Source organism: Candidatus Competibacter denitrificans Run_A_D11 (genome assembly GCF_001051235.1).
GTDB lineage: Bacteria > Pseudomonadota > Gammaproteobacteria > Competibacterales > Competibacteraceae > Competibacter_A > Competibacter_A denitrificans.
The window spans coordinates 1-341,708 of the sequence record NZ_CBTJ020000020.1; the positions used below are offsets into that span (position 1 = coordinate 1).

A 341,708-nucleotide genomic window follows, 5' to 3' on the forward strand; every position below is an offset into this window, starting at 1 on the left:
CACCCGACCCCATCCCGAACTCGACCGTGAAACCGCTCCGCGCCTATGATCGTGCGAGACCTACTCGCGCTAAAGTCGGTCATCGCCAGGCTCTTATTGTTAGACCCCCCTCGGACCACGAGGGGGGTTGCTGTTTTTTAGGATAGGATGCAACCCGCCGTAGCTTGGCTGATGCGTTGTGCTTGTCCATTAGTTGCAAAATTGCTATAAATTCGTAGCTTCACAGATTGGTTGAGTAGTTGGAGATAATCCGATGTCCAGAGTTTGCCAAGTGACGGGTAAGCGTCCGATCACTGGAAATAATGTTTCTCATGCTAACAATAAAACCCGGCGCCGGTTTCTGCCGAATTTGCATATCCATCGGTTTTGGGTTGAAAGCGAACAGCGTTTTGTCAGCTTGCGCGTCTCCTCGCACGGTATGCGTATCATCGATAAGAAAGGGATTGACGCCGTGCTTGTCGATTTGCGCGCCCAAGGCACTAAAGTCTAAGGAGATAGGCTATGCGTGACAAAATTAAGTTGGTTTCGACTGCGGGGACTGGTCACTTCTATACCACCACCAAGAACAAGCGCACGACGCCGGAAAAGCTTGAAATGAAGAAATTCGATCCCGTCGTCCGCAAACATGTCCCCTATAAAGAAGCCAAGATTAAATGATCGCTTCCTCATCTAAATTCACTGGATGAGTAGTGCGTGTTGCAAATAATCCCTGCCAGTCAACTCACTGGACAGGGTTTGCTTTACCCAGCCAGGCTATCAAACAGGCCGCAGCGAGTAACTGCGTAACTCCCGCGCAAAATCTTGCAGCGCCTGAATGCCACTCGCTTCGGCGAGTGCGCACCATTCTTGCAAAGCGACCAGCAGCTTTTCATGGCTGGCGGTCGTGCGGCTCCAGATATTCTGCAATCCTAAGCGAAATTCATAGACAGTCCGCAACGTTTGGCTGATGTTGAGGGCCTTGCGAAGCTGATCGCGTTCGTGCTCGCCCAACCGGGTTTCCTCGCGGATCAGGAGTGCTCGAACTCGCTTGAGTATCTGCCGTCGTGAATCATCGGCCTTGCGCAATTCCTCTTTTAGCACAGGAAGAATAACTTCACGGGCGAACTCAGCCATAACGTGCAAGCGATTCAAAACCACCGCCCGTAAGGTATCGAGGTCGATATTCTGCTTGTCGGGTATCTGCTGGGGAATGGGAGCGGTTTTCTTAATGTGGGCTAGCTTGAAAATCGCCAACAGCCGAATATAAAACCAGCCGATATCGAATTCCCACCATTTGCTTGATAGTTTTGCTGAAGTGGGAAATGCGTGATGGTTGTTATGTAGCTCCTCGCCTCCGATCAGCAAGCCAATTGGCACTAGATTAGTCGAGGCATCACGCGGCTCGTAATTTCGATAACCCCAATAATGACCTAAGCCATTGATAACGCCAGCGGCCCAGAAGGGAATCCAAAACAATTGCACTGCCCAAACCGTCAAGCCGGTAATCCCAAATAATGCAAGATCCAAAAATAACAAAAGGACCACCCCCAGCCGGTCATAGCGGGCGTAAAGGTGCTTTTCCAACCAATCGTTAGGTGTGCCATGTCCATAGCGCTCCAAGGTATCTACATTGGAAGCTTCAAGCTGATACAGTTCTACCCCTTGCCATAGTACTTTGCGAATACCCAAAATCTGTGGGCTGTGTGGGTCTTCTGGCGTTTCGCACTTGCCGTGATGTTTCCGGTGAATGGCGACCCATTGTTTGGTAATCATCCCGGTGGTTAACCATAGCCAGAATCGAAAAAAGTGGCTGATCACCGGATGCAGCTCTAAGGCGCGATGGGCTTGGCTGCGATGGAGGAATATTGTGACCGCCACGATAGTGATGTGGGTCAATACGAGTGTTGCTAACACCAACTCCCAGAAAGATAGGTCCAGTACGCCGTGAGCAATCAGGTTCAATGCAATGTCCTTTGGAGGAAATGAACTGTATGGCTGATTATCAGCATAAAGCCTAATGGGAGCAAATGCTTGTCGCGACAACTATGACTGACGATCTATTAATGCGAGTGGACGGGTTAACCCTATGTTATGGGGATATTCGCGCTGTCAACAAGATCAGCTTCACCCTCGCCAAGGGTCAAATCCTCGGATTTCTCGGCCCCAATGGTGCTGGAAAGTCCACCACCCTACGGTTGCTGTCTGGCGTTTTGGCACCGGATGCTGGCCGAATCGTGATTGCAGATAGCGATTTGCTGGACCAGCCGATCCAGGCTAAACGGGCCATGGGTTACCTGCCTGAGCAACCGCCCCTGTATCGTGAACTGACGGTCGATGAACAATTGCTTTACAGTGCTCGCCTTCACGGTCTCAATGGTGCTGCCAGCCGCGTGGCACTGACGCGGGTCAAGGAACGATGTGGGTTGGTTGAGGTCGGCAAGCGTTTAACCGGCAATCTATCCAAAGGCTATCGGCAGCGTGTAGGTATCGCTCAGGCTATTTTGCACGATCCGCCGATCATCCTGTTAGACGAGCCAACAGTCGGTTTAGACCCTATCCAACTGCGAGACGTGCGTCGGTTGATCCGGGAATTAGGAGAAAGCCGTGGCATCATTTTGTCCACCCACCTATTGACGGAGGTGCAGGCGATGTGTAGCCATGTGCAGATCATGCGTGCTGGAAAGCTGGTTTATGCCGGTGCACTCGCCGATCTTGAAGGGCGTCAGGGGTCTACGTCATTGCGTATCGGTTTGGGTGCGCCGCCACCCTTAGCCAGCTTGGCAGAGATACCGGAGGTTGAGCGGGTGGAAGCATTGGGTACTGGCCGCTTTCGGTTGTATCACCGCTCTGGCGAGACGTTCCATCGTGCGATCGTCGAACGATCCGTAAGGGAGGCTTGGGATCTGTGGGAATTGGTGCCTGAGCGAGATAGTTTGGAACGGATTTTCGTTGAGCTAACGCTGGGCGAGGAGATCGCTCAATGATTTTGCTGATTGCATCCCGCGAATTGCGCCGCTTATGGTTATCTCCAGTGGCCTGGACATTGCTGGCAGTAGCGCAAGGATTGTGTGCCTGGCTGTTTCTGCTGTTAATTGATGATTTTCGGAATTTGCAAGGTCGCTTGGTGGGGCTGGAGAATCCCCCTGGTGTCACTGATTTAGTCGCTGCGCCTTTATTTCGCGTCGCGGTTTGGTGCTTCTTGATGCTAACGCCCCTGCTTACGATGAACCTGATTAGCGAAGAAAGGCGTAGCCGCACTTTGGATCTGCTGTTGTCCTCGCCCGTCTCAGTAGCCGCCATCGTTTTGGGGAAATACCTGGGAGTGCTGGTGTTTTTGCTAGGTGCGACCGCGTTGATTGCCTTAATGCCGCTGACGCTGGGGACTGGAACGACGCTTGATGTGGGCAAGCTGCTGGCCGGTTGGTTGGGCTTAGCGTTGTTGGTTGCCGGATTTGCCGCTGCGGGTCTGTATATATCGACATTAACTAGCCAACCCATGGTAGCGGCCGTCGCTACGTTGGGGCTATTGCTGTTTCTCTGCGTGATTGATCTACGAACCGTTGGTGGGGAAGCGGCGGGCAGTTTGCTCGGTTATCTCTCTCTGTTGGGCCATCACGATGCTTTGCTACGCGGGTTATTCGACAGCGCGGATGTCGTGTATTACCTGCTGTTTAGCGTGACCTTTCTGGGGTTGGCGATTCAGCGCTTGGACAATGAGCGATTGGGCCATTGACCGATGCGTCTAGATCCTTCGGTGCGCCGGCGGCTAAAGTTGCAGCAATGGCTCTTTCTATTGTTGTTCGGTTTAGTGGTTGGGCTATTGGCGTGGCTCAGCAACCGGTACGTCATTCGCGCTGACTGGACCAGCGGTGGGCGCAACACTTTATCAGCGCCTAGTCAAGCCCTGCTGACGCGCTTGTCGGAGTCGGTGCATATCACCGCCTATGCTCGCGATAATCCGACACTGCGCGATGCGATTCAGCGATTGATTGAGCGGTATCGGCGGATAAAGCCGGATTTGACGTTGAGCTTTGTTAATCCCGATTTGCTGCCGGATCGGGCACGGGCGCTCGGTGTGACCCTGGATGGTGAGTTGTATGTGGAATATCGCGGTCGCGCGGAAAAAGTTCATCAATTGACCGAACAGACACTGACAGCGGCGTTGCAGCGCTTGCATCTTGAGCAGGATCGCACGCTGTTCTTTCTGACAGGGCATGGAGAACGCAATCCGCTTGGTGTGGCTAATTACGACTTGGGTACTTTCAGCCAGGAGTTGGAGAAAATCGGTATACGGGTGCGTTCGGTCACTTTAGCGGAAGATTCACCAGTGCTTGCAGAGAGCGCTGTGTTGGTGATCACCGGACCCCAGCAGTCGTTGTCACTCGCCGAGGCCCAGCGGGTTGCCAATCATGTAGCTCAGGGTGGTAATCTGCTGTGGCTGTTGGAACCCGGTGGCCTGGCCGGTTTGGAATCACTGGCGGCCCTGCTGGGAATCACCATCCTGCCTGGTGTGGTGGTTGACTCTGATACCTCGCGCCTTGGGATCAAAAATCCCGCGTTCATTCCCGTGGTGGATTATGGGCCGCACCCCATCACCCAATCCTTACGGGTTCCCACGCTCTTGCCTCAAGCAGTGGCGCTCAAGATCGCTCCGAGTTCTGGCTGGAGTTCGGCGGTGCTGCTAGAGAGCCAAGCCAGCGCATGGACAGAGACAGGCCCTACCGATGGTGTAGTGCATCTTGATCCCGATAGCGCCGAACACGCTGGGCCGCTAGAGGTGGCTGTGGCATTGTCCCGACCGCGGCCGATGATAGCCAACAGCAGTAGCAGAGACACTGGCAAGTTGCCGCAGCAACGGCTGGCTATCGTGGGCGATGGTGATTTTTTATCGAATACCTATCTAGGCAATGGCGCCAATCTAGAGTTGGGGCTTAATCTCATGAATTGGCTGACGTTAGAAGATGTACCGCTGATCATCCCTCCCAAGGCTGCTTCTGATGCGAATTTGGATTTATCTGATAAAGAACTCGCGATGATCGCTGCCATTTTCTTATTGGGCGTACCCGTCGGTTTATTAACTACGGGTTGGTTGGTCTGGTTTCACCGGCGGCGGCGCTAAGTATGAGCGCATTGGCATGGCGGCAATGGTTGAATATCGGGCTGCTGGGTTTAGCTGGCGGGTTGCTATTGATGGTGCTACTCGATTCCGGTCCTCAGTTGCCGCCAGAGGTTTCAGCGCTGCTGAATTTGACGCCGACCCAAATCAACCGGATCGTGGCAGTTCGTTTGAACCAGGAGCCGTTGGTATTCGAGCGGCGGGCCGATGGTTGGTGGATGATCGCGCGAATGGCTGGATTAGCCAATCCGGTTTTGCTTGATCCAATCTTGCGCCTTCCCGGTGCGCGTTGCCCATTATCTTATTCGGCCGATGGCATAGATTTGGCGGCGTTACAGCTTGACCCTCCCCAATTACGCCTGTGGTTAGAGGATCGGGAGATCCGTTTCGGTACCACCGCCCCAACCGATGGGCAACGCTATCTGCAAATTGGTCGGGTCGTTTACCTCTGCCCAGATGCTATCTATCCCTTGTTAACCAGTGCGGCCGAGAGTTTTATAGCGCCTTCTATCGAGACTCTCCTGAAGACTGGACGTCAGCGGTAATGCCCGAACTGCCTGAAGTTGAAACGATTCGTGCTGGTATCACTCCGCATGTACTCGGTCAGCGCATTGTCAGGATTGTGGTGCGACAACCTTGCTTGCGTTGGCCGGTGACGAACGAACTGATCACAGCGGGAGTGGGGCAAACGATTCAACGGCTTGACCGGCGTGGTAAGTATCTATTGCTGGGTACCGATACCGGCACCATCATTTTGCATCTTGGGATGTCTGGGCGCTTGCGGATTCTTCCGGCCGATACGCCGCCGACAAAACACGATCATGTCGATTTCATATTAACGGGTGGGCAATGTCTGCGCTTTAATGACAGCCGCCGGTTTGGCGCTGTGCTGTGGACTGTGGAGCCGCCGGAACAGCATTTTTTGCTGCGGACTTTCGGTCCTGAGCCATTCGATGAAGCGTTTTCCGGCCGTTATCTGTATCAGCGGGTACAAGGTCGAATTCCAGCTATCAAGCCTTTCATCATGGATCATCGGGTGGTGGTCGGTGTTGGCAACATTTACGCCAACGAGTCGTTATTTACAGCCAATATCCACCCGCTGCGTTGCGCAGGCCAGCTTAGCCTTGCTGAATGCGAGCGGCTAGTCAGCGCGATCCGGGAGGTTTTACGTGAAGCGATTCGCCAAGGTGGCACAACGCTGCGGGATTTCGTCAATGGCGCGGGTGAGCCGGGTTATTTCCAACAGTCTTTGCAGGTATACGCCCGTCAAGCGCGAGCCTGCTCCGTTTGTGGAGCACCGATCCAGCAGTGCCGGATCGGCCAGCGTGCGACGTATTTTTGCCCGAATTGCCAGCATTAATGGGCTGTGTTGGGTTCTTTTCCTCCAGAGGGAGCCTGCTCAGTTAGCGTATTCATGGGTTTCGGAGATGGCTCTACCGTGGGGGTGACTGCGGGCGTTGCGCTGATTGGCGGTTTGAACGATGGGGCGGGAGGGGCTGTTTCGGCTGCGGCTGGCGTGCTAATCGCTGCTGGGGTCGGTGGTGGCACCGCAGGCGTACTGCCGCGTATTGCGGGTGGTTTGTCCATGCTCGGTGACCTAACGCCAGTTGGGAGATGAGTGCGCGCAGCGGGCGTGGGCCTGGTCTGCCGTTTCTTGATGGTCGGCGTATAAATCATCGCGACGGTTACGGCGTCTTCTGTGCGAAAGCGTTTTATCGCAACCGCTGGCAAGCGGCCTTCCCGGAGCGCTATCAGACCGAGATCCTCTTTAAGGGCGGTCATGCTTAAATCGCGGATTTGCAAAAAACGGCTCACACTGGGTTCATCGTTAGCGTATCCCGCATTCAAGGTCTGGAGGTCGGCTCGGCTGGCTTCATCTAAGCCGTTTTGCCATGCGCTATCGTCGCCCAAAGCCACGCCTATCAACGCCTCTGTAGCACGGTTAATCGCAATCTTCTCGGCATCCGTGCGCAGCTTATCCTGTGACGCCGGATCGGGGTGGGTGCCGATGAGATTGATCGCGTAGCCGACCAACGCCAGTTCGCCGGTTGCGTTGACGACGATCAGCCGATTGCCGGTGGGTGGGATTAAACCGGCCTCAATTTCCGCCTGTACCTGCCGAAGACCATCTTGCAAGGAGATCGCTTCAATGGCGTTGGGAGTAGGCCGGGTCAATCGAGTGGCGGTGTTGGGAGTGGTCACCAAATTCACATAAAAAGCACGACGCTTTTGATCTTCCCGTATTGAGTGAGTGACGAAGCCACGCGCCAAAATCCGCAGGGCTTGCTCATTTTTATCGGCGTCAGTGAATGCCAAATTGATCAAAGCCAAGCGGATGGCATCGTTTTGTTCCAGAGTCGCCGTGATATGTTGCCGGGCTTGGGGGGATAGAGCAACCAAGCAACCGGCCAAGCGCGCATATGCATCGGTAAAAGCCTGAAAACGGGCGTCTTGGCGGGTGCGGCGCAGCGCGACTTGATTATCAGAGGCTGGATATTGGGCGGTTCCAGTGGCTACCCAGCCAAAGCCCGCATTAAAACGGATCATCCGACAACCGGGAACGGCTTGTGCGACGGCGGCAGCAATGGCCGCTGGTGCTGTCGCCGCCCGTATCGCAGGGCCTTGTCCCAACTCATCCCGGATCGGCCGGGTGCGACCAAGATCAGGTGATGCGGGGCGCGCTGTGGCTGAAGGACTCTGTAGGGGTACAGGAAACTCTTCGTTGACAGTTTTGGCGGCTGGTACCGCTGAGGCCCAGAGCAGAGCGCTAGCCGCAAGCCAAAGACGAGTTGAGCAAAACATAGCGGTATCCTCCAACAAGCCCGATAAGAAATCAGGCGAACGATTACTCCTCGGTGGGACGGCCCAGCCGCGCTAACCGATCTTTGGTACGGCGTAATTGCTCGATTGCCTGTGTCAATTCGCCATTGAATGTGCTCTGTTTCGAATTACTTTGCAATTCGGTTAGGTTGCGTCGGGTTGTTTCCAACTCGGCGGTGACCAGAGCCAGCTCATCCGTGGTTTTTTTCAAGCGTGCGGCGACAATTTGCGCGATGAAGCGATAGATCAGTGAATAACAAGCGTCCCGCTCGGTCGCCGGCAGTGTTTCGAAAGATTCCGGATTTAATTCCAAACACCACGTCGGCTCGACGGCGACCACGGAGGCGGTACGGATCTCGTTACCCAACGCCGAAAGCTCACCAAAGAGATCCCCAGCCCGACACAGGCTTGCGATCTGGTTTTGATTCTTGACGACCCGCACTTTGCCACCCAGCAGAACGTAGAATTGGCCGCCGATGGCACCTTCGGGGATAATGATTTCATCAGGGTTGTAAGCGAGGATACGACTGACGCTCAAGATATTTTTAAGCTGCTGATCCTGGAAGGCATTTAAAAACGGGATTTTTCTGAGCCGGTCAACCAGTTCCGGCAAAGCCGGATCGCTTTGATAGATACGCATAATAAGTGCTCCCAAGAGATCAGAACAGTTTAAGGGTATTAGCTGGAATTCAGCAGTCATCCATGGCGTCGATTTTCCTCAATGCCATGGCATGGGATCGTGGTTTCCAGATTGCTTAAGTCAGCAGCGTAACTTGCATTATAGTGTTTTTTAGGATGCTAATGTATAAAAAATGTTAATATTTTGCGATTTTTGAATCAATTTGGCTATGTGCATGACTACATCCATGGCCCACCATGCGGGATCAGCACGGTTGGGGTAAGATTAAGTGAGGCAATGTTGCCTCGGATTTCCGTGTTCCAGCACCATGCATAAAATTTTGTGCCGTTTATCTCCCCTTTTCGCCATAGCCCTGCTCGTGGGATGCGCCGCCACTACAACGCCGGTGCGCGATGACTCAGATCCTCTGGAAAGCTATAACCGTACCGTGTTTACGTTCAATGACGCGGTGGATAAGGCAGTATTGAGGCCAGTGGCTCGCGCTTATCAGACTGTCTTGCCGGCAGTTGTGATTGCCAGCATTACCAACTTCTTTAGCAACCTCAACGATGTGGTCGTTTTGACCAACGATTTGCTGCAAGTTAAATTCCATCAAGCCGCGATGGACAGTAGTCGGATTGTTTTCAATACCACGTTTGGTGTGCTCGGCCTGTTTGACGTTGCCAGCCGCATGGAGTTGCCGAAACACGCCGAAGATTTCGGCCAGACACTGGGCGTTTGGGGGGTCGGTGAAGGCTATTATGTCGTGTTGCCTTTGTTGGGGCCGAGTACGGTGCGGGATACGTTTGGGCTGGTGGGCGATAGTTTTGTCAATCCGTTGAGTTGGGGCATTGAGTCCGACCCGGCACGATGGAGTTTGCGGGGATTGGATATCATCAATCAACGAGCTGGCTTGTTGCGAGTGGAACGCGCATTGGCTGAGGCCGAGATCGACCCTTACACATTCCGACGTAGCGCCTATTTGCAGCAGCGGCGCAACTTGGTGTATGACGGCAATCCACCCGCAGAAAAACCCGATTTCGATGCTGGACCTGATAAAGCCACGCCATGACCCCTGCTCGTGTGACGTTGGCGGTGTTCGATGCGTTATCGCAGGCGGAAATCGTGCGTGGGCGGTTGCTGGTGGAAGAGGTTCCTTGCGTGATGGTAGATCGCTCGCTCTTGCCGCTAGGGATCGTCGCGGGCGGGATTGAGCTTCAGGTGGCCGAGGCGGATTTGAGGCGCGCGCGTGCCGTGCTGGCTGCGGACTACTCCGGGGAGCTTGAATAATAGGATTATGAAGTTGAAGCGGCGGGCGCTGTTAACCGGCCTGCTACGCGCAACCGCCAAGCTGCCTTTGCCGCTGGCCCATGCGGTTGGGGCCGGGTTTGGCTGGTTGCTGTGGCGAATTCCCGGTAATCCTGTGCGAACCATCGCCGAACGCAATCTAGCGCTATGTTTTCCTGAAGTGCCATGCCATGAGCGCGATGCCCTATTGTGCTGGAATTTACAGGAGACCGGCAAATTGCTGTGCGAACTGGGGCCGCTCTGGCTTTGGTCTGGCGAACGAGTTCTAAAGTTGGTGCGTGATTCGGTAGCTGGCGAGGCGATGCTAGCCGAGGCTGTCCGCCAAAAAACCGGAGCGATTCTACTGACCCCTCATCTTGGATCATGGGAGATGGCCGGGCTTTATTATTCGAGCCGCCATCCGCTGACCATTCTCTACCGTCCCAGTCGGCTGGGTCTTGACGCTATGAGCCGCCAGGGGCGCGGGCGGCTTGGCGGTAAGGTGGTAGCGACCGACCCCAGCGGGGTACGTGCTCTGTTGGCGGCCCTGCGCGATGGTGAGGTGTTGGGTATCCTGCCCGATCAAGACCCTGGCCCGGAGGGGGGCGTATTCGCGCCATTCTTTGGCATCCCAGCCAGCACGATGACCCTGGTATCGCGCCTGGCCTTAAAAACGAAAGTTCCCGTGTTTTTAACCTGGGCTGAACGCTTGCCGCGCGGCCAAGGATTCAGGCTGCATTTGCGGGCTTTACCGGAGGTGACCGCCGCGCGGTCGCTCGAACAATCGGCCGCTGCACTGAACGGGGGGGTAGAAGCGGCGGTTCGCTCGTTGCCGGCGCAGTATTTATGGGCCTATAAGCGCTTCAAAACACGTCCACCGAACGCGCCGGAGTTACTGTACTGAAGTGCAAGGCTGTTGACCAACCTGCAATTGTGTGAAGGAGAACCGAAATGGCTGTTCGATTCCCAGTATCCCGTCTCTGCGTACTGATCGCCGCGCTCGGTGTATGCGTGGTACAAGCCGCTGAGCCGGTCATCGTGATCAGCACCGGCAAGAGTGGCGGTGGTTACTACACGGTGGGTGATCGTTTGAAGAGTGTCCTGGCCGAGCAGGATCAACCGGCTGAAGTGCGTACCAGTGCGGGATCGCTCGAAAACCTCACTCAACTGGATGATCCCCAAAGTCCGGTTAGTGTCGGCCTCACCCAAGCAGATGCGCTAAAGCGCTACCTAAAAGATCATCCGGCTTTCGCTGACAAATTCATCGCCTTGGGTGAAATCGGCAAGGAATGTGTGTTCATTGTGACCGGTAAAGACAGTGATATTCATACAGACAGCGACTTGCAGAAATCCCAGGGCAAGTTGATCGCGGTGCAATCCGCCAACAGTGGGGTGGCGGTTACCTGGGAGTACATGACGATATTGGAACCGGGCTTCAAAAATACCGCCCCCGCTTTTGTCGATGGGGCAGAGGCGCTGTTACAGATCAAGAGTGGCGGTAAGACTAGCCAGATTCAAGCAGCGATGGTCGTACAAAAACCTATGGCAAAGTCCACCGAAATGCGGGTGGTCTTGGAAAACCCTAAAGATTTCCGGCTCGTGCCAGTGAAAGATTGGGATTTGAACGACAAGCTACCTGATGGCAGCGCGGTCTACACTTTCGAAAACGTCACCGTGGCCGAAAAGAAATGGGGCTTCGATACTTCGGTCGATACCATCTGCACGCGAGGCTTGATGCTGGCCAATAAGAATAAATTAAGCGCTGATCAACGAACACGGCTGTCGAAGGTGATGCTCTTAGCTGCCAGTCGCGTGGTGGGGGATGCCCCCAAGTAAGCGCCTGAGTACCGACATGTGCTAGTAATTTTTTAAGAAAATTCAAGTTGATAAGTTTTGTTAGATTGGATATTGCTATCGTTTGATTCCCAATCCCATGAGGAAACCGCCATGCTGGAGATTCACGCCCAATGGGATGATGAGGCCCACGTCTGGTACGCCACCAGTGAAGATATCCCTGGCTTATGCGTTCAGGCAGATACTTTCGAGGAACTGGTTGATATTGCAACCGCCTTAACCCCTGAACTACTTGAAGCTAATCAGGTCGCTACCGCCGATACCATTCCGCTGCATATCACAGCAGAACGGGTCATCACGGCAAAGGCCGCTTAATAATGGCGTTGCTTTATGCCGATTTGGTAAAGCACCTGAAAGCCAATGGTTGCTGGCTCATTCGCTCAGGGAAGGGTAACCATGAAATTTGGTATAGCGCCATCAATGGGCGAACCTTTACGGTTCCCCAATCCTTGGCTGCTATCCCTTTGGCTAATGCGATATTGAAACAGGCTGGTTTACCAAAAGCATTTTGACCCGATGTTTGGCGGTGATAACCCAGCGATGAGGCTAATACTGCCTACCCACATTCAACACCGTATTTGGGTAAATATTGGGTAAACCAGAGATTACTTGTTTCTAGGTCATTGTTTTTAATGGCGCTCCCTAGGGGTTTCGAACCCCTGTTCCCGCCGTGAGAGGGCGGTGTCCTGGGCCACTAGACGAAGGGAGCGGAAATCGGAGGCGGGTGGCGCTTATCGGAGGGAAAATAGTATTATACGCTCCCTCCCGCATCGTACAAGAGTTTGCAAACGCTCCTTGGAAGCTAGCCCCATTTCTCAACCCACCATGATCCCGCGACCGCAGCACAACATCTCGCGGGCCAACATTAGTGCCAACGCACTCAAAGTTCTGTATCGGTTGCGCGAAGGTGGATTTCGGGCCTGCCTGGTCGGCGGGGGTGTCCGGGATCTGCTGTTGGGTCGCGAGCCTAAGGATTTCGATATTGCGACCGATGCCCGCCCCGAACAAGTCTACAAGCTATTTCGCAACTGTCGCTTGATCGGGCGACGCTTTCGGCTCGCGCACGTTCAGTTTGGCCAGGAAATCGTCGAAGTCGCCACGTTTCGCGGTCGTGGCGAGGAGGACGAGAATGGGGATGGCCCCAGTGTCGAGCGCACAGCGAGCGGCCGTATCCTCAGCGACAACGTATACGGCAACATCGAGGAAGATGCGTGGCGGCGTGATTTCACTGTCAACGCGCTGTATTACGATATCGATAATTTCGTCGTCATTGATTACGTTGGCGGTATGGCTGACCTCAAAGCCGGCTTGATTCGGCTGATCGGTGATCCGACTCAGCGTTATCAGGAAGATCCCGTCCGCATGCTGCGGGCGGTGCGGTTTGCCGCCAAGCTTGGTTTCCGCTTTGACCTGGTTACCGAAGCGCCCTTACATCGTTTAGGTCATTTGCTTGACCAAATTCCAGCCGCGCGGCTATTTGATGAGGTTCTCAAGCTGTTTTTGACCGGCAGCGCGCTCCAGACCTTCGAATTGCTGCGGCATTACCGCTTGTTCGGCTGCCTGTTTCCAGCCACCGAGCGCTGTTTGAGCCATCAACAGCAACATTATCCAAAAACTCTGCTGGTAAGAGCGCTGGCGAGTACCGATCAACGGTTAGCAGAAGATAAACCAGTTAATCCGGCGTTTTTATTCGCCGCCTTGCTGTGGGAACCGCTGCGAGAGCGTATGAAACAACTCGGTGCCGGCGATTTAAGCGATATCGAGGCGATGCAAGCTGCAGCAGATGCCGTCATTCAAGCCCAACTGCATCGCACGGCGTTACCGCGCCGCCACAGTTTGCCGATGCGGGAAATTTGGGAAATGCAGCAGCGCCTGACGACGATCACTGGCAAGCGTCCACTGCGCTTATTGGGCCATCCTCGCTTTCGCGCCGGCTACGATTTTCTCATTCTGCGAGGTGAAACCGACGAGGAGGCAGCCGCGTTGGCCGATTGGTGGACCCGGTTTTTAGCCCTTGACGAAGCGGGTCGCGCTCAAGCGCTCCAACCGAGTAAAGCCAGCCCTCATAAAGCGAAATCCCGTCGGCGGCGTAAGCCGCGCTCGGCACGCAAAGCGCCAAAAAGCACTCCCCTGCAACCTGAAATTTAAGTTCTGGAGTCAGCCCCATGCAACCCGCACGGGCTTACATCGGCATCGGTAGTAATTTAGGTGATCCAATCTACCAGGTACGCCAAGCCTTTAGTCGGCTAGGCGATATGCTCAGCAGTTGTTGTGTCGCCCGCTCAGCGCTCTATCGGAGTGCACCGGTTGGTGGGCCGCCTGATCAGCCTGATTACATCAACGCCGTTGCTGCCCTGGATACCGGCCTGACACCAGGGCAGTTACTCGCGGTCTTGCAAGCGTTCGAACTGGCGCAAGGGCGTTGTCGCACCGTGCGTTGGGGGCCACGTACCTTGGATCTGGATCTATTGCTGTACGATCAGCTTGTCACGGATGAGCCGCGCCTGACGCTACCGCATCCGCGCCTCCATGAACGGGCTTTCGTGTTGTATCCCCTCTACGATATCGCGCCCGACCTGATCATTCCTGGTCAAGGTTCTTTACGCGAACTTCGTGCAAATTGTCCGCAACACGGTCTAATTCGACTGGACAGCGACGATTAACCGGCTACGATAGCCGCGCAGCCCGACCTGCTCCAAAACCATCGATAATCCCGCCGCCGGGTCAGATCAAGCTGGCCCGTTGCGGCCCGCACGCCGAGCACGCCATGTACCAGGAACAACCAGCACGTAAGCCAATCACGATCACGACCTTGGCCAAAATGAAACGTGACCGGGAAAAATTCGCGGTTTTGACGGCCTATGACGCCAGTTTTGCAGCGCTGCTTGATGGGGCAGGTGTCGAGGTGATTTTGGTCGGCGATTCCTTGGGAATGGTGATCCAAGGCCAGCGTACCACGGTACCGGTGACGATGGACGAGATGGTTTATCACACCCGCAATGTGGCGCGTGGCAGTGGATTAGCGTTGCTGATGGCTGATATGCCTTTCGCCAGCTACGCAACGGTTGAGCAAGGGGTGCGTAACGCAGCGCGACTGATGCAGGAGGGCGGCGCGCACATGGTCAAACTGGAAGGCGGCGCGGTGCTGGCTGAAACGGTGCGCCAGCTCAGCCGAAACGGGATTCCGGTTTGTGCGCATCTTGGCTTGTTACCGCAATCGGTCCACAAATTAGGCGGCTATAAGGTTCAGGGCCGTGAGGCTGCGGCTGCTGATCACATGATTAATGAGGCGCTCACGCTACAAGAAGCTGGGGCCGACATCGCCCTGGTGGAATGTATTCCGGCGGAGCTGGCCGCTCGCTTGACTGAAGCCTTGGCTATCCCTCTGATCGGCATTGGTGCCGGTCCGAGCTGTGATGCTCAGGTGCTGGTCAGCTATGACATGCTGGGTATTACTTTTGGGCGCCGGCCGCGCTTTTCGAAAAATTTCATGACTGGTCACGACAGCCTGCAAGCGGCGGTGGCGGCGTATGTTGCAGCCGTCAAAAACGGTACGTTCCCAGGCCCGGAACATTGCCTAGCCTAACGGTTGATGAGGACCACTATGCAGACTGTCCATACGATTGCTGAATTACGTACCCATGTTTCTGGTTGGCGGCGAGCCGGGGAGCGGGTTGCTTTAGTGCCAACCATGGGTAACTTGCATCGGGGCCATATTCATCTGGTCGAGCGCGCCCGCGCGCAAGCGCCGCGTACTGTCGCCAGCATCTTCGTCAACCCAACCCAGTTTGGGCCTAAAGAGGATTTTGCTGGTTATCCGCGCACGCTGGCGGAAGATTCCCGTCAATTGGAAGCGGCAGGCTTGGATTTACTGTTTGCCCCCTCTGTTGCCGAAATGTATCCGCGACCGCTGGAAACAATGACCCAGGTGAGTGTTCCGGAGCTGTCGGGCATTTTGTGTGGTGCCAGCCGACCCATTCATTTTCGTGGGGTCGCTACGGTAGTGAGCAAGCTCTTTAACATGGCGCAACCGGATATTGCCCTGTTTGGTGAGAAGGATTGGCAGCAGTTGATGGTGATTCGCCGCCTGGTGGCCGATCTCGATTTCCCCATCGAAATCATCGGCGTCCCGACTGTGCGGGAAATTGATGGACTGGCGATGAGTTCGCGCAACGGTTATCTAACGCCGGCTGAGCGGGCTATCGCTCCGGCACTGTATGCAACTCTGCTGGCCAGTGCCGAGCAGCTACGGGCGGGCGGGCGTGATTATGAGCAGGTCGCGGCGGATGCCAATGCACGCTTGGCAGACGCTGGGTTCCGGCCGGACTACTTTGCCATCCGTCGTGCTGATGATTTGCAGCCGCCGGGTGAGGATGATCGGGATTTGCGGATTCTGGCGGCGGCTTGGCTGGGGCGGGCGCGCCTGATTGATAATATAGCGGTGGGATAATCCCAGAGGAGGTTGCTCATAGCCGTAGTGGGAGCGGCTGATTTCTGGGAAGTCGGACAAAAAAAGGCTTGCAGAAATGCAAGCCTTGATATTGGTGCCGGAAAGAGGAATCGAACCTCCGACCTACTAATTACGAATCAGTTGCTCTACCGACTGAGCTATTCCGGCGAAATTTATGAGGTCGGTAAATCTAATCAGTTTAAGTTTGAAATTCAAGTAAAAGTAAAGAGTATTGCTTGACTCAAGACCCGTCCTTTTGATCATCAGGGCTATCTTCAGTTTGGCATTTTAGCGATAGCGTGAGGTAATCGCCCAATAACGCTTGTAAGTCGGTGTGAAAATGCCGCGCAGTGGCTGGTGTGAGGCGGTGCCGAGCATTGAGCAAAGCCCCATAGTACAAACCCGCCAGCAATGGGCGATAGCGGAGCGCTGCGGGTTGGGCCAAGTCGCGCAAGCGTTGGATCAGCGGATGCTCGGCATTTAGAAAAAAGGTCAACGGTTGCCGACGCAGGCGGTCGCGCACCTCTCCGGCCAATTCGGTCAAACCCTCCAGCAGAAACGGCTTTTCCAGTGCCTGCCCCAGATCATCGAAAGCTGAAATGCGCTGACCGGCCAGCAGCACCGCGCTCAATTCAGCAGGTTGGAATCGACGGACACGGGTTTCTACCGCAATATCTTGCGCGGCCAATGCCCGATCTACCGCCCGTTCCAAGGCGGAATAAGCCTCTTGCTCCTCGCGCTCCAGGGCTTCATAAAAGCTCTGATCCTCCAGGCGATCCAGAACCTTCAGTTCAATCTCGGCCGGATAGGCGTCGGCATAACGGCGCAATAGGATTTCGTCAAACGAGCGTCCAGCGTTGATTGCGAGCAGGCCACGGGCGCGGCACAGCACATAGAATTGGTTGGCATCCGCTTCGTGGGTGAAAAAATACAAGGATTTCTTGCCATTTGCCCCTGTCGGTTGTCGGGCCAAGAAATCCGGTAGGGTTAAATTGCCCTGATGAGTTTCGAACGGTAGATAGGCCAAGATCGCTGCGCCAAATTGCGGGTGGCGCGCTGCCATGCCTTTGATGGCATCGTGATGCCAGTCACAAACTTGCAAAAACCGTGGCCGATCATGGGTGGCAAGGTCGAGCAGGGCGTTGATGATGGCTTCGCCTAAAGCCTCGCGTAACGCGCTATAAACGCCGTCTCGCAACACGTTGTCGCGGGCGGCGGTCGGTTGCAACGTAGGGCAATCTACCAGGCCCCGCACGAAACCAGCCCATTCGGGCAGCAGCTCGCGGTCGTTCGCGCGGATACACATACGGGTCTGGAAGAGATCTAACGTTCCACCGGAGCGCATCCCAGGGCCATAGCGGGCTGGAATGTACAAAGCGCCTAATGCGCGTGGCTGTGGTAGATCAAGCGGGATCACCAGCAAAGGCGAGTCGGCGTAGCGCTCGCTGAGAAAGTGGCGCAGCCGTGACTCTCGTTCGGCAAGATTTTCCCAGTCCGGCTCATGCCAGGGTGCTGTGACGGCATTGATTGGGCCAAAGCCGTTCAGCAGGATGGGAAAGGGTAGAAAATCCGCATGGCGGCGCACGATCTGGCGGATCAAGTGGCCGTTGAGGAAAGCGGCGTGCTCAGCCGCCAATACGACCACGACCTGAGTACCCATCGGTTGCCCGTTCGCCGGTAAGGGATCTAGTTGGTAATCCTCATCACCATGATTGGTCCACCGCCACGCCTGCGCCGCGCCCGACTTGCGGGTATACACCTCGATTCTCTCTGCGACCACGAACGCCGACAACAGCCCGATACCGAACTGGCCGATGGTGGCGACTGCTACGTCGCGGGCGGCCAACTGGCGAGCGCGATTACCGGTGCCGGTGCTGCCGATAACACTGAGAAATTCCTCAATATCCGAGCGATCCATGCCGGTGCCGTTGTCGCTAAAACTCAGCGTGCGGGCGCGTTCATCCACCTCAATTCGGATGACACCGGCCGGTTCCCCGGCCTGAACTCGGCGCAACTGAATACTGTCGTGCGCATTCTGCAAAAGCTCGCGGATGAAGGCATCCGGTTCCGGGTACAAGCTTTTGGCCAGCAAGCGGACCAACCCTTGAAAATTCGTGCGCATTTTAGGCATCGGCAACCTATCTCCCGGACGGTCGGGTGATGCTGAGATGAAGAGATGGAGAAAACGTGTAGATTGTGAGCGCGTACATCCTTTTTGGGAAATCACCTAAACTGTCAGAGTCCCGCTCGTGCTCGCGGATTTTGCCAAGAGGAACTTTGATGTCCGTCCCCGTTTTTTCGCGCGCTTGTCCCGCCGATGGCCGACTGCTGACCAATGGCCGTTATACGACCTTGTTGACCGCTGCTGGCACCGGCTATTCCGCATGGGGCCAGTTGGCTGTGAGTCGCTGGAACGCCGATCCGACTGAAGATGGCGACGGGTTTTTTATCTATTTGCGCGATTTGGAGAATGGCGCGTTCTGGTCGCTGGGCCAACTTCCCGTGCCAAGGATAGCGGATAGTCAACATGCCCAATTCGGGCCTGGGTTGATTGAGTTAACCCGGCGGGATGGGGATATCGCTACTCGGCTGGATGTGTGTGTTGCCAGAGAAAATGATATCGAATTGCGTCGGGTGACATTGCGTAATGACAGTGAACGCCCACGCCGCATTGAGTTGACCAGCTATATTGAAGTGGTGCTGAATGATCCAGCAGCCGACGCAGCGCATCCAGCGTTTTCCAAGCTCTTCGTCCAGACTGAACGGGTCGCCGGTTCGAATGTGTTGTTGGCGCGGCGCCGGCCTCGCGCAGCAACCGAACCACCGTGTTGGTTAGTCCATGCGCTGGTTGGCGCGAGCCAGATCAATCAGCCCAGCCAATATGAAACCGACCGCGCACGATTTATTGGGCGGGGCTATACGTTGGCGGCGCCACGCGCATTGGTCGATACCGAGCCGTTGTCTGAAACCATCGGCAATGTGCTTGATCCGATTGTGAGTTGGCGCCAGGTGGTCGAACTGGCGCCAGGTGCAGAGGCGCAACTGACGTTTTTGCTGGGAGCGGGCATAGATCGGCCAACCGCTGTGGCGCTTGCGGAACGTTATGCCGCCACTGCGCTTATTGAGGCCGAATTCCAGGCAGCCAGGGGCGATCAGCCTCTCGCCGATCTATCCTCCGCAGCGTTAGATCCACCCCACGCCGAAGCCTTCTCACCGCCAAATCTCCAGCAACGTGATCCGAAAGCTAGCGCTACGGCAATTCTCTCTGAATCTGACTCTGAATCTGAAGACGAACTACTGCAATTCTGGAACGGTCACGGCGGTTTCAGTGCTGACGGTCGTGAGTATGTAATCCGAATTCGTCCAGATGCGGGCGGGCGGCCGCAATTGCCACCGCAACCGTGGACTAACGTCATCGCTAACCCGAATTTTGGGTTCCTCGCCAGCGAAACCGGTGCCGGCTATACCTGGAGCCAAAACAGTCGTGAGAACCGCTTAACACCGTGGTACAACGATCCGGTACTCGATCCGCATGGTGAAGCGTTGTACTTGCGTGATGAGGATAGCGGCACTTTTTGGTCGTTACAGCCCGGACCATGCCCGCAACCGGTGCCTTATGAGGCCCGCCATGGCTTTGGCTACAGCTGCTACCGCCATACCAGCCAGGGTTTGGAGCAAGAGGTGTGCGTCTTCGTGCCGCGCGAAGATCCCGTTAAGCTGGCACTGATTCGCTTGCGTAATCTAGGCGATACCCCGCGCTGCTTGTCGCTGTTTGCCTATTGGCGGTTGGTGTTAGGTGTTCTGCCGACCGATTACATGAATGAGTTACGGGTGCTGCGTGATCCGGCGAGCGGTGCTCTGTTCGCCGAGAATCGCAACCGGGAATTTACCGGGCGTATTGCCTTTGCTGCGGTTTCGCAGAGCGATAAACCGGTCTATATGACCGGTGATCGCGCTACATTTTTAGGAACTCACGGCGATCCGGCGCGGCCGTTGGCACTGGCTCAAGGCCCAACCTTGACCGAGCGGCTTGGCTCTGGGATTGACCCATGTTTTGCGCTGCAAACGGTCATCGAGTTGGAACCCGGCGCTACGGTGGAGCGGGTGCTCCTGCTGGGTGAAGCGGACGATGCAGACCAGGCCCGGCGCTTGATCGACCGCTACCACCGGGTTAACGCGGCAACGCGAGCGTTGGGGGAAGTGCAAACCTTCTGGCGCCATTGGTTAGGCGGTGTCCAGATTCAGACGCCAACGCCGGCGCTGGATGTGATGGTCAACGGTTGGTTGGCTTATCAAACCTTGGCCTGTCGTCTTTGGGGCCGGTCGGCTTTTTACCAGTCGGGTGGGGCTTACGGTTTCCGTGACCAACTGCAAGATGCCGCCGCGCTGCTCTATCACGATCCTGGCTTGACCCGCCAACAACTGTTGCTCCATGCCGCTCATCAGTTTCAAGAAGGTGATGTGATGCATTGGTGGCATCCGCCGACAGGGTGTGGCATCCGCACCCGTTTCAGCGATGACTTGTTATGGTTGCCCTGGCTCGCTGCGTTTTATGCTCGCGCCACTGGCGATTGGGGCCTATTTGGCAAATCGGCACCGTTTCTTAAGGCGCGTCTGCTGGAACCCGGTGAGGATGAAGCCTTCCTGGTGCCGGAAGATTCCGGCGAGAGCGGGAGTTTATACGAGCACTGTTGCCGAGCACTGGATCGCTCCCTGACCCAGGGCATTCACGGCTTGCCGCTGATGGGGAGCGGTGATTGGAATGACGGCATGAACCGGGTGGGACGCCAAGGCCGCGGTGAGAGTGTTTGGATGGGATTTTTTCTGTACACCATTCTCGGCGATTTCATTCCGGTGTGCGGCCAGCGCGGTGATTTCAGTCGTGCCCGCCGTTATGCGGGATTCCGCAGTCATCTGGCCACTGCGCTGAACGAGCACGGCTGGGATGGGGAGTGGTACCGGCGGGCTTGGTACGATGATGGCGCGGTATTGGGATCGGCTGCCAGTGATGAATGCCAGATTGATGCGCTAGCGCAAGCCTGGGCGGTTATCTCCAAAGCGGCGCCGTGCGAGCGGGCGGCATCAGCCCTGGATGCGGTTGAGCGTTATCTTGTGGCCGAACAAGAGGGTCTGATCCGGTTATTGACGCCTCCGTTCGAGCGAACTCCGCACGACCCTGGCTACATCAAAGGGTATGTGGCCGGTGTGCGGGAAAATGGTGGCCAATACACCCATGCCGCCTTGTGGGTCGTGCGAGCGCTGGCCGAGATGGGTCGGCGGGATCGGGCGCTGTGCTTATTGGAAATGTTAAGCCCGATCAGCCGGACTCGGAGGCCGGAGCAAGTGGCGACCTATCGGGTGGAGCCGTTCGTGGTCGTTGCGGATATCTATGGTGTAGCACCGCATATTGGGCGTGGTGGTTGGACGTGGTACACCGGTTCGGCAGGTTGGATGCTGCGGGTTGCACTCGAATCGATTTTGGGTCTGGAACCGCACGAAGGCGATCATATCCGGTTGCAACCCCGGATTCCCGATAGTTGGCCTGGCTTCCGGTTACAGTACCGGCTGCTGGATGGTGAAACGCTGTACGATGTGGATGTCCATAACCCCGATGGAGCCGCAAAACGGGTTGTGGCCGTGACGATTGATGGACGGCCTGGGCTGGTCGAACAAGGCGCTGCCCGCATTCCGTGGCTGCGGGATGGTAACACCCATCCGGTCGTCGTCACCTTGGGCGGTGCGGTCGATGAACCGACCGAGCTGGCTATTACCCAACCGTGATAGATCATCATAAATTGCTGAGGAGAACGTGCATGAGTGCCAAGCGAATTTTGATGTTGGTCGGCGATTACGTGGAAGATTACGAAGTGATGGTGCCGTTTCAGGCCCTGCAAATGGTGGGGCATACCGTCGATGCGGTCTGCCCGGATAAACGGGCCGGTGAGCAGGTGCGCACTGCAATCCATGATTTCGACGGTGCTCAGACCTACAGCGAGAAGCCTGGCCATAACTTTACCCTCAATGCCACCTTAGCCGAGATCAGGGCCGACACTTACGATGCTCTGGTGATTCCCGGCGGCCGGGCGCCCGAATATATCCGTTTGAATAAGCAGATCATCGAGATCGTTCGTCATTTCGCCGATGCCAAAAAACCCATCGCGGCCGTTTGTCATGGTGCCCAGGTGTTAGCGGCTGCCGATGTTCTGAAGGGGCGTTCTTGTTCGGCCTATCCGGCGGTTGGGCCGGATGTAGAGCGAGCCGGTGGCTGTTATGCCGACATCGGCATGGATCAGGTCCATGTGGATGGCAATCTGGTCACGGCGCCAGCCTGGCCGGCTCATCCCGCTTGGTTAAAAGCGTTTCTTGATGTGCTAGGCACCAGGATTGAGCTTTAAGGAAAGGACGCAGTTCAATAAACCACTGGGCAGATTGAAGGGCGCGCTCACGAGTTTTGATGCCCAGACATCAGGCACGCCAGGGTATTCAGCAAATGAAAAAGGCCGCGATGGGATCGCGGCCTTTTTGTTATGGGTTAAGGGAGGTTCAGGGCAGAGAGTTTTCACCCTCGCTCAGCCAGGTATTTAACCGGTAAGTTCCCTGTGCCACATCCGAATCCGCCCAGTTATCCTTGAAGGCAATCGCTTTCAAGGTCACCTTGACATTAGCGATTTGCGCACTCAACGGGACAGATTGCCCACTGACCAGCGGAATCCCGGAAGTGGGCGTCGGTGTGCTGCCATCCGTGGTGTAGCGGATCGAGGCGCCTGATGTTGTCGTACTGATCTTCACCATCACGTTGCCTGGGAAGGTGCCACCCGCTGGGTCCAAAACGGGGGTCGCCACCGTCGATAGCGGTCCCACGAACTGGCCGAATCCCCAAGGCCCCAAGCCAGTCGGTATCGTAGCGATGATCGTCTGGCTTTGGCCATCCACCACTGAAACGGTGTTGTCGTCGGTGTTGGCGACATAAATCCGCTTGCTGTCGGCACTGACTGCAACTCCGTAAGGTTTCTTGCCGACCGGTATGATACCCACCACAACATGGTTGGCAGTCGTGTCGATGACGAACAGACGGTTACCGGCGCCGTCGCTGACATACAGCCGGTTTCCATCCGGGCTGACAGCGATGCCGCGCGGTACCAACGGTTGCGGCGCGCCGCCGAACTCATCCAGGTTGATGATGCCGATGACCCGATTGAACACCGTGTCTACGACTGAGACAGTCCGGTCTCCCGAATTGGCCACATACACCAGCGCACCGTCAGGATGCACAGCCACACCTTCGGGCGCCCAGCCCACCGCGACCGAACCCACCTGGATCTTCAAGTCGGCATCGAAAATGGACAACGAGCCGACACACTGATCAGGATTGACGTTGACCGGAGACCGCCCCACCAGCGCATCACATTGATCGACATAGGGATTGGTCTGATCATCCGAGAAGGAGTTGACCGTGCGATTGGTGACGTAAACCAGCGGGCGCAGCGGGTTAGGATGGACCGCTACACCGCGTGGATAGGAGTTTGCGGTCAGGTTGGGAACGCTGAGATCAATGAAGGGCTGGTTGGTGCCGGTATCGATGACCGAAAGGCTGAAGCTGCCTTCATTGGCCACAAACACCCGCTCACCTGTCGGATTGATGGCAACACCCAGCGGCGCTACACCCACTGGAATGAGCGCGGCCACCTTACGTTCAATCAGGTCAATGACTGAGACTGTACCAGCGCTGCCACCGAACTGTGACCGATTGGTGATATAGAGCTTGGTTCCATCCGGGTGAATCGCAACGCCGCTGGGACCGCTTCGGCTTGATCCCGTCGGTAAGTTATCGGCGATCTGATTGGTATCTGGATCAAGAATGGAAACCGTATTGCCGATATGGTTGGTGATATAGGCCGGCCCACTGAAGAGACCATACGCATAGGGGCCGAAGGAGATAGCCAGGTTGACGCGGCTGTTGATCGGTACGGTCGTGTTCGGGGCCACGCTTTGGCGTGTGACCTGTCCGGCCGGAATCGTCGTGCTACGCTGGTTGGAGACGAGGCCGACTTTTAGGTTGGCTTCGATCAGCTTAGCAGTCGCCGCCGCCAGTGTCAGCTTAGTCACATCAGGGACTTGGGTTTGCGGGCGAGCGGCCGGATCATCGGGAATTGGCCCCAACGACACGATCAAGTTAACCAACCAGCCTACCGGCACTGGGGCTGTCATCAGCGGATTTTGGCTGATGATGCGGCCTTCCGGGACAGTGTTGCTGGTCTGGCGCGATACGAAGCCTACCGTCAAACCCGCACTGTTGAGCACGATAGTGGCATCGGCCAACGTCAAGCCAATCACGCGCGGCGTGACGACCGGCGGTTGTGAGCCAGAAGAGACAATCAGATTGATGGTGGTGTTGTAGCCAACCAACGTGCCAGCGGCAGGGACTTGGGCGGCCACCTTACCAGCCGGAATGGTTGGGTCGGTACGAACCGTGGTGGAGCCAATCGTCGATAAGCAGGTAGCGAACACGATCTGCCGAGCGTCTTCAACGGTCTGGTTGACGATATCGGGTACGGTGCATTGTTGAGCTTGGGTAGCGCCCGATGAGGCCACCAAATCCACACTTGCGCCCGCATTCACTTGGGTGCCGGCAGCGGGGATGGTCTTGATCACATTGTTGAGCGGTACAGATGGGTCCGGCTGAGTCAGCGTGTTGCCTACAGTAAGCCCTGCGCTTTGCAGAATCGAGCGCGCAGCTTCCGCCGGCAGGCCGGTTACGTCTGGAACCTTGACCACACCGGCCGGACCCAGAGAGACCGTGACGGTCACTGCGGTACCAACACCCACCTTAACGCCAGCCGCAGGACTTTGATCAATGATAGTACCAGCAGGAACCTTGGCATCAAATTTTTGAATGGTCGCCCCAAAACTTAACCCAAGCTTGTGAAGGGTAGCGGCGGCGATGGCCTTGCTCAATCCGATGACGTTAGGAACCTCAATATCACCAGGGGTGACCTTGGGAGTCTCCGGTGCGGCAGGGCCAGCGGAGATGGTCAGATTGATGGTGGAGCCGGGGGCAACCTGGGAGCCACCAGCAGGGTTTTGGCCGATGACGGTTCCGGCTGGTACTGTGCTACTGGCGGCTAGAGTAACGCTCCCCACTACAAGACCAACACCCGTGAGGGTGGTTTTCGCGCCAGTTAGGCTCTGGCCAGTCACGTTGGGTACAGTAGTCGGCTTGGGACCCGTGGAGATTACGAGATTGACCGGGGTTCCGGGAGCGACGGCAGCGTTTGCCGGTGGATTTTGGCTGATCACTTGACCAGCGGGTACAGTAGCGCTGAATTCCTGGGTTACCGTACCCACGGTGAGGGTAGCGCGAACCAAAGTATCAGCGGCAGTGCCTTGAGGTTGGCCAACGACATTGGGCACAGTAACAGGTGGACCTGAAGAGACCCAAAGATTCACCGACGTACTGGCCTCAACCGGGCTATTCGGGGCCGGGCTTTGGCTGATGACCTGACCAGCCGGGACGGTTGTGCTGGCTTGTTGGGTGACTGTGCCTACTGTTAGGCAGGTGGCTGGAGTCGTAGCACTGGTGCAGGTACCCTGGATGGTGAGCGCAGCCCCTGCCTGGCTTAAGCCAATGACATTTGGGACATTGACCAGTGTTGATCCGGTTGCAACCACGAGAGCGACGGCGGCACCTGGATTGGCAGTCGCGCCCGCAGCGGGATTTTGGCTAAGCACAGTGCCAGCAGGCACTGTTGTATTGTTCTGGGTAGTCACAGCGCCCAACGTCAAACCGGCGGCGGTAATCGCGGCGGTGGCGGCGCTTTGGGGTTGGCCTACAACATTGGGGACGGTAACTGGATTGATTGCTATCGAGAGATTGACTGGGCTACCAGCAGTTACGCAGATGCCTTGTACCGGTGACTGGCTGATAACTATCCCGTTGGCTGCTACGTTACTAGGCGTAACAACTTGGGTAATAGTACCGATAGTTAGGCCAGCACCCAAAATTGTAGTAACCGCACCGCTCTGCACAGAGCCAAGTACGTTTGGTACGGTTGTTTCACCTGGGCCAGGCGTGGGTACAGGATCAGAGCAGGCACCGAATGATTGACTTATCGGGGCAAGCAGTCCGAGGAGGAACAGCAGGAACGGCATGGACAGAAAGTTGATTTTTGATCTCATAAGAAAGGATTCCCCACTTTAAGACATTACAGCACCGGTACACCCGCTGTGTCCGGAAGGCGCAGCTTGGTCAACCTGCGTCATCCCCCCTGTTAACGGCAAAAGTATAGCACTATTGTTTTGAAACTTTTTTAGAACAAAGTGGGTGTCCGTGGCAATTTTTTTGGTTGGATAACCTGAAAATTGACGGGCTGATTGATTAATCGTTACGGACGCCCCCCAGATTTTGTTTGCAGTGGCTCAGCCCACATTTTCATTACAATGCGCGAAACTCAAAACTGACCATTCGTGCTCACGGATTTTTTACTGATGCTTCATGCCATTCCCAGCGTTTTCCTCGTCGGCCTGATGGGTGCCGGCAAAACCACCGTCGGCCGCCGGTTGGCCCAGGCATTACGATGGGATTTCGCTGACAGCGATCACGAAATCGAACGCCGCGCTGGCGCCAGTATCCCGCTCATCTTCGAGTTAGAGGGCGAGGCCGGTTTTCGGGCGCGCGAGAAGGCCATGATCGCGGAGCTTACCCAGCGCTCCGCTATCGTGCTCGCCACCGGTGGCGGTTCGGTGCTGAATCCCGATAACCGCCGTTGCTTGATCGGGCGGGGCTTCGTGGTTTATCTGTGTGCCTCCATTGATGAGTTGGTACGCCGCACCCACCTGGATCATAACCGCCCGTTGTTGCAAACCGCCGACCCTCGGTCGCGTTTGCTGCAACTCATGGCGCAGCGTGATGCACTCTATCGGGAGGTGGCTGACTGTGTGATTTCGACGGAAGACCAGCCCGTTAAAGAGATCGTAGGAGAGATCTTGCGACGACTGGAAGCCCATCAACCCTGAAAATCGTCCCTAACTTGGCTCATGCGCTCATGAAAACGCTTTACGTCGAACTCGGTGACCGCCGCTATCCGATCCACATCGGCCCTGGCTTGCTGGATCAGCCGGAGCTGTTACGCCCCCACCTTCCTGGCCAACAGGTCTTGGTAATCAGCAACACGACAGTCGCGCCGCTCTATCTTGACCGCGTTCGGGCTGCGCTGACTGGCTTGCGCCATGAAGTGCTTATCCTTCCCGACGGTGAGCAATATAAAACCTTAGCCACGCTGGATGCGGTTTTTACTGCGCTACTAAACCACCGATTTGCTCGGGATTGTACGTTGGTGGCACTTGGTGGCGGGGTGATCGGCGATATGGTCGGCTTCGCGGCCGCCTGTTATCAACGCGGTGTTCACTTCGTCCAGATTCCCACGACGCTGCTCGCGCAGGTCGATTCGTCCGTCGGCGGTAAGACAGCGGTCAATCACCCGCTGGGTAAGAACATGATCGGCGCTTTTTATCAGCCAGGCGGCGTGTTGGCGGATACCGATACCCTGGGAACCTTACCGGATCGGGAGCTGCGCGCCGGGCTGGCCGAGGTCATTAAGTACGGCTTGATTCGCGATCTGCCCTTTTTGGAGTGGTTGGAAGCCAATATTGGGCATTTGCTAGCCCGCGATGCGGCGGCTCTGACTGAAGCTATCGAACGCTCTTGCCGCAATAAGGCGGAGATCGTGGCGCTGGATGAGCGGGAGACTGGCGAACGCGCCTTGCTTAACCTTGGTCATACGTTCGGCCACGCCATTGAAACCGGAATGGGCTATGGGGAATGGCTGCACGGTGAGGCGGTGGCGGTTGGGATGTGCCTGGCGGCAGATTTGTCCATGCGGCTGGGTTGGTTGGCTGCGGATGGCGCGGAGCGGGTTCGGGCGTTGCTCGCTCGTGCTGGGTTGCCGCTCGCGCCGCCTGCACAATTGACGGCTGACGATTTCTTGCGGTTGATGGCTGTGGATAAAAAGGTCAAAGAGGGTCAGTTGCGGCTGGTGTTGCTACGCAGCCTGGGCCGCGCGACTCTCGTGAGTGGCGTTGATCCCCACATCCTGCGAAGTACTTTGGAAGACAGTTTTCAGTAGGAAAAGGCGGATTAGCGAACCGCAATCCGCCAAAAGATTATGCCTACCTGGTTATTTTGGCGTTTTCGCTTTTTCCAGGTCGGAATAGGTCGTGGGATGATGTGACCGGTCAATATCCAAGCCGAGCTGTAAGCCGATCTGAGAGAGCGAGAAAATCCCGCGCACCGCCGGTTCGCCGGTTTGAGGATCGGTATCCAGCGCCATCGCATGTTGGCGGTTAACGTGACGGAGGGTCGCGATGATGTCACCCACCCGCGCTTTCGACACATCTTCCATCAAGAGCACCTCCAGCTTAGGTTTGAGGGTCATGATGTCGGCAACCAGTAAATCTTCCCAGGCGCCGCCTGCCTTGGTAAGAATGCGTTTCGGTTTTTCGCCTTCGATATCACGACTGGTCAGCAGCCCGACAATGTGGCCGTCGGCATCGCGTACCAGCAGCATACGGACACCCCGCTTGACCATCATTTCCAACGCCTTGCTGATAGGCGTGGCCAGTTCCGTGGTGTAAGCGGTGACTTGGCTCAAATCGGTCATCACGCTGGTCGCGGGATCGTCTTCCGTGACGTGCTCCGGCAATTGCTGCCTCGGTCGAAAGTAGCCAGCGGCGCTTTCGAAATGGTGAAACGGAAGCGTTTGATAAGGCATCGGGAAACCTCCGTAGCAATTGCCGAAAAAAGAACAGGTTGCAATAAGTCGAAAACCTTGATCCAGCCCGGCAGCCTTTCAACGGCGGCGGGTACGTGCCATGACGCTATCGGTCCAGTCCAGAATCGCACGCACGCGCGGGGTCAGCATCTCCCACGCTTCGTCGTGATCAGCCCAGCGGTATTCGCTGTGTTCCGGACGGCCCAATTGCGGGTTGGTAGGCAGTTGGACTGCCGTCGTTACCGATTCGGCAATGTAATAACGCGCCACCTTGCGGCCTTGATTATAAGGATAGGTTTCGCGGTACACATCGCCCCAGCGAAAGCGCAGGCCGGTTAAAGTCGTTTCCTCCTCTACCTCGCGGACGGCCGCTTGGAGCGGTGACTCATTTAGTTCTACCATGCCTTTGGGAAAATCCCAGTAGTTATACGCTTTCAATAACAAATAATCGTAGTGGTTCCGGTTCCAATGCACCACCACGACGCCGCACGACAAGATCCGGTGACTAGCTGCCTCTGTAGGGGTCATCGCCATGGTCCCGCACAGCTCATGCATCGGCTCCCACATGATAGGACGGGCTTTCTGCTAGGACCGCCTCGACGAGGGCCTGGACATGTTCAGGATCGGTCCAGGGTTGAATCCCGTGGCCGAGATTGAAGATGTGACCGCAACCGGAGCCGAAATCGGCGAGGGTTTGTGCAACTTGTTGACGGATACTTGTCGGGGACGCGGCCAGCGCGGCGGGATCTAGATTGCCTTGTAAGGCGACGCGCGTTCCGATCCGGCGACGCGCATCACCTAAGTCCACCGTCCAATCGACGCCCACTGCGTCACAACCGGTTGCCGCGATGTCCTCCAACCAGGCTCCACCCCCCTTGGTGAAAAGAATGATTGGAACTCGCTGGCCGTTTGCTTCGCAAGCTACCTCGGCGACGATCCTCGCCATATAGGCCAAGGAGAAGTCCCGGTAAGCGCGCGGGGCGAGCACGCCACCCCAGGTATCGAACACCATCAACGCTTGCGCACCAGCAGCGACTTGCGCACTCAGATAGGCAATCACCGCTTGGGTGTTGATCCCCAGAAGCTGATGCAGCAGCGTGGGTTGATCGTAAAGCAAACCTTTGATCCGCGAAAAATCCTTGCTAGAGCCGCCCTCAACCATGTAGGTCGCCAGCGTCCAGGGGCTGCCGGCGAAGCCAATGAGCGGAACCCGGCCTGCGAGTTCGTGGCGAATCACTCGCACCGCATCCATCACATAGCGTAGTTCAACTTCCGGATCGGGCACGAAGAGTCGGCCAATGTCAGCAGCCGAGCGAACCGGTCGCTCGAAGATCGGCCCCTCTCCTTCGCTGAAGGAAAGCCCTAGCGCCATGGCGTCGGGAATGGTCAGAATGTCCGAGAACAGAATCGCCGCGTCTAAGGGGAAGCGTGCCAGCGGCTGCAAAGTGACTTCGCACGCCAGTTCAGGTGTTCTGCACAACGCAAGAAAATGACCGGCGCGGGCACGAGTCGCGCGGTATTCGGGCAAATAACGCCCGGCTTGGCGCATCAACCAAACCGGCGTCCGATCCGTGGGCTGTCGGCGCAGCGCTCGCAGCAGGCGATCATTCCGCAATGGCATCATGCGGTTACTCGTAACCTGTTCAGGTCGAAACCACGAAGGTTTTTACAAATTGCGGACGACACAAGCCCCGTATGAGAGAAGTTAGACACATGGATGGCTCCAAAAATTGGCTTGGGCAAGCAGCAAACCGTTATAGGTTCAATGTTGCCGGTCAGATAGCGCGGAGGCGCACTACAATACCCTTGGAGGCGGCAGTGGGGCGCGGGTTCCCCGGCTTAGTAGGCGACGGAACATTCCTTGCACATTTTCCGCTGTCCGAAGCTAAGTATACTGCCTGGCGGGTCTGATGGGCAAACGAGTGGTCGATTACCTTTTGAATTCCAATATTTTTCTTAGAAGCAATGATTTTTGCCAACCAACTGACCGGCCGACGGAAATTTGGCGTGTCGGTTATGAGATCGCCGGCGTTTGATCGTCTGGTATCGGCATGGCTCTTCGCATACAAGTTAGGTGGGCGCAACGAGTGATCCAGTTAACAAGGGGTATCTAAAAGATGACGCAAGATAGTTTATCCGGTTCGACTGCGCGTAACCCGGATCTCGATTGGTCCCAAATCCGTGAGACCATCCTCATGCTGGCCCTTTCGGTCGCGCAGATCGAAATGTCAATGCGGGACAGTGATGGTTCGGTGGAGGTACTCAGTAATTCTTTTACCTCAATGGCCGGTCAGGTGAAGATGATCGAGCGCACCGCCGCCAGCTTGCCAGAGAGCGCAGAAACCACCGAGGCCAGAGCCGCGATCATCGAAAACTGCGCTAGTGTCGGTGACATGATGCGTTCCGCCATTGTGGCTTTCCAATTTTACGACAAACTGACTCAGCGCCTCAATCACGTTACATCCAGCCTCGGTAGCTTGGCGGATTTAATCTCTGATGTGCGACGGCTGTACAACCCTTACGAATGGCTTGGCATGCAGGAGAAGATCAGATCGCGCTACACCATGGAAGAGGAACGGCTGATGTTTGAGGCCATCATGCAAGGGAAAACGATCAAGCAGGCCCTGGTGTTGTATGTGCAAGCGATGGAAGAAAAGAAGCATAAAACAGGCAGTGGTGGTGCGAGTCCTGATGAAGAAGTCGAGCTGTTTTAGGCATCACCGTTTGCCGCCACCCGGATGGCTGGCGGCACGGTTTGTTAGTTCTGGTTCTCGTTTGACCGGAGCAAAAACCCTTGAGGACTAAATGCGATAGCGGCGTCGTAAGGCATATTCCTGGGCATCCACAGTCGCAATCGCGGTCATATTGATGATGCGCCTGGCGGTGGCCGAGCGGGTTAAAATGTGTGCCGGTTTGGCCAAACCGAGCGTGATTGGGCCGACTGAAACCGCGTTTGTCACCTCTTTCAGCAGGTTATGCGAGATATTAGCGGCATCGGCGTTCGGCATGATCAACAGATTGGCTGAGCCTTTCAACGGCGAATGCAGGAAGGCTCGATTCCGCAGCTCTTCCGATAAGGCAGCATCGCCGCGCATTTCGCCATCCACTTCCAAATCAGGTGCTCGTTGCCGAATCAGTTGCAGGGCTTCCGCCATCTTGCGCGCTTGGCGGGATTTGTGGGAGCCAAAATTGGAGTGCGAGAGCAGCGCTACCTTCGGCGCGACGAAGCGACCGACTTCTTCGGCGGCCAACAAAGTGATATCGGCGATTTCTTCCGCCGTGGGATCGGCATTGATGTCGGTATCGCAGAAGAACAGTGGGCCGTAGGAGGTAATCAGCATGTTCATCGCCGCTGGCTTTTTGACGCCTTCCCGCAAGCCGATGATATCTAAAATATATTCGATATGATCGGGATAACCACCGATCAAACCGCACAATAAGGTATCGGCATAACCAAGGCGCAATAACAGCGCGCCAATAACGGTCGCGCGGGTATTGACTCGGACCCGCGCCTTGTTGGGATCGACCCCATAACGACCGCGCAATTTATGATATTCCTGCCAGCATTCCTCGTAATATGGGTTGTTTTGCGGGTCGATGATCTCAAAATCTTGGTCAGGGCGGATGCGCAGGCCCAGTTCGGCAATGCGTTGTTCGATCCGCCCGCGCCGCCCGATCAGAATGGGTTTGGCGAGACCGTCATCAATGACGCCCTGGATGGCCCACAGCATCCGTTCTTCCTCGGCTTGTGCGTAGATAATGCGCTTGCGGTCGGCCTTGGCACGGTCAAACACCGGCCGCATGATCTGGCCGGAACGATAGACTCGCTGACTTAGTTGGGTGTGATAAGCGGCGAAATCCTGGATCGGCCGCGTGGCGACGCCGCTCTCCATCGCCGCCTTGGCAACCGCCAGCGGCAGGGTTAGCAGTAAGCGTGGTTCAAACGGTTTCGGGATCAGGTATTCCGGGCCGAAGCCGATTTGTTGGTCACCGTAGGCGGCGGTTTCTTCCTGGGAATGCGGTTGGCGAGCCAGCTCGGCTAGCGCACGCACGCAGGCCAATTGCATCGCCTTGTTGATGGTCGTCGCGCCCACATCCAGCGCACCACGAAAGATGTAAGGAAAACACAGTACATTGTTGACTTGATTAGGATAATCAGAGCGGCCGGTGGCGATGATCGAATCGGGGCGCACGGCTTTGGCGTCCTCCGGCATAATCTCCGGCACCGGATTGGCCAACGCCAAAATCAGCGGTTTGACAGCCATGGTCTTGACCATTTCGCCGGTGAGCACGCCAGCCTTGGACAAACCCAGAAAAATATCCGCGCCGACTGTGGCATCGGCCAAGGTACGTGCGGGCGTATCGGCGGCGTAAGCCGCTTTCTCAGGGTCGAGGTTACCTCGCCCTTGAAAGATCACGCCCCGACTATCGCAGACGATGACGTGTTCCCGCTTCAATCCCAGTTCAAGCAACAAATCCAGGCAGGCGATGCCGGCGGCGCCCGCGCCGGAGGTCACCACTTTTACATCGCCAATCTTCTTACCCACCAGCGATAAAGCGTTGAGCACGGCGGCAGCGGTGATAATCGCGGTGCCGTGCTGATCATCGTGAAATACCGGAATCTTCATCCGATCCCGCAACTGGCGTTCGATATAGAAACATTCCGGGGCTTTGATGTCTTCCAGGTTGATGCCGCCGAAGCTTGGCTCCAGGCTGGCGATAATCTCGACCAGCTTGTCGGGATCGCGTTCGCTGATTTCGATATCGAACACATCGACACCGGCGAATTTTTTGAACAGGACCCCTTTGCCTTCCATCACCGGCTTGGCGGCGAGTGGGCCGATGTCGCCCAGACCCAGCACTGCCGTCCCATTGGTGATGACCGCAACCAAGTTGCCTCGCGCGGTGACGGTAGATACTTCACCGGGGTCTTGCACGATCACTTCACAGGCAGCGGCAACGCCAGGGGAATAGGCCAGCGCGAGGTCGTGTTGGCTGGCAAGGGGCTTGGTCGGAGTGACTTCGATCTTGCCGTAGGGAAGCATACGGTGATAGCGCAGGGCGCTTTCGTTGAAATCGTCGGCCATGTTGGGGCGGTTCCTTGAAGTTGGAGAGGGGGATTTAGCCTGGCGCAAGCAGAGGTCAGGCGTTTGTAAGCGTCGATAGCTTTAAAGTGTAGCAACTCGTTGGGTAAACGCGGTTGGCACAGCGCCGCCGGAGGTGCGGGAATGCGGTAAAATGCTGGGCGTTATCTCCCTATCCAGACGCGAAACCGCGTCTGATTCCTCGCCTGTTGGAGCTACCATGACCACGATCCGTCAAGATGATTTCATTCAAAGCATCGCCGATGCCTTTCAGTTCATTAGTTATTACCACCCCGTCGATTACATCAAGGCACTAGCCCAAGCCTACGAACGTGAAGAAAGCCCGGCCGCTAAGGATGCTATCGCCCAAATTCTGATCAATTCGCGGATGTGCGCCGAAGGCCATCGCCCGATTTGCCAAGACACCGGCATCGCGCTGGTATTTCTCAAAGTCGGCATGGAGGTGCATTGGGATGCCAAGCTGTCGGTGCAGGAGATGGTGAATGAAGGCGTGCGTCGCGCTTATCTCAATCCCGACAATAAGCTGCGTGCCTCGGTGCTGCATGATCCGGCTGGCAAGCGGCAGAATTCCAAAGATAACACGCCAGCGGTGGTTCACTATGAAATCGTGCCCGGCCATCACCTTGAAGTCATTTGCGCGGCCAAGGGCGGCGGTTCGGAGGCTAAATCGAAGTTTGCAATGCTCAATCCCTCCGATGATCTGGTGGACTGGGTATTAAAAACCGTGCCGCTGATGGGGGCCGGCTGGTGTCCGCCTGGTATTTTAGGCGTCGGCATCGGTGGTACACCCGAAAAAGCCTTCATGCTGGCCAAGGAATCGTTGATGGCCCCGGTCGATATCCAGGAATTGATCGCCCGTGGTCCCAAGAATCGCGCTGAAGAATTGCGCCTCGAACTGTATGAGAAGGTGAACGCACTCGGTATCGGCGCGCAAGGCTTGGGTGGCTTGACTACCGTGCTGGATGTCAAGGTGTTGGATTACCCGACCCATGCGGCTAACTTACCGATTGCCATGGTGCCGAACTGTGCGGCGACCCGTCACGTTCATTTCCATCTGGATGGCAGCGGCCCGGCCATGCTAACGCCACCGAGCCTAGACGATTGGCCGAAATTGACCTACGCTCCTACTAATGCCCGGCGCATCGATTTAGCAACGGTTACCCGGGAAGATGTCACATGTTGGAAGACGGGCGACGTCTTGCTGTTAAACGGCAAACTATTGACCGGTCGTGATGCAGCGCATAAGCGCATGACCGACATGTTGAACGCAGGCCAGAAGCTGCCAGTCGATTTCACTAATCGCTTTATTTATTACGTCGGCCCGGTCGATCCGGTGCGCGATGAAGTGGTTGGGCCTGCCGGTCCGACGACCGCAACCCGAATGGACAAATTTACCCGACAAATGCTAGAGCAGACCGGTTTGTTGGGCATGGTCGGTAAATCCGAGCGCGGTCAGATTGCCATTGACGCGATCAAGGATAACCAGGCGGTGTATCTGATGGCGGTCGGTGGCGCGGCTTATTTGGTGTCCAAGGCGATCAAGGGGGCCAAAGTGTTGGCGTTTGAGGACCTGGGGATGGAGGCGATTTATGAATTCGAGGTTAAGGATATGCCGGTGACGGTGGCGGTGGATTCCAAGGGTTCCAGCGTCCATAAGACTGGGCCGAAAGAATGGCAGGCCAAGATCGGCAAGATTCCGGTGGTAGAGGCATAGCACGAACCGCACGGCATGATTTGACGGTAAAGTCGGATTGCTCGACGATCCGACTTTGCGATTTGCGCTGAATTGATATTTCGAAAAATGATACCCGATTTGACTTGTAGCTTTCAGTGATCGGCCGGATTGATTTTTTTCTATCTTGCAATTTTCTTGTGCCACACGTTAGTTGCGGGAGTTCACCCAATAAGGCAAACACTAATCATGTCTGCTCAGCAGCTTTTTGATGTTTTGTTATCCATAAAAACGGATGAAAAATCCGGTAAGCTTTATATCTATGTAAAAGAAAGTAATACCAGGCATATCGGGACGATTATCGTTGGAAATGGCGAGATTAGTAGCATCACATTCTTGCGGAAAACCGGCGGACTGGCCTTAGAAGAAATATTATCACTCAATGTTGAGGGTGTTGTTTTTTTACAACAATCTGGAGTGGCAGCGAATGAAAAATCCCCAGATGCGCCGGCCATACACACTGTTCTGTGGAATTTGAAAAATAAATTGACCTCCTCTGGGATTGGGGTTGGTGGTCTAAAAACAGCAGATATTCGGAAGGAAGTAGAAGAAATTCTTAAAAAAATCTACGGCCCTGGAATAATAAAAGAAATTGACAGGATCGCAAATACGTATTTGATAGAGCAGAATCCTGAAGGATTTCTGGAGCAATGCAAGCTGAAAGCTCAGCTTATGCTGAGCAAGGATCAAGTCGAAAAACTATTCAAGCCATTATATGAAAAATTGAAGACGTAAAATTGCTACCTTCACAAATTTGAACAATCCTTCTTAAGGAAATCTAATGAGCTTATTCTCTGTAGCCTTAATATTTGTTTGGATCATATCAGGTCTTTTGATCTTGGCTTTTCTGGCCTTAGATATTGATCCAGTATTTCGCTTGTATTATTCAAATATCTTGCAAATTGTTTCTGCAATGTTAGGCGCTTTATTCTGCTATCGAACGGCACTGGTTCTGCCAAACGCCAACCCTATGCGCACTGTCTGGTGGTTGTTCGGTACTGCGCTTTTCGCTTGGGGGGCAGGGGCAGTCATGTTTAGCACGTATCCCTTGCTCAATGACGGCCAGGAAACGCCTTTTCCATATTATTCGGATATTGGCTATCTTTCTCTAATCCCCTTTGCAGTGAGCGCATTGCTCTTATTTAAGAAAAACTTGGGTGTCGTTTCTCCACTTTGGGGAAAAATTCTTGCAGTGATCTTTTTTATTGGTGGTCTATATATTTCGGTAATGGCAAACTGGAATGGCCTTTTTAGTGAAGGCTTGGTTTTGCCATTGGTTTCAGCTTTTTATATGTTGTTTGATCCAATTCTTCTTATGACGGTTATGCTGGTCGCCTCTGGATTGTCAGGTGGCGTGGCGTCTAGTTCAGCGTGGTTTATCATGATAGGGTTGGTTCTCTATTTCATCGGCGATCAAGCGTACACGTATTTGGTATTTACCAAACAATATGCTTCAGGCTCACCAATCGATATCTTTTGGGTACTCGGTTTTGCCATGATCGCTGTGGCGGCCATGCTCACCCACGCTTTGTTTAAAGGTAATCGTTGAGGGCGGCGTGTTGTGAGCGAAGCCGCACAGAATCCATCGCCTATAGTTCGCCATTTTCGGCAAATCCTGCTATGGCCTTTGCAGTTAATGAACATTCATGGGCAGGAGCCGCATATCTCGAAATATTGGGAACTGCTGGAAGTGCTCGGTGATACCTGCCCATGGCAGGAAGTCGATGATGAGTTTGGTGACCCGGATGATTTTCAGGAGCGCCATTACAAGGAATTCATCACCTTTCTCCCTTATGTACAGCGTTTTTTATACGGAGAAGGCGCCAATCAAGCGGGGCAGGCCGGTTATGGCAAATCGCCGATCCGGGTTTTTCGTCGCCGTGATATCGCAAGGATGCGAGTTATTCTTGATGAGAAAACCCCGCCGCTGTTATTTCAGGTCGCTCATGCCGATCTGCATTTCTTTTATGATTTGGATATCGTTATTTTAGCGGTCGAATTTTTCGCCAACGATATTCCATTATTGCTGGCTGAAGATGTACTTTTTAAAGTAGGCCGAACCTATCCCGGTTTTTGGGAGGCAAACGGTCAGGGTGGGCAATGCCCCTACCGTGTGGAATGGTTGGCCGCCAATGGTGAAATTCTGGCAGCTTCAGATTACCAAGATCGCACTAAGTATCTGCAATTTGTCTGCCGCCACCGTTCCCCGACGATCTCTGCTCATTGGGAGTTTCTGCTGCAACCGCTGGCCCTCTATCATTCCGATCAGGAGGGTGTGATCCGTTACCGGCAGATCGAATATCATCGAATGCCGTTGCTAGCGTATCTCAGCTTTAACGAGCCTCAGGCGTTGACTCGCGGTGACTTCGCTCGATTGGCGCTGATTACCAAAGCCGGTGTTTCCAACACGTTGCCCTACTCGGAAGCGGAGCTGGTCAATTTCGAGCGCGACTATTGTTACGATAAATTTTGGGACCCTGCAAATGACGAATTAAGCAGTCGCTATCTTTGTTGCGGGCATTCTTTCGTCATTGTCGGTAAAGCCAGCCAACGCTTTTTTGCCGACCCGAATACCGGGTTGCTAGGTCAATTTCGCCACCAGTATTTTTTGGTCAATCTAATCGCCCATTTTCATAAGGCCAGTCTGATGCTGTTCTCGGAGTGGCTGGTCATAGCGATCAGCCGGCTTGATATCCGAGACATGGATTCAGTTAAAGCCTTTAAGCGCGAAATTCGCCGGATCATGGAAACATTTCTGCGTTTCACGCATCGTTATTGGTTCCATGAAGTCTCCAATCAGGCGCAAGCACGCGATCTGTTCCGAATGCTGACCAACCATCTGGAGACGGATCGGATCTATCAGGATGTCAGTGCGGCGGTGAAGGAGATGAACGCCTATTTGGATAGCGATGGCCTGAGACGCCAGGCAAATACCGTTATACGCCTGACAGTAGTGACGACACTGGGCCTGATCGCCACCGTGGCAACCGGTTTTCTTGGGATGAATATTTTCGACGAGGCCGGCAATCCGATTTGGCTGAAGGGCCTGATTTTCGTTGGTGTACTGGCCCCAAGCATCCTGTTGGTGATCTATGCGGTCACCAAATCGAAATCGCTGTCAGATTTCCTTGAGGCGCTATCCGACGAGCGCCTGGGTTGGCGAGAAAAATTTGCGGTCTTATTTAGAGTCTTACGCAAACCTCGCCAGAGAATAGAGCGCATTTGACAGTGCCGGGTGGGTTGCCAGGGTTGGTATCAAGATCATCGTCCTAAATCGCCACGACTCCGGCACTGTTATCTGCTTTGGCCCGCCCGTGTTCTTCTCGAATCACTTCCGCCAACACCGATAATCCGCGTTCCAGTTGTTCGGGGGTGGCGTGGCTAAAGTTCAGCCGCATAAAGGCACCATGTTGGGCGTTGGTGCTGGCAAAAAACGCCTCCCCAGGCATGAAGGCCACCTTACGCTCCAGCGACCGCACCAGCAGCGCACGGGTATCGCTACCGCCTTTCAGTCGTACCCAGAAAAACAAACCACCGCTCGGTGTCACCCATTCCGCCAGATCGCCAAGATGGCGGGTCAGCGCCTCCTGCATGGCGTCGCGCCGCTCTCGGTAAAATTCCCGTAGCCGTTCCAGATGGGCTGGATATTCGGCAGAAGTCAAAAATCGGGTGCACCACCACTGACCGATACGGTTGGTATGCAGATCGGTGGACTGCTTGAGCCGCACCAAATAGGGATGGACATTTGGCGAGGCAGCGATATAGCCGACCCGCAGGCCAGGAATGCCGGTTTTGGAAAAGGTGCCCATGTACATCCAGGTGTCTTTTTCGCCGAACCGAGCGCACAACGGGGTCCGATCCACCGGTTCGTAGACCAGTTCCCGATACGGTTCATCTTCCAGCAAAGGCGTGCCGGTTTCGCGTAAGACGGTAGCGACGGCTGCACGAGTCGCTTCGTCGTAACAGGCGCCCGCCGGATTCTGAAAAGTGGGAATGAGATAGACGAGGGCGGGTCGGTGGCGCTGGATGATTTGCCGTAACTGCTCTGGATCGATGCCAGCGGCCGTGAGCGATAACTCTTCGAAGCGGGCACCAAACAGTCGAAAGGATTGCAGTGCCGCCAGATAGCTCGGTGCCTCCACCGCCACCGGCGTGCCGGGGTCGATGTAGAGCTTGGATGCCAGATCAATGCCTTGCTGCGAACCGCTGGTGACCAGCACCTGTTCCGCTTTACAGCGCAGGCCAAGGCCGACCAATTGCGCAGCGATGGCGGCGCGCAATTCCGGCTCGCCATCGGTCGTGCCGTACTGGCTCAGATCGGGCGGCAACTCGCTTAAATCCAGTAAGGGCATAGCCTCCCGCGCGGGCAGACCACCGGCGAAGGAGATGATGTCCGGCTTTTGGGTGAGAGCGAGCAATTCCCGAATCAGAGAACTGGTCAGTCGGTCGATGCGTTCGGAGAACATGTGCTGTATCTCGCAGGGTTCAGTGCTTGAATTGTTCCGTAAAGCTCGGCCACTCTTCCTGGCGCGGCATCTGTAAATGCCAGCCGCGTTCCTGGAGATTTTTCAGGACTTCCGCCGTATCCTCTTGTGCGAGTTTACGTTCCGGCGATAGCTCCAAATCCATGACATGAGCCGCTTCCCCGATCAGTGTCTGTAAGCTTTCGGGAACGCAGGTGAAATCATCCTTGGTGGCGAGATAAAGATAGGTATCCTGTTTTTTTAGACTTTTATAGATGGCGCACTGCACAGATGCTCTCCAGGCGAAGGTTCGAGGCGGACAGGGTATAATGCCACATTGACCGAAAACCAGCAGGGTAGGGCGCGATGACCAATATCAACGAGCTGTTGCAAGGCTTTCACCGCTTCCGGCTCAAAAATTTTGAGCCGAACCGCGAGCTATTCAACCAACTGGCGATGAAAGGCCAAACCCCGCGTACCTTGTTGATCGGTTGCAGCGATTCGCGCGTCGATCCGGCGATCCTGACCGATTCCGCGCCGGGGGCGCTGTTTGTGATTCGCAACGTCGCCAATCTGATCCCACCCTGCGAAACGGGGGGCCGTTATCATGGTACCAGCGCGGCGGTGGAGTATGCCGTTTGTAATCTGGAAGTCGATAACATCATCGTGCTCGGTCATTCGCGCTGCGGCGGCATCAACGCGCTCCTGGAAGGTTACGGGGCGAATAATGAGGGCGAAGGCTATATCGCGCCCTGGGTGCAGATTGCCGCGCCCGCCCGTGATGAGGTGTTGCGACGCTGGCCGGATGCCAGCCGTGAATTCAAACAGCGCGCCTGTGAACGGGCAGGGGTGCGGGTGTCGCTGACCAATCTGATGACTTTTCCGTTTATTCGCCAGCGGGTTGAAGCCGGTTCCCTGCGGCTGTATGGCTGGTATTACGATTTGGAAAATGGCGAATTGATGCAGTATGACCCGGATAAAGATCGGTTTTATGATATGTATTTTGGCCCAATTCCGGTGGATGCCGGGTAAACCGCAACCATGATTCCCGCATTGAATCCTGCAACGCCATCTATGCACTGGATCGACCAGCGTGTCCGCTTGCACGCTATTAGCTGGCAAGGCTACGAGTCTTTATTAGCCCTGCGCGGCGAGCAGGGCGGGACGCGGGTGGCCTATCTGGATGGAGAACTTGAACTGATGTCGCCCTCGCTCAACCACGAGCTTTTGAAAAAAATGCTGGTGCGCTTGGTGGAAGCCTACGCTGAGGAAGGCGGCATTGAATTGAATGGCTATGGTTCGTGGACGATCAAGTCCGCCGAAGCTCGCTGCGGCGTTGAAGCCGATGAATGTTATACCGTGGGTGCGCGGACTACCCTACCGGAAAGACCCGATATTGCCATTGAGATCGTTTGGACTTCTGGCGGTATTGAAAAATTAGAAATTTATCGGGGCCTGGGCGTGCCGGAAGTCTGGTTTTGGCAAAAAGGCGGGCTGCGTTTCTTCCTGCTTCAGGGTGCGGACTATGTGCCCAGTACCCGCAGCCGATTATGGCCTGATCTCGATCCTGTGTTGATTGCCCGTTGCATGGGCGAAGCCAGCCAGACCCAAGCGGTACGCACTTTACGAGCCGTCCTGCGCAACCCTGAATCCTGAACTTTTCACTCGACCTTCTATTCTCCGACCCACGGAACCCCGCATGAACCCAACTTCCGCTGTTTCCATCCGCCGCGCTTTGATGAGCGTTTCCGATAAAACCGGCATCGTCGATTTCGCCCGTGCGCTGGCTGGACGGGGCGTCGAAATTCTCTCCACCGGCGGCACCGCCAAATTGTTAGCCAGCAATGCCGTACCCGTCATCGAAGTCGCTGATTACACCGGCTTTCCCGAAATGATGGACGGGCGGCTTAAAACCCTGCATCCGAAAATTCACGGCGGCTTGCTGGGTCGGCGCGGTGAGGATGAGGGTGCGATGGCCGAGCACAATATCCCACCGATTGATTTGCTGGTGGTCAATCTCTACCCGTTTGAAGCCACGGTTGCCAAACCACATTGCGCGCTGGCCGATGCGATTGAAAATATCGACATTGGCGGCCCGGCGATGCTACGCGCGGCGGCCAAAAATCACGCGGCGGTCACAGTCATTACCGATGCGGGCGATTACCAGCGCGTACTGGACGAAATGCAGGCCAACAACGGCGCGGTCAGCGCCGCCACCCGTTTTGATTTGGCAGTAAAGGTGTTTGAGCATACCGGCCGCTACGATGGCGCGATTGCCAACTATCTCGGTGGAATCCAGAAGGAAGGGGAACGCGATCCATTCCCGCGCACCTACAGCGTGCAATTCCGCAAGGCCCAGGAGATGCGTTACGGCGAGAACCCGCATCAAGGTGCGGCGTTTTACGTGGAGCTGCACCCGGCGGAAGCCTGCATTGCCACCGCTAAGCAGCTTCAGGGCAAGGAATTATCCTATAACAACGTCGCCGATACCGACGCCGCCTTGGAATGCGTCAAAAGCTTTAGCGCTCCGGCCTGCGTGATCGTCAAGCACGCTAATCCCTGCGGTGTGGCGATCAGCGCCAACATTTTGGACGCCTATGATCGCGCCTATAAAGCCGACCCGACCTCAGCCTTCGGCGGCATCATCGCCTTCAATCGGCCGCTGGATGGCGCAACCGCCAAGGCCATTGTGGATCGGCAATTTGTCGAGGTCATCATCGCCCCGGAAGTGACGCCGGAAGCCTTGGCCGCGACCGCCAGCAAGCAAAACGTGCGGGTGCTGGCTTGCGGCAACTGGGGCGACCAACGCGCGCCGGGTTGGGATTACAAGCGGGTGACCGGCGGCTTGCTGGTGCAAGATCGGGATTTGGGCCAGGTGGCGCGGTCTGCTTTGAAGGTCGTGACCAAGCGCCCGCCCAGCGAACAGGAATTGGTGGATTTGCAATTCGTCTGGCAGGTGGTGAAATTCGTCAAATCCAACGCCATCGTTTACGGCCGGGACGGAATGATTCTCGGCGTCGGTGCAGGGCAGATGAGCCGGGTGTTCTCGGCGCGCATCGCCGCCATGAAAGCCGCTGAGGAAAAGCTGACCCTACAGGGCGCGGCGATGGGTTCGGACGCCTTCTTCCCGTTCCGCGACGGCATCGATCTGGCCGCTGAATACGGCATCACCGCCGTCATCCAGCCGGGCGGCTCCATGCGCGATAAAGAAGTGATCGAAGCCGCCGACGAACACGGCATGACGATGGTGTTTACCGGAATGCGGCATTTCCGCCACTAATGACCATTTCCCCCTCTCCCTCTGGGAGAGGGGTTGGGGGTGAGGGGTTTTATGAATGTTTTGATCGTCGGCGGCGGTGGCCGCGAACACGCGCTGGCATGGAAAGTCGCGCAATCCAGCCGGGTGCGCAATGTCTATGTCGCACCGGGCAATGCTGGCACTGCCCGCGAACCCAAAGTCACCAATCTTCGCATCACCGCTGACGATCTGCCGGAATTGCTCAAATTCGCGCAAGGCCATCAGGTCGATCTTACCCTCATCGGGCCGGAAGTACCGCTGGTGCTGGGCATCACCGATTTGTTCAAGAATGCGGGCTTGCGTTGTTTCGGGCCGAGTCAGGCGGCGGCGCAACTGGAAGGCTCCAAGACCTTCACCAAGGATTTTCTGGCCCGCCACCACATCCCCACCGCCCGTTATCAGAGCTTTACTGATCCCGACGCGGCGGAAGCGTTCATCCGCGAGATGGGCGCGCCGGTGGTAGTCAAGGCCGATGGCCTGGCCGCTGGCAAGGGCGTGATTCTGGCCCAGAGCGAACTGGAAGCCATCGCCGCCGCGCGCAGCATGTTGAGCGGTGCGGAGTTTGGCGAGGCCGGGCGGCGGGTGGTGGTAGAGGAATTTCTGTATGGCGAGGAAGCCAGCTTCATCGTTATGACCGATGGTGAGCATATCCTGCCGTTTGCCTCCTCTCAGGATCACAAGGCGCGCGACAACGGCGACCGTGGCCCGAACACCGGCGGCATGGGCGCGTATTCGCCCGCGCCGGTGGTCACGCCACAACTGCACGACCGGATCATGGCCGAAGTGATCGAGCCAACCGTGCGCGGCATGGCGGCGGAGGGCTGCCGCTATGTCGGCTTTCTCTATGCCGGTCTGATGATGACCGCTGACGGCCCGAAAGTGCTGGAATACAACTGCCGCCTGGGCGATCCTGAAACCCAGCCGCTGATCCTGCGCTTGCGCTCCGATCTGGTGGATTTATGCGAGGCGGCGCTGGATGGTCGCCTGGGCGAGATCGCAGCCGATTGGGATTCTCGGCCTGCATTGGGCGTGGTGATGACTGCTGCGGGTTATCCCAGCGCGTATCGCAAGGGCGATGTCATCACCGGCTTGCCGGATCACGAGGGCGAGTTGGAGCCAGGCGTCAAATTGTTCCATGCGGGAACGGCGCAGACGCAAAACGGTGAGGTGGTGACGCACGGCGGTCGGGTGTTGTGTGCGACCGCGCTGGGCGGCACGGTGGCGGAAGCGCAGAGATCGGCTTACCAGCTAGCCAAGCAGGTCCATTGGGACGGTGCCTATTACCGCACCGACATCGGTTATCGGGCCATCGCACGGGAGCGGGGAAAATAGGTATGGCTATTGCGGCAACATCTACCCAAGCGCAACCGCTGGAGCTGGTCTGTCCGGCGGGCAATCTGCCCTCGCTGAAAACTGCCGTCGATCATGGAGCTGACTCGGTGTATATCGGCTTTCGGGACGATACCAACGCCCGTCATTTCCCTGGCCTGAACTTCGACGCCAAAACGGCCGCGCAAGGGATTCAGTACGCCCACGCCAAGAACCGGCATGTTTTTGTGGCCCTCAACACCTTTCCACAGCCGTCGGGTTGGGAACGCTGGCAGCGGGCGGTTGATCAGGCGGCGGATTTAGGCGTCGATGCCATCATCGCCGCCGACATCAGCGTGCTGGATTACGCCCAACGCACCCATCCTAATCTGCCGCTGCATCTATCGGTGCAGGGTTCGGCCACCAATTACGAAGCCATCCGCTTTTATCACGAGCATTTCGGTATTCGGCGGGTGGTGTTGCCACGGGTGCTGTCGCTGCCACAAGTCAAGCACGTCTTGGAGAACAGCCCGGTCGCTATCGAGGTGTTCGGCTTCGGCGGCTTGTGCATCATGGTCGAAGGCCGCTGTTTACTGTCATCCTATGTCACCGGCGAATCGCCCAACATGTGCGGGGTGTGCTCTCCGGCCAAAGCGGTGCGGTGGGAAGAAACCCCGCGCGGGCTAGAAACGCGGCTTGGCGGTTTGCTGATCGACCGCTACGAACCCGGCGAACCGGCAGGTTATCCCACACTGTGCAAGGGCCGGTTCGAAGTGGCTGAGCAAACCTATTACGCCATTGAGGAACCGACCAGTCTGAATACGCTGGAGCTATTGCCGGAACTGCACCAGATGGGGATCGCCGCGATCAAGATCGAAGGCCGTCAGCGCAGCCCGGCCTATGTGACGCAAGTGACCAAGGTCTGGCGAGCGGCCATTGATACTTGTCGGCGCAATCCGAGCGCTTACGCACCGAAACCGGATTGGTTACGAGAACTCGGCAAGGTGTCGGAAGGCCACCAGACTACGCTGGGCGCTTATCACCGGACTTGGCAGTGAGGCCACCATCATGAGCGAACAGCAGTCAAAACTCGCGCTGGGGCCAGTGTTGTATTACTGGCCCAAGGAAAAGCTGCTCGATTTTTATGAGCGGATGAGCGCTACACCGGTGGACATCATTTATCTCGGCGAAACGGTGTGTTCCAAGCGCCATGCCATGAATACCGCTGATTGGCTGGATCTGGCCGAACGAATGCGCGCGGCGGGCAAGGAGGTGGTGTTAGCCACGATGGCTTTGTTGGAAGCCGAATCAGAATTGAAGACCTTGCGCCGGTTATGTGAAAACGGCTGTTTCACGGTCGAAGCCAACGATATGGGCGCGGTGCGCTTGCTGTCCGAGCGGAAAACGCCGTTCGTGTTGGGAACAGGCATCAATGTCTACAGCGACCGGACGCTGCAATTTTTAGCGGGCCTGGGTGCGAAGCGCTGGGTGATGCCCGTCGAATTGTCGCGGACGACGCTGGCGTCGATTCAGGCAGGACGGCCGGAGGGCATGGAAACCGAGGTCTTCGTTTATGGCCGGATGCCGCTGGCGTATTCCGCCCGCTGTTTTACCGCCCGCCATCACAATCTGCCCAAGGATGATTGCCAGTATCGCTGTCTGGATTACCCGGAAGGCTTGATTCTGAGCACCCGCGAGGGGCTGACGTTTCTGGCACTTAACGGTATCCAGACCCAATCCGCCCAGACCTGTAATTTGTTGCCGGAACTGGAAGAATTGCGGGAACTGAAGGTAGACGTGCTGCGGATCAGTCCCCAGCCCGAAGGTACGGAGGCCGTTATTGCGGCGTTTGCCGCCTGTTTGCGCGGGGAGGGTGATCCTGTTAAAGACGCTGCGCGCTTGAATGCTGCTTTACCCTTGGGCGCTTGCGATGGCTATTGGCACGGGCAGCCGGGCTTACAACAGATGATGGAAACGGCGCTCCTTCAGGAAGGGGCCGCCTAGAGAGTCTGCTTGCTAGCCCAGCCTCTTTAGCATCTTTCGCTGCTATCCTAATCGTCTACCGATCCGCGTGGGCGATCATCCAAAAACAATGGATCGCCCGACTTTAACCGTTTCTCTGTCCTGATCATGGCCCAATCCCCTTATATCTTCACCAGCGCGGACGGCGCCGAGCGCGTCCCTTTGAAGACCTTCACCGAAAAAGCGTATTTGGATTATTCCATGTACGTCATTCTCGACCGTGCTCTACCGCACATCGGTGATGGGCTTAAACCAGTTCAGCGCCGCATTATTTACGCCATGTCCGAACTTGGCTTATCGGCCAGTTCCAAGCACAAGAAATCGGCTCGCACCGTCGGCGACGTGCTGGGTAAGTATCATCCACACGGTGATCTGGCCTGTTACGAAGCCATGGTCCTCATGGCCCAGCCCTTTTCTTATCGGTATCCGTTGGTGGATGGCCAGGGGAATTGGGGATCACCGGACGATCCCAAATCTTTTGCGGCCATGCGCTACACCGAAGCGCGGTTATCAGCCTTCGCCCAAGTGCTGCTCTCCGAACTCGGCCAGGGCACGGTGGAGTGGACGCCCAATTTCGATGGTACATTGGATGAGCCAGTTCTGTTGCCCGCCCGCTTGCCGCACGTTCTGCTGAATGGTGCCACCGGCATCGCGGTCGGTATGGCCACCGATATCCCACCGCATAATCTGGGTGAAATCGCGGCGGCCTGTGTGCAGTTGCTCGACCAGCCGGAAAGCGACCTGGACACCTTGTGCGAACTGGTGCCCGCACCCGATTTTCCCGGCGGCGCCGAGATCATCACGCCGCGCGAAGAACTGCGAAAGCTTTATCAGACCGGTAACGGTGGGGTGCGGATGCGCGCGCGCTTCGAGCGGGAAAACGGCGACGCCATCGTTATCACTGCCTTGCCCCACCAGGTCTCCGGCGCGCGGATCATGGAGCAGATCGCCGCACAGATGCGCGATAAAAAATTGCTGATGGTCGAGGATTTGCGCGATGAATCCGATCACGAAAACCCGACCCGGCTGGTGTTGGCGCTGCGTTCAAATCGGGTGGACAGCGATTTGTTGATGGATCATCTGTTCGCCACCACCGATCTGGAAAGGAGCTATCGGGTTAATCTCAACATGATCGGCTTGGACGGCCGTCCGCAGGTTAAGAACCTCAAGCAAATTCTCGAAGAATGGCTGTGCTATCGGGTCGCTACCGTTCGGCGCCGGTTGGAATACCGGCTAGGGCAGGTTGATCAGCGACTGCATATTCTCGACGGCCTGCTGATTGCTTATCTCAATTTGGACGAAGTGATCCGCATTCTACGCACCGAGGACAAACCCAAACCGGTTTTGATGGCCCGTTTCGGACTTTCCGATGCCCAGGCCGAGGCGATTTTGGAAACCAAGCTGCGCCATTTGGCCCGGCTTGAGGAAATGAAACTGCGTGGCGAACAGGACGAACTACGCGCTGAGCAGGGGCGCTTGCAGCTATTGCTTAGTTCAGAGAAGCGATTAAAGACGCTGATTCGAAAGGAAATTCAGGAAGATACCAAGCGGTTTGCCGACCCACGCCGCTGTCCATTGGTTGAGCGGCGGGCAGCGCAAGCCTTGGACGAAGCCAGTCTAACGCCGAGTGAGCCGACGGTAGTGGTCTTGTCGCAAAAGGGTTGGGTGCGTGCGGCCAAAGGCCGCGAGATCGACGCTGCTGCCTTGAGCTACAAAGCTGGCGATGGTTTTCTTGATCAGGCGCAGGGCCGCAGTAACCAGTCAGCGGTTTTTCTGGATAGCACCGGCCGTACTTATAGCCTACCCGTGGCCGGTTTGGCCTCGGCGCGCGGCTACGGTGAACCCTTGACTGGCAAGCTCAGCCCGCCGGATGGGGCGCGATTCGTCAGCGTGTTGTTGGGTAGTCCTGAAATGCTTTATCTGTTGGCGACTGATGCGGGCTACGGCTTTATCTGTACCTTCGATGACATGCTCAGCCGTAACAAAGCCGGCAAGCTGGTGCTGACGGTGCCGGAGGGAGCGAGCATCCTGTCACCGCTGCCGGTGATTAACCCTGCAACAGACCGTTTGGCGGCAGTCAGCAGTGGTGGTCGGTTTTTGATGTTCCCAGTCAATGACTTGCCACGCCTGCCTAAGGGCAAGGGCAATAAGATTATCGATTTGCCGGATGAGGAAAAGTTAATCACGCTCGCGCTTGCGCCGCCTGGCAAGGGTTTTGTCCTGACCGCCGGCAAGCGGGAATTGAAACTGAGGTCGACTGATTTGGAAACGTACAGCGGTGACCGGGGACGGCGGGGTAAACCGTTACCGCGCGGGTTTCAGCGGGTGGAGCGGGTCAGCGTCGCTGAGTGAGCACGCCACCACAGCCGGTAGCCCAATAATGCAGCCAACAGCCCTGCGTAAAGTAGCGGCTCGCGGAAGTCGGTTTTGACCAGCCACAGATAGTGCAGTACACCGAGTAGGCCGATCAGGTAAACCAGCCGGTGCAGTTGCTGCCAGCGTCGCCCTAACCGCTTCATCATTCGGTTGGTGGAAGTGATGGCCAGCGGAATCAACAGCAACCAAGCAGCGAAGCCGACCGTGATGTAAGGCCGTTCGGTGACATCCTCTAAGATCGACGCCCAATCGAAAAACTGGTCGAAAATCAAATACACGCTAATGTGAAGACAAGCGTAGAAAAATGCGAATAGCCCTATCATCCGCCGCACTTTCAGCGGCCATTGCCAGCCACTCAGGCGCCGTAACGGGGTGATGGCCAAGGTAAGCAGTAGAAAGCGCAAAGTCCAGTCGCCGGTGAAATGGCTGAGGGCTTCGACCGGATTGCTGCCTAGCGCATCTTGCCAAACCCGCCAGCCCAACCATGCCAGCGGTAGCAGGCTAACGCTAAAAATCAGCGCTTTAGCGATGAAAGAAAAGGGGTGAGCTTGTGGTGGCGCCATCGTGAATTCAGGAGGAATCGCAAAAAAAAGCCGGGACTTAATTGTCCCGGCAAATAACCACCAAAGGAAGGTGTGGAGAAGAACGACATCTTGCGATGTCGGCCGTAAGATTACGCAATTTTGTTGCGTTGCGTCAAGTTATTTTGCGCTGCAATAAAAAAAGCCGGAGCATTTTTTGGCTCCGGCAAACAACCACCAAAGGAGGATAAAACACAGCACTGATCCTATGTGCTGCAATGCAGTATAAAATTATTTGCTGCACCGCGTCAATCAATCTCTTGCTAAAACTGCTATCGAAGGTCTGGCCGGCACTACCTGGAATTTCAGTCGTGCCGCAAGACGATTTTTCCCAGATTCTGGGCCGACAGCAAACGCTGGTGGGCAGCAACCACCTGATCAAGCGCGAAAACTTGATCGATCACCGGTTCGATGTGATGTTCCACCATAAAATTCAACATTGCCGCAAATTCAGCCGGTGATCCCATGGTCGAACCGATGATGCGAGTTTGTCGGAAAAAGAGCCGGACCATATCCAGTCCGGCTGAGGGAGCGCCAGCGGTTGCGCCGTAAACCACCAGGCGGCCGCCGGGTTTTAGTAATGCAAGGCAACCGGGGAAATTATTGCCACCGGTGCCATCAATGACCACATCGACACTACCAGTCATTTCAGCCAACTGCTTGGGCCAGTTTTCCATGTGATAATTGATGCCGCCCGCCGCTCCCAACTGGCACGCTTGCTCCAGTTTATCGGCGTTGCCGCTGGTCACGAAGGTACGTGCGCCAAGCCCGACCGCCCATTTCAAGGCGAAGGTCGCGACGCCGCCCCCGATGCCAGTGACCAGCACGGTTTCACCGGGCTGTGCAGCCGCTTGCGTCATCAGCGCACGCCAAGCCGTCAAACCGGCTAGCGGGATAGCGGCCGCTTGTTGCCAATTGAGGAACGTAGGTTTAGGAAAAACGTGGCTGGCGGGCACGCAGATAAACTCGGCAAACGTGCCGGGATCGGGCATCCCCAGAACGCGGAAACTGGGGCTGGGAAAACGGGTATCCGATCCCCAGTCGTAGGCTGGATAGATGACCACTTCCTGGCCCAGTAATTCTGTCGGCACATCCGGTCCCAGTCGATCAATCGTTCCGGCGCCATCCGACCCCATGGAGCAGGGCAACCGAATGCCGGGATATTGTCCGAGCGTGATCCAGACATCGCGCCGGTTAAGTGCCGAGGCGTGCAGCTTAACGCGAACGTGTCCGGCTTGAGGTTCTGGGGTAGGGGTTTCGATCAGGTTCAACTGCTCAGGCCCACCCAGTTTTGAGAGGCTAACAGCTTTCATGGGGATACTATCCTTAGGTTGATTGGCATGTTGCGGTTGCCCGCGTTGGGTATAGTATTTGGATTAGATTGGCCGCTACCGACCGCTCCTGCAAGCGGGGTTTCTTCACTTACCGCCAAAATGTTCTAACTTTAACTGAACAAGTGTTGCTGGGAGGGGTTCTGACCGCTAATCGGATCGCTCCCGCAGCCATATCGGCTAGAGCGCCCCTGTAAAGTGCCGTCATTTCGGGCCGCTGGCTTCGAGGGGAATGACTGAAAGCTCTCCAACTCGTTCCGATGACGGGGACGGAAGATTTTCTCACCACCAGACGATAAACAAAGAGAAGCACGATGACTGACAAGCCTATCAATATGACGCGCCCGCTGGATTTGACGCAAGAAAAGCGCAATGTCGGCCCGCAGCGCATGCAGCGGCCGCTTTATGTGGATCTGCTGCCTACTTGCAATAATGCCTGTCCAGCAGGTGAGAATATCCAAGCTTGGCTGGCCCATGCGCAAGCCGGTCGCTTCAAGGAAGCCTGGCAGAGTTTGACCGAAAATAACCCGATGCCCGGCATCCACGGCCGGGTCTGCTACCATCCCTGTGAAACGGCCTGTAACCGAGGCAAGCTCGATTCCTCGGTCAGTATTCATGCGGTGGAACGGTTCCTCGGTGATTTGGCCTTGCAGGAGAACTGGCAGTTCACCGTCACCGCACCGCCCACTGGCAAGCGTATTCTCGTCGTCGGCGCCGGTCCCAGCGGTTTGTCTGCCGCCTATCATCTGGCGCGCATGGGTCACACCGTCGAAATCTTCGAGGCCGGGCCGATGGCCGGCGGCATGATGCATTTTGGCATTCCATCCTACCGCTTACCGCGCGATGTACTGGACGCTGAGATCAAGCGGATCGAGAACATGGGCGTCAAGATCGTGCTCAATCATCGGGTCGATGATCTGATGGCTGAAAAAGAAGCTGGCAAGTTCGATGCGCTGTTCATCGCCGTCGGTGCGCACATCAGTAAGCGCACCGAAATCCCTTCCCGTGACGCGGGCAAGATGCTGGATGCCATCAGCTTCCTGAAGGATGTGGAAACTGGCAACGCCCCCAAACTAGGCCGCAAGGTCGCTATCTACGGCGGCGGCAACACCGCGATGGACGCCGCCCGCGTCGCCAAACGCCTGGGTTACGAGCCGCTGATCATCTACCGGCGCGACCGCGCCCACATGCCCGCACACGACTTCGAAGCCACCGAGGCTCTCGAAGAAGATGTGAAGATCCACTGGCTGCGCACGATCAAGAACATTGAGGAAAACAAGTTCACGGTCGAAATCATGGAGGTCGATGCCAAGGGTCGGCCACAGCCGACGGGTCAGTTCGAGACCTTGGAGGCCGATGCGCTGATCATGGCGCTGGGCCAGGATGTCGATACCAGTTTCATGCGCAAAGTGCCGGGCGTCGAGTTCAAGGATGATGGCGTGGTGATGGTGGATGAGACCATGATGACCGGTTATCCGGGGCTGTTCGCCGGTGGCGACATGGTGCCGTCTGATCGTACCGTGACGATTGGCGTTGGCCATGGCAAAAAAGCCGCCCGCCATATCGACGCCTGGTTGCGTGGTGGCACCTACCTCAAACCGCCCAAGGCAGCGCTGGCGACCTTTGAAAAGCTGCATGTCTGGTATTACACCGACACCGCGCAGCGTCCGCAGGGTCATCTGGAGATGAAAGCGCGCGTGAGCAGCTTTGAGGAAGTCGTCGGCGGCCTGAGTCAAAAAGAAGCTTTGTACGAAGCCCGTCGCTGTCTGTCATGTGGCAATTGCTATGAGTGCGATGGCTGCTACGGGGCTTGCCCGGAAGACGCCATCATCAAATTGGGGCCGGGCAAACGCTATCGCTACAACTACGATCTTTGCACCGGCTGTGCGGTGTGTTTCGAACAGTGCCCTTGCCATGCCATCGACATGATTCCCGAACCACCGGTGGAAGCGTCAGAGTCGGCAAGCTGACGCCCAGCCTTCAGAAAGTGAGCTATCCCCGACGCTACTGATCGGCGCGGGGAGGCGAATCCCGTTTTCCGAATCACCGCCCGCCCGCTCCGGCGTGGGCCAAGAGAAGAGAAGCACACACAATGACCGAACGGAAAGTCACCACCATCGACGGTAACGAGGCTGCGGCCTACGTCGCCTATCGCGTCAACGAAGTTTGTACCATCTATCCCATTACCCCATCCTCGACCATGGCCGAGCTGGCCGATCAATGGGCGTCGGAAGGCGTCAAGAATATCTGGGGGACGATCCCCTTGGTTGTGGAGATGCAGCATGAAGGTGGGGCAGCGGGTGCGGCTCACGGTGCGTTGCAAACCGGTGCCTTGACCACCACCTTCACCGCGTCGCAGGGCCTCCTGCTGATGATCCCCAACATGTACAAGATCGCCGGTGAACTCACCTCGGCGGTGTTCCATGTCGCTGCCCGCGCTCTGGCCACCCAGGGCTTGTCGATTTTTGGCGACCATCAGGACGTGATGTCAGTGCGCCCGACCGGTTTTTGCATGTTGGTGTCCGCATCCGTGCAAGAAGCGCACGATATGGCGCTGATCGCTCAAGCCGCCACCCTGGAAGCGCGGGTGCCGTTCATCCATTTCTTCGATGGTTTCCGCACCTCGCACGAGGTCAACAAGCTCACGCTGCTGACCGATGACGATATGCGGGCCATGATCCGCGAAGATCTGGTTCTTGCCCACCGCAATCGGGGCTTGAATCCCGACCGGCCGTTTATTCGCGGTACCGCACAAAACCCTGACACGTATTTCCAGGCCCGCGAAACGGTCAACCCGTTCTATGCCAAGGTGCCAGGAATCGTCCAGGCCGCGATGGATAAGTTTGCCGGCATCACCGGCCGCGCCTATAAGCTGTTTGACTATTTTGGTGATCCCAACGCCGAGCGCGTAGTGGCCCTGATGGGTTCCGGCGCGGAAACTGCCCGCGAAGCCGCTGATTATTTGAACGCGCGCGGGGAGAAAGTGGGTGTGTTGCAGGTTCGCCTGTACGCTCCCTTATCGGCGGCGCATTTCCTGGCGGTGCTGCCAGCCAGCGCTAAATCCATCGCCGTGCTGGAACGTACCAAGGAACCCGGTGCCACCGGTGAGCCGATGTATTTGGAGATCGTCAACACCCTGGTAGAAGCGCAGATCGAGGGCACCTTGCGTACCCCGACGATGCCTCGCGTCATCGGTGGCCGTTATGGCTTGTCGTCCAAGGAGTTTACCCCGGCGATGGTCAAGGCGGTGTTCGACGAATTGGCCAAAGCGAAGCCCAAGAATCATTTCACGGTCGGTATTAACGATGACGTGATGCACACCAGTTTGGATGTAGACCCGCATTTCGTCATTGAGTCCGATAAAGTGGTGCGGGCGATGTTCTTCGGACTGGGTGCGGACGGCACGGTCGGCGCTAACAAGAACTCGATCAAGATCATCGGCGACGACCCCGAATTTTTTGCGCAGGGCTATTTCGTCTACGACTCCAAGAAGTCCGGCTCGCAAACGGTTTCGCATCTGCGTTTCGGGCCTGATCCGATCCAATCGCCTTATCTGGTGCAGTCGGCCAACTTCATTGGCGTCCATCAGTTCAACTTCCTGGATCGCGGCGATGTGCTGACCCGCGCCGCGCCGGGTGCCATCGTGTTGCTTAACACCAGCCCGCATGAGCCGGAAGAGGCTTGGGATCGGATTCCTCGGCCGGTGCAACAGGAAATTATTGATAAGAAGTTAGAGGTTTACGGCATCAATGCCGAGAAGGTAGCCCGCGACAACGGCATGGGTTCGCGGATCAACACCATCATGCAAACCTGCTTCTTTGCGATTTCCAAGGTGTTGCCGCGCGACAAGGCCATCGAAAAGATCAAGTATTCAATCAAGAAAACCTACGCGCGTAAGGGTGAGGAAGTCGTCAAGAAGAACTTTGTGGCGGTCGATAATACCCTGGTCAATCTGAAACAGATTCCGGTACCGGCGCAAGCCACCGGAACGCGCCAGTTACCGCCGACGGTGCCAGCCAATGCCCCAGAATTCGTGCGCAATGTGACGGCCATGATGATGGCCGGGCGCGGCGATGAATTGCCGGTTAGCGCCCTGCCGGTCGATGGCACCTACCCCAGCGCCACCACCCAGTGGGAAAAGCGCAATATTTCCAACTTCGTGCCGATCTGGGAACCGGAAATCTGCATCCAGTGTGGCAATTGCAGCATGGTCTGTCCGCACGGTGTCATCCGCTCCAAGTTCTATCATCAAAATAGCCTGGAGGAAGCACCGAAAGCGTTTAAGACGGCGCCGATTGATGCACGCGGTTTTCCTGATATTCGCTATACCTTGCAAGTCTATCTGGAGGACTGCACCGGTTGTTCGTTGTGCGTCGAGGTCTGCCCGGCCAAGAGCAAGGAAAAGGTCGGCCATAAGGCGATCAATATGGCGCTCAAGGAGCCGGTGTTGGATAACGAGCGCGCCAATATCAACTTCTTTGAGACCCTGCCGGAAGTGGATCGTGGACGGGTCGATTTCTCAACGGTGCGCGGCGTGCAGTTCTTGCCGCCGCTGTTTGAGTTCTCCGGCGCGTGCTCTGGCTGCGGCGAAACGCCCTATGTCAAGCTGCTATCGCAACTGTTTGGTGACCGCTTGCTGGTGGCTAATGCCACCGGTTGCTCCTCGATCTATGGCGGTAATCAGCCGACCACGCCGTGGTCGGTCAACAGCGAGGGTCGTGGTCCGGCGTGGTCGAATTCCCTGTTCGAGGATAACGCCGAATTCGGCTTAGGGTTCCGGCTGACCGCTGATAAGCACTTGGTGTATGCGTGCGAGCTGCTGAAAGCGTTGGCTTCCAGGATCGGCGAGGAACTGGTGACCGATCTGCTGGAGGCTGAGCAAGTCACCGAGATCGACATTCGCCGCCAGCGAGGCCGCTTGGCGGAACTCAAGCAACGTCTGCAAGGCATAACTGATCCGCGCGCCGCTCAGTTATTGGCGATTGCCGATCAGCTAGTTCGGCGCAGTGTTTGGATTGTGGGCGGCGATGGTTGGGCTTACGACATCGGTTCTTCCGGTGTCGATCATGTGCTGGCCAGCGGGCGCGATGTCAACATCCTGGTGATGGATACCGAGGTTTATTCCAACACCGGTGGCCAGATGTCGAAATCCACGCCGTTGGGTGCGGTGGCCAAGTTTGCAGCGGCGGGCAAGACGATTGGTAAGAAAGACATGGCGTTGCAGGCCATTTCTTACGGCAATGTTTATGTGGCGCGGATTGCGCTAGGTGCCAATCCGCAGCAGACATTGCTGGCCTTCCGCGAAGCCGAAGCCTATCCAGGGCCGTCGCTGATTTTGGCCTACAGCCACTGCATCGCCCACGGCATCAATATGCAAAAGGGCCTTGAACAACAGTGGCTGGCGGTGGAGTGCGGCCATTGGCCTTTGGTGCGCTACAATCCAGCGGTACGGGAAAGCGGCGCCAATCCCTTTGTGCTGGATTCGGCACGCCCGAAGATTCCGCTGAAGCAGTATGCCTACAACGAGGTGCGCTACAAGGTGCTGGCCCATACCAACCCCAAGGAAGCCGAGCATCTGATGGATCTGGGCCAACAAGCCATCAACCAGCGTTGGTCGGTTTACGAGGAAATGGCGGCCCGCAGTGGTGCGACGTTCCAGCCCAAGTTCAAATAACAACAGCGCGCGGCGGGTTCCGCACCGGTTTGGTTCGGTGCCCGCCCCATTACCCGTATTCCGCATTCAGAAGGAAACGCCATGGATTTACGAACCACTTACATGGGGATGGAACTGAAGCATCCCATCGTCGCGTCGGCCTCACCGCTGAGCGGGACTGTCGCCAACATTAAGCGCCTGGAAGATGCCGGCGCCTCGGCCGTCGTTATGTTCTCGCTGTTCGAGGAGCAGTTGAAACATGAGAGCGCCGCGCTGGAGCACCTGATGACCGCTGGCACCGAGAGCTTCGCCGAATCGCTGAGCTATTTTCCAGAAGTGGACGACTATACGGTCGGCCCGGACAATTATCTGGATTTGTTACGGCGGGCATCTGAGGCCGTGGATATCCCTATTTTCGGTAGCTTGAACGGCATCACCAACACCGGCTGGATTGAGTACGCGCAGTTGATGCAGCAGGCGGGGGCTAAGGGTATCGAACTGAATATTTATTATATCCCCGCCGATCTGACTACCAGTGGCCGTGAAGTTGAGGAACGCTACGTCGAGATCGTCAAAGGGGTGAAGGCGGCAGTGACGGTGCCGGTGGCGGTCAAGCTGAGTCCGTTTTTCAGTGCTATTGGCTCAATGGCCAAGAAGCTGGATGACGCTGGGGCCGATGCGCTGGTGCTGTTTAACCGATTCTATCAGCCGGATTTTGATCTGGATAAGCTGGATGTAGCGCCGAATCTGAGCCTCAGCACATCTGAAGAGATTCGCCTGCCACTGCTGTGGATCGCCGTGCTGTACGGGCGGCTGCGGGCTTCACTGGGTGCGACGCGGGGCGTGCATACACCGGTTGACGTGGTGAAGTATCTGATGGCCGGCGCAGATGTGGTGATGACCACTTCGGCCTTGCTGAAGAACGGCATCGATTACATGACGACGCTGCATGATGGTTTGCAGGCTTGGATGGAAATGCATCACTATGTGTCGGTCGCGCAGATGAAAGGCTCGATGAGCCAGCAGAACGTCACCGATCCGACCGCTTTCGAGCGCGCTAATTACATCAAGACGCTGGAAAGTTATAAGGGTGATTACATGTGACCGACTGCCATTTCGTGTGATGGTGAAAAAGGGACTGCGAGAGCGGTCCCTTTTTTTAAGGGTAAGAGCAACCGGCCAATTTAGGCTCACTCATTTGTTGGAGCGTTGAGACTTTTATGTAAGTGTGCTTGCAACAACTGGCTCTGGCTGTATTGAATTCGTTGGGAATCCAAATGGCCGTATTTGATGAGCAGGGCGTTATTTTGTACGTCAATCGCTCTTGGATCAGCTTTGGCCAGTCTAATGGACTAGACAGCGATGATCAGCGGATCGGTAGGAGCTACTGTAATCGTGGCGAGATGGGAATAGCGAATATGGCTTGAGTTACCGGGGATTAAGCGATTAACCCTTATAACCGTCTGAAATCAAATAAATTTTCTTGGCCGATACCGATTCTGTCGTAATCTGCTGAACCAAGCCGCTGAGAGCCGCTTCCTTGGCGTCGATATACCAATCGTCATCACCAAAAACCGAGCGTTCAATCCGCGCTGTTTCGATTCGCATACAGCTATTCAATATATTCAGTACGCTTTCCTGTTGAAGATTGATTTTTTTCGATACCGCAGCCAGTTTGCCCGGCGAATAGCCGCTTAGACTCCATTTGACCGAGTGAATGGTAAAGATCGAACGCGGATGCGCATATCGCCGACTGCCAAGGCAATACAAATGGACCGCAGCCGACTCAACCTGATTAACGTTATAAGTCGTTATAGTGATTGGTAGCGGTTTGAGGAGGTTGTAGGCAGAAATGGAATAGCTTGGGTCGCCGCCCGTGCTATTCATATTAATGCGGAAATGAGTTTCGCCATTGGCGGTTTCCGCCAAAATCGTTTTGACGAGAAAGCCGATATTGGCCGCGTCGATACTGCCAAAGTAATTGATTAAAATGGGTCTGTCCGTAATACCGCCCTGACTTTTTTGTTCAGCGAGTGGCCCTTTCACTCCATCTTGGACGGCCACATTAGAAGCGGCGCTTTGCTTATTAGCTAAGGAATCGGCTGGAGTACTCAGTTCTTTGGCCGACCCGCTACCGGTAATGGTTTTTGCCGCTTCAAGATCACCATTGGAAGGAGTATGAGAGCAGGCTGTGATGAGGCAGGCAACGACTAGCCCGATAAGCGATGCGGTGGTTTTATCGGGCGTCGTGCTGATGGGCGCTACCCCCCTAAGTGGGCTAGGGGAGGTAGGGTGGGAGCGATAAAAGTTCAGGTGATCACCGTCGGTGCTGCGCGGCCAGTGCGTTCACGGATACCGGCGAGGCTGTTGGCGATGCCGATCAGTTCCGCCAAGGCTTGCTGGGTATCAAGATCATGCTTGGCTGGATCGGGTTCGTAGGCTTCGATATAGACCCGCAAAGTAGCGCCCTCGGTGCCGGTGCCGGATAAACGATAAACGATCCGGGAACCATCCTTGAAACCGATGCGAATGCCTTGCTGTTCGCTCACACTGTCGTCGATGGGATCGACATACCGAAAATCGTCGGTGTAATCCACCGTGTACGACCCCAGTTTTTGGTCCGGCAGGGTCGCGGATTGAGCGCGCAGCGCATTGACTAACCCTTCAGCGGCTTTGCTATCCACGGCTTCGTAATCGTGCCGCGTATAGTAGTTGCGTCCATAAGTGCGCCAGTGCTCGCGCACGATGTCAGCCACGGATTTCCGCGATGCGGCCAGGATGTTCAACCAAAACAGCACCGCCCACAGTCCATCTTTCTCGCGGACATGATCCGAGCCAGTACCAAAGCTTTCCTCACCGCACAGCGTGATGCGCCCAGCATCCAGCAAGTTGCCGAAGAACTTCCAACCGGTCGGTGTTTCATAGCAGTTCAAGCCCAATTTGGCCGCTACGCGATCCGCCGCTTGGCTGGTTGGCATTGAGCGCGCCACGCCCGCCAGCCGGCGATAGCCGGGCACCAGCTTGGCGTTGGCCAAAATCACCGCCAGGCTGTCGCTGGGGGTGACGAAAAAATGCCGCCCCAACACCATGTTACGGTCGCCATCACCATCCGAAGCTGCGCCGAAATCGGGGGCATCTGCTCCAAAAAGGTAATCGGCCAATTCCTTAGCATAGACCAGATTCGGATCGGGATGACCATGGCCAAAATCTTCCAGGGGCACGCCATTGACCACCGTGCCGGCTGGTGCACCTAAGCGGTTTTCTAGAATCTCACGGGCATAGGGGCCGGTCACTGCGTGCATGGCATCGAACCGCATCCGAAAGCCTGACTGGAACAGGGAACGAATTTGCTCGAAATCGAATAACTCTTCCATCAAGTCGGCGTAATCACTCACCGAATCGACGATGTCAACCCGCATGTCGCCGACTAAGGTCGTTCCTAGTTTATCGAGATCGATATCCGGCGTATCCAACTGGTGATAGCGGTTGATGTGTAAGGTGGCGGAGTAAATGGCTTCCGTGACTTTTTCTGGAGCGGGACCTCCGTTTGGGGTGTTGAATTTGATCCCAAAATCCTCATCTGGCCCACCGGGATTGTGACTGGCAGAAAGGATGATGCCGCCGCGCGCACCATGCTTACGGATCATGTACGAGACGGCTGGCGTGGAGAAAATCCCACCCTGACCGAGAATGACCCGATCACAGCCGTTGGCGGCGGCAATGCGCAGAATGATCTGGATCGCTTGGCGGTTGTAATAACGGCCATCGCCACCAACCACCAGGGGTGCATCTTCCTCATTGGGCTGGGTATCAAAAATAGCTTGCACGAAATTTTCTAAATAATGCGGCCGCTCGAAGACCTTAACTTTTTTACGCAGCCCTGATGTACCGGGTTTTTGATCTTGAAACGGTTGAGTGGCAATGGTTTCAACAGTCATGGTGCGGTGCCCCTTCGGGATTTTATTGTGGTCGATGACAAAAGAATTATGCACTTGTTGGCCGTGCGATAGAACAGCCAGAGCGTGGAGATACCAGCGGGCACTGATTGCGGGCCGCCAACTGCGTAACTGCCAAATAATCGACTATGATGAGCATGGCTAAGTGGTAAGCGGGGGATGAGGGGATGTAGGCGGTAGAGAACCGAAGGCGATGGGCCAAGGACTGGGCAAATCTCAATCGCAAAGCCCTCACTTTCCTGCATCCCGCCCCATCCGGTTTACGCCCGGAGCGGTTTGTCATCAATCATGATGTTTGCGGACAAACCTGAGCCCCAACCTTAAGTTGTTAAGGCGGGGTAGAGGCTTTCCTTGATCTCCAGCGAAGGAAACAGCGATGAGCGACCCTGATCCCCTGATCAATGCAGTTAAAAGAGCGCAACGCTTCTCCAAACCGTCTTTGCCGTCGCTCCCGCCGCAGTGGGGGCGTTGGGCAGGCTTCGCCTTAAGTAGCGGTTTCTTGGTTTTTCTAGTCCTCTTCGTCTGGGTGTTTTGCCGAATCGAGCCGGGTTCGGGCGAAATTGCAATTTTGATCCATAAAAACGGCGATGACTTACCGCCAGGCGCGATCATTGCGCTGCAACCGCAGCAAAAAGGTATTCAATTCGACGTATTACCCGAAGGCCGTTATTTCCGTAATCCTTACACTTGGGGCTGGGAGATCGGCAAGATCACTGATATTCCAGCGGGCAAGTTGGCCGTATTAACTCGTTTATACGGCAATGAGTTACCCTCAGGCGAGATCGTTGCCGCCGGAGATTGCGCCAAAAGCAGCCCAGAGGATGCTAAGGGCATTGTGGCCACTGTGCTGGGTCCCGGCAAATACCGGATCAATCCCTACGCTTGCAGTGTTCAACTCTTTGACGCCCTTTCGATCCGGCCCGGCGCCGTCGGGGTGGTGACTTCGCTGACGGGGCGGGATGTGCTAGACGGCAAGCTGCCTGCTGAGGCCCGTAACACCTATCTGGTCGGCGAGCGCATGAAAGGGGTGGCTCCAGAGGTGCTGGACCCTGGCAGCTACTATTTAAATCCTTATCTCTACCATGTGGTGGAAGTCACTCTGCAAAGCCAGCGCTTCGTGCTTGGCGGCGAGGACGCCATTAGTTTCTCAACGCTGGACGGTTTTAATGTGCAGGTTGAAGGCACCCTCGAATTTAGCATTGATCGCAACAAAGCGGCGCTCATTACCCACCAAATCGGCGATATGGACGATGTACTGAAAAAGCTGATCCTGCCACGGGCGCGAGGCTTCAGCCGGATTGAGGGTAGCAAGCATCCAGCGATCAATTTCATCATCGGCGAGACCCGCCAGCAATTTCAGGACAATTTGGAACAGCACCTGCGCCAGAATGCCCAACACTGGGGGGTAGCGATCAAGTCCGTGTTGATTCGCAATATCGTCACACCCGACGCCATCGCCAGCATTATTCGTGACCGTGAGGTTAGCGTGCAAAATGCCCGCAAGTTCGAGCAGCAGATTGAACAAGCGCGTTCCTTAGCCGAATTGACCCGGCAAGAAATGCTGGCCCAGCAAAATCAAGAAAAGGTCGCGGCGGAAACCAGCCGTATCCAAGCCGTGATTCGGGCGCAACAGGATCTTGCGGTCAAACTGACGGCGGCCAATCAGGAATTAGAAGTCGCCAAGCTGGAAGATCAGGCCGCCGCCGCCCAAGCAGAGGCGATAATGGCGAAGGCGCAGGCGGAACGGGACGTGATCGGCTGGACTAATAAAGCGCAGGCGGAGGTGATCACCGCACAGGTGCGGGCATTCAAGACCGGCATGAATCTGGCTCGTTACGCCTTCTATCAAAAGTTGGGGCCGCGTATCGGCTCGTTGCTCGGCAGCGATGCGCCCGACAGCTTCGGCGGGCTGTTCCAACCCTATCTGCCGAAGGAGGCCAAACCATGAATCGGATTGGGCTGATCGTCGGCTTGGTGGCGGCGCTGGTGGGGAGCTGGTTGCTGTGGCAATGGGGCTTCTGCCGATTTTACGTGGTTCCCGGTTTTATGGCGGTCGTCACCGCCAAAAGCGGTGAGATATTGCCCCCAGGGCAAATTCTCGCCAAGCCGGGCCAGCGTGGTATTCAAGAACAGGTGTTGGGCGAGGGTCGGCATTTTCTCAATCCGTGGCAGTACGACTATAAGATCATGCCAGTGATTGCGATTCCGCCTGGCAAGGTTGGAGTCGTCACTTCCAAAGTGGGCGCTGACTTGCCACCCGGTGAATTTTTGGCCGAAGCGGGCCAGAAGGGCATCTGGCGCGGTGTGTTGGGGCCGGGTAAGCATCGGTTGAATCCGTTCGGTTATCAGATCGATATCGTCGATGCGATCAGCATTCCAGTGGGTTATGTGGGCGTCGTGACCAGCCTGTCCGGTAAACAGACCACGCCGGATGCCTTTGCAGGCCCTGGTGAAAAGGGAGTGCGCCGCGATGTCCTGCAACCGGGTTTGTATTACGTCAATCCAAAGGAATTGCAGGTCGATCTGCTGGAAATCGGCGTTAATCAGGTATCGCTGCTGGGTAAGACCGGCGGTGAAGTGATTACCAAGGGGAAAATGGCTTCGCAGAATGTGGCGATGGAGAATCTACAGAAGCGGGCCTTGGCTGAGCAGATGGAAAAGCGAATGGATTATGTAGCGCAACAGCGGGTGCAGGAATCGGTCAGCGATAAGCCACAGTTGGAAAGCAGCATGATGCGCGGCACGGCGCGCGCCAAGCAGGCGGCGGCTGCCGCGCCAAATCAGCAGAGTCCGCAACCGAGTCCAGCAAAACCGCAACTACCGCCGGATGCCAGCCACGTCTTGAGTCTGAATCAGTTTGTTGAATTCCCATCCCGCGATGGCTTTGAGATCAGTCTGGATATGACGGTAGAGTTTGAATTTCTACCGGAGCAGATCGCCTGGATTTATCAAAGTTACGGCGACTTACCCGCAGTGGTCGATAAGATCATCATGCCGCAAATTCTATCGGTATCACGGCTTAAAGGGTCGGCGTATCGGGCCAAGGATTTTATTGTTGGCGAGGGGCGGGAGAAATTTCAAAACGATCTCACCGAAGCCCTGGCGAAGGCTATTGAGGAGAAACATATCATTGTTCATGATGCACTGATTCGCCACGTCAATGTGTCTGATCAAATTCTCGACCCGATTCAACAAGCCAGCATTGCGATTGAACAGGATCTGACTAATAAGGAAAAGCAGAACACGGCGCGTAAACAAGCGGAATTGAATACGGAGTTGGGGTTGGTCGAACAGCGCCGCCAACAAGTCGCCCAGGAAACCGAGAAGTTAAAAGCCGAAATTTTAGCTGATCAGGAAAAACAAGTGGCGCAACTGCGGGCGGAAGCCTTGCGGCAGACCGCCGAAATTGACCAGCAGACGGCGTTGATTCGAGCGGATAAAACCCGAAAGCTCGGTCAGGCTCAGGCTAACACCGTGGCCTTGGTGGAAGGGGAGAAAGCCAAGGGTTTTGAACTGAAAGCCGCAGCCTTTGGCGATCCGGCGGCATTCACGTTGTGGGAATTCGCCAATAATCTCAATAAGGATCTGCGAGTGAGCATTCTGCACGCTGGCGCTGGTACGCTGTGGACGGATTTGGAGAAGGCGACCCTGGGTGAATTGGGGGGAGCAGCGGTGTTGAATAATAAGAAGTAATAGCGACCATCGGTGAATTGCCCAAAGAGCCTATTAAGCTGGCCATGAAGTGTTCGCTTAAAGATAGCCAAAATAGTTTGTTGAGAGGTTTGCAAAATACCGGGTTGAGTAAAGGCACGCCAGAATTCGAGAGAGGTGTGGATCATCTTTTTAGATTGAGAGGCAACTTTAGCGGTAGGAGTAAAGTGGCTCAGGTAATGGCGAGAGCACACTCTCAAATTTCGTATCAGTTCTCAAGGGTCAGCAGTTCGGGCAATAGCCCACACTTGGATATCGGTAACGCCAGCGGCGCGGAGGGTGCGCGCACATTCGCTGGTGGTGCTGGTGGTCGTGATGACATCATCCATCAGAGCAACCCGCGCTCCGGCGAGTTGCGGCCCTACCGTGAACGCGCCGATCAGGTTGGTTCGGCGCTGATGGGCCGGCAAGTCGGTTTGCGGCGTGGTGTGGCGGGTGCGCTGCAACTGATCGACCACCAGTGGAATTCGGTGCTGGCGAGCGATGGCGTGCGCCAGTTCAACAGCTTGGTTGAAACCCCTCTCGCGCAGGCGTCGCGGATGCAGAGGAACCGGGATGATGCAATCCGGGGGCGCTAGGCCGCTTTCGACGAAGGACAAAGCAAATAAGTCGCCTAAAAGCCGAGCGTGGCTCAAGTGACCACCGAATTTCAAGCTGCCGATGAGATAATCAAGTGGTGGCTGATAAACCAACGGCGCGAAGGCGCGCTCAAAGGGAGGTGGCTGTAAACGGCACTGTGGGCACAGCCCGCTTTGGCTAAGACTGAGTGGTAAAGCGCACCCCAAGCAAGGGTTGTGGTTCCTGGGCAAGTCCGCAGTACAGTCGGCGCATAAGTCACGGCCGTTGGCCCCGGCAGTGCCGCAGAGCAAACACAGGGGCGGCAACAGCCAGTGATGGAGCGCCAGGAACCCGCTGCGTATCATCATGTTGGTTTCCGGTTGACAAGGTTTTAGGGGTTGGAGAATATGCAAATTCCCACAGCAGCATAGCCATTTTTTTAGCCGCCGTTCAGGCAAGAGTAGGGTCATGCATATTTTGGAATCCAGCGAAGACACGGTTATCGGTAAGATTGCGCGGGCGTCGTCAGCCAAGCGGGCGGCCTCGTTGATGAACTATGGCAACATCATCGCGATTCTTTTGCCGTTTCCCTTGTTGATCTTTTGGTTTGGCGCCTCGATGATGGTCTATGCCATGAATCGCCACCATCCGAATCCGCAAGTCGGTTATTACACGCAGCGGGCGGCCACCCGATTCTATGCGGTTACCGGGTTTTTTATCGTCATAGGAACCTTCATTCCCGGTAATGGTTGGATGTGGTACCTGATTGCTTGGGCTGCGGCCTTATTGATTCTGGTGCCATGGTCGATCATCGATTTGCGAAACATCCAGCGGGAGCAGTGGATCGATATTCCGTTGGACGAAGAAGGCCATCCCTTACCAGGCGCGGTGGCGGCTTGAGCTTTTTATTGGATCGCAAGCGCGCAGTGTCGTGACCGCTCGCTCGAATCCAAAGCCCTCCTGGCCGCCAGCCCACGATAGCACCAGTCAGTCACTCTATGCCCATACGCTAGGGACTGGCTCGGACGTGGTGTTGGTCCATGGCTGGGGGATGCATTCCGGGGTTTGGGAAGATGTTGCCGAAGGATTGATCGACGATTTTCGGGTGACTGTGGTCGATCTGCCCGGCTATGGTTTCAGTCGGCGGTATGAGGGCCGACACACACTCGATGATCTGTGTTCGGCGATGGCGGCCGTAGTACCGACACCCGCCGCTTGGGTCGGTTGGTCGTTGGGTGGACTGATCGCGCAGCGTCTCGCGGTCACTGCGCCGCAGCGGGTCAGCCACCTCATCTTGACGAATAGCACTCCCTGTTTTGCGCAGCGCGCCGATTGGCCACATGCCGTTGCTCTGCCCGTTTTGCGCCAGTTTGCCGAGGATCTGCGTCGGGATTATCGCGCCGTGCTCAAACGCTTTATTGCTTTGGAAGTTTATGGCAGCGAACGGGCTAGCGCTCAATTGCAACAGTTAAAGGCTATGCTGTTTCAGCATGGTGAGCCGGCGCTCTCGGCACTGGAAGATGGCTTGCAAATTTTGGAAAGTACCGACTTGCGACCCGATTGGGGGCGGATTGTCTGCCCGATTTTGTTGCTGATGGGGGAGCGCGATCAACTGGTTCCTGTCGAGGCGGGACAGGCATTAGTGGCGCACAGGCCGGATGTGCGATTACGAGTGCTCGAACGGGCCGGGCACGCGCCGTTTTTCTCCCATCTACCGGTTTTTAACGCTGAACTTCGGGCGTTTCTCAATGGGTGATGCGGAGCGTTTGGTTTTTGCGGTTGATCGCGCTTTATTGCGACAAGCGCTCCAGCGAGCGGTTCTCCATTATGACCGTGCGGCGGTAGTGCAACGCGAGGTCGGTAAACGGCTGTTGGAGCGGCTGGAGTTGATCGATCTTAAACCCGCCGTTATCTTGGATCTCGGCTGTGGCACTGGTGCCATCACGACGCTTTTGTTCAAGAAGTATCGGCGGGCGCACGTCATCGGTTTCGATCTAGCATCGGCTTTGGTCGTTGCAGCGCGTAAGCGTGCGCCGTGGCTGCGGAGCTTGCATGGGGTGGTGGGAGAACCAGAATCGCTGCCATTGGCAAACGCCAGTTGTGATTTGATTTTTTCCAACCTGCTCTTGCAATGGAGTGCTGACTTGGCACCGGTATTCACCGAATTTCGCCGAGTGCTCAAACCGGGCGGAGTTCTGTTCTTTAGTACGCTTGGGCCAGATACGTTAAGCGAGCTGCGGCAGAGTTGGCGGATGGCCGATAGCCACAGTCACGTCAATGCGTTTCTGGACCTGCATGATATCGGTGATAGCCTGGTGCGAGCGGGTTTGTCTGGCCCGGTGATGGATGTCGAACGGCTCACTTTAACCTATCCGCAGGTTGATGGTTTATTGCGTGATTTAAAGGATTTGGGTGCTTCGAATGTGATCACTAACCGGTCACGAGGTCTGACCGGCCAAGCTCGCTGGCGAGCGGTGCGGGCCGCCTATGAGAAATTGCGTCGCCCCGATGGATTATTACCGGTGACCTGCGAGGTGATTTATGGACACGCTTGGGGACCATCGGCGGAACAGGGCCATTCGCGCGAGAGTGGAGTTGCCGTTTTTTCCTTGGACCGCTTACGGCAAGGCTTACGGAAGAGCCGGTAAATTTTGGCCTTGTAACCAATCGCTACCTGTTAACGCCGCCAAATAAAACCTTAGTTATATTAAAGGGTATTGACAAGTTTCCCGTCTACCGCTACTTGTTAAATAGGCAAGGCAGACGATGGGGCTTTCAGGTCATGATCGCAATCGAGTATGGCACGAAAGAATGTCAATTTTGTTATGTACTACGCCCCAATCGTTCGCTATCGTGGCGGCAAAATCTTTGGTTTTTGGCTGGTTTGTGCGCTGTAACGCTCATTGGGATAGCCCCATTGGTCGCGATGGGCTTTTGGCCGGTATTGCCGTTTGCGGGTTTGGAACTGCTATTGGTCGGCGCTGGACTCTATCGCGTGATGTGTCGCTGCCACGAATGCGAGGTGATCTGCGTTGCAGCGGACAGTATTCGCATTGAGCGAGGCCGCCGTGGTCCTCGCCAACGCTGGGTGATAGGGCGCGCTTGGGCACAGGTCGTTTTACGCGCGTGTCCGCACCGGTGGTATCCAAGCCGTTTGTTGATTCACGCTCATGGCCATGCCGTGGAAGTGGGTCGATTTTTAGTCGAGGAAGAACGTAAAAAACTTGCCCAGGATTTGACACATTGTCTTCGTGGGCAGGTCTTTGAACCTTAGTCCGACTGGGGATTTGAGACCCCGGCGGCCATTGAGTTGACTGATTTTTATTTTAATTTTATTTGGCGTCTTGGCCTTAAGGCGCGACCAAACTGTCGGGAGAGGAGGGGTATGGCAATCACTCGATTTACCAAATGGGGCGCCACAGGTTTGGCCGCTGCACCATTCTTGATGTGGGGTGCGGGCGCACGCGCTGAACTGGGGTTGAACATGCCTCAGGGTGTCACCGCTGTTAGCCGGGAAGTTTACGATCTGCACATGCTCATCTTCTGGATTTGCGTGGTGATCGCGATTGGGGTGTTTGGCGTGATGTTCTGGTCGATTTTCCATCACCGCAAATCGCGTGGCGCGGTGCCGGCTCAATTTCATGAGAGTACCCTGGTGGAGATCGTATGGACGGTGGTTCCGATGCTGATCCTGATCGGCATGGCGGTGCCGGCCACCAAAACCCTGGTCAAAATGTATGATAGCCGAGAAGCGGAGCTGACCATCAAAGTCACAGGTTATCAATGGCGCTGGCAATATGACTATCTTGACCAGAACGTCGGTTTTTTGAGTGTGCTTTCCACCCCAACCGCCCAAATCCGTAATACCGCTCCCAAGGGGGAACATTATCTCTTGGAAGTGGATAACCCCATGGTCGTACCGGTCGGCAAAAAGGTCCGAATTCTGACAACCGCCGCTGATGTCATTCATTCCTGGTGGGTGCCGGAATTGGGCTGGAAGAAAGACGCCATCCCTGGTTTTATCAACGAGAGTTGGACGTTGATCGAAAAGCCGGGAATCTACCGCGGCCAATGCGCTGAATTGTGCGGTAAGGATCACGGCTATATGCCGATTGTGGTCAAGGCCGTACCGGAAGCCGAATTCAAAGAATGGCTTGCCCAAATGCAGGCCAAGAACAAGCCGAATCCAAAAACTGCGAATGACGACAACTCGACTGTCAAAATTGCTGGAGGCCAAACTCTATGAGCACCGCATCACACGCTCACGACCACGCTGAGGACCACGGTCACGATCATGGCCCGCCGCGCGGTTTGACTCGCTGGATTTACACGACCAATCATAAAGATATCGGCACGTTATATCTGTTATTTTCGCTGTTGATGTTTTTTGTCGGCGGTTCGATGGCTTTGGTGATTCGCGCCGAACTGTTCCAGCCGGGTTTGCAGATCGTCAATCCCGACTTCTTCAACCAAATGACCACCATGCACGCGCTGGTGATGATTTTCGGCGCAGTGATGCCGGCATTCGTCGGCCTGGCCAACTGGTTGGTGCCGATGATGATCGGCGCACCGGACATGGCGTTGCCGCGCATGAACAATTGGTCATTCTGGATCATGCCGTTCGCTTTTACGCTATTGCTGTCCACCTTGTTTTTGCCGGGTGGCGGTCCAGCGGGCGGATGGACGCTATATCCGCCGTTGGTGTTGCAGACGGGGGATGCTTTCCCATTCGTTATCCTGGCCGTTCACATGATGGGCGCTTCCTCCATCATGGGGGCGATCAATATTATCGCCACCATTCTCAATCTGCGCGCTCCCGGCATGACCTTGATGAAGATGCCGATGTTCGTATGGACTTGGCTGATTACCGCCTATCTGCTGATCGCGGTGATGCCGGTGTTGGCCGGGTCGGTCACCATGCTGTTGACTGACAAATTCTTTGGGACATCCTTCTTCAACGCCGGCGGTGGTGGTGATCCGGTGATGTTCCAGCACATTTTCTGGTTCTTCGGCCACCCCGAGGTCTATATTATGATCCTGCCGGCGTTCGGGATCATTTCCATGATCATTCCGACCTTCGCCCGTAAGCCCTTGTTCGGCTATGCGTCGATGGTGTACGCCACGGCGTCCATCGCGTTTTTGTCCTTCATCGTCTGGGCGCACCACATGTTTACGGTCGGTATGCCGCTGGCCGGCGAGTTGTTTTTCATGTATGCGACCATGCTGATCGCGGTGCCGACTGGCGTGAAGGTGTTCAACTGGATTTCGACCATGTGGCGCGGTGCGATGACCTTTGAAACGCCCATGCTGTTTGCCATTGCCTTCGTGGTCCTGTTCACCATTGGCGGTTTTTCCGGGTTGATGCTGGCCATGGCGCCGGCCGATTTCCAGTATCAGGACACCTATTTCGTAGTAGCGCATTTCCACTATGTCTTGGTGCCAGGCGCGGTGTTCTCGATCATGGCGGCGGCTTACTACTGGTTGCCGAAATGGACCGGCCACATGTATGACGAGAAACTAGGGCAGTGGCATTTCTGGCTATCGACTATCGGTGTTAACGTGTTGTTTTTCCCACAGCATTTTTTAGGGCTGGCCGGAATGCCGCGCCGCATTCCCGATTACGCGCTGCAATTCACCGAATTTAATATGATGTCAACTGTCGGTGCGTTTATGTTTGGTTTCTCGCAACTGCTGTTTGCCTATAACGTCATCAAGACCATTCGGGGTGGCGCAAAAGCGACGGATAAGGTTTGGGAAGGGGCGGATGGTTTAGAGTGGACCTTAAGTTCACCCCCGGCTTATCACACCTTCACCACTGCCCCTGAGATCAGATGACAGACGGCAGTTCGATAGTCATGACTGAACCTAAGCCCGCAGCTTGGACGCCGCCAGACCAGCGTGCCGTCCGGGCGCGGCGCTTGGTGTTTCTCTTGGTGATGGTGGCTGTAGCCATTTACTTCGGCTTCATCATGATGATGGCGTGGCGCTAATGATCGCAAATCCTGAAACAACAGCTAATGCTAACAAGCGGTTGGTGCGGCGTTTAGTGCTGCTGACTGTGGGTATGTTTGCCTTTGGGTTTCTGCTGATTCCGTTTTACGATGTGCTTTGTAAAATCACCGGCCTCAACGGTAAAACCGGTGGCCGCGTGGAGGTGGTAGAAGCAGTCAAGGTGGATGAATCGCGCACGGTAACGGTGGAGTTTGTCGCCAGCCTGAATATCGGAGCGCCGTGGGAATTTGCCCCTAAAGTCGCTCGGATGCAGGTGCATCCCGGCCAGTTCTACCAGACCCATTTCTGGGCCAAGAATTTGGCCGACCAGCCCATGACCGGACAGGCCATCCCCAGTGTTTCGCCAGGGTTGGCAGCCTCGCATTTTCAAAAGATCGAATGTTTTTGTTTCAATCGCCAGCTCTTTCAGGCCAACGAAGGCAAGGAAATGCCGGTTACGTTCCGCATCGATCCGAATCTGCCGGCTGACGTGCGTACCGTCACTCTGTCCTATACTTTCTTCAGAATCGATAATGCGGGCAGTTGAAGTCCTGTCTTAACGGCTTTGCGCCCGCCACCATCCAGACCAGCCAGCGAGGAGAAATTTCATGACGCACGCGGAACATGCGCCAACAGATCACTATTATGTGCCACATCACAGTCACTGGCCTATCGTGGCCTCAATCAGCCTTTTCATCCTCATGTATGGGGGTGCCACTCTACTGAATGGCGGTAGCAAGGGGATATTGCTGCTGGGCTTAACCTTGCTGTTGATCACCATTTTCGGCTGGTTCGGCACGGTGATCCGCGAAGGCGAGAAAGGCATGTACAGCGATCAGGTGGATCGGTCGTTCCGGTGGGGAATGATCTGGTTTATCTTCTCGGAGGTGATGTTCTTTGCAGCCTTTTTCGGTGCGCTGTTTTATGCACGCAGCTATTCGGTTCCCTGGTTGGGTGGAGAATCCGATCATGGACTGGTGACACACGGGATGCTCTGGCCCAAATACGAAGCGGATTGGCCCACCAATGGTCCGGCCGATATTGGTGGTTTCTTCGCGCCTATGCACGCATGGGGGTTGCCGGCTCTCAACACGCTGATCCTGCTCAGCAGCGGCGTGACCATCACGCTGGCACACTGGGGTTTAATTGAAGGCAATCGGCCGAAGCTCATCAAATGGCTGGCGGCGACTGTCGCCTTGGGCATCCTGTTCTTATTTCTGCAAGCCACTGAATACCATGAGGCTTACAAACACCTGAACCTGACCTTGGGCAGCGGTATTTACGGTTCCACGTTCTTCATGCTGACCGGCTTCCACGGCTTGCATGTCACCATCGGCGCGATCATCCTAACGGTAATTTTATTTCGCAGCATGGCCGGCCATTTTACGCTGGAGCGCCATTTTGCCTTTGAAGCAGCCGCTTGGTATTGGCATTTCGTGGACGTGGTGTGGCTGGGCCTGTTTATCTTCGTCTACTGGATGTAAGGCTATATGCCGTGCGGCTTGATCAGGCCAGCCGCATAGGCCAGCATGAGGAGCAGAAACAAGGCCACGGAAAGGCCGATCCTGAAAGTCAAGGCTTTGACTGTACGCCGGTTTTTTCCTCGGTCGTTGATCAGAAAAAACAACCCTGAGCCTAAACTTGCGAGAATCATCAGGAGTAGGACGATGACGACAATCTTGAACATCAGTGGCTTCCGGCGGTGAACAAGGACGCTCTCAGTATAATCCAGTCGGGAGCGATGTGATGGGTTGGGCGTTTGGCGAAAGGCATAGTGTATATCCGATTTGGTGACTGGCTGTTCCGGCCTGGACGAGCATCTACGGTCGGCGTGTTATTGGTGTTGCCCTTCTTGCTGGCGCTGGGTTTTTGGCAGTTGGATCGGGCGCGACAAAAGGCCCAGCTACAAGAGGCGTTCGCCGAACGCTTTCAGCAGCCTCCGGTTGCCTTGCAGGAGATCGACGCCTCCGACCCAGCCAACCGATACCGCCGCGTGTCGGTGATTGGCTGCTACGATAGCCGACACCAGTTCTTGCTTGATAACCAAGTGCATGATAGCCAGCCGGGTTATCACGTACTGACCCCTTTACATCCCCGCGAGGGGACAGCGATACTGATTAACCGAGGTTGGCTACCGCTCGGCACATCGCGTCAAGCCCTGCCCGATATCATGATCCGTGAGGAGAGCGTTGCGGTGACCGGCTGGCTGGGACAACCCGCTAATCCCGGTTTGCGGTGGGGTGAGGCGACCGGCGGTAATCAGACGTGGCCTCGCATCCTGCCTTATGTCACTTATCAAGAGCTGGCTGAGCTGTTGGGCTATTCGTTGCAGCCTGCGATGATTCTGCTTGACCCGGAGTCACCCGCCGGGTATGGCCGTGATTGGCAGCCCCGCTTTGGGGGAAGCGGCCCGGAGCGGCATCGGGGTTATGCCGTGCAATGGTTCGCCTTGGCCGCTGCATTGATCATGCTTTATGTTGCGGCTAATACAGAGCGGTTCCCTCGTCCCAAATCACTTTAACGATGATATGGCCTTCAATTTAGCGTCTGTTATGCCTTCTGCGATCCCTGCTATATGGCGACCGCGTTTGGCTCTATTGTTGATTATCGCCTGCTTCGCCGTGCCGTTAGCGACGGCATGGCTGCTGGTTGGGCATTGGCGACCCACTGGATCGGTCCAACACGGGGAATTGCTGGACCCCGCTCGTCCAGTGGAGTTGCGACTGGTTTTACCGGAAGGGAAGCCATCCGATGGCGCCGGATTGCGGGGGCGCTGGGTTCTGGCCTATGTGGGTTCAGCGGCAGCCTGTGATCAGCGTTGCCGTACCGGTTTGTACGATATCCGACAAGTACGGCTGGCTTTAGGGAAAGATATGTCCCGGGTGCAGACGCTATTGCTGTTGAATGGTCAACCGGAGGTTGAGTTTCGGCGTTGGCTTGGCGCCGAGCATCCGACCATGACCGTTGGCGTGGCTGGCCCCGTGACGCAGACTGCTTTGCTGGATGCTTTCCGCCAGCCGGGGCAGGTTGGTGATTGGATATATGTGTTGGACCCACTGGGCAATCTGCTGATGCGCTATAAAATCGATGTCGAGCCGCGTGGCTTGCTCAAAGATCTCCAGCGGCTTTTGAAATGGTCGAAAATCGGATGATCCCACTCCGCAACACGTTATTTCATCGCTTGGCGTGGGTGGCGTTAGCCCTGACCTTTGTTGTGGTCGTCTTAGGGGCTTATGTCCGTTTGTCGGATGCGGGTTTGGGTTGCCCGGATTGGCCTGGTTGCTACGGCCGGTTGGCGGTTCCCGATCAGGCCCATCAAATTGCTGAGGCTAATCAAAGTTATCCGCACCGTCCGCTCGAACCCGCCAAAGCCTGGAAAGAGATGGTTCACCGTTATTTCGCTGGTGGCTTAGGGGTGTTGATTTTGTCGCTAGCGGTTTTGGCTTGGCGAAAGCGTTTTACGCACGGCCAACCGGTTGTTTTGCCGTTGTGCTTGTTGGCGTTGATCCTCTTTCAAGCCGTGCTAGGCATGTGGACGGTTACTTGGCAGTTAAAGCCGGTGGTGGTGATGTCCCATCTGTTGGGTGGCCTGGCAACCTTGAGTTTGCTGGCCTGGTTGGTGCTGCGCCACGGCCGCTACGGGCAAGACGCAACGGCTGGCAATGACCGTTCGATGCGTGGTTATGCGCTAATGGGCCTGGTGTTATTGGTCTGTCAAATTGCGTTGGGTGGCTGGACCAGCGCCAACTATGCGGCTTTAGCCTGCCCGGATTTTCCCACCTGCCAGGGCCATTGGTGGCCACCAACGGATTTTAGCGAGGCATTGACGTTGTGGCGGGGCCTTGGAGTTTCCTATGAGGGCGGTGTATTGACCAATGAGGCCCGTATGACGGTGCATTGGCTCCACCGGCTAGGCGCCTTAGTCGCCTTTCTTTATCTGGGCTGGCTGAGCGGGCGCCTACTGACTGCTGGCACGAACCGAGCCGTCCGCTTCGCCGGGCTGGCTTTAGCCGTGCTGCTGATCATCCAGGTGGCTTTAGGGATCGCTAACGTGCTTTTATACCTGCCGCTACCGGTCGCTGTCGCGCACAATGGCGGTGCGGCGTTGCTACTGCTTGCGGTGGTGACCCTCAACCACCTGCTACGACCGGTGATGGACACATGATGAGCGCCGCTCTCCAGACTCTGCGTGCCGGCTGGCATCGCCATGGCCGAGACTATCTGGAATTGACCAAACCTCGCGTGGTGGCTTTGATCACCTTTACCGCGATGGTCGGTATGCTGCTGGCCACCCCGGGGATGGTGCCTTGGGAGATCCTCTTGTTTGGCTCACTCGGCATCGCGCTGATGGCCGGGTCCGCCGCCGCCATCAACCACTTGGTGGACCGTAAGGTCGATGCAGTGATGGTTCGTACCCAGCATCGGCCTTTGCCCAGCGGGCATCTGGAATCGTGGCAGGTTCTAGGATTCGCCGTGATTATCGGCGTGTGCGGTTTCGGGTTGCTGTTGGCCTTTACCAATGCGCTCACCGCCGTGCTGACCTTTGCCTCTTTGATCGGCTATGCAGTTATCTATACGCTATTTCTCAAGCGGGCCACGCCGCAGAACATCGTCATCGGTGGCGCGGCGGGCGCGGCACCTCCCCTGCTGGGGTGGACGGCGGTAACCGGCCATGTGGACTCCGGAGCGCTCCTGTTGTTTTTGATCATTTACGTATGGACCCCACCCCATTTTTGGGCGCTGGCCATCCATCGTCGCCACGATTATGCGAATGCTGACATTCCAATGCTGCCGGTGACGCATGGCGTCGGCTTCACGCGGCTGCACATCTTGCTGTATACTATCTTGTTGTTTCTGGTGACCCTGTTGCCGTTTTTGACTGGCATGAGCAGTTGGCTTTATCTGATGGGTGCCGTTTTGCTGGGGCTACGGTTTTTGAGCTTTGCCGTCCGTTTGTACGCAACCGGGGATAACCGTTTAGCCATGCCGACTTTCGGGTTTTCCATCGTCTATCTATTTGGTCTGTTTGCTGCGCTGATGCTCGATCATTACGCAATTCGCTGGTTGGAAAATTTGTAACCCATTCTTTTTATTATTTCTCATGAAAATCACTGCAAAGCTGAGCGCGCTTCCTGTCCTGCATAATATTAGCTAATGCTGATTGAGAAAACCCGTCGAATATTAGTAGAATAAATCGTCGTCCAGGCACGCCCGGGCGCGTTTTCCTTTCCCGTTGTCAGCCGGCGGAAAACAATTAAAAAACTCCTCCCTTTTGCTTTGCTAAGGAGACTCGGATATGGCCCAAAGCTCAGCGTTGCCGGTCGAGCAATATAATTTCGATATCGTTCGAAAATTTATGATCGTCGCCATGGTGTATGGCGTGCTCGGCATGTCGGTCGGCCTCTATATCGCCTGCGAGTTGGCGTGGCCGTTTCTGAATTTCGATATCCCCGCTCTGACCTTCGGTCGGTTGCGCCCTGTGCATACCAGCTTGGTCGTTTTTGGTTTTGGGGGTAGCGCGCTATTTGCGACCGCCTATTACATCGTGCAGCGCACCTGCCAAGCCCGTTTGGCGTTCCCTTGGTTGGCGGAGTTCACCTTCTGGGGCTGGACCGCTGGCGTCGCACTGGGTGTTATCACCTATATGGCCGGTTTTTCGCAGGGCAGGGAATATGCAGAGTTTGAATGGCCGCTGGACATTGCCATCACCTTGGTCTGGGTATGCTACATCGTGGTCTATGTGGAAACTGTGCGCCGCCGTAGCCAGCCGCATATTTATGTAGCTAACTGGTTTTTCATGGCTTTTTTGCTTGCGGTCGCCCTCTTGCACATTTTTAATAACCTGGCAGTACCGGTTAGCTTGACGAAATCCTATAGCCTATTCGCTGGCGTCCAGGATGCCATGACTCAATGGTGGTACGGCCATAATGCGGTGGGCTTTTTCCTGACAGCGGCTTTTCTCGGCATGATGTACTATTTCGTGCCGAAGCAGGCGGGCCGGCCGGTTTACTCCTACCGGCTATCCATCATTCACTTCTGGGCACTGATCTTCCTCTACATGTGGGCTGGTGGCCACCACCTCCACTGGACAGCGCTGCCTGACTGGGTTTCCACGCTGGCCGCTACCTTTTCCATCCTGTTGTTGATGCCGTCGTGGGGCGGCATGATCAACGGCATCATGACCCTTTCGGGTGCGTGGGACAAACTGCGTTCTGATCCGATCATGCTGTTTTTGATCACCTCATTATCGTTCTACGGGATGTCCACCTTTGAGGGGCCATTGATGTCCCTCAAGAGCGTCAACGCGCTGTCACATTACACCGACTGGACCATCGGCCATGTGCATTCTGGTGCGTTGGGTTGGGTGGCGCTCGTGAGTTTCGGTTCCTTCTATCACCTGATCCCACGTTTGTATCAGACCAAACTGTATAGCAAGACCTTGGTTTATGTGCATTTTTGGCTGGCGACCATTGGTATCGTGCTCTACATCACCTCCATGTGGGTTGCGGGCATCGGTCAAGGTCTGATGCTGCGGGGCTTCGACGATTACGGCAATCTCGCTTACACCTTCATCGAAACTGTCGAGTTCATGCACACCCCATACGTCTGGCGTGCCTTGGGCGGCGCCTTCTTCGTCGTCGGTGCGCTGGTGATGGCCTACAACATGGTGATGACGGCGCGGGCATCCCGCAGTGAGCAGGCCGCTTTGGAAGCGAAGCTGGCCGCTAAACTGGCGAAAGCCTAAAACAGCGGCTTAGGGGAGATCCAGTAATCATGCGACACGAACACATTGAAACTAATTCCGCCCTCATGCTCCTGCTGATCCTGGTCGTGATCAGTATCGGTGGCTTGGTGGAAATCGTCCCGTTGTTTTACATCAATGACACCATTGAAAAGGTGGACGGCGTTCGCCCGTACACACCCTTGGAGATGCGAGGCCGTGATATTTATGTCCGCGAGGGCTGTTACTTGTGCCATTCGCAGATGATCAGGCCCTTTCGAGATGAGTGGTTACGTTATGGCCATTACTCGCTCGCAGCGGAGTCGCAGTACGATCATCCTTTCCAGTGGGGGTCCAGGCGCACCGGCCCCGACTTGGCACGGGTAGGCGGTAAATACTCCAACCAGTGGCAAGTACAGCATCTGAAAAACCCGCAGTCCGTGGTACCCCAATCGATCATGCCACGCTATCCGTGGTTGTTGGAAAACGATCTGGATTACAGCGATGTTGGGGCCAGGATGCGCGCCCTACGGGCCACAGGGGTTCCGTATTCGCTAGTCCAGCAAGAGTACGACGCCAACGTCAAACGCTTTGGTAAGGACATCGCCGACCAGCTTGATATCAGTCAAGGGCAGGAAAGCCTCTTAAAACAGGCCCGTGACAAGAATTTCGACGGTCTCCCTAATCGGGTGACGGAAATGGAAGCGTTGGTGGCTTACCTGCAAGTGCTGGGGACTATGGTGGATTTCACCAAGTACGAAGAAGGTTATTTCGCCAAGTTCCGCTAAGAGCCTCGCCCCCACTTGCGGGGGCTTGGTTGGAGCCTCTCCGAATGTTCGACTGGTTGTTGTGGTTTACCCAGATGGAGAATTCCAAACCTTTGGCGCTGGTGCTGTTTTTTGGAGCCTTCTGCGGCATCCTGATTTATCTGTTCACCGGGAAGCAGCGCGCCCGGCGGCTAGAGTCCTACAAGTACATCCCGTTCGACGACGAACCGCCCCAACTTGACAATTCGCCGTCCGGGCATCAATCCCAATCCCGTAAGGTGATGGACAATGAGTGAAAACACGCAAAACAAACAACAAGGACCCGGTGCGGTACAGACCACCGGCCATGCCTGGGATGGCGATCTACAGGAATACAACAATCCGTTGCCCCGTTGGTGGCTATGGTGCTTTTACGGCACGGTCGTCTTCTCAGTGATCTATTGGTTTATTTATCCTTCCTGGCCCGTGGGGCAAACATGGCTCAAAGGGTTTGGGACGGTCAGTTACACCGTGGTCGATAAAGCCACCGGTAAGGAAAAGCCCCAAGAGTATCGCTGGAATACTCGTTCGTTACTGCTTGAAGATCTTGACAATGCTGCCAACAATGCGCAGCGCAAAGCGATGCTGGCCAAAGTGCGAGCAGCGAGCTTTGATGAGATTGTCAAGGACCCCAAAATGATGGAATTCGCCCGTTCGGTCGGTAAAGGGCTGTTCGGCGATAACTGCGCTGCCTGTCATGGTCGTGGTGGTGAAGGGGTGGTCGGGTTGTATCCCAATCTCACCGACGATGACTGGCTTTGGGGAGGTAGCATGGCGCAGATTCACCAGACCCTGCTTCAGGGCCGCAACGGTTTTATGCCCGCTTTCGGGCAAGTCCTGAAACCGGAACAGGTGGACGATGTAGCCGAGTACGTACTGACCTTATCGGCTGAAACTCGGCCGAGCGACGCCTCCGAGCGGGGCAAGGAAATTTTTCAGGGCCAAGTCGGCGGTTGCTATTACTGCCACGGGGCCGACGCCAAGGGCCTAGCGTCGCAAGGATCGGCCAACTTGACGGATAAGATCTGGACCGTGATCAACCTGCCTGCCCAGAAAGCCCTGCAAGATAAAAAGAATTTGCTCAAGACCCTGGTCGCCAACGGCGTGAGCAACACGCGGATCATGCCGTTTTGGAAGGGGCGCCTGCAAGATGACGACATCAAGCTGCTGGCGGTTTACGTCCATCAATTGGGCGGCACCAAATAGGGCTTCGGATCGGCTGCCGAGCATTACCCGCTTTCGGCATTCACCCCCCGTACCGGGGGGTGAGCCGTTTTTGGGCTTTGCCTAGTGGTCTGCTTGATCCGTTGCCTTTGATCGAATCGGCAAACTGATCAGATGACGGCCATCAATCCTCATCGTTGATCTTTTGCAAAGCAGCCAGCACGAGCGTTCTACGCCACTTCTACCACGCAGGTGGATCATGTCCGAAGAAACAGCGCCGCTTTATCAAAAGCGCATTCAAATTTATCCACGCTCGGTCAAAGGACGGTTTCGCAACCTTAAAACCGGCATGTTGGTGCTGGCTTACCTCATTTACTATCTGCTGCCTTGGTTACGTTGGGAGCGGCTCAACGCGCCCGATCAAGCGGTGCTCTACGATTTACCGGGGCGGCATTTTTACATTTTCGGTTTGACCATCCAGGTTCAGGATATTTTCTGGTTAGCGGGTGCATTGATTATCTTTGCTATTTTGCTGTTTTTTGTCACCGGATTGGCCGGACGGGTTTGGTGTGGTTATTTCTGTTTCCAGACCCTTTGGACAGATCTGTTTATTATGATTGAGCATTGGTTGCAGGGGGAGCGGCCGGCGCGGATGCGGCTCGATAAAGGGCCGTGGAATCGAGAAAAAATCATCAAGAAAGGAGGGACGTATGCCGTGTGGTTGCTGGTGGCGTTCTGGACCGGCCTGACCTTTACCATGTATTGGACCGACGCACCGACGCTGGTGGTTGATACCCTTCTGGGGCGGGCGCCGTATCCGGCCTATTTCACCACCTTATTCTTAACGGCAACGACCTTCGTCATGGCTGGCTTGGCGCGCGAGCAGGTTTGCACCTATATGTGCCCCTATGCCCGCTTTCAGAGTGCCATGTTTGATCATGACACGCTCATCGTCTCGTATGACACAGCGCGAGGGGAGGGTGCGCGTGGGCGCGCTCATCTTGGTAAGGGCCTGAAACTGCGCGAGGAACGCCAAGCCCAGGGCGTCGGCGATTGCATTGAGTGCGGCTATTGCGTCCAAGTCTGTCCGGTGGGTATCGATATCCGTAAGGGCCTGCAATATCAGTGTATTTCCTGTGCGCTGTGCATCGATGCCTGTGACACGATCATGGATAATTTGCACTGGCCGCGTGGTCTGGTCGGCTATACGTCCGAAAACGCCCTCAATGGTCGGAAGACGACACTGCTTAAGCCCAAAACGGTTGGCTATGGTGTGATCCTGACGGCGGCTGTAGGTATTTTGACGTGGAGCATTTCAACAAGGGCACTGTACACAGCGACGGTCGAGCAAATCCGCCAACCGCTCTACTCACAACTGACCGATGGCAGCATCCGCAATACCTATGAGATCAAGTTGAATAATAAGCTGACCGCACCGCTGACCATGGGCATCGGTATCGAAGGTACATCGTCGGCGATTTTAGATATGGAAGGGATGGAGCGAATTGAGCTGGAGCCGCAGGGGCGTATTAAGTTAGTGGCGCGTGTTCAGGTTCCACCCGACCCGACCGGCGTGGACGAAGAGATCGACTCCATCACGTTTGTCATTCAACCGGTGGCGGGAGTCACCGCCGATCCGATCCGCCGTGAAGTGCCGTTTTCGCGGCCGGAAACCGACTGATGAGTGAAACATGGCTCGGCCTTTTGGGCGGTGTGGTGCTGATTCTGCTAGCCAATTGGCTATTGGTTCGCTTTGGGGGTAAGAGTGCCAATTACGCCGCTACGCTTGTCGCATTGGTGACCGTCGGACTCTATGTGCCCTATGCGATTCTCCGTTGGCCGGGTGGTGACCGTTTTGCACTGCATCTTGCCATCTTTTTGCTGACATCGCTGGGCTGCGGGATACTGTTCCGTGCCAATGGCCGAAATGAAGCGTTGCACTGGGGGCCGGCTGTGATCAGTGGGTTTTTCGTGCTCGTGGCAGTTTCGGGAGCGCTGTTCGCTATCGTGGCCGAACGGGGGATCACACCCTCTCTCAGCCGTTGGCTGTTTCCCGCCACTAGCAGTGGCCGAGAGGTCACCTCGGTATTTCCTGGCGTCATTTCTCACGATTTTCAGAAAAAAGAAGCGTTGTACAACGATTATCTGCAACAGGTGGAAGCGCAAAGGCAACGAGGCTGGCAAGTGCGGAAAGGCTGGCTCAATGAGCCGCTGGTCGATGTGCCAACCGTTTTTCGGGTCGCGGTACAAACTCGTGAGGGCCAGCCAGTGACGGAGGCAGAAGCTGGCGGTGAGTTTCTGCGCCCATCCGATAGCAAGCGGGATATGCCGTTTAAGCTCACTGAAACAGAGCCTGGTCTCTATCAATCGACAGTAACCCTGCCGCTGGCCGGCCGTTGGAATCTGGTGCTGCGTGTCCGCAGAGGCGAAGATATACACGAAGTTCGCGCTGTCACCGAGATTTTGGGTCGCTAGCCCAGGCCGACGAGCGAACCCTGGTGCCTCTTTCCACCGAGCCGCTGACCCAGCAGGATTCAGCGCCTGCTGCAACGAGCTGTTTTCACTGCGGCTTACCGGTGCCGCCTGGCGCGCGCTACGCCACGTTGATCGAGGGTCGGCGTGAGCCGATGTGTTGCCATGGCTGTGAGGCGGTCGCAGAAGCTATCGTCGCTGCCGGTTTGACGGAATTTTATCGGCATCGCAGCACGCCAGCGCGGCGTGGTGAGCAGTTGATTCCTGAACAACTGCGCGGGTTGGAGCTGTACGACCGACCGGATCTGCAAAAGGATTTCGTGCGCGTCGAAAGTGAGCATGTGCGTGATGCCGCTTTGATGATGGAAGGGATCGTTTGTGCAGCCTGCGTTTGGTTGAATGAACGGCATGTCACGCAGTTGCCGGGGGTGTTGGAATTCCGGGTGAATTATTCCAATCACCGCGCCCGTGTCCGCTGGGATGAGCGTCAAATCCGGCTCAGTGAAATTCTGGCCGCCATCTCAGCCATCGGCTATCTGGCCCACCCGTTTGATGCTCGTCGCCAGGAAGTAGCCCAGAAACGCGAGCGTGCGGTAGCCCTGCGGCGTTTAGCGGTGGCGGGGCTTGGCTCGATGCAGGTCATGATGCTGGCAGTGGGCCTGTATGCCGGTGATTATCAAGGCATGGAGGAATGGATTCGGCAATTCTTGCGCTGGACTTGCCTGATTTTGACCGTGCCCGTCGTCGTCTATGCCGCCCAACCGTTTTACGTCGCGGCCGAACGCGATCTGCGGCGGCGACAGCTCGGGATGGATGTGCCGGTCAGCTTGGCTATCGTGGCGGCATTTGTGGCCAGCGTTTGGTATACCTGGCAGGGCGGTGGCGAGGTCTACTACGACTCGGTGACGATGTTCGTGTTTTTTCTGCTCGCCGGCCGCTTTCTGGAAATGGCCGCTCGCCATCGGGCCGGACAGATTTCCGAAGCCTTGGTGCGGATGTTACCGGCGACGGCTAACCGGATGGAAGCTGACGGCAGCGAACAGGTCGTCCCCGTGGCCGAATTGAATCCCGGTGATCGGGTGTTGGTGCGGCCAGGCGAGATCATTCCGGCGGATGGTCAGATTGAAGAGGGCGCCAGCAGCGTCGATGAGTCGCTGTTGACTGGGGAAAGTCTGCCGTTGGCGCGTGTCGTGGGCGACACGCTGATCGGCGGCGCGGTCAACGTGGAAAGCCCTCTGCTCATACGAATCGAAAAGATCGGTTCGGATACCGTCCTTTCAGGCATCGTGCGCTTGCTGGAGCGTGCCCAGGGCGAGAAACCCCGTCTGGCCCTATTGGCCGACCGGATTGCTGCTTGGTTTGTCGCCGCCTTATTGATAGTGGCGTTGATCGTCTTGTGCTCTTGGTGGTCTCTGCGCGATTTCGACACCGCGTTTCGTATTACCTTAGCGGTGCTGGTCGTCACCTGCCCGTGCGCGCTGTCTCTGGCCACCCCAACCGCGATTGTGGCGTCTACCGGTGCCCTAACCCGGCTCGGTTTGTTGACCACTCGCGGTCATGCATTGGAAACTTTAGCCCGTGCCAACCATTTGATTTTTGATAAGACGGGCACCTTGACCTATGGCCGACCGCATATTGTCGCGGTGGAGCCGACCGATAATCGATTGCCCCACGACTGTCTGATCCTGGCCGGTGCGTTGGAACGCGGGTCCGAGCATCCTGTTGGCCGGGCGCTGGCTGAAGCCGCCGGCTCGGCTTTGCCTGATGTGACAGGATTGCGCAACACCCCGGGCAGCGGTGTCGAAGGGTGGATTGATGGCCGGCGATATCGCTTGGGGCGGGCTGAATTTGTCGCGGACTTGACCGGAAAACCGCTGGACGAGCGAAGCGATCATGATTCTGCCGGCACCTGGGTTGCACTGGCCAGTGACTCTGGGGTATTGGCTTGGTTTGGCTTGGCTGACGGGTTGCGGCCCGGTGCGGCGGAAGCGGTGGCGGCCCTGCAACGCCGAGGGTTAACGGTCGAGTTGCTCAGCGGTGATCGGCCAGCGGTCGTCGCCCATGTTGCCCAGATAGTGGGCATCGACCACGCCTTTGGCGGTATGTCGCCGCAAGATAAACTGAAACGGCTGCGAACGCTGCAACACGCGGGCAAAGTAGTCGCCATGGTCGGGGATGGGATCAACGATGCGCCGGTACTGGCGGCGGCTCAAGTCTCACTGGCGATGGGCGGAGGCACTCAGCTTGCCCATGCCACGGCTGACATGGTTCTGCTGTCCGAGCGGCTGGCGCATCTGGTCTGCGGGGTCGATATGGCACGGAAGACGCTCGTGGTTATGCGCCAGAACTTCGCCTGGGCTATCGGTTACAATGTGATCGCACTGCCACTGGCCGCCGGTGGTTGGCTGACACCCTGGATGTCAGCCCTTGGCATGTCATTGAGTTCCCTACTGGTTGTGCTGAATGCGCTGCGACTGCGGCAAGCTTAAGGCGAAAGCGAGGGTCTTGTGCGAATTCTTTACTTGCTGATACCGATGGCGTTGGGCGTTGCGGGTGTGGCGTTGTGGGCGTTTCTTTGGGCCGTGCGAACCGGTCAGTTCGACGATCTGGAAGGCCCGGCGTACCGAATCCTCATGGACGATGATGATCCGCGTCTTCCTCCCCAGCGGCCTGATGAGAATAGCGATAAATCATTGAATGAATGAAAAAAAAGTTTTAATATTTCACGGTAAATCATAAGGAGAAAAGCGATGTTCACGTTTCAGAATTTCCCGATCATCATTCTCATTGTGTTGGTCATCATTTCATATCTGAGCTTTTTTTCAGCCGTGCCGTGGGGTAGCCTGTTTTAAGTCCCATCCGCTGGTTTCAGTTGCAGCAGCGCTTGGCGTCCGCGCTGCGCAGGTCTTCGATAGATTCTTGGTAGCCGCCTTCCACCGCAAGGGGAAGGCGTTTTTTATGGGAGCTTGCTGAGTTGGCAGCAGAAGAGAGCGGTTTTTAGCCATGGCGAATTGCAAATTAGCCCTTCTAAGAGCCTTAGCCGATGGTCGGAGCCATTCTAGCCAGGAGCTTCGCGACCGATTGCTGTTGGATGCTGTGATGCTCGAACAAAGCGTTCAGGAGTTACGCAAACTGGATTTGGCTATACAGGGTTCAGCCGATGGTAATTTGACTTTACTCGAGCCGCTGGAATTGCTTGATGATGACGAGATCATCAGCGGCTTGGATCACAGCGCTCGTACCTGGCTCAGCCGCCTGGAAGTCCATCCGCTCATCGATTCGACCAATAGCTATTTGCTCACCCAAGCCGGCATGGACTGGTCCAGTGGTACGGTTTGTTTAGCAGAGATGCAGCAGATAGGCCGTGGGCGTCAGGGGCGGAGTTGGTTATCGCCCTTTGGCGCCAGCCTGGCCCTGTCGTTGCTCTGGCGCTTTAAGGCACCCTCGGCGGCGGTCGGCTTGAGTTTGGCAACCGGCATTGCCGTCGCCCGGGTTCTGCGGCAAGTGGGTGTCGCTGGTGTTGGCCTGAAATGGCCGAACGATGTCCTGTGTCAGGGGCGTAAACTTGGAGGCATTCTGCTGGAATCTGGGAACTCGCCCGGCGGTTTTTATGTGGTTGCTGGCATTGGGCTGAATGTGGCGCTGCCGCGCACGGTGGCAACGGCCATTGATCAACCTTGGATTGATCTGCGAGAGATCTTGGGTGAAGAGTGCGTTTCCCGTAATCGATTAGCGGCGCTGTTAATCTCAGAGTTGCTGACCTCTTTTGCGCTTTTTCAAGAGAACGGCTTTTCGGAAGAGCTAGCCGTCGCGTGGCAACATTTCGATGTGGTAGCGGGCCGTCGCGTGACGCTGAAATTACCGAACAATGTTATACCCGGCATCGCGCGCGGCGTAGATGGCAGCGGTGCGCTGTTGCTCGAAACCGTTGATGGTCAATGGGTGCCTTATCTGGGCGGTGAAATCAGCTTGCGAGTTGATCAGACGTGATGCTTTTGGCGGATGTCGGCAATAGCCGGATCAAATGGGTTGTCGATGCGGATGGACGATGGCGAGTACGCGGCCAGATGGATCATGGCAAGATCGGGTGGGCAGAGCTTGCCCAACAGCAGTGGGGGGGGTTGCCCCGGCCGGCACGGGTACTGATCGTCAGTGTTGCCGGCCCGGCAGTTCGCGCCGCGCTCACCGAATGGGTCTGGCAAGCTTGGGGGATTGATGCTGAATTTGTGTTTTCGACAGCACAGGCCTGTGGGGTCCGCAATGCGTATGCGGAACCGGCGCGGTTAGGTGCTGATCGTTGGGTGGCGATGATCGCAGCCCGTGATTTAGCCCGCCAAGCGTGCTATGTCGTGGATTGTGGCACCGCACTGACCCTTGATGCTTTAGCGGCCGATGGTCAACATCGGGGCGGGCTGATCGTGCCGGGGATTCGGTTGATGCGCCAGGCGCTCTATCGGGACACCCGACAGATTCCAGCGGAAGAGGGGGAACCTCACCTCTTCGGGCAAAGCACCCGCAATGCCGTTTGGGGGGGGGCCATCTATGCAGTCGCCGCCACCATCGACGGGATTACCGAGCGAATGATGGCGGTTGGCGGTCAGGGAATACGGTTTTTGACCGGCGGTGGAGCGGAGATCATCCTTCCTTACTTACAAGGGTCATTTCGACTAGAACCCGATCTGATTTTTCACGGCCTTCGAGTCCTAGCCGAGCAAAACGACCACTCGCCGGTTGGTTAAATGACCTAGTAGATCATCCAGGCTATCGGCCATCCCACTGCGGATCGTCTTCATACCGATAACGGTAACGGTCATCCCGATAGCCATCGTTATAGCCATTACCGTAATAATCGCTATCCCCGCAATTGTAGTAAGTCCTGCCATCCACCATGACGGAATTACAGCTCCGTCCGGCAGGAGCCGGCCCTCGTGCCGCGTTTGCGATAGCCGAGCCGACAATAGCGCCGACGGCTAAGCCTGCTATAGCCGCGCCTGGTCCTGGCCCGTGATGACGACGACCAGGGCCAGGGCCAGGGCCAGGCGGTCCACCCATAGGACCGGGCGGTCCACCGATAGGGCCAGGTCCGCCTGGACCTCTAAGCCAGGGGCCACCACCGCCATCCCATGCAGTCGCGTTATAGGACGGAACGATGAGGGTCGCCGCCATCCCCGCTCCAACCAGCAACCGTTTGAATGCGTTCATCGCGTTATCTCACAGAAAATCGATTGTAAACCAGCATTGCTGCAACCAGCTTTGCGCCGCCACCGGGGTCCGGTATCTGAATTAGATGCTTTACAACCTGAACGTTTGCCAAATAAAACGGATCAAGACAATTTATTTTAGTCTACTGGGTGATAAGTTGTCCCCTAGAACGCTCAGGCTGTTTGAACCGGATGACTGAGACCCGCAACATGGCAGAATGTGGTGCCTGGCGATTACATGGAGATTGTCGAATGCGCTAAGCTTTGCCGCTCACTTATCTTTAGACGAACGTTCATCATGGATCTGCTCACACGCATCAGCGGGCATTTTGCCGCTAGTCTCCAGTCCAAGCAACGTACCCTGGAGGTGATGGGACCACAAATTGCCCGCGCCGCTGACTATCTGGCTCAGCAATTTCGGCAAGGTAAAAAAGTGTTGGTTTGCGGGAACGGTGGTTCTGCGGCCGACGCGCAACATTTTGCTGCTGAACTGGTCAACCGTTTCGAGATCGAACGTCCCGGGTTACCGGCTATCGCCCTGACTACTGACAGCTCAGCCCTTACGTCCATTGGCAACGATGATGCGTTTGAGCAAATTTTCGCGCGTCAGGTTCAGGCGTTAGGGAACACCGGTGATGTGTTGCTGGCGATTTCCACCAGTGGTAACTCGCCGAATGTGTTAGCCGCTATGGCTGTTGCCCGCCGGATGGGAATGGCAACAGTGGCCCTGACTGGAGGGAATGGTGGGCGCATCAGCCGACAAATCACCGCCCAGGACATAGAGATTCGCGTGGCGGCGACCACAACCGCCCGCATCCAGGAAATTCATATTCTCGTGATCCACTGCCTGTGCGATGGCGTGGATTGGCTGTTGTTTGGAAAGGAGCAAACATGAAAGCACGTCAATTGATGCTGGCCAGCGCGGTGCTGGTCGGCTCGCTGTTGTCAAGCGGCTGTGTTGGGCTTTTGGTCGGTGGGACGGCGGCAGTCGGCGTCGGCATGGCACATGACCGCAGGACCACTGGCACACTGGTCGATGATCAGACGATTGGATTAAAGGTCACCGCCGCGCTGGATCGGCAATTGCCAAGCGGTAATCGGATCAGCGCAACCAGCTACAACGCGGTCGTTTTATTGACCGGAGAGGCCGCATCGGAGGATATGCGGCGGCAGGCCGAGTTCATAGCGCGTGGGGTCATGCCACCTCCGCGGGAGGTTTACAACGAGGTCGTGGTCGGTCCTGCCAGCCCGTTGTCCGCGCGCAGCAATGATGCTTTGTTGACCACCAAAGCCAAAGCCGCTCTATTTAAAATTCAAATCAAGGATTTTGACCCGACGCGAGTCAAAGTGGTTACTGATCGGAGTGTGGTGTATTTATTGGGGCTGGTTCGGCCCAGTGAGGGAGATGCCGCTGCTAACGTTGTCAGCCAAATAGGTGGTGTCCACCAGGTGGTAACGCTGTTCGAGTTTATCAACTGACAATAGCACGACCGACTGCTATTTGACGATTTTCAGCGTCGGCTTCCGTTCTGGGCGTCCGCTGGTTTTTTCAGCAGGTGGCGGTGGCGGGGGTTCGTCGCCGTCACTTTGCTCCTCGCTAAACGCCATCCCGTGGCCGTTCTCACGCGCATAGACCGCTAAAACCGCAGTGACAGGAACTCGCACGGTGCGGGCAACGCCCCCGAAGCGGGCATTGAATTCGATCCACTCATTGCCCAGGTGTAAAGCGCGTACTGCCGATCCATTGATATTCAGCACAATACGCCCTTCCTGCACATGCTGTTTGGGTACTTCCACGCCCGGCGCTTCAGCGTTGACCACCAGGTGTGGAGTCAGACCATTGTCTTCAATCCATTCGTAAAACGCACGGATCAGATAGGGGCGATTAGAGGTCATGGCAATGAGCTGAACAGGAAAAAATGCGCTCGGTCGAAGCCGAGATGATCCATTGTAAGAGCAAGGGCTGCATGGGAGGGTGACCGCTACACCCACCCATGCAAGCACCACATCAATGCACGTCCTTCCAGTATTCCTTCTTGAGAAGATAAAACACTACACTGGCAAGGAACAGAAACAGAACGACCCAAATACCGAGGCTCTGGCGTTGCAACTGAATCGGTTCGCCGACGTAAGCGAGGAAATTGACCAGATCAACCATCGCTTCCTTGAACTCTGGCGGACTCATGCTGCCCGGTTGAACCAGTTCAAATCCCTTGAGAGTCTTGGTTTCGTTGCCGGCCTTATCTTTGTGAACTTCGTAGACCGGCTTTTGCAAACCTTGCAATTCCCATAACACATGCGGCATTCCGGCATTGGGGAAAACGACGTTGTTCACGCCAAATGGCCGGGTAGGATCGAGATAAAAGGTCTGGAGGTAGGTATAGAGGTAATCTACGCCCCGCGACCGGGCCATTAAGGTCAGATCAGGCGGCGCTACGCCGAACCACTGCTTGGCATCTGACTTAGGCATCGCATTTTTCATCAATTCACCGACTTTGGCGCCGGTGAAAATCAGATTGCTTTTGACCTGTTCGTCGGTTAAGCCGATATCGCGGGCCATGCGATTGTAGCGCTGGTGCTCCAGTGAATGGCAGCCCATACAGTAGTTGACAAACAGTCTAGCCCCTTTTTGTAGCGAAGCCTTGTTGTGCAAATCAATGGGTGCGACCTGTAGCGGATAATCTGCTCCACCAGCCGCGACGCCCAAAGCCGGCAAGGCCAAAAATGCGAGTGCAACGATTATTTTTTTCATTTCCAGGTCACCCTTTCCGGAACGGGCTTGGTTTTTTCGAAAGCCGGCAAGATTGGTAACACGAAGAAGAAGCCAAAATAGAGGAAGGTACAGATCTGCGCCAAGCTGGTGCGGCCCGGTGTGGTCGGTAGAGCACCCAGATAGCCGAGAATCAAAAAGGACACCACGAAGACCGCCAGGCTCAGTTTGAAGGAAAAACCGCGATAACGGATCGACTTAACTGGACTACGATCAAGCCACGGCAAGAAGAACAGAATGACGATGGCAGCACCCATCACCAGCACGCCCCAGACTTGAGTGCCCGCGAACGAAGGCACCGCGCGCAACATCGCGTAAAACGGGGTGAAATACCAAACCGGTGCGATGTGGAGGGGGGTTTGCAGCGGATTAGCTGGATCGAAATTAGGGTGCTCGAGGAAGTAGCCACCCATTTCAGGGGTGAAGAAGATGATCACGGCGAAAAACAGCAGAAACACCATGACACCGACTAAATCCTTAACGGTGTAATAGGGATGAAAGGGAATGCCATCCAGCGGTATGCCCTTGTCGTTTTTCAGCTTTTTGATTTCCACCCCATCGGGATTGTTAGAGCCGACCTCGTGCAAAGCGAGGATGTGGGCGACGACCAACCCCAGCAACACCAGCGGCAGGGCAATCACATGCAGCGAGAAAAAGCGGTTTAAGGTGGCATCCGATACCACGTAATCGCCGCGAATCCAGATGGAGAGATCCTGGCCGATCACAGGGATCGCGCTGAACAGGTTGATGATGACCTGCGCGCCCCAGTAGGACATTTGGCCCCAGGGCAACAGATAACCCATGAACGCTTCCGCCATCAGGCACAGGAAGATCACTACCCCAAAAATCCAGATCAATTCACGCGGCTTTTTGTATGACCCATAAATCAGGGCGCGATACATGTGCAGGTAAACCATGATGAAGAAAGCCGAAGCGCCGGTGGAATGCATATAGCGGATCAGCCAGCCCCACTCGACATCGCGCATGATGTATTCGACTGAGGCGAATGCCTCGGCCGCCGAGGGCTTGTAGTTCATCGTCAGCCAAATGCCGGTCAGAATTTGGTTAACCAGCACTAATAAAGCCAGCGAGCCGAAGAAGTACCAGAAGTTGAAATTCTTGGGTGCGTAGTATTCGGTCAGGTGCTCGCGGATGGATTTGGTTAACGGGAAACGCTCGTCAATCCAGCCGAGCAGGCCGGTTGTGCCTTGTGTATTTGCCATTATGCGGCCTCCGGATCAACGCCGATCAACACACGGCTGTCATTGAGATAGCGATAGGACGGGACCTCCAGGTTCGAGGGTGCAGGGACGCCCTTGTAAACCCGACCGGCCAGGTCGAAGCGAGATCCGTGACAGGGACAGAAGAAGCCACCTTTCCAGGTGGGTCCCAGATCAGCCGGTGCCGCATCAGGCCGGAACGTAGGCGAACAGCCGAGATGGGTACAGATACCGACCAGCACCAGCACTTCGGGCTTGATCGAGCGGTTGGTGTTCCGCGCGTATTTCGGTTGTTGGCTAGCCATTTCCGAGTTTGGATCGAGCAGTTCCCCCTTGAGGGTTGGCAAATCGTCCAGCATCTTTTTGCTGCGCTTTAGAATCCAGACCGGCTTCCCGCGCCATTCGACCGTCATCATGGCGCCTTCTTCCAGCTTACTGATGTCGGCTTCCACCGGTGCCCCAGCAGCCTGGGCGCGTTCACTGGGCGACCAGGACTTCAAAAAGGGAACGGCGACGAACGCGGCGCCAACGCCACCGACCACAGTAGCCGTAGCGGTCAGAAAGCGGCGTCTGCCGAGATCGACGTCATCTACCGTACTCATACGCAGTCTCCTATTTGTAGATTTATAGTTAAAGTCGAAGGTTGATCATTCATGAGTATGCACGGTTTTTTTCATGTGCTGGAGCGACGCCGGTAGCCAGACTAGCCAAATCCGGCAGCTTGCGATGGGCAACCGAGCGGCGGATGGAAGCCATCGAAGCGATCTCTTTTCGTTCCCACAGTAAAGTAAAACTATACCTCACGGAGGGTATTAGGGTCTATGCGGTCGCATAAAGGTTTTTGGTGTCATGGCTCGATATTAAGACGAGATCGGTTTTAGCCATGGATCAACTCAAATTATTTTGTTATAAAAATTAATTTTTAATAACACAAAAAATTATAATGACTTTGGCAAGAAAATAGCGTGGCGAGAAAGCGGGTGGTATATCGAATGAAAAGATGTGCAGCCAATGCAGTGATGAATTACCCGCGCCCGAAGACGCGGGACCGAGATAGTTCTGACGCAGAGTGTGGATTGTCTCTGCAAGTACACCCTGAGCTAAACCAGGTCGTTATTTAAGTAGAGGAGCAATGTCCTGTCGGCTGATGGGTATGAAGTGACCGTTTTGCAGAACCATCGTCTCCAGGAAATCCGAGCCTTGATTGTCTGTCGTGAAATCGATCTTGACGCCACCGACATCGTAAGGTTGGCGGCGTGCGGCCTTGAGGAAAGCCTCACGGGTAATCGGCCCTTCAATTGCTTGCATGATGGTTACAAATGATCGGCCTACTAAATAGGCTTCTAGGCTGTAGTAATCCAGAGTTTTGCCAAGGGCTTTGCGGGCGTCGGCTACCACAGGCAGCGCTGAGTCGAGCGAAGGCACCACTTGAGCGGAAATCACTTTGTCTTTGACATTGTTATCGCTCAGTATTTTGGCGAGCCGCTCACCTACAAGCAGGGACGAAGCGCTGAAAAACCAAGGCTCTCCTTTATAGCGAGCAAAAGCCATGAACATATTGGCCGGCTCTTCAATGGCTGTTAAAACGACAACAAACCGACAGTGGCTATTATTGTCAGCTTCCCATTTTTTTAGAGACTGATAGCCGCCATGAGCGCTAATGGTATGGTGGAGATAGGCACCCACCGGACCGATATTGTTTCGGTCTGGGCTATCGCCTGGCATATTCAGAATCTGGTCGAGCTTTTGGACGATGGCTTCGGTCCCTGAATGTCTGGCCAAAGCCGCCCGCATCCCCTTGACGCCAGCCAGGCCAAGAACATCATTCTGGATATACATGCAGACCTCAACAGGCTTGACACCCGCCGCCAAGGCTATTTCCACCAGAGCATCTGTTTCCGCCGTGTAACTGACACGAAAGTTCAACACATCGCCGGGGCCGGTGAAGCCGACGCCCGTGAGAAAGCCGAACGCCGGTACCTTGTTTTCAGCCAAGATCGGTAACGCTGCTTTGGTGGTGGGGGAGCCGTAACTATTGACCATCGCAAAGATGCCTTTTGCGATCAAATCCTTGGCTGCCACCATTGTTTTGTCAGGCGTGTAAAAGTCATTAGCCGTTAAATACTCGATAGTGCGTTTTTGGACTGTCTGCCCAGCAAGGGCAGCTTCCATGCCCCGCTTCTGCGCCAAACCATAGACTTTAAAATCCCCTTCCAAGGGGAGGGTAGAGCCAATACGAATTGTTTTGTCGGTTACGCCGGCCTCCTCTGCCTGGCCCCAAAGTGGAGTCAGGAAAACCCCAAGCAATAATCCCAGCCCTAGCTTGCCGATGAGATAAGGAATACGCCGATTAGCTTTTTTACTGCGGTTAAACGATGAATTTTTTAGTAATGAATACATATCCAATTCCTTATTATTTATAAAAAGCATCATATTTATTACGCTTTCTAGGGTATAGTTTATACTAAAACCTTTCATTTTTTTAAGGATATTTGATCATAGGCAAGTAGTTGTCTACCTGGGTACTCGCCCTGTTATGCTAAATTCTTTTATTAGTGTTTTGATTATTAAAGATAAAAAATACAAAGACCAAGCGAGAGAGACTCGCCTGGTCTATTACAAGCTTGCAGCGCTATCGAATTTGGCGTGTTACTTAAACAGTTTCACCAGTTCAGGGTCTTGTGGGCTAACCGGCACAAAGCGACCGTCCCGTAACAGCGTGAAACCCACGAAGTCCGAGCCTTGGTTGTCGGTGGTGAAATCTACCTTGATACCACCAATATCGTAGGGCTGGCGGTGGGCGGCTTTGAGAAAATTCTCGCGGGTCAGCGGCCCGTCAATGGCTTGCAGGATAGCGACAAACAATTTACCGACGATATAGCTTTCCAGGGATGTGTAGTTGAGATTGGTGCCTAGGTTTTTGCGCGCTTCCGTAACGATAGGTAAGGGTGAGTCAAGCGCCGGAACGACTTGGGTCGTGATGACTTTATCCTGTACCCCTTTTTCTTTTAGTTGCTTTGTGAACATGTCTCCCACCAGTAAAGAAATCGAACTGAAAACCCAAGATTCATTTTTATAGTGGGCATAGCCTATGAACTCAGCGGTTGGAGCAAAGACCGCCACGGTCATTACCAGTCGGCAGTGTGCACCACTGTCTTTTTCCCACTTTTTCAGTGAATCATAGCCTGGTTTCGCCACGATAATATCTTTAGGGTAGACACCGACCGGGCCAATTCCATTACGATTTGGATTGTCGCCCACCTGATTTAAAATCTGGTCGAGTTTAGCCACAATCGTTTCAGTGCCGGGTTGCTTTACCAAAGCCTCACGAATGCCTTTGATGCCGCTCATCCCGAAACCATCATTTTGCACGTAAGCACAAATTTCGCTCGGTTTGACGCCATTGGCTAGCGCGGTTTCGGTGAGACTCTCCAACTCTTTGGTATAGGGTGCGCGAAAGTTGAGCACGTCGCCGGGTCCTGTGAAACCTGCTCCGGTATAGGGGGCAAACATAGGGATCTTATTTTCTGCCAATATAGGTAACGCCGCGCGGACAGTCGGTGTGCCGCAGCTGTTGACTATCGCGAAAATCCCTTTGCTGATGAGCTGTTTGGTGTTTTCTATGGCTTTATCAGGCTCATAGAAATCATTGAGTTGTTCAAACTGAATCGTTCGTTTCTGTACTGTCTGCCCAGCCAGCGCCGCTTCCATCCCTAGCTTGGTATTTTGCCCAAACATCTTGAGGTCTCCCTCCAGTTGGGTCGAGGCACCGATGCGGATTATTTTGTCGGTAACACCCGGTTCTTCGGCTTGGCTCAGGGCTGGGGTCAGACAAAGGCTAAGTAGCAAGGTCAGAACGGCACTGGAGACTTTCGCACCCTGCAATCCACTGGATTTGGCATTCTTGCTAGCCGGTCTAAATTGTTGCATAGCCATAGATAAACTCCTCTGAAGTGATGTTTTTAGGATAGAACACCAATGTCTTCGCTTCCATAGCGTTAACAAAAAGGAGCATGAATACTTTATTAGGACATAATTATCTATGATAAATAGGGCTATAAGACTGGATAATTCTGATTCTTTTTTATTGAAAACCAGGGCTTAAACCGGGTTGTCGATTTCAACAAAAATGAAATTCAGACCGAAGTGTTCAGCTAGATGGGTGCCGAGCGCTTGTGCACCATAGCGTTCGGTGGCGTGATGGCCCGCCGCAAAGAAATGCAGGCGGTTTTCGCGCGCGAAATGGACGGTTTGCTCAGAGGCTTCACCGGTTAAAAAGGCATCCGCACCGGCATCAAGAGCCTGTTCGATATAAGATTGTGCGCCTCCAGTGCACCAAGCCAGCCGTTTTATTGGCGCATCATGGCCGGCGATGTGCAGCGGGGTTCGACTGAGGCGAGCGGCGAGGCGGGCGGCAAAAGCGTGCCCTGGCAGCGGATCGGGCAGTTCTCCCAGCATCACCAATCCCGGTGTGCGCTGGTTGCCACCAGCCGTTCCGGTGATGGTCAAATCCAGCACACGGGCCAGTTGGACGTTATTGCCGAGTTCTGGATGCGCATCGAGCGGCAGGTGATAGGCGAGCAGGCTGATCTCATGGCGGAGCAGGGTGGCCAGCCGCCGTTGCTTCATGCCAGTGATGCAAGGGTTTTCACCTTTCCAAAAATAGCCGTGATGCACTAGCACGGCGTCCGCTTGGTGCTCAATAGCGGCATCCAGCAGCGCCTGACAGGCGGTGACGCCGCCGATCAGGGTTTTCACATCTGCCCGACCTTCAACCTGCAAGCCATTCGGGCAATAGTCATTGAAGCTTTCGACCGACAGCAAGCGGTCGCTATAGGCGGCCAGCTCGCTTAAGCCGACCATCCGCGCGATTCCAATATCTCGCTGAGCGCAGCCAGTAACGCGGCGTTTTGTTCGGGATGGCCGACGGTGATCCGTAGAAAGTGCTCAATGCGGGGTTGGCGAAAATGGCGAACGATAATGCTTTTTTGCCGTAAGGCGCCTGCTAGTTCGCCGGCATCGTACCGAGGATGATGGGCAAACAGGAAATTGGCTGCTGAAGGGAGCACCTTAAAACCAAGCTCCCGTAATCCTGCCCTCACTGTTTCCCGACTGGCGATCACGGTTTGGCAGGTCTGCTCGAAGTGATCACGGTCGTCGAAGGCAGCTATCGCGCCGGCGATGGCCAGGCGGTCGAGCGGATAGGAATTAAAGCTGTTCTTGACTCGCTCCAATGCCTCGATTAATTCGGGATGGCCGACGGCGAAACCCACCCGTAAGCCTGCCAGTGAGCGCGATTTAGACAGTGTTTGCACCACCAGCAGGTTCGGATAGCGGTCCACCAGCGCGATAGCCGTTTCACCACCGAAATCGATATAGGCTTCATCCACGACCACGGCTGAATCCGAGTGATGAGAAAGCAGCCATTCCAGATCATCCAGCGGCAGCAGACAGCCGGTTGGCGCATTCGGATTAGCGAAGATGATGCCGCCATTAGGCTGTTGATAATCAGCGACCCGTAACGTGAAATCCTCAGCCAGCGGTACCGTTTGGTAATCAATGCTATACAGACCGCAATAAACTGGGTAGAAGCTGTAGGTGATATCAGGAAACAGCAAAGGTGCTGGATGCTGGAACAGCCCCTGAAACACGAACGCCAGCACTTCATCCGAGCCGTTGCCGACAAACACCTGAGCCGGTGTGATGCGGTAATAATCTGCGATGGCCTGTTTCAACCGTTCGACATTGGGATCGGGATACAAGCGCAACGCATCGGATAGCTCCGCCTGAATCGCCTCCAGCACCTTGAGCGATGGTCCGTAGGGATTTTCGTTGGTGTTGAGTTTGATCAGATGAGGGAGCTTGGGTTGCTCGCCCGGAACGTAGGGCGTAAGTCGGTGAACGAGCGGACTCCAATAGCGATTGCTCATGGTTGCTCCGCGATTCGATATTCGGCAGAGCGGGCATGAGCAGTCAAACCCTCGCCACGGGCCAGGACTGAGGCGGTGCGACCCAGAGTCGCCGCTCCGGTAGGAGAGCAGTTGATGAGGCTAGAGCGCTTCTGGAAATCGTACACGCCCAGCGCTGAGGAAAACCGTGCGGTGCGCGAGGTCGGTAAAACGTGATTAGGGCCGGCACAATAATCACCTAACGCCTCGGCGGTGTAACGACCGAGGAAAATTGCCCCTGCATGACGGATCAGTGGCAACAGCGCTTCCGGTTTTTCCACCGACAATTCCAAATGTTCTGGCGCGATGAAATTCACCACCTGCGCGGCTTCGTTCAAGTCGAGCGTTTGAATCAGCGCAGCCCGCCGATCCAACGATGCTTCGATGATTTTCCGCCGCTCCATGCTCGGTAGCAAGGCGTCGATGCGAGTCGCAACGCGATCCAGAAACGCGGCATCCGGGCTAATCAGAATCGGTTGGGCGTCTTCATCGTGTTCGGCTTGCGAGAATAAATCCATTGTGATCCAGTCAGGGTCAGTCTGCCCGTCGCAGACCACCAAAATTTCCGAGGGACCAGCGATCATGTCGATGCCGACCGTGCCAAAGACTTGCCGTTTGGCGGCGGCGACATAGGCATTGCCTGGCCCGACGATTTTATCCACGCGCGGCACGGTCGCCGTGCCGTAAGCCAGTGCGGCCACTGCCTGCGCGCCGCCGATGGTGAATACTCGGTCCACGCCCGCCACGGCGGCGGCGGCCAATACTAATTCATTCAGTTCACCACCGGGCGTCGGTACTACCATGACGATTTCCGGAACACCCGCGACCTTGGCCGGGATGGCATTCATCAACACCGAGGATGGATAGGCTGCTTTACCACCGGGGACGTATAGACCCACCCGATCCAAAGGCGTCACTTGCTGGCCCAACACGGTGCCGTCGGCTTCCGTGAAAACCCAGGATTCCTGTTTTTGTCGCTCAGCATAGGTGCGAATGCGAGCGGCGGCCGTTTCCAGCGCGGTGCGCTGGTCAACAGGGATACAGTGCAGTGCCTGTTGCAAGCGGATAGGAGGGATTTCCAGATCGCCGGCTTGTTTAGCGTTCAGGCGGTCAAAACGGCGGGTGTATTCCAGCAAGGCGACATCGCCCACGGTGCGGACTTGAGCGAGGATGTCGCGCACGGTGGTGGTCACGGCTTCATCGGCGACTCCCTCCCACGCGGTCAGCGTTTCCAGTCGCGTCCAGAAAGCGGGGTCCGCAGTGGTCAGACGTTGGATGTCTGGCATAAATCGGCTCCAGGATAGGAAGGGCGGCGTGGCTCAGTCGCCTACCGCAACAGCCATGCGCGCGGTGATCGCTTTGATTCGGGCGTGTTTCATCTTCATTGCCGCTTTGTTGACAATCAGCCGCGAGCTAATGTCGGCGATATGTTCCAGCGGTGCCAGACCGTTGGCTTTCAGAGTATTGCCGGTATCGACGACATCAACGATGTAATCCGCCAACCCCACCAGCGGCGCCAGCTCCATCGAGCCGTACAGTTTGATGATTTCCACCTGGCGCCCTTGGTCTGCGAAATAACGTCGCGCGATATTGACGAACTTGGTGGCGATCCGAGGGCGGTGCCAGCGGAGTGGCTGATCAGGACGGCCGGCGACCATCAGCCGACAGCGGGCGATCCGCAAATCCAAGGGTTCATACAGTCCTTCGCCACCGTGCTCCAGCAGCACATCTTTACCGGCCACACCGAGATCGGCAGCCCCGTATTGCACATACGTCGGCACGTCGGTAGCGCGGATGATCACCAGCTTAACGTCCGGCTGATCGGTGTCGAGAATTAACTTACGGCTGGTTTCAGGATCATCAGTCGGTACAATGCCAGCTGCCGCCAGCAGCGGCAGGGTTTCCTGGAAAATGCGGCCCTTGGATAGGGCGATAGTCAACGGCGCAGCCATAAACGAGCTAGCCTGGTGTGCGACGGATGCGAGCGCCCAATTGGGCCAGCTTTTCCTCAATACAGTCATAACCACGGTCAATATGATAAATCCGATCCACCACGGTATCGCCATCTGCGACCAGGGCCGCCAGGATTAGGCTGGCCGAGGCGCGCAGATCAGTGGCCATGACCGGTGCCCCCGTTAAGCGCGGTATGCCGATGCTGATTGCGGTGTTGCCTTCCAGTTCGATTTGGGCGCCCATCCGGTGTAGTTCCTGAACGTGCATGAAGCGGTTCTCAAAGACCGTTTCGGTGATCATGCCAACCCCCTCGGCGACCGCGTTAAGCGCAACGAACTGAGCTTGCATGTCGGTGGGAAAAGCCGGGTAGGGGGCAGTACGGATGCGAACCGCCTTGGGTCGGTTGCCGGCCATATCGACCTCAATCCAATCAGGACCGGTATTGACCCGGATACCCGCTTCCTCCATTTTTAGCAAGACCGCTTCCAAGGTATCCGGGCGCGTCCCTTTGACTTTGACGCGACCACCAGTGATCGCGCCAGCCAGCAGATAGGTGGCCGTTTCGATGCGATCCGGCAAAACCTGATAATTAGCGCCGCCCAGGCGGTCAATGCCCTCAATGACCAGGGTATCGGTGCCGGCACCGCTGATCCGCGCTCCCATTGCGTTGAGGCAATCGGCCAGATCGACCACTTCAGGTTCGCGGGCGGCATTTTCGATGATCGTGGTGCCGCGCGCCAGGGTAGCGGCCATCAGCAGGTTTTCAGTACCGGTCACAGTGACCAGATCCAGCGCAATATGAGCACCCTTCAACCGCTCGGCACGGGCGCGGATATAGCCGTTCTCGACCTTAATGGTGGCGCCCATCGCCTCCAAACCCTTGATATGCAAGTTCACCGGCCGTGAACCGATGGCACAACCGCCGGGTAAGGAGACTTCGGCTTGGCCGAAGCGGGCTAACAGCGGACCCAACACCAGAATGGAGGCGCGCATGGTACGCACTAACTCGTAAGGGGCGTGAAACGTGTGGATGGTGCGTGGATCGACTTGAATATTCATCCGCTCGTCCACCACCAGTTCGACGCCCATCTGGCCCAGCAGCTCCATCGTCGTCGTAACATCTTGTAAATGCGGGACATTGCCGATGGTCATCGGCGCATCGGCCAGCAGAGTGGCGGCTAGAATCGGGAGTACCGCATTTTTGGCTCCGGACGCCCGTAGTTCGCCTTGTAGCGGCAAGCCGCCGCTGATGATCAATTTGCTCATTGACTCATTGTTACCCATCAGGAGTGTGATTGGCGCCAGGCATCCGGCGTATAGGTCTTGAGGGAAAGCGCGTGAATTTCCTCGCGTTCCATGCATCCGCCCAAGGCTGTGTACACCAAACGGTGTTGTTGCAGTAAGGACTTACCGGCGAAATCCGGGCTGATAACCACGGCTTCGAAATGGATGCCATCGTCGCCTTGCACGGTCGCTTTAGCACCGGGCAACTGCTGTTCGATCAACTGTGCTATGTCTTTGGCTTGCATGTCACACACCGGATGTGATGCTGCGAGAAGCGAGGGATAGAAACGCTCGCTAGGGAGTTTGCGGTCATCAGAGTCTTGAGTCCTTCAAGCCACGGGTAATACAGTTTCCAGATCGACGACACGGACGATGGCCCGCATTTGTGCGGGCATATTGCTGAAAACCAACTTACTTTGCCGACTTTGTGCTTGGCGTAGCCATTCGACCAAGAGCGCCACGCCCGCGCTGTTAGAGCGCCGGACCCCGCTGAGGTCGATCTGAACTACCGGTTCCACTGCAATTTCGAATAACGAGCCGGTAGTCGCCCACAGATCCGCGACCGAATCGAAATCCAGTTCGCCGACGATCCGCAGGGTCGTACCATCGCGCTCGACCGTTGCGGTCGCCATCAGCGGGTGAACCGGGTGTTGCGTTGCCGCAGATCGGCGATCACGGCATCCATACCGCTCGTACGGATTTGCGTAGTAAACGTGCTGCGATAGCTGGTGACCAGGCTCACTCCATCGACCGTGACATCGTAAACTTTCCAGCCCTCGTTGCCGAGGTGCATGTTGTAGTTGATCTGGATGGGTTGGCCGGTCTTGGGTCGAACTTCGGTCTTGACGGTGGTTTCATCGCCCACCGCTGCACCGGCTTGCGGCAAAATTTGGATGGTTTCGTTGGCATATTCCAGGAGTGCTTTGGCGTAAGTCCGCACCAGCAGCGTTCGGAATTCCTCGGTAAATTGGCGGCGTTGCTCCGGCGTGGCTTGCTGCCAAGCTCGTCCCAGTACCCAGCGTGACATCAGTTCGAAATCGAAGTTAGGCAACACGATCCGATTAACCAGCGGATAAATTTGACCCGGTTCGCGGTCAATGGTAGCGCGGTTTTGCCGCAAAGCATCCAGCATCTGCGTTGAGGTCTCTTGGACCACATCTTGCGGGGAAGTGACAGCGGCTTCGCTGAAACCGCTACCCAAGGCCAGCAACAGCAGACCGGTGGTGATGACTTGTTTCATGTAACAACTCTTCTTTAGGTCAGGTTTAAGCCAGCAGAAACGCGGGCTGTGTCGGTTAAATCAGCATACCGAAATGGCGGATGCTCAAGGTTTTTTGGATGACCCTTCGCTGTCCGCTGCTCCAGTGATCATGCGGGCGATGAGTTTTTCCAGCACCAAGGCCGATTGCGTCAATTTCAGAGTGCTGCCGTTCTTCAGATAGGTGTCCATGCCGCCAGGTTCCAAACCGACATATTGTTCCCCCAATAAACCCGAGGTCAGGATACTGGCGCTGGAATCGGTCGGTAGACGGTCGTATTGAGGGTCGATGGACAACGTGACTACGGCCTCGTAGGTCTGGGTGTCCAGGCCGATGTTGGCCACCCGCCCGATCCGTACCCCAGCCAGGCTGACCGGTGCGCGGATCTTAAGTCCGCCGATGCTCTCGAAACGAGCAGTGACCTTGTAGCCTTTATCTTCGCCCAGTTCAGCGATATTGCTGACTTTCATCGCCAGCATGAAGAAAGCCACCAGCCCCAGGGCGACGAAAACCCCGACCGCCAGTTCCAGTTTTTTGATAGCGACCATGGCGCTTAGACTCCAAAAAAGATCGCGGTCAACACGAAATCCAATGCCAGCACCACCAAGGCGGTGTTGACGACCGTGCGAGTCGTTGCCAAGCTGATGCCTTCCGAGGTGGGTATCGCATCGTACCCTTCAAAGACAGCGATCCAGTTGGCGACCCAGCCAAACGCGATGCTCTTAATGACCACGCCTTTGATGACATCATCAACCAGCCCGACTGATGCTTGCATTTGTGACCAGAAAGCCCCGCTATCCACGCCAAGCTGCTTGACCGCGACGAAATAGCCGCCCAAGACGCCGATAGCGGTGAAGATACCCGCCAGCAGCGGCATGGCGATAAAGCCGGCCACAAAGCGTGGCGCGAAAACGCGCGCAAATGGATCAACCGCCATCATTTGCATACAGGCGAGTTGTTCGGTGACCTTCATCAAGCCGATTTCAGCAGTTAGTGCCGAGCCAGCCCGCGCGGCGTAAAGGAGCGCGGCCAACACCGGTCCCAGTTCCCGTACCAGAGACAGGGCAACGACCGTACCCAGTGTGGACGTGGCGCCGAAATCGACCAAATTAGCGTAACCTTGCAAACCCAACACCATGCCGACGAACAGCCCCGACATGGCGATGATCGGTAGCGAGAGCACGCCAAGGGAGTAAAGTTGCTTAACGATCAATCCAGGGCGTTTGCACAACGCGGCCAGCGCGCCCAACAGCCCCAGCAAAAACAACGTGGCTTTGCCCAGACGTTGCAAGAAGCGCAGTGCCAGGCGCCCCAAGCGTCGCACGCTTTCAAGCAAGGGCCGGTCCCTCAGCAAGCGCTAGATCGTGGGCATACGTCGGGGCGGGATAATGGAATGACATCGGACCATCCGGTAGGGCATGCAGAAATTGTTCGACCCAGCCGGATCGGGAGTGCTCCAACGCTTGCGGGGTGCCATGATCGACTACCGAGCCATCGGAAATGAGATAAATGTAATCGGCGATAGAGGCGGTTTCCTTGACATCATGCGACACAATGATGCTGGTCAATCCCAGGGCGTCGTTGAGCGTGCGGATTAGCTTGACCAGCACGCCCATCGTGATCGGGTCCTGGCCGGAGAAAGGCTCATCGTACATGATCATCATGGGGTCCAGGGCGATGGCGCGGGCCAGGGCTGCCCGCCGGGCCATACCGCCGGACAGTTCACTTGGCATCAGATGGCGCGCGCCGCGCAGACCGACTGCTTCCAATTTCATCAACGTTAACGTGCGGATAAAGCTCTCCGGTAGCCGAGTATGCTCGCGCAATGGGAAAGCGACGTTATCGTAAACGCTCAAATCGGTGAACAGTGCGCCGCTTTGAAATAACATGCTCATCCGCTTACGCAACTGGTACAACTCGCGGCGCCCCAACTCGTGAACGCAGGCACCATCGACGTCGATGCGGCCGGCGTCGGGGCGTATCTGACCACCGATCAGCCGAAGCAGCGTGGTTTTTCCGGTGCCGCTTGGCCCCATGATGGCGGTAATTTTGCCGCGCGGAATCGCTAAATCCACGTTTTCAAAGATAATCCGTGAGCCACGCCGAAAGGATAGATTACGCACGGTAATCAGCGGCGCGGCGTCGGGAATGGGGATCGCGGCAGAGTGGGTGACGGCGGACATTGAGGCGGAGAGAGATGGCAAACTGATGAATTTATGTGGCGATAAGGTGATCTAGTTTCCGGTCAAGCCAGCGGTAAGTCAAATAGGACGCTCGGTGCTAGCGCCAATGAAACTTGGCAATTACCTACGCAAGCAGCTATCTTTTTATAACGATGCTGGCTGCTGTATTGGCCGGCGGGAGTTTTCCTCCGGAATTCCGTGTGTTCCCGTCGTATCCGGCGCGCCGAATTGACCGAGCTACAAACCCGGTTACGGTGCTGCCGGATGGGCTTACCGTATGGGAACTGCGGGGTTCCGATATTTGTTTCAAATCATCATGCAGAAGGTAGGATCATGGCAAAAAAATACATTTACAAGTACACCGAAGGCGACGGCAAGAACAAAATGTTGTTGGGCGGTAAAGGGGCCAACCTCTGCGAAATGACGCAGATCGGGCTGCGGGTGCCGCCGGGCTTCGTCATCAGTACGGAAGCCTGCCTGGACTACATTGCCAATAATCGCCTGCCCGATGGCGTGATGGACGATGTGCGGGCACATATGGCCTGGCTGGAAAAAGAAACCGGCAAGCAGTTTGGCGGTGCGGGCAATCCGCTGTTGGTCTCGGTACGCTCCGGCTCGTCTATGTCCATGCCGGGCATGATGGACACCATCCTCAATCTGGGCCTGAATGAGACCACCCTGGCCGGGCTGATCAAGCTCACCGGCAACGAACGCTTCGGTTATGACGCTTATCGTCGTTTCATCCAGTTGTTTGGCAAGATCGCGCTGGGGGTGGACGATCATCATTTCGATGAGCACTTTGAGGCGGTCAAGCGCCGTGCAGGCGTCAAGGTTGATCTGGGCCTGAGCGCCAACGACCTGAAAGACATCGGCCAATTGTTCCTCAAAGTCGTTCAGGAGCAGACCGGGCGGCCGTTCCCGCAAGACCCCTATGAGCAGCTTGAGCTGGCCATTAAGGCCGTGTTCGGCTCGTGGATGGGCCAGCGCGCCGTCGATTACCGCCGCGAATTCAAGATCACTCCAGATCAGGCCAACGGCACCGCCGTCAATATCGTGACCATGGTGTTCGGCAACATGGGTAACGATTGCTCGACCGGCGTCGGCTTCACCCGCGACCCCGGCACTGGCGAAAACGTGATGTACGGCGAGTACCTGGTCAACGCTCAGGGCGAGGACGTGGTGGCCGGCATCCGCACCCCCAAGCCCGTGTTGGAGATGAAAAACGAGATGCCGGATCTGTTCCGGCAGTTGGTCGAACTGCGCAACAAGCTGGAAGGCCACTACCACGAAGTGCAGGATTACGAGTACACCATCGAAAAGGGCGTGCTCTACTGCCTGCAAACCCGTAACGGCAAGATGAACGCTGCGGCGATGGTGCGCAGCTCGGTGGAAATGGCCAACGAAGGCTTGATCAACCGCGAAAAAGCCCTGCTGCGTATTGATCCCGAATCGCTGGAACAGATGATGTTCCCGCAGCTCGACCCGAAACATAAGGTGGCTCCTGCGGCCCAGGGGATGGGCGCGTCTCCGGGTGCATCCTCTGGCAAGATCGTGTTCGACGCCGATACCGCCGTGAAGCGCGGTCGTGGCGCCAACGAAAAAATCATCCTGGTGCGCGAAGAGACCAAGCCGGAAGACATTCACGGTTTCTTCGCGGCGGTCGGCATTCTGACTAGCCGGGGCGGCAAGACCTCGCACGCGGCGGTGGTCGCGCGCGGTATGGGCAAGCCCTGCGTGGTCGGTGCCGAAGATATTAACGTCAACGTCCATCAGCGCCAGGCGGTGATCGGTGATGTGGTGCTGCACGAAGGCGATATCGTCACCATTGATGGCGGCAGCGGCCGGGTCTACCTGGGTGAAGTGCCGACGGTCGAGCCGGAATTTACCCCGGAACTGCGCACCCTGCTTGGTTGGGCCGACGAAATCGCCACCCTCAAGGTGATGGCGAATGCGGATACCCCAGACGCCGCGCAACGCGCCTCCAACTACGGCGCGATGGGCATTGGCCTGTGCCGTACCGAGCGCATGTTCAACGCCAAGGAACGTCTGCCCATCGTACTGGAAATGATTCTGGCCGAGACCACCGAAGACCGCGAAGCCGCGCTGGCTAAGTTGTTGCCGATGCAGCGCAGCGATTTCAAGGAAATCCTGCGCGTTATGGCCCCGCGTCCGGTCACCATCCGGCTGCTTGATCCACCGATCCACGAGTTCCTGCCCTCCGAGCAGACGTTGGTGGACGACATCGAGCATCTGCGCCATCTGCGCCAGACCGCGCAGGGTTTGGAAGCCATCAGCCAGATTCTGGCCCAGGCCAATCCGAAGGCCGTCGAGCAGCTCGGTATCCTCAACGACAGCCATCTGGTCTCCGATGTGCTGGCCAAGAAGGAAGAAATCCTGCAAAAGGCCCGCGCCCTGCACGAAATCAACCCGATGCTCGGTCATCGCGGCGTTCGTCTGGGCCTGACCTATCCCGAAATCTACAAGATGCAGATTCGGGCGGTGCTGGAAGCGGCGGCGGAATGTATCCAGGAGAAGGTCAACGTTCACCCGGAAATCATGGTGCCGCAGGTCTGTACCAAGGAAGAATTGATGCGGGTGCGGGCGCTGGTCGATGAGGTATTGCCGGAAGTCGAAGCCAAGTACGCGGTCAAGGTGCATTTCGAGTTCGGCACCATGATGGAAGTGGTGCGGGCTTGTCTGCGCTCTGAGGAAATCGCTGAAGTGGCGGAATTCTTCTCGTTCGGCACCAACGACCTGACCCAGGCCACCTTCTCGTTCTCGCGTGAAGACGCCGAGAACAAGTTCCTGCCGTTCTACAATTCGGCGGGTATTCTGAAGGACAACCCGTTCGAGGCGTTGGACACTAAGGGCGTTGGTCAGTTGATGTCCTTTGCGGTCACCAACGGTCGCAAGACTCGTTCCGGCCTCAAGGTCGGCATCTGTGGCGAGCAGGGCGGTCATCCGCGTTCCATGCGCTTCTGTCATTATGCCAACCTAACCTATGTGTCCTGCTCCTCACCGCGCGTTCCCATCGCCCGGCTGGCGGCGGCACATGCCAAGTTGCTGGAAGGGAACTATCAGCCTTAATCGTTGTTGATGGAGTCGGGGGTGGCGATTTGCGCTCCCGACCGGAATGCTGGGGGCGGCTACGGTCGCCCTTATTGTTTTCCATCGTCTAAAAGACATACTCTCTTCCTCGAAGACCCACCCTCGTTGGCGAACGTCAAGGAGGGTGGGATTGAGGCTCATGTTTCGCTGTCGGTAGATCATTTATTTTAGAGAGGCTTCCATGCGCTGGAGAGATGGTAGAGAAAGCGACAATGTTGAAGATCGGCGTGGCATGGGAACGGGCACCGTCGTTGCGGGTGGCGGAATTGGGACGGTTGCCTTGTTGCTTGTCGCCTGGTTCTTCGGTATCGATCCCACCGTGTTAATGGAAAGCGGCGGGACGCCGAGTCCTGTTGTCACTCAGCGGTCGGCACCCACCTCGCCAGTTGACCAGGAGGCGCGTAAATTTGTCTCAGTGGTGCTGGCTGATACGGAAGACACATGGCGGAGTTTATTCCGGCAGATGGGCGGTACTTATCGAGAACCTAAGCTGGTGTTATTTAGTGGCGCGGTGCAGTCGGCTTGCGGTTTTGCCCAATCGGCGGTCGGCCCGTTTTATTGTCCAGCGGATCAAAAGGTCTATTTGGATACCGAGTTCTTTGACGAGATGCAGCGGCGCTTTAAGGCGCCCGGTGATTTTGCCCAAGCCTATGTGATTGCCCATGAGATTGGGCATCATGTGCAAAATTTGCTAGGGATTTCCGATAAGGTGCAATCTTTGCGCGCTCGTGCGGGCGAGGCTGAAGGGAATGCGCTCTCGGTACGCTTGGAATTGCAGGCCGACTGTTTCGCCGGAGTGTGGGCCAACCATGCTCAAAAAACTCGACAGATTCTGGAAGCAGGCGATGTTGAGGAGGCATTGAACGCCGCGACCGCCATCGGTGATGACCGCCTACAAATGCGTTCCAAAGGCTATGTCGCGCCTGATTCGTTCACGCACGGCAGCTCCGCACAACGGGTGCGTTGGTTCAAGCAAGGCATTACGACGGGCGATTTACGGCAGTGCGATACCTTTAGCGCCACCCAGCTATAAGCGCTAGCACGATTCCAGCGATGGATTACAGCGCCTTAATCCCTGGCGGCAACGCTCGGAGGCGGGCGCTAACTCCATTCCGCGCTGATAGCAGGCACGGGCACCGTCCCAATCCTGCTGATCTTCAAGGTGAGCGCCGATTTCTTCCAGAATTTTCAGATATCTGTTTTGCAGGCGTTGGCGTGCCTGAAGCGCCCATGTTTCATTGTCCTGACCTAGAAATGACCCGCGATAGGCGCCCAGGAGGCTGTGGGCTAGGGTGGCCATATCGGCGGCCGCAGCCGTCGTCTTGCGCTCTCGAATGTGCTCGTGAGCCTGGTTGATGCGGCGCTCCAGACACCACAGATCGACCCAGCAATAGCGCGGGTCTAGCGACAATCGGCTATCCCGCAAATACACCGCTTCATCGTGGCCCAGTAACTTGCGCAGCCGGTGCAGGGTCGTGGTCAGCGTTTGCTGAGCAGTATCGCCATCAGCGTCCGGCCATAGCGCGTCGGCGATGCGGGCCTGCTCAACGTCACGTCCGCCCCAGGAAAGTAAAATTTTTAGTAATTGCAGCGGTTTATGCTGTGCTTTGCGGCCAAAAGTCAGGGGCTGCTCATCAATGACCAGCGCGAAGCGGCCCAGGGTGTAAAGTTTTACTGGCCAGGGCCAACGTTCAGAAGCGGGTACGGTGGAGTCGGGTAACAGCCCGCGTTTTTGAATCAGGGTCCGTACATACTCCACCTCGATACCCGCGTCCAGCGCGGTCATGCACAATCGGCTTAGGTCTTCTGATTTGAAGAATGGAAAACACAGATAACCTTCTCGACGCCCAATCGTAAATGCTGCGCGCAGCAGTCGCAGACTGCGCTCTCGCCGACCCCAATCCAGGGCAAATTGCGCAGTAGCCAGTGTGCGGGCGAACCGCCCGATCTGGCTATTAGCTGCACGAATCCAAAAGCGCATACCAGCCAGGTGTCGCAATGCACTGGAGCGATTTCCGAGGCTGGCTTGAACTTGAGCTAAACCCCATTGAATCATGCCGGTTGCGTGATAAAAGGTCTGATGCGATGCCGGTAGACTTTGCTGGAGCAATTCTGCCGCTTCAGCTAAGCGGCCTGATAGCCAGGCTTCCCAGCCGCACAGCCAATGATAATGAAGCTGCTCTACGGGACGGAGTGAATGAACCACCGGCTTGAAGCGCTCCAGCGCGGTCCGCCCAGCCTCCAGCCGACCCTCGTTCAGGTGAATGACCACAAAACCGGAGAGTGAAGGTTCAATGACTTGGATACCATAACGGGTAGCAATCGCGGAAGCAGTCTTGGCCAGCGTCAAGCACTCTATTGAATTGCCTTCAAATAAATACTGGTAGCAGAATTTTCCCCAGTACCCCAGGCAACGCAACACTGGTGGGACATCGGATGTATCTGCATTGGCATTACGTAGGAGGGTTAGCGCCCAAGTGGCTTTGGCGCGCTGCCCGGTATTCCAGACATAGTGAAGCAATAAGCTGACGAGGGAAATTAGATAAATTTCGGGCGGACAGCGACTCTGTAATAACTGGACCAGCCGTTGCTCCCAATAGGCGAATCGGGGATGCTCTGGCCAAGCATACAACATCATGTTGAATACCCCACAAACCACACGCGCTTCAAGATCAGGGACCGGGATGCCAGGGTAACGCTGTTGAAGATATTCGAACTCTACCAGCCAACCTCTGGCTGCTTTGAAGTTATCCCACGCTAAACAATAGCTGTCGGTGATGGTTACCCATGTCAGCCATACGCCAGGACTATCGCCGAGGTGTTTAAAGCGTCGATAAGCCCGTACCAGTGTTTTCCGGGCACCGACCGGGTTGTGATGTAGTTTGCACTGTCCTAACCAAAAGAGTAGCCAGGGGGATTGATCCCGCATAGTGGGCGGAAAGCCATGCAACCACGTTTCTAACAATTGGCTGCGACCTTGCCGTAATAAGGTTTGGCCGTGCTGCTGCACCAAGCGACTGAGTTCTTCCCAATCGCCGAGCGCTTGGCGCAATTCGACCGCCGCACTTAAATCACCAACCGCCTCCAAGATGACGGCTGCACGACGTTGGTGGTGCGTGTAATCGGTCGCATTAAAGGTCTGGGCGCCTCGACGCAGGAGAAAATCACGAAACAGATCATGATATTGGTAGCTGGGTTCGGTGGTGTCGTTGCGGAAGGTAAAATAGTGGCTGCGCACTAATGCGTTTAGGTACTCTGCTGCATCCCCGCTATCGATCATTTGACTAGCCATTGCGGCGGTCATCTTTGGAAAGAAGGCGGTTTTGAGCAAAAACTGCTGGGTCGGTTGATCGGTGTGCTTAAAGACTTCAGTGGCGAAATAATCGAATAGCAATGCCGAGGCGGGAAGGGGTCGGGAGATGAAGGGAATCTGGGCATCGCGCAATAAGAGCGTCAAACCCGCTGCCCAGCCCTGCACCTGTTCATGAAGCCGTTGCACATCCTCTATGGTCGGGCGGTGGTCCGGCTCCAAATCGGCAATGCCTTGAGCCTCCGGCAAGGTCAAGCGCAATTCTTCCATGCTGATGATGGCCAATTGGCCATGAAGACGCGCTCGACTCAGCGCGAGTGGCGGTTCACCTCGACTGGTAACCAGGCAGCGCACCCCGCTGGGAAGGTCGTTCAGGGCTTCCGCCAACATGCCATGAAATGTCGCCTCCGCTGGAAGGCGATGGTAGTTGTCCAGTAGCAGGATGAAAGGCGGGTTGAGCCGCTGACAGAGCAGACGAATATAACGGCGAGTGAAGGCGGGAATGTCCTGCTGAGACTCCGGTGTCAGCAGCGGCAAAGGCGGGCCATCACCGAGGGAGTCTGCCGCTAGGCCCAGATAATAAAAGAAGGTCGCTAAATCTGCATCATCTTCATCGAGTTGATACCACAGGCAAGGCAAGCCGCGCATTTCGACGTAACTGGCGGCAAGCGTGGTTTTGCCATAACCTCCGGGTGCGCCGATCCAGGTGCAGGGCTGGCTTTGCACGCTGTCCAGGCGCTGGAACAGCCGCTCGCGGGGTAACACTGCTGGTAACCAGGGCCGATTTAATTTAGCCAGCCCAACGGCGGGATTAGCTATCGCCAGACCGCTGTTAGTCGCCATAAAGATCTCCTAAATGAGGAGAGCAGTCTTCATAGCTCATTCTTTTAAATAGATTATTCATAATATAAACACCGATATTCCGTGGTCTGAACCGAAGTGCGAACCAGGCTGCTGATTTTAGAAAGCCGGTCGCTTTTGCTTGAAAACTTCAGTCTGCCGCCGCGCTGGCCATCGCGCGTAATCCCTCCTCCAGATCGGTCATTGTCCGGCGTGTTTTTAGTACCTATATGTATCCATAATAAAGCCATAAAGTGCCTAAAAGTCAATTGGAAGCGGCTCATTCCCGTCACAAAAGCAATCACTGGCTAAGCTGATAATCAGAATTTTCTGTAAAATCAGCTAGTAAACCCACAATCAAGGCAAGAGAATTGAATGCGCGCTTTCGTGCTCGGCAATTACATGAACGCCAATTTTCTGACCGTGGATCGTCTGCCGGTAGCCGGTGAATCCTTGGCGGCATCGCGTCATTTCCAGGAGCACGGCGGCAAGGGTTTAAACCTGGCTGTCGGACTGCACCGTTTAGGGGTGACTATCGACTTGCTGATGGCGGTAGGAAACGATGAAGCTGGTGCAGCGGTGACGCGCCGACTCGCCGAGGAAGGCATCAACACCGCATGGGTGTTACCATTGGGACCCAATTCAGGTTATGGGGTGGGCTTCATCACCCCGGACGGCCGCAATTTTCTAGCAGCCCATCTCGGCGCAAATGCGCTATTAGCCGCCGACCATATCGATCAAGCAACAGAGGTTTTCAGCAAGGCCGATTGGGTGGTGGCGCAGTTTGAAATTCCTGATCCGGTGATCTATCACGCCTTCCGCAGGGCGCGTCGTCTCGGCAAACGAACCTATCTAAATCCCTCACCGTGGCGTCAGCCCGATAACGAGCTGTTGGCGCTTACCGATGTGTTAGTGGTCAACGTGACCGAGGCAGAGCAGTTGTTTGATCAACCTGATCTGGAGATGTTGACGCGAGACGCCTGGCTGGAGCAGTTACCCGCGTTAAGCCAAAAAATTGGCTGGCTTGGCCAATGGCTGGTGGTGACCTTGGCTGAAGCAGGCTGTGTCGCTATCGATCAGGCGGGACAGGTCGTCAAGCAGCCTGCTTACCCGATTCGCCAGATTGACGCCACCGGCGCAGGTGATGCCTTTGGTTGTGGCTTGCTATGGGCGCTTGGGCGTAGCTTGCCGTTAACCGAATGCTTGCAGATCGGCAATGCCTGCGGCGCGCTCATCGCCGCCCGTGAAGGCATCCTGGAGGGCCTGCCCCGGCCTGCTGAAGTCGAGGCGTTTAGGGTTGCTGCGGCTTCAAATTGAGCGTCACGCGGTACGCATAGGCATCACCGCGAAACGTCCCTTCGACATATTCAATCATCTGCCCGGTCGCACTGTAAGTCTTGCGCTTCATCAGCAGGCAAGGGCCAGGTTTAGTAAATTCGAACACTGCCATTTCCGCGCTGAAACTCATAACGGCTTCAATGGTTTGCTCACCCCGGATTAAGGCAATATCGCAGCAGTCTTCAAGATATTGATAAATCGATCCCTCAACATCCCAGTTGGCAAGGTCTGGCGCGGCGGTCAGGTCGTACCAGGCGACTTCCCGCGAGAGTGGGGTGCCATCGCCCAGCCTAAGCCGCACCAGGTATAAAAACTGCGCAGTGGTCGGCCGCTCGAACAGCGAAGATATGGTTCTATCGGTCACAATGCGCCGCTCCAGCAAGCGAGTGCACGGCTCCATGCCCAACTCTCGCATTTCCTCAGTGAAACCCTTGAGTCGTCCCAGTTGGGGCGACAGGCGAACCGGTGCTTTGACCGCAACGCCCGCGCGGCCATGTGTGGACAAGTAATCCCTGGCCCGCAACTCGTCGTAGGCTCGCCGCACCGTCGTCCGGCTCAATTGGAGTTTTTCTGCCAATACCCGCTCAGATGGCAGGCTTTGTCCCGCTGAAATTTCGCCTGAATCAATCAGTTGTGTCAGTTTTTGCGCGACCTGAAGATAGCTCGGTTCTGCAATTTCTCGATCCGGCGCTAAGCGTTCAATCAATTTTTGGGATTGCATGGTAGAGGCTAATCGAGGAAGGGAAACACAAAAGCTATTGTCCTGCATTCACCTTTCGCTCGGCAAATCACGGTTAGGTCTACCCGAATGATGAATCTGTAAGCGATTTGTAAGGTGCTCAATTATAAAAACAACCCGTCCGCTGCTCGGTAGTGTGTTGGTAACGATTATAGGAGATCAGCATGAAGTACTTAACATGTGGGGTCCAGCGCCCTTCGGTTGGTTTGAGCACCATCTTAATGCTTGTAGCGAGCTTGGGCTGGGGTGAGGTTTCCGCCCAACAAGCCCCAAAACGCGGCGCCAACGCCATCGCCACCGCTGTGGTTAACGCCTACCGCAGATGCCGCTTTATTGGCATTTGGACACCTATCCGAACCGTGCCGCAGCGGAGGCGGCAAAGGATGAACGCAGTACAGTCGCGGAGTCCTTCGATAAGGTCTGGCTCTTCACCATTACCGACGCGAACTGGCGGCCATCCACTGGAACCCGTGTTGCCATGATCGGTCCCCTGCCATCGTTAGGCAAGGGTGGAACGTACACCGCCACCTATTTGAACGCTGATACCGCGCCGGGCTTTGAAACCGATGTGCATCGGCATGACGGTCCTGAAGCGCTGTATACGCTATCGGGGGAGGTTTGTGTGGAAACACCAGACGGCAAAATGGTGGGACGAGCTGGTGGTGAACCGCTGCTCATCCCCGGCAATCAACCGATGCGCCTAAAGAGCGTTGGTACTGAGAATCGGCGCTCTATCGTATTGGTGCTGCACGATCCAGCAAATAACTGGAAGGCTCCGGCGGCTGACTGGGTGCCAAAAGGGTTGTGTGGTAGTAGCTGAGTACACTGATTCTCATTAATGAATCTGTAAGCGATCTGTAAGGGGTTGGGTTATAGAAGTAGCTTAATCCTTTCGTAGTGAGCCAAGAATCTGACAAGTCGCTCTGAGATTTCTATTCAATAATTTTCATAAATTTTCCAGGAAAAATATGACCGCCCAGCAAGTTGTTGATATGAATCCTTTGAATAGATATAGATCAGAAAGGCAGAATATTGATTATGCTATCCATTCTGTGATTTCCGATCTTTGCAGCCGATATAAGATGAAAAAAATCCTGATGATCGGTGATTATCTTAAGACGATAAAGAAGAGTTTGAAAATTATTGAGCCTATTATCTTAGAAGAGCTGGAATTTGAAATTGATCACTCCAAGAGCAATGATTTTGATGGAGTTATTGCGCTAAGACCAATTGATTTTTTCTCTGAGCCATCTGCATTTATTGAAGCAGTCTCCCTGAAAATTCAGGTCGGTGGTCTTTTGGTTACAGCAATACCTTATTATGGTTATTTTGAGCTTTTATCAATGAGTTGGTATCGATGGTGGAGTTTAATGGGGTTTATAGGATTAGATAAAGAGAGCTTGCGTTATTGGTCAAAGGAATGCGCAGTGAATAGTTTAGAAGCCAATGGTTTTAAAATCACAGAATCTATTGGTGTAAGGGATGGGTCATTGCAGTGGAAAAACCTGATTCTTGTAGCTAGAAAGATCAAATGATCTAGGAAAACGGTAGACTGAAAAGAATCTGTATAGTTCTTAGGAGATAATATGGACCCTCTTAGCCCATTGCCTGCGATATTAATTCTTTATGTTGCAGTCGTGGTTGCGTATCTTATGAGTCGATATTCTGAAATACCGCCAGATCAAGGGCGTTTTGTGGCACTTGATGGATTGCGTGGCTATCTTGCGCTCTTTGTTTTTCTTTATCATTCAGCCCTTTGGTATTTTTATTTAAGAACGGGACAATGGGAAGTACCACCATCAAACCTGTACACCCATTTTGGGCAAAGTAGTGTTTTATTGTTCTTTATGATCACGGGGTTCTTATTTTTTTCAAAGCTGCTTGATGGAAGAACACGAGGAATTGATTGGCTGAAGTTGTTCATAGGAAGGCTTTTGCGTTTAGTACCACTCTATTTATTTATGATCGTATCGCTCTGCATCATTGTCATGGTGGTATCAGGTTGGGTTTTGCATGAACCTTTACTAAAGATAGCTGAGCATCTCGTTTGTTGGCTTGGATTCACTATCTTGGGGGCACCTGACTTGAATGGTGTAAAGGATACATTATTGATAGTTTCCGGAGTGATTTGGACATTACCTTACGAGTGGTTTTTTTATCTCATATTGCCTGTGCTTGCGATGACAGTCAGGGTGGTTCCACCGCCTCTATATATCGTTCTCTCTGTTGGCAGTATCGTGACTTTCATAATCTATAATCCACAGACTCACCCTGTTCATCCACAACTTCATCCTTTATTTTCTTTCTTTGGAGGTATTGCTGCATCGCTCTTAGTTCGATCCGATAGCTTTCGGTGGTTTTGCAGGAAAGATTATTGTTCTTTTTTGGTTATCGGCTTGATTATTGCGGTTGTTGTTCTATTTCAGACTGCTTATGCAATAATGCCTTTAATTTTTATCTCACTTATATTTTCTCTAATCGCTGGAGGAAATAGTTTATTCGGAATTCTGAGGAGTTCTATCTCTCGTGTTCTCGGAGAGTTGTCATGCAGTATCTATTTGTTACATGGCATGGCTCTTTTTATTCTGTTCAAATTCGTTGTCGGACCGAATCATGCTCAATTGCTCTCTGCACAACAGCATTGGATGTTAGTGATTGCGATCTCCCCTGTGATTTTATTCATTAGTTATTGGACTTTTCGATTGATTGAGCAGCCAGCAATGCGAGCGACGAATACCGTTACCGTTTGGGTGTCCTCGCGCCTGACCTGGCGTTTTCGAACCTACGTTGTAAGCGTGGAACCCAAAGCGTGAGCATGAGGGTATGCCTGGATTTCGATCATTGCTCGATGATCAACGAATCTCCGCTCACATCAGCGAATCTGTAAGCGATTTGTAAGGTGCCTAGTTATAAAACTGGCGCATCGTCGAGCAAAGGGATTGGCTACCGGGCAGGTGCTCATTTTTCGCAACCGTTAAAAGAGCCAGACGGCTAGGAGAACAGGCCCATGGATCAAATGCATCTTAAACGAGCCATCACTTTGGCATTAGCGCTACTGCTGGCGGTGATGTCATTTTGGATTCCGGCACCACAGAAACCCTTGTTAACAGATACCAAGGCTGCGCTACCCACTCCTGAAAGATGGGCAGGAAAATTTTAGCCGACGCAATGAGGTCGGGAGAATTATCGTAATAATCAATATTGAGATATCGGATTGAAATTTAAAGGAAAAGACATGAAAAAGCAAACGCCAAGAGAGCCTGTGAAGATCTTGCAAACGGTGCTTAGGGCGGGGATGTTGGCCGCGCTGAGCGGTGTATCGTGGCAGGTCCAAGCGGTTCCGGTATTTTTGGGGCCGACGGCCTATACGAGTTTTACGGATAGCCCATTTAAGTCTGGCAAGTTCGATTATTTCCATCTCGAAAATTTCGAAGATGGCAAGCTGAATACTCCAGGAGTACATGCGTCAGCGGGAGCGGTTGCACCTCCTGATCGTTTTACCGATTCGGTTGATGCAGATGATGGGTTAACCGATGGTAGCGGTCTCGCTGGCCATTCTTGGTTCTCGCAAGATGCTAACCGTCTCACGTTTGCTTTCGATGCAGGCGTGCTTGGCCGTTTGCCGACCCATGCGGGTATCGTCTGGACCGATGTGGGTGGCGTGGATTTGGGAAAATTCGGTTACGGATCGGTGCTTTTCCAGGGCTATGGCGTGTCGGGTGGCCTGTTGGGATCGCTTAGCGTTAAGGTTGGGGATGGGGTTATTACGGGGGAAACAGCCGAGGATCGTTTCTTCGGGGTGATCGATGCTGGAGGTATTTCGCGCATTGTGATTGAGATGGCGAACAGCACGGATTGGGAAGTGGACCATTTGCAGTATGGCGCTGCATCCAGTCCCAAGCCGGTTCCTGAACCGGCTACGCTGGGATTGCTGAGCACCGGTTTGGCTGGTTTGGGTTGGATGCGAAAACGGGGGCAAAAAGCAACTTAACCCTTACTCCAACTTCTCTTCCTGCGGGTGAGAAGCTGGGGAACAGATAATGCGCAAAACCGCAGATGCTGGGTATCTGCGACGACAAGGGGCATAGCTGGTATAATCCCAGCTACCATGCTGACGCTCCACAACGAAAAACTAAAAGAACTCGCCAGCCGGGTTTTGGCGATTGAAGCCGAGGCCGTAGCTAAACTCATTGATCGCATCGACGACCACTTCGTCCACGCCTGCCGCCTGATGCTCGCCTGCCAAGGCCGGATCGTCGTCCTCGGCATCGGCAAGTCCGGCCACATCGGCGGCAAGATCGCCGCCACCCTCGCCAGTACCGGCACTCCCGCCTTTTTCGTCCATCCTGCCGAAGCCAATCATGGCGATATGGGCATGATCACCGCGCAAGATGTGGTAACCGCGCTCTCCAACTCTGGCGAGACGGACGAGATCTTGACCCTGCTGCCGCTGATCAAGCGCCTCAACGTGCCTCTAATCGCGCTAACCGGCAACCCTGATTCCACTCTGGCTAAGGCCGCTGACGTCCATATTGATGTCAGCGTGGCCCAGGAAGCCTGCCCGCTGGGTTTAGCGCCGACCTCCAGTACTACCGCCACCCTCGCCATGGGCGATGCGCTGGCCGTGGCTTTGCTGGAAGCGCGTGGATTCACCGTCGAGGATTTTGCCCGCTCGCATCCGGGTGGCCGGCTGGGTCGGCGCTTGTTGCTGCTGATCGACGATGTGATGCATGTCGGTGAACAAATGCCGCGCAGCGCGCCGGATGATCTTCTCAAGAATGCTTTGCTGGAAATGAGCCGCAAAGGCTTAGGCGCGACTGTAGTGGCCGATCAAACCGGGCATGTTTTGGGCATCTTCACCGATGGCGATCTGCGCCGGGCGCTGGATCGACAGGTGGATATCCACGCCACCCGCGTCGCCGAGGTAATGACCCGTCAGTGCAAGACAATTGCCCCCGGAATGCTGGCTGCTGAAGCGCTGCGGATGATGCAGCAGTACAAGATCAACGCGCTACCAGTGGTAAACTCCACCGGTAAACTCGTTGGCGTGCTCAATATGCATGATCTGTTGCGCGCCGGCGCGCTGTAATCGCCCAACGGCGAGAGGACAACGATGCGCGATATTTTGGCGAAGGCGGCTTTGGTGCAGTTAGTGATTTTCGATGTGGACGGCGTGTTGACCGACGGCCGGTTGTATCTGAGCAGCGATGGCAGCGAGATGAAAGCTTTTCATGTCCGCGACGGCCATGGTATCAAGATGTTACTGGCGGTCGGGGTGGAAGTCGCTCTGATTTCCGCTGGCCGCAATACCGTGGCAGTGGAACGACGCATGAGCGATCTCGGCATCCGCCACGCTTATCTAGGGGTACAGGACAAACTGGCTGCGTTCGACAGCTTGCGGACGCAACTGGCACTCGAACATGAAAGGATCGCTTACGTCGGCGACGACCTGATTGATCTGCCGGTCATGACCCGCGTGGGGCTGGCTATCGCCGTGGCGGACGCTGATCCCTTCGTCAAACGCCATGCGCATTGGCAGACGGCTAATCGTGGCGGCCGAGGTGCGGTGCGCGATGTGTGCGAACTCTTGCTGGAAGCGCACGGCCAATTGGATAGCCAGCGCGCGCGCTATCTCTGATGGAACAGCAACCTACCCCAGTGCAGGGGTGGTTTTACCTGGCCGGTTTATTGTTATTGGCGGGTTTGAGTTATGGCGTATTACGCTGGGTGGAGTCTTCGATGCAAAAACCGGCAGCGTCTGAAAGCCAAGCACCGCTTTTGGTGCTTGAACGGTTTCGTGCCGTGCGGCTGAGTATGGCGGGACTACGCGAATATGTCGTCGAGGCGCCGCTCTTGCGGCAGTTGCCGAATCAAGCAGGCACCTGGGTCGAACATCCGTTGTTGGATTGGTATCAACCGGATGGCGAGACGCGAGACTGGCGTTTGCGTGCTGAACAGGGTTGGGTCGCCGCCGACCAACAATCGATCCGGTTACAAGGTGAGGTCGTGATGACTCGGAGCGCCGAGAGCGGCAAAACTCCCGTTGAGGTCACGACTCGTGATGTATTGGTCCGTCCCACCGACCGTTATGCGGAAACTGCCGCACCCGCACATGCGGTGACACCTGGCGGTGAGCTGCGGGCGGTCGGTCTACGGGCCTATTTGGACCGGGAACAATTGGAACTGCTTTCCGAAGTGAGAGGTTACTATGAACCGTCGAAGCGCTAGGATCGGATTGGCAGTAGTGGTGGCGCTGGTCGCCACTTCGGCTGCCGCGCTACCGGAGGACCGTACCCAACCGATCCATTTAGAAGCCAGCCGGGGCCAGTTGGATCAAAAAACCGGTATCAGCGTCTATGAAGGCAATGTGACGATCAGCCAAGGCTCCATGCGGCTGGTCGCTGATACCGCGACGATCTACGTCAAGGACAATAATTTTCAGCGGATGGATGCAATCGGAGGCCCAGCCAGTTTGCGCTACAAGCCTGCCGCCGACAAACCGGAAATTCAAGGCACCAGCAAGCGGGTCGAATACGATGTCCTCGGGGGCAAGGTGGTCATGATCGGTACTGTGCGGGTGGTGCAAGGGCAGGATGTGTTCAATGGGGAGCGGCTGGAGTACGACCTGAAGGATGATGTGATCCGGGCTAAGGGTGCTGGTGAGAATGGTCGCATCCAGTTCACCATCCAGCCCAAATCCCAGGATGCGGCGCCGGCTGCTAAGAAACGCTAGCGATGGCCAGACTGCGCGCCAAGGAAATCGTCAAACACTATCGCAAGCGCGTCGTCGTCGATGCGGTGTCGTTAGAGGTCGCTAGTGGCGAAGTCATTGGGTTGCTTGGTCCGAACGGTGCGGGCAAAACCACCAGCTTTTATATGATGGTCGGCTTGATCCATTGTGACGAAGGTCGGGTGTTGCTGGACGAGCGTGATCTGACCCACTTGCCCATGCACGCGCGCGCGCGGCTGGGCGTCGGGTATCTGCCCCAGGAAGCATCAATATTCCGGCGGTTAACGGTGCTGGAGAACGTGATGGCAGTGCTCGAAACCCATTCTGATATGAGCCGCTCGCAGCGGCGGCCGCTCGCCGAAGACCTGTTGCAGGAACTCCATGTCGGCCACTTGCACGATAACATCGGTATCAGTCTGTCGGGGGGGGAACGGCGGCGGGTCGAGATCGCCCGTGCCTTGGCGGCGCGGCCGGCATTCATTTTGCTGGACGAGCCATTTGCCGGTGTTGACCCGCTGTCGGTGTTGGATATCCAGCGTATTATCAAACATCTGAGCGAACGCGACATCGGTGTGCTGATTACCGATCATAATGTCCGAGAAACCTTGGGTATCTGTGATCGGGCCTATATCCTCAACGAGGGCCGGGTGATCGCCGAGGGTGATCCAGCTTTAATTCTTGGCAACCGGCAGGTACGCCAAGTTTATCTAGGCGAGTCTTTTCAACTGTGAACCATGGCAGCGAGTGGCGTGATAACGTAGCTGCTCCCCACTCTCTGTCAAAACCAGCTAGGATTAATAGTACGTTGTTTTTGTTCGTCCGCCGTTCGATCAAAAGTTTATGAGACCGTCATTTCACCAGACGCTACGCCAGACCCAGCAACTGACGATGACCCCCCAGTTGCAGCAGGCGATTCGCTTGCTGCAACTGTCCAGCCTTGATCTGGAGGCTGAAGTGCAGGCTATTCTCGATTCCAACCTGATGTTGGAACGGGTCGATGAGCCGCAAGATGTGCCGGTGCAACCGGAAACCTTAGCGGCCCAAGCGGCGGCTGATAGCAGCTCGGAAACTGAGATCGACGGGGCAGCCGCCACCATGCCCGACGATCTACCGGTGGATAGCGCCTGGGAAGATATTTACGACTCTTCTGATGGCTCGACCAGTTATTCTCGGGGTGAAGACGATGAGGAATGGGATATTTCCGAACGCTATGCAGGCGGCGGAGAATCCTTGCAGGATTATCTATCCTGGCAGATGCGGCTGACACCTTTCAACGAAAAGCAAATGGCTATCGCGACAGCCATCATCGACGCCATCGACGAAGCGGGCTATTTGACCTTGTCCTTGGAGGATATTCATCAGGGACTGGCAAGTGAGTTCGATATTACAATCCCTGAAATTGAAGCGGTGCTGAAAATCGTCCAGCATTTCGACCCGCAGGGAGTCGGTGCGCGCGGTCCAGGCGAATGCCTGCTATTGCAACTTGAAGCCATGCCGGACGATACGCCCTGGCTGGCTGAAGCGCGCCGTCTGATTGAACAATATCTGGATTTACTCGCCGAGCGGGATTTCAATGGCTTAATGCGGCGGCTCAAAGTGTCGCGTGAAGCCTTACAGGGAATCATTGCACTGATCCAATCGCTCGATCCGCATCCGGGTGAGCGCTTGTCCAACAGCGCTCCACAATATGTGGTCCCTGATGTGCTTGTTTACCGCAGCCGTAATACGTGGCGGGTCGAACTAAATCCGGAAAATATGCCGAAGTTGCGGATTAACTCCCGCTATGCGGCTCTGGCACGCCGCACCGGCCAAAATGGGGATGCGTCTTATCTGAAAAACCATTTGCAGGAAGCCCGCTGGTTTCTGAAAAGTTTGCAAAATCGCAACGAAACCTTGCTAAAAGTGGCGACTTGCATTGTCGAGCGGCAACGGGAGTTTCTGGAGCAAGGCGACGAATTCATGAGGCCGCTGATCCTGCGCGATGTGGCTGAGGAATTGAGCGTGCATGAATCGACGATCTCGCGGGTAACCACACAGAAATATATGTACACCCCGCGTGGAATTTACGAGTTAAAGTATTTCTTTTCCAGCCATGTGGGTACCAGCGATGGCGGGGAATGTTCCTCAACTGCCATTCGAGCCATGATCCGCAAACTGATTCAAGGAGAAAAACCGGAGAAACCGCTGAGCGATAGCCGAATTGCCGACTTGTTAGGTAAGGAAGGCATTCAAGTGGCGCGGCGGACGGTGGCAAAATACCGGGAGGCCATGTCCATCGCCTCTTCATCGGATCGCAAACGGCTTGTCTGAGCGCTGTGAAAGCCGCCTCACCGGGTGTTGGAAAGGCGTACAGTACAACCATAAAAAAACTTGCTAACCAGGAGTCCATGTCATGCAAATCAAATTGAGCGGACACCATGTGGAAATTACCCAGGCGCTCCATGACTACGTACACGATAAACTGGAGCGCATTGAGCGGCATTTCGACAATGTGACCAGCGCACAAGTCATTCTCAGCGTCGAAAAGCTGAATCAAAAAGCGGAAGCGACCATCCATGTCGCCGGCAACGAGTTGTATGCCGATGCGGTGGATGAAGATATGTATGCCGCGCTGGATGCGTTGATTGACAAAATCGACCGCCAGATCAAGAGGCACAAGGAAAAACTGACGGACAAGCATCGGGGTGAAAAGGCGCGTACCTATCCCCCTCAACCTTGAACCGACGGGGTGGCCATGGATATCACAGAGCTGATTACCCGCGAACGGATACTTTGCGATGGTGAGGTGACCAGCAAGAAGCGCGTGATCGAGACCTTGAGCGAGTTACTGGCGAAGGGCGAACCTGGTTTGGCGGCCCGCCCGATCTTCGATAGCCTGATCGGGCGAGAGCGTCTGGGTAGTACCGGTTTAGGACATGGCGTGGCTTTACCCCACGGTCGCCTGAGTCAGAGCCAGCGGGCGGTTGGTGCGTTTATCAAGCTCAAGAAAGGAGTGGATTTCGATGCCATCGACCGGCAGCCGGTGGATTTGATCTTCGGCCTTTTGGTGCCGGATCATTACACTGATGAACATCTCAGAATTCTTGCCTACTTGGCGGAGATGTTCAGTGATCAGGCGTTTAGCCAGCGGTTGCGCGAAAGCGACTCTGATCAGATGTTGTTCGATTTGCTTAGCGGTTGGAAGCCAGCGGTGCTTGAGTTGCCATGAACCAGCCGGTGTACGCCCAAAGCGTTTATCAGGCATTGGAAAACTCGCTGGAGCTGCGCTGGCTTGGTGGCACAATTGGCGCTGAGCGTGTTTTGTGGCCACCAGTCGAGGCGAGCGCACCGTTTTTTGGGCGCCTGAACTGGGTGCAGCCGCCTCGGCTACAGGTGCTGGGTGCCGAGGAAAGCGCTTTTCTCCGCCGGATGGGACCGACGCTTCGAGAGAACTTGATTCGAGAGTTACTGGAGCCGGCGGCTGGCGCGGTGCTGGTGTGCGGTGAACTTGACCAGGCGGAGGCGCTTCGGCTGGTGGCCGATGCCGCTGGCGTTCCGCTTTGGTATACCCCAGCTCAGTTGGGAGTCGCGTTGGAGCAACTCAACTACTATCGCTACAGTCTCGACGCTTCTACCGTGGTGCATGGTGAATTGTTGGAGGTGTTCGGTTTGGGTGTGCTCATCACCGGCGGGAGCGGCATCGGCAAAAGCGAGCTGGCCCTGGAATTGATTAGCCGAGGCCATCGGCTCGTCGCCGACGATACCCCAAACTTGACGCGCGTTGCCCCCAACGTATTGGAGGGAACCTGCCCGCCCACCTTAATTGATTTGCTGGAGGTGCGCGGGCTGGGGATTCTGAATATCCGCCGGATGTTTGGCGATAGCGCGATCAAGCGCAACAAACGGGTGCGCTTGATCGTGGATCTCGTCAAAATGGAGGAAATTCAGACCCCGGCTGAGTCCCGGTTGCGTGGAATACGGGCCAGTCGCGCCATCCTGGGTATCAATATACCGACCATCACCCTGCCGATTGCGCCGGGCCGTAATCTGGCGGTTCTGGTGGAATGTGCGGTGCGCGATCATATCCTGCGGTTGGGCGGCTATCGGGCGGAAGAAGATTTGATGGCCCGCATGGAAAAAGCGATGGCGAGACGGGTTCCATGCGAATAATTATCGTCAGTGGCCTGTCCGGGTCCGGTAAGACCATCGCGTTGCAGACGTTAGAGGATCTCGATTATTACTGTGTCGATAATCTCCCGTTCAAGCTCATTCTCCCGCTGGCGCGCGAAATTCTCTCGGCCAGTGACATCGTGTCGCCGACCGTGGCAGTCGGGGTGGATGCGCGTAATTTTATCGACGAGCTGTATCGATTCCCCGCCACCCTGAAAGAGTTGCGGGACAGCGGCCTGAATGTCCATGTGCTGTTCCTCCAGGCCGAGGATGAAATTCTGATTAAGCGCTATAGCGAAACCCGCCGGCGCCATCCCCTGGATTTGGGGAGCATTCCCCTACCGGAGGCGATTCGCCAAGAGCGTGGCTTGCTGGAGCCGATAGTTGCTTCTGCCGATCTGATCATTGATACCAGTGACACCAATATCTACCAGTTGCGGGAATTGCTGCGTGCTCGGCTACACGATACCCTGCTCGAGGCGATGTCACTGCTATTCGAGTCGTTTGGCTTCAAAAACGGGGTGCCGGCTGATGCCGATTTTGTCTTCGATGTCCGCAGTTTGCCCAACCCGCATTGGGAGCCGCAGTTGCGACCCTTGAATGGACGTGACCGGCCGGTCATCAAATTTCTCCAATCCCAACCGGACGTGCTGGAGATGATCGACCATCTGCGGGGATTTCTCGAAATCTGGCTGCCACGCTTTGAGGCGAGCGAGCGCAGCTATTTAACGGTTGCTATCGGTTGCACCGGTGGTCAGCATCGCTCGGTGTTTATCGCCGAAGCGTTGGGGCGTTATTTTGGCGACATCCGTGACTTTGTCATGGTCCGCCACCGAGAGCTGAAATTGGCGAACTAGTCAGTAGGCGATACCGATGAGACGGCCGGGAACAACGGAGTGCTTGGAGTGTTGAAACGGGAAATCACCATCATCAATAAACTCGGTTTACATGCCCGAGCTGCCGCCAAATTTGTAACACTGGCCGCCGGCTTCAATGCCGAGATCCGCCTGTTGCGCGGTGCGCGCGAGGTGAACGGGAAAAGCATCATGGGCGTGATGATGCTGGCTGCCGGCTGCGGGACGCAACTGGAATTGCGTGCGAGCGGGCCGGATGCCGAGCAAGCGCTCGATAACTTAGAAAATCTAGTTCTCCGCCGCTTTGACGAGGGCGAATGAGAGGGCGTCTCCATGCCGTTTTCGTTGCATGGCATCGGGGTTTCCCGAGGGTATGCGATTGGTAGAACGTATCTACTACAGCGTAACCAACCGGAAATTACCGAATACACTATCCCCGACGTGATCGTTGAGGACGAGGTTGAGCGTTTTCTCAACGGTTTGCGGTTGGCCCGGAAGCAGTTACAGGACATCCGAGCGCGGATTCCGGTGACTGCCGCTAGCGATATTACGGCTTTCATCGATACCCACCTCTTAATGCTTGAGGATGTTTCGTTCACCGAAGCCCCAGCCAATCTGATTCGCTCCCGCAAGTGCAACGCCGAATGGGCGTTAAAAATTCAGCGCGATACGCTGGTACAGGTGTTCGAGGACATGGATGATCCGTATCTGCGCACCCGCAAGGATGACGTGGAGCATGTGGTGCGTCGGGTACAGCGTATTTTAGTCACTGACGACCCGGCTTTTCTGAGTGACACGGGCTTCTCTGAGCTGACTGCCAGCCGCTTGGAAGGGCGCATTGTCGTTGCCGACGACCTGACCCCGGCCGATACCATTCTGATGCAGCATCAAGGTGTGCTGGCTTTCGTAACCGAATACGGGGGGCCGTTGTCGCATACGGCCATCTTGGCCCGTAGTCTGGGTATTCCGGCGGTGGTGGGTGCGCGCAATGCGCGGGCTTATCTGGGTAATAACGAGCCAGCCATCGTTGATGGTCGCCAGGGAGTGGTTTTGGTGAGCTTGGACGAGCGGATCTTGCGCTATTACCGTCATAAGCAACAGGAGGAACGCCGGCAACAGCGCGAATTAAATAAGCTCAAGGGCAAGCCGGCTGTCACCCGCGATAACATCACCATCCGGCTCCAAGCCAATATTGAGCTGCCCGAAGACGCCGTGACGGTACGAGACGTGGCGGCCGACGGCATCGGTTTGTACCGAACCGAATTTATGTTCATGAATCGGTCCGATGTACCTGACGAAGAGGAGCATCTGGCCTCTTATCTCCATGTCATCAATATTTTAGAGGGCAATTCGGTCACCATTCGCACGGCTGACCTGGGTGCCGACAAGCAGGTGGATGGGGGTCGAGCCGGGCCTGTAGGTACCAATCCGGCGCTGGGGTTGCGCGCTATCCGCATGTGCCTCAAAGACTTGGCGATGTTCCGCCCACAGTTGCGGGCCATTCTGCGCGCCTCAGCCTATGGCTCTGTGCGGATGATGATTCCCATGCTGTCCACCATTCAGGAAGTGTCTCAGGTATTGCGCCTGGTGGCGGAGACCAAGCAAGAGTTGCGGAAGCGGGGACTGGCCTTCGACGACAACATGCCGGTGGGGGGCATGATCGAGATTCCCGCAGCGGCGGTGTGCGCGGCACAGTTCGCGCGCTATTTGGGTTTTCTGTCGATTGGTACCAATGACCTGATCCAATATACCTTGGCAATTGATCGGGTCGATGATGAGGTGAACTACCTGTACGACCCGTTACATCCGGCGGTGTTGACCTTGATCCGCTATACCATCCGTGCCGGTCATCGGGCGGGTATCCCGGTGAGCTTGTGCGGAGAGATGGCCGGCGATCCCCGTTATACTCGCTTGCTATTGGGGCTTGGCCTCACTCAATTCAGTATGCATCCTGCCGGTTTGTTGGAGATCAAGCGGGTGATCCAAGATAGTCATGTCGGCGAATTGACGAAGGCCGTTCAGCGGTTGTTGCGGACCACGGATGCCGAGAAGTACACGGAACTCCTCAAAGACATCGCCCAGAATTGATTTGGCAAGAAGCGGTCGCTGGGCGAGTCGGGCGAAGTGGTCTTTTGTCCGGCCCGTCAGAGCGCCAGCGCTGAAAGCACCTCAAGCGGGCGAGCGACTGGCCAACCAGTCACGCACGGCGGGACCGGTGCCAATATCCCAGGGTTTCAACCGGGTGATGGGTACGCGCTTGATGTCGGCCAATTCCGCGCCGAGTACAATATCGCCGCTTGTTGGGATGTGATAGGCGATGATGAGTTGATTCATCGCCGAAAAAGTGTAGTGGCCGATAAAATGGGCTATGGTGCTATTGAGTCCCAGCTCTTCCCGCACTTCGCGGCGTACCGCCACATCGGGTGTTTCGTCTTGTTCGAGAAAGCCGGTGATTAGGCCGTACATCTTCTCCGGCCACCCTTTATTCCTTGCCAGAATCACGGCCCCGTCCACTTCGACGATGGCGGCGACTACCGGAACAGGGTTGTTCCAGAAGACATAAGTACAGCCGGGCGCGCTGCAACGGCGCCGGGTTTGGCCGTCGATATCGGCCGACTGTAATGTGCTGCCACATTGGGGACAGTAATGGGTCTGCATTGGCATAGGGGCGCTGTTCTGGGATAGATCCTTCGTTCCGACAAAATATCCGTTTGCCTGTATCGGCCTGAGAAGTTAGCCTACAATTTTTTCATCGCGGCAGCTACATCGCTGCCGTTTTGTTTTCAAAAACGGGTTGCGGTTGATCGGTCGGCGTGGAGTAGCTGCCACGAATTGGTGTGACGACCATACACCGATTACGCATAATCCGAAGATTATCAGCGAATCATAAAATGAAAACACGTCATTTTCTTAGCTTATTCGATCTGACAACCGCTGAATTGGAAAAGGTGTTACAGCGGGCAGCGCAATTGAAGGCTCTGCGTCGTGGAGGAGAATGCTATGCCCCCTTTCCCCAAAAAGTGCTGGGGATGATTTTTGAAAAAGCCTCATCGCGCACCCGCATTTCTTTTGAGGCGGGCATGGCGCAGTTGGGTGGCAGCGCCATTTTTTTGGCCCCAGACCACACCCAGCTCGGTCGTGGTGAGCCGATTGAAGATACCGCGCGTGTGCTCTCTGGCATGGTTGATATCGTGATGATTCGCACTTTCGGACATGAGAAAGTGGAACGGTTTGCTGCCTGTTCCACTGTGCCGGTCATCAACGGGTTGACCGATTACAATCACCCCTGCCAATTACTGGCAGATATGCAGACATTCATCGAGCATCGGGGGTCTATCCGTGGCAAAACAGTCGCCTGGATCGGTGATGGGGGCAACATGTGTAACACGTATCTGGAGGCGGCCTGCCAATTCGACTTTCAGTTGCGAGTCGCCATACCGCCCGGTTATGAGCCTAATGCCGGCTTGTTGGAACGCGCTGCTGGTCGCGTGGTCTTGCTTCGTGATCCATGCGCCGCTGCCAAAGGGGCGGATTTAGTCGCCACCGATGTTTGGACCAGTATGGGCAAGGAGGAAGAGCGTCAGCAACGCTTGCAGGATTTCGCAGCCTATCAGGTCAATGCTCAAGTTATGGCACACGCTCGGCCCGACGCGCTGTTCTTGCACTGTTTGCCGGCCCATCGGGGTGAAGAAGTTAGCGCCGATGTGATCGATAGCCCGCAAAGTCAGGTTTGGGACGAAGCTGAAAATCGCTTGCACGTACAAAAAGCCTTGATTGAGTTTCTATTGTTGCAGAATTCATATAATTAAAATTCATATGCTTGCGTGAAAGCCGTCTGGCGGAGTCGTGCGCGAATCTGCTACATTAGCGACCGCTAATTGACCTTGTTTCTCACGAGTTTAATCGCCTATACCATCACCCTTGGCCGTGATCTTTGTGTTGGGTTCGGTTGAGGAAGCGTGAGATAGGGCAGGTTTTCGCGGGCGATTTTGCCTGACGGCTGAGAATGCAGTAAGCCATGAAAGAATACGCTTTGATCCTCATTAGCACGATTCTGGTCAACAATTACGTATTGGTGAAATTCCTGGGCCTGTGCCCATTCATGGGCGTGTCCCGCAAGTTGGAAACCGCCATGGGCATGGGTTTGGCCACGACCTTCGTGCTCACCTTATCTTCGATCTGTTCTTATCTGACCGACCATTACCTGCTGATTCCATTAGGGCTGGACTATCTGCGCACAATCGCTTTTATCCTGGTTATCGCTGTGGTGGTGCAATTTACCGAAATGGTGGTCCATAAGACCAGTCCGGTGCTCTATCAGGCCCTGGGGATCTATCTGCCGCTGATCACGACTAATTGCGCGGTGTTGGCAGCGGCGCTGCTGAATGTGCAAGCGCGGCACGATTTTATCGCCTCAGCGCTCTACGGTTTTGGGGCAGCGGTCGGTTTTTCGCTGGTGATGATTCTGTTTGCAGCGTTGCGTGAGCGCATCGTAGTTGCCGATGTTCCGGTGCATTTTCGCGGCCCGGCCATCACCCTGATTACCGCTGGGTTGATGTCGCTGGCGTTCATGGGCTTTGCGGGATTGGTGCGAGGATAGATCAATGATGGTTGCCGCAGTGGCGTTGGGGCTGTTAGCCGGTGCGTCCGGGTTGTTGCTGGGATTCGCCGCTGTACGCTTCAGGGTGGAAGGCGATCCTATCGTCGAGAGAATCGACGCCATTTTGCCGCAAACACAATGCGGGCAATGCGGGTTTGCCGGTTGTCGGCCTTATGCCGAGGCCATCGCTGTCGGTGAAGCCGATATCAACCAATGCCCACCGGGCGGAGAAAACGGGATTGTCGCCTTGGCAGAACTGTTGGGCCGCGACCCCAAGCCGCTGAATCCGGAAAATGGCGCCGAAAAACCCAAAATGCTGGCGGTGATCGATGAACAGAATTGCATCGGTTGCACCCTGTGCATTCAAGCCTGTCCGGTGGACGCTATCCTGGGCGCGGCCAAGCACATGCACACCGTCATCGCCAAGGAATGCACCGGTTGCGAATTATGCCTGGCACCCTGTCCGGTGGATTGTATTCAGATGCTGCCGGTCACCCCAGCCATCAGCACCTGGAAATGGACCTATCCGATGGCTGAAACCAAGGTGGAGTCAGCGGCGGCAGAGGCTGCTGTGTGATGCGGTTGTTCCCGTTCCATGGCGGCTTAAAAACGGTTCGCCATAAGACGGAATCCAACCGGCAAGCTATTCGAGCCGCAGCGCTGCCAAAGCGATTGATTGTGCCGCTGCGGCAACATGTGGGTGCCATCGCCAAGCCCTTGGTAAAAACCGGCGATCCGGTCCTCAAAGGTCAGCGGATCGGCCAGCCCGACGGCTATGTTAGCGCTGCTGTCCATGCGCCGACATCCGGCGTTGTCATTGCGGTAGATCAGCAACCCGTGCCGCATCCTTCGGGAATGACGGATTGGTGTGTGAGCATTGAGGTCGATGGCGAAGAGCGTTGGATCGAGCGGTGCCCGGTCGATTACCAGCACCTGCATCCCAGTGACCTGCGAAATGTGGTGCGCAATGCCGGGGTCGTGGGCTTGGGTGGCGCGGTGTTCCCAAGCGCTGTCAAAATGAATCTAAGCGGCCATTGCGAGCGGCTGGAGCATTTGATCCTCAATGGTGCCGAGTGCGAGCCGTGGATGACATGCGACGACCGGCTGATGCGAGAGCGGGCGCCGGAGATCGTGGCTGGTATCCATATCTTGGCGCACCTTCTAGCCCCGCGCGAAGTCCTGATCGGTATTGAGGACGATAAGCCCGAAGCCATTGCCGCCATGGCCGCCGCTTGTGCGGGTACCGGTTATGAGGTACGACCGGTGCCGACCCGTTATCCCAGCGGCGGCGTCAAACAGCTCACCAAGCTGCTGACCAACAAGGAAGCGCCAACCGATGGCCGCTCGACCGACATTGGTGTCCAGTGTTTCAACGTCGCTACCGCTTACACGCTCCATCGCGCCATCCACCACGGAGAGCCGGTTATTTCGCGTATCGTCACCGTCACGGGCCATGTCAAGCAACCGCAGAATCTGGAGGTCTTGCTGGGCACGCCGTTTGCCGAACTGATCGCCGAGAGTGGCGGTTATCAGGACGGTGTACAGCGCCTGATTATGGGTGGTCCGTTGATGGGATTTGCCTTGCATGATGATCGGGTACCGGTGACGAAGGCCACCAATTGTATTCTCGCCGCTGGCGCTGAGGATCTGGCCCTAGAGCAGCCGGCCATGCCGTGTATTCGCTGCGGGGCTTGCATGGATGTCTGCCCGGCGGATTTGCTCCCGCAGCAGTTGTACTGGCACGCCCGCGCCAAAGAATTCGACAAGGCACAGGACTACCATTTATTCAGTTGCATCGAGTGCGGCTGTTGCAGCTATGTCTGTCCGAGCCGCATCCCGCTCGTCCAGTATTATCGCTACGCCAAGAACGAAATCTGGGCACAAGAGAAAGAGAAGCAAAAAGCCGAATTGGCCCGGCAGCGGCATCAAGCTCGATTGGAACGATTGGAACGCGAGAAGCAGGAGCGAGAGGCCAAGCTGCGGCAAAAAGCCCCACCGCGCTCCGATGCTGCGGCAGAAAAGCCGACGCCTACAGCCTCCATCGCCCATGCTAAGGAAGCGGCATCGTCGGCTGCTGACAGCCCCACCGAAGCCATCGCACGGGACGCTTGAGCCGCTATGCGCTTTCGAACGGTCACTTCTCCACATATTCTGGGTGAAACGAGCGTTGGCCGAATCATGCGGCGAGTGCTCTACGCGATGGTGCCCGGTATCGCGGCCTTGGTATGGTTTTTCGGCTGGGGCGTGTTGGTTAACCTGTCCCTCGCTAGTGGCATCGCCTTGCTGGCGGAGGCGGCGATACTGGCTGTACGCAACAAACCGTTGGCCTTGTATTTGAACGACTATAGCGCCGTCGTAACCGCTTGGTTACTGGCGGTGGCTTTACCGCCATTAGCGCCATGGTGGCTGACCGTGATTGGTGTCTTGGCCGCCATCGTCGTTGCCAAACACCTCTACGGTGGCCTGGGCTATAACCCGTTTAATCCGGCCATGATTGGTTATGTGGTTCTGCTGATTTCGTTTCCGCGTGAAATGAGTACATGGCCAATCCCACACGGGATCGATCAAGCGCACGCCATGACGCTGTGGGAGACGCTACAAGCCGTTTTTAGCGGGGTGCAGCCGGCACGATTTGCCCCGGACGCGCTAACCGGTGCCACGCCTTTGGACGTGTTGCGTACCCAGTTGGGTTTGGGGTTGACCGTTACCGAGGTGCGCAATAGTCCGGTATTTGGCATCGTCGCCGGCAGTGGCTGGGAATGGGCGGCTTTAGGATTTTTAGCGGGTGGCTTGTGGCTGGTTTACACGAAAGCGGCGGCTTGGCAGATTCCAGCCGGAATGTTAGGGACGTTGGCGGTCATTTCGACCATTTTCTATGGGATTGATCCGCAACGCTACGCGCCACCGTGGTTTCATCTATGGAGCGGTGCCGCCATTTTCGGTGCTTTCTTCATCGCAACCGATCCGGTCACTGCGAGCACCACACCACGCGGTCGGCTGATCTACGGCGCTGGCATTGGCCTTCTGGTCTATCTCATCCGGGGTTTTGGCGGTTATCCGGACGGGGTGGCTTTCGCGGTGCTACTCATGAATATCGCAGCACCGACCATCGATTTATACACCCGGCCGCGAGTGTTCGGAGCGCACCGCGAATGACGCCCCTGCGTAGCATGGGTATCGCTGCCCTGATCTTGACCGGTTTTGCCACCGTCGGCACGGTGTTGGTGGCGGTCACTTATACGAGTACCAAAGATATTATTGCCGAGGCCCAACGGGCAGCGCTGGAAGCTAGCCTAAACCAGTTGGTGCCGGCGGATCGCTATGACAATCGGGTGGTCGAGGATCAGATTGAGGTTGTGGCGCCGGAGTGGCTGGGGACTGATGAGCCGGTTGCAGTGTATCGCGCCCGCAAGAATGGCCAGCCGGTCGCATTGTTCGCTACGCCCACCGCGCCGGATGGTTACAGCGGGCCGATCCAATTGTTGGTCGGGGTTTACGCCGACGGGGCATTGGCTGGAGTTCGAGTGCTAGCCCACAAGGAAACGCCGGGGTTGGGCGATGGGATCGACGAGAAACGCTCACCCTGGATTCTGGCGTTTGCCGGTAAGTCGCTGGAAAATCCCTGGCCGGATGCTTGGAAGGTCAAGAAAGACGGTGGCGTTTTCGATCAGTTCACCGGCGCAACCATTACGCCGCGTGCCGTGGTCAAGGCGACCCGTAAATTCCTGGATTACGTGCGAACGCACCGCGAACAGTTGTTTGCAGTGCCGCCAACCGCCAAGGGGCAACTGTCATGAGCCAAAGCTATCGGGAGATCCTGAAAAATGGGGTCTGGACTCAGAATACCGGTTTTGTGGCCCTGCTGGGGCTTTGTCCCTTGCTGGCAACGTCCAATTCGGTCGTTAACGGCCTGGGCTTGGGTCTGGCGACAACATTGGTCTTATTATTGTCAAATGTTGCTATCTCGTTGATTCGTAACCTGGTGAGGCCAGAGGTACGCATTCCGGTGTTTGTCATGGTGATCGCCTGCGTGGTGACTGCTGTGGAATTGGCGATGCATGCCTTTTTACCAGGGCTTTATACCGTGCTGGGAATTTTTATTCCGCTGATCGTCACTAACTGCTGTGTGATCGGCCGTGCCGAGGCATTTGCTTTCAAAAACGGGGTGGCTAAGTCAGCGGTAGACGGTATGGCCACCGGCTTGGGGTTTACGCTGGCCTTGGTGTTGCTAGGCGCACTACGGGAAATTCTGGGGCAGGGGACTTTATTCGGGCAGGCGGAACTGTTGTTCGGTGAGGCGGGCCGGGGGCTGACTCTGCATGTGCTCGACGACTATCGTGGATTTCTGTTGGCTATCCTGCCGCCGGGCGCATTTATTGGGCTAGGCTGCTTGATCGCTATAAAAAACGTCCTGGATGCACACGCCAAACGCCGGGCAGCAGCTAAACCGGCGGTGGCGCTGCAAGAAGTACAGGCTTGAGCCGGGTTGTGCTTATTTGGTTCCCGCTTCGCGCGTCCGCGCTTTCGTGGGGCGCTTTGGGCGTTCTGGACGTTCTGGATGTTCTGGATGTTCTGGACGTTCCGGGCGCTTGGTCTTTTCCAAGATCGTCACTGGTTGATTGACCGTGAGCGAATCGAGCGTTTTCTGTTCCGCTTCCAGCCAGAAATCCAGGGTCGAGCCATATTGCTGCCCAGTGCTCTCCCACAGTTGGTACGCCAGTTGGCGGATCTGCTCTAAATAGTTTGCGGGGGAAAATCTCTCGAGCGTATCGGCCAGTGGGTTATCTTCGCCCATTCGCGCATTGGCAGTGCGCACTACTGCTTCACTGAGCAGGCGCAAATGTTTTTCAGCAGCCAGCCAATAATCCATTGACCGATCCCGCTGTTCGGTGCCGGTCTCCCACATGTTGTGGGCCAGCTCGCGGAGACGGTAAAGATAGAGGGCGCGCAGGGCGGAGGGCCAGGCGGTCGCAGTCTCTAGAATAGTGGCGGTTGCAGCGCTCGCCCGACGGGCAGAATCGGCCGTCATTTCAACCACCATCTGTTCCGCCATCGCCCAAAAATCCAGGGCATGGCCAAATTGATTTTCAGCGGATCGCCAAATATCGTAGGCGAGATTGCGAATATCATGCTCCAGGTTATTGTCCATGGGGTTTGCTCTGTCTTGTTGGCCGATTTCTGGACTCGATCAAATGCCTCTCGACGCGCAGAAAGACGCTCGACGACCGAATTTGCATACCACAACTTTAGCCCATGGTAGCGGTGATCTCCATTCCTGACTGTAAGGAAATTTACGGCAAATCTTCCAAGCATCGCTTTAGACGAGATGTGAGTTAAGCTTGCAGAACTATAGACTCTGTGCTGTGTCACGTTTGTTAAATCGTTGTCATTCTTCTGTTGCCCATGAATCCAGCTAAAATTCACCAGCTTTTTACCCGACTCCGAGCGACCCAGCCGACACCAACGACTGAATTATTTTATCGTAGTCCGTTTGAACTGCTGATCGCGGTGATGCTGTCGGCGCAAGCCACCGATAAAAAGGTTAACGAAGCGACAGCGCGGCTATTTTCTCTTGCTAATACGCCGCGAACCTTGCTGGAATTGGGCGAAGCCGAACTGAAGGAACACATCAAAATCATCGGTTTATACAACGCTAAAGCCGCCAATATCCTAAAGACGTGCGCTTTGTTACTGGAGCGGCACGGTGGCGAAGTGCCGCGTGATCAGGCGGCGTTGGAGGCGTTGCCTGGCGTCGGTCGCAAGACGGCCAACGTGATCCGAAACACGGCGTTCGGCGAACCGACCATTGCGGTCGATACGCATATTTTCCGGGTGGCAAATCGCACCGGATTGGCGCTGGGTAAGAGCGTTCGCGAGGTGGAGGACGGTTTGATGGCCAATACGCCGACTGAGTTCAAAATGGGTGCTCACCACTGGCTGATCTTGCATGGCCGTTATGTCTGCACTGCGCGAAAGCCCCGTTGTGCGGATTGCCTGATCCGTGATCTTTGCGAGTATTCCGCTAAGAACGAGGTTGCTGATGTTCGGTCATGATCGTAACAGCTTGCGCCGCTACTATTTGACGGTCTGGAAAAAGACCGAAGCTGGGCTACCGTTGGAGCCGCTGGAACACCTGATCGCCGACGTTATTCGGCAGCATCCCGAATATCATGCGCTGCTGGAAAGCACCGAAGCGATCTTAGACCGAGATTATCTCCCGGAAATGGGGCAAACCAACCCGTTCCTGCACATGGGGATGCATATCGCCATGCAAGAGCAACTGGGCAGTGATCGACCGCACGGGATTCACAATGTGTATCAAAAAATTTGTCGGCGGGCCGGAGATACTCATACCGCCGAACATCTCATGATGGAGTGTCTTGGCGAAACTCTTTGGGAAGCGCAACGATCCGGCAGCGAACCCGACGAGCGGCTGTACTTGCAACGATTGCGTAAGCTATTAGGGCGCTTGTGAAGAATCTGTGCAGAAAAAAAACGCCAGCCCTCGGCTGGCGTTTTCGCGGTTGCGCCCTTTAATACGGTTGCGCTTCAATCTGATCGTCTTCCACCAAATCTTTGTAGGCGTGCCAGGATGCATGACCGATCAGCGGTAGCGCGATGGCCACACCAATATAGAAGGTGAGCAAACCGATTCCGGTAAAAATCACAATCAGTACCGCCCATAGCGCCATGGGGCCTGGATTGGCGCGAACAGCGGTCAGGCTAGTCAGTACAGCAGTAACGAAATCGATCTTGCGATCCAGCATCATCGGAATGGATACCACGCTGATCGCGAACACGAGTGCGGCGATAATCGCGCCTACCATGGTGAGTATCATCAGGAAGGTTAGGCCGCCACCCGAAAAAAACAGCGCCGATACTGAGGTATCGACTGTGAGGTCGCGGAAGCTGACGGCAAACAGCAAAGCGGCTAGGCGCACCCAGACGATCATCAACACGCCGATCAGCAATCCGAAAAGCAGGATCGGTAACATGTTATGGCGCCAAGCCGTTAGAGCTAGCCCTAGCGTCGGTGTTTTGCCGACCTCCAGCCGACGGCTGACATCGTATAGACCCATCGCTAGAAATGGACCGACCAGCATGAACCCGGCTGTCAGCGCCAGGATGAAATGAAAACGGGCGGTGGCAAGATAAATCAGCGCATAGCCCATGATCACGAAGAGCAAGCCATAAGGGATGCTAACGGCGGGTGCTCGCCAGAGATCTTTCCAGCCGGCACCAAGCCATTCCCAGAGTTGATCGGATTTTATGATTCGCACTTTGGGGGTGGCCAAAGAGCTTTCGAGTACCGGAATTGAAGAGACCATTAAATGACCCCTCGGCTAGATAATCAGCCGCGTTGCGACCTTAATCGACGATACAGATCATAGGTCTGTTGGGCGATGCTGCGCCAACTGTAGTGGCGTTCAACTCGTTCGCGGCCTGCCTGGCCCATTCTTGCGAGAAGAGCCGGATCGGCAGCCAAACGGTTGATCGCGCTTGCTAAGCCGTGTTCGAATTTGGCAGGTGAACTGGGGTCATGCGGCGGTTCCGGCGAGAGCTGCGGATCGACCAAGACACCCGTTTCACCATCCACCACGACTTCATTGATACCACCCACCGCGCTGCCAACCACTGGAGTACCGCAGGCCATCGCTTCCAGGTTAATGATGCCGAATGGCTCGTAAATCGAAGGGCAGCAGAAAATCGCTGCGTGTGAATAGAGCGTGATCGTGGTTTGGCGCGAGACCATCTTCGGAATCCAGACAATGCCATCGCGGTGGCTTTGCAGCTCATGAACCATTTCTTCCATCTCGCGCTGCATAGCCAGAGTGTCAGCATCACCCGCGCATAGCACCACTTGCAGTTTTGGATCAAGGTGCGGAATCGCTTGCAACAGATAATACAGGCCTTTCTGCCGGGTCATCCGTCCGACGAACAACACGTAAGGACGGTTCGGGTCGATCCCCAGTTGGGTGATGGCATCGGGGTCGTGTGTTGGCTGATATTCCTCGGTGTCGATGCCGTTGGGAATGACCACGACTCGCGTTGGCTCGACGTTGAACAACCGCAAAATATCATCACGGGTGCTGCGCGAGACCGCAATGATGGCGTCAGCGGTTTCCAGCGCGGTTTTCTCGATCCAGCAAGACAAGTCGTAACCGCGGCCAAGCTGCTCGCGCTTCCATGGCCGCAACGGTTCCAGGGAGTGAACCGTGATCACCAGTGGGATGTTGTAGAGGATTTTGGCCAGAATGCCGCTGAAATGCGCATACCAGGTATGGCAATGGATAATCTCCGCATTCCCTTCCAGATCGTAAACTCCCTGGCCGACAAAGGCGAGGCAGGTGCTTAACGCTTTCAGCGGCGAGACGAAGGATTGCGGACAACCGGCAAAATGGGTGGTATCCATCTTGATGCCACGCACCCGAAGTTGGCCTTCATCAATGGTTTGATCGTGAAAGCTACGGACCTCGACGGGCGTCAGTTTAGCCAGTTCACGCGACAGGTATTCGACATGGACACCAGCACCGCCATAGACATAGGGGGGGTATTCGTTGGTAGTCAGCAGGACGCGCATTCTTGTTGTGCTCCCTTGGGCAGATGAGCCGCGATGAGATAAACGAATTCCGATGAGGCGTCACGTCGGAAGGTCTTTAAGTGTAACATTATGCCAAGCACATACCCGGTATTGGAAGGAAAAAGGCGGCTGCTCACAAGTTCTCGACCAGTGCGCTGACGTCCAGCAGCATCGCTTGTCGGGCCGCTTGAGTCGTTGTCGGTACCGAATAAAAGGCCCGATGGTCCACATGATCGATGCCACAGGCGCCCAGGACGCCTTCCGCCATCGGCCTAACCAGTAATTCGTGCCAGCGCTTTTGTTGGTAGGTATGCTGATCTCCACCTAATGTATTTATTATCAAAGCTTTTTTATGAGTTAATAAGCCTTTCATTCCTGATGGGCCGAAGTCGAATGCAAATTTGTGGGTGAAGATACGGTCGATCCAGCCTTTCAAAATGGCTGGTGGGCCGAACCACCAAATCGGATAGATAAAGACCAGCCCGTCCGCCCAAAGGACCGCATCCTGTTCGCGTCGCGTATCCGCTGGCAAATCGCCGCGCCAGTTCCGAATGAGATCTTCAGGCTCTAAAACCGCTCGGCAGTGCATCTGATACAGGTCATGGATGCGAATGGCATCGCCGCGCTTGGATAGCGTCGTTTCGACCGTATCTAAGATCGTTCGATTGAAACTGCGCGGGTTGGGATGGGCATAGATAATAAGAATATTCATGCGCTTAATAAATGGCACCCAAAGGCAATACAGACTCTGGATTTAGAGCGGTAACAGTTGCTTACGCGACTTGTGCAGTAAAGTGGTGCTCAGCCAGGCCGAGAATCAACTGATCGCCCGACTGTAAGGGTCCGACACCGGCCGGAGTGCCGGTTAGTACCACATCGCCAGGTAGCAGGGTAAAGTGATTCGATATATGCGCCATCAGATCAAAAATACCGAGCATCATTTGTCCGGTATTACCTTCTTGGCGGAGTTCACCATTGATATATAAAGTTAAATTGATCGCTTGCGGGTCGGGCAGACCGGTCGGGCTGAGAAATGGGGATAGGGGGCAAGAACCATCAAAAGCCTTGGCCAGTTCCCAAGGATGACCTTTTTTCTTCAGTTCATTTTGTAGATCGCGCAAGGTCAAATCCAGGGCTATACCGTAGCCACTCACCGCTTGGCGTGCGGTCGAGGCATCCACATTTTGTAGTTTGCGACCTACCAGTACCGCCAATTCCACTTCATGATGACAACTGCCCCGTCCTGTCGGTAATTGAATCGGATCTGCCAGTTGGACCAGCGAGGTAGCGGGTTTAATAAACAAAATGGGCGTTTCCGGTACGGCGTTGCCGAGTTCGCGGATGTGTTCGAGATAGTTGCGGCCGATACAAACGACCTTGCCAGGAGGCAGGCCGAGCGGACTGCCGTCCATAGAACGATGCTGGTAGGGCACAGCGATTTCCTCTTCAGGCGTGGCCGGGTTGGTGGCTATTGTCGGGTAAGGAAGGTGAGGCTCGCAATGTGTACCGAAAAAAATACTGTTAAATTATTAAAAAATAATTATAATCTATTAATTTAATAACAATTTTTATAAATACCATTTATCCTATAAGGTCTGACGTAGCGTTCCATAGCTTGATGGGTTGATCGGCCTATGCTTCATCACCGAGCATTGCCGTTCACCAGGAGCCGGGCTGTAAGTTACGGTGGATCTACAAGAAACACCCCCAGTTAAGCTTATGTAAAAGATTCGAACAAACGCTGTTAAATAGATAACTGTCACTTATTATATTAAACTTGCAATTATAATATGAGTAGAGTATGGTATAAGTATTACATTGCATCATTAGCGGAACTACGTATCCATTGTAAGTATATTGAACATTTTTGGCAGCGTAAGTTTATAGGTTGGTTGGCCTGCGATTTTAAGTGTTTTTTAACTATTTTTTTGATTTTTATAAATTTTAAGAGGCGAGATTATGGATTTTGGTACCTATGTGCGACAATTGCGCGAGCAGCGACGTGAAGTAAACCGTCGTTATTCGGTTCGGCAGACGGCACAACGAATCGGAGTAGAGCCTGCTTACCTCAGTAAGATCGAGCGCGGCGATGTATCGCCACCGTCAGAGGAAACCATTCGACGGCTGGCTGCCGATTTGGGGGAAGACGCTGATTTGTTGCTGGCTTTAGCAGGCAAGGTGTCCAGCGACATCCGCGAAATCGTCATGAAACGCCCCATCTTGTTCGCTGAAATTATCCGTGGTTTGAGCGATGTCCCGGATGATGAATTGAACGTCCTGGTGCGCCGTGTCCGTAATGGGGAATGGTAAAAGATTAAGCGTTTGATCTGATGTCATTCCTGACGGCATGCTGGAGTGCGGTATGAAAGTCGCTCAGAGTTGGGATGATGGCGTAGTCGATGATCTTCGACTGACTGATCTGTTACGGCGCTATGGCGCGACCGCAACTTTCAATCTGAATCCGGGCCTTTACCAATCAGGCCGTTCCTTTGGCTGGCATTATGGCGATAAGGAAGTCTGGCGGCTTGCTCGCGATGAGCTAACGACGGTTTATGCCGGTTTTGAAATCGCCAACCACTCGCTGACTCATCCTAACTTAGCTGATTTGTCGCCGATGGATTTGGCGCGGGAAGTGGGGGATAGCCGTCGGCTGTTACAAGATTGGTTTCAACAGCCGGTGCGGGGTTTTTGTTATCCCTTTGGGACTTTCAATCCCGCCGTCAAGGAAGCGATCCGGGCGACCGGCCATCGCTATGCCCGCACGGTTGCCGAGTACGATTGGGTGTTTCCACCTGGCGATCCCCTGGAATTTGGGGTCAGTTGCCGGTTTGTCGACCCCGCATTTTGGAGCCGCTACGAACAGGCCAAGGCAAGCAATGGCGTGTTCTTGTTTTGGGGCCACAGCTACGAGTTGCTCGACGATGCCATGTGGGCCGATCTGGAACACAAAATCGCCGGTATCAGCGCCGATCCCGCCGCAGAATGGGTCAATCTCGAAAGCTTATTCGCTGCCTGACCCGCGCTCCTTCTGGCCGTCCTTGGCCTCCTGCCTTTCGGTTTATTCCTCCGGCTCATACCCCAAATTCGGCGCCAGCCACTTCTCCGCTTCCGCGACCGTCCAACCCTTACGCCGGGCGTAGTCGGCGACTTGATCGCGGTCGATGCGGCCCACCCCGAAATAACGCGCTTCCGGGTGGCTGAAATACCAGCCGCTGACCGCGGCGGTCGGGGTCATGGCGAAATGCTCGGTCAGGTGAATACCCGCCCTGGTTTCCGCATCCAGCAGTTGCCAGAGCAAGCCTTTCTCGGTGTGATCGGGGCAGGCGGGATAGCCCGGCGCGGGCCGGATGCCGCGATAGCGTTCGTCGATCATGGCCTCGTTATCCAACGCCTCATTGGCCGCATAGCCCCAGAACTCCTTGCGCACCCGTTCGTGCAGCCGTTCGGCAAAGGCTTCGGCTAGCCGGTCGGCCAGCACTTTCAGCAGGATGGCGCTGTAGTCGTCATTGGCCCGTTGGAACGCCGCCACCCGTTCGTCGATGCCGATACCGGCGGTGACGGCGAACGCGCCCAGATAATCGGTGAGGCCGGATTCCTGGGGCGCGACCCAATCCGCTAAGCAGTAATGCGGCTTGCCTTCCGGTTTCGGCGTCTGCTGGCGCAGATGGTGCAATGTCAGCAGCACCTGTTGGCGGCTGTCGTCGGTGTAGAGCGTAACGTCACCGTCGCCGCTGCGGTTGGCGGGGAAAAAGCCGATCACCGCCCGCGCCGTTAACCAGCGTTCGGTGATGATCTTGTCCAGCATCGCTTGCGCCTGCGCGAACAACTGGCGGGCTTCTGCACCTTGGGCGGGATCGTCGAGAATCCCCGGATAGCGCCCCCGCAGTTCCCACGCTTGAAAGAACGGCGTCCAGTCGATGCGCTCCACCAGATCGGCCAGCGGATAATCGTCGAATGCGCGCACGCCGAGGAAGGTCGGGCAGGGCGGAACATAGCTTGCCCACGCCAGTTTTGGCCGATTGGCGCAGACCTGAGCGAGCGGCAGCAGCGGTTCCCGGCTGCGGCGCTTGGCGTGCTGCTCGCGCTTCTGGGCGTAGTCGGTTTTGGTGCGGGTGACGTAATCCGTTTTGCTATCGACGCTCACCAGATTCTGCGCCACGCCGACCGCCCGCGAGGCATCTTTGACATAGATCACCGGGCCGGGATATTGCGGGTCGATTTTCACCGCCGTATGCACCCCGGAGGTGGTGGCACCGCCGATCAGCAGCGGAATAGAAAAATCCTGCCGTTTCATTTCCTTGGCGACGTTCACCATTTCATCGAGCGACGGAGTAATCAGCCCGGACAGGCCGATCATGTCGGCGTTGTGTTCGCGGGCGGCATCCAGAATCTTTTGGGTGGGCACCATCACGCCGAGGTCGATGACCTCGAAGTTATTGCACTGAAGCACCACGCCAACGATGTTCTTGCCGATGTCGTGTACGTCGCCCTTAACCGTCGCCATCACGATGCGGCCATTGCTGCGTCGTTCGCCCTCGCCCTGTTCGGCTTCGATGAACGGGATCAGATAGGCCACCGCTTTTTTCATCACCCGTGCCGATTTCACCACCTGCGGCAGAAACATCTTGCCCGCGCCGAACAGGTCGCCGACCACGTTCATACCGTCCATCAGCGGGCCTTCGATGACGTGCAACGGCCGCTCGGCCTGCTGGCGGGCTTCCTCGGTGTCGGTCTCGACAAACTCGTCGATGCCTTTCACCAGCGCGTGTTCCAGCCGCTTGGTCACCGGCCAGGAGCGCCAGTCCTGCTCCTCGCGCTTGGGGCCGGATGCGCCGCTTTCGTCTTTGTAATGGTCGGCGATCTCCAGCAGACGTTCGGTGGCGTCCAGGCGACGGTTGAGAATCACATCCTCGACCCGCTCGCGCAGGTTCGCCGGAATCTCCTGGTAAATCGCCAATTGCCCGGCGTTGACGATGCCCATGCTCATGCCCGCCTGGATGGCGTGGTAGAGGAATACCGAATGAATCGCCTCGCGCACCGCATTGTTGCCCCGAAACGAGAACGACACATTGGAGACGCCGCCGGAAATCAGCGCGTGCGGCAACTTGGCCTTGATGCGGCGAGTGGCTTCGATGAAATCCACCGCGTAGTTGTTGTGTTCGGCGATGCCGGTAGCGACGGCGAAGATATTGGGATCGAAAATGATGTCTTGCGGCGGAAAGCCGACCTGTTCGGTCAGAAGCCGATAGGCCCGCTGGCAGATGGCGAATTTGCGTTCCTCGGTATCGGCCTGACCCTGTTCGTCGAAAGCCATGACGATGGCCGCCGCGCCATAACGGCGAATCAGTGTAGCCTGCCGGATAAACTCGGCTTCGCCTTCCTTCATGCTGATGGAGTTCACTACCGGCTTGCCCTGAATGCACTTCAAAGCGGCTTCGAGAATCTCCCATTTGGAGGAATCGATCATCACCGGCACCCGGCTGATATCGGGTTCGGCGGCGATTAAATCCAGGAATTTCGTCATCGCTTCCTTGGAATCCAACATGCCTTCGTCCATGTTGATGTCGATGATTTGCGCACCGTTTTCGACCTGCTGGCGGGCGACATCCAGCGCGGCGGTATAATCACCCTTGGTAATCAGCCGCTTGAATACGGCCGAACCGGTCACATTCGTTCGCTCGCCGACATTGACGAATAGCGAATCGGGGCCGATGTTCAGCGGCTCCAGACCGGACAGTCGGCAGCGCGGTGCGATGCTAGGAATCGGGCGCGGCGGGAAATCCTTGACCGCTTCGGCGATGGCGCGGATATGGGCGGGCGTGGTGCCGCAGCAGCCACCGACGATGTTCAAGAAACCGCTTTCGGCGAATTCGCGGATGGTTGTGGCCATCATCTCCGGGGTTTCGTCGTACTCACCAAAAGCGTTCGGCAATCCCGCGTTGGGATGGGCGGAAACGTGGGTGTCCGCAATGCCCGCTAATTCAGCGAGGTAGGGGCGGAGTTGGGTCGCGCCCAGCGCACAATTCAGGCCAAAGCAGAGCGGACGAATCGGCGACAGTGAATTCCAGAACGCCTCGGTGGTTTGGCCAGACAGCACGCGCCCGGATTTATCGGTGATAGTGCCGGAAATCATCACCGGTAAGCGGATTCCAGCCTCGTCGAAAAGCTGCTGAATAGCGAACAGCGCCGCTTTGGCGTTCAAGGTATCGAAGATGGTTTCGACAAGCAGAATATCCGCGCCACCTTGGATTAAACCTTGCGCCGCTTCGGTGTAAGCTGCGATCAGCTCATCAAAGCGGATATTGCGAAAGCCGGGATTATTCACATCCGGCGACAGGCTGGCGGTGCGGCCAGTGGGGCCGAGAATACCGGCGACGAAACGGGGCCGCTCCGGCGTGCTGTAGCGGTCGGCGACCTCGCGGGCCAGTTTCGCCGCTTCCCGATTCAGTTCCGGCACCAGGCTTTCCATGCGGTAGTCGTGCATCGACACCGAGGTCGAATTGAAGGTGTTGGTTTCGATGATGTCCGCGCCCGCTTCCAGATAGGCGGCGTGAATTTCGCGGATAATTGCCGGTTGGGTCAGCACCAGCAGATCGTTGTTGCCCTTGAGATCGCTCGGCCAGTCGCGGAAGCGCGCGCCGCGATAATCCGCCTCTTGCAGCCGGTAGCTTTGAATCATGGTGCCCATCGCGCCATCCAGAATCAGAATGCGGCGGGCCAACAGGTCTTGTAATGGGGCGGTTTTATCGACGGTCATCGGGGCAATACTCGGTTACTTCGGCTGAACGACAAAAATTCACGTAAGCTGAAACGCATCCTGAATCCATTCGACTTGTGGTTCAGCGGCGGTCTGGAGAATCGCCACCACATCAAAACGACAGGGCAGGTCCAGGCGGTGGCGTTGCAGGTAAAAGGCCGCCGCACGCAACAGCCGCTGCTGCTTGCTGCGGGTGACCGATTCGGCGGGCGTGCCGAACTGGCTGGAACGGCGGCTGCGCACTTCGACGAACACCAGTTGACCGCCATCGCGCAGGATCAAGTCCAGTTCGCCGCCACGACAGCGAAAATTGCGCGTCACCAGGGCGAGTCCCCGCGCTTCCAGATAGCGCAACGCCAAATCCTCGGCAGCGGTTCCCTGCGCAACGCGGCTGATCAACGGCGGTCTCCAACGGCGGACAAGCGGCGGGTTAAAAAACAGGCCGCCCTGCTTAACTTAATGAGCATTGCGCTGTTTTCTCCAGAGTCGATCACTGTTACCTTGCTTTCATTGCCTCGTCAACCCAACGATAACCATGACACTCGCTTAAAACATGAATTCATCGTTCCCTTTCGCACAGGCTATGGCTCAGCCCGAACCCTGGTTGGCGCATTATCACTACGATGGGTTGCGCTACGACGAAATGTTTAGGGCGCAAAACGAAGCGCGCCCGCATTATGCCGCCCTCTACGCCCACCTGCTCCAGGAAGGCTCAAAACAATGGCGCGGCCTGTTTAATGAGGTGGATCGGCAGATTCGTGATCACGGCGTCACCTACAACATCTATGGCGATAGCGAGGGAGCGAGCAGACCATGGATGCTGGACCCGCTCCCGCTGATCATTCCGGCGGATGAATGGCGGCAGATTGAAGAAGCCGCGAGGCAACGCGCCCGGCTTTTCAATCATATCGTGTCTGATTTGTATGGTCAGCAGAATTTGCTGACGCAAGGCCAGCTACCGCCCACGCTGATTCTGGGTCAGCCGGCGTTTCTGCGTCCCGCCGCCGGGGTTACACCGCCGCAGGGCGTGTATTTGCATCTGCTGGCGGTGGATCTGGCCCGCTCACCGGATGGGCGCTGGTGGGTCATCAGCGACCGGACGCAGGCCCCGTCGGGCTTAGGGTATGCGCTGGAAAACCGGCTGATCGTTTCCCGCTTGTTTCCTGATTTATTTCAAAGGCTGCGCGTCCGTCGCCTGGCCCCGTTTTTCGCCACGTTTCGAGATGCGCTGTCCGCGTTAGCGCCCAATCGGGAGGGACCGACCCACACCGTTTTGCTCACGCCTGGCCCCTATAACGAGACCTATTTTGAACATGCCTTTCTCGCCCGTTACCTGGGCTTTCCTCTGGTGGAAGGCTCAGACCTGACCGTGCGCGATGGCGCGGTCTGGTTAAAGACGCTGCTGGGGTTGCGCAAGATACAGGTGATCGTGCGGCGGCTGGATGATGACTTTTGCGATCCGCTGGAGTTTCGCGCCGATTCAACCCTGGGCGTGCCCGGTTTGATGGAAGCGGTGCGCCGTGGCCAGGTTCTGGTTGCCAACGTGCTGGGTTCCGGCGTTCTGGAAACCGGGGCGCTCGCGGGGTTTCTGCCTGGTCTTTGCGAGAAGCTCTTGCAGGAGTCGCTGTTGATGCCCAACGTGGCGACCTGGTGGTGCGGCGAGCCATCAGCCCATCAGGAAGCACTGAGTCAGATCCACCGGCTGGTGTTTAAGGGCGCGACGCCGCAGCGGCGCTTCGGGCCGATTTTTGGCGAGGATTTGGATGCGGCGGGTTGTCGGCAACTGGCGACGACCGTGAATGAAGCGCCCACCGAATTTCTGGCTCAGGAATTGGTGGCGCTATCGCGGGCACCGGTGCTGAAACGCCATCCAGAACCGCGGTTGGAGCCGCGTTCGGTGGGACTGCGGGTCTTCGCCGTCGCCACGCCTTCTGGCTATGTGGTGATGCCGGGTGGGCTGGCGCGCACCGCGTCGGAACAGGATGTCCGCGTTCTTTCCAATCAGCGCGGCGGCGGCAGCAAGGATGTGTGGGTCTGCGGCGAATCGCTCGGTTTGCCGCTCTCACTGTTGCAGCGCCCGGTCGGGGTCGGCGATTTGGTGCGCAGCGGGGCGGGCTTATCCAGCCGGGTGGTCGAGAATTTATTCTGGTTTGGTCGCTACACCGAACGCACCGACCACCTGGCCCGCTATCTACGGGTGGCGCTCAGTCGCATTGCCGAATACGCCGAAGCCCCGCTGGAATGGGCCGGGTTGGCGGCGCTCGGCGGGCGGCTGGGCCTGCTGGCGGACGCAGGGGATCAGGCGCGTATGACCACCGGATTGTTGAATGGCGTCGCCGATAAAAATCGGCCAGGGAGTTTGGCGGCGCAAATTCTCCACTTGTCTCGAACCGGCTTTCAATTGCGGGAGCGGCTTTCCGCCGATAATTGGCGCACCTTACATGCCTTGAGCTACACCCTGGAGCAGCAAGCACCGATACCCATTTCGCTGCTGGGCGCGATTGGGTTGCTGGATCGCGCCGTTTCACTGTGCATGACGCTATCGGGTTTTGCCCTGGATGGCATGACCCGCGACCCCGGCTGGCTGTTTTTAGCCCTGGGCCGCCGGATTGAGCGGCTGCAATTTCAAACCCAAGCCATCATGGAAGCGATGAAGATGCCAAGCGAGGCTAACCCCGAATGGTTGCTGGAAGTCTCCGACAGCATCGTTACTTACCGCTCGCGCTATATGGCGCGACCGGAATGGCTGGCGGTGCTGGATTTGCTGATCACCGATGAAAGCAATCCGCGGGGCCTGGTTTTTCAAACCACCAGCATCGGTCACTATCTGGAACAGATCGCCGCCCTGCTGGGGCCGATTCGGGCGCAGGCGGATTTTCAAGTTCAGCATCGCGCCCTGCTGGCGCTGGATATCGGGCAGGAATTTCGTCCCGATTCAGTCGTGTTGCGGGAAACGTTGCACTATTTGCATACCGCAGCGGGCGTACTGGCCGATCAGTTGAGCCTCCAGTTCTTCAGTCATGTCGGCCAAAGCGTCTGGGTCAGCGCGTGAGTACCACCCGTTATCATGTCGTGCATGAAACCGTGTATGAGTACGCGGCACCGGTGCCGTTATCGCAGCACCTGTTGCACTTGTCGCCGCGTGAGCTGGCCTTGCAGCAGGTACACAGCCACCAGTTAGAGATTGAGCCGACGGCGGCGGAACAGGCCCGCTATCTCGATTGGTTTGGGAATCCGATGGTTTGGCTGGCGGTGCGCACCCCGCACACCGTATTGCGCTTGCTGGCCGCCAGCGTGATTGAGGTGCAGCCCCGACCCGGCGCCTGGCGGCAGGCTCTCGGCCCGGCGTGGGAGACCGTCGTGGCGGCGGTGGGGCAATTTCCAGCCACGGAGCCGCTGGAGGTGCAGGAATGCGCCCTGCCTTCGCTGCATGTGCCGCTCAATCCAGCGGTGCGTGATTGGGCGCTCAGCAGCTTCCCGCCTTCCCGTCCGCTGCTGGAAGCCGCCCGCGAGTTGATGGCGCGAATTTATCAGGAATTTACCTTTGACCCGGAGGCGTCCACCGTGGCCACCTCGGTGGCGACGACCTTTGCGCGCCAGCGGGGCGTTTGTCAGGATTTCGCCCATCTGATGTTGAGCGCCTTGCGATCGCTGGGGCTGGCGGCGCGCTACATGAGCGGCTATCTGCTGACCAATCCGCCGCCCGGCCAGCCGCGCCTGATCGGGGCCGATGCCTCCCATGCCTGGGTGTCGTTATGGTGTCCTGGCGTCGGCTGGGTGGATTTCGACCCGACCAATAATGTCCAGCCTGATCTTGAACATGTGGTGCTCGGCTGGGGCCGCGATTTTGCCGATGTCACGCCGATGCGCGGCGTGATTTTAGGCGGCGGCGCGCATCAGGTGCGGGTGCATGTCACCGTCATGCCAGCGGCGCTGCGCAGTATGGAATCGTTGCTGGCGGAAGTGCGAGCAAAAGCGGTTAGCGACCCTGCCAATGCAAGATCTTAAGGGTCAGCGTTGCTGGTATTCCGGCGCTGATCTCAGGTTTTTTTGGTGACCATCATGGTAGTCTGGTATTCGATCACCTGCTGATTGCGCTGGTTGTAAGTCTTGTTTTGGTAGATCAACAAGAACCGCTCCGAATGCTTGGTCGCCCGCAGCGCCACCACTTCCGCATCGGCTCTGAGCGTATCGCCAAACAGCACCGGCGCGGTGAGCTTCAGCTTCTCGACTCCAAGATAAGCGTAGATTTGGTAGCCGTCCTGGGCCAGCAGTTCGGCTACGTTATCCGCCTGATGAACCAACCCATCGGCGACGCTAAAAATGACCGGCCCGGCCAGAGAACGCTCCTTGAACCAGGTGCCTTTGGCATACTCGGAATTGCTGTGAATCGCCATATTGAACCAGGTGAGTTGATGCAGGAGCGAGAAGTCCCCGACATCCAGCGTTCTGGAGACCCGACAAGGAATTTTAGTACCGGCGGTGATTGTAGCCATCAAGCCATGCTCCTGTTGAGTGATTTGGCGCAATCATAAAGAGCGGCTGTGCCGAGGTACAGTTCGGGTATCGCCCAGCGCCGATTGTCAAGCTTTTAGGAGTTACGCAGTTGGATCTCTAACACTCTGATTTTAAAAGAAATCGACTTGTGCGGTAGACAACCGAAATTTTCCATTAATCAATCACTTAGAATTTCAACTGCTAACTCCTAGCTTTTTCAATCTTTTCTAACGGTTCCGTTTGGTGGCTGCGAGAGGCTATAACGCGGTCAGCAGCGCGGCGGTGGTCGCTTCTACACCTTGTGCCATTTTGGAATTTTCCGCCGAAACGCCCGGCCCGGTCGGTAGCAGAAAATCAGCGGCGATGCGCTCAGCGAGCGCGTTGGTTTTATCGATAAAGCGGGTCAGATAGGCGTGCAGTCCTTGCTCCAGCACCTCTTCAATCCGGCCATAACGCAGACTGGAGGCCAATTCTCCAGCCTGCCGACGGGTTTCGCGCGAGCGGGGATTGGCGATGGATTCCAGATGCGCTGCGACTTCCGCCGTGCAATAGGCCAGTGAGCGCGGCATGTCGATATGCAGCACCAAAAGCTCGGCCACCCGCGCCGGAGTAATCAGATCGTGGTAAACCTTGCGGTACGTCTCGAAGGCCGATAAGGAATGCAGCAGGGCGCTCCATTGGTAATATTCACCGGCTTCGTTAGGGCGCGGTGCGGCCGCCAGTTCGCTGTATCTCACATCCAGGATGCGCGCGGTGTTATCGGCCCGTTCGAGGAACAGCCCCAGGCGCAGAAAATAGTTGGCCTCATCACGCATCATCGTGGCGATGCTGACGCCCCGAAATTGATGGCAACGCAGCTTGACCCATTCAAAAAACGCCGCCAGTTCGCCGACATCGAGCTTAGCCGCTTGATAGCGATGCAAATGCAGCCAGGTGGTGTTGATCGTCTCCCACAGTTCCGAGGTTAAGGTGCCGCGCACGGCATGAGCATTCTCGCGGGCCAATTGCAGACAGGAAAAAATACTGCCGGGGTTGGCGCGATCCAGCGCCAGATAATGCGCGACCTGATCCGGCGCTACCGTGCCCTGCTGTTGGCCATAGCTTTCCAGCAGGCCGATGGTGTCCAGCGTGGCCAGCCACAGTTGCTGGATTTCCTGCGGGGTTTGCGGCATCAACAGCATCCGGCTGTTCACGTCCAACAGCCGCGCCAGATTTTCCGCCCGTTCCATATAGCGCGCCATCCAAAAGATATGATCTGCTGTGCGCGATAGCATGACTTAGCCCTCCAAAACCCAGGTGTCTTTGGTGCCCCCGCCTTGGGAGGAATTCACCACCAGCGAGCCTTCTTTCAGGGCAACGCGGGTTAAGCCGCCCGCCACGAAGCGGATCGTATCGCCGGAAAGCACAAAAGGCCGCAAGTCGATATGGCGCGGGGCAATGCCGCTTTCAACAAAGGTGGGGCAGGCGGAAAGCGCCAATGTCGGTTGGGCGATGTATTTTTCCGGCGCGGCCCTAATCCGTGTGCGGAAGGCGGCGATTTCCGCTTTCGTCGCCGCCGGGCCGATCAACATGCCGTAGCCGCCCGCGCCATGCACTTCCTTTACCACCAATTCCGCTAAATGCTCCAGGGTATAGGCCAGGTCGTCGGGCTTGCGCAGCAGATAGGTCGGCACGTTGTTCAGCAAGGGTTCTTCGCCCAGATAAAAGTGAATCATATCGGGAACATAGGGATAGATCGATTTGTCATCGGCGACGCCGGTGCCAATGGCGTTGGCGAGGGTGACATTGCCCGCACGATAGACCGACAGCAGGCCAGGCACCCCCAAGACCGAATCAGGCCGAAAGGCGAGGGGGTCGAGAAAATCATCATCGACCCGGCGATAGATGACATCCACCCGTTGCGGGCCTTGGGTGGTGCGCATGAAAATGTGCTGGTTAGAGACGAATAAATCCTGACCTTCGACCAGTTCCACTCCCATCTGCTGGGCGAGAAAAGCGTGTTCAAAATAGGCGCTGTTAAAGCTGCCAGGCGTCAGCACCACCACCGTGGCATCCGGCGAGTGCTTCGGCGCGACCGTGCGCAGGGTGTCCAGCAACAAATCGGGATAATGCTCCAGCGGCGCCACCCGATGGCGGACGAATAATTCGGGAAAGAGCCGCATCATCATTTTGCGGTTCTCGATCATGTACGAAACGCCAGACGGCACCCGCAGATTGTCTTCCAGCACATAAAATTCACCCGCCCCGGCCCGCACCAAATCGACCCCGGCGATGTGCGCGTAAATGTCATTGGGGACGTTGACCCCGCGCATTTCCTCGCGGTATTGCGTGTTGCCGAGCACCTGTCGGGCGGGAACCAGCCCCGCTTTTAAAATCGCCTGCTCGTGATAAATGTCGTGCAGGAAGGTATTGAGTGCCTTCACTCGCTGGCGTAATCCGGTCGCCAGTTTTTGCCATTCCTCTAGGGGAATGATGCGCGGAATCACATCGAACGGGATCAGGCGTTCCGCGCCTGCTTCGTCGCCATAGACGGCGAAGGTGATGCCGGAGCGGCGAAACAACGCATCGGCTTCCTGGCGCTTGCGCGCCATCCGCTCGCCGGGCGTGTGGTGCAACCACTGCGCATAGTCCTGATAGTGCGGGCGTATCATCCCATCGCGTCCCGTCATTTCGTCATAGAATGGGGGCGCTTCCTGACGATGGAGGCTTTGTTGCTGGCTGGAGAATGCGCTATCCACGCCATACGCCGAGCGAGCCGCCTTGAGTTCATCGCGCGGTGTGCTGGCCTGTTGAGCAGATGGGCCGGGGGCTATCGTTTGCTGCTGCTCGAAAGCAACCATTGCTCTCTCCTTCCGTGTTTCAAGGGTGTGGCCGTCTTTTAAGCTAAAATTATGCCATATTTAAGTATTTGTTATTTTTAATATTTTTGTGGAATTTGATCCAATAGCGTGCGTATTGGGCCGGTGCAATCCCCAAAATGGTGCGTGACCCCATCAGACCAGTGGCCGCGTAAGCCAGCATGACAACCTCTCTTTGGAAACGGCTATGACCCTCTCATCCGGTACGCTGTACGTGGTGGCAACGCCCATCGGCAATTTGGAAGACATCACCCTGCGGGCGTTGCGCATCTTGCGCGAGGTTGACTATATCGCGGCGGAAGATACTCGCCATACCGGCCAGCTTTTACGGCATTTTGAAATTGATAAACCCCTGTTGTCGCTCCATGAGCACAATGAGCGGAATCGAGTGGCGCAGATTGCGGAGCTGTTAGCGCAGGGTAAAAACGTCGCGCTGGTGTCCGATGCCGGAACCCCGCTAATCAGCGATCCGGGGTTTCCCCTGGTGCGTGAACTACGCCAGCGCAAATTATCGGTTGTGCCGATTCCGGGGCCGAGCAGCGTGTTAGCTGCCTTGTCGGTGGCCGGGTTGCCGACGGATCGTTTCGTTTTTGAGGGGTTTTTACCGGCGAAAAGCACGGCCCGGCGTGAACGGCTGCGGGCGTTGGCAGGGGAGCAGCGCACCCTGATCTTTTTCGAGTCCAGTCATCGGGTGAGTGACTGTTTGGCGGATATGGTCACGGAGATCGGCGGCGAGCGTTTGGCGGTTATCGCCCGCGAATTGACCAAGCGATTTGAAGACGTGCATGGCGCGACCTTGGCCGAATTGGCGGGATGGCTCAGCGCCGATCCCAACCGAAACAAGGGCGAATTCGTGGTTTTGGTGCAGGGTGCGCCAAGCGCAACCGAAGCCGATACGCCGGAGACTCGGCGACTGTTAACGGCATTACTGGCGGAATTGCCAACCAGCCGGGCAGTGGTGGTGGTCGCTAAATTGACCGGCTTGCCTAAACGGGCGCTTTACGATTTGGCGATCACGCTGAATGGGTCGTTGGCAATGGCTAATGACTGATGACTACTTGCCAATTGTTAGCTTGACATGGACACTACGCGCGGGAACCGGCTGGACGGTCGCTGTATCGCTTGCGGTATGGAGGAAAGTCCGGGCTCCACAGGACAGAGCGCCAGGTAACGCCTGGGCGGCGTAAGCCGACGGAAAGTGCCACAGAAAACACACCGCCTAAGTTCGCAAGAACCGGCAAGGGTGAAAAGGTGCGGTAAGAGCGCACCGCGCGACTGGCAACAGCCGTGGCAGGGTAAACCCCGCTCGGAGCAAGACCAAATAGGGGGGCATATCGCGTGGTCCGCGCGGCTCCCGGGTAGGTCGCTACAGGCGCTTGGCGACAAGCGTCGCAGAGGAATGACCGTCCTCGACAGAACCCGGCTTATAGGCCGGTTCCTTTTTTTCTCTCCCCCCAAAATAGCGCGTTCAATAGATTGGTATTTGTCGCTCCAGCCTGAATTTAGCTGCTTTTTTAGGCGCTATTTGCCCCACCAATTCTTTGAAATTCGGTTGTCTGAACCAGACTACATTTTTTCATAATTTTTTAACAATATGTTCTTAAAAAGAATTTTATAAATTCTCTTTTTAGAAGCATTCCTTGACATCCACAGTCTGGCGTCCCTATAGTTAGTGGCGAAAAGTGGCGAAAAGTGGGAAAAAGTGGGATATAAGATCGGCTGGTCGTCTCGTAAGGAAGTGATTAGTGTTTCGAGGCATTCATCGCATCGCGTTGGATGGCAAGGGTCGATTATCAGTGCCGGCCGCCTATCGCCAGCGTTTATTGGATACTGTCGGGGGTCAACTCGTGCTGACAGTTGATCGGGATGGCTGCCTTCTATTGTATCCCGTGGATGTGTGGGAAGGGATTGAGCGCAAATTAATCGAACTCTCCAGCCTCAATAAACGCGCCCGTGCTTTAAAGCGTTTGATGATAGGACATGCCGAGGAGTGCCAGCTCGATACAGCCGGCCGTATTTTAGTGCCGGGGCCATTGCGGGACTTTGCCAATCTGGAAAAGCAAATCGTGCTGGTCGGGCAGGGGAACAAATTTGAGATCTGGAGTGAGCAGGCTTGGCAAGCGTGGTGCGAGGCTGAACTGGCCAACGAGAGCGATGATGAAACCACTCCCGATTTGGCGGTGCTGGCATTTTGAATGCCCTGATTCCGTCGCTCCATCGACCCGTTTTGCTGGCGGAGGCATTGGCCGGGCTGGCCATTCGGCCTGATGGGCATTACATCGATGCCACCTTTGGTCGGGGGGGACACGCGGCGGCCATATTGGCGCTGTTGGGGCCGACCGGTTCATTACTGGCCTTGGATCGCGATCCCAGTGCGGGGGAATGGGCAAAAGAAAAATTTACAGGTGACAACCGGTTTCAGTTTATCCAGGCCTGTTTTAGCCGATTGGCCGAGGTTGTTACCAAACGAGATTTGTTAGGCCGGATTGATGGGGTTTTACTCGATTTGGGAGTTTCATCGCCGCAGTTGGATGATCCGGCGCGCGGGTTCAGCTTCAGTCGGGATGGCGCGCTGGATATGCGGATGGACCCCACCAGCGGTCAGAGCGCAGCGGACTGGGTGAATCAAGCGGATGAGGCGGAGATTGCGCGGGTACTGATGGAGTTTGGCGAAGAACGGTTTCATCGTCGGATTGCGCGGATTCTCGTCGCTGCTCGCCAGCAAACGCCGATTGTCAGCACAGCGCAACTTGCGCAGATCGTGGCCGGTGCGGTGCCGACTCGCGAACCCGGCAAACATCCCGCTACACGGGTGTTCCAGGCTATTCGGATCGCAGTTAACGAGGAACTGGACGAGCTGAGTGAAGCCTTACCGCAAGTTGTCCGAGTGTTGGGTTCCAGAGGGCGGTTGGTCGCTATTAGCTTTCACTCGCTGGAGGATCGGATGGTCAAGCGCTTTATGCGAGAGCAGGCACGCGGGCGGGAGTTGCCACTGGATTTGCCAGTTCGCGGTGTGCCGGAAGGCATTAGCTTACGAGTGATTGGCCGGGCAGTGCGTCCTCACGAGGCGGAGATTGCGACGAATCCGCGTGCGCGTAGCGCGGTCTTGCGGGTGGCGGAAAAAGTTTAATGAAGAAAGAGGTGGTGCTGGTCGCCTTGCTAGCTGTTGCCGTATTGGCTTCAGGAATCGGCGTGGTTTACACGCGACACATCAACCGTCAGTTGTTTATCCAATTACAAAAATTGCATGTTGAGCGGGATAATCTGGAAGTCGAGAGGGAGTTACTGCAACTGGAGCAAAGTACGCTGGTTACCGATGCAGCTGTAGAAGATATCGCGCGAAGGCGCCTCAATATGCTGACGCCCGATCCTGGCGAGGTTTTTTATATTACCCCCCATGAATAAATCGTTTACCCGAAAACCCCGATGGCGTGCGCTGGCGCGCCAAGCCCTGAAGACATTCCCGGTTGTGAGCCGCCGGGTTTTAGTGCTGTGGTTGGTGTTCGCAATGGCGGGAAGCATGGTGGCCCGCGCTACCTATCTGCAACTGGTTCACAACGATTTCTTGCAGGAACAGGGCAACGAACGCTTTTTGCGCGTGGTCGAGGTGCCGGCGCATCGAGGGATGATTTTGGACCGCAACGGGGAACCGCTGGCCGTAAGTTCGCCGGTTGATTCGATTTGGGCCGAGCCTAGCGAGCTTTTGCGACAGCGAGAGCGTTGGCCCAGTCTGGCGGCGGCGCTTAAGTTGCCGCTTAGCGAGCTGGAGGAAAAGCTGGCGGGTCGTGACGACAGCAAGTTCGCCTATCTGCGTCGCCATCTGGCGCCCAATTTGGCGCAGCAAGTTCTGAAACTGAAAATCCCCGGCGTCCACGCGAAGCGGGAGTATCGGCGTTACTACCCCGACGCAGAAGTCACCTCCCATTTGCTGGGATTCACCGATATTGATGACGCGGGTCAGGAAGGTCTCGAAAAGGCGTTTGACCCGCAGTTAAAGGGTATTCCCGGCCGTAAGCGGGTTATCCAAGATCGCATGGCTCGCATTGTCGAGGATGTGGAAAACGTCCAGGCGCCGCAGCCTGGCAAGCCAGTTGTCCTCAGTATTGATCGCCGATTGCAATATCTGGCCTATCGGGCGCTCAAGACCGCCGTGGCTGAAAATAAGGCCAGTGCCGGGGCCGCCGTGATTGTGGATGCGCGTACTGGAGAAGTGCTGGCGATGGTGAGTCAGCCTGCCGGCAATCCCAATAACCGCGCCGAGCTGCACAGTGAACTGCTGCGCAATCGAGCTATAACGGATGTCTACGAGCCGGGTTCGACCGTCAAACCCTTTACCGCTGCTCTTGGGCTGGAAAGCGGCAAATGGTCTCCAGGTACGCGGGTCAGTACCAGCCCGATGATGATTGGGCGCTATTCCGTGCGTGATACCCACAACTATGGCGTGCTTGATGTCACGCGCATTATTAGCAAATCCAGCAATGTTGGCGTCAGCAAGATCGCCTTATCCATGCCGGCGCAAAAGTTATGGCAGCTCTACCAAGATCTTGGTTTCGGATCGCAGACCAAGGCGGCGGCGTGGGATGGTGAGCAGTCTGGCGTGCTCCGCCATTTCAGCAAATGGGGAGAGATCGGCCATGCCACACATTCGTTCGGCTACGGTTTTTCGGTCACGATCCTGCAATTGGCGGAAGCCTATACGGTGCTGGCGGCTGATGGGATGCGCCGACCATTGACGTTGCGCAAGCGTGAGGGACCGCTTGGTCCTGATGAACAGGAACGTGTATTGAACGCTTCCGCCGTGCGCCAGGTACGGGCCATGATGGAACAAGTCATCAGCGAACGGGGCACCGGATTAAAAGCCGATGTACCAGGATACCGGGTCGCCGGTAAGACCGGCACGGCGCGCAAAATCTCCGGTGGGCGTTATATCAGCAATCGCCATGTTGCCCTCTTCGCCGGCCTGGTGCCGGCCAGTGATCCCCGGCTGGTGATGACCGTGCTGATTGATGATCCGAAGGGTGGCGCTTATTACGGCGGTACGGTGGCGGCGCCGGTCTTTAGCAAGACCATGGGAGCGGTCTTGCGGATCATGAACATCACGCCAGACGATATGCCCTCCATGAAAATTGCCGGGACCGTTCAGCCGGTTGGTGCCTTACCTTGAGGGCGACTCTCGCTACCCCCACCTTGGGCCAGCTATTGGCGGGTTACACCCCGATATCCGCTGCGTGGGCCGCTGAACCGATCACCGGCCTGGCGACCGACAGTCGCGTGATCCGGCCGGGCGAGGTGTTCTTCGCGCTGCGCGGTGAGAAGCACCATGGCCTGAAATTTTTCGACGCTGTTCAGGCGGCGGGTGCTGCGGCGGTCGTCTGGGAACCGCCCTACGACAATTCGGTAACAATCAGCGGACAAGAGATCCCCTTAGTGGCGGTGCCGCAACTGCGCCAGAAATTGGGGCCGATCAGTGCCCGCTATTGGGGCGAGCCTTCACGACACTTACGGGTGGTGGGGATCACTGGGACTGATGGCAAGACCTCTTGTGCCCATTTCATCGCTCAGGCGCTCAGCGATAACGATTCGGCAGCCTGCGGTATTCTGGGTACGTTAGGCATCGGTAGCTACGGCCGAGTCCAGCCCTCAGTACACACCACGCCGGACCCGTTGGCGGTGCAGAGTTGGTTGGCTGGGTTGCGCGCCGCCGACCGGCGCTGTGCGGCGATGGAAGTTTCCTCCCATGCCCTAGAGCAAGGCCGGGTGAATGGGATTGAATTCGCGGTGGCGGTGTTGACCAATCTTACCCGTGACCATTTGGATTATCACGGCAGCTTGGAGGCCTACGCAGCAGCCAAGCGCCGCTTGTTCCTGGAGCACCGGCCACACTGGAGCATCCTGAATCTGGATGATGCTTTCGGCAGGCAATTGACGGTTGATTTGCACCCTTCGGCTCACAAGGTCGGTTACGGGTTCAACGCACGGCCGGATGAACTAACCCATTTCGTGGGCTGTGACTCCTTGGTGCTGACGCCTGCCGGTTTGCGAATGCAGGTACGATCTTCCTGGGGAGACGGTGAGTTACAGGTTGGTTTACTGGGGCGATTCAATGCCCACAACCTATTGGCGACCCTGGCGACCTTGTTGGTTCTGGATATGCCGTTCGCCGAGGCCATGGAGCGGGTGGCACGAACCGCGACCGTCCCTGGCCGAATGGAACGGTGGGGTGGGGTAGGGGGACAGCCGTTGGTGGTGGTGGATTATGCCCATACCCCACATGCGCTCGAACAGGTATTGAGCACCCTGCGAGAGCACGGTGGCCGACGGCTGTGGTGCCTATTTGGCTGCGGAGGCGACCGCGATCCCGGCAAGCGCCCGCTGATGGGTGCGGTGGCCGAGCGCTTGGCGGCGCGAGTGATCGTGACCGATGACAACCCGCGCACCGAAGATCCTGACCGCATCGTCAGCGATATCCTGGCCGGTCTCCATAATCCCGACAATGCCCTCGTCATTCGTGACCGGCGCGCTGCTATCGAGCGTGCGCTAACGGATGCAGACGCCGACGATATCGTGTTGGTGGCCGGTAAAGGTCATGAGGATTATCAAATAATCGGTACTGAACGGTTACCGTTCAGTGATCGGATGATCGTGCGTCAGTGCTTGGCGTCCGATCATCAGGATGAGGCCGCGTGAATGGTTGATGTATTTTTTTCACCCATGAGTTTGCTGGAAGCCACTCGCTTGCTGAAAGGCGAGCTTTTCGGTGCCGATGCGACATTCAGCGAGGTCAGCACCGACAGTCGGCGCTTACCGGAAGGCGCTTTGTTCGTGGCTTTGTCCGGTCCGAATTTCGACGGCCATGACTTTATCGCAGCCGCCAGAGCGCACGGCGCGTGCGCCGCATTGGTCAGCCGACGGGTGGACGATCCGCTCCCGCAAGTGCGGGTAGCCGACACACTGCTGGCATTGGGGCAGTTGGGAGCGGCGTGGCGCGAGCATTTTACCGGTCCTTTAATCGGCTTGACCGGCAGCAACGGCAAAACCACCGTCAAGGAAATGATCGCCGCGATCTTGCGGGTGCGAGGCCCGACGTTGGCAACCGAGGGTAATCTCAATAACGACATCGGCGTGCCTTTGACGTTGTTGAAGCTGCGTCGGGAACATGCCTACGCAGTGATTGAGATGGGCGCCAATCATCCGTGTGAAATCGCCTATCTGACCGGTCTGGCGCAGCCTGATGTGGCGCTCATCAATAACGCTGGCCCCTGTCATCTGGAAGGTTTCGGCGATGTGACCGGGGTGGCGCGCGGCAAGGGCGAGATTTTTCAGGGACTTTCTGTGAATGGGGTGGCGGTCATCAATCGCGATGATCCGCACGCCGATTATTGGAATAGTTTGAATCCACAGCGGCGGATCATCGATTTCGGGCTGGAGCAACCCGCGACCGTCAGCGGCCAACTGCTTGATGCCCCCAACAATCATTTCCGGCTGGGGATTGGTGCTGAAAGCGTCGAGATTCGCTTGCCATTGCTCGGTCGCCACAACGTCCGTAATGCGCTGGCGGCGGCGGCGGCAACCACAGCAGTCGGCGCGACGCTGGAGGACATACGCCAGGGCCTTGAAAGCTTGCAAGTGGTCGGTGGTCGGTTACAGCGGCTACGCGGTCGCCATGGTGGAACGGTGATCCACGATGCGTACAACGCCAATCCGGCTTCTCTCGCTGCGGCATTACAGGCTGTGGGAGTCGAACCAGGGCGCAAGTGGCTGGTGTTGGGCGACATGTGGGAGCTGGGTCCAGCAGCGGATGATCTGCACGCTGGCTCCGGCCGGGATGCTCGATCCGCCGGATTCGAGCGCCTGTATGGACTTGGCGAGCATAGCCAGGCGGCAGTAACCGCCTTTGCGACGGGTGGTCGGCATTTCATGGCGCTGGAACCATTGCTTGCCGCATTGGCAAACGATCTCAACGAAGGTGGCGAGCCGCCGGTGGTGCTGGTTAAAGGCTCGCGTGGTATGCGGATGGAGCGCGTGGTGACGGACTTGGTGGGTCCTGGCGAACCGACAATGAATCCAGGGGAGCACGGCTGATGCTGGTTTTACTGGCCGAGTGGCTGACGAATAATTTTTATACTGGATTCAATGTCTTTCAGTATTTGACATTGCGCGGAATCTTGGGAACGCTGACGGCATTGTTGATCTCTCTCATCGTCGGGCCAACCATGATTGAGCGGTTGAGCCATTATCAGATCGGTCAGCATATCCGCGAGGATGGTCCGAAAAGCCACCTGTCAAAGGCCGGTACTCCGACCATGGGGGGCGCGTTGATCCTGGTGGCTATTGCAGTCGCTACCCTACTGTGGGCTGACCTGCGCAACCATTATGTCTGGATCGTGCTGCTCACTACCTTGGCGTTCGGGGCCATCGGTTGGGCGGATGACTATAAGAAATTGATCTTGCGTAACTCGAAGGGGTTGTCGGCGCGCGCCAAATATTCCTTGCAGTCAGGAGCCGGCCTGATCGCCGCGCTGTTGTTGTATTTCACCGCACAGGCCCCCATCGAAACGCAGTTGATCGTGCCATTTTTCAAAAACGTCGCGTTGAATCTCGGTTGGTTTTTTATCCCGCTGACCTATTTCGTCATCGTCGGTGCCAGCAATGCCGTCAATCTGACCGATGGCCTGGATGGGCTTGCCATTGTGCCCACTGTCATGGTGGCCGGTGCGCTCGCGGTGTTTTGCTATGCCTCTGGCAACCGCATTTTCGCCGGCTATCTGGATATTCCTTACGTGGTGGGCGTCGGCGAGGTCTTGGTGATCTGCGGGGCCATGGTCGGTGCTGGTCTGGGATTTCTCTGGTTTAACGCCTATCCCGCCCAGGTCTTTATGGGCGATGTTGGCGCCCTGGCGTTGGGGGCCGCGCTGGGCGTGATTGCGGTCGCCGTCCGCCAGGAACTGGTGCTGTTCGTGATGGGTGGCGTCTTTGTGATCGAAACCGTGTCGGTCATTCTCCAGGTCGGCTCGTTCAAACTGACCGGCCGACGAATTTTTCGGATGGCACCTCTCCACCACCATTTTGAATTAAAGGGTTGGCCGGAACCTCGGGTTATCGTCCGGTTTTGGATCATTACCATTATTTTGGTATTGATCGGCTTATCAACCTTGAAGATCCGCTAAGGAGATTGGTGGATGTTGGCATTGGACGGGATCACCTTGGTGGTCGGACTCGGCAAAAGCGGTGTGTCGGCGTTGCGGGCGCTGACGGCGCTGGGCGCTACTGTGGCGGTGGCCGATAGCCGACAAGATCCGCCAGGATTGACCACGTTTCGCGCCGAGTTTCCTGCCGTACCCTGCTATTTAGGGCCTTTTGATCCGGCGCTGTTCGCGGATGCGACACGGTTATTGGTCAGTCCAGGCGTGGCGATAGCCACGCCGGCTATTGCAACAGCAGCGGCACGCGGCATACCAGTGTGGGGTGACATTGAGTTACTGGCTCGGCTGAGCCAGGTGCCGGTGGCGGCGATCACCGGTTCCAACGGCAAGAGCACGGTAACGACGCTGCTGGGGCAAATGGCTTTACAGGCCGGTATCCACGCGGCGGTCGGTGGTAATCTGGGTACTCCGGCGTTGGATTTATGGCTGAGCCAAGAGCGCAACCGGCTTACCGCCGATCCCTTGCGTTGCTACATCCTGGAACTGTCAAGCTTCCAGTTGGAAACCACGACTAGCTTGAATGCGCGGGTGGCGACGGTGCTGAACATCAGCCCCGACCACATGGATCGTTACGCCACGCTGGAGGACTACATCGCTGCCAAGCGGCGGATATTCCGGGGTGGTGGCACGATGGTGGTCAACGCCGATGATCCGGCAGTCATGGCAATGGTCGAGCCGGGACGACAGGTGGTACGGTTTAGCTTGAGCGCGCCGGGTACAGACGATTTTGGTGTGCGTCAGCTTGGGGGCAAACCGTGGCTGGCACGCGGTGAGGAACCTTGGATCGCGGCGTCGGAGCTGACGATCAGTGGCGACCATAATCTTGCTAATGCGCTGGCGGCGCTGGCCATGGGCCATGCACTGGGGTTATCACGCGCGGCAATGTTAGCAGCCCTGCGCGAGTTTACGGGTCTGGCGCACCGCACCGCGCTGGTGTTGGATCAGGCTGGGGTACGCTGGTTTGACGATTCTAAAGGGACCAATGTCGGCGCGACGGTAGCGGCGGTTCGTGGACTGCCCGGCCCAGTCGTGCTGATTGCCGGTGGCGACGGCAAAGGCCAGGATTTTGCACCGCTGCGGGCGGCTTTAGCGGGTAAGGCGCGGGCGGTGGTGCTGGTCGGGCGCGATGCGCCATTGATCGCTGATGCCTTGGGCGATAGCGTGCCGATTCGATGGGCGAACGACATGGATCAGGCCGTCGCCCAGGCGGCGGATTGTGCGAAGACTGGCGATAGCGTGTTGCTGTCCCCGGCTTGCGCCAGCTTTGACATGTTCAGCGGTTATGAAGAACGGGGTGCGGTCTTCGCTGCTGCCGTAAGGAGGCTGGCTGGATGTTGAATCCCACGCTGGGCGCTTATGGAACGCAGAGCCGCCTACCTCGAGCGGGCGAAGGCCGTAGCGCGTTGCCATTTCCCGATCCGTGGATTCTGGTGGCCACTGTCTTGCTGTTGGCTTTTGGTTTACTGATGGTCGCTTCCGCTTCGATCCCGATTGGCGCCGATCCGAAGAGTGGGCATGGCCAACCGTTTTATTTTCTGATCCGCCAAGGCGCTTTTGTGTTGATCGGGTTGCTGGCTGCTGGCATGGTTTTCCAAATCCCGGTACTGCGCTGGCGGCAGGCTGGGATTTTGCTGTTGCTGGCGGCGATTGGCCTGCTGGGGCTGGTGTTGGTTCCTGGCATCGGCAAGGAGGTTAACGGCAGTATTCGCTGGATCGGTGCCGGTCCTATCAATGTTCAGGTATCCGAGATCGCTAAGCTATTCACGCTGGTCTATCTGGCCGACTACCTCAAGCGCCATGGCAACGAATTGCAGACCAACCATTTCAAAACCTCGGCAATCGCTCTTGCACGGCCGATGGGCGTGTTGGCGATTCTGGCGGTCTTGCTGCTGATGGAACCCGATTTCGGCAGCGTCGTGGTGCTGCTGATCGCTGCGCTCGGTATGGTGTTTTTGGCGGGGGTCAATCTTTGGCAGTTCGGCGCTTTGCAGGTCGGGACGGCGGCTGTCATGGCCGTGCTCATTTTCTCTTCTCCCTATCGTCGAAACCGGGTGTTGAGCTTTCTGAGTCCATGGGACGATCCCCTTGACAAGGGCTACCAACTCGTACAATCCCTGATTGCGATTGGCCGGGGTGAACTGCTTGGTGTCGGTTTAGGAGAGAGCGTGCAGAAGCTGTTCTATTTGCCGGAAGCCCACACCGATTTCCTGTTCGCGGTTTTGGCCGAGGAGTTGGGCTTGGTGGGCATCTTGATCGTCGTTGGCTTGTTTATGACGTTGGTTTGGCGGTCGTTTGAGATCGGGCGGCGATCTGAGCGCTTAGGGATGAACTTTTCCGCCTATCTGGCGTATGGCATCGGGCTTTGGTTCGGAATCCAAGCGCTCTTTAACATGGGAGTCAATATGGGCGTTTTGCCGACCAAAGGCTTGACTTTGCCGCTGATGAGCTACGGGGGCAGCAGTGTGGTGGTGATGTGCGTGGCCCTGGCGTTGTTGCTGCGTATTGATGTCGAGACGCGCGCCGGCGGGGTACACGGCGAATGAACACAACTCGACCGGTGTTAATCATGGCCGGTGGCACAGGTGGTCACGTTTTTCCGGCGCTAGCGGTGGCTGAACGGCTGCGTGGGCGCGGGGTGCCGGTGGTTTGGATGGGTACCCAACGTGGCTTGGAGGCGACCTTGGTGCCAAAGGCGGGGATTCCGATGGAGTGGATCGGGGTAAGCGGCTTGCGCGGTAAGGGAGTACGTCGCTTATTGGAGATGCCTTTGATGCTGGGGCGTGCCGTGTGGCAAGCCGGGATCATTTTACGGCGGCTGCGTCCGTGTGTCGTTTTAGGAATGGGTGGTTTCACCAGCGGCCCTGGGGGCATGGTGGCACGTTCATTAGGCATCCCGTTGGTTGTTCACGAGCAGAACGCTATCGCGGGGCTGACTAACCGTTGGCTGGCGCGGGTTGCTGATCGGGTCTTGGAGGCATTCCCCGCGACCTTTCCAGCCGCTCGGTGCGCGGTGGCGGTCGGTAATCCGGTGCGGGAATCTATCGCGTCATTGCCACCACCGGCCGAGCGATTTGCCGGGCGTTCCGGCCGGGTGCGCTTGCTGGTGGTCGGTGGCAGCCAAGGCGCGCTGGCGCTAAACCAACTGGTGCCGCAAGCGTTGGCGCTGTTGGACGCAAGCGAGCGCCCGGAGACCTGGCATCAAGCGGGTGGACGGCTGCACGCGGCGGCGGAAACCGCCTACCGCACTGCCGGTGTGGCGGTGCGGCTGACCCCCTTTATCGACGATATGGCAGCAGCTTACGGTTGGGCTGATTTGGTGCTGTGCCGAGCCGGTGCCTTGACCGTTGCCGAGTTGGCGGCGGCGGGTATTGGCTCAATCCTGGTGCCATTCCCCTTCGCGGTGGACGATCACCAGACCGCCAACGCTCGGTTTTTGGAGCAGGGTGGAGCCGCACTGATCCGTCAACAAGCCGAGTTGACCCCTGAAATGCTTGCCGGATTATTACGTGAAGCGCTCGGTGACCGAGGGCGGTTGCTGGGCATGGCCGAGGCTGCGCGCCGGCTGGCCAGATTGGAAGCCGCCGAGCAGGTTGCCACCGTCTGTCTGCAACAAGCGCGCCCCTGACCGATGACGGTGATGATGGACAACACAAGAGAAAACGACATGGGCAAACCGAGTTTGGCGGCAATTCCAGAGGCATGGCGCGATATGCGCCGTATTCGCCACATTCATTTTGTCGGTATCGGCGGCGCTGGCATGAGCGGCATCGCCGAAGTGTTGCTGAATTTGGGCTATACCGTCTCCGGGTCGGATTTGAAAGCTAGCGCGGTTACCGCTCGTTTAGTCGAGTTGGGGGCGACATTTTGCCAGGGGCATCGGGCCGAACATGTCGCCGGTTGTGATGTCGTGGTGATTTCCAGTGCGGTCGCCGAGGATAACCCGGAAGTTATGGCGGCGCGCGCCGTGCGGGTTCCCGTGGTGCCGCGTGCGGAGATGCTGGCCGAACTGATGCGGTTCCGCTACGGCATCGCGGTGGCCGGTACCCACGGCAAGACTACGACCACCAGCTTGATCACCAGCTTACTGGCTGAAGGTGGCCTGGACCCAACCTTTGTGATCGGTGGACGCTTAAACAGTGCCGGTGCCAACGCCCGGCTTGGTGGTGGTCGCTACCTGGTGGCCGAAGCGGACGAGAGCGATGCCTCGTTCCTGTTTTTACAGCCGATGGTCGCGGTAGTGACCAACATTGATGCTGATCATTTATCGACTTATGGTGGTGATTTCGAGCGTTTGCGCGAGACCTTTATCGAGTTTCTCCATCATTTGCCGTTTTACGGGCTGGCGGTTTTGTGTACGGATGATCCGCAGGTGCGGGCGATTTTGCCGCGAGTAAGCCGACCGGTGTTGACCTATGGCACCAGTGAAGATTGTGATGCTCGGGCTACCGATATCGTGCAGGAAGGGCTACGCACTCGGTTTTTAGCCCATCTGCCTAACCTGCGGGCGCCATTACCGATCACTCTTAATCTGCCAGGACGCCACAGTGTGCTCAATGCCCTGGCGGCATTGGCCATCGCCCACGAATTGGGGGTTGCAGAAACCGCCATCCGGCGCGCATTGCAAAATTTCCAGGGGATCGGTCGCCGGTTCCAGCAGCATGGGGAGTTGGTGTTAGCCGACGGCGGCCGTGCCACCGTGATGGATGATTACGGTCACCATCCTCGCGAGGTGCAGGCGGTACTGAGTGCGTTACGCGGCGCCTGGCCGGAACGGCGTTTGGTGCTGGCTTTCCAACCCCACCGCTATACCCGAACCCGCGATTTGTTCGACGACTTCGCCCTTGTGCTATCGGAGGTAGACACCTTGCTGTTGCTGGACGTGTATCCGGCTGGCGAAAAACCGATTCCCGGCGCGGATGGCCGCAGCCTTAGCCGGGCCATCCGCGCCCGTGGCAAGGTGGAACCCATTTTCGTCGAGCACACCGCGGATCTGCCGGACCTATTGCCGGATTTGCTGCGCGATGGCGATTTGCTGTTGCTGATGGGTGCGGGCGACATCGGGGCGATGGCCGTGCAGTTGGGGCGCGATGGCTTGCCGGGCACTCACTGAACGCGATGGCCTGAGGCAGGCATTTGGGTATGACACTGAAGGGGGAGCGGATGCAACAAGCACGGCAAACAGCAGTGACCGATCCGGCGGTATTCGGCAAAGTAGCCGTCCTAATGGGCGGCTGGTCGGCGGAGCGCGACGTTTCGCTCAGAAGCGGCGCGGCCGTGCTGGCGGCTTTGCAAGCGCAACAGGTGAATGCGCACGGTATTGATGCTGACCGTCAGGTTCTCAATGTGCTGGTGGCCGGCAAGTTTGACCGGGTTTTTATCGTCCTGCACGGACGTGGCGGTGAAGATGGCGTGATTCAGGGTGCGTTGGAGATTCTTGGTCTGCCGTATACCGGTAGCGGTGTGATGGCGTCGGCGCTGGGCATGGACAAGCTACGCACCAAACAGCTTTGGCTGGGAATAGGGTTGCCGACCCCGCCTTACCGGGTGGCTACCCGTTTGGATGACCTGAGCGCTGCCGCGCGCGATCTGGGGTTACCGCTGGCGGTGAAACCTTCCCGTGAAGGTTCCAGCATCGGGATCAGTCGGGTTGACAAGCTCGATCAATTGTCAACCGCCTGGGAGAGTGCCGCCGCTTGCAATTCGCCGGTCTTGGTCGAACCCTGGGTACAGGGAGAGGAATATACCGGTGCTGTCCTACAAGACGAGGCTTTGCCACTGATTCGCCTGGAGACCCCGCGCCTGTTCTACGACTACCAAGCCAAGTACCACGCCAACGACACTCGTTATCTCTGTCCGTGTGGCTTACCCCAGGCGCGAGAAGCCGAATTACGCGATTTGGTGCGCCGCGCCTACGCGGCAGTGGGCGGTTACGGTTGGGGGCGGGTGGATGTGCTGGTGGATGCTCAAGAGCGGCCTTGGCTGTTGGAAGTGAATACCGTCCCCGGCATGACCGATCACAGCTTGGTGCCAATGGCGGCCCGCGCCGTGGGTTTGACCTTTGAGCAACTGGTTTGGCGCATTCTCGAAACCAGTTTGTCACGAGCGGATTGAGCGGCTAACACCATGGCATTCCAAAAAAAACGCCGACGGGGCGCAACCTCGCTCAAGCGCGAGCCTGCCGACGGGCTGCAACGGTGGAAAACCGTTTGGGGTCCGCCGCTACGCTGGCTGGGTGTGCTGCTCGTGGTGGCGGCGGTGGGCTATGGTGTGCAGATTGGCAGCGAGCGATTGCGCGAACCCGGCGCGTTTCCGCTGCGCTATATCCAGACTGAGGGTGAATGGCGCAACTTGGTCAAAGCGGATGTTCATGCGGTTGCCGAGGCTTATATCGGGCAGAATTTTTTTGTGGCTAATCTGGATGAATTGAATACGGCGTTGGCTACCAATCCCTGGATCGAAACCGTGGCGGTGCGGCGCTGGTGGCCGGATACCGTGGAAATCAGCCTGCGCGAACGCACGGCCTTCGGCTATTGGGGCGAGCGGGAGATGGTCGATGTTAACGGTGTTCGATTCCAGCCGACCATCGTGCGCCAAGCCGGCCCTTGGCCAAGGCTGGTTGGCCCCGATGGCCACGAGAAGGCTTTGATCGAAGCCTATCGACAAACCCGTGCTCTGCTCGACCCGCTTGGCTTAAAGCTCATACGGTTAGTGCAGGATGAGCGCCGAGCCTGGTGGTTGACGTTTGAGAACGGCCTGGATGTCCGTCTGGGACGCGAGCAATTTGCTCAGCGGTTACAGCGACTGGCGCAAATTTATCCGCGGTTGCTGGCTCCTCAGATCGACCGGATCGCAGTGGTGGATTTGCGTTATCTCAATGGGTTTGCCGTCCGCTGGAAAGCGGAACGACCAGCCCCGCTAGCTGGTTAGACGGTGATGGGGAATGGAGCGGTGATGCCCAAAAAAGAAGAGAAAAATTTGATTGTCGGACTTGATATCGGCACGTCGAAAGTGGTGGCTATCGTCGGTGAGGTGAGTCCTGACGGCCAGATCGAGGTGGTCGGGATCGGTTCGCATCCGTCGCGGGGGCTGAAGAAAGGTGTGGTGGTCAATATCGAATCCACCGTCCAGTCGATCCAGCGCGCGGTTGAGGCAGCCGAACAGATGGCCGGCTGCCGAATCCATTCAGTGTATACCGGTATTTCCGGTAGCCATATTCGCGGGCTTAATTCTCACGGGGTCACTGCGATCAAGAACCAGGAAGTGACCTCGGAAGACGTTGACCGGGTGATGGAGGCGGCGCGGGTGATCGCGATTCCGGCCGACCAGAAAATTCTCCACATCCTACCCCAGGAATTTATCGTCGATAATCAGGAAGGGATTCAAGACCCAGTTGGGATGGCCGGTGTGCGGCTGGAAGCGCGAGTCCATGTTGTCACCGGTGCGGTTAGCGCGGCCCAGAACATCGTCAAATGTGTGCAGCGCTGTGGACTTGAAGTTGACGATATCATTTTGCAGCAACTGGCCTCCAGTCGAGCCGTGCTCACTCAGGATGAAAAAGATCTGGGGGTCTGCCTGATGGATATCGGCGGTGGGACAACCGATCTGGCGATTTTCACGCACGGTGCGATCAACCACACCGCAGTCATCCCTATCGCCGGTGATCAAGTGACCAACGATATCGCGGTCGCTTTCCGCACGCCGACTCAATCGGCCGAAGAGATCAAGATCAAGCACGCCTGCTGTGTCAAGCAGTTGGCCCGGCAGGACGAACGGATCGACGTGACCAGCGTCGGCGACCGGGCGGCCCGCACGCTCACCCGTCATGCGTTGGCCGAAGTGGTCGAGCCACGTTACGAAGAGTTGTTCGAGTTCGCGCAGGTGGAACTCCAGCGTAGCGGTTTTGAGAGTTTGATTGCCGCTGGGGTGGTGCTGACGGGTGGCAGTTCCAAGATGGATGGGGTCGTGGAACTGGCTGAGGAGATTTTGCATGTTCCCGTGCGCTTGGGCTATCCCCACGAAGTGGCGGGCTTGCCGGATGTGGTGCGCAATCCGGTTTATGCGACTGCGGTCGGTCTGTTGCTGTTTGGCAATGAGAACCGGCCGATCAGGCCAAGCCCGATATCGCGGGTCGGCCGCAGAGGATTATGGGCGCGTATGAAAAATTGGTTCCAGGGTAATTTTTAGCATGATCAGCGAAGCTTGGGTCGATGATAGTCAGATCCGTAAACCTATGAGTGAGGAGAGTGCCGTTATGTTCGAATTGATGGATGCCAAGACGGAAAATGCGGTGATCAAGGTCATCGGGGTCGGTGGGGGTGGGAGCAACGCCGTCCAACACATGATCAGCGCTAGCGTTGAAGGCGTGGATTTCATCTGTGCCAACACCGATGCCCAAGCCCTGAAAGCCTGCACGGTGCCGGTCACCCTGCAAATGGGTACCAACATCACCAAGGGCTTGGGCGCCGGCGCTAATCCAGATGTTGGCCGGCAAGCGGCCCAAGAGGATTGCGAGCGGATCAAGGAAGTCCTGCAAGGCGCTGACATGGTGTTCATCACGGCCGGTATGGGCGGCGGCACCGGCACGGGCGCGACGCCGGTAGTGGCACAACTGGCGCGCGACTTGGGAATCCTGACGGTCGCGGTCGTCACCAAGCCCTTCCCCTTCGAAGGCAAGAAGCGGATGGAAGTCGCGATGCGCGGTATCCGTGAGCTGAGCGAAACGGTGGATTCGCTGATCACGATTCCGAATGAAAAGTTGCTCACCGTACTGGGTAAGAGTGCCAGCCTGTTGGATGCCTTCAGGGCCGCCAACGATGTGTTGCTGGGCGCGGTTCAGGGCATCGCCGAACTGATCACCCGTCCTGGCCTGATCAACGTCGATTTCGCCGATGTCCGTACAGTCATGGCCGAAATGGGGATGGCGATGATGGGGACGGGCCGCGCAGTCGGCGATGGCCGGGCGCGTGAGGCGGCGGAAGCGGCGATTGCCAGCCCGCTGTTAGAGAACGTCAACTTGGCGGGCGCCAAGGGGTTGTTGGTGAACATCACCTCCGGCATGGATTTAACCATCGGTGAATTCGAAGAGGTGGGCAGCACCATCAAGGAATTGGCTGCCGATGACGCCACCGTGGTGGTCGGTACCGCTATTGATCCGGAAATGCATAATGAAATCCGGGTGACCATCGTGGCCACCGGCATCGGCCAGGGTGTGCCGGCCAAACAGGGCAGTGCCAAGGAAAAGGAAGCGGCGATCCCGCCGTTCAAATTGGTTCAGCGCCAACATGATAGTGAAGCGCATTTACGCCATGATCGGCCTAGCGTCCGCCAAAAGCCAGTTGGCGACATGGCGAGCGAACGGGAGCGGGCCGATGAGTTGGAGTATCTTGATATTCCAGCCTTTTTGCGCCGTCAAGCCGATTAAGTTGCAAGGCGTTTTATCTTAGCCGGGGAGGGCTGCCAGTGGAGGGCGCCTCTCGTTTGTAATGACCCTTTAGAGCAGGGATTTCGCAAACAAACAACAAATTGAGTTGTTAAAGAGAAACATAAGTTGCGAAATAGCCACTAAATGTGGTAGTTTGCGCGTCACCTGATGAAGGCATATTGGCAGCCACCCAGCAACACCCTGGCCGGTTTTGCCAAGAGCGTGTAGCGCTCCAGGATGCCCTGCTCCAAATTCAATCGACGTGTTGGGGGACCTAACATGATTAGGCAGCGAACCTTGAAAAATGCCATCCGGGCAACCGGTGTTGGCCTACACACCGGCGACAAGGTGTATTTGACATTGCGGCCGGCGGCGCCTGATAACGGGATCGTGTTCCGGCGCGTGGATCTGCCTGAGCCGGTGGAGATCAAGGCGTGTCCGCAAAACGTTGGGGAAACGCAGCTATCGACCTCGTTGGTCAAGGGAAAGGCCCGGATTTCCACGGTCGAGCATCTGTTGTCGGCATTTGCCGGTTTGGGCATCGATAATGCCTATGTCGATGTGAGCGCGGCCGAAGTGCCCATCATGGACGGTAGCGCCGGCCCCTTCGTTTTTCTGATCCAATCGGCCGGGATTCAAGAACAAAATGCCTCCAAGCGCTTTATCCGTATCAAGCGACCGGTGATGGTCGAAGACGGTGATAAATGGGCGCGTTTCGATACCTTCGATGGCTTCAAGGTTGACTTTACCATTGCATTCGATCACCCCCTTTTCAAAGGGCGTGATCAGCGCGCGGCGGTCAATTTTTCCACCACATCCTTCGTCAAGGAAGTCAGCCGCGCGCGCACCTTCGGCTTTATGCGTGATCTCGAATATCTGCGCGAGCGCCGGTTAGCTTTGGGCGGTACGCTCGATAACGCCGTTGTCGTTGACGATTACCGAATCCTCAATGAAGACGGTTTGCGTTACGAAGACGAATTCGTCAAACACAAGATTCTGGATGCAATCGGTGATCTTTATCTCCTGGGGTGCAGCCTCATCGGCTCTTTTACCGGCTATAAATCGGGCCATGCCCTGAACAATCGGCTACTGCGAGCGCTGCTGGCGGATCAGGCGGCCTGGGAAGAAGTGACTTTCACCGACGAGCGGCAAGTGCCGATCTCCTATCTGCAACCGGCCCAAGCAACCCGCTGAGCAGAGTAGGGCCTGCGATTCCCTCCATCTTGCAGTTTTCTGCGGCGGCTTTCCGGATCAACCTGGAAGGTCGCCGTCGTTTTTTGTGACTTGTGCGATGATGACTGGTTTCAGGCAAAAATCCGCTCGCTTAGGTTATCATTTCAGTTCATTTGATTTCAGCGATGCAGCGAAGGGCTTCCGTTAGATGAACATTTTCAAAAACATTTTTGGTAGCCGCAACGACCGCGTACTCCGCCCGATGCGCAAGATTGTTGAACGGATCAATGCGCAAGAGCCGGCTACCTCGGCGCTGAGTGATGCCGAGTTGCGCGCCAAGACGGAAGAGTTCAAGGGCCGACTGGCGCGCGGTGAAACCCTCAATGCGCTGTTGCCCGAAGCCTTTGCCGTTGTCCGAGAAGCCAGCAAACGCACCTTGGAAATGCGCCATTTCGATGTGCAACTGATCGGCGGCATGGTGTTGCACGAGGGAAAAATCGCCGAGATGCGTACCGGCGAAGGCAAAACCTTAGTGGCCACGTTGCCGGTTTATCTCAATGCGTTGACCGGTAAGGGCGTCCATGTGGTCACCGTTAACGACTATCTGGCGCGGCGCGATTCCGAGTGGATGGGACAAATCTATCAATTTCTCGGCATGAGCGTTGGCGTAGTGATCGCCGGCATGAGTCCTGAGGAGAAGCGGGCCGCTTATGATGCCGATATCACCTACGGAACCAACAACGAATATGGCTTTGACTATCTGCGCGACAACATGGCGTTTGGTTTGGAGCAAAAAGTCCAACGCCCGTTGCATTATGCGCTGGTGGATGAGGTCGATTCGATCCTGATCGACGAGGCCCGTACCCCGCTGATCATTTCTGGACCCGCCGAGGAAAGCTCCGAGCTGTACCGTCGGGTCAACGAGATCATTCCTCGGTTAACCCGGCAAAAGGAAGAGGAGGGGCCGGGCGATTATTGGGTCGATGAAAAGACCAAGCAGGTGTATCTGACCGAAGATGGTCACCAGCAGGTCGAGGATCTGCTGGTCGAAATGGGGCTGCTACACGGTACCGAGAGCTTGTACGATGCCGCCAACCTTGGCGTATTCCATCACTTAAATGCGTGCCTACGTGCTCATGCCTTGTTTCATAAGGATGTGGAATACATCGTGCGCGGCGGCGAGGTGATCATCGTTGATGAGTTCACCGGTCGCACGATGCCCGGACGACGCTGGTCTGATGGGTTGCACCAGGCTATCGAGGCCAAGGAGGGCGTGTCCATCCAGGCTGAGAATCAGACGCTGGCTTCGATCACCTTCCAGAACTATTTCCGTCTGTATAAAAAATTGGCCGGTATGACCGGCACCGCCGACACCGAAGCCTTCGAGTTCCAGCAGATTTATGGCCTGGAAGTCGTGGTTGTGCCGACCCATTTGCCGATGATCCGCAAGGATCTGGGCGATCTGGTGTTTCTCACCCAGAAGGAAAAATTTGAGGCGGTGCTGGCTGATATTCGTGACTGCCGCCAGCGCGGCCAGCCGGCATTGGTTGGTACCACCTCCATCGAGGTTTCGGAACTGATCGCCGGCTTGCTGGACAAGGAAAAGATCCCGCATCAGGTATTGAACGCGAAGCAACACGAACGTGAAGCGGAAATCATCGTCCAGGCCGGCCGACCGGGCACCGTGACCATTGCGACCAATATGGCCGGGCGCGGTACTGATATCGTCCTGGGCGGTAACTTGCAAGCGGAATTGAAGGCTTTGCCTGAGGATGCTGACGAATCGGCGCATGAAACGGTTCGGCGCGATTGGCAGATCCGCCATGAACAGGTCGTCGCTGCCGGTGGCTTGCATGTGATTGGCACCGAGCGCCATGAGTCACGCCGGATCGATAATCAGTTGCGTGGCCGTTCCGGCCGACAGGGCGATCCCGGGTCTAGCCGCTTCTATTTGGCGTTGGAGGATAATCTGTTGCGTATTTTCGCCTCCGACCGGGTGGCGGGACTCATGCAGAAGCTGGGGATGGAACAGGGTGAAGCTATTGAGCATCCCTGGGTAACCAAGGCCATTGAGAACGCCCAACGCAAGGTCGAAGCGCATAACTTCGATATCCGCAAGAACCTGCTGGAATTCGATGATGTCGCCAATGATCAGCGCAAGGTGATGTACGCCTGGCGCAACGAACTGATGGAGTCTGAGGATGTGTCGGCAGCTCTCAAGGACATGCGGGCTGAGGTTCTCAAACAAGTCATTGATGCCTGGATTCCGCCGCAGAGCCTGGAGGAGCAATGGAATGTGGCGGGATTGGAGGAAGCGCTCGAAAAGGAATTTGGGCTTGCTTTGCCGATCCGCACCTGGCTGGAGGCGGATTCTGACCTTCATGAGGAACCCCTCCGTGAGCGGATTAGCGCAGAGATGGAGCAAACCTATGCGCACAAGGAAGCGGAAGTCGGTTCCCCTTTGATGCGGCAGTTTGAAAAAGCGATTCTGCTGCAAGTCCTGGATTCCCATTGGCGCGAGCATCTGGCGGCGATGGATTATCTGCGGCAGGGCATTCATCTGCGGGGTTATGCCCAGAAGAATCCGAAACAGGAGTACAAGCGCGAAGCGTTCGAGATGTTCCAGGCCCTGGTACAGCGTATCCACCAGGAGGCTGTCAGTTTTCTGGTGCGTGCCCAATTACAAGCCGAGCCGGTTGTACCCGCGCCGCGCCGTCCAGAACCGGCCAGCATTCATTTTGAACATGCCGAGGCATCAGCGCTCGCTGAACCCGTGCTGCAAGGTGAGGATGGTTTCAGTGTAGACCCCGCTCAGCAGGCCGAAGCGCATATCCCCTTTGTGCGTGAAGGTCGCAAAATCGGCCGTAACGAGCCTTGCCCATGCGGTTCGGGTAAGAAATACAAGCAATGCCACGGTGCTTTGGGCTAAGGAGAGCGAAGGCCATGGAACCGTTGGTGGTAGCCGGTATCCGGTTAGGCACGGCTCGTGCAGGAATTAAATACCCTGATCGCCGCGATCTGGTGGTCATTGAGGTGGCGGTGGGCAGCCAAGCGGCCGCTGTTTTCACCCAGAATGCCTTCTGCGCCGCACCGGTCGTGGTGGCTCGGACCCACCTGGCTGCCACGCCACCACGCTATCTGGTTATCAATACCGGGAATGCCAATGCCGGTACCGGGCGGCAGGGTTTGGTCGATGCTCAAGCCACCTGTCGAAGTCTGGCGGAGCAGGCCGGTTGCCGTCTCGAAGAGGTGCTGCCGTTTTCGACGGGGGTGATTGGGGAGCCGTTACCGCTGGGTCGGCTGACAGCGGGCTTACCGGCGGCGCTCGCGGCATTGCGGCCCGATGGCTGGCAGGAGGCCGCCAACGGCATTATGACCACTGATACTCGCCCCAAGGCGGCCTCGCGTCGTGCCATCATCCGTGGGCGAGAGATCACCGTAACCGGGATCGCCAAGGGTGCCGGCATGATTCGGCCGGACATGGCCACCATGTTGGCTTTCGTAGCAACCGATATCGGCGCGAATAGTGGGATTTTACAGCAGGTTTTAGCCACTGCGGTGGCTGGCTCATTCAACGCGATCACGGTCGATGGTGATACCTCGACCAACGATTCCTGCATCTTATTGGCGACCGGACAATCTGGGGTGACCGTGCCGGCCGAAGGGCCTGAATATCAACAGTTTACTGAGCTAGTAGCCGAGGTCTGCACCGAACTGGCCCAAGCGATCATCCGCGATGGTGAGGGGGCCACCAAATTCATCACCGTGCGGGTCGAGGGCGGACGGGATAGCGCCGAGTGTCGTCAGGTGGCGTACACCATCGCCCATTCGCCACTGATCAAAACCGCATTTTTCGCCTCCGATCCTAATTGGGGCCGGATATTGGCGGCCGTGGGTCGTGCGGGTTTGACGAGTTTGGATCTGGAACGAGTAGCGATCTATCTTGATGAGGTTTGCATTGTCCAGACGGGTGGGCGCGCGCCCGGCTATACCGAAGCACAGGGGCAACAGGTCATGCAGCGGGCCGATATCACGATCAGAGTAGACCTCGGTCGCGGTGAAGCTTCTGCACGCATCTGGACCACCGATTTATCGACTGATTACGTTCGGATTAACGCCGACTACCGGACATGAGCGAAACAACCGGCGCAGCGCCCATAGTCCATGTCGCGGTCGGTGTGCTGGTTGATCCCCGCACCGGAGCGGTGCTGGTTGCGCGCCGGCCCGAACATGCGCATCAGGGTGGATGCTGGGAGTTTCCTGGAGGGAAGGTGGAAACTGGAGAAACCGTCATCGCCGCCCTTCAGCGCGAGTTGCGGGAAGAACTCGGCATTGAACTCGATAACGCCGAACCGTTCCTGCAAGTTTCCCACGCCTATCCTGAGAAAACCGTCCTACTCAATGTGTGGCGAGTTGATGCCTATCGGGGAGAGCCACACGGCCGAGAAGGGCAACCGCTGGCTTGGCTGGAGCCGAAGGATATGCTTGAGTCAAGCTTTCCTGCTGCTGACGCACCGATCATTGAACAGTTGCGTGCCATGCGGAATTAGATAGCACAGCAGGCCAGTTCGAAGGGGATATCCGCCACGCTGCGCACCGCCCGTGAATTAGGGTCTGGTTGATCCAGAAAATGAATGGTGAAGCGGTGTCTACCGGCGCTGATTTCAGGGAAACAGCTACGGCCGACTAGTACTGACACGCGGATCAATTGATGGGGAGCACCGCTATCAAGGCCACGTTGAAAGAAACCATGGATAGCGATTTCTGGGCGCGGTTCTGCGCTTTCCCGGATCAGTTGCAGGATAAGCGTGACCGCGTCTTGCATGGGTCCGAAGGGGGTCAGCCATCCACGCAGGTGCTCGGCCCGCACACAGTGAGACGATTGTAGCCAATGGTAAAGAGCCGGTACATCAAATTGGCAGGAGCCGCCAGGCACATGACTGCGCTTATGGGCAGCACTTAGGAAGTCAGTCTGTCTCACTGCCTCTTGCAGTTGGTTGTCTGAGCCGTGAATGCGGTTGACGACTTCCTCGATTTTGCCGAGCACGCCATCAAGCGTAGGGCCATCGACACCGGGAGTTTGCCGAAGGCGGCTTAAGGTAGAGGCGTGCCGGTCCAGTTCTTTGAGTAAATCGCCCTTGAATTCGTTGCGGCCCGTCAAGGCGAGGATGTCGAACAAGCCTTGCAGGGCCATGCGGCTGTCCCAAGCCGAATTGCCCCGCATCGCATGGTTCACCTGTTGAAACAAAAATTCCAGGCGTAACAAAGCACGCACCCGTTCGTTGAGCGGTTGTTCGTAATAAACGGTTTGGAGCACGGAGTCCCTCGCAAGCAAGGCCGTCGCCGGTGAGCCGACCTGTGGAGCGTCGGCGTAGCCGGCTATCGCGCACGGTGGTTAAGGTCCGATAGCAACAAGTGTGCGAACGGACAGGTCAGGATGCTTTGATCGAGGCCAGAGCGAGATAGCGCTCGTGCAGTGCGGCCACTTGTTGGTGCAATCGGCTGAAGTCAGCTCCATTTTCCAGGATATCGTCCGCACATGCCAGCCGCTCTTGGCGCTGAGTTTGAGCAGCAAGAATGCGGTGAGCTTGTGTTTCAGTGATCCCATCACGAGCGAGAACCCGGCGAATCTGTTCAGCTTCAGAGACATCGACGACCAGAATGCGATCCACCAAGTCGATCATCCCGGTTTCGATCAGTAAGGGGATAACGGCCACGCAATAAGGTGCGGTTATGTTGGCAATTCGGGCTTGCAGGAGGGTGCGGATGCGCGGATGCAGGATCGCTTCAAGGCGGCGGCGACCCGATGGGTCAGCAAAGACCCGCTCGCGTAACTGGTCGCGTCTTAGCTGGCCTCGTTCATCAAGACAATCCGGCCCAAAGGCCGTGACAATTTCCAGCAAGGCGGGTTGACCAGGTTCGACCAATTCGCGGGCGAGTTGGTCAGTGTCGATGACGGGTACACCATGTTGCGCAAATCGATTGCTGACTTCGGTTTTGCCGCTGCCAATTCCTCCGGTTAAGCCGATCACCAACACGTTCAAAAGCCCAACCACTGCAAATAGACGCTATTGATCTTGTCGCCCCACAACAGCGTGATCCAGCCAGCGGCCGCTAGAAAAGGTCCAAAGGGCATTGGGGCTTGCCGATCTCGACCCCGTAACAAGATAAGCACTATACCGAAAACCGCGCCTACCAGGGATGACAAGATGACAATAGTTACCAGGTGTTGCCAGCCGGACCAGGCGCCAAGGGCTGCAAGCAGCTTAAAGTCGCCATAGCCCATCCCTTCTTTACCGGTCAGCAAGCGAAAAGCTTGATAGACGGACCACAAAGATAGATAGCCGGCCATGGCGCCGATCACTGCGCTGCGCAGATCCGTGAACAGAGGAAACAGGGCAACCGCGAGTCCGAACCACAGCAAGGGTAGGACCAGATCGTCAGGAAGCAACTGGCATCTGAAATCAATGGCGCTCGCTGCTAACAAAACCCAGGTGAAAAGCAATGCTGCCGCCGCTGGCCAGCCAAATCCAAATTTCCAGGCAACCAGTCCAGCCAAGCAGGCACTCAGGGCTTCCACCAGTGGATACTGAATACCGATGGCAGCGCGGCAATGGGCGCAGCGGCCTCGTTGCCACAGATAGCTTAACAGTGGGATATTTTCGATGGCGGTAATCAGATGGCCGCACTGGGGACATTGAGAGCGGGGCCCCCATAAGGTGAGGGCCGGCTGTTCAGTATCTGTAATGGGCTGTCCGAGCAATTCCACGCACTGTGACCGCCATTCTCGTTCGATCATCAACGGTAGACGGTAGATCACGACATTGAGAAAACTGCCAACTATCAAGCCTAGCAGGACAACCAAAACGATGAACAAGGCTGGGGAGCTTGCCAGCAATTCAGTGATGGCCATGGGAGCAACGGCCGTTAAACTGCGGCGGCCAGCTTGAAAATCGGCAAGTACATGGCGATTACCAAGGTTCCCACCACACCCGCTAGAAACGCCATCAGCAATGGCTCAATCATTGTGGTCAAAGTATCTACTTTTTGGTCGACCTCCGCCTCATACCAGTCCGCGACCTTGGCAAGCATGTCCCCCAAGGAACCGGCTTCCTCACCAATCGCCACCATCTGAATCACCATATCTGGAAACAGGCTACTTTGGCGCATGGCAAAATTCAGCTGTTGACCGATAGAAACAGACTCGCGCATTTCCAAAACTGCTTTTTCGTAAACGAAATTGCCAGTCGCACCAGCGACGCTCGTCATGGCGTCTACCAGGGGGACACCACCGCTAAACAGCGTCGATAGGGTGCGGGCGAAGCGAGCATTGGCTGAAGTCGCCACCAAGTCGCCGATCAAAGGCAGTTGCAAGACCATTCGGTCTAACCATTGGGCGAAAGCCCGTGAACGCTTACGGGCTTGAATAAAGGCGACGATAGCAATGACGGGTGTACCCAGTATTAGGTACCAATACTTCTGGAATACTTGTGACACTTCAATAACAAAACGGGTTAAAGCTGGTAACTCAGCACCAAAACCCTTGAACATATCTTCAAAGGTGGGAATCACGAAAATCAACAAGATAGCTGTGACCACAAAGGCGAATACCAATACTATAGCGGGATAGGTGAGAGCTTTTTTGACCTTGGCTTTCAACGCCTCCGATTTTTCCAGATAGGTGGCGATTTTATCGAGGAGCACTTCAAGTACACCGGCTTCCTCACCGGCATGTACCAGGCTGCAATACAGATCGTTGAAGTACAAATGGTGCCGGCCCATCGCCTGTGAGAGTGAGGTCCCACTCTCCACGTCGGATTTGATGGCGAGAATCAGCTCCTTAACCTTGGTTTTTTTGTTGCTGTTCCCAACCATATCTAGCGCTTGCACGACGGCAATGCCAGAGGCTAGCATCGTGCATAACTGACGGGTGAACAGCATGATATCTTTGGGTTTAACGCTATCACCGGCAGTGAAGAGAGGTTTGGGTTTTTTTCGTACCCGTAGCGGTAAGATGCCCTGCCGTCGCAACTCTGCTTTGATCAGACCAGGGTTGGCACCCCGCAGTTCTCCTTTGACCCGGACGCCCCGTTTGTCGGTTCCTTCCCACTTGAATGTGGGTTCCTCTTCTTTCTTCTTGGCTTTCGCCAGAGTCGGTTGCTTGGCCACAGTGGTTAATCCGTCGTTACTCGGTTGATCTCTTCGAGGCTGGTGAGGCCCATTCGGATTTTGTTCAGACCCGATCGGCGCAAATCGTTGATACCTTCCTCGCGGGCCTTATCAGCGATGTGCAAGGCGTTGCCACCCTCCATAATGATTCGGCCGATGTCCTCGGAAATGGGCATCACCTCATAAACTCCGACCCGGCCCTTGTAACCGTGATTGCACTGATCGCAACCCGCCGCCTTGAAAACTTCTAAATCTTTCAATTCGTGTTCACGAAAGCCCTGGTTAATCAGTTCGTCTGGGGGAATCTTGACCAGTTCCTTACAGTGCTGGCAAAGGCGGCGTGCCAGACGCTGGGCGATGATGAGGGTCACGCTAGAGGCGATGTTGTAAGGGGCCACGCCCATGTTCATCAGGCGGCTGAGTGTTTGCGGGGCACTATTGGTATGGAGTGTGGAAAGCACCATATGGCCAGTCTGGGCCGCTTTGATAGCAATTTCGGCAGTCTCCAAATCACGGATTTCGCCAACCATGATGATGTCGGGATCTTGCCGAAGAAAAGAGCGTAATGCATTCGCAAACGTCATGCCGACCTTGGTGTTGACGTTCACCTGGTTGATGCCGGCGAGATTAATTTCCACCGGATCCTCGGCGGTGGAGATATTGACCGAAGGCGTATTGAGGATATTGAGGCCCGTGTAGAGTGACACGGTTTTACCGCTGCCGGTGGGGCCGGTCACCAGTACCATGCCCTGCGGTTTGTGGATTGCCTTGAGAAATAATTCTTTTTGATGATCCTCGTAGCCCAGCGCCTCAATACCCATTTGCGCGCTGGAAGGATCAAGCAGACGCATCACCACTTTCTCGCCCCACAGCGTCGGTAATGTATTGACGCGAAAGTCAATGGCGCGCTGCTTAGTCAGATAAAGCTTGATGCGGCCGTCCTGCGGCACGCGGCGTTCCGCGATATCCATTTGACCCATGATCTTAAGGCGAGCCGCCAAGCGTGGCGCCATGGAGACGGGGGGTTTATAGACTTCGTCCAAGATACCATCCTGGCGAAAACGGACTCGATAGGTCTTTTCGTAAGGCTCGAAGTGGATATCGGAGGCACCGCGATTGATAGCTTGCAGGATGACTTGGTTGATGAAACGAACCACCGGAGCATCATCGGCATCCGATTGTGTTAGGGTCTCAACTTTGCCGGTTGGGTCGCTATCAGTGCTAAAGTCGAGATCACCGATCTCGCCATCGGTCATGCTGCTGACCGGTGCATCAATGGCGCTATCAAGAGCCTTGGCGATCTGCGCTTGGCTGACGATGATCGGTTCGATGTCGAGGCGGGTTTGGAACTTGATGTCTTCCAGAACCCGCTGGTTGGTCGGGTCGCTCAAGCCCACGAACAGGCGCCTACCTCGCTTATACAACGGTAAGGCAAAATGGCGGCGCAGCAGTTTTTCATCGACGAGACGTACAGTCGTCAAATCGATTTCCAGGGTATCCAGATCGAACAGGGGTAGGTTGAAACTGCGAGCGGCGACGCGGGCGATATCCTTATCACGCGCCAGTTTGTTATCGACCAAATAGGCAACGAAGGGGGTATTATCTTTGCGGGACTGCTCGAAAGCCTTGAGCGCGGCGGCTTCATCAAGCAGGTGATTTTGCACCAGTTGCCTGGCTAAACCGATCAGCTGGATAGTGGGTTGCGAGGTGGCATTGCTGGGATTGGTGGCCATAGTGTGCGCGGTGAGGCTTGCGGCGGGTCGAGGATTCTATAATTCGCCTAGCTTTGACACTTTAGACCATGTGTCGGGTCTTGAAAAGAGTGGCGGATGGTCTGTTCAAGGAAAATATTGTTTTACTATAGTAAAAGTAGAGGTACAAATAGTCGGTGTTATCCTGCGATTCAACCTCTTGGTGAGTCGCGGCGGATCATGCGAGCAGAGGGCATGAGATCACTCATGAAGCGTTTATATCGTGTTGTATCCTCTGTAGCCATGACCCCCGGCCGTGTCGCTGGCGGTTGATTGGGATTTCTACTACTGCGTATTGCGGTAGAGACGGGAAGCGATTAGCGTTACCGGTGCGAACACTATTATCGACCTAATCAATTGTTGGCTTGCGCTTTCGCAGTGGCCAAGAGGGGGTTTTCATGGAACTCGCTTGCCTGGACCTGGAAGGGGTCTTGGTTCCTGAAGTTTGGATTAATGTCGCCGAGCGCACCGGCATCGAAGCCTTACGGCTGACTACTCGGGATATTCCTGATTATGATCGATTGATGCGGCATCGTTTGGCGCTGCTCGATCAACACCACTTGAAGTTAACGGATATCCAGCGAGTGATTGCCGAGATGGGACCATTGGAAGGTGCCAATGAATTCTTGGATTGGTTGCGCGAACACTTTCAACTGGTGATTTTGTCTGATACTTTTTACGAGTTCGCTATGCCATTGATGCGCCAGCTTGGTTGGCCAACGCTCTTTTGTCACCGCTTGGAAGTGGTCGGTAACCGGATCATTAACTATGCTCTGCGCCAAGCCGATTCCAAGCGCCAAGCGGTACGCGCCTTCCACGGCCTCAATTTTAGAGTGATCGCGGCGGGCGATTCCTACAACGATACTGCCATGTTGGCTGAAGCTGAAGCAGGCATTTTGTTTCGGCCGCCGCAAAATGTGATCGACGAGTTCCCGCAATTTCCCGTTGCCCGCACCTTCGAAGAAATGCGTACTGAGTTCCGCAAGGCGAGTATTCGCTCGCTGTAGGTTCACTAGTCTATCGCAAGAGATGCTTAGTAGGGCTGGAAGGCGAGTCTATGGCGCGTGGTGTGCCGGCCGCTAGACGAAAAGTTGACGGTTACGGTAGCAGAACTGCCTTTAGCTAAGCATAATCCTGGCGCGCGAGTTCAAATTTCACCTTTTCCCCATAGCGATAAACTACTCGTATGCAATCGGAGTTTGTTACTGCTCTGCTTGGCTGGGTTACCGCCCATCCTGGTTGGATGGGCGCCGTGATCTTTATCACGGCGGCGGCCGAGTCGCTGACGATTGTCGGTGTCATTATTCCAGGCGCCTTGATTATGTTTAGCCTGGGCGCGTTGATCGGACTGGGCCATGTAGAGTTTTGGTCGGCCTATTGGTGGTCAGCACTTGGAGCGGTGGTGGGGGATGCGATCAGTTTTTGGATCGGTCGGGTATTCCATCAGGGCGTGCGCCGAGTCTGGCCATTCGCCAAACACCCCGAAATGCTCGCGCGTAGCGAAGAATTTTTCCGCAAGCATGGGGGGAAGGGGGTGTTGTTCGGGCGCTTTTTTGGTCCGGTACGCGGCACGATTCCGACCGTGGCCGGGATGATGGACATGACATGGCGCAATTTCATGATCGCCAACGTCGTGTCGGCCATCCTCTGGGCACCCGCTTATCTGATTCCCGGCATGGCCTTCGGCGCCTCCTTGGAGATCGCTTCCCGTGTAGCAGGGCGCTTGGTTGTGCTAATCCTCCTCGTCGCCGTTTTGTTATGGGCCACCACCTGGTTGGTGAGGCGCATGGTGCGGCTCTTTCAAGCCCATGCCCCTGTTTGGGTGCGACATTTCTACCACTGGAGCCAAGGGCGCCGCTTCATCGGGCCGATCAGCGCCTCGTTGCTTGATCCTTCCCGGGGCGAGTTGCGGGGCTTGGCGATCCTGGCGGTGCTGCTGCTGGGCAGTATCGTACTGGTAGGTTTGAGCTTGAGTGCGGCCGGTCAACAGCTACCAAGCGGTTTGGATCAGAGCCTCTATCATTTTTTTCAGGAATTACGCACACCTTGGGCGGATGCCTGGATGGTGTTCACCGCTGGATTAGGGGATTACTGGGTCATCTTACCCCTTAGCGTGGTCGTACTCGGTTGGCTGATCTGGCAGCGTCGCCCGGTGGCGGCGTGGCATTGGCTGGCCGCTCTAGGGTTTGGCATGGCTACCAATCTGCTGTTTAGGTGGCTGTTGCCCAGTTCTAGTGCTACCGAGGTGGCACTCGGCGCACCGGGCTATGCTTTTCCGTCAAGCCACGCCACCTTGAACATGCTGGTCTTCGGCTTTTTGGCGGTTCTCATCGCCCGAGGGGTCTCGCCCGCCCGCCGGTGGCTGGTTTATCTCGCAGCCGCATTTATGGTCGTGCCGGTCGCTTTCGCTCGGTTGTATCTGGGCGTGCATTGGCTGACCGATACATTGGCGGGCTTATCGCTGGGTTTGATTTGGGTGACGGTGCTGGGTCTGGCCTATAACAGCCACGCGACAGCGGTCGCGGTGCCTTGGCGACGTTTGCTGGCGTATAGCCTGATCGTTTTGCTGGCGACCGATGCAATCTATCTGATCGCGCGGTATGACGCAGACTTGCAGCGCTATCAATCCCAGCCGGTTACGCGAGTGATCGCCCGCGAGCGTTGGTGGCAGGATGATTGGCGGCGGTTGCCTCAGCAACGTCTCGATTTTCGTGGCAATCGTCGCCAGGACTTCGTGTTGCAATGGGCAGGTAGCAGTGAGGATCTGGAGAAACGCTTACGGGAAACCGGCTGGGAATCGGCTCCACCGGTGAATTTGCGGGGCCTTTTGTTGTGCCTAAGCCCACAAGTCGAACTGCGGGAGTTACCCGTGTTGCCGCAGATCCACGATGGCAGCGAAGACGATGTGCGCATGGTACGTTACGTACCCGGCGCTAATGCTCGGTGGGTGCTGCGCTTTTGGGATGTAGCAGCCCGGCTGAAAGGGGATAATGTACCGGTTTGGGTGGGTAGCGTCAGCCGACAAAAACTGGAGCCACGGATGCGCTTGTTCACCCTTGCAATCGACGATCCTCAGACCCGGGCGCCGGTTGATTTACTGGCGCCCGCTTGGAAGGAATTGCGGTCACGCACTGTTAAGGGTGCCAATCCAAACGAACAGATCACCTTAATCGCGAATTGAGGCAAGTCGTTCTTAGGGGCGAGCCGTGCCGAAAGGGGATAGCCGATGTTGATGAGAGCCGATACGTCCTGTCTGTTGGTCATCGATTTGCAAGAGCGCCTGATGCCGGCAGTTGAGCGGGCCGATACCGTTGTGGCGAACGCAATTTGGCTGATCCGCATTGCCCAGCGGCTGGGGGTGCCGATTCTAGCCTCAGAGCAATACCCCCAAGGCTTGGGACGGACGGTTGCTGCGATCCGCGAGGTTTTGCCGGAGGATGCGTTCATGGAAAAAACCCATTTTTCCTGCGCCGCCGAGGTCCATTGTATGCGTCGGATTGACCTGCTCAGTCGCCCACAAATGGTCTTACTGGGTACCGAATCGCATGTGTGTGTTCTGCAAACCGCCTTGGATCTGCGGCTGGCCGGCAAGGACGTTTATTTGGTTGCGGATGCCGTCTCCTCACGCTCGTCGGGCGATGTCGAGCTTGCGCTGGCTCGGATGCGTGCTGAGGGCGTGCGGGTGGTTAGCCGGGAGATGGTCGCGTTCGAGTGGTTGCACCGAGCGGGAACCGAGCCATTTCGTGAGATCAGCCGCGAGTTTTTGCGTTGAGAGCCGTCGGCCGGCTCGCTTTATGACTCCTGGTGAAGGTAAATCCCCTATGCGCCATGTTCCTGCCGCTAGCCGGCGCCGCCCCTGTGTCGCTGTTTCTATTGGTAGCGTCAAGGTGGGCGCCGATGCACCGATTGTCGTGCAATCGATGACCAACACCGATACGGCTGATGTGGCGGCTACCACTGCGCAAGTGGCCGAATTGGCCCGCGCCGGATCGGAGCTGGTGCGCGTCACGGTCAATACAGAGGAATCCGCTAGCGCGGTGCCGCTGATTCGCGAGCGATTGGCGGCACAAGGCGTGACGGTACCGCTGATCGGCGATTTCCATTTCAACGGTCATCGGTTGCTGGCGCGCTATCCCGCCTGTGCCGAGGCGCTCGACAAATACCGCATCAATCCCGGCAACGTTGGACGTGGTAAGAAAAAGGACGAGCAATTCGCTACCATCGTTGAGATGGCCTGCCGTCACAACAAACCCGTGCGGATCGGCGTCAACTGGGGAAGTCTCGATCAGGAGTTGGCGGCCCGCCTGATGGATGAGAACGCCCGTCTACAGCAGCCAAGACCGGCCGCCGACGTGATGCACGAAGCCATGATTTTATCGGCCCTGGAGAGCGCACAACGGGCCGAGGAGATCGGGCTTGGTCATGATCACATCATCCTGTCGGTGAAGATGAGCGGCGTGCAGGATCTGATCGCGGTCTATCGCAAATTGGCGGCGCGGTGCGATTACCCACTGCATTTGGGTCTGACCGAAGCCGGGATGGGCAGTAAAGGAATCGTGGCGTCCACAGCCGCGCTGGCAGTCCTGTTGCAAGAAGGGATCGGCGATACCATCCGCATTTCGTTGACCCCAGAACCTGGCGGCAGCCGGACGCAAGAGGTCGTCGTCGCTCAAGAAATTTTACAAGTCATGGGATTACGCGCCTTTACGCCGGCGGTGGTGGCCTGTCCGGGGTGCGGCCGTACCAGCAGCGATTATTTTCAGCGCCTAGCTCAGCAAATTCAGGGCTATTTACGGGAACAGATGCCGGTTTGGCGTGGACGCTATCCGGGGGTGGAAACCTTAACGGTGGCTGTGATGGGTTGTGTGGTCAATGGTCCGGGGGAAAGCAAACAAGCGAACATCGGAATTAGCTTACCGGGTACGGGCGAGATACCCGTAGCGCCAGTCTACGTCGATGGCGAGAAAACAGTGACGCTTAAAGGCGAACGGATTGCGGCCGACTTTCAGCAACTGGTGGCCGATTACGTCGAACGCCGTTACGGGATCGGCGGTTAAGCAAGCAGCGCTGCTTTAAAAACGGCTTCCAAGGGTCAGGAGCAACTGGGGCTGACTATCGATCCGCTGACATCGCATTACAATATTACCTTGGTGATGGCGATGAGCGAACGCGGGCGACTTAGGCGACAACTCCCGCTGTAGATGAAGAACAAGCGGGAGCGGGAAGAAGAGAAAAAAGCATCAGGGACTGGATAGCTGCGTGATGGTGAAGTCTTGGGAGCCTGTGTTCCAGTCCAAAAGAACGGTGTAGGGTTTTCCGTCGACCTGCAGATTTTTGATGGAAATCGATCGACCATTTGGTCCCACGCCGACAATGGCGGACTTTAGGCTGACTTTGTTCGGATCGGTGAGGAAATTGCCAGGGACATCGAAGTGGACGGTAAAGAAGCTAATTGTCTCAGCCTTAGCGTTGCCGCGCGTGTCCACTGCGCGAATCAGCATTGTGTGCTGACCGGGCGTGAGATCCGAGTAGTTGAACGCCATCGAAAAACCGGATTGATCTGAGCCGGGATACGTCGGATAAGCGCTACCCACATCCGTTCTCAAGGAGCCGGAAGGGATATTACTTTTCAGGGTGCCATCTACGAAAAGCTCAATGTGATCAATGCCGTTGATCGATACCGCCCAACCTCTGAGATTTGCGACGCCTGTGTAGGTGCTGTTGATCGTGGGTTGCTCAATGACCAGAATCGTGTCAGCGGGAGCCTGGGCGAGTGCAGTGTGGGTAAAAAATGTCAGGCAGACCGCAAGGATCGCGTTTGTTAAAATAGCTTTCATGCAGCTCTCCATAGTGTGTGGTGTTAAATGAGATTGCGAAAAAGCGACAATCATTATAGTTCGTGCATTGAAACAAATCATTGGCTATTTCGCAGGAAACATCGAACACGGCAGTCATGGAACTGTGACGCCGTGCCGTACGCTGGAGATTTGCCCGCTGCATCGAATCGCGTTAGATTGAGCAGTCGCCGACTGGAACTTGCCGGATCATGTCTAAAATCACCAAGAGTATCTACCGCGTCCTCTTCATCAATCAGGGCAAGCTGTATGAACTGTACGCGCGCGGGATCTATCAAGGCGAGATCTACGGCTTCATCGAAGTCGAGGAGCTGCTTTTCGGTGAGCGTTCCAGCGTACTGGTCAATCCGGCCGAGGAACGATTGCAAAACGAATTTTCCGGCGTCCGACGGACATTCGTGCCGCTGCACTATATCGTGCGGATTGATGAAGTTGAGCGAGAAGGGGTCAGCAAAATTCGCCCGGTAGAAGGTTGCGATAACGTGACACCGTTCCCGCAACCGGTCTTACCGCCAAGCGGCGGGCGCAGTAAGGACTGATCTTACGGCCCCGAACCATCGGCATTTTGGAGGTTACCGTGGAACCCGCAAGCTGGTGGGAAATCCTGTTGGGAGGACTCGCGGCGATCCTAGTCGTGCTATGGTTCCAGCCTGGCGTCAAGGCTGCCATTGAACGGAGTCGCGTCGCCAAGAAAGATTGGCCAGCGGCCCTGATTCCGCTGGCGCTGGTGGTGTTATTTGTGCTCCTGCTCATTAGGATCGTGCGGGTTTGACAAGCCGCGCAAGTCTTTAATACAGCACGTCCACTTCGGTGATTTCGTTACGCCGTAAGGATAACGTCGCAGTGCCGCTAGGTTTGCGGATCGTGATAGTGACCATCCCATCGGCTATCGCTTCTATTTTACCGTTATAGCGTGCGCCATTGGCGGTTTTGACTTTTGCAGTGGCTCCAATGTATCTACCCAATTCACTTGTCGCTATCGGATGAAAGCTTTTTGGGATTATCGCCGGCTCTGCGGTACTGGATGGCGTGCGATCTGTAGGCGTCGATGCGGCTTCGGCTGCCAATTCAGGTGCGGGCTTGGTTGCTAACGCCTTGGCTATTTTCTCATTGTCCCAACGTATCGAGAGATCAGTAACCGGTTTTTCGTTGATTTTCAGCGTCAAGCCCATCAATTTGATCACATCGTCAGGTTTATAGAACTGGAATTCACGGGGATCAATAGGTACGGGCGGTGAGAGATTCAGCGCGACATGACTGCCAACTGCTAGGTAGTTCCGATAGGCCTCAGTCAGCCCTGGCCCCAGATAGATGCCGTTGGCTTGCAGGCGTTCCACCAGCAACCGTGTATGTTCCGCGATATAAGCATCGACCGTCTTGCCGGCTTTCTTGGTGCAATAGTCATTGCGGCGCTGGTTGAAGCCGTCATCGCGCACGATGGCTGCGAACTTGGTGAGCTTGGGGGTTGCGGTGGTCGCTAAATCCAGCATCGAAGGTGCTGCCGAAGGCGTGTTTAAGCCGACTGTCAAGTTAACTGCGGCCCAGTCTCGGGTATCGCCGTCGATTTGCAACTCAATCCCATTACGGGCTGGGTTGAGTCGATAGCCGATATTGATGTTGCTGATCAGATTGCCATAGCCCATTTCCCGCCATTCAGTGCCACCGAACGAGTGGGTTGGACCGCAGCCTAGCGCATCGAGATTGTCAAACGACGAGCGCTGAGTGGCGGCCAACTCGCTTGCGCCGAGCAATCCACCATCCAGCGACACCTCGACTTGTTCCAGCACGAGCGCGAGTGCCGAGGGCAGGCGGCCTGCGCTCAGCTCGCGACGGATATCAAGCAGGGCTAGGAGATTCGGTGCCTGCAAGCGGATAGAGCCGATCCTCACCGAGTCGTTGAGGGCATCGATGATGATTTGTACCCGGTTGACTCCCACGGAGCCGGCAGGCGAAATGCTGATGTCGCGATAGCTAATGTCCGCAAACGGTTTCGCCGCCGCCACGATTTGATCGACCTGCTGTTTGGTGCTGTACCACAAATAAGCCCACAGCGCCCCCACGATGAGAATGAGGGCGATAGGAAGGGCGATCAAGGCGATCTTCAATTTGTGCATGAGACAATTTTCCTGGTTTCAACGAAAAGGCGCAGGTCATAACCACCCCTTTTTAGGTGGAGCGCCAAATTATAAAGTCGGCTACCGGCAACATTTCTGGAGAGCGGACAACTCAATTTGTTAAGCTTGGGCGGCTCACTCTAAAACCGCCGCTGATATCGTGGCCATCGTCGATGCTAACCCGAGATTGACCGCTCATGAATTTCCCGCAAATCGGTTTGCAGGTTCCGGCTTTGTTGGTGCCCCGAACAGGTACCGACCTAACCCAATGGGCGGTGGTTGCCTGCGATCAATACACCTCGCAGCCAGCGTATTGGCAAGCGGTCGAACGTCTGGTCGGCTCGGCTCCTTCCACCCTGCGGTTGATTTTACCGGAAGTTTATCTGGGGGCGGCGGATGAAGCGGAACGGATTTTGGCCATCCAGCAAACCATGCACCGTTATTTGGCGCAGGAGGTGCTGGTGCCGCAACCCCCCGGATTCGTGTTGGTCGAGCGGCAAACCCATCGCGGCCGGTCACGCAAAGGGTTGCTCGCAGCCTTGGATCTGGAATGCTACGACTTCAATCCGGGTGCCAAAACCTTGATCCGACCCACGGAAGACACGATTTTGGAACGTTTGCCACCCCGGGTGCGGGTCCGGGAAAACGCACCGCTGGAGCTGCCTCACGTCATGGTCTTGATTGATGATCCGCAACGCCTGGTCATTGAACCGCTGTTCGCGGAACCACAAGATCGTCTGTATGATTTTCCTTTGATGATGGACGGTGGCCGGGCACGCGGCTGGTTAGCTTACCATCCGTTGTTGATTCAGTGGGTTGTGGAGCAATTGATCCGGCTTGCCGATCCCGAATCCTTTGCGGCCCGTTATGGGGTTGAAGACGAGCCGGTCTTGTTGTACGCAATGGGCGATGGTAACCATTCTTTTGCAACGGCCAAGACTATCTGGGAAAATCTTAAGAGAGCGGCTCCCGATCCGGCGGCTATCATGAACCATCCGGCGCGTCACGCGCTGGTCGAATTGGTTAATCTGCACGATCCCGGTCTGGAATTCGAAGCGATCCATCGGGTGATATTCAATGTTGACCCCACGCATCTGTTGGCGGCGTTGGATGATTCTCTGACCAAAGCGCGCGCGGCATTGACAGTGCGTGAGTTTCCTTCATGGCAGGCCGCCCGGCAGAACGGGCTGGAAGCCCAGCAACCCAATCGACAAGTGATCGGGTTTATGGCTGAGGGGCGTGCTGGTGTGCTAACAGTGGAACGGGCCAAGCACACCTTGCCGGTCGGTACACTACAAGTGTTTCTTGATGCCTATCTGGCAACCCAACCGCAGGCCCGCATTGATTACATCCACGGCGAAGAGGCCCTTCAGGCACTTGGCCAACAGCCGGGCAATATCGGTTTTTATCTGCCCACCTTAGCCAAGGACGACTTTTTCCCGACGGTGATTCGTGATGGTGCGTTGCCGCGCAAGACCTTTTCGATGGGCGGGGCCGACGAAAAACGCTTTTACCTCGAATGTCGCCGAATTACGCCTTGAATTTTCGCTGCCTCTCTTATGGCCAAATCCCCCAATCTCACCTTGGTGCGTAATATCGGTGTCGCCGCACATGTCGATGCCGGTAAAACCACCTTGACTGAACGGATGCTGTACTACGCCGGCGCCTCTCACAAAATCGGTGAGGTCCATGAGGGTGCCGCGCACATGGACTACATGGCCGAAGAGCAGGAGCACGGTATCACCATCACCGCCGCAGTCACCAAGCTGCCTTGGCGCGATCACCTGATCCAATTGATCGATACTCCCGGCCACGTTGATTTCACCATCGAAGTGGAACGGTCGATGCGGGTTTTGGACGGCTGTGTGATCGTTTTGGATGGCGTGCGCGGCGTGGAACCACAGACCGAGACCATCTGGCGACAGCGGACCCGGTTTCACTTGCCGGTCTTGTTTTTCGTCAACAAGCTGGATCGGCCTGGCGCCGATTTTGCCCGTGCGCTGGCCACGGTGCGTGAACGACTGGGCGTCGAACCGGTGGCAGTGACGGTGCCGCTGGGCGATGACGAGGGCGCAGTGGCCCATCTACTCGATAAGACCCGGCTGCATTTTGCTGGGGAGCGCGGTGAGCAAGTCACGGTTTCTCCCTGGGATGAAGTGACATGGCGGCAGATGCGGCCCTGGCGAGAAAGCGTATTGCTGGCAGCGGCGGAGATGGACGATGCCCTGGCCGAACAGGTGCTGGCTGAGCAAGAACCTGACCCTGACGCAGTGTGGGCTGCTTTGCGTCAAGCGACATTGGCCGGGAAGGTGTGCCCGTGCTTCGCTGGTAGTGCGCTGCGTAATCGAGGGGTGCAGCCGCTGCTGGATGGGGTCGTCAACCTGTTACCGTGCCCGACCGAACGGCCGCCCAGTTTGGCGCACCGCTTGGATGGTGGCGAGGAATGGGTGGCGATGACAACCGATGGTCCGCTGGCCGCGCTCGCGTTCAAGGTGCAACTGTGGGAAGGCCGCCGCCACGTCTTTGTTCGGGTCTACCGAGGCACGCTCAAGGTAGGCGATGAAGTGGTCATCCCTGGCCCAGACGGTCGCTTGCGGCAGGAGCGTGTCGCACGGTTATTTGAGGTCGATGCTAATCACAAAACGCGCCTGGATGAGGTGACTGCCGGCCAGATCGCCCTAGTCGCTGGGCTGCGTTGGGCGACGACCGGCGATACCTTGTGTACGCCGACGCATCCTCTGTGGCTAGAGCGTATCGAAACACGCGAGCCGGTGCTGGGGTTAGCCATTGAGCCGCAAGCCGCCGCTGATGAAGAAAAAATGCTTGATGCCCTGGACAAGTTGCAGCAGGAAGATCCGACCCTGCGGGTTGAGGAGAACCCGGAAACCGGCCAGCGCGTGCTGCGGGGCATGGGCGAACTACACCTGCAAATTGCCGAGGAGCGCTTGCAGCGGGAATTCAATGTTCATATCCGGGTTGGAAGCCCTGACGTAGTGCTGCGCGAGACCATCGCACGATCCGCGCAAGCCGACTATCTATACCATCGGCAAATCGAGCAACCGGATGGCAAGAAGCTGGAGATGAAAGCCTGGGCGCGGGTCGAGGTGGCGCCTTTGCCGCGAGGCGCCGGCAAGACGGTAACCGCCGAACCGCTGATGCGGCCGGAGGGGATGGAACTACATGCCGCGCAACAGGATGCAGTGCTGGGTGGTGCTGAAGACACCTTGGCCAGTGGTCCGGTGACCGGGGCGCCGTTACAAGATGTGGCAGTTAGTGTGCTGGGTCTCGAACTGTTCGGGCCGTTATCTGGCCCGCAGGCGTTGCGAGTGGCGGTGGCAGAGGCGGCGCGCAAAGCGTTGTCACAGGCCGGGGGGCTGATCCTGCGGCCAATCATGGCCACTGAAGTGGTGGTGCCGGAAAGTGATGTCGGGGCGGTCATGGGTGATTTGCAGGCCCGCCGAGCAGTGATTCGCGATACCACTACGCTCGGCGAGATGACGATTATCCATTGCGACTGCTCGCTAGATCGTTTGTTGGGCTATATCACCCAGTTGCGCGGCATGACGCATGGCCGTGGTCAGTTCACCATGACGTTTAACCGGTTTGATGTGGCTTAAGCGGGTTGGGAGCTTGATATTGCTCACTGCGAGGCGCTGGCGCCATTACGGCTCTGTAGGGCTGGCCATCCTGCGCCAGGAAGGCCCGCTGCGGTTATGGCGGCGCATTCGTCACAAGCTGTATTCCCCTTATCGGTACGTGATCCGCGCACCCGCTCGTTATCACGTTGCCGAGCGTTGGTTGCCTCTGGATTTTCCGGAAGCCGAGCGGCCGGACGTTTCTGTGGTGATCCCGGTTCACGGCAAACACCTCTACACGTTTACCTGCTTGCGCTCTCTGCGTGACACGAGCGGGGGGCTGCCTTACGAAATCATCGTGGTGGATGATCAATCCAGCGATGAAACACCACAGATGTTAAGCGCCATGCGCGGTGTTCGGACCCTTCGTAACGAGGGGGAAAGGGGCTTCGTGCCCGCCTGCAACTTGGGCGCCAGTCATGCGCGTGGGCGTTATTTGGTTTTTCTTAATAATGACACCATCGTGTTGCCGGGCTGGTTGGATGCGCTGCTTGGGACGTTTAGCCGTTATCCCGATGCCGGTTTGGTGGGCGCCTGTCTTATTTACCCTGATGGCCGGCTACAAGAGGCCGGCGGTATTGTTTGGCGCGATGGTTCGGCCTGGAATTACGGGCGCTTCGATGACCCGGAAAAGCCGCAATACAATTATCTCCGTTCAGTCGATTACTGTTCCGGGGCGTGCATTGGGGTGCCGCGCGCGTTGTTCGCGCAACTGGGCGGTTTCGATACGCAGTTTGCGCCAGCCTATTACGAAGATACCGATTTGGCGATGCGGGTGCGCCAAGCGGGTTATCGAGTGCTGTATCAGCCTGCTCTGCGGGTGATCCATTTTGAGGGAATCTCTGCCGGGACTGACACTGCTGGCAGTGGTCTCAAGCGGTTTCAAATTCCCCATCAGGCGATCTTCGCCGAGCGCTGGCGATCCGCGCTGGCCGGTCATCGTCTCAATGGTATTGAGCCGGATCTTGAAAAAGATCGCAGCAGCACGCGACGGCTACTCGTCATCGATAAATACATACCGGCGCCGGATCGTGATTCGGGATCGTTGCGCCTGTTTCGCTGTCTGGAGCTGATCCAATCCTTCGGCTACCAAGTGACGTTTGCAGCGATCAATCTGGAGTATCGCCCACCGTATGGGCCGGAGCTGCAACAACAGGGTATTGAAGTGCTCTATGCCCCCTTCATTGCGAGTATCGAGCACTACCTCCGCGATTGGGGTCGCTATCACGATGCGGTACTGCTCAGCCGCGCCGATACCGCCGAGCGTTACCTGCCGCTGGTGCGGCGTCATGCACCGCAAGCGTGGGTGATGTTCGATACTGTGGATTTGCATTTTTTGCGCGAACAGCGACTGGCGTCGTTGCACGATTCGACGGGTATCGCCGCCGCTGCCGCTCGCCGCAAGGTGCAGGAACTGGCGTTGATCCGTGCAGCGGATGTCACGTTGGTGGTGAGCGCGGCCGAGCACGAACTGTTGCACGCTGAATTGCCGCAAGCGCCTATTGAGATCGTTTCCAATATCCATGAAACCCGGCGTGGTGGCCCGTCTTTCGCAGAACGGGCGGGTATTGTGTTTATCGGCAGTTTCAACCATCCACCCAATAGCGATGCTGTGCAGTTCTATGCCCGTGACATCCTACCGCGCTTGCGGGTTGCGCTGCCGGGGGTCGTTACATCGATCATCGGAGCGGACCCGCCGGCCGCACTCACTGCGCTGGCGGCGCCCGATTTGGTTTTTGCCGGTTATATCGCTAACTTAGACGAGTGGTTTGACCGTTGTCGGTTATCGGTGGCACCGCTGCGCTACGGTGCCGGCGTCAAGGGTAAGATCAATACCAGCATGGCTTACGGCGTGCCGGTGGTCGCGACGAGCGTCGCCGTTGAGGGGATGCATCTTTGTCCCGGCGCCGATGTTATGGTCGCCGACAGTGCTGAAGAGTTTGTCGCCGCCATCGTTCGGGTTTACCGCGAGCCTGCCTTGTGGGAGCGGTTATCCGAGGGTGGCTACGCCAATATCGAACGCTACTTCTCTCCGCAAACGGTGCGTGCGGCTCTCGGTCGGGCATTGCGGATCGAAGGCGGCTGAACCGTCACCGAATTCAGAAGGGGTCTTCGGTGCGCTGCCATGCTTGCCAGACCGCCCACGCCATGAGCGCGACGGCGCCGACCCGCACTAAGAAGGCAAGTGCGGTATCCTGGTTTAACAAGCCCCACCGGCTCAAAATTTCAGTCCAATCATGAAAGACATCTGGATCCAACCCGCCGACCAATGGTAGTTGGTGAGCGCGGGCATCGGCCATGTAGCGGGCGATGTTGAGCAGATTTTCCGCGACCCACACCAGGCAGGCGTAAAAACCGTAAACCTGTTCCCGGCGATAGCATTCCCAGGCGCAAGCAGCCGGGATCAATAGTTGCATCAGCGTACCGCCATACACCGTCAGGCGGTTGGCAAGCAGGCTAAAAATGGGGTGTCCCGCTTCGTGAAAGGCCAGATTGGCGCTATCAAGAATGGGAACCCAGCCCCACAGTGCGTGACACCCAAGGAGCAGCACGACAGCGACAGCGAGCAGGATCGCTGGAAGTCGATGATTCATTCAGGCTGGCCGCTGTAGCTAACGGTCGGCGAATGCTTCGGCGAGCATCGTTGGCGTAGCAGGTTTTGATCACCCACCGTCTGCTGTAGCCAACGGTCGGCGAATGCTTCGGCGGGCATGGGCCGGTCAAAATAAAATCCCTGGGCCAAATCACAGCCTTGCGCAAGCAGAATTTGCCGCTGCTGTTCGGTTTCCACGCCTTCGGCCACGACGATGAGGCCCATTTGATGGCCTAGAGCGATGATCGTAGCGGCCAGAATTCGGTCGTTAGCGTCATCAGCCAGACCGCGCACGAAGCTACGGTCAATTTTTAACGCCGCTAATGGAAGACGCTTGAGATAGGCGAGATTGGAATAACCGGTGCCGAAATCGTCAACAGCCAGCTTAATTCCTAACTGTTCGATGGCTCGCAACGCGGCCTCCGGCGTTTCCTCAGTACCCAACAGCGTTGATTCGGTCAGTTCCAATTCCAAAGCGTGCCGCGGCAATCCATACGTTTCCAGCAGTTGGTGCAGTTCGCTTGGCAAATGGGGGGAATGAAAGTGACGCGCTGCCATGTTGACCGCCACCGGCGGCGGTACCAGCCCGCTATGGTGCCAGTGGTACAGTTGTTGACAGACCGCTTCCAACATCCACCGGCCCAGCGCCACCACCAGATCGCTGGCTTCGGCGATGGGAATGAATTCAGCCGGTGAAACCAGGCCGCGTTGTGGATGCTGCCAGCGAATCAACGCTTCGGCACCGACCAACGTCTGATCGGTCAATCGGACCTGAGGTTGATAATAGGCGCGCAATTCGCCCATGGCGATGGCTTGGCGAAGCTCGCCTTCCAGCACCAGCCGCTGAAAGGTAGCAGCGTTCATTTGCCGGTCGTAAAACACCCGCACGTTGCGCCCTTCCCGCTTGGCGCGGTGCAGCGCGGTGTCCGCGTTTTTGAGCAGTTCAGTCGCATTGGCTCCGTCATGGGGATACAGGGCGATGCCGATGGAAACCGTCGTCCTCAGGCGATGACCGGCGACGTTGTAGGGTTGCTGAAACGCTTCCAATAGCTTATCGGCGACCCGTAAGGCACCGTTCTGATCGGTGTCCGGTAACAAGAGCGCGAACTCGTCACCGCCCAGTCGGCACGCCGTATCTTCCGCGCGAATGAGGGCCTGGAGGCGAGCAGCGACTTGCGTCAACAAGAGGTCCCCTTCCGAGTGGCCCAGTGAATCGTTGACATCCTTGAAGCGATCCAGATCTAAAAAGAGCAGTGCCAGTTGACGTTGATGGCGAGCTGCCAGCGCCAGGGCCAATTCTACGCGCTGGGTCAGTAACGCCCGATTAGGCAACGCGGTCAGCACATCGTAATAGGCCAGATGTGCAATGCGCTGTTCGACCAGCTTGTGCTCGGTCACATCAAGGACGACGCCGCTGTAGATCAATTCCTCACCGAAATTGGTGGGGCTGGATGCGCCTCTAAACCACAGTGATTCACCGGTGGGTTTGATAAAGCGCCATTCAAAGCTCCAGGGGCTTTGTGTGGTGACGGATTGCTCAATCGAAGCCAGAAGGGCTTTGCGATGTTCCGGGGCGACATGCTTGATAAAGCGGTTAAAAGCACCATTCAAGCGGCGACCGATACCGAACAACTGGCCGGCGCGATGACTGATGTAATAAAACCCAGTTTGGCCGTTCGGGCGAACATAGAATTGATAGACCACACCAGGGATATTCTTGGCGATATTTCGCAGGCGGCGTTCGCTCGCTCGTAGCGCTGACTGTGCCTTTTTTTGGCTGGTGATATCCTGGATCGTCAGGGCCACGCGGCCGGTCGGGTCCTGGGGGTTCAACAGTGCCGCGCAAACGGAAATGTCACGGAAGGAGCCGTTCGCATGGCGTAGACGGGTCTCGACAAACTTGAGACCGTAAGGGGGCAGCCGCTGATAGAGCATCTCTCCAACACGCTGGTATTCGGTATCGTTTTCGTAGAATGACCTCATATTACGACCGAGCAAGACATCACGGCCATAGCCCGAGATTTGGCACACACGCTCGTTGACCGCTTGAAGACGGCGGTTTTGCACGATGGCTAAGCCAACCGGTACTGCACTGAATAGACTTTGTAAGGTGGCTTCGCTGTTCTTGAGTGCCGCTTCGGCTTGTTTGTGCATACTGATATCACGCACGACAGCCAGTACCCGATTCTCGCCACCGATGCGGGAGCTTTTCAAGGCAACTTCAGCCCAAAAAGTTTCGCCATCACGCCGCTGGAATAGCCATTGGAAGACGAGAGTCCCATCGGTAACGGCTTTTCTAATCCTATAGGAGGGAGATTCATCCACGGTCGCCGGTGGGTTCACGGTAATCTTGGCGATGGATTGCCCCAGCAGCTCTTGTTTGCTATAGCCGGTCGATTTCACAGCCGCTTCGTTCATGTCCAGGATACGGCCCTCGCGGGCGTCGTGCAGAAAGATCATTTCGTGGGTAGCGTTGAAAATCTCCCGATAGTTGCGCTCGCTGTTTTGCAACTCTTCATGGCGTTTTTGCAAGACGCTGGTGGCCTGCGCGATTTTGCGCTTAAGTTGCACATTCCATAGCACCATGACACAGAGGATGGCAGCGATCAGGGTGAAAAGGGTCCTGAGAGCGACCCAAGGGACTTTGGAGAATGCTGAGATGCCGGTCCAATTTTCGATAATGGCGATTTTTTCTTGGGCGGATACTTGCTGGAAGCCCTGTTCCAATAAGCCCATCAGGCGCGTATTGCCTTTCTTGACGCCGGCGTATAGCGCATTGACGGCTACGGGGGTCAGCGCTTCGCGAAACTCTGAGCCGGCTTCCAGTTTTGCCAGATAAAAGCGCACGACCTGGCTATCGGCGATAAAGGCTTTGATGTCACCGGCCAGGGCGGCTTTCACCAGCTCCTCGGCTCCCGGATACGTTTGTCGTTTGACATTAGCATACTGCTTGATGAGCAGCTCTTCGGCGCTATCGTCTTTCACGACGCCGACCACGAAGCCGGCCAAATCTTCGATGCTGCGGACGCCTTGGATCTCTTGATGGAAAAATAAGCTGGTGGCGATATTGTGATAGGGGTTAGTGAAATCGAATTGTTCTTCCCGCTGTGGTGTCCGAAAAAGGGCACCGACCACATCGGCTCGCCCCTCGCGGACAGCGGCCAGGGCTGTTTCCCACTCCGCCAAGTAAAATTCCACGGCGATGCCAGTTTTTTTGCTCCATAGGGTCCAGAGGTCAATCGTGATTCCGCGTGGGCGGCCTTCGGCATCAAGGAACGCGAAAGGAGGATAAGAACGATCATCCACCACCGTAATTTTGGTTGGTTGCCCAGGGGGGATGGTAGAGCGGTTGTCGGATGATGGGTCTTTGGGCTGGGCGCTATTAAGCCACGCACTACCGGCGAGCAGGGCTAAGCAGGCCAGCACGGGTAAAAGGATCTGGTGGGCTGATCTTGCTGTCTTCAAAAATAGGTTCTTTAGCTAAGCTAGCGGTTAGCCATACTCTAAAGCCAACCGCATTCAAATAAGGGAAGGGTGCCTTCCCACTATTTAATTATAAGCTAAAAAACCCATTAAAAAAGTCAACATAAGGCGTGTCTGCCAAGGGTGGCAAAGGCCCTCAAACCGGCAAATAGTGCCGTACCCGTTGCCCGTCCAGATCGGCCATCCCTCTGGCCGCACAGATCGCAGAGAATGGGAGCGAAAAGCAGGGTCGGCTTATTTGTAGCTCTGGCCGGAACAGGTCTTGGCGACGCTGTTGTAGTTGCCGCACTTGATTTTGGGATCGGCCCAGTCGGCGACGATGTCCTTGCTGCCGGGCAGATAATCCGACCAAGCGTCACCCTCGACTAAGCCCTTGGTTTTCCAGACCACATCGAATTGGCCGTCGGCCTGAATTTCGCCGATGTACACCGGTTTGGTGAGGTGGTGGTTGGGCAGCATCTTGGCGACGCCGCCGGTCAGGTTGGGCGCTTCGATGCCGATCATGGCGTCGATCACCTTGTTCGGGTCGGTGGTCTTGGCTTTCTCGACCGCCTTGACCCACATGTTGAAGCCGATGTAATGCGCTTCCATCGGGTCGTTGGTGACCCGCTTGTCGCTCTTGATGAAGGCGTGCCAGTCCTTGATGAAAGCGTCATTGGCCTTGTCCGGGATGCTCATGAAGTAGTTCCAGGCGGCGAGATGGCCGACCAGCGGCTTGGTGTCGATGCCGGACAGCTCTTCCTCGCCGACCGAGAAGGCCACCACCGGAATGTCCTTGGCGGACACGCCCTGATTGCCCAATTCTTTGTAAAACGGCACGTTGGCGTCGCCATTGATGGTGGAGACCACGGCGGTTTTCTTGCCGGTGGAGCCGAATTTCTTGATGTCGGCGACGATGGATTGCCAGTCGGAATGGCCGAACGGCGTGTAGTTGATCAGGATGTCCTCGGCCTTGACCCCCTTGGCCTTCAAATAAGCTTCCAGGATCTTGTTGGTGGTGCGGGGGTAGACGTAATCGGTGCCGGCCAGCACCCAGCGCTTCACCTCCAGATCCTTCATCAGGTAATCCACCGCCGGAATGGCCTGCTGGTTGGGAGTCGCCCCGGTATAGAACACGCTCTTGGACGACTCCTCGCCCTCGTACTGGACCGGATAGAACAAGACGCCATTCAGCTCCTCGAATACCGGTAGCACCGCTTTGCGGGAAACCGAGGTCCAGCAGCCGAATACCACCGCCACCTTGTCCTTTTGCAACAGCTCGCGGGCCTTCTCGGCGAACAGCGGCCAGTTCGAGGCTGGATCGACCACCACCGCTTCCAACGGCTTGCCGAGCAGGCCGCCCTTTTTATTCTGGGCATCAATCAGCATGAGCACGGTGTCTTTCAAGGTGGTTTCACTGATCGCCATAGTGCCGGATAGCGAGTGCAGCACCCCGATTTTAATGGTATCGGCGGCTTGAGCCAGCGAGGCAGCGAATAGCAGCATCCCAGTCATAAGCCAAGATAAAACTTTGGGTTTGCTTTTAATCATGGGCAACTTTCGTATCGTAATTGGTCGGTTTGCCGAGGCGTGACAGGAATCACGCCAAATGAAAATTTCAATTGTATTAATAAGATAATAGATAGTGCTTGCTAATCCAAGAGATTTAGCGACTGACTCTGGTGCTCAATCGTGCTAGCAATAGCGCAAGATTGAGCGATGGTGAAAATCTACCGATAGGTCGCCGAATCAGCGCAGCGCTGCCCAATAGCATGAGCGGGACTGCTAGCTTTCCTCGCTGTCCTTCTCGCGCACCAAGGCATAATCCGTGCGGCGCACCCCACGAACCAGCAGCTCGGTGTCCTCGCCCGCCACACCCAGGCTTTCCAGCGCCTCGGCGGCCAGCCGCAGACTGGCTTCGACCAGCTCAGGAAAGGCTCTGTTGGCTCCGGCTTGGATTAGGGCGCTACTGGTGGCTAAATCCCGCGCCCGCGCCACAATGATAGTGCGGGGCGCCAAACCGCGGATGAGACGAATGGCACGCAAGACGGTCTCGCGATCATCCAGGGTCATCACCACCAGATCGATTTTCTCAATCTGGGCCGCTATTAATAAATCGGCGTCGGTGATATCGCCGTAATAGACGGGATGGCCCAGGGCGTGGAATTCATCCACCCGCGCTGGGCTTAAGTCGAAGGCGATGTAGGGGACTCCGCTGCCGGCGAGGATGGTGCCCACAACATGGCCCACACGGCCATAACCGGCGACTAAAGCGCGGGTGCGGGTCTCGGTTCCTTCGACTGAAAACTGAAAGACCCCAGCGCCTGGCGTCGCTGCGACGGGGATGCGCACCGTCAGGGCATCACCCAGCTTGACCAGCAAGGGCGTGATCAACATGCTGAAGGAGATGATGCCGACGGACAGCACAAAGGTGTTGTTGTCGATGATGTTCATGGCCTTGGCGGCCCCAAACAGCACGAAGCCGAATTCACCGCCTTGGGAAAGGATGAAGGCAACTCGGGTCGCCGTCTGGCGGGTTGCGCCGAACACGAGACAAAGCCCCAGCAGCACCACGATTTTGATTGCCATGATCGCAATGACTTGGCTCAGAAACAGCCAAGGTGCCGCCGCCAACGCGCCCACATCCACCGACATGCCGACGGCGACGAAGAAAAGGCTCATCAGCAAACCCTTGTGGGGATCAATGGCAGCCTGAATTTGCAGGTGGTAACGCGAAACGGACAGCGCTACCCCCATGAGAAAAGCGCCCAGCGCCATGGACAGCCCGGCTTTTTCCATGGCCCAGGCGGCGGTAAAGACCGCAGCCAAGGCGACCAAAAAAAAGCCTTCGCGGTTGTTCTGGCGTACCAGAAAATCGAGGATACGGGGAATCGCATAATAGCCGGCGGCCACGACCAAGCCGATGGCCGCAATCACGATCAGAATTTGCTGGAAGAGGGCTTTATCACTCGTTATGACGCCGGCATCGCCCAAAAGCGGCGTCACGGCGAGCAGGGGCATGACGGCTAAATCCTGCATCAACAGGATAGCGAAAGTGGTTTGGCCGTGGGGGCTGGCGATTTCGCCGCGTTCTTGCAGGATCTGGATGACGAAAGCGGTGGAAGATAAGGCGAGGGTCAGACCGGCCAAGAGGTTGATGCCCCAATCCGGCTCAGTGAGGTGCATGAAAAGCGTCAGCGCGCCGCCGGACAGCAGGATTTGCAGGGTGCCCAGACCAAACATGGAGCGCCGCAGGGACCAGAGTCGATGTGGATGCATCTCCAGGCCGATGACAAACAGTAGCAACACCACCCCAAGTTCAGTGAAGTGCCGCACTTCTTCCACATTTCGAGTGACGACAAACCCTGAAGTGTGGGGGCCGATCAAGATGCCCGCCACCAGCAGGCCCAGCACCGAACCCAGACCAAAACGGCGAAAAACGGCAACGGCAAAGGCCGTAAACACCAGCAGCACGACGGCGGCTTCAACGAAGGATTCAGGTTCCAAGTCGTTCGCTCCGAGGGGCGATAGAGGTCGGTTGGGCTTATCGGCTGGGTCAGCAGCAACCCTGCCCAGGTTTCTCCGACAGTCGATGCGCCGCTGTGCCAAGCCCTGCTAAGCATAGGCCCCACCGGCAAGGTCGGACTGAAGAGCTGCAACACAGTCGGGTTAAAATGGTCGGCTTAATGGGCCTGTCCGTGTGAATGTCGGTAATGATCAGTCCCGTAAGCATCTCCCTCCGGTTCGAACGGCGCCTGCTCACGATTCACGCTCAACCCAAGATCTTCCATCATCCGATCCAACACCGGATCGTGCAGATAGCGCAACCAGCCTGCCCCCACTTGGAGAGCAACATGGCGACTGCCAAGGTGATAGGCGGTGCGAGCGAGCAACAGCGAATCATCGGTGTGGGCGGTGGAGACCGCTTCCGGTGCGGCGTGGACTTCAATGACCCGCCCAGTGGTCGTCCGTAAGAGATCACCGTGTCGCAGTATCGTGCTGCGTGTTAAAAACAAACCGATGTCCTCGCCACCATCCAGGCGCGTCCTTAGCCGGCTTTTTTGACGTAAAGCAAAGGGTAGGGTCAATGTCGCTTGGGCGGGTACGGTTTCGCTCAGGCGCTCAATGATTTGCAGCTCGACCGGTTTTGCAGGGTCCACGGGCAACCTCAGAGTTAGGATGTAGCGTTAGGACAACGGTAATACGTTCGCCAGTTCACAGATGAGTAGTGCGCCACCCATCCGCTGGAGAACGATATTTTAGAGAGGCCGACCATGCACTCGCTGATAGAGTACCGCTAACGCCTAGCATCACCTTGTTGAAGATCATCGGTGGTGACTGAGCAACAGGTCATGCAACTTATCAGCCAATTCAGCTTTTCGGTAAGGCTTGCTCAGGAAACCGCTGCCGGTGGGGCGGCCCCTAAAGTGAGCGAGATGGGTTTCGGTATAACCTGAAGTGAACAACATGATTAAATCCGGGCGCCGTTGGAGCGCCTTTTGGGCAAGCTCGACCCCACTTTGCCCGCCGGGCAGAACGACATCAGTAAACAGAATGGCGATGCGTGGCGTGGCTGCCAAAACCTCCAGTGCCGTCGCCGCAGTTGCCGCTTCGACGGTTTCGTATCCCAAACTTTGCAACATGTGGACCGCTAAGCGCCGTACCAGTACTTCGTCCTCGACGACCAGCACGGTTTGGCCTTGGCCAGGGTGCAAAGGCGTTTTGCCCTCCACGGTTGCTAACGTGCCAGCAGCCTGGCCGGTGACAGCGGGCAAAAAAATACGGATCGACGTTCCCTGATGCACTTCGCTGTAGATATGGATGTGGCCACCCGATTGTTTGACCAGGCCATACACCATACTTAGCCCCAGACCGCTGCCTTGACCCACCGCCTTAGTTGTAAAGAACGGTTCGAAAGCGTGTTCCAGCACGTCTGGTGACATGCCGGTGCCGGTGTCGCTGACGACCAGCGTGACATATTGCCCCGGTTGTACATGAAAAAGGTGCTGCTGGGATGCCGGTTCGTCAATCCAGCGATTAGAGCTTTCCAGCGTGAGCTGGCCGCCATTGGGCATGGCATCGCGGGCGTTGACGACCAGATTCAACAGCGCCGATTCAAATTCACTGGGATCAATCAAGGTCGGTAACAGATTTGGGGCCAAAACCGTTTTAACGTCGATGGTCTCACCCAAGCTACGCTTCACCAGATCACTGATTCCGGTCACTAGGGTATTGAGGTTGACGGCAATCGGTTGCAGAGGCTGTTGGCGGGAGAAGGTCAGCAGGCGTCGGATCAGCGTGCTGCCCCGTTCAACGGCACCCAGGGCGCGCTGTACCAGCTCCGTCAACGCCGGGTCGGTCAGTGCCTCAGCCAGCAGCTCCAAATTACCCAGAATAACCGCCAGCAAGTTATTAAAGTCATGGGCCAACCCGCCGGTCAGATGACCCACCGCCTCCATCTTTTGCGCGTGCCGCAGGCTTGATTCGGTCAGGCGGTGTTGGGTGATATCACGCGCTAGCAGAACCACACTGGGGTTATCAAGCGTTAAATCCTCCAGGGGAACGATTCGCACTTCAAAGCTGCGTTTGCCTTTGCGCGTTTGCATCTCTTGTTCGAAGCTTTGCGGCTGGCGGGTGGACAAGGTGTTGCGAATCGCCTCACGGATTTCCTTGGCGTTCACTTCGGGGATGATGTCGCTGATGGCTCGTCCTTTGAGCCGGTTAGGATCGGCATAAGGATGTAATTGCGGTTGTGAAAGGATTTCCAGGTGGCGGCCGTCCTGGTCCAACACCAGCAGCATGTCGGGAACGGCATTGATGATCGCACGCAGTCGCGCCGCGCTTTCTTGAAGGGCTTTTTCGTTCTGGCGGTGCTCGGTGATGTCGCGCAGGAAAAAAACCGCGCCTAATCGCTTGCCTTTGTTTTCCAGCAACGCGCTGGAGCAGGACATGGTGAGGGTTGTCCCATCCTTGCGATGGAATAGGTCTTGATGATCTCGGATGGTTTCGCCGGTCACGTAGGTACGCCCCAGGCGGCATTGCTCGGCAGGGATCAAACGGCCGTCTGGGTAGCGGCTGTGGATCGTTTCGTGCAAGGACTGGCCAATGATCTCTTCAGGCGAGAATCCGAACACTCGACTGGCTTCTGGATTGAGGAACGTCACCATGCCCTTGGCGTCGGTCACGAAAATTGACTCGGTGGCGCTATCGGTGATCCCTTGGGTCAGCCGTAGCTGATAGAGCAATTTTTCCTCCACTCGCTTGCGTTCGCTGATGTCGGAGAAAATGGCGACGGCCCCGATGATACGTTGTTCGGCACTACGGATCGGTGCAGCACTGATCAGTACGTCGTGATGAGTACCATCCGGCCGAACCATGCGCACCTCGGCTCCAGAGGTGGTGTTGCCGCGCAAGGCTTGTTGCAGGGGCCACGCTTGCAGGGGTATCGAATGACCGTCTGGGTAATACGCTTTGCCCCAGAGAAATTTTGGGCTTGATCCGGCGTGTTCCCGACTGCTGACCAATGCCAGGCGGCGCGCGGCGGCGTTGACCAGGATCGGGTTATCCTGCGCATCGCATACCACGATGGCCTCGGCCGCTTGTTGCAGAATGGTTTCCAGCAAATCCTTCTGGGCGGCGAGGTTGGCTTTTGCCTGCTTGCGCTCGCTGATATCGATGGCGGTGCCGGTATAGGTTCGCGTGCCGTGCTCGCCGGGTGATGCGTGAACCGCCATCAGCGTTTCGAATGTGGAACCATCCTTGCGGCGGGCGGTAAATTCCACGCTGCATTGCCCTCGCTTGGCGACCGCGCTCATGATCTTGGGTAGGGTGTTGGGATCGATGCAATGATTGGTGACCGGTGTAGCGACCATGTCAGCCAGGTTGTCGTAACCCCAGAGTCTAAGCAAGGTACGGTTGGCGTAGATGAGGTGGCCTTGGCGGCTGACGATGCCAAAAGCGGTGAGCGAATTGTCTAGCGCGTCGCTTTTGAGCCGCAGTTGCCGTTCTGTTTCCTCACGCTCACTGAGGGCGCGTAGGGTTATTACCCCATAATCCTGCCCAGCTTGCCGCAGCGGAGCCAGCGAGAGGTCGGCCGCAAATTCCTGGCCATCACGGTGCAACGCAACGACAGGATAACGGGTGGCTGGGTGTTGCTTTTTCTGAGGCGAGCGGCCAGCGACGGTGGCGAGTCGCCGCAACTCGTCGCGGGAGTGAGTGACGAATAAGCGCTCGACATCTTGACCGAAGATTTCAGTGGAATAGTAGCCGAAGAGGTGTTCGGCGCTTTCGTTGATAAAGATCACGCGCCATGTGCTGTCTACCACGATGATCGCTTCGTCGAAGATCTGCACGATTTCGGCGAAATCGGTCGGGGTCAATGGCGGGAGAACCTGGTCTCCATCTTGGTTGTCGGCGCTTGAGTGTCGGTTCAACGTAAATCCTTTGCCATCCTTAACCTAATTGAGTGTGTTGCGGTGGATGGTTTTATTTTAGCGCGTGGAAGGCGGATGTTCGAACGCCTTGGCCGGTACTGTAGCGCGCTACGTAGGACTTGATGGGAGGGGGGTTAGGCGCGATGAAGCGGCCAGGGAATAGAGCAAGTTCGCTGGCTGACAAAATTGTGGGGGTTGCGCCTTTGAGGCTTTTTTAGGAAGGTGCTGCGGGTGGTAGGGCTGGTTAGGGCCTCAGCCCGTAATCCGCCATTTGCGTGGCATCCCGGACTTGGTGGGTGGTTTCTTGAAAGGTGGGTTACGCTGAGCTAACCCGCGACGCGCTACCTGGCTAATCCACCGTGCTGCCGTGTTTCCTCGATTCTCCGATGGCTTCTAGAATGTCCTGCGTGGAAACCTGGGTCTTTATCCCCGAAACGGCAAAGGGAGAGGTAGATACTGGTTTAGGGATGACCAGATAGCTTGATCCATCCCGACGTTGGATCAGCACCTCCTCGTTATCCGCAGAATCGAGTAACTCCGATAACTGTTGACGAGCTTGTGAGTAACTATAAACTTTCATTATTTACTCCAAGACAACAATATTGAGTGCTTTTGCAACTTCTTTTGCGCGTCGATCAAAGGTTATGAAAGGACATTTGAAAGATTGGGCGCATTGAAGAAAATAAGCATCATAAGCATATAAATTAAATTGGAACGCAATTTCCAGTGATCGCTGAACATTCAATTGAGTAAGTTTAACTGGAATAGCTTGCGTAGACCGAAAAGCTACCTTTGCCCCCTCTGGGGATAAGCGATGCCGTTTAACCAAGGCGGTTAATGCGTTGCCGATTTCATAGGGGAGTATTGTAGGGGCGACAATATAGCTGCCCCTTACCACCCATCAGTTTGAGCTAATCTTCTGGACTGTGTGAACTAAGGCATGAGGCGAAGCGGATGGGAACGGTGCGGAGGTTGGCGGAGGAAGTCGGGCGGGGGCTGAAGGCGGCGCTGCCGAGGCTTCGCAAGACGGTGGTGGGTAAGGTGGCCTTAGCGGTGGGCGCGATGATTGAGGTACGCAGTCCGAACACGGCGGAGCTAGCCACTGTCTTGCCGTTGGAGACACAACGACAAGACATGCGCGAGCAGTGGCTGCGGCGCTTGTTAAAAAATCCGCTGCTGGTGAGTGCAACCCTGCTGGAGCCGTGGGCGCGCCAGGCCCTGGAGCAAGCCCATCGGAACGGACAGACGGTGGTGCTGAGTCTGGATCAGACCGATCTGGGGGATCGCTTTGCGGTGTTGATGCTCGGTGTGGTGGTCGGTGATCGGACGTTGCCGCTGGCGTGGCGGGTGGCGGTCGGCCCGGCGAACATCGGGTTTTCCGGCCAGCAGGCGGTGCTTGATCAGGTGCGGGGCTGGTTGCCGGACGGGGCAGCGGTGCTGCTCTTGGCGGATCGGTTCTACCCGTCCACCGCGCTGTTTGAGTGGTTGCACGGTCAGGGTTGGCAGTACCGGCTGCGCCTCAAGAGTAACCTCAGCGTCGATCCTGGGTTTGGCCAGATCGTCACCACCGGCGATCTAGCGCGGGGGTTTACGCAGCGCTACCTACCCAACGTGCGGCTGTTCGCCCATGAAGTGCCGACGCATCTGGGGATTTTGCACGAGGCAGGCCATCAGGACCCTTGGATCATCGCGATGAACTGCCCACCGACCCAGGCGACCGTGCGCGATGACGCGAGCCGCTGGTGCATCGAACCGACCTTTTCTGACGTTAAACGTCGTGGTTTTCAATTGGAGGCCACCCAGCTTCAGGCCCCGGATCGCTTGGATCGCCTCGTGTTGATCATGGCGCTCGCCATGCACTGGTGCGTACGCGCCGGGCAAGAGGAGGCCCGCCAGCACCCGCCCCGCTCGAAAAAAAACCCAGGAACAGACCGATCCCCACCATTGGACCTTTAAGAAAATCGGACGCAGCATGCTCTCCTGGTTTAAACGTGGTCTACGGTTGCTCCAAAGACGGCTCCAAATGCACCAACCCTTACCCCCCTTCTACCCTGCTTGCACCGTGATGAGAAACTGATAGGTGGTAAGGCGCCCGGGTAGACAGCCGCCAAACAGGGGCGATGTATGGTAAAGCCTCCATTTGGAAGTCGTGCTGATACAGAGATCTAAAGGGTCGCATCAAAATCACCTCTGGGTTGGAGTGGGCTGTTCCTCACCGAGGCGGTGAACAGTGATGTTAAGAAGGATAGCCCAGGGAACGTGATATATCTAACACGACATCGCCAAAGTATTTTTAGCCCCAATAAATCAAGGGACGGGCCGATAACATCTTCATCAGTGGTGGCGAAAATGTTTCGCCATGGATGCCTGACCGAATGTAAACTAGATTTACTAAATCTAGTTTAATCGTGGAGAACCTGTGATGCAGATTATCAATATCCATGAAGCCAAGACCCATCTCTCCCGTCTGGTTGAACAAGCAGTCCAAGGGGAAGCGTTCATCATTGCCAAAGCAGGCAAACCGCTGGTCAAAGTCATGGCGCTGGCCGCACCGGAAGCTGGGCAACGACTGGGATTTATGGCGGGGCAGATGCGGATGCCGGAGGATTTTGACCGGATGGGAGATGCTGAGATAGAGCAGTTGTTCGGTGGTGTCCTGTGAAATGGCTGCTCGATACCCACGTCCTGCTGTGGGCCGCCGGAAATCCGCAACGCTTATCGACTCAGGCGCACGCTTTGTTGAACGCACCGGAAAATGAGTTATGGTTCAGCGCGGCCAGCCTGTGGGAAATCGCCATTAAAAGCGGCTTGGGGCGGGCAGATTTTCAGGTGGACGCCCGCTTGTTGCGCCGGGGGTTGCTGGATAATGGCTATAGCGAACTACCGATCCGCAGTGAGCATGTGGTTGCCCTGGATCGACTGCCGCCACTGCACAAAGACCCCTTCGACCGGCTGTTGATCGCGCAGGCGCTGGTCGAGGGCATAACACTGCTGACGGCCGATGAGCAAATCGCTCGCTATCCCGCACCAGTACAGAAATTGTAGCGGGAGCAGGTGAGAACCCAAAAGGATGTCCAGCGGGTTCCAATTTCCTTCCATGCGATCAAACACTACTCCCTGGACCTGTTGTGGTGCAACCTGGACACCTAACCCTTGATCCAGCGCTTGACCACGTTGTTTCTGAGCAATCCAACGTGTGCTCGTGCGCAACGATGCCCGCTCCGCCAGAAAACCTCCACTAGAGCCTTTCTGGATTTCCATCGCCGATAGAGTGAGAGCCTTCGTCGAACCGCTGGAGCGGTCAACCCCATTCCCACGCCGGAGCGTGGGAACGAGAAACGGGTGATGCGCCTGGCTCCCATGCTCCAGCGTGGGAGCCTTCGTCCCGCCAAACCGCTGGAGCGGTCAAACTCATTCCCATGCCAGCGTGGGAGCGAGAAAGTGGTCTTCAACATATAGGACCGAATTCCTCAACCGAGTAACCAACCAGCGACAATAAGCGCCGCAATCCTTCGGCCAGTGCATCGTGATCCTTAGCACGCAGCGTCAAGTGGCCCACCTTGCGGCCCGGTCGCGGTGCTTTGCCGTAAGCATGGTAATGTGCGCCCGGCACCGCCAGTACGGCCGCCCGATCCGGTAGCGAACCGATACAATTCAGCATGGCGCACGGCCCCAGCGCCGTCGTAGCGCCCAGCGGCAACCCCGCGATAGCCCGCAAATGATTTTCGAACTGGCTGGTTTCCGCCCCTTCAATCGTCCAGTGTCCAGAGTTATGGACACGCGGCGCCATCTCATTGGCTATCAGACGGCCTTCATGGACGAAAAACTCAATCGCCAGCAAACCAACATAGTGCAACCGCTCCAATAGGCGGCGGGCATAATCCCAGGCTTCCTGTTCGAGTTCCGGCAGTGGGCACGGCGCGCGCGACAAGCGCAAAATACCCCCGCGATGGTGATTTTCCACCAGTGGATAGAACGCCATCTCACCCGTTCGCCCACGCGCCGCCAACACCGACACCTCGCGTTCGAATGGGATAAAACCCTCCAGCAACAGCGGTACGCTGCCCAACGCCTGCCAGGCTGGTTCAATATCTTCAGGGGTGCGCAACACCTGCTGACCCTTGCCGTCGTAGCCCAGGCGTCGCGTTTTCAGCACCGCCGGCAAGTTCACCTTGGCGATGGCTTCCTGCAACTCCTCCAGGCTATCGACCGTCGCGAACACCGGGGTCGGAATATCCATCTCCCAAAACAGCCCTTTTTCGTAGAGTCGATCCTGAGTGGCCCAGAGCACGCCACTCGATGGGTGAACCTTGACCTTTTCCTCCAGGATGCGGGCAGCAGCGGATGGCACGTTTTCAAAATCGAAGGTCACGACCTCGGCCCAGTCGGCCATCGCATTCAGCCGATTTTGGTCGTCGTACTCCCCTTGCAGGAGCGGCGCAACCTGTCCGACGCAGGCATCGGTCGCCGGATCAAGCACCTGAAATTGCAATCCCAAAGAATAACCGGCCAAAACCAACATCCGCGCCAACTGACCACCGCCGACGATACCGATGTTCATCGAGTGAGGCTCCGGGGGTCGGGTTGATCGAGCACTTGCGCGGTTTGGCGAGTACGAAAGCTACGAGCGGCTTCCCGAATGGCGGGATATTTATTGCCGAGCAGTGCGGCAGCCAGCAACGCGGCGTTAATAGCTCCGGCCTTACCAATAGCCAGCGTACCGACCGGAATGCCGCCCGGCATCTGCACGATGGAGAGCAATGAATCCAGGCCATTGAGCGCTTGCGATTGGACGGGTACACCCAGGACCGGCAGGAGGGTCTTTGCGGCTACCATGCCCGGCAAGTGAGCCGCGCCGCCCGCACCGGCAATAATCACTTCCAGGCCGCGCGCCTCGGCGGTTGCGGCGTATTCGAACAGCAGATCGGGGGTACGATGGGCGGAGACCACCCGGATTTCGTGCGGAACACCGAGCGTCTCTAGGGTGTTCGCTGCGTGTTCCAGTGTGCCCCAGTCGGAGGTGGATCCCATGATTAAACCAACCAATGGATTCATACGAGTCGTGTCAAGTCGGAGGTAGCGGTCGTGTTGCGAAAGCGTGTAGCTTACGCCTCAGCGGCACCTCACGGAAAGCGTGCAGCCTCTGCTGGAGCCATTCGGCCAGAGGTTTGCCAGTGGAGATCTGCTATTGTCGGCGGATTGTCCGTCAGATGGGGTTAGCGGCGCCGGTACCAAAATCAGGACTGATCGACCGGCGCGCTGGTGCTTAGGCTTGCAACTGAGCCAACTGGTCGCGCCGCTCCTGCAAGAGCGTCTCGTAAGCACGACCGAGTAAATGTTCGTAAGCGCAATCGCCTTTTTCACCCATCTCTTGCAAGCGAGTCTCGAAAAAAGCGATTTCCTGTCGTAAGAAATCCGCTGCCCGATAATCGGCTACGGGATGACCGAAACCCGCATGGCGGGTGCCCAACATGAGATTGGCATTCATAGGTTCTTCTCCTCAATTCAACCGTCTTGTTATATCCGAGCTTTTAGCCTAAAGGCGCTCGGTTAAAGTCTTATGACATCCCCTGCGAAAAAGGGTTTCGCCTTATAAGGTGCGAAAGCGCATGGAAAGATCGACGGCCCGCACGTCCTTGGTCAAGCTACCCACCGAGATAAAATCCACACCGGTTTCCGCAATCGGTCGCACGGTGGTTAAGTTGACATTGCCCGACGCCTCCAACTTGACGCGCCCAGCGGTTAACTGCACGGCGTCGGCCATCGTTTGCAGGTCGAAATTATCCAGCATCACGATATCCGGCCCGGCCGCTAGCGCTTCCTGCAACTCCGCCAAACTTTCGACTTCCACCTCCACCGTGATGCCCGGATGCAAACGGCGAGCCGCCGCGATGGCAGCGCTAATGGAACCGGCGGCCATGATGTGGTTTTCCTTAATCAACACGGCGTCAAATAAGCCGATACGATGATTCCGGCAGCCCCCACAGCGAACCGCGTATTTCTGGGCCAGACGCAGGCCGGGAAGTGTTTTGCGGGTATCCAGGATGGTGGCGCGGGTACCGGCCACCGCATCGGCGAACTGGCGGGCCAGGGTGGCGGTGCCGGACAGCGCTTGCAAAAAATTGAGCGCGGTGCGTTCACCACTCAGTAAAGCGCGGGCTGGACCGCGTAGCCCGCACAGCAGTTGATCCGGGGTGATCCGGTCGCCGTCAGCGACCCGCCAATCGATGGTCGCGACGGCGGTCAACTGGCGGAATACCGCGTCGAACCAGGCAGTCCCGCACAGGACTGCGTGCTCGCGGCTGATGACGGTCGCTTCGGCCTGGGCCGCTTCCGGGATCAGCGCTGCGGTCAGATCGCCGGAGCCGATATCCTCGGCCAGCGCCAGGGCCACATTGGGGTTAGGGTCAGGCACGGTCATCGCTCAATTCTCCGGAAAGCTGGCGGATAGCTCCCGTCCATGTGCGGGAGATGAGGTTGGGTGATGCGGATTGGGCAGCGCCTTTTTCGCTGTCTCTTTTCGCCGTCTCTGACGAAAGGGCAATAATATTGTAAGGTAAGCGTGGCTACTATACGGAGAAATCCCCTGATGAAAACGACTCTATCCTGTTTGTTCCTGCTGATGCTCAGCGCGCCGGCGTTCGCCGCCGGTGAAGGCGGCGGTATTCGTATCGAAAATGCGCGGCTGCCGGAGATGCCGCCGGCGGCGAAAACGGCCGCTATTTATCTGGATATCGTCAACAGCGGCGCTGCGGATCGGCTGCTCAGCGCCCAGGCGGAAGCAACGGCTAACCAAACCGAATTGCACGCGACCCAGTTTGAAGGCGATATAATGCGAATGCGGAAAATCGAAGCGGTTGACTTGGCCGCTGGCGCCACCACAGCGCTGAAGCCGGGCGGGTTGCACATCATGTTGATCGAATTGAAGCAGCCCTTGCGAGCCAGCCAAAGCGTGCCCTTGGCCTTGCGCTTTGAAAAAGCCGGGACGGTGCAAATCACTGTACCCGTTCTCAAACGCGAGGGAGCCGCCGCTGCTGCGTCGCACGCCGGTCACGGCCAGTGAAACCGGTCACTCCGACTCTGAATCACCACGTTATCGAGTACCGGGCCGCCCGCTCTCCGGCAGCCGTGAATGCTTTATGATCGGCTATGGCCCTTGCAACCGTTTGCCGGCCTCAGAATCGGCGAGGATGTTTCTTCCCATGACGCTCTCCCTGCGCACCGCTGTACTGGTGGCTTCGTTGCTCTTGGGCTGTTCTGTGGCACAAGCCGATGCTGACCCGTTGCCGGTCAGCCCATTTCGGGCACGTTTTGAAGTGTACGGCTCAGGCATTCCGATTGGCGAAGCTGTCATGACCTTGGCCGCGACTGGTCCGGGTACCTATCAGATGCGTTCCGAAGTACGGCCCAACGCCTTGGCCACCTTGTTGGTCTCTGGTCAGATCGACGAACAGGTCAGAGGCGAGATTCGTGCTGAGGTGATTCGCCCGACCCACTACGAACGGCGGATGGAAACGTCCAAGAAAAAACAGACGGTACAATTGCAATTCGACTGGGCGGCCAACCGACTGGAAGCACGCGATAACGAGGCACACGCCTCCTTGCCGCTGACGCCGGGGGTTCTCGATCCGTTGAGTTTGAACTTGCGAGTCATGGCCGATTTACGCCGTGGCCACTTGGCCGATCAGTACAGCTTGGCCGACGAAACCGAAATCAAGAGCTATCAAATCAACAACGAGGGCGAGGAAACGCTGGATACGTCGCTCGGCAAACTGCGGGCCGTGCGTATCAGTCAGTCCAAACCGGGCAAGACCCGGATCACCCGCTTTTGGTTCGCGCCAGACTTGCAGTATTTGCCGGTGCGTATCGCCCAACACAAGGACGGCAAGGAGTTGCTGCGAATGGAAATTCGTGCGCTCGACCGTTGACGCGAACGCTATCGAGCCGTTCCCTTGATACCGCCAGCGCACGGTTCACTCATCGCCCGCAAACCGGGTGACTATCCGCTCTATGCTTTGCTAGCGTTGGCCCTGTTTCTCAGCTTCTTTTACCAGCTTGAGGCAGTGGCTCTGTTCGATTTGGACGAAGGTGCGTTCGGCCAAGCGACCCGTGAGATGTTTTTGCGCGACGATTTCATGTCCACCTATCTCAACGGTCAGCCGCGTTACGACAAGCCGATTCTGAGTTATTGGCTACAGGCCGTCAGTCTGGTTGCGCTCGGCGTCAACGAATTTGCCTTCCGCCTACCCTCAGCGCTGGCAGCCACAGCGTGGACATTGCTGGTCTTTCTGTTCGGGCAGCGGGTGGCTGGTACACGGCAGGGTCTATTGGCGGCCTCTCTGCTGGCCACTTCACTGGCGGTGACGGTGATCGGCAAAGCAGCCACCGCCGATGCGTTGCTTAACCTGCTGTTGGCCGCCAGCTTGATGAGTTTGTATTTATATTTGCGGGAAGGGCACCGGGGTTGGCTCTACGCCAGCGCCGCAACGATGGGCCTGGGCTTTCTGACGAAAGGCCCGGTGGCGGTGGTTATCCCGGCCGGGGTCAGCCTTCTTTATTGCTTCTCACGCGGTGAGTGGCGGGCCTGGTTGCGGCTGATCGCCGATTGGCGGGCGTGGGCGTTCTTCCTGGCCATTGCCTCGCCTTGGTATCTTGCGCAATACCTGCGTGAGGGTGCCGGGTTTTTCTGGGGCTTTTTCGGGGATCACAACGTGGGCCGCTTTCAGCAGCCACTGGAAGGCCATAGCGGCGGTTGGTGGTATTACCTGCCGGTCGTGCTGGTCGGCCTGTTGCCGCATACCACCCTTTTGCTACGGACGCTGGCACGTTCCCGAAACCTCTTCGCTGACGGCCTGGGCCGTTACCTGCTCATCTGGTTCGGCCTGGTGTTCGTGCTGTTTTCGCTGGCGGCCACCAAGCTGCCGCATTATCTGACCTACGGTTATACGGGCCTCTTCCTGCTGATGGCGCGAGAGCTGGACGAGCGGCCCGGCCCGGCTGGCTGGTTGCTGTTGCCGCAACTGCTGTTTCTGGGGTTGTTATTGGCTTTACCTGGACTGGCACAGCTCGCTCTGCCACGGATACGGGATGATCTGGCTCATGCGCAGTTGGCAGGGCTGGTGTTCCCGCTCAGCTACTATGGGTGGCTGCTGGCGAGTGCCGCACTGACCGTTTATTTCATGCGCGAACAGCGACTGGCGCCGGCCTATAAATTGATCATGAGCGGATTGCTGTTGGTTTTCCTGGTGTCTGGGCAGATTCTGCCGTTAGTGGCGCAGGTTCGCCAACAGCCCATCAAGGAAGCCGGTTTGCTCGCCCGCCAGTACCCGCAAGTGCCCTTGGTCATGTGGGGTGTCAATCTGCCCAGCTTTAGTGTTTACAGCGCGCGGATCGTTGACCGGCGGGCGCCTCGACCCGGTGAGGTGGTGCTGACTAAAACCGCACGCTTGTCGGAGCTAGGCCCGCACGAAATGCTTTATCAGCGGCACGGCATCGCCTTGGTGCGCATGAGCAGTGAGAGCGCGGGTCGTTGCGTTGCGGGTGTCTCCGCTTGTCCCAGCAATCCGGGCATTCTGCCGTGATGGCTGCTAACCGCAGTTCGCAGCGCCGCTGGAATTCCTGGCAGTGGGATTTGCCGCTGGCGGCGCTGGCTGGCATGGTGGCGATCCTGCTGTTGGCGGCCGACCGGCCCTTGTTTCTGGGATTTAACCGCTTATCGGCCTATACCGGTGATGGGTTTTGGGCGCATGTGACCATTTTGGGGGATACGCTGATTGCGCTCGCGCTGCTGTTGCCGTTGGCTCGCCGCTGGCCGGAACTGGCATGGAGCGGTTTGCTGGCGGGATTGCTCGCCACGCTATTCGTGCAAGGTTTCAAGCAGGCGCTGCATATACCCCGGCCCGCCTCGCTCTTACCGCTGGATCAGTTTCACGTCATCGGCCAGGCTTTTTTGTCCCGCTCGTTTCCCTCAGGCCATACAGCCACCGTATTTACCTTTGTCGGCGTCCTGATGCTATGGCTGTCGGCCCGGTGGCGACGCTGGCTGGCAGGACCATTATTGCTCTGCGCGGGGCTGGTTGGATTATCGCGGGTGGTCGTCGGCGCACATTGGCCGCTAGATGTGTTAGGCGGGATCGTGGCAGGCTGGCTGGGGGCGGTACTCGGCACCCTTTGGGCACGCCGCTGGTCGTGGGGCATCACGCCGATGGGCCGCCGCTGTTTAACGCTTCTATTGGTGGGATGCGCCCTGACCGGGTTGTTGTATTACCAGACCGGCTATCCGCAAACCGACGGCTGGCGGCGGATTTTGATGGCGCTAGCGTTACTGGGAACGTTGTATCAGATCCGATTGGAGCGGCAGGCGGCGGCGCGCGTCAAGCCCGCAGCGGAGCCGCACTAAGTGGCATTGCAAGCGCGCTGGTTCGTCGGTTTCGGCCTGCTCGCGCTAGTTTTGGTCGGCATCCAGTGGGCGGTCGGGTGGAGCACGTTGTTGGCGCCCTGGCGGGCCATTCCGCCGACCGCCTTGGCGTTTGCGGCGCTGCTGACACTGGGCAGCTATGCGGCGCGGGCGTTGCGGCTGTACGATTACTTCTTGCCTGGTACGCGCGGCGGCTTTGCCGCCTGTCTCAAGCTGACTCTGTTGCATAATCTGCTCAATAATTTCTTACCGATGCGCACCGGCGAGGTATCGTTTCCTGTGCTGATGGCCCGCTATTTTGCGACCCCGCTGGCGACTTCGCTGGCGGCGTTGTTGTGGTTTCGGTTGATGGACTTGCACGCGCTGGCGGCGGTCGCGTTGCTCGCTATCGGTGGCCGGTGGTTGGATGTGGGATGGGCGGGCTTGCTGACGGCCTTTTGGCTGAGTTTGCCCTGGTGGTTATTCCAATTGCGGCCGACACGGGCATTAGCCAAGTTTGGCGAGCGGTTGCCCACCCGCTGGCAGGAGCGGCTGGCTGGTGCGCGTCATGGCTTGCCACAGACGCCGACCGCGTTTTGGCGCGCGTGGTTTTGGACGCAGCTTAACTGGCTGGTGAAATTGGCAGTGTTCGCCTGGATTTTACGCCTGTTCGCCGCGATGCCAGGCGCGGCGGCAGTGATGGGCGCCATCGGCGGGGATTTGACCAGCATCTTGCCGGTCCACGGGATCGCAGGCGCCGGCACCTATGAGGCCGGTGTTGTTGCGGCATTGGCTCCATTTGGCGTTGCACCGACCGCAGCGCTAACGGCCGCCGTCAATCTGCACCTGTTTATGCTTGGCTTATCGCTGGTGGGTGGTGCACTGGCACTCTGGCTCCGGCGCGATCTGCACGCGACGGCGATGCTCCGCCATGGATGAGCACCTGCTGCTGTGGATCAATCAGGGTTGGTCTCACCCCTTCCTCGATGGCTTCTTTTGGTGGGTGTCGCAGCGAGGTTGGTTCGCTTTGCCGCTCGCGGGTTTCTTGCTTTACGATAGTATTCGCCGCTACGGCCCAGCGAGCGGCAAACTGTTTTTGCTGTTGGTCGTGACGGTGGCATGTGGCGATCTACTCGGCGGCGTTCTTAAAGATCTGTTTGATGAGCCACGGCCGTGCCAGGCGATATTCGAGCAATTGCGCGGTTTTGGCGGCCCTTTGGTCGGGCCATGCGGCTCCGATCCCAATGGAATGCCGTCCAACCATGCCATCAATTTCTTTGCCGCCGCTACCTTCGTGGCGTTTGCCACCCCGTGGCGCGGCTGGCGCAGTGGGCTGTTTTTCATCGCGGTCCTGGTGGCGCTGTCGCGGATTTACCTGGGCAAACACTACCCCAGCCAGGTACTGGCAGGTGCGGCCATCGGTGGGTTGATCGGCGGATTGGGCGCTTGGCTGGCCATCCGCTATCAGGCTTTATTTACTGTGACCCGCGCTGTCGCTGGCGATACCTCTGAAGTACCTGCAACCGAGAGTTTCATGAGTCGAATCGATCATCACGCGGCCTTGCCGCCGCACCGCCTGTCGCTGGTGGTGCCGCTTTATAATGAGTTAGATAATGTCGCTCCCCTGCTGGCTGGCATTCATCAAGCACTGGCCGTCTATCCCTACCCGTGGGAGTTGATCGCAGTGGATGATGGCAGCACCGACGGTACTGCCGAACGGCTGTCTGAAGAAGCCAAGCGCTACGGGCCGCATATGCGTGCCTTGATCCTGCAACGTAATTTCGGTCAGACCGCTGCGATGCAGGCGGGTATTGATGCCGCGCGCGGCGACGTGATCGCCACCCTGGACGGGGATTTACAAAACGACCCCTCCGATATTCCCCGCTTGGTTGGGCGCTTGCTGACCGAGGAACTCGATCTGGTGGTCGGCTGGCGGCAACAGCGCCAGGATAATGTTTGGCTGCGCACCATCCCTTCGCGGATTGCCAATCGGCTAATCGGCAATATCACCGGTGTGCGCCTACATGATTACGGTTGCAGCCTCAAGGTCTACCGGTCAGCGGTCATCAAACAGGTGCGGCTGTATGGGGAGATGCACCGTTTTATCCCGGCCTGGATGTCGGTGCGAACCGCACCCAGCCGCATCCGCGAGGAGGTGGTCAATCATCGCGCGCGTGTCCATGGGGAATCGAAATACGGCATCGGCCGCGCCTTCCGCGTCGTCGTGGATTTACTGTCGGTGTATTTCTTTCTGCGCTTTTTGACCCGGCCGGGCCATTTCTTTGGCCGCATCGGCTTGGCCAGCGGCGGCGTGGGTTTATTAATCCTTTTTGACCTGCTGGTACAAAAACTGTTTTTCGCAGCCAACATCGGTACTCGACCCTTGCTGTTGGTCGGTGTCCTTCTGGTCCTGATGGCCGTGCAATTTCTAACGACCGGGGTGTTGAGTGAATTGATCACCCGGACCTATTTGTCTTCCAGCGCTAATTCATCCTATGCCGTGCGTCCGGATAGCGGGCTGGCATTGACGCCCGATGCGGGCTGGCAGATGCCAGATGGCTGAACTGCCCCCCACCGCTGGTGGCGATCTTGCGTTGCCCCGTCACGAGTTGATCTTGTTCGCAGCGCTGGCTATTGCGTTGCCGGTTCTGCGGTTCTTCCTTGCCGAGGTGGTTGGTTTCGATCTGCATTTTGACGAAGCCCAATACTGGGAATGGTCGCAACAACTTGGCTGGAGTTATTACTCGAAAGGCCCGCTGGTCGCCTGGCTGATTGCCCTCAGCACCGCCCTATTCGGTCACGGCGAGTGGCAAATCCGACTGTTTGCCTGGTTGGCCTACGATATTTTTCTGATCTTGCTGTTTTGCTTTGCTCGCCAGTTATGGGAAAACCGCCGGGCGGGCTGGTGGGCCGTGGCGCTGGGATTGACCACGCCACTGTATTTTCCGCTCGGTCAGGTGATGACCACCGACATCTTTCTGTTCGTGTGTTGGACTTGGGGCTTGTGGGCCGTGTGGCGAGCGTTGTACCGAGGCCAGACCAGCGCCTGGTACGAGTTCGGTGCGGCGGTCGGCATCGGCGGTCTGGCCAAGCTAAGTATCGGCTTGCTGCCTTTTTTTGTAGGGCTGGGCCTGTTGTTGGTGCCGGCCTGGCGCCGTGAACTGCGGCGTTGGCCGCCGTGGGGTGGATTGCTGTTAACGGTCTTGTTGCTGACTCCGATCCTTCTTTGGAACGCAGGCCATGATTGGGCGATGCTTCGTCACGAGCGCGGCCATGTGCTCGAAGCCGCGCCTTCCGGTGGTTGGATCGAAAATCTGCGCGATTTACTGGAGTTCCTGGTCGGGCAATGGTTGGTGCTATCGCCTTTAGTCGCCATTGCGCTGTTTCGCGTGTTGGCGCGACTGCCGTGCGCACCGGAGCAGCGGCTGTTATGGGGCCTGTCATTCGCCGTTCTGGCATTTTTTTTCCTCAAGGCGACGGTCAACAAAGTGCAACTAAATTGGCCGGCACCGGCTTACATCGGTTTGCTAGTGTTATTCGCCGGCCACATTGATCGTCTGACCGCCGGTTGGCGACGGTTGGTGGTCGCGGGCATGGCCAGCTCTGTCGTGCTACTAGCCATCACCTTTTTCCCGGCACTGATTGGTTTATCACTGGCCAAGGCGCCGTTTAAGGATTTGCGTCTGTGGGAAAAACCAGTCCAGATCGTTGCCCGGCAAGTGGGCGATGTGCATTTTTTGATGGTGCCCAATTATCATTTGGCGGGAGAAATCGCGTTTTATTGGCCGCAGCGTTTACCAATCTATTTAGTCGCTGAAAGCCGACGGTTTAGCCAGCACGATTTTTGGCCCGGTATTGGCCGTGAAGTGGGTCGCGATGGGGTGTATGTGGCGACCCGTAATGAGATTTCACCCCGCTTGCAGAGTGCATTCACCGCGTGTCATCCCCTGCCTCCAGTACCGGCCCGCGCGGCCGATGGTAGCCTGTTGCGAACCCTTTACGCCTGGCACTGTACCGGCTATCGGCCGGTCGCCTGGCCGGCCCCCAATAGCTATTGAATCCATCCTGTCCACAGAGTTGAGCGCCATGACCGAAGCCACCGATTGCGTCTTCTGCAAGATCGTCCAGGGTAAAATTCCGTCCGTTAAGGTTGCCGAGGATGCGCAGACCTTGATCTTCATGGATATCCAGCCGGCCAGTCCTGGCCATACGCTGGTGATTCCCAAGACCCACGCCGCCAACCTGATGGAGATTACTGAGGCTGATCTTTTCGCGGTGACGAAGACAGTCCAGCGCCTCGCCCGTGCGATCCGGTCAGCACTGGCACCGGACGGTATCCGCATCGTCCAAACCAATGGCGCCGCCGCTGGCCAGACGGTGCTGCACTATCATGTTCATCTCATCCCGATGCAGGAAGGCCAGCGCATCGGCACCCATGGGCGAGCACCCGCTAAGTCTGAGGAACTGAAGGCACTGGCTGAGCGGATACGTGATGCCTTGGGCGCTTAATTGCGATACAGACGGCTTTCTCACGCCTTTGTCTGGTATAGAGTAGGGATGCTGGAAGAACACAGCAGAAACATCTGCTAGTTGTAGGCTATGATTGGCAAGTGTCACACCCCAAAACCAGATTGTTTAATGCGCAACACTGTGAAGATAGGAGCCGGTACTGTAAGCTTGGCTGATCGCTTACGCTACCGGTCACTCGCACCGGTGCGCCAGAACTGGTATCGGTTTTAACCCGTTTTCTCGCTAATGAGTTTTTGAATCCATGCGGTTGCACATTCTCTCCGACCCGCATATCAATGTCAGTCCGCTCGCAACGCCACAGACTGATGCCGATGTGGTGATTCTGGCAGGAGACATCGCACGTCCTCAAGAAGCGATTGCTTGGGCAACTACTTTCGCGCAGCCAGTCATTTACGTGGCGGGTAACCACGAGTTTTATGGCGGCAGCCTCAATGGCACCATGCGGGAATTGAAACGCCTGACCGAAAATACCAGCATCCAGATCCTGGATTGCGACGAAACCGAGATCGGGGGAGTACGGTTTCTGGGCGCAACTCTGTGGAGTGATTTCAAGCTGTTCGGTGTGGGTGAACAGTGCGAATGGGCGATGGCGCAAGCGCTGGTTTTCGTGCGTGATTTCAGCCGGATCGATACCGATGAGGTGGGTGGCCAGCCATTTTCACCTACCGACGCGATTGATCTGTTCGAGCGTCATTCCGCGTGGTTGCAAGCTAAGTTGGCTGAGCCATTTGCCGGGCCAACGGTGGTGATCACCCATCATGCCCCCTCGCCGAAAAGTCTCCACCCTCGCTTCGCTACAGCGCCATTGAGTGCGTGCTTTGTCTCCGATCTGGAGTACTTGATGGGCAAAGAGCGCGTCGTGTTATGGGTCCACGGCCATACCCATGATAGCTTCGACTACACTGTGAAAGGGACTCGCGTACTTTGCAATCCGCGCGGCTATGCCAGAGAAGGGAAGAACGAAAACGCCGCCTTCGATCCAGAGTTGATCGCTGATATCGCTTAGAGTCCGTCCCTAAACATATCGAATGAAAATAATACCTTATCATGGAAAGGTGTGGGGGCATCCAGAAAAAGAAGCGATATGGATGGTCGAGAATCGGCGGCGGTATAACCGCGATACGCTGCGCTATCCAAGCGATCTGATGCCAGAAGAGTGGGGGCTGGGCGAACCGCTGATTCGCCCAGCCAAGCCGGGAGGCAACCGCCGGCGGGTAAATGTACGCGAGGTGATGAACGGGATTTTGCATGTCCTCTCGGCGGGCTGCCCCTATAGGTTTCTCTCTTTGGTCAGAAAAATCATCCTGCTTGCTATCTCTCGGCATCAAGGCAAGCGCTTACAATGAGGAAAATTGAACTTAGGATGGCGTGCGTTGGAGCTGAGAGGCCGGTTAAAGGGTCAGGACAAGCAGTAGGTCTTGATCTTAAAGAGCGCCCCAGGGCGCTCTTTTTTTGCTCTCGACCAAGGCAACGGATTTTATCGGGATTCGGTTGCCCCTATCTGGCGGTTGCGACTCGCTAGTCGAAACCGTAACATCTCTTTTTTCATGGAGAATCGCCGCTTGGCCCCTCCTCGCCATCCCATCAAGCAAACTTTTTGCCCGAAAACGGAAACCGAATCTCATGCGCAGTCACTATTGCGGCCAAGTCACCGACGCCCTGCTCGATCAAGATGTTACGCTCTGCGGTTGGGCGCATCGCCGCCGTGACCATGGGGGTGTCATCTTCGTCGATTTGCGTGATCGCGAGGGGTTGGTGCAGGCGGTGATCGACCCCGACGTGCCGGAAGCCTTCAGCAATGCCGAGCGGGTTCGCAATGAATATGTACTGCGGGTGGTTGGGCGGGTACGGCGCCGGCCGGCCGGTACGGAAAACCCGAATCTGCCCACGGGTGCGGTCGAAGTTTTGGTCCGTGACCTGGAGATTCTGAACCGCTCGGAACCGTTGCCGTTTCAATTGGATGATGATGACACCTCGGAGGAGGTGCGGCTGCGCTACCGCTATCTCGACCTACGCCGGCCGGTGATGCAAGAGCGGCTGCGGCTTCGTACTCGCACAATCAGTGCGCTACGCGGTTTTCTGGACGAGCACGGGTTTATGGATATCGAGACCCCGATGCTGACCAAAGCGACACCGGAGGGCGCCCGTGATTATTTGGTGCCCAGCCGCACCCATCCCAGCAGTTTCTTCGCGTTGCCGCAGTCACCACAACTGTTCAAGCAATTGCTGATGATGGCCGGAATGGATCGGTATTATCAGGTCGCACGCTGTTTCCGCGACGAGGATTTGCGGGCAGATCGGCAACCGGAGTTTACCCAGCTCGACATCGAAACCTCCTTTATGGATGAACAGGCCATCACCGATCTGATGGAGGAGATGATCCGGGCGATGTTTGCCAGCGTGTTGGGCGTTGAGTTGCCGAACCCGTTTCCCCGGATGCCTTACGAGGCTGCCATGCAGCGTTACGGCTCGGACAAGCCGGATTTGCGCATTCCCCTGGAGTTGACCGAACTGTCGGATGTGATGGCGGATGTGGAGTTCAACGTCTTTGCCGCTGCCGCTCAGGACCCGAAAAGCCGGGTCGCGGCGCTGCGGGTGCCGGATGGCGGCAAGATTCCCCGACGTGAGATTGATGGCTACGGCGAATTTGTTGGGCGCTACGGGGCAAAGGGTTTGGCCTATATCAAGGTCAACGATAGTGCAGCCGGCCGCAATGGCTTGCAGTCGCCCATCGTGAAGTTTTTGCCCGATGAGGTGTTAGCTAAAATCCTGAGCCGTACCGGCGCGGAAAATGGTGATCTGATCTTTTTTGGCGCGGGCACCACCAAAGTGGTTAACGACGCCTTGGGAGCACTCCGGGTACGGGTCGGCACCGATTTGGGTCTGATGAATCGCGAGTGGGCGCCGCTGTGGGTCGTCAACTTCCCCATGTTCGAATGGGATGAGCAGGCCGGTCGCTGGAACGCTTTGCATCACCCCTTCACCGCACCGCGTGTCGATGATCCAGCCGAAGTACGGGCCGATCCGGCTGGCTGCCTATCGCGCGCCTACGATATGGTACTCAACGGCACCGAGATCGGCGGCGGCTCGGTGCGTATTCATCGGCCCGATATGCAAAGCACTGTGTTTGATCTGCTGGGGATCGGTGCCGAGGAAGCGGCGGCCAAATTCGGGTTTCTGCTGGATGCGTTGAAATTTGGCTGCCCGCCACACGGTGGCCTGGCCTTCGGCTTGGATCGGTTGGTGATGTTGATGGCCGGCGCCAAATCAATCCGCGAAGTGATGGCGTTTCCCAAGACCCAAACTGCCGCTTGTTTACTGACCCAAGCACCGGCGCCGGTCACGGAAGGCCAATTACGCGATCTCAATATCCGCTTGCGCCGCACGCCCTAAACTAACGGTGGATGAAAGTCCCGCATTTCCAACCTTTGGCTCGTCAGCCAAGGTCGCTCCCCGCTATAAACGGCCGGAGTCCGTTCTGGTGGTGGTCTATACCATTTCCGGTGATGTGTTGCTGTTACGCCGCCGTCAGCCCGCCGATTTCTGGCAATCGGTCACCGGTAGCCTGCATTGGGAGGAAACCGACCCGCTGATAACGGCACGGCGGGAATTGTATGAGGAAACCGGGTTGGACGATGCGGTCACAGTGGTAGCTTGCGGCATTGTCAATCGCTTTCCGATTCTGCCGCCCTGGCGGAATCGTTACGCCCCCGATGTGACCGAGAATATCGAACATGTGTTCCGGGTCGAGTTAACGGAGCGCTGCACCATCCTGTTAAATCCTGATGAGCACAGCGAATTAGTGTGGCTGCCACGCGCGGCGGCGGCCCATTGCGTGAGTTCCTGGACCAACCGGGAGGCGATCTTGCAGTTACCATGAAAGCGCTCATCGCCCGTGTCGCGGGGCCGGCCATCGGTTTGGGGTTATTCGCGATGGCGCTGTGGGCACTCCATCAGGCGTTGGCCGACTACCGCTATCAGGATGTAACGGCCTATTTGGGGCGGTTGCCGCTGTTGAACCTCGCTACGGCACTGGCGGCTACGGCGCTCAGCTATCTGGTCACCACCGGGTATGATTGGCTCGCGCTGCGTTATATTCGCCGGCCGCTGCCTTGGCGCCAGTTTGGCTTCGCCGCATTGCTCAGCTATGCCTTCAGCAATTCGGTAGGGCTATCGGTGTTGACCTCCAGCTCACTGCGTTACCGTTTGTATTCGAGCTGGGGCCTGACGACGGTGGAAATCGCCAAAATCGTCATGTTCACCACGCTCACCTTATGGCTGGGCATTCTGACCATCGGTGGCGCGATCCTGGCATTGAACCCGCTGGATTTGGCTACGATCCCTTATCTGGTTTTGGATAGCCGCTGGCTGGGTACGCTGCTGCTGACACCACCCGTGCTTTATGTGTTGCTTGGCGTGTTGCGGCGGCGACCGATTCCGCTAGATCCGTGGGCATTGCCGATGGTCCGTCCACGCTTGGCCTTGCCGCAAATCATGGTGGGAGCGCTCGATTGGGTGATGGCGAGCGTGGTGCTGTATGCCTTATTGCCGCCGGGTGTCGATGCCGGATTCGGCCGGATACTTGGCATCTTTCTGGTGGCCCAGCTTGTTGGTTTGCTCAGCCATGTGCCGGGTGGTCTGGGCGTGTTCGAGTCCCTGATCTTGCTGTTGCTGCGCGATCAGGTCCCGTCGGCGGATTTGTTCGGCGCGCTCCTGGCCTATCGTTCAATCTACTATCTGTTGCCTTTAGGCTTGGCGGCGATCACGCTCGGTGCCTACGAATTGCGCCATCAGCGGGAGCGGGTACTGTGGTTGCCGCGCATGGTGGGGCCGTGGGTGCCGGTCTTATTGCCGCATGTCGTCGCGTTCCTGGCGTTAATCAGCGGCGCGGTGCTGTTGGTTTCAGCCGCGACTCCAGCGGTGCAAGCGCGCTTAGATTGGCTGGAAGATTTGCTGCCGCTGTCGGTGCTGGAAGTTTCGCATTTTGCCAGCAGCTTGATTGGGATGAGTTTGTTGTTGCTCGCACGCGGTTTGCAACGCCGGCTGGATGCCGCTTGGTTGCTAGCGGTCATTCTTCTTGCCACCGGCATCGTCGCTTCGCTGTTGAAAGGTGGCGATTATGAAGAGGCGGTCATTCTGGCGTTTTTGCTGGCCGGTTTGCTACCCTCGCGGCGGCAATTCTATCGCCGGGCATCACTCTTCGGTGAGCGGTTTACGGCGGGCTGGCTAGCAACCATCGCTTTGGTGCTCATCTCGTCGATCTGGTTGGGTGTTTTCTCCTACAAGCATCTGGAGTATTCGCATTCGCTGTGGTGGGCCTTTAGCTTTAGTGGCGAAGGCGAGGCGCCGCGCTTTTTACGTGCCATGGTGGGGGCGCTGGGAGTAGCGCTATTCTTTGGGGTTGCGAAGTTACTGCGACCAGCCGTGTTCGAACCAACCCTGCCGACGCCTGATGAGCTTGCCCAAGCCCGCACGATGGTTGCAGCGTTCCCGCACAGCTACGCTCACTTGGCGCTGCTGGGCGACAAGGCCCTGCTGTTTGCTCCAGGTCACGATGCGTTCCTGATGTACGGTGTGGCGGGTCGGACCTGGGTGGCAATGGGCGATCCAGTGGCTTTTCGTGAGGAGGATCGCCGGGAATTAGCCTGGGAATTTCGCACACTGTGCGAACGCCATGATGGTTGGCCGGTGTTTTATCAGGTACGCCCCGACAATCTGGGGCTGTATGTGGAACTGGGCTTGACCTTATTGAAATTTGGTGAGGAAGCGCGAGTCCGCTTGGCTGATTTCTCGCTCGATGGCAAAGCGCGCAAAACCATGCGCAACAACGTCAACCGGTTGGAGCGGGAAGGCTACCGTTTCGAGGTTATCGAACCTGCCGCCGTGCCCGCGTTGCTGCCACAGCTACGCCAGCTTTCCGATGCCTGGCTCAGTGCTAAAAACAGCCGGGAAAAGGGTTTTTCGCTGGGATTTTTCAACGAAGACTATGTGTGCAGTGGTGCGGTTGCCGTCGTCTGGCACGCTGCACAGGCGGTGGCATTCGCCAATCTCTGGCAAGCGGGCGGCTGTGAACTGTCGGTGGATTTGATGCGTTATCCACCGGACAGCCCGAACGGTTTGATGGATTATCTGTTCATCCAAACGATGCTGTGGGGCCGAGCGCAGGGTTACGAGTGGTTCAACTTGGGAATGGCGCCGTTGGCTGGGTTACAAAACCGTAGCTTCGCGCCATTGTGGAACCGGTTTGGGGCGCTGGTGTTTGGCGGTGGCGAGACGTTTTACAATTTTCGCGGGCTTCATCAATACAAAGATAAATTTTCTCCTGAGTGGGAAGCCCGCTATTTGGCGGCGCCGGGCGGCTTGATTTTGCCGCGGGTGCTGAGCGATTTGACGGCGTTGATCGCCGGTGGTTTTCGAGGCGTGATCGGAAAATAACAATGAGAGAGCAGCCGATGCCTAAATGGTCACTGATGTTAGGTTTAGTTGCCGCTATAGCGGGTGCTCCCGTGTGGGCGGAGCTGGTCGAGGAAACGCTCGACGAGCCTGGTTTCGGCAAGCTGGCGATTTACCAGGGTAGCGATGAACCGAAAGGCGTTGCTCTGCTGGCTGCCGGGTCGGGGGGTTGGAAACCGGAGATGGCCGCTGTGGCCAGGGAAATCGCCAAACTCGATTATGTGGTGGCGGGCATCAATCTGGACGACTATGTAGCCCGGCTTGACCGGTCGGAGGCGACATGTGCCGATCTTGCGGGCGATCTCGACCGACTTAATCGGCTCATCGAGCAGCGCTACCCTATCGCCACTCATCAGCCCCCAATTCTGGTCGGTGTTGGCGCCGGGGCGGCTTTGACCTACGCGGCGCTGGTCCAGGCATCGAATGATCGGTTTCACGCTGGTGTGAGCGTGGATTTCTGCCCAGAACTGGCTTTGCACAAGCCACTATGCCAGGGCGCGAATAACCTGGACGGCGCCAAGGTGACCGATAACAAAAGCTTGTCGTTGCTGCCGGTGGCTCGGCTGCCTACCACCTGGTTCGTCTTTCAAAATCGGCCAACCTGCGATGCTGCCATAGCGAGCCAATTCGTCAAATCGGTCCAATTGGCGCGTTGGTCCGAGGTCGCCGGTACGGAAGGGGTCAAGAGCTGGCTGCCGCAAGTGACGGCCTTGATGCAATGGCTTGATCCCAGCATCGTCAGACAAGTGCAACCGGACGCGAATGTCGTGGGCGTGCCGCTGACCGAAGTTCCGGTACCTGCGGGCGCTGAGCGGCCGCAATTGGCGGTGATGCTATCAGGCGATGGCGGCTGGGCGCTGCTTGACCGGGCGGTCACGGCGGAACTGGCCAAGAACGGCTTGCCAACCATCGGGTGGGACTCGCTCAGTTACTTCTGGAAAGCGCGTCAGCCGGATGAAGTGGCGCTGGATTTGGAACGGGCGTTACGCTATTACCTGGCGAGTTGGAAAAAAGAGCGCATCGTCCTGATCGGCTATTCATTCGGGGCCGATGTATTACCGGCGGTTATCAACCGTTTACCGCAAAGCTTGCGGGAAAAGATTGAGCTGGTGGTTTTTCTTGGCCTCTCCACGCACGCGGCCTTTGAATTCAATTTGCGCAATTGGATTAGTGACGCACCCGCAGCAGGGGATCAACCGGTTCGCCCGGAAGTAGAAAAATTGAAAGAACTGAAGCGTTTGTGCATCTACGGAACTGAGGAAGACGATGCCCTCTGCCCGAAGCTTGCCGATATAGGTGTTATCACTAACCCCATGCCAGGCGATCATCACTTTGACGAAGACTATCCCGGGGTGGCGAAGCGGATTCTCGATCAGCTCCCCACGGTGAAGACGGTTCAAGCGCCCGTAGCCGCCGCCGCGCCGACCCCTGGCCCGGTAGGCCCACCACCGTTTATGCAACCAAACCAGCCAACTCAACCAACCCAGGCACCACAACCCACCAGCCAGCCGATTCAACCGGCTCAACCGGCTCAACCGGCTCAACCGGCCCAGCCGACCCAGCCGGCCCAAGCACCACAACCACCGACGCCCCGTTAATATGGCGATTTATGCAATTGGTGATATTCAAGGCTGTTACGACCCACTGCGGCGCTTGCTGGATGCCATGCGGTTCGATCCCGCCACTGATACGCTGTGGCTGGTCGGGGATTTAATCAACCGGGGTCCGCAGTCGGTGGAGGTGTTGCGCTTCGTGCGGAGTTTGGGAGCGCGGGCAGTCGCCGTGTTGGGCAATCACGACCTGACCTTGCTTGCGGTAGCGGCCGGTCATGTCAAACCGAAACGAAAAGATACGTTTCACTCCATTCTTGACGCACCCGATCATGAGGAACTGCTGGCTTGGCTGCGCCATCGCCCGCTGTTGCATCACGATGCTTTGCTTGGCTTTACCATGATCCATGCCGGATTGCCGCCACAATGGGATTTAGCCTTGGCGCAACGCTGTGCTAGCGCAGTTGAAGCGACGCTGCAAGGGGCCGATTGCAACGCCTTTCTAAAGGAAATGTTTGGCAGCGAACCCGCGCGCTGGCGGGATGATCTGGCCGGTTATGACCGGTTGCGCTTCACGGTCAACGCCTTGACGCGGATGCGATTTTGCACGGCGGACGGCAAATTGTCCTTTAGCGAGAAAGGCGCTCCCGGCTGCCAAACCTTGGGCTTAATCCCCTGGTTCGCGGTGCCCGGTCGCCGTAGCGCTGATCTCAATATCGTCTTCGGCCATTGGGCGGCGCTCGGCTACTATCGGGCGGCGGGCATTTTTGCGCTGGATAGCGGCTGCGTCTGGGGCAACCGCTTGACCGCGATCCGCCTGGATGAAGCCGGCATTCCAGCCTGGAGTGTTCCGGCGGTTAGCAGCGCATCCGCTCTCACATGACGCCGCAATTGAGCCTGGTCGCCGCGCTCGCTCGGAATGGGGTCATCGGGCGGGATAATCGCTTGCCGTGGCATTTGCCCGCCGATTTGCGCTTCTTCAAGCAAACCACGATGGGCAAGCCGCTGCTGATGGGCCGACGCACCTGGGAATCCATCGGTCGGCCGCTGCCTGGCCGACCAATGATTGTGCTAACCGATGATCGGCGTTATCACGCGGCAGGCTGCACAGTGGTTCATTCATTGGCCGAGGCGCTGACGGCAGCGGGCGCGGTGCCAGAAATTATGGTGATCGGCGGCGCAATCCTGTTTCAGCAGACTTTGCCACTGGCGAAACGCCTGTATCTGACCCAGGTGGAAGCGGACGTACCCGGCGATACCTGGTTTCCAGACTGGAACCCGGCGGAATGGGCATTGGTTTGGGAAGACGCGCATCCCGCTGATGAAAAACACACCTGGCCGTTCCGGTTTCAGCGCTGGGAACGGCTGGATCGGTAACGGCGGGTGCCTGTCAGGTGCGCGCCTGCCAGCCTAAATGATTCAAATAGGCCAGGCGGGCCGCTTCATCCGGCAACGCCTCATTCAGTACCGCCATAAACGGAGCATCAACTTCGGCATCATGGAGCAGCAAGCGCGCTTGGGCGGTTCGCGGCACACGGGTAGGACAAGTCGCTGGGTTGGAGGCCGCGTCGGATCGGGATGTTTGTTCGGAACTATCACTCATCAACAGGCTCCTCACTGTTACGCATCAAGCCAAGCTCGAAATGTGCGATCCAGCAAAGCCGGATCAGGATTTGCGGTGGCTGCTAACGCCGGACCAGCCTCCAGCCGCGCCAGTTCTGCACGAATCCAGTCGCTCAAGGCCGGAATTCGTGGCCCCCATGCCAGTTCAGCACCGCCTTGCTTGGCGGCCAACAATTGATCGATAGCATCGCGCAACTCACCCGGCGGCACCAGCGTTTCCACCAGATCGCTAAACGGCATCGGCACCACCCCGCGTCCGCCTTCCAGCCAGCGAACCGCCAGCAAAGGTCGCAACACGTAAAGATATTTCTTCAAGCGCACCGGATCGCCGCGCAAATAGTCCCGTTGATTACCGCGCGCCATGTGCAGATAGTGCCAGGCACAGCCACGCGGTGAATAGTAGGTGGGCGTCAACGCCAGCATGGCTTGCCGAAATCCCGGCTGTTCGCGGTAAACCAGGGGCGAATGCAGCCATTCAAACAGCGGCGGATTGGATTTGTACATCAGATGCAACGCTTTGCGTAAATCCCAGCCGTTGATGTCCAGCAGCTCTTCTATCGGTCGTTCAATGACATCGCGGCGACGTTCGACGTTGATGCTCAAATACCAATCGCGCGGATGAACGTAGATAAAACGGACATCGTAATCGCTATCCGGCGAGGCGAAGCCCCAGGCCCGGCTACCGGATTCGCAGGCGTATAAAATTCGCACCGCTTCGCGTTGTTCGATAGCGCTCAAGCGCTCCAGAATGGCCGATCTGGTCGAATCCACTTCAAGGGAATGTTCCGGCATAGCGTTTTTAATCCATCTTGCTCAATCAATAGCCCCAATTCTCGCACCGTACCGGTATTGGTTCAGCACCTCTCTACGTCGCTACCGGTCGAGCAACAACCAACCCTCATGGAGGATCAAATAAGCCAGATATTCCGGCGATCTTTTAGCCAGTTCGGTCGTAACGCCAAGAGTATTGCGGCAGCTTCGGACCGTGTTATCCAGTATTTTAGCAAGGAGAACTGGCACATGGCTGGTGAACGTCCACCGCTCACAAATGCGTAGTTCGGGCTACCCGTGGACCACAAACCCCAACTGCCAGGGGATATCTGTCACGAGAGCGCACCGTGAGCTATCATCGACCTCTCGGATCGTCTTGCTCTTTGTCCGCTCAAATGGGGCCACTTCGCTATGTTCAAGCGCTCTATCACCCGCCGTTCCTTTCTGACAAGCACCCTGCTCGCGCCTTGGCTTTCGGTATTGGATCGATACGCTCTGGCAGACCAGAAGTCGTCGGTTGATCTGCGCCTGGGACCGGCCCAGCCATTTAGCTTTGATGGATTGCGCCAACAGGCCCAGCAACTGGCGACTCAGCCGTATCAGTCTCCCCCGCTGCCGCACGCCAAGGTGGTGGATAGAATCGACTACGATGCCCACCTGGAGATCCAGTACCGGCCAGAAGCGGCACTCTGGCGGGCGGGTGATGGCCCCTATCCGGTTCGCTTCTTCCATTTGGGCCGTCTATTTCCTTCACCGGTCAAAATCCACATCGTGCGAGAGGGTGAAGCGCGCGAAGCCCTTTACTCATCACGGTTATTCACGTTCGGGGAGGCCGAGTACGCGGCAGACTTGCCGGACGACATGGGGTTTGCCGGTTTCCGGCTGATGCACGCGCCGACCGAGGAGCGTGACTGGCTGGCATTTTTGGGGGCCTCTTATTTTCGCAGCGCCGGTGAACTGGATCAGTACGGGATTTCAGCGCGTGGAATTGCCATTGATACCGGTTTACCGACGGCGGAGGAATTTCCGCGCTTTAGCCAATTCTGGCTGGAACCGATCGCCGATCCCCAGGCCGTGATGATCTATGCCCTGCTCGATGGTCCTAGCGTTACCGGTGCCTATCGCATTCAGGCGATCCGCCACGGTCGCGTCATTATGGAAGTTGAGGCAGCCCTTTTCTTTCGCAAAGATGTCCAGCGCCTGGGTGTCGCTCCGCTGACCAGCATGTACTGGTTCTCTGAGAGCAACCACCAACCAAGCTGGGACTGGCGCCCGGAAGTGCATGATAGCGACGGCTTGGCGTTGTGGACCGGCGCCGGGGAGCGAATCTGGCGGCCAATCAACAATCCACCCTTTCTTCAGACCAGCGCTTTCGTTGACCGTGATCCGAAGGGGTTCGGCCTGGCGCAGCGGGATCGGAACTTCGAAAACTACCAGGATGATCGGGTATTTTATGAGCGGCGACCTACCCTGTGGGTGGAACCGTTGGACCCTTGGGGCGAGGGATCGGTGCAACTGATCGAAATTCCCACCGATTACGAAGCCAACGACAACTTGGTTGCCTGCTGGGTACCACGAGAACCGGTACGCGCGGGAACCAGCCGGACCTTCAAATACCGCTTGCATTGGGTCGCTGATGAGCCGTATTCGCCACCGCGCAGCCGAGTGATCGCCACTCGCCTTAGCTGGCGGTCCATTCCCAAAACCACACCACGACCCGCCCACCGCATTTGGTTCGCCATTGACTTCGCCGGTGGGCCACTGGAACAGCTCGACCAAAAAGCGCCGGTGCAATTGATGGTCAGTAGCACGCGCGGCAGCTTGCGCAGTCCCGGCGCCTTTCAGGTGGCCGGCACCCGCCGCTGGCGGGCAGATTTCGAGATTGAGCTGGAAGGCGGAGAACCCATCGACCTGCGTGCCTATTTGCGGCTGGGCGATCAGGCGCTTTCGGAAACCTGGCTGTACCAGTTCATTCCACGCGCTTCAGCGAGTTGACGGGTGTTTCGCTAGCCCCTAGCCTAAAGCACCTGCCGTTCAAGGCCCACTGTTTTCCAGCGCCAGGTCACCCGTTCCAAGCGCGTCCCGCCACAGTTCGGTCCAATAGCGGATGGCCGTCACTGGCAGCCCTGCCCACAACCGGAACCAGTCAGCATTGGACAGATGGGTACCGAACGCGCGGGACTCGAAGGGCGCCAGCCCTCGCGCCGCCAGTTCTCGGCAGCATTGGATCAGCCCTGTTCGCAGCAGCACTTGGTCGATGGCGGTCTGTCCCGCCACATCATCCAGCACACCGCTGAGGGTGAGCAGGGTTTTACGAAACAGCGTCAGCTCTTCGGGAAACTGAATCGCACCGGCCGTACCCAGCCCGTCCAGCAGCCCCATCAGCCAGTTAAACCCTGGAAAAGTGCCATGCCGCACCTGACGCAAACCAGCCACAACAGCGGCGCGCAACATAGCAGGATCGGACGGCCGCCCCAGCACTGTGATGGCCTCCATGGTCGCGTTTTCGTCCTGAGTTAACGCCCCGGCCACTGCCTGCACCACGGCTACGCACTGCGCCTTGCTCAAAATAGTGACCAGCGCCCAATCCAGGATTGCTGGCCGCCCATCCGAGGTGACAAACAGATTGCCGGCGTGCGGATCGGCGTGAAATACGGCAGCACCGGGGGCGGGATGCCAGAACGGCTTGGCGATCAAGGCTTCGATTAACGTTTTCGCCAATCGCTGGCGCTGGTCAGGGGGCAATTTGGAATCGGTGACTTTACAACCGTCGATCCGCTCCATAGCGGTCATGCGCGGCGTGCAAAATGGCAACAGTCGCGGGATGACCACACCCGGTGAATCGGCGTGAAACGTCGCCGCGCGCGCCAGGTGAACCTGTTCATGGTCAAGCTGAACTTCCCGCGCCAGCAACTTGCGAATGCTGTCGAGCGTGTTGCGATAATCCAGCACCGGCAAGCCCAGCTCCGCACAGCGCGTTTCCAGAAAAGCCCCCAGCGCCGACCAGATTGCAAGCTCCTCGTGCAATTGCTCCTCAACGCCGGGTCTTAGCACCTTGAAGACACCCTGGCACGGCTCGGAAGTACCAGTTTCGCGCCAGGTAAACGGCACTACGACCGCAACACTGGCCTCGGCAAGCGCTACTGTGCCGATATCAAGCCCTGCAACCTGGCTCCATTCCCGCCGGATGAGGGCAATGATGTCCGCCAGCGGCGTTGTCGGTTCGAGCGATTCGAGTTCTTGCAAATTCGCGCGCAATTCGGGCGCCAGCCGTCGATCCCGCGCCAACATCTGACCTAGTTTGTGCAGGGTCGGGCAGCGACGAAACAACAGGCCCAAGCGGCGGGTCGGGTGCGTGGTCGGTGGCAAACCGAGCTGTTCGGCAACAATAGCCTCCAGGCGAGCGGGCGTCAGGCGCTCCAGAAAAAACAGCATCCCGTCCACCACCAGCGGACGATAAGCGGCATGAGCCTCAGGGACGATATCCGCCAGCCCCAGCGCTTCCGCAAGCGCTGGGCCGCCCATTCCATCCATCAAGTCGATCATAGCCGTGCCTTTTTCAGAATCGGCGCCAATGAGCGACACGACTTATCAAGAGAGGATCGTGATGCGAGAAAAATCATCATAAGTAATTCTAATGTATGAGCTTTAAAGAATACTTTCGCTAGAGCCGAAGCGTATACTACGCCAGATATTTTGCGGATATTCACTGGTCTAGGGTGTTTCAATCCGCACCCGTGACCGGGTGAAACAGCATGGCAGAGGTTACGCCTCTGCCATGTACGATTATCCCCCGGAAGGAGGAGGTTTCAAACCGAAGTTCATTGTTGATGAACAGATCACCCGATTCGGATAACCCGCTTTGATTTCCGGTTGACCTGAGTGTGCAACTCACCGAGGAGATTCTTAATGATCGTTACCTTTCGGACCAAAGAGCATCCCGACATCATGATGTTCGGCGATGTCGCCATTGAACTACTAAAAATGATGGGTCACAGCGGAACTGTACCAAGTGCTATCGTAGCTAAGGATGTGCCGGCGGCATTAGCGTGTTTAAAGGCAGCGATCAGCGCCCATAAAGCGGCTAAGCCAGCCGCGCCGCCACCCGCGAAGGATGACAACGATGACGAACCGGCTGAACGTCCAGTCGATTTGAGCCATCGGGCCTTGCCGTTGCTTGAACTGCTGGAAGCTGCCGTTGCCGTGCAAGCTGATGTGATGTGGGATCAGCAATAAGCCAGCTCGGGCACGCAATGCCCGAGCAAGATCGGCCTATCAGGGGGCAAGGAAGGTGCGAATTGCAAGCGCTACAGCCTGCGGTTGTTCCCAATGCGTGTTGTGGCCTGCACCAGAGAAGACCATCAATTGCGCGCCGGGGGGCAACGCAGCCAATAGAGCGTCTTGGTCGGCCCTGCTGAAGATCACATCAAGATCACCCCAAATCACCAATACCGGTGCCGTGATGGCCTTAAGAAAATAGCTATGGTCATCGGATAGCAACATACGGAAGATACCCTTCCACACCAGCGCCGGCACCTTGGCAGTTTCGGAGAGAACTTTCTCAAAGAAAACCGGATCGACCGGGTTGGGGCCGGTCTGCCAAGACCGGATAAATTCAGGATCGATGGGATCTTGAAAACTTGGCAAGCCAACCGGATCTTCCCACAAGCTGGTAATCACCGGGTTGCCGACGCCAGTCTTTGCCGAACCGATCAGCACCAGCTTGCTGACCCGATTCGGATACGCAGAGGCGACCTGGTGGGCGATGAAACTGCCCATCGAATGACCAACGATGACCGCTTGCTGAATGCGTAATTTATTCATGAAAGCGATTACGTCATCGGCATATTGGGTAATATTGTAGCCGAAAGGCGGTTTTTCAGAATCACCGTGACCGCGCTGGTCAAGCGCCAGGATGCGGTAGCTGTCGCTCAAAAACGGCGTGGTCATCGACCAGGAATGACTGGAATCGGTGGCGCCGTGGAGAAAAATGATCGGTTGGCCATTACGCGGGCCGGTATCGACATAGCGCAGCTTGACCCCGGTCTCCAGATTGATCGTTCTAAAATCAGGATCGGCCCACGCCACGGCCCACGAAGCCGCCAGAAGGAAAGCGACAAGGATTTGTTTTAAACATCGATGGATCAGATAGCTATTCATGGTTTGTCATCTCTCTATTAAATCATCCAACAAACTCATGGCCGATCAATGGATCGACCATCGCCCAACGGTGCGCCCCGTTACTGACTGGCAAGCGGCACCGAATCCAACCTTAGCAAACGCACCAGCTCAACCAAGGCTCGACCGCGATGGCTAAGCCGATTTTTGCAGGCCGGATCAAGCTCAGCAGACGTCCGGTTCTGATCAGGTACGAAAAAAACCGGATCGTAACCGAAGCCGTGGGTGCCGCGCGGCTCGGTCAAAATCACCCCTTCCCAGCTGGCCTGGCAAATCAGCGGGGTCGGATCGGCGGGATGGTGCAACAAAGCCAGCGCACAGACGAAGCGCCCGGTACGCCGTTCTGCCGATACACCATCCAATTCCTTCAATAATTTAGCGATGTTAGCCTGATCGCCGGCCCCAGGACCGGCATAACGAGCCGAATAAATACCCGGTGCACCGCCGAGCGCGTCCACCGCTAATCCCGAATCGTCAGCCAACGCCGGTAAGCCGGTATGCTGGGCGGCATTGCGGGCCTTGAGCAGGGCGTTTTCGATAAAGGTCAAACCGGTTTCTTCAGCTTCTGGCACCCCAAACCTCGATTGCGGCACAATCTCGAAGGCAAAACCAGCCAACACAGCAGCAAATTCACGAACTTTACCGGGATTGCCGGTTGCTAAAACAAGATGACGCATTGCAAATTTCCTGCCAAATTTAGCCAACCAAACCTAACGCGTCCCGCTGCTTTCTGAGCAGATCCTCGATTCCGCTGCGCGCCAACGCCAGCATGGCCTGCAATTCTTCCATGCGGAATGCGTGACCTTCGGCGGTTCCCTGAATTTCAATAAACGCACCCGCGTCATTCATCACCACATTCATATCGGTCTCTGCTTCGGAGTCTTCCGCATAATCCAAGTCCAGCACCGGCACCCCTCGATAGATACCCACCGAGACCGAAGCGACTTGACCATGCAAGGGGCTTTTCTTGACCGATTTCTTACCCACCAGATAACGCATCGCATCGGCCAGCGCCACGAAGCTGCCGGTGATAGCAGCGGTTCGGGTGCCGCCATCCGCTTGAATCACATCACAATCGAGGGTGATGGTACGCTCGCCTAGAGCCTCCAAATCCATGACTGCCCGCAATGCCCGGCCGATCAGCCGTTGGATTTCCATCGTCCGCCCATCTTGCCGACCCCGGCTGGCCTCACGCTGCATCCGAGTGTGGGTAGCACGCGGCAACATGCCATATTCGGCAGTCACCCAGCCCCGGCCCTTACCTTTGAGAAACGGTGGTACTCGCTCTTCGACGCTGGCGGTGCAGAGCACCCTGGTATCACCGAATTCCACTAATACCGAGCCTTCAGCGTGCTTGGTGAATTGCCGGGTGATCCGAATCGGGCGCAGTTCGGCGGGAGCACGGGCGCTGGGACGCATAGACAGATTTCCTAAAGAGTGTGACAAGTTTTGGGAGCGGCACTATAGCAGAACAGGTCAGTTGACCTAGCCTAATCTGGTCGTAGCCGATCAGGCGCTCAGAGAAAAATGGTCACATCCGACGCAAAATGGCTATTTCAGCCTAAGATAAAAAAACCACCCACAAGAGGTTAGCCTAATGTTACGCAGCATGACCGCTTTCGCCCGCCAGGACCAACCCAGTGTCTGGGGTACGATCATCTGGGAGTTGCGCTCGGTGAACCACCGCTATCTGGAAATGACCTTGCGTCTGCCAGAGGCGTTGCGTGGTCTGGAAGCGCCGGTTCGTGAGCGAGTCGCCGCCGCGCTGGGTCGAGGCAAAGTGGAATGCACACTCAAACTGCAAACCGCCGGCGCACCGCTGACCGCCATCACGCTGAACCAACCGCTGGTCGAGCGGCTGCTCGAAATTGCCGGTGAAGTGGAACACATGATTGGGCCTGGGACCGGTTTGCGGTTGGGTGATGTCTTGCGCTGGCCAGGTGTGGTCAATGAAGCCGAGCCGGATTTGGACGACATGCAACTGGCAATTCTCGGTTGCCTCGACGCGGCTTTACGAGAACTGATTGCCACCCGCGAACGGGAAGGCCAGCGCACCGCCGAACAGCTCCAACAACGCTGCGAAGCGATCCGGGCGCAAGTTCAGCGAGTGCGAGTGCGCCGGCCCGAAGTCCAAGCCCGTTGGCGCGACAAACTGTTAACCCGCCTGGCGGATATTTCGGCCGATGCCGATCCGGGCCGCCTGGAACAGGAACTGGTCTTGATCGCTCAGCGCCTGGATGTGGAGGAGGAACTCGACCGGCTCGACGCTCATCTCGATGAAATTCAGGCGGTTTTCGTTCGACCCGACCCGGTGGGTCGCCGGTTGGATTTTCTGATGCAGGAACTCAATCGTGAAGCGAACACCTTATCTTCGAAATCCGCTGACACCGAAACCACCCGCGCAGCAGTGGAACTGAAAGTCCTAATCGAGCAGATGCGCGAACAGATCCAGAACATCGAATAGCTTTTTGCCCGGCTGGGGATTTCTCGATCTGGGTCGCTCGCTCCAAGGCTTTCAAACATCAAGGTTGAGCACTTCGAGCGCATTCTGAGCGATGAAATTCCGCCGAGGTTCTACCTGATCACCCATCAGGGTGGTGAAGATTTCGTCGGCGGCGATAGCATCTTCAATGCGGACTTGTAACAAGCGGCGGGTCGCTGGGTTCATGGTGGTTTCCCACAGTTGATCCGGGTTCATTTCACCCAACCCCTTATAGCGTTGAATATGCTGACCGCGCTTGGCTTCCTCCAGCAACCAATCCATGGTTTCGCGAAGATGACGCACGACCCGCGTGCGCTCACCGCGCCTTACCTCCAGCCCGCTGTCGAACAAACCGCTCAAACGTGAGCCGAGGCCGGCCAACTTCGCATATTCGGTCGAGCCGAAAAACTCGGCGGAGAGCCGGAACTGCCGATCCAAACCATGCGTGCGGCGGCTGATGACCAAGCTAACCGCCTCACCTTCCGCGCGCGCTTCGACGATAGCGCGATAAACAGGACGCTCCCCCGAACCCACGTTCAGACGGTCGATCAAGGTTTCGACCCAACCGCCCGGAAACCCGCCATCCCCACGCAACTGACGACCTTCCAATGTTGGAAGGTAGATCAACTGTTCGAGCAAAACGCTATCGTAACGCCGCGATAAACGCTGGATGACTGCCGTAGCAGCCATGTAATCGCGCGCTAATTCCTCCAGTGCTGCTCCCTTGATCGGCTCATCGGCTCTGCTCTTAGGAACCAATAGCGCCCCATCCAATGCCGCTTGCAACAGGTTTTCAGACAGCTCTGTATCGTCCTTGACATAGCTGTCCTGTTTACCTTTCTTGATCTTGTACAGCGGGGGTTGGGCGATGTAGATATGGCCTCGCTCAATCAGCTCTGGCATCTGCCGATAGAAAAACGTCAACAAAAGGGTACGGATATGCGAGCCATCGACATCGGCATCCGTCATTAGAATGACCCGGAAATAACGCAACTTGTCGGGATTAAACTCCTCCCGGCCGATCCCGCAGCCCAGCGCCGTAATCAGTGTGCCAACCTCGACCGAGGCCAACATTTTGTCGAAACGGGCCTTCTCCACATTCAAGATTTTGCCCTTCAAGGGCAGGATTGCCTGAAAACGCCGGTCACGACCCTGCTTGGCCGAACCGCCGGCAGAATCACCTTCCACCAGAAACAGCTCAGACAAGGACGGATCTTTCTCCTGACAATCCGCCAACTTGCCTGGTAAACCGGCAATATCCAGCGCCCCCTTGCGGCGGGTCATTTCACGGGCGCGACGGGCGGCTTCGCGGGCGCGGGCGGCGTCGATGATCTTGCCGGTGATGGCTTTAGCTTCGCTGGGATTCTCCAGCAGAAATTCCTGTAACTTCTCGGCTACTATCCCTTCAACGGCGGGTTTGACCTCGGAGGACACCAGCTTGTCCTTGGTCTGGGACGAAAACTTAGGATCGTGTAGCTTCACCGATAACACCGCGGTCAAGCCCTCGCGGGCGTCATCGCCGCTGGTTTCCACCTTGGCTTTCTTAAGAATCCCCTCCGCATCCATGTACTGATTGAGAGTGCGAGTCAGGGCGCCGCGCAAACCGGCCAGGTGGGCACCGCCATCGCGCTGTGGAATATTGTTGGTAAAACAGAACACATTTTCTTGATAAGAATCGTTCCATTGCATTGCCAGTTCGACCTGAATCTCATCGCGAGCGGTGTTCAGGTAGAACACGTTGTCGTGCAGTGGGGTTTTGTTGCGGTTTAGGTGCTCGACAAACGCTTTGATTCCTCCCTGATATTCGAACACGTCCTCCTTTCCGCTACGCTCATCAGACAGGCGGATACAAACCCCGGAATTCAGAAACGACAGCTCACGCAGGCGCTTAGCCAGCACGTCGTAATGAAAGTCGATGTTCGTGAAAATGGTGGCACTGGGCTTGAAACGGATTTCAGTACCGGTGTTCTCAGTCTCACCGACCGCGCGCAATGGTGCCTGCGGATCACCGAGCCGATACTCCTGCCGGTGAAGTTTGCCGTCCCGATGGATGGTGAGCTGCAAATACTCCGACAGCGCGTTTACCACCGAGACACCGACCCCATGCAAACCGCCAGAGACCTTATACGAACGGTCGTCGAATTTGCCGCCAGCGTGCAGCACGGTCATGATGACCTCGGCGGCAGAGCGGCCCTTGGAATGCTCGTCAGTGGGAATACCACGGCCGTTGTCCGTCACAGTGACCGACTCGTCGGGGTGGATAATGACGTTGATTTCGGTGCAGTAACCGGCCAGCGCCTCGTCGATGGAGTTGTCCACCACTTCGAAAACCATGTGGTGCAGGCCGGTCCCGTCATCGGTGTCGCCGATGTACATGCCAGGCCGCTTGCGTACCGCGTCCAGCCCTTCCAGGACTGTGATGCTTGACGAGGTGTAAGACGAATCGTTCATAAAGCTCGCTTCCAAAATCCGCAGTAAGGAGTGGGATTATACCATTTCACCTAAGGTGCCGTGGGCAAGATGAAACGTCCGCGCCTCGCTCCAAGCGGCGGCATCCAGCAAGCTAGGTTCTATCGCCGTGACAAATAGCTGGCTATCCAGCGCTGCTAAAGCTCCCATCACCCGTAGCCGGTTGCCAGGATCAAGTTCTGCCGGCAAATCATCGATCAACAGGATGCAGGCATCCCCGGCGTGGCGTCGATACAGTTCGGCTTGTGCCAATAGCAAGGCGATGATCAGCAGCTTTTGCTGACCACGCGACAGCGCCTCAGCTGGCGAGCGTCCGGCGATCTGAATGCGGAAATCCGCCCGATGCGGGCCAAGCCGAGTATGGCCCTGTTGGCGATCTTGCTGACGACTGGCCTGCAACCACTCCACCAAATGCCGCTCAGACGGCTCTAGAGGCCAGCCACGGCGATAATCGACCCTAACCCTCCCTAGCAGAAGGGTCGAATCCACCAGGGGCTGTAAGGCCCCTTCTAGCGCCTTACAGAAGGCTTCGCGCAGCCGGTCGAGAATCGTAGCTGCCACGGTCAATTCACCGTCCCAGGCAGCCACCACCCGATCAGGGGAACCAGCGCGTAAGGCGGCATTGCGATGGCGCAAGGCCGCAGCGTAGCGGCGCCAGCTTTCGAGAAACGTGGCCTCGGCGTGGAAAAGCCCCCAATCCATGAAGCGGCGCCGTACTTGCGGACCCTCTTCGAGCAAGCGGTGACTATCGGGATTCAACAGCAAAACCGGCACTTGTCGAGCCAGATCGGCCAACGAATGGGTTGGCACCCCATCGACACGGGCACTCAACTCACGCGGTGTCCGCTCAATGCCAACCGGAATTCGCCGCCCGTTACCGCTGGCCATCATCGCCACAATTCGGAAGAATTCAGCGTTGGTCCCGATCAATTCACGCGGCTGCCGGGCGCGAAACGAGCGTCCGCGCCCCAGAAAATACAATGCTTCCAGCAGGCTGGTCTTGCCGGAAGCATTCGGGCCGATCACCAGATTCAGGCGAGCAGCACACGGTAGGACAAGCCGTTCCAGATTGCGAAACCCGGTGATGTCAAGCGAGGCAACCCGCATCCGCAGCGAGATTTACAGCCGCATGGGCATGATGACGTGCTTGCTGTTGCCGCCCTCGCTTTCCTCGATCAGGCAGCTACTGCCAGCATCGTTGAAAGACAGCTTGGCCAGTTCACCACCCAGCGCACCCAATGCATCGAGCAGATAGCTGACGTTAAAACCGATTTCCAGAGGACCGCCGCTGTAGTTGATTTCGATTTCTTCCTCAGCTTCCTCTTGGTCCGAGTTTTGCGCTTGTGCGCGGAGCGTCCAGTCTTCCAACTGGAGGCGAATCCCTTGCGTCTTATCGTCCAGCACGATACCCGCCCGCGCCAAGGCACCGCGCAATACCATGCGATCAGCGATCATGGTCCGGCCAGGATCGCGTGGGATGACCCGCTGATACTCTGGGAACTTGCCATCGATCAGTTTGGACGTCAGCCGGATGTCACCCATGGCCGCCTGGATATGATTGGCGCCGAGCGCCAGCATCACCTCGGCCTCGCTGTCGGCTAAAAGCCGCATCAGTTCCAAAACCCCCTTGCGGGGTACGATCACTTGGCGGTGCTCGGCGTCTACCGCAATGGGTAGTTCCTGAAAGGCTAGCCGATGACCGTCGGTAGCGACGACCCGCAACGTACCCGAACCCACCTCCAGCAGCAACCCGTTCAGGTAGTAACGCACATCCTGCTGGGCCATGGCGAAGTGCGTGCGCTCGATCAAACCGCGCAATGTTCTCTGCGCCAGGGGAATCCCCTGGTCGAATGGCAAATCTTCCAGGGTGGGAAAATCGGTAGCCGGCAACGTCACCAGGGTAAATCGGCTACGGCCGCAGCGCACGACCGCCTTCTCCCCTTCCACGCCGAGCACCACCGTCGCATCCTCCGGCAACGCCCGCAGAATGTCGTGCAGCTTCCGGGCGGGCAGCGTGATTTCACCCGGTGTCTCGACCGGCAGTTCGATGCGAACCGATAGCTCTACTTCCAGATCGGTGGCGGTCAAGGTAAGTTCACGTCCGGTGGCTGACAGCAGGACGTTACTGAGGATCGGCAGGGTTTGACGGCGTTCGACCGCGCCAATCACTTGTTGGAGCGGTTTGAGCAAATGCTCACGCTTAGCTTCCAGTTTCATGAATTCTCCCATTGCGTTGGCAGGCCCGCAGCCTCGATCCAGGGCCACTAATTCCTGACTATAGCCAGGGGTTAAAAAATTTTTCTTCCCGTTAGCCTAGGTTTCTCGGCTCTTCCTAATTAGTAAAAATCTTTTCTTATATATATAAAAGATTATTATTATTAGGGAACCGATTTTCTGTGGATAACTTTTTTTATTTTTATAGATTCAATGGATTGGAAGATTTTTTCCTGTGGATAAGTCTGTGGATAAAATGTGGATAAGTCGGTTTTCCTGTGGATAACTTTTTAGGGGCAAAAAGTTATCCACACAGTTATCCACAGATTTTGGTGAGTTATCCACAGAAATGGCAAAGTTATCCACAGAGTTATCCACAGGGTATTTTTAGGTCTTTTTCGAACTACAGCCAATATCTTGCAAAAAAGTGTGTTTTTGACACGGTTAATTTCTCAACCCCTCTATTTTATTAAATATTTTTTACATTTTATAGACAATTATATGACATAAAAATCTCGCCAAAAAGTTATTCCACTTATCCACAGGACTTATCCACAGGCCATATCGCTAGTTGGTCAGTGTTCCAATCAGATTGGTGTAATCATCGCGAATATCTGGGTCACGATGCTGGAGTTCACGAATCTTACGACAGGCGTGTAGCACAGTGGTGTGATCGCGCCCACCGAACGCCTCACCGATATCCGGCAGGCTCAGGGCGGTAAGTTCTTTGGTTATGGCCATCGCCATTTGCCGGGGTCGTGACAGGGTGCGTAACCGACTGTTCGACAGCAAATCGCTGACAGGAATCTTGTAGTAATCAGCCACGGTCTTCTGAATGTTCTCAATGGTGACCAGCTTATCTTGCAAGGTCAGCAGATCGCTGAGCGCTTCCTTGGCAAAGCCCAGGGTGATGGCTTTACCGGTGAACTGGGCATTGGCATAGACACGCCGCAGCGCCCCTTCCAGCTCGCGGACATTGGAGCGGATACGCTGAGCGATGAAAAAAGCCACCTCGTCTGGTAGCACCAACTGCGCCTGCTCGGCTTTGCTTTTGAGAATCGCAACCCGTGTTTCCAGCTCTGGTGGCTCGATAGCGACGGTCAGTCCAGAGCCAAAGCGGGATTTCAGTCGATCTTCCAGTCCGGCGACTTCTTTGGGATAGCGGTCACACGTTAGAATGACTTGTTGGCGACTTTCCAATAAGCTATTGAAAGTGTAAAAAAATTCTTCCTGAGATCGCTCTTTGCCTGCCAGAAACTGCACGTCATCGATCAGCAAGGCGTCCAAGGATCGATAGCGGCGTTTGAATTCATTGATGGCGTTGTGTTGCAGCGAACGCACCATATCGGCAACGAAATACTCGCAGTTTTGAAAAACGATCTGCGCATCTGGATTGCGCTCGCGCAGCATGTTGCCGACCGCGTGGATGAGATGAGTCTTGCCCAAGCCGGTGCCACCGTAGATGAACAGGGGGTTATAGGCTCGGCCGGGATTTTCGGTGACTTGCAGGCAGGCGGCGCGGGCAATCTGATTAGAGTTGCCTTCAACGAAGGTCTCAAAGGTGAAATCCGGGTTGAGAATCCCGCTTTTCAGCAGTTCGCCACCATGGATAGTGGGTTGGGCAGCCGGCCCCTCCTCCAGAGGCTCTGCTGCGCTTTCCGTCACCGCTTCGTCTATCAGCACGCCACTGCCGATTTCCAGGAGCACCGGCGTAGGCTGCTCCGGGTTGATGCGTTCCAGCACCGCTTGAATTTGTGCCAGATGGTGCTTCTTGACCCAATCGAGCACAAAGCGATTTGGGGCAAGAAGCCGTAGAGCATCGCCTTCCTGCCGACCATGCAGCGGTCTGATCCAAGTGCTGAGTTGTTGCTCGGACAGTTCGCGTTCCAGGCATTCCAGACAAGATTTCCACAACGCTTGGTCCACCAACGATCCTCCTTACAATGGGGAAGAAATAAATCAGTCTAATGGGTTAAGGCCTATCTATCCACAGCGCTGCGCGCACAGATTTTTGAGAACACTTGACAAAATTGCCTCTCAATCAGTAATTTTGCCGTTTTCATTAAACAGCGCAATCTGTTTCATCTCGCACCGTTTTAAGGAATCGCCATGAAGCGAACGTTCCAGCCCAGTATCATTCACCGCAAGCGCACGCACGGTTTTCGCGCCCGGATGGCCACCAAGGGTGGTCGCCTCGTCCTCAAAGCGCGCCGCGCCAAGGGTCGCGCTCGTTTAGCACCCTGAACGCTGCGGCCGGCGACGCGCGTTTTCCGCGTCGCGCCCGGCTGACCGGCCGACAGGCTTTTGCCGGCGTCTTCGCCCAGCCTAGCAAATCCAGCGACCGTTATTTTACCGTGCTCACCCGACCCAACGAGTTGGGCTATCCACGCTTGGGTTTAGCGGTTTCTCGCAAGGTCGCCAAATCGGCTGTGGCACGCAACCGGTTGAAGCGGATCGGACGTGAAAGCTTTCGGCGCCACCAGCGCGATCTCGGCGGCTTGGATTGTGTGCTGCTGGGTCGATCCGGCGCGAGCGAGCAGGATAACGCAGTGCTGTTCGCCTCGTTGGAGCGGCACTGGCGGAGATTCGCACAATTATGCGCTCCCTGCTGATTGCGCTGATTCGCGTCTATCAGATCGTTCTAAGCCCGTTAATGGGCAACCATTGCCGTTTTTATCCGAGCTGCTCGCAGTATGCTCGTGAAGCCATTGAGTCTCACGGCGTCGCGCGTGGTGTAGGGCTGGCCATTCGGCGCGTGTTGCGCTGTCATCCCTGGCATCCGGGCGGCGTCGATCCTGTTCCCGAACCTTCCCCGAAGGACCGTTGATGGAAAACCAACGTTTGATTCTATTCGCGGCCTTGATGTTCATCGTATTTCTGCTCTGGCAGAACTGGATGGAATTTCAGGCTAAAAAGCATCCGCCACCCACGCCGGCGGTGGCCACCGCGCCGGCCGGTTCTGCTGGAACTAGCGGCGCTTTGGCGCCTATCCCAGGCCAGGATATACCAACTGCTGCGCCGGGAGCCGGTGCGGTGCCTAGCCCACAAGCCCTCAGCGGCGGGCAACGTGTGCAGGTGACCACCGATCTGTTTGCCATTGAAATCGACACGGTCGGTGGTGATCTGCGGCACGCCGGTTTGCGCACCTATCCAGATTCGGTCCAACATCCCGATCAACCGTTTGCCTTACTGAAAGACACGGGTCCAGATTTGTTTATCGCGCAGTCTGGTTTGGTGGCGTTGAACAACGGCCCGGCGCCTAATCATTACGCTACGTTCGTGCCTGAGCAAACCGAGTATCGTTTGGCGGATGGCCAGGATACGCTACCGGTGCGGCTAACCTGGTCGGACCCTGCCGGCCTCAAGGTGGTCAAGACCTATACATTTCACCGGGGCAGCTTTCTGATCGAATTGAATCAGCGAGTCGAGAACGGTAGCCCCAACGAGTGGCAAGGTGGTCAGTATCGGCAGTTTCAGCGCACGCCGCCGAAAGCTGTTAGCAGCTATTTTGGCAGTGGCGTGGTGACCTACACCGGGGCTGTGATTTCCACGCCACAACAGCGCTATGAAAAAATTGCCTTCGATCAGATTACCAAGCAAGAGCTGAATCAGCCGGTCAAGGACGGCTGGGTTGCCATGATCCAGCATTATTTTTTGGGTGCGTGGGTTCCCAATCCTGGGGAAACCGAAGATTTTTATACCAAATCGGTTGGTGGCAATCGCTATTTAGTGGGAATGCGCGGTGCCATGCAGACGGTACCGCCCGGTGCGACCGGCGATTTTCACACGCGCTTGTATGTCGGGCCAAAGCTGCCAGATGTGTTGGAAAAAGTGGCCCTTAACCTGCAACTGACCGTTGATTACGGTGTGCTGACTATCATCGCCGAGCCGCTGTTTTGGTTGCTAAAAGCGATTCACTGGGTCGTTGGCAACTGGGGCTGGGCCATCATTTTCCTCACGATTCTGATCAAGTTGGCGTTTTACAAGCTTTCCGAGACTAGCTACCGTTCCATGGCGAATATGCGGCGACTGGCGCCGGAATTGAGCCGGCTTAAGGAACTGTACGGCGACGACAAGCAGAAAATGAATGAAGCGATGATGGGGCTGTACAAGAAGGAAAAGGTAAACCCGCTCGGCGGATGCTTACCGATCCTGGTACAGATTCCCGTCTTTATTGCACTCTATTGGGTATTGGTAGAGAGCGTGCAGTTGCGCCAGGCGCCGTTCATGCTCTGGATCAAGGACATGTCGATTCCTGACCCGTACTACGTGCTGCCGCTGATCATGGGTGTGACGATGTTCATTCAGCAAAAGCTGAGTCCGGCTCCACCCGATCCGGTGCAAGCCAAGGTGATGATGGCCTTGCCGGTGGTGTTTACCTTCATGTTTTTGTGGTTCCCGGCCGGCTTGGTGCTGTATTGGGTGGTCAACAATATGCTGTCCATCGCCCAGCAGTGGGTTATCACCAAGCGAGTGGAGTCTGGAGCCGACGCTGCTGCGCTGAAAGCCAAAGAAAAAGCCGGAATCAGCTCCGGGTTAGGCGAACAAGCTAAGAAGCTGATCTCTCTAGCGAAGCAAGCCTTGCCGGAGCAGAAAACTCCAAATAAGCGCAAGAAATAATCTGCTCTTCCCCTCCCCGTCTGGGGAGGGTGGTTGCTGAATCATTCTCTAGTCACTTTCGAATTCCTCCTCCTCGCAGATGAGGAGGAGCCTTCCGATTTATGACCGATACCATCGCTGCCATCGCCACCCCGCCCGGACAAGGGGGTATCGGTGTCGTGCGCGTATCCGGGCCGTGTAGCACGGCTATTGCCGAAGCGATCTGTGGTCTGGTGCTAGCCCCTCGGCAGGCGGTTTTGCGCCGCTTCCGCGCCACAGCCGGTGAGATTTTGGATCAAGGAATCGTCCTGTTTTTTCCTGCGCCACACTCGTTCACTGGCGAGGATGTGGTCGAATTCCAGGGTCACGGTGGGCCGGTCGTGTTGGATTTACTGTTGGCCCGTGTATTTGAATTAGGTGCCCGGCCCGCCCGGCCCGGTGAGTTTTCCGAGCGCGCCTTTCTTAACGACAAGCTTGATTTAGCCCAAGCTGAGGCGATTGCTGATCTAATCGCCAGTGATACCGCTGCGGCTGCGCGGGCCGCGCTCCGTTCTCTGCAAGGTGAATTTTCGCAGCGGGTGAAGGGGTTGGTCGAAAGCTTGGTCAGCTTGCGGATGTATGTGGAAGCGGCTATCGATTTTCCCGAAGAAGAAATTGATTTTCTGGCCGATGCTGTGATTGTAACCCGTCTGGCGGACTGTCGGGAGCAACTGGGTATTTTACAAGCTGCGGCTGGTCAGGGCCGTTTATTACGCGACGGGATGACCGTGGTGATCGCGGGTCGGCCAAATGCCGGTAAATCCAGTTTGCTCAATGATCTGGCTGGACGGGAGACGGCTATTGTCACCGCAGTTCCCGGTACCACGCGCGATGTGCTGCGCGAGCGGATCAGCATTGATGGAATGCCCTTACATGTGATCGACACGGCTGGCTTGCGCGAGAGCGATGATCTGGTCGAGCAAGAAGGGATTCGTCGCGCCTGGGCGGAAATCGAAACGGCTGACCGCGTTTTGGTAGTGGTCGATGACCGAATTGGCTTGGCGGCTGAAGAAGCCGCTTTGCGAGAACGCTTGCCGGTTGAGACGCCTTTGACGGTTTTGTATAACAAAATCGACCTCAGCGGCCGCTCTCCGACAGTTCAAGAAGGATTGTGGGGAACAGAGATTTTCTTATCGGCTAAAACCGGCGCCGGCTTGGATTTGCTACGAGAGCATCTGAAAGCCTGCATGGGCTATCGTGGCAGTGCGGAAGGCACGTTCATGGCCCGTCGCCGCCATTTGGAGGCTCTGGAAAGGGCAGCCACAGCGTTGGCACGAGCGGCTGAGCAACTGGAAATATTCCATGCAGGCGAACTGGTCGCTGAGGAATTGCGCGAGGCTCAGAACGCGCTGGCTGAAATTACCGGCGAGTTTACATCAGAGGATTTGCTTTCGAGGATATTTTCCAGCTTTTGCATTGGAAAATAGCAAGACTTACATGCGACTGCTGGATATTTGGCGGCTGCAACGCGACGACCTGGGCCGGGATGGCTGAATCTGTTTCGCAAAATTAGAAAGTCGGCGTTGGCGGGGTGGCGGAACGGTCCGCCTTTGTCCGGCGGTGGGGTATTCCAGTAGAGTAGCGGCTTTGGCAATTTCGCCCGGAACAACCCCCCATGTTTGAACAAGCCTTCAAGAATATCGACGCCGACCTGCGCAACGAAGCGGGTTGCACCACCGAACTCGACTACACCGAACAGACTTCCTGGCTGCTGTTCCTCAAGTATCTCGACGGGCTGGAGCAGGACAAGGCGATGGAGGCGGAACTGGAGGGCAAGCAGTACACCTTCATCCTCGATGCCCCCTACCGCTGGTCATCGTGGGCCGCGCCCAAGGATAAAGACGGCAGGCTCGACCACAACAAGGCCCAGACCGGCGATGACCTGCGGGAGTTTGTGGATCGCAAGCTGTTCCCCTACCTGCAAGGTTTCAAGCTCAAGGCCACCGGCCCGAACACCATCGAATACAAGATCGGCGAGATTTTCGGCGAGATCAAGAACAAGATTCAAAGCGGCTACACCCTGCGCGAGATCATCGACCATATCGACGAACTGCGCTTCCGCTCGCAGGCCGAGAAGCACGAACTCTCGCACCTGTACGAAGCCAAGATCAAGAACATGGGCAACGCCGGGCGCAACGGCGGCGAGTACTACACTCCGCGCCCGCTGATCCGGGCGATGGTGCAGGTGGTGCAGCCGAAGGTCGGTGAACGCATCTATGACGGTGCCTGCGGCTCGGCCGGCTTCCTTTGCGAATCCTTCGATTACCTGCGAGGCCAGGCCGGGCTGACTGCCGGCAATCTTAAGACGCTTCAGGAGCGCACGTTCTACGGCAAGGAGAAGAAGCCGCTGGCCTATGTGATTGCGATCATGAACATGATCCTGCACGGCATCGAAGCGCCCAACATCATCCATACCAACACGCTCACCGAGAGCCTCGCTGACATTCAGGACAAGGACCGAATGGACGTGATCCTCGCCAATCCGCCCTTTGGCGGCGGTGAGCGCAAGGAGGTGCAGCAGAACTTCCCGATCCGCACCGGCGAGACGGCCTTCCTGTTCCTGCAACACTTCATCAAGATGCTCAAGGCCGGCGGCCGGGCCAGCGTGGTCATCAAGAACACCTTCCTGTCGAACACCGACAACGCCTCGGTGAGTCTGCGCAAGCTGCTGCTGGAATCCTGCAACCTGCACACCGTCCTCGATTGCCCCGGCGGCACGTTTCAGGGCGCGGGTGTCAAGACTGTCGTGCTGTTCTTCGAGAAGGGCACGCCGACGCGCAAGGTTTGGTTCTACCAGCTCGACCCCGGCCGCAACCTGGGCAAAACTAACCCGCTCAACGACGCCGATCTTGCCGAGTTTGTCGAACTGCAAAAGACGCAGGCCGATACCGAGAAAAGCTGGAGCGTCGATGCCGCGACGATAGCCACCGTGACCTACGACCTGTCGGTGAAAAACCCGAATGGTGGCGAAGAAGTCATCCACCGCAGCCCGCAGGCCATCATGGACGAGATCGCCGCGCTGGATGCCGAGAGTGCCGACGTGCTGGCTAATATTAGGGCGTTGCTATGAAATACCCCGCCGTGTACATACTTGCCAGCCAACGCAACGGCACGCTTTACATCGGTGTGACCTCTGATTTGGTTAAGCGTATTTGGCAACATCGGGAGGGCCTTGCGGAAGGATTTACCAAGCAATATGGGGTTAAAACCCTAGTGTGGTACGAACAACACGCAACCATGGAAAGCGCCATCAGCAGGGAAAAGGCCATGAAAAAATGGCTGCGCAAATGGAAGCTTGCCGCCATCGAAAAAACCAACCCGGATTGGCATGACCTCTGGCCGGAAATTATCGGTGCCGTTCCCCCCGCCGTCGTTCCCGCGAATGCGGGAACCCAGAATTCAACGGCACTGGATTCCCGCCTACGCGGGAATGACGGAGAGAAGGGGGTGCTATGAAGGCAGGGTGGCAACAGACGACCTTAGGCTCTGTCTCTCAGGTAGGAGCGGGCAATTCCGCCCCACAAGGTACAGCCTTGTTCGCAGACGGTATTTACCCGTTTTTCCGTACATCCGACGCGGGGCGAATTCGCTTTGGTGACATCACCGAGTCAGCGGACTATTTGAACGAAGATGGCATCAAGGGGCTTCATCGTTTTCCGGCAGGAACAATTCTTTTTCCAAAGAGTGGTGCTTCAACATTCCTTAATCATCGGGTGATGCTCGGTGTGGATGGTTATGTTTCAAGCCATCTTGCGACCATTGTTGGCGATGAGGCGAAGGTTGATCGTCGGTTTCTTCTTTATTTCTTGAGTACGATTTCTGCTCAGGACTTGATCCAAGACCACGCCTATCCTTCTCTCAATCTACCGTTGATCGCCGGCATTCCGGTGGCGCTACCACCGCTCCCCGAACAGCACCGCATCGTCGCCATCCTCGACGAAGCCTTCGACGGTATCGCCACCGCCAAAGCCAACGCCGAAAAGAACCTCCAGAACGCCCGCGCTTTGTTTGAAAGCCACCTGCAATCCGTTTTCACGGAGCGGGGTGAGGGGTGGGTGGAGACGAGGCTGGTTGAAGTTTCGCGGGAGTTCGGGCGCGGCAAATCAAAGTATCGCCCGCGAAATGAACCAAAGCTCTATGGCGGGCCGTATCCATTCATCCAAACCGGCGACATCAGCAACGCAAACCACTGGCTGACCGAATACGCACAGACTTATAGCGAATTTGGTCTGTCGCAAAGCCGACTTTGGCCAAAGGGTACAGTTTGTATCGCTATTGTCGGTGCAACAGTTGGCGAAACGGCCATTGTCGATTTTGAAGCCTGCTTCCCAGACAGCGTCATCGGAATCGTGGTCAATGATCAGCTTGCCGATAACGAGTATGTGGAGTTTCTGCTCCAATCCTTCAAAGCCTTGCTCAAAGAGAAGGGAAAAGGTACGGCACGCGACAATATCAATCTCGGGACATTCGAGAACCAAACGTTTCCGTTCCCTTCTCTGAAGAAACAGGAAGAGGTCGCGGCTACATTCAACGCCCTTGCTGCTGAAACCCAACGCCTCGCCTCCCTCTACCAACAAAAACTCACCGCCCTCGACGACCTGAAGAAATCCCTGCTGCACCAAGCTTTCTCCGGGGTGTTATAGGATGTCGGCACGATGATCACCCTCGACACCCTGACCCATTGGCTCGCCGCACCTGCCGAATCCGAGCATCTGGAATTCAAGGAGGCCAAGCAGCAGTTCGATACGACGAAGCTGCTGCGCTACTGCGTGGCGCTGGCGAACGAGGGCGGCGGTCATCTGGTACTTGGCGTGTCGGACAAACTGCCGCGCCGCGTTGTGGGGACTCGGTCATTCGCGGCGGCGGCCGATCTCAACGACATCAAGTCCCGCATTGTCGACAAACTGCGTATCCGGGTGGATGCGGTGGAGCTGATGCACCCCGAAGGCCGGGTACTGGTGTTCGATGTTCCTTCGCGCCCGGTGGGCCAGCCGCTGGATTTCGATGGGGCCTACCTGATGCGGGCGGGTGAGGACTTGGTGCCGATGACGCCCGATCAACTGCGCCGCATCTTCGCCGAAGGGCAACCGGACTGGTTTTCGCAAGCGGCCAAACAGGGTGCCAGCGCCGACGAGGTGATCGCGCTGCTTGACACGCAGACCTATTTCGACCTTTCTCGAATGCCTTATCCAACGACGCGCGAGGGCGTGTTGGCGCGTTTGTCGAGCGAAGGTCTCATTGCGCAGGCGGCGGGCTGGACGATCACGAATCTGGCGGCGATCCTGCTGGCCAAGCGACTCGATCTATTTTCTCCGACACTGGCGCGTAAAGCGCCCCGCGTGGTGATTTACGAGGGCGTAGACAAGACCCAAACCCGCGAGGACAAACCGGGCAACCGGGGTTACGCGGTGGGGTTCGAGAGTCTCGTCGATTTCGTCCATTCCGCTGCACCGCAGAATCGCAGCATCGAACAGGTGGTGCGCGAGGAAGTGAAGATGTTCCCGAAGCAGGCGCTGCGTGAGTTGATTGCCAATGCGCTGGTGCATCAGGATTTCCTGGCGACGGGCGCCTCGGTGATGATCGAGATGTATGCCGACCGGGTGGAAATTTCCAATCCCGGTACGCCGCCCATCAGCGTCGAACGCTTTATCGACGAATACCGCTCCCGCAACGAGCGGGTGGCTGACCTGATGCGCCGTCTGGGTATCTGCGAGGAGAAGGGCAGCGGCGTGGACAAGGTGGTCAAGGCGGTTGAGGGACATCAACTACCTCCACCGGATTTTCGGGTTGGCGAGGTGCGGACGACGGCCATCCTGTTCAGTTACAAGGAGTTCGAGAAGCTGGACAGGAATGAGCGTGTCCGCGCCGCCTACCAGCATTGCTGTCTGCATTACGTCAGCAACGAGCAGATGACCAACCAGACGCTGCGTGAGCGGTTCGGCCTGCCGGCGAACAAGGCGGAATCGGTGTCTCGCACAATTCGGGATGCGGTTGAACAGAACAAAATCAAGATTGCCGACCCGGAACAGAGTTCGCTGCGCTATCGCAGCTACATCCCTTACTGGGCTTGAGTTTGTTTAGACGCAAATCGCACACTTGTTCATGCCGCCTGATAACATTATTAAAAAACAACGGGTTGCTTATTTAGACGCAAATCCATGCCGAGACAATGAAGGTTGCCCTGACGATGAACGAAGCTGAAACCCGCGCCGAACACATCGACCCTGCCTTGGCGGCGGCAGGCTGGGGCGTGGCCGAAGGCAGCCGTATCCGGCGCGAATATCCGATCACGCTCGGCCGTCTGGAAGGGGCGGGCAAGCGCGGCAAGCCGCTGACGGCGGATTATGTTCTGGAATACCGCAACACCAAGCTGGCGGTGGTCGAGGCCAAGGCGTGGGACAAGGCGCTGACCGAAGGCGTGGCGCAGGCCAAGGACTATGCTGGCAAACTCGCGCTGCGCTTCACCTACGCGACCAACGGGCAGGGCATCTACGGCATCGACACGCAAACAGCCGTGGAAGGCGAGATCACTGCTTTCCCGTCACCGGATGACTTGTGGAAGCGCACCTTCGCCACCGAGAGCGCCTGGCGGGATCGCTTCGCCGCCGTGCCGTTCGAGGACAAGGGAGGCTTCTTTCAAGGCCGCTACTATCAGGACATCGCCATCGAGCGGGTGTTGGCCGCCGTTGCGGCCGGGCAGGATCGCATTCTGCTGACGCTGGCGACCGGCACCGGCAAAACCTTCATCGCCTTCCAGATCGCGTGGAAGCTGTTTCAGAGCCGGTGGAGCCTCGCCAATGGGAAGAACGAGGGTGAGCCGACCCGGCGGCCTCGCATCCTGTTTCTGGCGGATCGCAACATTCTGGCCGACCAGGCCTACAACGCTTTCTCAGCCTTCGACGACAAGGCGCTGGTGCGCATCGACCCGGCCGACATCCGCAAAAAAGGCAAGGTGCCGAAGAACGGTAGCCTCTTCTTCACCATCTTCCAGACCTTCATGAGCGGGCCGGAGGATACCCCTTACTTCGGCGAGTATCCGCCGGATTTTTTCGACTTCATCGTCATCGACGAGTGTCACCGGGGCGGAGCCAACGACGAGAGCAACTGGCGCGGCATCCTCGACTACTTTGCGCCGGCCGTGCAGCTTGGCCTGACCGCCACCCCGAAGCGGAAGGACAACGTTGATACCTATGCCTACTTCGGCGAGCCGGTGTTTATCTACTCGCTCAAGGACGGCATCAACGACGGCTTCCTGACGCCGTTCCGCGTCAAGCAGATTTCGACCACGCTCGACGAATACGTCTACACGCCCGACGACAAAGTAGTCGAAGGCGAGGTCGAAGCCGACAAGCGCTACGAGGAAGCCGACTTCAACAAGATTATCGAGATCATGGAACGGGAAAGGCAGCGCGTCGAGATATTCATGTCTCTGATCGACCAGCGGGAAAAGACGCTGGTGTTCTGCGCCACGCAGGATCATGCCCTGGCGACCCGTGACCTGATCAACCAGATCAAGACCAGCACCGATCCGAACTACTGCCACCGGGTGACGGCGAATGATGGGGCGTTGGGTGAACAATGGCTGCGGGATTTTCAGGACAACGAGAAGTTCATCCCAACCATTCTGACCACGTCGCAGAAGCTATCAACCGGCGTCGATGCGCGGAACGTGCGCAACATCGTACTGTTGCGGCCGGTGAATTCGATGATCGAGTTCAAGCAGATCATCGGGCGCGGCACCCGGCTTTACGACGGCAAGGACTACTTCACGATCTACGATTTCGTGAAGGCGCATCACCATTTCAGCGACCCGGAATGGGACGGCGAGCCTATCGAGCCGGAAAGCTGCAAGAAATGCCATTCGGTGCCGTGTGTCTGCATCAAGGAACCGCCACCGCTTTGCTATCTCTGCGGCAAGTCGCCCTGTGAGTGTGCGAAAGATCCTTGCCCGAAATGTGGTCAGCGTCCCTGCGTGTGCAAAAAGAAGGCGAAGGTGAAGCTGGCGGATGGCAAGTCGCGCACGATCCAGCACATGGTCGTCACCAGCTTTTGGCACCCAGACGGCACACCGATGTCGGCGCAGCAGTTCATGGAGGCGCTGTTCGGCAAGCTGCCAGACTTCTTCAAGGATGAAGGCGAACTGCGGGCGCTCTGGAGCGCACCGGATACCCGGCGAAAGTTGCTGGAAGGCTTGGCCGAGAAGGGTTTTGGCAAGGATCAACTGGCTGAAATGCAGAAGATTATCGACGCCGAGAAAAGCGACCTGTTCGATGTGCTGGCGCATGTGGCCTATGCTTTGGAACCACTGACCCGCGAAGAACGGGCGGATCGGGCGATGGCGGTCATCAGCGCGAACTTCAATCCGAAGCAGCAGGTGTTTATCGACTTCGTGCTGTCGCACTATGTGGCACTCGGGGTCGAGGAATTGGATCAGGCGAAGCTGACACCGCTATTGAAGCTGAAGTACCACGATTCAATCCCGGACGCGGTGGCTGATCTCGGCCGACCGGATGAGATCGGGAAGGTGTTTAGTGGGTTTCAGCGGTGTTTGTATACCGAACCGGCGTAGCTTGGCTGGCTGATTCGTGCCAACTGGCGACCCTGATAGCGAAACGCCAGCGGAGCGAAGCAACACCTTTACGCCATGCTTTCACTGGGTAAGCTTTGGCTAGAACATTCGCTTTGAAGTCACTACTATTTTTTGAATCTACCGGAAAATGGGCTAGCGCTGATGTGCTAGCGTCAGCATCGAAGTGGGTGACCTTAGCGCTGCCCGGTCTGGATCAGTTGCCGATCAATGCTTGCAGCTCACCGATCCGACGTTCCAGCAACCCGGAATCACCGCGTGTTTCCACATTAAGCCGCAGTAGCGGTTCAGTGTTCGAGCAGCGCAAGTTGAACCTCCAGTCGGTAAACTCCAGGCTCAACCCATCGGTTTCGTCCAGAGCCGGGCTTTGCGCCCGGTAGGCACCCAGGATCTCTCGAATTTTGGCCGGCGCGTCGGCGACCCGGAAATTGATCTCGCCGCTGCACGGAAACGCTTGCATTCGGGTGTCCACCAGCGCCGCTAGCGATTGACCGGTATCAGACAGGTGCTCGGCGATCAGTAACCAGGGAATCATCCCGCTGTCGCAGTAGGCGAACTCGCGAAAATAGTGATGGGCACTCATCTCTCCGCCGTACAACGCATCCTCTTGCCGCATCCGTTCCTTGATGAAAGCATGGCCGGTCTTGCTCAACACCGGTACGCCGCCCGCTGCCCGCACCTGCTCAATGGTATTCCAGGTGAGGCGCGGGTCGTGGATGATCTTGGCGCCTGGTTGACGTGCGAGCAGCGTTTCCGCCAACAGGCCCACCAAATAATAGCCTTCAATGAAACGGCCACTGGTATCGAAGAAGAAACAGCGGTCGAAGTCGCCATCCCAGGCCAAACCCAAATCGGCCCCGTATTCCCGCACCGTATGGGCTGTGGCGTCGCGGCATTCCGATAACAAAGGATTGGGGATACCGTGTGGGAAGGTGCCATCCGGCTCGTGATGGATCTTGATAAACTGAAACGGCAGGTGTGGTTCCAGCGCATCAATGATCGGTCCCGCCCCGCCATTACCGGCATTGACCACGATCTTCAGCGGCTTGAGCCGGCGCCTATCAATGTAACTTAACAAATGGCTAATGTAGGCGCTCTTGTCCGGTTGTTCGCTTAACGTGCCGCGCCGTTTAGATTCGATGATGTCGGTACGCGCCGCTATATCCCGCAGGGTGAACAGGCCGCTATCTCCGCTGATGGGCTTGGCGTGCTCACGCACCAGCTTCATGCCGTTGTAATCCATTGGGTTATGGCTGGCAGTCACCATGATCCCGCCATCTAATTGGTGGTGGAAGGTCGTAAAATAGATTTCCTCGGTGCCGCATAAGCCGATATCGAGGACGGTCACGCCACGGTCCAGCAGCCCACGCGCAACCGCCATACTCAGCGCCGGGCTGGTTAAACGCACATCATGGCCGACCGCCACGCGACGCGGCTGAAAGAGCATGGCATACGCTCGCCCGATGCGATAAGCGAGATCCTCATTCAGCTCGTCTGGTATACGCCCGCGAATGTCATACGCCTTAAAACACGTTAGCTGTGTCATGATATGCCTCACCTATTCCCGGCCATAGATATCTTCGAAGCGGACGATATCATCCTCACCTAGGTAGCTACCAGATTGTACCTCTATGATCTCTAATGGAATTTTTCCAGGATTGGTCAGTCGGTGCGGTACGCCGACGGGGATATAGGTGGATTGATTTTCCGTGAGCAGGAAGGATTCATCGCCACGATTGACCTGAGCCGTGCCGCTAACCACGACCCAGTGTTCGGCGCGATGGTGATGCATTTGTGAGGAGATGGAGGCGCCGGGCTTGACCATGATCCGCTTGACTTGAAAGCGGCGCTCCAAATCGATGGAATCGTAAAACCCCCAGGGCCGATACACTTTTCGGTGGCTACAGCCTTCCGGGCGCCGGCTAGTTTTAAGCCGATCTACGACCGCTTTGACTTCCTGCACCCGGTCCTTGCTGGCCACCAGCACGGCATCGGCAGTTTCGACCACCACCAGATCGTTTACGCCGACGGTGGCAACCAATCGAGTGGTGGCGTCCACGTAGATATTATGAGAATCGACCACGATGACATCACCACGCACAATGTTGCCTGCTGAGTCGCGCGCACTCACTTCCCACAATGCCGACCAGGAGCCGACATCATTCCAACCCACATCGAGCGGTAACACCACTGCGTGATCTGTTTTTTCCATGACCGCGTAGTCAATGGAATTCTTCGGACAGGCAGCGAATGCCTCACCGTCCAGCCAGAGAAAATCACGCTCAGCACGTCCGGCGGCCACCGCTTGTCGGCAAGCAGCCAAAATCGTCGGTGCGAAGCGTTCCAACTCAGTCAAAAACTCCGAGGCACGGAACATGAACATACCGCTGTTCCAGGAGTAGGTACCCGATTGCAAGTATTCTTGTGCGGTAGCTGCATCGGGTTTCTCAACGAAACGCTCAACTGCGCAGACCCCGGCTTCATCGAGCGCCGCGCCAGCCTTAATGTAGCCATAGCCGGTTTCCGGGGCGGTTGGCACAATCCCGAAGGTAATCAGGCGCCCGTCTTGGGCATGAGTCGCCATTTGCCGGACAGCGGCGCGGAAACCCTCGGTATCGGCGATCACATGATCGGCGGGAAGGATCAGCAAAATGGGGTCTTCGTCGTGCTGGCGGGCGTATAACGCCGCTGCCGCGACCGCCGGCGCGGTATTGCGGCCGACCGGTTCTAAAATCACCATCGGCGGGTGAATGCCTGATGCACGTAATTGCTCGGCCACCATGAACCGATGCTCTTGGTTGCACACCACCAGTGGCGCCGAGGTATCCGCGATACCGACGACCCGCAGCGCGGTGTTTTGCAACATGGTGCGCTCATCGACCAGAGGCAGAAACTGCTTTGGATAGACCTCGCGCGACAGTGGCCATAGGCGAGTGCCGCTGCCACCGGATAGGATAACCGGAATAATCATGGGTGTTGGCCTCGGCCAATGGCATAGTAGATAAAGCCCGCTGCACGCAGATCATCGGGATCGTAGAGATTGCGACCATCGAAGATCAGCGGTTGTTTGAGTCGCTCACGAATGGCGTCGAAGTCGGGGCTGCGGAACAGGCTCCACTCGGTGACGATCAGTAAAGCGTCGGCCCCGGTGAGTGCTACCATCGGGTCGGTGCACAAACGCAAATCGGGCCGCTCGCCATAGATGCGGCGGGTTTCGTTCATGGCAGCCGGGTCGTAAGCCTGGACCTGGCAACCGGCGTGCCACAAGGCTTCCAGTAGATTGCGACTGGGGGCTTCACGCATGTCGTCGGTACCTGGCTTGAAGGCCAGCCCCCATAGCGCAAACGTCAGCCCCGCCAACTCGCCCTTAAAGTGGCGGTGGATTTTCTCGAACAGGACGTTCTTCTGGCGCTCGTTAACGGCTTCGACGGCTTGCAGCAAATTGGCCTGATAATCGATAGAGCGAGCGGTGTATTCCAGCGCCTTGACATCTTTAGGAAAACAGGAGCCGCCATAGCCGCAACCAGGATAAATGAAGTGATAACCAATACGCGGGTCGGCGCCGATGCCGATGCGCACTTTCTCGATATCAGCACCCAGCCGTTCCGCGAGATTGGCGATTTCGTTCATGAAACTGATCTTGGTGGCCAGCATGGCATTGGCGGCATATTTGGTCAGTTCCGCCGAGCGAACGTCCATTTCGATCAGCCGATCACGGTTACGGTTGAACGGTGCATACAGGGTGCGCAACTGCACGGTGGCCCGCTGGTCATCACTGCCGACGATGATGCGATCCGGCCGCATGAAATCCTGAATAGCCGCGCCTTCCTTGAGAAATTCGGGATTGGAAACCACTGAGAAAGCAATCTCGCAGCCACGCTCGGCCAAAGCAGCGGCGACGGTAGCACGCACGACATCGGCGGTGCCCACCGGCACCGTGGACTTGTTGACGATGACTCGATAGCTTGCCAAATGTTGGCCGATGGAGCGCGCGACGGCGCGGACATGCTGCAAATCGGCAGAGCCATCCTCATCCGGCGGCGTACCAACCGCGATGAATTGGAACAAGCCATGGCGCACGCCATCCGCCACATCGGTGGTAAACCGCAAGCGGCCACTGGCCCCGTTACGCTGAACCAAATCATCAAGGCCCGGCTCGTGGATCGGAATCTCACCGCGCTGGAGTTTTTCGACCTTTTGCGGGTCCACGTCCACACATAGTACGTCGTTGCCGACATCGGCGAAGCAAGCGCCGGTAACCAGCCCAACATAGCCAGAGCCAAAGATCGTAATTTTCATGTGTTTACTACACTTGGATTGGGGATTTCAGGGATTGGGTCGGGATCAAGTGAAAGCGAGAACCGGTTTAAGCGAGCTGATACCCGTAAATGGTGCGTAATTTATCATACCGTTTGCTAAAAGAGCGGTTGTCTCGTCAGAGTGTCGCTGAGCCACACCACCCAGCAGCAGTTGGTCGCGATTCGTGAGCGAGCGCCGGTCAAGGCTTGGATTGATTTTTACGCCGTGACTGCTTTTCGAGGAATCTGAATCATGCAACAGATTAAGGTCGGATTGATCGGCTATGGCATGGCGGGGCGGGTCTTTCACGCCCCGGTGATCACGGCTGTTCCCGGGTTACGGCTGGCCAAGGTGGTTGAACGCCGTGCTGACACCGCGCGCGAGCGCTACCCGTGGGTCGAAATCGTCAGAGAGGTTGACGCTCTGTTGGGAGATTCAGGGATCGAGTTGGTGGTGATTGCCACGCCAAGTGCGTCGCATTTCGAACTGGCCGAGCGCGCCTTGCTGGCGGATAAGCATGTGGTCGTCGATAAGCCCTTCACGCTTACCGCGGAACAAGCTCAGCGCCTCATCGATTTGGGTGGTCGGCAAAACCGACTCATCAGCGCCTTTCAAAACCGGCGGTGGGACGGCGATTTTCAGACAGTGAGCGAGATCGTGCGCCAAGGCTATCTGGGGCGCCTGGTCGAGTATGAAAGCCACTTCGACCGCTTTCGAAATCATTTCAGTCCTGAGCGTGCCTGGCGGGAACAAGCTGGGCCGGGTAGCGGTATCTTGTTTGATTTGGGTACCCATTTAATCGACCAGGCGCTGGTGTTGTTCGGCTTGCCACACAGCGTGACCGCCGATATCCGTAGCCAGCGGGCGGCCGATCAGGCCGATGATCAATTTGAGCTGATCTTGCATTACGATGCTCTCAAAGTCACGCTGCGGGCTGGCTTATTGCTGCGCGAGCCAGGGCCTCGATTTGCTTTGCACGGCACTGAAGGCTCATTTGTGAAGTATGGAGTCGATCCCCAGGAAGATGCCTTGAAGCGTGGGCTGACCCCCGAAGGTACAGATTGGGGCGCGGAGCCGGAAGCGCAGTGGGGGGTTCTCAACACGCAAATCGGTGGTTTGCATTTTCGGGGCAAAATCGAAACCCGCAACGGCGACTATCGGCGATACTACGACAATATTTATCAGGCTATCGTCGGCCAAGCCGATTTGTTGGTCACGCCCGAACAGGCCAAACATACGATTCGCCTGATCGAATTGGCCAGACAAAGCCATTCGGAGCGTCGCACGGTCGATGTTTGCTGAGTGGCCAGGCGAAATTTGGCGCTACCATGGTGAACGGACTTCCGCTAGGCATCACTGATGATCAATTCGTTGTTATTCAATCCTTGCCGGGTGGCCATTCCAGTCACCTTCCTCAGCAGTCGCTGGGTACGACAAGCGTGGGATGGTGTTGATCCAAAACAAGTCTGGGATAGCCACGTCCATTTGGCGGGACTCGGTGACGGTGACAGCAGGATCGAAATTGGGCCGCAGTTGTCCTCGCTGTGGCATCCGCTGCATTACGCTCAGCGGCTTTTTTACCTGAATGCCGGTTGCGCGCACCGCGCTTCGGGACAAGTCGATGCTACCTACGCTGCCCGCTTATTGAATCTATGCGTGGCGATGCCAGTCGGATTTAAGGTGCTGTTGTTCGCGTTTGAACGTTTCCACGACGAGACAGGTCAGCCAGACAGTGCCCAGACGGCGTTTTATATCCCCAATGAGTGGGCAGCTCGGTTGGCGGCGGAATTTCCGGCTCACTTCGAATGGGCGGCGTCCATCCATCCTTATCGGGCTGATGCAGTCGATGCCCTACAGACGGCACTGGCACAGAATGCGTGTGCCATCAAATGGCTACCGGCTGCGATGGGTATGGACCCTGCCGCAAAACGCTGTGACGGTTTCTATCGGGCGCTGGCAGCGACAGGGACGCCGTTGATCATCCATTGCGGCGAGGAGAAGGCCGTGCGAGATTGTGGCACGGATCATTTGGGAAACCCTCTGCGGCTACGGCGTGCTCTGGATGCCGGGGTCCGCGTCATCGTCGCTCATTGCGCCTCATTGGGCCAGGATATTGATCTGGATCAGGGCGAACGTGGGCCGCGCCGAGCGAGCTTTGATCTGTTTTTGCGCCTTTTCGAGGAATCGCGGGCAACCGATTTGCTTTATGGGGATATTTCCGCGATTACTCAATGCAACCGTAAGTTGACCGTCATTCGCACTCTGCTGGAACGTAATGATCTACATGATCGCCTGTTACACGGCTCGGATTATCCGTTACCTGGTATCGTACCGCTGACATGGCCTGCTGCGCTGGCTCGAAACGGGTTGTTGCCGACCGACGCTGTGCCGGACTTGTGCGCTCTGCGGGAGCACAATCCGCTGCTTTTTGATTTCACCCTAAAACGCCTGCTCTGCTGGCAAGGGCACTGTTTTCCGGCGACCGTGTTTCACACCCGACCTTTTTTCCAACAAAGAAGGGCTATCGGGTGAGAGGTTAATTTGTATGCACAGTGGGGTAGATGAGGCCACATTAGTCGAATACAGATGAGGCAGCGCATTCCGCTTTAAGCGGTCCCGATGGCCCACAACCTCTTTGAGGAGATCACCTATTCCGATCAAAGACGGTAGTATCAATCCCAGCTTGCGCTTTAACGCAAGCTGACGATCCCAACGTACAGCCAGTGCAGCCGGACAGCGCTGTGGGTGGCACCGCCGCCGCACCACCCTTCTTTCGGCAATCGTTAGCAAAAGACCGTCGTATCGGGATATAGGGCTTTAACAAGGCTAACCCGGCAATGGCCACGATCAGTAGAGCCAGCGCGTCTTGCCACATCTCAACCTCCTCCCAAGGCTAGCGCAATCCGATAGGTGAAAAAGGCGGCGAGATAGGCCAACGCCATCAGATAGACGAACATGAACGCAGCCCAACGCCAGGAATTGGTTTCACGCCGGACAGCCGCCAGCGTCGCCAGGCATTGCGGGGCGAACACGTACCACGCCAGCAGCGAGAGTGCGGTCGCCAGCGTCCAGTGTTGGGCCAGCGTGGCGGACAAGGCTTCCGTAACCGCCCCCTCGTCACCGCTCAGAGCATAAACCGTACCGAGCGCTGCGACAGCTACCTCGCGCGCCGCTAGCCCTGGCACCAGGGCGATAGCAATCTGCCAGTTGAAGCCGATGGGCGCCAGCAGCGGTTCCAATCCACGCCCGATCATGCCGGCGAAACTGTAATAAATCGCCGGTTCCGTTGCTCCCGTCGGCGGTGCCGGAAAGGTCGAGAGAAACCAGAGAATGACCATCAGGCTCAGGATAATGGTACCGATCCGCCGCAGGAAGATTTTCACCCGATCCCACAAGCCGAGTAGCACGTTGGCCGGATTGGGCCATTTGTAGCTTGGCAATTCCATCAACAATGGTTGTCGGCCACCTTTCAGCAGCGTTAAGCGCAGCACAGCCGCCACCACCAAGGCGCCGACGATGCCGGTTGCGTACAATCCGAACATCACCAGACCCTGCAAGCCGACGCTGCCCCATACCAGCGTGTCGGGAATAAAGGCGGCGATCAACAGGACATAAACCGGTAGGCGGGCCGAGCAGGTCATCAGCGGTGCAATCAGGATGGTGACGAGACGATCCAGCGGATGAGAGATCGCACGGGTGGCCATGATGCCGGGAACGGCACAAGCGAAGCTGGAGAGTAGAGGAATGAATGCACGACCGTTCAGACCGGCCGCGCTCATCAGTCGATCCATGAGAAAGGCGGCGCGGGTCATATAACCCGAATCTTCCAACAGCAGAATAAACAGAAACAGGATCAAAATCTGCGGCAGGAAAATCACCACGCCGCCGACACCGGCCACGATACCATCCACCAGCAGGCTCTTAAGCAGGCTCTCCTCCATGTGCGCGTTAAGCCACTGCTGCAAAGTTACCATGCCACCATCGATCCAATCCATCGGGGTTGCCGCCCAACTGAAGACCGCCTGGAACATCAGAAACAGCAGGGCAAGCAGAATCACCGGGCCGGCGATAGGATGCAGCAGCACCCGATCCAGTTGGCGAGTGAAGCGCGCTGGCGTACCTTCCTCCACCATCGCTTGCCGCAAGACCCGTTCCACTTCCCGGTGATAAGCGCGAATGGCATCCACTGAAGGTTCTTGCCAGCCGTCGATGGTACGAGCGCCATCGCTAGCCAATCGCTGCCGCAACAGGGCATCGATCTGGCCGAGAAGATTTTGCACACCGCTCTTGTGCATAGCGACCGTCGTGACTACTGGAATACCCAGTTCACGCGATAGCGCATCAATGTCGATCCGGCAGCCGCGCTTTTGGGCGATATCCATCATGTTGAGCGCCAAAATCAGTGGCCGACCCAACGGACGCAATTCCAACAGCAGCCGTAGATGCTGGTTCAGATTGGTGGCATCGGTGACGCAGACGATGGCATCGGGCAGGGTTTCCTGCTGCTGGCGACCGAGCACCACATCACGGGTAATGGCTTCATCCGGGCTGCGGGCGCGCAGACTGTAGCTACCCGGTAAATCAAGCACTTCGACCGAATGCTCATCAGGTGTTCGCAGAAGACCGCTTTTTCGCTCGACGGTCACACCGGGATAGTTAGCGGTTTTTTGCCGGCCACCCGTCAGTGTATTGAACAGCGTGGTCTTGCCGCTGTTTGGCGGGCCGACCAAGGCAATGCGGGCTGATCTCAATGCTTCCACAGTCAGCGTTCCGGCGGTCACGACGGCGCATACTCCAATTCGACCGCACCCACCGACACAGCCGGATCACCCAAGGGGCCGACCAGGACAGCATTAGCCTCACAACAGCGCAAGGCGACAGTCATGGTTTGGTTGATACGTACCGCCAGCGGATCGCGCCGCAGCCAGCCGTGATGTAATACCTCGATACAGGCGCCTTCTACAAAGCCCATTTCCAACAGACCGCGCTCAATATCACGGTCACTCCCGCTGACGGCGAGAATGCGGCCCACGCTACCCGGCCGCATCTGCCCTAAGGGTTGCGTGAAACCCAGACCCACCGTGCAGCCCAATTCAAAAGCACGGCGTTCTGATGCTTTGAGCGCGTTCATTTACGGATTCCCCACCGACGTTCTATTCTGGCCCGGTGCACGCAACATCTTGTCAACCTCATCCTTGTGAGTCAGTTCTTCGGCAATGAGTCGGCGAGCGTATTCTTCCAGGCGGACATCCTGGTCGCACACACAATCCAGTAGCCGGTAATAGGCATCAAGTGCCGCTTGTTCGTGCGCAAGGGATTCCCGCAAGATATCGCCGATATCATGCTGTTCGGTTTCCAGCAGCGGCCCGATGCCCAAGGAAGGGTGGCCGCCCAGGCCGGTGATCAACTCGCCGGCTTGCCGAGCATGGAGCAGACTTTCATCAGCCTGGGAATTGAGCCAGCCGACGATGGGAAGTCGGTTATACCCAAACACCATCAGTGCGTAATGGGTATAGCGCACCACGCCGGCCAGCTCCAATTCCATGATTTGATTGAGGATGCTGATCGCCTTACTTTTATCGATTTCTTCATTCATGGGCCTGCCACCTTTGAAAATGGGAGAGAGTCGTCTTAAATGGCCGGGACAGCACATAATAGTTGAGCAGCCCAGGAGGTTATTCTTTGCGTATTTTGAATGGATTATAAGAAAAATGAGAATCATTCTCAATAAAAAATTGTCCAAGAGGCTGCCGATTTGCTGCACCGGATGGGTGGGTGAGAGCACTAACCATTCGTGGTGCTTGACAGGGATTAACCAATGAAATCGAAACCTTCCGATGCAAACCGTTCAGCGGCCGTCATCGCCTACCACCAGGCCAGCAAGCATCACCTGGAGCGCTACGCGCCCGGACCTGGCGGATTGGATTGGGCCAACCAACCCGATCCGTTCCGCCATTTTACCGGGGCGCCGCGAATTGAACTGCCGTTGCGGGCTGATTCCCTGCCGACCCCATTCGAAGCCGTGCGCCGGGGCGAGCGGCCGGCGCCTTTTGCGTTGGAGCGGGATTCGCTAGCGATCCTGTTCGAGCTGTCGCTGGGTTTATCGGCCTGGAAGCAGCACGGCGGTTCGCGTTGGGCGCTACGTTGCAATCCATCAAGCGGCAACTTGCATCCCACCGAAGGTTATTTGATCTGCCCTACCCTCCCTGGCTTGATCGCCGGTGTCTATCACTATCTGAGCCACGATCACGCGCTGGAACAGCGCGCCGCGCCGGGTTCAACAAGCTGGAGCAGCGCATTGCCCGGTGGTGTAGTGGTGGCGCTGAGTAGTATCCACTGGCGGGAAGCCTGGAAATATGGCCTGCGCGCCTATCGCTATTGCCAGCACGATGGCGGCCACGCCATCGCCGCCATCAGCTACGCCGCCGCCGCGTTGGGCTGGCGGGCGCGACTGCTTATCGATTGGGGCGATGACGCGCTGGCCGGATTGCTGGGACTGAATCGGGCGGATGATTTCGCCGCCGCCGAGCCGGAAGCGCCCGAAATCGCGCTATGGGTCGGCCCGGAACCATCGCCGCTCGATCTGTCGGCTAACTCGCTAGCAGACGGATTAACCTTCCTGGGCCGGGCCAACCGGTTAAGCCATTCCCAGCGGGAATGGCCTGGCATCGCTGATATCGCCGTAGCCGCTCACCGGCCAAACGTCTCACTCACGCCCCCTTTCGAGCCACCAACGTATCCTCCATTGAGCGAATCAGGCTGTGTGGCCAACGCTGCGGCGTTGATCCGCCAGCGGCGCAGTGCGACTGCTTTTGATGGATTAACCAGCTTGCCGAGGGAGAACTGGCTGGCCATGCTCGACGCGCTGCTGCCGCGTCGCGATGTACCTCCACTCGATACCTGGCCGCAAAGGCCGCGCGTGCATCCGCTGTTCTTCGTCCACCGGATCGCTGGCATCAGCCCTGGCCTTTATCTGCTGGTACGATCCCCAGAAGTGCTGCCGCAATTGCGTGCGGCGCTACGCGGTGACTGGGAATGGTCGCTGGCTACAGCCGATTTGCCGCTCTATCGGCTCACCGCAGGCGATAGCCGTGACGCCGCCCAAACGATTTGCTGTCATCAGGAGATTGCAGCCGATTCCTGCTTTGCCGTGGGCTTTTTGACCGAGTTTGCCGACCCTCTACACGATGCACCGTGGCGGTACCGAGAATTGTTTTGGGAAACGGGTCTGCTGGGGCAAATTCTTTACTTGGAAGCCGAAGCCAGTGGTCTTCGCGCGACGGGTATCGGTTGTTTTTTTGATGATGCCTTGCACCGACTGCTGGGATTAGATGGCTTGGCGTGGCAATCACTCTATCACTTCACCGTCGGTGGGCCGGTCGAGGACCGGCACTTGCAAACCTTGCCACCCTACGCTCATTTACACCGATTCAGCTAAAGGGAAAAGAGGGTTGATTCCCTTGTTTTCCCTGAAGATCGTATTAAGTTTGTATATAAAAGACTCGGTTTGCAGTAGTATGTCCTCTAGGTGGAGAAAAAATCAGTTTGCTGTTAAGTTTGCTTAACATATTACCAAAATAGCTATAGCATTCAACAACCAGCATATATCCTGCTCCTAGTAAACGTATTGATTTAAAAGCTGCTTTCCGCTACAGCTGTTCATCGAAACTGCTTCCCGCCAGATTTGTGGTCGGCTTTGGTTTTTTCTAAAGCCATATAAAAAACCAAAAGAAAAGCGTTAATGACGGTATCCGTCTTAAACCGTTTGCCGAGGGGGTGAGTAAAACACCTTCTAATGACGCGACCAGCTCTCGCCTACTCGTATCAAGATCGGCGGCTTGACCATGAATGATACTTTATTGCGGCAGTTAGAACTCAAGGCAGCCCTTCGAGACGCGCTCGCGCGCACCGAGTTCGAGCTAGTCTATCAGCCAGTCATGAACCTGTGGACCGGAGCCATAGTGGGTGTCGAAGCATTGCTGCGGTGGCGGCACCCCACGCGGGGCACCGTCTCACCCGCTGAGTTCGTGCCGTTGGCTGAGGAGATCGGCGAGATAACCCAGATTGGCTATTGGGCGCTGCGGGAAGCGTGCCAACAGATTGCTAATCTTCACCGCCGCACCGCTGTCTCTTTGCAAGTGGCGATCAATCTCTCAACGAGTCAGTTGCAAGATCCTGGATTAACTCAATGCATCAGCGCGGTGCTGGCGGAAACCGGCCTTGCACCTTCCGCGCTCATTTTGGAGATCGCTGAAACGGCGGTGATGCAAGATCCCGAATCGGCTATTGATCACGCCCATACATTGAAAACCACGGGCGTACGTCTGGCGATTGACGACTTTGGTGCCGGCCAACTCTCCGCTGACCATATCCGCCGTTTCCCAGCGGATATCTTGAAAATCGATAAATCGGTGGTGGATGGGATTGGCGCTCAAGGAGAAGGGCAGGCACTCACTACGAGTTTGATTGACTTAGCCGCAACTCTTAAGCTGCGCTCAGTTGCCGAAGGCATCGAACGTATTGAGCAACTGGACCGTTTACGAGAACTGGGTTGTGATTTCGGTCAGGGGTATCTTTTTTCAGCCGCTGTCGAAGTTCACCAACTGGATCGGCTGGTCAGTCAAGGTGGCCGCTGGCCACGCAATCATCTGGGCAATGGGGGACCCAGCAATAATCGTCCAGCGTGATGTTGATGATGGGCGATCATCGCTGATTCGTTGGGCGCTGCGAGGGAGCTTAAACTTGCTCATGCAAACCACACTCGCGCTTGAGACCGAAGAAGCGGGTCTCCTCTGGGGTCATGCCATCCACCAAGCGTCGGGTCGTATGAACATCGCCGATAGAGACATAGCCCTGTTCCCATAATGGGTGATAGGGCAAATCGTGTTGGCTCAAATAGCGGTAAACGTCACGGTCAGTCCAGTCAATCAGCGGATGCACTTTGCAACGGCCATTGCGCCATAACAGCACATCAAGGTGCTGGCGGCTCTTTGCCTGCTGTCGCCGTAACCCGGAGATCCAGGCCAGCGCTGCCAATTCCTTAAGAGCGCGTTGCATCGGCTCTACCTTGTTCATGTGGTTATAGCGTTCAATCCCTTCTAAACCCTGTTCCCACAGCTTGCCGTAGCGGGCTTCTTGCCAGGCCGGCCCATACGGCGCCCGATAAATCTGTAGATTCAGCGCTAAGCGTTCAGCGAGTTCGTCAATAAAGCGGTAAGTTTCTGGAAACAGATAGCCGGTATCGATCAAGACCACAGGGATATCAGCGTGTTGAGCAACCACCATGTGCAAGCAAACGGCAGATTGAGCGCCAAAACTGGATGTCAAAACCACACGACCGGGGAAATTTGCCAGTGCCCAGGCAACGCGCTTTTCGGCGCCGGAACTTTCCAGTTCACGATTCATCGCCTCAAGATCGAACCACGGACTTGGGTCTGCTGCCGATGAGTCCGGCTGCACTATCGCTTGCGTCATCGCCTGTGTGCCTTTTCTTGGCCGATTACCAACAATAATGCCAGTAAATTTAACTTTACGCTTTTGCTAAACTAACAATGAATTGATAAACCTAAAAGGAATTAATATCTATATATTTATGCTGATTAATTCTTAAATAGTGACCTATGCTGACGGTCAACGCTCGTCGGCCGAACCCGATGATCGAATGATGCCAGCGCGACCCCTCTCCGCTTCTCCACTGTCCCTTGCCCCGCCGCTCGCAATCAGTTTGCGCAGCGCACACCTAACCTACGGTGGCCTTGTCTTATTTGACGGCCTTGATCTTGAATTGCCTGGTGGTGTCTTCACCTGTCTGCTCGGCCCTAGCGGCATCGGCAAAAGCAGCCTATTGCGCCTGCTGGCGGGCTTGACCTCACCGGGTGTCAGTGGTGACTTGCGCGGGAGTGATGGCCGGGGGTTAACGGGTCGGGTGGCCTATATGGCGCAGCAGGATTTACTATTACCCTGGTTGAGCGTGCTGCAAAACGTCACTCTCGGTAGCCGACTGCGCAGCGAACCAGCGAATCGGGGTCGCGCACTGGATTTGTTGGCACAGGTGGGGTTAGCAGACAGCGCGTTGGTGCGCCCGGACACCCTATCCGGTGGGATGCGCCAGCGGGTGGCGTTGGCCCGCACTCTGATGGAAGATCGGCCGTTGGTGTTGATGGACGAGCCATTTTCAGGGTTGGATGCCCTCACCCGTCTGCGCCTGCAAGCACTGGCTGCCGAACTATTGGCCGGACGCACGGTCTTGCTGGTCACTCATGATCCGCTGGAAGCCTTACGGTTGGGCGAGCAGATCTTAGTGATGAATGGCCGGCCCGCCACCTTAAGTGCATTGCCCGATCTGCCGGGCGCACCGCCCCGCGATCCAGGCGACCCGGCTCTACAAGCGGCTTATCGGGCCATCCTGCGACGGCTGGAAGCCCAATGAAAAGTCTGGGGCGTTTGCTCTCGACACTGGCTGGTTTACTGGCGCTTTGGCAAGTAATCGTGACCTTCGGCGAATTGCCGCCTTATATCCTACCCGATCCATTGGCAGTCATATCGGTATTATGGAAAGATAGCGGGCCATTGCTCTATCATGCTGGAGTGACAGGGCTGGAAATCATTCTCGGCATGGTATTTGGGACGCTGTTGGGCTGTGCGAGCGCTCTGCTGTTGAGCTATTCACAACATGCTCGGCGCTGGCTGTTGCCGATGCTGATCGCTTCGCAGGCCATCCCGGTCTTTGCTATTGCGCCACTATTGGTGCTGTGGCTGGGCTACGGCATGGGTTCCAAAATTGCCATGTCGATGCTCATTATCTATTTTCCGGTCACAGCAAACTTTTATGATGGCCTGCGCCACACGCCGCGTGGCTGGTTGGATCTCGCTCGTGTGATGCTTCCCGGATCGCAACCTGGATCGCATCGCTGGGCGATCCTGCGCCACATCGCCATTCCCGCCGCGTTACCAGCGCTTGCCTCCGGTCTCAGGGTGGCAGCGGCGGTGGCGCCTATCGGCGCGGTGTTGGGGGAATGGGTCGGTTCCAGTGCTGGTCTGGGCTATTTGATGCTCCATGCCAACAGCCGAATGCAGGTCAGCTTGATGTTCGCTGCTTTATTCGTGCTGGCCGCCCTGGCGGTCCTGCTTTATTTTTTCGTCGATGCCGGCTTGAGACGGTTGCTGCCATGGCATCCCATCACGCCCACAACCGATCCCGAAACCTACTGAGCTGAAGCAATGATTATGCATAACCTGTTACGCGCTATAGCCCTATTGCTCGGATTGGCCGCGCTGGCGCCCAATCTCTGGGCGGCCACAGATCCCGATCCCGCCAACAAAAAACTGACCGTCATGCTCGATTGGTTTGTCAATCCCGATCATGCTGCCTTGATCATCGCCCAGGAAAAAGGCTTCTTCGCCGCGCAGGATTTGGAGGTGGAGCTGCAAACGCCTGCCGATCCCAACGACCCGCCGAAACTGGCAGCCGCCGGTAAGGTCGATTTGGCGGTCAGCTATCAGCCGCAACTGTTTCTCCACGTTAACGCTGGGCTACCGATCAAACGTATTGGCACTCTAGTTGCCACGCCGCTCAATTCTTTAGTGGTGCTTAAGGATGGCCCGGTGAAAAGCATCGCCGACCTTAAAGGCCACAAGATTGGCTATTCGGTCGGCGGTTTTGAGGAGGCCTTGCTGAAATCCATGCTAGCCAAGGCCGGGTTGAAAATCGAAGATGTGACCCTGATCAACGTCAATTTCGCCCTGTCGCCGGCGCTGCTCTCGAAGCAGGTGGATGCCGTTATCGGTGCATTCCGCAATTTTGAGCTGAATCAGCTTGATTTAGCTAAAAAACCCGGCCGGGCCTTTTATCCTGAAGAAGAAGGTATTCCACCCTACGACGAGCTTGTGCTAGTGGCAAACCGCGAGAAGCTTACGGATGGCCGTTACCGGAAGTTCCTGACGGCTCTGGAAAACGCCACGCTGTACCTTCTCAATCATCCCGATGAATCCTGGAAAGCGTTTATCAGTAAGCACAAGGACTTGGACGATGAACTTAATCGTCGCGCTTGGCGTGATACCTTGCCTCGGTTGGCGCGGCGGCCAGCGGCGCTAGACGAAAGCGGTTACAAGCGCTTTGCCCAATTTCTCCTCAAGCAGGGGGTGCTCAACGTCGCCTTACCTGTCTCGAACTATGCCGTACAACTGCCGTCACCGGACTGAAGCGGCCCTTTAGATTCTCCTGCTGTGCTCCGGCTTGGTGCCCAAGATGGGCTGCCGGAACTGAGAAGTGAATCACCATGCGCTACGCGGAAACCTTCGATGTGATCGTCATCGGCGGTGGCCATGCGGGTACCGAAGCCTGCATGGCTGCTGCACGAATGGGCGCCAACACGCTGCTGCTGACTCATACCATCGAAACAGTGGGCGCCATGAGTTGCAACCCGGCAATCGGCGGGATTGGTAAAGGACACCTGGTCAAGGAGATCGACGCGCTGGGCGGCATCATGGCACAAGCCGCCGACCAAGCCGGCATCCAGTTTCGCATCCTCAATAGCCGCAAAGGGCCGGCGGTGCGCGCGACCCGTTGCCAGGCGGATCGGGCGCTCTACAAAGCAGCGGTGCGTCGCTTCATCGAGAATCAGCCGAACTTGCGGGTATTCCAGCAAGCCGCCACCGACCTGATCGTTGAAGGTGAACGCATCGCCGGTGTGGTGACCCAAAGCGGTATCCAATTCGCAGCGAAAGCGGTGGTTTTGACCGCCGGTACCTTTTTGGCCGGCCGGATTCATGTCGGCATGGCGCACTACGAAGGCGGCCGGGCGGGTGATCCACCGGCTAACGCGCTGGCTGGCCGGTTGCGGGAATTAGCGCTGCGAGTGGGTCGGCTGAAAACCGGCACTCCACCGCGTCTGGACGGGCGGAGTATCGATTTCTCGCAGATGACCGAACAGCCCGGCGATCTGCCGTGCCCGGTGTTTTCCTATCGGGGGTCCGTGGCCGAGCACCCCCCACAAGTGTCCTGCTGGATCACGCACACCAGCGAGCGCACCCACGATCTGATTCGCGGTGGCCTGGATCGCTCACCGCTCTTCGCCGGCGTCATCGAAGGGGTTGGTCCACGTTACTGCCCCTCTATCGAAGACAAGATCCACCGCTTCGCCGATAAGGCATCGCATCAGGTGTTTCTAGAACCGGAAGGCTTGCAGACCCACGAGTTTTATCCAAACGGCATTTCCACCAGCTTGCCGTTCGATGTGCAGTTCGATTTTGTCAGATCGATCAAGGGTCTGGAACATGCGCATATCACTCGGCCCGGCTACGCTATCGAATACGATTTTTTTGATCCACGCGATCTGGAGTATTCGCTGCAAACCCGTGCGCTGCGGGGGCTGTTCTTCGCCGGCCAGATCAATGGCACCACTGGCTACGAGGAAGCGGCCGCCCAAGGGTTGCTGGCTGGGATTAACGCCGGGCGCTTCGTGCGCGATGCGGAGCCATGGTGGCCGCACCGTGATGAAGCTTATCTGGGCGTGTTAATCGATGACCTGATCACGCGCGGCGCCAGTGAACCGTACCGGATGTTTACCAGCCGCGCTGAACACCGCTTGCTGCTGCGGGAAGATAATGCCGACCTGCGACTCACTGAAACCGGCCGCCGCCTGGGTGTGGTGGACGACACACGTTGGCAGGCCTTTACCACGAAGCGTGACGCCATCGCGCGGGAAACGGAGCGGTTGCGCGAGATCTGGCTGCGGCCGCAGCAGTTTGCTGATGCCCAGCTACAGCAGGTGCTGCAAGGGCCGCTGGCCCGCGAAAGCCGCGCCGCCGACCTGCTGCGGCGACCGGAAGTCACTTACACGGGCCTGATGAGCTTGCCCGGTATCGGGCCGGGAGAATCTGATCCCCAGGTTACCGAGCAGGTGGAAATTCAGGCCAAGTACGCAGGCTACATCGACCGGCAATACGTTGAGATTGAACGCCAGCGCCGCCACGAAGAACTGAAACTGCCCAGCGATTTTGATTATGCCCAGGTCCATGGTTTGTCGCGCGAGGTTAGCGAAAAATTGAGCCGTCATCGGCCCCACACGCTCGGACAAGCTGGCCGTATTCCCGGCGTAACCCCGGCCGCCATTTCGCTGTTGCTGGTGCATCTTAAACGCGGCAGTGGCCGCAGCCGCCACACGATGGGCTGACAGTAATCGTTATAAAGGCGCGAGCGGTGTAATCCAACACAATGACTATCCGGCAGGGTAACAAAAGCCAATCGTTCCTAAGCTTAATTTGGTGGCGTTACGTCCCAGCCGCCATTGTTCCTATACTGCTGGTAGACGTACTCCTGCTCAGCACTCATCTCCTAACCAACGATACCGCATTGATCGCGCCGCTCGACGCGCACACAAAGCCGGGCAGCATGGGGTTGATCGTCGGTTTCGTTTTGTTTTTGCACATCGCCTTTTTTGCCGCACTTTATCGAATCATCGGCCGCGTGAGCGGTTTGTTCACCAAACCCCTGGCCCAAATCAATCTGATGGCCAAGCGGATCGGTGCCGGGGATTATTACCAGCCCTCTCCACACGTTGCGGTCAAAGAGCTGGATCGTTCCGTACAGATAATAGCTGCGATGGGGCATCGTTTGGGCGATCATCACCGTGCCTTGCTCGAAGCTCAGGAACGTCTAAATCAAGAGCGCGCCCTCTTACATGCGCTGATTGATTCGATCCCCGATCTGATCTTTTACAAGAACACTGCTGGCATCTATCTGGGCTGCAACAAGGCATTCGCCGATTCAATGCAATGTGATGAACGGGATATCGCAGGCCGCAGTGACTTGGATTTATTCCCGAAAGATGTTGCTGTCGTCTTCCGTACCAAAGACCGCCAGGTATTGGCGAGCGGCCAACCCCGGTGCGATGAGGAATGGCTTGATCACTCGGACGGCCGGCGCACGGTGATCGAAACCCTGAAAACCCCCTATCTTGATTCGGCCGGCAATATCCTGGGGCTGATCGGCATCTGCCGTGATATTGACCAGCGTAAACGGCTGGAACAGGAATTGGCGCACGCCAAGCAGGAGGCGGAAGCAGCCAGCCGCGCCAAGAGCGATTTTTTGGCAACCATGAGCCATGAGATCCGCACGCCCCTTAACGGGGTACTCGGTATGACCGAACTGTTGTTGGACACTCGTTTGGACGAGCGGCAACGCCAACTCGCTCAAACCGCGCTCCGCTCAGGCAAGGGCTTACTGAACATCATTAACGACATTCTTGATTTCTCGAAAATCGAGTCCGGTAAATTAGCGCTGGAGTCTATCGATTTCGATTTGCGCCGCTTGATTAGCGATATTTACCTGCTGTTCACCGAGCGTGCCGGCAGCAAGAATCTGCTGTTACAGGTGGTGATTCCGGATACGTTACCCACACGCTGGTTTGGCGATCCGATTCGCTTGCGCCAAGTCCTGACCAACCTGCTGGCGAATGCTATTAAATTCACCGAGCAAGGCCGCGTAATGCTGCGGATTAGTGCTGATTGGATTAACGCTGAGCAAGGGCAGCTCAAGTTTGAGGTTAGCGATACCGGCATCGGCATTGCCCCTGAAGCGCAGGCCCAAATTTTTGAACCTTTCGCTCAGGCCACTCAAGCGGTGACTCGCCAATATGGTGGCACGGGTCTAGGTCTTGCCATTTGTCGGCAATTGGTCGCGTTAATGGGAGGTGCGATTGGCGTCGATAGCGCGCCAGGTCAGGGCGCAAGCTTTTGGTTCCGCCTCACCCTGGCACGGGTATCGACCAACATCGGAGATCCAACCACCACCCCGCGACTCGGCACGCGCCCACGCTTTAATGCCCACGTATTGGTGGTGGAAGATAACCCAGTCAATCAGGAAGTCGCTCGTGCGATGCTGGAACAATTGGGGTGTCGAGCTGATATCGCCACCGACGGCCGCGAAGCGGTGTTGGCGGCGCTTGGAAAGACGTATGATCTGGTGCTGATGGACTGTCATATGCCGGTGCTTGACGGTTTTGCCGCAACGGCTGAGATCCGGCAGCAAGAAGCTAAAGGCACCTCCCGCTTGCCGGTCATCGCGTTAACCGCCAACGTGGCAAAAGGGGTTCGCGAACAGTGTCTGGCTGCCGGCATGGACGATTACTTAAGCAAACCATTCGATCAGGCTCAACTGGCAACGGTCTTAGCCAAGTTTTTGCGCTAGCCCCCTTCTTGAAAAACAGAACTCTCATCCCCAGATGATGGGTTTAATCAGCGGATCAAGTGCTTTTGCCGCGCTAAAAGCCGCCAGGTGAGCACTCGATTGACTGAGCGTCCTCCTTTTCCTGCTATGCTTGGCTCATAGTGAGTACCAGCGCCCGTTCAATCTCCTGAATAAAGCCACTATTCCGCACACGAGGAAGTCTCTCTATGAAAGTCAATGTCAGTGTAGAAGCCACCGCCCAGGAAATGCGCGAATTTCTGGGGCTGCCGAACATTCAGCCTCTCCATGATGATGTGCTGCAAAGCCTGCGTGACAACGTGAAACGCGGCTCGATTAATCTCGAATCGTTCAACCAGTTTTTCAAGCCCTTGTTACCAGTCCAGTTCCACTCGATGGAAATGGTGCAGAAATTCTGGGAAGCGGTCGCGAAAGTCGGCACTACGCCCAAGGATGCGGCGGATAAACAGACCGATGAAGCGCCGGGGCCGGGCGATAACGACGCGCAACGAAACGGCTCCTAAAATCGTCATAATACGGGTTTGAACAGGAACGCTGGCTAACCGGGGGTATTATGGCGAACAAGATACTGGTGGTGGACGATGAGCCGAACATCGTTTTGTCTTTGGAGTTTTTGATGAAGCAAGCCGGCTTTCAGGTGCGCACTGCCTCAGACGGCGAGGCGGCCCTGGCGGCTATTGCGGCCGAAGCGCCCGATTTAGTGCTACTTGATGTGATGATGCCGCGTAAAAACGGCTATGAAGTGTGCCAAGCCATCCGTGCCAACCCCGACTGGCGAACGGTGCGTATCATCATGCTCACTGCCAAGGGGCGCGAAGTCGAGCGGGAGAAAGGGATGGCGTTGGGCGCTGACGATTACATCACCAAGCCCTTTGCCACCCAGGAAGTGGTCGAGCGGGTGCGCGAGTTGCTGGCGGAATCCAGCTAATCTTATGACGTATCGGACGAAGCTTTGGCTGCTGTGGCTGCTTCCGGTCGGCCTCGCCATCGTCTCTCTGAGCTGGCTCGGCTGGCAAATCCATCAAAGCGTACCGGCTTCGGAGCCGCATGATCTGCTCTTGCTGTGGGTCGTGCTGGCGGCCTTCGCCCTTATCGGCGCGGCCACGGTCGCATGGGCCTTGCTGGACTGGCATTTCTTCATCCCGTTGGGCGGTTTAGCGCGGGGAGCACGTATCATCACCCGCAGTAATGCCGGCTATGTGCTGGAACTGCCTAAACAGCACTGGTTGGGGGAATTTCCACCCATGCTGCTGGAATTGGGTGAAGCCTTGCATAGCGCCCGCCGCGACGTAGCCGCAGCGACCGTGATGGCGACCACCGAAATCGAGGAGCAGAAGGCCCGTCTGGAAACCGTTTTACGGGAACTGTCCGAGGGTGTGCTGGTTTGCGATGGTGCCGCCCGCATCTTGCTGTACAACCCAGCGGCGTTGAAACTGTTGCCAAACCGCGCGTTGTTGGGTCTTGGCCGTTCTCTTTACGATCTATGGACCCGCGCGCCGATTGCCAGCACGCTGCAACTGTTGCAGTACCGTCGCCAAAACGCAGATGCAGATGGATCTGGCAGTAACAGCGATGCTGAATTCGTCTGTGCCACGGTTAACGATCAGGCCATGTTCCATTGTCGGATCAGCCTGTTACCCGGCAGCGCAGAACGCGAAGCTGGCTTTGTCGTCACCTTCCGTGATGTAACCCAACAAGTCGAACGTGCCGCCATCAAAACCCGTACCGACGATTTACGCCGGCCATTGGCCAGTTTGCGTGCGGCGGCGGAGACCGTCTTACAATTTGGTGACATGGATCTGGCCCAACGTCAGGCATTCCAACGGGTGATCGTTGAAGAAAGCGAGCGTCTCAGCCAGCGGTTGCAGGAGTTGACGCTTGATTTGCGGGCCTTATATGCCAATCGCTGGCCGATGCATAACGTTTATTCGGCCGAGATTATCGGTAGCGTCATCCGCCATTTGGCGCAACACGATGGTTTAACTGTCAAGCTGACTGGCACCCCGCTGTGGCTGCGTATCGACAGCCATTCAGTCACCCTGCTGCTCGAATTTTTGATTACGCAGTTGCAAGCGAGTGAGATCGGCCACGATTTCGAAATCGAGTGCTTGCTGGGTAATCGCCGCGTTTACCTCGATATTATCTGGTCGGGCAAACCCGTCCCCGCCGAGCAATTGGAACGTTGGTTGGATGAACACGTCCAGGACTTGGTGGGCGCTAATACGGTCGGTGAAGTGCTCGCCCGACACGGTAGCGAGCTATGGAGTCAATCCCATCGGCGCCCTGGTCACGCGCTGTTGCGTCTGCCGTTGCCGGCCTCGGATAACCAGTGGAAAGAACCGATGGCCACTCTACCGGAGCGCCCGGAGTTCTATGATTTTTCACTGGGCGATGAAAAGCGGGCCGAATGGGTTGATCTGGTCAACTATCCACTGACGGCGCTGACCTACGTGGTGTTCGATACTGAAACCACTGGCTTGGCACCCTCGCAGGGTGATGAGATCATCCAGATTGCCGGTGTGCGAATCGTCAACCGGCGCTTGCTGGCGGGTGAACAGTTTGATCAGTTAGTGAATCCCGGCAAGGTGATTCCCAAGGCCACCATCCGCTTCCACGGCATTACGGACGACATGGTGAAGGACAAGCCGGGCAGCACTATCGTTCTGCCACAATTTCATGCCTTCGTCGGTGGTGATCAAACGGTTCTGGTGGCCCACAATGCGGCCTTTGATATGAAATTTCTCAAGATTAAGGAGCAAAAAGGCGGCCCCCGATTCGGTAACCCGGTGCTTGACACGTTGCTGTTGTCCGGTTATCTGCATGATTACACCGACGACCATAATCTGGATGCCATCGCCGACCGCTTAGGGGTTGATGTACATGACCGGCACAATGCCCTGGGTGACTCGCTGGTCACTGCGCGCGTGTTTCTGAAACTGCTGGATTTACTCGAAGCGCAGGGGATAAAAACACTGGGCGAAGCCTTGGCGGTGTCTGACAAGATGGTTGCAATTCGCAAGACACAAGCTAATTTTTAATTTTCATCCGACATAAATTCTGGTTTGAATCCTCCCCCTCCAGGGGACTTATCGTGCATGGTAGAGACGCAACCTCTGCCATCCTGTTCCGTCCGGTCGCGGGCGTGGATTGAAACATGCGGCAACAATCCAAGGAATATATCGCTATCCTGTTCGTGGTCAGTGTCGTGGTATTGAACTATCCGTTCCTGGATTTGTTCGATACGGCGTGGCTGCCGCTGGGGATTCCTCTGCTGTATCTCTACATTTATCTGTTCTGGTTGCTGATCATCGTCTTGTTGATTTTCATCGTGGGCCATTCTGAGGTCCATGAGTCCGAGCGTCCTATGCCCCTGCCCTCGGAAAATCCGTCACAGACTCGCTCCACTCTCACCGAGCGGAACGGTGACGGTGATACGGAGCGGGGGTTACGGCCTTAATGTTGAGCGACAGCATCATTATCGGCAGCGCCCTCAGCTATATGGGCGTCCTGTTCGCTATTGCCTACTACGGTGACCATCGGGCTGATATCGGCCGCTCGATCATCGCCAATCCCTATATTTATACCTTGTCACTGGCGATCTACTGCACCGCCTGGACGTTTTACGGCAGCGTCGGTTTGGCGGCGACCGGCGGGGTGGATTTCCTACCGGTCTATCTCGGCCCGACGCTGATGGCGGTTCTGTTCTGGTTCGTACTGCGCCGGATCGTGCGCATCACCAAAATTCACCGCATCACCTCCATCGCCGATTTTGTTGCCTCCCGATATGGCAAGAGTGGGTTGCTGGCAGGTATGGTGACGGTCATCGTGGTGCTGGGAATCCTGCCGTATATCTCGATCCAGCTCAAAGCCATCGCCACCAGTTTTAGCCTGCTACGCCGGTATCCAATGGTATCGATGGCCGAGACCGCCCAACATCCGGTGTGGTCAGATACCACTTTTTATGTGGCTCTGGTGCTGATCGTGTTCGCCATCCTGTTCGGCACGCGCCATATTGATAACACGGAACGCCACGAAGGCATGGTGGCAGCGGTCGCTTTTGAATCGCTCTTCAAGTTGGTGGCTTTTGTGACGGTGGGGATTGCAGTCACCTTCGGCATGTTCGGTGGCCCGGCCGATCTGTTCGAGCAGGCAGCCACCAAGCCGGAGCTGGCGGCTTTGATGCGTTTTGAAGCGGTACCGGGTGGCTATGGCGGCTGGCTGTCTCTGACCTTTCTGGCCATGATGGCCTTCCTGTTTTTACCCCGGCAGTTTCAGGTGCTGGTGGTGGAAAATGTCAACGAGACGCATATCCGTAAGGCGATCTGGCTGTTTCCGCTGTATCTGTTCATCATCAACCTGTTTGTATTGCCCATCGCCTTGGGTGGGCGGCTGACGTTTCCTCAGGGTGGCGTGGACGCTGATATGTTCGTGCTGGCGCTGCCGATGGCCAACCACAAACCGGATCTCGCGCTGCTGGCATTTTTGGGAGGGCTGTCGGCCGCCACCAGCATGATCCTGTTCGAAACCATTACCTTATCGACCATGGTGTGCAACGATCTGGTAATGCCCCTGCTGCTGCGAGCCAATCCGCGCTGGCTTGCGCAGCGCACCGACCTGTCCGGCCTGTTACTTGGCATCCGCCGCGCCGGCATCGCGGTGTTGATCTTGTTGGGTTACCTGTACTACCGCTTCATCGGCGAATCCTACGCTCTGGTAACCAGCGGTCTGGTATCCTTCGCGGCCGCTGCCCAGTTCGCACCGCCGATCCTGATCGGCCTGTTCTGGAAGCGGGCCAATCGGCGCGGGGCGCTCATCGGCTTGAGCGGCGGTTTTGTGGTGTGGGCGTACACGCTGTTGCTACCGGCCATGGCTCGCTCCGGTTGGCTAGATACCGGCTTTATTGAGCACGGGCCTTATGGTGTGGAATTGCTCAAGCCCTATGCGGTGTTGGGACTCGATCATCTCGACCCGTACATGCACGCGGTGTTTTGGAGCATGTTGTTCAACATCGGCGGGCTGGTATTTGGCTCATTGTTGAGTCGGCCTGACCCGATTGAACAGGTCCAGGGCAGTCAATTCGTTAACGTCCTTGAGCAGGATCGCCACGATGGCGATTCGTTGCTATGGCGCGGCGTTGCTGAAACTGCTGATCTTTATGACCTGCTGGCGCGCTTTCTCGGCCCGCAACGTGCGAGCGAAGCCTTCGATCATTACGCCCATCAGCACAATGGATACCCTCTCCAGGCCGATTCACGGCTGATCCACTACACCGAGCGTTTGTTGGCGGGCGCGATTGGCGCGGCGTCAGCGCGGGTGATGATTTCCTCAATCGTGATGGGTGAAGTGCTCAGCATTGAGGAGGTCATGACCATTCTCGACGAGAGTACCCAAGTCATCGAATACAGCCGCCGGCTGGAACAAAAATCGCGGGAACTGGAAGCCACTTCCGCCGAACTGCGTGAAGCCAACAATCAGTTACAAAAACTCGATCAACTAAAAGACGAGTTCATCTCCACCGTCACCCATGAATTGCGCACGCCACTCACCTCAATCCGTGCCTTTTCGGAAATTCTCCTGGCCAATCCCGATGTGTCCATCGAACAGCGCAGTCAATTTCTCGGCATCGTCGTCAAGGAAAGCGAGCGGCTAACCCGCCTGATCAATCAGGTGCTGGACATGGCCAAAATCGATTCCGGTCGGATCGACTGGCACATTGAGGAAATCGACTTGCGGGCGCTGATTCAAGACGCCATCAATTCCACCAGCCAGCTCTTTCGCGATAAATTAGTCGCGCTACATGCGGATTTAGGCGACAGATCGGTGATCGTCGTCGGTGATCGTGACCGCTTAATCCAGGTCATCATCAACCTGCTGTCCAATGCGGTGAAATTCTGCCCGGATCAAGGAGGCGAGGTGACCATCCGACTCCATCCGCTGGAAAGTCGCTGGCGCGTGGTGGTGACAGACAACGGGCCAGGGATTGCCGCCGATCAACACCAATTGATCTTCGAAAAATTTCACCAAGTCACCGATGTCCATGGCGGCAAGCCCAAAGGCACTGGTTTGGGGTTGCCGATTAGCCAAAAAATCGTCGAACACCACGGTGGCAGCATTTGGGTGGAAAGCATACTCGGTGAAGGCGCCAGTTTTATCGTCGATTTACCGAGCAAACCCAACAGCGAATGAAAGTCTATCTCGATTTGTTGCGGCATGTGCTGGTGGGTGGAACCCGCAAACAAGATCGGACTGGCACCGGCACGTTGAGTGTTTTTGGGGCGCAATTGCGTTTCGATTTACGGGCTGGCTTTCCGCTCGTGACGACCAAGAAGCTTCATTTGCCGTCGATCATTCATGAATTGCTCTGGTTTTTGCGCGGTGACACTAACCTTCGGTATCTGCACGAGCACGGCGTGACGATCTGGGATGAGTGGGCCGATGAAACCGGAGATCTGGGACCGATTTACGGTAAGCAATGGACTGATTGGGAAACGAGCGATGGCCGACATATCGACCAGCTCGCCAATGCCATTGATCTTTTGCGCCGCGATCCGGATTCACGGCGGATTGTGGTATCGGCCTGGAACGTAGGTGAGCTGGCGCAAATGCGGCTGCTACCCTGCCATGTAATCTTTCAGTTTTATGTGGCTAACGGTGAATTATCGTGCCAGCTTTATCAGCGCAGTGCTGACCTGTTTCTTGGCGTGCCGTTCAACATCGCCAGCTACGCGCTGCTGACCCATTTGGTCGCGCAACAAACCGATTTACAGGTTGGAGATTTCATCTGGACCGGCGGCGATTGCCACCTCTATCTCAATCATCAAGAGCAAGCACGCCTGCAACTGAGCCGCCAACCCTATCCCCTCCCGCAATTCGCGCTGCGGCGGCGGCCTCCGGCGCTGGCCGATTATCGTTACGAAGATTTCGAGATTTTGAATTATCAGGCCCATCCGCCGATCAAAGCAGCGGTGGCCGTTTAACTACTCAGGCAGCTTTAACCGATCACCCGGCTGAATACTGCGGCGGGCCGCTTCTCCGGCATTGATCTCTAAAATATACCGGATGGTCGAAGCCTGACTGCGATAAATCGGGCAATTCTGCGTGGTACACGGCGGCACGCCAGCTTCGATTTGCGACAAGCGCCCTTCGGCATCGAAATAGAGCAAGTCCAAGGGAATATAGGTATTTTTCATCCAGAACAGGGCCGGACCTGGGGGTTGTTCAAACAGCATTCCGGCATCTTTGGCCAACTCCCGCCGAAACATCAAACCCAACTCGCGTTGTTGAGGCGTCTTAGCCAGTTCCACCTGAAACACCGCTGTACCCACCGCTATCGGTTCTGATCGCAGCGCATCGGCGGCGGGCGCCACCCAGGCTATAGCGCTCAAGACGATCCCAAACAAACCCCACCGAATCTTCATCATTGCCATTTCCTCAATCGCCCCCAACCGAGGCCATCGATATACGGCTTTCCGGTGCGGCTGGCAAGCAGCGCCTTGCCAGGCCAGCGGATAACGCTCAAGATAAGCGCCCTTTACCAGCCTAACGAGTTTCTTTTTCCATCAGCCATGCGCTTTGACCTATTGCAGACCGCAGGCGCCGCTCGGCGTGGCCGCTTGACCTTTGCGCGCGGTACGGTGGAGACGCCAGCTTTTATGCCGGTCGGCACCTATGGCGCGGTTAAGACCTTAACCCCTGAAGAAGTGCGTGCCAGCGGTGCCGAGATCCTCCTCGGCAATACCTTTCACCTGATGCTGCGCCCAGGAACCGCCATTATCGGTCGCCATGGCGACTTGCATGACTTCATGCAGTGGGATGGGCCGATTTTGACCGATTCCGGCGGTTTTCAGGTCTTCAGCCTGGCAGCTATCCGCAAAATCACTGAAGCAGGGGTGAAGTTTCAATCACCCGTCGATGGCAGCACGGTTTTCCTGGGGCCGGAGGAATCGATGGCGGTGCAACGGGCGCTAGGTGCCGACATCGTGATGATTTTCGATGAATGCACGCCCTATCCCGCAACTGAAACCGAGGCTCGCCAATCGATGGAACTGTCGTTGCGCTGGGCGCGACGCAGCCAGCTTGCGCATGGTGACAATCCCGCTGCCTTGTTTGGCATCGTACAAGGCGGGATGTATCCACATTTGCGCCAAATCTCCGCACAGGGCTTGCAAGAGCTAGGTTTCGACGGTTACGCCATCGGTGGCCTGGCTGTGGGCGAACCACCGGAGGAGCGGGCACGAATCCTTGAGCACACCGCGCCGCTGCTCCCCAGCGCGGCGCCCCGTTACCTGATGGGGGTTGGTAAGCCGGAAGATCTTATTGAGGCTGTGCACCGAGGGATCGATTTGTTCGATTGTGTGCTGCCGACCCGCAACGCGCGCAACGGCCATTTATTCACCCGCCAAGGGGATATCCGTATCCGCAACAGCCGCTACCGCAACGATAACCGGCCACTCGACGAACACTGCACCTGCTATACCTGCCGCCACTACAGCCGTGCTTATTTGCGCCACCTCGATCAGTGCCGGGAAACCCTCGGTGCTCGGCTCAATACCATCCACAACCTGCATTATTATCAAGAATTGATGCGCGATCTGCGCGATGCCATCGTCCGCCAGCGCTTCGAAGCATTCGCCGCTGAGATTTACGAAAATCGCGGGCAAGCGCCCGTGGCCGTGTATAATGACGCGCTTTGAAAAACTGGCCCCGTTTAACTTGTCCAAGCATGATCTTGACCCCTGCGGCAGCAGCACCGCCGTGACCCCGACTCGCCTAAAAGCCGCTCGCGACGCAGGACCAGCCATCAAAGAGGAACCCTCATGGATCACATTTTGAGTTTTCTGATTCAAGACGCTATTGCCCAGCAGGCCGGCACCGCTTCCGCCGGCGAGATGGGCCTGTTGAATCTCCTGTTTCCCATCATTTTGATCGGCGCGTTTTATTTCCTGCTGATCCGCCCACAGACCAAGCGCGCCAAAGAGCACAAGCAAATGGTCGATGGGCTGAAAAAAGGTGACGAAATCGTTACCGGTGGTGGGGTGTTGGCCCGCATCACTGACGTAGGCGAAAACTTCGTCCAACTGGAAATCGCTGATGGCGTGCAAATCAAGGTTCAAAAACAAGCCGTCGGTTCGCTGATGCCCAAGGGCACCTATAAAGGCACTTTATAGCCGCGCCTCGACCGGCACCCACGCGGGAATTATCGTTTCATGTCCAGTCCGCATGTCCTGAACCAATACCCTTGGTGGAAATATCTGCTGATCGGCCTGATCATCTTTTGGGGCCTGATCTTTGCGCTACCGAACCTGTTCGGTGAAGATCCCTCGGTGCAGATTTCTGGCGCGCGCGCCAATATCCCCATCGATACCGCCTTTCAAAGTCGGGTTGCCTCGGTGCTTGACACCGAAAAGCTGCCCCATAAGCGGCTGGAGCTTGAGGCTGACCGCTTGCTGATTCGTTTCGCCGACTCCGAGCAACAGCTTAAGGCGGCCGATCTGCTCAAGGAACGGCTGGGACGCGATTACATCGTCGCACTCAACTTGGCTTCCGCAGCACCGTCCTTTTTGCGGGCATTGGGATTGAATCCCATGTACCTCGGTCTGGATCTTCGTGGTGGCGTGCATTTTTTGATGCAAGTCGATATGGCTGCGACGGTCAAGCAAGTCGAAGACAGCTACGTGGATGAAATCCGTAACCAATTACGCAATGAGAAGGTGCAGTACACCTCCGTGGGCCGCATGGCCACCGGTGGCGTGCAGGTTGAGTTCAAAGACACCGCCGAACGCGATAAGGGTGCTCAATTACTGCGCAAAAGTTTGAATAATCTGCAACAGAGTCAAACCGGGGAACTTAGCCTGAAGCTGACCCTTGGCGAACCCGAAATTAAGGAAAAGCGTGATTTCGCCCTGCAACAGAACATCACGACCTTGCGCAATCGGGTCAACGAATTGGGCGTCGCCGAGCCGATCATCCAGCAACAAGGCAGCGACCGGATTGTGGTGCAATTGCCCGGCGTCCAAGATACCGCGCGCGCCAAGGAAATCCTGGGGGCGACTGCCACCCTGGAATTCCGCTTAGCCGACGAAGAGAACGACTGGAACCAAGCAGCCGCGAATAACCGCGTCCCGATCAATTCGCGACTCTACAAGGATCGCCAAGGTCGGCCGGTGTTGCTGCAAAAGCGCGTGATGCTGACCGGCGACTCCATCGTCGATGCCTCCTCCGGTCTTGATCAGCAAAGCGGTGGCCCAGCGGTATTTATCTCGTTGGATGGCAAAGGCGCCAAGCGGATGGAAGACGGTACCAAGGACAACATCGGCAAGCGGATGGCGGTCGTCTTCATCGAAAACAAGACCGAAACCAAGCGTGTAGATGGTGAGGTCAAAAAGAGCGCCTACACCATTGAGGAAGTGATCAACGTCGCCACGATCCGCGACCGACTGGGGCGGCGTTTCCAGATCACCGGACTCGATAGTACCCGTGAAGCCCGTGATCTCGCCCTGTTACTGCGTGCGGGCGCCCTGGTCAGCCCCATCGAAATCATTGAGGAGCGCACGGTCGGCCCCAGCGCCGGTAAGGAAAATATCGCCCAGGGTTTCCGGGCTGCCGCCATCTCGCTATTAGTGATCGCTGCGTTCATGACCTGGCGTTACAAAACCTTCGGTTTGATCGCCTCCGCTGCGTTGGTCGCCAACGTGGTGCTGCTCATTGCGGCGTTGTCGCTGTTGCAGGCTACCCTGACGTTGCCCGGCATTGCTGGTATCGTCCTGACCATGGGCATGGCGGTGGATGCCAACGTTTTGATCTATGAACGTATCCGGGAAGAGCTACGCAACGGTAATAGCCCGCAGGCGGCTATTCACGCCGGCTTTGACCGAGCATTCGACACCATCCTGGACTCTAACCTGACGACTTTGATCGCCGCGATCATGCTGTTTGGGTTCGGAACCGGCCCGATCAAAGGCTTTGCGGTGACGCTGAGCATCGGCATTCTGACCTCGATGTTTACCGCCGTCACCGGATCGCGTGCCTTGGTCAATCTTCTTTATGGCGGCCGCAAGCTGCAAAAACTGAACGTCTGAGGACTGGAGGGATACCGTTATGTGGCGTTTCAGTCTCTACAATACCAATATCGATTTTCTGCGCTGGCGCAAGCTGGCCATGATCTGGTCCGTTGCGGTCTTATTGATTGCGATCATGGCGCTGTTGGTGCGTGGCATGAACTTGGGCTTGGATTTCACTGGTGGCACCGTACTCGAAGTCCAATACCCACAGCCGGTGGAAATTCCCCAGATCCGAGACACGCTGGCTAAAGCCGGCTTCCCAGACGCTCAGACCCAGCATTTCGGCACATCTCGGGATGTGTTAATCCGCATTCCGCCCCACGCCGAGCAGAGCAACGCCGCCACCTTGAGCAACAGTATCTTGCACGCCCTACAAGCGGCTGAAGGTGGGGCTGGTGCCAGTTTGGCACGGGCGGAATTCGTCGGTCCCCAAGTCGGTCAGGAATTGGTCGAACAAGGCGGACTGGCTGCGCTGGGTGCCCTGGCGGGAATTCTGATTTACGTCATGTTTCGCTTTGAATGGCGCCTAGCGGTCGGCACCATTGCCGCCACCGTCCACGATGTGCTGTTCACTATCGGCTGGTTTTCGCTCTTTCAAATCGAGTTCGATTTGACGGTGCTGGCTGCCGTGCTTGCGGTCATTGGTTATTCGGTCAATGACACCGTGGTGGTGCTGGATCGTATCCGTGAAAACTTCCGCAAACGGCGTAAAGGTTCCGCTATGGAGATCATGAACCTGTCAATCAACGAAACGCTCTCACGCACGATCATGACCAGTTTTGTAACGCTGCTCTCGGTGATCGTCATGTACTTCTTCGGGGGGAGCGTGATGCGCGGCTTTTCAATCGCGATGATTATCGGGATCGTGGTCGGGACTTACTCGTCGATCTATATCGCAAGTGCTACGGCGCTTTATCTGGGAATCAGCCGCGAGGATTTGTTGCCCCGCGCCAAGGAAACGGCCGACGACCATCCCTAAAACAAGCGAGGGAGGCTTTTGGCCTCCCTCACACCTAGAGCGCTGGTAAGGGCGCAAAATGAAAATTTTTAGAGGCTGGCGCGCAACTGGGCAAAGGGATCGGCTTCATCCACTTGCGGGATTACAAGTTTTACTTGGGTGCTATCTTCGTGGCGCAGATGATCACTTTCCACACCTCGCAGCACCAAGCGTGCCCAAGCCGCCGCAATCAGCCATAGCAGAGCACCCATTGCCACCGCTCCGCCTATGCCGTTCACCAGGCCATAAGTGATACTGGCCAAGCTGCTCAGCCAAAAAACGCTGATGGGAGCAGCAGTATAAGAAGCACAACCATGACGGACGACAGCCGCAGGAGGCATAATGACGCTAAGTAAGGTTCTTTTCATCACAGAATTCCTTTAAGGGGTTTAAATCCAAGGGATGTCGACCGAAAAGCGGCAACAAAACTTCAGAGGGGATACAATCCATCGTCTTATAGGGTAGCTTCCAGCTCAGTTATAACTATAATTTGGTTTTCTCGCAATTGCGAGACGTTTTTTGTTTGTCCAGAGCCATCCCTTTTAGGGGGTTAGCGATAAACCGCATTGCGTTCAAAGCGAATAACTTTCATGCCGTCGGAGGTTTTGCATGAACATCAAAAAAGCGCTGGTGGTGGACGATTCCAAAGTCGCCCACTTGACCTTACGCAAGCTATTGCTCGAGCGCAGCATCGAAGTGGATTGGGTAGGATCAGGCGAAGATTGCATTAAATATCTGGACAACAAAAAACCCGACATCATTTTTATGGACGTGATGATGCCGGGAATGGACGGCTTTGAGACCAGCCGGGCGATTACCGGCCAACATCGGGGAAACTCACCGCCCATCATCATGTGTTCGGCCAATGCGACGGATGAAGACAAGCGCGATGCCAAAGAAAGCGGCGCGATCAGCTTCCTCTCCAAGCCCTATACACCTGACCAATTAGATGCAGTTTTACAATCGGTCGGTGAAGGGACAGCCGCGATCTCCACGGCAGAAGGGGCTACACCCTCGGCCCCCTCGGTTTCTCTACCCCCCTTGGTCGAGAAACAAGTCGAAAAAGCATCAGCCCCTTCGCTCCCCGTTACGCCAATTCCTGCTGCACCCACTCCGCCCGCTCCAGCACCGGCTGCACTGCCCCCTCAAGTGGTTGCTTCGGTACCGGCCCTAACCGCTGGGGAAATCGAGCAAATCGCCGAACGGGCTGCTTGGGCCGCCGCCGAAAAAGTGGCGCGCGACATCATTCAAGAATTGGTGCCCAACCTGGCCGAAGAAGTGGCTACCCAGACTGCCCGTAGCGTTTCCGAAGATTTAGGCCGACGAGCGGCACATGCAGCGGTACGCGCTGCCCAGGAAGCCGCCAAACAAGTTGCTACGGAAATCGCGCGTGGGACTGCCGAACGCACAGCCCGCACCACTGCTCAGGAAAGCGCGCGCGCTGTCGCCGAGCAGGCTGCCCGCGAGGTCAGCGAAGGCGTGTCTCAGCGCAATGTCGCGCGTGGGTTGGAAATCAACCGCGATGAGCTGTTTAAAGAAATCGAAACCCAGATTAGCCAAAAGAGCAAGGATGCCTTGGTCCTGTTCACCGGCAGCCAGGACTTCAAGCAACAGATCGTGCAAATGGTCCGTCCCGGTATCCAGCCGGTCATTGAGGCTATCGCTCGTGAAACCAGTGAACGATCCATCCAGCAAGCGGCGGCTGATTTTGCTAGTGATGCGGGTGGTTCTGGGAAAGGCGGTGGTTTGGCCCTGATAGTCGGTATCGTGGCTTTATTGTGCGCAGTCGGCGCATTGCTGGGTCAGATTTTCAAGCTGTTTTAAGGGATCGCTGCCGCTTGGTATCGCCCAGGCGGCAGCTTGCCTTCAGCGTGTTGAGGGCAAGCCGCATCGCTATCCCCTGTCCAGATAAAGATCTCGGCACAAATTGAGCTTCTTGAATACCGACAGCGGCTATTAGAGAGGCGACGCGCTTTCCGCGACAGCGGAGACTGCCTGCAAAACTCCCAGTACCTTGACTACAGATCCGTCCCGCATCACCGGCCAACCAATCGTCCGCACCCAGCGCCGCTGACCTTTAGCGGTCACAATCTCCAGCGTGTGATCGTAAGCCGTACCCTCATCACGAGCCTGTTGAAACGCTGACGCAATGACGGGGCGATGTTCCGGTACATAAAACTGGATACTTTCCTCCATGGAAGGTTGACGATCTGGCTCTAATTGATGGATGTGGAAAGTTTCCTTCGACCAACCATACGCGCCAGTGGCTGGTATGAACCACCAATTACCCAGCCCGGTCAGGTGAATGATTTCCTTTAAGGTCATCTCCTGTTCGGCTAGGGTTTGCTCGATTTCCTTGAAGCTGCTGATTTCGATAAACGAAAGGACGGTGCCGGAAAACGTCTTTGGCCCCACCGTGTAGGGCACCACTCGCATTCGGTACCGGCGTCCTTCGTGGGTACGCACTTCCCGTTCAATAGATTGCCCACTGTCTTGCACTTCGCGCATCAGGCGGATGGGATCACAGTCGGTGAGATAGTGTGAGATATAGGTAACTGGCCGACCGATATCGCTCTCCAAAAGCTTGAAAAGATTTGTAATTTTTGGTGAGAAACGCCGTACTTCGAGATTTTCGTCAAGCAGGAGATGGATGATCTCTTGGGCGCTTAACAGATTCTCAACATCGTTGTTGAGTTCGGTCAATTCCATAATCTTGCTCTGATATTCGGTATTGACCGTAAACAATTCCTCGTTAGTGGATTGCAACTCTTCGTTAGTGGATTGCAGCTCTTCATTGCTGGCCAATAATTCTTCGTTGGTGGCCTGCAATTCTTCGTTAGAGGTTTCCAGTTCTTCGATGGTGGCTTGCAGGTTCTCGCGGGTAAATTGCAAGTCTTGCTCCAGATCCCGCAATCGCTCTTCGGTTGCCTTGGAAAAGTCGTAGGACTGGATGCTGGGATCGGTTTCGACCACCTCGTTCTTTTTAATCTCTTCGACAAACACCGCCACCAGAGGCTCCTGGCCTTTTTTCTCCGGCAACGGGCGGATTCGCAGATCAACCACACGGATACTACCTTCCTGCGGCAGGCGGATATTGGCAAAGCGCAGCTCCTGACGCTGACGGAAGACTTTTTGAATGCCGGTAGTCAAGGGAATGGCCAGTTCCCGCACCGCCATTTTCGAGATGTCGTTCACCACTTTGCCCGAAGGCAGCCGAAAGTAACCGCCCGTATCGCCCAAGACATGCATCACTTCCAACTGGGCGTTGACGATCACCGCCAGCGGGATGTAATCCTTGGTGATGGTTTCCAGAAACCGCTCCAGCATCCGCTCTTCCTCACTCAGCCGAAGCATCCGCCGGGCGCCGGCAAATTGGCCGCGTAGATCGCGCGAGCGGGTATCGGTGGCGGATAGCAGGTGGGTCGCATCGGGTAGCGGCTTAAGGCGCCCTTTGGAGCGATACAGCTTCCACTTCGGATCAATGGCATCGAAATAATCGGTCATATCACCGGTCGTTTCGCTGGTGCCCAGCATCAAAATTCCGCCGGGATTCAGCGAAAAATTGAAAAACTCCAAAACTTTACGTTGCAGAATGGGTTGAAGATAAATCAGCAGGTTGCGGCAACTGATCAGGGCGATATTGGTGAATGGAGGGTCTTTGATCAGATTGTGCTGGGCAAAAACTACCATCTCTCGGATGTTGCGGGCAATCTGAAAATTGTCTTCTTTCTTGTAGAAATATTTGGACAGCAGGCGCGGTGAAACATCAGCGGCGATACTCTCAGGAAAACAGCCGTTGGCGGCAAACTGAATCGCATCACGGTCGATATCGGTGGCAAAGACTTTGACATCATGGGATAAACCCAGCAGCTCCATGGTTTCACGGGCCAAAATGGCCAAACTGTAGGCTTCCTCACCGGTTGAGCAGCCAGCGACCCAGAAGCGAACCTCGCGGCTACTCGCACTTTTGAGAATATCCGGTAAGCCGAATTGGGCAAGATGATCAAATGCCTCCTGATCGCGGAAAAAACTGGTGACCCCGATGAGCAATTCACGGTACAGCGCCACCACTTCGCCAGGATGGCTGGAAAGAAAGGTGACGTATTCCTTGATATCGTCGGTCTGGTTGATGGTCATGCGGCGCTCGATGCGTCGGGTGACCGTGCTGGGCTTGTAGAAGGTGAAATCGACCTTACACTTCTCGCGCAAAATGGCAAAAATGCGGGTCAGGCCCTGCTCGTCGCTCAATAAGGTTTCGGAACGTTCAACCTTGGTGATGTAGGGGTGCTTGGCGAACGAGAGCAACTGGCCCGGCATACTATCCGGTGGCAAGACGAAATCGGCCAGCCCGGTGGCGATGGCCGCGCGCGGCATACCATCGAACTTGGCGCTTTCCTCGTTTTGCACCATCACCATGCCGCCATATTCCTTGATGGCGCGTACCCCTCGAGTTCCGTCGCTGCCGGTACCGGACAGGATAATAGCCACGGCCTTTTCATTCTGATCCTCGGCCAACGAGCGCAAAAAGACATCAATCGGCAAATTGATGCCCTTACTGTGATCCTGCTCGCTGAGTAACAGCTTGCCATGAAAAATCGTCAGATTCTTCTTGGGCGGGATCAAATACACATGATCCGGCAATACCAGCATCCCATCCTCGGCCCGGTGTACCGGCATTGCGGTCTTTTTTGAAAGCAACTCGACCATCAGGCTTTTATAGTCGGGCGACAGGTGCTGAATCACGATGAAACTGAGACCACTTTCCGGTGGCATGTGGCTGAAAAAAGCCTCAATAGCCTCCAAACCGCCGGCCGAAGCGCCTACGGCCACGTAGTGGGTGGGCACCGTTACGGGCATCAATAAACTATCGACTCGGGTTTCCGAGACATCCTTTTTGGGCTTGTCGCCGCTCTTCTTCATGCTGAAAAACCCTCAAAAACCATGCACCTGCATCCTCGTCGTGGTGGCCGCGTCCGCTGTGGACTCACCCGCTGCCGCTTTGGCTTGGGCATCGGCATGGTAAGACGAGCGGACCATTGGGGCAGAAGCGACATGGGTAAAACCCAACGCCTCGCCGAATACCCGCAAATGCTCGAATTCTTCTGGGGTGACATAGCGCGCCACCGGCAAATGGTGAATGCTGGGTTGCAAGTATTGGCCAAGCGTCAACATCGCCACCTGATGGGCGCGTAAATCACGCATCACCTCTTCGATCTCCGCCAGGGTCTCGCCCAAACCCAGCATCAAGCCGGACTTGGTGGGAACGTTGGGACGACGTGCTTTGAACTGCTGCAACAAAACCAGTGACGTCTGGTAGTCCGCGCCAGGGCGAGCCTGCCGGTACAAGCGCGGCACGGTTTCCAGATTGTGATTGAACACATCTGGCGGGGCCTGCTCCAAAATATCTAGCGCCGCCTCCATCCGACCGCGAAAATCGGGGGTTAGAGCCTCAATAACGATGCCGGGCTGACGATCTCGTATCGCACGGATACAAGCGGCAAAATGCGCTGCACCCCCATCGCGCAAATCGTCCCGATCCACGGAGGTGATCACCACATAGTTCAAGCCCATGGCAGCGACCGTCCGCGCCAAATTTTCCGGCTCATCAGGATCTAACGGGTTAGGCCGACCATGGCCCACATCGCAAAACGGACAGCGGCGCGTACAGATCGCACCCATGATCATAAACGTGGCCGTCCCATGGCCGAAGCATTCCCCCAGATTGGGACAACTGGCTTCTTCACAGACCGTATGCAGATGATTATCCCGCAAAATCTGCTTTAACCGCATCACTTCGGGCGTGCCCGGAAATTGCGCTCGAATCCATGCGGGCTTGCGTAAGCGCTGCTGAGGCTCCTGTGGAACGATTTTGACCGGAATTCGTGCAACCTTAGCGGCACCCCGCAACTTTTCACCGCGTTGGGGTATAGCAACGGCGGTCATAGACTCAGCGGCGGTGATTTCACTATCGTTACACAGGATGCGTTCGGACATGACAGGTTCCTCGGTAGGCGCGCGAACCAAAGGACTTTAAGCAGATGGTTGATTATGCCGTGCCTTGACGGACAAATCTGCCGGCAAATAAGAATCTGTAGCAGAGCCTCAAATCAGGGCAAGCCGCCGATGGCAGCATAATCAGCATACCCTAACTGCCGACCCAAGCACGGCAAAAGTTCCTCGGCGGTCATATTCAGGTCCAGGTTAATGCCAAGATCGCGCAGTTGAGTGACTCGCAGGCCAGGATAACCGCACGGATTGATGCGGCCAAAAGGCTCTAAATCCATGTCCACGTTGAGGCTTAGACCGTGATAGGAGCAACCTTGCCGTATGCGCAAACCCAGGGAGGCCACCTTGGCATCTACCACATAAACGCCTGGCGCGGCGGATCGAGCCTGAGCGGTAATATGATGGGCGGCCAAAAATTCGATCACCGCCCGCTCCAGCGCACTCACCAGCGCCCGCACGCCAAGCCCCAACCGGCGCACATCCAGCAAGCAGTACACAACCAGTTGACCAGGGCCGTGATAGGTCACTTGTCCACCTCGGTCGGTCTGGATGATAGGAATATCGCCAGGGGCTAGTAGGTGCTCCGGCTTGCCGGCCATGCCTTGGGTAAAAACCGGCGGATGCTCGACCCACCATAATTCGTCTAAAGTCGTATCATCACGGCAGTCGGTGAAAGTACGCATCGCCGCAAACACCAGTCCGTAGTCGCATCGACCCAAGCGACGCAATCGCAGCGAGCCGGGGCGCCGGGCAGGCGTACTCATCTCGCCTCACAACACCAGCGTGATTTGCGGGTGGCCCGTGAGTTCTCGGTAAATCGTGTCCAACTGCTCGCGGCTTTGGGCGGACACCACCACGGTCACCGACTGATAGCGCCCAGCGCGACTGTCCTGCACCCGCACGCGCGTCTCGTCAAGATCGGGAGCGTGCCGACCCACCAACCCCACCGCAAGCGCCCGCAGATCGCCGTCACTGGGGCCCATGATCTTGATTGGAAAATCGCACGGAAACTGCAACAGCGCTAAATCGTTCCCATCCGGCGGTACGCTCATGGCGATGCTGAAGGCTTAATGGAATAGAAAATAGAAAAACATGAGAATTGAATCGAGCAACCGGCCGAACCAGCCGCTTTCGGGAACTTCCTTCAAAGCCACCAGCGGGGTTTTGCTCACCTCCTGATCACCCACCTTGACCACAATCTCGCCGAAGGGTTGATTTTTGCCAGCGGGCGCCAGGATTTTCGGCTGGACGGTGGTGGTGAAACTGACCTGCGGCGCCTGGCCCTTGGGTACGGTCACATAGAGCGGATAGGTTAAGCCCAGCGGTAATTCGCTTTCTCGCCCTTTCCAAATACGGGTGGTCACGATAGGAGTATTGGCATCGTGCAGCTTACGGCTTTCAAAGAAACTAAAGCCATAATTCAGCAACGCTTGGCTGGCCGAAAAACGATCTTTTTCCTTAACGGCTCCCAAAACGACCCCGATCAACCGCGTATCGTTACGTTTGGCTGAAGACACCAGGCAGTAACCGGCCGATTCGGTGTGCCCCGTCTTGACGCCATCCACCGAAGAATCGGTAAACAGCAACCGATTACGGTTGGGTTGATCGATGTTGTTGTACTTGAAACTGCGCACCGAGTAACGCCCGTAGTGTTCGGGAAAATCGCGAATCAGCGCCCGCGTCAGGGCGGCGATATCCCGGCCGGACATGTAATGGTTGGCATCCGGCAAACCCGGTGCATTGGTAAAATGGCTGTTTTTCAAGCCCAGTCGCTCGGCTTCCTGATTCATCAGCTTGACGAACGTTTCTTCTGAACCGGCGACATGCTCGGCCAGAGCAACCGTTGCGTCGTTGCCAGACTGAACCACCATACCCATCAGCAGCTCTTCCAGCGACACCTGCGCGCCCACTTTAACGAACATCTTGGAACCGGCGGTCTTCCAAGCCCTTTCGGTGATGGTCACCTTGTCATCCAAATGAATCTTGCCGGACTTTATGGCTTTGTAGATCACATAACCGGTCATCAGTTTGGTGATACTGGCCGGTTCCATCCGTTCTTGGCCTTTCATATCGGCAAGAATATTGCCGCTTTCATAATCCATCAGGATATAGCCGCGCACCGGTACTTGCGGGGGTGGCGGTAGGGGTTCCGCGTGGACAGTGGCTAAACCTGATACCAGGAAAGCGACGGCGAGGAACGGTAAAATCAGGATACGGGATAAATTCGAATGCGGCATGTGGCAGCGATCTTCTGAGGTTGCACATCAAAACGGATCATTTTAGCGAGAAGAGCGTCCCAAAAACAAACCGCCTCGCAAGCAAAGGCGAAGCGGTTGATTCGGTTGCCAATGGTTATGGCAAGCGTGGCCTTCAATCCGTCATGATCCGACCACGGCCGGCTTTTACGCCGACCAAGCGAATGCCTGCCGGTTTGGCAGCACCGGTATCGCGTGAGACAACCCGCGAATCCTGCTGTGCTCCCAAGCTAGCTTGGGGTCGAGCATCGCGGTGCAGTACACGGGGTGGACGTTCCTCGGCCGGGCGCTTAGCGGCGTTTTCAGTTTTCGCTGGATTAGTCCGGCCATGTTTATTACCCATCGCATTCGCTGGGCGGTGCGTTTCTCCAGCTTTAATCGTGGGATCGGCGGCAGCCAAACGGAGGGGAGGTTGCAGGCGAGTGGGTTCGCGCTCCGCCTTATCAACGAGCTTGGCAGGTGCCGGGCGTAGCGTTGGATTTGGTGTGATCCGGGCCTGAGCCAGTGTGCGCGTCGGCATACGGTCCACGTTGCGGACTTGAGAGATCTGGGTAGGTTTCGGTGTCCGGGCGAGCGCGGGTCTATCCACGATGGTTGTTGCCGGTAGAGAGACGTCCCGATCAACTGGCGATGCCTTCGCCAAGGCCAATTCTGCTGCCACCGGGGTAGGAACGATAGCTGACGGCTCTGACGCCTGGTCTAAACCGGCGACTTGTGGTGGTTGCAGTGGCTTAGGTTGGGCTGGCAGCTCCATTGCCCCCTCACGTTCAAGCGGACTTTGCGGCAACAGGATCGCTGAATCCGCCGCAGGAGCATTACTGGCCAATGCTGTCGTGGCCGGTTCTGGAGCATTCTGCGCTATATCAGGCAGCGCTGGTGCAGCAGAATCGACCTTAACCGGTTCTGCCTGAGCCAGTTGAATCGCGGCAAGCTGCGGTTTTAGCTCCGGTCGCTTTAAGCGGCTAGCCAAGCGTTCACGAGCGTCGGCGCGGCGCGCTGCCAAGTGCGGAACAAACTGATAAGGCTCCAGGGCTACGACTTCGACTTGAGCGGTACCCCGGCCCAGCATGTCCAACCGGTTGGCTGCGGCGTAGGAGAGATCAAGAATACGCCGGCCCACGAACGGCCCACGATCATTGACTTTGACCACCACGTTACGGCCATTTTCCAGATTCGTCACCCGGACATAGGTCGGGATCGGCAAGGTTTTATGGGCGGCGGTTAAGTCAAACATATCGTAACGTGGCCCGCTGGACGTTTTGCGACCGTGAAAATCCCAGCCATACCAGGAGGCGATGCCTTGTTCACGATAGCCTTCACTCGTCTCCTTCACCCGATAACGCTTGCCAAAAACTTTGTAGGTATCGGGATTGCCAGTCCGGCTGGGTGGTTCAACCCGTGGCACCGGCTCGCCAGTGGTGTTTTCGACCCCGATGAGTGGTGAGCTGGCAGGCCCCTGGTTTTCAGGAGCCGTGCTACAACCGGCCAGCGCACCAGCTAAGGAAACCCATAGCAAAGGGCGATTCCAAGAAGATTTAGCCATAAAAAACAATTCCCCCTGCCAAACGCACCAGCGGCCCGTTTGATCAGCTTGGTTTTTTTGGATTTTTCAGAATGAATCAGTCAGCGTGCGCGATGGGGTCAGAGCTAAAAACCCCAGAATACGGTCGGTTGCCGGAGCGCGCTCGAATTTCCTGACTGAGCTGATGTACCGCTAAGGCGTACAACTGACTGCGGTTATAGCGGGTAATGGCGTAGAAGTTATCGAACCCCAGCCAGTATTCAGGACCGTCTATGCCCTGAAATTCCAACAGCATCGCACTCTGGCCATCGCTGATTGAATCGCGCGGAGCGACGCCTTGATTACGCAGGCTGGCGACGCTGGAACGGGGCTGGTTCAATTGACGGCTGACCAGCGCTGCGTAGCGATCACCACTGATCGAAGCCGGCGATGCCACCGGCTCACCCGGACGCCAGCCGTTTTTCCTGAAATAGTTCGCTACACTGCCGATGGCATCACGCGGATTGCGCCAAATGTCACGATGGCCGTCTCCGTCAAAATCCACGGCGTAACTACGGAAGCTGCTCGGCATGAATTGCCCATAGCCCATTGCGCCGGCGTAAGAACCGCGCGGGGCTAGCGGGTCGATGCCCTCGGCCCGTGCTAATAATAGAAAGTTCTCCAGCTCCTTGCGGAAGTAGGCGGCACGGCGAGGATAGTCAAAGGCCAGCGTGGCCAATGCCTCCAGTACCCGATACTTGCCCATATTGCCGCCGTATTGAGTTTCAACACCGATGATGGCGATGACATACTCCGGCGGTACCCCGTAAACTTGTTCGGCTCGCGCCAGCGCCGCAGCGTTAGCCCGCCAGAACTCGACTCCGCCCTGAATGCGCTTGGAATTGATAAAAATCGACCGATAAGCATGCCAAGGTTTTCCCTCTGCTGGCTTGGACATGGCAGCGATGATGCTGGGCTGGGAATGCGCCCGTGCGAACGTCGCCCGTAGGCTAGTCGCATTGAAACCATGCTCCGCCGCCATGGCGCGGATGAACGCTTGGACATCAGATCGGTTGGCCAACGGCTGGCCAGGATCGGCACGGCCTGCTTCGGTGGTCGTCTCGGGTGCCGCTTCCGGCGCTGGGATCAGTGGGACATCCGCTGGACGCCGATCCATCATGGGCGGCGCGCAAGCACTCAACAACAGGGTAAAACTGAGTAAAAACGGGCTCTTCACGCGCAAGTCTCGTCTTGTCTAGGATAACGATCTCACCGCGTCGGGGTCCGGCGGTGCGAATAAACGCTCATCAGCATACCGAAGCCGGCCATGATCGTCACTAGGGAAGTTCCACCATAGCTGAACAGAGGCAGCGGCAACCCCACCACCGGCAGCAATCCAGAGACCATCCCTGAGTTGACAAACGCATACAGAAAGAAGATCAGCGTCAAACTACCGGAGAGGAGCCGGCCATAGGTATCGGCTCCCCGCGTGGCCATGTAGAGACAACGAGCGATGATGAAAAAATAGAGCACCAGCAACACGCAGCCGCCAACCAGGCCGAATTCTTCAGAGAAGGCCGCGAAAATAAAGTCGGTTGACCCTTCCGGTAAGAAATCCAGGTGAGACTGGGTGCCGTTCAACCAACCCTTGCCATAGATGCCCCCGGAACCAATGGCGATTTTAGATTGGATGATATGGTAACCGGTCCCCAGTGGATCGCTTTCTGGATTAAGGAAGGTCAAAACCCGCTGACGCTGATAATCATGCATGACGAACGTCCAGAACAGCGGGATCACCGTCGCCAACAACCCCGCCAGGATGAACATGACGATCCAACTGAGTCCGGCCAGAAATAAAGCGATGCCACCGGCAAACCCCACCACCAGTCCCGTTCCCAGATCCGGCTGTTGAGCGATCAGGATGAACGGCAGCGCGGTGATGAACGCCCCAGCCAGCAGGTGCGACAGTCGTGGTGGCAGGGGCTTATTGGCGAAGAACCACGCCATCATCATCGGCACGGCGAGCTTCATGATTTCGGAGGGCTGAAAACGCAGGACACCCAGATCCAACCAGCGCCGCGCACCCTTGGAGACATCGCCGGCCACCATCACCGCCAACAGCAACAGAATGCCGACCAGATAAATCCATGGTGACCAGAACCGGAAATAATGCGGCGGTATCTGGGCCAACGTCAGCAAGATGGCGAAACCCAAGCCAAGCCGGATAGATTGGCCGATCACCAGATCCAGGCTACGCTGCCCGGCGCTGTAGAGCACGACCAGACCGATCCCGGACACCGCCAGTAATCCTAAGACTAACCAGGGATCAAAACGAATCCATTTCAACAGCCTGCCTGCGCTAATTCGATCCATCGCGTTGGGTATCCGGGTCCGGTTTGATGCCGGCGATCATCGCCGGATCGTACTTATCGAGCAAATAGGCATCCATCACTTTACGCGCAAGCGGCGCGGCGGTGGCACTACCGCCACCACCGTTCTCGGCGATCACCGCCACAGCAATACGAGGCTTCTCCACTGGAGCGAATGCTACGAACAAGGCATGATCGAGCAGGTGTTTTGCCAAGCGCTTGGCGTTATAGCGTTGGTTCTGGCCCAACGTGAAGACTTGGGCAGTTCCCGTTTTACCCGCCATTCGATAGTTTGCACTTCGGCTCTTGTGGGCGGTGCCGCCTTCGACAACATGGATCATGCCGGAGATAACCGCATCCCAATAGCGCGGGTTTTTCAGGGTGATCGGCGGCAATGTGCGGGGGGGCGTCAGCACGGTACCCCGGGTGCCGGTTTCTTGAGTGGCGTGCAATATTCTGGGTGCATAATTATCGCCCCGCTGAGAAATAACTGCCGTCGAGTAAGCCAATTGCAACGGCGTCGCCAAAAACAAACCCTGACCGATGCCGGCACTGAGGCTATCGCCGCCGAACCAATCCTGCTTTTGGAACTTGCGCTTCCACTCACGGGAGGGTAACAAAGCGCCTTTCTCCCCATACAGATCAATACCGGTCGGTCGGCCCATGCTGAATCGACTGAGAAATTCATGAACCCGGTCGATACCAAGATTGAGCGCTAAGTCGTAGAAGTAGACATCGCAAGATTGCGCCAATGCACGATCCATGTTCACGCTGCCATGACCGCTGCGTTTCCAGTCATGGAATTTACGCCCGCCGCCGGGTAGCCGATAGACCCCAGCGCAGAAAACGCCGGTATTGCGGTTGACGACCCCGTATTCGAGGCCCGCCAGCGCCATGAGCGGCTTAATGGTAGAGCCGGGCGGATAGACGCCACGTAAGGCGCGATTGAGCAATGGTCGATTCTTCGACGTGTTGAGCTTACGGAAAGAGCCAGAATCAATGCCGTTGACGAAAGGGTTGGGATCGTAAATCGGCTGACTGGCTAAAGCCAGAATCTCCCCGTTGCTGGGGTCCATCGCAACGATGGCGCCATTGTGGCCTTCCAGCGCCTCTTCGGCGACCACCTGTAAGCGCATATCGACACTCAGATAAATATTTTTCCCTGACACCGGCGGAGTACGGCTCAACACCCGTACCGGTCGTCCCTCGGCATTGGTTTCCACCTGCTCATAACCGGCACGTCCATGCAGGACGTCCTCGTAAGAGCGTTCAACCCCGGTCTTGCCGATGTGGGTGCTACCGCTGTACTGGCCAGGGTCCAGCTTGCGCAATTCGGCTTCATCAATTCGCCCGACATAGCCCACGATATGGACGCCCCGCTCTCCCAACGGATAATGGCGAGTCAGATCCGCCTTGATCTCGACACCGGGTAGTCGATACAGATCAATGGCCAACCGGGCGATTTCATCATCGGTCAACTGGAAGCGCAGCGGGGTAGCGTTATACGGTGGAGTTCGCCGGGCCAGCTTACGAAAACGGTCGATGTCGGCATCGGTCAGGGTAATGCGCTCCCGGATTGCAGCCAGCACGGCCTCCAAATCCTTGGCCTGCTCAGGGGTGACTTCCAAATGATAAGAGGTAAGATTTTCGGCCAGCAAAACCCCGTTGCGGTCGTAGATAAAGCCACGGGCTGGCGGCAATGGCAACAGACGTACCCGATTACTGTCAGACAGCAGGGTGAATTGCTCGTGATGGAGAACTTGCAGGTAAACCAAGCGGCCCGACACCGCCAGCAGCGCCAGAAACACCGCGCATATGGTGATCAGAACCCGCCGAAAAAACAGCTCGCTCTCGGCAGAGTTGTCTTTTTCCCGGACCAGCAGCTTGTCTATCGGGGGCTTGGCCGCCGAACGCCACCATTTCATAGGGCCTACCGCGATCAGTTAACCTGGAAATACCGGCGCACATCGCGCAGGATGACGAACACCAAAGGCCAGCACACCATACCACCCACTGCCGGCGCCAAATACCACCAGTCGCGCGGTGGATAGCCGATGACCCCGCTGATCCAGAACACCAGAATCTGTTCGAGCAACAAAAAGGCCAGGATACTGAATGTCTGTTGCCAAACAGGCGCTACTCGGATGCGCCGATAGGTTTGACAAGTCAAATAGGCTACGGCGGCGAACGCCAGGGCGTGCTGACCCAACAGCGCACCGCGCCCAACATCCAACAGCAGTCCCACCAACCAGCCAACCCCAATGCCCACCCGATGCGGCAACGCCATGCTCCAATAAATAAGCACCATGGCGACCCAATCGGGGCGAAACCGCTCCAACCCGCTCGGCAGTGGCAGACCACCCAGCAAAAATGCCGCTAGAAAGCTACAAGCGATGACCCAACCGCTGACGCGGGGCGCGGCAGTCATGAGTGGCGACGTGGGACCGGCGCTGCTGTTGGCGCTGGTGCGGGGGTCGGTGCGGGGGTTGGTGCCGGTTTTTCGTCAGGCGGCGCATTTTCCAGCAGCATCACCTCACGAATGCGATCCAATTGGGCGACCGGTTTGGCGATGATATTAGCGAAGGGGCTGCCCGGTTCAAATTTAGTCACGGTTGCAACCGGATAACCCCGCGGAAATCGGCCGCCCAGCCCTGAGGTCACCAACAAATCGCCCACTTTCACATCCTCGTTATTAGGGACGTGCAGCAGTTTTAATTCCTGGAAATTGCCGGTGCCCAGTGCCAGGGTGCGTACCCCGGTACGATTAATCTGGATTGGCAAGGCATGATTGGCGTCAGTGACCAGGATCGCCGTCGAACTGAACGGATCAGCGTGGATGATCTGGCCGATGATACCCTGTTGGTCAAGCACCGGCTGGCCGACGTATACGTTGTGCTGTCGCCCACGGTTGAGCAAGATATGATGCCGGTATGGGTCGAAATCCACTGCCAAGAGTTCGGCGATCAGCATCTTTTCAGGTGTATTGACCGTCGATTCCAGCAAAGAGCGTAGACGGCGGTTTTCCGCTTCCAGCGTGGTCAATTTTTGCAGTTGCGCGTTCAAGAAAATCTGCTTCTCGCGCAAGCGGGCGTTTTCTTCCAGCAACGTCCCACGCCCAGCCAGATTCTGCTCTAGCCAGCCCTTGGTGTTGGTGGGCAATTGCATCAAATATTGAAAGGGATAGACCACCGTACCTAATACGTCACGCACACCGTTTAAGTATTGATAGCGATGATCCACCGTCATCATGACGATGGAGAGCGTAACCCAAAAACCAAGCTGCAAAATCGCCGTCGGATTAACCGTAAACAAGTATTCGATACGCTTGCTGGGAGTAAGAGCGGCCAACGGTTATTCGATGGCGAAGGCTTCGACGGCGTGCTCGTCCTTGGCGATCAGTTCCAACACCCGGCCGCCGCCACGCGCCACACACGTCAGCGGATCTTCGGCGATCACCACATTCAAGCCGGTCTCCTCCGTGATCAGCCGGTCGATATCACGCATCAGCGCACCACCACCGGTCAGCACGATGCCACGCTCTGCCACATCAGCGGCCAATTCCGGTGGGGTCGCCTCCAAAGCCATCTTTACCGCACTGATAATGCCCGATAGCGGCTCTTGCAGTGCTTCAAGAATCTCGTTGCTGTTGAGCGTAAAACTACGTGGCACCCCTTCAGCAAGATTGCGTCCCTTAATTTCAATCTCGCGCACCTCGCTGGAGGGATAGGCACTGCCGATTTCGTGTTTGATTTTCTCAGCGGTCGGCTCACCGATCAGCACGCCAAAATTACGCCGCACATAATTGATGATCGCTTCATCGAAGCGGTCGCCGCCGATGCGCACCGCGCCGGCGTAGACGATGCCATTGAGCGAAATCACCGCGACTTCCGAGGTGCCACCGCCGATATCGAGCACCATCGCCCCACGAGCTTCTTCGACGGGAATACCGGCACCAATCGCCGCCGCCATCGGTTCGGGAATGAGATAAACCACCCGTGCCCCGGCACCCATCGCCGATTCACGGATTGCTCGGCGCTCGACCTGAGTCGAACCACAAGGCACGCTGATCAACACCCGCGGGCTGGGATTGAGAAATTTCCGGGAATGCACCTTGCGGATGAAATGTTGGAGCATCTTCTCGGTGACGGTGAAATCGGCGATCACGCCGTCTTTCATTGGCCGGATCGTCGAGAGGTTGTTAGGTGTGCGCCCCAACATCCGCTTTGCGTCCGTGCCAACAGCCGAGATCGTGCGGATGCCTCGAACTGGATCTTGATTGATCGCTACCACCGAGGGTTCATTGAGGACAATGCCACCCCCCCTCACGTAAATCAACGTGTTAGCGGTTCCCAGATCAATAGATAGATCGTTGGAGAATTTACCGCGCAACCATTTGAACATGTTATTGAAACCATCGGGTTGTCAAAAGCGGCTAATGCTAGCAAGCAGGGCAGTTAGGAGCAAGCCAACAAATTATGATAGGGTTACAGTTTTATCCGTTCGCTCAGCCAAGGAGAACGCAACGATGTCCCTGGGACCTGCCGAAGTCGCCAAAATCGCCCATTTGGCGCGGCTGGCCATCCGCGAACAGGATGTGCCGGCCTACGCCCGCAACCTATCGGCCATTTTGGAGTTGGTGGAACAGATGAATGCGGTGGATACGTCCGGCATCATCCCGCTGGCTAATCCATTAGATATGGCGCAGCGTTTGCGCGCCGATGATGTGATCGAAGCCGACCAGCGTGCCCATTTTCAGGCTATCGCTCCCCGCGTTGAAGCCGGTCTGTATTTGGTTCCCAAGGTTATCGAATAACGCCTTTTCTCACTGCTATGCACGACAAAACCATTGCCCAACTGAGTGCCGGTCTTGCCGCCGGCGAATTTAGTAGCGAGGAATTGACTCGCTCTCTGCTGGAGCGGATTGAACAATTCAATCCAGGCTTGAATGCCTTTATTACTGTGACCGACGATGTGGCGCTGAGCCAGGCTCGTGCGGCTGATGAGCGTCGTCGGCAAGGTCAAGCCGGGCCGTTGACCGGTGTACCCATCGCCCAGAAAGATATTTTCTGCACCGATGGCGTGCGCACCTCCTGCGGTTCACGGATGTTGGACCGTTTCATCGCCCCTTACAACGCTACGGTCGTCGAAAAATTAAATGCTGCCGGCATGGTGATGCTGGGCAAGACTAACATGGACGAGTTCGCTATGGGGTCGTCCAACGAAAACAGTTTCTATGGGCCGGTGCGCAATCCGTGGGATTTGGACGCAGTGCCGGGCGGCTCCTCCGGTGGTTCCGCCGCTGCCGTCGCCGCACGACTAACACCCGCCGCCACCGGCACCGACACCGGCGGCTCGATTCGCCAACCCGCCGCGTTGTGTGGCCTGACTGGCATCAAACCGACCTATGGCCGGGTGTCGCGTTGGGGCATGATCGCTTATGCCTCCAGCCTCGATCAAGGCGGCCCGCTGGCACGCAGCGCCGAGGATTGTGCCTTGTTGTTGGGCGCGATGGCCGGTTTCGACCCCCGCGATTCCACCAGCGTGGATCGGCCGGTGCCGGATTACGTCGCGGCGCTCGACCGACCGCTGACTGGCTTGAAAATCGGCCTGCCCAAGGAGTATTTCGGTGAGGGCTTAGACGGTGCCGTTGCGCGCGCGGTTGCAGCGGCCATCGCCGAATACCGGAAATTGGGCGCGACGGTGCTGGACATCAGCCTGCCCAACACCCATCTGGCAATTCCGGCCTATTACGTCATCGCCCCGGCGGAGTGTTCTTCCAATCTGGCGCGTTTCGACGGCGTGCGCTACGGCCATCGCTGCGACCAGCCCAAGGATTTACTGGATTTATATACCCGTTCCCGCGCCGAGGGTTTCGGGCCAGAGGTCACCCGTCGGATTCTGGTCGGTACTTTCGCCCTGTCGGCCGGTTATTACGATGCCTATTACCTAAAGGCGCAGCAAATCCGCCGCCTGATCAGCAACGACTTCCAGCAAGCCTTCGCGCAGGTGGACTTGATCGCCGGGCCGACTTCACCCACAGTGGCCTTCAATCTCGGCGAGAAAGTAGATGATCCGATCACCATGTATCTGTCGGATATTTATACCATTGCCGTGAATCTGGCTGGCCTGCCGGGACTCTCGCTGCCGGTCGGTTTTGTCGGTCAGCGTCCGGTCGGTTTGCAACTGATCGGTCATCACTTTGCTGAAGAATGCTTGCTGAACGCCGCACACCGCTATCAGCAGATCACGGACTGGCACACGCGCACCCCGCCCGCGTTCGCCTGACTCCCTTGCCTCGGTGACAGGGTTTGAGAGGAAGGGTGCTTTGCTTTCAAAAATTCAGGGTCGTTCGACATGATGGAATGGGAAACGGTTATCGGGCTGGAAATCCACGCCCAACTCGCCACCAAGAGCAAGATTTTCTCCGGGGCGTCCACCGCTTACGGCGCCGAGCCGAATACGCAAGCTTGCACCATCGATTTGGGGATGCCGGGCGTGTTGCCCGTGTTGAACCGGGAGGCGGTGCGCATGGCGGCAGTGTTCGGCCTGGCTATCGGTGCCGAAATCGCCCGCCGCTCGGTCTTTGCCCGCAAGAATTATTTTTATCCCGATCTGCCCAAGGGCTATCAGATCAGCCAGTACGAACTGCCCATCGTGCAAAAGGGTCAACTGACCATTGATCTGGATGAGGGCGTCAGCAAGGTGATCGGCATCACTCGCGCTCATCTGGAAGAAGACGCTGGCAAGTCGCTGCATGAGGATTTCCAGGGTTTGTCGGGTATCGACCTTAATCGGGCCGGGACGCCGCTGTTGGAAATCGTCTCCGAGCCGGATTTGCGCTCAGCCAAGGAGGCGGTGGCCTACATGAAAAAGCTGCACCAGATGGTGGTGTATCTCGGTATTTGCGATGGCAACATGCAGGAAGGCTCGTTTCGCTGCGATGCCAATGTCTCGGTGCGACGCAAAGGCGATCCCAAGCTCGGCACCCGTGCCGAAATCAAGAATCTCAATTCCTTCCGCTTTGTCGAACGCGCGATTGAATTTGAGATTGAGCGACAAATTGACCTGATCGAAGCCGGCGGCAAGGTGGTGCAGGAAACGCGGCTCTACGACCCGGATAAGGGCGAAACCCGTTCGATGCGTGGCAAGGAGGAAGCGAATGATTATCGCTATTTCCCCGATCCTGATCTGTTACCGCTGGTGCTGGACGAGGAGTTCATCGCCACCACTCGCGCCAGTTTGCCGGAACTGCCGGACACGAAGAAACAGCGGTTTATCAGCCAATATGGCCTTTCCAGCTATGATGCCGGTGTGCTGACCACCAGCCGGGCCTTGAGTGATTACTACGAAGCGACCGTCGCGGCGTTGGGCGGCGAGCCGAAACTGTGTGCCAACTGGGTCATGGGGGATCTATCCGCCTTTCTCAACAAGGAGAATCGGGAGATCACGGCCAGCCCGGTCAGTCCGGTGCAACTGGCGGGCCTGTTACGGCGGATTCAGGATCAAACTATCTCCGGCAAAATCGCCAAAGACGTATTTGAGGCGCTGTGGGCTGGTGAAGGCGAGACCGACGCGATTATTGAAAAACGTGGTTTGAAGCAGATCACCGACAACTCAGCGATTGAAAAAGTCATTGATGACGTGATCGCCGCTAACCCCGAACAACTGGCACAGTACCGCGCCGGTAAGGACAAGCTCTTTGCCTTTTTCGTTGGGCAAGTGATGAAAGCGTCCAAGGGCAAGGCCAACCCGCAACAGGTCAATGATCTGCTAGCGGAAAAATTGAAAGGCTAGGCCGGTCAAGGCGCTGCTCAACCGTGATCTAACCTTTGCTCAGTATATGGCCGACCGCGATTCCCTCCACCGCTTCCTGTTCGACCACCTGGCCGTTCGAGGTGAAATCGTTCATCTCGATACGGCTTGGCGGGCGGTTCTGGAACGCCGCACCTATCCACCGGCCGTGCAAGAGGTGTTGGGTGCAGCCACTGCGGCGGCGGCTCTGCTATCGGCCACCATCAAATTCGATGGATTGCTGACCCTGCAAATCCAGGCGCGTGGTCCTTTGCGCTTGGTCGTGGTCCAAGTCACCTCGCAACGAACCCTGCGCGCCCTGGCCCGCTGGGACGGCGAGCCGGAACCACAACCGTTGCAGGCGTTGTGTGGCGACGGCACGTTGCTGCTAACCATCGATATCGGCCAAGGCCGCGAACCGTATCAGGGCGTCGTTGATTTATGCGGCAACACCTTGGCGGAAGCGCTGGAAGACTACTTTGACCGCTCCGAGCAGCTCCCGACGCGAATCCTGCTGGCCGCTAATGAGCGAACCGCCGCCGGTCTGCTATTGCAACGCTTGCCCGATGCGATCACCACCGATGCGGATGGCTGGAAGAGAATCAACATCCTGGCAGCGACCCTGCAACCGGCGGAATTGCTGGCACTGAATGCCGATACCCTGCTCTACCAGCTCTTTCACGAAGAAGACGTGCGGGTATTTAAGCCGCAGGCTTTCAGCTATCGCTGCACTTGTTCGCGGGAGCGTACCGCTGCAATGTTGTATACGCTGGGGACTACCGAGCTTCGGCAAGCGGCTGACGAGGAAGGTGCCCTGCACGTCGATTGTGAATTCTGCGGTTATCGTTATGCCTTTGATACCGTTGATATCGCCGGTCTGCTGGCCAGCGCCTCGCCTAGCCCTTCCATCACCCGTCACTAACCCTCATGCGTGCGCTGTTTGACCTGTTCTTCGACATTTGTTTGCTGCGCAAGGCGCCGCAAGACGTGCCTGCTTCGATGGCGCTGCTCAAAATGTGCCTGCTGGCTTATGCCCTATCGGGGTTGCTGGTTCTGATGATCAATGATCCTCTGCCGGTCGCCTTGTTGGAAATCCTGCTGGACATGGTGCTACTGAGCGGCTTGCTCTACCTGGGCCTGATGCTCCACCGCCATCCCCGGCGTTTCGAGCAAGCGTTGAGCGCCTTGACCGGTTCCGGTACCCTGATAGGTCTGCTGGCCTTGCCCCTGATGTCCTGGATGACCCATCAGGCGCAAGGGGACGATGTGGTGCTGCCGTCATTTTTGCTGCTGGCCCTGATGATCTGGAGTATCGTCATCATGGCCCACATCCTCCGCCATGCCTTCGAGATCTCGGTGTGGCAAGGCGCGCTCTACGCGCTCAGTTATACCTTCTTATCCTGGACTCTGACTGGCTGGATTAACCCGCAAACTCCTTGACCAACCCGGTTACCTGATTCGCGGGTTGGCCGGAGAGACACCTGACATGCACATTCATATTCTCGGTATTTGCGGTACGTTCATGGCCGGTGTCGCCCTGCTGGCCCGTGCGGCCGGCCACACCGTCTCCGGCTGCGATGCCAATGTCTATCCGCCGATGAGTACCCAACTGGCTGATGCCGGAATCGCCCTGCGGGAAGGTTACGATCCCAGCCAGCTCGTTGAATTCAAGCCGGATCGGGTGGTAGTCGGCAACGTGATGAGCCGAGGCCGCCCGATTGTTGAAGCGCTGCTTGATGGCAATCTACCGTACACATCCGGGCCGGCTTGGTTAGCCGAGTATGTGTTGCGTGATCGCCATGTGCTGGCAGTCGCCGGCACGCATGGCAAAACCACCACCAGCAGCTTGTTGGCCTGGATTCTGGAGGATAACGGCCTGGAACCCGGTTTTCTGATCGGCGGTATTCCAGCCAACTTCGGCCAATCGGCGCGCCTGGGTCGGGCGCCGCTGTTCGTGGTGGAAGCGGATGAATACGATACGGCCTTTTTCGACAAGCGCTCCAAATTCGTTCATTACCGACCCCGCACGTTAGTGCTGAATAACCTGGAATTTGACCATGCGGACATCTTTCCCGACCTGGCCGCTATCCAGCGTCAGTTTCATCACTTACTGCGCACCGTGCCGAGCGCTGGGCTGATCGTCACCAACGGTCAGGACCCGCATTTAGCGGAGGTATTGGCCATGGGGTGCTGGACGCCGGTAGAAAGATTTGGTGTCGCTGACTGGGAAGCGCGCGATGCCAACGCCGACGGCAGCATCTTTGCCGTTCACTATCGGGGCGAGCTGCAAGGTCGAGTGGAATGGACTCAAGCGGGCGTCCACAACATCCATAATGCGCTGGCCGCCATTGCTGCCGCCCATCATGTCGGCGTACCGGCCGCGAGCGCCATCGCCGCCCTGGCTCGGTTTCAAGGGGTTAAAAGGCGGCTGGAAACGCGCGGTACGGTGAATGGTGTGACGGTATACGATGATTTCGCTCACCATCCGACCGCCATCACGACGACGCTGGCAGGTTTGCGGGCACGGGTCGGCAATCAACCGATCATTGCTGTCCTGGAGCCGCGTTCCAATACCATGAAACTCGGCGTTTTTAAGGAAAGTTTGGCCCCGGCGCTGATGGTGGCTGACACCGTGATTCTTTATCAAGCGGCTGATCTTGGTTGGGACTTGGGGGAAGTCGCGGCGGCGCTTGGTGCGCGAGGACAAGTGTGCCACACGCTTGATGAGACATTGGCCGCCATTCAACAACAAGCCAATCCTGGCACCCAGGTGCTGATCATGAGCAATGGCGGTTTCGGCGGCTTGCACGAGCGACTGTTGACCGCGCTCCGGGCATCCAGCCATCAGAACTGAACTCGGCTGTGTCTATGGAACCGGTTGAACCTTTGGCATTACAGCGCGCGTTAGAGCTGGATGGGACTCAAAACGGGTTTCGGCCCCATCCAGCCGGGTTCATCCTCAAGCATAAACTCTGGCGGCAGTCGTGGGCCGATCATGGTCCTCCGCCTTGGCCACGCGCTTTTCATTCAAGGCCCGGTTAACGGCGCTGCTCACCGCCCGCAGGGAGGCGGTGACGATATTACTGTCGATTCCCACCCCGAATCGGGTAGCTAGCTCACCATCCATTCGTACCTCGACATAGCAAACGGCGGTGGCGTTGGCGCCCGCACCCATCGCGTGCTCGTGATAATCCACCAGCTTCACATCTAATCCGCAATGCCGGTTGAGCGCGTCGGTGAAGGCATCGATGGGGCCGTTGCCCTTACCGCTAATCAACCGTTCTCGGCCATCTTGATAGATCGTCGCGGTCAGCTTGCGCACGCCGCTGGAATGGCTGTCGGAAATGCTGCGCTGCTCGACAAACCGGTACGGCTCAGCTACTTGCAGATACTCTGCTTCGAACGCCGCCCAAATGTCGCCCGAAGTGATTTCCTTACCCGTGGTATCGGCGATGGCTTGTACCCGCTGGCTGAATTCGATCTGCAAGCGTCGCGGTAACCGCAAGCCGTGATCCTTTTCCAGCAAATAGGCGATGCCGCCCTTGCCGGATTGGCTATTGACCCGGATTACCGCTTCGTAGCTACGGCCCAGGTCGGTCGGATCGACTGGTAAATACGGTACTTCCCAGTGCGGATCGCCGCCCGCCCAGCGTTTTTCTTGCGCGGCGAAACCTTTTTTAATGGCGTCCTGGTGCGATCCGGAGAAGGCGGTAAAGACCAAATCGCCGGCGTAGGGATGACGAGGATGCACCGGAATTTGATTGCAGTATTCGGCCGTGCGGACGATTTCGTCCATCACCGAAAAATCCAGACCTGGTTCAATCCCCTGGCTGTAGAGGTTCAACGCCAGCGTGACCAGATCGACATTGCCGGTGCGTTCGCCGTTGCCGAATAAACAACCTTCCACCCGATCTGCACCAGCCATCAATGCCAATTCAGCGGCGGCGACGGCAGTCCCCCGATCATTATGCGGGTGTACGCTGATCATCACGGCGTCACGGCGCGACAGCCGGCGGCAGAACCATTCGATCTGATCCGCATAGACGTTGGGGGTTGCCATCTCGACGGTGGCCGGCAAGTTGAGAATAACCTTGCGCTCCGGGGTCGGCTGCCAAATGTCCAGCACCGCCTCGCAAATTTCCAGGGCAAAATCCAATTCGGTGAAACAGAAGGTTTCTGGAGAGTATTCGAAAGTCCAGGCCGTTTCCGGCTGTTCGGCAGCACATTCGACGAACAAACGCGCCCCAAAGCGTGCCAATTCGATGGAACCGGCGCGATCCACGCCGAATACCACTTCGCGAAAGATCGGTGCGGTCGCGTTATAGAGATGCGGAATGGCCCGCTTGACACCTTGCAAGCTGGCGAAGGTACGACGGATCAAATCCTCACGAGATTGCGTCAAAACCTGGATCGCCACATCGTCAGGCACCCGACCACTCTCGATCAAACCACGCACGAAATCGAAATCGGTCTGAGACGCCGATGGAAAAGCGACCTCAATTTCTTTGAAACCCATGCGGACCAATAGATCGAAATAGCGGCGTTTGCGCTCGCTGTCCATCGGTTCGATCAATGCTTGATTGCCGTCTCGCAAATCGGAACTACACCAGTGCGGTGCGTGGCGGATGGTTTGCGAGGGCCATTGCCGGTCGGGCAATTGGACCGGCGGAAAAGGGCGATATTTATGGCGGATATCTGGGGACATGATCAGTTTCTCTCTGCTTGACGTTAGCGGAAGGGTTCAAAAATCTGAAGAACCGAATGCGGCGCCGATACGGCCGCCGGGCGCCGCTAGGCCCGACGACCGCAACTCAGTCGGAGCAGAGCGAGAGAAAAAGGGTAGGCCAGTGCAAGCCACCGAATCGATTCAGGGCCATGTGATGCAAAACGGTGGGCGGGAGCGGGATCGGACATCGGGGGAATCCTCAAAAACGGTTTGATTGGCACGCGACAACACACCCCGGCGCTCCACTCAGGAGGCCGGGCTACTCAGTCGCAGTGCAAACCGTTCGAGGAATTGGGTATTCATGGTAGATTCAAAATAACCTGTGTGGCCACCGCAGGTCAAGCCGGATGTTAATCATTATCATTCAGCGATCTGGCGCCGGCGCATCGGTCGGCAGCCGATTTCTCATGACAGCGAGGATCTCTTCATGCCCGACATGCCGCAGCCTCTACAAACCGTTAAGGTATGGGATTTGCCGACCCGACTGTTTCACTGGGCGCTGGTCGCACTCATGCTTGTTCAATGGCTGACTGCCGAAAACAGCGACACCATGACTTACCATATCTGGGGCGGTTATGCCGTGTTGACCCTGGTGTTGTTTCGGCTGGTTTGGGGGTTCATCGGTAGCGATACCGTCCGCTTCAGCGATTTCGTCCGAGGTCCCCATGCCGCCCTCGGCTATGTCAAAGCGTTACTGCGCGGCGAAACGCCGCTGTATCTCGGCCACAATCCAATGGGTGGCTGGTCCATTCTGGCCATGTTGGCGCTGCTGCTGGTGCAAGCGGGGACTGGGCTGTTCGCCAATGACGATATCCTGGTCGAAGGCCCTCTCTATGGTTGGGTCTCAAAGGGTACCAGCGATTGGCTCACCACCGTCCATAAACTCAATTTTAATTTGCTGCTCTTGGTCATCGGCGTCCATATCGCGGCGGTCCTGTTTTATCTGTTCATCAAGCGAGAAAATTTAGTCTATCCCATGCTCAGCGGCATAAAGCAACTGCCGGCAGAGACACTGACTTCCACACCACGCATCGTTAACCCTTGGCTGGGATTGGCGGTGCTAATGATCGCAGCAGTCGTGGTTTGGTTGCTGGTGCGCTGACAGAAATCGGTAACAAAAAAGGCCGTGTCGTGACACGGCCTTTGCGTTGCTCGCCCAGCAATGGGCAACGGTTAATCCTTGCGGAATTCCTTGTGGCAAGCCTTGCAGGTTTCAGCGGTTTTGCCGAACTGTGCCTTGATGGCCGTTTGGTCACCACCTTTGGCGACTTCGGCCAACTTGGTGGCTTCCTGTTGAAAGTCTTTCATTTTGCTATCGAATTCTGCTGGCTTGGTCCAAATTTCCTCTTTGGCCTCGGTTTTCTTCACGACAGAAGGCCCCGTCCCTTTGGCAAAAGCTTCCGGGGCGGCTTTGCTCATCAGTTCGACATATTGGGCATGGCGTGCCACTGCGGCGGCATCGAAGGGTACTTCACCTTTCACCATTGCACCGATGGGCTTGAAATTCCAGCCAATAATGTTATAGACAGACTGCCGATAACTGGCCACATCTTCAGGCTTGGTTTCCGCTGCCTGCACCACTGCCAGCAGCCCCAGTCCCAAAATACTGCCAGCTAAACCAACGGATAGTGTTTTTTTCATGGGTTTTCCGCCTCTTAAAATTAAGACTGAATAGGTCCGATATTGATCATTAAAATTCAGAACACTGTTATTTTGCAAGCGCAACCTGAAGTTTAGCTGAATCTAGAGTGAATCATAGCGAGTCATTTTCAACAGTAATATGGAGCGCCAGCCAGATAGCCGGTGGTTGCCGGCTGGTCCAAACGACCCGATGGCGACAATGGGCCGGAATCCAGAGATAATCACCGGGTTGGAGTACTCGTTCCCGTGTTTCATCCTCAAAATGCAAGATTGCCTGGCCTTGCAGCAAGACGACCCACTCTGGGCGGACTTGATCAAACCATTCGCCGGCAGGGGTAACGTGGCCGAGGGAAATGATACGTTCCAGGCGACATGCGCTGGTTTCCACCAAGGTTTCAAAGCGCTCATCCACCGAGGTCAGCGGAATATCGGCGAATAGATGACCGGCCTTCACGCTCATAGCGCCGCATCCTCCGGCATATCTAACCCGTGTTCCAGCGTGCGCTGGCGCAATAGGGTTCGGGTCACTGGCAGTTCTCGCCATTGCCCCGGCTTCAAGCCATTCAGCGTCCAATCGCCGATGCGGTACCGGATCAGTCGCAACGTGGGATAGCCGACCGCAGCCGTCATGCGACGGACTTGGCGATTGCGGCCCTCGCGCAGCGTGATTTCCAGCCAAGTGGTTGGGATCGTTGCCCGATAACGGATCGGTGGATCGCGTGGCCACAGCCCGGCCGGTTCGGCGATGCACCGCGCCGCCGCAGGTAACGTGAAGCCATCGTTTAATTGAATACCGCAGCGCAATTGGGCTAAAGCGGCCGCGTCGGGGTAACCCTCCACTTGAACCCAATAGGTTTTGGGTTGCTTGTGGCGCGGATGACTGATCCGGGCTTGCAGAGCACCATCGTCGGTCAAGGCCAGCAAACCCTCACTATCCTGATCGAGTCGTCCCGCGACCTGCACGCCAGGCACCCTCAAGTAGGTTGCCAAAGTGGGGCGACCCGCCGTATCGGTGAACTGGCTCAACACACCATACGGCTTATTGAACAAAACCAGTCGGGCCATCAGAACAGTTTGCCCAACGACAAATAAAGCGAGGCATTGCCACCCTCGGCATAGCCAGCCCCCATATAGAATGGCCCCAACGGAGTATCCAGCCCCAGAAACAGGCTGCCGGCGGGAATTAGAGAATTCACGGTAAAGTCCTGCTGATCATTCCAAGCGCCGCCAAGTTCCAAAGAGCCACCGGCGAAGACGGGGATGGTGAACGCGGCTGACGCATCGGTAAGACGGTGCAGGTAAATCACTTCAGCCAAGGCCGCATATTGACCCGACAGTTGGCCGACCTGATAGCCCGAAAGGTTCAGGAAGCCACCCTGTAAAAACAAATCCTGTACGCCCAATTCGCCGGATAGCTTGCCAGCCAGTCGCAGACGAGGCACCAGGGAGTCCTTGCCCCATGTCAGCGCATGAACGAAGCTTATGCTCAGCGTACTGGCCTCTCGATCAGCGCCCAGCCCAGACACGGAATCGCGGTAAAGAATATTGGTGTAGGTGCCCGATGTGGGGAAATTGAGGCTATCCAGCGTATCGGTCTGCCAGCGGAGCGAATAGCCGCCATTATTGAAAGAACTTGCATAGGCAGTAGGTTTGCCCAAGCGAAAATCGTTGCGGCCGACGCCGTAGAACAAGCCAGCCGACAAGCGGCCCCAATTGGCGAAGTTTTTGCCGATTTCCAGACCGATCTCGGAGCGGTAAATACGGAATCCCGTATTCAAATCATAAGAAGGATTAAACAAATCCAGATTGTATTGCTCGTACTTTAGATACGGGTTGATATAGTAATCGTGGCTGGTGCTGAGCGGCTGATAAAAATCGCTCATCAGCGCAATATTACCGCCTACTTGCAGCACGTTGCGCCATTGCGCACCGAGACTATTCAGTTCTGTCATGGTGTAGGCGACGCCGATCCCAAACTCCGAGTCACCTTTGAGATTAGCGCCCATTGAAAACCCGAACTGCAAAATATCGGTGCCGATATCTTTCGCTTGGGTTTCGACGATCAAGCCGGTTTGCTCATTCTCGCGTACCAAGGTGTAATTGACCCGTTGAAACTCACCCATGCCATAGATGGTATTGAGATTGCGGTTGAGCTTTTCAGGGTCGAGCCGCTCTCCCGGCTTGATCCGCAATTGACCTTCGATCACTTGATTGTCAAGTCGCGTGTTGTTGTCGATCCGAATGAAGTCAATGATCGGCCGCTCGTTTTGGGCGATGATCGGCAGCGACGATTGATACTGGCGATAGGTGTCGTCGGTGATGGACAAGCGCGCCAACAGGCTTTTCTTCGCTTGCGCAGCGGCGTAGCCGATAGCGATAGCATCAGCCGCACGGTTGAAATCCAGGCTGGTGAGATTACCGAAATCCGGCACGATCAACACATCCTTGCGCCCCAGGCTTTTTGCCTGTTCCTCCGTGTTGCGCACGGTCAGGATATTGGTGAGTTGCTCAATGACCAGCATGAACGAATTCAATGTTTTGGCGTCAGCCAGCGGCGCACCCACATTCACCGCGATAATGGCGTCGGGGTGGCAGAGCTGCCGCACCACATCGACGGGAAGATTATTCGCCACGCCACCATCCACCAGCAGTCTGCCATCCAATTCCACCGGAACCAGGGCGCTCGGGATCGACATACTTGCACGCATCGCCTTAGCTAATTCACCGGACCCTAAGACGACCGCTTCACCGGTGGCCAGATCCGTGGCGACCGCTCGATAAGGAATTCGGAGCTGATCGAAATTGTGAATGCTCGCCGCCGGTAGGGAGAGTTGCTCCAGTAACAGCAGCAGGTTTTGCCCTTCACGCAGCCCCTTGGGGAGTTGAGCCTGGCCTTGTCGGATGCCGACTTCGGCGTTCAATAGAATCCGCTGTTCTTCCTTGAGGCGCATCGGCAGATCCGGGCGGGGAGGGCCTTCAAGGAACGCTTGCGGCCAGTCGATGCGCTGCACGGTTTCACTCAATTGTTCGATTGACATGCCCGCTGCGTACAGCCCGCCAATGATGGAACCCATGCTGGTACCGGCGATGCAATCAATTGGAATCTGCATCTCCTCCAGCGTTTTGAGTACCCCAATATGGGCGATCCCACGAGCGCCGCCACCGCCCAGCACCAGGCCGATACGGGGCCGATTCGCGGCAACCGCCACGGCCAATGTGGAACTGGTATTCGGAAAAATGGGCACTACTAAAATAAAAACGAGTACCCATCGAAGTAAAAAGTGTAACCAGACAGAAATGGACATAAAATAACGGCTTACTTTGGTTTTATAGGGTGACATTCAGCAGAACTTCAGTGAGTTTATGCTAAACATTTATACCGATGCCAATTCGATCTGAAGCAAACCTCACCAAGTGGTTTGGGTGAGCGTTTTATCGACCGAACCGACAGGTGGATTTTTAAGAACTCGCTTAACCCAGTGTTGCCTTTGCCATCGACCAGCCGGCCCATTGGCGCGGGAAAATTCATCGTAAAAAAACCTAATCGAGTGTATTCCAGTTATCATAGGGTCGTCGGTTGCAGCGCAAAGCCACAAAATAATCCCAAAATCATAATGCGGATGAATCGGAGGTTGTGATGGCTAATCAAGAACAAGAAAGTCTATCGAACGAACCTGAAGGCGTAGAAGCCGCTTTAGTGGGTCGCCGCGATTTTTTAGTCGGCTTAGGTAAGTGGTCGAAGGTTGTCATTGGCGGCGTTGTCTTGGGTGGAGCGCTGTTTGCCGAACAGGAGGCCACTGCCCAGCCCTTGCCGGGTCGTCCACCGCTGGGCGATGGCCCCGGTCCCCGGCCACCCCTCTTTGGACCAGGGCCAGGACCAGGGCCACGCCCGCTATCACCGGATTGGGACGGCCCCGGCCCCGGCCCGCGACCGGATTGGTATAACCGTCGCAGAAACTGGTACAACCGCCCAAGATCCTGGTACAACCGCCGGAGAGGTTGGTATAACCGTCCGCGCTGGGTAAACGGCGGCTGGAATAACCGCTAATCATTGACGAGTGACCGTCGTTGCTTTCTGAAAGCGAGACGATTTACCACATTCCGCTCCACCAGTTACCCGCCTATCGGCATGGCTACTGGATACTGCGAACGGGTGAACCGGCCGTATTGGCGGCGACGTTGGCGGAGGAAAATCCTGAACGCCTCGTCGCCGTCCAGCTTTGGGATTTAGAGGCAGATTCTGAACCGCTGAACGCTTGGGCATCAGGATTGCCGGTTGAGTTGGTGCTAGGAGATCCGGCGACCGAGTATCCTTCACTGTATCGTCACTCGAATCTGCTTGATCATCATCCGGTGTCGGCTGTGGTGCCTGTCCGACCTGGTTTCCTCAAGGCAGTCAAGGTCGCGGTTTCTTTGGATTTTGCTGTTCGGCTGGACATCGGACAACCCGATCCGTTGCTGATCGAAGAGTTGCTAGCGACGCTGGATTTTTATTTGCACCAACCCTCAGTCGGTCAGCCGATTGAATTTTTTCATGGCACGCTGCTAGGGTTCTATCATGACCAGCCGCTATCCCTATGGACTGTATTGGGTGAGGAACCCCAAGCGGTGCGCTTTGTTGCCGACGATGGCGTCGAGTCCGGCTACGGACGGCTGGCCACCACCGATTTTGCACCCACGATTGAGCCGATGGCCGATTTCGAGAGTTTGCTTGATCGTGTGCTGGCCACCGCGCAAGAGTGTCGAAATTGCGAGTTTTTGCACAGTTGTAGCGGCTACTTCAAATGGCCGCTTGCCGATTACGACTGCGCCGGCGTTAAGCGCGTATTCGGGCAAGTGCGCACTGCCGCTTTAGATCTACGCCGCGATATTGAAGCAGCTCGCGCCTAATGCGATGTTTTCAAAGGAGTCCGCCGACATCCTCCTTGTCAGGATATTGTTGAAAAACCGGAAGCGCCGGTCGGCCTTTCCACAATCAGCCTTGGAGAGTAGCGCAGACCCGCTCAATGAAATCCGTGGTGACTGCTAATACTGAATCTGGCGCCTGATAGTGGGGCACATGCGCGCAACCGGATAACCAAACGATGTCTTTAGGCCCGGCTACCCCCTCAGCGATAGCGTCCACCTGGGCACGGGTACCGTATTCATCATCGGCACCTTGGATGATCAGAGTCGGGCAAACGATGCGGCGCAATGCCTGCTCCATGTTCCAGTCGCGAAAATCGGCACGCAGCCACGTATCGCACCAGCCACGGAACATGCTATCCGTCTTGGCGCCGTGATAACGCTGCAAACCTTTACTCAATAAATCTCCCTGCTCGTAAGCGCTGCGGGTCTCCCGGATTCCGGCCAAGCAGATCTCTTCGATAAATACATGCGCGGCCTCACTGATAACGGCGCACACCCGCTCTGGATAAGCAGCGGCAAACAGCAAGGCAATCGAAGCGCCGTCGCTGTGGCCGAATAAAATCGGAGGATCGGTAATATCGCAAGCGGCCAATACCTCCGGCAAGCTCTCTTCTGCCTCAAGATTGAGGTAATCCTTAGGTCGCGGACCTGCCAGCGGCTCGGAATGTCCAAACCCCCAACGCTCGTACACCAGCCCTGGCAAGCGGGTCAATGTGCAGAGTCGGGCTGGAAAGTCACGCCACTGGCCGATGCTTCCCAACCCTTCGTGAAGAAAAACGAGCGTTGGGCCGTTAGTGGCTTGAGGAGGAGTCAATCGTTCAGCGTGTAAGCGTCGTCCAGCCGCTTGTAGATCAAAACGATGACGCTTGAGATGGGCGCTCATTGTCGTTCTACTTCACCCTATTCAGTGGAAGTAACGCTACGCTCTGGGTAAGGTGATCATCATGTGAATTCATCCTGGGCCGCTTCCTCACCCCAGCGCGGCAATAGCGTGTGTGGGATTTCTAGCTGATCAAGCACTCTGGCCACGATGAAATCTATCAGTTCCGCGACAGTCGCCGGCCGGTAATAAAAACCTGGGTTAGCCGGCAAAATAACCGCACCGGCCCGCGCGAGCCGGAGCATATTTTCCAGATGAATGGTCGAAAGCGGCGTTTCCCGCAGCACAAGAATCAGCTTGCGACCCTCCTTGAGCGTTACGTCAGCGGCACGCTCCAATAAATTGTCGCTGTTGCCGTTGGCGATGGCGGCCAAGGCGCCCGTGGTGCAGGGACAAACAACCATGGCTTTTGCCGACGCCGAGCCGCTCGCCGGTGGCGCCGTCCATTCATCCGGCCCAAACACACGCAACTGAGCAGGATCGCAGTGGTAATGTTTGATCAAAACCCGTTGGATATCCCTCGGTCGTGCCGGCAAGTGAAGATCGGTTTCCATACGAATCACGATTTGCGCCGCTTTTGAGATCAGCAGTTGCACGGGGCGGCCCGCTGCCAACACGCATTGCAACAACCGTAGGCCATAATCCGCCCCCGATGCACCGGTCATTCCGAGAACGATGGGGCGGGGCGCTAGCCACTGAGGCGCTGGGATACCCTGCTGAGCGTATTGATCATCAGTAGACAAAGAAAGTTACCCTTTGCTCAAAAGACAGCTCGATAGCTTAGCGTTTTCAACCGCCACAGTTTGCATGTCTCCAGTATGGCCCAAAGAAGCTAAAAATTTCTCACAGAGATAAAAAAACCCGCTAAATCGCGGGCTTAGATTTGATCGCCGGACGTTGCCGGACTTCCTTGGAAGCTAATTTGGAGGTAGGGTCTCTATCGAATTGACGATATAATACATTGATTTTCATAATAATTCATGAAAATCAATTTTTGACGTACCCGCAAATATACCCTCATTTAGTTCATGTGCCCATAAAAAATCGGCTGTGATCTTAATACGCCTTACGGGCCTTCTGGCTACAGGCAGAATGACGAAAAAAAATGATGTCAGTAGCATCATGGATTTTCGTTGATCGTCTACCCTTGCCCGTAAGCTTGTCCTGGAAATGACTAATTTTTACTAAAGCTAACCGATTGAGCTTTTTCCGTTGATGCCGATGTGTACCTTCCTGGCTTGGTGGCTGGATCGTTTGGGTCTTGCGCATGGATGGCAGCGAAGATCGGCACAACCGGTGGTCAGGTGCGCACACCCGCCAAGATCGCGGACAGTCGAGCCAATGCGCTGTTTTAATGTCCCACCAACGAAAAAATAGTCGTAGGTAGTTTTCTGACGCTATACACGCGAAGCAATGGCTGAAACGACCTCAACTTTTCTCAACATTTTCCAACCAGAAATTGGCCTGATCCTTAAGAGATTGGCCGAATCGATGTTAACTTTTGTCAACATTTTTGACCTTAACATTTCTCAACATTTTTAAGCCGCGTTTTCCCGCATTGCCTGCCCTGTGGCCAAATCAATGTCAACATTTGTCAACAGGGCGTAACCGCTCCAAAAGGCCGTTACGGGAATTCCCGTAGCGGACCTAATGCAATCTTCTCCTTTGCCTCTCTCCATGTAGGGCTAGAGTCTGGATTCTGAACACACGATATAGGGGCCTTGCATCGTCAACCACCCTTGCGCCAACAGCGCTTGAAGGGCCATCGGGTCAATTCCTTGTTGCCGTAGGGCGTAGGCGATATCACGGGCCGCAACCTTGGCGCTTCCTGGATCAAGTCCCCCACTGATCAGGTTCTCACGATGACGGCGATACAGCGCCATCACAATGGCCATGGCCTTGGCAGCGTCTTGACTCGATGGGGGTGGCGGGCTGGGCCGGCTTGGCCTTGCGCAAGGGGTCGGTAACGGGCAAAGGTCATTATGGGTGACCGGTCGCGTTGGTGCAGATTCCCGGTGGTAGCGCCGCCCTAGTCGGCTCACCATCCGACCAGCGCCGTACAGCACCTCATCTACAGCCAAAAGATAATCGTCGTCCCATTCCGGCGGTGTTCCCTCACGCCAGCCAAGGCCAGCCGATCCGGCGTGCTCAAGTAGCGCGGCCAAGGTGTCGGCATCCTGTAACAGCGCCACCAGATCACCCTTGTGGCTGCGAAGGTAGGCATCTTGATCTTCGTTAAGTCGATCCGCTGGCGTGACGAGTAAGCGCTGATCGGCCAGTGCCAGACAAAAACCGCTCTGGCGCATCCGCTGGATGGCTCGCACCAGGGCCATCGGATCGGCGGACCCTGGTGCCGGGTATGGCGCGAGATTATTCATAAACCCGCGTATTGGAACCGACCGGCAAAGTGTCGGTGCTGGATGGCGAAACTAACGAAACTTTTTTTTCATTTTCGTCATTCTCGCGCGTGTAGTAATAATTTAAGTTGGATTTTCCTGCATTTCCTGCACTTCCTACATTACCCCCTAATTCATCAATGGGTTGCGCGATTTTCGGTTCTGCACTTGTCCTGCACTGCATGTAGGAACCTGCACTAAATCCCGCCTTTACTTCCCAAAACTCCCGCTCTCCATCCGCAGAAACGCGAAGTCGCAAGCCTTTGAGGTAGTATCCGGCTCCCCTTCGCACCTTCACCACATCAGCGCCAAGCGTCCTGGCAATATCCAGCACCAGGCTGGAAAAGCGCCGGGTCGCAACGGGTGATCGGTGATGACGGGTACACCAGGCGCGATAATTCGGGTAAGCCATCACCTCGGCATCCTCAAACACCTTGCGGGTTTCGCTGGTAAATTCGCTCGTGCGTTCGGCCAGCGTGACTTCAAAGGCGGCGCCCAAAAGCAAGGCTTGCTCTGGCGCGGGAACCGTGCATTGAATCACCCAATCAGCAACGGGGTTGCCGCTTTCCATCGCTTCACGATTGGCGCGAAGGACTTGGATGGGTTGATTGGTAATGATCCGGGTGACTTCAGATCGGCAAAGCGCCAGCGCCCAATTCACCACGCCGGGAATTTCCCGATGCAAAACGGCGGTTTCGCCGCCTTGCGCGTCCCAGGCGGCGCGTTGGGCATCCGTGACCCTTCGGGTGAAGTCAACGGTCATGCGGCGGCGCTCAATGGCGCCGGTGTAATCGGTGAACTGCAAGGCTTCGTTGCTGGCGATTAAAACCAGTCCTTCAAAAATAAAGGTTGCGCCTTGTTGCTGGTGCTTGCGCTCCAGTCGGAGTGGGTCTTGTCCGGTCAGGGATTTCAGCACGTCGATGCTGCCGCCATACTTCCCGGAGTCGGTGATGGCCACCAGGCGCTTACCGTGTAATGCGGCGGTCTCAAAGCGGTTGGTTTCCAGGTTGCGAAGATCGGTAATCGTGGCGTTTTGCTGGCCCACCAAGGCTTCCGCCAAGCGGATGAAGGTGCCCTTGCCGGTGCCACCAGGGCCTAGCAGGTGCAAAAAGCGCTGAAGATCGGCGCGGCCGGTCAGCAAGGCCGCAAGCCAGGCGCGCAAAAACTCCACCAACGCGGCCGGGTCATCCCCTTCTTCGCTGTCATCGCCCATCACTGCATCCAGTAGCCACGCTTTGATCGTCGGGCAATCGGCGGCGGGATCGTAGGCGTAGGGAAGGCTCCAGGTCAGGGCGTTATCGACGGTGATGGGGGTAAGTACCTTCGTTTCAGGATCAAGCAAACCATTGGTAAAGGGAATCTGCTTTGCCGAAACCGCCGGCAGCGGTAACAGCCCTTTGGAGAGCAGGCTAAAAATGGATGCCATTTGGCGCATTCGGAAGCCATGGGGGGCGCCAGCGTAAAGAATGCGAGTGACCCCTTCCTCAAGGACGGCGGTGCCCTCCAGGGGGCGCCAATGCGTTTGGGTGAACACATGCCAGCACAGGGTATTTCGGCAAAAGGCGTAGTGACCTTTCAACGCTTCCGCAATGAGATTTGCCGCGTGGGATTCCACCAGGAGTGGATTTCCCTTGGTATCAAAACACTCCAACCAATAAACCAGAATAGTTTTAGTGTAGGAAGTGTAGGATTCATAATTTATGGTGTAGGATGTATCTATCTGAATCTCAATAGGAAATGTAGAAAGTGTAGCAAGTGTAGCCTCTTTATTTTTCTCCGTACGCGAGAATGTGTCTTTCACGTCAATATCAAAAACTTTCGAAGCGGCTTTTTCCTTACTTCTTTCTGTGGCGACCTTCGCGTTAGCCAGATCGGCCAACGCTTTGGCGATAACCGCTTGTACCGCGTCGGGGCCGTGCAGGGTGGCCAGATCATTGAAGTCGCTGCCTTCTTCTTCTGGTGCAAAAGCGGGAACCGCCAAGGCAACGCTAGCCGGCAGATCACACGCTGCCCTGGCTTTCTTTGCGGCGCTCACTCCCGGATTGCCTTCGGTGTGGTGGTCGTTGTCCGCACAGAGAATGAGCGGCTTTTTTGGGTACAGGGTATTTTTGAGCGCTTGGGTGACGGGTTTCAAATTGCCCGCATCAACGGCCATCACCGTGGCGTAGCCAGTGGTTTCAAACAAGGTGGCGGCTGTAGCGTAGCCTTCCGCCAGCAAAAGGACTTCGCTGGTGTTCGGATCGCCGATGACAAAATAAGCACCGCTCTTAGCGCCGCCTTTGAGAAAATCCTTGTCCCGCCCTGTGGTGGCGCTTTTCTCCGGGTAAATCGCTTGCACGGTGGCCAGCGCTCCGGCGGCATTACGCAAGGGCACCAACAGGCTATTGAGTTGCTGCCCTTGGGGCCAGTATCCGACCAGTAAGCCCGGATGGGCCTTGACCCCTTTTCGGATCAGGTAAGGGTGATCGTCTGTGGCGGGGTTGGCGGTCTCCAGGATCGCTTGTGCTCTCTTACGACCTTCCTCGTGATGGCGGTGGCGCTCCGCTTCCCGTTCGGCCTGCTGGCGTTGCCAGCGAAGATTCCTTTCGGCGATTTCTTCTTCGGTCAAGGCTTCAGTCGCCTTGGCGCACCAGGTGTGAGAAAACCCGCCTTTCCAGCTTCCGTACATGCCAGCGGGCAAATCGTCGTCATGGAGGATGTACCAGGCATTGGCGTTGCGCTCGCCATTGACTTTGATTCGATGAATCTGGCCATCGGCAATCAGGTGGCCCTCAAACCGCAAGCCATCAACGCGCATCGCAGAACGAAAAGCGGTTTCGGTGTCGATTTTCATTGCGCGCTCCCTTTCGCCTTCGCCGCCTTGGCCAATTTTTTGGCTGCTGCTCGTCGCTCTTTTCGATTCGGGGGGATATCGGCTTTCGCGCTGTGCTCGTAAAGCTGATAGAAGTGCCTTTCGTCGATCCGTCGCTGACGTTTGTTCAGCGTGTCACGGATCGCCATTGATCGGGTATGGGCGGTCGGTTTCATCTCGCAATCCTTTCTGAGACTGGCACCCAGACAATAACCTGTTAGAATAACGACAAGTCTCGTTATTCTTTTTTGTTATGATGCGGGGCCAGTCTCAGGGTTATGGGTACTTGGGGCTGGCCCTTAGCCGTTTTGGGTCTCTGTGGGGTCGCTTGCGGGGGATTCCAAAAATGATGGGATCAAGGGCAGCAACACATACTCCCCCACGAAGTGAACAAAGCGCTCTAGTTCGGCTTCATCCCCTTGGGGAAAGCACGAGCCGGTCAGGCGGTTAAACTCGCTCACAAAGTCCGGGTCATTGGCGCAATGGTGAACGCAAACGTCCAGGGCGTCCGCTAGGTCCGACTTATCCCGAAGATCGTCCAAGATTGAAGTAATGGCGTTCGGGGCGTTCATTTCACGCCTCCCAAACTCACAGCCGCCAGGCGCTCTTTGATGAAGGCCGCAGCCACAGCGGCAACCGACGTTTCACCGCGTGCTGCCAGAATCTGAAGCTTGGCGCGTTCTTCCTCTGGAAGCTGGATCGGAATTTCATCCGGGTAAAGGGTGACTTTTTGGGTGGCTAAACTATCAGCGAGGGCAGCTACCAGATCAGCCATGCCGGATAGTTGCAGCGCAAGGGCGAACTTTTGATTTTCCGAAAAGATAACTTCTTCGGAACCGCCATGGTTTCCAATCAGATCGCCAAGCAAGTCCAAGCTGATCGAGATGCGGCGCAGCGTATCGCGTGGGAAGCATCCAAGCCCATCTTCTGGGCACCCAATGAGTGGGGAAACGGCGCGAGGATCGATGGAGATGGGGGGCCGGTTCATAGAGCACCTCCTACTACAACCCCACTCTGACTGGCCGCTAAGATCGGCTGGGCTGGGCGGCGATCCTGTTCGATCAACCGGACGATGGCCGCTACAGCGATAGGCCGAACTCGCCATTCCGTAGCGCCGCTGGGGTGCAACTCCGAAACGAACCAGGTGCCGACATACTCCTTGCGTGGAACAAACCGGCTCGCACTGATTCCGCTGTGGGGGTTGGGTTGGCACGCAATCCCGTGGCGTCGGCAGAACGCCAGAAATTGAGAGCGCCCGAAGTGTTGGCCGGTCTTGCGTTGAAGCAGGCTGAAAAGTGAAGTGAAGTCGATCAGGGCCTCAGACGAAATGACCTGATCGTGAAAAGCGATCTTGGGGCGGCTGACCTCGATCTCGTGTTGAAGCGCTTGGGAGCGCTCGTACTCCAAGGCCCAAGCACGGGCCGCTTCAGCGGGATTGGCGAAGTTCGGCATGATGGGCCTTGCTTGGCCACCGAGGTAGGCATCAAAGACGTGTACGATTTCAACTTGCACATCGAAGGCTTTCTCGGTCTCCGACTTCATGCAGATGAAGATGGCTTGCTTTTGGTTTAGGTAATACTCGGCAGTCGGACGGCCTCCGAGTTCGCCGGAGGTTCTCTCCACGGTGGAGAGAACCCCAAATTTCAACAGCTTCGCTTCGTTACGCTTGATGATATTGCGGATATTCAGCGGACGCTCGAAGCCTAAGCGTTCGGCTAGGCGAAGATCGTGAACACGGGGTTCGCCGTCAATGACGGCAAGGGTCAGGCTATTCATGCGGTGCTCCTAGTGATTTTCGAAGTCAGCAGGGATCACCCGATAAGGGGTGGTCAGGAGGTTCGAAACCGCACTAGAACGGCGTCGGGTATTGGATATTTCCCGACCCTCCCGACCAGTGATCGGGCAGGCAGACGCAACAGGTCTACAAGCAAAAAAAATACCGCAAGTCTTTCGGGTGCGGTGACCGCTAGTGAGGTTTTCGACGCCTCGCCGATCAGTATAGCCCACCAGGGACAAGAGGCAAGCGCTCATACCGCACCTCCCACTACAGTCAGGGCCTTGCTCGGCATGACGTGGGAGTCCATCAGCGCCTTAAGCCAGGTCAGACCCTTGGCGGTGATCATGACCTGCTGATAGGGAACCTTATAGCTTCCCTTGTCGATCAGCGTCGGGACCAGCCGGAAATAACCCAAGTCGTAGTATTTCTGGTAGGGCTGACCGCCAGCTTGAACGACTTGCCATTCTCGCAACGCATCCCAGAGCCGACGCGGCCCAGTGCGTAGCATCTTCGCGGCTTCGTCGCGGTCAAAGAGCGTTTCTGATCCGACCACATGGTCGAAGAAATCCGCCTTGGGCTGCATCACAATGACGCGGGATTGTAGGGCGGCGTTTTTCTCAATCTCGGTCGCCAGTTCTCGAAGGGCGTGAGTGCTGAGGGTGGCCAGATCAAGCGAGGGGGCGGGTTTGGTTTCATTAAGTAGCCGTTGTTCGCACTCAATGAAATATTGCCGGGCCTGCTTTCCTTTGGCGTTACGTTCAACCATAGCCAGTTCTTTGGCCATGTTGAGAGTCAGCGTGTATTCCTTGGTGGGCCGACCGCCGGTACTTTCGCTAAAAAAATCGCGAAAGTCTTTACCGCTTTCAAAGCCGTATTCTTCAATCCGGTTGCTGATCCAGTCTCTAAACTGGGATTTCACTTCAAGGAAGTTATGGAGGGTGCGACCATCAACGGTCTGAACGGTCTGGTCGCCAAATTCGGACGCGACAACGGGGATAAGCTGGGCGCTCATAACGGTGCTCCTTCGAAGAATTGGAGACCGCCGACACCAAAGGCCAATCTGGTGGTGGCGGACTGAACGAGGTTGGCCTACCGGTCGAAGGAACCGGCCATCCTTTCGGATGCCTCGCACAGCCCGCCATAGACGAAATAAGAGCGCAAAAAATGCGCCAATATCGCAAGAGGGGGCGCTAAGCGCCTTCGATTCCGGGAGGCCAATCCCGCCGATCACAGATTTTGCTGTGACGGGATGATTATAGGCTAAGGCGGGAAACGCGCAAGTTCGGGCTATTTTCGGGTGCTTTTTGGAGGAAAATTCAAGATTAGAATTATAATCATGAATTTCTTCTAAGCCTTCCCGACCACTCCCGCTGGTCTTTTGAACGGCGTTTAAGGTGCCCATCAGGCGGCTGCCTTTTGGTTACGGCTGGCAGCAACGCGCTGATTAATCCAGTCGGTGATTTCCGATTCAAGCCAACCGACAGATCGATCCGTAAGCCGGATGGCTTTCGGGAACGTCCCATCGGCCATGCCTTTGTAAATGGCGGTACGAGTAAGTCCTGTTCGCTCCTGGACTTGGTGGCGGCGTTCGATGACTGGGGCGGGAGATTTTGATACTGCGGCCATGCGGCGGGTTCCTGTGGAGAACCGGGGGATACCGGCATGGCGCGAACTGTAGGGGCGGTTTTTGCTCCAGTCAGGTCAAAAGGTGCGGGGCTTTTGAATCAGTCGTACCATGGGTCATAGTCTGATAGCCCTTCATTCCGTAAGGCTTCATCATGGAGCCGCCTTGCTTCCTGATATTTCTGCCAACATCGAACCGCTGTTGATTCACTGATTTTGAAATCAACCGCTACTTGAGAGGCGGCTTGGTTTTGGCTTTCACCCTGATCGACTAAATAATCAAAGGCTGTACCAACGGCATACCACTGGGCCGCCTTGCGTCGATGGTGACGGGTAAACCCCAACTCTAAAAGCAATGCGTCTCCACGTTTGGCTTTAGGCTGGCACATCGATTTTTCAATAGCGCCACAGAGCCAGCGCGATAAATCATTAGGGAGCGGTGTTCCAGATTGAATGTATTCGGCGGCGATCAACAAGGCGTCGGCTGCGCCCTGCGCATCCTGCTGTATTTTTTCCAAGGCTTCAGTCGCTCGGACACTGAAGACAAAGGGTAATTCGGCCATCGCGCCCTCTCGCGCATTTACCCTCTTATGAAAGAAGAAACCACGCCAGGCGAGATCAGAGGGTATCCCGCTTTTTGCCCCGTCGAACTAGGCGTGGCTTATAACCGTATGGGTTAGCTTGTTTTGTGGATCGGGACCACCACAGCACCTTGCTTTAAGCCATCCAGGTAATCCGACCAGGCTTGCATCATCTTTCGTCGCTCTGGCAGATATTCAGCACGGTTGTAGGCCGCTCGCACTCCATCGGATTCCGCATGGGCAAGCTGGCGCTCAATGGCGTCCCGATGCCAACCCATTTCATTGAGCAAGGTACTCGCCATGCTCCGAAAGCCATGGCCTGTGATCTGGTCTTGCGCATAGCCCAGCCGGCGAAGCGCGGCGTTCACCGTGTTTTCGCTCATGGGACGATGGGCGCTTCGAAGCCCTGGAAAGAGGTAGCGACCTTTACCGGTTAACGGGTGTAAATCCTCAAGAATCGCCACCGCTTGCCGAGACAGCGGGACGATATGGGCATGGCGCATCTTCATCTTGGCGCCGGGAATACGCCATTCGCTCTGGTCCAGATCGATTTCTGCCCATTCGGCCTGGCGTAGCTCACCGGGCCGCACAAAGAGCAATGGGGCTAGCTGCAAGGCGCAACGGGTCACGAAAGCCCCTTCATACCCGTCCAAGTCCCGTAGCAGCGCACCAATCGCTTTGGGATCAATCAGCGTGGCGAAGTGCTTTACCCGTACCGGGGGCAAGGCGCCACGAAGATCGGCGGCGGGATCACGAACAGCGCGACCAGTGGCGACGGCGTAGCGGAAAATTTGGGATAGGGTTTGTAAGGCTCTGTGAGCCGTTTCCAGGGCGCCACGAGCTTGGATGCGGCGAAGGCACGCCAGCAACTCCGGGGCGCCTAATTCCGCAATGGGGCGCTTGCCAATCCACGGCAAGACATCGACTTCCAGACGACGATAAATCCGACCGGCGTGGCCTGGCGCCCAATTCGGGGAAAATTGGTGATACCACTCCAGGGTGAGTGCTTCAAAGCTCCCCTCTCCGGCTTGGGCTGCCTTGGCGGTTTTTCGTGCCGCACTGGGATCGATGCCAGCGGCCACTTGCCGGCGGATGTCATCACGGCGTAGCCGGGCTTCCTTCAAGGAAACGTCTGGATAAACGCCCAACGCCAGCAGTTGTTCACGCCCTGCAAACCGATACCGCACTCGCCACAGCTTGGCGCCACTGGCAGTGATCAGCAAAAACAAGCCCTTCTCATCAGCCAGCTTGACTGTTGAGGGGGTAGAATTCCGAAAAGCCTTTATAGCTGAATCAGTTAGGGCCATTTTGCGGGTACGCTATTCTGGCATTGGAGGTCGTACCCTCAAATGTACCCGCACACTTGCGATGTGGCCAGTGCCATCCAAGGGCGTCCTATACGTTCCGCTAGACAACAAAAAACCCGCTAAATCGCGGGCTTAGATTTGATCGCCGGACGTTGCCGGACTTCCTGGGAAGTTAATTTGGAGGCTAGGGTCGGAATCGAACCGGCGTCCACGGCTTTGCAGGCCGCTGCATGACCACTCTGCCACCTAGCCTTGAATTCAACAGGGTCCAGCCATGGAACTGGCTCGATAAGAAAAGCCTCGAAAATTCGAGGCTTAGGAAATCTGGAGCGGGAAACGAGACTCGAACTCGCGACCCCAACCTTGGCAAGGTTGTGCTCTACCAACTGAGCTATTCCCGCAGCGTGAACTTGGTATTCTAATGCCAAAAAACCGTCCGTCAAGCAATCTTCTGCTGAAAATGGTGCATTTGGCTGTTACGGCGATGGCTGGTCTGGGATAGCAACGACTATCAAGCAGCGAATGAGCGAGTGCGCCCTTCGCATCTATCCCTACTACTTTAGGGCGAACCACGCCGCCATCAGATAATGCAGCATCGACCACAGTGTTAATACAGCCGCGATCACCAGTAACCCTAATCCAATCTCCAGCGTTGGGAAAAACCAGAGTGGGTCGCGGTAGAGCAATAGCAGCACCGCAACCATTTGCGCAGTGGTTTTGAGCTTGCCGATCATCGATACCGCCACTTGCCCCTGCTTGCCGATCTGGGCCATCCATTCCCGTAGCGCCGAAATGGCGATTTCTCGGCCGATAATAATCGCAGCCGACACCGCGATGAGCGGGGTGGGAATGGCCTGCACCAGCAACACCAAGGCAACCGCAACCATCAACTTGTCGGCGACCGGATCAAGAAACGCGCCGAAAGCCGAAGTTTGCCCCAGCCGACGCGCCAGATACCCATCCAACCAGTCGGTGAGCGCCGCCAACCCAAACAGGGCACTACAAACCAGGTTGACACCCGGAAAGGAGAGAAAGAAGACGCCCACAAAAACCGGAATCAATGCGATCCGCAGCAGCGTCAATAAGATGGGCAGGTTCAATTGCATCGTCGGGGCGCACTTAGCCTTTGTCGTGAAAGGCGTCATAGATCCGTTGTGCGAGTTCGGCGTTGATCCCTGCCACCTGGGCAATATCCTCAATACCCGCTCGCGAAAGCTGTTTCAACCCGCCGAATTGTTTGAGCAACACCTGTCGGCGCTTGGGTCCGATACCGGGAATACTATCAAGGGTTGATACCGTGCGTGCCTTGGCTCGGCGCTGGCGGTGACCGGTGATCGCAAAGCGGTGCGCCTCATCACGAATCTGCTGTACCAGATGGAGGGCGGCCGAATCGGCTGGCAGTATAATAGGCCGATTTTCAGCGAACAAGTAAAGCGTCTCCAAGCCCGGTTTGCGCTCAGGCCCTTTGGCGACCCCGATCACCATAATCCCAGCGATACACAACTCGGCCAGAACCTCGCCCGCCTGAGACAGTTGGCCTTTGCCGCCATCAATGAAGAGGATATCCGGTAAACGGGCCTTTTCTTGCTGTAGGCGCACATAGCGTCGGTGCAATGCCTGATGCAGCGCGGCGTAATCATCGCCGGGGGTGATTCCCGCAATATTGTAGCGACGGTAATCCGATTTACGCGGGCCTTCTTCGTCGAATACCACACAGGCAGCGACAGTCGCTTCTCCATGCGTATGGCTAATGTCGAAGCATTCCAGACGCGAGAGTTTGCCCTCAAACCCCAACGCTTCACCCAAAGCGTCCAGTCGGCGCTTAGTCCCGGCCTGGCTGGCCCAACGCGCGGCCAACGCATGTTCCGCATTTTGAGTGGCCATCGCCAGCCAGTGCGCTCGCTGACCACGAGGTCGAGCACTGATGATAACCGCTCGATCGGCCCGCTCCGATAGGCTTCGAGCCAGTAAGTCCGCATCAGTTGGGAGGGTACTCAGCAAGATTTCGCCCGGAATTTCCTTGTCCAGATAATACTGCGCCAAAAAAGCCGCTTGCACGGCTGGTAAATCCTCCTCTCCGGGTAATCGGGGGAAAAAGGCCCGATTCCCTAACAAGCGCCCGGCACGAAATATAAAAATTTGTAAGCAGGCCGCCCCTCCACGGAGGGCGCAGGCGATCACATCGACATCGCCGTTTTCACCCTCGACGTGCTGGCGTTCTTGGATCTGACGCAGTTCGGCGATTTGGTCGCGGCAGAGCGCTGCGGCTTCAAAGTTGAGGGTTGTCGCTGCGGTTTCCATCCGTTCTGCCAGATCGGCGATAACTTGGCCGCTCTTGCCTTCAAGAAACAAAACAGCGTCCTGTAGTTGCTGTCGATAACCGTTGCGGTCGATCAAGCCGACGCAAGGGGCGGTGCAACGCTTGATCTGATATTGCAAACACGGGCGAGAACGGCCGTAAAAAAAGCTGTCTTCGCAGGGGCGCAACCGAAACACCTTTTGCAGCAACTGCATGGTATCGCGCACAGCGTTGGCATTCGGGTAGGGGCCAAAATAGCGACCTGCCGCGCGCTTGGCGCCGCGATGTAGGCAGAGCCTGGGAAAATCACCGGCAGAGAGATGGATATACGGGTAGCCCTTATCATCACGCAACAAGATATTGTAACGGGGCTGATGCTCTTTAATCAGTGTACTTTCCAAGATCAGCGCCTCGGTCTCGGTGTGCGTGATCGTTACATCTATTGTACGGATCTGCGCGACCAAACTGCGTGTCTTGGCTGAGGCGTGGTTTTCCCGAAAATAACTGGCAACTCGTTGCTTGAGATTGCGCGCCTTGCCGATGTAGAGGATGGTGCCCTGCGCGTCTAACATGCGATAGACGCCGGGCAATGCTGCCACCGTTTTGAGGAAAGCCTTGAAATCAAAAGGGCTTGGGGTCACAGCTATCGTCGTGTGGCGCTATTGCAGCCCGTCTTTCGGTTAAAAACCTCAGCGTCAGGCCAGGATAGCCTTCGGGATCGAATGGAAACTGGCGGAGGCACCACGGCCCCTTAGCGGGGCCGTAGCTTGTTGATGACGGGGACTCGCTCAGGTGTTATCCCGCCTGATGTCGTACTTCTCCATCAGACGGTACAACGTCATCCGCGAAACGCCCAATTCCTGGGCCGCGCGGGCGATATTGAACCGAGTGCGTAGCAAGGTGGCCTGGATGGCTTCACGATCCGCCGCCATCCGCGCCTCATCCAGCGTAACGAATCCCCGCCCTAGTGAGCGCCGCTCCAGTTCCATATCACTGGGAATGATATGTGGCCCTTCGCTTAACATCACGGCCCGGCGGATACGGTTCATCAGTTCCCGCACGTTACCCGGCCAATCGTAGCGGTTGATGACCTCTAGAGCATCACGGCTGAAGCCTTTGGCGGAGGTCTTGGTTTCGGCGGTGAATTTGGTAAAGAAGTACCTCGCCAATAACTCAACATCGCCCTTGCGTTCGCGCAGACTTGGTGTTCGCAGATGTAACACGTTGAGCCGATAATACAAATCTTCGCGAAAGCGACCATCTCGAACCGCTTGTTCGAGATGCGTGTTGGTGGAGGCGATAATCCGAACATTGGCGGGAATCGGCTTGGTGCCACCGAGACGATGGATCTTTTTCTCTTCCAGGAACCGTAATAAATTGGCCTGGACCTCGGAAGGGAGATCGCCGATTTCATCCAAAAACAGAGTACCGCCACTTGTGGATTCGATTAAGCCGATGCGGCGATCATTGGCACCAGCAAATGCACCCTTCTCGTGCCCGAACAATTCCGACTGAATCAGGCTGACCGGTAAAGCGGCACAGTTCATGGTGATAAACGCCGACGCTGCTCGCGCCGAGTACTCGTGGATCGCGCGGGCCGACTGTTCTTTACCGGTACCACTCTCGCCGGTGATCAAGACCGGGACATCCACCTCGGCCGCTTTTTGAATCCCGCGAAATAAAGTCTGCATGACCAAGCTATTGCCGATCAGCCCGTACTGCGACTCCAGCTCCCGCTGCTGCCGAAGGGTGCTCTCGGTCAAGGTCGCCATGCCATAGGCGTGGCCCAAGGTCACGATCAAGCGTTGCGGCTCGATAGGCAGGGTATGGTAATCGTAACAATGCTCGGCGATGACGGTGGAAAGCAACTTGCGCTCTAGGCACTGCCGTGATAGCACCATGACCCACTGCATTTTGCGGCGCGCCAGGATCAAATCAATCAACCACTGAATCGCCCGCTCTGATTCACAGCTCAGTAAAATGGCTAAGCCCACTTCAAACGTGTGCTCGGTCAATAGCGCTCTTGCTGGAGTCGCCTCTTGTGCTGAGTAGACTTCCCAATCCGAGGCAGAGATTTTTTCCAGCATACTCTCCTCTAATGCAGCGGTGCTTAAGATCAAAACTTTGCGCATGGCTTTACCCATTGTCTACTTGATAGGACATTCAAAGAAATCCATAGCGGATTTCTCACATGCAGTTCCAGGCCCCAAAAAACACGGATAAAAACGCTCAACGATCACGTTGATAATGATCCGCCCGTGTAACCGTACACCACCGCGCAAATCATGTTTTATGCACTCTTGACACGAGGCTAGCAACTGAGGCTTGCGCATCCGCCGCCCGAGGGGTCATTTTCACCCTCCATGGCTCGTCTCCGGTAATTTTCGCTCTGTGCCTTACCGGAATCTATAAAATAATGCCTTATAAAAGTTCCAGTTGCAATGAAAAATAGCTTAATTAGCCGTTTTATTGTTTTGGAATCGATGAATTTTGTTACTTAAAAATCTCAATCTTGTCTCTATTGATTATATGTATGGCAGCAAAAATCATTCCTTTATCTCTCATTAATGAGATAAAATTTATACCTTAAAACAACAAAAAGGTTGCTGGGCTACCTGTTCGGTCGCCAGCGGAGGACTGGATAGGTCCCTTTATGCTAGCCAAGGGGCGGATAGCAGTCGATTATTGCAGCATAATCGTAAGATTCCCCATGGACTCTCAAAAAAGAGACATTTATCTAAAAAATCCGCCAGAGTGTCGGACTATGGTCCAGCTCTTCCGTTCAGTCCTGCGGTAATCTGTTTTTCCAACGCCCTGTTTACCGTGCCTTACAGCACTTTGCTGATAGGGGAATTAGGATGCTCTACCCAACTCTACGTACTCTTTTGTTTCAGCTTGATCCTGAAACTGCCCATGACTGGACTTTGCGGTTTTTGCGCCAAACCTTTAACAGTCCTCTCGGAAAACTAGGCGGTTTGCTGCCAGGTTCACAACCGAGCGCAAAGCGCCGGGTGATGGGGTTGGATTTCCCGAATCCGGTGGGTTTGGCTGCCGGCCTCGACAAAAATGGCGAATGCATTGCCGCTTGGGAGGCGTTTGGCTTTGGCTTTATTGAAATCGGTACTGTGACGCCCCGCCCACAACCAGGCAATCCCAAGCCAAGAATGTTTCGGCTACCCCAGGCCCAGGCCCTGATCAATCGGCTGGGCTTCAACAATAAAGGTGTTGATTATTTAGTAGAGCAGGTGCGGCGCAGTGGTTACCGAGGGATCTTAGGCATCAACATCGGCAAGAATGCCGATACACCCGTCGAGCGAGCGGTCGATGATTATTTGATCGGTTTGCAAAAAGTGTATCCATGGGCAAGCTACGTTACCGTTAACATCTCCTCGCCAAACACGCCAGGATTGCGTGATTTGCAGTATGGTGCAGCATTAGATCGTTTACTGGAGGCATTGAAAACCGAACAGCAGAGATTAGCCAGCCAATACGGTCGGCAGGTGCCGTTAGCGCTGAAGATCGCCCCGGATCTTGCCGAAGAGGATGTCGTGACGGTCGCTCAGGCATTGGTACGCCACGAAATCGAGGCTGTCATCGCCACCAACACCACATTTTCGCGATCCGGCGTGGAAGGATTACCCAGCGCCCAGGAGAGTGGTGGCTTGAGTGGAGCACCCCTGCACACCCGCTCGACGGCGGTGGTTAGGCAACTGGCCGACGTTCTCGCTGGTAAATTACCCATCATCGCGGTCGGTGGCATTTGTAGTGGCGCCGACGCAGCCGCGAAGATCGCCGCCGGCGCCAGCCTGGTACAGATTTACACCGGTTTCATCTATCGTGGTCCAGCCTTAATTTGCGAAGCGGTCGCGGCTTTGCGCTGAGCGATCCATACTAAACGGGAACCCATCGCTGCGGATCTATGGTTTACAGTCGGGTTATCGTCCACTGCCCACCCCCGAAGGAGATATCGCTATGCGCAAATTCCTGTTGCTGCTGTTGGGCCTGCTGCCCGCCGCGTTAAGCCAGGCGGCTATTGAGACTAAAACGGTCGAATACCGTCAAGGCGAAACCCGGCTGGTCGGGTATTTAGCCTATCCCAAGGATGCTAAAGGACCGCTTCCCGGCATCTTGGTGGTACATGAATGGATGGGGCTGAACGATTACGCCAAGCGTCGCGCTGAACAACTGGCTGCACTGGGCTATGTAGCCCTTGCCGCCGATATCTATGGCGATGGCAAGCTTGCCGCCAACCGTGAGGAAGCCGGTAAACTCGCCGGTTCCTATAAGCAGGATCGGCCGCTGCTACGGGCGCGAGCGACGGCAGGGCTAGCGGCGCTCAAAGCGCAGGCGGCCGTGGCTGGTAATCAAATCGCCGCTATCGGTTATTGTTTCGGAGGCACCACGGTCCTGGAACTGGCGCGCAGCGGTGCCGATCTCGCTGGCGTGGTCAGTTTTCACGGTGGTCTCGATACCCCTACCCCGCAAGATGCCAAAAATATCCATGCCAAGGTATTGGCGCTCCATGGGGCGGACGATCCTTATGTACCGGCTGATCATGTGGCGACATTTGAGCAGGAGATGCGAACCGGCGGTGTTGACTGGCAATTGATTGCCTACGGTGGCGCGGTGCATGGCTTCACCAACCCCTCCAATGGCAGCGACAACAGTAAAGGTGCCGCTTATAACGCATCCGCTGACACCAGATCCTGGAGCGCCATGCAGCAATTCTTCAACGAGTTGTTCGCTAAGAAGTAATCAACGTGAGGGCGGGACAGCGAAGCGAGCATCCGCTTACTGCCCGCCGATCTCGGTTGGAGACGGGAATGTTCGACCGCCGTGTCAGCGTCGCGCCCATGCTGGATTGGACCGACCGCCATTGCCGGTTTTTCCTGCGCTTGCTGACCCGGCACACGTTGCTTTACACGGAGATGGTCACGACTGGTGCCGTCTTGCACGGCAATCGGGAGCGGTTGCTGGCTTACGATCCTGCCGAGCATCCGCTGGCGCTGCAACTGGGTGGTAGTAATCCCACCGACCTGGCCCGATGTGCTCGCATTGCCGCCGACTTGGGCTACGATGAGATCAATTTGAACGTCGGTTGCCCCAGCGACCGGGTGCAATCCGGCCGGTTCGGAGCCTGTCTGATGGCCGAACCTTTATTGGTCGCGGAGTGCGTGGCCGCGATGCAAGCAGCGGTCGATCTGCCGGTTACAGTCAAAACCCGCATCGGTATCGACGACCGCGATTCTTATGAAGAATTGGCCGAGTTCGTGCGCTGTATTGCGCTGGCTGGCTGTCGCACGTTGATCATCCATGCCCGTAAAGCGTGGCTGACTGGCCTCAGCCCCAAGGAAAACCGACAAATTCCACCGTTGCGTTACGATGTGGTTTATCGGTTGAAACAGGATTTTTCCGAACTGCGCTTCATTCTCAACGGTGGCGTAGCGAGCATCCAACAGATGGCGGAACATTTAGCGCTGGTAGATGGGGTGATGATCGGCCGTGCTGCGTATGAGAATCCCTACTTGCTGGCGGAGGTCGATCAGCGGTTTTTCGGGACAAGCCAGCCGATCCCCACACGCCACGACATCGTTCACCGCTTGCTGCCTTATGTCGAGCAGCAATTGCAAGCCGGTACGCCACTCCATTGCATGACCCGTCACATCCTGGGCTTGTTTCAGGGTGTACCGGGCGCACGCGCTTGGCGGCGCTCTCTGAGTGAAAATACCCACCACGCCAACGCCGGTGTGGAGGTTCTCACTACCGCGTTGCGGTTAGTGCCGGAAGCTCTCGCAGTCGGTGCTTAATGGATATTCCCAGGGTAATTGCACTATGGGGGAAGCTGGAGAGGGCTAGCCGAGGAGCCAGCGTGACCGGTCGTCATCGTTGATGGCGGCGCGGAGCTTGCGGCGGCGAATGCTATCGTGCGGGGGCTATTGTGGCGCAGCACGTTCAGGGCTATACGTCGAATCAGGCCAGATTTTCCTCTGCGTAATCGTGGCGGGTTCGGCAAGTATCTTCGAGATTGTAAATTCGATTGTGTTAGGAGTTACGCAGTTTGATCTCTAACGATCTGATTTTAAAAGAAATCGATTTGTACCGCAGACAACCGAAATCTTATAGCAAGATTGAATAATTCTGATTATTCTATAGGGATGGCCTATTCACTTGATTTTCGACTTCATGTACTGGCGATCCGGCAGCGGGATCAGCTA

Annotated in this window: 304 protein-coding genes, 4 tRNA genes, 1 other RNA gene and 5 pseudogenes; 191 read left to right on the forward strand and 123 right to left on the reverse strand. The window is 56.5% G+C overall.

The features are described from left to right. Window positions 1-253: 253 nt before the first annotated feature. Both rpmB and rpmG read left to right on the forward strand, forming a co-directional pair. A complete protein-coding gene (gene rpmB, locus BN873_RS02160; protein ID WP_048670335.1) occupies window positions 254-490 on the forward strand; it encodes a 50S ribosomal protein L28 in 237 nt (78 codons plus the stop codon). An 11-nt stretch (window positions 491-501) separates the two neighbouring features. After that, complete coding sequence (gene rpmG / locus BN873_RS02165; protein WP_048670336.1) at window positions 502-657, forward strand: 50S ribosomal protein L33; 156 nt, start codon at window positions 502-504, stop codon at window positions 655-657. Window positions 658-756: 99 nt separating this feature from the next. Here rpmG and BN873_RS02170 read toward each other — a convergent pair whose 3' ends face one another. Further along, on the reverse strand, window positions 757-1,932 hold the full coding sequence (locus BN873_RS02170; protein WP_048670685.1) for a DesA family fatty acid desaturase: 1,176 nt from the start codon (window positions 1,930-1,932) through the stop codon (window positions 757-759). Between the two features lie 92 nt (window positions 1,933-2,024). Between BN873_RS02170 and BN873_RS02175 the strand changes: the two genes are divergently transcribed. The 5 genes from BN873_RS02175 to mutM are packed head-to-tail and all read left to right on the forward strand — an operon-like array spanning window position 2,025 to window position 6,455. After that, window positions 2,025-2,963 (forward strand): ABC transporter ATP-binding protein, encoded by a 939-nt coding sequence (locus BN873_RS02175; protein WP_048670337.1) that lies wholly within the window; start codon window positions 2,025-2,027, stop codon window positions 2,961-2,963. Further along, window positions 2,960-3,712: an ABC transporter permease gene (locus tag BN873_RS02180; protein ID WP_048670338.1), complete on the forward strand. Its 753-nt coding sequence runs from the start codon at window positions 2,960-2,962 to the stop codon at window positions 3,710-3,712. The genes BN873_RS02175 and BN873_RS02180 overlap by 4 nt, the downstream gene beginning before the upstream one ends. Window positions 3,713-3,715: 3 nt before the next feature. Next, window positions 3,716-5,098, forward strand: a complete 1,383-nt coding sequence (locus BN873_RS02185) for a GldG family protein (RefSeq protein WP_048670339.1) — start codon at window positions 3,716-3,718, stop codon at window positions 5,096-5,098. 2 nt (window positions 5,099-5,100) lie between these two features. Continuing rightward, on the forward strand, window positions 5,101-5,640 hold the full coding sequence (locus BN873_RS02190; protein ID WP_048670340.1) for a hypothetical protein: 540 nt from the start codon (window positions 5,101-5,103) through the stop codon (window positions 5,638-5,640). Continuing rightward, window positions 5,640-6,455: a bifunctional DNA-formamidopyrimidine glycosylase/DNA-(apurinic or apyrimidinic site) lyase gene (gene mutM, locus BN873_RS02195; RefSeq protein ID WP_048670341.1), complete on the forward strand. Its 816-nt coding sequence runs from the start codon at window positions 5,640-5,642 to the stop codon at window positions 6,453-6,455. Before BN873_RS02190 ends, mutM begins: the two co-directional genes overlap by 1 nt. Here the strand turns inward: mutM and BN873_RS02200 are convergent. Further along, the gene (locus BN873_RS02200; protein ID WP_048670342.1) at window positions 6,452-7,897 is read right to left on the reverse strand and encodes a hypothetical protein; all 1,446 of its coding nucleotides are present in this window, start codon (window positions 7,895-7,897) and stop codon (window positions 6,452-6,454) included. The two genes, mutM and BN873_RS02200, sit on opposite strands and share 4 nt — an antisense overlap. A 43-nt stretch (window positions 7,898-7,940) precedes the next feature. Further along, a complete protein-coding gene (locus tag BN873_RS02205; RefSeq protein ID WP_048670343.1) occupies window positions 7,941-8,555 on the reverse strand; it encodes a cyclic nucleotide-binding domain-containing protein in 615 nt (204 codons plus the stop codon). A gap of 307 nt (window positions 8,556-8,862) precedes the next feature. Between BN873_RS02205 and BN873_RS02210 the strand changes: the two genes are divergently transcribed. From BN873_RS02210 to BN873_RS02235, 6 genes are all read left to right on the forward strand, one after another. Next, on the forward strand, window positions 8,863-9,606 hold the full coding sequence (locus tag BN873_RS02210) for an MlaA family lipoprotein (RefSeq protein ID WP_048670344.1): 744 nt from the start codon (window positions 8,863-8,865) through the stop codon (window positions 9,604-9,606). Continuing rightward, window positions 9,603-9,824, forward strand: coding sequence for a putative signal transducing protein (locus tag BN873_RS02215; RefSeq protein ID WP_048670345.1), 222 nt, complete (start codon window positions 9,603-9,605; stop codon window positions 9,822-9,824). Before BN873_RS02210 ends, BN873_RS02215 begins: the two co-directional genes overlap by 4 nt. Window positions 9,825-9,831: 7 nt before the next feature. Further along, complete coding sequence (locus tag BN873_RS02220) at window positions 9,832-10,725, forward strand: lysophospholipid acyltransferase family protein (RefSeq protein ID WP_048670346.1); 894 nt, start codon at window positions 9,832-9,834, stop codon at window positions 10,723-10,725. A gap of 47 nt (window positions 10,726-10,772) precedes the next feature. After that, on the forward strand, window positions 10,773-11,657 hold the full coding sequence (locus tag BN873_RS02225) for a TAXI family TRAP transporter solute-binding subunit (RefSeq protein WP_048670347.1): 885 nt from the start codon (window positions 10,773-10,775) through the stop codon (window positions 11,655-11,657). Window positions 11,658-11,768: 111 nt separating this feature from the next. Further along, window positions 11,769-11,990 carry a DUF1902 domain-containing protein gene (locus BN873_RS02230; protein ID WP_071243980.1) on the forward strand — a complete coding sequence of 74 codons (222 nt, stop codon included), beginning with the start codon at window positions 11,769-11,771 and terminating at the stop codon, window positions 11,988-11,990. A gap of 2 nt (window positions 11,991-11,992) precedes the next feature. Next, window positions 11,993-12,187, forward strand: coding sequence for a type II toxin-antitoxin system HicA family toxin (locus BN873_RS02235; protein WP_048670349.1), 195 nt, complete (start codon window positions 11,993-11,995; stop codon window positions 12,185-12,187). Window positions 12,188-12,308: 121 nt separating this feature from the next. On the opposite strand, the gene BN873_RS02240 is transcribed toward BN873_RS02235, so the two are convergent. Continuing rightward, window positions 12,309-12,384 (reverse strand) — tRNA-Glu (locus BN873_RS02240). A 116-nt stretch (window positions 12,385-12,500) separates the two neighbouring features. Between BN873_RS02240 and pcnB the strand changes: the two genes are divergently transcribed. The 4 genes from pcnB (at window position 12,501) to panC (ending at window position 16,125) form a co-directional block, all read left to right on the forward strand. Next, window positions 12,501-13,823 (forward strand): polynucleotide adenylyltransferase PcnB, encoded by a 1,323-nt coding sequence (pcnB, locus tag BN873_RS02245; protein ID WP_048670350.1) that lies wholly within the window; start codon window positions 12,501-12,503, stop codon window positions 13,821-13,823. 17 nt (window positions 13,824-13,840) lie between these two features. Further along, a complete protein-coding gene (folK, locus tag BN873_RS02250; RefSeq protein WP_048670351.1) occupies window positions 13,841-14,338 on the forward strand; it encodes a 2-amino-4-hydroxy-6-hydroxymethyldihydropteridine diphosphokinase in 498 nt (165 codons plus the stop codon). A gap of 104 nt (window positions 14,339-14,442) precedes the next feature. Then, window positions 14,443-15,261 (forward strand): 3-methyl-2-oxobutanoate hydroxymethyltransferase, encoded by an 819-nt coding sequence (panB, locus tag BN873_RS02255; protein WP_048670352.1) that lies wholly within the window; start codon window positions 14,443-14,445, stop codon window positions 15,259-15,261. An 18-nt stretch (window positions 15,262-15,279) separates the two neighbouring features. After that, entirely contained in the window at window positions 15,280-16,125 is an 846-nt protein-coding gene (gene panC, locus BN873_RS02260) for a pantoate--beta-alanine ligase (protein ID WP_048670353.1), read from the forward strand. Window positions 16,126-16,217: 92 nt separating this feature from the next. Here panC and BN873_RS02265 read toward each other — a convergent pair. Both BN873_RS02265 and BN873_RS02270 read right to left on the reverse strand, forming a co-directional pair. Continuing rightward, window positions 16,218-16,293, reverse strand: a tRNA-Thr gene (locus tag BN873_RS02265). A 73-nt stretch (window positions 16,294-16,366) separates the two neighbouring features. Continuing rightward, window positions 16,367-18,256 carry an ATP-binding protein gene (locus BN873_RS02270; protein ID WP_048670354.1) on the reverse strand — a complete coding sequence of 630 codons (1,890 nt, stop codon included), beginning with the start codon at window positions 18,254-18,256 and terminating at the stop codon, window positions 16,367-16,369. 149 nt (window positions 18,257-18,405) lie between these two features. Between BN873_RS02270 and BN873_RS02275 the strand changes: the two genes are divergently transcribed. Together BN873_RS02275 and BN873_RS02280 are read left to right on the forward strand one after the other, a co-directional pair. Continuing rightward, window positions 18,406-21,906, forward strand: coding sequence for a GH36-type glycosyl hydrolase domain-containing protein (locus tag BN873_RS02275; RefSeq protein WP_071243964.1), 3,501 nt, complete (start codon window positions 18,406-18,408; stop codon window positions 21,904-21,906). Window positions 21,907-21,938: 32 nt separating this feature from the next. Next, on the forward strand, window positions 21,939-22,520 hold the full coding sequence (locus BN873_RS02280; protein ID WP_048670355.1) for a DJ-1/PfpI family protein: 582 nt from the start codon (window positions 21,939-21,941) through the stop codon (window positions 22,518-22,520). Window positions 22,521-22,668: 148 nt separating this feature from the next. Here the strand turns inward: BN873_RS02280 and BN873_RS02285 are convergent, their stop codons facing one another. Further along, window positions 22,669-26,124: a PASTA domain-containing protein gene (locus BN873_RS02285; protein ID WP_242434354.1), complete on the reverse strand. Its 3,456-nt coding sequence runs from the start codon at window positions 26,122-26,124 to the stop codon at window positions 22,669-22,671. Window positions 26,125-26,610: 486 nt separating this feature from the next. Here BN873_RS02285 and aroK point away from each other — a divergent pair, with 486 nt between their 5' ends. Continuing rightward, window positions 26,611-27,138 carry a shikimate kinase AroK gene (gene aroK, locus BN873_RS02290; RefSeq protein WP_048670357.1) on the forward strand — a complete coding sequence of 176 codons (528 nt, stop codon included), beginning with the start codon at window positions 26,611-26,613 and terminating at the stop codon, window positions 27,136-27,138. A 29-nt stretch (window positions 27,139-27,167) separates the two neighbouring features. Beyond that, a complete protein-coding gene (gene aroB / locus BN873_RS02295) occupies window positions 27,168-28,247 on the forward strand; it encodes a 3-dehydroquinate synthase (protein ID WP_048670358.1) in 1,080 nt (359 codons plus the stop codon). Window positions 28,248-28,298: 51 nt separating this feature from the next. Here the strand turns inward: aroB and BN873_RS02300 are convergent, their stop codons facing one another. The 3 genes from BN873_RS02300 to hemE all read right to left on the reverse strand — a co-directional run bounded on the left by BN873_RS02300 (window position 28,299) and on the right by hemE (window position 30,516). Then, on the reverse strand, window positions 28,299-28,892 hold the full coding sequence (locus tag BN873_RS02300) for a CBS domain-containing protein (protein ID WP_048670359.1): 594 nt from the start codon (window positions 28,890-28,892) through the stop codon (window positions 28,299-28,301). 78 nt (window positions 28,893-28,970) lie between these two features. Then, window positions 28,971-29,420: a bis(5'-nucleosyl)-tetraphosphatase gene (locus BN873_RS02305; RefSeq protein WP_048670689.1), complete on the reverse strand. Its 450-nt coding sequence runs from the start codon at window positions 29,418-29,420 to the stop codon at window positions 28,971-28,973. A gap of 19 nt (window positions 29,421-29,439) precedes the next feature. Next, window positions 29,440-30,516: a uroporphyrinogen decarboxylase gene (gene hemE / locus BN873_RS02310; protein WP_048670360.1), complete on the reverse strand. Its 1,077-nt coding sequence runs from the start codon at window positions 30,514-30,516 to the stop codon at window positions 29,440-29,442. A gap of 493 nt (window positions 30,517-31,009) precedes the next feature. Between hemE and BN873_RS02315 the strand changes: the two genes are divergently transcribed. After that, window positions 31,010-31,606 carry a hypothetical protein gene (locus BN873_RS02315; protein WP_071243965.1) on the forward strand — a complete coding sequence of 199 codons (597 nt, stop codon included), beginning with the start codon at window positions 31,010-31,012 and terminating at the stop codon, window positions 31,604-31,606. Window positions 31,607-31,693: 87 nt separating this feature from the next. Here the strand turns inward: BN873_RS02315 and BN873_RS02320 are convergent, their stop codons facing one another. After that, on the reverse strand, window positions 31,694-33,979 hold the full coding sequence (locus BN873_RS02320; RefSeq protein WP_048670361.1) for an NADP-dependent malic enzyme: 2,286 nt from the start codon (window positions 33,977-33,979) through the stop codon (window positions 31,694-31,696). Between the two features lie 217 nt (window positions 33,980-34,196). Here BN873_RS02320 and BN873_RS02325 point away from each other — a divergent pair, with 217 nt between their 5' ends. From BN873_RS02325 to BN873_RS02340, 4 genes are all read left to right on the forward strand, one after another. Then, window positions 34,197-35,711, forward strand: coding sequence for a fumarate hydratase (locus BN873_RS02325; protein WP_048670362.1), 1,515 nt, complete (start codon window positions 34,197-34,199; stop codon window positions 35,709-35,711). 207 nt (window positions 35,712-35,918) lie between these two features. Continuing rightward, window positions 35,919-36,464, forward strand: coding sequence for a hypothetical protein (locus BN873_RS02330; RefSeq protein ID WP_048670363.1), 546 nt, complete (start codon window positions 35,919-35,921; stop codon window positions 36,462-36,464). A 46-nt stretch (window positions 36,465-36,510) separates the two neighbouring features. Continuing rightward, window positions 36,511-37,278 (forward strand): hypothetical protein, encoded by a 768-nt coding sequence (locus BN873_RS02335; RefSeq protein WP_048670364.1) that lies wholly within the window; start codon window positions 36,511-36,513, stop codon window positions 37,276-37,278. Between the two features lie 12 nt (window positions 37,279-37,290). After that, complete coding sequence (locus tag BN873_RS02340) at window positions 37,291-38,955, forward strand: magnesium transporter CorA family protein (protein WP_048670365.1); 1,665 nt, start codon at window positions 37,291-37,293, stop codon at window positions 38,953-38,955. A gap of 43 nt (window positions 38,956-38,998) precedes the next feature. Here the strand turns inward: BN873_RS02340 and BN873_RS02345 are convergent, their stop codons facing one another. Both BN873_RS02345 and BN873_RS02350 read right to left on the reverse strand, forming a co-directional pair. After that, window positions 38,999-40,195 (reverse strand): aminotransferase-like domain-containing protein, encoded by a 1,197-nt coding sequence (locus BN873_RS02345; RefSeq protein WP_048670366.1) that lies wholly within the window; start codon window positions 40,193-40,195, stop codon window positions 38,999-39,001. Window positions 40,196-40,214: 19 nt separating this feature from the next. After that, on the reverse strand, window positions 40,215-40,481 hold the full coding sequence (locus BN873_RS02350; RefSeq protein ID WP_048670367.1) for a YcgL domain-containing protein: 267 nt from the start codon (window positions 40,479-40,481) through the stop codon (window positions 40,215-40,217). 77 nt (window positions 40,482-40,558) lie between these two features. Between BN873_RS02350 and BN873_RS02355 the strand changes: the two genes are divergently transcribed. The 7 genes from BN873_RS02355 (at window position 40,559) to parC (ending at window position 49,172) form a co-directional block, all read left to right on the forward strand. Continuing rightward, complete coding sequence (locus tag BN873_RS02355) at window positions 40,559-41,224, forward strand: carbonic anhydrase (protein ID WP_048670368.1); 666 nt, start codon at window positions 40,559-40,561, stop codon at window positions 41,222-41,224. A 9-nt stretch (window positions 41,225-41,233) separates the two neighbouring features. Then, window positions 41,234-41,848, forward strand: coding sequence for a Uma2 family endonuclease (locus tag BN873_RS02360; RefSeq protein WP_048670369.1), 615 nt, complete (start codon window positions 41,234-41,236; stop codon window positions 41,846-41,848). Between the two features lie 43 nt (window positions 41,849-41,891). Further along, window positions 41,892-43,472: a bifunctional phosphoribosylaminoimidazolecarboxamide formyltransferase/IMP cyclohydrolase gene (gene purH / locus BN873_RS02365; protein ID WP_048670370.1), complete on the forward strand. Its 1,581-nt coding sequence runs from the start codon at window positions 41,892-41,894 to the stop codon at window positions 43,470-43,472. A 51-nt stretch (window positions 43,473-43,523) separates the two neighbouring features. Beyond that, window positions 43,524-44,822 (forward strand): phosphoribosylamine--glycine ligase, encoded by a 1,299-nt coding sequence (purD, locus tag BN873_RS02370; protein WP_048670371.1) that lies wholly within the window; start codon window positions 43,524-43,526, stop codon window positions 44,820-44,822. Window positions 44,823-44,860: 38 nt separating this feature from the next. Next, window positions 44,861-45,856 (forward strand): ubiquinone anaerobic biosynthesis protein UbiU, encoded by a 996-nt coding sequence (gene ubiU, locus BN873_RS02375; protein WP_420883363.1) that lies wholly within the window; start codon window positions 44,861-44,863, stop codon window positions 45,854-45,856. A gap of 10 nt (window positions 45,857-45,866) precedes the next feature. Then, on the forward strand, window positions 45,867-46,802 hold the full coding sequence (locus BN873_RS02380) for a U32 family peptidase (RefSeq protein WP_048670373.1): 936 nt from the start codon (window positions 45,867-45,869) through the stop codon (window positions 46,800-46,802). A gap of 126 nt (window positions 46,803-46,928) precedes the next feature. Beyond that, entirely contained in the window at window positions 46,929-49,172 is a 2,244-nt protein-coding gene (parC, locus tag BN873_RS02385; protein ID WP_048670374.1) for a DNA topoisomerase IV subunit A, read from the forward strand. Here parC and BN873_RS02390 read toward each other — a convergent pair. Continuing rightward, window positions 49,139-49,759, reverse strand: coding sequence for a protein-methionine-sulfoxide reductase heme-binding subunit MsrQ (locus BN873_RS02390; protein ID WP_048670375.1), 621 nt, complete (start codon window positions 49,757-49,759; stop codon window positions 49,139-49,141). The genes parC and BN873_RS02390 overlap by 34 nt on opposite strands. A 323-nt stretch (window positions 49,760-50,082) precedes the next feature. Then, a complete protein-coding gene (locus BN873_RS02395; protein WP_048670376.1) occupies window positions 50,083-51,090 on the reverse strand; it encodes a zinc-binding dehydrogenase in 1,008 nt (335 codons plus the stop codon). 332 nt (window positions 51,091-51,422) lie between these two features. On the opposite strand from BN873_RS02395, the gene BN873_RS02400 reads away from it, so the two are divergent. The 3 genes from BN873_RS02400 (at window position 51,423) to BN873_RS02410 (ending at window position 57,865) form a co-directional block, all read left to right on the forward strand. Next, window positions 51,423-53,078, forward strand: coding sequence for an NAD(P)-binding protein (locus BN873_RS02400; RefSeq protein WP_048670377.1), 1,656 nt, complete (start codon window positions 51,423-51,425; stop codon window positions 53,076-53,078). Window positions 53,079-53,200: 122 nt separating this feature from the next. Beyond that, on the forward strand, window positions 53,201-56,782 hold the full coding sequence (nifJ, locus tag BN873_RS02405; protein ID WP_048670378.1) for a pyruvate:ferredoxin (flavodoxin) oxidoreductase: 3,582 nt from the start codon (window positions 53,201-53,203) through the stop codon (window positions 56,780-56,782). Window positions 56,783-56,863: 81 nt separating this feature from the next. Then, the gene (locus tag BN873_RS02410) at window positions 56,864-57,865 is read left to right on the forward strand and encodes a dihydroorotate dehydrogenase-like protein (protein ID WP_048670379.1); all 1,002 of its coding nucleotides are present in this window, start codon (window positions 56,864-56,866) and stop codon (window positions 57,863-57,865) included. Window positions 57,866-58,207: 342 nt separating this feature from the next. Here BN873_RS02410 and BN873_RS02420 read toward each other — a convergent pair whose 3' ends face one another. Together BN873_RS02420 and BN873_RS02425 are read right to left on the reverse strand one after the other, a co-directional pair. Continuing rightward, window positions 58,208-58,825: an ATP-dependent Clp protease proteolytic subunit gene (locus BN873_RS02420; RefSeq protein WP_048670381.1), complete on the reverse strand. Its 618-nt coding sequence runs from the start codon at window positions 58,823-58,825 to the stop codon at window positions 58,208-58,210. Between the two features lie 245 nt (window positions 58,826-59,070). Then, a complete protein-coding gene (locus BN873_RS02425) occupies window positions 59,071-60,699 on the reverse strand; it encodes an alpha-D-glucose phosphate-specific phosphoglucomutase (protein WP_048670382.1) in 1,629 nt (542 codons plus the stop codon). A gap of 394 nt (window positions 60,700-61,093) precedes the next feature. On the opposite strand from BN873_RS02425, the gene BN873_RS02430 reads away from it, so the two are divergent. Both BN873_RS02430 and BN873_RS02435 read left to right on the forward strand, forming a co-directional pair. Next, window positions 61,094-62,665 (forward strand): SPFH domain-containing protein, encoded by a 1,572-nt coding sequence (locus tag BN873_RS02430; protein WP_048670383.1) that lies wholly within the window; start codon window positions 61,094-61,096, stop codon window positions 62,663-62,665. Continuing rightward, window positions 62,662-64,410: an SPFH domain-containing protein gene (locus BN873_RS02435; protein ID WP_048670384.1), complete on the forward strand. Its 1,749-nt coding sequence runs from the start codon at window positions 62,662-62,664 to the stop codon at window positions 64,408-64,410. Before BN873_RS02430 ends, BN873_RS02435 begins: the two co-directional genes overlap by 4 nt. Window positions 64,411-64,643: 233 nt before the next feature. Here the strand turns inward: BN873_RS02435 and BN873_RS02440 are convergent, their stop codons facing one another. Further along, window positions 64,644-65,354, reverse strand: coding sequence for a ComF family protein (locus BN873_RS02440; protein WP_071243966.1), 711 nt, complete (start codon window positions 65,352-65,354; stop codon window positions 64,644-64,646). A 100-nt stretch (window positions 65,355-65,454) separates the two neighbouring features. Between BN873_RS02440 and BN873_RS02445 the strand changes: the two genes are divergently transcribed. From BN873_RS02445 to BN873_RS02480, 9 genes and pseudogenes are all read left to right on the forward strand, one after another. After that, the gene (locus BN873_RS02445) at window positions 65,455-65,886 is read left to right on the forward strand and encodes a hypothetical protein (RefSeq protein WP_048670386.1); all 432 of its coding nucleotides are present in this window, start codon (window positions 65,455-65,457) and stop codon (window positions 65,884-65,886) included. 31 nt (window positions 65,887-65,917) lie between these two features. Further along, window positions 65,918-66,742, forward strand: a complete 825-nt coding sequence (bioH, locus tag BN873_RS02450; RefSeq protein ID WP_139031634.1) for a pimeloyl-ACP methyl ester esterase BioH — start codon at window positions 65,918-65,920, stop codon at window positions 66,740-66,742. Then, on the forward strand, window positions 66,735-67,634 hold the full coding sequence (gene bioC, locus BN873_RS02455) for a malonyl-ACP O-methyltransferase BioC (RefSeq protein ID WP_048670388.1): 900 nt from the start codon (window positions 66,735-66,737) through the stop codon (window positions 67,632-67,634). The genes bioH and bioC overlap by 8 nt, the downstream gene beginning before the upstream one ends. Before the next feature lie 134 nt (window positions 67,635-67,768). Further along, the gene (locus BN873_RS02460) at window positions 67,769-68,260 is read left to right on the forward strand and encodes a DUF2244 domain-containing protein (protein ID WP_071243968.1); all 492 of its coding nucleotides are present in this window, start codon (window positions 67,769-67,771) and stop codon (window positions 68,258-68,260) included. A 171-nt stretch (window positions 68,261-68,431) separates the two neighbouring features. Next, window positions 68,432-69,157: pseudogene (gene coxB, locus BN873_RS02465) on the forward strand (cytochrome c oxidase subunit II); the annotation flags it as partial. 71 nt (window positions 69,158-69,228) lie between these two features. Next, window positions 69,229-70,821, forward strand: a complete 1,593-nt coding sequence (gene ctaD, locus BN873_RS02470; RefSeq protein WP_048670390.1) for a cytochrome c oxidase subunit I — start codon at window positions 69,229-69,231, stop codon at window positions 70,819-70,821. 20 nt (window positions 70,822-70,841) lie between these two features. Then, the gene (locus BN873_RS21120; RefSeq protein ID WP_277921583.1) at window positions 70,842-70,976 is read left to right on the forward strand and encodes a hypothetical protein; all 135 of its coding nucleotides are present in this window, start codon (window positions 70,842-70,844) and stop codon (window positions 70,974-70,976) included. Further along, window positions 70,976-71,524, forward strand: a complete 549-nt coding sequence (locus BN873_RS02475) for a cytochrome c oxidase assembly protein (RefSeq protein WP_048670391.1) — start codon at window positions 70,976-70,978, stop codon at window positions 71,522-71,524. The genes BN873_RS21120 and BN873_RS02475 overlap by 1 nt, the downstream gene beginning before the upstream one ends. Before the next feature lie 61 nt (window positions 71,525-71,585). After that, window positions 71,586-72,461, forward strand: a complete 876-nt coding sequence (locus BN873_RS02480; RefSeq protein ID WP_048670392.1) for a cytochrome c oxidase subunit 3 — start codon at window positions 71,586-71,588, stop codon at window positions 72,459-72,461. Window positions 72,462-72,463: 2 nt separating this feature from the next. On the opposite strand, the gene BN873_RS02485 is transcribed toward BN873_RS02480, so the two are convergent. Further along, on the reverse strand, window positions 72,464-72,664 hold the full coding sequence (locus BN873_RS02485; protein WP_374727150.1) for a twin transmembrane helix small protein: 201 nt from the start codon (window positions 72,662-72,664) through the stop codon (window positions 72,464-72,466). 87 nt (window positions 72,665-72,751) lie between these two features. On the opposite strand from BN873_RS02485, the gene BN873_RS02490 reads away from it, so the two are divergent. The 14 genes from BN873_RS02490 (at window position 72,752) to BN873_RS02555 (ending at window position 86,879) form a co-directional block, all read left to right on the forward strand. Beyond that, window positions 72,752-73,498 (forward strand): SURF1 family protein, encoded by a 747-nt coding sequence (locus BN873_RS02490; RefSeq protein WP_048670394.1) that lies wholly within the window; start codon window positions 72,752-72,754, stop codon window positions 73,496-73,498. Between the two features lie 67 nt (window positions 73,499-73,565). Further along, window positions 73,566-74,129 carry an SCO family protein gene (locus BN873_RS02495; protein WP_048670395.1) on the forward strand — a complete coding sequence of 188 codons (564 nt, stop codon included), beginning with the start codon at window positions 73,566-73,568 and terminating at the stop codon, window positions 74,127-74,129. Beyond that, the gene (locus BN873_RS02500; RefSeq protein ID WP_048670396.1) at window positions 74,126-75,142 is read left to right on the forward strand and encodes a COX15/CtaA family protein; all 1,017 of its coding nucleotides are present in this window, start codon (window positions 74,126-74,128) and stop codon (window positions 75,140-75,142) included. Before BN873_RS02495 ends, BN873_RS02500 begins: the two co-directional genes overlap by 4 nt. Next, on the forward strand, window positions 75,142-76,056 hold the full coding sequence (gene cyoE / locus BN873_RS02505; RefSeq protein WP_048670397.1) for a heme o synthase: 915 nt from the start codon (window positions 75,142-75,144) through the stop codon (window positions 76,054-76,056). Before BN873_RS02500 ends, cyoE begins: the two co-directional genes overlap by 1 nt. Window positions 76,057-76,273: 217 nt before the next feature. Then, a complete protein-coding gene (ccoN, locus tag BN873_RS02510; RefSeq protein ID WP_048670398.1) occupies window positions 76,274-77,722 on the forward strand; it encodes a cytochrome-c oxidase, cbb3-type subunit I in 1,449 nt (482 codons plus the stop codon). A gap of 29 nt (window positions 77,723-77,751) precedes the next feature. Continuing rightward, window positions 77,752-78,486, forward strand: coding sequence for a cytochrome-c oxidase, cbb3-type subunit II (ccoO, locus tag BN873_RS02515; protein ID WP_048670399.1), 735 nt, complete (start codon window positions 77,752-77,754; stop codon window positions 78,484-78,486). 44 nt (window positions 78,487-78,530) lie between these two features. Next, window positions 78,531-78,761: a cbb3-type cytochrome c oxidase subunit 3 gene (locus tag BN873_RS02520; RefSeq protein ID WP_048670400.1), complete on the forward strand. Its 231-nt coding sequence runs from the start codon at window positions 78,531-78,533 to the stop codon at window positions 78,759-78,761. Beyond that, window positions 78,754-79,710, forward strand: a complete 957-nt coding sequence (gene ccoP, locus BN873_RS02525) for a cytochrome-c oxidase, cbb3-type subunit III (protein WP_048670401.1) — start codon at window positions 78,754-78,756, stop codon at window positions 79,708-79,710. The genes BN873_RS02520 and ccoP overlap by 8 nt, the downstream gene beginning before the upstream one ends. 217 nt (window positions 79,711-79,927) lie before the next feature. Then, complete coding sequence (ccoG, locus tag BN873_RS02530) at window positions 79,928-81,349, forward strand: cytochrome c oxidase accessory protein CcoG (protein WP_048670402.1); 1,422 nt, start codon at window positions 79,928-79,930, stop codon at window positions 81,347-81,349. After that, window positions 81,349-82,143, forward strand: coding sequence for a FixH family protein (locus tag BN873_RS02535; protein WP_048670403.1), 795 nt, complete (start codon window positions 81,349-81,351; stop codon window positions 82,141-82,143). The genes ccoG and BN873_RS02535 overlap by 1 nt, the downstream gene beginning before the upstream one ends. Before the next feature lie 23 nt (window positions 82,144-82,166). After that, window positions 82,167-84,629 carry a heavy metal translocating P-type ATPase gene (locus BN873_RS02540; protein WP_048670404.1) on the forward strand — a complete coding sequence of 821 codons (2,463 nt, stop codon included), beginning with the start codon at window positions 82,167-82,169 and terminating at the stop codon, window positions 84,627-84,629. 18 nt (window positions 84,630-84,647) lie between these two features. Then, window positions 84,648-84,845, forward strand: a complete 198-nt coding sequence (gene ccoS / locus BN873_RS19020; RefSeq protein ID WP_048670405.1) for a cbb3-type cytochrome oxidase assembly protein CcoS — start codon at window positions 84,648-84,650, stop codon at window positions 84,843-84,845. Between the two features lie 298 nt (window positions 84,846-85,143). Continuing rightward, window positions 85,144-86,130, forward strand: a complete 987-nt coding sequence (birA, locus tag BN873_RS02550) for a bifunctional biotin--[acetyl-CoA-carboxylase] ligase/biotin operon repressor BirA (RefSeq protein ID WP_071243971.1) — start codon at window positions 85,144-85,146, stop codon at window positions 86,128-86,130. Beyond that, window positions 86,130-86,879, forward strand: a complete 750-nt coding sequence (locus BN873_RS02555) for a type III pantothenate kinase (RefSeq protein WP_048670407.1) — start codon at window positions 86,130-86,132, stop codon at window positions 86,877-86,879. The genes birA and BN873_RS02555 overlap by 1 nt, the downstream gene beginning before the upstream one ends. Window positions 86,880-86,901: 22 nt before the next feature. Here the strand turns inward: BN873_RS02555 and BN873_RS20765 are convergent, their stop codons facing one another. After that, complete coding sequence (locus BN873_RS20765; RefSeq protein WP_082161047.1) at window positions 86,902-87,342, reverse strand: hypothetical protein; 441 nt, start codon at window positions 87,340-87,342, stop codon at window positions 86,902-86,904. Between the two features lie 297 nt (window positions 87,343-87,639). On the opposite strand from BN873_RS20765, the gene BN873_RS02560 reads away from it, so the two are divergent. Continuing rightward, complete coding sequence (locus tag BN873_RS02560) at window positions 87,640-88,236, forward strand: phosphoheptose isomerase (protein ID WP_048670408.1); 597 nt, start codon at window positions 87,640-87,642, stop codon at window positions 88,234-88,236. Then, window positions 88,233-88,820 carry a BON domain-containing protein gene (locus BN873_RS02565; RefSeq protein ID WP_048670409.1) on the forward strand — a complete coding sequence of 196 codons (588 nt, stop codon included), beginning with the start codon at window positions 88,233-88,235 and terminating at the stop codon, window positions 88,818-88,820. Before BN873_RS02560 ends, BN873_RS02565 begins: the two co-directional genes overlap by 4 nt. Before the next feature lie 18 nt (window positions 88,821-88,838). Here the strand turns inward: BN873_RS02565 and BN873_RS02570 are convergent, their stop codons facing one another. From BN873_RS02570 to BN873_RS02650, 17 genes are all read right to left on the reverse strand, one after another. Continuing rightward, window positions 88,839-89,237 (reverse strand): ClpXP protease specificity-enhancing factor, encoded by a 399-nt coding sequence (locus BN873_RS02570; RefSeq protein WP_048670410.1) that lies wholly within the window; start codon window positions 89,235-89,237, stop codon window positions 88,839-88,841. Between the two features lie 112 nt (window positions 89,238-89,349). Beyond that, window positions 89,350-90,093, reverse strand: coding sequence for a cytochrome c1 (locus BN873_RS02575; RefSeq protein ID WP_048670411.1), 744 nt, complete (start codon window positions 90,091-90,093; stop codon window positions 89,350-89,352). Then, on the reverse strand, window positions 90,090-91,334 hold the full coding sequence (locus BN873_RS02580; RefSeq protein ID WP_048670412.1) for a cytochrome b: 1,245 nt from the start codon (window positions 91,332-91,334) through the stop codon (window positions 90,090-90,092). The genes BN873_RS02575 and BN873_RS02580 overlap by 4 nt, the downstream gene beginning before the upstream one ends. Continuing rightward, window positions 91,334-91,933, reverse strand: a complete 600-nt coding sequence (gene petA / locus BN873_RS02585) for a ubiquinol-cytochrome c reductase iron-sulfur subunit (protein ID WP_048670413.1) — start codon at window positions 91,931-91,933, stop codon at window positions 91,334-91,336. The genes BN873_RS02580 and petA overlap by 1 nt, the downstream gene beginning before the upstream one ends. Before the next feature lie 511 nt (window positions 91,934-92,444). Next, window positions 92,445-93,764 (reverse strand): ABC transporter substrate-binding protein, encoded by a 1,320-nt coding sequence (locus BN873_RS02590; RefSeq protein ID WP_171820405.1) that lies wholly within the window; start codon window positions 93,762-93,764, stop codon window positions 92,445-92,447. Window positions 93,765-93,980: 216 nt separating this feature from the next. Next, a complete protein-coding gene (locus BN873_RS02595; protein WP_048670415.1) occupies window positions 93,981-95,267 on the reverse strand; it encodes an ABC transporter substrate-binding protein in 1,287 nt (428 codons plus the stop codon). 165 nt (window positions 95,268-95,432) lie between these two features. After that, the gene (locus BN873_RS02600; RefSeq protein ID WP_048670416.1) at window positions 95,433-96,194 is read right to left on the reverse strand and encodes a Nif3-like dinuclear metal center hexameric protein; all 762 of its coding nucleotides are present in this window, start codon (window positions 96,192-96,194) and stop codon (window positions 95,433-95,435) included. Then, entirely contained in the window at window positions 96,182-97,261 is a 1,080-nt protein-coding gene (hisC, locus tag BN873_RS02605) for a histidinol-phosphate transaminase (protein WP_048670417.1), read from the reverse strand. The genes BN873_RS02600 and hisC overlap by 13 nt, the downstream gene beginning before the upstream one ends. Further along, the gene (gene hisD, locus BN873_RS02610; RefSeq protein ID WP_048670418.1) at window positions 97,258-98,565 is read right to left on the reverse strand and encodes a histidinol dehydrogenase; all 1,308 of its coding nucleotides are present in this window, start codon (window positions 98,563-98,565) and stop codon (window positions 97,258-97,260) included. Before hisD ends, hisC begins: the two co-directional genes overlap by 4 nt. A 33-nt stretch (window positions 98,566-98,598) precedes the next feature. Beyond that, a complete protein-coding gene (hisG, locus tag BN873_RS02615) occupies window positions 98,599-99,231 on the reverse strand; it encodes an ATP phosphoribosyltransferase (RefSeq protein ID WP_048670419.1) in 633 nt (210 codons plus the stop codon). A gap of 7 nt (window positions 99,232-99,238) precedes the next feature. Continuing rightward, complete coding sequence (gene murA / locus BN873_RS02620) at window positions 99,239-100,498, reverse strand: UDP-N-acetylglucosamine 1-carboxyvinyltransferase (protein WP_048670693.1); 1,260 nt, start codon at window positions 100,496-100,498, stop codon at window positions 99,239-99,241. A 17-nt stretch (window positions 100,499-100,515) separates the two neighbouring features. After that, window positions 100,516-100,761, reverse strand: coding sequence for a BolA family protein (locus BN873_RS02625; protein ID WP_048670420.1), 246 nt, complete (start codon window positions 100,759-100,761; stop codon window positions 100,516-100,518). 84 nt (window positions 100,762-100,845) lie between these two features. Further along, window positions 100,846-101,148 (reverse strand): STAS domain-containing protein, encoded by a 303-nt coding sequence (locus BN873_RS02630; protein WP_048670421.1) that lies wholly within the window; start codon window positions 101,146-101,148, stop codon window positions 100,846-100,848. Next, complete coding sequence (locus BN873_RS02635; protein ID WP_048670422.1) at window positions 101,148-101,756, reverse strand: MlaC/ttg2D family ABC transporter substrate-binding protein; 609 nt, start codon at window positions 101,754-101,756, stop codon at window positions 101,148-101,150. Before BN873_RS02635 ends, BN873_RS02630 begins: the two co-directional genes overlap by 1 nt. A gap of 84 nt (window positions 101,757-101,840) precedes the next feature. Beyond that, entirely contained in the window at window positions 101,841-102,323 is a 483-nt protein-coding gene (gene mlaD / locus BN873_RS02640) for an outer membrane lipid asymmetry maintenance protein MlaD (protein WP_048670423.1), read from the reverse strand. 5 nt (window positions 102,324-102,328) lie between these two features. After that, a complete protein-coding gene (gene mlaE, locus BN873_RS02645) occupies window positions 102,329-103,111 on the reverse strand; it encodes a lipid asymmetry maintenance ABC transporter permease subunit MlaE (RefSeq protein ID WP_048670424.1) in 783 nt (260 codons plus the stop codon). Next, the gene (locus tag BN873_RS02650; protein WP_048670425.1) at window positions 103,104-103,958 is read right to left on the reverse strand and encodes an ATP-binding cassette domain-containing protein; all 855 of its coding nucleotides are present in this window, start codon (window positions 103,956-103,958) and stop codon (window positions 103,104-103,106) included. Before BN873_RS02650 ends, mlaE begins: the two co-directional genes overlap by 8 nt. A gap of 333 nt (window positions 103,959-104,291) precedes the next feature. Between BN873_RS02650 and ppdK the strand changes: the two genes are divergently transcribed. Then, window positions 104,292-107,045 carry a pyruvate, phosphate dikinase gene (ppdK, locus tag BN873_RS02655; protein WP_048670426.1) on the forward strand — a complete coding sequence of 918 codons (2,754 nt, stop codon included), beginning with the start codon at window positions 104,292-104,294 and terminating at the stop codon, window positions 107,043-107,045. A 202-nt stretch (window positions 107,046-107,247) separates the two neighbouring features. Next, window positions 107,248-108,099: a KPN_02809 family neutral zinc metallopeptidase gene (gene ypfJ, locus BN873_RS02660; protein ID WP_048670427.1), complete on the forward strand. Its 852-nt coding sequence runs from the start codon at window positions 107,248-107,250 to the stop codon at window positions 108,097-108,099. Window positions 108,100-108,102: 3 nt separating this feature from the next. Here ypfJ and BN873_RS02665 read toward each other — a convergent pair whose 3' ends face one another. Continuing rightward, entirely contained in the window at window positions 108,103-111,219 is a 3,117-nt protein-coding gene (locus tag BN873_RS02665; RefSeq protein WP_048670428.1) for an AfsR/SARP family transcriptional regulator, read from the reverse strand. Window positions 111,220-111,591: 372 nt separating this feature from the next. Here BN873_RS02665 and BN873_RS02670 point away from each other — a divergent pair, with 372 nt between their 5' ends. Then, window positions 111,592-112,533 (forward strand): ribokinase, encoded by a 942-nt coding sequence (locus tag BN873_RS02670; protein WP_048670429.1) that lies wholly within the window; start codon window positions 111,592-111,594, stop codon window positions 112,531-112,533. On the opposite strand, the gene BN873_RS02675 is transcribed toward BN873_RS02670, so the two are convergent. After that, entirely contained in the window at window positions 112,508-113,275 is a 768-nt protein-coding gene (locus BN873_RS02675) for a GntR family transcriptional regulator (protein WP_048670430.1), read from the reverse strand. The two genes, BN873_RS02670 and BN873_RS02675, sit on opposite strands and share 26 nt — an antisense overlap. 340 nt (window positions 113,276-113,615) lie before the next feature. Here BN873_RS02675 and BN873_RS02680 point away from each other — a divergent pair, with 340 nt between their 5' ends. From BN873_RS02680 to ptsP, 17 genes are all read left to right on the forward strand, one after another. Then, window positions 113,616-114,113, forward strand: coding sequence for a cupin domain-containing protein (locus tag BN873_RS02680; protein ID WP_048670431.1), 498 nt, complete (start codon window positions 113,616-113,618; stop codon window positions 114,111-114,113). Window positions 114,114-114,261: 148 nt separating this feature from the next. Next, window positions 114,262-114,828, forward strand: a complete 567-nt coding sequence (locus BN873_RS02685; protein WP_048670432.1) for a hypothetical protein — start codon at window positions 114,262-114,264, stop codon at window positions 114,826-114,828. A 51-nt stretch (window positions 114,829-114,879) separates the two neighbouring features. After that, entirely contained in the window at window positions 114,880-116,106 is a 1,227-nt protein-coding gene (locus tag BN873_RS19025) for an acyltransferase family protein (protein ID WP_071243973.1), read from the forward strand. A gap of 194 nt (window positions 116,107-116,300) precedes the next feature. Further along, window positions 116,301-116,453 carry a hypothetical protein gene (locus BN873_RS20295; protein ID WP_171820406.1) on the forward strand — a complete coding sequence of 51 codons (153 nt, stop codon included), beginning with the start codon at window positions 116,301-116,303 and terminating at the stop codon, window positions 116,451-116,453. Window positions 116,454-116,528: 75 nt separating this feature from the next. After that, the gene (locus BN873_RS02695) at window positions 116,529-117,284 is read left to right on the forward strand and encodes a PEP-CTERM sorting domain-containing protein (RefSeq protein WP_242434355.1); all 756 of its coding nucleotides are present in this window, start codon (window positions 116,529-116,531) and stop codon (window positions 117,282-117,284) included. Window positions 117,285-117,401: 117 nt separating this feature from the next. Next, on the forward strand, window positions 117,402-118,382 hold the full coding sequence (locus tag BN873_RS02700) for a KpsF/GutQ family sugar-phosphate isomerase (RefSeq protein ID WP_048670435.1): 981 nt from the start codon (window positions 117,402-117,404) through the stop codon (window positions 118,380-118,382). 24 nt (window positions 118,383-118,406) lie between these two features. Then, complete coding sequence (gene kdsC / locus BN873_RS02705) at window positions 118,407-118,931, forward strand: 3-deoxy-manno-octulosonate-8-phosphatase KdsC (protein ID WP_048670436.1); 525 nt, start codon at window positions 118,407-118,409, stop codon at window positions 118,929-118,931. Further along, entirely contained in the window at window positions 118,931-119,521 is a 591-nt protein-coding gene (gene lptC / locus BN873_RS02710; RefSeq protein ID WP_048670437.1) for an LPS export ABC transporter periplasmic protein LptC, read from the forward strand. Before kdsC ends, lptC begins: the two co-directional genes overlap by 1 nt. Further along, window positions 119,502-120,026, forward strand: coding sequence for a lipopolysaccharide transport periplasmic protein LptA (gene lptA, locus BN873_RS02715; protein WP_082161050.1), 525 nt, complete (start codon window positions 119,502-119,504; stop codon window positions 120,024-120,026). Before lptC ends, lptA begins: the two co-directional genes overlap by 20 nt. Window positions 120,027-120,028: 2 nt before the next feature. Continuing rightward, the gene (gene lptB / locus BN873_RS02720) at window positions 120,029-120,754 is read left to right on the forward strand and encodes an LPS export ABC transporter ATP-binding protein (protein WP_048670439.1); all 726 of its coding nucleotides are present in this window, start codon (window positions 120,029-120,031) and stop codon (window positions 120,752-120,754) included. 109 nt (window positions 120,755-120,863) lie between these two features. Continuing rightward, window positions 120,864-122,333, forward strand: a complete 1,470-nt coding sequence (locus tag BN873_RS02725) for an RNA polymerase factor sigma-54 (protein ID WP_048670440.1) — start codon at window positions 120,864-120,866, stop codon at window positions 122,331-122,333. An 82-nt stretch (window positions 122,334-122,415) separates the two neighbouring features. Then, the gene (hpf, locus tag BN873_RS02730) at window positions 122,416-122,742 is read left to right on the forward strand and encodes a ribosome hibernation-promoting factor, HPF/YfiA family (RefSeq protein ID WP_048670441.1); all 327 of its coding nucleotides are present in this window, start codon (window positions 122,416-122,418) and stop codon (window positions 122,740-122,742) included. A 15-nt stretch (window positions 122,743-122,757) separates the two neighbouring features. Continuing rightward, complete coding sequence (gene ptsN, locus BN873_RS02735; protein WP_048670695.1) at window positions 122,758-123,231, forward strand: PTS IIA-like nitrogen regulatory protein PtsN; 474 nt, start codon at window positions 122,758-122,760, stop codon at window positions 123,229-123,231. Further along, window positions 123,228-124,172, forward strand: a complete 945-nt coding sequence (gene hprK / locus BN873_RS02740) for an HPr(Ser) kinase/phosphatase (protein WP_048670442.1) — start codon at window positions 123,228-123,230, stop codon at window positions 124,170-124,172. The genes ptsN and hprK overlap by 4 nt, the downstream gene beginning before the upstream one ends. Next, window positions 124,163-125,029, forward strand: a complete 867-nt coding sequence (gene rapZ / locus BN873_RS02745; RefSeq protein WP_048670443.1) for an RNase adapter RapZ — start codon at window positions 124,163-124,165, stop codon at window positions 125,027-125,029. Before hprK ends, rapZ begins: the two co-directional genes overlap by 10 nt. A 48-nt stretch (window positions 125,030-125,077) precedes the next feature. Further along, the gene (locus tag BN873_RS02750; RefSeq protein ID WP_048670444.1) at window positions 125,078-125,347 is read left to right on the forward strand and encodes an HPr family phosphocarrier protein; all 270 of its coding nucleotides are present in this window, start codon (window positions 125,078-125,080) and stop codon (window positions 125,345-125,347) included. Window positions 125,348-125,359: 12 nt separating this feature from the next. Then, on the forward strand, window positions 125,360-127,114 hold the full coding sequence (ptsP, locus tag BN873_RS02755; RefSeq protein ID WP_048670445.1) for a phosphoenolpyruvate--protein phosphotransferase: 1,755 nt from the start codon (window positions 125,360-125,362) through the stop codon (window positions 127,112-127,114). An 81-nt stretch (window positions 127,115-127,195) separates the two neighbouring features. Here the strand turns inward: ptsP and BN873_RS02760 are convergent, their stop codons facing one another. Beyond that, window positions 127,196-127,690 (reverse strand): NUDIX domain-containing protein, encoded by a 495-nt coding sequence (locus BN873_RS02760; RefSeq protein WP_242434356.1) that lies wholly within the window; start codon window positions 127,688-127,690, stop codon window positions 127,196-127,198. Between the two features lie 227 nt (window positions 127,691-127,917). Between BN873_RS02760 and argF the strand changes: the two genes are divergently transcribed. The 7 genes from argF to BN873_RS02795 all read left to right on the forward strand — a co-directional run bounded on the left by argF (window position 127,918) and on the right by BN873_RS02795 (window position 134,106). Next, window positions 127,918-128,835 (forward strand): ornithine carbamoyltransferase, encoded by a 918-nt coding sequence (gene argF / locus BN873_RS02765; RefSeq protein ID WP_048670447.1) that lies wholly within the window; start codon window positions 127,918-127,920, stop codon window positions 128,833-128,835. Between the two features lie 209 nt (window positions 128,836-129,044). Beyond that, the gene (gene rsxA, locus BN873_RS02770) at window positions 129,045-129,626 is read left to right on the forward strand and encodes an electron transport complex subunit RsxA (protein WP_048670448.1); all 582 of its coding nucleotides are present in this window, start codon (window positions 129,045-129,047) and stop codon (window positions 129,624-129,626) included. Window positions 129,627-129,630: 4 nt separating this feature from the next. Next, entirely contained in the window at window positions 129,631-130,203 is a 573-nt protein-coding gene (gene rsxB, locus BN873_RS02775; RefSeq protein ID WP_048670449.1) for an electron transport complex subunit RsxB, read from the forward strand. Beyond that, entirely contained in the window at window positions 130,203-131,738 is a 1,536-nt protein-coding gene (rsxC, locus tag BN873_RS02780; protein ID WP_048670450.1) for an electron transport complex subunit RsxC, read from the forward strand. The genes rsxB and rsxC overlap by 1 nt, the downstream gene beginning before the upstream one ends. A gap of 6 nt (window positions 131,739-131,744) precedes the next feature. Next, entirely contained in the window at window positions 131,745-132,782 is a 1,038-nt protein-coding gene (gene rsxD / locus BN873_RS02785; protein ID WP_048670451.1) for an electron transport complex subunit RsxD, read from the forward strand. Further along, complete coding sequence (gene rsxG, locus BN873_RS02790; RefSeq protein WP_082161051.1) at window positions 132,779-133,423, forward strand: electron transport complex subunit RsxG; 645 nt, start codon at window positions 132,779-132,781, stop codon at window positions 133,421-133,423. Before rsxD ends, rsxG begins: the two co-directional genes overlap by 4 nt. Then, window positions 133,420-134,106: an electron transport complex subunit E gene (locus BN873_RS02795; RefSeq protein WP_048670452.1), complete on the forward strand. Its 687-nt coding sequence runs from the start codon at window positions 133,420-133,422 to the stop codon at window positions 134,104-134,106. Before rsxG ends, BN873_RS02795 begins: the two co-directional genes overlap by 4 nt. A gap of 12 nt (window positions 134,107-134,118) precedes the next feature. Here the strand turns inward: BN873_RS02795 and BN873_RS02800 are convergent, their stop codons facing one another. Then, window positions 134,119-134,775 carry a DUF2934 domain-containing protein gene (locus tag BN873_RS02800; RefSeq protein WP_048670453.1) on the reverse strand — a complete coding sequence of 219 codons (657 nt, stop codon included), beginning with the start codon at window positions 134,773-134,775 and terminating at the stop codon, window positions 134,119-134,121. A gap of 254 nt (window positions 134,776-135,029) precedes the next feature. Between BN873_RS02800 and nth the strand changes: the two genes are divergently transcribed. Then, entirely contained in the window at window positions 135,030-135,680 is a 651-nt protein-coding gene (gene nth / locus BN873_RS02805; RefSeq protein ID WP_048670454.1) for an endonuclease III, read from the forward strand. After that, the gene (locus BN873_RS02810) at window positions 135,667-136,101 is read left to right on the forward strand and encodes a DUF1841 family protein (protein WP_048670455.1); all 435 of its coding nucleotides are present in this window, start codon (window positions 135,667-135,669) and stop codon (window positions 136,099-136,101) included. The genes nth and BN873_RS02810 overlap by 14 nt, the downstream gene beginning before the upstream one ends. Before the next feature lie 58 nt (window positions 136,102-136,159). Here the strand turns inward: BN873_RS02810 and BN873_RS02815 are convergent, their stop codons facing one another. The 4 genes from BN873_RS02815 to BN873_RS02830 form a co-directional block, all read right to left on the reverse strand. Then, entirely contained in the window at window positions 136,160-136,921 is a 762-nt protein-coding gene (locus BN873_RS02815) for a DUF2189 domain-containing protein (protein ID WP_171820407.1), read from the reverse strand. A gap of 56 nt (window positions 136,922-136,977) precedes the next feature. Continuing rightward, a complete protein-coding gene (gene glgA, locus BN873_RS02820) occupies window positions 136,978-138,207 on the reverse strand; it encodes a glycogen synthase (RefSeq protein ID WP_048670457.1) in 1,230 nt (409 codons plus the stop codon). Between the two features lie 133 nt (window positions 138,208-138,340). Next, window positions 138,341-138,919, reverse strand: a complete 579-nt coding sequence (locus tag BN873_RS02825; protein WP_048670458.1) for an NAD(P)H-dependent oxidoreductase — start codon at window positions 138,917-138,919, stop codon at window positions 138,341-138,343. A gap of 61 nt (window positions 138,920-138,980) precedes the next feature. Next, the gene (locus BN873_RS02830; RefSeq protein ID WP_242434357.1) at window positions 138,981-139,640 is read right to left on the reverse strand and encodes a fumarylacetoacetate hydrolase family protein; all 660 of its coding nucleotides are present in this window, start codon (window positions 139,638-139,640) and stop codon (window positions 138,981-138,983) included. A gap of 526 nt (window positions 139,641-140,166) precedes the next feature. Here BN873_RS02830 and BN873_RS02835 point away from each other — a divergent pair. Together BN873_RS02835 and BN873_RS02840 are read left to right on the forward strand one after the other, a co-directional pair. After that, window positions 140,167-140,517 (forward strand): helix-turn-helix domain-containing protein, encoded by a 351-nt coding sequence (locus tag BN873_RS02835; RefSeq protein ID WP_048670460.1) that lies wholly within the window; start codon window positions 140,167-140,169, stop codon window positions 140,515-140,517. A 52-nt stretch (window positions 140,518-140,569) separates the two neighbouring features. After that, window positions 140,570-141,223, forward strand: coding sequence for a polysaccharide deacetylase family protein (locus BN873_RS02840; RefSeq protein ID WP_048670461.1), 654 nt, complete (start codon window positions 140,570-140,572; stop codon window positions 141,221-141,223). 42 nt (window positions 141,224-141,265) lie between these two features. Here BN873_RS02840 and metH read toward each other — a convergent pair whose 3' ends face one another. After that, complete coding sequence (metH, locus tag BN873_RS02845; protein WP_048670462.1) at window positions 141,266-144,964, reverse strand: methionine synthase; 3,699 nt, start codon at window positions 144,962-144,964, stop codon at window positions 141,266-141,268. 39 nt (window positions 144,965-145,003) lie between these two features. Next, window positions 145,004-145,363: a YraN family protein gene (locus BN873_RS02850; protein ID WP_048670463.1), complete on the reverse strand. Its 360-nt coding sequence runs from the start codon at window positions 145,361-145,363 to the stop codon at window positions 145,004-145,006. A 154-nt stretch (window positions 145,364-145,517) separates the two neighbouring features. On the opposite strand from BN873_RS02850, the gene BN873_RS02855 reads away from it, so the two are divergent. Together BN873_RS02855 and BN873_RS02860 are read left to right on the forward strand one after the other, a co-directional pair. Continuing rightward, window positions 145,518-148,016 (forward strand): circularly permuted type 2 ATP-grasp protein, encoded by a 2,499-nt coding sequence (locus tag BN873_RS02855; RefSeq protein WP_242434358.1) that lies wholly within the window; start codon window positions 145,518-145,520, stop codon window positions 148,014-148,016. Continuing rightward, the gene (locus BN873_RS02860; protein ID WP_048670465.1) at window positions 148,013-148,972 is read left to right on the forward strand and encodes a transglutaminase family protein; all 960 of its coding nucleotides are present in this window, start codon (window positions 148,013-148,015) and stop codon (window positions 148,970-148,972) included. Before BN873_RS02855 ends, BN873_RS02860 begins: the two co-directional genes overlap by 4 nt. 32 nt (window positions 148,973-149,004) lie before the next feature. Here the strand turns inward: BN873_RS02860 and BN873_RS02865 are convergent, their stop codons facing one another. The 3 genes from BN873_RS02865 to BN873_RS02875 form a co-directional block, all read right to left on the reverse strand. Further along, entirely contained in the window at window positions 149,005-149,460 is a 456-nt protein-coding gene (locus BN873_RS02865; RefSeq protein ID WP_048670466.1) for a hotdog family protein, read from the reverse strand. Between the two features lie 258 nt (window positions 149,461-149,718). After that, a complete protein-coding gene (locus BN873_RS02870; protein WP_082161053.1) occupies window positions 149,719-150,735 on the reverse strand; it encodes an alpha-E domain-containing protein in 1,017 nt (338 codons plus the stop codon). Window positions 150,736-150,738: 3 nt separating this feature from the next. Further along, window positions 150,739-152,130: a circularly permuted type 2 ATP-grasp protein gene (locus BN873_RS02875; RefSeq protein WP_048670700.1), complete on the reverse strand. Its 1,392-nt coding sequence runs from the start codon at window positions 152,128-152,130 to the stop codon at window positions 150,739-150,741. Between the two features lie 376 nt (window positions 152,131-152,506). Between BN873_RS02875 and rsmI the strand changes: the two genes are divergently transcribed. The 21 genes from rsmI (at window position 152,507) to mutT (ending at window position 176,666) form a co-directional block, all read left to right on the forward strand. After that, window positions 152,507-153,370 (forward strand): 16S rRNA (cytidine(1402)-2'-O)-methyltransferase, encoded by an 864-nt coding sequence (gene rsmI / locus BN873_RS02880; RefSeq protein ID WP_048670467.1) that lies wholly within the window; start codon window positions 152,507-152,509, stop codon window positions 153,368-153,370. Window positions 153,371-153,413: 43 nt separating this feature from the next. After that, window positions 153,414-153,762, forward strand: an RNA gene (gene rnpB, locus BN873_RS18715) — RNase P RNA component class A. Between the two features lie 302 nt (window positions 153,763-154,064). Further along, complete coding sequence (gene mraZ / locus BN873_RS02885) at window positions 154,065-154,514, forward strand: division/cell wall cluster transcriptional repressor MraZ (RefSeq protein ID WP_048670468.1); 450 nt, start codon at window positions 154,065-154,067, stop codon at window positions 154,512-154,514. After that, window positions 154,511-155,449 carry a 16S rRNA (cytosine(1402)-N(4))-methyltransferase RsmH gene (gene rsmH / locus BN873_RS02890; RefSeq protein WP_242434359.1) on the forward strand — a complete coding sequence of 313 codons (939 nt, stop codon included), beginning with the start codon at window positions 154,511-154,513 and terminating at the stop codon, window positions 155,447-155,449. Before mraZ ends, rsmH begins: the two co-directional genes overlap by 4 nt. Further along, window positions 155,449-155,724 (forward strand): cell division protein FtsL, encoded by a 276-nt coding sequence (gene ftsL / locus BN873_RS02895; RefSeq protein ID WP_048670469.1) that lies wholly within the window; start codon window positions 155,449-155,451, stop codon window positions 155,722-155,724. Before rsmH ends, ftsL begins: the two co-directional genes overlap by 1 nt. Continuing rightward, entirely contained in the window at window positions 155,717-157,483 is a 1,767-nt protein-coding gene (locus tag BN873_RS02900) for a peptidoglycan D,D-transpeptidase FtsI family protein (RefSeq protein ID WP_082161056.1), read from the forward strand. The genes ftsL and BN873_RS02900 overlap by 8 nt, the downstream gene beginning before the upstream one ends. Beyond that, window positions 157,480-159,006 carry a UDP-N-acetylmuramoyl-L-alanyl-D-glutamate--2,6-diaminopimelate ligase gene (locus tag BN873_RS02905; protein WP_053085211.1) on the forward strand — a complete coding sequence of 509 codons (1,527 nt, stop codon included), beginning with the start codon at window positions 157,480-157,482 and terminating at the stop codon, window positions 159,004-159,006. The genes BN873_RS02900 and BN873_RS02905 overlap by 4 nt, the downstream gene beginning before the upstream one ends. Then, complete coding sequence (locus BN873_RS02910; protein WP_048670471.1) at window positions 159,007-160,401, forward strand: UDP-N-acetylmuramoyl-tripeptide--D-alanyl-D-alanine ligase; 1,395 nt, start codon at window positions 159,007-159,009, stop codon at window positions 160,399-160,401. Then, complete coding sequence (mraY, locus tag BN873_RS02915; RefSeq protein WP_048670472.1) at window positions 160,401-161,486, forward strand: phospho-N-acetylmuramoyl-pentapeptide-transferase; 1,086 nt, start codon at window positions 160,401-160,403, stop codon at window positions 161,484-161,486. Before BN873_RS02910 ends, mraY begins: the two co-directional genes overlap by 1 nt. Window positions 161,487-161,498: 12 nt before the next feature. Continuing rightward, window positions 161,499-162,860 carry a UDP-N-acetylmuramoyl-L-alanine--D-glutamate ligase gene (gene murD, locus BN873_RS02920; protein ID WP_048670473.1) on the forward strand — a complete coding sequence of 454 codons (1,362 nt, stop codon included), beginning with the start codon at window positions 161,499-161,501 and terminating at the stop codon, window positions 162,858-162,860. Continuing rightward, window positions 162,854-164,065, forward strand: coding sequence for a putative lipid II flippase FtsW (gene ftsW, locus BN873_RS02925; RefSeq protein WP_082161057.1), 1,212 nt, complete (start codon window positions 162,854-162,856; stop codon window positions 164,063-164,065). Before murD ends, ftsW begins: the two co-directional genes overlap by 7 nt. Further along, the gene (gene murG / locus BN873_RS02930) at window positions 164,062-165,147 is read left to right on the forward strand and encodes an undecaprenyldiphospho-muramoylpentapeptide beta-N-acetylglucosaminyltransferase (protein WP_048670474.1); all 1,086 of its coding nucleotides are present in this window, start codon (window positions 164,062-164,064) and stop codon (window positions 165,145-165,147) included. The genes ftsW and murG overlap by 4 nt, the downstream gene beginning before the upstream one ends. A 39-nt stretch (window positions 165,148-165,186) precedes the next feature. After that, the gene (gene murC / locus BN873_RS02935) at window positions 165,187-166,632 is read left to right on the forward strand and encodes a UDP-N-acetylmuramate--L-alanine ligase (RefSeq protein ID WP_048670475.1); all 1,446 of its coding nucleotides are present in this window, start codon (window positions 165,187-165,189) and stop codon (window positions 166,630-166,632) included. Window positions 166,633-166,661: 29 nt separating this feature from the next. Beyond that, window positions 166,662-167,633 (forward strand): D-alanine--D-alanine ligase, encoded by a 972-nt coding sequence (locus tag BN873_RS02940; protein ID WP_277921584.1) that lies wholly within the window; start codon window positions 166,662-166,664, stop codon window positions 167,631-167,633. 12 nt (window positions 167,634-167,645) lie between these two features. Next, window positions 167,646-168,449, forward strand: coding sequence for a cell division protein FtsQ/DivIB (locus BN873_RS02945; RefSeq protein ID WP_048670477.1), 804 nt, complete (start codon window positions 167,646-167,648; stop codon window positions 168,447-168,449). Between the two features lie 24 nt (window positions 168,450-168,473). Continuing rightward, window positions 168,474-169,706, forward strand: coding sequence for a cell division protein FtsA (gene ftsA / locus BN873_RS02950; protein WP_048670478.1), 1,233 nt, complete (start codon window positions 168,474-168,476; stop codon window positions 169,704-169,706). 67 nt (window positions 169,707-169,773) lie between these two features. Beyond that, window positions 169,774-170,943, forward strand: a complete 1,170-nt coding sequence (ftsZ, locus tag BN873_RS02955) for a cell division protein FtsZ (RefSeq protein WP_048670708.1) — start codon at window positions 169,774-169,776, stop codon at window positions 170,941-170,943. Window positions 170,944-171,222: 279 nt separating this feature from the next. Further along, window positions 171,223-172,137 carry a UDP-3-O-acyl-N-acetylglucosamine deacetylase gene (gene lpxC, locus BN873_RS02960; RefSeq protein WP_048670479.1) on the forward strand — a complete coding sequence of 305 codons (915 nt, stop codon included), beginning with the start codon at window positions 171,223-171,225 and terminating at the stop codon, window positions 172,135-172,137. Between the two features lie 187 nt (window positions 172,138-172,324). Next, window positions 172,325-175,045 (forward strand): preprotein translocase subunit SecA, encoded by a 2,721-nt coding sequence (gene secA / locus BN873_RS02965; protein WP_048670480.1) that lies wholly within the window; start codon window positions 172,325-172,327, stop codon window positions 175,043-175,045. Window positions 175,046-175,059: 14 nt separating this feature from the next. Next, window positions 175,060-176,250 carry a bifunctional glutamate N-acetyltransferase/amino-acid acetyltransferase ArgJ gene (gene argJ, locus BN873_RS02970; RefSeq protein WP_374727151.1) on the forward strand — a complete coding sequence of 397 codons (1,191 nt, stop codon included), beginning with the start codon at window positions 175,060-175,062 and terminating at the stop codon, window positions 176,248-176,250. Further along, window positions 176,247-176,666 carry an 8-oxo-dGTP diphosphatase MutT gene (gene mutT / locus BN873_RS02975; RefSeq protein ID WP_048670482.1) on the forward strand — a complete coding sequence of 140 codons (420 nt, stop codon included), beginning with the start codon at window positions 176,247-176,249 and terminating at the stop codon, window positions 176,664-176,666. The genes argJ and mutT overlap by 4 nt, the downstream gene beginning before the upstream one ends. Here mutT and zapD read toward each other — a convergent pair. The 5 genes from zapD to pilB all read right to left on the reverse strand — a co-directional run bounded on the left by zapD (window position 176,663) and on the right by pilB (window position 182,018). Then, a complete protein-coding gene (zapD, locus tag BN873_RS02980) occupies window positions 176,663-177,433 on the reverse strand; it encodes a cell division protein ZapD (RefSeq protein WP_048670483.1) in 771 nt (256 codons plus the stop codon). The genes mutT and zapD overlap by 4 nt on opposite strands. A gap of 115 nt (window positions 177,434-177,548) precedes the next feature. Beyond that, entirely contained in the window at window positions 177,549-178,160 is a 612-nt protein-coding gene (coaE, locus tag BN873_RS02985) for a dephospho-CoA kinase (RefSeq protein ID WP_374727152.1), read from the reverse strand. Continuing rightward, window positions 178,157-179,029 carry a prepilin peptidase gene (locus BN873_RS02990; protein WP_048670485.1) on the reverse strand — a complete coding sequence of 291 codons (873 nt, stop codon included), beginning with the start codon at window positions 179,027-179,029 and terminating at the stop codon, window positions 178,157-178,159. Before BN873_RS02990 ends, coaE begins: the two co-directional genes overlap by 4 nt. A gap of 14 nt (window positions 179,030-179,043) precedes the next feature. Beyond that, complete coding sequence (locus BN873_RS02995; RefSeq protein WP_242434360.1) at window positions 179,044-180,057, reverse strand: type II secretion system F family protein; 1,014 nt, start codon at window positions 180,055-180,057, stop codon at window positions 179,044-179,046. A 233-nt stretch (window positions 180,058-180,290) separates the two neighbouring features. Continuing rightward, window positions 180,291-182,018: a type IV-A pilus assembly ATPase PilB gene (gene pilB, locus BN873_RS03000; protein WP_171820408.1), complete on the reverse strand. Its 1,728-nt coding sequence runs from the start codon at window positions 182,016-182,018 to the stop codon at window positions 180,291-180,293. A gap of 416 nt (window positions 182,019-182,434) precedes the next feature. Between pilB and thrH the strand changes: the two genes are divergently transcribed. From thrH to ispG, 4 genes are all read left to right on the forward strand, one after another. Continuing rightward, entirely contained in the window at window positions 182,435-183,043 is a 609-nt protein-coding gene (gene thrH, locus BN873_RS03005; protein ID WP_048670486.1) for a bifunctional phosphoserine phosphatase/homoserine phosphotransferase ThrH, read from the forward strand. A 179-nt stretch (window positions 183,044-183,222) separates the two neighbouring features. Beyond that, window positions 183,223-185,217: a bifunctional DedA family/phosphatase PAP2 family protein gene (locus tag BN873_RS03010; protein ID WP_048670487.1), complete on the forward strand. Its 1,995-nt coding sequence runs from the start codon at window positions 183,223-183,225 to the stop codon at window positions 185,215-185,217. 45 nt (window positions 185,218-185,262) lie between these two features. Beyond that, window positions 185,263-185,808, forward strand: coding sequence for a hydrolase (locus tag BN873_RS03015; protein WP_048670488.1), 546 nt, complete (start codon window positions 185,263-185,265; stop codon window positions 185,806-185,808). Window positions 185,809-185,857: 49 nt separating this feature from the next. Beyond that, the gene (ispG, locus tag BN873_RS03020; RefSeq protein WP_048670489.1) at window positions 185,858-187,093 is read left to right on the forward strand and encodes a flavodoxin-dependent (E)-4-hydroxy-3-methylbut-2-enyl-diphosphate synthase; all 1,236 of its coding nucleotides are present in this window, start codon (window positions 185,858-185,860) and stop codon (window positions 187,091-187,093) included. Between the two features lie 183 nt (window positions 187,094-187,276). Here the strand turns inward: ispG and BN873_RS03025 are convergent, their stop codons facing one another. After that, the gene (locus BN873_RS03025; RefSeq protein ID WP_048670491.1) at window positions 187,277-187,873 is read right to left on the reverse strand and encodes an Ig-like domain-containing protein; all 597 of its coding nucleotides are present in this window, start codon (window positions 187,871-187,873) and stop codon (window positions 187,277-187,279) included. A 209-nt stretch (window positions 187,874-188,082) separates the two neighbouring features. Between BN873_RS03025 and BN873_RS03030 the strand changes: the two genes are divergently transcribed. Together BN873_RS03030 and BN873_RS03035 are read left to right on the forward strand one after the other, a co-directional pair. Continuing rightward, window positions 188,083-188,430 carry a DUF1820 family protein gene (locus BN873_RS03030; RefSeq protein ID WP_048670493.1) on the forward strand — a complete coding sequence of 116 codons (348 nt, stop codon included), beginning with the start codon at window positions 188,083-188,085 and terminating at the stop codon, window positions 188,428-188,430. A 38-nt stretch (window positions 188,431-188,468) separates the two neighbouring features. Continuing rightward, window positions 188,469-188,663: a hypothetical protein gene (locus BN873_RS03035; RefSeq protein WP_048670496.1), complete on the forward strand. Its 195-nt coding sequence runs from the start codon at window positions 188,469-188,471 to the stop codon at window positions 188,661-188,663. A 16-nt stretch (window positions 188,664-188,679) separates the two neighbouring features. On the opposite strand, the gene BN873_RS03040 is transcribed toward BN873_RS03035, so the two are convergent. After that, window positions 188,680-190,005, reverse strand: a complete 1,326-nt coding sequence (locus tag BN873_RS03040) for a hypothetical protein (RefSeq protein WP_048670497.1) — start codon at window positions 190,003-190,005, stop codon at window positions 188,680-188,682. A gap of 197 nt (window positions 190,006-190,202) precedes the next feature. On the opposite strand from BN873_RS03040, the gene BN873_RS03045 reads away from it, so the two are divergent. From BN873_RS03045 to BN873_RS03055, 3 genes are read left to right on the forward strand one after another with little or no spacing between them, the layout of a single operon-like run. After that, entirely contained in the window at window positions 190,203-191,546 is a 1,344-nt protein-coding gene (locus tag BN873_RS03045; RefSeq protein WP_048670498.1) for a DUF1015 domain-containing protein, read from the forward strand. A gap of 18 nt (window positions 191,547-191,564) precedes the next feature. Continuing rightward, window positions 191,565-193,622: an elongation factor G gene (locus BN873_RS03050; RefSeq protein WP_048670499.1), complete on the forward strand. Its 2,058-nt coding sequence runs from the start codon at window positions 191,565-191,567 to the stop codon at window positions 193,620-193,622. Between the two features lie 19 nt (window positions 193,623-193,641). Further along, window positions 193,642-195,726, forward strand: a complete 2,085-nt coding sequence (locus BN873_RS03055; RefSeq protein WP_053085212.1) for a glycosyltransferase — start codon at window positions 193,642-193,644, stop codon at window positions 195,724-195,726. Window positions 195,727-195,739: 13 nt separating this feature from the next. On the opposite strand, the gene BN873_RS03060 is transcribed toward BN873_RS03055, so the two are convergent. The 8 genes from BN873_RS03060 to BN873_RS19270 form a co-directional block, all read right to left on the reverse strand. Next, window positions 195,740-196,234: a hypothetical protein gene (locus BN873_RS03060; protein ID WP_048670501.1), complete on the reverse strand. Its 495-nt coding sequence runs from the start codon at window positions 196,232-196,234 to the stop codon at window positions 195,740-195,742. Continuing rightward, the gene (locus BN873_RS03065) at window positions 196,231-199,659 is read right to left on the reverse strand and encodes an EAL domain-containing protein (RefSeq protein ID WP_048670503.1); all 3,429 of its coding nucleotides are present in this window, start codon (window positions 199,657-199,659) and stop codon (window positions 196,231-196,233) included. Before BN873_RS03065 ends, BN873_RS03060 begins: the two co-directional genes overlap by 4 nt. A 291-nt stretch (window positions 199,660-199,950) precedes the next feature. Beyond that, window positions 199,951-201,210 (reverse strand): urea ABC transporter substrate-binding protein, encoded by a 1,260-nt coding sequence (urtA, locus tag BN873_RS03070; protein WP_242434365.1) that lies wholly within the window; start codon window positions 201,208-201,210, stop codon window positions 199,951-199,953. A 270-nt stretch (window positions 201,211-201,480) separates the two neighbouring features. Continuing rightward, a complete protein-coding gene (locus tag BN873_RS03075) occupies window positions 201,481-203,202 on the reverse strand; it encodes a cation:proton antiporter domain-containing protein (RefSeq protein WP_048670505.1) in 1,722 nt (573 codons plus the stop codon). A 176-nt stretch (window positions 203,203-203,378) separates the two neighbouring features. Then, the gene (gene ureE / locus BN873_RS03080; protein ID WP_082161061.1) at window positions 203,379-203,855 is read right to left on the reverse strand and encodes an urease accessory protein UreE; all 477 of its coding nucleotides are present in this window, start codon (window positions 203,853-203,855) and stop codon (window positions 203,379-203,381) included. Window positions 203,856-204,020: 165 nt separating this feature from the next. After that, window positions 204,021-207,128 (reverse strand): PAS domain S-box protein, encoded by a 3,108-nt coding sequence (locus BN873_RS03085; RefSeq protein ID WP_082161062.1) that lies wholly within the window; start codon window positions 207,126-207,128, stop codon window positions 204,021-204,023. A 349-nt stretch (window positions 207,129-207,477) separates the two neighbouring features. Next, window positions 207,478-207,708, reverse strand: coding sequence for a type II toxin-antitoxin system Phd/YefM family antitoxin (locus tag BN873_RS03090; RefSeq protein ID WP_048670509.1), 231 nt, complete (start codon window positions 207,706-207,708; stop codon window positions 207,478-207,480). 3 nt (window positions 207,709-207,711) lie between these two features. Next, complete coding sequence (locus BN873_RS19270; protein ID WP_082161063.1) at window positions 207,712-208,026, reverse strand: type II toxin-antitoxin system VapC family toxin; 315 nt, start codon at window positions 208,024-208,026, stop codon at window positions 207,712-207,714. Between the two features lie 65 nt (window positions 208,027-208,091). Between BN873_RS19270 and BN873_RS03095 the strand changes: the two genes are divergently transcribed. The 3 genes from BN873_RS03095 to BN873_RS03105 all read left to right on the forward strand — a co-directional run bounded on the left by BN873_RS03095 (window position 208,092) and on the right by BN873_RS03105 (window position 210,173). Continuing rightward, window positions 208,092-209,084: a transposase gene (locus BN873_RS03095; protein WP_242434361.1), complete on the forward strand. Its 993-nt coding sequence runs from the start codon at window positions 208,092-208,094 to the stop codon at window positions 209,082-209,084. Between the two features lie 466 nt (window positions 209,085-209,550). Continuing rightward, window positions 209,551-209,790 (forward strand): type II toxin-antitoxin system Phd/YefM family antitoxin, encoded by a 240-nt coding sequence (locus tag BN873_RS03100; RefSeq protein WP_048670513.1) that lies wholly within the window; start codon window positions 209,551-209,553, stop codon window positions 209,788-209,790. Continuing rightward, entirely contained in the window at window positions 209,787-210,173 is a 387-nt protein-coding gene (locus BN873_RS03105) for a type II toxin-antitoxin system VapC family toxin (protein WP_048670515.1), read from the forward strand. The genes BN873_RS03100 and BN873_RS03105 overlap by 4 nt, the downstream gene beginning before the upstream one ends. Window positions 210,174-210,576: 403 nt before the next feature. On the opposite strand, the gene BN873_RS03110 is transcribed toward BN873_RS03105, so the two are convergent. The 4 genes from BN873_RS03110 to nadC form a co-directional block, all read right to left on the reverse strand. Further along, window positions 210,577-211,689, reverse strand: a complete 1,113-nt coding sequence (locus BN873_RS03110; protein WP_048670516.1) for a 5-(carboxyamino)imidazole ribonucleotide synthase — start codon at window positions 211,687-211,689, stop codon at window positions 210,577-210,579. Next, on the reverse strand, window positions 211,686-212,183 hold the full coding sequence (gene purE, locus BN873_RS03115) for a 5-(carboxyamino)imidazole ribonucleotide mutase (RefSeq protein ID WP_048670517.1): 498 nt from the start codon (window positions 212,181-212,183) through the stop codon (window positions 211,686-211,688). The genes BN873_RS03110 and purE overlap by 4 nt, the downstream gene beginning before the upstream one ends. A gap of 211 nt (window positions 212,184-212,394) precedes the next feature. Further along, a complete protein-coding gene (locus BN873_RS03120) occupies window positions 212,395-212,616 on the reverse strand; it encodes a hypothetical protein (protein ID WP_048670519.1) in 222 nt (73 codons plus the stop codon). Between the two features lie 102 nt (window positions 212,617-212,718). Further along, window positions 212,719-213,549, reverse strand: coding sequence for a carboxylating nicotinate-nucleotide diphosphorylase (gene nadC, locus BN873_RS03125; protein WP_048670520.1), 831 nt, complete (start codon window positions 213,547-213,549; stop codon window positions 212,719-212,721). A gap of 168 nt (window positions 213,550-213,717) precedes the next feature. Here nadC and BN873_RS03130 point away from each other — a divergent pair, with 168 nt between their 5' ends. The 17 genes and pseudogenes from BN873_RS03130 to folA all read left to right on the forward strand — a co-directional run bounded on the left by BN873_RS03130 (window position 213,718) and on the right by folA (window position 231,434). Continuing rightward, window positions 213,718-214,191 carry a copper chaperone PCu(A)C gene (locus BN873_RS03130; RefSeq protein WP_048670522.1) on the forward strand — a complete coding sequence of 158 codons (474 nt, stop codon included), beginning with the start codon at window positions 213,718-213,720 and terminating at the stop codon, window positions 214,189-214,191. A 139-nt stretch (window positions 214,192-214,330) separates the two neighbouring features. Further along, window positions 214,331-215,056: a DUF3108 domain-containing protein gene (locus tag BN873_RS03135; RefSeq protein ID WP_048670523.1), complete on the forward strand. Its 726-nt coding sequence runs from the start codon at window positions 214,331-214,333 to the stop codon at window positions 215,054-215,056. A 24-nt stretch (window positions 215,057-215,080) separates the two neighbouring features. Continuing rightward, on the forward strand, window positions 215,081-216,709 hold the full coding sequence (locus BN873_RS03140; RefSeq protein ID WP_071243974.1) for an ArnT family glycosyltransferase: 1,629 nt from the start codon (window positions 215,081-215,083) through the stop codon (window positions 216,707-216,709). After that, on the forward strand, window positions 216,679-217,527 hold the full coding sequence (locus BN873_RS03145; protein WP_139031636.1) for a phosphatase PAP2 family protein: 849 nt from the start codon (window positions 216,679-216,681) through the stop codon (window positions 217,525-217,527). The genes BN873_RS03140 and BN873_RS03145 overlap by 31 nt, the downstream gene beginning before the upstream one ends. After that, window positions 217,528-218,463 carry a lysylphosphatidylglycerol synthase transmembrane domain-containing protein gene (locus tag BN873_RS03150; protein WP_242434362.1) on the forward strand — a complete coding sequence of 312 codons (936 nt, stop codon included), beginning with the start codon at window positions 217,528-217,530 and terminating at the stop codon, window positions 218,461-218,463. Continuing rightward, window positions 218,456-218,956: pseudogene (locus BN873_RS20770) on the forward strand (phosphatase PAP2 family protein); the annotation flags it as partial. The gene BN873_RS03150 and the pseudogene BN873_RS20770, both read left to right, overlap by 8 nt. Before the next feature lie 102 nt (window positions 218,957-219,058). Beyond that, window positions 219,059-220,087 carry a glycosyltransferase family 2 protein gene (locus BN873_RS20775; protein ID WP_048670722.1) on the forward strand — a complete coding sequence of 343 codons (1,029 nt, stop codon included), beginning with the start codon at window positions 219,059-219,061 and terminating at the stop codon, window positions 220,085-220,087. Next, window positions 220,080-221,582, forward strand: coding sequence for an ArnT family glycosyltransferase (locus BN873_RS03160; RefSeq protein WP_048670526.1), 1,503 nt, complete (start codon window positions 220,080-220,082; stop codon window positions 221,580-221,582). Before BN873_RS20775 ends, BN873_RS03160 begins: the two co-directional genes overlap by 8 nt. A 28-nt stretch (window positions 221,583-221,610) precedes the next feature. After that, the gene (locus tag BN873_RS03165; protein WP_048670528.1) at window positions 221,611-222,033 is read left to right on the forward strand and encodes an HIT family protein; all 423 of its coding nucleotides are present in this window, start codon (window positions 221,611-221,613) and stop codon (window positions 222,031-222,033) included. A 262-nt stretch (window positions 222,034-222,295) separates the two neighbouring features. Then, window positions 222,296-223,060 carry a metallophosphoesterase family protein gene (locus BN873_RS03170; RefSeq protein ID WP_048670530.1) on the forward strand — a complete coding sequence of 255 codons (765 nt, stop codon included), beginning with the start codon at window positions 222,296-222,298 and terminating at the stop codon, window positions 223,058-223,060. A gap of 76 nt (window positions 223,061-223,136) precedes the next feature. Further along, a pseudogene (locus tag BN873_RS03175) lies at window positions 223,137-223,337 on the forward strand (transposase); the annotation flags it as partial. A 340-nt stretch (window positions 223,338-223,677) separates the two neighbouring features. Continuing rightward, a complete protein-coding gene (gene aspS / locus BN873_RS03180) occupies window positions 223,678-225,447 on the forward strand; it encodes an aspartate--tRNA ligase (protein WP_048670532.1) in 1,770 nt (589 codons plus the stop codon). 7 nt (window positions 225,448-225,454) lie between these two features. After that, window positions 225,455-225,934 (forward strand): dihydroneopterin triphosphate diphosphatase, encoded by a 480-nt coding sequence (gene nudB / locus BN873_RS03185; protein WP_048670534.1) that lies wholly within the window; start codon window positions 225,455-225,457, stop codon window positions 225,932-225,934. After that, a complete protein-coding gene (mprF, locus tag BN873_RS03190) occupies window positions 225,931-228,489 on the forward strand; it encodes a bifunctional lysylphosphatidylglycerol flippase/synthetase MprF (protein WP_048670537.1) in 2,559 nt (852 codons plus the stop codon). Before nudB ends, mprF begins: the two co-directional genes overlap by 4 nt. 17 nt (window positions 228,490-228,506) lie before the next feature. Continuing rightward, complete coding sequence (locus BN873_RS03195) at window positions 228,507-230,105, forward strand: virulence factor family protein (protein ID WP_171820410.1); 1,599 nt, start codon at window positions 228,507-228,509, stop codon at window positions 230,103-230,105. Between the two features lies 1 nt (window position 230,106). Beyond that, the gene (locus BN873_RS03200) at window positions 230,107-230,940 is read left to right on the forward strand and encodes a symmetrical bis(5'-nucleosyl)-tetraphosphatase (RefSeq protein ID WP_048670542.1); all 834 of its coding nucleotides are present in this window, start codon (window positions 230,107-230,109) and stop codon (window positions 230,938-230,940) included. Then, on the forward strand, window positions 230,937-231,434 hold the full coding sequence (folA, locus tag BN873_RS03205) for a type 3 dihydrofolate reductase (protein WP_048670545.1): 498 nt from the start codon (window positions 230,937-230,939) through the stop codon (window positions 231,432-231,434). Before BN873_RS03200 ends, folA begins: the two co-directional genes overlap by 4 nt. 13 nt (window positions 231,435-231,447) lie before the next feature. Here the strand turns inward: folA and BN873_RS03210 are convergent, their stop codons facing one another. Continuing rightward, window positions 231,448-231,660: a hypothetical protein gene (locus BN873_RS03210; protein ID WP_048670548.1), complete on the reverse strand. Its 213-nt coding sequence runs from the start codon at window positions 231,658-231,660 to the stop codon at window positions 231,448-231,450. Window positions 231,661-231,677: 17 nt separating this feature from the next. After that, complete coding sequence (locus tag BN873_RS03215; RefSeq protein WP_048670550.1) at window positions 231,678-232,472, reverse strand: nucleotidyltransferase domain-containing protein; 795 nt, start codon at window positions 232,470-232,472, stop codon at window positions 231,678-231,680. Between the two features lie 390 nt (window positions 232,473-232,862). Here BN873_RS03215 and BN873_RS03220 point away from each other — a divergent pair, with 390 nt between their 5' ends. Continuing rightward, window positions 232,863-234,446, forward strand: coding sequence for an OpgD/OpgG family glucan biosynthesis protein (locus BN873_RS03220; protein ID WP_053085214.1), 1,584 nt, complete (start codon window positions 232,863-232,865; stop codon window positions 234,444-234,446). 39 nt (window positions 234,447-234,485) lie between these two features. On the opposite strand, the gene BN873_RS03225 is transcribed toward BN873_RS03220, so the two are convergent. Next, the gene (locus BN873_RS03225) at window positions 234,486-236,036 is read right to left on the reverse strand and encodes an AarF/UbiB family protein (RefSeq protein ID WP_048670552.1); all 1,551 of its coding nucleotides are present in this window, start codon (window positions 236,034-236,036) and stop codon (window positions 234,486-234,488) included. A gap of 324 nt (window positions 236,037-236,360) precedes the next feature. On the opposite strand from BN873_RS03225, the gene BN873_RS03230 reads away from it, so the two are divergent. Then, window positions 236,361-236,687, forward strand: coding sequence for a DUF1840 domain-containing protein (locus BN873_RS03230; protein ID WP_048670554.1), 327 nt, complete (start codon window positions 236,361-236,363; stop codon window positions 236,685-236,687). Window positions 236,688-236,726: 39 nt separating this feature from the next. Here the strand turns inward: BN873_RS03230 and BN873_RS03235 are convergent, their stop codons facing one another. The 3 genes from BN873_RS03235 to rph form a co-directional block, all read right to left on the reverse strand. Further along, window positions 236,727-237,611, reverse strand: a complete 885-nt coding sequence (locus BN873_RS03235; RefSeq protein WP_048670555.1) for an alpha/beta fold hydrolase — start codon at window positions 237,609-237,611, stop codon at window positions 236,727-236,729. Between the two features lie 80 nt (window positions 237,612-237,691). Continuing rightward, complete coding sequence (gene rdgB, locus BN873_RS03240) at window positions 237,692-238,306, reverse strand: RdgB/HAM1 family non-canonical purine NTP pyrophosphatase (protein WP_048670557.1); 615 nt, start codon at window positions 238,304-238,306, stop codon at window positions 237,692-237,694. Window positions 238,307-238,325: 19 nt separating this feature from the next. Next, the gene (gene rph / locus BN873_RS03245) at window positions 238,326-239,048 is read right to left on the reverse strand and encodes a ribonuclease PH (RefSeq protein WP_048670559.1); all 723 of its coding nucleotides are present in this window, start codon (window positions 239,046-239,048) and stop codon (window positions 238,326-238,328) included. Window positions 239,049-239,226: 178 nt separating this feature from the next. Between rph and BN873_RS03250 the strand changes: the two genes are divergently transcribed. Further along, on the forward strand, window positions 239,227-240,093 hold the full coding sequence (locus tag BN873_RS03250; RefSeq protein WP_048670561.1) for a YicC/YloC family endoribonuclease: 867 nt from the start codon (window positions 239,227-239,229) through the stop codon (window positions 240,091-240,093). 51 nt (window positions 240,094-240,144) lie between these two features. Here BN873_RS03250 and gyrB read toward each other — a convergent pair whose 3' ends face one another. The 4 genes from gyrB to dnaA all read right to left on the reverse strand — a co-directional run bounded on the left by gyrB (window position 240,145) and on the right by dnaA (window position 246,720). Beyond that, on the reverse strand, window positions 240,145-242,562 hold the full coding sequence (gene gyrB, locus BN873_RS03255) for a DNA topoisomerase (ATP-hydrolyzing) subunit B (RefSeq protein WP_048670563.1): 2,418 nt from the start codon (window positions 242,560-242,562) through the stop codon (window positions 240,145-240,147). Window positions 242,563-242,598: 36 nt separating this feature from the next. Further along, entirely contained in the window at window positions 242,599-243,687 is a 1,089-nt protein-coding gene (gene recF / locus BN873_RS03260; RefSeq protein ID WP_048670566.1) for a DNA replication/repair protein RecF, read from the reverse strand. Window positions 243,688-243,699: 12 nt separating this feature from the next. Then, complete coding sequence (gene dnaN / locus BN873_RS03265; protein WP_048670569.1) at window positions 243,700-244,797, reverse strand: DNA polymerase III subunit beta; 1,098 nt, start codon at window positions 244,795-244,797, stop codon at window positions 243,700-243,702. Between the two features lie 564 nt (window positions 244,798-245,361). Continuing rightward, on the reverse strand, window positions 245,362-246,720 hold the full coding sequence (gene dnaA / locus BN873_RS03270) for a chromosomal replication initiator protein DnaA (protein ID WP_048670571.1): 1,359 nt from the start codon (window positions 246,718-246,720) through the stop codon (window positions 245,362-245,364). Window positions 246,721-246,903: 183 nt separating this feature from the next. Here dnaA and rpmH point away from each other — a divergent pair, with 183 nt between their 5' ends. The 10 genes and pseudogenes from rpmH (at window position 246,904) to hsdR (ending at window position 258,001) form a co-directional block, all read left to right on the forward strand. Then, window positions 246,904-247,038: a 50S ribosomal protein L34 gene (gene rpmH / locus BN873_RS03275; RefSeq protein WP_048670573.1), complete on the forward strand. Its 135-nt coding sequence runs from the start codon at window positions 246,904-246,906 to the stop codon at window positions 247,036-247,038. 41 nt (window positions 247,039-247,079) lie between these two features. Further along, window positions 247,080-247,406 carry a ribonuclease P protein component gene (gene rnpA, locus BN873_RS03280; protein ID WP_048670575.1) on the forward strand — a complete coding sequence of 109 codons (327 nt, stop codon included), beginning with the start codon at window positions 247,080-247,082 and terminating at the stop codon, window positions 247,404-247,406. After that, the gene (yidD, locus tag BN873_RS03285; RefSeq protein WP_048670577.1) at window positions 247,391-247,621 is read left to right on the forward strand and encodes a membrane protein insertion efficiency factor YidD; all 231 of its coding nucleotides are present in this window, start codon (window positions 247,391-247,393) and stop codon (window positions 247,619-247,621) included. Before rnpA ends, yidD begins: the two co-directional genes overlap by 16 nt. Continuing rightward, the gene (gene yidC / locus BN873_RS03290) at window positions 247,621-249,414 is read left to right on the forward strand and encodes a membrane protein insertase YidC (RefSeq protein WP_071243976.1); all 1,794 of its coding nucleotides are present in this window, start codon (window positions 247,621-247,623) and stop codon (window positions 249,412-249,414) included. The genes yidD and yidC overlap by 1 nt, the downstream gene beginning before the upstream one ends. A 101-nt stretch (window positions 249,415-249,515) precedes the next feature. Further along, window positions 249,516-250,859, forward strand: a complete 1,344-nt coding sequence (mnmE, locus tag BN873_RS03295; RefSeq protein ID WP_048670579.1) for a tRNA uridine-5-carboxymethylaminomethyl(34) synthesis GTPase MnmE — start codon at window positions 249,516-249,518, stop codon at window positions 250,857-250,859. Window positions 250,860-251,047: 188 nt separating this feature from the next. After that, window positions 251,048-252,502 (forward strand): class I SAM-dependent DNA methyltransferase, encoded by a 1,455-nt coding sequence (locus BN873_RS03300; RefSeq protein WP_048670582.1) that lies wholly within the window; start codon window positions 251,048-251,050, stop codon window positions 252,500-252,502. Next, a pseudogene (locus tag BN873_RS03305) lies at window positions 252,499-252,783 on the forward strand (GIY-YIG nuclease family protein); the annotation flags it as partial. The gene BN873_RS03300 and the pseudogene BN873_RS03305, both read left to right, overlap by 4 nt. 101 nt (window positions 252,784-252,884) lie before the next feature. After that, on the forward strand, window positions 252,885-254,075 hold the full coding sequence (locus tag BN873_RS03310; RefSeq protein ID WP_048670586.1) for a restriction endonuclease subunit S: 1,191 nt from the start codon (window positions 252,885-252,887) through the stop codon (window positions 254,073-254,075). Window positions 254,076-254,087: 12 nt separating this feature from the next. Next, window positions 254,088-255,503, forward strand: coding sequence for an ATP-binding protein (locus tag BN873_RS03315; RefSeq protein WP_048670588.1), 1,416 nt, complete (start codon window positions 254,088-254,090; stop codon window positions 255,501-255,503). 116 nt (window positions 255,504-255,619) lie between these two features. Next, complete coding sequence (gene hsdR, locus BN873_RS03320) at window positions 255,620-258,001, forward strand: EcoAI/FtnUII family type I restriction enzme subunit R (protein ID WP_048670731.1); 2,382 nt, start codon at window positions 255,620-255,622, stop codon at window positions 257,999-258,001. A 214-nt stretch (window positions 258,002-258,215) separates the two neighbouring features. Here hsdR and BN873_RS03325 read toward each other — a convergent pair whose 3' ends face one another. From BN873_RS03325 to BN873_RS03335, 3 genes are read right to left on the reverse strand one after another with little or no spacing between them, the layout of a single operon-like run. After that, window positions 258,216-259,565 (reverse strand): phosphohexomutase domain-containing protein, encoded by a 1,350-nt coding sequence (locus BN873_RS03325; protein ID WP_048670590.1) that lies wholly within the window; start codon window positions 259,563-259,565, stop codon window positions 258,216-258,218. A 12-nt stretch (window positions 259,566-259,577) separates the two neighbouring features. After that, complete coding sequence (locus BN873_RS03330) at window positions 259,578-260,990, reverse strand: mannose-1-phosphate guanylyltransferase/mannose-6-phosphate isomerase (RefSeq protein ID WP_048670591.1); 1,413 nt, start codon at window positions 260,988-260,990, stop codon at window positions 259,578-259,580. Next, window positions 260,987-262,318, reverse strand: coding sequence for a UDP-glucose dehydrogenase family protein (locus tag BN873_RS03335; protein ID WP_048670593.1), 1,332 nt, complete (start codon window positions 262,316-262,318; stop codon window positions 260,987-260,989). Before BN873_RS03335 ends, BN873_RS03330 begins: the two co-directional genes overlap by 4 nt. 249 nt (window positions 262,319-262,567) lie before the next feature. Between BN873_RS03335 and BN873_RS03340 the strand changes: the two genes are divergently transcribed. Further along, window positions 262,568-263,620, forward strand: a complete 1,053-nt coding sequence (locus BN873_RS03340) for an oxidoreductase (protein ID WP_048670595.1) — start codon at window positions 262,568-262,570, stop codon at window positions 263,618-263,620. Between the two features lie 57 nt (window positions 263,621-263,677). Then, window positions 263,678-264,850 (forward strand): amidohydrolase family protein, encoded by a 1,173-nt coding sequence (locus tag BN873_RS03345; RefSeq protein WP_053085216.1) that lies wholly within the window; start codon window positions 263,678-263,680, stop codon window positions 264,848-264,850. 112 nt (window positions 264,851-264,962) lie between these two features. On the opposite strand, the gene BN873_RS03350 is transcribed toward BN873_RS03345, so the two are convergent. From BN873_RS03350 to BN873_RS03365, 4 genes are read right to left on the reverse strand one after another with little or no spacing between them, the layout of a single operon-like run. Further along, window positions 264,963-265,193, reverse strand: a complete 231-nt coding sequence (locus tag BN873_RS03350; RefSeq protein ID WP_048670597.1) for a hypothetical protein — start codon at window positions 265,191-265,193, stop codon at window positions 264,963-264,965. Between the two features lies 1 nt (window position 265,194). Further along, on the reverse strand, window positions 265,195-267,099 hold the full coding sequence (gene feoB, locus BN873_RS03355; RefSeq protein ID WP_048670599.1) for a ferrous iron transport protein B: 1,905 nt from the start codon (window positions 267,097-267,099) through the stop codon (window positions 265,195-265,197). Continuing rightward, window positions 267,096-267,449, reverse strand: a complete 354-nt coding sequence (locus BN873_RS03360) for a FeoA family protein (protein ID WP_082161068.1) — start codon at window positions 267,447-267,449, stop codon at window positions 267,096-267,098. Before BN873_RS03360 ends, feoB begins: the two co-directional genes overlap by 4 nt. Then, window positions 267,450-267,914 (reverse strand): ferritin-like domain-containing protein, encoded by a 465-nt coding sequence (locus BN873_RS03365; protein WP_048670601.1) that lies wholly within the window; start codon window positions 267,912-267,914, stop codon window positions 267,450-267,452. A gap of 222 nt (window positions 267,915-268,136) precedes the next feature. On the opposite strand from BN873_RS03365, the gene BN873_RS03370 reads away from it, so the two are divergent. Further along, the gene (locus tag BN873_RS03370) at window positions 268,137-269,756 is read left to right on the forward strand and encodes a nitroreductase family protein (RefSeq protein WP_048670603.1); all 1,620 of its coding nucleotides are present in this window, start codon (window positions 268,137-268,139) and stop codon (window positions 269,754-269,756) included. A gap of 406 nt (window positions 269,757-270,162) precedes the next feature. Further along, window positions 270,163-271,005, forward strand: a complete 843-nt coding sequence (locus BN873_RS03375; RefSeq protein WP_048670605.1) for a putative bifunctional diguanylate cyclase/phosphodiesterase — start codon at window positions 270,163-270,165, stop codon at window positions 271,003-271,005. Between the two features lie 49 nt (window positions 271,006-271,054). On the opposite strand, the gene BN873_RS03380 is transcribed toward BN873_RS03375, so the two are convergent. Then, a complete protein-coding gene (locus BN873_RS03380) occupies window positions 271,055-271,792 on the reverse strand; it encodes a phosphoadenylyl-sulfate reductase (protein WP_048670607.1) in 738 nt (245 codons plus the stop codon). 190 nt (window positions 271,793-271,982) lie between these two features. Between BN873_RS03380 and BN873_RS03385 the strand changes: the two genes are divergently transcribed. From BN873_RS03385 to thyA, 11 genes are all read left to right on the forward strand, one after another. Beyond that, window positions 271,983-272,747: an ABC transporter ATP-binding protein gene (locus BN873_RS03385; RefSeq protein WP_048670736.1), complete on the forward strand. Its 765-nt coding sequence runs from the start codon at window positions 271,983-271,985 to the stop codon at window positions 272,745-272,747. Continuing rightward, window positions 272,744-273,529, forward strand: a complete 786-nt coding sequence (locus tag BN873_RS03390; RefSeq protein WP_048670609.1) for an ABC transporter permease — start codon at window positions 272,744-272,746, stop codon at window positions 273,527-273,529. The genes BN873_RS03385 and BN873_RS03390 overlap by 4 nt, the downstream gene beginning before the upstream one ends. A gap of 9 nt (window positions 273,530-273,538) precedes the next feature. Then, the gene (locus BN873_RS03395; RefSeq protein ID WP_102046983.1) at window positions 273,539-274,519 is read left to right on the forward strand and encodes an ABC transporter substrate-binding protein; all 981 of its coding nucleotides are present in this window, start codon (window positions 273,539-273,541) and stop codon (window positions 274,517-274,519) included. A 77-nt stretch (window positions 274,520-274,596) separates the two neighbouring features. Next, window positions 274,597-276,492 carry a tRNA uridine-5-carboxymethylaminomethyl(34) synthesis enzyme MnmG gene (gene mnmG / locus BN873_RS03400; RefSeq protein ID WP_048670611.1) on the forward strand — a complete coding sequence of 632 codons (1,896 nt, stop codon included), beginning with the start codon at window positions 274,597-274,599 and terminating at the stop codon, window positions 276,490-276,492. A 41-nt stretch (window positions 276,493-276,533) separates the two neighbouring features. Next, window positions 276,534-278,507: an ATP-binding protein gene (locus tag BN873_RS18705; protein ID WP_053085217.1), complete on the forward strand. Its 1,974-nt coding sequence runs from the start codon at window positions 276,534-276,536 to the stop codon at window positions 278,505-278,507. Between the two features lie 206 nt (window positions 278,508-278,713). Next, window positions 278,714-279,028, forward strand: coding sequence for a hypothetical protein (locus BN873_RS03410; RefSeq protein WP_048670612.1), 315 nt, complete (start codon window positions 278,714-278,716; stop codon window positions 279,026-279,028). A gap of 50 nt (window positions 279,029-279,078) precedes the next feature. Then, window positions 279,079-279,453, forward strand: a complete 375-nt coding sequence (locus BN873_RS03415) for a response regulator transcription factor (protein WP_048670613.1) — start codon at window positions 279,079-279,081, stop codon at window positions 279,451-279,453. A 4-nt stretch (window positions 279,454-279,457) separates the two neighbouring features. Then, window positions 279,458-281,563 (forward strand): 3'-5' exonuclease, encoded by a 2,106-nt coding sequence (locus BN873_RS03420; protein ID WP_053085218.1) that lies wholly within the window; start codon window positions 279,458-279,460, stop codon window positions 281,561-281,563. 116 nt (window positions 281,564-281,679) lie between these two features. Continuing rightward, window positions 281,680-281,982 carry a hypothetical protein gene (locus BN873_RS03425; protein ID WP_048670615.1) on the forward strand — a complete coding sequence of 101 codons (303 nt, stop codon included), beginning with the start codon at window positions 281,680-281,682 and terminating at the stop codon, window positions 281,980-281,982. Further along, complete coding sequence (locus tag BN873_RS03430) at window positions 281,982-284,711, forward strand: sensor histidine kinase (RefSeq protein WP_048670617.1); 2,730 nt, start codon at window positions 281,982-281,984, stop codon at window positions 284,709-284,711. The genes BN873_RS03425 and BN873_RS03430 overlap by 1 nt, the downstream gene beginning before the upstream one ends. Next, complete coding sequence (thyA, locus tag BN873_RS03435; RefSeq protein WP_048670619.1) at window positions 284,708-285,502, forward strand: thymidylate synthase; 795 nt, start codon at window positions 284,708-284,710, stop codon at window positions 285,500-285,502. Before BN873_RS03430 ends, thyA begins: the two co-directional genes overlap by 4 nt. Here thyA and BN873_RS03440 read toward each other — a convergent pair whose 3' ends face one another. Further along, on the reverse strand, window positions 285,503-285,946 hold the full coding sequence (locus BN873_RS03440) for a DUF192 domain-containing protein (RefSeq protein ID WP_053085219.1): 444 nt from the start codon (window positions 285,944-285,946) through the stop codon (window positions 285,503-285,505). 144 nt (window positions 285,947-286,090) lie between these two features. Between BN873_RS03440 and tgt the strand changes: the two genes are divergently transcribed. The 4 genes from tgt to secF all read left to right on the forward strand — a co-directional run bounded on the left by tgt (window position 286,091) and on the right by secF (window position 290,564). After that, window positions 286,091-287,218, forward strand: a complete 1,128-nt coding sequence (tgt, locus tag BN873_RS03445) for a tRNA guanosine(34) transglycosylase Tgt (RefSeq protein ID WP_048670621.1) — start codon at window positions 286,091-286,093, stop codon at window positions 287,216-287,218. 123 nt (window positions 287,219-287,341) lie between these two features. Then, window positions 287,342-287,692, forward strand: coding sequence for a preprotein translocase subunit YajC (yajC, locus tag BN873_RS03450; RefSeq protein WP_048670623.1), 351 nt, complete (start codon window positions 287,342-287,344; stop codon window positions 287,690-287,692). Window positions 287,693-287,731: 39 nt separating this feature from the next. Next, on the forward strand, window positions 287,732-289,603 hold the full coding sequence (gene secD, locus BN873_RS03455; protein ID WP_242434363.1) for a protein translocase subunit SecD: 1,872 nt from the start codon (window positions 287,732-287,734) through the stop codon (window positions 289,601-289,603). Window positions 289,604-289,622: 19 nt separating this feature from the next. Continuing rightward, the gene (gene secF, locus BN873_RS03460; protein WP_048670624.1) at window positions 289,623-290,564 is read left to right on the forward strand and encodes a protein translocase subunit SecF; all 942 of its coding nucleotides are present in this window, start codon (window positions 289,623-289,625) and stop codon (window positions 290,562-290,564) included. Between the two features lie 68 nt (window positions 290,565-290,632). On the opposite strand, the gene BN873_RS03465 is transcribed toward secF, so the two are convergent. Further along, on the reverse strand, window positions 290,633-290,950 hold the full coding sequence (locus BN873_RS03465) for a hypothetical protein (protein WP_139031637.1): 318 nt from the start codon (window positions 290,948-290,950) through the stop codon (window positions 290,633-290,635). Window positions 290,951-291,191: 241 nt separating this feature from the next. Here BN873_RS03465 and BN873_RS03470 point away from each other — a divergent pair, with 241 nt between their 5' ends. Next, on the forward strand, window positions 291,192-292,406 hold the full coding sequence (locus BN873_RS03470; RefSeq protein WP_048670626.1) for a response regulator: 1,215 nt from the start codon (window positions 291,192-291,194) through the stop codon (window positions 292,404-292,406). A 132-nt stretch (window positions 292,407-292,538) separates the two neighbouring features. On the opposite strand, the gene BN873_RS03475 is transcribed toward BN873_RS03470, so the two are convergent. The 12 genes and pseudogenes from BN873_RS03475 to BN873_RS03530 form a co-directional block, all read right to left on the reverse strand. Then, window positions 292,539-295,502 (reverse strand): chemotaxis protein CheB, encoded by a 2,964-nt coding sequence (locus BN873_RS03475; RefSeq protein WP_053085220.1) that lies wholly within the window; start codon window positions 295,500-295,502, stop codon window positions 292,539-292,541. A gap of 12 nt (window positions 295,503-295,514) precedes the next feature. Continuing rightward, window positions 295,515-296,525, reverse strand: coding sequence for a lipoyl synthase (lipA, locus tag BN873_RS03480; protein WP_048670751.1), 1,011 nt, complete (start codon window positions 296,523-296,525; stop codon window positions 295,515-295,517). 164 nt (window positions 296,526-296,689) lie between these two features. Further along, window positions 296,690-297,352, reverse strand: coding sequence for a lipoyl(octanoyl) transferase LipB (gene lipB / locus BN873_RS03485; protein ID WP_048670627.1), 663 nt, complete (start codon window positions 297,350-297,352; stop codon window positions 296,690-296,692). A 6-nt stretch (window positions 297,353-297,358) separates the two neighbouring features. Continuing rightward, entirely contained in the window at window positions 297,359-297,640 is a 282-nt protein-coding gene (locus BN873_RS03490; protein ID WP_048670628.1) for a YbeD family protein, read from the reverse strand. A 15-nt stretch (window positions 297,641-297,655) separates the two neighbouring features. Then, a complete protein-coding gene (locus BN873_RS03495; RefSeq protein WP_053085221.1) occupies window positions 297,656-298,825 on the reverse strand; it encodes a D-alanyl-D-alanine carboxypeptidase family protein in 1,170 nt (389 codons plus the stop codon). Window positions 298,826-299,896: 1,071 nt separating this feature from the next. Next, window positions 299,897-300,254: pseudogene (locus BN873_RS21435) on the reverse strand (septal ring lytic transglycosylase RlpA family protein); the annotation flags it as partial. A gap of 208 nt (window positions 300,255-300,462) precedes the next feature. Further along, window positions 300,463-301,581: a lytic murein transglycosylase B gene (gene mltB, locus BN873_RS03505; RefSeq protein ID WP_053085223.1), complete on the reverse strand. Its 1,119-nt coding sequence runs from the start codon at window positions 301,579-301,581 to the stop codon at window positions 300,463-300,465. A gap of 32 nt (window positions 301,582-301,613) precedes the next feature. Then, window positions 301,614-302,717 carry a rod shape-determining protein RodA gene (rodA, locus tag BN873_RS03510; protein ID WP_048670630.1) on the reverse strand — a complete coding sequence of 368 codons (1,104 nt, stop codon included), beginning with the start codon at window positions 302,715-302,717 and terminating at the stop codon, window positions 301,614-301,616. Next, complete coding sequence (gene mrdA, locus BN873_RS03515) at window positions 302,704-304,638, reverse strand: penicillin-binding protein 2 (protein WP_071243978.1); 1,935 nt, start codon at window positions 304,636-304,638, stop codon at window positions 302,704-302,706. Before mrdA ends, rodA begins: the two co-directional genes overlap by 14 nt. Window positions 304,639-304,652: 14 nt before the next feature. Continuing rightward, entirely contained in the window at window positions 304,653-305,141 is a 489-nt protein-coding gene (gene mreD, locus BN873_RS03520) for a rod shape-determining protein MreD (protein ID WP_048670631.1), read from the reverse strand. Beyond that, window positions 305,138-306,061, reverse strand: coding sequence for a rod shape-determining protein MreC (gene mreC / locus BN873_RS03525; protein ID WP_197613643.1), 924 nt, complete (start codon window positions 306,059-306,061; stop codon window positions 305,138-305,140). The genes mreD and mreC overlap by 4 nt, the downstream gene beginning before the upstream one ends. Window positions 306,062-306,064: 3 nt before the next feature. Further along, the gene (locus tag BN873_RS03530) at window positions 306,065-307,114 is read right to left on the reverse strand and encodes a rod shape-determining protein (protein WP_048670633.1); all 1,050 of its coding nucleotides are present in this window, start codon (window positions 307,112-307,114) and stop codon (window positions 306,065-306,067) included. 124 nt (window positions 307,115-307,238) lie between these two features. Between BN873_RS03530 and gatC the strand changes: the two genes are divergently transcribed. The 6 genes from gatC (at window position 307,239) to mpl (ending at window position 313,358) form a co-directional block, all read left to right on the forward strand. Next, complete coding sequence (gene gatC, locus BN873_RS03535) at window positions 307,239-307,526, forward strand: Asp-tRNA(Asn)/Glu-tRNA(Gln) amidotransferase subunit GatC (protein WP_048670635.1); 288 nt, start codon at window positions 307,239-307,241, stop codon at window positions 307,524-307,526. Between the two features lie 17 nt (window positions 307,527-307,543). Further along, complete coding sequence (gene gatA, locus BN873_RS03540) at window positions 307,544-308,998, forward strand: Asp-tRNA(Asn)/Glu-tRNA(Gln) amidotransferase subunit GatA (protein WP_048670636.1); 1,455 nt, start codon at window positions 307,544-307,546, stop codon at window positions 308,996-308,998. A 72-nt stretch (window positions 308,999-309,070) separates the two neighbouring features. Next, on the forward strand, window positions 309,071-310,507 hold the full coding sequence (gene gatB, locus BN873_RS03545; RefSeq protein ID WP_048670762.1) for an Asp-tRNA(Asn)/Glu-tRNA(Gln) amidotransferase subunit GatB: 1,437 nt from the start codon (window positions 309,071-309,073) through the stop codon (window positions 310,505-310,507). A gap of 46 nt (window positions 310,508-310,553) precedes the next feature. Then, a complete protein-coding gene (hslO, locus tag BN873_RS03550; RefSeq protein WP_048670638.1) occupies window positions 310,554-311,426 on the forward strand; it encodes an Hsp33 family molecular chaperone HslO in 873 nt (290 codons plus the stop codon). Between the two features lie 5 nt (window positions 311,427-311,431). Further along, complete coding sequence (locus BN873_RS03555; RefSeq protein ID WP_048670640.1) at window positions 311,432-311,944, forward strand: hypothetical protein; 513 nt, start codon at window positions 311,432-311,434, stop codon at window positions 311,942-311,944. A gap of 46 nt (window positions 311,945-311,990) precedes the next feature. After that, the gene (gene mpl, locus BN873_RS03560) at window positions 311,991-313,358 is read left to right on the forward strand and encodes a UDP-N-acetylmuramate:L-alanyl-gamma-D-glutamyl-meso-diaminopimelate ligase (protein ID WP_048670642.1); all 1,368 of its coding nucleotides are present in this window, start codon (window positions 311,991-311,993) and stop codon (window positions 313,356-313,358) included. A 105-nt stretch (window positions 313,359-313,463) separates the two neighbouring features. Here mpl and leuA read toward each other — a convergent pair whose 3' ends face one another. Next, a complete protein-coding gene (leuA, locus tag BN873_RS03565; protein ID WP_048670645.1) occupies window positions 313,464-315,209 on the reverse strand; it encodes a 2-isopropylmalate synthase in 1,746 nt (581 codons plus the stop codon). A 448-nt stretch (window positions 315,210-315,657) separates the two neighbouring features. On the opposite strand from leuA, the gene BN873_RS03575 reads away from it, so the two are divergent. Next, entirely contained in the window at window positions 315,658-316,332 is a 675-nt protein-coding gene (locus tag BN873_RS03575; protein ID WP_048670764.1) for a cytochrome b/b6 domain-containing protein, read from the forward strand. Window positions 316,333-316,403: 71 nt separating this feature from the next. On the opposite strand, the gene BN873_RS03580 is transcribed toward BN873_RS03575, so the two are convergent. From BN873_RS03580 to BN873_RS03595, 4 genes are read right to left on the reverse strand one after another with little or no spacing between them, the layout of a single operon-like run. After that, window positions 316,404-316,949, reverse strand: a complete 546-nt coding sequence (locus BN873_RS03580) for a c-type cytochrome (RefSeq protein ID WP_139031638.1) — start codon at window positions 316,947-316,949, stop codon at window positions 316,404-316,406. A gap of 34 nt (window positions 316,950-316,983) precedes the next feature. Next, window positions 316,984-317,331 carry a cupin domain-containing protein gene (locus BN873_RS03585; protein WP_048670650.1) on the reverse strand — a complete coding sequence of 116 codons (348 nt, stop codon included), beginning with the start codon at window positions 317,329-317,331 and terminating at the stop codon, window positions 316,984-316,986. Next, on the reverse strand, window positions 317,328-317,936 hold the full coding sequence (locus tag BN873_RS03590; protein WP_082161069.1) for a pseudouridine synthase: 609 nt from the start codon (window positions 317,934-317,936) through the stop codon (window positions 317,328-317,330). The genes BN873_RS03585 and BN873_RS03590 overlap by 4 nt, the downstream gene beginning before the upstream one ends. Beyond that, window positions 317,936-320,080 carry a patatin-like phospholipase family protein gene (locus BN873_RS03595; protein ID WP_171820411.1) on the reverse strand — a complete coding sequence of 715 codons (2,145 nt, stop codon included), beginning with the start codon at window positions 320,078-320,080 and terminating at the stop codon, window positions 317,936-317,938. Before BN873_RS03595 ends, BN873_RS03590 begins: the two co-directional genes overlap by 1 nt. 428 nt (window positions 320,081-320,508) lie before the next feature. Here BN873_RS03595 and BN873_RS19850 point away from each other — a divergent pair, with 428 nt between their 5' ends. Both BN873_RS19850 and BN873_RS03600 read left to right on the forward strand, forming a co-directional pair. Beyond that, on the forward strand, window positions 320,509-320,919 hold the full coding sequence (locus tag BN873_RS19850; RefSeq protein WP_102046985.1) for a hypothetical protein: 411 nt from the start codon (window positions 320,509-320,511) through the stop codon (window positions 320,917-320,919). 20 nt (window positions 320,920-320,939) lie between these two features. Next, a complete protein-coding gene (locus BN873_RS03600) occupies window positions 320,940-321,761 on the forward strand; it encodes a hypothetical protein (protein ID WP_048670654.1) in 822 nt (273 codons plus the stop codon). Window positions 321,762-321,846: 85 nt separating this feature from the next. Here BN873_RS03600 and BN873_RS03605 read toward each other — a convergent pair whose 3' ends face one another. From BN873_RS03605 to BN873_RS03680, 17 genes are all read right to left on the reverse strand, one after another. Further along, complete coding sequence (locus tag BN873_RS03605; protein WP_048670656.1) at window positions 321,847-322,662, reverse strand: alpha/beta fold hydrolase; 816 nt, start codon at window positions 322,660-322,662, stop codon at window positions 321,847-321,849. Window positions 322,663-322,721: 59 nt separating this feature from the next. Next, entirely contained in the window at window positions 322,722-323,324 is a 603-nt protein-coding gene (locus BN873_RS03610; RefSeq protein ID WP_048670658.1) for a flavin prenyltransferase UbiX, read from the reverse strand. Window positions 323,325-324,344: 1,020 nt separating this feature from the next. Continuing rightward, window positions 324,345-325,037: a hypothetical protein gene (locus BN873_RS03615; RefSeq protein ID WP_048670660.1), complete on the reverse strand. Its 693-nt coding sequence runs from the start codon at window positions 325,035-325,037 to the stop codon at window positions 324,345-324,347. After that, the gene (locus BN873_RS03620) at window positions 325,030-327,888 is read right to left on the reverse strand and encodes a phage/plasmid primase, P4 family (protein WP_048670661.1); all 2,859 of its coding nucleotides are present in this window, start codon (window positions 327,886-327,888) and stop codon (window positions 325,030-325,032) included. Before BN873_RS03620 ends, BN873_RS03615 begins: the two co-directional genes overlap by 8 nt. Continuing rightward, window positions 327,885-328,082: a hypothetical protein gene (locus tag BN873_RS20015; RefSeq protein WP_139031639.1), complete on the reverse strand. Its 198-nt coding sequence runs from the start codon at window positions 328,080-328,082 to the stop codon at window positions 327,885-327,887. The genes BN873_RS03620 and BN873_RS20015 overlap by 4 nt, the downstream gene beginning before the upstream one ends. Window positions 328,083-328,205: 123 nt before the next feature. Next, window positions 328,206-328,478, reverse strand: a complete 273-nt coding sequence (locus tag BN873_RS03625) for a hypothetical protein (RefSeq protein WP_048670662.1) — start codon at window positions 328,476-328,478, stop codon at window positions 328,206-328,208. Further along, complete coding sequence (locus tag BN873_RS03630) at window positions 328,475-328,894, reverse strand: hypothetical protein (protein WP_048670664.1); 420 nt, start codon at window positions 328,892-328,894, stop codon at window positions 328,475-328,477. The genes BN873_RS03625 and BN873_RS03630 overlap by 4 nt, the downstream gene beginning before the upstream one ends. After that, window positions 328,891-329,682, reverse strand: coding sequence for a hypothetical protein (locus tag BN873_RS03635; RefSeq protein ID WP_048670666.1), 792 nt, complete (start codon window positions 329,680-329,682; stop codon window positions 328,891-328,893). The genes BN873_RS03630 and BN873_RS03635 overlap by 4 nt, the downstream gene beginning before the upstream one ends. Before the next feature lie 251 nt (window positions 329,683-329,933). Further along, on the reverse strand, window positions 329,934-330,695 hold the full coding sequence (locus BN873_RS03640; RefSeq protein WP_048670668.1) for an antA/AntB antirepressor family protein: 762 nt from the start codon (window positions 330,693-330,695) through the stop codon (window positions 329,934-329,936). A gap of 389 nt (window positions 330,696-331,084) precedes the next feature. Next, on the reverse strand, window positions 331,085-331,309 hold the full coding sequence (locus tag BN873_RS03645) for a helix-turn-helix transcriptional regulator (RefSeq protein WP_048670670.1): 225 nt from the start codon (window positions 331,307-331,309) through the stop codon (window positions 331,085-331,087). Window positions 331,310-331,407: 98 nt separating this feature from the next. Continuing rightward, entirely contained in the window at window positions 331,408-331,869 is a 462-nt protein-coding gene (locus BN873_RS03650; protein ID WP_048670672.1) for a hypothetical protein, read from the reverse strand. A gap of 113 nt (window positions 331,870-331,982) precedes the next feature. Further along, window positions 331,983-333,194 (reverse strand): tyrosine-type recombinase/integrase, encoded by a 1,212-nt coding sequence (locus tag BN873_RS03655; protein ID WP_048670674.1) that lies wholly within the window; start codon window positions 333,192-333,194, stop codon window positions 331,983-331,985. Window positions 333,195-333,372: 178 nt separating this feature from the next. Further along, a tRNA-Cys gene (locus BN873_RS03660) sits at window positions 333,373-333,446 on the reverse strand. Between the two features lie 73 nt (window positions 333,447-333,519). Then, window positions 333,520-333,595: transfer RNA gene (locus tag BN873_RS03665), tRNA-Gly, on the reverse strand. A 153-nt stretch (window positions 333,596-333,748) separates the two neighbouring features. Beyond that, on the reverse strand, window positions 333,749-334,300 hold the full coding sequence (gene pgsA / locus BN873_RS03670) for a CDP-diacylglycerol--glycerol-3-phosphate 3-phosphatidyltransferase (protein WP_048670676.1): 552 nt from the start codon (window positions 334,298-334,300) through the stop codon (window positions 333,749-333,751). A gap of 13 nt (window positions 334,301-334,313) precedes the next feature. Further along, entirely contained in the window at window positions 334,314-336,140 is a 1,827-nt protein-coding gene (gene uvrC, locus BN873_RS03675; RefSeq protein WP_048670678.1) for an excinuclease ABC subunit UvrC, read from the reverse strand. Window positions 336,141-336,281: 141 nt separating this feature from the next. Next, window positions 336,282-337,625 (reverse strand): sigma-54 dependent transcriptional regulator, encoded by a 1,344-nt coding sequence (locus tag BN873_RS03680; protein WP_082161075.1) that lies wholly within the window; start codon window positions 337,623-337,625, stop codon window positions 336,282-336,284. Window positions 337,626-338,351: 726 nt separating this feature from the next. Between BN873_RS03680 and BN873_RS03685 the strand changes: the two genes are divergently transcribed. The 3 genes from BN873_RS03685 (at window position 338,352) to dusA (ending at window position 341,300) form a co-directional block, all read left to right on the forward strand. Continuing rightward, complete coding sequence (locus tag BN873_RS03685; RefSeq protein WP_048670680.1) at window positions 338,352-339,374, forward strand: quinone-dependent dihydroorotate dehydrogenase; 1,023 nt, start codon at window positions 338,352-338,354, stop codon at window positions 339,372-339,374. A 91-nt stretch (window positions 339,375-339,465) separates the two neighbouring features. Next, on the forward strand, window positions 339,466-340,248 hold the full coding sequence (locus tag BN873_RS03690; RefSeq protein WP_048670682.1) for a dienelactone hydrolase family protein: 783 nt from the start codon (window positions 339,466-339,468) through the stop codon (window positions 340,246-340,248). Window positions 340,249-340,316: 68 nt separating this feature from the next. After that, window positions 340,317-341,300, forward strand: a complete 984-nt coding sequence (gene dusA, locus BN873_RS03695; protein WP_048670684.1) for a tRNA dihydrouridine(20/20a) synthase DusA — start codon at window positions 340,317-340,319, stop codon at window positions 341,298-341,300. Window positions 341,301-341,708: the final 408 nt, after the last annotated feature.

Excerpts from the sequence above, each read along its gene's own strand:
- BN873_RS02565 (WP_048670409.1), top strand. The coding sequence starts at position 88,233 with ATGAAAGCACGTCAATTGATGCTGGCCAGCGCGGTGCTGGTCGGCTCG.
- BN873_RS02590 (WP_171820405.1), bottom strand. The coding sequence starts at position 93,764 with ATGATGCTTTTTATAAATAATAAGGAATTGGATATGTATTCATTACTA.
- BN873_RS02425 (WP_048670382.1), bottom strand. The coding sequence starts at position 60,699 with ATGACTGTTGAAACCATTGCCACTCAACCGTTTCAAGATCAAAAACCC.
- pgsA (WP_048670676.1), bottom strand. The coding sequence starts at position 334,300 with ATGCAATTGAACCTGCCCATCTTATTGACGCTGCTGCGGATCGCATTG.
- BN873_RS19025 (WP_071243973.1), top strand. The coding sequence starts at position 114,880 with ATGGACCCTCTTAGCCCATTGCCTGCGATATTAATTCTTTATGTTGCA.
- BN873_RS03375 (WP_048670605.1), top strand. The coding sequence starts at position 270,163 with ATGAATGATACTTTATTGCGGCAGTTAGAACTCAAGGCAGCCCTTCGA.
- BN873_RS03475 (WP_053085220.1), bottom strand. The coding sequence starts at position 295,502 with ATGAAGAAGAGCGGCGACAAGCCCAAAAAGGATGTCTCGGAAACCCGA.
- BN873_RS02500 (WP_048670396.1), top strand. The coding sequence starts at position 74,126 with ATGATCCCACTCCGCAACACGTTATTTCATCGCTTGGCGTGGGTGGCG.
- murG (WP_048670474.1), top strand. The coding sequence starts at position 164,062 with ATGAACACAACTCGACCGGTGTTAATCATGGCCGGTGGCACAGGTGGT.
- yidD (WP_048670577.1), top strand. The coding sequence starts at position 247,391 with ATGCGCTCCCTGCTGATTGCGCTGATTCGCGTCTATCAGATCGTTCTA.
- BN873_RS02270 (WP_048670354.1), bottom strand. The coding sequence starts at position 18,256 with ATGCCTAAAATGCGCACGAATTTTCAAGGGTTGGTCCGCTTGCTGGCC.
- rsxB (WP_048670449.1), top strand. The coding sequence starts at position 129,631 with ATGATGGTTGCCGCAGTGGCGTTGGGGCTGTTAGCCGGTGCGTCCGGG.
- BN873_RS02475 (WP_048670391.1), top strand. The coding sequence starts at position 70,976 with ATGATCGCAAATCCTGAAACAACAGCTAATGCTAACAAGCGGTTGGTG.
- rpmH (WP_048670573.1), top strand. The coding sequence starts at position 246,904 with ATGAAGCGAACGTTCCAGCCCAGTATCATTCACCGCAAGCGCACGCAC.
- BN873_RS03345 (WP_053085216.1), top strand. The coding sequence starts at position 263,678 with ATGATCAATTCGTTGTTATTCAATCCTTGCCGGGTGGCCATTCCAGTC.
- folK (WP_048670351.1), top strand. The coding sequence starts at position 13,841 with ATGCAACCCGCACGGGCTTACATCGGCATCGGTAGTAATTTAGGTGAT.
- BN873_RS03045 (WP_048670498.1), top strand. The coding sequence starts at position 190,203 with ATGAATTTCCCGCAAATCGGTTTGCAGGTTCCGGCTTTGTTGGTGCCC.
- hsdR (WP_048670731.1), top strand. The coding sequence starts at position 255,620 with ATGAACGAAGCTGAAACCCGCGCCGAACACATCGACCCTGCCTTGGCG.
- rodA (WP_048670630.1), bottom strand. The coding sequence starts at position 302,717 with ATGGATCGAATTAGCGCAGGCAGGCTGTTGAAATGGATTCGTTTTGAT.
- ftsZ (WP_048670708.1), top strand. The coding sequence starts at position 169,774 with ATGTTCGAATTGATGGATGCCAAGACGGAAAATGCGGTGATCAAGGTC.
- BN873_RS02665 (WP_048670428.1), bottom strand. The coding sequence starts at position 111,219 with ATGGCGACTAACAGCGGTCTGGCGATAGCTAATCCCGCCGTTGGGCTG.
- BN873_RS03415 (WP_048670613.1), top strand. The coding sequence starts at position 279,079 with ATGGCGAACAAGATACTGGTGGTGGACGATGAGCCGAACATCGTTTTG.
- kdsC (WP_048670436.1), top strand. The coding sequence starts at position 118,407 with ATGCGCGATATTTTGGCGAAGGCGGCTTTGGTGCAGTTAGTGATTTTC.
- BN873_RS02185 (WP_048670339.1), top strand. The coding sequence starts at position 3,716 with ATGCGTCTAGATCCTTCGGTGCGCCGGCGGCTAAAGTTGCAGCAATGG.
- BN873_RS03640 (WP_048670668.1), bottom strand. The coding sequence starts at position 330,695 with ATGAGCGCCCAGCTTATCCCCGTTGTCGCGTCCGAATTTGGCGACCAG.
- aroB (WP_048670358.1), top strand. The coding sequence starts at position 27,168 with ATGAAAACGCTTTACGTCGAACTCGGTGACCGCCGCTATCCGATCCAC.
- BN873_RS02460 (WP_071243968.1), top strand. The coding sequence starts at position 67,769 with ATGATCGCAATCGAGTATGGCACGAAAGAATGTCAATTTTGTTATGTA.
- BN873_RS02825 (WP_048670458.1), bottom strand. The coding sequence starts at position 138,919 with ATGAATATTCTTATTATCTATGCCCATCCCAACCCGCGCAGTTTCAAT.
- BN873_RS03090 (WP_048670509.1), bottom strand. The coding sequence starts at position 207,708 with ATGAAAGTTTATAGTTACTCACAAGCTCGTCAACAGTTATCGGAGTTA.
- BN873_RS02575 (WP_048670411.1), bottom strand. The coding sequence starts at position 90,093 with ATGAAAAAAATAATCGTTGCACTCGCATTTTTGGCCTTGCCGGCTTTG.
- BN873_RS02910 (WP_048670471.1), top strand. The coding sequence starts at position 159,007 with ATGGTTGATGTATTTTTTTCACCCATGAGTTTGCTGGAAGCCACTCGC.
- BN873_RS02390 (WP_048670375.1), bottom strand. The coding sequence starts at position 49,759 with ATGGCGCCACCACAAGCTCACCCCTTTTCTTTCATCGCTAAAGCGCTG.
- BN873_RS02630 (WP_048670421.1), bottom strand. The coding sequence starts at position 101,148 with ATGGCGACCGCAACGGTCGAGCGCGATGGTACGACCCTGCGGATCGTC.
- BN873_RS03630 (WP_048670664.1), bottom strand. The coding sequence starts at position 328,894 with ATGAACCGGCCCCCCATCTCCATCGATCCTCGCGCCGTTTCCCCACTC.
- BN873_RS03645 (WP_048670670.1), bottom strand. The coding sequence starts at position 331,309 with ATGGCCGCAGTATCAAAATCTCCCGCCCCAGTCATCGAACGCCGCCAC.
- ftsA (WP_048670478.1), top strand. The coding sequence starts at position 168,474 with ATGCCCAAAAAAGAAGAGAAAAATTTGATTGTCGGACTTGATATCGGC.
- BN873_RS02990 (WP_048670485.1), bottom strand. The coding sequence starts at position 179,029 with ATGGCCATCACTGAATTGCTGGCAAGCTCCCCAGCCTTGTTCATCGTT.
- gatC (WP_048670635.1), top strand. The coding sequence starts at position 307,239 with ATGTCCCTGGGACCTGCCGAAGTCGCCAAAATCGCCCATTTGGCGCGG.
- BN873_RS03605 (WP_048670656.1), bottom strand. The coding sequence starts at position 322,662 with ATGAGCGCCCATCTCAAGCGTCATCGTTTTGATCTACAAGCGGCTGGA.
- BN873_RS02555 (WP_048670407.1), top strand. The coding sequence starts at position 86,130 with ATGCTTTTGGCGGATGTCGGCAATAGCCGGATCAAATGGGTTGTCGAT.
- BN873_RS03010 (WP_048670487.1), top strand. The coding sequence starts at position 183,223 with ATGCAATCGGAGTTTGTTACTGCTCTGCTTGGCTGGGTTACCGCCCAT.
- thrH (WP_048670486.1), top strand. The coding sequence starts at position 182,435 with ATGGAACTCGCTTGCCTGGACCTGGAAGGGGTCTTGGTTCCTGAAGTT.
- BN873_RS03365 (WP_048670601.1), bottom strand. The coding sequence starts at position 267,914 with ATGAATGAAGAAATCGATAAAAGTAAGGCGATCAGCATCCTCAATCAA.
- purE (WP_048670517.1), bottom strand. The coding sequence starts at position 212,183 with ATGAATCCATTGGTTGGTTTAATCATGGGATCCACCTCCGACTGGGGC.
- BN873_RS03585 (WP_048670650.1), bottom strand. The coding sequence starts at position 317,331 with ATGAGCGTGAAGGCCGGTCATCTATTCGCCGATATTCCGCTGACCTCG.
- leuA (WP_048670645.1), bottom strand. The coding sequence starts at position 315,209 with ATGTCCCCAGATATCCGCCATAAATATCGCCCTTTTCCGCCGGTCCAA.
- BN873_RS03425 (WP_048670615.1), top strand. The coding sequence starts at position 281,680 with ATGCGGCAACAATCCAAGGAATATATCGCTATCCTGTTCGTGGTCAGT.
- BN873_RS03575 (WP_048670764.1), top strand. The coding sequence starts at position 315,658 with ATGCCCGACATGCCGCAGCCTCTACAAACCGTTAAGGTATGGGATTTG.
- BN873_RS03395 (WP_102046983.1), top strand. The coding sequence starts at position 273,539 with ATGATTATGCATAACCTGTTACGCGCTATAGCCCTATTGCTCGGATTG.
- petA (WP_048670413.1), bottom strand. The coding sequence starts at position 91,933 with ATGAGTACGGTAGATGACGTCGATCTCGGCAGACGCCGCTTTCTGACC.
- dnaN (WP_048670569.1), bottom strand. The coding sequence starts at position 244,797 with ATGAAACTGGAAGCTAAGCGTGAGCATTTGCTCAAACCGCTCCAACAA.
- murD (WP_048670473.1), top strand. The coding sequence starts at position 161,499 with ATGTTGGCATTGGACGGGATCACCTTGGTGGTCGGACTCGGCAAAAGC.
- cyoE (WP_048670397.1), top strand. The coding sequence starts at position 75,142 with ATGAGCGCCGCTCTCCAGACTCTGCGTGCCGGCTGGCATCGCCATGGC.
- lptA (WP_082161050.1), top strand. The coding sequence starts at position 119,502 with ATGAACCGTCGAAGCGCTAGGATCGGATTGGCAGTAGTGGTGGCGCTG.
- BN873_RS02360 (WP_048670369.1), top strand. The coding sequence starts at position 41,234 with ATGATTCCCGCATTGAATCCTGCAACGCCATCTATGCACTGGATCGAC.
- parC (WP_048670374.1), top strand. The coding sequence starts at position 46,929 with ATGGCCCAATCCCCTTATATCTTCACCAGCGCGGACGGCGCCGAGCGC.
- BN873_RS03120 (WP_048670519.1), bottom strand. The coding sequence starts at position 212,616 with ATGAATGCCAATCTCATGTTGGGCACCCGCCATGCGGGTTTCGGTCAT.
- BN873_RS03330 (WP_048670591.1), bottom strand. The coding sequence starts at position 260,990 with ATGATTATTCCGGTTATCCTATCCGGTGGCAGCGGCACTCGCCTATGG.
- BN873_RS02760 (WP_242434356.1), bottom strand. The coding sequence starts at position 127,690 with ATGCCAATGCAGACCCATTACTGTCCCCAATGTGGCAGCACATTACAG.
- yidC (WP_071243976.1), top strand. The coding sequence starts at position 247,621 with ATGGAAAACCAACGTTTGATTCTATTCGCGGCCTTGATGTTCATCGTA.
- BN873_RS03130 (WP_048670522.1), top strand. The coding sequence starts at position 213,718 with ATGAAAACGACTCTATCCTGTTTGTTCCTGCTGATGCTCAGCGCGCCG.
- mreD (WP_048670631.1), bottom strand. The coding sequence starts at position 305,141 with ATGACTGCCGCGCCCCGCGTCAGCGGTTGGGTCATCGCTTGTAGCTTT.
- BN873_RS02225 (WP_048670347.1), top strand. The coding sequence starts at position 10,773 with ATGGCTGTTCGATTCCCAGTATCCCGTCTCTGCGTACTGATCGCCGCG.
- mraY (WP_048670472.1), top strand. The coding sequence starts at position 160,401 with ATGCTGGTTTTACTGGCCGAGTGGCTGACGAATAATTTTTATACTGGA.
- murC (WP_048670475.1), top strand. The coding sequence starts at position 165,187 with ATGGGCAAACCGAGTTTGGCGGCAATTCCAGAGGCATGGCGCGATATG.
- BN873_RS03380 (WP_048670607.1), bottom strand. The coding sequence starts at position 271,792 with ATGACGCAAGCGATAGTGCAGCCGGACTCATCGGCAGCAGACCCAAGT.
- BN873_RS02795 (WP_048670452.1), top strand. The coding sequence starts at position 133,420 with ATGAGCCAAAGCTATCGGGAGATCCTGAAAAATGGGGTCTGGACTCAG.
- pcnB (WP_048670350.1), top strand. The coding sequence starts at position 12,501 with ATGATCCCGCGACCGCAGCACAACATCTCGCGGGCCAACATTAGTGCC.
- BN873_RS02280 (WP_048670355.1), top strand. The coding sequence starts at position 21,939 with ATGAGTGCCAAGCGAATTTTGATGTTGGTCGGCGATTACGTGGAAGAT.
- BN873_RS03110 (WP_048670516.1), bottom strand. The coding sequence starts at position 211,689 with ATGAACATCGGTATCGTCGGCGGTGGTCAGTTGGCGCGGATGTTGGTT.
- BN873_RS03625 (WP_048670662.1), bottom strand. The coding sequence starts at position 328,478 with ATGAACGCCCCGAACGCCATTACTTCAATCTTGGACGATCTTCGGGAT.
- ccoO (WP_048670399.1), top strand. The coding sequence starts at position 77,752 with ATGCGACACGAACACATTGAAACTAATTCCGCCCTCATGCTCCTGCTG.
- BN873_RS03220 (WP_053085214.1), top strand. The coding sequence starts at position 232,863 with ATGTTCAAGCGCTCTATCACCCGCCGTTCCTTTCTGACAAGCACCCTG.
- rsxD (WP_048670451.1), top strand. The coding sequence starts at position 131,745 with ATGCGCTTTCGAACGGTCACTTCTCCACATATTCTGGGTGAAACGAGC.
- lpxC (WP_048670479.1), top strand. The coding sequence starts at position 171,223 with ATGATTAGGCAGCGAACCTTGAAAAATGCCATCCGGGCAACCGGTGTT.
- rsmI (WP_048670467.1), top strand. The coding sequence starts at position 152,507 with ATGACCCTCTCATCCGGTACGCTGTACGTGGTGGCAACGCCCATCGGC.
- yajC (WP_048670623.1), top strand. The coding sequence starts at position 287,342 with ATGGATCACATTTTGAGTTTTCTGATTCAAGACGCTATTGCCCAGCAG.
- metH (WP_048670462.1), bottom strand. The coding sequence starts at position 144,964 with ATGACCGTCGATAAAACCGCCCCATTACAAGACCTGTTGGCCCGCCGC.
- BN873_RS18705 (WP_053085217.1), top strand. The coding sequence starts at position 276,534 with ATGACTATCCGGCAGGGTAACAAAAGCCAATCGTTCCTAAGCTTAATT.
- secA (WP_048670480.1), top strand. The coding sequence starts at position 172,325 with ATGAACATTTTCAAAAACATTTTTGGTAGCCGCAACGACCGCGTACTC.
- BN873_RS03200 (WP_048670542.1), top strand. The coding sequence starts at position 230,107 with ATGGCGATTTATGCAATTGGTGATATTCAAGGCTGTTACGACCCACTG.
- BN873_RS02535 (WP_048670403.1), top strand. The coding sequence starts at position 81,349 with ATGAGTGAAACATGGCTCGGCCTTTTGGGCGGTGTGGTGCTGATTCTG.
- BN873_RS02700 (WP_048670435.1), top strand. The coding sequence starts at position 117,402 with ATGCTGACGCTCCACAACGAAAAACTAAAAGAACTCGCCAGCCGGGTT.
- BN873_RS02430 (WP_048670383.1), top strand. The coding sequence starts at position 61,094 with ATGAGCGACCCTGATCCCCTGATCAATGCAGTTAAAAGAGCGCAACGC.
- BN873_RS03490 (WP_048670628.1), bottom strand. The coding sequence starts at position 297,640 with ATGAGCGTACCGCCGGATGGGAACGATTTAGCGCTGTTGCAGTTTCCG.
- BN873_RS02600 (WP_048670416.1), bottom strand. The coding sequence starts at position 96,194 with ATGGTCGGCTTAAGCGAGCTGGCCGCCTATAGCGACCGCTTGCTGTCG.
- BN873_RS02200 (WP_048670342.1), bottom strand. The coding sequence starts at position 7,897 with ATGTTTTGCTCAACTCGTCTTTGGCTTGCGGCTAGCGCTCTGCTCTGG.
- BN873_RS03135 (WP_048670523.1), top strand. The coding sequence starts at position 214,331 with ATGACGCTCTCCCTGCGCACCGCTGTACTGGTGGCTTCGTTGCTCTTG.
- BN873_RS03160 (WP_048670526.1), top strand. The coding sequence starts at position 220,080 with ATGGCTGAACTGCCCCCCACCGCTGGTGGCGATCTTGCGTTGCCCCGT.
- BN873_RS02800 (WP_048670453.1), bottom strand. The coding sequence starts at position 134,775 with ATGGACAATAACCTGGAGCATGATATTCGCAATCTCGCCTACGATATT.
- hemE (WP_048670360.1), bottom strand. The coding sequence starts at position 30,516 with ATGATGCCATTGCGGAATGATCGCCTGCTGCGAGCGCTGCGCCGACAG.
- BN873_RS03690 (WP_048670682.1), top strand. The coding sequence starts at position 339,466 with ATGCGCAAATTCCTGTTGCTGCTGTTGGGCCTGCTGCCCGCCGCGTTA.
- hisG (WP_048670419.1), bottom strand. The coding sequence starts at position 99,231 with ATGGCTGCGCCGTTGACTATCGCCCTATCCAAGGGCCGCATTTTCCAG.
- rpmB (WP_048670335.1), top strand. The coding sequence starts at position 254 with ATGTCCAGAGTTTGCCAAGTGACGGGTAAGCGTCCGATCACTGGAAAT.
- BN873_RS02215 (WP_048670345.1), top strand. The coding sequence starts at position 9,603 with ATGACCCCTGCTCGTGTGACGTTGGCGGTGTTCGATGCGTTATCGCAG.
- BN873_RS02865 (WP_048670466.1), bottom strand. The coding sequence starts at position 149,460 with ATGGCTACAATCACCGCCGGTACTAAAATTCCTTGTCGGGTCTCCAGA.
- BN873_RS02395 (WP_048670376.1), bottom strand. The coding sequence starts at position 51,090 with ATGAAAGCTGTTAGCCTCTCAAAACTGGGTGGGCCTGAGCAGTTGAAC.
- folA (WP_048670545.1), top strand. The coding sequence starts at position 230,937 with ATGACGCCGCAATTGAGCCTGGTCGCCGCGCTCGCTCGGAATGGGGTC.
- BN873_RS02625 (WP_048670420.1), bottom strand. The coding sequence starts at position 100,761 with ATGCAAGCCAAAGACATAGCACAGTTGATCGAACAGCAGTTGCCCGGT.
- ccoP (WP_048670401.1), top strand. The coding sequence starts at position 78,754 with ATGAGTGAAAACACGCAAAACAAACAACAAGGACCCGGTGCGGTACAG.
- murA (WP_048670693.1), bottom strand. The coding sequence starts at position 100,498 with ATGAGCAAATTGATCATCAGCGGCGGCTTGCCGCTACAAGGCGAACTA.
- BN873_RS20295 (WP_171820406.1), top strand. The coding sequence starts at position 116,301 with ATGGATCAAATGCATCTTAAACGAGCCATCACTTTGGCATTAGCGCTA.
- BN873_RS03390 (WP_048670609.1), top strand. The coding sequence starts at position 272,744 with ATGAAAAGTCTGGGGCGTTTGCTCTCGACACTGGCTGGTTTACTGGCG.
- BN873_RS02685 (WP_048670432.1), top strand. The coding sequence starts at position 114,262 with ATGACCGCCCAGCAAGTTGTTGATATGAATCCTTTGAATAGATATAGA.
- mpl (WP_048670642.1), top strand. The coding sequence starts at position 311,991 with ATGCACATTCATATTCTCGGTATTTGCGGTACGTTCATGGCCGGTGTC.
- BN873_RS02695 (WP_242434355.1), top strand. The coding sequence starts at position 116,529 with ATGAAAAAGCAAACGCCAAGAGAGCCTGTGAAGATCTTGCAAACGGTG.
- hslO (WP_048670638.1), top strand. The coding sequence starts at position 310,554 with ATGGCCGACCGCGATTCCCTCCACCGCTTCCTGTTCGACCACCTGGCC.
- rsxG (WP_082161051.1), top strand. The coding sequence starts at position 132,779 with ATGACGCCCCTGCGTAGCATGGGTATCGCTGCCCTGATCTTGACCGGT.
- BN873_RS02440 (WP_071243966.1), bottom strand. The coding sequence starts at position 65,354 with ATGATGATACGCAGCGGGTTCCTGGCGCTCCATCACTGGCTGTTGCCG.
- BN873_RS03465 (WP_139031637.1), bottom strand. The coding sequence starts at position 290,950 with ATGAAAAGAACCTTACTTAGCGTCATTATGCCTCCTGCGGCTGTCGTC.
- BN873_RS03050 (WP_048670499.1), top strand. The coding sequence starts at position 191,565 with ATGGCCAAATCCCCCAATCTCACCTTGGTGCGTAATATCGGTGTCGCC.
- mnmE (WP_048670579.1), top strand. The coding sequence starts at position 249,516 with ATGACCGATACCATCGCTGCCATCGCCACCCCGCCCGGACAAGGGGGT.
- ispG (WP_048670489.1), top strand. The coding sequence starts at position 185,858 with ATGCGCCATGTTCCTGCCGCTAGCCGGCGCCGCCCCTGTGTCGCTGTT.
- BN873_RS02230 (WP_071243980.1), top strand. The coding sequence starts at position 11,769 with ATGCTGGAGATTCACGCCCAATGGGATGATGAGGCCCACGTCTGGTAC.
- BN873_RS03635 (WP_048670666.1), bottom strand. The coding sequence starts at position 329,682 with ATGAATAGCCTGACCCTTGCCGTCATTGACGGCGAACCCCGTGTTCAC.
- BN873_RS03025 (WP_048670491.1), bottom strand. The coding sequence starts at position 187,873 with ATGAAAGCTATTTTAACAAACGCGATCCTTGCGGTCTGCCTGACATTT.
- BN873_RS02275 (WP_071243964.1), top strand. The coding sequence starts at position 18,406 with ATGTCCGTCCCCGTTTTTTCGCGCGCTTGTCCCGCCGATGGCCGACTG.
- secD (WP_242434363.1), top strand. The coding sequence starts at position 287,732 with ATGTCCAGTCCGCATGTCCTGAACCAATACCCTTGGTGGAAATATCTG.
- BN873_RS02680 (WP_048670431.1), top strand. The coding sequence starts at position 113,616 with ATGCCGCTTTATTGGCATTTGGACACCTATCCGAACCGTGCCGCAGCG.
- lipA (WP_048670751.1), bottom strand. The coding sequence starts at position 296,525 with ATGACCGCCGTTGCTATACCCCAACGCGGTGAAAAGTTGCGGGGTGCC.
- mutT (WP_048670482.1), top strand. The coding sequence starts at position 176,247 with ATGAGCGAAACAACCGGCGCAGCGCCCATAGTCCATGTCGCGGTCGGT.
- BN873_RS02900 (WP_082161056.1), top strand. The coding sequence starts at position 155,717 with ATGAATAAATCGTTTACCCGAAAACCCCGATGGCGTGCGCTGGCGCGC.
- BN873_RS20775 (WP_048670722.1), top strand. The coding sequence starts at position 219,059 with ATGAGTCGAATCGATCATCACGCGGCCTTGCCGCCGCACCGCCTGTCG.
- BN873_RS19850 (WP_102046985.1), top strand. The coding sequence starts at position 320,509 with ATGGCTAATCAAGAACAAGAAAGTCTATCGAACGAACCTGAAGGCGTA.
- nifJ (WP_048670378.1), top strand. The coding sequence starts at position 53,201 with ATGACCGAACGGAAAGTCACCACCATCGACGGTAACGAGGCTGCGGCC.
- ptsN (WP_048670695.1), top strand. The coding sequence starts at position 122,758 with ATGGATATCACAGAGCTGATTACCCGCGAACGGATACTTTGCGATGGT.
- BN873_RS02210 (WP_048670344.1), top strand. The coding sequence starts at position 8,863 with ATGCATAAAATTTTGTGCCGTTTATCTCCCCTTTTCGCCATAGCCCTG.
- BN873_RS02335 (WP_048670364.1), top strand. The coding sequence starts at position 36,511 with ATGAGCTTATTCTCTGTAGCCTTAATATTTGTTTGGATCATATCAGGT.
- BN873_RS03350 (WP_048670597.1), bottom strand. The coding sequence starts at position 265,193 with ATGTGGCAAGACGCGCTGGCTCTACTGATCGTGGCCATTGCCGGGTTA.
- hisD (WP_048670418.1), bottom strand. The coding sequence starts at position 98,565 with ATGCCAGACATCCAACGTCTGACCACTGCGGACCCCGCTTTCTGGACG.
- dusA (WP_048670684.1), top strand. The coding sequence starts at position 340,317 with ATGTTCGACCGCCGTGTCAGCGTCGCGCCCATGCTGGATTGGACCGAC.
- BN873_RS20765 (WP_082161047.1), bottom strand. The coding sequence starts at position 87,342 with ATGAACGCATTCAAACGGTTGCTGGTTGGAGCGGGGATGGCGGCGACC.
- BN873_RS02190 (WP_048670340.1), top strand. The coding sequence starts at position 5,101 with ATGAGCGCATTGGCATGGCGGCAATGGTTGAATATCGGGCTGCTGGGT.
- birA (WP_071243971.1), top strand. The coding sequence starts at position 85,144 with ATGGCGAATTGCAAATTAGCCCTTCTAAGAGCCTTAGCCGATGGTCGG.
- BN873_RS02835 (WP_048670460.1), top strand. The coding sequence starts at position 140,167 with ATGGATTTTGGTACCTATGTGCGACAATTGCGCGAGCAGCGACGTGAA.
- hisC (WP_048670417.1), bottom strand. The coding sequence starts at position 97,261 with ATGAGCAATCGCTATTGGAGTCCGCTCGTTCACCGACTTACGCCCTAC.
- BN873_RS03430 (WP_048670617.1), top strand. The coding sequence starts at position 281,982 with ATGTTGAGCGACAGCATCATTATCGGCAGCGCCCTCAGCTATATGGGC.
- panB (WP_048670352.1), top strand. The coding sequence starts at position 14,443 with ATGTACCAGGAACAACCAGCACGTAAGCCAATCACGATCACGACCTTG.
- ptsP (WP_048670445.1), top strand. The coding sequence starts at position 125,360 with ATGCCGTTTTCGTTGCATGGCATCGGGGTTTCCCGAGGGTATGCGATT.
- BN873_RS03300 (WP_048670582.1), top strand. The coding sequence starts at position 251,048 with ATGTTTGAACAAGCCTTCAAGAATATCGACGCCGACCTGCGCAACGAA.
- ccoN (WP_048670398.1), top strand. The coding sequence starts at position 76,274 with ATGGCCCAAAGCTCAGCGTTGCCGGTCGAGCAATATAATTTCGATATC.
- lptC (WP_048670437.1), top strand. The coding sequence starts at position 118,931 with ATGGAACAGCAACCTACCCCAGTGCAGGGGTGGTTTTACCTGGCCGGT.
- BN873_RS03410 (WP_048670612.1), top strand. The coding sequence starts at position 278,714 with ATGAAAGTCAATGTCAGTGTAGAAGCCACCGCCCAGGAAATGCGCGAA.
- BN873_RS02345 (WP_048670366.1), bottom strand. The coding sequence starts at position 40,195 with ATGTTCTCCGAACGCATCGACCGACTGACCAGTTCTCTGATTCGGGAA.
- urtA (WP_242434365.1), bottom strand. The coding sequence starts at position 201,210 with ATGACTGGGATGCTGCTATTCGCTGCCTCGCTGGCTCAAGCCGCCGAT.
- gyrB (WP_048670563.1), bottom strand. The coding sequence starts at position 242,562 with ATGAACGATTCGTCTTACACCTCGTCAAGCATCACAGTCCTGGAAGGG.
- BN873_RS02810 (WP_048670455.1), top strand. The coding sequence starts at position 135,667 with ATGTTCGGTCATGATCGTAACAGCTTGCGCCGCTACTATTTGACGGTC.
- BN873_RS03440 (WP_053085219.1), bottom strand. The coding sequence starts at position 285,946 with ATGATGAAGATTCGGTGGGGTTTGTTTGGGATCGTCTTGAGCGCTATA.
- BN873_RS02650 (WP_048670425.1), bottom strand. The coding sequence starts at position 103,958 with ATGTCCGCCGTCACCCACTCTGCCGCGATCCCCATTCCCGACGCCGCG.
- BN873_RS02580 (WP_048670412.1), bottom strand. The coding sequence starts at position 91,334 with ATGGCAAATACACAAGGCACAACCGGCCTGCTCGGCTGGATTGACGAG.
- rdgB (WP_048670557.1), bottom strand. The coding sequence starts at position 238,306 with ATGCGTCATCTTGTTTTAGCAACCGGCAATCCCGGTAAAGTTCGTGAA.
- ftsW (WP_082161057.1), top strand. The coding sequence starts at position 162,854 with ATGTTGAATCCCACGCTGGGCGCTTATGGAACGCAGAGCCGCCTACCT.
- BN873_RS03360 (WP_082161068.1), bottom strand. The coding sequence starts at position 267,449 with ATGAACGCGCTCAAAGCATCAGAACGCCGTGCTTTTGAATTGGGCTGC.
- tgt (WP_048670621.1), top strand. The coding sequence starts at position 286,091 with ATGCGCTTTGACCTATTGCAGACCGCAGGCGCCGCTCGGCGTGGCCGC.
- BN873_RS20015 (WP_139031639.1), bottom strand. The coding sequence starts at position 328,082 with ATGAAACCGACCGCCCATACCCGATCAATGGCGATCCGTGACACGCTG.
- BN873_RS02400 (WP_048670377.1), top strand. The coding sequence starts at position 51,423 with ATGACTGACAAGCCTATCAATATGACGCGCCCGCTGGATTTGACGCAA.
- BN873_RS02445 (WP_048670386.1), top strand. The coding sequence starts at position 65,455 with ATGCATATTTTGGAATCCAGCGAAGACACGGTTATCGGTAAGATTGCG.
- BN873_RS03165 (WP_048670528.1), top strand. The coding sequence starts at position 221,611 with ATGACCGAAGCCACCGATTGCGTCTTCTGCAAGATCGTCCAGGGTAAA.
- BN873_RS03310 (WP_048670586.1), top strand. The coding sequence starts at position 252,885 with ATGAAGGCAGGGTGGCAACAGACGACCTTAGGCTCTGTCTCTCAGGTA.
- glgA (WP_048670457.1), bottom strand. The coding sequence starts at position 138,207 with ATGCGCGTCCTGCTGACTACCAACGAATACCCCCCCTATGTCTATGGC.
- BN873_RS02995 (WP_242434360.1), bottom strand. The coding sequence starts at position 180,057 with ATGCTGTTCACCCGTCAGTTATGCACGATGCTAGCCTCTGGCATTGCC.
- aspS (WP_048670532.1), top strand. The coding sequence starts at position 223,678 with ATGCGCAGTCACTATTGCGGCCAAGTCACCGACGCCCTGCTCGATCAA.
- BN873_RS02940 (WP_277921584.1), top strand. The coding sequence starts at position 166,662 with ATGACACTGAAGGGGGAGCGGATGCAACAAGCACGGCAAACAGCAGTG.
- nth (WP_048670454.1), top strand. The coding sequence starts at position 135,030 with ATGAATCCAGCTAAAATTCACCAGCTTTTTACCCGACTCCGAGCGACC.
- nadC (WP_048670520.1), bottom strand. The coding sequence starts at position 213,549 with ATGACCGTGCCTGACCCTAACCCCAATGTGGCCCTGGCGCTGGCCGAG.
- BN873_RS02315 (WP_071243965.1), top strand. The coding sequence starts at position 31,010 with ATGACGCAAGATAGTTTATCCGGTTCGACTGCGCGTAACCCGGATCTC.
- BN873_RS02875 (WP_048670700.1), bottom strand. The coding sequence starts at position 152,130 with ATGACGGGACGCGATGGGATGATACGCCCGCACTATCAGGACTATGCG.
- mnmG (WP_048670611.1), top strand. The coding sequence starts at position 274,597 with ATGCGCTACGCGGAAACCTTCGATGTGATCGTCATCGGCGGTGGCCAT.
- BN873_RS03385 (WP_048670736.1), top strand. The coding sequence starts at position 271,983 with ATGCCAGCGCGACCCCTCTCCGCTTCTCCACTGTCCCTTGCCCCGCCG.
- recF (WP_048670566.1), bottom strand. The coding sequence starts at position 243,687 with ATGCGGGTTGCCTCGCTTGACATCACCGGGTTTCGCAATCTGGAACGG.
- BN873_RS03620 (WP_048670661.1), bottom strand. The coding sequence starts at position 327,888 with ATGAAAATCGACACCGAAACCGCTTTTCGTTCTGCGATGCGCGTTGAT.
- BN873_RS02180 (WP_048670338.1), top strand. The coding sequence starts at position 2,960 with ATGATTTTGCTGATTGCATCCCGCGAATTGCGCCGCTTATGGTTATCT.
- BN873_RS03420 (WP_053085218.1), top strand. The coding sequence starts at position 279,458 with ATGACGTATCGGACGAAGCTTTGGCTGCTGTGGCTGCTTCCGGTCGGC.
- BN873_RS03030 (WP_048670493.1), top strand. The coding sequence starts at position 188,083 with ATGTCTAAAATCACCAAGAGTATCTACCGCGTCCTCTTCATCAATCAG.
- BN873_RS02945 (WP_048670477.1), top strand. The coding sequence starts at position 167,646 with ATGGCATTCCAAAAAAAACGCCGACGGGGCGCAACCTCGCTCAAGCGC.
- rapZ (WP_048670443.1), top strand. The coding sequence starts at position 124,163 with ATGCGAATAATTATCGTCAGTGGCCTGTCCGGGTCCGGTAAGACCATC.
- BN873_RS03215 (WP_048670550.1), bottom strand. The coding sequence starts at position 232,472 with ATGCCGGAACATTCCCTTGAAGTGGATTCGACCAGATCGGCCATTCTG.
- purD (WP_048670371.1), top strand. The coding sequence starts at position 43,524 with ATGAATGTTTTGATCGTCGGCGGCGGTGGCCGCGAACACGCGCTGGCA.
- BN873_RS03370 (WP_048670603.1), top strand. The coding sequence starts at position 268,137 with ATGAAATCGAAACCTTCCGATGCAAACCGTTCAGCGGCCGTCATCGCC.
- BN873_RS03615 (WP_048670660.1), bottom strand. The coding sequence starts at position 325,037 with ATGAATAATCTCGCGCCATACCCGGCACCAGGGTCCGCCGATCCGATG.
- BN873_RS02560 (WP_048670408.1), top strand. The coding sequence starts at position 87,640 with ATGGATCTGCTCACACGCATCAGCGGGCATTTTGCCGCTAGTCTCCAG.
- BN873_RS02380 (WP_048670373.1), top strand. The coding sequence starts at position 45,867 with ATGAGCGAACAGCAGTCAAAACTCGCGCTGGGGCCAGTGTTGTATTAC.
- BN873_RS03210 (WP_048670548.1), bottom strand. The coding sequence starts at position 231,660 with ATGAGTGATAGTTCCGAACAAACATCCCGATCCGACGCGGCCTCCAAC.
- secF (WP_048670624.1), top strand. The coding sequence starts at position 289,623 with ATGTGGCGTTTCAGTCTCTACAATACCAATATCGATTTTCTGCGCTGG.
- ftsL (WP_048670469.1), top strand. The coding sequence starts at position 155,449 with ATGAAGAAAGAGGTGGTGCTGGTCGCCTTGCTAGCTGTTGCCGTATTG.
- BN873_RS02325 (WP_048670362.1), top strand. The coding sequence starts at position 34,197 with ATGACCACGATCCGTCAAGATGATTTCATTCAAAGCATCGCCGATGCC.
- BN873_RS02675 (WP_048670430.1), bottom strand. The coding sequence starts at position 113,275 with ATGCAATCCCAAAAATTGATTGAACGCTTAGCGCCGGATCGAGAAATT.
- BN873_RS03040 (WP_048670497.1), bottom strand. The coding sequence starts at position 190,005 with ATGCACAAATTGAAGATCGCCTTGATCGCCCTTCCTATCGCCCTCATT.
- BN873_RS03060 (WP_048670501.1), bottom strand. The coding sequence starts at position 196,234 with ATGAATCATCGACTTCCAGCGATCCTGCTCGCTGTCGCTGTCGTGCTG.
- BN873_RS03650 (WP_048670672.1), bottom strand. The coding sequence starts at position 331,869 with ATGGCCGAATTACCCTTTGTCTTCAGTGTCCGAGCGACTGAAGCCTTG.
- rsxC (WP_048670450.1), top strand. The coding sequence starts at position 130,203 with ATGCGGTTGTTCCCGTTCCATGGCGGCTTAAAAACGGTTCGCCATAAG.
- aroK (WP_048670357.1), top strand. The coding sequence starts at position 26,611 with ATGCTTCATGCCATTCCCAGCGTTTTCCTCGTCGGCCTGATGGGTGCC.
- BN873_RS03680 (WP_082161075.1), bottom strand. The coding sequence starts at position 337,625 with ATGCGCAAAGTTTTGATCTTAAGCACCGCTGCATTAGAGGAGAGTATG.
- hpf (WP_048670441.1), top strand. The coding sequence starts at position 122,416 with ATGCAAATCAAATTGAGCGGACACCATGTGGAAATTACCCAGGCGCTC.
- BN873_RS02435 (WP_048670384.1), top strand. The coding sequence starts at position 62,662 with ATGAATCGGATTGGGCTGATCGTCGGCTTGGTGGCGGCGCTGGTGGGG.
- BN873_RS02220 (WP_048670346.1), top strand. The coding sequence starts at position 9,832 with ATGAAGTTGAAGCGGCGGGCGCTGTTAACCGGCCTGCTACGCGCAACC.
- BN873_RS02235 (WP_048670349.1), top strand. The coding sequence starts at position 11,993 with ATGGCGTTGCTTTATGCCGATTTGGTAAAGCACCTGAAAGCCAATGGT.
- lptB (WP_048670439.1), top strand. The coding sequence starts at position 120,029 with ATGGCCAGACTGCGCGCCAAGGAAATCGTCAAACACTATCGCAAGCGC.
- rph (WP_048670559.1), bottom strand. The coding sequence starts at position 239,048 with ATGCGTCCCAGCGCCCGTGCTCCCGCCGAACTGCGCCCGATTCGGATC.
- BN873_RS03170 (WP_048670530.1), top strand. The coding sequence starts at position 222,296 with ATGCGGTTGCACATTCTCTCCGACCCGCATATCAATGTCAGTCCGCTC.
- BN873_RS03555 (WP_048670640.1), top strand. The coding sequence starts at position 311,432 with ATGCGTGCGCTGTTTGACCTGTTCTTCGACATTTGTTTGCTGCGCAAG.
- ypfJ (WP_048670427.1), top strand. The coding sequence starts at position 107,248 with ATGCGCTGGAGAGATGGTAGAGAAAGCGACAATGTTGAAGATCGGCGT.
- mrdA (WP_071243978.1), bottom strand. The coding sequence starts at position 304,638 with ATGAAATGGTGGCGTTCGGCGGCCAAGCCCCCGATAGACAAGCTGCTG.
- BN873_RS03655 (WP_048670674.1), bottom strand. The coding sequence starts at position 333,194 with ATGGCCCTAACTGATTCAGCTATAAAGGCTTTTCGGAATTCTACCCCC.
- gatB (WP_048670762.1), top strand. The coding sequence starts at position 309,071 with ATGGAATGGGAAACGGTTATCGGGCTGGAAATCCACGCCCAACTCGCC.
- BN873_RS02330 (WP_048670363.1), top strand. The coding sequence starts at position 35,919 with ATGTCTGCTCAGCAGCTTTTTGATGTTTTGTTATCCATAAAAACGGAT.
- BN873_RS02840 (WP_048670461.1), top strand. The coding sequence starts at position 140,570 with ATGAAAGTCGCTCAGAGTTGGGATGATGGCGTAGTCGATGATCTTCGA.
- BN873_RS02480 (WP_048670392.1), top strand. The coding sequence starts at position 71,586 with ATGACGCACGCGGAACATGCGCCAACAGATCACTATTATGTGCCACAT.
- BN873_RS02595 (WP_048670415.1), bottom strand. The coding sequence starts at position 95,267 with ATGGCTATGCAACAATTTAGACCGGCTAGCAAGAATGCCAAATCCAGT.
- BN873_RS02855 (WP_242434358.1), top strand. The coding sequence starts at position 145,518 with ATGAATTCATCGTTCCCTTTCGCACAGGCTATGGCTCAGCCCGAACCC.
- argJ (WP_374727151.1), top strand. The coding sequence starts at position 175,060 with ATGGAACCGTTGGTGGTAGCCGGTATCCGGTTAGGCACGGCTCGTGCA.
- BN873_RS02300 (WP_048670359.1), bottom strand. The coding sequence starts at position 28,892 with ATGCCTTATCAAACGCTTCCGTTTCACCATTTCGAAAGCGCCGCTGGC.
- ppdK (WP_048670426.1), top strand. The coding sequence starts at position 104,292 with ATGGCAAAAAAATACATTTACAAGTACACCGAAGGCGACGGCAAGAAC.
- bioC (WP_048670388.1), top strand. The coding sequence starts at position 66,735 with ATGGGTGATGCGGAGCGTTTGGTTTTTGCGGTTGATCGCGCTTTATTG.
- BN873_RS02175 (WP_048670337.1), top strand. The coding sequence starts at position 2,025 with ATGACTGACGATCTATTAATGCGAGTGGACGGGTTAACCCTATGTTAT.
- BN873_RS03685 (WP_048670680.1), top strand. The coding sequence starts at position 338,352 with ATGCTCTACCCAACTCTACGTACTCTTTTGTTTCAGCTTGATCCTGAA.
- BN873_RS02520 (WP_048670400.1), top strand. The coding sequence starts at position 78,531 with ATGTTCGACTGGTTGTTGTGGTTTACCCAGATGGAGAATTCCAAACCT.
- BN873_RS02355 (WP_048670368.1), top strand. The coding sequence starts at position 40,559 with ATGACCAATATCAACGAGCTGTTGCAAGGCTTTCACCGCTTCCGGCTC.
- rsxA (WP_048670448.1), top strand. The coding sequence starts at position 129,045 with ATGAAAGAATACGCTTTGATCCTCATTAGCACGATTCTGGTCAACAAT.
- BN873_RS03195 (WP_171820410.1), top strand. The coding sequence starts at position 228,507 with ATGCCTAAATGGTCACTGATGTTAGGTTTAGTTGCCGCTATAGCGGGT.
- BN873_RS03495 (WP_053085221.1), bottom strand. The coding sequence starts at position 298,825 with ATGCCGCATTCGAATTTATCCCGTATCCTGATTTTACCGTTCCTCGCC.
- mprF (WP_048670537.1), top strand. The coding sequence starts at position 225,931 with ATGAAAGCGCTCATCGCCCGTGTCGCGGGGCCGGCCATCGGTTTGGGG.
- BN873_RS03335 (WP_048670593.1), bottom strand. The coding sequence starts at position 262,318 with ATGAAAATTACGATCTTTGGCTCTGGCTATGTTGGGCTGGTTACCGGC.
- argF (WP_048670447.1), top strand. The coding sequence starts at position 127,918 with ATGAAAACACGTCATTTTCTTAGCTTATTCGATCTGACAACCGCTGAA.
- BN873_RS03250 (WP_048670561.1), top strand. The coding sequence starts at position 239,227 with ATGTTACGCAGCATGACCGCTTTCGCCCGCCAGGACCAACCCAGTGTC.
- BN873_RS02635 (WP_048670422.1), bottom strand. The coding sequence starts at position 101,756 with ATGAAACAAGTCATCACCACCGGTCTGCTGTTGCTGGCCTTGGGTAGC.
- BN873_RS02570 (WP_048670410.1), bottom strand. The coding sequence starts at position 89,237 with ATGACCTCTAATCGCCCCTATCTGATCCGTGCGTTTTACGAATGGATT.
- thyA (WP_048670619.1), top strand. The coding sequence starts at position 284,708 with ATGAAAGTCTATCTCGATTTGTTGCGGCATGTGCTGGTGGGTGGAACC.
- rpmG (WP_048670336.1), top strand. The coding sequence starts at position 502 with ATGCGTGACAAAATTAAGTTGGTTTCGACTGCGGGGACTGGTCACTTC.
- BN873_RS21120 (WP_277921583.1), top strand. The coding sequence starts at position 70,842 with ATGACTGAACCTAAGCCCGCAGCTTGGACGCCGCCAGACCAGCGTGCC.
- panC (WP_048670353.1), top strand. The coding sequence starts at position 15,280 with ATGCAGACTGTCCATACGATTGCTGAATTACGTACCCATGTTTCTGGT.
- BN873_RS02725 (WP_048670440.1), top strand. The coding sequence starts at position 120,864 with ATGAGACCGTCATTTCACCAGACGCTACGCCAGACCCAGCAACTGACG.
- BN873_RS03015 (WP_048670488.1), top strand. The coding sequence starts at position 185,263 with ATGTTGATGAGAGCCGATACGTCCTGTCTGTTGGTCATCGATTTGCAA.
- BN873_RS02670 (WP_048670429.1), top strand. The coding sequence starts at position 111,592 with ATGCGCGCTTTCGTGCTCGGCAATTACATGAACGCCAATTTTCTGACC.
- BN873_RS03235 (WP_048670555.1), bottom strand. The coding sequence starts at position 237,611 with ATGAATAGCTATCTGATCCATCGATGTTTAAAACAAATCCTTGTCGCT.
- BN873_RS03230 (WP_048670554.1), top strand. The coding sequence starts at position 236,361 with ATGATCGTTACCTTTCGGACCAAAGAGCATCCCGACATCATGATGTTC.
- lipB (WP_048670627.1), bottom strand. The coding sequence starts at position 297,352 with ATGAGTACGCCTGCCCGGCGCCCCGGCTCGCTGCGATTGCGTCGCTTG.
- BN873_RS02485 (WP_374727150.1), bottom strand. The coding sequence starts at position 72,664 with ATGTTCAAGATTGTCGTCATCGTCCTACTCCTGATGATTCTCGCAAGT.
- BN873_RS02320 (WP_048670361.1), bottom strand. The coding sequence starts at position 33,979 with ATGGCCGACGATTTCAACGAAAGCGCCCTGCGCTATCACCGTATGCTT.
- BN873_RS02205 (WP_048670343.1), bottom strand. The coding sequence starts at position 8,555 with ATGCGTATCTATCAAAGCGATCCGGCTTTGCCGGAACTGGTTGACCGG.
- ccoG (WP_048670402.1), top strand. The coding sequence starts at position 79,928 with ATGTCCGAAGAAACAGCGCCGCTTTATCAAAAGCGCATTCAAATTTAT.
- purH (WP_048670370.1), top strand. The coding sequence starts at position 41,892 with ATGAACCCAACTTCCGCTGTTTCCATCCGCCGCGCTTTGATGAGCGTT.
- BN873_RS03315 (WP_048670588.1), top strand. The coding sequence starts at position 254,088 with ATGATCACCCTCGACACCCTGACCCATTGGCTCGCCGCACCTGCCGAA.
- BN873_RS02870 (WP_082161053.1), bottom strand. The coding sequence starts at position 150,735 with ATGCTATCGCGCACAGCAGATCATATCTTTTGGATGGCGCGCTATATG.
- BN873_RS03530 (WP_048670633.1), bottom strand. The coding sequence starts at position 307,114 with ATGTTCAAATGGTTGCGCGGTAAATTCTCCAACGATCTATCTATTGAT.
- BN873_RS03100 (WP_048670513.1), top strand. The coding sequence starts at position 209,551 with ATGCAGATTATCAATATCCATGAAGCCAAGACCCATCTCTCCCGTCTG.
- pilB (WP_171820408.1), bottom strand. The coding sequence starts at position 182,018 with ATGGCCACCAATCCCAGCAATGCCACCTCGCAACCCACTATCCAGCTG.
- BN873_RS03325 (WP_048670590.1), bottom strand. The coding sequence starts at position 259,565 with ATGACACAGCTAACGTGTTTTAAGGCGTATGACATTCGCGGGCGTATA.
- gatA (WP_048670636.1), top strand. The coding sequence starts at position 307,544 with ATGCACGACAAAACCATTGCCCAACTGAGTGCCGGTCTTGCCGCCGGC.
- mlaD (WP_048670423.1), bottom strand. The coding sequence starts at position 102,323 with ATGGTCGCTATCAAAAAACTGGAACTGGCGGTCGGGGTTTTCGTCGCC.
- BN873_RS03610 (WP_048670658.1), bottom strand. The coding sequence starts at position 323,324 with ATGACCGGTGCATCGGGGGCGGATTATGGCCTACGGTTGTTGCAATGC.
- mutM (WP_048670341.1), top strand. The coding sequence starts at position 5,640 with ATGCCCGAACTGCCTGAAGTTGAAACGATTCGTGCTGGTATCACTCCG.
- BN873_RS02305 (WP_048670689.1), bottom strand. The coding sequence starts at position 29,420 with ATGACCCCTACAGAGGCAGCTAGTCACCGGATCTTGTCGTGCGGCGTC.
- BN873_RS03590 (WP_082161069.1), bottom strand. The coding sequence starts at position 317,936 with ATGGCCCGACTGGTTTTGTTCAATAAGCCGTATGGTGTGTTGAGCCAG.
- BN873_RS03470 (WP_048670626.1), top strand. The coding sequence starts at position 291,192 with ATGAACATCAAAAAAGCGCTGGTGGTGGACGATTCCAAAGTCGCCCAC.
- hprK (WP_048670442.1), top strand. The coding sequence starts at position 123,228 with ATGAACCAGCCGGTGTACGCCCAAAGCGTTTATCAGGCATTGGAAAAC.
- ctaD (WP_048670390.1), top strand. The coding sequence starts at position 69,229 with ATGAGCACCGCATCACACGCTCACGACCACGCTGAGGACCACGGTCAC.
- BN873_RS02410 (WP_048670379.1), top strand. The coding sequence starts at position 56,864 with ATGGATTTACGAACCACTTACATGGGGATGGAACTGAAGCATCCCATC.